At 55.5% G+C, this 461,373-nt stretch carries 410 protein-coding genes, 9 tRNA genes, 3 other RNA genes, 11 pseudogenes, 1 riboswitch and 1 other annotated feature (2 of these 435 cut by a window edge); of the genes and pseudogenes, 257 read left to right on the forward strand and 176 right to left on the reverse strand.

What is annotated here, in order from left to right; genetic code table 11:
* Positions 1-203: the 5' end (the start) of an NADPH-dependent FMN reductase gene (gene ssuE / locus MKleb_RS09295; protein ID WP_217076595.1), read on the reverse strand. The gene continues 373 nt to the left of window position 1, outside the view; only the first 203 of its 576 coding nucleotides appear in the window; it begins with the start codon at positions 201-203; its stop codon lies beyond the left edge, outside the window.
* Positions 204-451: 248 nt separating this feature from the next.
* Between ssuE and pyrD the strand changes: the two genes are divergently transcribed.
* A complete protein-coding gene (gene pyrD / locus MKleb_RS09300; RefSeq protein ID WP_217076596.1) occupies positions 452-1,462 on the forward strand; it encodes a quinone-dependent dihydroorotate dehydrogenase in 1,011 nt (336 codons plus the stop codon).
* A 168-nt stretch (positions 1,463-1,630) separates the two neighbouring features.
* Positions 1,631-2,173 (forward strand): cell division protein ZapC, encoded by a 543-nt coding sequence (zapC, locus tag MKleb_RS09305; RefSeq protein WP_004849504.1) that lies wholly within the window; start codon positions 1,631-1,633, stop codon positions 2,171-2,173.
* Here the strand turns inward: zapC and MKleb_RS09310 are convergent.
* Entirely contained in the window at positions 2,170-3,279 is a 1,110-nt protein-coding gene (locus tag MKleb_RS09310) for a YcbX family protein (protein WP_025107498.1), read from the reverse strand. The two genes, zapC and MKleb_RS09310, sit on opposite strands and share 4 nt — an antisense overlap.
* Positions 3,280-3,377: 98 nt before the next feature.
* Between MKleb_RS09310 and rlmKL the strand changes: the two genes are divergently transcribed.
* The 6 genes from rlmKL to rmf all read left to right on the forward strand — a co-directional run bounded on the left by rlmKL (position 3,378) and on the right by rmf (position 11,299).
* Positions 3,378-5,483, forward strand: a complete 2,106-nt coding sequence (gene rlmKL / locus MKleb_RS09315) for a bifunctional 23S rRNA (guanine(2069)-N(7))-methyltransferase RlmK/23S rRNA (guanine(2445)-N(2))-methyltransferase RlmL (protein ID WP_025107497.1) — start codon at positions 3,378-3,380, stop codon at positions 5,481-5,483.
* Positions 5,484-5,495: 12 nt separating this feature from the next.
* Positions 5,496-7,403 (forward strand): ABC transporter ATP-binding protein, encoded by a 1,908-nt coding sequence (locus tag MKleb_RS09320; RefSeq protein WP_004849507.1) that lies wholly within the window; start codon positions 5,496-5,498, stop codon positions 7,401-7,403.
* A 14-nt stretch (positions 7,404-7,417) separates the two neighbouring features.
* Positions 7,418-8,686, forward strand: a complete 1,269-nt coding sequence (gene pqiA / locus MKleb_RS09325; protein WP_014228659.1) for a membrane integrity-associated transporter subunit PqiA — start codon at positions 7,418-7,420, stop codon at positions 8,684-8,686.
* Entirely contained in the window at positions 8,676-10,313 is a 1,638-nt protein-coding gene (pqiB, locus tag MKleb_RS09330; RefSeq protein WP_025107496.1) for an intermembrane transport protein PqiB, read from the forward strand. Before pqiA ends, pqiB begins: the two co-directional genes overlap by 11 nt.
* A complete protein-coding gene (gene pqiC / locus MKleb_RS09335) occupies positions 10,313-10,876 on the forward strand; it encodes a membrane integrity-associated transporter subunit PqiC (protein ID WP_004849513.1) in 564 nt (187 codons plus the stop codon). Before pqiB ends, pqiC begins: the two co-directional genes overlap by 1 nt.
* 255 nt (positions 10,877-11,131) lie before the next feature.
* Complete coding sequence (gene rmf / locus MKleb_RS09340; RefSeq protein WP_004100764.1) at positions 11,132-11,299, forward strand: ribosome modulation factor; 168 nt, start codon at positions 11,132-11,134, stop codon at positions 11,297-11,299.
* 64 nt (positions 11,300-11,363) lie between these two features.
* Here the strand turns inward: rmf and fabA are convergent, their stop codons facing one another.
* Positions 11,364-11,882: a bifunctional 3-hydroxydecanoyl-ACP dehydratase/trans-2-decenoyl-ACP isomerase gene (gene fabA / locus MKleb_RS09345; protein WP_004849514.1), complete on the reverse strand. Its 519-nt coding sequence runs from the start codon at positions 11,880-11,882 to the stop codon at positions 11,364-11,366.
* A gap of 69 nt (positions 11,883-11,951) precedes the next feature.
* Positions 11,952-13,709 carry an AAA family ATPase gene (locus MKleb_RS09350; protein WP_025107495.1) on the reverse strand — a complete coding sequence of 586 codons (1,758 nt, stop codon included), beginning with the start codon at positions 13,707-13,709 and terminating at the stop codon, positions 11,952-11,954.
* Positions 13,710-13,894: 185 nt separating this feature from the next.
* On the opposite strand from MKleb_RS09350, the gene matP reads away from it, so the two are divergent.
* Positions 13,895-14,347: a macrodomain Ter protein MatP gene (gene matP / locus MKleb_RS09355; RefSeq protein ID WP_014228663.1), complete on the forward strand. Its 453-nt coding sequence runs from the start codon at positions 13,895-13,897 to the stop codon at positions 14,345-14,347.
* Positions 14,348-14,446: 99 nt separating this feature from the next.
* Here the strand turns inward: matP and ompA are convergent, their stop codons facing one another.
* Together ompA and sulA are read right to left on the reverse strand one after the other, a co-directional pair.
* Positions 14,447-15,517, reverse strand: coding sequence for a porin OmpA (gene ompA / locus MKleb_RS09360; protein ID WP_029946941.1), 1,071 nt, complete (start codon positions 15,515-15,517; stop codon positions 14,447-14,449).
* 353 nt (positions 15,518-15,870) lie between these two features.
* Positions 15,871-16,380: an SOS-induced cell division inhibitor SulA gene (gene sulA / locus MKleb_RS09365; RefSeq protein WP_025107493.1), complete on the reverse strand. Its 510-nt coding sequence runs from the start codon at positions 16,378-16,380 to the stop codon at positions 15,871-15,873.
* 463 nt (positions 16,381-16,843) lie between these two features.
* On the opposite strand from sulA, the gene MKleb_RS09370 reads away from it, so the two are divergent.
* On the forward strand, positions 16,844-17,467 hold the full coding sequence (locus tag MKleb_RS09370; protein WP_025107492.1) for a TfoX/Sxy family DNA transformation protein: 624 nt from the start codon (positions 16,844-16,846) through the stop codon (positions 17,465-17,467).
* Here the strand turns inward: MKleb_RS09370 and yccS are convergent.
* Together yccS and MKleb_RS09380 are read right to left on the reverse strand one after the other, a co-directional pair.
* On the reverse strand, positions 17,455-19,590 hold the full coding sequence (yccS, locus tag MKleb_RS09375) for a YccS family putative transporter (RefSeq protein WP_025107491.1): 2,136 nt from the start codon (positions 19,588-19,590) through the stop codon (positions 17,455-17,457). The genes MKleb_RS09370 and yccS overlap by 13 nt on opposite strands.
* A gap of 17 nt (positions 19,591-19,607) precedes the next feature.
* Entirely contained in the window at positions 19,608-20,054 is a 447-nt protein-coding gene (locus MKleb_RS09380) for a YccF domain-containing protein (protein ID WP_004849527.1), read from the reverse strand.
* A 122-nt stretch (positions 20,055-20,176) separates the two neighbouring features.
* Between MKleb_RS09380 and helD the strand changes: the two genes are divergently transcribed.
* The gene (gene helD, locus MKleb_RS09385; protein ID WP_217076597.1) at positions 20,177-22,231 is read left to right on the forward strand and encodes a DNA helicase IV; all 2,055 of its coding nucleotides are present in this window, start codon (positions 20,177-20,179) and stop codon (positions 22,229-22,231) included.
* Positions 22,232-22,259: 28 nt separating this feature from the next.
* Here helD and mgsA read toward each other — a convergent pair whose 3' ends face one another.
* Entirely contained in the window at positions 22,260-22,718 is a 459-nt protein-coding gene (gene mgsA / locus MKleb_RS09390) for a methylglyoxal synthase (RefSeq protein ID WP_014228668.1), read from the reverse strand.
* 154 nt (positions 22,719-22,872) lie between these two features.
* Between mgsA and MKleb_RS09395 the strand changes: the two genes are divergently transcribed.
* From MKleb_RS09395 to MKleb_RS09410, 4 genes are all read left to right on the forward strand, one after another.
* A complete protein-coding gene (locus MKleb_RS09395) occupies positions 22,873-23,286 on the forward strand; it encodes a CoA-binding protein (protein ID WP_014228669.1) in 414 nt (137 codons plus the stop codon).
* Between the two features lie 602 nt (positions 23,287-23,888).
* A complete protein-coding gene (locus MKleb_RS09400) occupies positions 23,889-27,908 on the forward strand; it encodes an Ig-like domain-containing protein (RefSeq protein WP_228740781.1) in 4,020 nt (1,339 codons plus the stop codon).
* A 67-nt stretch (positions 27,909-27,975) separates the two neighbouring features.
* A protein-coding gene (locus MKleb_RS09405; RefSeq protein ID WP_217076029.1) for an IS3 family transposase occupies positions 27,976-29,141 on the forward strand; the annotation gives its coding sequence in 2 pieces (ribosomal slippage) (positions 27,976-28,231 and positions 28,231-29,141; 1,167 coding nt in all).
* Positions 29,122-30,639: a hypothetical protein gene (locus tag MKleb_RS09410; protein ID WP_228740783.1), complete on the forward strand. Its 1,518-nt coding sequence runs from the start codon at positions 29,122-29,124 to the stop codon at positions 30,637-30,639. Before MKleb_RS09405 ends, MKleb_RS09410 begins: the two co-directional genes overlap by 20 nt.
* Before the next feature lie 3 nt (positions 30,640-30,642).
* On the opposite strand, the gene MKleb_RS09415 is transcribed toward MKleb_RS09410, so the two are convergent.
* A protein-coding gene (locus MKleb_RS09415; protein ID WP_217076029.1) for an IS3 family transposase occupies positions 30,643-31,808 on the reverse strand; the annotation gives its coding sequence in 2 pieces (ribosomal slippage) (positions 30,643-31,553 and positions 31,553-31,808; 1,167 coding nt in all).
* 59 nt (positions 31,809-31,867) lie between these two features.
* Here MKleb_RS09415 and MKleb_RS09420 point away from each other — a divergent pair.
* The 3 genes and pseudogenes from MKleb_RS09420 to MKleb_RS09430 form a co-directional block, all read left to right on the forward strand.
* Positions 31,868-32,509 (forward strand): hypothetical protein, encoded by a 642-nt coding sequence (locus MKleb_RS09420; RefSeq protein ID WP_217076598.1) that lies wholly within the window; start codon positions 31,868-31,870, stop codon positions 32,507-32,509.
* Positions 32,510-32,559: 50 nt separating this feature from the next.
* Positions 32,560-33,257 (forward strand): IS1 family transposase gene (locus MKleb_RS09425; RefSeq protein ID WP_223274117.1). Its coding sequence is split into 2 segments (ribosomal slippage): positions 32,560-32,809 and positions 32,809-33,257, totalling 699 coding nucleotides; the frame shifts between segments, so codons are not numbered across the junction.
* A 6-nt stretch (positions 33,258-33,263) separates the two neighbouring features.
* Positions 33,264-34,343, forward strand: a pseudogene (locus tag MKleb_RS09430) (hypothetical protein); the annotation flags it as partial.
* 258 nt (positions 34,344-34,601) lie between these two features.
* Here MKleb_RS09430 and MKleb_RS09435 read toward each other — a convergent pair.
* The 5 genes from MKleb_RS09435 to MKleb_RS09455 form a co-directional block, all read right to left on the reverse strand.
* A complete protein-coding gene (locus tag MKleb_RS09435; RefSeq protein WP_217076599.1) occupies positions 34,602-35,150 on the reverse strand; it encodes a hypothetical protein in 549 nt (182 codons plus the stop codon).
* A 12-nt stretch (positions 35,151-35,162) separates the two neighbouring features.
* On the reverse strand, positions 35,163-35,570 hold the full coding sequence (locus tag MKleb_RS09440; RefSeq protein WP_001278198.1) for an H-NS family histone-like protein: 408 nt from the start codon (positions 35,568-35,570) through the stop codon (positions 35,163-35,165).
* A gap of 123 nt (positions 35,571-35,693) precedes the next feature.
* A complete protein-coding gene (locus MKleb_RS29890) occupies positions 35,694-35,972 on the reverse strand; it encodes a hypothetical protein (RefSeq protein WP_000214010.1) in 279 nt (92 codons plus the stop codon).
* A gap of 114 nt (positions 35,973-36,086) precedes the next feature.
* Positions 36,087-36,557 (reverse strand): hypothetical protein, encoded by a 471-nt coding sequence (locus tag MKleb_RS09450; protein WP_217076600.1) that lies wholly within the window; start codon positions 36,555-36,557, stop codon positions 36,087-36,089.
* 125 nt (positions 36,558-36,682) lie between these two features.
* Positions 36,683-37,132, reverse strand: a complete 450-nt coding sequence (locus MKleb_RS09455) for a hypothetical protein (protein WP_217076601.1) — start codon at positions 37,130-37,132, stop codon at positions 36,683-36,685.
* Positions 37,133-37,473: 341 nt separating this feature from the next.
* On the opposite strand from MKleb_RS09455, the gene MKleb_RS09460 reads away from it, so the two are divergent.
* Genes MKleb_RS09460 through MKleb_RS09470 form a run of 3 tightly spaced genes read left to right on the forward strand, consistent with a single transcriptional unit; the run spans position 37,474 to position 39,290 of the window.
* On the forward strand, positions 37,474-38,040 hold the full coding sequence (locus MKleb_RS09460) for a hypothetical protein (RefSeq protein ID WP_217076602.1): 567 nt from the start codon (positions 37,474-37,476) through the stop codon (positions 38,038-38,040).
* A 15-nt stretch (positions 38,041-38,055) separates the two neighbouring features.
* Positions 38,056-38,616 carry a DNA-directed RNA polymerase subunit beta gene (locus MKleb_RS09465; protein ID WP_217076604.1) on the forward strand — a complete coding sequence of 187 codons (561 nt, stop codon included), beginning with the start codon at positions 38,056-38,058 and terminating at the stop codon, positions 38,614-38,616.
* Between the two features lie 14 nt (positions 38,617-38,630).
* A complete protein-coding gene (locus MKleb_RS09470) occupies positions 38,631-39,290 on the forward strand; it encodes a hypothetical protein (RefSeq protein WP_217076606.1) in 660 nt (219 codons plus the stop codon).
* Positions 39,291-39,373: 83 nt separating this feature from the next.
* On the opposite strand, the gene mobQ is transcribed toward MKleb_RS09470, so the two are convergent.
* Complete coding sequence (gene mobQ, locus MKleb_RS09475; RefSeq protein WP_217076607.1) at positions 39,374-40,861, reverse strand: MobQ family relaxase; 1,488 nt, start codon at positions 40,859-40,861, stop codon at positions 39,374-39,376.
* Between the two features lie 844 nt (positions 40,862-41,705).
* Between mobQ and MKleb_RS09480 the strand changes: the two genes are divergently transcribed.
* Positions 41,706-42,575 (forward strand): hypothetical protein, encoded by an 870-nt coding sequence (locus tag MKleb_RS09480; protein WP_217076608.1) that lies wholly within the window; start codon positions 41,706-41,708, stop codon positions 42,573-42,575.
* A 209-nt stretch (positions 42,576-42,784) separates the two neighbouring features.
* Positions 42,785-43,096, forward strand: coding sequence for a conjugal transfer protein TraD (locus MKleb_RS09485; protein ID WP_048264286.1), 312 nt, complete (start codon positions 42,785-42,787; stop codon positions 43,094-43,096).
* A 659-nt stretch (positions 43,097-43,755) separates the two neighbouring features.
* Here MKleb_RS09485 and MKleb_RS09490 read toward each other — a convergent pair.
* From MKleb_RS09490 to MKleb_RS09510, 5 genes are all read right to left on the reverse strand, one after another.
* Positions 43,756-45,465 (reverse strand): ADP-ribosylglycohydrolase family protein, encoded by a 1,710-nt coding sequence (locus tag MKleb_RS09490; protein WP_228740802.1) that lies wholly within the window; start codon positions 45,463-45,465, stop codon positions 43,756-43,758.
* 5 nt (positions 45,466-45,470) lie between these two features.
* Entirely contained in the window at positions 45,471-46,121 is a 651-nt protein-coding gene (locus tag MKleb_RS09495; RefSeq protein WP_077270048.1) for a DarT ssDNA thymidine ADP-ribosyltransferase family protein, read from the reverse strand.
* Positions 46,121-47,524 (reverse strand): UvrD-helicase domain-containing protein, encoded by a 1,404-nt coding sequence (locus MKleb_RS09500; RefSeq protein ID WP_217076610.1) that lies wholly within the window; start codon positions 47,522-47,524, stop codon positions 46,121-46,123. Before MKleb_RS09500 ends, MKleb_RS09495 begins: the two co-directional genes overlap by 1 nt.
* Before the next feature lie 119 nt (positions 47,525-47,643).
* Positions 47,644-48,918, reverse strand: coding sequence for a tyrosine-type recombinase/integrase (locus MKleb_RS09505; protein ID WP_070612287.1), 1,275 nt, complete (start codon positions 48,916-48,918; stop codon positions 47,644-47,646).
* Positions 48,919-49,097: 179 nt separating this feature from the next.
* Positions 49,098-49,173 (reverse strand) — tRNA-Asn (locus MKleb_RS09510).
* 6 nt (positions 49,174-49,179) lie between these two features.
* On the opposite strand from MKleb_RS09510, the gene MKleb_RS30295 reads away from it, so the two are divergent.
* The 3 genes from MKleb_RS30295 to MKleb_RS09520 all read left to right on the forward strand — a co-directional run bounded on the left by MKleb_RS30295 (position 49,180) and on the right by MKleb_RS09520 (position 51,026).
* On the forward strand, positions 49,180-49,359 hold the full coding sequence (locus MKleb_RS30295; protein WP_219538927.1) for a DUF5951 family protein: 180 nt from the start codon (positions 49,180-49,182) through the stop codon (positions 49,357-49,359).
* An 8-nt stretch (positions 49,360-49,367) separates the two neighbouring features.
* Positions 49,368-50,825: an EmmdR/YeeO family multidrug/toxin efflux MATE transporter gene (locus tag MKleb_RS09515; protein ID WP_025106072.1), complete on the forward strand. Its 1,458-nt coding sequence runs from the start codon at positions 49,368-49,370 to the stop codon at positions 50,823-50,825.
* 125 nt (positions 50,826-50,950) lie between these two features.
* A tRNA-Asn gene (locus tag MKleb_RS09520) sits at positions 50,951-51,026 on the forward strand.
* 761 nt (positions 51,027-51,787) lie between these two features.
* Here MKleb_RS09520 and MKleb_RS09525 read toward each other — a convergent pair.
* Positions 51,788-53,242 (reverse strand): AMP nucleosidase, encoded by a 1,455-nt coding sequence (locus tag MKleb_RS09525; RefSeq protein WP_163586147.1) that lies wholly within the window; start codon positions 53,240-53,242, stop codon positions 51,788-51,790.
* 132 nt (positions 53,243-53,374) lie between these two features.
* Positions 53,375-53,632, reverse strand: a complete 258-nt coding sequence (locus tag MKleb_RS09530) for a histidine kinase (RefSeq protein ID WP_014229908.1) — start codon at positions 53,630-53,632, stop codon at positions 53,375-53,377.
* 169 nt (positions 53,633-53,801) lie between these two features.
* On the opposite strand from MKleb_RS09530, the gene MKleb_RS09535 reads away from it, so the two are divergent.
* Positions 53,802-55,343, forward strand: coding sequence for an alpha/beta hydrolase (locus MKleb_RS09535; RefSeq protein WP_376707883.1), 1,542 nt, complete (start codon positions 53,802-53,804; stop codon positions 55,341-55,343).
* Here MKleb_RS09535 and MKleb_RS09540 read toward each other — a convergent pair.
* Positions 55,335-56,267, reverse strand: a complete 933-nt coding sequence (locus MKleb_RS09540) for a nucleoside recognition domain-containing protein (RefSeq protein WP_014229906.1) — start codon at positions 56,265-56,267, stop codon at positions 55,335-55,337. The two genes, MKleb_RS09535 and MKleb_RS09540, sit on opposite strands and share 9 nt — an antisense overlap.
* 53 nt (positions 56,268-56,320) lie before the next feature.
* Positions 56,321-57,018 (reverse strand): IS1 family transposase gene (locus tag MKleb_RS09545; protein ID WP_223274117.1). Its coding sequence is split into 2 segments (ribosomal slippage): positions 56,321-56,769 and positions 56,769-57,018, totalling 699 coding nucleotides; the frame shifts between segments, so codons are not numbered across the junction.
* A 304-nt stretch (positions 57,019-57,322) separates the two neighbouring features.
* On the opposite strand from MKleb_RS09545, the gene MKleb_RS09550 reads away from it, so the two are divergent.
* Genes MKleb_RS09550 through MKleb_RS09560 form a run of 3 tightly spaced genes read left to right on the forward strand, consistent with a single transcriptional unit; the run spans position 57,323 to position 60,977 of the window.
* Positions 57,323-58,408 (forward strand): iron-containing alcohol dehydrogenase family protein, encoded by a 1,086-nt coding sequence (locus MKleb_RS09550; RefSeq protein WP_025106092.1) that lies wholly within the window; start codon positions 57,323-57,325, stop codon positions 58,406-58,408.
* A 4-nt stretch (positions 58,409-58,412) separates the two neighbouring features.
* Positions 58,413-59,744: an LLM class flavin-dependent oxidoreductase gene (locus MKleb_RS09555; RefSeq protein WP_025106093.1), complete on the forward strand. Its 1,332-nt coding sequence runs from the start codon at positions 58,413-58,415 to the stop codon at positions 59,742-59,744.
* 21 nt (positions 59,745-59,765) lie between these two features.
* Entirely contained in the window at positions 59,766-60,977 is a 1,212-nt protein-coding gene (locus tag MKleb_RS09560) for an aminotransferase class I/II-fold pyridoxal phosphate-dependent enzyme (RefSeq protein WP_025106094.1), read from the forward strand.
* Positions 60,978-61,258: 281 nt separating this feature from the next.
* Here MKleb_RS09560 and MKleb_RS09565 read toward each other — a convergent pair.
* Both MKleb_RS09565 and mtfA read right to left on the reverse strand, forming a co-directional pair.
* Positions 61,259-61,334 (reverse strand) — tRNA-Asn (locus MKleb_RS09565).
* A gap of 100 nt (positions 61,335-61,434) precedes the next feature.
* Positions 61,435-62,235 (reverse strand): DgsA anti-repressor MtfA, encoded by an 801-nt coding sequence (gene mtfA, locus MKleb_RS09570; RefSeq protein WP_161505340.1) that lies wholly within the window; start codon positions 62,233-62,235, stop codon positions 61,435-61,437.
* A 90-nt stretch (positions 62,236-62,325) separates the two neighbouring features.
* Between mtfA and MKleb_RS09575 the strand changes: the two genes are divergently transcribed.
* Positions 62,326-62,415: transfer RNA gene (locus MKleb_RS09575), tRNA-Ser, on the forward strand.
* A 441-nt stretch (positions 62,416-62,856) separates the two neighbouring features.
* Here the strand turns inward: MKleb_RS09575 and MKleb_RS09580 are convergent.
* The 4 genes from MKleb_RS09580 to MKleb_RS09595 all read right to left on the reverse strand — a co-directional run bounded on the left by MKleb_RS09580 (position 62,857) and on the right by MKleb_RS09595 (position 67,404).
* The gene (locus MKleb_RS09580; RefSeq protein WP_025106095.1) at positions 62,857-64,314 is read right to left on the reverse strand and encodes a glucosyltransferase domain-containing protein; all 1,458 of its coding nucleotides are present in this window, start codon (positions 64,312-64,314) and stop codon (positions 62,857-62,859) included.
* Positions 64,311-65,303, reverse strand: coding sequence for a glycosyltransferase family 2 protein (locus tag MKleb_RS09585; RefSeq protein ID WP_014229891.1), 993 nt, complete (start codon positions 65,301-65,303; stop codon positions 64,311-64,313). Before MKleb_RS09585 ends, MKleb_RS09580 begins: the two co-directional genes overlap by 4 nt.
* Positions 65,300-65,689: a GtrA family protein gene (locus MKleb_RS09590; protein ID WP_025106097.1), complete on the reverse strand. Its 390-nt coding sequence runs from the start codon at positions 65,687-65,689 to the stop codon at positions 65,300-65,302. The genes MKleb_RS09585 and MKleb_RS09590 overlap by 4 nt, the downstream gene beginning before the upstream one ends.
* Before the next feature lie 644 nt (positions 65,690-66,333).
* Entirely contained in the window at positions 66,334-67,404 is a 1,071-nt protein-coding gene (locus MKleb_RS09595; protein ID WP_025106098.1) for a porin, read from the reverse strand.
* A gap of 627 nt (positions 67,405-68,031) precedes the next feature.
* On the opposite strand from MKleb_RS09595, the gene drpB reads away from it, so the two are divergent.
* From drpB to MKleb_RS09615, 4 genes are read left to right on the forward strand one after another with little or no spacing between them, the layout of a single operon-like run.
* Positions 68,032-68,313: a cell division protein DrpB gene (gene drpB / locus MKleb_RS09600; RefSeq protein ID WP_004852229.1), complete on the forward strand. Its 282-nt coding sequence runs from the start codon at positions 68,032-68,034 to the stop codon at positions 68,311-68,313.
* A 42-nt stretch (positions 68,314-68,355) separates the two neighbouring features.
* The gene (locus tag MKleb_RS09605) at positions 68,356-69,051 is read left to right on the forward strand and encodes a phosphohydrolase (protein ID WP_014229888.1); all 696 of its coding nucleotides are present in this window, start codon (positions 68,356-68,358) and stop codon (positions 69,049-69,051) included.
* 56 nt (positions 69,052-69,107) lie between these two features.
* Positions 69,108-70,541, forward strand: coding sequence for a DNA cytosine methyltransferase (locus MKleb_RS09610; protein ID WP_025106099.1), 1,434 nt, complete (start codon positions 69,108-69,110; stop codon positions 70,539-70,541).
* The gene (locus MKleb_RS09615) at positions 70,522-71,016 is read left to right on the forward strand and encodes a very short patch repair endonuclease (RefSeq protein WP_025106100.1); all 495 of its coding nucleotides are present in this window, start codon (positions 70,522-70,524) and stop codon (positions 71,014-71,016) included. Before MKleb_RS09610 ends, MKleb_RS09615 begins: the two co-directional genes overlap by 20 nt.
* Here MKleb_RS09615 and yedA read toward each other — a convergent pair.
* Complete coding sequence (gene yedA, locus MKleb_RS09620) at positions 70,991-71,899, reverse strand: drug/metabolite exporter YedA (RefSeq protein WP_217076611.1); 909 nt, start codon at positions 71,897-71,899, stop codon at positions 70,991-70,993. The genes MKleb_RS09615 and yedA overlap by 26 nt on opposite strands.
* A 183-nt stretch (positions 71,900-72,082) precedes the next feature.
* Here yedA and MKleb_RS09625 point away from each other — a divergent pair, with 183 nt between their 5' ends.
* The 3 genes from MKleb_RS09625 (at position 72,083) to dgcQ (ending at position 75,024) form a co-directional block, all read left to right on the forward strand.
* A complete protein-coding gene (locus MKleb_RS09625) occupies positions 72,083-72,994 on the forward strand; it encodes a DUF808 domain-containing protein (RefSeq protein ID WP_004852222.1) in 912 nt (303 codons plus the stop codon).
* A gap of 75 nt (positions 72,995-73,069) precedes the next feature.
* Entirely contained in the window at positions 73,070-73,249 is a 180-nt protein-coding gene (locus MKleb_RS09630; RefSeq protein WP_025106102.1) for a YodC family protein, read from the forward strand.
* Between the two features lie 107 nt (positions 73,250-73,356).
* The gene (gene dgcQ, locus MKleb_RS09635; RefSeq protein ID WP_014838854.1) at positions 73,357-75,024 is read left to right on the forward strand and encodes a cellulose biosynthesis regulator diguanylate cyclase DgcQ; all 1,668 of its coding nucleotides are present in this window, start codon (positions 73,357-73,359) and stop codon (positions 75,022-75,024) included.
* 329 nt (positions 75,025-75,353) lie between these two features.
* Here dgcQ and yodD read toward each other — a convergent pair whose 3' ends face one another.
* Positions 75,354-75,569, reverse strand: coding sequence for a YodD family peroxide/acid resistance protein (gene yodD, locus MKleb_RS09640; protein WP_014229881.1), 216 nt, complete (start codon positions 75,567-75,569; stop codon positions 75,354-75,356).
* Between the two features lie 132 nt (positions 75,570-75,701).
* On the opposite strand from yodD, the gene dsrB reads away from it, so the two are divergent.
* Positions 75,702-75,890, forward strand: coding sequence for a protein DsrB (gene dsrB, locus MKleb_RS09645; RefSeq protein ID WP_217076612.1), 189 nt, complete (start codon positions 75,702-75,704; stop codon positions 75,888-75,890).
* A 41-nt stretch (positions 75,891-75,931) separates the two neighbouring features.
* Here dsrB and rcsA read toward each other — a convergent pair whose 3' ends face one another.
* Positions 75,932-76,555: a transcriptional regulator RcsA gene (gene rcsA, locus MKleb_RS09650; protein WP_025106103.1), complete on the reverse strand. Its 624-nt coding sequence runs from the start codon at positions 76,553-76,555 to the stop codon at positions 75,932-75,934.
* A 456-nt stretch (positions 76,556-77,011) separates the two neighbouring features.
* Between rcsA and yedD the strand changes: the two genes are divergently transcribed.
* Complete coding sequence (yedD, locus tag MKleb_RS09655; RefSeq protein ID WP_161505342.1) at positions 77,012-77,428, forward strand: lipoprotein YedD; 417 nt, start codon at positions 77,012-77,014, stop codon at positions 77,426-77,428.
* A gap of 49 nt (positions 77,429-77,477) precedes the next feature.
* Here yedD and amyA read toward each other — a convergent pair whose 3' ends face one another.
* Complete coding sequence (gene amyA / locus MKleb_RS09660; protein WP_025106105.1) at positions 77,478-78,965, reverse strand: alpha-amylase; 1,488 nt, start codon at positions 78,963-78,965, stop codon at positions 77,478-77,480.
* Between the two features lie 201 nt (positions 78,966-79,166).
* Between amyA and tcyJ the strand changes: the two genes are divergently transcribed.
* The 5 genes from tcyJ (at position 79,167) to sdiA (ending at position 83,505) form a co-directional block, all read left to right on the forward strand.
* The gene (tcyJ, locus tag MKleb_RS09665; RefSeq protein ID WP_014229877.1) at positions 79,167-79,967 is read left to right on the forward strand and encodes a cystine ABC transporter substrate-binding protein; all 801 of its coding nucleotides are present in this window, start codon (positions 79,167-79,169) and stop codon (positions 79,965-79,967) included.
* Positions 79,968-80,062: 95 nt separating this feature from the next.
* Positions 80,063-81,049: a D-cysteine desulfhydrase gene (gene dcyD / locus MKleb_RS09670; RefSeq protein ID WP_025106106.1), complete on the forward strand. Its 987-nt coding sequence runs from the start codon at positions 80,063-80,065 to the stop codon at positions 81,047-81,049.
* 15 nt (positions 81,050-81,064) lie between these two features.
* Positions 81,065-81,733, forward strand: coding sequence for a cystine ABC transporter permease (gene tcyL, locus MKleb_RS09675; protein WP_004103458.1), 669 nt, complete (start codon positions 81,065-81,067; stop codon positions 81,731-81,733).
* Complete coding sequence (tcyN, locus tag MKleb_RS09680) at positions 81,730-82,482, forward strand: L-cystine ABC transporter ATP-binding protein TcyN (protein WP_004852203.1); 753 nt, start codon at positions 81,730-81,732, stop codon at positions 82,480-82,482. The genes tcyL and tcyN overlap by 4 nt, the downstream gene beginning before the upstream one ends.
* A gap of 300 nt (positions 82,483-82,782) precedes the next feature.
* A complete protein-coding gene (sdiA, locus tag MKleb_RS09685; RefSeq protein WP_014229875.1) occupies positions 82,783-83,505 on the forward strand; it encodes a transcriptional regulator SdiA in 723 nt (240 codons plus the stop codon).
* A gap of 67 nt (positions 83,506-83,572) precedes the next feature.
* Here sdiA and MKleb_RS09690 read toward each other — a convergent pair whose 3' ends face one another.
* The gene (locus MKleb_RS09690) at positions 83,573-83,797 is read right to left on the reverse strand and encodes a DUF2594 family protein (RefSeq protein ID WP_004122104.1); all 225 of its coding nucleotides are present in this window, start codon (positions 83,795-83,797) and stop codon (positions 83,573-83,575) included.
* Between the two features lie 463 nt (positions 83,798-84,260).
* Between MKleb_RS09690 and uvrY the strand changes: the two genes are divergently transcribed.
* From uvrY to MKleb_RS09720, 6 genes are all read left to right on the forward strand, one after another.
* Positions 84,261-84,917 carry a UvrY/SirA/GacA family response regulator transcription factor gene (gene uvrY, locus MKleb_RS09695; protein WP_217076614.1) on the forward strand — a complete coding sequence of 219 codons (657 nt, stop codon included), beginning with the start codon at positions 84,261-84,263 and terminating at the stop codon, positions 84,915-84,917.
* Entirely contained in the window at positions 84,914-86,746 is a 1,833-nt protein-coding gene (uvrC, locus tag MKleb_RS09700; RefSeq protein ID WP_025106107.1) for an excinuclease ABC subunit UvrC, read from the forward strand. The genes uvrY and uvrC overlap by 4 nt, the downstream gene beginning before the upstream one ends.
* Positions 86,747-86,803: 57 nt before the next feature.
* Positions 86,804-87,352, forward strand: a complete 549-nt coding sequence (pgsA, locus tag MKleb_RS09705) for a CDP-diacylglycerol--glycerol-3-phosphate 3-phosphatidyltransferase (RefSeq protein ID WP_004122100.1) — start codon at positions 86,804-86,806, stop codon at positions 87,350-87,352.
* Positions 87,353-87,503: 151 nt separating this feature from the next.
* Positions 87,504-87,579: transfer RNA gene (locus MKleb_RS09710), tRNA-Gly, on the forward strand.
* 38 nt (positions 87,580-87,617) lie between these two features.
* Positions 87,618-87,691 (forward strand) — tRNA-Cys (locus tag MKleb_RS09715).
* Positions 87,692-87,704: 13 nt separating this feature from the next.
* Positions 87,705-87,791, forward strand: a tRNA-Leu gene (locus tag MKleb_RS09720).
* A gap of 131 nt (positions 87,792-87,922) precedes the next feature.
* On the opposite strand, the gene MKleb_RS09725 is transcribed toward MKleb_RS09720, so the two are convergent.
* The 8 genes from MKleb_RS09725 to MKleb_RS09760 form a co-directional block, all read right to left on the reverse strand.
* Positions 87,923-88,939 carry a tyrosine-type recombinase/integrase gene (locus MKleb_RS09725; RefSeq protein ID WP_217076616.1) on the reverse strand — a complete coding sequence of 339 codons (1,017 nt, stop codon included), beginning with the start codon at positions 88,937-88,939 and terminating at the stop codon, positions 87,923-87,925.
* Positions 88,923-89,168: a DUF4224 domain-containing protein gene (locus tag MKleb_RS09730; RefSeq protein ID WP_015365914.1), complete on the reverse strand. Its 246-nt coding sequence runs from the start codon at positions 89,166-89,168 to the stop codon at positions 88,923-88,925. Before MKleb_RS09730 ends, MKleb_RS09725 begins: the two co-directional genes overlap by 17 nt.
* Before the next feature lie 209 nt (positions 89,169-89,377).
* A complete protein-coding gene (locus MKleb_RS09735; RefSeq protein WP_015365915.1) occupies positions 89,378-89,563 on the reverse strand; it encodes a hypothetical protein in 186 nt (61 codons plus the stop codon).
* 1 nt (position 89,564) lies between these two features.
* Positions 89,565-90,125, reverse strand: coding sequence for a siphovirus Gp157 family protein (locus tag MKleb_RS09740; protein ID WP_217076618.1), 561 nt, complete (start codon positions 90,123-90,125; stop codon positions 89,565-89,567).
* Positions 90,125-92,281 carry an exonuclease family protein gene (locus MKleb_RS09745; RefSeq protein WP_217076620.1) on the reverse strand — a complete coding sequence of 719 codons (2,157 nt, stop codon included), beginning with the start codon at positions 92,279-92,281 and terminating at the stop codon, positions 90,125-90,127. Before MKleb_RS09745 ends, MKleb_RS09740 begins: the two co-directional genes overlap by 1 nt.
* Positions 92,282-92,313: 32 nt before the next feature.
* On the reverse strand, positions 92,314-92,598 hold the full coding sequence (locus MKleb_RS09750; protein WP_217076622.1) for a hypothetical protein: 285 nt from the start codon (positions 92,596-92,598) through the stop codon (positions 92,314-92,316).
* A 43-nt stretch (positions 92,599-92,641) separates the two neighbouring features.
* A complete protein-coding gene (locus MKleb_RS09755; RefSeq protein WP_032409872.1) occupies positions 92,642-92,965 on the reverse strand; it encodes a hypothetical protein in 324 nt (107 codons plus the stop codon).
* Positions 92,966-93,599: 634 nt separating this feature from the next.
* Positions 93,600-94,055 (reverse strand): helix-turn-helix domain-containing protein, encoded by a 456-nt coding sequence (locus tag MKleb_RS09760; protein WP_069135246.1) that lies wholly within the window; start codon positions 94,053-94,055, stop codon positions 93,600-93,602.
* Between the two features lie 106 nt (positions 94,056-94,161).
* Here MKleb_RS09760 and MKleb_RS09765 point away from each other — a divergent pair, with 106 nt between their 5' ends.
* The 11 genes and pseudogenes from MKleb_RS09765 to MKleb_RS09815 all read left to right on the forward strand — a co-directional run bounded on the left by MKleb_RS09765 (position 94,162) and on the right by MKleb_RS09815 (position 101,503).
* Positions 94,162-94,395 (forward strand): helix-turn-helix domain-containing protein, encoded by a 234-nt coding sequence (locus MKleb_RS09765; protein WP_128350260.1) that lies wholly within the window; start codon positions 94,162-94,164, stop codon positions 94,393-94,395.
* Positions 94,396-94,457: 62 nt separating this feature from the next.
* Positions 94,458-94,904: a toxin YdaT family protein gene (locus MKleb_RS09770; RefSeq protein WP_015365920.1), complete on the forward strand. Its 447-nt coding sequence runs from the start codon at positions 94,458-94,460 to the stop codon at positions 94,902-94,904.
* 20 nt (positions 94,905-94,924) lie between these two features.
* Positions 94,925-95,146, forward strand: a complete 222-nt coding sequence (locus MKleb_RS09775; protein WP_041165549.1) for a hypothetical protein — start codon at positions 94,925-94,927, stop codon at positions 95,144-95,146.
* Between the two features lie 2 nt (positions 95,147-95,148).
* The gene (locus tag MKleb_RS09780; protein WP_164523430.1) at positions 95,149-96,132 is read left to right on the forward strand and encodes a helix-turn-helix domain-containing protein; all 984 of its coding nucleotides are present in this window, start codon (positions 95,149-95,151) and stop codon (positions 96,130-96,132) included.
* 8 nt (positions 96,133-96,140) lie between these two features.
* Positions 96,141-97,163 (forward strand): annotated as a pseudogene (locus tag MKleb_RS09785) (replicative DNA helicase); the annotation flags it as partial.
* A gap of 729 nt (positions 97,164-97,892) precedes the next feature.
* On the forward strand, positions 97,893-98,159 hold the full coding sequence (locus MKleb_RS09790) for a hypothetical protein (protein ID WP_217076623.1): 267 nt from the start codon (positions 97,893-97,895) through the stop codon (positions 98,157-98,159).
* Positions 98,160-98,274: 115 nt separating this feature from the next.
* Entirely contained in the window at positions 98,275-98,499 is a 225-nt protein-coding gene (locus MKleb_RS09795; RefSeq protein WP_015365951.1) for a class II holin family protein, read from the forward strand.
* Positions 98,483-99,019 (forward strand): lysozyme, encoded by a 537-nt coding sequence (locus tag MKleb_RS09800; protein ID WP_076752318.1) that lies wholly within the window; start codon positions 98,483-98,485, stop codon positions 99,017-99,019. The genes MKleb_RS09795 and MKleb_RS09800 overlap by 17 nt, the downstream gene beginning before the upstream one ends.
* A complete protein-coding gene (locus MKleb_RS09805; RefSeq protein WP_217076624.1) occupies positions 99,016-99,375 on the forward strand; it encodes a hypothetical protein in 360 nt (119 codons plus the stop codon). The genes MKleb_RS09800 and MKleb_RS09805 overlap by 4 nt, the downstream gene beginning before the upstream one ends.
* Before the next feature lie 505 nt (positions 99,376-99,880).
* Complete coding sequence (locus tag MKleb_RS09810; protein WP_025106108.1) at positions 99,881-100,768, forward strand: dihydrodipicolinate synthase family protein; 888 nt, start codon at positions 99,881-99,883, stop codon at positions 100,766-100,768.
* A gap of 66 nt (positions 100,769-100,834) precedes the next feature.
* The gene (locus MKleb_RS09815; protein ID WP_014229873.1) at positions 100,835-101,503 is read left to right on the forward strand and encodes a YecA/YgfB family protein; all 669 of its coding nucleotides are present in this window, start codon (positions 100,835-100,837) and stop codon (positions 101,501-101,503) included.
* A 28-nt stretch (positions 101,504-101,531) separates the two neighbouring features.
* Here MKleb_RS09815 and tyrP read toward each other — a convergent pair whose 3' ends face one another.
* Entirely contained in the window at positions 101,532-102,743 is a 1,212-nt protein-coding gene (gene tyrP / locus MKleb_RS09820; RefSeq protein ID WP_025106109.1) for a tyrosine transporter TyrP, read from the reverse strand.
* Positions 102,744-102,937: 194 nt separating this feature from the next.
* On the opposite strand from tyrP, the gene MKleb_RS09825 reads away from it, so the two are divergent.
* Positions 102,938-103,177, forward strand: coding sequence for a YecH family metal-binding protein (locus MKleb_RS09825; RefSeq protein ID WP_004852186.1), 240 nt, complete (start codon positions 102,938-102,940; stop codon positions 103,175-103,177).
* 42 nt (positions 103,178-103,219) lie between these two features.
* On the opposite strand, the gene ftnA is transcribed toward MKleb_RS09825, so the two are convergent.
* Positions 103,220-103,717: a non-heme ferritin gene (gene ftnA / locus MKleb_RS09830; protein WP_004852185.1), complete on the reverse strand. Its 498-nt coding sequence runs from the start codon at positions 103,715-103,717 to the stop codon at positions 103,220-103,222.
* 422 nt (positions 103,718-104,139) lie between these two features.
* On the opposite strand from ftnA, the gene MKleb_RS09835 reads away from it, so the two are divergent.
* The gene (locus MKleb_RS09835; protein ID WP_217076625.1) at positions 104,140-104,778 is read left to right on the forward strand and encodes an RpiB/LacA/LacB family sugar-phosphate isomerase; all 639 of its coding nucleotides are present in this window, start codon (positions 104,140-104,142) and stop codon (positions 104,776-104,778) included.
* Positions 104,779-104,830: 52 nt separating this feature from the next.
* Here the strand turns inward: MKleb_RS09835 and MKleb_RS09840 are convergent, their stop codons facing one another.
* A complete protein-coding gene (locus MKleb_RS09840; protein ID WP_108703491.1) occupies positions 104,831-106,252 on the reverse strand; it encodes an MFS transporter in 1,422 nt (473 codons plus the stop codon).
* A 207-nt stretch (positions 106,253-106,459) separates the two neighbouring features.
* Between MKleb_RS09840 and azuC the strand changes: the two genes are divergently transcribed.
* Together azuC and MKleb_RS09850 are read left to right on the forward strand one after the other, a co-directional pair.
* Positions 106,460-106,543 (forward strand): stress response protein AzuC, encoded by an 84-nt coding sequence (gene azuC / locus MKleb_RS09845; RefSeq protein ID WP_014229869.1) that lies wholly within the window; start codon positions 106,460-106,462, stop codon positions 106,541-106,543.
* Positions 106,544-106,622: 79 nt separating this feature from the next.
* Positions 106,623-106,874 (forward strand): DUF2766 family protein, encoded by a 252-nt coding sequence (locus MKleb_RS09850; protein ID WP_014229868.1) that lies wholly within the window; start codon positions 106,623-106,625, stop codon positions 106,872-106,874.
* Between the two features lie 46 nt (positions 106,875-106,920).
* Here the strand turns inward: MKleb_RS09850 and MKleb_RS09855 are convergent, their stop codons facing one another.
* Positions 106,921-108,432, reverse strand: a complete 1,512-nt coding sequence (locus MKleb_RS09855) for an MFS transporter (protein WP_025106110.1) — start codon at positions 108,430-108,432, stop codon at positions 106,921-106,923.
* A 324-nt stretch (positions 108,433-108,756) separates the two neighbouring features.
* Positions 108,757-109,260 (reverse strand): non-heme ferritin-like protein, encoded by a 504-nt coding sequence (locus tag MKleb_RS09860; protein ID WP_217076626.1) that lies wholly within the window; start codon positions 109,258-109,260, stop codon positions 108,757-108,759.
* Between the two features lie 499 nt (positions 109,261-109,759).
* Here MKleb_RS09860 and MKleb_RS09865 point away from each other — a divergent pair, with 499 nt between their 5' ends.
* The 6 genes from MKleb_RS09865 (at position 109,760) to otsA (ending at position 116,519) form a co-directional block, all read left to right on the forward strand.
* Positions 109,760-110,317, forward strand: coding sequence for a DJ-1/PfpI family protein (locus tag MKleb_RS09865; protein ID WP_032693589.1), 558 nt, complete (start codon positions 109,760-109,762; stop codon positions 110,315-110,317).
* A 288-nt stretch (positions 110,318-110,605) separates the two neighbouring features.
* A complete protein-coding gene (locus MKleb_RS09870; RefSeq protein ID WP_004852174.1) occupies positions 110,606-111,586 on the forward strand; it encodes an arabinose ABC transporter substrate-binding protein in 981 nt (326 codons plus the stop codon).
* Positions 111,587-111,648: 62 nt separating this feature from the next.
* Positions 111,649-113,163, forward strand: a complete 1,515-nt coding sequence (gene araG, locus MKleb_RS09875) for an L-arabinose ABC transporter ATP-binding protein AraG (RefSeq protein ID WP_025106113.1) — start codon at positions 111,649-111,651, stop codon at positions 113,161-113,163.
* A gap of 14 nt (positions 113,164-113,177) precedes the next feature.
* Entirely contained in the window at positions 113,178-114,158 is a 981-nt protein-coding gene (araH, locus tag MKleb_RS09880) for an L-arabinose ABC transporter permease AraH (RefSeq protein ID WP_025106114.1), read from the forward strand.
* A 158-nt stretch (positions 114,159-114,316) separates the two neighbouring features.
* On the forward strand, positions 114,317-115,120 hold the full coding sequence (gene otsB / locus MKleb_RS09885; protein WP_014229862.1) for a trehalose-phosphatase: 804 nt from the start codon (positions 114,317-114,319) through the stop codon (positions 115,118-115,120).
* Positions 115,095-116,519 carry an alpha,alpha-trehalose-phosphate synthase gene (otsA, locus tag MKleb_RS09890; RefSeq protein ID WP_014229861.1) on the forward strand — a complete coding sequence of 475 codons (1,425 nt, stop codon included), beginning with the start codon at positions 115,095-115,097 and terminating at the stop codon, positions 116,517-116,519. The genes otsB and otsA overlap by 26 nt, the downstream gene beginning before the upstream one ends.
* A 26-nt stretch (positions 116,520-116,545) precedes the next feature.
* On the opposite strand, the gene uspC is transcribed toward otsA, so the two are convergent.
* The gene (uspC, locus tag MKleb_RS09895) at positions 116,546-116,974 is read right to left on the reverse strand and encodes a universal stress protein UspC (RefSeq protein WP_004852164.1); all 429 of its coding nucleotides are present in this window, start codon (positions 116,972-116,974) and stop codon (positions 116,546-116,548) included.
* Between the two features lie 129 nt (positions 116,975-117,103).
* Entirely contained in the window at positions 117,104-117,262 is a 159-nt protein-coding gene (locus MKleb_RS09900) for a hypothetical protein (RefSeq protein WP_217076627.1), read from the reverse strand.
* A 76-nt stretch (positions 117,263-117,338) separates the two neighbouring features.
* Between MKleb_RS09900 and MKleb_RS09905 the strand changes: the two genes are divergently transcribed.
* Together MKleb_RS09905 and MKleb_RS09910 are read left to right on the forward strand one after the other, a co-directional pair.
* A complete protein-coding gene (locus MKleb_RS09905; RefSeq protein ID WP_009652039.1) occupies positions 117,339-118,922 on the forward strand; it encodes an MFS transporter in 1,584 nt (527 codons plus the stop codon).
* A gap of 4 nt (positions 118,923-118,926) precedes the next feature.
* Complete coding sequence (locus MKleb_RS09910) at positions 118,927-120,066, forward strand: beta-galactosidase BglB (RefSeq protein ID WP_014229860.1); 1,140 nt, start codon at positions 118,927-118,929, stop codon at positions 120,064-120,066.
* 120 nt (positions 120,067-120,186) lie between these two features.
* On the opposite strand, the gene argS is transcribed toward MKleb_RS09910, so the two are convergent.
* On the reverse strand, positions 120,187-121,920 hold the full coding sequence (gene argS / locus MKleb_RS09915; protein ID WP_025106115.1) for an arginine--tRNA ligase: 1,734 nt from the start codon (positions 121,918-121,920) through the stop codon (positions 120,187-120,189).
* 229 nt (positions 121,921-122,149) lie between these two features.
* Here argS and MKleb_RS09920 point away from each other — a divergent pair, with 229 nt between their 5' ends.
* Both MKleb_RS09920 and cutC read left to right on the forward strand, forming a co-directional pair.
* The gene (locus MKleb_RS09920; RefSeq protein WP_014838837.1) at positions 122,150-122,719 is read left to right on the forward strand and encodes a VOC family protein; all 570 of its coding nucleotides are present in this window, start codon (positions 122,150-122,152) and stop codon (positions 122,717-122,719) included.
* 76 nt (positions 122,720-122,795) lie between these two features.
* On the forward strand, positions 122,796-123,539 hold the full coding sequence (cutC, locus tag MKleb_RS09925; protein WP_025106116.1) for a copper homeostasis protein CutC: 744 nt from the start codon (positions 122,796-122,798) through the stop codon (positions 123,537-123,539).
* A gap of 223 nt (positions 123,540-123,762) precedes the next feature.
* Here the strand turns inward: cutC and cmoB are convergent, their stop codons facing one another.
* The 5 genes from cmoB to MKleb_RS09950 are packed head-to-tail and all read right to left on the reverse strand — an operon-like array spanning position 123,763 to position 127,395.
* Positions 123,763-124,785 (reverse strand): tRNA 5-methoxyuridine(34)/uridine 5-oxyacetic acid(34) synthase CmoB, encoded by a 1,023-nt coding sequence (cmoB, locus tag MKleb_RS09930; RefSeq protein WP_004852151.1) that lies wholly within the window; start codon positions 124,783-124,785, stop codon positions 123,763-123,765.
* The gene (gene cmoA / locus MKleb_RS09935) at positions 124,782-125,525 is read right to left on the reverse strand and encodes a carboxy-S-adenosyl-L-methionine synthase CmoA (RefSeq protein ID WP_009652021.1); all 744 of its coding nucleotides are present in this window, start codon (positions 125,523-125,525) and stop codon (positions 124,782-124,784) included. Before cmoA ends, cmoB begins: the two co-directional genes overlap by 4 nt.
* Positions 125,526-125,564: 39 nt before the next feature.
* Positions 125,565-125,960, reverse strand: a complete 396-nt coding sequence (locus MKleb_RS09940; protein ID WP_025106117.1) for an MAPEG family protein — start codon at positions 125,958-125,960, stop codon at positions 125,565-125,567.
* Positions 125,961-126,013: 53 nt separating this feature from the next.
* Positions 126,014-126,832, reverse strand: coding sequence for a DUF72 domain-containing protein (locus MKleb_RS09945; RefSeq protein WP_014229856.1), 819 nt, complete (start codon positions 126,830-126,832; stop codon positions 126,014-126,016).
* Entirely contained in the window at positions 126,829-127,395 is a 567-nt protein-coding gene (locus MKleb_RS09950) for a hydrolase (RefSeq protein WP_049082802.1), read from the reverse strand. The genes MKleb_RS09945 and MKleb_RS09950 overlap by 4 nt, the downstream gene beginning before the upstream one ends.
* A 268-nt stretch (positions 127,396-127,663) precedes the next feature.
* On the opposite strand from MKleb_RS09950, the gene aspS reads away from it, so the two are divergent.
* The 6 genes from aspS (at position 127,664) to ruvB (ending at position 132,938) form a co-directional block, all read left to right on the forward strand.
* Entirely contained in the window at positions 127,664-129,451 is a 1,788-nt protein-coding gene (gene aspS / locus MKleb_RS09955) for an aspartate--tRNA ligase (protein WP_004852140.1), read from the forward strand.
* A 1-nt stretch (position 129,452) separates the two neighbouring features.
* Positions 129,453-129,896: a dihydroneopterin triphosphate diphosphatase gene (gene nudB / locus MKleb_RS09960; protein ID WP_025106119.1), complete on the forward strand. Its 444-nt coding sequence runs from the start codon at positions 129,453-129,455 to the stop codon at positions 129,894-129,896.
* Between the two features lie 30 nt (positions 129,897-129,926).
* The gene (locus MKleb_RS09965; RefSeq protein ID WP_025106120.1) at positions 129,927-130,667 is read left to right on the forward strand and encodes a YebC/PmpR family DNA-binding transcriptional regulator; all 741 of its coding nucleotides are present in this window, start codon (positions 129,927-129,929) and stop codon (positions 130,665-130,667) included.
* 37 nt (positions 130,668-130,704) lie between these two features.
* Positions 130,705-131,226, forward strand: a complete 522-nt coding sequence (ruvC, locus tag MKleb_RS09970; protein ID WP_014229855.1) for a crossover junction endodeoxyribonuclease RuvC — start codon at positions 130,705-130,707, stop codon at positions 131,224-131,226.
* An 81-nt stretch (positions 131,227-131,307) separates the two neighbouring features.
* Entirely contained in the window at positions 131,308-131,919 is a 612-nt protein-coding gene (gene ruvA, locus MKleb_RS09975; RefSeq protein WP_004103390.1) for a Holliday junction branch migration protein RuvA, read from the forward strand.
* A gap of 8 nt (positions 131,920-131,927) precedes the next feature.
* Entirely contained in the window at positions 131,928-132,938 is a 1,011-nt protein-coding gene (gene ruvB, locus MKleb_RS09980; protein WP_004852130.1) for a Holliday junction branch migration DNA helicase RuvB, read from the forward strand.
* 208 nt (positions 132,939-133,146) lie between these two features.
* On the opposite strand, the gene znuB is transcribed toward ruvB, so the two are convergent.
* Positions 133,147-133,932: a zinc ABC transporter permease subunit ZnuB gene (gene znuB / locus MKleb_RS09985; protein ID WP_014229854.1), complete on the reverse strand. Its 786-nt coding sequence runs from the start codon at positions 133,930-133,932 to the stop codon at positions 133,147-133,149.
* Positions 133,932-134,684, reverse strand: coding sequence for a zinc ABC transporter ATP-binding protein ZnuC (gene znuC, locus MKleb_RS09990; protein WP_014229853.1), 753 nt, complete (start codon positions 134,682-134,684; stop codon positions 133,932-133,934). Before znuC ends, znuB begins: the two co-directional genes overlap by 1 nt.
* A 78-nt stretch (positions 134,685-134,762) precedes the next feature.
* On the opposite strand from znuC, the gene znuA reads away from it, so the two are divergent.
* From znuA to lpxM, 3 genes are all read left to right on the forward strand, one after another.
* Complete coding sequence (gene znuA, locus MKleb_RS09995) at positions 134,763-135,707, forward strand: zinc ABC transporter substrate-binding protein ZnuA (protein ID WP_004852123.1); 945 nt, start codon at positions 134,763-134,765, stop codon at positions 135,705-135,707.
* 15 nt (positions 135,708-135,722) lie between these two features.
* The gene (mepM, locus tag MKleb_RS10000) at positions 135,723-137,045 is read left to right on the forward strand and encodes a murein DD-endopeptidase MepM (RefSeq protein ID WP_004852121.1); all 1,323 of its coding nucleotides are present in this window, start codon (positions 135,723-135,725) and stop codon (positions 137,043-137,045) included.
* 117 nt (positions 137,046-137,162) lie between these two features.
* Complete coding sequence (gene lpxM / locus MKleb_RS10005) at positions 137,163-138,149, forward strand: lauroyl-Kdo(2)-lipid IV(A) myristoyltransferase (RefSeq protein WP_217076628.1); 987 nt, start codon at positions 137,163-137,165, stop codon at positions 138,147-138,149.
* A 27-nt stretch (positions 138,150-138,176) separates the two neighbouring features.
* On the opposite strand, the gene dcuR is transcribed toward lpxM, so the two are convergent.
* The 3 genes from dcuR to MKleb_RS10020 form a co-directional block, all read right to left on the reverse strand.
* The gene (gene dcuR, locus MKleb_RS10010; RefSeq protein ID WP_217076630.1) at positions 138,177-138,893 is read right to left on the reverse strand and encodes a two-component system response regulator DcuR; all 717 of its coding nucleotides are present in this window, start codon (positions 138,891-138,893) and stop codon (positions 138,177-138,179) included.
* Between the two features lie 64 nt (positions 138,894-138,957).
* Positions 138,958-140,643, reverse strand: a complete 1,686-nt coding sequence (locus MKleb_RS10015; protein WP_025106123.1) for an NAD-dependent malic enzyme — start codon at positions 140,641-140,643, stop codon at positions 138,958-138,960.
* A gap of 62 nt (positions 140,644-140,705) precedes the next feature.
* Positions 140,706-141,653 carry an AEC family transporter gene (locus tag MKleb_RS10020; protein WP_025106124.1) on the reverse strand — a complete coding sequence of 316 codons (948 nt, stop codon included), beginning with the start codon at positions 141,651-141,653 and terminating at the stop codon, positions 140,706-140,708.
* A 417-nt stretch (positions 141,654-142,070) separates the two neighbouring features.
* Here MKleb_RS10020 and MKleb_RS10025 point away from each other — a divergent pair, with 417 nt between their 5' ends.
* Positions 142,071-143,405 (forward strand): 2-hydroxycarboxylate transporter family protein, encoded by a 1,335-nt coding sequence (locus MKleb_RS10025; protein ID WP_025106125.1) that lies wholly within the window; start codon positions 142,071-142,073, stop codon positions 143,403-143,405.
* A 64-nt stretch (positions 143,406-143,469) separates the two neighbouring features.
* On the opposite strand, the gene pyk is transcribed toward MKleb_RS10025, so the two are convergent.
* On the reverse strand, positions 143,470-144,912 hold the full coding sequence (gene pyk, locus MKleb_RS10030) for a pyruvate kinase (protein ID WP_004852109.1): 1,443 nt from the start codon (positions 144,910-144,912) through the stop codon (positions 143,470-143,472).
* Between the two features lie 125 nt (positions 144,913-145,037).
* On the reverse strand, positions 145,038-145,943 hold the full coding sequence (locus MKleb_RS10035) for a MurR/RpiR family transcriptional regulator (RefSeq protein WP_161505349.1): 906 nt from the start codon (positions 145,941-145,943) through the stop codon (positions 145,038-145,040).
* A 325-nt stretch (positions 145,944-146,268) separates the two neighbouring features.
* Between MKleb_RS10035 and zwf the strand changes: the two genes are divergently transcribed.
* The 3 genes from zwf to MKleb_RS10050 all read left to right on the forward strand — a co-directional run bounded on the left by zwf (position 146,269) and on the right by MKleb_RS10050 (position 150,455).
* Positions 146,269-147,744 (forward strand): glucose-6-phosphate dehydrogenase, encoded by a 1,476-nt coding sequence (gene zwf / locus MKleb_RS10040; RefSeq protein WP_004122041.1) that lies wholly within the window; start codon positions 146,269-146,271, stop codon positions 147,742-147,744.
* 220 nt (positions 147,745-147,964) lie between these two features.
* Positions 147,965-149,776 carry a phosphogluconate dehydratase gene (edd, locus tag MKleb_RS10045; protein WP_025106126.1) on the forward strand — a complete coding sequence of 604 codons (1,812 nt, stop codon included), beginning with the start codon at positions 147,965-147,967 and terminating at the stop codon, positions 149,774-149,776.
* Positions 149,777-149,813: 37 nt separating this feature from the next.
* Entirely contained in the window at positions 149,814-150,455 is a 642-nt protein-coding gene (locus tag MKleb_RS10050; RefSeq protein ID WP_004103368.1) for a bifunctional 4-hydroxy-2-oxoglutarate aldolase/2-dehydro-3-deoxy-phosphogluconate aldolase, read from the forward strand.
* Between the two features lie 45 nt (positions 150,456-150,500).
* On the opposite strand, the gene purT is transcribed toward MKleb_RS10050, so the two are convergent.
* The gene (purT, locus tag MKleb_RS10055; protein WP_004852102.1) at positions 150,501-151,679 is read right to left on the reverse strand and encodes a formate-dependent phosphoribosylglycinamide formyltransferase; all 1,179 of its coding nucleotides are present in this window, start codon (positions 151,677-151,679) and stop codon (positions 150,501-150,503) included.
* 135 nt (positions 151,680-151,814) lie between these two features.
* Here purT and MKleb_RS10060 point away from each other — a divergent pair, with 135 nt between their 5' ends.
* The 3 genes from MKleb_RS10060 (at position 151,815) to ptrB (ending at position 155,193) form a co-directional block, all read left to right on the forward strand.
* Positions 151,815-152,174 (forward strand): YebG family protein, encoded by a 360-nt coding sequence (locus MKleb_RS10060; RefSeq protein WP_025106127.1) that lies wholly within the window; start codon positions 151,815-151,817, stop codon positions 152,172-152,174.
* Between the two features lie 144 nt (positions 152,175-152,318).
* Positions 152,319-152,999, forward strand: a complete 681-nt coding sequence (locus MKleb_RS10065) for a tellurite resistance TerB family protein (protein WP_025106128.1) — start codon at positions 152,319-152,321, stop codon at positions 152,997-152,999.
* A gap of 133 nt (positions 153,000-153,132) precedes the next feature.
* Positions 153,133-155,193 (forward strand): oligopeptidase B, encoded by a 2,061-nt coding sequence (gene ptrB, locus MKleb_RS10070; RefSeq protein ID WP_033836507.1) that lies wholly within the window; start codon positions 153,133-153,135, stop codon positions 155,191-155,193.
* 6 nt (positions 155,194-155,199) lie between these two features.
* Here ptrB and exoX read toward each other — a convergent pair whose 3' ends face one another.
* Together exoX and MKleb_RS10080 are read right to left on the reverse strand one after the other, a co-directional pair.
* A complete protein-coding gene (gene exoX, locus MKleb_RS10075; RefSeq protein WP_014229839.1) occupies positions 155,200-155,859 on the reverse strand; it encodes an exodeoxyribonuclease X in 660 nt (219 codons plus the stop codon).
* 78 nt (positions 155,860-155,937) lie between these two features.
* Positions 155,938-156,168: a DNA polymerase III subunit theta gene (locus MKleb_RS10080; RefSeq protein WP_004103351.1), complete on the reverse strand. Its 231-nt coding sequence runs from the start codon at positions 156,166-156,168 to the stop codon at positions 155,938-155,940.
* Between the two features lie 135 nt (positions 156,169-156,303).
* Between MKleb_RS10080 and yobA the strand changes: the two genes are divergently transcribed.
* From yobA to MKleb_RS10095, 3 genes are read left to right on the forward strand one after another with little or no spacing between them, the layout of a single operon-like run.
* A complete protein-coding gene (gene yobA / locus MKleb_RS10085) occupies positions 156,304-156,678 on the forward strand; it encodes a CopC domain-containing protein YobA (RefSeq protein WP_014229838.1) in 375 nt (124 codons plus the stop codon).
* A gap of 4 nt (positions 156,679-156,682) precedes the next feature.
* A complete protein-coding gene (copD, locus tag MKleb_RS10090) occupies positions 156,683-157,552 on the forward strand; it encodes a copper homeostasis membrane protein CopD (RefSeq protein WP_025106130.1) in 870 nt (289 codons plus the stop codon).
* 16 nt (positions 157,553-157,568) lie between these two features.
* Positions 157,569-157,907, forward strand: a complete 339-nt coding sequence (locus tag MKleb_RS10095; RefSeq protein ID WP_217076632.1) for a YebY family protein — start codon at positions 157,569-157,571, stop codon at positions 157,905-157,907.
* A gap of 384 nt (positions 157,908-158,291) precedes the next feature.
* On the opposite strand, the gene MKleb_RS10100 is transcribed toward MKleb_RS10095, so the two are convergent.
* From MKleb_RS10100 to MKleb_RS10130, 7 genes are all read right to left on the reverse strand, one after another.
* Positions 158,292-159,251, reverse strand: coding sequence for a Csu type fimbrial protein (locus MKleb_RS10100; RefSeq protein WP_025106131.1), 960 nt, complete (start codon positions 159,249-159,251; stop codon positions 158,292-158,294).
* A 14-nt stretch (positions 159,252-159,265) separates the two neighbouring features.
* Positions 159,266-161,596: a fimbria/pilus outer membrane usher protein gene (locus tag MKleb_RS10105; protein WP_025106132.1), complete on the reverse strand. Its 2,331-nt coding sequence runs from the start codon at positions 161,594-161,596 to the stop codon at positions 159,266-159,268.
* 2 nt (positions 161,597-161,598) lie between these two features.
* Positions 161,599-162,363 carry a fimbrial biogenesis chaperone gene (locus tag MKleb_RS10110; protein ID WP_025106133.1) on the reverse strand — a complete coding sequence of 255 codons (765 nt, stop codon included), beginning with the start codon at positions 162,361-162,363 and terminating at the stop codon, positions 161,599-161,601.
* 18 nt (positions 162,364-162,381) lie between these two features.
* Entirely contained in the window at positions 162,382-162,900 is a 519-nt protein-coding gene (locus MKleb_RS10115) for a Csu type fimbrial protein (RefSeq protein ID WP_004852079.1), read from the reverse strand.
* Between the two features lie 22 nt (positions 162,901-162,922).
* Positions 162,923-163,474 (reverse strand): Csu type fimbrial protein, encoded by a 552-nt coding sequence (locus tag MKleb_RS10120; protein ID WP_025106135.1) that lies wholly within the window; start codon positions 163,472-163,474, stop codon positions 162,923-162,925.
* A gap of 579 nt (positions 163,475-164,053) precedes the next feature.
* Positions 164,054-164,197 carry an Ecr family regulatory small membrane protein gene (locus MKleb_RS10125; protein ID WP_009651986.1) on the reverse strand — a complete coding sequence of 48 codons (144 nt, stop codon included), beginning with the start codon at positions 164,195-164,197 and terminating at the stop codon, positions 164,054-164,056.
* A gap of 111 nt (positions 164,198-164,308) precedes the next feature.
* On the reverse strand, positions 164,309-165,253 hold the full coding sequence (locus MKleb_RS10130; RefSeq protein WP_004852075.1) for a VirK/YbjX family protein: 945 nt from the start codon (positions 165,251-165,253) through the stop codon (positions 164,309-164,311).
* Between the two features lie 164 nt (positions 165,254-165,417).
* On the opposite strand from MKleb_RS10130, the gene pphA reads away from it, so the two are divergent.
* Positions 165,418-166,071 (forward strand): protein-serine/threonine phosphatase, encoded by a 654-nt coding sequence (pphA, locus tag MKleb_RS10135; RefSeq protein WP_025106137.1) that lies wholly within the window; start codon positions 165,418-165,420, stop codon positions 166,069-166,071.
* Here the strand turns inward: pphA and MKleb_RS10140 are convergent.
* From MKleb_RS10140 to yebS, 5 genes are all read right to left on the reverse strand, one after another.
* Positions 166,068-166,259 carry a YdfD/YebW family protein gene (locus MKleb_RS10140; protein WP_004122014.1) on the reverse strand — a complete coding sequence of 64 codons (192 nt, stop codon included), beginning with the start codon at positions 166,257-166,259 and terminating at the stop codon, positions 166,068-166,070. The genes pphA and MKleb_RS10140 overlap by 4 nt on opposite strands.
* A 97-nt stretch (positions 166,260-166,356) precedes the next feature.
* Positions 166,357-166,596 (reverse strand): YebV family protein, encoded by a 240-nt coding sequence (locus tag MKleb_RS10145; RefSeq protein WP_004852069.1) that lies wholly within the window; start codon positions 166,594-166,596, stop codon positions 166,357-166,359.
* Between the two features lie 115 nt (positions 166,597-166,711).
* On the reverse strand, positions 166,712-168,145 hold the full coding sequence (gene rsmF / locus MKleb_RS10150; RefSeq protein ID WP_025106138.1) for a 16S rRNA (cytosine(1407)-C(5))-methyltransferase RsmF: 1,434 nt from the start codon (positions 168,143-168,145) through the stop codon (positions 166,712-166,714).
* Positions 168,146-168,223: 78 nt separating this feature from the next.
* Entirely contained in the window at positions 168,224-170,857 is a 2,634-nt protein-coding gene (locus MKleb_RS10155; protein WP_217076634.1) for a PqiB family protein, read from the reverse strand.
* Positions 170,826-172,109 (reverse strand): membrane integrity lipid transport subunit YebS, encoded by a 1,284-nt coding sequence (gene yebS, locus MKleb_RS10160; RefSeq protein WP_025106140.1) that lies wholly within the window; start codon positions 172,107-172,109, stop codon positions 170,826-170,828. The genes MKleb_RS10155 and yebS overlap by 32 nt, the downstream gene beginning before the upstream one ends.
* A 132-nt stretch (positions 172,110-172,241) precedes the next feature.
* Between yebS and MKleb_RS10165 the strand changes: the two genes are divergently transcribed.
* From MKleb_RS10165 to htpX, 4 genes are all read left to right on the forward strand, one after another.
* Entirely contained in the window at positions 172,242-172,739 is a 498-nt protein-coding gene (locus tag MKleb_RS10165) for a GAF domain-containing protein (RefSeq protein ID WP_217076636.1), read from the forward strand.
* A 97-nt stretch (positions 172,740-172,836) separates the two neighbouring features.
* Complete coding sequence (gene proQ, locus MKleb_RS10170; protein WP_004852059.1) at positions 172,837-173,520, forward strand: RNA chaperone ProQ; 684 nt, start codon at positions 172,837-172,839, stop codon at positions 173,518-173,520.
* 19 nt (positions 173,521-173,539) lie between these two features.
* Positions 173,540-175,588: a carboxy terminal-processing peptidase gene (gene prc, locus MKleb_RS10175; protein ID WP_014229824.1), complete on the forward strand. Its 2,049-nt coding sequence runs from the start codon at positions 173,540-173,542 to the stop codon at positions 175,586-175,588.
* Positions 175,589-175,824: 236 nt separating this feature from the next.
* Entirely contained in the window at positions 175,825-176,706 is an 882-nt protein-coding gene (gene htpX / locus MKleb_RS10180; RefSeq protein ID WP_014229823.1) for a protease HtpX, read from the forward strand.
* A gap of 71 nt (positions 176,707-176,777) precedes the next feature.
* On the opposite strand, the gene MKleb_RS10185 is transcribed toward htpX, so the two are convergent.
* Positions 176,778-178,151, reverse strand: coding sequence for an MFS transporter (locus MKleb_RS10185; protein WP_014229822.1), 1,374 nt, complete (start codon positions 178,149-178,151; stop codon positions 176,778-176,780).
* A gap of 177 nt (positions 178,152-178,328) precedes the next feature.
* Between MKleb_RS10185 and kdgR the strand changes: the two genes are divergently transcribed.
* A complete protein-coding gene (kdgR, locus tag MKleb_RS10190) occupies positions 178,329-179,120 on the forward strand; it encodes a DNA-binding transcriptional regulator KdgR (RefSeq protein WP_004103314.1) in 792 nt (263 codons plus the stop codon).
* Between the two features lie 44 nt (positions 179,121-179,164).
* Here kdgR and MKleb_RS10195 read toward each other — a convergent pair whose 3' ends face one another.
* Positions 179,165-179,404 carry a YobH family protein gene (locus MKleb_RS10195; RefSeq protein WP_004122000.1) on the reverse strand — a complete coding sequence of 80 codons (240 nt, stop codon included), beginning with the start codon at positions 179,402-179,404 and terminating at the stop codon, positions 179,165-179,167.
* Positions 179,405-179,563: 159 nt separating this feature from the next.
* Between MKleb_RS10195 and mgrB the strand changes: the two genes are divergently transcribed.
* The 6 genes and pseudogenes from mgrB (at position 179,564) to rlmA (ending at position 183,840) form a co-directional block, all read left to right on the forward strand.
* Positions 179,564-179,707 (forward strand): PhoP/PhoQ regulatory lipoprotein MgrB, encoded by a 144-nt coding sequence (gene mgrB, locus MKleb_RS10200; protein ID WP_002911375.1) that lies wholly within the window; start codon positions 179,564-179,566, stop codon positions 179,705-179,707.
* Positions 179,708-179,781: 74 nt separating this feature from the next.
* On the forward strand, positions 179,782-180,072 hold the full coding sequence (locus MKleb_RS10205; protein ID WP_004103312.1) for a YebO family protein: 291 nt from the start codon (positions 179,782-179,784) through the stop codon (positions 180,070-180,072).
* A 610-nt stretch (positions 180,073-180,682) separates the two neighbouring features.
* Positions 180,683-180,828, forward strand: a pseudogene (locus tag MKleb_RS10210) (DUF2627 domain-containing protein).
* Positions 180,829-180,840: 12 nt separating this feature from the next.
* Complete coding sequence (cspE, locus tag MKleb_RS10215; RefSeq protein WP_001062678.1) at positions 180,841-181,050, forward strand: transcription antiterminator/RNA stability regulator CspE; 210 nt, start codon at positions 180,841-180,843, stop codon at positions 181,048-181,050.
* 189 nt (positions 181,051-181,239) lie between these two features.
* Positions 181,240-182,985 carry a peptidoglycan glycosyltransferase FtsI gene (gene ftsI / locus MKleb_RS10220; RefSeq protein ID WP_014229820.1) on the forward strand — a complete coding sequence of 582 codons (1,746 nt, stop codon included), beginning with the start codon at positions 181,240-181,242 and terminating at the stop codon, positions 182,983-182,985.
* Between the two features lie 60 nt (positions 182,986-183,045).
* Positions 183,046-183,840 carry a 23S rRNA (guanine(745)-N(1))-methyltransferase gene (gene rlmA, locus MKleb_RS10225; RefSeq protein WP_014229819.1) on the forward strand — a complete coding sequence of 265 codons (795 nt, stop codon included), beginning with the start codon at positions 183,046-183,048 and terminating at the stop codon, positions 183,838-183,840.
* Positions 183,841-183,843: 3 nt separating this feature from the next.
* Here rlmA and mntP read toward each other — a convergent pair whose 3' ends face one another.
* From mntP to manX, 5 genes are all read right to left on the reverse strand, one after another.
* Entirely contained in the window at positions 183,844-184,410 is a 567-nt protein-coding gene (mntP, locus tag MKleb_RS10230) for a manganese efflux pump MntP (RefSeq protein ID WP_014229818.1), read from the reverse strand.
* Positions 184,411-184,481: 71 nt separating this feature from the next.
* Positions 184,482-184,636, reverse strand: a riboswitch (yybP-ykoY riboswitch).
* Between the two features lie 198 nt (positions 184,637-184,834).
* The gene (locus MKleb_RS10235) at positions 184,835-185,293 is read right to left on the reverse strand and encodes a DUF986 family protein (RefSeq protein WP_004852044.1); all 459 of its coding nucleotides are present in this window, start codon (positions 185,291-185,293) and stop codon (positions 184,835-184,837) included.
* A gap of 53 nt (positions 185,294-185,346) precedes the next feature.
* Positions 185,347-186,198 carry a PTS mannose transporter subunit IID gene (locus tag MKleb_RS10240; RefSeq protein WP_004103307.1) on the reverse strand — a complete coding sequence of 284 codons (852 nt, stop codon included), beginning with the start codon at positions 186,196-186,198 and terminating at the stop codon, positions 185,347-185,349.
* A gap of 12 nt (positions 186,199-186,210) precedes the next feature.
* Entirely contained in the window at positions 186,211-187,011 is an 801-nt protein-coding gene (gene manY, locus MKleb_RS10245; protein WP_004103305.1) for a PTS mannose transporter subunit IIC, read from the reverse strand.
* Between the two features lie 60 nt (positions 187,012-187,071).
* Positions 187,072-188,040, reverse strand: coding sequence for a PTS mannose transporter subunit IIAB (manX, locus tag MKleb_RS10250; protein ID WP_004103303.1), 969 nt, complete (start codon positions 188,038-188,040; stop codon positions 187,072-187,074).
* 446 nt (positions 188,041-188,486) lie between these two features.
* Here manX and yoaE point away from each other — a divergent pair, with 446 nt between their 5' ends.
* Positions 188,487-190,046, forward strand: coding sequence for a CNNM family cation transport protein YoaE (yoaE, locus tag MKleb_RS10255; protein ID WP_217076638.1), 1,560 nt, complete (start codon positions 188,487-188,489; stop codon positions 190,044-190,046).
* A gap of 38 nt (positions 190,047-190,084) precedes the next feature.
* Here the strand turns inward: yoaE and MKleb_RS10260 are convergent, their stop codons facing one another.
* From MKleb_RS10260 to pabB, 4 genes are all read right to left on the reverse strand, one after another.
* The gene (locus tag MKleb_RS10260; RefSeq protein ID WP_025106142.1) at positions 190,085-191,650 is read right to left on the reverse strand and encodes an EAL domain-containing protein; all 1,566 of its coding nucleotides are present in this window, start codon (positions 191,648-191,650) and stop codon (positions 190,085-190,087) included.
* A gap of 131 nt (positions 191,651-191,781) precedes the next feature.
* Complete coding sequence (gene sdaA / locus MKleb_RS10265) at positions 191,782-193,146, reverse strand: L-serine ammonia-lyase (RefSeq protein ID WP_014229814.1); 1,365 nt, start codon at positions 193,144-193,146, stop codon at positions 191,782-191,784.
* 162 nt (positions 193,147-193,308) lie between these two features.
* On the reverse strand, positions 193,309-193,887 hold the full coding sequence (locus tag MKleb_RS10270; RefSeq protein ID WP_004852034.1) for a CoA pyrophosphatase: 579 nt from the start codon (positions 193,885-193,887) through the stop codon (positions 193,309-193,311).
* A 3-nt stretch (positions 193,888-193,890) separates the two neighbouring features.
* Entirely contained in the window at positions 193,891-195,246 is a 1,356-nt protein-coding gene (gene pabB / locus MKleb_RS10275; protein WP_025106143.1) for an aminodeoxychorismate synthase component 1, read from the reverse strand.
* A gap of 90 nt (positions 195,247-195,336) precedes the next feature.
* On the opposite strand from pabB, the gene MKleb_RS10280 reads away from it, so the two are divergent.
* Positions 195,337-195,516 (forward strand): YoaH family protein, encoded by a 180-nt coding sequence (locus MKleb_RS10280; RefSeq protein ID WP_004103292.1) that lies wholly within the window; start codon positions 195,337-195,339, stop codon positions 195,514-195,516.
* Positions 195,517-195,530: 14 nt separating this feature from the next.
* Here MKleb_RS10280 and MKleb_RS10285 read toward each other — a convergent pair whose 3' ends face one another.
* Together MKleb_RS10285 and MKleb_RS10290 are read right to left on the reverse strand one after the other, a co-directional pair.
* Positions 195,531-197,543, reverse strand: a complete 2,013-nt coding sequence (locus MKleb_RS10285; protein WP_025106144.1) for a heparinase II/III domain-containing protein — start codon at positions 197,541-197,543, stop codon at positions 195,531-195,533.
* On the reverse strand, positions 197,543-198,781 hold the full coding sequence (locus MKleb_RS10290; RefSeq protein ID WP_025106145.1) for an alginate lyase family protein: 1,239 nt from the start codon (positions 198,779-198,781) through the stop codon (positions 197,543-197,545). The genes MKleb_RS10285 and MKleb_RS10290 overlap by 1 nt, the downstream gene beginning before the upstream one ends.
* 525 nt (positions 198,782-199,306) lie before the next feature.
* Here MKleb_RS10290 and MKleb_RS10295 point away from each other — a divergent pair.
* Genes MKleb_RS10295 through MKleb_RS10315 form a run of 5 tightly spaced genes read left to right on the forward strand, consistent with a single transcriptional unit; the run spans position 199,307 to position 204,650 of the window.
* A complete protein-coding gene (locus MKleb_RS10295; RefSeq protein ID WP_025106146.1) occupies positions 199,307-200,596 on the forward strand; it encodes an ABC transporter substrate-binding protein in 1,290 nt (429 codons plus the stop codon).
* An 11-nt stretch (positions 200,597-200,607) separates the two neighbouring features.
* Positions 200,608-201,549 carry a carbohydrate ABC transporter permease gene (locus tag MKleb_RS10300; RefSeq protein ID WP_228740785.1) on the forward strand — a complete coding sequence of 314 codons (942 nt, stop codon included), beginning with the start codon at positions 200,608-200,610 and terminating at the stop codon, positions 201,547-201,549.
* Between the two features lie 9 nt (positions 201,550-201,558).
* Positions 201,559-202,398, forward strand: coding sequence for a carbohydrate ABC transporter permease (locus tag MKleb_RS10305; RefSeq protein ID WP_009651976.1), 840 nt, complete (start codon positions 201,559-201,561; stop codon positions 202,396-202,398).
* 10 nt (positions 202,399-202,408) lie between these two features.
* A complete protein-coding gene (locus MKleb_RS10310; protein WP_014229809.1) occupies positions 202,409-203,503 on the forward strand; it encodes an ABC transporter ATP-binding protein in 1,095 nt (364 codons plus the stop codon).
* 7 nt (positions 203,504-203,510) lie between these two features.
* Positions 203,511-204,650, forward strand: coding sequence for an alginate lyase family protein (locus MKleb_RS10315; RefSeq protein WP_014229808.1), 1,140 nt, complete (start codon positions 203,511-203,513; stop codon positions 204,648-204,650).
* 170 nt (positions 204,651-204,820) lie between these two features.
* Here the strand turns inward: MKleb_RS10315 and MKleb_RS10320 are convergent, their stop codons facing one another.
* A complete protein-coding gene (locus MKleb_RS10320; protein WP_004113724.1) occupies positions 204,821-205,165 on the reverse strand; it encodes a RidA family protein in 345 nt (114 codons plus the stop codon).
* 132 nt (positions 205,166-205,297) lie between these two features.
* On the opposite strand from MKleb_RS10320, the gene MKleb_RS10325 reads away from it, so the two are divergent.
* The 5 genes from MKleb_RS10325 to rnd all read left to right on the forward strand — a co-directional run bounded on the left by MKleb_RS10325 (position 205,298) and on the right by rnd (position 211,690).
* Positions 205,298-207,208 carry an ATP-dependent DNA helicase gene (locus tag MKleb_RS10325; protein WP_014229807.1) on the forward strand — a complete coding sequence of 637 codons (1,911 nt, stop codon included), beginning with the start codon at positions 205,298-205,300 and terminating at the stop codon, positions 207,206-207,208.
* 67 nt (positions 207,209-207,275) lie between these two features.
* Entirely contained in the window at positions 207,276-207,971 is a 696-nt protein-coding gene (tsaB, locus tag MKleb_RS10330) for a tRNA (adenosine(37)-N6)-threonylcarbamoyltransferase complex dimerization subunit type 1 TsaB (protein ID WP_004852009.1), read from the forward strand.
* A gap of 43 nt (positions 207,972-208,014) precedes the next feature.
* Positions 208,015-208,599: a Slp family lipoprotein gene (locus MKleb_RS10335; protein ID WP_025106148.1), complete on the forward strand. Its 585-nt coding sequence runs from the start codon at positions 208,015-208,017 to the stop codon at positions 208,597-208,599.
* A 208-nt stretch (positions 208,600-208,807) separates the two neighbouring features.
* Positions 208,808-210,493, forward strand: coding sequence for a long-chain-fatty-acid--CoA ligase FadD (fadD, locus tag MKleb_RS10340; RefSeq protein ID WP_014229806.1), 1,686 nt, complete (start codon positions 208,808-208,810; stop codon positions 210,491-210,493).
* Between the two features lie 81 nt (positions 210,494-210,574).
* Positions 210,575-211,690, forward strand: a complete 1,116-nt coding sequence (gene rnd, locus MKleb_RS10345; protein ID WP_004852003.1) for a ribonuclease D — start codon at positions 210,575-210,577, stop codon at positions 211,688-211,690.
* A 64-nt stretch (positions 211,691-211,754) separates the two neighbouring features.
* Here the strand turns inward: rnd and minE are convergent, their stop codons facing one another.
* The 3 genes from minE to minC are packed head-to-tail and all read right to left on the reverse strand — an operon-like array spanning position 211,755 to position 213,562.
* Positions 211,755-212,024 (reverse strand): cell division topological specificity factor MinE, encoded by a 270-nt coding sequence (gene minE / locus MKleb_RS10350; protein WP_002910902.1) that lies wholly within the window; start codon positions 212,022-212,024, stop codon positions 211,755-211,757.
* A 3-nt stretch (positions 212,025-212,027) separates the two neighbouring features.
* Positions 212,028-212,840, reverse strand: a complete 813-nt coding sequence (gene minD, locus MKleb_RS10355; protein ID WP_004103267.1) for a septum site-determining protein MinD — start codon at positions 212,838-212,840, stop codon at positions 212,028-212,030.
* Positions 212,841-212,863: 23 nt separating this feature from the next.
* On the reverse strand, positions 212,864-213,562 hold the full coding sequence (gene minC / locus MKleb_RS10360) for a septum site-determining protein MinC (RefSeq protein WP_025106149.1): 699 nt from the start codon (positions 213,560-213,562) through the stop codon (positions 212,864-212,866).
* Positions 213,563-213,688: 126 nt separating this feature from the next.
* Here minC and MKleb_RS10365 point away from each other — a divergent pair, with 126 nt between their 5' ends.
* The 3 genes from MKleb_RS10365 to MKleb_RS10375 all read left to right on the forward strand — a co-directional run bounded on the left by MKleb_RS10365 (position 213,689) and on the right by MKleb_RS10375 (position 215,188).
* Entirely contained in the window at positions 213,689-213,970 is a 282-nt protein-coding gene (locus MKleb_RS10365; protein ID WP_004138522.1) for a YcgL domain-containing protein, read from the forward strand.
* A gap of 17 nt (positions 213,971-213,987) precedes the next feature.
* The gene (locus MKleb_RS10370) at positions 213,988-214,647 is read left to right on the forward strand and encodes a fumarylacetoacetate hydrolase family protein (RefSeq protein WP_004851997.1); all 660 of its coding nucleotides are present in this window, start codon (positions 213,988-213,990) and stop codon (positions 214,645-214,647) included.
* Between the two features lie 94 nt (positions 214,648-214,741).
* The gene (locus MKleb_RS10375; RefSeq protein ID WP_004851995.1) at positions 214,742-215,188 is read left to right on the forward strand and encodes a YcgN family cysteine cluster protein; all 447 of its coding nucleotides are present in this window, start codon (positions 214,742-214,744) and stop codon (positions 215,186-215,188) included.
* An 8-nt stretch (positions 215,189-215,196) separates the two neighbouring features.
* Here the strand turns inward: MKleb_RS10375 and MKleb_RS10380 are convergent, their stop codons facing one another.
* The 3 genes from MKleb_RS10380 to nhaB form a co-directional block, all read right to left on the reverse strand.
* Positions 215,197-215,541, reverse strand: coding sequence for a TehB family protein (locus tag MKleb_RS10380; protein ID WP_004103255.1), 345 nt, complete (start codon positions 215,539-215,541; stop codon positions 215,197-215,199).
* 116 nt (positions 215,542-215,657) lie between these two features.
* Positions 215,658-216,188, reverse strand: a complete 531-nt coding sequence (dsbB, locus tag MKleb_RS10385) for a disulfide bond formation protein DsbB (protein ID WP_025106150.1) — start codon at positions 216,186-216,188, stop codon at positions 215,658-215,660.
* Positions 216,189-216,317: 129 nt separating this feature from the next.
* Positions 216,318-217,871, reverse strand: a complete 1,554-nt coding sequence (gene nhaB / locus MKleb_RS10390; protein WP_025106151.1) for a sodium/proton antiporter NhaB — start codon at positions 217,869-217,871, stop codon at positions 216,318-216,320.
* A 245-nt stretch (positions 217,872-218,116) separates the two neighbouring features.
* On the opposite strand from nhaB, the gene fadR reads away from it, so the two are divergent.
* Positions 218,117-218,836 carry a fatty acid metabolism transcriptional regulator FadR gene (gene fadR, locus MKleb_RS10395; protein WP_004851987.1) on the forward strand — a complete coding sequence of 240 codons (720 nt, stop codon included), beginning with the start codon at positions 218,117-218,119 and terminating at the stop codon, positions 218,834-218,836.
* Positions 218,837-218,895: 59 nt separating this feature from the next.
* Here the strand turns inward: fadR and MKleb_RS10400 are convergent, their stop codons facing one another.
* Positions 218,896-220,428, reverse strand: coding sequence for a SpoVR family protein (locus tag MKleb_RS10400; RefSeq protein ID WP_004138526.1), 1,533 nt, complete (start codon positions 220,426-220,428; stop codon positions 218,896-218,898).
* A gap of 320 nt (positions 220,429-220,748) precedes the next feature.
* On the opposite strand from MKleb_RS10400, the gene MKleb_RS10405 reads away from it, so the two are divergent.
* Both MKleb_RS10405 and dadX read left to right on the forward strand, forming a co-directional pair.
* The gene (locus tag MKleb_RS10405) at positions 220,749-222,047 is read left to right on the forward strand and encodes a D-amino acid dehydrogenase (RefSeq protein ID WP_025106152.1); all 1,299 of its coding nucleotides are present in this window, start codon (positions 220,749-220,751) and stop codon (positions 222,045-222,047) included.
* A gap of 12 nt (positions 222,048-222,059) precedes the next feature.
* On the forward strand, positions 222,060-223,130 hold the full coding sequence (gene dadX, locus MKleb_RS10410) for a catabolic alanine racemase DadX (protein ID WP_014229800.1): 1,071 nt from the start codon (positions 222,060-222,062) through the stop codon (positions 223,128-223,130).
* Between the two features lie 16 nt (positions 223,131-223,146).
* Here the strand turns inward: dadX and MKleb_RS10415 are convergent, their stop codons facing one another.
* Together MKleb_RS10415 and ldcA are read right to left on the reverse strand one after the other, a co-directional pair.
* Positions 223,147-224,880 (reverse strand): potassium/proton antiporter, encoded by a 1,734-nt coding sequence (locus tag MKleb_RS10415; protein ID WP_004851981.1) that lies wholly within the window; start codon positions 224,878-224,880, stop codon positions 223,147-223,149.
* A 92-nt stretch (positions 224,881-224,972) separates the two neighbouring features.
* Positions 224,973-225,887, reverse strand: a complete 915-nt coding sequence (gene ldcA / locus MKleb_RS10420; protein ID WP_025106153.1) for a muramoyltetrapeptide carboxypeptidase — start codon at positions 225,885-225,887, stop codon at positions 224,973-224,975.
* Between the two features lie 95 nt (positions 225,888-225,982).
* Between ldcA and emtA the strand changes: the two genes are divergently transcribed.
* Entirely contained in the window at positions 225,983-226,594 is a 612-nt protein-coding gene (emtA, locus tag MKleb_RS10425) for a membrane-bound lytic murein transglycosylase EmtA (protein ID WP_009651970.1), read from the forward strand.
* A gap of 104 nt (positions 226,595-226,698) precedes the next feature.
* On the opposite strand, the gene MKleb_RS10430 is transcribed toward emtA, so the two are convergent.
* Entirely contained in the window at positions 226,699-228,447 is a 1,749-nt protein-coding gene (locus MKleb_RS10430) for an alpha,alpha-trehalase (RefSeq protein ID WP_025106154.1), read from the reverse strand.
* A gap of 514 nt (positions 228,448-228,961) precedes the next feature.
* On the opposite strand from MKleb_RS10430, the gene MKleb_RS10435 reads away from it, so the two are divergent.
* The 8 genes from MKleb_RS10435 (at position 228,962) to MKleb_RS10470 (ending at position 239,740) form a co-directional block, all read left to right on the forward strand.
* The gene (locus MKleb_RS10435) at positions 228,962-230,320 is read left to right on the forward strand and encodes a glycoside-pentoside-hexuronide (GPH):cation symporter (RefSeq protein ID WP_025106155.1); all 1,359 of its coding nucleotides are present in this window, start codon (positions 228,962-228,964) and stop codon (positions 230,318-230,320) included.
* A 99-nt stretch (positions 230,321-230,419) separates the two neighbouring features.
* The gene (locus MKleb_RS10440; protein WP_025106156.1) at positions 230,420-231,811 is read left to right on the forward strand and encodes a carbohydrate porin; all 1,392 of its coding nucleotides are present in this window, start codon (positions 230,420-230,422) and stop codon (positions 231,809-231,811) included.
* An 83-nt stretch (positions 231,812-231,894) separates the two neighbouring features.
* Positions 231,895-234,675 carry a beta-glucosidase gene (locus MKleb_RS10445; RefSeq protein ID WP_025106157.1) on the forward strand — a complete coding sequence of 927 codons (2,781 nt, stop codon included), beginning with the start codon at positions 231,895-231,897 and terminating at the stop codon, positions 234,673-234,675.
* Positions 234,676-234,696: 21 nt separating this feature from the next.
* On the forward strand, positions 234,697-235,587 hold the full coding sequence (locus tag MKleb_RS10450; RefSeq protein ID WP_217076639.1) for an alpha/beta hydrolase: 891 nt from the start codon (positions 234,697-234,699) through the stop codon (positions 235,585-235,587).
* A gap of 207 nt (positions 235,588-235,794) precedes the next feature.
* Positions 235,795-237,234: a circularly permuted type 2 ATP-grasp protein gene (locus tag MKleb_RS10455; protein ID WP_014229793.1), complete on the forward strand. Its 1,440-nt coding sequence runs from the start codon at positions 235,795-235,797 to the stop codon at positions 237,232-237,234.
* Positions 237,228-238,157, forward strand: a complete 930-nt coding sequence (locus MKleb_RS10460) for an alpha-E domain-containing protein (RefSeq protein ID WP_004103215.1) — start codon at positions 237,228-237,230, stop codon at positions 238,155-238,157. Before MKleb_RS10455 ends, MKleb_RS10460 begins: the two co-directional genes overlap by 7 nt.
* On the forward strand, positions 238,154-238,969 hold the full coding sequence (locus tag MKleb_RS10465; RefSeq protein WP_014229792.1) for a transglutaminase family protein: 816 nt from the start codon (positions 238,154-238,156) through the stop codon (positions 238,967-238,969). The genes MKleb_RS10460 and MKleb_RS10465 overlap by 4 nt, the downstream gene beginning before the upstream one ends.
* A gap of 18 nt (positions 238,970-238,987) precedes the next feature.
* Positions 238,988-239,740, forward strand: a complete 753-nt coding sequence (locus MKleb_RS10470; RefSeq protein ID WP_025106159.1) for a proteasome-type protease — start codon at positions 238,988-238,990, stop codon at positions 239,738-239,740.
* On the opposite strand, the gene MKleb_RS10475 is transcribed toward MKleb_RS10470, so the two are convergent.
* Positions 239,725-240,492: an AraC family transcriptional regulator gene (locus tag MKleb_RS10475; RefSeq protein ID WP_025106160.1), complete on the reverse strand. Its 768-nt coding sequence runs from the start codon at positions 240,490-240,492 to the stop codon at positions 239,725-239,727. The genes MKleb_RS10470 and MKleb_RS10475 overlap by 16 nt on opposite strands.
* Positions 240,493-240,586: 94 nt before the next feature.
* Here MKleb_RS10475 and MKleb_RS10480 point away from each other — a divergent pair, with 94 nt between their 5' ends.
* From MKleb_RS10480 to MKleb_RS10495, 4 genes are all read left to right on the forward strand, one after another.
* Complete coding sequence (locus tag MKleb_RS10480) at positions 240,587-241,726, forward strand: MFS transporter (protein ID WP_025106161.1); 1,140 nt, start codon at positions 240,587-240,589, stop codon at positions 241,724-241,726.
* A gap of 104 nt (positions 241,727-241,830) precedes the next feature.
* Entirely contained in the window at positions 241,831-242,814 is a 984-nt protein-coding gene (locus MKleb_RS10485) for a fatty acid desaturase (protein WP_014229788.1), read from the forward strand.
* Positions 242,807-243,607, forward strand: coding sequence for a phosphate/phosphite/phosphonate ABC transporter substrate-binding protein (locus MKleb_RS10490; protein ID WP_025106162.1), 801 nt, complete (start codon positions 242,807-242,809; stop codon positions 243,605-243,607). The genes MKleb_RS10485 and MKleb_RS10490 overlap by 8 nt, the downstream gene beginning before the upstream one ends.
* Before the next feature lie 362 nt (positions 243,608-243,969).
* A complete protein-coding gene (locus tag MKleb_RS10495) occupies positions 243,970-244,950 on the forward strand; it encodes an IS110 family RNA-guided transposase (protein WP_108703487.1) in 981 nt (326 codons plus the stop codon).
* 1,428 nt (positions 244,951-246,378) lie between these two features.
* On the opposite strand, the pseudogene MKleb_RS10500 reads toward MKleb_RS10495, so the two are convergent.
* From MKleb_RS10500 to MKleb_RS10530, 7 genes and pseudogenes are all read right to left on the reverse strand, one after another.
* A pseudogene (locus MKleb_RS10500) lies at positions 246,379-247,731 on the reverse strand (LLM class flavin-dependent oxidoreductase).
* A gap of 46 nt (positions 247,732-247,777) precedes the next feature.
* Entirely contained in the window at positions 247,778-248,677 is a 900-nt protein-coding gene (locus MKleb_RS10505) for an ABC transporter substrate-binding protein (protein WP_025108423.1), read from the reverse strand.
* Positions 248,678-248,718: 41 nt separating this feature from the next.
* Positions 248,719-249,387, reverse strand: a complete 669-nt coding sequence (locus MKleb_RS10510) for an ABC transporter permease (RefSeq protein ID WP_014229784.1) — start codon at positions 249,385-249,387, stop codon at positions 248,719-248,721.
* Positions 249,387-250,016: an ABC transporter permease gene (locus MKleb_RS10515; RefSeq protein WP_217076640.1), complete on the reverse strand. Its 630-nt coding sequence runs from the start codon at positions 250,014-250,016 to the stop codon at positions 249,387-249,389. Before MKleb_RS10515 ends, MKleb_RS10510 begins: the two co-directional genes overlap by 1 nt.
* Positions 250,009-251,097 carry an ABC transporter ATP-binding protein gene (locus tag MKleb_RS10520; RefSeq protein WP_025108425.1) on the reverse strand — a complete coding sequence of 363 codons (1,089 nt, stop codon included), beginning with the start codon at positions 251,095-251,097 and terminating at the stop codon, positions 250,009-250,011. The genes MKleb_RS10515 and MKleb_RS10520 overlap by 8 nt, the downstream gene beginning before the upstream one ends.
* Before the next feature lie 178 nt (positions 251,098-251,275).
* Positions 251,276-251,950, reverse strand: coding sequence for an RluA family pseudouridine synthase (locus tag MKleb_RS10525; protein ID WP_217076641.1), 675 nt, complete (start codon positions 251,948-251,950; stop codon positions 251,276-251,278).
* A 59-nt stretch (positions 251,951-252,009) separates the two neighbouring features.
* Positions 252,010-252,903 carry a LysR substrate-binding domain-containing protein gene (locus MKleb_RS10530; protein ID WP_004851947.1) on the reverse strand — a complete coding sequence of 298 codons (894 nt, stop codon included), beginning with the start codon at positions 252,901-252,903 and terminating at the stop codon, positions 252,010-252,012.
* A 315-nt stretch (positions 252,904-253,218) separates the two neighbouring features.
* On the opposite strand from MKleb_RS10530, the gene pckA reads away from it, so the two are divergent.
* A complete protein-coding gene (gene pckA, locus MKleb_RS10535) occupies positions 253,219-254,859 on the forward strand; it encodes a phosphoenolpyruvate carboxykinase (ATP) (RefSeq protein ID WP_025108426.1) in 1,641 nt (546 codons plus the stop codon).
* A 233-nt stretch (positions 254,860-255,092) separates the two neighbouring features.
* Positions 255,093-255,587, forward strand: coding sequence for a hypothetical protein (locus tag MKleb_RS10540; protein ID WP_025108427.1), 495 nt, complete (start codon positions 255,093-255,095; stop codon positions 255,585-255,587).
* Between the two features lie 78 nt (positions 255,588-255,665).
* Here MKleb_RS10540 and MKleb_RS10545 read toward each other — a convergent pair whose 3' ends face one another.
* Complete coding sequence (locus MKleb_RS10545; RefSeq protein ID WP_025108428.1) at positions 255,666-256,193, reverse strand: lipocalin family protein; 528 nt, start codon at positions 256,191-256,193, stop codon at positions 255,666-255,668.
* A gap of 274 nt (positions 256,194-256,467) precedes the next feature.
* On the opposite strand from MKleb_RS10545, the gene uraH reads away from it, so the two are divergent.
* Positions 256,468-256,842: a hydroxyisourate hydrolase gene (gene uraH, locus MKleb_RS10550; protein WP_029946983.1), complete on the forward strand. Its 375-nt coding sequence runs from the start codon at positions 256,468-256,470 to the stop codon at positions 256,840-256,842.
* A gap of 253 nt (positions 256,843-257,095) precedes the next feature.
* On the opposite strand, the gene MKleb_RS10555 is transcribed toward uraH, so the two are convergent.
* From MKleb_RS10555 to MKleb_RS10565, 3 genes are read right to left on the reverse strand one after another with little or no spacing between them, the layout of a single operon-like run.
* Positions 257,096-258,172: a porin gene (locus MKleb_RS10555; RefSeq protein WP_217076642.1), complete on the reverse strand. Its 1,077-nt coding sequence runs from the start codon at positions 258,170-258,172 to the stop codon at positions 257,096-257,098.
* A 55-nt stretch (positions 258,173-258,227) separates the two neighbouring features.
* Complete coding sequence (locus MKleb_RS10560) at positions 258,228-259,622, reverse strand: M20 family metallopeptidase (protein ID WP_217076643.1); 1,395 nt, start codon at positions 259,620-259,622, stop codon at positions 258,228-258,230.
* A gap of 12 nt (positions 259,623-259,634) precedes the next feature.
* Positions 259,635-260,894: an MFS transporter gene (locus tag MKleb_RS10565; protein ID WP_025108431.1), complete on the reverse strand. Its 1,260-nt coding sequence runs from the start codon at positions 260,892-260,894 to the stop codon at positions 259,635-259,637.
* Positions 260,895-260,999: 105 nt separating this feature from the next.
* On the opposite strand from MKleb_RS10565, the gene MKleb_RS29900 reads away from it, so the two are divergent.
* Positions 261,000-262,970, forward strand: a complete 1,971-nt coding sequence (locus MKleb_RS29900) for a GAF domain-containing protein (protein WP_228740788.1) — start codon at positions 261,000-261,002, stop codon at positions 262,968-262,970.
* On the forward strand, positions 262,949-263,050 hold the full coding sequence (locus MKleb_RS30300; RefSeq protein WP_416381398.1) for a hypothetical protein: 102 nt from the start codon (positions 262,949-262,951) through the stop codon (positions 263,048-263,050). Before MKleb_RS29900 ends, MKleb_RS30300 begins: the two co-directional genes overlap by 22 nt.
* 81 nt (positions 263,051-263,131) lie before the next feature.
* Here the strand turns inward: MKleb_RS30300 and MKleb_RS10575 are convergent, their stop codons facing one another.
* Entirely contained in the window at positions 263,132-264,577 is a 1,446-nt protein-coding gene (locus MKleb_RS10575; protein WP_025108433.1) for an MFS transporter, read from the reverse strand.
* Between the two features lie 182 nt (positions 264,578-264,759).
* On the opposite strand from MKleb_RS10575, the gene MKleb_RS10580 reads away from it, so the two are divergent.
* Complete coding sequence (locus tag MKleb_RS10580) at positions 264,760-264,912, forward strand: hypothetical protein (protein ID WP_157835624.1); 153 nt, start codon at positions 264,760-264,762, stop codon at positions 264,910-264,912.
* A gap of 61 nt (positions 264,913-264,973) precedes the next feature.
* Here MKleb_RS10580 and MKleb_RS10585 read toward each other — a convergent pair whose 3' ends face one another.
* A complete protein-coding gene (locus MKleb_RS10585; protein ID WP_025108434.1) occupies positions 264,974-265,405 on the reverse strand; it encodes a PTS sugar transporter subunit IIA in 432 nt (143 codons plus the stop codon).
* A pseudogene (locus MKleb_RS10590) lies at positions 265,380-266,889 on the reverse strand (sugar porter family MFS transporter). Before MKleb_RS10590 ends, MKleb_RS10585 begins: the two are co-directional and overlap by 26 nt.
* 945 nt (positions 266,890-267,834) lie before the next feature.
* On the opposite strand from MKleb_RS10590, the gene MKleb_RS10595 reads away from it, so the two are divergent.
* The 3 genes from MKleb_RS10595 to MKleb_RS10605 all read left to right on the forward strand — a co-directional run bounded on the left by MKleb_RS10595 (position 267,835) and on the right by MKleb_RS10605 (position 272,190).
* Entirely contained in the window at positions 267,835-271,047 is a 3,213-nt protein-coding gene (locus MKleb_RS10595) for a molybdopterin cofactor-binding domain-containing protein (RefSeq protein ID WP_049078901.1), read from the forward strand.
* Between the two features lie 12 nt (positions 271,048-271,059).
* Positions 271,060-271,518 (forward strand): (2Fe-2S)-binding protein, encoded by a 459-nt coding sequence (locus tag MKleb_RS10600; protein ID WP_009651983.1) that lies wholly within the window; start codon positions 271,060-271,062, stop codon positions 271,516-271,518.
* Between the two features lie 66 nt (positions 271,519-271,584).
* A complete protein-coding gene (locus tag MKleb_RS10605) occupies positions 271,585-272,190 on the forward strand; it encodes a CTP--molybdopterin cytidylyltransferase (RefSeq protein WP_014838779.1) in 606 nt (201 codons plus the stop codon).
* Positions 272,191-272,255: 65 nt separating this feature from the next.
* Here the strand turns inward: MKleb_RS10605 and fdhF (MKleb_RS10610) are convergent, their stop codons facing one another.
* Positions 272,256-274,403, reverse strand: coding sequence for a formate dehydrogenase subunit alpha (fdhF, locus tag MKleb_RS10610; protein WP_077625447.1), 2,148 nt, complete (start codon positions 274,401-274,403; stop codon positions 272,256-272,258).
* Positions 274,404-274,539: 136 nt separating this feature from the next.
* Positions 274,540-276,012: a nucleobase:cation symporter-2 family protein gene (locus MKleb_RS10615; RefSeq protein WP_025108440.1), complete on the reverse strand. Its 1,473-nt coding sequence runs from the start codon at positions 276,010-276,012 to the stop codon at positions 274,540-274,542.
* 512 nt (positions 276,013-276,524) lie between these two features.
* On the opposite strand from MKleb_RS10615, the gene ygfT reads away from it, so the two are divergent.
* Together ygfT and MKleb_RS10625 are read left to right on the forward strand one after the other, a co-directional pair.
* Entirely contained in the window at positions 276,525-278,465 is a 1,941-nt protein-coding gene (ygfT, locus tag MKleb_RS10620; RefSeq protein WP_064405783.1) for a formate-dependent uric acid utilization protein YgfT, read from the forward strand.
* Positions 278,462-278,938 carry a 4Fe-4S dicluster domain-containing protein gene (locus MKleb_RS10625; RefSeq protein WP_014229768.1) on the forward strand — a complete coding sequence of 159 codons (477 nt, stop codon included), beginning with the start codon at positions 278,462-278,464 and terminating at the stop codon, positions 278,936-278,938. The genes ygfT and MKleb_RS10625 overlap by 4 nt, the downstream gene beginning before the upstream one ends.
* A gap of 104 nt (positions 278,939-279,042) precedes the next feature.
* Here the strand turns inward: MKleb_RS10625 and ssnA are convergent, their stop codons facing one another.
* Both ssnA and ygfK read right to left on the reverse strand, forming a co-directional pair.
* The gene (gene ssnA / locus MKleb_RS10630) at positions 279,043-280,374 is read right to left on the reverse strand and encodes a putative aminohydrolase SsnA (protein WP_162934476.1); all 1,332 of its coding nucleotides are present in this window, start codon (positions 280,372-280,374) and stop codon (positions 279,043-279,045) included.
* A gap of 2 nt (positions 280,375-280,376) precedes the next feature.
* Positions 280,377-283,481: a putative selenate reductase subunit YgfK gene (gene ygfK / locus MKleb_RS10635; protein WP_163586300.1), complete on the reverse strand. Its 3,105-nt coding sequence runs from the start codon at positions 283,479-283,481 to the stop codon at positions 280,377-280,379.
* Between the two features lie 801 nt (positions 283,482-284,282).
* On the opposite strand from ygfK, the pseudogene MKleb_RS10640 reads away from it, so the two are divergent.
* Positions 284,283-285,059 (forward strand): annotated as a pseudogene (locus MKleb_RS10640) (XdhC family protein); the annotation flags it as partial.
* Between the two features lie 112 nt (positions 285,060-285,171).
* Here MKleb_RS10640 and arcC read toward each other — a convergent pair.
* The 5 genes from arcC to ygeW all read right to left on the reverse strand — a co-directional run bounded on the left by arcC (position 285,172) and on the right by ygeW (position 291,300).
* Positions 285,172-286,104: a carbamate kinase gene (arcC, locus tag MKleb_RS10645; RefSeq protein ID WP_014229764.1), complete on the reverse strand. Its 933-nt coding sequence runs from the start codon at positions 286,102-286,104 to the stop codon at positions 285,172-285,174.
* A gap of 12 nt (positions 286,105-286,116) precedes the next feature.
* Positions 286,117-287,523, reverse strand: coding sequence for a dihydropyrimidinase (gene hydA, locus MKleb_RS10650; RefSeq protein ID WP_163586301.1), 1,407 nt, complete (start codon positions 287,521-287,523; stop codon positions 286,117-286,119).
* Between the two features lie 50 nt (positions 287,524-287,573).
* Positions 287,574-288,785, reverse strand: coding sequence for a YgeY family selenium metabolism-linked hydrolase (locus tag MKleb_RS10655; RefSeq protein ID WP_004851906.1), 1,212 nt, complete (start codon positions 288,783-288,785; stop codon positions 287,574-287,576).
* Between the two features lie 63 nt (positions 288,786-288,848).
* Complete coding sequence (dpaL, locus tag MKleb_RS10660) at positions 288,849-290,048, reverse strand: diaminopropionate ammonia-lyase (protein WP_163586302.1); 1,200 nt, start codon at positions 290,046-290,048, stop codon at positions 288,849-288,851.
* A gap of 64 nt (positions 290,049-290,112) precedes the next feature.
* Positions 290,113-291,300 carry a knotted carbamoyltransferase YgeW gene (gene ygeW / locus MKleb_RS10665; RefSeq protein WP_004851903.1) on the reverse strand — a complete coding sequence of 396 codons (1,188 nt, stop codon included), beginning with the start codon at positions 291,298-291,300 and terminating at the stop codon, positions 290,113-290,115.
* Positions 291,301-291,789: 489 nt separating this feature from the next.
* On the opposite strand from ygeW, the gene MKleb_RS10670 reads away from it, so the two are divergent.
* Positions 291,790-293,574 (forward strand): sigma-54 interaction domain-containing protein, encoded by a 1,785-nt coding sequence (locus tag MKleb_RS10670; protein ID WP_048262522.1) that lies wholly within the window; start codon positions 291,790-291,792, stop codon positions 293,572-293,574.
* 72 nt (positions 293,575-293,646) lie between these two features.
* Here MKleb_RS10670 and ychF read toward each other — a convergent pair whose 3' ends face one another.
* A complete protein-coding gene (gene ychF / locus MKleb_RS10675) occupies positions 293,647-294,741 on the reverse strand; it encodes a redox-regulated ATPase YchF (protein WP_004851898.1) in 1,095 nt (364 codons plus the stop codon).
* Between the two features lie 117 nt (positions 294,742-294,858).
* Positions 294,859-295,443 (reverse strand): aminoacyl-tRNA hydrolase, encoded by a 585-nt coding sequence (pth, locus tag MKleb_RS10680; protein ID WP_032749932.1) that lies wholly within the window; start codon positions 295,441-295,443, stop codon positions 294,859-294,861.
* Positions 295,444-295,715: 272 nt separating this feature from the next.
* On the opposite strand from pth, the gene ychH reads away from it, so the two are divergent.
* Both ychH and MKleb_RS10690 read left to right on the forward strand, forming a co-directional pair.
* On the forward strand, positions 295,716-295,991 hold the full coding sequence (ychH, locus tag MKleb_RS10685) for a stress-induced protein YchH (RefSeq protein ID WP_004103160.1): 276 nt from the start codon (positions 295,716-295,718) through the stop codon (positions 295,989-295,991).
* A gap of 209 nt (positions 295,992-296,200) precedes the next feature.
* Positions 296,201-297,247, forward strand: a complete 1,047-nt coding sequence (locus tag MKleb_RS10690; RefSeq protein WP_064392644.1) for a MerR family transcriptional regulator — start codon at positions 296,201-296,203, stop codon at positions 297,245-297,247.
* On the opposite strand, the gene dauA is transcribed toward MKleb_RS10690, so the two are convergent.
* From dauA to lolB, 4 genes are all read right to left on the reverse strand, one after another.
* Complete coding sequence (gene dauA, locus MKleb_RS10695) at positions 297,248-298,927, reverse strand: C4-dicarboxylic acid transporter DauA (RefSeq protein ID WP_014229756.1); 1,680 nt, start codon at positions 298,925-298,927, stop codon at positions 297,248-297,250. It abuts the gene before it with no gap.
* A gap of 249 nt (positions 298,928-299,176) precedes the next feature.
* Entirely contained in the window at positions 299,177-300,124 is a 948-nt protein-coding gene (prs, locus tag MKleb_RS10700) for a ribose-phosphate diphosphokinase (protein ID WP_004103157.1), read from the reverse strand.
* Positions 300,125-300,306: 182 nt separating this feature from the next.
* Positions 300,307-301,155, reverse strand: coding sequence for a 4-(cytidine 5'-diphospho)-2-C-methyl-D-erythritol kinase (ispE, locus tag MKleb_RS10705; protein ID WP_009651969.1), 849 nt, complete (start codon positions 301,153-301,155; stop codon positions 300,307-300,309).
* Complete coding sequence (gene lolB / locus MKleb_RS10710) at positions 301,155-301,766, reverse strand: lipoprotein insertase outer membrane protein LolB (RefSeq protein ID WP_004851888.1); 612 nt, start codon at positions 301,764-301,766, stop codon at positions 301,155-301,157. The genes ispE and lolB overlap by 1 nt, the downstream gene beginning before the upstream one ends.
* Before the next feature lie 273 nt (positions 301,767-302,039).
* Here lolB and hemA point away from each other — a divergent pair, with 273 nt between their 5' ends.
* The 6 genes from hemA to kdsA are packed head-to-tail and all read left to right on the forward strand — an operon-like array spanning position 302,040 to position 307,359.
* Positions 302,040-303,296, forward strand: coding sequence for a glutamyl-tRNA reductase (gene hemA, locus MKleb_RS10715; RefSeq protein WP_004851885.1), 1,257 nt, complete (start codon positions 302,040-302,042; stop codon positions 303,294-303,296).
* Positions 303,297-303,338: 42 nt separating this feature from the next.
* A complete protein-coding gene (gene prfA / locus MKleb_RS10720) occupies positions 303,339-304,421 on the forward strand; it encodes a peptide chain release factor 1 (protein WP_004851884.1) in 1,083 nt (360 codons plus the stop codon).
* Positions 304,421-305,260 carry a peptide chain release factor N(5)-glutamine methyltransferase gene (gene prmC / locus MKleb_RS10725; protein WP_048262509.1) on the forward strand — a complete coding sequence of 280 codons (840 nt, stop codon included), beginning with the start codon at positions 304,421-304,423 and terminating at the stop codon, positions 305,258-305,260. Before prfA ends, prmC begins: the two co-directional genes overlap by 1 nt.
* On the forward strand, positions 305,257-305,649 hold the full coding sequence (gene sirB2, locus MKleb_RS10730; protein ID WP_004851880.1) for an invasion regulator SirB2: 393 nt from the start codon (positions 305,257-305,259) through the stop codon (positions 305,647-305,649). Before prmC ends, sirB2 begins: the two co-directional genes overlap by 4 nt.
* A 3-nt stretch (positions 305,650-305,652) precedes the next feature.
* Complete coding sequence (gene sirB1 / locus MKleb_RS10735) at positions 305,653-306,465, forward strand: invasion regulator SirB1 (RefSeq protein ID WP_217076644.1); 813 nt, start codon at positions 305,653-305,655, stop codon at positions 306,463-306,465.
* A gap of 39 nt (positions 306,466-306,504) precedes the next feature.
* A complete protein-coding gene (kdsA, locus tag MKleb_RS10740) occupies positions 306,505-307,359 on the forward strand; it encodes a 3-deoxy-8-phosphooctulonate synthase (protein ID WP_004851877.1) in 855 nt (284 codons plus the stop codon).
* A gap of 87 nt (positions 307,360-307,446) precedes the next feature.
* Here kdsA and chaA read toward each other — a convergent pair whose 3' ends face one another.
* Positions 307,447-308,547 carry a sodium-potassium/proton antiporter ChaA gene (chaA, locus tag MKleb_RS10745; protein WP_025108454.1) on the reverse strand — a complete coding sequence of 367 codons (1,101 nt, stop codon included), beginning with the start codon at positions 308,545-308,547 and terminating at the stop codon, positions 307,447-307,449.
* Positions 308,548-308,812: 265 nt separating this feature from the next.
* Between chaA and chaB the strand changes: the two genes are divergently transcribed.
* Positions 308,813-309,043, forward strand: coding sequence for a putative cation transport regulator ChaB (gene chaB, locus MKleb_RS10750; protein ID WP_009651994.1), 231 nt, complete (start codon positions 308,813-308,815; stop codon positions 309,041-309,043).
* A 150-nt stretch (positions 309,044-309,193) separates the two neighbouring features.
* Positions 309,194-309,874: a gamma-glutamylcyclotransferase gene (locus tag MKleb_RS10755; RefSeq protein ID WP_217076645.1), complete on the forward strand. Its 681-nt coding sequence runs from the start codon at positions 309,194-309,196 to the stop codon at positions 309,872-309,874.
* Positions 309,875-309,909: 35 nt separating this feature from the next.
* Here the strand turns inward: MKleb_RS10755 and MKleb_RS10760 are convergent, their stop codons facing one another.
* Both MKleb_RS10760 and MKleb_RS10765 read right to left on the reverse strand, forming a co-directional pair.
* The gene (locus MKleb_RS10760; protein ID WP_002910387.1) at positions 309,910-310,152 is read right to left on the reverse strand and encodes a DUF1883 domain-containing protein; all 243 of its coding nucleotides are present in this window, start codon (positions 310,150-310,152) and stop codon (positions 309,910-309,912) included.
* A 238-nt stretch (positions 310,153-310,390) separates the two neighbouring features.
* The gene (locus MKleb_RS10765; RefSeq protein ID WP_014229754.1) at positions 310,391-310,744 is read right to left on the reverse strand and encodes a DsrE/DsrF/TusD sulfur relay family protein; all 354 of its coding nucleotides are present in this window, start codon (positions 310,742-310,744) and stop codon (positions 310,391-310,393) included.
* 68 nt (positions 310,745-310,812) lie between these two features.
* Here MKleb_RS10765 and nasR point away from each other — a divergent pair, with 68 nt between their 5' ends.
* The 7 genes from nasR to MKleb_RS10800 all read left to right on the forward strand — a co-directional run bounded on the left by nasR (position 310,813) and on the right by MKleb_RS10800 (position 323,354).
* Complete coding sequence (nasR, locus tag MKleb_RS10770; protein ID WP_217076647.1) at positions 310,813-312,003, forward strand: nitrate regulatory protein NasR; 1,191 nt, start codon at positions 310,813-310,815, stop codon at positions 312,001-312,003.
* 247 nt (positions 312,004-312,250) lie between these two features.
* Positions 312,251-313,507 carry a CmpA/NrtA family ABC transporter substrate-binding protein gene (locus MKleb_RS10775; RefSeq protein ID WP_217076648.1) on the forward strand — a complete coding sequence of 419 codons (1,257 nt, stop codon included), beginning with the start codon at positions 312,251-312,253 and terminating at the stop codon, positions 313,505-313,507.
* A 1-nt stretch (position 313,508) separates the two neighbouring features.
* The gene (gene ntrB / locus MKleb_RS10780; RefSeq protein WP_014229752.1) at positions 313,509-314,393 is read left to right on the forward strand and encodes a nitrate ABC transporter permease; all 885 of its coding nucleotides are present in this window, start codon (positions 313,509-313,511) and stop codon (positions 314,391-314,393) included.
* A gap of 10 nt (positions 314,394-314,403) precedes the next feature.
* Entirely contained in the window at positions 314,404-315,192 is a 789-nt protein-coding gene (locus tag MKleb_RS10785) for an ABC transporter ATP-binding protein (RefSeq protein WP_014838761.1), read from the forward strand.
* A 9-nt stretch (positions 315,193-315,201) separates the two neighbouring features.
* On the forward strand, positions 315,202-319,272 hold the full coding sequence (gene nirB, locus MKleb_RS10790; protein ID WP_217076649.1) for a nitrite reductase large subunit NirB: 4,071 nt from the start codon (positions 315,202-315,204) through the stop codon (positions 319,270-319,272).
* Positions 319,272-321,872, forward strand: a complete 2,601-nt coding sequence (locus tag MKleb_RS10795) for a nitrate reductase (RefSeq protein ID WP_217076650.1) — start codon at positions 319,272-319,274, stop codon at positions 321,870-321,872. Before nirB ends, MKleb_RS10795 begins: the two co-directional genes overlap by 1 nt.
* A gap of 102 nt (positions 321,873-321,974) precedes the next feature.
* Positions 321,975-323,354 carry a YchO/YchP family invasin gene (locus MKleb_RS10800; RefSeq protein ID WP_033837193.1) on the forward strand — a complete coding sequence of 460 codons (1,380 nt, stop codon included), beginning with the start codon at positions 321,975-321,977 and terminating at the stop codon, positions 323,352-323,354.
* On the opposite strand, the gene narL is transcribed toward MKleb_RS10800, so the two are convergent.
* Both narL and narX read right to left on the reverse strand, forming a co-directional pair.
* Positions 323,351-324,001, reverse strand: a complete 651-nt coding sequence (gene narL / locus MKleb_RS10805) for a two-component system response regulator NarL (protein ID WP_217076651.1) — start codon at positions 323,999-324,001, stop codon at positions 323,351-323,353. The genes MKleb_RS10800 and narL overlap by 4 nt on opposite strands.
* Positions 324,002-324,011: 10 nt before the next feature.
* Complete coding sequence (narX, locus tag MKleb_RS10810) at positions 324,012-325,790, reverse strand: nitrate/nitrite two-component system sensor histidine kinase NarX (protein ID WP_014229747.1); 1,779 nt, start codon at positions 325,788-325,790, stop codon at positions 324,012-324,014.
* Between the two features lie 311 nt (positions 325,791-326,101).
* On the opposite strand from narX, the gene MKleb_RS10815 reads away from it, so the two are divergent.
* The 5 genes from MKleb_RS10815 (at position 326,102) to narI (ending at position 334,546) form a co-directional block, all read left to right on the forward strand.
* Positions 326,102-327,490: a NarK family nitrate/nitrite MFS transporter gene (locus tag MKleb_RS10815; protein WP_217076652.1), complete on the forward strand. Its 1,389-nt coding sequence runs from the start codon at positions 326,102-326,104 to the stop codon at positions 327,488-327,490.
* Between the two features lie 396 nt (positions 327,491-327,886).
* A complete protein-coding gene (locus tag MKleb_RS10820; protein ID WP_217076653.1) occupies positions 327,887-331,630 on the forward strand; it encodes a nitrate reductase subunit alpha in 3,744 nt (1,247 codons plus the stop codon).
* Positions 331,627-333,162: a nitrate reductase subunit beta gene (gene narH / locus MKleb_RS10825; RefSeq protein WP_014838755.1), complete on the forward strand. Its 1,536-nt coding sequence runs from the start codon at positions 331,627-331,629 to the stop codon at positions 333,160-333,162. The genes MKleb_RS10820 and narH overlap by 4 nt, the downstream gene beginning before the upstream one ends.
* Complete coding sequence (gene narJ, locus MKleb_RS10830) at positions 333,159-333,869, forward strand: nitrate reductase molybdenum cofactor assembly chaperone (RefSeq protein ID WP_014229743.1); 711 nt, start codon at positions 333,159-333,161, stop codon at positions 333,867-333,869. Before narH ends, narJ begins: the two co-directional genes overlap by 4 nt.
* Positions 333,869-334,546: a respiratory nitrate reductase subunit gamma gene (gene narI, locus MKleb_RS10835; RefSeq protein ID WP_014229742.1), complete on the forward strand. Its 678-nt coding sequence runs from the start codon at positions 333,869-333,871 to the stop codon at positions 334,544-334,546. Before narJ ends, narI begins: the two co-directional genes overlap by 1 nt.
* 233 nt (positions 334,547-334,779) lie before the next feature.
* Here narI and MKleb_RS10840 read toward each other — a convergent pair.
* The 6 genes from MKleb_RS10840 to MKleb_RS10865 form a co-directional block, all read right to left on the reverse strand.
* Positions 334,780-334,910: non-coding RNA, RtT sRNA (locus MKleb_RS10840), on the reverse strand.
* A 44-nt stretch (positions 334,911-334,954) separates the two neighbouring features.
* A tRNA-Tyr gene (locus tag MKleb_RS10845) sits at positions 334,955-335,039 on the reverse strand.
* Positions 335,040-335,074: 35 nt separating this feature from the next.
* A non-coding RNA gene (locus MKleb_RS10850) (RtT sRNA) lies at positions 335,075-335,206 on the reverse strand.
* Between the two features lie 43 nt (positions 335,207-335,249).
* Positions 335,250-335,334: transfer RNA gene (locus MKleb_RS10855), tRNA-Tyr, on the reverse strand.
* A gap of 156 nt (positions 335,335-335,490) precedes the next feature.
* A complete protein-coding gene (gene purU / locus MKleb_RS10860) occupies positions 335,491-336,333 on the reverse strand; it encodes a formyltetrahydrofolate deformylase (protein WP_004121732.1) in 843 nt (280 codons plus the stop codon).
* A gap of 42 nt (positions 336,334-336,375) precedes the next feature.
* On the reverse strand, positions 336,376-336,834 hold the full coding sequence (locus tag MKleb_RS10865) for a YchJ family protein (RefSeq protein WP_014229741.1): 459 nt from the start codon (positions 336,832-336,834) through the stop codon (positions 336,376-336,378).
* A 112-nt stretch (positions 336,835-336,946) separates the two neighbouring features.
* Between MKleb_RS10865 and rssA the strand changes: the two genes are divergently transcribed.
* From rssA to galU, 3 genes are all read left to right on the forward strand, one after another.
* Entirely contained in the window at positions 336,947-337,855 is a 909-nt protein-coding gene (gene rssA, locus MKleb_RS10870; RefSeq protein ID WP_025108236.1) for a patatin-like phospholipase RssA, read from the forward strand.
* A gap of 80 nt (positions 337,856-337,935) precedes the next feature.
* Positions 337,936-338,949: a two-component system response regulator RssB gene (rssB, locus tag MKleb_RS10875; RefSeq protein WP_025108235.1), complete on the forward strand. Its 1,014-nt coding sequence runs from the start codon at positions 337,936-337,938 to the stop codon at positions 338,947-338,949.
* Between the two features lie 197 nt (positions 338,950-339,146).
* On the forward strand, positions 339,147-340,049 hold the full coding sequence (galU, locus tag MKleb_RS10880) for a UTP--glucose-1-phosphate uridylyltransferase GalU (RefSeq protein WP_025108234.1): 903 nt from the start codon (positions 339,147-339,149) through the stop codon (positions 340,047-340,049).
* 134 nt (positions 340,050-340,183) lie between these two features.
* Here the strand turns inward: galU and hns are convergent, their stop codons facing one another.
* Positions 340,184-340,591 (reverse strand): histone-like nucleoid-structuring protein H-NS, encoded by a 408-nt coding sequence (gene hns, locus MKleb_RS10885; RefSeq protein ID WP_004121719.1) that lies wholly within the window; start codon positions 340,589-340,591, stop codon positions 340,184-340,186.
* A 556-nt stretch (positions 340,592-341,147) separates the two neighbouring features.
* Between hns and tdk the strand changes: the two genes are divergently transcribed.
* Positions 341,148-341,765 (forward strand): thymidine kinase, encoded by a 618-nt coding sequence (gene tdk / locus MKleb_RS10890; protein WP_025108233.1) that lies wholly within the window; start codon positions 341,148-341,150, stop codon positions 341,763-341,765.
* Between the two features lie 178 nt (positions 341,766-341,943).
* Here the strand turns inward: tdk and adhE are convergent, their stop codons facing one another.
* A complete protein-coding gene (gene adhE / locus MKleb_RS10895) occupies positions 341,944-344,619 on the reverse strand; it encodes a bifunctional acetaldehyde-CoA/alcohol dehydrogenase (protein ID WP_004132197.1) in 2,676 nt (891 codons plus the stop codon).
* A gap of 480 nt (positions 344,620-345,099) precedes the next feature.
* On the opposite strand from adhE, the gene MKleb_RS10900 reads away from it, so the two are divergent.
* The 7 genes from MKleb_RS10900 (at position 345,100) to MKleb_RS10930 (ending at position 352,964) form a co-directional block, all read left to right on the forward strand.
* A complete protein-coding gene (locus MKleb_RS10900; RefSeq protein ID WP_004851832.1) occupies positions 345,100-345,747 on the forward strand; it encodes a YchE family NAAT transporter in 648 nt (215 codons plus the stop codon).
* A 745-nt stretch (positions 345,748-346,492) separates the two neighbouring features.
* A complete protein-coding gene (gene oppA, locus MKleb_RS10905; protein WP_025108232.1) occupies positions 346,493-348,124 on the forward strand; it encodes an oligopeptide ABC transporter substrate-binding protein OppA in 1,632 nt (543 codons plus the stop codon).
* Between the two features lie 88 nt (positions 348,125-348,212).
* A complete protein-coding gene (oppB, locus tag MKleb_RS10910; RefSeq protein ID WP_004851825.1) occupies positions 348,213-349,133 on the forward strand; it encodes an oligopeptide ABC transporter permease OppB in 921 nt (306 codons plus the stop codon).
* Between the two features lie 14 nt (positions 349,134-349,147).
* Entirely contained in the window at positions 349,148-350,056 is a 909-nt protein-coding gene (gene oppC, locus MKleb_RS10915) for an oligopeptide ABC transporter permease OppC (RefSeq protein ID WP_004121697.1), read from the forward strand.
* 11 nt (positions 350,057-350,067) lie between these two features.
* Positions 350,068-351,081 carry an ABC transporter ATP-binding protein gene (locus MKleb_RS10920; protein ID WP_004851823.1) on the forward strand — a complete coding sequence of 338 codons (1,014 nt, stop codon included), beginning with the start codon at positions 350,068-350,070 and terminating at the stop codon, positions 351,079-351,081.
* On the forward strand, positions 351,078-352,082 hold the full coding sequence (oppF, locus tag MKleb_RS10925) for a murein tripeptide/oligopeptide ABC transporter ATP-binding protein OppF (protein WP_217076655.1): 1,005 nt from the start codon (positions 351,078-351,080) through the stop codon (positions 352,080-352,082). The genes MKleb_RS10920 and oppF overlap by 4 nt, the downstream gene beginning before the upstream one ends.
* Positions 352,083-352,127: 45 nt before the next feature.
* Entirely contained in the window at positions 352,128-352,964 is an 837-nt protein-coding gene (locus tag MKleb_RS10930; RefSeq protein ID WP_029946974.1) for an ion transporter, read from the forward strand.
* A gap of 73 nt (positions 352,965-353,037) precedes the next feature.
* Here the strand turns inward: MKleb_RS10930 and MKleb_RS10935 are convergent, their stop codons facing one another.
* The gene (locus MKleb_RS10935) at positions 353,038-353,367 is read right to left on the reverse strand and encodes an HI1450 family dsDNA-mimic protein (protein WP_004103097.1); all 330 of its coding nucleotides are present in this window, start codon (positions 353,365-353,367) and stop codon (positions 353,038-353,040) included.
* Positions 353,368-353,401: 34 nt separating this feature from the next.
* On the reverse strand, positions 353,402-354,862 hold the full coding sequence (gene cls, locus MKleb_RS10940; RefSeq protein WP_009653730.1) for a cardiolipin synthase: 1,461 nt from the start codon (positions 354,860-354,862) through the stop codon (positions 353,402-353,404).
* A gap of 143 nt (positions 354,863-355,005) precedes the next feature.
* Here cls and MKleb_RS10945 point away from each other — a divergent pair, with 143 nt between their 5' ends.
* Together MKleb_RS10945 and MKleb_RS10950 are read left to right on the forward strand one after the other, a co-directional pair.
* Positions 355,006-355,179, forward strand: a complete 174-nt coding sequence (locus MKleb_RS10945) for a YciY family protein (RefSeq protein WP_004851815.1) — start codon at positions 355,006-355,008, stop codon at positions 355,177-355,179.
* 281 nt (positions 355,180-355,460) lie between these two features.
* Entirely contained in the window at positions 355,461-356,561 is a 1,101-nt protein-coding gene (locus MKleb_RS10950) for an NADH:flavin oxidoreductase/NADH oxidase (RefSeq protein WP_025108230.1), read from the forward strand.
* A 211-nt stretch (positions 356,562-356,772) separates the two neighbouring features.
* Here MKleb_RS10950 and MKleb_RS10955 read toward each other — a convergent pair whose 3' ends face one another.
* A complete protein-coding gene (locus tag MKleb_RS10955) occupies positions 356,773-357,069 on the reverse strand; it encodes a YciI family protein (RefSeq protein ID WP_004103089.1) in 297 nt (98 codons plus the stop codon).
* Positions 357,070-357,280: 211 nt separating this feature from the next.
* Between MKleb_RS10955 and tonB the strand changes: the two genes are divergently transcribed.
* Entirely contained in the window at positions 357,281-358,018 is a 738-nt protein-coding gene (tonB, locus tag MKleb_RS10960) for a TonB system transport protein TonB (protein ID WP_025108229.1), read from the forward strand.
* 19 nt (positions 358,019-358,037) lie between these two features.
* Here the strand turns inward: tonB and MKleb_RS10965 are convergent, their stop codons facing one another.
* The 3 genes from MKleb_RS10965 to pfkB form a co-directional block, all read right to left on the reverse strand.
* Entirely contained in the window at positions 358,038-358,910 is an 873-nt protein-coding gene (locus MKleb_RS10965; protein ID WP_217076657.1) for a fructosamine kinase family protein, read from the reverse strand.
* A 106-nt stretch (positions 358,911-359,016) separates the two neighbouring features.
* Positions 359,017-359,301: a type V toxin-antitoxin system endoribonuclease antitoxin GhoS gene (gene ghoS, locus MKleb_RS10970; RefSeq protein WP_009653733.1), complete on the reverse strand. Its 285-nt coding sequence runs from the start codon at positions 359,299-359,301 to the stop codon at positions 359,017-359,019.
* A 94-nt stretch (positions 359,302-359,395) separates the two neighbouring features.
* Positions 359,396-360,325 (reverse strand): 6-phosphofructokinase II, encoded by a 930-nt coding sequence (gene pfkB / locus MKleb_RS10975; RefSeq protein ID WP_025108227.1) that lies wholly within the window; start codon positions 360,323-360,325, stop codon positions 359,396-359,398.
* 289 nt (positions 360,326-360,614) lie between these two features.
* Between pfkB and MKleb_RS10980 the strand changes: the two genes are divergently transcribed.
* Positions 360,615-361,373, forward strand: a complete 759-nt coding sequence (locus tag MKleb_RS10980; RefSeq protein ID WP_004851801.1) for a DUF481 domain-containing protein — start codon at positions 360,615-360,617, stop codon at positions 361,371-361,373.
* Between the two features lie 270 nt (positions 361,374-361,643).
* Entirely contained in the window at positions 361,644-361,877 is a 234-nt protein-coding gene (locus MKleb_RS10985) for a hypothetical protein (protein ID WP_004851800.1), read from the forward strand.
* Between the two features lie 20 nt (positions 361,878-361,897).
* On the opposite strand, the gene MKleb_RS10990 is transcribed toward MKleb_RS10985, so the two are convergent.
* The gene (locus MKleb_RS10990; protein ID WP_071881738.1) at positions 361,898-362,110 is read right to left on the reverse strand and encodes a hypothetical protein; all 213 of its coding nucleotides are present in this window, start codon (positions 362,108-362,110) and stop codon (positions 361,898-361,900) included.
* Positions 362,111-362,326: 216 nt separating this feature from the next.
* Between MKleb_RS10990 and thrS the strand changes: the two genes are divergently transcribed.
* From thrS to btuC, 9 genes are all read left to right on the forward strand, one after another.
* Positions 362,327-364,255, forward strand: a complete 1,929-nt coding sequence (gene thrS, locus MKleb_RS10995) for a threonine--tRNA ligase (protein WP_004102966.1) — start codon at positions 362,327-362,329, stop codon at positions 364,253-364,255.
* A gap of 3 nt (positions 364,256-364,258) precedes the next feature.
* Positions 364,259-364,801, forward strand: coding sequence for a translation initiation factor IF-3 (infC, locus tag MKleb_RS11000; protein WP_052746887.1), 543 nt, complete (start codon positions 364,259-364,261; stop codon positions 364,799-364,801).
* A gap of 96 nt (positions 364,802-364,897) precedes the next feature.
* Positions 364,898-365,095, forward strand: coding sequence for a 50S ribosomal protein L35 (rpmI, locus tag MKleb_RS11005; RefSeq protein WP_001124225.1), 198 nt, complete (start codon positions 364,898-364,900; stop codon positions 365,093-365,095).
* 50 nt (positions 365,096-365,145) lie between these two features.
* Entirely contained in the window at positions 365,146-365,502 is a 357-nt protein-coding gene (gene rplT, locus MKleb_RS11010; protein WP_004102963.1) for a 50S ribosomal protein L20, read from the forward strand.
* A gap of 118 nt (positions 365,503-365,620) precedes the next feature.
* Positions 365,621-365,746: a sequence feature (Phe leader region), on the forward strand.
* On the forward strand, positions 365,626-365,670 hold the full coding sequence (gene pheM / locus MKleb_RS11015) for a pheST operon leader peptide PheM (RefSeq protein ID WP_001386830.1): 45 nt from the start codon (positions 365,626-365,628) through the stop codon (positions 365,668-365,670). It overlaps the preceding feature by 45 nt.
* 153 nt (positions 365,747-365,899) lie before the next feature.
* Entirely contained in the window at positions 365,900-366,883 is a 984-nt protein-coding gene (gene pheS / locus MKleb_RS11020) for a phenylalanine--tRNA ligase subunit alpha (protein ID WP_004851795.1), read from the forward strand.
* A 15-nt stretch (positions 366,884-366,898) separates the two neighbouring features.
* On the forward strand, positions 366,899-369,286 hold the full coding sequence (gene pheT / locus MKleb_RS11025) for a phenylalanine--tRNA ligase subunit beta (protein ID WP_025108226.1): 2,388 nt from the start codon (positions 366,899-366,901) through the stop codon (positions 369,284-369,286).
* A 4-nt stretch (positions 369,287-369,290) separates the two neighbouring features.
* Complete coding sequence (gene ihfA / locus MKleb_RS11030; RefSeq protein ID WP_004851790.1) at positions 369,291-369,590, forward strand: integration host factor subunit alpha; 300 nt, start codon at positions 369,291-369,293, stop codon at positions 369,588-369,590.
* A 100-nt stretch (positions 369,591-369,690) separates the two neighbouring features.
* Positions 369,691-370,677 (forward strand): vitamin B12 ABC transporter permease BtuC, encoded by a 987-nt coding sequence (gene btuC, locus MKleb_RS11035; RefSeq protein WP_009653750.1) that lies wholly within the window; start codon positions 369,691-369,693, stop codon positions 370,675-370,677.
* A gap of 26 nt (positions 370,678-370,703) precedes the next feature.
* On the opposite strand, the gene MKleb_RS11040 is transcribed toward btuC, so the two are convergent.
* Positions 370,704-371,504 (reverse strand): MetQ/NlpA family ABC transporter substrate-binding protein, encoded by an 801-nt coding sequence (locus tag MKleb_RS11040; RefSeq protein WP_014229729.1) that lies wholly within the window; start codon positions 371,502-371,504, stop codon positions 370,704-370,706.
* Between the two features lie 224 nt (positions 371,505-371,728).
* Between MKleb_RS11040 and MKleb_RS11045 the strand changes: the two genes are divergently transcribed.
* From MKleb_RS11045 to selO, 4 genes are all read left to right on the forward strand, one after another.
* Entirely contained in the window at positions 371,729-372,280 is a 552-nt protein-coding gene (locus tag MKleb_RS11045) for a glutathione peroxidase (protein WP_025108225.1), read from the forward strand.
* On the forward strand, positions 372,280-373,029 hold the full coding sequence (btuD, locus tag MKleb_RS11050; protein ID WP_025108224.1) for a vitamin B12 ABC transporter ATP-binding protein BtuD: 750 nt from the start codon (positions 372,280-372,282) through the stop codon (positions 373,027-373,029). The genes MKleb_RS11045 and btuD overlap by 1 nt, the downstream gene beginning before the upstream one ends.
* A gap of 81 nt (positions 373,030-373,110) precedes the next feature.
* Positions 373,111-373,575, forward strand: a complete 465-nt coding sequence (locus tag MKleb_RS11055) for an NlpC/P60 family protein (RefSeq protein WP_004134084.1) — start codon at positions 373,111-373,113, stop codon at positions 373,573-373,575.
* 161 nt (positions 373,576-373,736) lie between these two features.
* Complete coding sequence (gene selO, locus MKleb_RS11060) at positions 373,737-375,179, forward strand: protein adenylyltransferase SelO (protein ID WP_025108223.1); 1,443 nt, start codon at positions 373,737-373,739, stop codon at positions 375,177-375,179.
* A 34-nt stretch (positions 375,180-375,213) separates the two neighbouring features.
* On the opposite strand, the gene hemP is transcribed toward selO, so the two are convergent.
* The 3 genes from hemP to MKleb_RS11075 form a co-directional block, all read right to left on the reverse strand.
* A complete protein-coding gene (hemP, locus tag MKleb_RS11065; RefSeq protein ID WP_160741222.1) occupies positions 375,214-375,393 on the reverse strand; it encodes a hemin uptake protein HemP in 180 nt (59 codons plus the stop codon).
* Between the two features lie 165 nt (positions 375,394-375,558).
* Positions 375,559-376,605 carry a 3-deoxy-7-phosphoheptulonate synthase AroH gene (aroH, locus tag MKleb_RS11070; RefSeq protein ID WP_025108222.1) on the reverse strand — a complete coding sequence of 349 codons (1,047 nt, stop codon included), beginning with the start codon at positions 376,603-376,605 and terminating at the stop codon, positions 375,559-375,561.
* Between the two features lie 153 nt (positions 376,606-376,758).
* Positions 376,759-377,592 (reverse strand): posphoenolpyruvate synthetase regulatory kinase/phosphorylase PpsR, encoded by an 834-nt coding sequence (locus MKleb_RS11075; protein ID WP_004851771.1) that lies wholly within the window; start codon positions 377,590-377,592, stop codon positions 376,759-376,761.
* A gap of 342 nt (positions 377,593-377,934) precedes the next feature.
* Between MKleb_RS11075 and ppsA the strand changes: the two genes are divergently transcribed.
* Complete coding sequence (gene ppsA / locus MKleb_RS11080) at positions 377,935-380,313, forward strand: phosphoenolpyruvate synthase (RefSeq protein WP_014229722.1); 2,379 nt, start codon at positions 377,935-377,937, stop codon at positions 380,311-380,313.
* 83 nt (positions 380,314-380,396) lie between these two features.
* On the opposite strand, the gene rprA is transcribed toward ppsA, so the two are convergent.
* Together rprA and ydiK are read right to left on the reverse strand one after the other, a co-directional pair.
* Positions 380,397-380,504: antisense sRNA RprA (gene rprA / locus MKleb_RS11085), an RNA gene on the reverse strand.
* Positions 380,505-380,716: 212 nt separating this feature from the next.
* On the reverse strand, positions 380,717-381,838 hold the full coding sequence (ydiK, locus tag MKleb_RS11090) for an AI-2E family transporter YdiK (RefSeq protein WP_025108221.1): 1,122 nt from the start codon (positions 381,836-381,838) through the stop codon (positions 380,717-380,719).
* Between the two features lie 203 nt (positions 381,839-382,041).
* Here ydiK and MKleb_RS11095 point away from each other — a divergent pair, with 203 nt between their 5' ends.
* The 3 genes from MKleb_RS11095 (at position 382,042) to MKleb_RS11105 (ending at position 386,042) form a co-directional block, all read left to right on the forward strand.
* Positions 382,042-385,098, forward strand: coding sequence for a D-2-hydroxyglutarate dehydrogenase YdiJ (locus MKleb_RS11095; protein ID WP_025108220.1), 3,057 nt, complete (start codon positions 382,042-382,044; stop codon positions 385,096-385,098).
* Positions 385,095-385,505: a 1,4-dihydroxy-2-naphthoyl-CoA hydrolase gene (gene menI / locus MKleb_RS11100; RefSeq protein WP_025108219.1), complete on the forward strand. Its 411-nt coding sequence runs from the start codon at positions 385,095-385,097 to the stop codon at positions 385,503-385,505. The genes MKleb_RS11095 and menI overlap by 4 nt, the downstream gene beginning before the upstream one ends.
* Positions 385,506-385,793: 288 nt before the next feature.
* Positions 385,794-386,042 (forward strand): GlsB/YeaQ/YmgE family stress response membrane protein, encoded by a 249-nt coding sequence (locus tag MKleb_RS11105; RefSeq protein ID WP_004102935.1) that lies wholly within the window; start codon positions 385,794-385,796, stop codon positions 386,040-386,042.
* A gap of 535 nt (positions 386,043-386,577) precedes the next feature.
* On the opposite strand, the gene MKleb_RS11110 is transcribed toward MKleb_RS11105, so the two are convergent.
* Entirely contained in the window at positions 386,578-387,207 is a 630-nt protein-coding gene (locus MKleb_RS11110) for a helix-turn-helix domain-containing protein (RefSeq protein WP_025108218.1), read from the reverse strand.
* Positions 387,208-387,285: 78 nt separating this feature from the next.
* Complete coding sequence (locus MKleb_RS11115; RefSeq protein WP_025108217.1) at positions 387,286-387,945, reverse strand: winged helix-turn-helix transcriptional regulator; 660 nt, start codon at positions 387,943-387,945, stop codon at positions 387,286-387,288.
* A gap of 442 nt (positions 387,946-388,387) precedes the next feature.
* Between MKleb_RS11115 and MKleb_RS11120 the strand changes: the two genes are divergently transcribed.
* The 12 genes from MKleb_RS11120 (at position 388,388) to ldtE (ending at position 400,765) form a co-directional block, all read left to right on the forward strand.
* The gene (locus MKleb_RS11120) at positions 388,388-388,918 is read left to right on the forward strand and encodes a fimbrial protein (protein WP_025108216.1); all 531 of its coding nucleotides are present in this window, start codon (positions 388,388-388,390) and stop codon (positions 388,916-388,918) included.
* Between the two features lie 57 nt (positions 388,919-388,975).
* Complete coding sequence (locus MKleb_RS11125; protein ID WP_217076659.1) at positions 388,976-389,653, forward strand: fimbrial biogenesis chaperone; 678 nt, start codon at positions 388,976-388,978, stop codon at positions 389,651-389,653.
* 43 nt (positions 389,654-389,696) lie between these two features.
* A complete protein-coding gene (locus tag MKleb_RS11130; RefSeq protein WP_025108214.1) occupies positions 389,697-392,234 on the forward strand; it encodes a fimbria/pilus outer membrane usher protein in 2,538 nt (845 codons plus the stop codon).
* Positions 392,235-392,236: 2 nt separating this feature from the next.
* Positions 392,237-393,184, forward strand: a complete 948-nt coding sequence (locus MKleb_RS11135) for a fimbrial protein (RefSeq protein ID WP_025108213.1) — start codon at positions 392,237-392,239, stop codon at positions 393,182-393,184.
* 11 nt (positions 393,185-393,195) lie between these two features.
* Positions 393,196-393,708, forward strand: coding sequence for a fimbrial protein (locus MKleb_RS11140; RefSeq protein ID WP_025108212.1), 513 nt, complete (start codon positions 393,196-393,198; stop codon positions 393,706-393,708).
* 444 nt (positions 393,709-394,152) lie between these two features.
* A complete protein-coding gene (gene sufA, locus MKleb_RS11145; protein WP_004119171.1) occupies positions 394,153-394,530 on the forward strand; it encodes a Fe-S cluster assembly scaffold SufA in 378 nt (125 codons plus the stop codon).
* A gap of 2 nt (positions 394,531-394,532) precedes the next feature.
* Positions 394,533-396,020 (forward strand): Fe-S cluster assembly protein SufB, encoded by a 1,488-nt coding sequence (sufB, locus tag MKleb_RS11150; protein WP_004851745.1) that lies wholly within the window; start codon positions 394,533-394,535, stop codon positions 396,018-396,020.
* A 16-nt stretch (positions 396,021-396,036) separates the two neighbouring features.
* Positions 396,037-396,783 carry a Fe-S cluster assembly ATPase SufC gene (sufC, locus tag MKleb_RS11155; RefSeq protein WP_004851743.1) on the forward strand — a complete coding sequence of 249 codons (747 nt, stop codon included), beginning with the start codon at positions 396,037-396,039 and terminating at the stop codon, positions 396,781-396,783.
* Positions 396,758-398,032, forward strand: coding sequence for a Fe-S cluster assembly protein SufD (sufD, locus tag MKleb_RS11160; RefSeq protein WP_025108211.1), 1,275 nt, complete (start codon positions 396,758-396,760; stop codon positions 398,030-398,032). The genes sufC and sufD overlap by 26 nt, the downstream gene beginning before the upstream one ends.
* On the forward strand, positions 398,029-399,249 hold the full coding sequence (gene sufS / locus MKleb_RS11165; RefSeq protein ID WP_025108210.1) for a cysteine desulfurase SufS: 1,221 nt from the start codon (positions 398,029-398,031) through the stop codon (positions 399,247-399,249). The genes sufD and sufS overlap by 4 nt, the downstream gene beginning before the upstream one ends.
* A gap of 11 nt (positions 399,250-399,260) precedes the next feature.
* Positions 399,261-399,677 carry a cysteine desulfuration protein SufE gene (sufE, locus tag MKleb_RS11170; protein ID WP_004851737.1) on the forward strand — a complete coding sequence of 139 codons (417 nt, stop codon included), beginning with the start codon at positions 399,261-399,263 and terminating at the stop codon, positions 399,675-399,677.
* Between the two features lie 101 nt (positions 399,678-399,778).
* Positions 399,779-400,765: a L,D-transpeptidase LdtE gene (ldtE, locus tag MKleb_RS11175; protein ID WP_004851735.1), complete on the forward strand. Its 987-nt coding sequence runs from the start codon at positions 399,779-399,781 to the stop codon at positions 400,763-400,765.
* Between the two features lie 64 nt (positions 400,766-400,829).
* Here the strand turns inward: ldtE and lpp are convergent, their stop codons facing one another.
* Positions 400,830-401,066: a murein lipoprotein Lpp gene (lpp, locus tag MKleb_RS11180; RefSeq protein ID WP_003029373.1), complete on the reverse strand. Its 237-nt coding sequence runs from the start codon at positions 401,064-401,066 to the stop codon at positions 400,830-400,832.
* A 312-nt stretch (positions 401,067-401,378) separates the two neighbouring features.
* Positions 401,379-402,791 carry a pyruvate kinase PykF gene (gene pykF, locus MKleb_RS11185; RefSeq protein ID WP_004119183.1) on the reverse strand — a complete coding sequence of 471 codons (1,413 nt, stop codon included), beginning with the start codon at positions 402,789-402,791 and terminating at the stop codon, positions 401,379-401,381.
* 510 nt (positions 402,792-403,301) lie between these two features.
* On the opposite strand from pykF, the gene fumD reads away from it, so the two are divergent.
* Positions 403,302-403,514 carry a fumarate hydratase FumD gene (gene fumD / locus MKleb_RS11190; protein WP_004851729.1) on the forward strand — a complete coding sequence of 71 codons (213 nt, stop codon included), beginning with the start codon at positions 403,302-403,304 and terminating at the stop codon, positions 403,512-403,514.
* A 26-nt stretch (positions 403,515-403,540) separates the two neighbouring features.
* Here fumD and MKleb_RS11195 read toward each other — a convergent pair whose 3' ends face one another.
* Positions 403,541-404,179, reverse strand: coding sequence for a TetR/AcrR family transcriptional regulator (locus tag MKleb_RS11195; RefSeq protein WP_025108209.1), 639 nt, complete (start codon positions 404,177-404,179; stop codon positions 403,541-403,543).
* A gap of 126 nt (positions 404,180-404,305) precedes the next feature.
* On the opposite strand from MKleb_RS11195, the pseudogene MKleb_RS11200 reads away from it, so the two are divergent.
* The 4 genes and pseudogenes from MKleb_RS11200 (at position 404,306) to MKleb_RS11215 (ending at position 409,218) form a co-directional block, all read left to right on the forward strand.
* Positions 404,306-406,151: pseudogene (locus MKleb_RS11200) on the forward strand (bifunctional sugar phosphate isomerase/epimerase/4-hydroxyphenylpyruvate dioxygenase family protein).
* Between the two features lie 79 nt (positions 406,152-406,230).
* Positions 406,231-407,550, forward strand: coding sequence for an MFS transporter (locus tag MKleb_RS11205; protein ID WP_004851724.1), 1,320 nt, complete (start codon positions 406,231-406,233; stop codon positions 407,548-407,550).
* Between the two features lie 31 nt (positions 407,551-407,581).
* On the forward strand, positions 407,582-408,418 hold the full coding sequence (locus MKleb_RS11210; RefSeq protein ID WP_025108207.1) for a shikimate dehydrogenase family protein: 837 nt from the start codon (positions 407,582-407,584) through the stop codon (positions 408,416-408,418).
* Positions 408,419-408,477: 59 nt separating this feature from the next.
* Complete coding sequence (locus MKleb_RS11215) at positions 408,478-409,218, forward strand: substrate-binding domain-containing protein (RefSeq protein ID WP_025108206.1); 741 nt, start codon at positions 408,478-408,480, stop codon at positions 409,216-409,218.
* On the opposite strand, the gene MKleb_RS11220 is transcribed toward MKleb_RS11215, so the two are convergent.
* The 4 genes from MKleb_RS11220 to MKleb_RS11235 form a co-directional block, all read right to left on the reverse strand.
* The gene (locus MKleb_RS11220; RefSeq protein WP_025108205.1) at positions 409,202-409,951 is read right to left on the reverse strand and encodes an ABC transporter ATP-binding protein; all 750 of its coding nucleotides are present in this window, start codon (positions 409,949-409,951) and stop codon (positions 409,202-409,204) included. The genes MKleb_RS11215 and MKleb_RS11220 overlap by 17 nt on opposite strands.
* Positions 409,951-410,955 (reverse strand): FecCD family ABC transporter permease, encoded by a 1,005-nt coding sequence (locus MKleb_RS11225; RefSeq protein ID WP_217076661.1) that lies wholly within the window; start codon positions 410,953-410,955, stop codon positions 409,951-409,953. Before MKleb_RS11225 ends, MKleb_RS11220 begins: the two co-directional genes overlap by 1 nt.
* Positions 410,948-412,006: an ABC transporter substrate-binding protein gene (locus tag MKleb_RS11230; RefSeq protein WP_025108203.1), complete on the reverse strand. Its 1,059-nt coding sequence runs from the start codon at positions 412,004-412,006 to the stop codon at positions 410,948-410,950. Before MKleb_RS11230 ends, MKleb_RS11225 begins: the two co-directional genes overlap by 8 nt.
* Before the next feature lie 97 nt (positions 412,007-412,103).
* A complete protein-coding gene (locus MKleb_RS11235; RefSeq protein WP_025108202.1) occupies positions 412,104-412,910 on the reverse strand; it encodes a DNA-binding transcriptional regulator in 807 nt (268 codons plus the stop codon).
* A gap of 190 nt (positions 412,911-413,100) precedes the next feature.
* Between MKleb_RS11235 and MKleb_RS11240 the strand changes: the two genes are divergently transcribed.
* The 9 genes from MKleb_RS11240 to MKleb_RS11280 all read left to right on the forward strand — a co-directional run bounded on the left by MKleb_RS11240 (position 413,101) and on the right by MKleb_RS11280 (position 423,001).
* Positions 413,101-414,765, forward strand: coding sequence for a bifunctional 3-(3-hydroxy-phenyl)propionate/3-hydroxycinnamic acid hydroxylase (locus tag MKleb_RS11240; RefSeq protein ID WP_025108201.1), 1,665 nt, complete (start codon positions 413,101-413,103; stop codon positions 414,763-414,765).
* Position 414,766: 1 nt separating this feature from the next.
* Positions 414,767-415,711, forward strand: a complete 945-nt coding sequence (mhpB, locus tag MKleb_RS11245) for a 2,3-dihydroxyphenylpropionate/2,3-dihydroxicinnamic acid 1,2-dioxygenase (protein ID WP_004851708.1) — start codon at positions 414,767-414,769, stop codon at positions 415,709-415,711.
* Positions 415,712-415,728: 17 nt separating this feature from the next.
* Positions 415,729-416,595, forward strand: a complete 867-nt coding sequence (gene mhpC, locus MKleb_RS11250) for a 2-hydroxy-6-oxonona-2,4-dienedioate hydrolase (protein ID WP_217076752.1) — start codon at positions 415,729-415,731, stop codon at positions 416,593-416,595.
* A 9-nt stretch (positions 416,596-416,604) separates the two neighbouring features.
* Positions 416,605-417,411 (forward strand): 2-keto-4-pentenoate hydratase, encoded by an 807-nt coding sequence (mhpD, locus tag MKleb_RS11255; RefSeq protein WP_025108199.1) that lies wholly within the window; start codon positions 416,605-416,607, stop codon positions 417,409-417,411.
* On the forward strand, positions 417,404-418,354 hold the full coding sequence (gene mhpF / locus MKleb_RS11260; protein WP_025108198.1) for an acetaldehyde dehydrogenase: 951 nt from the start codon (positions 417,404-417,406) through the stop codon (positions 418,352-418,354). Before mhpD ends, mhpF begins: the two co-directional genes overlap by 8 nt.
* On the forward strand, positions 418,351-419,367 hold the full coding sequence (gene mhpE, locus MKleb_RS11265) for a 4-hydroxy-2-oxovalerate aldolase (RefSeq protein ID WP_004851699.1): 1,017 nt from the start codon (positions 418,351-418,353) through the stop codon (positions 419,365-419,367). The genes mhpF and mhpE overlap by 4 nt, the downstream gene beginning before the upstream one ends.
* 74 nt (positions 419,368-419,441) lie before the next feature.
* Complete coding sequence (mhpT, locus tag MKleb_RS11270) at positions 419,442-420,638, forward strand: 3-(3-hydroxy-phenyl)propionate transporter MhpT (protein ID WP_025108197.1); 1,197 nt, start codon at positions 419,442-419,444, stop codon at positions 420,636-420,638.
* 141 nt (positions 420,639-420,779) lie between these two features.
* The gene (locus MKleb_RS11275) at positions 420,780-421,517 is read left to right on the forward strand and encodes a purine nucleoside phosphorylase YfiH/LACC1 family protein (RefSeq protein WP_025108196.1); all 738 of its coding nucleotides are present in this window, start codon (positions 420,780-420,782) and stop codon (positions 421,515-421,517) included.
* 80 nt (positions 421,518-421,597) lie between these two features.
* On the forward strand, positions 421,598-423,001 hold the full coding sequence (locus MKleb_RS11280) for a CBM96 family carbohydrate-binding protein (RefSeq protein ID WP_025108195.1): 1,404 nt from the start codon (positions 421,598-421,600) through the stop codon (positions 422,999-423,001).
* 397 nt (positions 423,002-423,398) lie between these two features.
* Here the strand turns inward: MKleb_RS11280 and MKleb_RS11285 are convergent, their stop codons facing one another.
* Positions 423,399-424,379 (reverse strand): IS110 family RNA-guided transposase, encoded by a 981-nt coding sequence (locus MKleb_RS11285; protein ID WP_108703487.1) that lies wholly within the window; start codon positions 424,377-424,379, stop codon positions 423,399-423,401.
* Positions 424,380-424,616: 237 nt separating this feature from the next.
* Between MKleb_RS11285 and MKleb_RS11290 the strand changes: the two genes are divergently transcribed.
* Positions 424,617-424,853 carry a hypothetical protein gene (locus MKleb_RS11290; protein WP_217076663.1) on the forward strand — a complete coding sequence of 79 codons (237 nt, stop codon included), beginning with the start codon at positions 424,617-424,619 and terminating at the stop codon, positions 424,851-424,853.
* Here the strand turns inward: MKleb_RS11290 and MKleb_RS11295 are convergent.
* Together MKleb_RS11295 and MKleb_RS11300 are read right to left on the reverse strand one after the other, a co-directional pair.
* Positions 424,840-426,420 carry a rhodanese homology domain-containing protein gene (locus MKleb_RS11295; protein ID WP_217076664.1) on the reverse strand — a complete coding sequence of 527 codons (1,581 nt, stop codon included), beginning with the start codon at positions 426,418-426,420 and terminating at the stop codon, positions 424,840-424,842. The two genes, MKleb_RS11290 and MKleb_RS11295, sit on opposite strands and share 14 nt — an antisense overlap.
* 1 nt (position 426,421) lies before the next feature.
* On the reverse strand, positions 426,422-427,018 hold the full coding sequence (locus tag MKleb_RS11300) for a cysteine dioxygenase family protein (RefSeq protein WP_025108193.1): 597 nt from the start codon (positions 427,016-427,018) through the stop codon (positions 426,422-426,424).
* Positions 427,019-427,331: 313 nt separating this feature from the next.
* On the opposite strand from MKleb_RS11300, the gene MKleb_RS11305 reads away from it, so the two are divergent.
* The 7 genes and pseudogenes from MKleb_RS11305 (at position 427,332) to MKleb_RS11335 (ending at position 434,367) form a co-directional block, all read left to right on the forward strand.
* Positions 427,332-428,225, forward strand: coding sequence for a LysR family transcriptional regulator (locus tag MKleb_RS11305; protein ID WP_025108192.1), 894 nt, complete (start codon positions 427,332-427,334; stop codon positions 428,223-428,225).
* Between the two features lie 145 nt (positions 428,226-428,370).
* Positions 428,371-429,475, forward strand: a pseudogene (locus MKleb_RS11310) (LLM class flavin-dependent oxidoreductase).
* A 34-nt stretch (positions 429,476-429,509) separates the two neighbouring features.
* Positions 429,510-430,598, forward strand: a complete 1,089-nt coding sequence (locus MKleb_RS11315; RefSeq protein ID WP_051586044.1) for an acyl-CoA dehydrogenase family protein — start codon at positions 429,510-429,512, stop codon at positions 430,596-430,598.
* An 11-nt stretch (positions 430,599-430,609) separates the two neighbouring features.
* Complete coding sequence (locus MKleb_RS11320; RefSeq protein WP_025108190.1) at positions 430,610-431,584, forward strand: ABC transporter substrate-binding protein; 975 nt, start codon at positions 430,610-430,612, stop codon at positions 431,582-431,584.
* Positions 431,581-432,609, forward strand: coding sequence for an ABC transporter substrate-binding protein (locus tag MKleb_RS11325; RefSeq protein WP_086544272.1), 1,029 nt, complete (start codon positions 431,581-431,583; stop codon positions 432,607-432,609). The genes MKleb_RS11320 and MKleb_RS11325 overlap by 4 nt, the downstream gene beginning before the upstream one ends.
* Positions 432,590-433,585: an ABC transporter permease gene (locus MKleb_RS11330; RefSeq protein ID WP_014229684.1), complete on the forward strand. Its 996-nt coding sequence runs from the start codon at positions 432,590-432,592 to the stop codon at positions 433,583-433,585. The genes MKleb_RS11325 and MKleb_RS11330 overlap by 20 nt, the downstream gene beginning before the upstream one ends.
* The gene (locus MKleb_RS11335; RefSeq protein WP_014838728.1) at positions 433,579-434,367 is read left to right on the forward strand and encodes an ABC transporter ATP-binding protein; all 789 of its coding nucleotides are present in this window, start codon (positions 433,579-433,581) and stop codon (positions 434,365-434,367) included. Before MKleb_RS11330 ends, MKleb_RS11335 begins: the two co-directional genes overlap by 7 nt.
* Before the next feature lie 132 nt (positions 434,368-434,499).
* Here MKleb_RS11335 and MKleb_RS11340 read toward each other — a convergent pair whose 3' ends face one another.
* Positions 434,500-436,572, reverse strand: a complete 2,073-nt coding sequence (locus MKleb_RS11340) for a TonB-dependent siderophore receptor (protein ID WP_217076754.1) — start codon at positions 436,570-436,572, stop codon at positions 434,500-434,502.
* Positions 436,573-437,078: 506 nt separating this feature from the next.
* Between MKleb_RS11340 and MKleb_RS11345 the strand changes: the two genes are divergently transcribed.
* The 8 genes and pseudogenes from MKleb_RS11345 to MKleb_RS11380 all read left to right on the forward strand — a co-directional run bounded on the left by MKleb_RS11345 (position 437,079) and on the right by MKleb_RS11380 (position 444,233).
* Entirely contained in the window at positions 437,079-437,900 is an 822-nt protein-coding gene (locus MKleb_RS11345) for an ABC transporter ATP-binding protein (RefSeq protein WP_217076665.1), read from the forward strand.
* A complete protein-coding gene (locus MKleb_RS11350; RefSeq protein ID WP_025108187.1) occupies positions 437,897-438,922 on the forward strand; it encodes a FecCD family ABC transporter permease in 1,026 nt (341 codons plus the stop codon). The genes MKleb_RS11345 and MKleb_RS11350 overlap by 4 nt, the downstream gene beginning before the upstream one ends.
* Positions 438,919-439,971 (forward strand): FecCD family ABC transporter permease, encoded by a 1,053-nt coding sequence (locus tag MKleb_RS11355; RefSeq protein WP_025108186.1) that lies wholly within the window; start codon positions 438,919-438,921, stop codon positions 439,969-439,971. The genes MKleb_RS11350 and MKleb_RS11355 overlap by 4 nt, the downstream gene beginning before the upstream one ends.
* Positions 439,962-440,935, forward strand: a pseudogene (locus MKleb_RS11360) (iron-siderophore ABC transporter substrate-binding protein); the annotation flags it as partial. The gene MKleb_RS11355 and the pseudogene MKleb_RS11360, both read left to right, overlap by 10 nt.
* The gene (locus MKleb_RS11365) at positions 440,932-441,831 is read left to right on the forward strand and encodes a MurR/RpiR family transcriptional regulator (protein ID WP_025108185.1); all 900 of its coding nucleotides are present in this window, start codon (positions 440,932-440,934) and stop codon (positions 441,829-441,831) included. The pseudogene MKleb_RS11360 and the gene MKleb_RS11365, both read left to right, overlap by 4 nt.
* 95 nt (positions 441,832-441,926) lie before the next feature.
* Positions 441,927-442,694, forward strand: coding sequence for a basic amino acid ABC transporter substrate-binding protein (locus MKleb_RS11370; RefSeq protein ID WP_004851663.1), 768 nt, complete (start codon positions 441,927-441,929; stop codon positions 442,692-442,694).
* Between the two features lie 65 nt (positions 442,695-442,759).
* Entirely contained in the window at positions 442,760-443,527 is a 768-nt protein-coding gene (locus MKleb_RS11375) for an amino acid ABC transporter permease (RefSeq protein WP_004102832.1), read from the forward strand.
* Positions 443,511-444,233: an amino acid ABC transporter ATP-binding protein gene (locus tag MKleb_RS11380; RefSeq protein ID WP_025108184.1), complete on the forward strand. Its 723-nt coding sequence runs from the start codon at positions 443,511-443,513 to the stop codon at positions 444,231-444,233. The genes MKleb_RS11375 and MKleb_RS11380 overlap by 17 nt, the downstream gene beginning before the upstream one ends.
* Before the next feature lie 94 nt (positions 444,234-444,327).
* Here the strand turns inward: MKleb_RS11380 and MKleb_RS11385 are convergent, their stop codons facing one another.
* The gene (locus tag MKleb_RS11385) at positions 444,328-445,533 is read right to left on the reverse strand and encodes an MFS transporter (RefSeq protein ID WP_025108183.1); all 1,206 of its coding nucleotides are present in this window, start codon (positions 445,531-445,533) and stop codon (positions 444,328-444,330) included.
* Between the two features lie 282 nt (positions 445,534-445,815).
* Between MKleb_RS11385 and MKleb_RS11390 the strand changes: the two genes are divergently transcribed.
* Complete coding sequence (locus MKleb_RS11390) at positions 445,816-446,967, forward strand: M20 aminoacylase family protein (protein ID WP_025108182.1); 1,152 nt, start codon at positions 445,816-445,818, stop codon at positions 446,965-446,967.
* Positions 446,968-447,238: 271 nt separating this feature from the next.
* Here the strand turns inward: MKleb_RS11390 and fdhF (MKleb_RS11395) are convergent, their stop codons facing one another.
* Positions 447,239-449,389, reverse strand: coding sequence for a formate dehydrogenase subunit alpha (gene fdhF / locus MKleb_RS11395; RefSeq protein WP_025108181.1), 2,151 nt, complete (start codon positions 449,387-449,389; stop codon positions 447,239-447,241).
* A gap of 235 nt (positions 449,390-449,624) precedes the next feature.
* Complete coding sequence (locus MKleb_RS11400) at positions 449,625-450,707, reverse strand: malate/lactate/ureidoglycolate dehydrogenase (protein ID WP_025108180.1); 1,083 nt, start codon at positions 450,705-450,707, stop codon at positions 449,625-449,627.
* A gap of 859 nt (positions 450,708-451,566) precedes the next feature.
* Between MKleb_RS11400 and tssB the strand changes: the two genes are divergently transcribed.
* The 7 genes and pseudogenes from tssB to MKleb_RS11435 form a co-directional block, all read left to right on the forward strand.
* Positions 451,567-452,058, forward strand: a complete 492-nt coding sequence (tssB, locus tag MKleb_RS11405; RefSeq protein ID WP_014229069.1) for a type VI secretion system contractile sheath small subunit — start codon at positions 451,567-451,569, stop codon at positions 452,056-452,058.
* Positions 452,059-452,098: 40 nt separating this feature from the next.
* Positions 452,099-453,634 carry a type VI secretion system contractile sheath large subunit gene (gene tssC, locus MKleb_RS11410; protein ID WP_025108179.1) on the forward strand — a complete coding sequence of 512 codons (1,536 nt, stop codon included), beginning with the start codon at positions 452,099-452,101 and terminating at the stop codon, positions 453,632-453,634.
* Between the two features lie 13 nt (positions 453,635-453,647).
* Positions 453,648-454,988 carry a type VI secretion system baseplate subunit TssK gene (gene tssK, locus MKleb_RS11415; protein ID WP_217076666.1) on the forward strand — a complete coding sequence of 447 codons (1,341 nt, stop codon included), beginning with the start codon at positions 453,648-453,650 and terminating at the stop codon, positions 454,986-454,988.
* The gene (tssL, locus tag MKleb_RS11420; protein ID WP_025108177.1) at positions 454,985-455,659 is read left to right on the forward strand and encodes a type VI secretion system protein TssL, short form; all 675 of its coding nucleotides are present in this window, start codon (positions 454,985-454,987) and stop codon (positions 455,657-455,659) included. The genes tssK and tssL overlap by 4 nt, the downstream gene beginning before the upstream one ends.
* Complete coding sequence (locus MKleb_RS11425) at positions 455,659-457,320, forward strand: OmpA family protein (protein WP_217076667.1); 1,662 nt, start codon at positions 455,659-455,661, stop codon at positions 457,318-457,320. Before tssL ends, MKleb_RS11425 begins: the two co-directional genes overlap by 1 nt.
* A gap of 144 nt (positions 457,321-457,464) precedes the next feature.
* Positions 457,465-457,956, forward strand: coding sequence for a type VI secretion system effector Hcp (gene hcp, locus MKleb_RS11430; RefSeq protein WP_129897003.1), 492 nt, complete (start codon positions 457,465-457,467; stop codon positions 457,954-457,956).
* A 158-nt stretch (positions 457,957-458,114) separates the two neighbouring features.
* Positions 458,115-458,702, forward strand: a pseudogene (locus MKleb_RS11435) (contractile injection system protein, VgrG/Pvc8 family); the annotation flags it as partial.
* Positions 458,703-458,710: 8 nt separating this feature from the next.
* Here the strand turns inward: MKleb_RS11435 and MKleb_RS11440 are convergent.
* A protein-coding gene (locus MKleb_RS11440) for an IS3 family transposase (protein WP_217076669.1) occupies positions 458,711-459,876 on the reverse strand; the annotation gives its coding sequence in 2 pieces (ribosomal slippage) (positions 458,711-459,621 and positions 459,621-459,876; 1,167 coding nt in all).
* Positions 459,877-459,948: 72 nt separating this feature from the next.
* Here MKleb_RS11440 and MKleb_RS11445 point away from each other — a divergent pair.
* Positions 459,949-461,373: pseudogene (locus MKleb_RS11445) on the forward strand (DUF2345 domain-containing protein) (its annotated part continues 357 nt past the right edge of the window); the annotation flags it as partial.

A 461,373-nucleotide genomic window follows, 5' to 3' on the forward strand; every position in this document is an offset into this window, starting at 1 on the left:
TCGGCGCCGGCAAGCTGTTCATTTAACGCATGGAGGGCTGGGTTATCAAAGCGAGCGTAGAGCAGGTCTTCCGGAGCGAAATTCTGCAGATGCCAGTGGCAGACCTCGATATCCGCCGCCGAAAGCGTCTCTCTGGCGTATTCCAGAAGCGCGCTGGAGCGGGAATGGTAGCGCGGGCTGCCCGCAAGTGTGATGACTCGCATACTCTCTCCTTATAACTAAATATTTGCATTTATCTATAATTGATAACATTTAGCCGCAGTGTGACAGAGCGCTTTTATTTCCCTAAATGATTTATCCGGCGTTGGATTGTCAGAAAGTGCATAACGAGCGGGAGAAAAGTAAACGTTTGCGTCGGAGGTAAGATTTTTTGTCGTAGGTCAATTCCCTTTCCGGGGTGGATCGCACATAATACGCCCCCGGTTTGCACACCGGGAATCCAGGAGAGTTCATGTACTACCCCTTCGTTCGTAAAGCCCTTTTTCAGCTCGATCCTGAGCGCGCTCATGAAGTCACTTTTCAACAATTACGCCGTGTTTCGGGTACCCCGCTGGAAATGTTGGTTCGCCAGAAGGTACCGACAAAGCCGGTAACCTGTATGGGGCTCACATTTAAGAACCCGCTGGGCCTGGCCGCCGGGCTGGATAAGAACGGCGAGTGCATTGATGCCCTCGGGGCGATGGGTTTTGGTTCCATTGAAATTGGTACCGTGACGCCGCGTCCACAGCCGGGCAACGATAAGCCAAGGATCTTCCGCCTGGTCGATGCCGAAGGTTTGATCAACCGCATGGGCTTTAATAACCACGGTGTTGATAACCTCGTGGAGAACGTAAAAAAGGCGCATTTTGACGGTATTCTGGGTATTAATATTGGCAAGAATAAAGATACACCGGTAGAACAAGGCAAAGATGATTATCTGATTTGTATGGAAAAAATCTATGCTTATGCCGGCTATATCGCCATTAATATCTCCTCGCCGAATACCCCAGGCTTGCGTACTTTACAATACGGAGATGCGCTGGACGATTTGCTTTCTGGTATTAAAAATAAGCAACGCGAGCTACAAGAGAAACATCAAAAATATGTTCCTGTGGCCGTAAAGATCGCTCCGGATCTTTCCGTCGAAGAATTGATCCAGGTAGCGGACAGTTTAGTCCGGCATAATATAGATGGCGTCATTGCCACCAATACCACTCTGGATCGATCGCTGGTGCAGGGGATGAAACATTGTGATGAAACCGGTGGCCTTAGCGGACGTCCATTGCAGCTGAAGAGTACGGAAATTATCCGCATGCTGTCTGCGGAATTAAATGGCCGCCTGCCAATTATCGGAGTCGGCGGTATTGACTCGGTGATTGCCGCCCGGGAAAAGATAGCCGCCGGAGCGACGCTGGTGCAGATTTATTCCGGATTTATTTTTAAAGGCCCGCCGCTGATTGAAGAAATTGTTACCCATATCTAATCTTTTCCCCCTCTGATACTCCTCCAGGGCTTTATTTATAGCCCTGGTTGTTTTATATTCCTTCATTGTTGCTTATTTAGACATTTTAGTCTTTTCTTAATTTTTGAAATATTCTGTAGCAGTTTACCTGTTTATTACAGACGGAAGTGGAAGAGGACGGGGGTAGAAATGCGGATCAAACCTGACGATAACTGGCGCTGGTATTACGATGAAGAGCATGACCGCATGATGCTCGATCTGGCTAATGGTATGTTATTCAGATCGCGTTTTGCTCGCCGCATGTTGACGCCCGACGCCTTCGCGCCTTCCGGATTTTGCGTTGATGACGCAGCGCTCTATTTTTCATTTGAAGAAAAGTGCCGCGATCTTGAATTATCAAAAGAACAGCGCGCTGAATTAGTACTCAATGCGCTGGTCGCTATTCGTTTTCTCAAGCCGCAAATGCCGAAAAGCTGGCATTTCAACACGCATGAAGAGAGCTGGCAGCCCGGCGTTGGCGATGCCGCCAGCGCATGGCTCAGCGATACCGGCCAGCAGGTGAATCTGCTGGTGGTTGAGCCCGGAGAAAACGCCGCGCTGTGCCTGTTAGCCCAGCCCGGTCTGACGCTTGCCGGGCGGGTGATGCAGCTCGGCGACGTGATTAAAATTATGAACGACAGGCTGCAGCCAGCGCCAGGCGTCGCCAGCTACAGCCTGGGTCAGGCGGTTTAAGGCGCCAGCCTCACCGCGGTTTTCGGCACGCAGCTACAGCATAAAATGGTGCCATCTGCGGCGACCGCGTTTTTCTTCAGCGCGCTGACTTCTCCTTCTTCCAGCCGGATGCGGCAGCTGCCGCAAATCCCAGCCCGACAGGAGTAAGGAATACGAATTCCCTGTTGTTCCAGCTGCTCGAGCAAGATTTGCTGATTATTACCGGTAAAACTCACTCCCTGCCACGCTATTTCCACCGTCGCGTTCTCCTGCGCTTCAGGTGCCGGCGTAGCATCACTCTCGCCTGCGCCGTAGGCCTTCGCCGGGCCGCGGGCCAGCACTTCTAACGCATCGCCCACGCGGATTACGCCGCTATTTCGCGCGATCAGGTTCTGGCCAAAATCGACATCGCCGTTATCCAGCGCCGTGCGGAAACGCTGCAGCGTGCTTAAGGGCTCCCCGGAAGGATGCTTTTGCCCGCGCTCCGGGCTGACGGTAGTCAATACGCAGCGGCTGCACGGTTTGACGACATCAAAAATGACCTCGCCAATACGCACCACTTTCCACGTATCTTCTTCCCAGGCGGCCGCGCCGGTCACCAGCAGATTTGGGCGAAATTGTTCTATGCTTACGCTGGCCGGACAGCGATTTTGCAGATCGCGCAGCGAAGCTTCATTGGCCAGCAGATAGGGAAAACCGTCGGCAAAAGAGAGGGGGACGGCATCGTGACGTTTTACCCTGCGGCTAAGCGCTGGCCCCAGCCAGCGGAGCTGAACGCTGCGGTTGAAGAACCCGCTTAGCCACTGGTTCACCCGGTCCGGGGCAATCAGGGCGGTAAAATGGTTGCCCCAGACTTCGGTCGGCTCCTGCTGTATGGAGAAATCGCTGAAGCGCACCATCGCGCTGCTGCCGTCCGGCGCGGTCAGATGCAGACCATCATGGAGCGGCGCGGGAATAAATTTGACCATTTGCGGAAACTGGCGGGCGGTAATGAAGGTGCCATCGGTTTCCGTCACCATAAATATACGATCGAAGGCCAGCCCGCTGATGTCTGCATAAGCGTGGCTCAGGCCAATTCCCCGCATCGATTTGACGGGATGAATAAAAAGTCGCGAAAGGGTTACCATACGCTGCCCCTGGCTTTAAAAATAAGCCTTTAACTTTATGACATGGGGCGCATATTGGCTATAATGCGCACCAATTTTCTTTTAGTAAAAGTGACGATATGAATTCTCTGTTTGCCAGTACGGCTCGTGGGCTGGAAGAGCTGTTAAAAACTGAACTGGAAGGGCTGGGCGCGGTGGACTGCCAGTTGGTCCAGGGCGGGGTCCATTTTCAGGGAGATACGCGGCTGCTGTATCAAAGCCTGATGTGGAGCCGGCTGGCTTCGCGGATTATGCTGCCGCTGGGGCAGTGCAGCGTATACAGCGACCTGGATCTGTACCTTGGCGTACAGGCCATTCCATGGACCGAGATTTTCACTCAGAATGCCACTTTTGCCGTGCACTTTAGCGGGCTGAACGAAGAGATCCGCAACAGCCAGTACGGGGCGTTGAAGGTGAAAGACGCCATCGTCGACAGCTTTACGCGTAAGAATCTGCCGCGTCCCAACGTCGATCGCGAAAATCCCGATCTGCGTATTAACGTCTGGCTGAATAAAGAGACCGCGCATATCTCCCTGGATCTTAGCGGCGAGGGGCTACACCTGCGCGGCTACCGCGACGGTACCGGTATGGCGCCAATCAAAGAAAACCTGGCTGCGGCGATAGTGATGCGTTCCGGCTGGGCTGCCGGTACGCCGCTGCTCGATCCCATGTGCGGTTCCGGTACGCTGCTGATTGAAGCGGCGATGCTTGCTACCGATCGTGCGCCGGGTTTACACCGCGGCCATTGGGGTTTCGGCGGCTGGGCGCAGCATGACGATGCTATCTGGAAAGAGGTGAAGTCCGAAGCGCAAACCCGCGCCCGTCAGGGGCTGGCGGCGTATGAGTCGCGCTTTTACGGTTCCGACGTTGACGCCCGCGTTATCGAACGTGCGCAGCGCAACGCCCGTCGCGCCGGTATTGGCGAACTGATTACCTTCGAAGTGAAAGACGTTGCCCAGCTTAGCAACCCACTGCCGAAGGGCCCTTACGGTACGGTGATAAGCAACCCGCCGTACGGCGAGCGTCTGGAGAGTGAACCGGCGCTGATTGCCCTGCATAGCCTGCTGGGGCGGATCATGAAAAATCAGTTTGGCGGCTGGAACCTGTCGCTGTTTAGCGCCTCGCCGGATCTGCTGAGCTGCCTGCAGCTGCGCGCTGATAAGCAGTTCAAAGCGAAAAATGGACCGCTCGACTGCGTCCAGAAGAACTATCATCTTGCGGAAAACGAAGGCGGCAAAACCGCGATGCTGGCGGAAGATTTCGCCAACCGTCTGCGTAAGAACCTGAAAAAATATGAGAAGTGGGCGCGTCAGGAAGGCATTGAATGCTATCGCCTGTATGATGCCGACCTCCCGGAGTACAACGTCGCTATCGACCGCTACGCCGACTGGGTGGTGGTGCAGGAGTATGCGCCGCCGAAAACCGTTGACGCGCACAAGGCCCGCCAGCGCCTGTTTGATATTATCGCCGCCACCATTGCCGTACTGGGGATTGCGCCGAACAAGCTGGTGCTGAAAACCCGCGAACGGCAGAAAGGGAAAAACCAGTATCAGAAAATGGGTGAAAAAGGTGAGTTCATTGAGGTGCAGGAGTATAACGCACGTCTGTGGGTAAACCTGACCGACTACCTGGATACCGGGCTGTTCCTCGACCACCGTATTGCTCGCCGCATGCTGGGCCAGATGAGCAAAGGCAAAGATTTCCTCAACCTTTTCTCCTACACCGGTAGCGCCAGCGTCCACGCCGGCCTTGGCGGCGCGCGTTCCACGACGACGGTCGATATGTCACGTACCTATCTTGAATGGGCTGAACGTAACCTGCGCCTCAATGGCTTAACCGGCCGCGCGCATCGCCTGATGCAGGCTGATGTGCTGGGCTGGCTGCGGGAGACCACCGAACAGTTTGATCTGATCTTTATCGATCCGCCAACCTTCTCCAACTCAAAGCGTATGGATGATGCGTTTGACGTACAGCGCGATCATTTGTGCCTGATGACCGATTTAAAACGTCTGCTGCGTAAAGGCGGCACGATTATGTTCTCGAACAACAAACGCGGTTTCCGTATGGATCATGACGGGCTGGCGCAGCTGGGCCTGAAGGCGCAGGAGATCACGCAAAAAACGCTGTCTCAGGATTTTGCCCGCAACCGTCAGATTCACAACTGCTGGCTGATTACCGCAGCCTGAAAGGAATAAAGAATGTCTTTAATTAGTATGCACGGCGCCTGGCTCTCTTTCAGCGATGCGCCGCTGCTGGATAATGCTGAACTGCATATCGAAGATAACGAACGCGTCTGCCTGGTAGGGCGCAACGGTGCGGGTAAATCGACCCTGATGAAGATCCTCAATCGTGAACAGGGTCTTGATGACGGGCGCATTATCTATGAACTGGATCTGGTTGTGGCGCGTCTACAGCAGGATCCGCCGCGTAACGTGACCGGAACCGTCTATGACTTTGTGGCGGAAGGTATTGCTGAACAAGCGGCATACCTCAAGGGTTATCACGATGTTTCGCAGCTGGTGATGACCGACCCGAGCGACAAGAATCTGAACGAACTGGCGCGCCTTCAGGAACAACTGGATAATTTAGGGCTGTGGCAGCTCGATAGCCGCATTAATGAAGTGCTGGAACAGCTGAATCTGGATCCTAACGCCGAGCTTTCCTCGCTGTCCGGCGGCTGGCTGCGTAAAGCGGCCCTCGGCCGCGCGCTGGTCAGCGGGCCGCGCGTGCTGCTGCTCGATGAACCGACCAACCACCTCGATATTGAAACTATCGACTGGCTGGAAGGTTTCCTGAAGATGTTCAAAGGCACCATTATTTTTATTTCGCACGACCGTTCCTTTATTCGCAACATGGCGACGCGAATTGTCGATCTCGATCGCGGTAAGCTGGTGACCTATCCGGGGAACTACGATCAATATCTGCTGGATAAAGAAGAAGCGCTGCGCGTGGAAGAGTTACAGAACGCGGAGTTCGATCGCAAGCTGGCGCAGGAAGAAGTGTGGATCCGTCAGGGGATCAAAGCGCGTCGCACCCGTAACGAAGGGCGCGTGCGGGCGTTGAAAGCCATGCGCCGCGAGCGCGGTGAGCGCCGTGAAGTGATGGGCAGCGCGAAGATGCAGGTGGAAGAGGCCGCGCGTTCGGGCAAGATTGTGTTCGAAATGGAGAACGTCAACTACCAGGTTGATGGCAAGGTGCTGGTTAAAGACTTCACCGCCCAAATCCAGCGCGGCGACAAAATTGCGCTGATTGGCCCGAACGGCTGCGGCAAAACTACGCTGCTGAAGCTGATGCTCGGTCAGCTGCAGGCGGATAGCGGACGTATTCATGTGGGTACCAAGCTGGAAGTGGCTTACTTCGACCAGCACCGCGCGGAACTTGATCCGGATAAAACGGTGATGGACAACCTCGCGGAAGGTAAACAGGAAGTGATGGTGAACGGCAAGCCGCGCCACGTCCTGGGCTATCTGCAGGACTTTATGTTCCATCCGAAACGCGCAATGACGCCGGTGCGGGCACTGTCGGGCGGGGAGCGTAACCGCCTGCTGCTGGCGCGCCTGTTCCTCAAGCCCAGCAACCTGTTGATACTCGATGAACCGACAAACGATCTGGATGTCGAAACCCTGGAGCTGCTGGAAGAGCTTGTCGACGGTTATCAGGGAACCGTGATGCTGGTTAGCCACGACCGTCAGTTTGTGGATAACACGGTAACGGAGTGTTGGATCTTCGAAGGCGCGGGCCAAATTGGCCAATACGTGGGCGGCTATCATGACGCCCGCGGTCAGCAGGCGCAGTATCTGGCGAAAAAACAGCCGGTTTCTAAAAAGACAGTTGAAGTTGCTCAACCGAAAGCAGAAAGTGTCAAACGCGCTGCCAGCAAACTAAGCTATAACCTGCAGCGCGAGCTGGAACAGCTGCCGCAAAAACTGGAAGAACTGGAAGCCCAGCTGCAGAATTTGCAGGAGCAGGTTGCCGACCCTTCTTTCTTTGGTCAGTCGCATGACCATACGCAGCAGGTGCTCGCACAGCTGAGTGAAGCGGAGCAGGCGCTGGAAACCGCCTTCGAACGCTGGGAATATCTCGAAGGTTTAAAAAACGGCGCATAAGCTGAGGAGTTTTCATGTGCGATCATCATCATGCTGCGCGGCATATCCTGTGTCGACAATGTGATCTGCTGGTGGCTTTGCCGCAGCTGGAGCATCGCCAGAAAGCTACGTGTCCGCGTTGCGGAACGACATTGACAACGTCATGGGACGCGCCCCGGCAGCGTCCCACAGCCTACGCGCTGGTCGCGTTGTTCATGCTGCTGCTGGCCAATCTGTTCCCCTTCATCTATATGAAGGTTGGAGGGATCAGCAGCGAAATCGAGCTGCTGGAAATTCCGAACGTGCTGTTTAGCGAGGATTACGCCAGCCTCGGTACCTTCTTTTTACTTTTCGTCCAGCTGGTGCCGGCTTTCTGCCTGGTCACCATACTGCTGCTGGTCAATCGGGTGAGCATGCCTTCCGGGCTAAAGGCGTTTCTGGCGCGGATCCTGTTTCACCTTAAAACCTGGGGGATGGCGGAAATCTTTCTCGCCGGGGTGCTGGTCAGTTTCGTTAAGCTGATGGCCTACGGCGATATCGGCATCGGCCTGAGCTTCGTTCCCTGGTGTATGTTCTGCCTGTTACAGCTGAGGACGTTCCAGTGCGTGGATCGCCGCTGGTTATGGGATGATATTGCACCAATGCCGGCGATTACACAGCCGCTGAAAGTCGGCGTCTCCGGCCTGCGTCAGGGGCTACGCTCGTGCTCATGCTGCACGGCGGTTTTGCCCGTCGATGAGGCCGTTTGTCCGCGCTGTCGGACAAGGGGAACCGCCCGGCGTAAAAACAGCCTGCAGTGGACGCTGGCGCTGTTGGTGACTTCGCTGATCCTCTATATGCCCGCCAATATTCTGCCAATCATGATTACCGACCTGCTGGGCGATAAAATGCCTTCCACGATTATGGCGGGGGTGATCCTGCTATGGAGCGAAGGATCGTATCCGGTGGCGATGGTGATCTTTATTGCCAGTATTATGGTGCCGACGTTAAAAATGATCGCCATTGGCTGGCTATGCTGGAACGCCAGCGGCAAGGGAGCGCGCGACTCGGAGCGCATGCATCTGATTTATGAAGTCGTCGAGTTTGTTGGCCGCTGGTCAATGATTGATGTGTTTGTTATCGCAGTCCTCTCCGCTCTGGTTCGCATCGGTGGATTAATGAATATCTATCCGGCGATAGGAGCAGTGATGTTTGCGCTGGTCGTAGTAATGACAATGTTTTCGGCCATGACCTTTGACCCGCGTTTATTGTGGGATCGTGAGCCAGATTCAAGCCATGAGGAAAGACTGCAGCATGGAAAATAAGAGCGGAGAAGCGAAAGTGCAAAAGGTGAAGAACTGGTCACCGGTGTGGATCTTCCCGATAGTCACGGCGCTGATTGGCGCATGGATTCTCTTTTATCACTATAGCCACCAGGGGCCGGAAGTGACCCTGATAACCACTAACGCAGAAGGTATTGAAGGGGGCAAAACCCGGATAAAAAGCCGCAGCGTTGACGTCGGCGTGATTGAAAGCGCGACGCTGACGGACGACCTGACCCACGTGGAGATTAAAGCGCGGCTGAATTCAGGTATGGAAAAACTGCTGCACCAGGATTCGGTTTTTTGGGTGGTTAAACCGCAGGTCGGCCGTGAAGGGATTAGCGGTCTGGGAACGCTGTTATCCGGCGCCTATATCGAACTGCAGCCGGGAAGCAAAGGCTCTGTTCCTGCGCAGTATCCGCTGCTGGATTCACCGCCGCTGGCCTCCCCTGATGCTAAAGGTATTCGCATTCTGCTGGAAAGCAGCAAAGCGGGGCAGCTTTCACCCGGCGATCCGGTGCTTTTCCGCGGCTACCGCGTAGGTTCAGTTGAAACCAGCACCTTCGATGCGCAAAAACGCAATATTACCTATCAGCTGTTTATTAGCGCGCCTAACGATCGGTTGGTGACCAATAACGTGCGCTTCTGGAAAGATAGCGGTATTGCGGTGGATCTGACCGCTGCGGGTATGCGCGTTGAGATGGGATCGCTGTCGACCCTGTTTGGCGGCGGCGTCAGCTTTGATATTCCCGAAGGGCTACCGTTAGGTGAGCCGGTGGCGAATAAAACCGAATATCATCTGTTTGACGATCAACGCAGCATCCAGGATTCGGTGTTTACCCAGCATATTGACTACGTGATGTTCTTTAAAGATTCGATTCGTGGTTTGCAGCCCGGCGCGCCGGTTGAGTTCCGCGGTATCCGTCTGGGGACCGTCGGCAAGGTGCCGTTCTTTGTTCCTGGGCTGAAGCAGAACATCAACGACGATTACCGTATCCCGGTAGAAGTGCGAATTGAACCGGAACGTCTGATCAATCAGTTAGGCGCTAATCCTGACATTCGTAAGCATATCGATGATCTAATGAATCGCGGGCTGCGCGGTTCGCTTAAAACCGGAAACCTGGTGACCGGCGCGCTGTATATCGATCTCGACTTCTACCCGAAAGCCCCTCCGCGCGGCAAGATTCAGGAGTTTGGCGGTTATCCGATTATTCCAACCGTGAGCGGTGGCCTGGCGCAGATCCAGCAGCGCCTGATGGACGCGCTGGATAAAATTAACAATCTGCCAATCAACCCGCTGCTGGAGCAGGCAACCAGTACGCTGGCGCAAAGTGAAAAAACGATGCAGCACGTACAGGCGACGCTGGACAGTCTGAACAAGATAACGTCAAGTCAGTCGATGCAGCAGCTACCGGGCGATATGCAGAATACGTTGCGCGAGCTTAATCGTAGTATGCAGGGCTTCCAGCCGGGATCTGCGGCATACAATAAGATGGTTGCGGATATGCAGCGTCTCGATCAGGTTCTTCGTGAACTGCAGCCGGTACTGAAAACGCTCAATGATAAGAGCAATGCGCTGGTATTTGAGGCGAAGGATAAAAAAGATCCGCAGCCGAAGGGAGCGAAATAATGAAGAAATGGCTAATAGCGGCGGCGGTATGCGCGCTGACGGCATGCAGTAGCGGCGGTGAGAGTAAAACTTACTATCAGCTTCCCGTGGCGCAGGGTGGCGCGCAAAGCGCCGCCCACCAAAGCAAAAACTTGCTTTGGGTCGAGCAGGTGAGCATTCCGGATTATCTTGCCGGTAACGGGGTGGTCTATCAGACCACAGATGTTCAGTATGTGATTGCGAATAACAATCTGTGGGCGAGCCCGCTCGATCAGCAGCTGAAAACGACGCTGGTGGCGAACCTTAGCAACCAGCTTCCGGGTTGGGTGGTTGCCTCTCAACCGCTGGGGAGCGAGCAGGATACGCTGAACGTGTCCGTCAGCGGTTTTCACGGCCGTTACGATGGCCGGGTCATCGTTAGCGGCGAGTGGCTGCTGAAGCATCAGGGGCAGCTGATTAAGCGGCCGTTCCATATTGAGCTTAAGCAACAAGAGGATGGTTACGACGCGATGGTGAAAACGCTCGCGCAGGCCTGGACCCAGGAAGCGACGGCGATTGCCAGCGAGATTAACCGCTTGCCATAAGTAAAATTAATAAGAATAAAAGCCGCTGCGACAGTGAAAATCGCAGCGGCTTTTTTATTTGTCTCATCAGTTTGTTACTTGTGCTGGTTCACAGTTTTTGTACAAACGAAGTTTCATGTAGCTCACAAATATGACAATGGCGTGAATTTTGCGCATTGACGCTATCCCCGATTCGCGGTATTCGTTAACCGTGGTTGCGTATTTAGTGACCATTGTTTTCTTTTCCACCAGATCAAAGTATGAGGGAAACGAGGCATGAAGAGACAAAAACGAGATCGCCTGGAACGGGCACATCAGCGTGGGTACCAGGCCGGTATTACCGGAAGGTCGAAGGAAATGTGTCCTTACCAGACCTTAAACCAAAGGTCTTATTGGCTAGGAGGCTGGCGAGAGGCCATGGAGGACAGGGTACAAATTGCCTGACTGTCTCTTTAAAAAGAAGCCTCCGCTGCGCGGGGGCTTCGCCTTTTCTAACGCGTGATGTTTATCAGAACGCGGAAGTGTCCTGGAACAGGCCCACTTTCAGATCGGTTGCGGTGTAAATCAAACGACCGTCAACCAGCACTTCTCCATCCGCCAGCCCCATAATCAAACGACGGTTTATCACGCGCTTGAAATGAATACGGTAGGTCACTTTCTTCGCCGTTGGCAGTATCTGACCGGTGAGCTTCACTTCGCCCACGCCTAATGCACGTCCTTTACCTTCGCCGCCTAACCAGCCCAGGTAGAAGCCAACCAGCTGCCACATGGCATCCAGGCCCAGACAGCCCGGCATCACCGGGTCACCAATGAAATGGCAACCGAAGAACCACAGGTCCGGGTTAATATCGAGTTCTGCCTCAACATAACCTTTGTCATAGTTACCACCGGTTTCGGTCATTTTGATGACGCGGTCCATCATCAGCATACTTGGCGCCGGCAGCTGTGGGCCTTTGGCGCCAAAGAGTTCACCACGACCAGAGGCAAGAAGGTCTTCTTTTGTATAGGATTCGCGTTTATCTACCATGTTTTCAGTAAGCCTTATTTTGAGTTCGGGACGCAGGATAGCTAACACGTGTACGCTGAACAAGTCCGATCAGTTCGAACCTGAACCGCCTAACCAGCGTAGCGGCCACGGAAAGCGATGACGACTCTCTTGCTGTGTCGCCTGCGCAATTCGTTCCTGAATGGTTTGCCGTAACGTTTGTCCTTCGCCGTCCCAGAGTAGCTGGGTCAGAATGGGCAGCGCTTCCGCCACGTCATCGACTGCCCAGATAAAGAACTGCTCATCCGCAACGGCCTGTTGCAGTTCCTGCGCCAGGCTCAGGTGACGAACGTTGGCGGAGGGAATGATGACTCCCTGTTTACCGGTCAGCCCACGCTGCTGGCAAATAGCAAAGAAGCCCTCAATTTTCTCGTTAAGCCCGCCAACCGGCTGTACGCGACCAAACTGATCGACAGAACCGGTAATGGCGATGCTCTGATTAATCGGCACATTGGCCAGCGAGCTGATCAGCGCGCACAGCTCGGCCATGGAGGCGCTATCGCCATCCACTTCGCTGTAGGACTGCTCGAAGGTCAGGGAGGCGGTGAAGGGGAGCTGTTGTTCGAGCTCCAGCTCGGACATCAGGAACGCCTGCATGATCATCATGCCTTTTGCATGAATGTTGCCACCGAGCTCGGCCTTACGCTCAACGTCAATAAATTCGCCGTCGCCAATATGTACGACGCAGCTAATACGTGAAGGCTCGCCAAACGCACGCGGATGGCCCGGAAACTCAATGACGGAGAGTGCGTTGATTTGTCCGACGCATTCGCCTTCGGTCTCGATCAGGATTTGCTCCTGCAGTATTTCATCCTGGATGCGTTCAGCAAGGTAGCCTTCGCGCCACAAACGACGCTCCAGCATGGTTTGCATCTCTTCAGCGCTAATCTCTTCACCTTCACAGAACGCGGCGGCTTCGCGTAGCTGGCGAGCAATCCAGAGCACGCACAGCGGCAAGGTTTCCTGATCGCCTGTATAACGCGCACCTTCCTGGATCAGCAGCGGCCAGGCGTTAGCTGACAGCCCCGGGAGTTCGAGCAGCTGAGCATTTTGCCAGACCCACTGGCACCACTGCTTCAGCGTATCGGCGTCAGCGATTTGCAGATTATCTTCATATTCGCTGTAGATAGCCTGTGCAGAAAGCTCGGGTTCCATCTCCTGAAAATCAGCAAGAGATTCCCGCTCGCCGACCAGGATAACTTTCAAACTCAGGGGCATAGAGGGAATGCTGACCGGAAGAGGGCGAGACTCATCGAATGATAACCAGTCAAAACGCTGGCGGGTTACCATATTTTTTAGCCGCATCCACAGCAGGGGCTGTGCCAGTAATGCACGGAGGGAGAGAATTAAGACCCCGCCGTTAGCGCGATGGACCAGACCGGGTTGTAACGTGATTTCACCATTAAACTGGCGCACGCAGCCAAAAAGCTGCTCTGCTTCGATCCAGTCCGCGGCTTCAACCGGCGCAACGCTGGCAAAATTATCTTCAGCCGTTTGCGCCGGGGAGAGCGAGATTTTTCCGCCATCAACCTGATAGCGAACGCCACAGAGCGTTTGTGCCGGTTGGTGTAAAGTACGGGTTTCGTTAGCCAGCCACTGCAGGTACTCCGACTCTTCCGGAATTTTAACCAGCATAAACGGCGAAATGGCTGGAGTGACCAGGAGCTGCTCCAGGCCATAGAAGAGTCGGGGTTGCAGTTCGCCTGAGAGCGATGCCTCTGCGTGAGCTAAGTCGGCTTGTGCAAACAGCGCCTGATAACTTTCCGTATCAGGAGCGAGGTCGTTTCGGGTAAGTTTCGTAATGGTCAAAGTCGCTGTTTTTTAGTCAGATGTAAAACGCGCGATTATACATTATGCGGCGTCCGAGCACACGAGGGATTGCGATTGTCGCGGTGATAACGAATCTACCAACATCACGAAAGATCATTTATTCTCAGCACATCAGGAAAAAACTGATATCCTGAAATGAGTTACACGGTCACATTGAGATCGCAATGAAATATCAACAACTGGAAAATCTTGAAAGCGGCTGGAAATGGACTTATCTGGTAAAAAAGCACCGGGAAGGTGAGCTTATTACCCGCTACATTGAAGCCAGCGCTGCGCAAGCCGCCGTCGATTTATTACTGACGCTCGAAAATGAACCCGTGCTGGTGAATACCTGGATTGAGCAGCATATCAATCCGGCGCTGGTAAACCGCATGAAGCAGACTATCCGCGCCCGACGTAAGCGTCATTTTAACGCGGAGCATCAGCATACGCGTAAAAAGTCTATCGACCTGGAGTTCATGGTCTGGCAGCGTCTGGCGGGTCTGGCGCAAAGACGGGGTAAAACGCTGTCGGAAACCATTGTGCAGTTGATTGAGGATGCTGAGCATAAAGAGAAGTATGCCAGCAAGATGTCCAGCCTGAAGCATGATTTGCAGGTACTGTTAGGTAAAGAGTAGCTACGCAAGCGTCGGGCTATCGGTGCGTTGCTGCTTTTGATAGCGGAATTTAAGGTAAAAAAAACCCCGCAATGCGGGGTTTTTTATTAACGAGATAACTTAAGCCTGCGGCTGAGTTACAACGTCTTTGTAGCCTTTAACTTCGATTTCTACACGACGGTCCGGCGCCAGGCAGTCGATCAGAGCTGCGCGAGCTTTCACGTTGTCACAGGTGTTGCCAGTGACCGGGTTGGATTCGCCCATACCGCGAGCAGAGATTTTGCTGGACGGGATACCTTTGGATACCAGGTAATCAACAACGGACTGAGCACGTTTCTCAGACAGCTGCTGGTTGTAGGCATCAGAACCGATACGGTCGGTGTAGCCCAGAACAACTGCGGAACCGTCTTTCGGATCCATGTTGCTCAGCTGGGTGTACAGCTGATCCAGAGCCTGCTGGCCTTCTGGTTTCAGAGTAGATTTGTTGAAGTTGAACAGAACGTCAGACTTCAGGGTGAAGTGCTTGGTAGTCACTTCTGGAGCCGGAGCCGGCGCCGGAGCTACAACCGGAGCAACGTCGTCCTGACCGAAGCGGTAGGATACGCCCAGGCTCAGCATGCCGTTATCAGGACGGGTACCAACGGTGCCAGCGTCGCCGATGTTGTTAACCCACTGGTATTCCAGACGGGTTGCGATGTCACGAGTAACAGCCCACTCTAAGCCGCCCGCGAATACCGGGGAGACGCCAGTGTCGTGTTCGCTACGGGAAACGCCAGTAGAAGCGTAGTTACCTTTGGAGTCAGCGCGCCAAACCATACCACCCAGACGGGTATAGATATCCAGATCGTCAGTGATCGGGTAACCCAGTTTAGCAGTCAGCTGAACGCCCTGAGCTTTGAAAGCGCCGTTGTCAACGCTGCCTTTGTATGCCATACGGCCCAGCCAGTCGTAACCCATTTCAAAACCGAGGTACGGGTTAACCTGGTAACCACCAAACGCACCAGCACCCAGCTGATCGTTACGGGTCGGGCCGTTGTTGCCCTGGAAACCGTTACCGTAGAAACCAGTGTCGTGATACTGGGACCAGCCCAGTTTAGCACCTGCGTACCAGGTGTTATCTTTCGGAGCGGCCTGCGCTACGGTAGCGAAGCCAGCCAGTGCCACTGCAATCGCGATAGCTGTCTTTTTCATTTTTTGCGCCTCATTATCATCCAAAATTCGCCATGAAGGTTCAGAAGACCTCACGGTTAAATCCTTCACCCGGGGCGTGACTTGTTGTTAACTATGCTGATACATGCAGCGTAAGCCGATCACCCCTGGCGATGTAAAGTCTACAACTTAGTTCGAAACTTACAAGTGTGAACTCCGTCAGGCATATGAAAAAAAAGGGTTGTGTACGCTATGTTTAACAAATACGGTTGAACTTAATCGAGGCAAAAAAAGTCGCGAAGCCGCATCAGACAAGCATTTTAACAAAAATGCCGCTCAAGAAAGCCCATCTCGCGCCAGGGCAAAAAAAATTCCAGGATTAATCCTAAACTCGGTTAATGATACAGGTTTGAGTGAATTTTTAGCCCAGAAAGTTGTCTGCCAGGCTGATCGGTATTTCTTACCGGACGCATGATAAAGCCCATCGCGTGACCCTCTTCTGCAGCGGCAACCAGGCGTTCATGTTCCTCAATGCTCAGTTCTTCTGATAGCCAGCCAATAACGACGCTATAATTTCCGGTGCGCAGTGAGCGAACCATGGATTCCAGAGTGTTAGCGGGGGAGAGCTGGCTGATCTGCATCACCTTCGACAGCGGCAAACCGGACGACTGCACCCATTCGCGACTCAGCTTCTGTTGTGGCGTCAGCCAGAGCTGCCAGCGCGATTGCTGGCCAAGCTGTTGTAATAAAGGAAGCAATAGCAGCTGCGTCATCATGGGCTGGTCTTCTCGATAGACTATTTCACTGATCAGCCCATTAGCTGGCTGTTCGGCAGCGTCATGAGAGCGACGACGTACTGAAGTAGAAGTCAGTGGTGAACGATTTGCGTGAGCTGATGTAAACATAGTCTATCCCGCCTGTGGGTTACTGTATGCATATACAGTATATGCGGCAGGGTGAAAGATCAACCCTATTTTCTCTGTTGCTGGATGAAATTTGTACGTCGCCGGGAGTGAACCCGCACCGGTCGCATCGGATGTCCGCGCGTACACAATGTGAATTCATGATTGTCGCGCTTTCTTCCTGGCTAAATTCTTCTCATAAATGATGGCATTAACGCTCTATGAGCGAACAGGGATGCCCTGCTCTCTGTTCGCTACTGTGATGAATATTAATTAAGCATTTTATCTTTCCCGCGTTTAACTTCATCAAATGACTATTTTCTGAAAGCGGCTCGCAAAAAAAACACGCTTATTAAAATGAACAGATAATTCATGTTGCCGCATGAAGAGAAGTCACTTATTTTCTCTTTTAACGGATCCGTTAGCACATTTATGTCTTATTTACATGATTAACAAAGGAATAATCATGAAGAAACTTATATGTCTTAGGATCCATCAGTTTCGGGCATGTTTGTCTCCATTAGGAAAAATAAGCTGTCGGCCCTTATTTGGTGGCTATAGCCTGGCGATAGATAACACCGTGTTTGCCATGATGGCTGAGGGGGAAATCTATCTTCGGGTTTGCGAGCAGAGCTCGGAGTACCGCGTGGCGCATAAAAACCCGCTGTTGAAGATGCAGAAGAATGGTCGTCTGGTCGCGCTGAAGTATTATCATATTGATGAGGAACTTTGGCGGGATAGCAAAATGCTTTTTCATTTATCGGCGCTGTCATTACAGAGCGCGCGTCATGAAAAACACCGGCAGCGACATTCCGGAAGATTAAAAAATTTGCCAAATATCAGTTTTCATATGGAGCTACAGTTGATTAATTCAGGCATTACGGATGAATTAATGCTGCGTAAGCTTGGGGCCAAAGAAGCCTGGTTGAGGTTACGAAAAATAAATAAAGCGCTAACGGTGAATATTCTTTATTCCTTACAGGGTGCCATTGAAGGCGTTCATGCTGCCACGCTCCCGACGCAGCAGCGTCAGGAGCTTGAGAAGTGGGCAACGGAACAGATGCGGGAGAGTGAGAGCTATTCAGGTTGAATCTCAACCTGTCGCTGTAGCCGGCAAATCTCTGGCAGCAGCGCCAGTAGCAGCCCGATTTGTTGAAGCACTAACGGCTCTTTGCTATCGGCACGAGGTTCAAGATGCTGTATCCGGGTTTGCAGGCTTGTTAAAGCTTGCTGTACCCGCTGTTCATCGGCCGGTGAGTGGTGCAGCGCGTCATCAACATAACAAACGGCATCGTCCAGCAGCGCCAGAATATCTGGCGTTGTCAGCTTTTCCCTGTGTGCGCCCAGGGCGGAGATATAGCTGGTAAAAGTGTGGTTCAGGCATAACAACCGAAAAGCGGTTTCCCGCATTTGCGAGCCCGCTCTGGGTTCCGTTGATAAGTTTGATACAACGGATGCCAGCTCACTGTCCCTGCTGTGCGCCGCTCTTCGCGCAATACGATAGGCAAGACGGTTGTCACGCCCCTGATGATATTGCTCGAGTATGGCATCTAAATATCGGCAGTTGGCATTGATTGCTTGTTCAAGTACTCGGGGCAGGTTGCGGAATTTCCAGTCTGGCCAAATAAAGCTGACTGCGGCCCAGGCGATAGCGCAGCCGATCAGCGTATCAAATATACGCGGTAGGGCGACTTCAAAACCTTCCCCCAGGAGGTTAAAGCACAGCAAAACCAGGAGGGTAATGAACATGGTCGCATGGGCGTACTGTACATTACGGAACGCGAAGAACAGCACGCCGGTCAGGACAATTAAAAGCAGCTGGCCTTCGACGGAAGGGACGAGAAGCAGCACCGGCAGGCCAATCGCTACGCCGATGAGCGTACCTATTATCCTTAACGCCAGCCGGTGACGAGTGGCGTTGTAGTTTGGCTGGCATACGAACAGGCTGGTCAGCAATATCCAGTAACCGTGGTTCAGTCCGGTTAACTGGATAAATGCATAACCTGCGCACAGGACTAATGACATTCGAACCGCATGGCGAAACAGAGCTGACTCTGGGGTCATATTACTGCGCAGGCGCAGCCAGATATCGCTGAAACTGCCAGGTTGGTCGTCGGCTAACAGGTGTTCCGTATTGTTACTGGACTGGACAGTCGTCTGGACGGATTCAATTGTCGCCAGCTGGGCGTCAATGGCGCGTAAGTTATTAAGCAAAAATCCCAACGCCTTTATCTGTTCTGCCGGTGCGCCGCTGGCTTTTACGCGATCGAGCGCGGCGTCAAGATGCATAAAAGCGCGCTCAAAGTGAGTGTCATGAAGGTAGGGTTCGCGTAGCAGGATGGCACGAGACAGTTTCTGGCAGGCCTGCGCCTGCATTGACAGCATACGCTGGAAGCGGAACATCACGTCACTGTAGCGAAAATGATCGCGCAGCGTTTGGTATTGAATATGCGATGAGCTTGCGCGTTCGTGGATGTCCTGCGCCACGAAGTAATACTGCAAAGTGCGACGCGTTCCGCGCTGCCCGCGATCGCCGCGCAGGCGAGTCAGCAGGGAAACTTTCGTCTGATTCAGCGTGGCCACAAGCTGGCCATTGGCTATCGCCAGGTCATACAGCGGAGCCTGGCTTTCATCTTCAATATCCGGATCGAACAGGCGTGATTTAAGCTCCAGATAGTGAGCTAACTGCTCGTAGCTGCGTGCCAGATTGTCCTGAAGAGGACGGATAGGGAAAATCAGATGTCCGGAGAGGGTAAGTAAGTTGTACCACACCGCGCCAGCCAGCAAAAACAGCGGCTGAAGATACCAGTGGCTGTAAAGCGTAACGCCCAGCATGGTATAGATGGCGATTAACAAAGCACCAAAGGCGATGGTAGCATAGCGTTGGCCCAGGCCGCCGAGCAAAATAAAACCGATTGTTGAAACGGTTAATCCCGCCGCAAATAACCACGGCCAGGGAAAAAGGAGTTCCACTGAGGCTGAAGCAATAAAAAAGCACACGAGGGTAATGGCCAGATTACGCAGACGTCCTGTCAGGCGGTCATCAAGGTCGGTCAGCGCCGCTGCCACCACCCCGAGTGTTAGAGGAATCGTGAGTTTTACTTCGCCAAGCCACCAGGGAAATGCGGTCGTGCCGCAGAGTGCGATAAATATCCTGATGTTATATAACCAGGCACTGTTCCATGTATAGCGGCGTAGCAGGGGGGTGAGCATTTCTCTATTCCATTCAATTACTGAAAGCGGCGACGCGCATTGGCTTCACGCGCGGCGCGAGCGGTCTCGACGGAGACGACTCGTCGGCCTACTGGCCATAAAGCAATAGCGGCGATTTTAAAATTGGCGATACCAACCGGGATGCCAATGATAGTCAGGCATTGGGCGATACCACAAAAGATATGCATCAGGCACAGCCACCAGCCAAAGAAAATAAACCATAAAATATTCAATAGTGTCCCACCCGCGTTTAGCAGGCTATTCTTTCCCTGAGGATCGAGTTCGTCGACATGAACGGCCTCATTCCCATAGGGAAAAAGAGAGAGTTTTGTTATCTCCCAGCAGGAGCGGGTGAGAGGCAGGGTAAAGATCAGCACAATGCTGACCAGCGTCGCCAGAAGCCAGCCGAGCGTGGTGGCGAATCCGCCAAGGATAAAGTTTAAAATATTCAGAACGGTACGCATAAACCCTCTGCTTAATACGGTGGATAATAAGGCACGGCCATTGTAGCGTTTTTTACGCTGGAGCACCCGGTCGCTGGCGGTTAAACTTAAAAACATCCAACCTGATTGAAATTCGACATTATATGGAACTTAGAGCGACAACATTGGGCAAGCGTATGGCTCAGCATCCTTATGACAGGGTGCAACTTCTTAATGCCGGAGTAAAGGTTTCCGGTGATAGCCATGAATATCTTATACCTTTCAATCAGTTATTATCAATTCATTGCAAGCGTGGGCTGGTTTGGGGGGAGCTGGAGTTTACCCTACCGGGCGAGAAAGTTGTGCGTTTGCACGGTACCGAATGGAGTGAAACCCAGCGCTTTTACCATCATCTGAACACGCTCTGGCAGCAGTGGAGCGCGGAAATGAGCGATATTGCCGCTGATGTACTTCGCCAGCAGCTGGCGGAAGTGGCGCGTTCCAGCGCGGAAGGTAAATGGTTGACGCGTCAGCAGGTAAGCGATATTCAGCGCAAAATACGCCATGCGCTGAGCGGATTACCAGTGCCGACAGTCCGTCTTGATGCTTTTGATAACTGCCGCGAGCTATGGCGGCAATGCCAGAGTTGGTTGAGTAATACGGAAAAAGCCAGGCTCGAGCATAACCAAACTTTTACGGAATCCATGCTGGAGCAATACCGCGGATTTTTTGCCGCAGTGGAATCATCGCCGTTGAATCCGGCTCAGGCACGCGCAGTCGTAAACGGCGAGCGTTCGTTATTAGTTCTGGCGGGTGCCGGAAGCGGTAAAACTTCCGTGTTAGTGGCGCGCGCAGGCTGGTTATTGACCCGTGGCGAGGCGGCGGCTGAGCAAATTCTGCTACTGGCGTTTGGTCGGCAAGCCGCGCAGGAGATGGATGAGCGCATCCGCGAGCGCCTGGGCACTGAAGAGATCTCTGCGCGTACTTTTCACTCCCTTGCCCTGCACATTATCCAGCAGGGCAGTAAAACAGCCCCGACGATCAGCAAGCTGGAGAGCGACAGCGCTGCACGGCAAAAACTTTTAGTACAGAGCTGGCAGCAGCAGTGCCAGGAGAAAAAAGCGCAGGCGAAAGGCTGGCGATTGTGGCTGGAGGAGGAAATGGGGTGGCAGATCCCTGAAGGGGATTTCTGGCAGGACAAAAAGCTGCAGCGTCGTGTTGCCAGCCGCCTTGACCGCTGGGTTAGCTTGATGCGTATGCATGGCGGCTCGCAGGCTGAGATGATTGCCGGGGCCCCTGAAGAGGTACGCGACCTTTTTGGCAAGCGCGTTAAGCTGATGGCCCCTCTGCTAAAAGCGTGGAAAACGGCGTTAAAAGATGAAAACGCCGTCGATTTCTCCGGCCTGATTCATCAGGCGATCAATATTCTGGATAAAGGGCGGTTCGTCAGCCCGTGGAAGCATATTCTGGTGGATGAGTTTCAGGATATCTCCCCGCAGCGGGCATCCCTACTCGCCGCGTTACGTCGGCAAAACACGCAGACGACGCTGTTTGCCGTTGGCGATGACTGGCAGGCCATCTACCGTTTCAGCGGTGCTCAGCTCTCTTTAACAACGGCCTTTAATCACTATTTTGGCGAAGGGGATTGCTGTGCGCTGGATACGACGTACCGATTTAATAGCCGGATAGGCGAGATAGCCAACGGGTTTATCCAGCAAAATCCGCACCAGTTAACGAAACCACTAAACAGCCTGGTCGCAGGGGACAAAAAAGCGGTGACGTTATTGGCGGAGGACAAACTCGACGATCTGCTTGATAAAATGAGCGGCTATGTCAAACGAGAGCAGCGGATTTTATTGCTAGCGCGCTATCATCATTTGAAGCCGGCGGCGCTGGAGAAAGCCGCCACGCGCTGGCCGCATCTGCAGCTCGATTTTATGACTATTCATGCCAGCAAAGGACAACAAGCTGATTACGTCATAATTCTTGGCCTTCAGGAGGGGGATGATGCGTTTCCTGCACCGGCGCGTGAGTCGATTATGGAGCAGGCGCTCTTACCGCAGCCGGAGGATTTTCCCGATGCCGAAGAGAGGCGTTTGCTGTATGTCGCCATCACCCGCGCCCGCCTGCGCGTATGGCTGTTGTTTAATAAAGAGCAACCTTCGCCGTTTGTTGAAATGCTAGAGGCGCTGGATGTGCCGGTAGCAAGAAAGCCATGATGGCTGGCGGCGTGGCCGCCAGCGGGGCTTATTTCAGACGCTCTGCAAGGTAGCGCTGATAATCAGGGATCAGGATATCAACGGGGTCGCTGAAGTGCGGGGACTGGATAATAAAGTCGGCGGTTGAGACATTGGTGGCGACGGGAATATTCCATACCGTCGCCAAACGTAATAACGCTTTAACATCCGGGTCGTGTGGCACGGCATTTAGCGGATCCCAGAAAAAAATCAATACATCGATTTTACCTTCTGAAATCAGCGCACCCACCTGCTGGTCGCCGCCCATGGGACCACTCAGCATCGCATGCACCTCCAGCCCGGTTGCGCGTGACACCAGATTTCCGGTCGTTCCTGTCGCCGAGAGCGTGTGTTGCGCCAGCAATGGCTGGTGGCGCTCGACCCACTTCATCAGCATATCTTTACAGTGATCGTGAGCAACCAGCGCAATATGCTTGCGTGCTGGCAAGGTACGTGTTGTTAGTTCCATCATTTCATTCCACATTTTGGCCTGTAGACAGATTACTGGAAGTGACTGTTGCTGCAAGCGTCGGGATGAAAAAATTTGACGCATCTGCAGGTCAGGACTCATGCGGGTTCATCCGGATTAGCATACACTTGGGCTAAATAGCAGGAGGATGATGATGAAAGAAAACGATATCGCAGGTATTTTGACCTCGACACGGACTATCGCCCTGGTGGGGGCAAGTGACAAACCTGACCGCCCAAGCTATCGGGTGATGAAGTATCTTCTGGAGCAGGGATATCACGTCATTCCCGTTTCCCCTAAGGTTGCGGGTACCACGCTGCTGGGGCAAAAAGGGTATGCCACGCTTGCTGACGTGCCGGAAAAAGTGGATATGGTCGATGTTTTCCGTAACTCAGAAGCGGCCTGGGGCGTCGCCCAGGAGGCAGTGGCTATCGGTGCGAAAACGCTATGGCTACAGCTGGGGGTAATCAATGAACAGGCGGCTGTTCTCGCCCGAGACGCCGGTCTAAACGTGGTGATGGATCGCTGTCCGGCGATAGAGATCCCGCGATTAGGATTAGCCCGTTAAACCTAAAACCCCGCCTGGCGGGGTTTTTTATTATCAATATTGATTAAGTTATTAATGGTCAATATTTTAATTAAAATTACATCGAAACGTTTCTTTATTTTAAAATAAAACCCATTGTCTTTGTGGATTTAACAGGCATCGTCCAGGTTTTATCTCCCTTATTACTTAAAATTTCCTTGCGAGGATAATTTATTTCTTATAAATAAACCATAGAAAATATATGGGGAATCCTTATAAAATATTTTAAAGTTTAAAAAAATAATTGTTTTTTCTCATGTCATTTATATGACTAATATCACAGATATTTTTGGCGTAGCGTTAAAATGGAGGTTTGGTGATATAAGAAATGTATTATCCATGATTTTATCTTCATTGTAATAACCGTGAGCAATCATTTTTCTTATGGTCTATATTAACATCTCAAAATGTAAGTTTATTATTTTAAGTTGTTGTAATTTAAGTAATTTAATTTATTACAGAATGTAATTAGATTATTTTGCTTTCACCTTGCGGGACTCCGTTAAGTGGTATATCTAATAAGATGCATAATTAAGAATTATCTCATACCTCTGACTGCGTCTTCATCTCAAGGGTGCAACCTGATGAAAAATATAAATGTGACAGTGAAAGAAACTGGTGCTGAATACACCGTCGATGGCAATCAAGTTAATCTCAATACGCAGTCAGTGGTCCTCCTCCACGTTAAGCGTGAGGATATTCGTTCATATACCCGACAAGGTAATGATCTTGTTCTAAAACTCCAAAACGGTGACACCGTTACAATTAAAAACTTTTTCGTTGTGGATGAGCATGGACAGCACAGTGATTTGGTTCTTATGGATGATGAGACCGGCGCGCTATGGTGGCTAGAAGGTGCGGGTACCGATGGGGCACACTATTCGCTGATTAGCGATCTTTCAGAAGTCATCGCGACCGGTGGCGCGGGACAAAGTATTGCCGGTTGGGTTATGGCTGGCGCGGCTTTGCTGGGTATTGCGGCAATGTTCGCCGGCACCTCAAACAAAGACCACCACTCTTCGGTTTCTGAAAGCGATTCTGATGCTGACAGTGATTCAGACTCCGACAGTGATACGGATGCTGACAGCGATAGCGACTCTGATTCAGACAGTGATTCTGATTCAGATAGTGATTCCGATTCTGACAGTGATTCCGACTCGGATTCAGATAGTGATTCGGATGCTGACAGCGACGCGGATAGTGATTCTGATGCTGACAGTGACTCCGATACTGATACCGAGCTACCTACCGCGGCACAGAACATAGCGGTCATTGACAATGTGGGCCCCATCACCGGTGTGCTGCATTCTGGTGATGTCACTGACGATACGACCCCGGAGATTAAAGGGACAGCAGAGGCTGGGGCAACGATAACGATTTATGACGGCGATACCAAACTGGGTTCTGTCGTCGCGGATGAAAATGGCAACTGGAGCTTCACGTTACCGGAGCTGAGCGAGGGTTCCCACAGCCTGAGCGCGACGGTGACGGACAAAGCCGGCAACGTCAGCGAACGTTCGCCGGCGTTTGAACTGACCATCGATACCACTGCGCCGGCAGCCAGCATTCCGCAGGTAACCGACAATGTTGCAGAGCACACCGGCCAGCTGCAGAGCGGGGATCTGACCAACGATGCGACGCCCACCCTGAACGGCACGGCGGAAGCGGGATCCACGGTGACGATCTATGACGGCGACACCGTGCTGGGCACAGTGGTTGCCGGCGAGGATGGACGCTGGAGCTTCACGCCAGCTAGTCTGGAGGAAGGCGCCCACAGCCTGAGCACTACGGTAACGGACAAAGCCGGGAACGTCAGCGAACGTTCGCCGGCGTTTGAACTGACGGTAGACACTATAGTGAACCCGGTTGGCGATCTGCAGGTAACTGATAATGCAGGAGAAGACACGGGTACACTGAACAGCGGTAGCGTGACGGATGATGATACACCAACCTTGAGCGGTACGGCGGAAGCGGGCGCCACGATCACAATTTATGACGGTGATACCGTACTGGGCACCGCGATTGCGGACGAGGACGGACGCTGGAGCTTTACTCCTGACGCCCTGGCTGAAGGAGCCCATAGCCTGAGCACCACGGTGACCGATCTGGCCGGCAACGTCAGCGAACGATCCCCGATATTTATATTAACTGTCGATCTTAGCGATGACACCGACTCCGACAGCGACTCGGATTCAGACAGTGACTCCGACTCTGACAGTGACTCCGACTCGGATTCCGACAGCGACTCAGATTCTGACAGCGATTCGGACTCCGACTCCGACAGTGACTCGGATTCAGACAGCGATTCGGACTCTGACAGCGACTCGGATTCCGACAGCGATTCGGACTCTGACAGCGACTCGGACTCTGACAGCGACTCGGATTCCGACAGCGACTCCGACTCTGACAGCGACTCGGATTCAGATAGCGATTCCGACTCCGACAGCGACTCGGATTCAGACAGCGATTCTGACTCGGACAGCGATTCTGACTCGGACAGCGATTCTGACTCGGACTCCGACAGTGATTCGGACTCCGATAGTGACTCGGACTCCGACAGTGACTCGGATTCTGACAGCGACTCCGACTCTGACAGCGATTCTGACTCTGACAGCGATTCGGATTCTGACAGTGACTCGGATTCTGACAGTGACTCGGATTCTGACAGTGACTCCGATTCAGACAGCGATTCGGACTCTGACAGCGACTCCGATTCCGACAGCGATGCCGATTCAGACAGCGATTCGGACTCCGACAGCGATGCCGATTCAGACAGCGATTCGGACTCCGACAGTGATTCCGACTCGGACAGCGATGCTGACTCTGACAGCGACTCCGATTCCGACAGCGACTCTGACTCTGACAGCGATTCGGACTCCGACTCTGACAGTGATTCGGATTCGGACAGCGATTCGGACTCTGACAGCGACTCGGACTCCGACAGCGACTCGGACTCTGACAGTGATTCTGACTCCGACAGCGACTCGGATTCTGACAGTGATTCGGATTCCGACAGCGATTCTGACTCCGACAGTGACTCGGATTCAGACAGCGATTCTGACTCCGACAGTGACTCAGACTCTGACAGCGATTCGGATTCCGACAGTGACTCGGATTCTGACAGCGATTCTGACTCGGACAGCGATTCCGACTCTGACAGTGATTCGGACTCGGACAGCGATTCCGACTCCGACAGCGATTCCGACTCCGACAGTGATTCGGATAGTGACAGTGATTCGGATTCAGACAGCGACTCCGATTCCGACAGCGATGCTGACTCCGACAGTGATTCGGACTCCGACAGCGACTCTGACTCTGACTCTGACTCTGACTCTGACTCTGACTCTGACTCTGACAGCGACTCTGATTCCGACAGCGATTCCGATTCTGACAGTGACTCCGACTCTGACAGCGATTCCGACTCTGACAGCGACTCGGATTCTGACAGCGACTCGGATTCTGACAGCGATTCCGATTCTGACAGTGACTCCGATTCCGACAGCGATTCCGACTCTGACAGCGACTCGGACTCTGACAGTGATTCGGACTCCGACAGCGACTCGGACTCTGACAGCGACTCCGACAGCGATTCCGACTCTGACAGTGATTCGGATTCGGACAGTGATTCGGATTCGGACAGCGATTCGGACTCTGACAGCGACTCGGATTCTGACAGCGATTCGGACTCTGACAGCGATGCCGATTCCGACAGCGATTCGGATTCTGACAGTGACTCCGATTCCGACAGCGATTCTGATTCGGACAGCGACTCCGACTCTGACAGCGACTCCGACTCTGACAGTGATTCGGACTCCGACAGCGACTCGGATTCCGACAGCGATTCTGACTCTGACAGCGATTCGGATTCCGACAGCGACTCGGACTCCGACAGCGACTCGGATTCCGACAGCGACTCGGATTCTGACAGCGATTCCGATTCTGACAGTGACTCCGATTCCGACAGCGATTCCGACTCTGACAGCGACTCGGACTCTGACAGTGATTCGGACTCCGACAGCGACTCGGACTCTGACAGCGACTCCGACAGCGATTCCGACTCTGACAGTGATTCGGATTCGGACAGCGATTCGGACTCTGACAGCGACTCGGACTCCGACAGCGACTCGGACTCTGACAGTGATTCTGACTCCGACAGCGACTCGGATTCTGACAGTGATTCGGATTCCGACAGCGATTCTGACTCCGACAGTGACTCGGATTCAGACAGCGATTCTGACTCCGACAGTGACTCAGACTCTGACAGCGATTCGGATTCCGACAGTGACTCGGATTCTGACAGCGATTCTGACTCGGACAGCGATTCCGACTCTGACAGTGATTCGGACTCGGACAGCGATTCCGACTCCGACAGCGATTCCGACTCCGACAGTGATTCGGATAGTGACAGTGATTCGGATTCAGACAGCGACTCCGATTCCGACAGCGATGCTGACTCCGACAGCGATTCTGACTCTGACAGCGATTCGGATTCCGACAGCGACTCGGACTCCGACAGCGATTCGGACTCCGACTCTGACAGTGATTCGGACTCCGACAGCGATTCCGATTCTGACAGCGACTCGGACTCGGATAGTGACTTGTAGTGGCACACTGAATTTGGCCACCTGAGTAGAGGTGATATGCTCACCTCAACATCTTACAGGTGAACCAATGAGCAAAATATTTACTGCTGAATTTAAAGCCGAAGCGGCAAAACTGGTTCTTGATCAGAACTACACTCACGGTGAAGCGGCTAAAGCGATGAACGTCAGCCTCTCCGCCATCAACCGCTGGGTTAAATCGTTACGTATGGAGCGCCAGGGGAAAACGCCCCCGGGGCTGCCTCTGACGCCTGAGCAGACGGAACTCAGGGAAATGAGAAAACAAATACAACGCCTTGAAATGGAAAATGAAATCCTAAAAAAGGCTACCGCGCTCTTGATGTCGGACTCCCTGAAAAGTTCACGATAATCGACAGTCTGAGGGCGCACTACCCGGTAGCGCCATTGTGCCGGCTGTTCGGTGTTCACCGAAGCAGTTATCGTTACATTCGTAAAAATGGCAGGGATTCTGACGCTGAGCGGGCCGTCAAACGGAGTCTCGTCAGTGAAGTCTGGAATGCCAGTGGTGGCTCTGCTGGCGCGAGAAGTATCGCCACGATGGTCAGCGGCCGGGGCGTCAGACTCGGGCGATGGCTTGCAGGTAAGCTGATGAAAGAGCTGGATATCGCCAGTTGTCAGGCCCCGGCGCATAAATACAAACGCGGCGGGAACGAACACGTTGAAATACCTAACCATCTCGACCGGCAGTTCGCGGTAACAGCGCCGGATCAGATCTGGTGCGGCGATGTGACCTATATCTGGACGGGAAAATGCTGGGCTTATCTGGCCGCCGTGCTGGATCTGTTCGCCCGTAAACCTGTGGGCTGGGCGATGTCGACGTCGCCGGACTCGGCCCTCACGGTCAAAGCGTTGCAGATGGCCTGGGAGCATCGGGGGAAGCCAACAGGAGTGATGTTCCACAGTGACCAGGGCAGTCACTATACCAGCCGCCAGTACCGGCAGGCTCTGTGGCGCTGTCGAATAAAGCAGAGCATGAGTCGACGCGGTAACTGCTGGGATAATGCCCCTATGGAACGGTTCTTCCGGAGCCTGAAGACCGAATGGGTGCCGACGAAGGGCTATAACAGCTTCAAAGAAGCTCAGAGCGCGATAATCCGCTACATCACGGGCTATTACAGTGCCATCCGGCCCCACTGGTATAACGGTGGGTTAACGCCAAATGAATCAGAGCGGCTGTTCCACGAACAGTCAGGTCGTGTGGCCAAAATTAGTTGACCACTACAACTCGGATTCGGACAGCGACTCGGACTCCGACAGTGATTCGGATAGTGACAGTGATTCGGATTCAGACAGCGACTCCGACTCGGGCAGCGACTCGGATTCCGACAGCGATTCCGACTCTGACAGTGATTCGGATTCGGACAGCGATTCGGACTCTGACAGCGATGCCGATTCCGACAGTGATTCGGATTCTGACAGCGACTCGGACTCCGACAGCGATTCCGACTCTGACAGCGATTCGGATTCCGACAGCGATTCGGACTCCGACAGTGATTCGGACTCCGACAGTGATTCGGACTCCGACAGTGATTCCGATTCCGACAGCGATTCGGATTCTGACAGTGATTCCGATTCGGACAGCGACTCGGACTCTGACAGCGACTCGGATTCCGACAGCGATTCCGACTCCGACTCAGACTCGGACAGCGACTCGGATTCCGACAGCGACTCGGACTCCGACAGCGATTCCGACTCCGACAGTGACTCAGACTCTGACAGCGATTCGGATTCCGACAGTGACTCCGATTCCGACAGCGATTCGGACTCTGACAGTGATTCGGACTCCGACAGCGATTCGGACTCCGACAGTGACTCTGACAGCGATTCTGACTCCGACAGTGACTCGGATTCGGACAGCGATTCGGACTCTGACAGCGACTCGGATAGTGACAGCGACTCTGACTCCGACAGTGATTCGGATTCAGACAGCGATTCGGACTCTGACAGCGACTCGGATTCGGACAGCGACTCGGACTCCGACAGCGATTCCGACTCCGACAGCGACTCGGATTCAGACAGCGATTCGGACTCTGACAGCGACTCCGATTCAGACAGCGATTCGGACTCTGACAGCGACTCTGACTCCGACAGCGATTCGGATTCGGACAGCGACTCGGACTCCGACAGCGATTCGGACTCAGACAGCGACTCCGACTCTGACAGTGACTCGGATTCAGACAGCGACTCCGACAGCGATTCTGATTCGGACAGCGATGCTGACTCTGACAGTGATTCGGATTCTGACAGCGATTCGGATTCTGACAGTGACTCGGATTCCGACAGCGACTCGGACTCCGACAGCGATTCCGACTCCGACAGTGACTCAGACTCTGACAGCGATTCGGATTCCGACAGTGACTCCGATTCCGACAGCGATTCGGACTCTGACAGCGATTCTGACTCCGACAGTGACTCGGATTCGGACAGCGATTCGGACTCTGACAGCGACTCCGATTCTGACAGCGACTCGGACTCGGATAGTGACTCGGATTCGGACAGCGATTCGGACTCCGATAGTGACTCCGACTCTGACAGCGATTCGGACTCCGACAGCGACTCCGATTCCGACTCCGACAGCGACTCGGACTCGGATAGTGACTCGGATTCGGACAGCGATTCGGACTCCGACAGTGATTCGGATAGTGACAGTGATTCGGATTCAGACAGCGACTCCGACTCCGACAGCGACTCCGACTCCGACAGCGACTTGTAGTGGTCAACTAATTTTGGCCACACGACCTGACTGTTCGTGGAACAGCCGCTCTGATTCATTTGGCGTTAACCCACCGTTATACCAGTGGGGCCGGATGGCACTGTAATAGCCCGTGATGTAGCGGATTATCGCGCTCTGAGCTTCTTTGAAGCTGTTATAGCCCTTCGTCGGCACCCATTCGGTCTTCAGGCTCCGGAAGAACCGTTCCATAGGGGCATTATCCCAGCAGTTACCGCGTCGACTCATGCTCTGCTTTATTCGACAGCGCCACAGAGCCTGCCGGTACTGGCGGCTGGTATAGTGACTGCCCTGGTCACTGTGGAACATCACTCCTGTTGGCTTCCCCCGATGCTCCCAGGCCATCTGCAACGCTTTGACCGTGAGGGCCGAGTCCGGCGACGTCGACATCGCCCAGCCCACAGGTTTACGGGCGAACAGATCCAGCACGGCGGCCAGATAAGCCCAGCATTTTCCCGTCCAGATATAGGTCACATCGCCGCACCAGATCTGATCCGGCGCTGTTACCGCGAACTGCCGGTCGAGATGGTTAGGTATTTCAACGTGTTCGTTCCCGCCGCGTTTGTATTTATGCGCCGGGGCCTGACAACTGGCGATATCCAGCTCTTTCATCAGCTTACCTGCAAGCCATCGCCCGAGTCTGACGCCCCGGCCGCTGACCATCGTGGCGATACTTCTCGCGCCAGCAGAGCCACCACTGGCATTCCAGACTTCACTGACGAGACTCCGTTTGACGGCCCGCTCAGCGTCAGAATCCCTGCCATTTTTACGAATGTAACGATAACTGCTTCGGTGAACACCGAACAGCCGGCACAATGGCGCTACCGGGTAGTGCGCCCTCAGACTGTCGATTATCGTGAACTTTTCAGGGAGTCCGACATCAAGAGCGCGGTAGCCTTTTTTAGGATTTCATTTTCCATTTCAAGGCGTTGTATTTGTTTTCTCATTTCCCTGAGTTCCGTCTGCTCAGGCGTCAGAGGCAGCCCCGGGGGCGTTTTCCCCTGGCGCTCCATACGTAACGATTTAACCCAGCGGTTGATGGCGGAGAGGCTGACGTTCATCGCTTTAGCCGCTTCACCGTGAGTGTAGTTCTGATCAAGAACCAGTTTTGCCGCTTCGGCTTTAAATTCAGCAGTAAATATTTTGCTCATTGGTTCACCTGTAAGATGTTGAGGTGAGCATATCACCTCTACTCAGGTGGCCAAATTCAGTGTGCCACTACAACTCGGATTCCGACAGCGATGCCGATTCCGACAGCGATTCCGACAGCGATTCGGACTCGGACAGCGACTCTGACTCTGACTCTGACTCTGACAGTGACTCGGACTCCGACAGTGACTCGGATTCTGACAGCGACTCGGACTCCGACAGTGACTCCGATTCTGACAGCGACTCTGACAGCGACTCCGATTCCGACAGCGATTCGGATTCTGACAGCGATTCGGATTCAGACAGCGACTCGGATTCTGACAGCGACTCCGACTCTGACAGTGACTCCGATTCAGACAGCGATTCGGATAGTGACAGCGACTCGGACTCCGACAGTGACTCGGACTCTGACAGTGACTCGGACTCCGACAGTGACTCGGACTCCGACAGCGACTCGGATTCTGACAGCGACTCGGATTCAGATAGCGATTCGGACTCTGACAGTGATTCCGACTCCGACAGTGATTCTGACGCTGACAGTGACTCGGATTCGGACAGCGATGCCGACTCTGACAGCGACTCGGATATCCCGCAGGCCAATGCGGATACCAATACCGCGCTGATCTCTGAGAACCATGACAATCTCGACGGGGTAAACGGTACGATTACCCAGCTGACAGGCGTGAACCTGCTTGGCGGGTAATGGTGCCAACTTACTGATTTAGTGTATGATGGTGTTTTTGAGGTGCTCCAGTGGCTTCTGTTTCTATCAGCTGTCCCTCCTGTTCAGCTACTGAAGGCGTGGTGCGTAACGGTAAAAGCACTGCCGGACATCAGCGCTATCTCTGCTCTCACTGCCGTAAAACATGGCAGCTACAGTTCACTTACACCGCCTCTCAGCCCGGTACACACCAGAAAATTATTGATATGGCCATGAATGGCGTCGGATGTCGCGCCAGTGCACGCATTATGGGCGTTGGCCTCAACACGATTTTACGACACTTAAAAAACTCAGGCCGCAGTCGGTAAACTCACGCATACAACCGGGCAGTGACGTCATTGTTTGCGCGGAAATGGACGAACAGTGGGGTTACGTCGGCGCTAAATCACGCCAGCGCTGGTTGTTTTACGCGTATGACAGGATACGGAGGACGGTTGTGGCGCACGTATTCGGTGAACGCACGTTGGCCACGCTGGAGCGTCTTCTTGGCCTGCTGTCGGCCTTTGAGGTCGTGGTATGGATGACGGATGGCTGGCCGCTTTATGAATCACGCCTGAAGGGAGAACTGCACGTTATCAGCAAGCGATATACGCAGCGCATTGAGCGGCATAACCTGAATCTGAGGCAGCATCTGGCAAGGCTGGGCAGGAAGTCACTGTCGTTCTCAAAATCGGTGGAGCTGCATGACAAAGTCATCGGGCATTATCTGAACATAAAACACTATCAGTAAGTTGGAGTCATTACCATGAACGACAAGCTGGCACAAGCAACCATAACAGCCAGTGAGAATCAGAAGAATGCGGTTGTCAGTAATGCCAGTCAGGCAATCCAAGAACAGCGCATGAAAAATATCTTAAACAGAATACCTGATGCCAACGCCTGTGAAGAAGTCACGAGCGCAGGTGGTCGTGGTGCAGCAGGATCGAATACAAGCTCAGCTAAAGAGGCTTTATCTGAAAACAGCGTTAAGATGTTTACACAAGCAAATACCAGAATAAATGAGGCCAAGAAAAACATCATGGGCAGAGTATCAATAAATGTTTGCTCCGAAGATGATGTGAAATATAACAGAGGTGGGTGCAATACTATAGGTCAGTATCCTGATAAAGATAAGTCGGCATCAAGCCTGATTACACCACCATTATCTAAATCCGATGCATTGTCTAATAAGGTTTCGAATCAGTCCTATTCTGTTGAGCAGATTGAAGTTGCTGAAGCGGCAAAAAGAAATCTTATAGGGAACTTGCCCGTTGAACCATTGAAGAACAAAGGATTAGAAGACACAAATGAAGGTCGAGAATATTTATCGGCCTTTTCGAGCTTTGTCTCCAGAAGCACTGCTGGAACAAACGCCATTGATTCCGTACTGGCAATGAAAAAAGCAAGTAATATATCAGTGAACTCCAGAGGGGCCAAAATAGGATCCACATTGGGCTCTACGCAGGGAGCAAACCTTGCTTGGTCAGATGCTTCCGTAAAAAACAAGTATGCGACCTTATTTCCCGGCACAACATTCCCGGATAATCCTTCAGAGTGGGAAATGTTAAGATATGAGATCTATTCACGCTATGCAGATACAACAGGTGCTGACGCTTGGCAGGTAAAAATCAGTAGTGCTGATGAAAAAGAAACTGCGCATGAGCAGGCAAGAATGCAGGCACTTCATTTAAGATTACAAATGCTTCATATCGAAAGAACAGAAGACACAAATATTTTGCTTGCGGCTCTGTTAGGACAACAACTGCAACCGGTTGATAAGCAAATGCTGAATAATTTAAAAACAAATGCGACAAGAGCGACTCAGGCAAGTGAATAAATTCCTGTAGACTGCCTTGACTTATTAATGATAGATGTTAAATAATTTCCATATTTTCAATATGGAGGTTATTATGTTATTCATCAGGTATCTAAAAGAACATAGAAAAAAGAACTATTTATTTCTTATTGTGAGTGTTTTTGTGAACTTAATAGCAATGAATCAAAAGGTTTATGCATTTAATTTATTGTTTATCTTTATACATGTATTTTGGTATATCATCCTCAGGGCAGATATGGACTCTAAGGATGAGTGATTTCATTTTTCTTTTGATTTTTTAAAAGAAATAAAGCTATTATATAAATCTATTGCACTGATATAAAAACGAACGGATGCAGCTACAGCAAAAACATATGTAATCAAAAAACCTAATCCATTTATCATATGCTTTTCAAAAAAATCGACATCATCACTTGCTGTGTTAATGACGAGATATGCTGATGTAATAGTAGCCACCAGAAAAAGAGCACAATCAGAACCAGATCTAAGCAAATCTCCATAGCGTTTGTAAGTCCCGTGTGCTAATAACCCTCCCCAAATAATAGGCAACAGGAACAGGATTTGCATACTATATGTGAGGATATAATAACCTATGATATTTAAGGCATTTAATAAAGAAAAAATAAAAATAGCCTTTCTTAATTTATTTTCGCAAGGAGAAGTTGTAAATGTTTGTTTTAGTTCAGTGCGCATGAAGTTAATAAAGGCTTTTGATTTCATAATTAAGAACTCTTTTATTGGCATGTTAATCCCTGTAGGTTGGTTCAACAAACCCGCCCAAGAAAAATGAGCGGATTTGGTAGACATATGGTATGAAGATTACTTGATCTCGAAATCTTCCAGTGTCTTACCGGCTTCGAGCGCAGCAGCGATAGCACGAGGAGTTCGGCCCTGACCTGTCCACGTCTTTTCCGAACCATCGGTATCAACATATTTATACTTAGCTGGACGTGGGGCGCGTTTCGCTCCTGTCTTGGAAGAAGATGGGCTAACAGTTGAAAGCAACTCTGCCGGGTCTATGCCATCTTCCAACAACTTCTGACGGAATGCTTCCAGCTTGGCCTGTTTCTCTTCCTGCTGTTTTAGAAATGAGGCCTCTTCTTCACGACGTTCTTCTACAACGATAGTGAGTTTTTCTAACATCTCTTCCAAGGTTTCGAGTGTCAGTTCACGAGCCTGAGCACGGAGAGTACGAATATTGTTGATGATCTTTAAAGCATCAGACATGCGATTTCCCTAATGTTTGTGGTAAAGAATACAAGCAATAACATCATAGTTTTAATCGTTCCTGTGCACAAAATCAATACATTATACGGTATAGACATTAGTTCCATCCTGAGTTCAAATTTATTATTTGGGTTTGTGATTATCTTTAGCCGAGCGGATTTCTTCAGGTGATATATTATCAATGCGGTTTTTAAATTTCCTTGAAAATCTGTTTTTCTCAATGCATTTTTTCTCGGCCTCTTCCTGATTATTAATGTAGTATTCGATTGTATTGCCGTTATCCAAGTCATAAATGACAGAAATCAAGATATTAATATTCTCATCTCTACTATCATGTGTAATGTCAAACTTAGATATTAGCTTTGATACAACAACGTAATTTGGATGCAAAGTAGTTGTCATGATGAGTATTCCATAAAATGGATGGTTGATGTATAGGCGTGTTTTTAGGAGACACAGCAGGTTAGTGTCTTATTAAAATAAATATAATGTTATGAACGAATAGTTAATTACTTATTATGGTTTGTTTTTTATCTCTCTATTAGGAAATGGAAACTCAAGATAATCGTCAGCAAGATTATTATCTTTTATGGCATTCCACCATCTTTCTCTATAGTCCTGCTGATTACACAAAATTCTTTGTCTTTGCATTTCATCAAGGATGAATTCATTTTTATCCGGCCATTCCTCCTGAAGTCTGCGAACCGTTCTGAAGAGAATGTTTTTATGTAAAGCTACACGAAAGAAATTTTGTTTATATTCTTCAAGACGTTGCTCATAATCAGCCACAACCTTCTTATGGCTATTGATTGTGTTATTCAACTGCATCTGTATTCTGCTAACCCTGTCATTAGCCATAGACGCTTCAAACTGCGCCTGTTGAGAATCCAGCCTTGCCTCATTTGCATGTTGGTAAGAGTCTACAATTTCTCTATTACGTTGCGCCGCATTATAATCATAATTCCAAAAAGGATTTTTCCCAGACATAAATATACCTCGATATCAATTATTCTATGTGTATATAATTAAACATTAATTTGCTAAAAAGCAAATAATTCTATTAATTAATATCATTAGTCAGATATTTATTTTCCTTTTGCTTAATACTTTGTTTATGGGTCAAAGAAAATATGGTTATTAAATACTTCCACCCATTGCTCGCAAATATAATGTGCGTAAGATGGAACCCTGAACGTCCAGACTGGATTTAATACATCATCAATCATAATACAGTTCTCGGCATCATCGGATCTGCAATCAGGCAGCGAGTAGTTGATTTCCCTGACGTTGTTATATGAATATATAAATGTGCTGTTCATATTTTTACGCAATGTCGAAGACATTACGTTATTCTTTATATTATTTTTACGCAACTGCTTGGCAGTTACGTTTTTCTTTATATTATGGTTAAAGAGAAGAACCGAGCGTTGCATTAAATTAATGGTGAAGCCCGCCTGTTCGTATTCGTAAGACAAAGCAGCATCGCTGAACGAGTCAACAAAAGCGATTTTTTGATCTTTTTCGAAGATTTCCATAGAGCTTCGCTCGTTGTTGTTTTCCATGCTCATCCCTCTCTGTTTTACTGCTTTATCTCAGCCCAGCATAGCCGCCAGTGCCAACATACTCAAGCAAAATGATCTGTAAAATCGATCGATAAATTCATATTGATAGACATTAACGATTGAAAGTGATTTATCGATCGGTTTTTTAATTGATTTAGTCGATCGATATGGTGGTTATGATAGTCTATGACTATCATTTGTTTTGTATCGATCGATTTAAACGATGTGACGAACACTAAAAATAATTCAATTCTATCAATTGATTAGACGATAACTTCTGATCTGTAGGACAGTGTGCCGGGATTGGGGTATACAAATCTGACTAAATCCTTGAGGAATAAATGAAAGGACATACCTTATTACCACTGGCGGTCTCTCTGATGTTTCTTTCTGGCTGCCAGCAGCTCAACGATGGCGTGAATGCAGTTAATGGAGCAATCAATTCTTCGTTGTCATCAGTAAACAAAGCACTGGGGGGAACCGCCCCCCCCCAAAGTCTTGGCCCGGTATCATCTGTATCTGGTCTTGGTGCTGTTTGCAAAGACTATGAAGAAAATGCGATGGCAGCAGAAAAAAAATGGACCGGCAAAAGGATCTCTATAACCAATGCCACTGTTCTCGAGGTTACGAAGGGCAGAAGTGCCAGCGATATGATGACGGGAATGCCCATGTCAACCCCTAACTATTACCTGCTATTCAAAACAGCCGATACAAGCTATTGTGGTGGTATGGTCTGGATTGATTACTATTCTGGCCTTGATGATGCGGTTCTGACTTACAAAAAAGGTCAGAAAGTCAGTGTCACTGGAACAGTCAACAACTTCGAAGTTCGTGGCTTCGCTACCGTCAACAATGCCGATATGCCAGTTCGTCTGGTTGTTCTGAGAAATGGCACTATCAATCATTAATTCAGGGTTAATAAAATGCATAAAATATCGTTAGTGGCCGTGGGGGCTATTTTGCTTGTCGGTTGTGGAGATAAGGGAGATTTTGAGAAAACGATAAATAAAGAAATCAGTAAGGAGCCTGTTTGTTATTCACTTAATACAAAAGAAAATAACAGTGATGCTTATGAAAGCTTCAGCGAACCCGGAGTTTTCGTCAGAGTTAATGTTCGAGGAAATGATGTGAGTCCTATCTTGGAAGGACTTAAAAAATCGGGCTTAATCGATATTGAATTCGAACAACAAGGGTTTACCCGTGTTGCAACCTTATCAGCAACAGATAAAGGTGCTAAAGCGAAATTTTGGGATAAGGAGCATGGGGCTTGCGTAGGTACTAGAACAGTGGATGAAATAAAAGAGTGGACTGAACCCAGCGATGCTGGTGGTCAAAAAGTAACACGGGTATCATATACATGGAAACTCTCAGATATTCCAAGCTGGGTTGATAAAGATGCTTTCTCCAGCGTGAAAGGAGTGTCAGAATCAGAAGAAGCAAAAATTATTCTGGTGAAAACCAATAACGGCTGGGCCACAAGGTAATTACAGGAAAAGCTATGAACTCTATCTATTGGGTGATATTCATGGGACTGCTGTTGAACATACCATCACTGGTTCCTGTGTTGTTTCTCCGTCAGACTCAAAAGAACTTGAAGATATCTATTGCGATCAGACTTTTTCTACTTAACGCTTTCTTGGTGCTGTCCCTTGTGACGCTATCGCAGAATATCACGCAAAAATACGGGCTGTTTCCAGTATGGCTGGTGTTAGCTGCAATAGTGCTGTTTGCGGTCACGTTAGTACCAACGGTAAAATTTGTGCGTAAGCATTTAACTGTCGGGAAAAGCAGGGCTGTTATCCTCTCATCATTCCTTATTGTCTATGCTGTCAGATTTAATGGCGTGTTTTCAGATGTGAATGGAGGTGGATATACGCTTAATGGATACAATGTGGTGTGGACGTTGTTCTTCCTGTTTGCCAGTCTGTTGGCTTATATCGGTTGCTCTGGAAGTAAAACATATTCTGGTTATTCTGCACCGTCATCTGCATCGCAACCTGATTATTCTAAACCGACCAAAGAGTATGAAACACAATCTCAAATTGACTACGATATTGCTGTAAAGGGGCGGAGTGTTCTGTCTGATCCCAATCTGAGTATTGTTGAGCAGCAGCGTTATCGGGATGCTCTTGAGAAAAAAGAAAGAGAAGATTGGTAAAATATATTTATATTACTTAATAAAGCCGATGGAAATCGGCTTTGATGTTTCTTATTGAAATTCATTGGCATAAATCTGGCCTTTTATTTTCTATATCCCGGTGGCCTCATACGTGGGGCTTTATCTTTGCTGGCATGTGGTATGAGATCCATGCGATGATCGCTTTCCGGCTGTTCGTTCTTAGGGCGGTTTGGGAAACGGCTGATCTCATCCGGTGTTGGTTTATAGTCATCTTGGTTAAACTTGGCTTTTTTCTCATATTCAGTGCGAGGAATAGAACGGCCTAATACCTCATCAAAGACATAGTTTTCAGCAATACGTTTATCATGTTCTTCACTGATAAGATCATTTTGGGATTTGTTTGCTTTAGCCCATACAAACTTCTGCTTGAAAAAATCTATGACAAGAGTTGTGAAGCGTTTAAAAATATTATCCTGACGTGGAGTAGTCTGTTTCCTCTTAACACGTTCAGGGGCGCTTCTGGATGCCCTGTTTTGGTTTTTAGAGGAGGATGTTTTCAGGATAGTATTTGTTCCAGAATCAGAAATACTGACTGATGGTTTCTTACCAGCAACGATCTTACTGACTTTTGTTTTATCACGGTAAGATTTAACGCCACGCATACGAGTATGAGGAGTTGGTGCTACCAATACAGGTCTTTGATTCTCATCAGTAGAAGAGCCGGAGTGTGTTTCAGGTAATACAATCTCTTCTGGTTCAGCAAGATGTGTAATCGTAAAGCTTCTGACATCAACGACGATTTCAAGATCAAGTTCCCTGAATGTTTTGTAGACTTCAACTGCCTCTTGCTTGGCAGCATCACGAACAGCCTGTTCTGCGGCTCTTTGCTCCTGAGCTGCTTTATTACGCCATTTAGCACTGTGGATACGTTTCATTGGAGGACGGTTTGTTTCAGCGGCCTTAGCAAGCCATAGCGCTTGTTCTTCATTGTCCAGAGTAGCCGCCGCTTTTTCTAATGCCTCTTCGTGCTGGGCCTGAAGGGAACGATGATCAATACGTTCTGACGAACCAGCAGCAGCAAGGTAGCTGTTCGCCATAGATGCCCATGATTCGCGCCACAACACAGACATTTTTCTGTCATTCCAGCTTCTTTCTTTTTTACCAAACCCTTCCGGGCCAATGGTTTTTAACGTCAACATAACGTGAGCATGTGGGTTGTCGCTATCGAGATCATGGAAAGCGATATCAGCAATCATGCCTTTATCAACGAAATTTTTCTGACAATACTCAAGGACAAGTTTTTTCTTGTCGTCATTGTTTAACTCGGCAGGAATAGCAACATCGAAATAACGAGCTGTTTGACCATTTTGCTGACGCTCGACCCGTTCAACTTCATTCCACAATGCTGTAGAATCTTTAACAATATGTTCTGGAGCATTAACAGGTGCTAATATGAAATGCCCATACAAATCAGTACGGCGACTATAATCATAGGTATCACCTGTTCTTTCATCTGTGATTCTGCAACGAGCATGATAGGCAGCTTTCGCAACGGAAGATTTGCCCTCACTTCGTTTCACAATTTTAAAATCAAGATGAAAAATAGCCATACAATAAAAAGAACCTCAAAATAAATTTAAATATCAAACCAAAATATAAATCTCCGATGCGACTATGCTGGTTTTAGTTTTTCGCAAGAAAAACTCTGGTGTTGACGTTGACCTTGTTTCCGAAGGAAACGGTGTTAGCCTGCGGCAGGCAACCGTCGGTAGACCCCACACGCTGCGTAGCAGTGTATAGGTGGGCATTGCTTTATTTTTATATCTCCTAAAGGAGCTAAAAAATAACGACAATGTTTTAAGTTTTTCTATATTATTAATAATAACGCTAGTTTCAATGCCTGTGAAATTAACAGGGCTAGAATCGGATAAACGGTTGAGGTAGAATAATAATATTGAATATTGGGGTTTTAGATAGCGCCCGTAAGGGCAAAAGTAGTTAAATTAGTCTCCCGCCGTAAGGCGGGAAAGTAGGATTTAGATAAAACAGTGAAAATAACAGATACTCTTATGTGTTGCACAATTCACAGGTTAAGACCAGAAATCAGTGTCTAAAAACAACAGGTAAAATTGTTTTCATTGTTTTGATAAAATAAGTAACGCGGAGAGTATCAGGTATTTTAAGTTAGTAATTGCACACGTTTGTGTTGCAAAATTTCATTTTGAGCTTACTGATATCTCATTTTTCAAACCAAAACACCATTTTTTCGGGATGAATCCTATCATTAACAGGGATGAACCCTGTTCTAGCAATGTGATTGTTTTGAACAATCACGAAGTACTGCGCCTCTTTCAACGCCACGGACCATTTCAAGCAGTTCAGCTTTACAAATGATGTTGATTTTCTATGTAAACTGGTATTTATTAATGTTATTAGAGTAGAAAGGATGCCAACATGATTCTATCTGAGAAAACGCTTGAAAAACTGAGGGTTTTGATCAATGAGGATACGGAGTATCGTTCCGGTCCAAAGCTTGTTCAGTTCTTTAATGATCTTGGTTTTCAAGATATATATGGACAGGGATTTCCGTCAAGGTGGATGTATACCGATGAAAAGTTGAACGTGATAAATGGTAGTCCGCAGTTAGATCGTTGTATCAAGAAATTGTTTGCTCCAATTAATTTTGTTGGCGATATACCTCGATTAGACTCCTTGATCACTGAATTTAATAAATATATGGCATTTGATAAATGGACGGTTAAACGGGTAAATGCTGAGATTGTTTTTGAGAAAAAGGATAAGATCGTTGTAGATACTGAGAATCAACGGAAGGATTCTGAAGATGATTTTTTGAGACGAGAGTTCAATAATGTTGAATTTACTTCTGATTTGATTGATCCATTTGTGGCGGATGTATTGAAGGGAAGAATCAAAGAAATTGAGAATTGTTATCCGGCAGGCGCGTATCTGTCAGTGATATTTCTTGCTGGAAGCACATTGGAAGGTTTTTTGCTGGGTGTTGCTTCGAAATATCCAAAATCGTTCAATACAACAAAATCATCGCCTAAAGATAATAGTGGAAAAATAAAACAATTTCATGAATGGTCATTGTCTTCCTTTATTGAAACAGTCAGAGAGTTAGGATTGATTGAGTATGATACATATCGATTCAGTCATACTCTCAGAGATTTTAGGAACTATATACATCCATACCAACAGCTATCGCATAAATTAAATCCGAGAGAACATACAGCCAAAATTTGTTTACAGGTACTAAAAGCAAGCATTACGGAGGTAAATGACCATATTTGGAAATTAAAATAGGTGCCATTATGGGCGAAAGTATTTTTATTGGGGTTTTATCATAATGACAAATCAATAACAGGTGGATCTGATGAACCTGATTTATTGAATAGACTAAATAGCTGCGTAGTTGAATTCGAAATGGAGAGCATTTAACCTTCTGCCTATGGTTTGACCTTTTCCTTTTTTAATTGTATTTGATGTTTTTAACAACTAAAAGGAAAAGTATTATGAATACGGATGATAACAGCAGAAAACCACGAACAGAAAAAACAATTAACCAAAAAATAGCTTCAGCACAGATGCGTTTGAATAGACTTAAAAGTAAAGAAAAATCCTTATCAAAGAGTGCTGAGACACGTCTGAAGATTATTTTAGGGGCAGAAGTAGCTAAAGCTGTTGGCTGTAAAGTAGAAGAGGTGGATAAAGAGTTAATATTAGGACTGATATTGCAATTATCGAATATTAGCATTGAAGATAAAGCAAAATTAAAATTACGAGGGAAAAGGTTTCTTGAGGATATGGTTGGGAGGCAGAAGTGAAGTGTCTATAGCCGTGAGAAACTTCTATATAATTTGATGCTTTATCTTGACATATATAACCTTGTGATTTATTTAAATGGTAGGTGTTTTATCCTATGCTGATGTTCCGAGCGCCCCAATAAGCTGTGAGCCGAGCGATCCAGAGTGAATAGGATAGAAATAAAAATGCTATTATCTATCTCTGGCTCTTTTATAGGAAACAGCGACGGGGAAAGGAGGTCAGCTAATAGCAGCCTTTTAAAATACTCTCTGGTTGTCATATACCTTGTCCTGATATTCAGAAATATAACATACGGTATAACAAAGATAAGGCGTCAGGAACTTGGTTTGATCCTCCAGACTGTTTGTTGTGGAGAATTAAATTTATACAGGGTGAGCGTTTGTGATAATATTTAATTTAAATAGATAAATATATTTGACAATCAATATTTAATATTATATTTAATAAGTGTTCCTTGAGAACATTCACTTCAATGAAGTGTCTGATTGCCCCATATATGGGGAGTGGTTTACAGCCCAATGAGCTGATTTAGTTGCCCCAAGTATGGGGATATGTATTCTCTCCAATGGAGAGTTCCCTTAGCGGGAAATAAGAAAGGGCCGAAAGGCCCTTTGTTATATATCCGTCAGATGTTGCAAGATTGAAAACTTACATAAAATCAATTCTTTCTACGTTGGCGAACAATTTTAGCTTTGGCAATAATTGCTGTGAAGCTTACAGCCATTTGTATAGATTGAGTTGAATCTATGCAAGAATTTAACAATCGACCTAAAGTCAAATCATCAAAATTAGAATTAATAACATCATCAGTTGCTTGGTCGAGAGGGTCCTTCTCGTTACTTGTATCAATTCTATTATCTCTGATATGTGTGTCACAATTGTTTAAAGGTAATGTATATTGTGATTTAGAGTTTTTTACTTCAGACGAAATAGTTGGCTTTTGTGACCTTTTTTCAAAATCACTAAACTGATTTGTTATTTCTTTAGGAAGTTGCTCAGGATTTAACTCTAATTTAATTATATTTCTCCGTTTGACCAGAATAGTCTGACCAAAAGGTAATGAAAACCATTGCCATACAGCATTATTGGCATGAAATTCTTCATTGTTAACTGGTCTTAACTCACCAAGACCCATCATTGCTATATTATTTTTATGCAAACCTACGACATCAATTTGGTTAACAGGGGGAGTCCAGTTGCTAATGTCAGGATAATTAAATGCCTGATATTGAGCATTACCATTTCCCATATTCATTAAGCGCAATGCTTCGGTGATTATATAGTCTATATCTTGTATAGCCCAATCAGGGTGGGTATCGCATATTGCCCCCAGCATTGCACCACACATTGTTGCTATGGTATCTGTATCACTATCTAGCTCATTTGCTGAACAAATTAATGCTTCTTTGATACCTATATCTTTATACATATAGGCCAATGCTGAAGCAGCAAGTGCAGTTTTAATACCAGAGCCACGGAATTTACTTGTCAGGCAACCTAACCTATCTAGAATTTCATGGTAGCACTCATTACTTGAAGTTACGACCAACTTTGATATCTTATCAATGTCATTCAGTAGTTCAATTTTTATCTTTTCAATAGAGTTAGATAATGAGGTTTTATTATTTTCCTCCCATGCTGATAACCAGAATGTATTAAGCTGAGAGTCATTGGTAATAATATATGGAATGTCAGATAATTTTTCTACATAGGAAAGCCAATCTTTTGGTGACGGTATTTTTTTATTCGCAATTGTATCATAAAGAGCTAATGCATGAAAAAATGCACCGCAAAACCCATGGGGGTGACCATGAGTAACTAAAGAATCTCTTAGTGTATTTAATAAATAGTTATCTTGATAATCTTTATTGAACGAACTCCAAACATGAGGCTGAATGCGCATTGCTGCACCATTTCCTCCGCTTGTAAAATAATTTTGTTTCCCGTTTTCAAAAAAGTTAGAAAACCAAGAGACTGTTCTTTTCGATAAGTTTTGGGCCGCAGTTTTAGTTCCTAGACCACCACCTAAAGCATAACTGGGCCATATAGTAAGTTCTATTTTCGCGAAACTTTCCACATCGAAAAAACCACCTTCACGTATTGAACGTGAAACTGCAAGTCTCAACTGAGTATCATCAGAATATGCACCAGCAGGTAATTTAGCTTTGACGCCGCCTTTGCCGCCTATAACTCGTTCCCAAGGTTGAGTCTGGATTGCTCTGGCCGAACCAATCCGACGTTTAACGCCATTCTCCCCATGGGATAGTTCTGTTATCCAACCTAGAGCGTCGCCAGCAGCAGCCCATAATGATGAATTAATAATGCTTTTTTCGAGAGTTGAAATCTCTTTAACTATTTGATTTTTCATTGTTTTCAATTTGGCATCCCCGCAAATTTTTCTGGAGAAATCACGATCTCAATTCCATCAAACTCAAATTCATCTAGCCATCCTCCAACTATATCATGTGTTTCGTCATCAATCACATAGATGCGTTTTAGCCAATTGGTAGAAAGTTCTTGAGGGTAAAGGACTTCAGCTTGTTCGCAAGTTGGCAAGCATAGTGGCCGATTCCGACGAAAAGCTTTCCATCCCGTTTTTCTCTCTATGATTGGTTCAAAAAGAGAATCGAACCCAGTACTCCCTGACTGCCGTATGCATGGGGCATAGGAGTTATTTGTAGTGGCGAAATAAACATTTTCATGAGTAATAATGATTGGGTCAAAAGATAATATTGACCACCATATGTTTTGATCTTTATGCCATCTCTTGGATACATCAAAATACCTTCTATTGATCTCAGAAATTGATAAGTTTACATAGTCTATCCAGTTTTCTTTTTTATCAAAATATTCTGAAATTTCAGGGCGAATGGCTGCATTTGGATATAGTATATGCTGTAATAACTTATCATCTGTAAGCCGATATCTTGATAGGAGCTTTTTGCTAACTAAGGTTCCTAATAATCCTCTATTAGTTGTGAAATGTAATATTTCTGATATTCCTCTTCCCTTGTAATTAATCATTATAGGTTTACCTCTTTGTATGTCCCTTCCTCAAGGAATTGCAAGAGGTCAGACTCTTCTCCTTTTTTATAGCCTAAAAAAACACCTTTCCGGGACCTAGCTATTGCCATAGCTAATAATTTTCTTAAAACCAAAAATTGGTCATCAATGTTTTCTTCAGAGTAAGTAGTCGTCTGATCACTAAGCCCTAAAATGAATACGTAATCAAATTCTAATCCTTTAACTGAGTGAAATGTTGATAAGGCTATACTAGCATCCATATCGCACCAATCTGAGTCTCGTGTTATATCTCTAAAACTTAAGTTGTTAGAATGAAGTTTAGTCCTTAAAAATGAAAAAAAGCCGCCTCCTAGCGGATGTAAGAATGCAATAGTTTCGACATTTAAATCAATATTTCTTTTTATAAAATCTATCGCGTAGCTAATTTGATTTCTATATATACCACAAATGACTTCTGGTAAAATACCATCAGTAATGGCTTCATGTAAGTTTGGAATTGAGCCATCGTCTTCAACATTTATTCCTCGTAAAAAGGATGCTGCGAATTTTGCTATTTGTTTGGTATTTCTATAATTAATTTTTAGTCTGTGTGTTCTTTCTGGGCGGACGTCAAAACCAGCCTCAGACCATGTAAATCCTCTTGCATATATACGTTGGATTGTATCTGTAACAAAAGTAATCGTGTGGTAATCTGCGAGATGGTGCTTGATTGCACGAAGCTGATTTGCAGAAAAATCCTGTGTTTCATCAACAATGATAATTTCATAACCTAATGATGGGATATTTCTACCCATCATCACTGCAAGGTCATTCCAATCAATACTCCTATAATTCGATAGTGTTTTTTTATAGGGATTAACTATCTCATTTAAAATTCGCTGCCTTAATTCTCTATCGACTCTTGGCGTATTTCCTCGGCCTGTTCTTTCTGTATGTATATAATCATTAATGCTTTCAGGTGGATATCTACCTAGTAAGTATTCCACCTCTTTTATTACGTATTCTGGGGATAATATATTTGTGTTTCTAGCTAATGTATAAATGGTTTCATCAATTTTATCGAATATATTGGGGCGGCTATGTAACTTGTTGATCGCCCACCGACTAAATGTACTTATTTCAATATTTATTTTTATGCTGGGGTCAAGTTGACTATAAACTAAGTTTTTAATATATCCAGATAAAGTTCGGTTAAACGTTAATACTAAGATATTGATTGGTTCTATATTACTTTCTCGACGATGCTTTGTCTGGATCATGTAGCATAAAGATTTTAATCTCAATAGGGCGGTAGTAGTTTTACCGCTCCCTGCTGAACCATAAATGACTTCTACTCCCGGTCGATTCTGTCCCGCTAATGCACGCTGTTCGGGGGTTGGGGTGACTATTGACAAAAATCTCATAATATTTCCTTATAACTAAAAATGATATCAATGCAATAATAATATTTTGTGTATCGGGTATATGTCCTCACAAAGCTGATGTGCGATCTAATCAAATGCCACCCTTAGCATAAACGAAGTTAAATTCGCTGTGCAAACTCAAACGGTCTGACCATATCATTTCGATTGGCATCGAGATAATCAGCCCACCACTGAAGCATTAAGCGGCGCTGGTCAAGATGCTTGGCCTTGTGGGTATAAGCCGCACGGACGCTATTGCTTTCCTTATGACTCATCTGAAGCTCTACAGCGTCTTCTGACCACAAACCTGACTCAATTAGAGCACTACAGGCCAGCGTGCGGAAGCCATGACCACAAATGTCGTGTTTGGTATCGTAACCCATCTTACGTAGCGCCTTGTTTATGGTGTTTTCACTCATTGGCTTGAAGCTGTCGTAGCTGCCAGTAAAGATAAATCCTTCATCATTGCCATCTTCATAGGTGAGCTGTTTAATTTCTTTCAGCAACACGATTGCCTGACGGCAGAGAGGGATGAAATGCTTACGCTTCATCTTGGTGCCACGACCTGAATATTTCACGCCATCGATGACTTCCCGCTGTTCGGGGATAACCCACAGTTTGCTTTTGAAATCGATCTCTGACCATCTGGCGAAACGCAGCTCGCTGGAACGAACAAACACCAGCAGGTTAAGTTGAATCGTCAGTGTGGTCAGTCTGCGGCCTTTGTAGCCATCAATACGTTCAAGTAGCAATGGGATCTCTTCAAGCTCCAGCGCAGGGCGGTGTTCAGTTTCTGATTTCTGAATAGAACCTTCCAGATCGTAAGCCGGGTTATAGCGGATAAGCTGCTGTTGGACGGCATAGCGTAAAATGGACGTCACGTATTGCTTAACTCGTGTAGCAACTTCGAGATAGCCAAGGGCTTCTACTTTTTTTATGGGGGCTAACAGATCGCCAGTGGCAAGCTCGGTAACGTCTCGGTTGCCAATATCCGGGAAGATATAGGTTTCAAGGCGATTCAATACGGTATGACGATAATCTTCTGACCATTTCTTTTTGGTAGAAAACCAAGCTTTGGCCACAGCCTTGAAAGAGCGTGTGTTGTCGCGTTTGGCTTTCAGCTCTTTAACCTCTGCCTGTTTCTTTGCATTAGGGTCAATACCCTGAGCAAGAAGCCTTTTAGCTTCATCACGGCGCTGTCTTGCATCAGCAAGTGAAACAGCAGGGTAAACACCGATAGAGAAAAGTTTTTGCTTCCCTTCGAAACGATAGGCCATTTGCCAATATTTAGAACCCTTGGGGGTAACGCGAAGGAACATACCAAAGCCATCGGTTAGCTTGTATTCCTTATCAAGGGGCTTGGCGTTTTTTACTTTGGTATCAGTAAGTGGCATAACGGCATCCCTCGCTTGTTGGTAAAAACGCAATCGAACTACCATTACCAACATTTTTACCAGCAAATGGGTATGGCTTCGAGTGGTTTTTAGTGAACGAGGATGAACGTGAAAGAAGGGATAACCAACTGACAAAAATGCAGAAAGCAGACGTCAGTGAACGTCTGCTTCCCTTAAATTGGCTCCTCTGACTGGACTCGAACCAGTGACATACGGATTAACAGTCCGCCGTTCTACCGACTGAACTACAGAGGAATCGTTGTGGAGTCGTATCTTAGCGGCGAAAAAACTTTTGTCAAACATCTATTCGCCGTCCGAGGCTCAACTGGCGCATCCATCAACAAATTGTCGCCATTATCGACAATTTATCGGGAAAAATGCTTTGCAGGATTAGCTTTTCTCTATCATCATTTGAAATGTAGTTTCAACTTTTCTCACTAAGGTCTCCCTTGAACGTCACCGCCGCATTACGCCAGTCCGTCGAACGCACGTCCTGGTTTAAAAAACGCAAGAGCTATCGCGTCCTCTACTGGCGTGAAATCAGCCCGCTTGCGGTCCCCATTTTGCTGGAAAACGCCTGCGTATTGCTGATGGGCGTGTTGAGTACTTTTTTGGTCAGTTGGCTCGGTAAAGAGGCCATGGCGGGCGTAGGCCTGGCCGACAGCTTCAATATGGTGATCATGTCCTTTTTTGCCGCCATCGACCTCGGTACGACCGTGGTGGTGGCTTTTAGCCTGGGTAAGCGGGACCGGCGGCGGGCAAGGGCGGCAGCGCGCCAGTCGCTGGCGATAATGACCCTGTTCTCGATTATTCTCGCGGCGGTCATCCATGCCTTCGGCGCGGAAATCATTAATTTTGTCGCCGGGGATGCGACAGAAGAGGTAAAGGGTCTGGCGCTGACCTATCTGGAGCTGACGGTGCTGAGCTATCCGGCGGCGGCAATTGCCCTGATCGGCAGCGGCGCGCTGCGCGGCGCCGGGACCACCAAAATTCCGCTGCTGATCAACGGCGGGATGAATATCCTCAATATTATTATCAGCAGCATCCTGATTTACGGCATTTTCTCGTGGCCCGGCATGGGGTTTGTCGGGGCGGGGCTGGGATTAACGATTGCCCGCTACATTGGCGCGGTGGCCACCATTTGGGTGCTAATGATCGGTTTTAACCCGGCGCTGCGCATTTCGCTGAAGAGCTATTTTAAGCCGTTTAACTTCGCCATTATCTGGGAAGTGATGGGCATCGGGATCCCCGCCAGCATTGAATCGGTTTTGTTCAACGGCGGTAAGCTGCTGACGCAGATGTTTGTTGCCGGGATGGGGACCAACGTGATTGCCGGTAACTTTATCGCTTTCTCCGTGGCCGCGCTGATCAACCTGCCGGGGAACGCGCTCGGTTCAGCATCGACTATTATCACCGGCCGACGCCTCGGAAAAGGGCAGATCGCTCAGGCGGAGCGTCAGGCGTGGCACGTCTTCTGGCTGTCGACCATCATTTTGACGGCGATCGCCTGGGGAACCGCGCCGCTTGCCGGCCTGATCGCCTCGTTCTATACCAGCGAAGAGGACGTCAAAGTGGTGGTGAAAGAGCTGCTGTGGCTGAACGCCTTCTTTATGCCGATCTGGGCGATGGCCTGGACGCTGCCGTGCGCCTTTAAAGGGGCGCGTGACGTGCGTTACACCATGTGGGTCTCAATGCTCGGCATGTGGGGCTGTCGCGTGGTGGCGGGCTACACGCTGGGGATTGTGCTGGGCATGGGGGTGATCGGCGTCTGGCTGGGTATGGTGCTTGACTGGGCGGTGCGCGGCGTTTTGTTTTACTGCCGGATGGTCAGCGGGCGCTGGCTGTGGAAGTATCCGCGAACGAAAGCGCAGGCCGACGAGACCCGCGCGCAGGTTGAAGAAACGTAACATGCGGTGGGCGAAACGGGACTTTTCGCCCAAAGTGGAGAATTATTCGGCAAACGGTTTGAAATGTGAAAACAGCCTTTGACAAGGTGGGGCGCCATCGATAATATGCGCCTCGTTCAAACGATTCCTCTGTAGTTCAGTCGGTAGAACGGCGGACTGTTAATCCGTATGTCACTGGTTCGAGTCCAGTCAGAGGAGCCATATTTAAGAAGCCCGCTTAAGGAAACTTAAGCGGGCTTTTTGCTTTCTATTCCATAGCCACGATGGTGGCAACGCCGGGGCACAAGAACATTCCCTGCGCACCGTCAGGGTCTTAAAACCAGGATACAATAAGGGAAATTAGCCCGATCGCGGCAGTCCAGAAAAAAAGAGTTGCTAATAAAATAAACAGGCGGATATTCCCTACGGTTAATTTCATAAAGCTGTCGTCCATACTTTTACGAAAATAGTACATTGCCGGTCGCGATAGATAAGCATATCCATGGTTGCTTACTGTCGACATGCGCAATTTTATCTCTGGTAATTTAGTAACAAGGTATTTGTTGCAAACAACCTGTCGCTATTAAAGGATGATTCCAGAGTAGAGTAGCGCCCATAGGTAACTCTTTGATTATTTTGATCTCTCCCTGGCGCTGGCTATTTTGTACCGCTTTTTTGTTCCGTGTGAATTTATCTAATTAATTTAATAGGTTACGAGACTCAATTCACGTGTTAATCAGACCCCAGCTGGGCGTTTTATGACCACGGGGCAAATGATGCTGATATGTTAATAAAATGTTTGTTTGTTTAATTGGCATAGCAATAATAATATTGCGCGGATATACCGTATGGATGTGTTCTGAGGAATTTTTACCCCTAACAAAAATAAACGCTTTATTTTATAACGCTCAGTCCGGCTGGTGGCCGCGTAAATATTTCACGCGATCCGGACTGAGTGTATTCTGCTCGTATGATATCAGCGCTTAGCGGAACGGCGGTTCGTTGAAGGTTCTCAGCTTGCGCGAATGCATGTGGTCGCCTTCGGCGCGCAGCAGGTCAATCGCCCGAATACCAATCTGCAAATGTTCGGAAATGGCCCCTTCATAGAATCGGTTAGCCTGTCCCGGCAGCTTAATCTCGCCGTGCAGCGGTTTATCGGAGACGCACAGCAGGGTGCCGTAAGGAACGCGGAAGCGATAGCCCTGGGCGGCAATGGTTGCGCTTTCCATATCGATAGCCACCGCGCGGCTGAGGTTAAAGCGCAGCGCTGAGGCCGAGTAGCGCAGCTCCCAGTTGCGATCGTCGGTGGTGACCACCGTTCCGGTACGCAGCCGCTGTTTTACCTCTTCGCCCGGCATGCCGCTGACCTGCTTCGTGGCGTCGTAGAGCGCGCGCTGAACTTCGGCGATGCTCGGAATAGGGATATCCGGCGGCAGCACCGCATCCAGCACGTGGTCGTCGCGCAGATAGGCATGGGCCAGCACGTAGTCGCCGATATTCTGGCTTTCACGCAGGCCGCCGCAGTGGCCAATCATCAGCCAGACGTCCGGACGCAGCACCGCCAGATGGTCGCAGATATTTTTGGCATTTGCCGGGCCGACGCCAATATTAATCAGCGTGATCCCCTGTCCGTCTTTGGTTATCAGGTGCCAGGCGGGCATCTGGTGCTTTTTCCACGCCAGATCGGAAATCGCTTCCTCCGGTGCCTCCGTGTCCGCCGTTATCCAGATCCCGCCCGCGCAGGAGAGGGCGATATAGGGACTCTCGGGATCGAGAATTTGGCTACAGCCCCAGCGCACGAACTCATCGACGTAGCGGGTGTAGTTGGTAAACAGCATATACGGCTGGAAATGGTCAACCGGCGTGCCGGTATAGTGGCGCAGGCGCGCCAGCGAGAAATCGACGCGGCGGGCGTCAAAGTGGGAAAGTGGATAGTATTCCGTCGAATGAAACAGGCCATCGGCGGTTTCATCGCCAATTTGCGACAGCTCGGTGGTGGGGAAAAAACGCGTCAGGCCGGCGCTCATTGAGCGATCGAGCGTGAGTTCAGAGCCATCAATAACGTACGGATAGGGGATCTCATGCTGCGACAGCCCGACGGTAATCGCGGCATCGTAATCCTGATACAGCATGGTGAGCTGCTCCAGCAGATAGGCGCGAAACAGTTTAGGGTTGGTGATGGTGGTGGTATAGCAACCGCTATGGGTGAAGCGACCCCAGGCCCGGGTTTTTAACGCTTTATGTTCCGCTCCGTCCCACGACACCGACAGCTGCGGGTAAACGAACAGTCCTTCCGCACGGGCGCTATTCTCGGGGAGGATATTATGGTGAATATAATCGCCGAGGGCTTTACGCAGCGCATTGACCGATTTTTCATAGAGCGCTTCGAGCTGCGTAAGCGCCTGTTCTGGGGTCAGCCTGGCGGCTTGCTGATTCATGACGTACTCCTTGTTTCTGCTCTGCTGACGTTTTGCTTAGTATGTCACAGACTGAATAAGGCGCAGGACAATTTAACCCGCTTAGTTGAGAAAGTACTGAGATTAGAACCAGTTGATGCTGGGGGATGTCGATTAATGCGCGGTGATATTCGCGATGGCGCCCCAGCGTTCAGCGCTGAAATGCGTGGCGTTGAGCACTTTTAGGGTGATCGACTTATTGTCGTTAATGCAGTACAGCGCGTTAGCCAACGGCGTCAGCTTATCGCCCTCCTGTAAACGCCGGCCGCAGGAAGTGAGTTCCGCAATGATGGTTAGCTGGCCGCTTTGCAGAACCGCGTGGGTATGTGTAGACGTCGAGGCCTCGCGTAGTTTCTTAATCCACCATTCCATTTGTTTATTCCTGACCTGTTACACTCCGGCGATAATTCATGTTTGCTCCTCATCTGACAATAAGAACAGGCGGTTGGTTTAGTCTATGTTTAATAAGTGAATCGCAGGATCGGATTCCTTCTGCATAATAGCCCACCCTGGCAGCTAAAGAGATAATTCGGACAGAAATATGGCAATGATGCGTTTTACCCGGCTGCTGAATAAGTCGGGATTAAGATTAGTCTCGGTGGCGAAAAAAACCATCATTGGGCTGCTGGTGGTCGTGATCGTCTTTTTTATTGGCCGTATTTACGAATCGCAGCGCGGTCCGGCGCTGCACCGCTGGCATACCTGGACGGCGAATGAAATGAGCGCCAGCGAGATTGACCGCGCCACTTTTGCCGAATACCAGACGCGGGAAGCGGCGATTTTCCGCGATATGAAAAGTAGTATTACCGACACGCTGAGCGACGATGAAAAAACGGCTATTAACCGCTTTTACGCGCAAAGCCTGGTCTATCCTGATAAGTTTCATCCCGACTGGAACCGTTCCTTTATTTTGCTGCCGCAGGGCAAACCGCGCGGCGCGGCGGTGCTGCTGCACGGCCTGACGGATTCGCCCTACAGCGTGCACTATCTGGCGCAACGCTATCAGCAGCAGGGATTTGTCGCCGTCGCGCCGCGGCTGCCCGGACACGGCACCGCCCCCGGCGCGCTCACCGCCGTGGACCGCGAAGAGTGGATCGCGACAACCCGGCTTGCGGTGCGCGAAGCGACGAGGCTGGCGGGGGATGACGCGCCGCTGCACGTGGTGGGCTACTCCAACGGCGGGGCGCTGGCGCTGAAGTACGCCCTCGATAGCCTTGAGGATAAATCGCTGCGCCGGCCGCAGCAGGTCATTCTGCTGTCGCCGATGATTGGCGTTACCGCGTTTGCGCGTTTTGCCGGGCTGGCCGGTTTACCTTCTGTATTTCCGGCTTTCGCTCGCGCGGCGTGGCTGAACGTCGTCCCGGAGTTTAATCCCTATAAATACAATTCGTTCCCGGTGAAGGCGGCAAGGCAGTCATGGCTGTTGTCGCAGGCGCTGCAGCAGCAAATCGTGCAGGAAGCGCAGCGTCAGCGGCTTTCTGAACTGGCGCCGGTGTTAACTTTTCAGTCGGTGATGGATTCAACGGTGAGCACCCGGGCGGTGGTGGATTCGCTCTATCGTTATCTGCCGGATAACGGTAGCGAACTGGTGATTTTCGACATTAACCAGGCGGCGAATTTGCGCGCCCTATTTCGTCCCTCGCTCTATTCGGCGGTGAATACGTTATTGCCGCCGGCGCCTCGGCCCTACGGCACCACGGTGATTACCAACGCCGCGCCCGACACCTACGAGACGGTGGCCCGCACCACGCTTGCCGGGATGCGAAGCGAAACCGTGACGCCGCTGAATATCGCCTGGCCGCAGGATATGTATTCGCTATCGCACGTGGCGGTGCCGTTTCCGCTGACCGACTCGCTCTATGGCCGCGAACCGGCGGAGAAAAATCGCTACGGGATCAGCATCGGCACGATCTCGTTACGCGGGGAAACCTCAACCCTGAGCGTCGGGCTGGATACGCTGATGCGCGTCACGTCCAACCCGTTTTTCCCGTGGATGATGGCGCGCATTAACCATCATATCGCCTGTAGCGAGCAGGCGGATATCGCTGCCTGTCTCCGTTCGCAGGAGGCGGCCTCAGAATAGCGTGAGGTGCATCACGGTGCGGATGGCGATCCCGGCGATAGCGCCAATCGCGGCGAAGCGGAACAGGCGTACGAAGCGCGAGCTGACGCCCAGAAAGATGCCGATGCCGGGAAGATCGAACGTTTGCACTAGCAGGCCCGCCGAGGCGTTGATCTGGCTTACGGTCGCTTTACCCTGCTGGACGAGCTCGGAGACCACGCCGAAATAGGCCGTACCGCCGGCAACGCATTTGACCAGCGCCGGCAGCACGAAGTTAACCGGAATATTCAGCCACAGCAGCAGCGGCAGCAGCAGGCGCTGAAGCATCTCAATCAGGCCTGCCGCCTGCATAAATCCGACGATGGCCAGCGACAGGATCAGCATGGGCACCGCGCCGAGGGCCAGGCGGATGGCGTCGGCACCGGCGCTGTTGATAACGGCGATAATCCCCTGGCTATTTTGCTCCGCCTCAGGCAGCGCGTCGGCCCGCACGTTTTCAACCATCGATAGCCTGCGGCCGGCGATATGCCAGGTGACCGCGGCGGCGCACAGCCCGCCGACAATCGAAATGATGATTGAGGCCAGCCAGTGCAGGCCGAAGGGCGTTAACGGGTAGAAAACGTTGCCTTGACCCATGGCGAAAAGCATCGCCAGCGTGGCGGCCATATGCCGGTCCGAAGCGCCGCGTTTATCCATAATCGCGAGGGTCGCCAGCGGGGCGGCGAAGCTGACAAAATTCATCTGAATCAGGGCAAAAGCGCTCATCCCGGTTAAGCCGAACGGCTTAAGCAGCGGGGCGAGCCAGCGAACGATGGCGTCCAGTACCCCGCGGACCTCCAGATATTTCATCACGATGAGCATGACGACCATGATTGGCAACAGCGTATAAAGCGCCACATCGACGGAGGTTTTCCCCGCCGACATAATAATGCTGATGAAGTCCATCTATTTCTCAATCACTGCGGGCAGAAAGGATAATTAGCGGTAATGACTCCAACTTACTGATAGTGTTTTATGTTCAGATAATGCCCGATGACTTTGTCATGCAGCTCCACCGATTTTGAGAACGACAGTGACTTCCTGCCCAGCCTTGCCAGATGCTGCCTCAGATTCAGGTTATGCCGCTCAATGCGCTGCGTATATCGCTTGCTGATAACGTGCAGTTCTCCCTTCAGGCGTGATTCATAAAGCGGCCAGCCATCCGTCATCCATACCACGACCTCAAAGGCCGACAGCAGGCCAAGAAGACGCTCCAGCGTGGCCAACGTGCGTTCACCGAATACGTGCGCCACAACCGTCCTCCGTATCCTGTCATACGCGTAAAACAACCAGCGCTGGCGTGATTTAGCGCCGACGTAACCCCACTGTTCGTCCATTTCCGCGCAAACAATGACGTCACTGCCCGGTTGTATGCGTGAGTTTACCGACTGCGGCCTGAGTTTTTTAAGTGTCGTAAAATCGTGTTGAGGCCAACGCCCATAATGCGTGCACTGGCGCGACATCCGACGCCATTCATGGCCATATCAATAATTTTCTGGTGTGTACCGGGCTGAGAGGCGGTGTAAGTGAACTGTAGCTGCCATGTTTTACGGCAGTGAGAGCAGAGATAGCGCTGATGTCCGGCAGTGCTTTTACCGTTACGCACCACGCCTTCAGTAGCTGAACAGGAGGGACAGCTGATAGAAACAGAAGCCACTGGAGCACCTCAAAAACACCATCATACACTAAATCAGTAAGTTGGCACCATTACCCGTTAAATTAGCCCTGCCTGACACTATCATTTCTTTGATCCAGCACAGCATGCAAGGGGTTTATCGACTATAGCAAAAATCAATCTATGCTATTGAGAATAAGTTAATAAGGATCCCCACTTAGCACTTTGTTAATTTTTTCAATTCTCGTAGGATGTTTTTAATAACACTTGAATATATCCCATATCAAATTCCTGTTTAATTACGGGCAGTTTCTCTTTAACCAGACGACAAATACAGGGCATCGATGTGTTCGCCATAAAATCACCGCAGACCTATCATCATCAGCCCGGCCTGCTTTCACGTACCGGTGAGCTGCTTGCCGTTCATTCCTCCGATATCGCGATCATCACCAGCCCGAAAGCGTGGCGGGCGGTGAATCCGCAACTGGAAACCAGCCTGAAGGCAGCCGGTATTCGCTGGCAGGTCAATTTTCTCACCACGGAATGCACCGATGCGGTTATCGAAAAACATCTGGTCAGCGTGCGGGAACAAAACGCCACGCTGGTGCTGGGCATTGGCGGTGGGCGGGTGCTTGATTGTGCCAAAGCGGTGGCGAACCTGCTGACCGACGTCGGGCTGGTGACAATACCGACAGTTGCCGCGACCTGCGCCGCCTGGTCGCCGGTCAGCATCATTTATAATGAGCACGGCGGGCATGTGCGCAGCCAGCCATTGTCGCGTATGCCACTTATGCTGCTGGTCGACACGAATGTGATTGCGCAAAACGATGTGCGTTATCTCAAAGCAGGCATTGTGGATGCGCTGGCTAAATGGTACGAATTCCGCCCGTATAAACAGAAAAGCGACGACAGTCTGGCGCTGAACCTGAAAGTGCAGGCCGCACAACTGGCGGTGGACGTCTTTGAACAATATGGCGCTCAGGCGGTGAAAGACAACGCCCGTCATGAAGTCACGCCGGCGCTGATGAAAGTTATCGACGCTAATATCGCGGTGGCAGGTATGGCTAACAGCATGCGCGATGAAACCCCCGCGCCGGGCGTGGCGCACGCGATCCACAACCGTTTCACCCATCAGCCGGAATTGCATGACTGGCTGCACGGCGAGAAAGTGGGTTTCGGGTTGCTGGTGCAGTCGCTGATGGAAAGCTATAACGGCCAGCCGGAGCTGCAGTTGCTGGGGTTGTTGCGTGAATATGGCGCGCCGCTGGCACTGCCGCCACTGAATGGCGACCGGGACACGATCATCGCGGCCATTGCCCGCGAAGTGAAATTCTCCACCGAAAATGCCGACCGTTTGCCGTTCTCAGTGGCAGCGGAAAATATCGAAAAAGCCCTGCGGGCAACTGAAGTTCATCATTATTCTCAGGGATAACGCCATGACCTCTTCTTCATCTTCTTCAGAAAACACGCGTAAATTGCGTCTTGGTCTGTTTGTGCAGCCGCTCGGGCATCACGTCAGTGGCTGGCGCTTAACTGAAAACCTCGGTTCGCCGACCGATATCGACTGGCTGACGTGGATCGCCAGAAAAGCCGAAGAGGGTAAATTCGATATGTTCTTCATCGGCGATGCCCTGGCGACCAGCGTCTACCGTTTACCGTCCACCATGGCGCGGCTTGAACCGCTGACCTTGCTGTCGGCGCTGGCGGTACAAACCCGCCATATCGGGCTGGCCGCCACGGCTTCAACGACATTCAGCGATCCGTTTAATCTGGCACGCAGCTTTTCTTCTCTCGATCACATCAGCCACGGCCGGGCGGCGTGGAACGTGGTGACGTCGTTTTCAACGGACGTGGCGCGTAATTTCAGCCGTGACGATATGCCCGCGCATGCCGAACGTTACGCCGTGGCGCATGAGTTTCTCGAGGTGACGTTCAAACTGTGGGAAGGCTGGCAGGAAGGGGCGGTACAGCCGGACAATGCCAGCGGTCAGTATTTCGTCAATGAGAAAATCAATCCGGTGAACCATCAGGGCAAGTATTTTCAGGTACAGGGGCCGCTGAATATTACCCGTTCGCCGCAGGGGCGTCCGGTAATTATCGAAGCGGGTTCTTCCGCTGACGGCCAGAAACTGGCAGCGGCCACCGCCGAAGTCGTGTTTACCGCTGCCGCAACGCTGGAAGAAGCGCAAACATTTTACCGTGCGCAGAAACAGCAGGTGAAAGAGGCCGGACGTAATCCGGAGCATATGCTGATTTTGCCGGGTGTAATGCCCATTGTCGGCCGCACGCGGGAAGAGGCGCGCGAAACCTGGCACGAACTGAATTCGCTGGTGGATATTGATAACGGCATCCGCCAGCTGTCCACTCGCTTTAATATGGATCTGAGCGTGTTTCCGCTCGACGGGCCGGTGCCGGATGTGCCTGCCGGTGAAGGTAATCAGAGCCGTGTGAAACTGCTGACCGATCTGGCATATCGCGAAAATCTGACCTTACGTGAACTGGCCGCAATTGCTGCCGGTTCGCGTGGGCATCGCGTGCTGGTCGGTACGGCGGAAGATATCGCCGATGATTTCCAGCACTGGCTGGAAGAAGGCGGAGCAGACGGTTTCAACATCATGCCTGCAGTGATGCCGGAACAGCTTTCGCTGTTTGTTGAGCTGGTGATCCCCGAATTACGTCGCCGTGGGTTGTTCCGTGAAGAATACGAATTCAGCACGCTGCGTGAAAACCTCGGTCTGCCTGAGCCTGACTTTAACCCTCAGACTTAACTTTAGCGTTGGAAAATTACGATGACGATTTCTTTGTCAGACCGCGTTCAGCGCGTGTCACTTTCCGCCAATGCGGCGGCGAAACAGCGCACCAATGAACTGAAAAGAGCCGGGGTGGATATTTTGGATCTCACCACTGGCGAACCGGATTTTGATACACCCGATCACATCAAACAGGCAGCATACGAGGCGATTGCGCGTGGCGAAACAAAATACACGCCGACGCCGGGGATTCCGGCGTTGCGTGAGGCGGTGCAGCAGAAATTACAGCGGGAAAACCGGCTGGAATTCGCTGTTGCAGACATCATTATTGCCAACGGTGCCAAGCAGGTCATTTTCAATGCCTTTGCCGCCACGCTTAATGATGGCGATGAAGTGATTGTACCGGTGCCGTACTGGCCGACATTTCCGGACAGCGTGCGGTTTAACGGCGGCACGCCGGTGTTTATCGAATGCCATCTGGAGCAGGGTTACAAACTGACGCCGGAACAACTGGCTGCCAGCACTACATCGCGTACCCGCTGGCTGGTACTCAATCATCCGGGAAACCCGAGCGGTGCGGTATATTCTACCGCTGAATTACAGGCGCTGGCCGCCGTCCTGCGCGGGCATCCGCAGGTGCTGGTCATGCTCGATGACTTATATGAGCAGATTCTGTTTGATGGCTGTGAACATCAGAATCTGCTCAACGTGGCCGATGATTTTCAGGCGCGTAGCCTGCTGGTGGGCGGCGTATCCAAAACTTATGCGATGACCGGCTGGCGGATTGGTTTCGGTGCCGGGCCGAAGGCGCTTATTACCGCCATGACCGTGGTGCAGTCGCAAATCAGTTCCGGTGCCAGTTCGGTGAGTCAGGCGGCTGCGCTTGCAGCCTTTAACGGCGGGCTGGATTTTATTGCACCACAGGTTGCGGCATATCAACAACGGCGCGATGTGATAACCGACATTCTGGCGAATATTGACGGGCTGGAGTTGCGGGTGCCGCAGGGCGGTTTCTTTGTCTTTTGCCGCTGCGCCGGATTAATCGGACGTTACCGGCCTGACGGGGCAAAAATCGAAAACGAAGCTGACGTGCTGGATTATCTGCTGGAAAGCGGCGTGTCCGGCGTTGGCGGCAGCGCATACGGCTTGTCGCCCTATTTCCGCTTATCGATTGCCACCGATAACGCTACAGTAGCTGAAGCCGGGCGGCGTATTGCATCGGCTTGCGCGAAGCTCAGCACCGCTCAGTAAATTCAACGTAATTATTGAACCGCCTGGATTGACTAAAAGGTACAGGCCACGAGAGTCGGAAACTTAGAAAGGTTTAGCGGATGATTTTAAGCTGCGGATTTTAGTGTCGTTCAGTGGCATAGGGTGGTCACTCCATAATCAAACTGAAATGACCCCAAATCAGACTACCAATCTTGCCCGATGCGGAGGGGAAAATGAAAATGCATCAGGAAGACTTTTCACGCTAACCTGTTGAATCTAAATCGTATAAAGATTCGTGAAGATGCATGAAAACAAGAAGTTGGCTCCTCTGACTGGACTCGAACCAGTGACATACGGATTAACAGTCCGCCGTTCTACCGACTGAACTACAGAGGAATTGTGTGAACGGGGCGAATACTACTGGTCTCGGATTTTTGTGTCAACCCTAAATTTAACTTGCTGATTCAAATGGCTAAATTTAGTGCAGGTCGTTGTTTTAGTGTACTGCCGGGCTATTGCCGTCATCCGGTGGGGTATTCTCACGTAATCTCTCCAGCGGATCCTGGCGATAGAACAGGCAAAAACGCTGCCAAAGCGCGGGAAAACGCGGGGCGAACAGCTCTGGCGCGCTAAAGAAGTACTCAGAGAGTACGGCGAAACATTCGCCAGGATCGGTGGCCGCGTAGGCGTCAATACTGGCGGCGCTTTCACCGACCAGATCAATCTCATCCTGAATATTGTTCATGGCAGCATGGAGATCGTGTTCCCAGCCAGCCACCTCGCGCAGGGGGATAAACGGCACGCCGCTCGCGCGATCGCCATTGCGGGTATCCAGCTTATGCGCCACTTCATGAATAATCAGATTGAAACCGGAAGCGTCGAAGGAGTCCTGAATGTCCAGCCAGTTTAGAACAATGGGCCCCTGCTGCCAGCTTTGCCCTGATTGCACGATTCGCTGGCTATGCACCAGGCCGATATCATCTTCCCATTCGTCGTCGACAACGAAGGGGGCAGGGTAGATAAGCACTTCGTGAAAACCATCTAACCACTCGATGCCCAGTTCGAGAACCGGCAGGCAAAACAGGAGCGCGATACGAGCGCTCTGTAGGGGAGTGAGCTCCAGCCCCTGTAATGCAACCAGACGCTTCTGTTGCAAAAAGCGGGATGCCATTTGCGCCAGCTGCTGCTGCTCATGGTCGGAGAGGTTGGCTAATACAGGGATGGCAAGCGCCTTTTCCCAGGGGATTTCCGCGTTGCCGGACTCTTCATCTACTTTCCAGGGCCATTTAAACATCATATTGCTCGCAAAGTCGTCACTTGAACTGAATTAAAGAGACAGGAACTATTAAAATGCCAAAGAACCTGGCATTATAGCAACCTCAACAGCGGAGAGATGCCGGAGCGGCTGAACGGACCGGTCTCGAAAACCGGAGTAGGGGCAACTCTACCGGGGGTTCAAATCCCCCTCTCTCCGCCACTATTCAACAAAATCAACCAGTCGCAAAGCGCTTTTGATTTTGCCCTGCATGAATCCCTGCATTAAAATTTCTTTCTATCGCTCTGTTTTCTCGCCTCTAACGCTGTCTTTTTTACCATGTTGCCTCTTGTTGGGCATCCACTTTTATCCTCTTTAGTTCACAAGCTCACACTCTTTACAATAGCTTAGCCCGTCTTGCATCACAGATAACAAAGCAGTTAACTGCCCTTGCTACACTCGGATTCTGTAAGGATATCCTCAAGAGAAGGGATGATGGATGAAAAGGAGCGAACTCAGAAAAGCACTGGAAGCATGGGTTACTGTCGAGCGCTGTGAGGTGATAGAGAGACTTATGACCCAGGCCCGAGCTGCCGGGATAAAAACTATCCCGCGCGGATCTGGCGCGGGATCATATACCGGTATGTGGGGTGGCGAAAAGTTTCAATAGTTGGAGGTTGAACTCCTCATCGCATCGCCCGTTTTTATAATGATGCAATCAGTGGCGCATTGCTCCTTTGCCGTCAGAATAACATTCTCGGGAAGCCTGAAATGCATTGACTTGCTAATTAAGATTTGCTCCGCCATCCCCTTGATAGCCCAGGGAGCCGCAAGGGAAATATTGCCAAACTCGTCATAACGTTGTGTTTTAGTAAAGGCGTTATAGGCAGGATCTTGAATGTCAAAAAGAACATCCCCTGTAAATGTTTTCCCCACCTTGTAGGAAAGCGCGCTGGCTAATGCGTTTAACTCCGATTTTTGTGGGATAATGAAACCATTAAAGATATTGTATGATGCAGCGATCATCGCGAATACCGTCAATATGGGTAGCGCTTTTTTTGCTATGTTGAGTTTGCTTGTCAAGGCATCTAACCCAATAATAATAAGAGCGCATGTGAAGAATTCCAGTGCTATCAGTGACCTATATGCAGCCCAGTTTTCCTTGACTAATAAGTTTGGAGAGTAGGCGCCAATCCCCATGATAATAAACATAAGAACCTTAATCGGGCCTGATTTGCCTTTTATTATTGAAAGTAAACCTATTGCGCAAATTATTAATGAGAGCGTTGTGAAAAAGGTGCCTGGAGTTATATTAAAGTTGTTGATAGCGTTAATCAACGGTTCTTTTATAAACCATCGTAATTTCTCAAGTGGATTATTAGTTAACTCGGCACGTGCAATTGAACTGCCATATAACCATACAGGTACAAATTTTGAAAATAGCAGGCTGCCAAGCATGCCGATAAATAAAACTGCGCCACTGATTAAAACAATGTTGATGGAAAAGGGTTTGTCTTTTTTCAGACAGTTATCAAGCATGACGAAAAATAAAAATGCCATCGCCGTTGGTTGATATATGGCAAATGCAAACCATAAAATAATGACGGATGCTGCAAATCTTATAATTGTCGTTTTCTTATTGATCGGTTTTAATGTCGCATAACTTATTCCGGCAAGGAGTATGGAGAGTACAAAAGGGAAACATGTCGCCCAGGAATTATAAACCTGTACTGCGGGCGTCAGGCATATTAATAAAGGGAATACGATCGTTGTTATTTTACGCTCGAATATGTTTCTTTTTTCTATAAATGAAAAAAGAAAAAAGCAAAACATAAATACCGATATTACGGTAAAAAATCTAAGATAGGCAAGGTCATCGATATTGTGAACTAGCGTAAAGGCAAGCCGTCTGGCAACGGCATACAAGGGTCTGCCGGATTGCATATCCCATTGAAACGGAGAACCTTTCCCTGAAAAAACATCGGAAAGTGTCGACCAGTCATCTGAAAATGCGTAACTAAATATAATCGTTGGGCTATAAACTAAGAAAATTGCCGCGAGGTAAAGCATTGCAATAATTTTTTTAGAGTAAGACGTCATCCGTTCGTCCTCAGTGTTCATTGCTCGCCTCTCATTTCGTGTTTTGCTACCTCTTCGATAAAATATTTGGGCCGATTTTTGGATTCCATATATATTTTCCCAACGTATTCGCCAATTATCCCCAAAGAAAGCATCTGGACACCGCCAAGGAAGAAAATCGCAATCATTACAGATGTCCAACCCGCAACGGTATTTCCCAGGAGCTTCTCAATGAAGGCATAGATTGCCGCTAGTGAAGATAGAAGGCATGTGGCAACCCCAGCGGCGGCGATCATACGTAATGGAGTAATTGTCAGAGACGTTATTCCTTCTAACGCCAGTGCTACCATCTTTTTTAAGGGGTATTTTGATTCGCCTGCAACCCTTTCATCTCTGCTATAATAAACGCTGCTGGACTTATAACCCAACAGCGGAATTAGCCCCCTTAAATATAAATTTTGTTCTTTAAAATCTTTTAATGCTGTCAACGCTGTACGGCTAAGAAGCCGGAAGTCCGCATGGTTAGGAACCTGATTGACACCCAGCCCTGACATCAGAGAATAAAATTTATTGGCTGTTGCCCTTTTAAATACTGAGTCACTACTCCTGTTGTCGCGTACGCCATAAACAATCTCAAACCCTTCATGATATTTGTCGATCATTTTCTCAATGCAACCTATATCATCCTGTAAGTCTGCATCAATACTTACGGTAACGTCCGTATCCGCGTTTGCCAACCCCGCCAGCAGGGCGATCTGATGGCCCCGGTTCCTTGATAATTTCAGACCGCGGACGAATGACTTTTCCTGTGATGTGGATTTAATTTGTTCCCAGGTGTTGTCTTTACTGCCATCATCGACAAAGAGGATATAACTATTTCGAGCGATTTTTTCTTTTGCAAGGAGGTTTTGTAATACCGTGGTAAGCCCCTCCAGGCAGTATGGAAAGGCCTCTTTTTCATTATAACAAGGAACAACGATTGCTAACGAAGGTATTTTGCTCCTCGTGTGGTTTATATTAATTTCTTTCATTTCATTGACCAGTATTTGTTTAGAATAAAACCAGCTGTTGTGTAAATCACCATGCCTACAACTTGCGCTGTATAAATAGCATTAGGTATGACAATGAAAAAAACTTTCATTGCTATTAAATTTAAAATGTAACAAAAAGCGCATGTGGATACGAATTTGATAAATCTCAGGGGACTCAATGTCGTTGAGAAAGTGAACTTCGCATTCATAACAAAACTGAAAATAATGCCAGCGACATAACCTGTTGCATTTGAAAGGTAGACTCCCACGCCGACATGCATCAGGCCAAATATAACAACTGCCGTAATGGCTGTATTTGCCAGGCCAACGATAATGTACCTGACCGCTTCTCTGGATATATTTTTTTTCAAGGTGTAATTAATCATTTATTGATTTACATCAATTTTGAAAAGGGCGGTTAAGAGACTGAATGCACGGTCGATATAAGCAATGAGCCCCTGGAATATAAGTATTTGACGCCAACTCGTGGTCGGTGTCAACCCGGGTTTTTATTACCGTGGACATATTCCTCGGCGGGTATTGTTTTACGTTTCTCTGGCCGAGCTTGTATGGATATGATAATGCCGAATGGCGGCGATATAAAAGCCGGAAAGCAATCGGAGGCGTGAGCTCTGGTGCGGTCATATCAGGCAGAGCTGCGGTATTAACTTGTCTACTGTTACGGTATTTATGCGCGGACGTTGCTGCGCTCAAGAAGAAAAAACAGTTTAAATCTCCCGGATAGGGCTGAGGGCGGGGAGTGAAAATATTGTGAGTTTTTTGTTTTTTTATTGTTAATTATATCATTTGCATGATGACGTAATTTTCTTCCAACGTCTCCCGTCACAAAGGATATCACGCCTCGAAGGGGCTATAATTATCATCTTCATGATTTACTGCGGAGCAATCGTTGATAGATCGCAACGCCTCATCTTTCTGCCGTGTAGCGATATTCGCGATGCAGGACGAGGAGTCGTTGGTAAAAACGAAAAAACCCGCACGAGGCGGGCTTTAGATTAACCAGGCAGTCTTAGAACTGGTAGGTGATACCCACGGCGAACTGATCGTCGGTGGCTGCGCCACTTACCGCCGCGTCTTCATCATCGATCAGATTGAATTTGTATGCGGTGTAAACGTTGAAGTTTTTGTTGAAATAGTACCAGGCACCCAATTCAACGTAGTTCATGATATCCGCATTAGTGTCTTCTTTGGCGCCCAGGTCTTTACCTTTCGCGTAGACATAGCCCAGGGATGGACGCAGGCCAAAATCAAACTGATACTGAACAACGGCTTCGATGTTCTGGGTGTGATTGGCAAAGCTGCCAAAAGTCGTTTTCTCCAGCGGAGTCATGTTACGGGATTCACCGTACATGACTGATGCATACAGACTATTTGCATCGTATTTAGCCGCCAGGTTCCAGACTTCAGCTTTTTCGCCTCTGCGGTCCGCAGCTTGTTCATCAGTACGGTCAGAGTTGCTGTAGGCGCCAACGAAACCGAAGCCGTCAAAGTTGTAGTTAACGGAGAAACCAAAACCGTCGCCGTTTGATTTTTTCGCGGTGGTATCGTTGTTTTTACCCTGATACTGCAGAGCAAAGTTCAGGCCATCCACCATGCCGAAGAAGTCGGTGTTACGGTAGGTTGCTACGCCGTTGGTACGGCCGGTCATGAAGTTATCGGTGTAAACCAGACCGTCACCACCCCACTCAACGAGCATATCAGTGTAACCCGCCGCGTCATAAACCACGCCGTAGTTACGACCATAATCGAATGAACCGTAGTCGCTGAATTTCAGACCGGCGAATGCTAAACGAGTAGCGCTGCCCTGTTGACCTTCCGGTTTGTCCGCTTTGATGTTGTATTCAAACTGGCCATAGCCGGTCAGTTCATTGCTAATCTGGGTCTCGCCTTTGACGCCGAAACGCGCATAGGAGGTATCGTCAGAGTTGTTGTTGCCGCCATCATGGGTCATGATGTGTTCGCCAACCATTTTGCCGTAGAAATCCAGTTTGTTGCCGTTCTTATTATAGATCTCTGCTGCATTAGCCGCGCCAGCAACTAATAAAGCTGGAACCAGAATTGCCAGTACTTTTCTTTTCATTATATATTCCCTTTTGATTATAATTAATATGAATTGTGTCATTCCTTCCGGGGTGACTATTAAATACTAACGACGAAGTTCATTTTTCTTTAAATTAAAAATGTAACTAAATTATATCTAATATTACAAAATGTTTCTGTTCTATTCATTATATTTAAATTGTATTGGTGTTTGAAAATTTATTTATTGTGTTTATGTCTTTTAATAACATTGGTTTATGATTGGTTTTGTATGATTTTTGTTGTCCATAAGCTTCATGTGCTCTATGAATTGCGGGGTTGTATTTATATGTTATATGTTTATTTCTCAATCTCTTATTGCCGCCACTTTTCTGTAAAGATAAAGCGAAGGGCGAGCAAGCAAATATGATATTTGAGGCAGGGAAGGTGGGGGTGAATATGGTCTCAGAAATTCAGTTATATTCATTAATTTGTATTATTTAAAAACGAAATGAATTCATTGACTATATGTAGCAGGCGATAGGGTCGTGCTCCCGACCAGTGCGCAAAATCGAACCCGTGAGAGAGGGATCTGCTGTTTTGCAGGCGTTTTCGCTATATAATGTGACCGATATCACATTTTTACCGGTGGGTGATAGGGGTTGTGAAGTAGATGGAGAACAAATGAATGGAAGATAAAGCGAAAAGAAGTCCTGGCGGGAAACTGGCGCTGTGGGCATTTTACGCCTTTTGCGGCTATTTCCTGTGGGCGATGGCGCGTTACTGGTGGGTTGTGGGGAAGATTGAAAGCGTGCCCGGCGCCACGATTGACGGCGAGCTCGGCTCAACGGCAGGAAAATGGATTGGCGCGCTGCTGGGTTTTCTTGTGTTGGGTATTGTCGGGACCCTTCTCGGGGCGATCGCCTGGTACACGCGTCCTAATCCGCAGATGTATGAACATCACGATTAAAATTGCTATGCTCGTTGCTGGCCTTATATCAAAGGAACGCGCATGGACCTTTATCACTGGCAGCAACGATTTGAAGCCTGGCTAAGCCAACATCACGGGCAAGAGGATGCTGCTCACGATATTTCACACTTCCGCCGGGTATGGGCTACCGCGCAGCAGTTGGCCGAAGAGACCGCTGCCGACCGCCTGGTGATCCTCACTGCCTGCTACTTTCATGACATTGTCAGCCTGGCGAAAAACCATCCTGAGCGAAGCCGTTCTTCTGCGATGGCTGCGGAAAAAACGCTGGCTATCCTTCAGTCCGCTTTTCCTGATTTCCCCCCGGAACGCTACGCGGCGGTTTTACACGCGATTGAAGCCCACAGTTTTAGCGCGGCAATTGCTCCGCAAAGCGAAGAAGCGAAAATCGTCCAGGATGCCGATCGCCTTGAGGCGCTGGGGGCGATAGGGCTGGCGCGCGTATTTGCGGTGTCCGGCGCGCTGAACAATAGCTTGTTTGATGCCCGCGATCCCTTTGCTGACCGGCGGGAATTGGATGACAAAACGTATGCGCTGGATCACTTCCAGTGCAAGCTGCTGCGTTTACCGAAAACGATGCAGACAGAAAAGGGCAGGGCAATGGCGGTGCACAATGCGCGTTTTCTGGTGCAGTTTATGGCCAAGCTGAGCGCAGAGCTTCGCGGAGAGCCGATGGCGCTTGATGCTGAGGTTTTGCAGCGCTTTGATCCACTAGCATAAAACTGGCCGCGCTATTTATGGTAACCTCTGCAAAAATAGTCGGGCTGGTTGAGGTTATGGCGCAAAATTTATCCAAGGAAAATCCCCCGTCTTTGAAGGTTGAACATACCGGAGAAGACGCGCAGGCGCTATTGCGTCAGCTAATGGCGATATACGATGTCAAAACGCTGGTCGCGCAGTTAATTGCCGTCGGCGAGCAGCACTGGAGCCCGGCTATCCTCAAGCGCGTTGCGACGGTAGCGCGCGCGGCAGGTCGTATCACCCGCCAGGAGCAGGCCCACCTGCGCACGCTCCTGCCGGAGCCGCCGGCGCATCATCCGCATTATGGGTTCCGCTTCGTCGATCTGTTTGCCGGTATCGGCGGTATTCGCCACGGTTTTGAAGCGATTGGCGGGCAATGCGTGTTTACCAGCGAATGGAATAAACATGCGGTGCGCACCTATAAAGCCAACTGGTACTGCGATCCTGAGCAGCATCGTTTCAATGAAGATATCCGCGATGTGACTTTGAGCCATCTCCCTGAGGTGAGCGAGGAAGAAGCCGCGCAGCATATACGCCAGACTATCCCGCAGCATGACGTTTTACTGGCCGGCTTCCCCTGCCAGCCGTTTTCTCTCGCCGGCGTGTCGAAGAAGAATGCCCTTGGTCGCGCTCACGGCTTTGCCTGCGAAACGCAGGGGACGCTGTTTTTTGACGTGGTCAGGATTATCGCCGCCCGTCAGCCGCCGATTTTTGTTCTGGAGAACGTCAAAAACCTGAAGAGTCACGATCGGGGGCGGACGTTTCGTATCATTATGCAGACGCTGGATGAGCTGGGGTACGAGGTTGCCGACGCGGCGCATACCGGGGCGGATGACCCTAAAGTCATCGACGGGCGCTATTTTTTACCCCAGCACAGGGAGCGTATTGTGCTGGTGGGTTTCCGGCGCGATCTCCAGCTGCATGAGGGATTTACCCTGCGCGATATCGCCGCTCTCTATCCCACTCGCCGGCCGACCTTTGGCGAGCTGCTGGAGCCCGCGGTTGACGACAAATTTATTCTCACCAGGGTGCTGTGGAAGTATCTCTATCGCTACGCGCGTAAGCACCAGGAGCGGGGGAACGGTTTTGGCTACGGGCTCGTCGACCCAACGAATCCGCACAGCGTGGCGCGAACGCTCTCTGCGCGCTATTACAAAGATGGCGCGGAAATCCTCATTGACCGGGGCTGGGATCGGCCTCTGGGCGAAAAGCATTTTGATGACCCTGAAAACCAGCTTCGTCGTCCGCGCAGGCTGACGCCCCGCGAGTGCGCGAGGCTTATGGGTTTTGAGACGCCGCAGGGATATCGCTTCCGTATTCCGGTCTCGGATACCCAGGCCTATCGCCAGTTTGGCAATTCCGTCGTCGTGCCGGTATTTGCGGCGGTGGCGAAGCTGCTGGCGCCGCGTATTGAACAAGCGGTTGCCAGGCGTGAGCAAGAGATTAACCATGGCCGACGTTCACGATAAAGCCACCCGCAGTAAAAACATGCGCGCGATAGGCACCCGCGATACGGCAATAGAGAAACGGCTGGCTGGGCTACTGGCGGGCGCCGGATTCTCTTTTACCGTACAGGATGCCGCGCTGCCCGGCCGCCCGGATTTTGTCGTGGCGGACTATCAGTGCGTTATCTTTACCCACGGCTGCTTCTGGCATCATCATGATTGCTATCTGTTCAAGGTTCCCGCCACAAGAACTGCATTCTGGCTGGATAAAATAGCCAAAAACGTGGCGCGCGATCGCCGGGATATCGGGCGACTGGCGGAGCAGGGATGGCGGGTGCTGGTGGTCTGGGAGTGCGCGCTGCGCGGGCGAAAGAAGCTCAATGACGACGCGCTGGGAGAACGGCTGGAAGAGTGGATCTGCGGCGGCGGTCAGTGCGCGCAGATCGATACTCAGGGCATAGGTGTGCTGGACGCTACTTCTCCGCCTTACAGGATGTAATTTCACGACGCGCCGGGAGCAGGTATTTGCCGAGCGTCACCAGAATGACCGCGAAGATGATAATCCCGAGCGCCAGCCACTCTACGGCAGATAAGCTTTCTCCGGCAAAGCCGGTTCCCAGCAGTACGGCGACCACCGGGTTTACGTAGGCATAGCTGGTCGCTACCGCCGGTGTTACGTTACGAATCAAATACATATATGCGTTAATTGCGATAAGCGAACCGAAGATAGCCAGATAGGCGACGGCAAAAATACCGGACCACGACGGCATCTGGGTTAGTTTTTCTCCGGTTAGCGCGGAGGCAATCAGCACGACGCCTGCCGCCAGCATCTCAATGGCGCCCGCCATCATCCCCGTTGGTAGCTCGATTCGCGAGCCGTAGACGGAACCAAACGCCCAGCTCATTGAACCGATAAGTATCAGTAGCGCGCCCCAGGGATTACCGTTCAGGTTGCCGCCGCTGTTGAGCAGTACGATCCCCGCGAGGCCAATAGCGATACCCAACCACTCAAGCTTACGGGTCGCAATACCAAAAAAGCGGCTAAAACACAGGGTGAACAGCGGCACCGTCGCGACCATGACCGCCGCAATGCCTGAAGGCACGTGCTGATGTTCGGCGAGCGTCACAAAGCCATTACCTACCGCCAGCAGCAGCACACCAATCAGCGCCGCGTTAAGCAGCGGCTTTCGCGCAGGCAGCTTATGACCGGTTGCCAGCAGCCAGGCAGTTAGCACCGCGCCCGCGGAAAGAAAACGCACGCCAGCCATCATCAGCGGAGGCCAACTGGCGACGCCGACGGCGATAGCGAAATAGGTGGAACCCCAGATGATATACAGCGCAAACAGCGCCCCGATGAGCGGTAACAGCTGACGGGTAGACATACTTCCTCACGACGGTGCAGAGATAGAAAGGGGACGTATAGTAAACGTGAAAACTATCGTGCTGGCGAGTGCTTTAATTCGCCTGCTATGGTTAAATTTTTGTTGACTATGGACACCGGTGGGCGAAAAAGCGCTTTTGCTTCATACTTCAGGAGGAACAATCATAAATGAAGGAATGCAATTTTGGCGGGAAGTAGTCTATTAACCTTATTGGATGATATTGCCACGTTACTCGATGATATTTCGGTCATGGGGAAACTGGCAGCAAAAAAAACGGCAGGCGTATTGGGAGACGATCTCTCGCTTAATGCTCAACAGGTCACCGGCGTGCGGGCCAACCGCGAACTGCCGGTAGTTTGGGGCGTAGCCAAAGGCTCATTGATCAATAAAGTCATCCTGGTGCCGCTGGCGTTGTTGATCAGCGCTTTTATTCCGTGGGCGATTACGCCGCTGCTGATGCTGGGGGGCGCGTTTCTGTGTTTTGAAGGCGTCGAGAAGGTGCTGCACAGCCTGCAGGCGCGCAAACACAAGGAGGATCCGCAGGTTCGCCAGCGGCGGCTTGAGGCCCTGGCGAACCAGGACCCTATGGCTTTTGAACGGGATAAAGTGAAAGGGGCGATACGCACCGATTTTATTTTGTCGGCTGAAATTGTCGCCATCACGCTTGGGATTGTGGCGGAAGCGCCGTTATTGAATCAGATCCTGATTTTATCCGGCATCGCGCTTCTGGTGACGGTGGGGGTCTACGGTCTGGTGGGGATCATCGTCAAGCTGGATGATATGGGCTACTGGCTGGTGGAGAAAACCAGCTCGCTGGCGCAGTGGACAGGCAAGGCGTTGTTGGCGATCGCGCCCCGTCTGATGAAAGTGTTGTCCATTGTTGGCACTCTGGCGATGTTCCTGGTGGGCGGCGGTATTGTGGTCCACGGTATTGCGCCGCTGCACCACGCTATTGAAAATCTGGCCCATGGGCAGAACGGGGTCATTGCCTCGCTGCTGCCAACGGGCGCCAACCTGGTGCTGGGATTCATCATTGGCGCCATCGTGCTGGCTGGAGTGAAAGCGATTGCCGCTCTGCGTCGTCCGGCAAAGTAAATGTGCTCCTGGTCATGCAAAGTGGTTCAGCTTCGTCTATGTTAAATCTGTTTCTTCCTGATACCGGAGGCAAAAATGGTCTTGTTGGTCAGTGATGAAGTCAGGCGTAAAAGCGGTGGCCCCCGAATGGTCGTTACCGGGTTCGCCAACGGCATGGTTGAATGTCGCTGGTATGACGGTTACGGCGTTAAGCGCGAGGCGTTTCGTGAAGATGAACTTATTCGCGGAGGGGGAGGGAAGCTGAACCGCTCCTGACCCGTTATCAGCGCCCGGCATTCGTCGGGCGCTTTCATATTAATGGTTGTTTTACGAACAGGGAGCGTGGATGACGTTTGCTTCTTTAACCGTGCTGCGAGAAAACGATGGATAAGCTGATGTGGGTGAAAAAATTGCGCCAGATTTTAAGCCCCGGATATGTGGTTAACCTCTGTTTTTTTATCGTCTTCTGCTTTTCCACGTTGTTGATATGGCGTGAGATCAAGGTCCTTGAAGAAGCCTACGTCGCAAACCAGCGCAATAATCTTGAAAACGTTTCCCATGAGTTCGACAGCCTGCTGCAGTTTAACATCGACAGAATGATTTTTTTTCGTAACGGGATGCAATCGGCGCTGGGAACGCCGCTGGATTTTGTCGTATTGCGCAAGGCGGAAGAGGATTATTTAAAAAAGCGGCATGATCCCCTCTGGTCCGTTGAGATTCATAACCGGCGGACGCTGCCGGTCTATGGCGTTGCCGATGCATTTGTCGACGGCGACGCGCTTCTCTCTCGCGATAATTCCTTTTCCGGCAATGAGCTCATGGCCACTCTTGAGCTGGGCTATATGCTGCGTCTGGCTAATAACAACCGTGGTTTTGCGAAACGTATGCTGTACGTGTCGCGCAATGGCTTTTTTACCACCACCGAGCCGCTGAAGAATGCGACACAGGCGCTGGCGCTGTATTCGCGGGCGACAAGCGCCCCCTGGTTTACCCGGCAAACGCAGAGGAATAATCCTGCTCGCGGCATCGTGTGGCAAACCTTTCCCGATGAGGCGTCGCAGCGCGAAATGCAGGTGGTGACGGCGTCTATTCCGCTTGATTTCCAGCGCTATTGGCTCGGCGTACTGGCAATGGATTTCTCGGTACAAGAGATGAAAACGTTTCTGGTCAATGCGATTAAAACGGGCGAAGAGGGCGAGTACCAGCTTTACGATAATCAGCTCAATTTGATTGCCTCTTCCGCGCCGGGCAACGTACTAACGCTGCTGTCGCCGCGGGAACAGGAGATGCTGAGCCGCGCGTCTTCTCATGAGAATCAGGGAGGGATTCGCCTGGTCACGCGTTATATTAGCTGGGAAAACTTACGCAATTTTGATGGGGTACTGATCCGTATCCATACGATCCGGGAAGGCGTCCGCGGTGACTTTGGCAGCATCACCATTGCTTTAATGCTGATGTGGCTCATGTTCACGCTGATGTTGATGATCTCCTGGCTGGTGATCCGCCGAATGGTGCGCAATATGAGCGTGCTGCAGACCTCCCTGGAGTGGCAGGCCTGGCACGATGCGTTAACCCGCCTATTAAACCGCGGCGCGCTGTTTGAACGCGCCACTGCAGAAACTCGCCTGAGCGAGCGTTTAAAGCGGCCCGTTGCGGTGATTCAGCTCGATCTGGATTATTTCAAAAGCGTTAACGACCTGTACGGCCATCACGCGGGCGATCGCGTGCTGTCGCTGGTGGCGAGTACTATCGCCAGCCATATTCGGCAAGGCGATCTTGCGGGGAGAGTTGGCGGGGAGGAGTTTTGTATTGTGCTGCCGAATACCGCGTTAAAAGAAGCGAAGGCGATTGCTGAACGGATCCGTATCCGGATCAATAGCCGCGAAATTTTGCTGGGTAACAGCACGTCTTTGCGTATTACCGCTTCGTTTGGGGTGAGCTGTAGCGAGGATTCGGGTGAGTATAACTTTGAAAATTTGCAGTCTGTTGCCGATCATCGCCTGTATCTGGCCAAGCAAAACGGACGCGATCGGGTCTGCGCCGAAGGGTAAAATTAATTCCCCATGTAAATAAATTGAATTGAAATCATCCACTACGGTTATTTTAGTGAGATTATTCTTAAAAAACGTTTGGCGGCGATCGGACGTTCGTGGAAGAACAAATGTCTGCAGTCCTTGCCTGGCGAGCGTTGCCAGCGTGAGGGGGAAGGTAAGCCACGTTTTTCAATAATTTGCTTCATGAATGTTTGTTGTCATGCAAAATAATTGAGGGTAATGTTTGTAGCGCATCGGATATCCTGGTGTAACGAATTTTCAAGTGCTTCTTGCATTAGCAAGCTTCATCCCGACTCCTGCGAGTCGGGATTTTTTTCGCACAGAATTCAGCGGTTGGCTTCCGTGATGCTGAAATCATGGATATCGAGCTCAAAGGCCTCAGCCAGCTCGCGCCAGGTGTGGTAACCCCGGCCATCAATACTGACGTGGTGGGGATCGTCTTGCGTACGCTGAACTTCACTTTCGCTGATTTCATTAATCGCCGCCAGCAGGGCGTCAACGTCTACGCTTCCTGCGCCTTGATTTTCTTTGGCGGTTTTCATTGCGGGTACCTCGCTTAACTCAGACAGGGCTATTTAAGTATAGTCGGTCTACAAAAACAGCAGTTACCGGGCAGGACACTGCGCGATCGGCAGTTTTGTTCTACACTGGCTCAAAAATAGAGGAGATGAGTTATGCAGGTAAACGATCGTGTCACGGTGAAGACCGATGGTGGCCCACGTCGATCGGGTGTTGTACTGGCGATAGAGTCGTTTAGCGAAGGCGTAATGTACCTGGTTTCGCTGGAAGATTACCCGCTCGGGATCTGGGTTTTTAATGAGAACGGTCATCCCGACGGTATTTTCGTTGAGCGGGACGAGTGATTTGCCTCAAGTGAACTGGCGGCAGCGGCCGCCAGCGTCTTTCAACGCAGGTTGACGTGAATTCCGGAGGTGATGTTTTCAGCCAGTCGTACGATATGATAAATCACCTGTTTGTTGTGGGTATGAATTTTCTTTTTAATATTGCCCTTATGCGATGAGACGGTTTTGGCCTTAATGTTCATCTGCGCTGATATGTGCGAGGTTCCGTGCCCGGCCATCCACATCTGCAGCATATTTGATTCGGTCTGGCTTAAGGACAGCGTGGGGATATTAATCCGGGTGGGACGATAGTTCTCATATTTCAGGCGGATGGCAAGGATGTCGTCCAGGTCTTTTTCGGTCAGTGATTTAGAGCAGATAAGTAAGTTTTTGCGCACCAGCAGGTAGTGATCGAAATGTATATTCGCCAGCGACATAAAGATAACAAATAGCGTCGCAGGATACTGGCTAATGATTTGCCGGATAAGCTGGTTGCTCTCTTCATGATGAATAAAGCAGTCTTCGTTGATAAATACCACCGTAGGGCGGCTAGTCTCGCAGAGAGCCTTCAGGCTCGGCGCACTGTGTACTTCAGTGATATCGCGCTTCCTTACCCCTCTGCCCGTCAGGTACCCGGTTAATCCCAGCCGGGTGAAGCTGCACAAATCCATGATAATCGTTGACATGACCCATCCTCAATCAACACGTAACGATAATTTATTCCTCGCTGACAAGCGCGATGAAGTCCATTTTGTTAGCAATAAAAAACGACTGCTGCCGTGGAACCATTAGGCAGCCTGAACTATTCCGTAATAAGCCCCATAATTTGCCAGGAATATTCTCAAAGTAAAGGCTACAAATCGCTATGTGGAGGAAATAAAAACAATAAATACCCGTCATATATAAGTTTGCCATTTTAGCGGCTTTTTAAAATAGGATTATCCTTATATTGAATGGTTAAAATAACACCTGCTGATTTATGGGTTTTATTCGATGGGTTAGAATAACTTAACATTTGAAGGCTATTTTTTACCATATTGGGTGTGCCCGACGTTCGCCCTGCTGCGCTGTTGCCGAATCGCGAAGGGTGGCGAGCTTAACGCTTTAATGCCACAATGTTTTTTTATCGGTGTGTGGGATGGATGATGAAAAAGATAGTGTTTGCTGGCGCTCTGCTGGCCCTGGCCGGCTGTGTTCAGGTTGATAGCTACAGCGAGGTTGTTAAAGCGCCAGCGCCGGCTGGGCTGGAAGGATACTGGCAATCGGCCGGCCCGCAGAGTGAAATGATGAGCCCGGATGCGATTGCGAGCCTGATCGTCACCAAAGAGGGCAATACCCTTGACTGTCGCCAGTGGCAGCGGGTTATCGTCCTGCCGGGTAAATTAATGAAGCGTGATGATGCGGTTTATAACGTCACCTCCGCGTTGGATGTTTATCCGATTGAGCGCGAAGGCGATACCCTGAGCTACGACCGGATGACGCTCAAGCGGGTGGATCGTCTCACCCCGGAGTGTGAACAGGCATGGAAAAAGGCCTCGGCTGATAAAAGCGGGCAATAAGCTTTTTGCGGGCTGAAACCCTTCTCAGCCCGCGGCGTTTCTCTGTATTTTATAGCACCTCTTCGATAACCCAGACGCTGACGCTGCCGCCGTTACAGGTAAAAACCCCGTTTCCTTCATCGTCGGTTTCAATCACTTCCTCGCGGTTGCCGAGAAAATCACGCCAGCGTTTATTACGGTAGTTTTCCCCCAGAGGAAGCGTTTTTTCTCCGTCGTCACCGTTGGAAAGCACCACCACGCAGCCCGGATCCTCTTCGGTACCGCTGCGGCTGAAAGCGATACAGTTCGGATGATCGAACCACAAAGTTTGTACGCCGTGAGCAAAACGCTGACGGGCATCGATCAGTTCGTGTAATTGCTCAATAACCGGCATCTCAACGGCGTAGGTCTCGCCGTCGCCGCCGGTATCTTCGTAGCTGGCGCCGAACAGGTCGGCATAAAAGACGGACGGAACGCCGTTTTCACGTAACAAAATGAGCGCATAAGCCAGCGGTTTGAACCAGGCCTCAACCGGCGCCTCCAGCGCCTGCAGCGGCTGGGTATCATGGTTGGTCACCAGGGTTACGGCGTGGAACGGGTCGGCTTCCACCAGGGTGCCGCTAAAAATCTGGCTCATGTCATAGTCGCGTCCCTGCCGCGAGGCTTCATGGAATTTCATCTGCAGCGGCGCGTCAAAGAGCATCGTCTTACCGTCAACCATGTCGATATACTGCTGGAGCTTATCGACTTCATGCGACCAGTATTCCGCCACGATAAACAGCGGCTTTGTCGCCACCTCCTGGACGTGGTCAATCCACTCTTTATAAAACCAGGCGGGGATATGTTTAACCGCATCGAGGCGGAAGCCATCGCAGCCGGTCTGTTCCATCACCCAGCGGGCCCAGTACTTAATCTCCTCGGTTACCGCCCGATTGCGAAAATCGATATTTTCACCCATCAGGTAGTCGAAGTTACCCATTTCATCATCAACCTGATCGTTCCATCCCTCTCCGGTATAGTCGTTGACGATTTTAAACACGCCATCTTCATCAGGATTCTCAATATGGTCGATGCCGCTGAAGCACTTATAATCCCAGATGAATTCAGAGTATTTGCCGGCGCGTACCGGGAAGGTGTAGCGCGTCCAGGCTTCACATTCCACAATCTCCTCGGCGATTTGCGTGCGGTCGTTTTGATCAACCCGCTGAATACGTACCGGCTCTTTTTCATCCGCGCCCATTTTATGGTTGACCACGACGTCAAGGAGTACGGCGATATCGTGCTGGCGCAGGGCGGATATGGCGGCCAGAAGCTGGGCTTTATCGCCATATTTTGTGGCGACAGACCCCTTCTGGTCGAATTCGCCGAGGTCAAACAGATCGTAGCAATCATAACCGACAGAGTAGCCGCCGGAGGCGCCTTTGTAGGCAGGAGGCAACCAAATCATGTTAATGCCGATTTCGTTGAGGTTTGGCGCCAGGGCTTCGACTTCACGCCATAACTCGCCGCCGGTGGGGTAGTACCAGTGAAAGCACTGCAGTAACGTGGGGTTTTTCATCTTCCATGCTCCATACGTCATCAAGCTGACCATTGCAGTATGAGAGATATCCAGCAAAATGGAGATATTTTCGATACGTTTTCACTATGCCCTAAAAGGCATCATATATAATAATTTGGAATAAGATGTAGCGTATCGATGTTGGTGACTAAGGTTAAACGCCTTACACTACAGCAAAATATCACTCTTTTAGGGGTATCTATGAAATTAGCACTTCTGGGTCGTCAGGCGCTGATGGGCGCAATGGCCGTCGTATTAATGACCGGCGTCAGCGTAAAAACCTTTGCTGCTGAAAATCTGCTTAATCAGGTTAAAGAACGCGGCACGCTACGCGTGGGTCTGGAAGGGACATATCCGCCATTCAGCTATCAGGGAGATGACGGTAAGCTGACCGGCTTCGAGGTGGATTTTGCTAATGAACTGGCGAAACATCTGGGCGTGAAGGCTGACCTTAAACCCACGAAATGGGACGGCATGCTGGCTTCGCTGGACTCTAAACGTATCGATGTGGTGATAAACCAGGTCACTATTTCCGATCAGCGTAAGCAAAAATATGACTTCTCGACGCCGTACACCGTTTCCGGGATCCAGGCGCTGGTGAAAAAAGGTAACGAAGGCGTGATTAAAACTGCAGCCGACCTGAAAGGTAAGAAAGTTGGCGTCGGCCTGGGGACCAACTACGAAGAGTGGCTGCGCCAGAACGTACAGGGCGTCGACATTCGGACTTATGATGATGACCCGACGAAATACCAGGATCTGCGCGTAGGGCGAATTGACGCCATCCTGGTTGACCGCCTGGCAGCGCTGGATCTGGTGAAGAAAACCGGTAACACCCTTGCCGTCACCGGTGAAGCCTTCTCTCGCCAGGAGTCCGGCGTCGCTCTGCGCAAAGGTAATGAAGACCTGCTGAAAGCGGTTGATGGCGCCATTGCGGATATGCAAAAAGACGGCAGCCTGAAGGCGCTGTCGGAAAAATGGTTTGGCGCTGACGTCACGAAGTAACGGCCAGCGGTGAAAAAAGGCGCTCCTGATAGCGCCTTTTTTTATTTCGCGCGTCACAGCGTGCATAATCAAGGATAATTCAGTCAGGAGGTCTTATGTCACTGCAAAATTTAACCCTATTCCCGCGTCTGGAACTGATTGGCGCGCCGACGCCGCTGGAATATCTGCCGCGCTTGTCCGATTACCTTGGCCGCGAAATTTTTATCAAGCGCGATGATGTGACCCCGCTTGCGATGGGGGGCAACAAGCTACGTAAGCTTGAATTTCTGGCTGCCGATGCGCTGCGAGAAGGGGCGGATACCCTGATTACCGCAGGAGCTATCCAGTCCAACCATGTGCGCCAGACGGCGGCGGTGGCGGCTAAGCTGGGCCTGCACTGCGTGGCGCTGCTGGAGAATCCAATGGGTACCCGGGCTGAGAACTACCTGACCAACGGTAACCGCCTGCTGCTTGACCTGTTTAATACTCAGGTCGAAATGTGCGACGCGCTGACCGATCCTAATGCTCAGTTGGAAGCGCTGGCGACCCGCATTGAAGCTCAGGGCTATCGTCCGTACGTGATTCCGGTTGGCGGTTCGAACGCGCTGGGCGCGCTGGGCTATGTGGAGAGCGCGCTGGAAATTGCCCAGCAGTGCGAAGGGGCGGTCGAGCTCTCCTCCGTGGTCGTCGCCTCCGGCAGCGCCGGTACGCATGCCGGCCTCGCCGTGGGACTGGAGCAGCTGATGCCCAATGCCGAGCTTATCGGCGTGACCGTATCGCGCAGCGTGGCTGACCAGCTGCCAAAAGTGGCTGCGCTGCAGCAGGCGGTGGCAAATAGCCTGGAACTGGAGGCAAAGGCCGGTATTCAGCTGTGGGATGAGTACTTTGCGCCGGGTTACGGAATACCGAACGACGAAGGGATGGCGGCGGTGAAGCTGCTGGCGCAGCTGGAAGGTATCCTGCTGGATCCGGTGTATACCGGGAAGGCGATGGCCGGATTGATTGATGGTATCAGCCAGAAGCGCTTTAAGGATGAAGGCCCAATACTGTTTGTTCACACCGGCGGCGCGCCTGCGCTGTTCGCCTATCATCCTCATATCTAATGCAGAACACATAGAATGCAAGAGAGTATCCAACTGGTTATTGATTCCGCGCCTTTTCTGCTGAAGGGCGCGGTATTTACGCTACAGCTCAGCATCGGCGGCATGTTTTTTGGCCTCGTGCTGGGGTTTATTTTGGCGCTGATGCGCATGTCGCCCGTCTGGCCGATTAAATGGCTGGCGCGGATGTACATCTCCATCTTTCGCGGAACGCCGCTGATTGCGCAGCTGTTTATGATCTATTACGGCTTGCCGCAGTTCGGCATCGAGCTGGATCCTATTCCCGCGGCGATGATCGGCCTGTCTTTAAACACGGCGGCCTACGCGGCGGAAACGCTGCGCGCAGCGATTGCCTCCATTGATAAAGGGCAGTGGGAGGCCGCGGCGAGTATCGGTATGACGCGCTGGCAGGCAATGCGCCGCGCGATTCTTCCTCAGGCCGCGCGCGTGGCGTTACCGCCGCTTTCCAACAGTTTTATCAGCCTGGTGAAAGATACCTCGCTGGCGGCAACTATCCAGGTGCCAGAACTGTTCCGTCAGGCTCAGCTGATCACCTCCCGGACGCTGGAGGTATTCACCATGTACCTGGCCGCTTCGCTTATCTACTGGGTAATGGCAACGGTGCTTTCCACGCTGCAAAACTATTTTGAAAATCAGCTGAACCGCCAGGAGCGAGATCCAAAATGAGTGCGATTGAAGTCAAAAACCTGGTGAAAAAATTCCATGGCCAGACGGTGCTTCATGGTATCGACCTTGAGGTTCAACAAGGGGAAGTGGTGGCGATTATCGGTCCCAGCGGTTCGGGGAAAACGACGCTGCTGCGCAGTATTAATCTCCTGGAGCAGCCGGAAAGCGGCACGATTCGCGTAGGCGACGTGACGATCGATGCCGGGCGCAGCATCAACCAGCAAAAAACGGCCATTCGCCGCCTGCGTCAGCACGTGGGCTTTGTGTTTCAGAATTTTAATCTTTTCCCCCACCGTACGGTGATGGAAAACATTATCGAAGGGCCGGTCATCGTTAAAGGGGAGGATAAAAATGAATCCATCGCCCGGGCGCGTGAACTGCTGACGAAAGTTGGGCTTACCGGTAAAGAAAATAGCTACCCGCGTCGTTTGTCCGGCGGGCAGCAGCAGCGCGTGGCGATTGCTCGCGCGCTGGCGATGCGTCCGGATGTCATTTTGTTTGATGAGCCAACGTCGGCATTAGATCCTGAACTGGTAGGGGAGGTACTCAATACCATTCGCCAGCTGGCGCAGGAGAGGCGCACGATGGTGATCGTGACCCATGAGATGAGCTTTGCCCGCGACGTGGCGGACCGCGCTATTTTTATGGATCAGGGGCGTATCGTTGAACAGGGTGAAGCAAAAGCGCTGTTTGCCAATCCTCAGCACGCGCGTACCCGCCAGTTCCTCGAAAAATTCCTGATGCAGTAATCGCCCCGCGCCGGCCGCATTCGCTCAGGCTTGTGCTGACGGATGCGGCCGGGCAGCGCTGAATAACCGGTTTATCAGCAAAAAAAGTATGTCCGGATAGTGGTCATAAGCAACGACGATACATCTGTCAAGGTTTTGTGCCACATCAATTGGCATAATTTTTTAACGTATCCGGTACTTTCGCCGGACGTAGTCTAATAAATGCGGTGGCTGCCATTTTTTATACATATAAGCAGGATTTATGTGTTAGTTTTATGTATTTATAATAATGATTATCACTCAGGAGTTATTTGGTTAGTTATGAGGGACAATGATTTTTTCAGCTGGCGGCGGGAAATGCTGCAACAATTTCAGTCCGTTTCTGCAGGCGAGGGGGTTTATCATCTTCTGCAGCAGGAAGCAAAAGGGCTGGAATATGACTACTTCGCACTCTGCGTACGGCATCCCGTGCCTTTTACTCGGCCCAGGGTGACGCTGCAATCGACCTATCCTCAGGCCTGGATGGCGCATTATCAAGCCGAGAATTATCTCGCGATCGACCCGGTGCTGCGCAAGGAGAATTTCCTTCGTGGGCATCTGCCATGGAACGACAAGCTATTCCATGATACACCGGAATTATGGGACGGCGCGCGCGACCATGGATTACGCAAGGGCGTCACGCAGTGCCTGACGCTGCCGAACCATGCTCAGGGATTCTTATCCGTTTCAGGAACCAGCCATAGCCAGGGACCCTTTGCGGAAGATGAACTGGAGATGCGCTTAAGAACGCTAACCGAATTGAGCCTGCTGACGCTTTTGCGCCTGGAGGACGAGATGGTTATGCCGCCGGAAATGAAATTTAGTCGACGTGAACTGGAGATTTTGAAATGGACGGCGGAAGGGAAAACCTCGGCTGAGGTGGCAATGATTCTGTCTATCTCAGAAAATACCGTCAATTTCCATCAGAAAAATATGCAGCGAAAATTCAACGCGCCAAACAAAACCCAAATTGCCTGCTATGCCGTAGCGACGGGCCTAATTTGATCTCATGTGTTGTTCTGCGTGCCAGACGTAAGACCGGCTGTTAGTAATACCTTCAGCCGGTAATTGATTACTGACGATATGCCTGCTTAATTTGCTTAACGGTGCTGGAGAATACGGCAGCCTGAGCCTCATCTTCCATCTGCGCGATTTGTTTTTCCATTTTAATAATCACGCGGCCTGCATCAGCCTGACCCATGGCCTGCAGCATCAGCGTTATCATTGCTTTCAGACACGAAACTTCCTGTGCCAGTTCTTGGTTATTTTCCGCAGTGGAAAAATCTGGAGTGCTCATCTATATCCTCGATTGCTTTCTGCGCAATTGCGCATGACTAAAAGTGAAGGCGGCGCAGTATACCACAAGCAAAGGAAAAAAAAGGAGTGCTTGATTTCTGTTCTTTCATCCGAGTGGTGAATGATTTAATTGACTGAATAATACGTATTCATGAGATCTAAGCGTGTTAATTTTTTCGTACGCCCCGTGTTCGTGTTAATAATTGTTACATATTCAGGTACATATTTATCGCCTACGCAATGTGTTGTGTTTTTACGTAATCTGTATGATGAATGTTAAAAAGTAACTGTTGTACAACTCTATGTTATGTATGGCTTTCCAGCGGGTGTGCAGACAAATTTCCATAATTGCGCAAGAAATCTTTCCCAGCACATTTTTTGGCTTTCAAAATTAGGTTAAAACCCGGTAATATGTGGGAGATAAGCTATCAGTAGCGTTATCCCTAATTCTGGAGAATATTCCTTTGATCAACGTCCTTCTTGTTGATGACCACGAACTGGTGCGCGCAGGGATACGACGCATTCTGGAAGATATAAAAGGGATTAAAGTTGCCGGCGAGGCCTGCTGCGGTGAGGATGCCGTGAAATGGTGCCGCGCGAATCCCGTTGATGTAGTCCTGATGGATATGAACATGCCGGGTATCGGCGGCCTTGAGGCTACGCGAAAAATTGCCCGTTCCGTTGCTGATGCCAAAGTGATAATGCTGACCGTGCATACGGAAAATCCGCTGCCGGCGAAAGTCATGCAGGCCGGGGCTGCTGGCTACCTCAGTAAAGGCGCCGCGCCGCAGGAGGTTGTGAATGCGATTCGCTGCGTGGCATCGGGTCAGCGTTATATCGCCTCTGATATCGCCCAGCAGATGGCGCTAAGCCAGATTGAACCGGAGAAGGCGGAGTCGCCGTTTGTCAGTTTGTCTGAGCGAGAATTGCAGATTATGCTAATGATTACTAAAGGTCAGAAGGTCAACGAGATCTCAGAGCAGTTGAATCTGAGTCCCAAGACCGTGAACAGCTACCGCTATCGTATGTTCAGTAAACTGAACATACACGGCGATGTGGAGCTGACGCACCTGGCAATTCGCCATGGCCTGTGCAATGCGGAGTCGTTAGCAAGTCAGTGAGTGATGTTTTTGATGCAAAAGCTTTCCTGAAAACAGTAACCAGCCAGCCGGGCGTCTATCGTATGTATGACGCTGGCGGTACTGTTATCTATGTAGGCAAAGCGAAAGACCTGAAAAAGCGGCTGAGCAGCTATTTTCGCAGCAACCTGGCTTCGCGTAAAACCGAAGCGCTGGTGGCGCTTATCGCCCAGATTGACGTTACCGTGACCCACACCGAAACGGAAGCGCTGCTGCTTGAGCATAATTACATCAAGCTATACCAGCCGCGTTACAACGTGCTGCTGCGCGATGATAAATCCTATCCCTTTATTTTCCTTAGCGGCGATACGCATCCTCGCCTGGCGACGCATCGTGGGGCGAAGCATGCGAAAGGCGAATATTTTGGCCCGTTCCCCAACGGCTACGCGGTTCGCGAGACGTTAGCGCTGCTGCAAAAAATCTTCCCTATCCGCCAGTGTGAGAACAGCGTCTATCGCAACCGTTCGCGGCCTTGCCTGCAGTATCAAATTGGCCGCTGTCTGGGGCCGTGCGTTGCCGGACTGGTGAGCGAGGAAGAGTATGCCCAGCAGGTCGACTACGTGCGCCTGTTCCTGGCGGGCAAAGACGATCAGGTACTGACTCAGCTGATTGCCCGCATGGAAAAGGCCAGCCAGGCGCTGGAATTTGAAGAGGCAGCGCGGATCCGCGACCAGATTCAGGCCGTACGTCGGGTAACGGAGAAACAGTTCGTCTCCAATACCGGTGACGATCTGGATGTTATCGGCGTCTCGTTTGATGCCGGCATGGCGTGCGTCCACGTGCTGTTTATCCGCCAGGGTAAAGTCCTTGGTAGCCGCAGCTATTTCCCCAAAGTGCCGAATGGCACCGAACTCGGTGAAGTGGTGGAAACCTTTGTCGGACAGTTCTATTTGCAGGGCAGCCAGATGCGGACGCTGCCGGGCGAGATCCTGCTGGATTTTAACCTGGGCGACAAAACCCTGCTGGCGGATTCGCTCTCAGAGCTGGCCGGGCGCCGGGTTAACGTACAGACCAAACCCCGCGGCGATCGCGCCCGTTACCTGAAGCTGGCGCGCACGAACGCCGCGACGGCGCTGACCACCAAGCTTTCCCAGCATTCAACGATTACGCAACGTTTGCGGGCGCTGGCGACATTACTCAAGCTTCCGGTCGTCAATCGGATGGAATGCTTTGACATCAGCCATACGATGGGCGAACAGACGGTGGCGTCGTGCGTGGTTTTTGATAGCAACGGACCGCTGCGCGCAGAGTATCGCCGTTACAATATTACCGGCATCACGCCGGGAGATGATTACGCGGCGATGAATCAGGTCCTGCGTCGTCGCTACGGTAAGGCAATAGAAGAGAGTAAAATTCCCGATGTTATCCTGATCGACGGCGGTAAAGGCCAGCTTGGGCAGGCGAAGACGGTTTTTGCCGAGCTGGACGTGCCGTGGGATAAAAGTCACCCTCTGTTATTGGGCGTGGCAAAAGGCAGCGATCGTAAAGCGGGCCTGGAGACGCTATTCTTTGAACCGGAAGGCGAGGGCTTTAGTCTGCCGCCGGACTCCCCCGCGCTGCATGTGATTCAGCATATTCGCGACGAGTCGCACGATCACGCCATTACCGGCCACCGTAAGAAACGGGCAAAAGTAAAAAGCACCAGCACGCTGGAAACCATTGAGGGGGTCGGACCCAAACGCCGACAGATGCTGCTGAAATATATGGGCGGTCTGCAGGGGTTGCAGAAAGCCAGCGTCGAAGAAATTGCGCAAGTACCGGGTATATCTCACGGTCTGGCAGAAAAGATCTTCTACTCGTTGAAACATTAGGGGCTCTGTAGCAACATAGGGCTAATTTTTACTTACAACAGATAGTTACCCGTTACTATGCAATTTAATATCCCTACGTTGCTTACTCTGTTTCGCGTCATTCTTATCCCGTTCTTTGTACTGGCGTTTTATCTGCCGTTTACCTGGGCCCCTTTTGCCTGTGCGCTAATTTTCTTCGTCGCAGCGGTGACCGACTGGTTTGATGGTTATCTGGCGCGTCGCTGGAATCAGAGCACGCGTTTCGGCGCTTTCCTCGATCCGGTCGCGGATAAAGTCATGGTGGCTATTGCGATGGTACTGGTTGCCGAGCATTACCATACCTGGTGGGTGACGTTACCGGCCGCCACCATGATCGCGCGTGAAATTATTATCTCCGCGCTGCGCGAGTGGATGGCCGAACTGGGCAAGCGCAGCAGCGTGGCGGTGTCATGGATAGGCAAAGTCAAAACCACGGCGCAAATGGCCGCGCTGGTGTGGATGCTGTGGCGCCCAAATATCTGGGTTGAATGGGCGGGGATTGGTCTGTTCCTCGTGGCGGCGGTGCTGACGCTGTGGTCCATGCTGCAGTATTTGAACGCGGCGCGCGGCGATTTGCTTGATCAGTGATCGTTTCGGCGCAATTTTCAGCAAACAACACAAGGTTTTAAAAAATATCGTTGACTCATTGCGCCAGGTAAGTAGAATGCAACGCATCGAACGGCAGCACTGTCTGACAGACGATAACAAAATCAAGTAATTAGCAAATTAGCTTGATGATGCGGGAATAGCTCAGTTGGTAGAGCACGACCTTGCCAAGGTCGGGGTCGCGAGTTCGAGTCTCGTTTCCCGCTCCAGTTTACAACATCGGCATCAGCGGGTGTTCAAGCATTAAGGCGCGTTAGCAAAGCGGTTATGTAGCGGATTGCAAATCCGTCTAGTCCGGTTCGACTCCGGAACGCGCCTCCAATTTCTATCCCGAGCCCGGATGGTGGAATCGGTAGACACAAGGGATTTAAAATCCCTCGGCGTTCGCGCTGTGCGGGTTCAAGTCCCGCTCCGGGTACCATTGGGATAAAGCTAATAAAATCAATGATAAGCAGTGTCGTGTTAACCGCCCGCAAGGCGGTTTTTTTATGCCTGAAATTCTCCTTTCCGAAGATGCGTCCGAAGATGATTTTTCAACGAACGCATAGCGATTCATTTTTTCTGACCACCAACAACCGGCACGATTTTAGTTTTCCTGTCGTAAATCGCCGTTTGTCTCGAATTCTTATGGCCTGAAATCGCCTGTTTCTCCTCGAGGCTTCCTTCCAGATCAGAGACACCTTTCGCTTTCAGATCGTGGAAAGTGAAATCTATCTGCAGGTGTGGGTTCTTTTCCTGCGCTGCGATTTTCGCGTCGCGCCAGCGTGAATTAAAACCGTCGCGGGTGTATTTGCTGCCGCTGGTCTGGTGAATGACAAACAGGCTACGGATACCCGGCTTTAACGGCAGGGAACGGGCGAGGGCGACAGCGGCGCGCAGGCGTGGCGACCATGCTTTGATTTGCTTTACGCCTGTTTTTCCCTGGCGGATAAAGATCCCGGTTTCGCGTATCTGGTCTTCAGTCAAAGCCAGCACATCGCTTTGTCTGGCCAGACACAAATAAGCGATTTCCATGGTGGCGCGAACTACGTCCGGAGCAACATCGTAAACCGCTTTGTATTCTTCGTCGGTGATGTAACGTTCTCGGGCTGTCTCTTTGAACTTCTTAACGCCCTGACAGGGATTGTGCTGGACGTAACCCCGCTCATAACCCCAGCGGAATACTCGCGAAAGAACACTCTTTTCCCGGTTAGCCTGCGTTTTACTGGCCATACCACGCTGATCCATATAGCGCCGGATGTGTTCTGGTTTAATTTTATCCGGGTTAACCTTCCCGAATACCGGCAACACTTTGCCTGCGTATTTCGTGTAGTCTTTTCGGGTTTCTGCCGCTAAATCCTGCCAGTCAGGGGAAGACATGAATTGATCGGCCAGAGCCTGAAACGTCTTGCGCTCGACTTCTTCTCCCATGGCTTTTTCATATGCCAGCCATACAGCTGATTGAGGCTCGGAGAGCGCACATAGCCTGATAGCCTTGTTATCTTTATTCCTGAATTCATACGCCGCCTTGCCGCGATACACGCGGGGCGGCATCCAGTTATCAGCGGGGTTCTTACGCTTTCCGGCCATTAAAGATAGCTCCGAAGTCTGGTTCTTCCTCCCGCACCGTCTCTTCCTGCTGGTTGCGGTATTTAATTGGGTTCAGGAAATGGCCCCACGTCGTTTTAGGATGGCCGTCTGCCCTTTCCATGAAAAAGACTCCGGCCCGGCGTAGCGCTTCACACTGCCGCGATTTAAGCGGTGTCCCCGTCAGTTCGATCATTTCCTCTCTGGTGATGATGTCGTGATCGTGTCTCATGGTCTTTCCTCAGCATGCCGGCTATCGCGTTGTCTGCCGTATCGCAAGCGCGTTGGATATCGGACTGGGTCAGAGTCCTCTTTCTAACGCTGGCTGATAGCCTGCCAATTTTGATATCGAAATCTGAAAGTAAAAGTGTGCCTGGTTGCCAACGTAGCATTGTGAACTCCGGTTCATAGGTAGATCACAATGCTAACGACATCTGCGGGTTATTTCTGATTAGGCTTAATCAGGTTTGGTTTATTCCGGAACGCGCCATTTTCGCGGGTGATTTTGGCACTGCGCGGAAAATGCATAGCCAGTTCGCAACGCGCGCAGGCTTCGATTATTCCGTTAGTACCGTCCGGAAAAACGACGTGAAGCGCGTCGCCTCGTTTCAGTGTGAGTTTCAGCATATCAGCGCACCTGCAGCGAACGTTCGCCAATCTCAAGGTGAGCGCCCGGCACTGGGTTTAACAGTTCTTCCGGTATCTCTCCGCCGTCAGCGGTAATCTGGGCCGCCGCTGCCTGTGCTGATTCAATCGCTTCCTTGATGGCCTTTTTATCGGGCGCGATAACAACCTGAGTATTCACCAGCTCATCGGGAAGAAGATCGGTATTATCAATCACAACGTTTACGCTACCTTTGCGAGCGGTGAACGTATTTTTTGCCGTTTTCAGCTTATCCAGCCCGGCCGCCATCAGGCAGGAGAGAATATACTTACGCAGAGCCTTATCCTTATTCTCAAAAGACTTCTTACGTTCGGCCAGGCGTTTTATTTCATCATCGCAGGCGCTGGCATTGCCGAGGTTATTACGTGCGATAACCATGATGGAATCCAGTTTATCGGCCAGTTCTCCTTCCATGCCTTCAAGGGTATCTGCGATCATTTCCGGAGTCAGGTCATCAGAGCTTTCCAGCAGTTGCAGCAGGTTCTGATAATCCGCGGCGATGGCAATAGCAGTAGTGGAAGTCATTATGCTTTCTCCTCAGATTTATTAAGTTCGGCGATACGTCCATTTTTGATATCAGTGAGACGGCGCAACCGGCTACTGAGGTGGCGGGAGCGCTGTGTGTCTCCTTTTGATTCTGCATCCTTGCGGTGAACTTCGAGTTCACGGGCGATAGGGGCAAACACCTTGTTAATTTCGTTCACCGATACAGCGTTTGCGAGGGTATTGGCGTTGCGGGTTAGTTTGTCGTCGAACTCCTGACGCAACCGCGCTGCATCTTCGGCGGTTTCGCTGGCATTCTTGAGGTCAAACTCTGCTTTGTTTTTCTGGCGATATTCTGGATTGTCATAGAGGCCCATAAAGATATCGCCGCTAAAGCCGAGGCCGGATAGTGCTTTTTTAGTAGCATCAGTGAGTGATTTTTTTGTCGCCTCACCATCGCAAATCGGGCCATATTTACTGCCGTAAATGTATGGTGTGCAGCCGAATGCAAATTCTTCGCCGCGTACATCGTTCTTCAGATACCAAAGCCTGATTTTAATAACGTGGTGCTTCTCCATGAGGATGCCACCCGTACCATCAGGGATCAGTTCCCACGTGTTATTGCCATCTGCACCCTTGATAGTGCGAGTAATTGGCGCGCCTGTATCAAAACGTTCTTCCAGAATATCAACGCCCCAGCCCTGACCTTTTGGCCCAAATTCTCGTGTGGCCATCATAGTCATGTAGGTGCCATTAATGGATGTACCGCCACCGTTTACTGAGAAGGCCGTAGTAAAGCGCTCATCTGTCTTGAATACGCTTTTCCACAATTCGAGGTTGTCCCGTTCGGTTGCCTGCATTTCGTTAATGCTCTGGACAACTTCGGCAGCTTTCGGCAGGTTCTCTTCTCGGTTAATTCGTTCAACAAGCTGATCAACGTCCTGAACGATAGTTTTTACTTTCTCACTCAACTTCTCTTCTGGCTCTGCACTTTCACCAGAGGCATATACGCCATAGCCCATATCGTTGAGCGTCTCACGCGCCTGTTTGGCTTGGGTATCGGTTACAACCGACGACGGCACTTCCTCTTTTTCGCCCACGTTTGAGGCGGTATTTTGCGTCGCCTCTGGTTGTTTAACGGATCCTGTTTCGGTTTCTTCAAAGCGGCCGTTTGCCTCCAACCATGAATCGATGTGGCGGCGCAGGCTGTCAGGGAAATGGAAGGTATCTTTCGCCGGTACGTTCTGCACCACGCCGAAGATGCTGGCGCGGTCGTATTTGAGTATCTGCGGAGTGGTGTGCAGCGATGCAGACCAGCGTTTAAAATCTTCCCGGTCATCGGAAATCATCTTCTTAGCGTCCAGAAGGTTTCCGGATAGTACCGGCGCATCAGGCGCCAGCGGGAGAAGGGCGGTAGCGATCTCCTGATCCAGCGTTGCATAAGTGTGTTTATACCCGCGCTTAGAAATAACCACTGGCGTTTTATTATCATCGGTGCTGGTACTGAGAGCGGTATTTTTATATACGCCGGGGGCCAGTTCGTCGCGCTTGCCCGGATTCTCAAGCCAGCGTTTAACGAACTGAGAGATAGCCGCTTTGCCAGGCGTCTGGTTTTCAAAATGGGAGAAAATACCCTGAACAAGATTATTCAGTCCTTCCACATGCATGCTTTGAACTGGGAAGTTATTTTGCAGGGCGCACAGCACATTAAAGTTGAAGCGATCTTCCTCTTCAAATTCCCCATCGTGGTTTTTCAGGTTATCCAGATAATCCACAACCTGAGAATAAAGATGGCCATCAATCGCAGCGGTGCTAAAAAGCAGGACGGCTGCAAAGCGTTCCTCAGCGGAAACGGTCATCAGGTCGATCACTTCATCGTCAGCAGGTAAACCTGCACCGCTTCCAGAAGCACTATCCTGCGCAGTAGAAACCCATTTTTCACCGTCAAAAGTATGCTGCTGGGCGAATGACTCATCGAACTGGCCAACGGTCGGCAGCGGCTGGCCTTCAATGTGTTCCCACAGTTTTGGTTTGAAATAGTTGTCACCATTGGCCGGGTATGATTCCCAGAGTTTGCCGGTCATAATGCTTTCGGCGACTTTTTTGTTTGGCGCATCAATGGCGATTGCCAGCTGCACGGCGCCGCAGTCTTTAATCGCCGATTTCTTTGGCTCAAATAAGCCGTTGTAGATGGTCATTGGTCTTTCCTCTTTCTTGATTAATCCGCTGGTTAGGCGTTTTGTTTAATTTCGGGTAGTAGCCCAGCAACCACTCTATCTGCGGTATTTTTAGCTTCTACAAGCCGCTCTAGTTCGCTTTCGAGATGAACCTTTTGGCTTTCCGCCAGCTCTTTAATTTCTGATGAATCGACCTTGAGATAGCACTCGCCATTTCTTCCATCTGCCAAAATCCCTGAGGAGCGACATTCATTACCGCAAATGTTGATGATTCTGTTTGCTCGTTCTAGGCTATCTTTAACTTCACGAATTCTTTCCAGCAAATTTCTAATATCCATGGTCTTTCCTCTTGGTTTCTGGCGCAGGTCACGCGCCGGTTAATTAAAACGGTACGTCGCTTTCTTCAATCGGAGAGTGATCGATGCACAGCAGCTGCTGAATCTGGTCTTCAATAACACCCAGCTCCTTCTTTGCTTCGGCAGAGATTTTCTCTTTCTTCGCGCGAAGGGCATTAACCTGCATACCAATAATGTCGATTGGCTCTAAAGCCGGAATGGGAACCTCTACCGTTTTGGTAGTAACGAGGACATACAGATCAGGGTATTGCTGTGACATGTCACAGGTGAATGAGTGATAAGACGTTGGTAGATATGGGTTCGTTGTGGCCATAACGTAAACAGTTACGGGGATGGTAAGCGCTTCCATAGCGACTCCTTGTTGATGTATACTCAGAGCCGATCAGTGTTGACTCTGTCGGCATTGGTCTTTCCTCATCACAAGCTTGGTCGCTTGTGATAAGTCCGAATGGTTTGGTCACCGTTCGGGGTAACTGGCCCGCCTTGTGCGGGCCTTTTGCCATCTAAAGTTTGCCGGTCTTTCCCGGCTGTCAGGGCTGGTCATGCCCGTTGGTCTTTCCTCCCGGTCTTTCCCGGCGCCAGAGCTGGTCAGGCTCACTGGTCTTTCCTCACGGGGTCCCTCTTTTCGAGGGCTTCAGTTTTCACTGAAGGGTCGCATAAACTGTTACTGTGTTAAAAAAATGCCCGGGGCGCCCGGGCCAAGACTATACACAGCAATTCGTATTCGTTGCGGTCTTTCCCGCATGTCATCGTACTGTCGGCGACCCGAAGAATTCGCGCCCGTCTTTCCGGACTGTCAGAACTGTTTCTGAACAACTGCCGCGTGGTTAGTGCGTCGTTGATGGGAAGAATATTAATAATGATAATATTATCGGTCAACATTAAAATATTAATTACGACAATATTTTTTGTATGGTGTTGATAATTTAGATAAAAAAAATCCCAGCGAGAGGCTGGGATCTTGGTTGGGATTGGGAAGTGATTTATTGCTTACGTGTTGCCAATAGCTCTCTAAATAAGCGGTCGAAACCTTCTACTTTCTCTTTTAAATCAGATAAATGGCGTTCTTTTTCGCTCTGCGGAAGCCTCTCATACAAATCTATAAGTTCTGCATGTTCTGGGTTAAGAAGTTTCCAGCCTGGTCCTGATCTATCTTCGAGATACTCCCCTGATTTCCTAACGTAATTCATCATCTCGGCTAGGTCGGGTCTGATCTCTTCTGGTTTTACTCCAAGTAGAGAGGCGAATTTTAATGTGGCATCTGTGTTTAGTGGAGTTGTGCCATTTAAGTAATGGCTTACTGACGCCTGTGTGCTAAAGCCAAGCACCTCCGCTGCCTTCTCCTGAGTCAGACGTAAAGTTACTTTTTTCTCGTTCCAGATATCACGAAGGCGTTTGGCAGCTTCGCGCTCTACGGCGTCAATGGTTTTCTTTCTCATGGAGGCATGTTATTCGCAAAATTAATTAAACTCTAAGGTCATTGCTATTGACGAAAAATATTAACGTTATTAATATTCATTCTGTCCAATCACAGAGGCCCTAACGATGAAACTGAAAGACTATTTAAAAACATCTGGTGTTCGGCAGCATGAATTCGCCGCACTGGTTGGGAAAACTCAAGGCTACGTAAGCCGAATTGCTGCGGGAGAATGTTTCCTGTCCGCCGCGACAGCGTTGGAATGGTCTGCTGCTACTAAGTATCAGGTTACGCCGCACGATCTTCTCCCAAATATTTATCGAAAACCAACTGACGGACTGCCGGAACAGAATGCAGCTTAACAATCTGCGTTATCGAAATCTGATTACGCTTAATCAATTTTCAGCGACAGGAGACGCTCGAAGTGGAATACCTCGAAGAACTTAAACGAGAGATCTTTAACTGGGCAGCGGAAAGCGGGCAGGAGCTGGTTGCTATCGAGATAAGCCGCATGTGGTTTCGTCTTGGTGGTAATACCGGTTCGCTGAAGCTGCACCAGATCGAAGATGCAGATGGAAACGCCGACTGGCGGGCAATCAACAACAACCGCCAACAAATTTTTCGTTGGTTGCGAGGCGAGACCAAAGCCGCGAGAGCCAAAACTCTGGCGCTGGTCAAAGCGATGGAAGCGGCGCTGCCGGCAGAACGTTACGCGAGGTTGGGTATGTCCACCCAGTATTTAATTTGTGTGGCCATTCGTGAGTTTGCAGCGGCGATTATCGCGTTGTTACTCGACGCCAGAGACGGGCCGCAACAAGTCGCAAGAGCATTGCAAGCTATGCGTGAAACACAGCGCCTGACCAGCGTTTAACCTGTATCGAGGAAAGACCAATGAGAACACAAGACCGCATCACCTGGCGGAATGGGTTTCGCCGGAACGGGGTACAAGTCCCGATGGAAGATATCGAATCGATTTTCGAAGAGCGTCGCGCTACTGCGCTGACAATCTGGGAACGCTATGAACTGCGCAAGGCAGATCTGCAGGAAGCGGGACTCACCCAGAAAGAATACGAAATCGCCTGCCGTCAGCTGGCTGACTCGCTGGGGATCTGACTATGAGTATGACGCTTATGGCCAAAGCAATGGCAATCAAGACCGGAAACCCGATTCGAAAACTGGTGCTGATCAAACTGGCTGATAACGCCAATGATTCCGGCGAATGCTGGCCGTCTTACAAACATATTGCGGATCACTGCGAGTGCAGCAAAAGCGCGGTGCGTGACCATATCGATGCGTTAATTTCTATGGGCCTTCTGGTGAAAGAAAACCGCCCGGGCGTAAAAAACGGGAAGGGTAACGCGTCGAATTTGTACTGCATGAAACTTGATAACCCTATGCCGCCAAAAAGCATAGCCCCTATGCCGTCAAAAAGCACAGGTATGCCGCCAAAAAGCATAGCCCCTATGCCGTGTGGCGGCACCAGAACCAGTCACTCTTTTGAACCAGTCATAGAACCTATAGATCCCCCTAACCCCCAGACGGGGGAAGGCGATGAAAAAATTAATTCTGATGCTAAAAAAGCGCTGGAATTTTACAACGAGCAAACCGGTACCCGCTGCCGTGACCTGAAACCGTTTGTGATGATGCTGACGCCGACCACCACCCGGGAAGGATACACCCTGGACGAATTGCAGTTAGTTATCCGCTGGGTTCTGGCCACATGGCGCCGCCGTGGCGATAGCCTGCCGAAGCCTGCGAACATCTGCCGGGTAAACCGCTTTGATGGTTATCTCGCTGACGCTGAAGCATGGGCGGTGACCGAAACCGATATTGATCCGGAAGCCGTTATGAACGGCTACAACGAAATTTTTGCTGACGTTCTGCCAGCTGCTGAACTGGACACCGACCGCCGCCGGATGATCACCCGTCTTGCTGCCCACATGAAAAACAAAACTACGGGCGCATTTCTGGGTTATTTCGAAAAATTCCGCGCTGACGCATCCGATTTTTACTTTGGTGAAAATGGCGGCTGGCGCGCCAGCTTTGACTATCTGATGAAACCAGAGACATTGCGTAAGACCAGGGAGGGCGCTCTATGATGCAAATGATGTATTCAACTCAGGAACTGGAATGTCTGGTTCTTGGCTGCCTGATGAACGGTGGCGCTACGCCTGATGCCTTTGATGTGATTGCCAGCACTCCGAGCGAGGCTTTCAGCGTCGCATACTACAGGCAGATTTACGGAGTGATCAAAGCGCAGGCGTTGAGCGGCGGCTTAATTGACATGATGTACATTAGCGAAGCCATTGGCGGACAGGGGACGCTGGCCAATCTCGCCGATATTTGCAAATTCCCGACATCGATCGTCAATCTCAAAGGCTATGCCAAAAAAATGGTTAAGGCCTGGCGAAGCAGAACCATCGCGCAATTACTGCAGGATGGTGCGGATGGTATTCGTGATGCGATAAACCAGGAGCAGCGCGATCAGGTTGTTGAAACTGCCGTGGCGCAGCTGCTGGACATGACAGGCGACACTGGCGACGTTCAGCCGGTACACATGAGCGAATTATTGCCGGTGTACATGGAAACCATGCAGAAGCGCATGGATGGTGAAGAGGGTACCCGCAACCTGAAAACCGGGATCGAAGAACTGGACGATGCAACCGGCGGAATCAACCTGCAGGATTTGATTGTCGTCGCCGGGCGTCCGGGCATGGGAAAAACAGAATTTGCGCTGAAGATTGTCGATGGTGTTACCGCTGCCGGCGGTGGCGCGTTGATATTCAGCATGGAGATGGCCGCTGCGCAAATCGTAGAACGCTCTCTGGCGGGTTCTGGCAACATGTCAGTGTCACGCCTGCGTAATCCCCTTGATATGCAGGACGAGGACTGGGGGCGCTTTACAGCGGCCATGGAGACCATGAACGGGCGAGATATCTGGATCGTTGATGCTACCGATCTGACGATTGAGCAAATCCGCGCCGTTGCCGAAACGCATAAGCGCCGGTATCCGCATCTGGCAATGATCGTTGTCGATTACCTTGGCCTGATTAAAAAACCGAAGGCAGAGCGTAACGACCTCGCGATCGCCCACATATCCCGAAACCTAAAAACTATGGCTATGCGTCTGCCCGGCGTCACACCGCAAAAACCGATTAAGCGTGAAATTATCGCCCCTACGGTTTCCGGCCGCAGACGCAAAACCCATATCGGCACCGTGATTTATTCCAGAGGTGAAAAAAACGTTCGCCTGAGTGAAGGCGCTACCGTCTGGTCTGCTGGATCTAATGAGCATTTCGATAAGAAAACGGGCCAGCGAGTCGGCAGTATTGGCCGTCACCGTCTGGTGCTGGAGAGTATCCGCCCATTGCAGGCCAGCGACGAACAGCAGGAAGCCGGGAGCGTCACCGCGCAGCAGCTGGTAGCCGTGATGAAAGGCAAAACGCTTTCTTACCAGGGCATCCTGGCATTAATCCAGAAGCACTATCCAGATTGTCAGGTGACGATTAAAGAACTTCACGATCGCGTGTTCGGCATGTTCATGTCGAATTACGTGGGTATCACCCGTCACGACGATATGTATTCACAGATAGCGCGTCGTGCGGTTGGGGTAAGGATCACGCTGCTTAATACAAACCCCACTAATCAGTGGACGGGCACAGGTACTCTTCAGGTTACGTTGAATGACCAGGTTGTTGTCGGTTCGGGTAACTTCACGCAGGGCAGTGAGGACCCTATCCAGTTGTTCACACAGATGGAGGTTAAGGAGGGCAGCAACACGATTCAGGTGAATACCAGCAACAACGATTTGCTGTATGCGGCCTGCCAGATTGAATTACTGATACCGTAAGGGGAAATTATGCCAGTAACAAAAACCATTTCAGCAAAAACACGCTCGTTTTATCCAGAAGTAGGCATAGCTGTTGATTCTGAAGAACAGATTATTGAGGTGACCTACACCGTAATTTCAGTGACGATTAACGCTGACCTCTCTGCCACGGCCAGAGTGAGAACGCAGATTACAGGCTATGACGATACCAGTGAAATTTCGGTACAGTTTACCTATTCAGGTAGCGGCAACCCGATTACTGAAGCAGAAGCAGCATTAAAAGAATCACTTTCCTGAAGAAGGAACCCGCCAGCAATGGCGGATGTGGATACAGATAGTCAGGATTCCGACCGGTACACCACCTTACCCTGGCATTACTACACAGTGAACCCCGTGGGGGTAAGGCATGCGAATGAAGAATTTGCCGGATGTAGCGGCGGGAACGTCGTATATAACATCCACCGTTAGCGGTAGCTACTGGCTGCTGCAACTTCTCGATAAGGTAAGCCCAAGCCAGTGGGCCGCAATCGGCGTTCTGGCCAGTATTGTTTTCGGGCTGCTTACATACCTCACTAATCTGTATTTCAAAATCAAAGACGACCGGCGGAAGGCGCAGGACTATGAGCAACAAAGCTAAGTTCAGCGCCGCAATGTTGGCGCTTCTGGCGGCCGGTGCATCGGCGCCGGTGCTGTTCGATCAGTTTATCAGCGAAAAAGAAGGTAACGCGCTGGTTGCCGTTGTTGACCCCGGCGGCGTGTGGTCGTTGTGCCACGGAGTAACCGTTATAGATGGCAAGCGAGTTATCAAGGGGCAAAGAGCAACTGAAGAACAGTGCAGAAAGGTAAACGCCATCGAGCGCGATAAAGCGTTGGCGTGGGTTGAAAAGAATGTGCACGTTCCGCTGACGCCACCGCAGAAGGTCGGCATAGCCTCATTCTGCCCGTACAACATCGGGCCGGGTAAGTGCTTCCCCTCGACGTTCTACCGCAAGCTGAATGCCGGCGACCGTAAAGGGGCATGCGCGGAGATCCGCCGGTGGGTATTCGACGGCGGCCGGGATTGCCGGTTAACCAAAGGACAGAAAAACGGCTGTTATGGGCAGGTTGACCGCCGCGATCAGGAAAGTGCGCTGACGTGCTGGGGGCTGTACGAATGAAAGGAAAAACCAAACTGGTGATTGTTGGGGGAGTGCTGGCGGTATGTGCCGGCATTTTCTGGGCGGGGTATCTGAAGGGTTGGTACGCGCATTCTGAGCAAGTGAACAGCCAGGCTAAAGCCAGACTGCAAAAGCAGGAAAAAGCGGTTGCCGCTGGCGAGCAGAAGGCGGCGACGGCGAACGCCGAAGCCAAAGTGATTTACCGTACCGTTTATCGTGATGTGGTGAAATATGTCAATGACCCGAATCATACTAAGTGCCAGTTTGATCCTGCTGCTGTGCAGCTGCGCCAACGATCAATCGACGCGGCCAACACCATCCCCGGATTTGATGAACCGGCCGTGCAAGATAAGTAACGCTGGCGCAGATAGCGACGCTGATCTGCTGGCGGATACACAGTCAGCGGAGTGCGTACGGGAGCTGCGCACTAATATTTACCGCTGGCAATCTTGGTATCGTGCGACTGAATAAATATTAAATTTGGGGTATGATAAGCGTCAGAAGATAGTCTAAATCGTCGCTGTAACTTATTGTTTTCATGTTGCTAGTTTATTGGTGTATGTTCGGATTTTTTTCATATCTAACTGATATTTAAAATAATCACCACCAATTTAAAATCCCTCGGCGTTCGCGCTGTGCGGGTTCAAGTCCCGCTCCGGGTACCATTGGGATAAAGCAGAATAATCAAAGCAATAAGCAGTGTCGTGAAACCACCTACGGGTGGTTTTTTTGTTTTTGTATTGCCATAACCTCGCTTTTGAACCTCAGCCCCACCTCATTCATTTTTGTCATAGGACAAAACCCGCTTCTGTTGTTACTCTGTGTCGGCAATCTATCATTATCTCAATAAGTGGGGATGAAATGTTTACTGGCCTCTGCGCTTTTCCTCTGACTCCGTTACATCAGCATGGCGTTGATGAAACCGCTTTTGCCCGGATTGTCACTCGCCTCGCCGACTCTGCCGTCGATGCTCTCGGCGTGCTCGGTTCCACGGGAAGCTATGCCTGGCTCAGCCGCGAGCAGAGAATGCAGGTTATCCGACAGGCCAAATCGCATGCCGGAGCGGTGCCGCTTATGGCAGGGATCGGGGCGCTGGGGACCGATCGGGTCCTTCGTCTGGCAGAGGATGCGCAGCGGGCTGGGGCCAGCGCGCTGCTCCTGCCGGCAATCGCCTATCAGCCCCTGACGGAAGAGGAGATTTTGGCTTTTTACCAGACCGTCACCCGCGAAGTCTCCGTGCCCGTCTGCGTTTACGATAACCCCGTGACCACGCATGTGACGACCTCGGATACGCTTAAAGGCGCGATCGCTGCGCTGCCGGGTATCGCCTCAATTAAAATACCGGGCCCCGCTAAAAATGACGTCGCACGGCGCGTTCAGAGCCTGCGGCGGCAGCTACCGGCTGAGGTGACGATCGGGATTAGCGGAGACGCCTGCGCGGCCGATGGCCTGAACGCCGGCTGCGAAGTCTGGTATTCGGTGTGCGGCGGCCTGTTCCCGCACGTCGCCAAAGAGCTGACGGCGGCCGCGACGCGGGGGGAGGCTCAGCGGGCGGAGGCAATAAGCGCCAGGCTGGAGCCGCTGTGGACGCTCTACAGGAAGTATGGTGGAAGCCTGCGGGTCACTGCCGCAGCGGCGACGATCCTCGGTATGTGCGGTGAGGATTGTTTGCCGCGTCCCCTGCTACCGCTTTCGCCGGATGCCTTTCGTGAGATTGCTGAGACGCTGCGCAGCCTGAACCTTGAGTAGCCGGGTGGTTTTCTCTCGCTATTTCCGCTACTGTAAGCGCCATTTTTTACGACGATGAGCCTGTTTATGAAAACTGGACCCCTGAACGAAAGCGAAGTTGAATGGCTGGACGATATCCTGTCGAAATACGCGGTAGAAGGCACCATCATGGACGTTGCCGAGCTTGATGGGCTGCTGACGGCCATTCTCTCCGGGCCGACGGAGATTGAACCCGCGCAGTGGCTGCTTGCTATCTGGGGCGGAGCGGATAACGTGCCGCGCTGGGCCAACGATCGCGAGCGGGATCGTTTTGTGAACCTGACGCTGCAGCAAATGAGCGATATTGCCGAGCGCTTGAGCGATTATCCCGAACAGTTCGAACCGATGTTCGGCAGCCGCGAAGAGGAAGGGCAGGAGCTCACGATTGTTGAAGAGTGGTGCTTCGGCTATATGCGCGGGGTGGGGCTGAGCGACTGGTCCGCGTTGCCGGCTGAGCTGCAGGCGGAGCTGGACGTGATTGCCCTGCACGGTACCGAGGAGCGATTTGAGGCGCTTGATGAATTATCCGCGGAAGAGTTTGTCGCCAGCGTTGAGCGAATTCGTCCTGCCGCCCTGGCGCTTTATAACTACTGGACTGAGCACGCGCAGCCGGCGGAAGTTCAGCAGCCCATCCGGAATGAGGCGAAGGTGGGGCGCAACGATCCTTGCCCGTGCGGCAGCGGTAAGAAATATAAGCAGTGCTGTTTAGCCAAATAAAAGAGGGGGCCAATATGGCCCCTTCTTTTTACCCTACCGCGGGCAGCAAGCCTGCGACAATCGCAAACTGGATCGCGACGATGCCGATCCCGCAGAGCAGGACGAGCCACAGCGCCGCTGAGCCTCCCGCGACCCGCCATGCTGCATCAGGATGCTGTTTGCGGCTCTTCATGACCAGCAGCGCAGGCAGCATGAGCGCCAGCACGGCCAGCGCGACGCCCGCATAGCCTAACGCCATCACGAAGCCACGCGGATAAAATAGCGCGAACGCCAGCGGGGGCAAAAAGGTAATCAGGCCGCTCTGTATCCGTCCACCGGCGCTGTTCTGGCGTTGAAACAGATCGGCCAGATAGTCGAATAACCCAAGCGCCACGCCGAGAAATGACGTCGCCAGCGCCAGATCGGCAAACAGATGCACCGCCAGCTCAACGTGCGGTGAGGCGACCACTTCGCGGATAGCTTCCAGCAGCCCGTTAAGCCCGGCATTTTTTGCCAGCAGCGCGGTAAAGACGGGAGAGTCAATGCTGCCGAGCGTCGCCAGCTGCCAGAAAATATAGGCGACCAGGGGAATAAAGCTCCCGATGACAAATACCCGACGCAGCTTGCGAATATCCCCGCCCAGATAGCTCACAATACTGGGTATGCTGCCGTGAAAACCAAACGAAGTAAAAATCACCGGAATCGCTGACAGAGCCAGTCCCTGCTGTAGCGGCAGCGTCAGTAAATTTACCTGGTGAATATGCGGCAGCAGCAGAGCCAGCATAATGGCGAGAAAGATAATTTTTGCGCTGAACAGAAAGCGGTTAAAAAGATCGACCAGCGAGGTTCCGATACACACTACCGTCCCGCCGATCCCGGTAAAAATCAGGACGCCTGCCGCAGGAGGCAGTCGCCAGTCCAGCCACTGGTTGAGGCTGGAGGCCAGCAGCTCGCCGGCGCCGCTAATATAGGCGGCGGTGAGAGCGTACAGCAGAAACAGCATGCAAAAACCGGTAGCCCACTGCCCGTAGCGGCCGAGATAGCGCGCGGCCAGCGACCCCAGTCCCATATCAGCCGGCACGTGCTGATACACTTCCAGCAGCAATAAGGCGGTATAACACATCAGCGCCCACAGCGTTATCAGCAAACCAAACGTTACGCCGAAACCCACGCCCGCCGAGGCCAGCGGCATCGCTAACATCCCTGCGCCGATTGTAGTGCCGGCAACGATTAAAATACTACCCAGAGTGCGGTTCTTCACGCTTTTCTCTATCCATTACGGAATACACAATTAATTATGCCGCGCAGAGTATGTGAAATCAGTGAGTTCGTCAAATGAGGGTTACAGGGGGTGTAATGATAACTTTACGATGCCAGAGGTTTGCGCGAAAGCTGCGCTGGCGCAAGAATCCGCCGCCCTGGCTGGTTTATTCTTCGGCCTTTACGGGAGGGGTTATGCCATCGATTCATGGTCACGAAGTGCTGCAAATGATGATTTCATCAGGCGAGTCTTACACTGTTGCTACGCTGGAAGCGGCGATTATCGACCGTTTTGGGAAAGAGGTTCGATTCCATACCTGCTCGGCGGAAAATCTGAGCGCGGCGGAGCTGGTGGCGTTTTTGCAGAAAAAAGGCAAATTTATTGCCGCTGAGGAAGGATTTAATACGCACGAAAGTAAAATTTGCCGCCATTAATACTCATACGGCAGCGAACGCCGGGCGTCGCTGCCGTAATGATTAATTTTGTGTGTCGAGCGTTGCCAGCTCTTTATCAATAAAGTACAGGCCTTCACCGCTTTTACCGGCAAGGGTCAATTTATCAATAACGGATTTAAACAGTTTCTCTTCTTCGTGCTGCTCAGCAACGTACCACTGCAGGAAATTAAATGTTGGATAATCCTGGCTGGTCATTGCCGCATGGGCCAGTTCGTTAATTTTCTGCGTAATCAGCTGTTCATGTTCGTAGGTGACGCGAAATAGCTCATCCAGGGACGCATATTCGGCGAAAGGTGAGGCGATAGCCGTGATGCAGGGCAGGCTGCCGGTATCGGTCAGATAGTCGAACAGGCGCTGCATATGGGTCATTTCTTCCTGCGCGTGGCGACGCAAAAACGCGGCGGCGCCTTCAAAACTGTGGTAGCTGCACCAGGCGCTCATTTGCTGATAAAGCAGAGAGGAATAAAGTTCGAGATTCATCTGCGCATTCAGCTTGTCGATCATTTCAGTTTTTAGCATCAGGCTGCTCCGGAAAATAGAATTAAGGATTATTGTGCGCTCACTATAATTTGTTATTAATTTATTTGCAAAAAGTAAATTAATAAAATCATTTATTAATAATGCAAATGGGAATAACACGCATTGGCGATTTAAAAATAATGAGAATGGTTTTAATTTAATATTCTATGCGAAAAATCGTTGAGCCTAATTTAGCGGTGAAAATAGACCCGCCCGATGGCCGCGGCGGGATTAGCCTGACGCGGGTAAGGGTGGGGGGATGCCGCACCAGCCGGGGGCGGAAGTCAAAAGTGTGAGGTGAGATGCAATTTATAAAACAACTTTTCATAAAATTTGAAAGTATGTTCGTAAGGTAGTATTGTTCATAGCAACGCTAACGAACTATCGCGGGAGTGCCCGCAGAGCATTCAGGAGAGTAAAGCATGAAAATCGCACTGATGATGGAAAACAGCCAGGCGAACAAAAACGCCATCATCCTCAATGAGTTAAACGCCGTTGCTGAAGAAAAAGGCTTCCCGGTTTACAACGTCGGTATGAGCGATGAAAACGATCATCATCTGACCTATATTCATCTGGGGATCATGGCCAGTATCCTGCTGAATTCGAAAGCGGTGGACTTTGTGGTGACCGGCTGCGGTACCGGGCAGGGCGCGCTGATGTCGCTGAATATTCACCCTGGCGTGGTATGCGGCTACTGTATCGACCCTGCTGATGCCTTCCTGTTTGCGCAGATCAACAACGGTAACGCGCTTTCTCTGCCGTTTGCGAAGGGTTTTGGCTGGGGCGCAGAGCTGAACGTACGCTTTATCTTTGAAAAAGCTTTTACCGGCCGCAACGGCGAAGGTTATCCGCCGGAGCGTAAAGAGCCTCAGGTGCGTAACGCCGGGATCCTGAACGCGGTTAAAGCGGCCGTGGTTAAGGAAAACAATCTGGATACGCTGCGCGCGATCGATCCGGAGCTGGTGAAAACCGCCGTTTCTGGCCCTCGTTTCCAGCAGTGCTTCTTTGAGAACTGCCAGGATAAAGAGATCGAAGCGTTTGTGCGCCAGATCGTCGGTTAATATCCCGTCATGATGAGATGCTAAAGGCCAGCGCTGCTGGCCTTTTCTTTGGCTACTTCTTTTTGTTCGATACGCTGCTACCCGCCTCTTTGGCCAGATGCAGGCTATCAATCATGCCGACCAGGCAAATCACCGCGATAAAAATAAACGACAGGCGGAAGCTGATGCCCGGCAGGTGAGAAAGCGTAAACCATTCGCTGAACGTTTCCCCAAGACGAATGCCTATCGCGCCGAGCGTGATGCCCAGCCCCACGGCCAGCTGTGACGCGGTGCTGAACAGGGTATTGGCGTAGCTCATTTGCGCGGAAGGCACATCGGCAAACGCGAGCGTGCTGATGCCGGTAAACTGGATAGAGCGGAAGACCCCGCCGAGATAGAGAATCACAAAGATCAGCCAAACCGGCGTTTGCGGCGTTAAAAAAGCGCAGGCCAGCAGCGACAAAACGTTTAATGCGCCGTTAATCAGCAGCAGGCGGCGAAAGCCCAGCCAGCGGATCAGCGGCGTTGTGAGGGGCTTGATGGTTAAGTTGCCGACGAACACGGCCAGCACCAGCAGCCCCGAGTGGAAGGGGTCCATACCAAATCCGACCTGGAAAAGCAGCGGCAGCAGAAACGGCACGGCGCTAATGGAGGCGCGGAACAGGGAACCGCCGTACATGGTGACCCGGAAGGTGGGGATCTTGAGCGCATCAAGGCGCACCATCGGCCACCTGGTGCGGCGGAAGTGCCGCAGCGCGAAGAGCATGCAGCCCAGGCCCAACGCCAGTAGCGCCAGCGTCTGCCAGCCCAGAGGCTGGCGATCGCCGAGCAGCTCCATGGCGGCGACCAGGCTAACCATCGCCACCGAGGTGGCAACAAAGCCGGAAAGGTCGAAGGGGCGCTGCTCATCTTCGCGAATATTCGGAATGATACGCAGCGACAGGGCGATAGCGATAAGCCCGAGCGGCACGTTAATAAAGAAGATCCAGTGCCAGCTGGCGTAGCGGGTGATAAATCCGCCCAGCGGTGGGCCAATAATGGGCGCGACCAGCGCCGGCCAGGTCAGGGTGGCAATCGCCTTAATCAACTGGTGCTTCGGTGTGGTACGTAGTACCGCCAGCCGGCCAACGGGCACCATCAGCGCGCCGCCTATCCCCTGCAGAATACGCATCGCGACGAACACATCGACGTTGGTCGACAGCCCGCAAAAAACCGACGCCAGGGTAAAAATCGCCAGCGCGAGAGTAAAGATTTTCCGCGCGCCAAAACGATCGGCGATCCAGCCGCTGGCCGGTATCAGAACCGCAAGGGTAATAAGATAAGCGCTAATCCCGATATTGAGGTCGACCGCCGTCACGCCAAAATCTTTCGCCATGTCGGGCAGGGCAGTGGCTATCACCGTGCCGTCGAGAAACTCCATAAAAAAGGCGGCAGCCACCAGCAGCGCAGGTGCTGAAAAAGAACGGTCGTCCCTGGAAGAGGTGTGTGTACTCATTATTGTGTCGCTGCCATAGCAAAGAGAGCGCAGATTGGTCCGGAGCGTTCGGCTATTCACTATCCGGTTCTGCCCATTTTGTTTATAAATTAAATTATTTTGGTAAAAAATAGGTGATTTAGCGCACGTTTATATTGATTTTTGTGATGTAAGTCATATTATAACCATCAGGGCATTAACACCTGCATAACAAAAATGGAGTCAACCATGAAACTGCGCAAAATCCTGAAGAGCATGTTCGAAAACTACTGCAAAACCTTCAAAGACGTACCGCCTGGCGCTATGTTCTGATAAAAAAACCTGCTGCGGCAGGTTTTTTTATATCCCGGGATTTAGGGTACTATTACGCTCCTGAAAAAAGGAGTGAAAAATGTCTCAACATCTTACCGAGCACGACGAGCTGGTCTCTGACGTGGTTGCCTGCCAGTTAGTTATCAAACAGATCCTTGACGTCATCGACGTCATCGCCCCCGTCGAGGTGCGCGAAAAAATGACCACCCAGCTGAAAGCCATCGATTTTGCCAGCCACCCGGCATCGGCTGACCCGGTGACCCTGCGGGCGGTACAAAAGGCCATCGCGCTGATTGAACTGAAATTCACCCCGCAGGAAGAAGCGCACTAGCGGCGTCAGCCCCGCCATCATTGTGATAGCGGGGCGTTATCACCTGTTAGTGGGAGACGGCGGTTTGAACGGCGCCTTCCTGCGTATCTTTAAACAGCCTGCTGTTGCCCCAGCACTCTTCGTACCGGTGGCCAACTAAATCTTCAACGACAAGGCGAACGTCCGGTGCGATATCGGCGATCTTACCGCCTGCTTTAATACGCGCGACTTCCTGCAGCACTACCAGATGCGCCTTGCGATCGAGTTTCATCTGCTTACTGAACACAATGGCTGCCAGCGCCAGCAGAATCACACCCGCACAAAACACCACCGCAATCGCGGTGACCGCGCTCTCTGGCTGCGTATGTGCTTTCGACTGAAAGCCGTAGAAGCTGAGGATCGCCCCCATGGAAAAGACGATAATCGAGCGCAAAATTTTACCGGAGAAAGTCATGGCTCCCGCATAGATCCCTTCGCGGCGACGGCCGGTATAGATTTCATCGACATCCGCCAAAAAGGTGTAAACGGTCCAGGGAATATAGTACACGCCGCCGGTGCCCAGGCCGAAGAGTACGGTAATGCCAAACATCAGGACGGTGGCCAGATGCGCCGGCAGATGGAAGAACCACAGCGAGGTGTAGAGCAGAACGGCAAAGATAACCACGCCCAGCGCCAGAATATACGGCTTACTGAAACCTTTCTTCACGCACAGGCCGATAAACAGGGCCGTTGATACCAGCTGCAGGATGGAGTTCAGACTGTTAAGCCCGGCCACCATCGCCGGATCGTGCTGCAGCACGAATATAACAAAGTAGGTGAAGATCGAGGCAAAAAGCCACTCGGCGCCGAAGCCGCAGAGATACATGCCCAGGTGTTTACGGAATACGCGCAGGTAAAACGTTGAGCGCATATCTTTCGCCAGCATGAGCAGAGTATTGAACAGTCCCTTTTTCTCTCCCTTGCTTATCTCCTCTTCGCGGGGACGCTCCCAGCTGCAGTACCACAGGCAGGAGATGGCCACGACAAGAATGACGCCGTAGGTCAGCCCGGTGAGAAAAAACGGGGTGGCGGATTCTTTACCATAAAGCAGGATGAACTGCCCGGGGATAAATGCCGCGAGAAAGTTGGCCAGTTTGCCGAAAATCGCTTTATAACCGGTAAGCTTTGAACGCAGTGAGAAATCGTCGGTCATTTCGGTCGCCAATGTTTCATAGGGGACCATAATCGAGGTATAAATGATTTCAAAGACGACGTAGGTGCACAGGTAGTACCAAAAGCCGAGGCCTTCTACCCACAGCAGCGGGTAGAACATCATCAGCGGAATGCCAATCAACAAAAAGAAACGGCGACGACCAAAGCGTTTACCCAGCCGCGTTTTGCCAAAGTTATCGGTGAGATAGCCCATCAGCGGGTTACTAATTGCGTCGATAATGCTGGCGACGGAAAAAATAAAGGAGGCTTCGATCAGCGTCAGCCCACAGAAGGTTGTATAAAAATAGAGCAGCCATGCGCCGCTGATCGCCAGTGCGCCGCTTCCCAGTAAATTCCCGCCGCCGTAGGCTAACTGATGGCGTAACAAAATCGGTCTTCCCTGCAGCCCCTGTGGGGCTGAAGCCGTATATCTTGCCATTAAAGTAAACTCCGTGTTTTAAATTTTTGAAACAGTGTTTTTATATTCTCAACCCGTGGTTTTAAACGTGATCCAGATCACCAATACCCTGCTAATTCCTCCGGCGGAGCAGGAATGAGATCTGGTTAAAAGTTTTTAATGCTTTTCTGGAATAAAAACGGCGCCGAAGCGCCGAAAAAGAAGGGGGACAGAGAACCTGTGATTAAAGAGAGCGCTGGCCCGAACAGGCGAGTTCTGATGATTTATCGCCGGCGAGCATCCGCCGGCATGGCGTTATACGCGCTGTTGACTGACCAGATCCAGCAGGTGGCTATCGGTTTGTTGTACGCTGGTTCCGGCATTTTTCGCATGACGGATTTCTTCAAGAATGGTCTCCAGCAGCATGCCATCCTGATCCTGCTCTTCAGCAAGCAGCGTCAGAAAACGTAGGGTTGATTCATCGCTTTGCGCCTTCGCCTCTTCCGCCAGGCTGGAAAGTATTGTGCTGCGCTGCTGATAATCTTCGACGGTTTTGCTAAAGAGATCTTCCAGGGACGAACATTCAGTGCCGTAGGTTCCTTCTGCTTTCACAACGGGCCAGGCGGCTGATTTTTTCATAAAATCAAAGACCCGCATCATCTGCGTGATACTGGCTTGCGCTCGGTTACGGAGAAAAGTGGCGGTACCGTTCAACCGTTGCTGAGTACACCATTCGCTCAAATGCAGATACAAATTTGAGGTATAGAACTCAAGATTCATCTGGTTATTCAGCTTTTGAACCATTCTTGGTACGGCCATACAAATATCCTTATTCACTTTGGAGGGGGCGGCGTCATATCTTGACGCATCTACATCAGGGTCGCCTTAGAAATTACGGTGCACAGAGAGAGTCCTGAGTAATAGTATTCAGGATTTCTGTACAGCCGTTTGAATTAAATTTCTTATCTCAACAAATATAGAATAGCGCCATATTTGAATTAAGAAAACTCTCAATGAGTGATATTTACATTTCGTTACAACATCCGTATTTATCTTGAAAAGAGGGTCTTTTGTAAGAACAAAGTCTGATGTTTAACGATCGCATATAAGCTTATTTTGCTGATTTTAAATGTTTTTATTTCCGCGCCTCATTAATTGATAGCAGTTCTAATGATTTTGTTGAAATTGTGTTTTAAAAATAATGATTAATAATTCTATTTTGTGGTAGCCTGCGAGTGAGAAAATGATGAGGTTAATTTAAAAAGATGCTGCTTTTGTAAACACATTATTGCTAACAGGCTATCTGAAGGAGTCGGAAATGAAAAAAGTTGCGGTGCTGCTGGCACCGGGTTTTGAGGAAGGTGAAGCGATTGTGGTGATTGATATTCTTCGCCGCTTACACCTCGATGTCGAACTGCTCTCCTGCGCCGATTCGCGCGCGGTGGTGAGCTATCACGATATCCCCATGGTGGCGGACAGCACGCTAACAGAGCGCGCCGGGATACTGTACGACGCGGTGGTTCTGCCCGGCGGCCCGCAGGGAAGCGTCAATCTTGCCGCCAGCCGGGACGTCGTGGCGTTTATTTCGGCCCACGATACCGCGGGAAAGCTGATCTGTCCGATCTGTTCGGCGGCGGCGAGAGTGCTCGGCGGCAACGGGCTGCTCAAGGGGCGACGCTACGTCTGTTCGGGAGAGTTATGGCAGCACGTCACGGACGGAGAGTACGTGGACCAGGCGGTAGTGGAGGACGGTAATTTGATTAGCGGTAAAGGCCTGGGACACGTTTTTGACTTTTCATTTACCGTAGCCGCCCGTTTATTGGGGGATGAGGCGCCCGTTCGCAATCATGCGGAGCACATTTATTGTCGCTGGTAATCTCTACAGGGATAACTCTGCTGATGATATAGAGAATATTGCTACGGCCTGCGCTAATTGTCTGACAATTAGCGCTTTTTTTATGTCATTTTTCGCTGTTTATATGCACGCAATTACTGTAATTCCGCGATGTGATTGGGCTCTCGTATGGAGAAATAATTTCCGGTTAATACTATTTAAACAACGGCACTCAGCGTTGAGATTTTTCTAATGCCTTGTTTTTCGTCCGATTAAAAATTTAAGACTTATTATTCCCTACATAAAAGCGAATTAAAGCTGGAGTTTACCATGCACAAATTTACTAAAGCGCTGGCGGCAATCGGTCTTGCCGCGGTTATGTCACAATCAGCTATGGCTGAGACGCTTAAGCTGGGTTTTCTGGTGAAACAGCCTGAAGAGCCATGGTTTCAAACCGAGTGGAAATTTGCCGATAAGGCCGGTAAAGATTTAGGTTTCGATGTCATTAAAATTGCTGTGCCCGACGGCGAGAAAACCCTGAACGCGATAGATAGCCTGGCGGCTAGCGGAGCCAAAGGCTTCGTCATTTGCACCCCGGATCCGAAGCTCGGGGCGGCCATTGTCGCCAAAGCGCGCGGCTATGATATGAAAGTGATTACCGTTGATGACCAGTTCGTCAACGCCAAAGGCAAACCGATGGACAGCGTACCGCTGGTGATGATGGCGGCCAGCGAAATCGGCGCGCGCCAGGGGCAGGAGCTCTATAAAGAGATGCAGAAACGCGGTTGGGACGTGAAGGATACCGCGGTTATGGCCATTACTTCCGACGAGCTGGATACCGCCCGCCGCCGCACTACCGGCTCAATGGACGCTCTGAAAGCCGCCGGTTTCCCGGAGCAACAAATCTATCGCGTGCCAACCAAATCTAACGACATCCCCGGCGCGTTTGACGCCGGTAACTCCATGCTGGTTCAACATCCTAATGTTAAGCACTGGCTGATCGTCGGCATGAACGACAACACCGTGCTGGGCGGCGTGCGCGCCACCGAAGGCCAGGGCTTTAAAGCGCCTGACGTTATCGGGATCGGTATCAACGGCGTCGATGCGGTGAACGAACTTTCTAAAGCGCAGGCCACCGGTTTCTATGGCTCTTTACTGCCAAGCCCGGATATTCACGGCTATAAAACCAGCGAAATGCTTTACAACTGGGTGACAAAAGACGTTGAACCGCCGAAATTCACCGCGGTAACCGACGTGGTGCTGATTACCCGCGACAACTTTAAAGAAGAGCTGGCGAAAAAAGGGCTGTAAGGCCAGTTGACCGGGCCTCTTGCCTTGGCGCGAGAGGCTCTGTACAGAAAAGCGGAGTCGTTATGCAACAGTCTACCCCTTATCTCTCATTCCACGGCATCACCATGACATTCCCGGGCGTTAAAGCGCTGTCCGATATTAGCTTTGGCTGCTATGCCGGACAGGTGCACGCCCTGATGGGAGAAAACGGCGCCGGGAAATCCACGCTGCTGAAAATTCTCAGCGGCAACTACATACCGACCGCCGGCAACCTGCAAATCCGCGGCCAGCAGATGACGTTTACCCACACCACCGAGGCGCTGAACGCCGGGGTGGCCATTATCTATCAGGAGCTGCATCTGATCCCGGAAATGACCGTGGCGGAAAATATCTACCTCGGGCAGCTGCCGCATAAAGGCGGGATTGTGAACCGGTCGCTGCTGAATTATGAAGCCGGCCTACAGCTGAAGCATCTGGGGCTGGATATCGATCCGGAAACGCCGCTCAAGTATCTCTCTATCGGCCAGTGGCAGATGGTGGAGATCGCCAAGGCGCTGGCGCGTAACGCAAAAATTATCGCCTTTGATGAGCCGACCAGCTCCCTGTCTGCGCGGGAAATCGAAAACCTGTTTCGGGTTATCCGCGAGCTGCGCCAGGAAGGACGGGTCATTATTTACGTTTCCCACCGCATGGAAGAGATCTTCGCGTTAAGCGACGCGATTACGGTATTCAAAGATGGTCGCTACGTGCGCACCTTCGACAATATGCAAGAGGTTAACCACGACGCGCTGGTACAGGCGATGGTGGGGCGCGAGCTGGGCGATATCTACGGCTGGCAGCCGCGCGAATATGGCAAAGAGCGTTTGCGTCTTGAACAGGTGAAGGCGCCAGGCGTGCGGCAGCCCGTCAGCCTTTCGGTGCGCAGCGGAGAAATCGTCGGCCTGTTTGGGCTGGTTGGCGCCGGGCGCAGCGAGCTCATGAAAGGCTTATTCGGCGGCAGCAGAATAACCGGCGGCCAGGTTTATATCGACGGGGAGGCCATTGATATTCGCAAGCCGGCTCAGGCGATTCAGGCCGGGATGATGCTCTGCCCGGAAGACCGCAAAGCGGAGGGGATTATTCCGGTCCACTCGGTGCGCGACAACATCAATATCAGCGCTCGCCGCAAGCATATTCTCGCCGGCTGCGTTATCAACAACGCCTGGGAAGCGCAGAACGCCGACCAGCATATCAAATCGCTGAATATCAAAACGCCCGGCGCCGAGCAGCTGATTATGAACCTCTCCGGCGGCAATCAGCAGAAGGCGATCCTCGGCCGCTGGCTGTCGGAAGAGATGAAAGTCATCCTGCTTGACGAGCCAACGCGCGGTATTGACGTGGGCGCTAAACATGAAATCTACAACGTTATCTACGCATTAGCGGCATCGGGCGTCGCGGTGGTCTTTGCCTCCAGCGATTTACCGGAAGTTCTCGGCGTCGCCGATCGCATTGTTGTGATGCGCGAGGGTGAGATCGCCGGAGAGCTGCTGCATGAACATGCGAATGAACAGCAGGCATTGAGCCTTGCCATGCCAAAAGTGAGCCAGGCGGTCGCCTGAGTAAGGAGTCTATGATGTCATCAGTTACCACTTCAGGTACTACCCGGTCGGCTTTTAGCTTCTCCCGCATTTGGGATCAGTTCGGCATGCTGGTTGTTTTCGCGGTGCTGTTTATTGGCTGCGTGATTTTTGTGCCTAATTTTGCCTCGTTTATTAATATGAAAGGCCTGGGGCTGGCTATTTCTATGTCCGGAATGGTGGCCTGCGGAATGCTGTTTTGCCTGGCATCGGGGGATTTCGATCTGTCGGTCGCCTCGGTTATCGCCTGTGCCGGTGTGACCACGGCGGTGGTGATTAACCTGACGGAGAGCATGTGGGTGGGGATCGGCGCCGGTCTGCTGCTCGGCGCGCTGAGCGGCCTGGTCAATGGTTTTGTGATTGCCCGCCTGAAGATTAACGCCCTGATCACCACCCTGGCCACCATGCAGATCGTCCGCGGTCTGGCCTATATCATCTCTGACGGTAAAGCAGTTGGGATTGAAGACGAGCGTTTCTTTACCCTCGGCTACGCCAACTGGTTTGGCCTGCCAGCGCCTATCTGGCTGACCGTTGCCTGCCTGATTGTCTTCGGCCTGTTGTTGAATAAAACCACCTTTGGCCGCAATACGCTCGCGATTGGCGGTAACGAAGAAGCGGCGCGTCTGGCGGGCGTGCCGGTAGTGCGGACCAAGATCATCATTTTCGTCCTTTCCGGCCTGGTTTCCGCGGCGGCAGGCATTATCCTGGCTTCACGAATGACCAGCGGACAGCCGATGACCTCGATTGGCTATGAGCTGATTGTCATCTCGGCCTGCGTGCTGGGGGGCGTATCGTTGAAAGGCGGGATCGGTAAGATCTCCTACGTGGTGGCCGGGATCCTGATCCTGGGAACGGTAGAGAATGCGATGAACCTGCTCAATATCTCGCCATTCTCGCAGTATGTCGTACGCGGCGTGATTTTGCTGGCGGCGGTGATCTTCGACCGCTACAAACAGAAAGCGAAACGAGCCGTTTGATTCGTCCAACTTTTCAGTTTAATCCTAATCCATTGCCAGCGCTCGTTGCGCTGGCAATGACTATCAAAAATGGCGAGGCTGGTCACACTGTCTATACTTACATGGCTACAATTATTTAACACCCAGCATGTTGCTGGCCATGATATGGAGGAAACAGGGTGGCTGACCAGATTTATGTACCGCCTGCGTTAACCGGAAACTGCGCTTTTTTCTTTGACCTCGACGGTACCCTTGCCGGTATCAAACCCCATCCCGATCAGGTGGTCATTCCTGCCGATGTTTTGCAGTCGCTGCGCCAGCTCGTGCAGCAGCACAACGGCGCGGTGGCATTGATTTCAGGGCGCTCAATGGTTGAGCTGGATGAGCTTACCCGTCCTTACCGGCTGCCGCTTGCCGGTGTCCACGGGGCTGAACGCCGTGATATCAATGGTAAAACGCATATTGTCTCTTTACCGGATTCTCTCCAGAAGGCGCTCTCTGCGGAACTGACCGCGGCGCTGGATGACTTGCCGGGATGCGAACTGGAAAGTAAGGGGATGGCCTTTGCTCTGCACTACCGACAGGCGCCGGAGCATCAGCACGCGGTGCTGGCGCTGGCGCAGGCCGTCGTGCAGCGCCATCCCATTCTGGCATTACAGCCGGGTAAGTGCGTGGTGGAGATCAAACCGCGCGGAGTGAATAAAGGTGAAGCGATAGCCGCTTTTATGCAGGAAGCTCCATTCAGCGGGCGCAGGCCGGTGTTTGTCGGTGATGACTTAACCGATGAAGCGGGTTTTAGCGTCGTCAATCAACTGAGTGGCGTATCGGTCAAAGTGGGCGGCGGTGAGACCCAGGCGCACTGGCGCCTGCCGGATGTCGCCGCTGTTCATCTTTGGATTAGTAACATCGCGAATCATGGGCAACAACCAGATGCGCTAACCGACAGGAGAGATGGCTATGAGTCGCTTAGTCGTAGTATCTAATCGTATTGCCCCGCCGGATGACAAAAAGGCCAGCGCCGGTGGCCTTGCCGTGGGGATTATGGGGGCATTAAAAGCAGCCGGAGGACTGTGGTTCGGCTGGAGTGGGGAAATCGGTGACGACCAGCAGCCGTTAAAAAAAGTGAAGCAGGGGAATATCACCTGGGCTTCCTTTAACCTTAGCGAGCAGGATCACGACGAATATTACAACCGCTTTTCCAATGCCGTTTTATGGCCCGCCTTCCACTATCGTCTCGATCTGGTCGATTTTCAGCGTGAAGCCTGGGAAGGCTATCAGCGCGTCAACGCAACGCTGGCGGATAAACTGCTGCCGCTGATCGAACCTGACGATATCGTCTGGATCCACGATTACCACCTGCTGCCGCTGGCCAGCGAACTGCGCCAGCGCGGGGTCAATAATCGCATCGGCTTCTTTTTACATATTCCGTTCCCGACGCCGGAAGTCTTTAACGCGCTCCCGCCGCACGCGGAGCTGCTTGAACAGCTGTGCGATTACGATTTACTGGGTTTCCAGACCGAGAGCGATCGCCTGGCGTTTCTCGATTGCGTATCGATGCAGACTCGCCTGACGACGCGCGACGGCAAAAAGCATGTGGCCTGGGGGAAACCTTTCCACACCGAAGTCTATCCGATCGGTATCGATCCGGAAGAGATTGCGCGGAGCGCAAAAGGGCCGCTGCCGCCGAAGCTGGCGCAGCTGAAGAGCGAACTGAAAAGCGTGCAGAATATCTTTTCCGTTGAGCGGCTGGACTATTCCAAGGGGCTGCCGGAGCGTTTTCTGGCCTACGAGGCGCTGCTGGAGAACTATCCGCAGCATCACGGCAAGATTCGCTATACCCAGATCGCGCCGACGTCGCGCGGCGATGTTCAGGCCTACCAGGATATTCGTCATCAGCTTGAAACCGCGGCCGGCCGCATTAATGGCCGATATGGCCAGCTGGGCTGGACGCCGCTTTATTACCTGAACCAGCACTTTGAACGCAAGCTGCTGATGAAAATCTTTCGCTACTCGGACGTCGGTCTGGTTACGCCGCTGCGCGATGGGATGAATCTGGTGGCGAAAGAGTATGTGGCCGCGCAGGACCCGCAAAATCCGGGCGTGCTGGTGCTGTCGCAGTTTGCCGGCGCGGCGAACGAGCTGCCGACGGCCTTAATCGTCAATCCTTACGATCGCGACGAGGTCGCGGCTGCGCTGGACCAGGCGTTAACCATGCCGCTGGCCGAGCGTATTGCCCGCCATTCGGCCATGCTGGCGGTGATTAAAGATAACGATATTCATCGCTGGCAGGAGCGGTTTATTGCCGATCTAAAGGAGATTGAGCCAGGAAGTGAGGAGAGCCACTTAGCGCGCAAGGTCGCGACCTTCCCCAAGCTCGCCTGAGACGATCGCGGTTAGCGCTTTCGGCGCTAACCTTTTTCCAGACACACCAGCAGCACGTCAACGCCGCTGCTGCCCACGATATCTTTCGCCGAACAGGTAGCGCGAGAGAACAGGCTCTGGTTGTGGTTGCCGCAAATCACCAGGTCAACGCGATGCCGCTGGCAAAAATCCTTCACATGGTGGGCAATCCCGCCGCTGGCGATAGTCATTTTCTCTATCGGGTAGTCGGCGTGGCGGGCGAGCTCGGCCAGAAAGCCGCGCGTCTCCTCCTGCATCACTTCGCGTAAATTTTCCATCATTGGCGCCGCAAACTGGTTATACAGCTCCGGGTCCGTTGCCAGGGTAATCAGGCTGACCTTCGCATTGACCGGACGGGCGATGGAGACGGCTTTCTGAATGAGGACCCGGCTTTCCGGGGTTGGTGCCACGGCGACCAGCAGATGTGAGTAGGGCATCAAGCCTCCTTGAGATACGCGAAACAACCCTTTTCTATTGTCTTTACTCCCATTCCTTAGCTTTCGCAAGGTTTATCCGCAGCGAAATAACGCGCCCAGATTTCACTCCGCCGCGCGCCATTTTGGTGGTCACTTCGCAACTTTTGGTCCGATCTTTTGTATTAAAAGAAACGCTGTTTTATAAATCAGTGAGGCGCGTTCATCGACTCTTTGTGTTTTTGCCATTGAACGCTTTTGGCTGGCAAAAATGAAAAGGTAACGCCGTTCCCATGCTCTTAATGTAGCCATGTATCAACCCCCTTTTGGCTGAATGGGCCAAAACGCGGTTCGGAGTTCTCTAAAAAAAGACACAGGATTTACGGCGATGAAAACACGTAAAATCGGTTTGGTTAACTACCTTGCCTATGGATCGGGCGATTTCCTTGGTGCGGGAACGACCGCACTCACAGCAGCATGGCTGCTCTACTTCTACACCACCTTTTGCGGTCTTTCCCCTATCGAGGCGACGCTTATTTTTGCCACCGCCAGGGTTCTGGATGCGGTAATCAGTCCGCTGATGGGCTTTCTGACGGATAACTTTGGCTCAACCTGGCTGGGGAAACGTTTTGGCAGGCGTAAGTTCTTCATCCTGCTCGGCATCCCCTGCGTGTTTAGCTACTCCATCATGTGGGTAGGGGATATGGGGTTCTGGTACTACCTGCTGACCTATCTTCTTTTTGATATTGTCTACACCATGATTCTGGTGCCGTATGAAACGCTGGTACCGGAAATGACCGATGATTTTAAACAGAAAACCAAATTCTCCGGCGCGCGTATTTCTATGGCGCAGATGTCGGCGATTCTGGCTTCCTTCCTGCCGGGCGTTCTGCTGACTATCTTTGGTAAGGACAACGCCGTTTCTTTCTTCTATGCCAGCCTGGTGTTCTCGGTGCTGTGCGCCATGATGCTGACCTTCGTCTGGTTCTTTACCTGGGAACGCCCGCGTGAAGAGTGGACGGAGGCCGCGCTGCGCGCCGAAGAGGAGAAACAGAACCTGAGCCTGTCGCAGAGTCTTAACCGCCTGTTCATTGAGTTAAGTTCGACCCTGCGCATTAAAATTTTCCGTCAGCATCTGGGTATGTATCTGGGGGGCTATATCGCCCAGGACGTCTTCAATGCGGTCTTTACCTACTATGTGGTGTTTGTCCTGATGCAGGAAGCCTCAATGGCTTCTAACCTGCTCGGAACCATGGCGATCTTCCAGTTTATTGCGGTTATCGCCATGATCCCGCTGTGTATTCGCTTCGGGCCGGCGCCATCGTACCGCATGGTGGTGGTGCTGTTCGGCCTGAGTTCGCTCTCTTACGCGGTGCTGTACTACGCTGGCCTCAGCGATGTCTATTCGCTGCTGCTGCTGATATCCGCAGTGGCGGGCCTGGGCCGCGGCGGCATCAACTACGTTCCGTGGAACACCTATACCTATATTGCCGACGTGGACGAAGTGATCACCGGCCAGCGCCGCGAAGGCATCTTTGCCGGGATCATGACCCTGACGCGTAAAGCTTCCCAGGCCGGAGCGGTGATGCTGGTGGGGATCATCATGCAGATGTCGGGCTTTGTCTCCGGACAGAAAACGCAGCCTTATGAAGTGAGCCATACCATTCTGCTGATCCTCAGCGTGGGCACCTTACTGGTGCTGGCCTGCGGTTTCCTCGTTTCCCTGCGCTTTAAGCTTAATCTGCAAACCCACAGCGTCCTGCGCGCGGAAACGCTGAAAATGCGTGAATCCGGTCGCGCTCAGCCAGAACTGGCCAGCGCCGGGGATCGTGAGGTGGTGGAGATGCTGGCCGGGATGCCGTACGACGCCCTGTGGGGAAACAACAATATTGGTTATCTGAATCGGAATAAACCCGCCGCGCCAGCGCTGAAGCCGCGTTCAGCCATGAATTCGACATATAACAGAGGTTAAGGATATGAAAGTTTGGCCTGTCAAACATAGCCCATTACTGCGCCAGCCGGAGCGTTTTATCGCCCGCAATGAACTGCAGGCGCTGATTCAGAAGGTGACGCACAATCTGGTCAACATTAAGGACGAAAGCGGGCAATTTTTACTGCGGCTGGACGACGGACGCGTTATCGACACCAAAGGGTGGAACGGCTGGGAGTGGACTCACGGCGTCGGCCTGTACGGTATTTATCAGTATTACCAGCAGACCGGCGATACGGCGATGCGCGACATTATTGATGGCTGGTTTGCCGACCGCTTTGCCGAAGGCGCGACCACCAAAAACGTCAACACCATGGCGCCGTTTCTCACCCTGGCTTACCGCTACGAAGAGACGGGCAACCCCGCGTATCTGCCCTGGCTCGATAGCTGGGCGGAGTGGGCGATGAACGAAATGCCGCGCACTGAGTCTGGCGGCATGCAGCACATCACCCTGGCGGAAGAGAATCATCAGCAGATGTGGGACGACACGCTGATGATGACGGTTCTGCCGCTGGCGAAAATCGGCAAGTTGCTTAATCGTCCGCAATACGTAGAGGAGGCGGTATATCAGTTTCTGCTGCACGTGCAGAATCTGATGGACCGTGAGACCGGCCTGTGGTTTCACGGCTGGAGCTACGAGGGGCGGCATAATTTCGCCCACGCTCGCTGGGCCCGCGGCAATAGCTGGCTGACTATCGTTATTCCGGATTTCCTGGAGCTGGTGGATTTACCCGAGAACAGCGCGGTACGGCGTTATCTGGTGCAGGTGCTGAATGCGCAGATTGCGGCGCTGGCCCGCTGTCAGGACGATAGCGGCCTGTGGCATACGCTGCTTGACGATCCTGACTCCTATCTGGAAGCGTCGGCGACCGCCGGTTTTGCTTATGGGATCCTCAAAGCGGTGCGCAAGCGCTACGTGAGCCAGGCGTATGCGGAGGTTGCGGAAAAAGCGATTCGCGGCATCGTGCAGAATATCTCAGCGCAAGGGGAGCTGCTGCAAACGTCGTTCGGTACCGGCATGGGTTCGAATCTGGATTTTTATCGCGACATTCCGCTGACGTCGATGCCGTATGGCCAGGCGATGGCGATCCTGTGCCTGACGGAGTATCTGCGGAAGTATTTCTGAGAAGGGCGGAATTTCCCCGATGGCGCTTACGCTTACCGGGGATACAATGATGCTGCAGGTCTGATGAGCGTGGCGCCATCAGGCGTTATAAACCAAACCCGGCTTTCGCCGGGTTTGGTTTTACATCCGTTCTACGGTTTCGATACCCAGGGTATCCAGACCCAGCTTCAGCGTTTTTGCCGTCAGCAGCGCCAGCTTCAGGCGGCTGTTGCGCGTCTCTTCGCTTTCGGCGCTCAGGATCGGGCAGTGCTCGTAGAAGCCGGAGAACAGACCCGCCAGATCGTACAGGTAAGAACACATCACGTGCGGCGTGCCTTCACGCGCGACGACCGTCAGGGTTTCTTCAAACTGCAGCAGACGGGCCGCCAGCTGGGCTTCGCGCTCTTCGGTGATGACCACCGGCGCCGCCGCCAGCGCGCTTTCATCGATATCCGCTTTGCGGAACACGGAGAGCACGCGGGTATAGGCATACTGCATATAAGGCGCGGTATTGCCCTCAAAGGCCAGCATGTTGTCCCAGTCAAAGATGTAGTCGGTGGTGCGGTTTTTAGACAAGTCGGCATATTTCACCGCGCCGATCCCGACCGCGTTCGCCAGTTTTTCCAGCTCATCGGCGGGCATCTCCGGGTTTTTCTCCGCCACCAGACGGCGTGCGCGCTCCAGCGCTTCGTCCAGCAGGTCGGCGAGCTTCACGGTACCGCCGGCGCGGGTTTTAAACGGTTTGCCATCTTTGCCGAGCATCATGCCGAACATGTGGTGCTCCAGCGGGACGGAATCCGGCACGTAGCCGGCTTTACGCACGATGGTCCACGCCTGCATCAGGTGCTGGTGCTGGCGAGAGTCGATGTAGTAAAGCACGCGGTCAGCATGCAAATTTTCGTAGCGGTATTTTGCGCAGGCGATATCGGTGGTGGTGTAGAGATAGCCGCCATCCTTCTTCTGGATGATAACGCCCATCGGTTCGCCTTCCTTGTTTTTGTACTCATCAAGGAACACCACGGTCGCGCCTTCGCTTTCTACCGCCAGACCTTTGGCTTTCAGATCGGCAACGATACCCGGCAGCATCGGGTTATAGAGGCTTTCACCCATCACGTCGTCGCGGGTCAGGGTAACGTTGAGGCGGTTATAGGTTAACTGGTTTTGCGACATGGTGATGTCGACCAGCTTGCGCCACATTTCGCGGAAGTACTCGTCGCCGCCCTGCAGCTTAACGACATAGCTGCGCGCGCGCTCGGCGAAGGCTTCATCTTCATCGTAGTGTTTTTTCGCTTCGCGATAGAAACCTTCGAGGTCGGCCAGCGCCATTTCACCGGCGTTTTCCTGCTGCTGTTTTTCCAGGTACGCGATGAGCATGCCGAACTGGGTGCCCCAGTCGCCCACGTGGTTAGCGCGGATCACTTTATGGCCGAGAAACTCCAGCGTACGCACCGCGGCGTCGCCAATAATGGTGGAGCGCAGATGGCCTACGTGCATCTCTTTCGCCACGTTCGGCGCGGAGTAATCGACGACTACCGTCTGCGCCTGCGGCTGAGCCACGCCCAGACGTTCCGATTTCAGCGCGCTGCTGACGTTTTCCGCGAGGAAGGCCGGATCGAGGAAAATATTAATAAAGCCAGGGCCGGCGATCTCTACCTTATTGGCAATCCCGCTCAGATCGAGATGAGACAGTACCTGCTCTGCAAGTTGTCGCGGCGCCATGCCCAGTTTTTTGGCAACGGCCATCACGCCGTTGGCCTGATAGTCGCCGAACTGGACTTTTGCTGACTGGCGGACCTGAGGTTCGCAATCGGCAGACGCGCCTGCCGCGATCAGGGCCTGACTGACTTTTTCTGAGAGAAGAGCCTGAATATTCACCGAAACACCTTACGTTAACACGCCGTCACCCTGATGGGGCGGCGCGGGAATGTGGACAAATTAGGGCAGGAGTATACTGCATTTGCACCCACGCGTCAGCACCGCGCGGAGGTTGCTGAGCCTCGCGCTCAACGAATAACCGTTCGCGGGACGCTGCCGGCGATTGCCGGTTGGTCGGTCGCGGAAAACGCGATAGATTAGCGCTTTTTAGCGAGTACCGAGGCTTACGATGGCGAACTGGCAGCAGATAGATGAACTGAACGATATTTCCGCGGACCTGCCGCGCTTTACCGAGGCGCTGAACGCGCTTGCTCACCGGCTCGGTCTCGATATTACGCCCCATGACGCCGACCATATTTCCCTGCGCTGTCACCAGAACGCTACGGCGGAGCGCTGGCGTCGCGGCTTTGAACAATGCGCTACTCTGCTGTCGGAAAATGTCATTAACGGTCGACCCATCTGCCTGTTCAGGCTGGATGAGCCGGTGGTCGTGGCGCACTGGCGTTTTAGCATCGTTGAACTGCCGTGGCCGGGCGAAAAGCGCTATCCGCATGAAGGCTGGGAGCATATTGAAATCGTTCTGCCGGGCGATCCTGAAACGCTCAATACCCGCGCGCTGGCGCTGCTTTCCGATGAAGGGCTGGGCCAGCCGGGCATTTTTGTGAAGACCAGCGCGCCGAAAGGAGAGCGTGAGCGTTTACCGAATCCGACCCTGGCGGTAACGGATGGCAAAGTGACGATCAAATTTCACCCGTGGTCGATTGAGCAAATTGTCGCCAGCGAACACGCTGAACGATAACAGTGTGAAGCGACGCGGCGTCTGCCGGAAGAAATCGTGACATTCTGTAGTGCCTGCCCTATCGACGGAGAGAAGAATGACCTTACTGGAAGTCTGTTGTTACAGCATGGAGTGCGCGCTGGAGGCCCAGCGCCGGGGCGCCGATCGCATCGAGCTATGCGCCGCGCCGCAGGAGGGAGGGCTGACGCCTTCGCTGGGGGTACTGAAATCGGTGCGTGAAGCGGTGACCATTCCCGTTCATCCAATTATTCGCCCGCGCGGCGGTGATTTTTGCTATACCGCCGGCGAATTTGCCGCGATGCTTGATGATGTGGCCGCGGTGAAGGATCTCGGTTTTCCCGGCATGGTGATCGGCGTTCTGGACGCCGACGGTCGGGTGGATAGGGCGCGAATGAAAAAAATAATGGCGGCGGTGGGAACCCTGGCCGTCACCTTTCATCGGGCCTTTGATATGTGCGCCGACCCGCGCCAGGCCAGCGCTGAGCTGGCTGAACTCGGCGTTCAGCGTATCCTGACTTCGGGCCAGCAGTCTTCAGCCGAAAAAGGAATTTCATTAATCAGGGAACTTATTTCCCAAAGCGATACTCCTATTATTATGGCCGGTGCAGGCGTCCGCGCCGCCAACCTGCCGCTATTTTTGCAGGCAGGGGTAAAAGAGGTGCATACCTCGGCAGGCCAGTGGTTACCGTCCCCGATGCGCTTTCGCAATCCCGGACTGTCGATGTCTACGGATGCCGAAGCAGATGAATACTTACGCTACGCCGTCAATGGCGAAGCGGTAGCGGAAATGAAGAAGATTATTTCCGCACAGAGAGATTAAGACCCTAAATAATTCGAGTTGCGAGAAGGCGGCGACGCAGGGGATCCACAGGAGCTTACTCAAGTAAGTGACTGGGGTGAGCGAGGAAAGCCAACGCACATGCAACTTGAAGTATGACGGGGATAAACCGTTTTTTGCTGCACATCATGTCGCCCAATATGATGATTGCCCGTACCAGGCCCCTGCCCATTAAACAGGGGCCTTTTTTTATCCTGAAAACGCGTTAGCCAGGCTGCTTGTCGGCCCGCTTTTTCGCCGCCAGCGACTGTTCTGTTTCCGGTTTGGTGGCAATAAGCACCGCGCGCAGCGGGGCAGGGTAGCCTTCGCGGGTTTTGCTGCTATCCTGCGGATCGAGGAAGTCGGCCAGAGACTCGGTGGTCATCCACTCGGTGCGGCGCTGCTCTTCGGTGGACGTCACGCAGGCGTCGACGATGCGTACATCGATAAACCCGCATTTCTCCAGCCACTGCTTTAGCGCGGCGGCAGAAGGGATAAAGTAGACGTTGCGCATCTGCGCATAGCGATCGCCCGGCACCAGCACGGTATTTTCGTCGCCCTCGACGACCAGCGTCTCCAGCACCAGCTCGCCGCCGGGAACCAGCTGATCTTTGAGCTGCCACAGGTGATCGAGCGGGGAGCGGCGGTGGTACAGCACGCCCATCGAAAAGACGGTATCAAAGGCGTTCAGCGCCGGAAGCTGCTCAATGCCCAGCGGCAGCAGATGCGCGCGCTGATCGTTGCCCAACAGCTTTCGCACCGCTTCAAACTGGCAAAGGAACAGCTGGGTGGGATCGATGCCTACCGCCAGACGAGCCCCGGCGCCAATCATCCGCCACATGTGGTATCCGCTGCCGCAGCCGACATCAAGGATGGTACGTCCGGTGAGGTCGGAAAGGTGCGGCAGTACGCGTTCCCACTTCCAGTCGGAACGCCATTCGGTGTCGATATTCACGCCGTAAAGCGACCAGGGCCCTTTACGCCACGGCATCAGATTCTTCAGCAGGTTTTCAATCCGCAGACGCTGACCGTCGCCCAGCGGCGTTTCGCTCTCCGCGGTGACGCTATGCAGCAGATCCAGTCGGTAGGGCGAAAACTCGGGCAGAAACTCGACGGCCCGCTCCCATTCCCGGTATTTCCCGTGCAGCGCGTCACGCTGCCAGGCCGCCACCTGGGCGGGCAGCGTCTCCAGCCAGTGCGACAGCGGGCTTTTGGCAATTAACTGATAAAAGTTGCTGAAATCAATCATGCCTGGTCCCCGGATTTTACGGCGATTAACGATCCGAAGTTAAAGCACTGGAACCACAGTTCGGCATGTTCGAAACCGGCCTTGCGCAGGCGCGCTTTGTGGGTTTCGACGGAATCGGTGAGCATCACGTTTTCCAGCATGCTGCGCTTTTGGCTGATTTCCAGCTCGCTATAGCCGTTGGCGCGTTTGAAATCATGATGCATGTTGAACAGCAGTTCGCCGACGTTGTCATCTTCGAAGCTGAATTTTTCCGACAGCACCAGCGCGCCGCCCGGATTGAGTCCCTGATAGACCTTATCAAGAATGGCCTGGCGTTCGCCCGGTTCGAGAAACTGGATGGTGAAGTTCAGCACCACCATCGAGGCGTTTTCTATCGTGACGTGGCGAATATCGCCTTCAATCACTTCGACCGGCGTCGGCGCCTTATAGGCGTCAATATGGCGACGGCAGCGTTCGACCATGGCCGGCGAATTATCAACGGCGATGATTTTGCAGCCGGCATGCGCAATATTGCGGCGCACGGACAGCGTGGCTGCGCCAAGCGAGCAGCCGAGATCGTAAACCTGGGTATCCGGCTGAACGAAACGTTCCGCCAGCATGCCGATCATGGAAATGATATTGGAATAGCCGGGAACAGAGCGCTGGATCATATCCGGGAAGACTTCAGCAACCCGTTCATCAAAGGTCCAGTCGCCGAGGCTGGCAATCGGCGCGGAAAAAAGCGTATCGCGGTGAGACATAACGTTAAACCCGAAAAATCGAAAACGGCGTATTGTGCGCTAACGGACGGAGAAAACCAACTCCCAGGGCATATACCAGAAGTTCGCCAGCACCATCAGCAACAACGAACACCACGTCGCGCTCATGCCGGAACGACGCCAGCGGTAAAGACGATGATGAAAGCCATAGGAGTGCATCAGGCGCCCGGCGATCAGTAAAATACCGCAGACGTGGACCATCCAGGTCTGCGCGCCGTTCATTTCCATAAACAGCAGCAGAATCAGGCCAATGGGAATATATTCCACCGCGTTCCCGTGCACGCGTATAGCAACCTGCAGTTCGCTAAAACCGCCGTCGCCGTAGCCAACGCGATATTGCGTCCTCAGTCGTACAACGTCCCAGGAAAACTTAATAAGCAATAACGCACCTAAAACCGCATACAGCGCGCTGACCATACTCAAAACTCCCTTTTATCGCTTCCGGTGGCTCAATTGAGGATAGCAGGATATCAGAAAAGAGAGGTTTGCTGCGGAATTGAAGGTGCCGCCCCTATTTCCGGTAGGGCGGCGCGCAGATCGCTCCACAGGGTGTCGACCAGTTCCGGCGCCTGGGCGATATCCGGGGTATGGAGGAACAGGTACGGCGTGGTTGTCTGCGCCCATTTTGGCAGCGTGCGTAACCACACGCTAAACAGCTCACGATTTTGCGCCATGTCATCGCTGCCGATAAAACGCACCATCGGATGGTGGGCCGTCACCAGCGCATGGACGGGAACTTTTGGCTTCTTTCTTTGCGCGTCGAGCATCGCCGGGCTGCGGGCGACGGCGCTATGAACCGGACGGCTATCCAGGATCACGCGGTTGACGTTTCGCTGATGCAGCCCGCGATTGAGCTGCTGTTCCGCTTCCTCTTTGGCGAAAAACTCCGGATGCCTTACCTCAACGCCGTAGCTGAATTCGCGCGGCAGGCTGTCAAGGAACTGCCAGAGCGCGGGAAGATCCCGAGGGCCGAACGTGGCCGGCAGCTGCAGCCAGTATTGGCCAATGCGCGATGACAGCGGCGCCAGGCGGGTGAAAAACTCGTGGCTTAAGTCGTCGCAGTTGCGCAGCGATGCCTGGTGCGAAATGGTGGCCGGAAACTTGAAGCAAAAGCGAAAATCATCGTGGGTTTGTTCATACCAGCGGCTGACAATCTCAGCTTTTGGTAAAGCGTACAGGGTCGTGTTGCCCTCCACGCAGTTAAAATGGCGGGCATACTCTTCAAGGCTGGTGATACCCAGGCGCACCCACTTCGGGTGCGCCCATTGGGGAAGCCCAATATAGATCATAACGCGGCAAGTACCTCCTCGGTACTGCGCACGCGGGCAATACGCGGGAAGATGTGCGTCATGCTGCCCTGATGCTGTTCAGCCGTTGCTGCGCTGCAGGCGTCTTCAACGAGAATCAGATTGAAGCCCAGCTCCCAGGCGTTGCGCGCCGTCGATTCGACGCCGATATTGGTTGAGATACCGCACAGGATAATCGTATCGATACCGCGACGGCGAAGCTGCAGCTCCAGGTCGGTGCCGTAAAAGGCTCCCCACTGGCGTTTGGTGACTTCGATGTCGCTCTCCTGTTTTCCCAGCGCCAGCGGATAGAACCACCAGTTTTCCGGTAGCGTATGGGCGCCTGCCTGGGCATCGACCGGCTGCTTCAGCGCTTCGGCGAAATCCGCCGACCAGCCAACGCGAACCATGACCACCGGGGAACCCTGCTGGCGGCACTTTTTGGCCAGACTCGCGGCGCGCTCAACCACGTCGTCAGCCCGATGCGGGCCGCCGGCAAACGGTAAAATGCCTTCCTGCAGGTCTATAACCACCAGCGCGGTTTTTTTTGCATTGAGTTCTAACATGATATCCCCGTATCTTCTTCTGTTGTCAGGTCGCTACAATACCGTTGCCGATCTCGCCCGAGGGTAACAAATTTTGTTAATTTTTGTGAGTACAAGCAATAAGCGCGCAGCAAAGCAACGCTGCGCGCTGCGCCGGGCTTATCGTGCGCCATAATTTCCAGTATAATAGCCGCCTTTTTTCATTCAGTTGTGACATCAGCTAAAGCTGCGACCTCGTCGCCTGCAAGACAGGCAACAATCCGCCTGCGGCTAAGTTAAGGGATATCTCATGCGTACAGAATATTGCGGGCAGCTTCGTCTGTCCCACGTAGGGCAGCAAGTGACTCTGTGTGGTTGGGTCAACCGTCGTCGTGATCTCGGTAGCCTTATCTTTATCGATATGCGTGACCGCGAAGGCATCGTACAGGTGTTTTTCGATCCGGATCGTGCCGACGCATTAAAGCTGGCCTCTGAACTGCGTAATGAGTTCTGCATCCAGGTCACCGGTACCGTGCGCGCGCGTGACGAAAAAAACATCAATAGCGATATGGCCACCGGCGCCATCGAAGTGCTGGCATCGGATCTGACGATTATCAACCGCGCTGAAGCGCTGCCGCTGGACTCCAACCACGTCAATACCGAAGAAGCGCGTCTGAAATATCGCTACCTGGACCTGCGTCGTCCGGAAATGGCGCAGCGCCTGAAGACCCGTGCGAAAATCACCAGCCTGGTGCGCCGCTTTATGGATGACCACGGTTTCCTCGACATCGAAACGCCGATGCTGACCAAAGCCACGCCGGAAGGCGCGCGCGACTACCTGGTCCCATCCCGCGTGCATAAAGGGAAATTCTACGCGCTGCCGCAGTCTCCACAGCTGTTCAAGCAGCTGCTGATGATGTCCGGTTTTGACCGCTACTATCAGATCGTTAAATGCTTCCGCGACGAAGACCTGCGTGCCGACCGTCAGCCGGAATTTACCCAGATCGATGTGGAAACCTCCTTCATGACCGCCGGGCAGGTGCGCGAAGTCATGGAAGCGCTGGTGCGCAACCTGTGGCAGGAAGTGAAGGGCGTGGATCTGGGCGATTTCCCGATCATGACCTTCGCCGAAGCCGAGCGCCGCTACGGTTCTGACAAACCAGACCTGCGTAACCCGATGGAGCTGGTGGACGTCGCCGATCTGGTGAAAGCGGTGGAATTCGCCGTCTTCGCCGGCCCGGCTAACGACGCCAAAGGGCGCGTTGCCGCGCTGCGCGTACCGGGCGGCGCTGCGCTGACCCGTAAGCAAATCGACGAATACGGTAAGTTTGTCCAGATCTACGGCGCGAAAGGGCTGGCCTATATTAAAGTAACCGAGCGGGCGAAAGGCCTTGAAGGCATCAACAGCCCGGTGGCTAAATTCCTTAACGCCGACATCGTTGAAGCGATCCTTGAGCGCACCGGCGCGCAGGATGGCGATATGATCTTCTTCGGCGCGGATAACAAAAAAGTGGTCGCCGACGCGCTGGGCGCGCTGCGTCTGAAGCTGGGCAAAGACCTGAACCTGACCGACGAAGACAAATGGGCGCCGCTGTGGGTTATCGACTTCCCGATGTTTGAAGACGACGGCGAAGGCGGCCTGACCGCGATGCACCATCCGTTCACCTCGCCGAAAGACATGTCCGCCGCCGAGCTGAAAGCCGCGCCGGAAGACGCGGTGGCTAACGCCTACGATATGGTCATCAACGGCTATGAAGTGGGCGGCGGTTCCGTGCGTATTCACAGCGGTGAGATGCAGCAGACCGTGTTCGGCATCCTGGGCATTAACGAGCAGGAGCAGCGCGAGAAGTTTGGCTTCCTGCTGGACGCGCTGAAATACGGCACCCCGCCGCACGCGGGCCTGGCTTTTGGCCTCGACCGTTTGACCATGCTGCTGACCGGTACCGATAATATCCGTGACGTTATCGCCTTCCCGAAAACGACCGCAGCCGCTTGCCTGATGACCGAAGCGCCAAGCTTCGCTAACCCGGCATCGCTGAGCGAACTCGGTATTCAGGTGGTGGCGAAAGAGGCAAAAGAGTCTCTGGAGAATAAGTAAGATGTCATTCAAGCTCCCCGTTTCCGTACTGGTGGTGATTTACGCCGAAGATACGAAGCGGGTGCTGATGTTGCAGCGGCGCGACGATCCCGCGTTCTGGCAGTCGGTTACCGGCAGCCTGGAAGAGGGAGAAACCGCGCCGCAGGCTGCCGCGCGTGAAGTTATGGAAGAGGTCGCCATCGATGTTGCCAGCGAGCAGCTGGCTTTGGTTGATTGTCAGCGTACGGTAGAATTCGAGATATTTTCTCATTTACGTCATCGCTATGCGCCGGGCGTTGAGCGCAATACGGAGTTTTGGTTCCGTCTCGCGCTCCCCCATGAACGCCAGATTGTCTTTACGGAACATCTGGACTATCGCTGGGTTGACGCGGCGGAAGCCGCCACGTTGACCAAGTCCTGGAGCAACCGGCAGGCGATTGAAGAATTTGTAATTAACGCCGCCTGAAAGGGCGCGCTTTTTTTTGGAGAGTTTTTTATGGCAGGTCATAGTAAATGGGCCAACACCAAGCACCGCAAAGCGGCACAGGATGCCAAGCGCGGTAAGATCTTTACGAAAATTATTCGCGAGCTGGTCACCGCCGCGCGTCTGGGCGGCGGCGATGCGGGCTCTAACCCGCGTCTGCGCGCGGCAATCGACAAAGCGCTGAGCAACAACATGACCCGCGACACCCTGAACCGCGCTATCGCGCGCGGCGTCGGCGGCGATGATGATGCGAACATGGAAACCATCATCTATGAAGGTTACGGTCCTGGCGGCACGGCGGTAATGGTTGAATGTCTGTCCGACAACCGCAACCGTACCGTGGCGGAAGTACGTCATGCCTTCACCAAAACCGGCGGTAACCTGGGGACCGACGGTTCCGTTTCCTACCTGTTCAGCAAAAAAGGCGTTATCTCCTTCGAGAAAGGCGACGAAGATGCGATCATGGAAGCGGCGCTGGAAGTGGGCGCGGAAGACGTTGTGACCTATGACGACGGCGCGATTGACGTTTATACCGCCTGGGAAGAGATGGGCGCGGTACGCGATGCGCTGGAAGCCGCCGGCCTGAAAGCGGACGCCGCTGAAGTCTCGATGATCCCGTCAACCAAAGCGGACATGGACGCGGAAACTGCGCCGAAACTGCTGCGTCTGATCGATATGCTGGAAGATTGCGACGACGTGCAGGAAGTTTATCATAACGGCGAGATCTCTGATGAGGTCGCCGCAACGCTCTAATGTTGCCGACCGTTAAACCACTAACCGGAGGCGCGTGATGGCCATTATTCTCGGCATTGACCCGGGGTCGCGCGTCACTGGTTATGGCGTCATCCGCCAGGTTGGACGCCAGCTGAGCTACCTGGGCAGCGGCTGTATTCGCACGAAAGTGGATGATTTACCGTCTCGCCTGAAGCTTATCTATGCGGGCGTGACGGAAATTATCACCCAGTTCCAGCCGGACTACTTCGCCATCGAACAAGTGTTTATGGCAAAGAACGCCGACTCGGCGCTGAAGCTCGGCCAGGCGCGCGGCGTGGCGATTGTCGCGGCGACGAATCAGGACCTACCGGTCTTTGAGTACGCCGCCAGGCAGGTAAAGCAGACCGTTGTCGGCATCGGCAGCGCGGAAAAGAGCCAGGTGCAGCACATGGTGCGCACGTTGCTTAAGCTGCCGGCTAACCCGCAGGCGGATGCGGCAGATGCTTTAGCCATCGCCATCACCCATTGCCACGTCAGCCAGAACGCGGCTCAGATCGGCGAAAGCCGCCTGAACCTGGCGCGCGGACGCTTACGATAACCTGAAATCAGGCTGGATATCTATCCAGCCTTTTTTTATGATACCGCATTAGACTTTCGGCCCTTAATCCAGGAGCTCCATGTGATAGGCAGACTCAGAGGCATCATTCTCGAAAAACAACCCCCGCTGGTTTTACTTGAAACGGGAGGCGTAGGCTATGAGGTTCATCTGCCGATGACCTGCTTCTATGAGCTGCCGGACGTGGGTAAAGAGGCGATCATTTTCACCCACTTTATCGTCCGTGAAGATGCACAGCTGCTGTATGGCTTTAACAACAAGCAGGAGCGCACGCTGTTTAAAGAGCTGATTAAAACCAACGGCGTCGGTCCGAAGCTGGCGCTGGCGATCCTTTCCGGCATGTCGGCGCAGCAGTTTGTGAATGCCGTTGAGCGCGAGGAGCTGGCGGCGCTGGTGAAGCTGCCGGGTATCGGTAAGAAAACCGCGGAACGCCTGATTGTCGAGATGAAAGACCGCTTCAAAGGGCTACACGGCGATCTGTTCACGCCGGCAGCGGATCTGGTCCTGACGTCGCCGGCCGGCCCGTCTGACGATGATGCTGAACAGGAAGCGGTTGCCGCGCTGGTGGCGCTGGGCTATAAACCTCAGGAGGCCAGCCGGATGGTCAGCAAAATCGTACGCCCGGATGCCAACAGTGAAACGCTAATTCGCGAAGCGCTCCGCGCCGCGTTGTGAGGTAAGGGATGATTGAAGCAGACAGGCTGGTATCGGCGGACAGCAGCGGTTTTGAAGAGGCGGCCGATCGCGCCATTCGCCCTAAATTACTGCAAGAGTACGTGGGCCAGCCGCACGTCCGTTCGCAAATGGAGATCTTTATCCAGGCGGCGAAGCTGCGCGGCGACGCGCTCGATCACCTGCTGATTTTTGGCCCGCCGGGGCTGGGGAAAACCACCCTGGCAAACATCGTCGCTAACGAGATGGGCGTTAACCTGCGCACCACCTCCGGCCCGGTGCTGGAGAAGGCGGGCGATCTGGCGGCGATGCTGACCAATCTTGAGCCCCACGACGTTCTGTTTATCGACGAGATCCACCGCCTGTCGCCGGTGGTCGAAGAAGTCCTGTATCCGGCAATGGAAGATTATCAGCTGGATATCATGATTGGCGAAGGGCCCGCGGCGCGTTCGATAAAAATCGATCTGCCGCCGTTTACCCTGATTGGCGCGACGACTCGCGCCGGCTCGCTGACATCACCGCTGCGCGACCGTTTTGGCATCGTTCAGCGCCTGGAGTTCTACCAGATCCCGGACCTGCAGCATATTGTCAGCCGCAGCGCCCGCTATATGGGACTGGAGATGAGCGAAGAGGGGGCTCTGGAGGTCGCGCGCCGCGCGCGCGGTACGCCGCGAATCGCCAACCGCCTGCTGCGCAGGGTGCGTGACTTTGCCGAGGTTCGCTACGACGGGCGTATCTCTGAGGAGATTGCCGCTCAGGCGCTGGATATGCTCAACGTGGATGCGGAAGGCTTTGATTATATGGACCGTAAGCTGCTGCTGGCGGTCATCGATAAATTCTTTGGCGGGCCGGTCGGCCTGGATAACCTGGCGGCGGCCATCGGTGAAGAGCGGGAAACCATTGAAGACGTGCTGGAGCCGTATCTGATCCAGCAGGGCTTTTTACAGCGTACGCCGCGCGGGCGAATGGCGACGGTACGGGCCTGGACCCACTTCGGCATTACGCCGCCGGAAATGCCGTAATCGTTGTCCGGCTATAAAACGGCAGACTGCAGAGGCCAGTAGCCCGGCTAAGCGGAGCGCAAGCCGGGGAAATAGCTGAAGCGGTATTGCGGTTTGATGTCCCGGCTTGCGGCGTGAACGCCTTAGCCGGGCTACAACGTCCGCAGACGGCCATGAGCCCATAGCCGTCTGCCGAGTTTTGATGACGGCTGACGCGGGCGCATAAGCGTCAGGCGGCCGGTTTCTTGCTCATGCTGAAAATAAACAGCAGCGCGGCGCACAGCACCACGGAAGGCCCCGCCGGCGTGTCGTAGAACGCGGAGAAGGTCAATCCTCCGGTAACCGCAATCATTCCCACGCCAACCGCCACTCCCGCCATTTGCTCCGGCGTACGGGCAAAGCGGCGGGCCGTTGCGGCGGGAATAATCAACAGCGACGTGATAATCAGCGCCCCGACGAACTTCATCGCCACGCCGATGGTCAGCGCGGTCACCAGCATCAATAGCAGCTTGACCCGCTGAAGCTTAACGCCATCAACAAACGCCAGGTCCGGGCTAATGGTCATCGACAGCAGGTTGCGCCATTGCCAGAGCAGGATCGCCAGCACGATAACCACGCCAATCGCAATGGAGATCAAATCTTCCGGCGTCACCGCCAGCAGATCGCCGAACAGATAGGCCATCAGATCGACGCGCACGTTTGACATCAGGCTGACCACCACCAGGCCCAGCGACAGCGCGCTGTGCGCCATGATGCCGAGTAACGTGTCTACCGCCAGGTGGGGGCGTTTCTCCAGCCACACCAGGCCGCCCGCCAGCAGCAGCGTCACCGCGATGACCGCATAGAACGGATTGACGTTGAGCAGTAAACCAAAAGCCACGCCGAGCAGAGAGGCGTGGGCCAGGGTATCACCGAAGTAGGACATCCGGCGCCAGACGACGAACGATCCCAGCGGACCCGCCGCACAGGCGAGCATCATTCCGGCCAGCCAGCCGGGGAGCAGTAATTCAATCATTAACGGTCATTTCCCCGACGCAGTACAATCCGCCCCTGCAGGTCGTGGCGGTGGTTATGATGATGGCGATAGATCCCTAGCTGTTCCGCGCCGCGCTGGCCGAACATCGAGATAAATTCCGGGTGCATAGAGACCACTTCCGGCGCGCCGGAGCAGCAAATATGCTGATTCAGGCACAGCACTTCGTCGGTTTTGGCCATTACCAGATGCAGGTCATGAGAAACCATCAGTACGGCGCAATCAAGCTCCTGGCGCAGCTGGTTAATCAGATCGTAAAGCGCCACCTGACCGTTGACGTCAACGCCCTGCGTCGGCTCGTCGAGCACCAGCAGCTGCGGCTGATTGAGCAGCGCCCGCGCCAGCAGTACCCGCTGGGTCTCTCCGCCGGAAAGCTTCTGCATAGGGGCGTCGATCAGATGCCCGGCCTGCACGCGCTTAAGCGCTGGCAGAATGTCGCGTTTGTGCGTTCCCGGACGTAAAAGCATAAAGCGGCTGACGGTCAGCGGCAGGGTAGCATCAAGGTGCAACTTTTGCGGCACATAGCCGATCCGCAGATGCCCGTCGCGTTTGATAATCCCTTCCGAGGGTGCTACCAGCCCCAGAACCACTCTCACGAGGGTCGATTTACCGGCGCCGTTCGGCCCCAGTAAGGTTAAAATTTTGCCCGGCTTTAGCGTTAGCGAAATGTCAGACAGCACGCGCCTTTGGCCATAAACGACCGCGACGTTTTCCAGAGTTACAAGATTTGTCATATCAAATTAGAGGTTGCACAAGCCAGTGAATGTTATAATATCACATCTTTCTCATTCTATACGATGATTAGACGCATTATGTTACATAAAAATACGCTTCTTTGCGCTGGACTTAGCGCCGCTTTTTTGTTCGCCCATGCGCCGTTGGCCAGCGCCGCGGTTGTCACTTCCCTTAAGCCACTGGGCTTTATCGCTTCCGCTATCGCCGATGGGGTGACACAGACGCAGGTACTGCTGCCGGACGGGGCCTCGGAGCATGACTATTCGCTGCGGCCATCGGATGCAAAACGCTTACAGAACGCAGACTTAGTGGTCTGGATTGGTCCAGAGATGGAGGCGTTTATGGATAAGTCAACGCAAAGCATTGCGCCGAACAAAAAGGTGACGATTGCCGAGCTTGACGGCGTGAAACCGCTACTCATGAAAGGCACCGACGACGACGACGACCATCATGGTCACGACCATGGCGCCGGGGAAAATAGTGACGACGATCACCATCACGGCATCTATAACATGCATCTGTGGCTTTCCCCAGAGATAGCGCGCCTTTCGGCGGTTGCAATCCACGATAAATTATTGGAACTTATGCCGCAGAGTCGAGCCAAACTTGACGCCAACCTGAAGGATTTTGAGGCAAAATTAGCCGCAACCGACAAGCAGGTTGGGACCGAGCTGGCACCGCTGAAAGGGAAGGGATATTTCGTTTTTCATGACGCCTACGGCTACTTTGAAAAACATTACGGTTTGACCCCACTGGGTCATTTTACTGTCAACCCTGAAATCCAGCCTGGTGCGCAGCGTTTACACGAAATCAGAACACAGCTGGTTGAGCAAAAAGCAACTTGCGTTTTTGCTGAGCCACAGTTCAGGCCAGCGGTCATCGAAGCTGTTGCCAGGGGAACGTCCGTGCGCATGGGAACCCTGGATCCACTTGGAATCGGAATTAAGCTGGGTAAAGAGAGTTACCCGCAATTCCTGAGCCAGATGGCGAATCAGTATTCAAGCTGCCTGAAAGGAGAATAACGAGGAAGTGAATACGTGCAACAGATAGCCCGCGCTGTCACTCAGGCATTTAACAATCTGCCACGACCTCACCGCGTTATGCTGGGGTCGCTTAGCGTTCTTACATTAGCGGTCGCCGTCTGGCGGCCTTACATATACCACCATCCTGAATCCACCCCCATCACCAGAACCATCGAGCTGGAACAAAGCGAAATTCGTTCGCTGCTGCCAGAAGCTTCGGAACCCATCGATCAGGCGCCTCAGGAAGAAGAGGCTATCCCTCAGGACGAGCTGGATGACAAGGCGGATAGCGATTCCGGTGGCCACGAATATGTGGTCTCGACCGGCGATACGCTTAGCAGCATTCTTAATCAGTACGGCATTGATATGGGCGATATCGCCCGGCTCTCCTCGGTGGATAAAGAGCTGCGTAATCTGAAAATTGGTCAACAGCTCTCCTGGACCCTGACGGCGGACGGTGACCTGCAAAGCCTGACCTGGGAGATGTCGCGCCGCGAAACCCGCACCTACGATCGGGTTGCAAACGGTTTCAAAATGAGCAGCGAGCTGCAAAAAGGCGACTGGGTCAATAGCGTACTGAAAGGTACCGTAGGCGGCAGCTTCGTCGCCAGCGCTCGCGATGCCGGCCTGACCAGTACCGAAATCAGCGCGGTGATCAAAGCCATGCAGTGGCAGATGGACTTCCGTAAGCTGAAAAAAGGCGATGAATTCTCCGTGCTGATGTCGCGTGAAATGCTCGACGGTAAGCGCGAGCAAAGCCAGCTGCTTGGCGTGCGCCTGCGCTCGGAGGGTAAAGACTATTACGCGATCCGCGCTGAGGATGGCAAATTCTACGACCGCAACGGTACCGGCCTGGCGAAGGGGTTCCTGCGCTTCCCGACCGCACGTCAGTTCCGCGTCTCTTCGAACTTTAACCCGCGTCGTCTGAACCCGGTGACCGGCCGCGTCGCGCCGCATCGTGGCGTCGATTTTGCGATGCCGCAGGGTACGCCGGTGCTGTCGGTAGGGGATGGCGAAGTGGTGGTGGCTAAACGTAGCGGTGCGGCAGGTTATTACGTCGCCGTTCGTCATGGTCGCACCTATACCACCCGCTATATGCACCTGCGTAAGCTGCTGGTCAAACCCGGGCAGAAGGTGAAACGCGGCGATCGTATTGCGCTGTCGGGCAACACCGGGCGTTCTACCGGTCCGCATCTGCATTATGAAGTGTGGATCAACCAGCAGGCGGTCAACCCGCTAACGGCGAAACTGCCGCGTACGGAAGGGCTCAGCGGTTCCGACCGTACCGATTATCTGGCGCAGGCAAAACAGGTGATTCCGCAGCTGCGGTTTGACTAACCTTCCGTCAGTTAAAGCCGGTGCCCGCTGCGCGCCGGCTTTTTCTTTTGTACGTTACTCAACGTATCGCTAAACTAACCCATTATCTTTATTGAGCGGAAATTCTGCGGATTGGGCATGGAAACGAAAAAAAATAATATTGAATTTATTCCAAAATTTGAAAAATCCTTTTTACTACCGCGCTACTGGGGCGCGTGGTTAGGGGTTTTTGCCTTCGCCGGTATCGCTCTGACGCCGGCCTCTTTCCGCGATCCGATTCTCGGCAAAATGGGGCGCTTTGTGGGGCGCCTGGCAAAGAGTTCGCGCCGTCGGGCGCAGATTAACCTGCTGTACTGTTTCCCGGAAAAGAGTGAGCAGGAACGAGAAGCCATTATTGATGCAATGTATGCCTCCGCGCCGCAGGCGATCGTCATGATGGCGGAGTTAGGCCTGCGCGACCCGCAGCGCATTCTTTCTCGCGTCGACTGGCAGGGCAAAGAGATCATCGATGAGATGCAGAGAAACAACGAGAAGGTGATCTTTCTGGTTCCCCATGCCTGGTGCGTGGATATTCCGGCGATGCTGATGGCTTCCGGCGGGCAAAAAATGGCGGCGATGTTCCATAATCAGGGCAATCCGGTATTTGATTACGTCTGGAATACCGTGCGCCGTCGTTTCGGTGGACGTATGCACGCGCGCAACGACGGGATCAAACCGTTTATTCAGTCGGTGCGTCAGGGGTACTGGGGCTACTATCTGCCGGATCAGGATCACGGCGCCGAGCACAGCGAGTTTGTTGATTTCTTTGCCACCTATAAAGCGACGCTCCCGGCGATCGGCCGTTTAATGAAAGTCTGCCGCGCCCGCGTCGTACCGCTGTTCCCGGTCTATGATGGTAAAACGCATCGTCTGACGGTGCTGGTGCGCCCGCCGATGGACGATCTGCTGGAAGCGGACGATAACACTATCGCCCGGCGGATGAACGAAGAGGTGGAAGTGTTCGTGAAGCCGCATACCGAGCAGTACACCTGGATCCTCAAGCTGCTGAAAACGCGCAAGCCGGGTGAAATCGAGCCCTACAAGCGTAAAGAGCTGTACCCCAGGAAGAAGCCGCATCAGGGGTGAAAATCGCAGCCAATGGCCTCACCGGGTTCATTGGCCGTATTGTTTGAGTAGCGCCAAATGATCGGCAACGAGCCGGTAACGATATTCCGGACGACCGGTGATGCCGTAATGGTTGGTGGTGTAGAGGATATTTATCTGCTCCAGCCAAATCAGATATTTGCGGCATGAGACCCGGGATATCTGCAGCGCCGCGGCCAGTTCATTGGTCGAAAAGTCACGTTCCTGCCAGGCGTCAATCCACTGGCACACCAGACGAAGCGTCTGCGGCGTAAGCCCTTTCGGCAAGCGGCGTGCGCTTTCCTGCTGCTGAACCCCGCTGCGCAGCAGGCTGTCCACATCGGCCTGGGCGTAGCTGGATTTCGCATTCTTCAGATCGCGCTTTTTACGCCATGACAACAGCGCCTCCTCAAAGCGCGGAAACTGAAACGGTTTAATCAGGTAATCGACCACGCCATAATGCAGCGCCGTCTGAACCGTGCACCTATCGGCAGCGGAGGTAATCATAATGACATCAATATTTCGCGCATCGGCGCGTAGCGCGGGCAGCAGATCCAGCCCGTTCTCTTGCTGCATGTAGACATCCAGCCGCACCAGATCGACCTGCGCCAAATGGCTGAGCATCTCCCTGGCTTCGCGGACCGTGGGGGCCACGCCGCAGCAGTGGAAATCCGCCACCCGGCTGAGAAACAGCCGGTTCAGCTCGGCCACCATGGAATCATCATCGACAATCAGCACATTAATCATGCGGGGTTTTCCCGGTGCGGCGGGAAGCCGGCGCGCTTCCCGTAATATGTGTCTGGGATGGCGATCAAAATGGCGATCGTTTATACGCGGTGTAGCGCGCTCGCCAGAACATTTTATCGATATTCGCGGCCAGCTGAGCCTCGTCAATCTGCGGCGCGACGCCATCCTGCTGAGCCGCGCGTGCGACCTCAGCGGCAATTGCCCGGGAAATCATCTCAATCTCGTCGACCGGCGGCAGTAATCCGCCAGCGTCGCGGGTGGCCAAAGGCGAGTGGGCGGCCAGGGTTTTACTGCAGGCGATAAGCATCACTTCGGTCACGCGCGCCGCTTTGCTGGCCAGAATCCCTAGCCCCAGACCGGGGAAAACATAGGCATTGTTGCACTGGGCGATATCGTAGGTCTTACCGTCATAGAATACGGGCGCGAACGGGCTGCCGGTGGCAATTAGCGCATTCCCCCGGGTCCATTCCAGCAGATCCTTCGGCTGGGCTTCGGCGCGGGAGGTCGGGTTGGACAGCGGCATAATAATCGGACGCGGGCAGTGCCGGTGCATCTCTTTGATAATCTCTTCGCTGAATAGTCCCGGCTGGCCGGATACGCCAATCAGTACGGTGGGATGGACGTTGCGTACAACATCCATCAGCGACAGGTGGGCCGCACTGGTATCCCAGCGGGTAAGATTTTTCCGCGGCGTGACGTGGCCCTGCTGGAAGTCCAGCAAATCCGGCATCTCATCGGTCAACAGGCCAGGGCGGTCGACCATAAAGATGCGATTGCGCGCTTCCTGCTCTGAGAGCCCGTCATCAACCATCAGCGCAATGATTTTTTCCGCTATCCCGCATCCGGCCGATCCGCTGCCGAGAAACACCACTCGCTGATCGCGGATCCGCGTACCGGCGGCAGCGGCGGCAGCGATCAGCGTGCCTGAGGTCACGGCTGCCGTGCCCTGAATATCATCGTTGAAACAGCACAGCTGGTGACGATAGCGGTTAAGAAGCCGGGTGGCGTTTTTTTGCGCAAAATCTTCGAACTGTAGTAGCACATTGGGCCAGCGCTGCGTGATGGCATGGACAAACATGTCCATAAATTCCATGTACTGCTCGTCGCTTATACGCGGATGACGCCAGCCCATATACAGCGGGTCCTCAAGATGCTGGGCGTTGTTGGTGCCCACGTCCAGCATAATGGGGAGCGTTGATGCCGGGTGTATACCCCCGCAGGCTGTATATAACGAGAGTTTACCAATCGGGATCCCCATGCCGCCAATCCCCTGGTCGCCGAGGCCAAGAATGCGCTCGCCGTCGGTCACCACAATAACGTTAATATCATTGCGGGAAAAGCCCTGCAGCATCTCATCAATGTTGTGACGGTTAGGCCATGAAATAAACAGACCGCGTCCCCGGCGATAAATTTCAGAGAAGTGTTCACATGCTTCACCTACCGTTGGGGTATAGATGATCGGCAGCGTTTCTTTCATATGGCTGCGCAGCAGATTATAGAATAGGGTCTCGTTAGTATCCTGAATATTTCGCAGGTAGATATGGCGCGAAATATCCCGTTTAAACTGGCAAAACTGCCCCCACGCGCGCGCGGTTTGCTCTTCAATCGTTTCGACATTATGCGGCAGCAGACCCTGAAGATTAAACGCGGTACGTTCACCTTCAGTAAATGCGAGACCTTTATTTAATAACGGATTTTCCAGCAGCACGGCGCCGTTATAGGGCGTATATAAGGTTTCTGTGGCTAACATTTGATGACTCCTGAATATCATAATAAATAATTGCCGGAATTCTTCGGGCTTTATTTCAGTGATTAAGAGATTAAATAAATCATGAATCCTTCAGTGACGACGCCCACTGCGGTACCGAGCAAAATAGAGGATGAGGCGGGCTCGATATAGGTATCGCTGCGCAGGGCAAACATCCCTGCCGCAATGGCGGAAGGCGTCGCGCCGATGATAATGACCTGCTGCATCAGGCTATGGCTGAGCCCGAAGGCGAGACCGGCTACGGCCATCATGGCCGGCTGGAGCAGATTCTTGATGCTGATATTGGTACAGGTTTGAATATTGACCGTAGGACGTTCGCCGTAAAATAGCAGCCCAAGGGCGAACAGGGAGAGGCCGCCCGCCACTTTTCCCACCATCTCAATGGGCATGCTCAGCATGTGCGGCAGCTGTACTCCGGCAAGGCTGAGCAGTACCCCGGAAATCGGTATCCAGACAATCGGGTTTCGGACGGCTTTAAACAGGTTTTGCAGGATAAGCCGCAGCGGATTAGGCTGTTCCGCGTCAGCGCGGCCGCGCTTGTCACCCATGCGAATCAGGATGATGGTCAGGGGGATCATCAATACGCTGGTCACCAGGTTACCGATAAGCACGCCGAGAAAACCCTCCGGACCAATCAGCACCGCAAGCACGGGAGCGCCAAAGTAGGCCATGTCGGGGAACGCGCACACCAGGGACTGAATCGCGCTGGTTTTAATATCATGACGAAAAACATAGCGTGAGATCAGGAGCGTGAGGATATATGACCCCATCAGACCGATGACTAACACCGCCATAAAGGTGAAGTTTTTCATCTTATCGGGATGAGTATTCAGTGCGCCGATAAAAAGATGGAAGGGAAGCGCGAAACGAATGACCACCGTGGCCAGTACGGACGCATCCTCGCGGCGGGTATAGCCCAGCTTACCGCTTAGCCATCCGAGCAGCATGATAAACACCAGGGGAAAAAGGGATTCTAAGAGCAGTGAAGGCATAAGATGTCCTGAAAATATATTATCGGCTACGTTGTGTTTTTTTAATCTAGCGATCCCATAATATTTAAAAGGTGATAGTCATCACAGTCGCTGGGGTTTAAATAATTTCGTCTTAAATACTTTACTTACAAATAGAGAAAAAAGGACAGAGTCATCACTTTATCTCTCTGCTATTCAGTTATACCGATGCCGGTAACTTTAGTTTCAGGGTAATAAATTAAATTACTTAAAATAAATATTATGCTTTAGTCACAAAGCACGACAGTAAAACCTGGATTTTATTTTTTAATGTTAACGTCCTGTGCTAACGTTTTTTTTGTTTCATTGGTATTTTGCCTGGCACTTTTTTATTTATTTGATTGCGCGCTTTTAATATTGCGTCGATACCCTACGTGACATCATTATTCAGGTAAAAATATGGAAAATAACTCACTCAACCACCCGATAGATAAAACGCTGCCGAGCGGGCAGGCGCCACGACTTTTATCCAATATTGAGGTCGGCGCCGTGCCGTTGGTGCTCTTTATCGGGATAGCCGCAATTGTTGCCATCTCCGCGACCGCAGGCCTGCTGCCGAAGAACATGATTGGCGGTCTGGCGGTAATCATGACCCTGGGGTTCGCGCTGGCTAAAATTGGCCGAATGGTGCCAATCCTCAAGGAGGTTGGCGGCCCGGCCATTTTGTGCCTGATGACGCCGTCGGTGCTGGTCTATTTCGGCATGTTCGAAGCGCATACCCTCGATACCGTGCACTTGCTGATGAAAGAGGCCAACCTCCTCTATTTCGTCATCGCCTGCCTGGTCGTCGGCAGCATTCTGGGCATGAACAGAACCATCCTGATTCAGGGAATGGTACGTATGTTTGTCCCGCTGGTGGTGGGGACCGGGGCGGCGATCTTAACCGGCCTGCTGGTGGGCAGCCTGTTTGGCTACAGTTTCTACCACACCTTTTTCTTTATTATCGTGCCGATCATCGGCGGCGGTATCGGTGAAGGGATCCTGCCCCTGTCGCTGGCCTATTCAGCTATTCTCGGGCAAACGCCCGACGTTTACGTGGCGCAGCTGGCGCCGGCTGCCGTGGTGGGCAACATTTTCGCCATCATCTGCGCCGGTTTTCTGGCGCGCATGGGGACGCGACGTCCTTCGCTCTCCGGCAGCGGAATGCTGATCCGCAGCCATGAAGATAACAGCGTCTTTGCGCAAAATCAGCGCGCGCAGCCCACGGATTTCCAGCTGATGGGGGCCGGATTATTAATGATTTGCGCGTTTTTTATCGTCGGCGGTCTGCTGGAAAAGGTGGTGCATATTCCGGGGCCGGTGCTGATGATTCTGGCCGCGGTATTTTGCAAATACGCGAAAGTTATCCCGGCGGCGATGGAACTGGGGGCGCACAGCTGCTACAAGTTCGTCTCCGCCGCGCTGGTTTGGCCGCTGATGATAGGCCTGGGAATGCTGTATGTTCCTCTGGAAAGCGTGGTCGCGGTCTTCTCGGTTGGCTACGTGGTGGTTTGTGGCTCAATCGTCATTGCGATGGCGCTAAGCGGCTTTCTTATCGCTTCTCGTTTGAATATGTACCCGGTCGAAGCGGCCATCGTCACCAGCTGCCACAGCGGGCTTGGGGGGACGGGAGACGTTGCCATTCTCTCGGCATCAAACCGAATGGGATTAATGCCTTTTGCCCAGATAGCCACCCGTATCGGCGGCGCGTCGACGGTGATTACCGCCACGCTATTGTTGAGCTGGCTTGCGTAGTTTAGCGGGCGAGGGGGCAAAAAAATACCTGCCAGCTGCGGCGCTGGCAGGTAGGTGGAGAGGCTTACTCGACGGTCAGAATGCGGGTGGTGTTGGTGCTACCGATGGTGCTCATCACGTCACCCTGAGTGACGATAACCAGGTCGCCGGTCACCAGATAGCCTTTATCACGCAGCAGCGTTACCGCGTCGTGCGCAGCGGCTACGCCTTCATTGACGCTATCGAAATGCACCGGGGTCACGCCGCGATACAGCGCGGTCAGGTTCAGCGTGCGCTCGTGGCGAGACAGCGCGAAAATCGGCAGGCCGGAGCTGATGCGGGAAGTCATCAGCGCGGTCCGACCGGATTCCGTCATGGTAATGATAGCGGTGACGCCCTTGAGGTGGTTCGCCGCGTACATGGCGGACATCGCAATGGCTTCTTCCACGTTATCGAACTGAATGTCCAGGCGGTGCTTGGAGACGTTGAGGCTGGGGATTTTTTCCGCGCCGAGGCAGACGCGCGCCATCGCGGCAACGGTCTCAGACGGATACTGGCCCGCGGCGGTTTCTGCCGACAGCATCACGGCGTCGGTGCCGTCCAGCACGGCGTTCGCCACGTCCATGACTTCGGCGCGGGTTGGCATCGGGTTGGTGATCATCGACTCCATCATCTGCGTCGCGGTAATGACCGAGCGGTTCAGCTGACGGGCGCGGCGGATCAGCGCCTTCTGGATGCCGACCAGCTCCGGATCGCCGATTTCCACGCCGAGGTCGCCGCGTGCCACCATGACAACGTCGGAGGCGAGGATCACGTCATCCATCGCGTCCTGATCGCATACCGCTTCCGCGCGCTCGACTTTGGCGACGATTTTGGCATCGCAGCCGGCATCGCGCGCCAGGCGACGAGCGTAGTTCAGGTCTTCGCCGCAGCGCGGGAAGGAGACGGCCAGGTAATCGACGCCAATTTTGGCGGCGGTGATGATGTCCGCTTTGTCTTTCTCCGTCAGCGCTTCTGCCGAGAGGCCGCCGCCCAGCTTGTTAATCCCCTTATTGTTGGACAACGGTCCGCCGACGGTGACTTCGGTGAATACCTTCATGCCCTGAACTTCCAGGACCTTCAGCTGTACGCGGCCGTCGTCCAGCAGCAGAATGTCGCCCGGAACCACGTCAGCCGGGAGCCCTTTATAGTCGATGCCGACTTTCTCTTTGTCGCCTTCGCCTTTACCCAGGTTTGCGTCGAGGAGGAATTTATCGCCGATATTGAGGAAAATTTTGCCTTCTTTGAAGGTGGAAACGCGGATTTTCGGCCCCTGTAGGTCACCGAGAATCGCGACATGACGGCCCAGTTTCGCCGCAATCTCACGGACTTTATCCGCACGGATCTGATGATCCTCCGCGGTGCCGTGAGAGAAGTTCATACGTACCACGTTAGCGCCTGCGGCAATAACCTTCTCAAGGTTGTTATCGCGGTCGGTAGCCGGGCCTAAGGTAGTCACGATTTTGGTTCTGCGAAGCCTTCTGGACATGTAATACTCCGTTGACTGAAACAACTTTGGTGTTGCGTGAACATGGATTCGGTAGCGCCGACGAGCAAAGTCGCTATACCGGAACGTTACCGACGGTGTAATAGGATAGTGCTTTGTTTCTACTTTTATTGGTCATTGCTGTGTACGCTGAGCTCTTTATCAAAGCGCGATTCCTTGAGCGCTTCCTTGACCCTCTTCAAGTTATCTCTGAATTTTGCTCCCCGCCGCAGGGTGAAGCCGGTCGCCAGGACATCAATCACCGTCAGCTGCGCTAAGCGGGAGACCATCGGCATATAGATATCGGTATCTTCCGGTACGTCCAGGGTAATCGCCAGCGTTGATTCCCGGGAAAGCGGCGTGCCGGGGGAGGTAATCGCGATCACCATCGCATCGTTTTCGCGGGCCAGCTGAGCCAGCTCCACCAGGCTTTTAGTCCTGCCGGTATGCGAGATAATCACCACCACATCATCGTCATTACAGTTCATACAGCTCATGCGTTGCAGGACGATGTCGTCGGAATAGATCACCGGCACGTTAAAACGGAAAAACTTGTTCATCGCGTCGTGGGCGACGGCGGCCGAAGAGCCCAGGCCAAAAAAGGCGATTTTCTTCGCCTGCGTGAGCAGGTCAACCGCGCGATTGATCGCCGACATGTCGAGAGAATGATGGACCTGATCTAAACTGGCCATGGCTGACTCAAATATCTTTCCCGTATAGGACTCAACGCTGTCGTCTTCATCGACGTTGCGGTTAACATAGAGCGTACCGTGCGCCAGGCTTTGTGCAAGATGCAGTTTGAAATCCGGGAAACCGCGCGTTTCCAGGCTGCGGCAGAAACGGTTAACTGTGGGCTCGCTGACGCCGGCTTCCAGCGCCAGGGCGGCAATACTTGAATGAATGGCCTGCGCGGGGGTAGCAAGGATGACTTCCGCCACTTTGCGTTCAGATTTGCTAAGGTGTTCCAGCCGGGACTGGATTTTTTCCAGCATATTCATGGGTAATCGGGCGCTCATCAATGGAAGCGATTTCATTAATGGGTGAAATCATCAGGCGTTTTAGCAAGAATATACCCCTCCGTAGTCGGAAACGGTGAGGAATGACCTGAAAATATGTTGTTTTTTTTCATTACATGATCAGAGTCGTATTTTACTAACTGATAATCGGTCGAAACAACGAACAATATTAGCCGCATGCCCAAAATCTCAGCCTCTATTTTCCACCCTGTGCGATTTAGCAGCGGGAACGGCCGCTGAGGGTTTCGGGAAATTCGTAAACACAGTACGATGCAGTGAAAGAAAATTACAAATACAACTATAGTCTGGCATAAGCACCGGGCTATCAACTAAGGAGAATGACATGGCGGTAACGCAAACGGCCCAGGCATGCGATCTGGTCATTTTCGGCGCGAAGGGTGACCTGGCGCGACGTAAATTGCTGCCTTCCCTGTATCAGCTTGAAAAAGCGGGTCAGATCCACCCTGACACCCGCATCATCGGCGTCGGTCGCGCCGACTGGGACAAAGACGCTTACACCAAGGTAGTCCGTGAAGCGATGGAAACCTTCATGAAGGAGAAAATCGATGAAGGTTTGTGGGAGACCCTGAGCGGGCGTCTGGATTTTTGTAACCTTGATGTCAACGATACCAAAGCGTTTACCCGCCTGGGCAAAATGCTCGATCAGAAAGAGCGGGTGACCATTAACTATTTCGCCATGCCGCCGAGCACCTTTGGCGCGATTTGCAAAGGTCTGGGTGAAGCGAAGCTGAACGCCAAGCCGGCCCGCGTGGTGATGGAGAAACCGCTGGGTACCTCCCTGGAAACCTCCCGCGAGATCAACGATCGGGTGGGTGAGTTCTTTGAAGAGTGCCAGGTCTACCGTATCGACCACTATCTGGGTAAAGAGACGGTGCTGAACCTGCTGGCGCTGCGCTTTGCCAACTCGCTGTTCGTCAATAACTGGGACAGCCGCACCATCGATCACGTCGAGATCACCGTGGCGGAAGAGGTGGGCATTGAGGGCCGCTGGGGCTACTTCGATCAGGCCGGGCAGATGCGCGACATGATCCAGAACCACCTGCTGCAAATTCTGTGCATGATTGCCATGTCCCCGCCGTCAGATTTGACTGCCGATAGCATCCGCGATGAAAAAGTGAAGGTGCTGAAATCGCTGCGCCGCATTGACCGCACCAACGTGCGTGAAAAAACGGTGCGCGGCCAGTACACCGCCGGTTTTGCCCAGGGCAAAAAAGTGCCGGGCTACCTCGAGGAAGAGGGGGCCAACAAGTCCAGCCATACAGAAACCTTCGTGGCGATCCGCGTGGATATCGACAACTGGCGCTGGGCGGGCGTACCGTTCTACCTGCGTACCGGTAAACGTCTGCCGACCAAGTGTTCCGAAGTCGTGGTTTACTTCAAGACGCCGGAACTGAACCTGTTCAAAGAGACCTGGCAAGAGCTGCCGCAGAATAAGCTGACCATTCGTCTGCAGCCGGATGAAGGGGTGGATATCCAGGTGCTGAACAAAGTTCCCGGACTTGACCACAAGCATAACCTGCAGATCACCAAGTTGGATCTGAGCTACTCGGAAACCTTTAATCAAACCCACCTGGCGGATGCCTATGAGCGCCTGCTGCTGGAAACGATGCGCGGTATCCAGGCGCTGTTCGTCCGTCGTGATGAAGTGGAAGAGGCGTGGAAGTGGGTCGATTCCATCACTGAAGCCTGGGCTGCCGATCGTGATTCGCCGAAACCGTATCAGGCGGGTACCTGGGGGCCGGTTGCCTCCGTGGCGATGATCACCCGCGACGGTCGTTCGTGGAACGAGTTTGAGTAATCGCCAGCTCCTCCGTCAGGGTTATTTTACCGGTAACATGATCTGACGCAGCAAGTCGCGTAATTTTTAATCTTTTAAGCCCCGGAGGATTCACCCCCGGGGCTTTTTTTATTACACTGCCTGCAGATATTTTGCCCCTGAGCCCCAGTACTGGTGCCCTAAGCCCCTAAAAGTACCGCTAAAGCGCTGCGGCCGGACAGATGAAATTTGAGGAGCCTTTATGAATTCTGAAATGTTACGGGTAACAAATCGCATCATCGAACGCTCGCGCGATACCCGCGAAGCCTACCTCGCCCGGATTAACCAGGCCAAAACCGACACCGTTCATCGCGCCCAGCTGGCATGCGGTAACCTGGCCCACGGCTTCGCCGCCTGCCAGGCGGATGACAAAGCCTCGCTGAAAAGCATGCTGCGCAATAACATCGCCATTATTACCTCCTACAACGATATGCTGTCCGCCCACCAGCCCTATGAGCGCTATCCGGACATTATCCGCAAAGCGCTGCACTCCGCGAACGCGGTAGGCCAGGTCGCCGGCGGCGTTCCGGCGATGTGCGATGGCGTGACGCAGGGGCAGGACGGGATGGAGCTGTCGCTGCTCAGCCGCGAAGTGATTGCCATGTCCGCCGCGATTGGCCTGTCGCACAACATGTTTGACGGCGCGCTCTACCTCGGCGTCTGCGATAAAATTGTCCCCGGCCTGGCTATGGCTGCGCTGTCGTTCGGCCACCTGCCGTCCATCTTTATCCCTTCCGGGCCGATGGCCAGCGGCCTGGCGAATAAAGAAAAAGTGCGCATTCGTCAGCTCTATGCGGAAGGCAAAGTGGATCGTATGGCGCTGCTGGAGTCCGAAGCCGCGTCTTACCATGCGCCTGGCACCTGTACCTTCTACGGTACCGCCAATACCAACCAGATGGTGGTTGAGTTTATGGGGATGCAGCTGCCCGGATCGTCATTCGTGCATCCGGATGCGCCGCTGCGCGAAGCGCTGACCGCCGCCGCCGCCCGCCAGGTGACCCGCCTGACCGGCAACGGTAACGAGTGGATGCCGCTGGGCAAAATGTTTGATGAAAAAGTGGTGGTCAACGGGATTGTCGCGCTGCTGGCAACCGGCGGCTCTACCAACCACACCATGCACCTGGTGGCTATGGCGCGGGCGGCAGGGATTATCATTAACTGGGATGATTTCTCCGATCTCTCTGACGTGGTGCCGCTGCTGGCGCGCCTCTACCCGAACGGCCCGGCGGATATTAACCACTTCCAGGCGGCTGGCGGCGTGCCGGTGCTGGTGCGCGAGCTGCTGAAAGGCGGCCTGCTGCATGAAGATGTTCACACCGTGGCCGGCTTCGGCCTCTCTCGCTACACCATGGAACCCTGGCTTAATAACGGCGAACTTGACTGGCGCGAAGGGGCGACCGCGCCGCTGGACGAACAGGTTATCGCCACGTTTGACAAACCGTTCTCTCGCCACGGCGGCACCAAAGTGCTGAGCGGTAACCTCGGACGCGCGGTCATGAAAACCTCCGCCGTGCCGGTTGAAAACCAGATTATTGAAGCTCCTGCGGTGGTTTTCGAGAGCCAGCATGACGTACTGCCCGCCTTTGAAGCGGGGCTGCTCGACAAAGATTGCGTGGTTGTCGTCCGTCATCAGGGGCCAAAAGCGAACGGCATGCCAGAATTACATAAACTTATGCCGCCACTTGGTGTATTATTGGACCGCCGTTTCAAAATTGCGCTGGTAACCGATGGTCGTCTCTCCGGCGCATCAGGCAAAGTGCCATCGGCGATCCACGTGACGCCAGAAGCGTACGATGGGGGCCTGCTGGCGAAGGTACGCGATGGCGATATCATCCGCGTCAACGGCCAGACGGGCGAGCTAACGCTGCTGGTCGATGACGCAGAGCTGGCCGCGCGTCAGGCGCATATTCCTGACCTGAGCGGTTCGCGCGTGGGAACCGGCCGGGAAATGTTCGGTGCGCTGCGTGAGAAACTCTCCGGAGCAGAACAGGGCGCAACCTGCATCAATTTTTAAGACGATTCGATTTATAGATCTGGCGAGAGAAAATCTGATGAAAAACTGGAAAACAACTGCAGAAGCAATCCTCACCTCCGGTCCGGTAGTACCGGTAATCGTGGTGAAAAAGCTGGAACACGCTGTGCCAATGGCGAAAGCGCTGGTTGCAGGCGGCGTACGCGTACTGGAAGTGACCCTGCGTACCGAGTGCGCGATGGACGCTATCCGCGCGATCGCCAAAGAAGTCCCGGAAGCGATTGTCGGTGCCGGTACCGTCACTAACGTTGAGCAGCTGAAAGAAGTGACCGAAGCGGGCGCGCAGTTTGCTATCAGCCCTGGCCTGACCGAATCCCTGCTGAAAGCGGCGACCGGCGAAGGCACCATTCCGCTGATCCCGGGGATCAGCACCGTATCCGAGCTGATGCTGGGTATGCAGTATGGCCTGAAAGAGTTCAAATTCTTCCCGGCGGAAGCAAACGGCGGCGTGAAAGCGCTGCAGGCGATTGGCGGCCCGTTCGCGCACATTCGCTTCTGCCCGACTGGCGGCATCTCTCCGGCGAACTATCGCGACTATCTGGCGCTGAACAGCGTACTGTGCATCGGCGGCTCCTGGCTGGTGCCGGCGGATGCGCTGGAAGCCGGTGATTACGACCGTATCACCAAACTGGCTCGTGAGGCGGTAGAAGGCGCGAAGTAATCTTCGCGCACTCACCAGAGGCCCGGTCTGCGACCGGGCTTTTTTTTATCCTGCGACCACGACCGCTGACGCCGCCGCTTTGGCGCGCGCAACAGCTTCCTCAACGTTATCGGCTATCGCCAGCGTCACGCCCAGACGACGCGAACCGTCAATTTCCGGCTTGCCGAACAGACGCAGCTGCAGTCCCGCGCCGACCGCGGCCTGAATATTGCTGAAAGTGACGTTCTGGCTGGTTAGCTGCGGCAGGATCACCGCCGAGGCCGCCGGGCCGTACTGGCGAATCGCGCCAATCGGCAGGCCGAGGAAGGCGCGAACGTGCAGGGCGAACTCGGATAAGTCCTGTGAAATCAGCGTGACCATACCGGTGTCGTGCGGGCGCGGCGAGACTTCGCTAAAAATCACCTCATCACCGCAGACGAACAGTTCGACGCCGAACAGGCCGTAGCCGCCCAGCGCCAGCACCACTTGACGGGCGATTTCCTGCGCGCGTTCCAGCGCCAGCGCGCTCATCTGCTGCGGCTGCCAGGATTCACGATAGTCGCCATCTTCCTGGCGATGACCGACCGGCGCGCAGAAGTGTACGCCATCCGCGGCGCTGACGGTGAGAAGGGTAATCTCGAAATCAAAATTCACCACGCCTTCAACGATAACGCGTCCGGCTCCGGCGCGGCCGCCCTGCTGCGCATACTGCCAGGCGTCAGCCAGCTGTTCGCTGGAACGAATAAAGCTCTGGCCTTTACCCGATGAGCTCATTACCGGCTTGACGATGCACGGCAGGCCTATCCCGGCGACGGCTTCGCGGAAGGCGGGTTCGCTGTCGGCAAAACGGTAGGCGGAGGTCGGCAGCTTCAGCTCTTCAGCGGCCAGGCGGCGGATCCCTTCGCGATTCATGGTGAGCTTTGCCGCGCGCGCGGTGGGGACGACTTTCTGCCCGGCCTGCTCCAGCGCGACCAGTGTATCGGTGGCGATGGCCTCGATTTCCGGCACGATAAAGTCAGGCTTTTCCTGCTCAATCAGCGCCTGCAACGTTTCGCCGTGCAGCATATTGATGACGTGCGAACGGTGTGCGACCTGCATGGCCGGAGCGTCAGGGTAACGATCGACGGCGATGGTCTCAATTCCCAGGCGCTGGCATTCAATGGCCACTTCTTTACCCAGTTCACCGGAACCTAACAGCATTACCTTTGTTGCCGCAGGGCGCAGCGCCGTACCTAATACAGTCATAACTCTCTTCCGCAGTAAAAAAACATGCGCCGCATTATAAACGAAAACGTTTGCGCATGTCTTTATGCGCGTCATTTGAGTTCGGGGAAGAAATTTGATATACTGTATAAAAATACAGTACTGAGAGGCTGCATCATGGCGGTTGAAATTAAATATGTAGTGATTCGCGAAGGTGAGGAAAAAATGTCTTTTGCCAGCAAAAAAGAGGCCGATGCTTATGACAAAATGCTCGATCTGGCGGAAGTACTGAACGACTGGCTGGTTGAATGCCCGCTAACGCTCGATGAAGAGCAGCGCGATAGCATGGCGATGTGGCTGGCCGAACGTAAAGACACCCTCAACCATATTTTGCGCTCCGGTAAGCTGCCGGAAGCCGAGGGCGCCGCCGAGGCGCCAGCCGATCGCGCAGAAGCAGAAGAGGGCGACAAGACCGACGACGTCGTCGAATCTGAAGCCCCGGCGCCGGCGAAGCCGCGCAAAGCGAAAGCGGCCTGAGCTACGCTGCCGCCGCCAGCGCTTCTGGCGGCAGGCTCCCGCGCTTCCCGGCGCGACATTTGCTCATCTTTAGCTGCCGATAACGTTTCCTGACGTCGCGTCGTTTAGGCTGGTGGTATCGCTTATCGCGCAACGAGGAAATGTATGGCTAACTGGCTTAATCAACTGCAGTCTCTGCTGGGTCAGCAGGGGCGGTCTTCTTCATCTGACGATCAATCAAGCGGCAAAAATTTACTCCTGCCGGGCGCGCTTGGCGGGCTGGCCGGGCTGCTGGTCGCCAGCAAATCATCGCGCAAGCTGTTAGCCAAATACGGCACCGGCGCGCTGCTGGTCGGCGGCGGCGCGGTTGCGGGCAGCGTTTTATGGAATAAATATCAGCAGAAGATGCGCGCCAGCGCGCAGCAGGCATCGGCTGATGTCGCGCCCGCACAGGCGCCATCTCCCGCACCGGCCGAACTCGACGCCCGCAGCGAACGGCTGATTATGGCGCTGGTCTTCGCCGCTAAAAGCGATGGACATATTGACGAACGCGAGCGGGCAAATATCGAAGAGCAGCTGCGTGCGGCAAACGTCGACGTCCAGGGCCGGGTGTTAATTGACCGGGCGCTGGCGCAGCCCCTCGACCCGCAGAGCCTGGCGCAGGGCATCTGCAGCGAGCAAGAGGCGCTTGAAGTTTACTATATCAGCTGCGCGGTCATTGATATTGACCACTTTATGGAACGCAGCTATCTGAACGCCCTCGGCGAAGCGCTGAAGCTCCCGCAGGAAGTGCGTGAGGATATCGAACGGGATATTCAGGCGCAAAAACAGGCCGTAACGCTCTAAATCCGCACGTTTCGCTTGCATCGCTGGCGACTTTTGCCACCCTTATATATTGTGTAGTCACGTCACCCTTCAGGCTGCTTTGAAGCAGCCTGAAAATTTTAGTACTCAATACAAGCCGCAGAAGAATAAGCAGATGCCACCAAAAGCGAAACGGATCCCCCATGCCATGACATTACATGGCGACACGCGAATCGATAATTACTACTGGCTGCGCGATGACGATCGCTCGCAGGCGGAAGTGCTGGATTATCTGCGCCAGGAAAATGAGTACGGCAAAAAAGTGATGTCTTCGCAAAGTAGCCTGCAGGACAGGGTACTCAAGGAGATTATCGACCGTATTCCGCAGCGCGAAGTGTCAGCCCCCTACAGCAAAAATGGCTATCGTTACCGTCAGGTCTACGAGCCGGGCTGCGAGTACGCGATTTATCAACGCCAGCCGGTAGTCAAAGAGGAGTGGGATGAATGGGACGTCCTGCTTGACGGCAACCAGCGTGCGGCCGGCAGCGAATTCTATACCCTCGGCGGATTAGGCGTTTCGCCCGACAACAGCCTGATGGCGGTGGCGGAAGACTATCTCTCCCGACGCCAGTATAGCCTGCGCTTCTTTCCCTTAAACGACGACCGGCAATTTGCGGAAGTGCTGGAGAACGTCTCGCCTGATTTTGCCTGGAGTAACGATTCGCAGACCCTGTGGTACGTGCGTAAACATCCCACCACGCTGCTGCCGTATCAGGTCTGGCGCCACCGTCTGGGGACGCCGGCCAGTGCGGATGTTCTGGTGTATGAAGAGCAGGACGATACTTTTTACGTCAGCGTACACAAGACGACTTCCCAGCAGTTTGTGGTGATCTATCTGGCCAGCGCGACCACCAGCGAAGTGCTGCTGCTCAATGCGGAAATGACCGACGCCGAGCCGGTCTGTTTTCTACCGCGGCGTAAAGATCATGAATATAGCCTCGATCACTATCAGCACGCTTTCTATCTGCGCTCTAACCGTGAGGGTAAGAACTTCGGCCTTTATCGTACTACCCTGCGCGATGAGCAGCAGTGGGAGACCCTGATCGCGCCGCGTCACGAAGTCATGCTGGAAGGATTTACCCTGTTTACCGACTGGCTGGTTGTGGAAGAGCGCCAGCGCGGGCTGACCAGCCTGCGTCAGATCAATCGTAAGACAAGAGAGTCCCAGGGCATTGCCTTTGACGATCCGGCCTATGTGACCTGGCTTGCCTATAATCCGGAGCCGGAAACCGCCCGCCTGCGCTACGGCTACTCCTCCATGACGACGCCGGATACGCTGTTTGAGCTGGATATGAATACCGGCGAGCGGCGGGTGCTGAAACAGCAGGAAGTCAAAGGGTTCGATGCCAGCCACTACCGCAGCGAGCATCTGTGGATCAACGCCCGCGACGGCGTCGAAGTCCCGGTCTCGCTGGTCTACCGTCATGAACATTTCCGCAAGGGCGCCAGCCCTCTGCTGGTGTACGGCTACGGCTCCTACGGCGCAAGCATGGATGCGGATTTCAGCGCCAGCCGCCTGAGCCTGCTCGACCGCGGCTTTGTGTTCGCTATCGCCCATATTCGCGGCGGCGGCGAGCTGGGACAGCAGTGGTACGAAGACGGTAAGTTTTTGTGCAAGAAAAATACCTTCAACGATTATCTCGACGTCTGCGATGCGCTGCTGGCGCAGGGCTACGGCGATCCGCGTTTTTGCTACGGCATGGGCGGCAGCGCCGGCGGTATGCTGATGGGCGTTGCAGTGAACCAGCGGCCGGAGCTCTTCCACGGCGTGGTGGCCCAGGTTCCCTTTGTCGATGTCCTCACCACCATGCTCGATGAGTCGATTCCGCTGACCACCGGCGAGTTTGAAGAGTGGGGGAATCCGCAGGATGAAGCCTATTACCGCTATATGAAAAGCTACAGCCCGTACGACGGCGTGCAGGCTCAGGCGTATCCGCATTTGCTGGTCACCACGGGCCTGCATGATTCGCAGGTACAATACTGGGAGCCGGCAAAATGGGTGGCAAAACTGCGCGAGCTGAAAACCGACGATAACCTGCTGCTGCTGTGTACCGATATGGATTCCGGCCACGGCGGTAAATCCGGCCGCTTCAAAAGCTATGAAGGCGTGGCGCTGGAGTATGCGTTTCTGATTGGCCTGGCGCAGGGGACGCTGCCGGGCCAGGCGGAGGTATAGCGCCGATTACTCCCCGAGATAGTGCTTCAGCGTCAGGCGCAGCTCGGGGCTCATGCGATCCAGGTTATTAAACAGCCAGCGTAAATAGCCAGGATCGTTTTCCGCCACTTCCGAGACCGGCTTGCCGCGGTATTTGCCGAAGGTAAAGGTGGAGAGCAGCGCCGGGCGGCCGGTAATGGTCGCCATCTCCTCAGGCGTCCAGCCGGAGGTGTTGATGATATCGAGCAGCAGGGCCGCGGTGATATAGCAATCGTACAGCGCCCGGTGATGATGCAGTCCCGGTGGCGTCGCGACGCTGAGCTTGCGCGATTTATACAGCCCCATATTGCTGTACTTGATGCCTGGCCACAGGCGGCGCGCCAGCTTCATCGTGCAGATCCACTCGCCCTGCATTTCCGGCAACACCCGGCGGTCAAAGCTGGCGTTATGGGCGACATACCACGGACTGCCCATATACAGCGGCACAATCTCCTCGATCCACGGCTTATCGGCGACCATCTCTTCGGTGATATGGTGAATCGCCATCGCCTGCGGGCTGATAGGCCGGTCGGGGCGAACCAGGTGGCTCATGGGATTGGTGATGTGTCCGTCGACAATATCTACCGAGGCGATTTCAACAATGCCTCCCTGCAATCCGCAGGTTTCTGTATCGATTACGCGCAGCATGGCTCGCTCCAGGCCAAAGAAACCAGCGTAATAGAATGCGCGGGTCTTGCCAACGTGGATGTCCGCAGGGGACGGGAATTATTTCTGTTTCGGTTCATAGGGCAGGCGAGAGAGCGAAACGGAGGCCAGTCGATGGGCGATCAGACGTTCGCGAAACCAGCCGCGCAGATGCTCGGGCTGTTCTCTTTCGACTAAGTCAGCCACCACCGGCATATTGTAGCGTTCTTTAAACGCGACGCCCGCCGCGGCGAGATCGACATTCACTTTGTCCATCTCCTCCTGGGATAGTTTAGCCAGGTTCTTTTCCATCGGTTTCTCCTCTGATAACGCCGCAAAAAGTACTAAGCACGCGGCAAAAAGGCAAGTCTCAGACGCTTAGCTCGACTGCGCCATTATACAGGGTTATTCTCTGTGCTACATACATAACAAAAAGGAATGACAACTATGCCAATCATCGCCGGGCGCGCGCTGCGTCTGTCTCTGTTTCTCGCCGGTTGCCTGACCGCAGCAGGCGCATCGGCCCACGCCCATCTACAACAACAGCTTCCGGCGGCCAATACCGTGGTGAACGCTTCACCGCAGGCGCTGACCCTGAACTTCTCCGAAGGCATCGAAACGCAGTTTAGCGGCGTAACCCTCACCGGGCCGCAGCAGAAGACCATCACCCTCGGTAAACCCGTCCGCAGCGACAGCAATAAGGCTCAGCTGACGGTACCGGTTGAGCAGGCGTTGACGCCGGGCGAATATACCGTTAACTGGCACGTGGTCTCCGTTGATGGCCACAAGACGAAAGGGCAATACACCTTTACCGTGAAGTAAGCCGATGCTGAGTGGAGTCTATGTCAGCTTACGCTTTATCCATTTCATTTCGCTGATCGTCGCTTTCGGCTGCGTCCTCTACGGCGCATGGTGGGCGCCGGTGGCCTTACGTCGTTTGATGATGCAGCGCTTCTATCCGCTGATGCGCTATTTATTATCAGCAAGCGCGCTGTCGGCGCTGCTGATGCTGATGGCGCAGGGCGGCTTGATGGGCAACGGCTGGCCGGACGTCTGGCAGCCGGCTATCTGGCAGGCGGTGGCCGGGACGCAGTTTGGCGGCGTGTGGGTATGGCAAATTTTACTCGCCTTTGTGGCGCTGGCGGTGGTCTGGCTGAAGCCCCGGCGACCGGGACGTTTGCTGCTGGTGCTGTTTTGCGCTCAGCTGCTGCTGCTGGCCGGCGTCGGGCATGCCGCAATGAACGATGGCTGGCTGGGGATAGTGCAGCGAACCAACCATGCGCTTCATCTGTTTTGCGTGGCCAGCTGGTTTGGCGGTCTGCTGCCGTTTATCTACTGTCTTCGCCTGGCGCACGGTCGCTGGCGGCAGGCGGCCATCTGCACCATGATGCGTTTTTCGCGCTACGGGCATCTGGCGGTTGCCGGCGCCATCGCCAGCGGCGTGGTAAATGCGCTGCTGATCCAGGGTGGACTTATCAGCACCTCGCCCTGGGGGCGTATGCTGTTGTTCAAATGTGCGCTGGTGGCGGCAATGGTGGCAATTGCGCTGGTGAACCGGTATGTTCTGGTGCCACGCATGTCGGCAGGCGGAACGCGAGCGGAGCAGCTCATCGTGCGCACCACGCAGATAGAAATTGCGCTGGGGGCGCTGGCGCTATTTGCCGTCAGCCTGTTTGCCACCTGGGAACCTTTCTGAATAAACTGGTTAAATCATGAAAAAAATCGTTCTGACAATGTTGTTACTGGCAAGTTCTGGCGCTGCGCTGGCGGCACCGCAGGTGATTTCCGTAAGCCGCTTTGAGGTGGGTAAGGAGAGCTGGGCGTTTAACCGCGAAGAGGTGATGCTGACCTGCCGTCCGGGCAACGCGCTGTTCGCCATTAATCCCAGTACCCTGGTGCAGTACCCGCTAAACGACATCGCCGAACAGCAGATGAAAGACGGTAAAACCAACGCGCAGCCGATTTCTGTGATCCAGATTGACGATCCGCAGCAGCCGGGACAAAAAATGAGCCTGGCGCCCTTTATTGAGCGCGCGCAGAAGCTCTGCTGATCGCCGCCTGCATCCCGCTGTATTTACATGAAAAAAACCGCCATCCCCCGATACCGGGCGTGGCGGTTTTTTGTTGGCATCAGCAATTTTGATACGAATTATTCGTCCACTTTTGTCGCGGACTGGAAAACCTGACACGGTAAACTATTCTTATAAGGCAAGGCGACTTAGCCTGCATTAATGCCAACTTTTAGCGCACGGCTCTCTCCCAAGAGCCATTTCCCTGGACCGAATACAGGAATCGTGTTCGGTCTCTTTTTATCTGTTTTTCACAAACCGCAGATTCCATTGCAAAACCCCAGTCGCTTTTTTCGGGGCTTTTTTCTTATACCACAACAATAATTTCCTAAACATTTCTTTTACAAAAAATCGTCTGCTAACGTTTTAGTAGCTCACGGTCACCAGTACGGTATCGCTGTAGGTTCCCGCAGGCTGGTTGCTCTGGGTCGGGTTAATCTTGAGGGTGTAGTTCGCGGACTGCGCGGCGCCGGAGCCGGTTACGCTGAGATTGTTGCTTTCCGTCCAGGCGCTGCCGTTGGGCTGGTAAAACTGATACTGCAGCCAGGCGGTTGGTTGGTTCGCAATGGGCTGGCTCATCTGCCGCCAGTCGCCGACGCTGGCGTTAGTGCTGGCGAGGTTGACGGTGTAGGCCGCGTTTTTAGTGCAGCGGATGGCAAGCTGGCCGCTGTAGTGGCTAAAACCGGACGGAAGGGCGGCAGAGGCAAATTCGACGTCCGGCGCGCTGTCGATATAGCAAACATTGGTCACCTTCACCGACACGTTGACCGTAGAGGTCAGGGTTCCGTTATTCGGAATACATATCTTAATGCCCAGCAGATCGAGCCCGACGTAGCAGAATCGGTACACCCAGGTGATGGTTAACACATCGGTATAGGTACCGGCGGGGACGTTGGCTCCCGGCGTGGTTCTGAAGTAGAGCGGCATGGTGCCATCGCTTGAGTTAAATAAACCCAGCAGTTCGAGCAGCGTTGTTCTGGACCAGCTAATCACGCCGCCGTCCTGATAGGCCGGCGAGCACGAGGCGTCAGAACAGACGCTATAAGGGATGGCGTCGCCCGCGCCATTAAGCAGCCGCGGAACGCCGTTGCTCTTGTTGGCCGACGCCAGAGTGGCGCTTAACGTATTGGTTGAGTTCAGCGCCACCAGTTCCGGGGTGCAGTAAAACCCCGCGCCGGCCATCACGCCCTGAGGCGCGCTGTTGAGCGCAAAGGAATCCACCGGGCCGATCGCTGGCGCACTGGTTTTGATACTGCAGGCGGCCAGCGCGGTGCTGGCTTGCCCGAGCGCTAAGAGCATCGCGAATACGAGGATAATACTTTTCAACGTTATCTCCGCTGTTAAGAGGGGCAACTGACCGGACCTATCCGCTGCGGAACCGGCGTTGAGGACGGAAGTTCGAACTGGACGCTGCATCGAAGCTCTCCGGCGTTTATTTTGACTTCGTTGTGGCGTCCAAGGTGCGAGAACCAGACCACGCCGTCATAGCCCACCAGGCCGCGCTGCTTGCTGTTAACCTCCTCGACCGGCGTACCGACCGGCAGCGGTTGCCCCCTGGCATCGACGAAGACGAGGGTTGCCGAGCGCACGCGGTTCACCGGGAAATCGACCAGCGCGCCGCTGCCTTCGCGCACGGCGATGCGTTTCTCCACCGTCAGAGCTTCGGTGTCCGTTGGCAGCGGTAGCGTATCGAGGGTGACTTTCCCCGGATACCACGCCGTCGCCCACGGGATCAGCAGATGACCATTTTTATCGGTCACGCCGACTTTGCGATTTTCATAATTCACCGCAATATTCGGGTAGTTGCCGGTGGAGACGACGATAAAGGCGTCGTTAATTTGCCGGGCGAAAAACAGACTGTTATCCATCAGCACCACCGAGCCCGCGGCCTCAAACCAGCTGTGACGATCGTCGCGCGACCCGTAGTAGCCTCCGCTCAGCGTTGACACGCGGTTGATCCAGGTCAGATCCGCCTGACTATAGTTATCGCCGCCGATCGAATGGGCGAGGTTCCAGCCCAGCCCGCCTTCTGCCGGAGCAGAGCGGCTGACGCTGATATTTTCTCCCCATTGTCCGGCGCTGGCGCGCTGGCCGCTTAGCTGGACGGAGGTTTGTGAATCGAAAGGGATGATGACCTGCAGCATGCTGGCGTAGCTACCTTCATGCAGATCGCGGTTGACGCTCAGGCTGAGGCTGCTGCTGAGCCACAGGCCGCGGCTCCAGGAGAGGTTCAGCAGCCGGGTGCGCGAATTATCCTCGGCTTTGATATCAAAGTAGCCAATGCTAAAAGAACCGAGGGTTCGTCCCCACGGACTCAGGCTCAGCGTGGCCTGGTCTGACTGACGGCTGAGCGTGGCGGTAGACCCATAGGTGCTGAGGTTGTCGTAGCCGGTGCTGCGGCGGATATGTTGATAGCTCACTCCCCAGCTACTGCCATAGTAAGAGTAACCCGAGGTGAACTGGTTTCCGTCTCCCTCGCCACGGCTGGCGCTGCCCGACAGGCTGAGGGTGCCCAGATTCCCCACGCCGATATCGCTGCCAATGCCGGCATTGGTTAACCCTTCGCGGTCTTCGGTATGCGTCGAAAGCGTGAGCCAGTTGTTGAATCCGTAGCGATAAATAGCGCTTACCGCGCCGGCGCCATAATCGGCACTCCTGATACCGTAGTTGTTGCGCAGGGCGCCGAGGGTGAAATCAAAATCGCTCAGTCCTTCCCGCAGCAGGGTATTGGAGACATAAAAAGGGATGCTGGTGGAGACCTGGCGACCCAGAGCGTCGGTGGTCACTACGGTGGCTTCGCCGGCGCCGCTGATCCAGGGAACGTTGGTCAGCGTATAGGGGCCGCCATTGATTTGCGCAGAGCTGCTCTTATAGCCGTTAATAAACAGATCGACGCTTGAAGGAACCGCCGCGCTGCCGGATAAGTTAAGCAGCGGATATGTCACCAGATCCGGGCGAACGCTGAAGTTGCGGCTCAGGCGTAGCCCCCCCATGCGCACGGAACTGCTCCACGTCAGGGCGTTACTGACCACGTCCCCGGCCTGGTAGCTAATCATTTGGTCGCTATCGCTGTACTTCCACAGGGTGTCGTAGCGCATATAGCCCTGCTGCTCGTAGCCCGTCGAAGACCAGTTTTGCCGAATCACGGCGTTATTGGAAAGGACGCCCGGCGGGCCGAAAAGGCGCGTTTCGGTGAAGGTGCTGGTGGTTTGCGAACCGCCGGATGAAAAGAGGCTGTAAGCGTCGTAGTTAAATAAAATTCCCGGGCTGCTTATCGCGGTCTGGCCAGGTTGTTCCGTAGTCCCCCCTATGTGCTGCTCGGGGAGCCATTTGTCCGGAACCTGGAGCTTGAGGATCTGACCCGGCTGGTCATATTCCACTTTCACCGAGGGTAGCGTCGTCACATCAACCAGCGCGTCGCCGGTTTGCAGGGGAATATGCGCTTGCTGCAACACGCTGGCCGCGATCCAGTAGTGGCCAGCGTTGACCTTTACCGGAACGGCGCCGGCAAGAATATTGCCGTTGACCGATACGCTGAGGTACAGCTCGTACTCCTGCTTTTCGCCGTAGGATGCCGCAGGCGCAGGCAGGGAATCATAGGTCGCGGCGCAGGCCGTTACCGACGCCATCGCCAGCAGCCCCCCGGACGCCGTCCTTTTCAGATCTCTCATTTTTAACGATTCGCCGGAATTTCCACCGCCTGACCGTTATCCGTTAATTTCGCGAACAGATGCATTCCTGACGGCACGGAAGCGTTTCCGGCGCTCGGGAAACAGCTCTTTTTCTGCGCCAGAACGTAGCCGAGAAGACCATTAGCCTGGGGAATGCGCCCCTTGCCGCTCGCGTTCGCCCAGTAAACCGCGCTGAGGCGCGCGTGCTGATTGCCTCTGTTTTCGATGCACAGCGTCTGGCGGTTATTTTGCTGCGAGAGCGACCAGCGCAGCGTGGCCCTTACCGGTTCGACTGAACCCGCGTTCTTTAGCGGCGTGACGCCCTGCCCATAGGTAAACAGCGGCAGGACATAGCGCATGCGCATTTTCAGCCCGGCGGCGTTCTGTTCCGTCTGCGCCGCGGGTTGCGCGGCAGGGATCTCATCGATAACAATGCGATAGGACTGCTCTTTGCCGTTTGCGATGGGGGCGACGCGCATGAGCCGCACCAGCTGGCGCTGCCCCGGCGCTACCGTGGTAAAAGGCGGGCTGGCGACAACATCCCGCTGATCGGCGTAGACGTCCGCTGACGCTTTTTGATCCCAGGCAAACACGCGCAGCTGCAAATTAACCGGCGCGCTGCCGCGATTCTCCAGCCACAGTTCAGACCCTGTTTCGTGGCTTTCGATCGTTTGAAATATCGGCCATACCAGAACGGAGCTGGCGGCCAGCGCGGATGAGGGAAGCAATAAAGCGAATATAAACGGCGCAAATCTACAGCGAATCATAGTTAACCTGTGAATTATCTAATAGGTCAGCGTGACGGTGACCGTGTCGGTATAGGAGCCCACCGCCGGGAAGCCATTCGTGGCAAAAAGGCGGCCATAAACCGTGTAGGTTTGCGTGGTGCTCGGAAAGGATGCAACGCTCAGGGCCAGCGTACTGCTGCCCCAAACGTTAGCGCGGTTGGCGTCCTGATAAAGCTGGTACGCCAGCGTGCTGCTGTTGCCGTTCGACATGTAGCGCTGAGTGGCTGAGCCGCCGTTGACGCCATAGTCGAGGGCGATTGAAATAGCGGTGCCGGGCGTGCAGGTCACGATGATGGAACCTGCACCGGCGGTACTCGCGACATCCACGTTGCTGTAAAGCGATGACAGGGTGCCAAAATTCAGCGTGCCGAAGTCCGTCGTTTGGGAGCCGTCCCCGGCGCCCAGCGCGCAGCCAGCGGTTATCTGCGCGGAGACTTTGAACGTCTTTTGGGCAACGGCGGCATGGGCGCCCGAGGTAAAAAGCAGAAGTAATGTAAGCCACTCTGGTCGAAGCATGACGCCCATTTTCCTTATGCGGTTACCAGGCTAAGGTCGCGGTGACAATGTCGTCATACACATCGGCTGTCGGCGCGTTGACGCTCTGGTCTTCGGGGCGAATGCGGGCAAAAACAGGAATCGCCTGTGGATTCCCTGTGCCAACGATAGGTATCGTGCCGCCAGGCAGGATTTCGTTATTGCGGGCGGCATCCGAATAGAGCCGATAGGCAATCTGCTGGGTGCCACCGGCGTTTTTCATATAGCGCAGCGCAGCATCGCCAGACTGGCCGCCGTCAAGCGTCAGGGTCGAGGCAAGATCCTCGGTACAGGTCACGGTTAGGGCGCTTCCGCCGCCGCTGCCGGTGATCTCCGCATCAATGGAGTTGGCTAAATCGCCATAGGAGCCGAAATTAATGTTGCCCCAGCGGTTGTTTTCGCCATTGCGGACATTCGATACGCTGCATCCGCTGCCGAGCGCCACCTGGACGCCAATCTGGCCGCTTAAGGTTCCCGCTGCAGAAGCCGGTTGAAGAATGACTATGGCGCTCAGTAAGCCGCCCAGGAGACTGCGCGAGATCGTTGTGACGTTCATAGAGAACCTCTTAGTGGAAAGCCGCTGAAGAAAAACAACAATGTAGCGATAGACGTTGGTCACCGATTAAGTGCCGCGGTTTTGTTGGTTAACGTATAACTACTCCTGCAAGATATGTGTAATTTTATATTTATGGCTGGTTATGTGTTTTTTATTGGATTGTTGTTCTGCATTTATGCCTTTTATGTGGATGCAAACTCTTTTTGTTAATTAATTGTTGGTGTTATGTTTTTTAATTGTGTTTTGAAGGGGCGTGAAAATAGGGCGATTTTTTCTTAAATCACAATCTGGCGCAAAGTTTGCAACAAAAAATCTGGACAAAAAGGCGGGTATAGACACTGGAGGCGCCGTTGAGCAAGGGCGAGGAGAAAACACCTGCACAAAATCAGGCCCATAGTGCAGGTGAACTTTACGGGCCAACATCGGAAGTGACCCAGTATACACATTTGTATGACAAATGAAATAATAGATAAGAGACGGTTTTTCACTTTTTTGGCGGTTATTCTTCTGACCGCGCTATGGGTTATTGTCAGGGAGGCGAAGGGGGCGAACGAGGGCGTGAAAATAATGGGCAACGATTTATTCTGGCGCCACAAAAGAGGGGTACAGCCATGTTTCCAGAAAGCTCACCAGAAACCATATTTGTCCGCTAAAAATAAACCACAGAGCAGCGGTCAAAATAATCAACAGGATAGCCAGCAGGAGTAATTCTGTTTTGCTCATAACTTCACTAGCCGTCCGCAAGGAGTACAACGAAGTTATGATAGTAACTAAAGCGCCGTTGAAGATGCAAACGCCGTTGTGCTAAACGGCGTTGGCGAAGCGGCGGGAGAGCTAATCCATGAGTATCGCCATCTGAGCGGCCATATCATCCAGCAGCTGGAAGCGGCGACGATATTCGGCGCGTTTCTTACTGGCGATGCTCTCAAGCGTCTTTCTTTCCAGCTGCAGCGGCAGGCGCCAGCGCCAGGCGCCGTCGGCGACCCCATCGATAGAGTGCCAGAACTCGTTATAGCTGGCGTGAAAATGGCGCCCTTTACTCAGCCGATAGCGCAGCGCGCGGAAGACGTGGCCGCTGTCGCTGACCCCGTAAATGTGATGAATGTTGCAACGCGCCGCCATTAACCAGATAAATTCCATCAGCAGGCGTTTCGGGAACAGGCCGTAACAGGCGCGGGTCGCCCGTTTAATCACTTCGTGCGGAACGGTGCTGCGCGGCCCCTGCAGGCCGCCGATAGTCAACTGCCATTGCTCCTGCTGGCGGGTGACGCTAAAGGTCGCGCTGGCAAGCACAATCTCATCGCTATCGCGCAGCCACAGCGTCGTTTCGCCCTCGCGTTCGGCTTTGCCCGCCGAGGAAGCGGAGAGCGTAAACCGGCTGTCGTCTTTGCCTGTCAGCTCAAGCAGCGGCACATCTTTCGCGGCGGTCATGGCCCCGGCGAGGCGCGAGGCGCCCAGGGAATCAACGAACTGATAGTGGCTGATAATGGCCTGAGCGCGCTGGCTGGCGTTTAACCCGCGGGTTAAATACTGGCGATGGACTTTACCCGGCAGCGTCACCTGAGCGGCGAGCAGCTGATTGAAATCCGCACGCGCCGACAGGCTCTCCAGCATGCTGCGCGTTGGCGCATAAAATAATGCCGTGCGCAGTAAAAACTTAAGCCGGTAATGACGTTGTTGCCAGATGGGGGCGGGTGTGATCCGGCCCATCACCAGATCGGCAATGAGATTTGGGCGTCGCTCAACTACGCTGGCTGAATGCAGGCTGTTATCCGTCACGATGAATACCTCGGTGTTATTTAGCCTCTATTCTATGGATATATCGTGGGGAGCTTAATGCCCGGCCGGACTATATTTGGCTTTCGTTTAAAATCGATTGAGGTGCCAATTTACGGGCGGTGAAGCCGCAGGGTTTTCCTATAATTATGCGAGGAGGACGAAATATGTATCAGCGTATTTACGGTTGCGACTGGCGTAATATCTGGCTGGTGGGCGACCTGCACGGCTGTTTCGCACGCCTGATGGCGGCCCTTCGTGAGCGCAAGTTTGACCCTTACCAGGATCTGCTTCTTTCGGTGGGCGATCTGATCGATCGTGGGCCACAAAGCGCGGAGTGTCTGGATTTACTGCGCTATCGCTGGGTTTACGCGGTGCGTGGAAACCATGAACAGATGGCGCTGGAGGCGCTTGCCGACGGCGATATGAGGCTCTGGGAGATGAACGGAGGCGACTGGTATACGCAGCGTGCGGCGAGCCAAAAGCAACGCCTTACGGCGCTTATTGCCCGCTGCCGCCGACTGCCGCTGATTATTGAACTCCACAGCGGTGAGCAGGTGCACGTGATTGCCCACGCTGATTACCCCGCCGCGGTTTATCGCTGGCAGCGCGTTGTTGATGAGCACCAGGTGCTGTGGCGTCGGCAGCGTCTCACTGACCATCTCGCCGGGCGTCACGGGGCGATTGCCGGCGCTGACCATTTCTGGTTCGGCCATACGCCGCTGAAACGACGCTACGACAGCGATAACCAGCACTATATCGATACGGGGGCCGTGTTTGGTGGAGAGCTAACCCTGGTGGCGCTACAGCTGGCAGGCTAAAAATCGCTGTATTCTCGGGCGGGAAGCCAGAAACTATCGATAAAATCTTCTACCGGAAAGCAGCCGCCGTGGCGTATCCGCTGATCGTCCATGGCCGTTGTGCACTGCCGCTCGTTATCGTAAACATCGACAACGATATCTTCACAGCCGCCGTCCAGGTAACAAATAAACAGCACTAAGGCAAACATCCGAGCCTCATATCCTGAAAAACATAGCGTTAAGTGTAGGAGATGACGGAGAAGCGGGGAAATAAATAACCCGTCTCAGGCGACGGGTTCAATTGAGTCAGGCGAGGCGCATGACCCAGGCATCGGACTGGCGATCGTAGTGCTTACGGTAGAGGACGGAATGTTCACCATCAAGTATGGCGGGTACGCTGGTGTCCGCGTCCCATGCATCAAGCTGCATGCATAAATCCGGATCGGATTTGCAGGGGATGCTTAACGTTCGCTCTCCCTGCTGTTCGCCGTGCAGTTCGGCGTCGTCTATCTCAAACGCGCCGATACGTACGTTAGTTTTGGCCATAAATTCACCCCGTTTGTCTGCTGAGTTGTGGTACGACCAGTTAAGGCCGCCATTTTTCAGCGTAGACAAACGGGCGTAAAGCGCCAGTGAAAAAATGCTGTTTTTCGACGCGCCATCACGCTTTTTTGCTAAAAAGCTTACCGTCACGCACCAGTTCGCGGGGATAGCTATTTTTTAAACGCGACCCGACTTTTTTCGCCAGCCCGATCGGCGCGCCCTGATAGGTGACAATCGCATCATCCTTCTGCGGGAGCGTTTCAGGATAGATATCGCGACCGCGATACCACTCTTCCGCTTCGGCCTCCGTCAGCGCCAGGGGAGCGGCCGGCGCGGCAAGCGCAATCACCGCTTCGTGCTGCCAGCGGTAGCCTTTGTTATGGGTTTCGGCGAGCCGGATGCCGATGCGGGAAAAGCGCACTTTGCCGAATAACGCTTCGAGCGCCTGTGGGAATAACCAGATTTCTTTATCGCGCTGCCAGAGCGTATGGTCGGCGGTCCACTGCAAACCGACGGCGGCGGCGGCGGCAATTACGGCGGCGGATTCGCGGGTTTTAAGCGGCGTGAAGGGGAATTTCCCCACTTTATAACCCGGCGCCGGGAGCGGATCGATGGCCGCGGTTTTACGTAAACGGGCGACGAAGAACCCTTCGCAGTCAAAAATTTGCGGGAAGACGTGCAGGAAGCCCTCCTCGGTGAGGGCTTCGCTGGCCTGCGGGAACAGTGAGCCGAGCGGCAAGACTTCTACCGCCTGCGGATAGCGCGCCAGCAGCCCGTTGACCACCTCTTCGTTTTCTTGCCGGTTCAGGGTACAGGTGGAGTAAACCAGCGTCCCGCCGGGGCGAAGGGCGTGAAACGCGCTGTCAATCAGCTCGCGCTGGGTCACCGCAATTTCCGCGTTGCTTTCCGGCGACCAGTTTTTCAGCGCATTGGGATCTTTACGTACTACCCCTTCGCCGGAGCAGGGGGCGTCGAGCAGGATCGCGTCAAAGCATTCCGGCAGCGCGGCGCCGAATACCCGACCATCGAAATGGGTCAGCGCCACGTTGCTGATTCCACAGCGGCTGATGTTGGCGTGCAGGACTTTAACCCGGCTGGCGGAATATTCATTGGCCAGAATGCCGCCTTCATTACCCATGCGGGCGGCGATTTGCGTGGTTTTAGAACCCGGCGCGGCGGCGACGTCCATCACCCGCTTCGGCATCTGGCCGTCGGCAAACAGCGCGGCGACCGGCAGCATGGAGCTGGCTTCCTGAATGTAAAACAGCCCGCTAAGGTGCTCGGCCGTGCTGCCCAGCGGCAGGTCGTCTTCATCTTCACGCTCGATCCAGAAACCCTCTTCGCACCACGGAACCGGCGTGAGCTGCCAGCGGTAGGGGGCGACCAGCTGCAAAAAATCAGCCACCGTGATTTTAAGCGTATTGACGCGAATGCTTCGCCGCAGCGGGCGCTGGCAGGCGGCGATAAAGTCGTCAAAAGAGAGATGCGTCGGCATTGCCGCACGCATTTGAGCGAGGAATTCTTCAGGAAGATAGACAGCGTTTTGAGCCACGGGGAGCGCACCACAACGAAAAAAGGGGGCGTAGTTTACCATAAAGGCTCCGGCGGCGGACACCGGAGCCTGTTATGCTTAGCGCGGCAGGGCGGTGCCCCATTCGCGCCACTCTTTCGGTTCGCTCTCCAGCAGCAGGAAGTGTTTGCCATCCTGCGCTTTCGGCGCCAGCGGCGTACCCGGAGGCGTCGCAAACGCGATGCCGCCGCGAATGAACTGATTAAAGGTACCGGTTTTCACCACCCCGCCAATCAGGCCAAAGTCGAGGCTATAGCCGGAAGCCAGCCAGAATACCGAGTTGTTGCGCACCAGATACTGATAACGCTTGCTGATACGCAGCTGTACCATCACGCGATCCGACATCGAACCGAGCATCAGACCGGTCACCGTGCCGACTTCGAGCCCGCGGAACAGCACCGGCGTGCCGATACCCAGCGAACCCGCTTCCGGTACTTCGACGATAATGCTCAGGCCGTCGATATAACGTGAATCGCTGATCGTGGTTTCCTGTATTTCGAAATCACGGCGCGGCGCACCGCGTCCCGGCTCGACGTTGATATAGGCCTGGAAAAGGGTATCCAGATGTTCGACGCCCGCCGCGGATATCTGCGGCGTAATCACCGAGAAACGCGTCCCGGCGCGGGCAAAAGTATTGACGTATTCCGGGTAGAGAACCGCTTTCGCCTGCACTTCGTTTTTCGCGGTAATTAAATTCAGCGACTGGATCTGGCCAATATCAATCCCCAGGTAGCGAATTGGCATCCCTTCGGCGATTTTACCGGCGTCGAAGGCGTGCAGGGTTATCTGCCCACCCACCGCGCGGGCGGCGGTTTCTGACGCATACAGCACGCGTTTGTTATCGATCCGCGCGCTGGCGCTGGCGCCGCTGAGGTTATCAAAGCTAATCGCGCCCTTCAGCGCGCGGGAGAGCGGGGATGCCTGCACCGTCAGGCCGCTGCCGTTAAGCTGCACTTTCGCGCCGCCTTCGGCCCAGAACACGCTGTTGCTGGTCAGCAGATGGCGATATTCCGGCTTGATATGGATATTGATCTCAAAGGCGTTCTTGCGCGGCTGCACGGTGATGATTTCCCCGACCGCAAATTTACGGTACAGCACCACGGAGCCTGCCTGCACGTCCGGTAGCGTCTCGGCTGAGAGCGTAAGCGTGGTGGTCGGCAGATCGCTCATGCTGTTTTCCAGCGCCTTTTCCTGGTTCGCGTACAGCGGATAGCGGCTTTGCATCGCCCCTTTGTCGCCCGGGATAACGCGGATCCCGCCGCTGACCCATTCGCTGGCGCTGGCCCCGAGGAACTCCACGCCATCGATGCCGACTTTAACATCGATGCGGCTGTTGACCACGAATTTGCTATCGCCGCGTACCAGAGAACGGTACTCCGGCATCACCGCCACCTGGAACGTGACGCCATCGGCGTTCAGCTTGCGTTCCAGAACCTGGCCAATCTGCACGCCGTGCAGAATCAGCGGCTGCCCGGCGTCAATGCCGTAGCTTTCCGGCGCGGTGAGCGTGACGGTCGCGACATCCGGCTCTTCCAGAATGGATTTATCGGCAGGCAGCACCGCAAACTGGTTGCGGGGTTCACCCTCGCCGGGGACCAGCTCGAAGGTGGTGCCGGTCAGCAGGGCGCTGACGCTGGGGTTATCCAGCGAGATTTTTGGCTTCTTCATCTGAATAAGCGTCTTCTCGCGCAGCAGGCTGACGACGCTCGGGTCGACGGTCATTTCGCCGGTCACTTTCCCGTCGCCATTGAGATTCAGCTTACTGAGCTGGCCGACCTCCAGGCCCTGGTACATCAGCGGCGTAGAGCCCGCTTTTAAGCCTGCGCCATCCGGGAGATCCAGTTTAACCACCACGCCGCGCTGGCTGTGCGCCAGGTCTTCGTATAAGTGATAGTCCGTGTTTTGCTGAGCCTGTGGAGAATCATCCGGGGAATCAAAGGCGATAGCGCCGTTCACCAGCGCCGAGAGGCTGTCCAGCTGGACTTTCGCTCCGCTCAGGCTGACGTCCGCCTTCACGCCGGATACGTTCCAGAAACGGCTCTCTTTGTTCACCAGGTTAGTGAAACGCCGCTCGATCAGCACATCAATGGTGACGCCCTGATTGTTCGGATTAATGGCGTAGTCATATACCCGGCCGACCGGAATCTTACGGAAGTAGACCAGCGAGCCGCTGGTTAACGAACCCAAATCCGCTGACTTGAGATGAATCATCAGCTCGCCGTTATTGATGTGGTACTTCGGCTGGGTATCGAGGGCGACAAAGTGATCCTCGAGCTCGCCCTGGCCGGGCATCATGCCGATATAGTTACCGCCCACCAGCGCATCCAGGCCGGACACGCCGGCAAGCGAGGCTTTCGGCGTCACCAGCCAGAACTGCGTCTCCTTGCGCAGCGCATCTTTCATATCGCCCTTGACGCTGGCGGAAACCTCAATTTTGCTCAGATCTTTACTCAGCGAGATGTTCTCCACCGTACCGACTTCTACCCCCTGATAGCGGATAGGCGTGCGGCCAGGAACGATACCGTTAGCGGACTGGAAGTCGATAACGATCGTCGTACCGCGATCCTGGTAGCTGGTCCATATCAGCCAGCCGGCAATCAGCAGCGCGATGACCGGCAGCAGCCAAAATGGCGAGATACGGCGTTTAGTTTTAATTTTGGCTTCAGTCGGCGAAGCGGGCGTTTCCTGACTCATGTGCGTCCCAAAGTAAGCGGCTGTCCAGCCATTCAACAGCAAGGATAGTTAATATTACCGCGGCGCCAAAATAGACCGCGGCGGGCCCCATCGTAAACGCGAGGAGCTGATCGCGGTTGATCAGCGACATGGTTAATGCGATGACAAAAAGATCCAACATAGACCAGCGGCCGATCCAGGTAATCAGCCGCAGTAGCAGGATGCGGGTACGTAATCCCTGTTCACACTTGAATTGTATGCTGACCAGCAGCGTAAACAATACAATTACTTTGGTGAATGGGACCAGAATACTGGCGATGAACACGACGCCGGCGATAGCGACGTTGCTGCTGGCCAGCGACATAATGCCGGAAAGGATGGTGTCATCCTGACGCGCGCCGTTGACGTAGATAATCGAGATCGGCAGCAGGTTGGCAGGCAGCAGGAAAACCATTGACGCAATCAGCGCAGCCCAGCTCTTTTGCAGGCTCTGGCGGCGTCTGTGGCGCAGGGGAGTGTGGCAGCGACGGCAGCGGCCGCGCGAATCGCGATGGCCGGTATAATGGCAGCCGAGGCAAACCTGCAGGTTTTCATCCGGCCGCAGCGCCGGGCGCTGGGGGTAAAAACGCTCCCAGAGCTCCTCAACGTTCATATGGATAAGCGTCAGGATACTGAGCAGGGTGAGGGAGATATAGGCGATAAGCCCGATGCCCGGCTGCAGGAAGGCGTAATCCTGCACCTTAATGGAGGCGACGCCGATGCCGACCAGGTAAATATCCAGCATCACCCACTCTTTGAGCCGCTCCAGCATCAGCAGTATCGGGCGCAGATTCATGCCCAGCACGTTGCCCAGCCACAGATAGGCGATTGAGACCACCAGCAGCACCGGCGCCACGACCGCGCAAAATAGCACCATCGCCGCCGTGAGCGGATCGCCCTGGCCGGTCATTTGCCAGATGCCCTGAAGGACGTTAGCGTCGATACGCACGCCCAGCAGATGCAAACGCAGCAGCGGTTCGCTCCAGGCAAAAGGCATCAGCAGCAGCATCGCGATTGCCATGCTGCCCAGCCGGGTAAGCGACCAGTCGCGGCCATCGCGCACTTTGGCGTTGCAGCGGGGACACCAGGCGCTTTGATTCTTTTTTAGGACCGGTAAACGAAACAGCAGGTCGCACTGCGGACAGCGCTGATAGTGAGCGTGCTCAACGGGGGCGCTGACCGAGTAGACGACCATTTTTTTTGCTGGCGTAATCCTGGGTGTTTTTAGTGGCATTTATAGCTTACAGAAATGAGTGTATCTCTCTATCTTAACTCAGGAATGAATTCATCTTGAGCATGAATGCATTTAAAGCTTATTTTATTAGGCTGTAAGTGTAAGGTAGTAAGACAACTAAGCGACCAAATAATGAACAAATCAGAATTCTACGCGGATTTGAACCGCGATTTTCAGGCGTTAATGGCAGGCGAAACCAGTTTTCTGGCGATGATTTCAAATACCAGCGCGCTGCTGTTCGAGCGGCTGACCGACGTGAACTGGGCCGGTTTCTATCTTCTGGAAGGTGACACGCTGGTGCTTGGCCCGTTCCAGGGCAAGCTGGCCTGCGTGCGGATTCCGGTCGGACGCGGCGTATGCGGGACTGCCGTCGCGCAGAATTGCGTGCAGCGGGTAGAGGAAGTTCACGCGTTTGATGGGCACATCGCCTGTGACGCCGCCAGTAATTCGGAAATTGTCTTCCCGTTACGGGTGAACAATCAAACTATCGGCGTCCTGGATATCGATAGCACGGCGCATTCCCGCTTCACCGCTGAAGATGAGCAGGGACTGGCAGAACTGGTCGCGCATCTGGAAAAACTCATTTCTGCGACTGATTATCAAAAAATATTCACCCGCGTCGCAGGATAATCAACGGATAACGTAGCATTTACCGATGACGTCATTATAATGACGCCTGTTCATGCCTGCGGCTTGTTGGCTACGTCCGTTGTAATCAGGAAATTTCATGGAAAATCAACCTAAGTTGAATAGCAGTAAAGAAGTCATTGCGTTTCTGGCCGAACGTTTCCCTCAGTGTTTTAGCGCTGAAGGCGAAGCTCGCCCCCTGAAAGTCGGTATTTTTCAGGATCTCGTTGAGCGCGTTGGCGGAGAGATGAATCTCAGCAAAACCCAACTTCGCGCTGCTTTGCGTCTTTATACTTCGAGCTGGCGCTACCTGTACGGCGTTAAGCCTGGCGCAGTCCGCGTTGACCTTGACGGCAACCCGTGCGGCGAACTGGAAGAGCAGCACGTCGCTCATGCCCGTCAGCAGCTTGAAGAAGCAAAAGCCCGCGTCCAGGCGCAGCGCGAAGCGCAGCAGGCCAAAAAACGCGAAGCCGCTGCCGCAGCAGGCCAGCCGGAAGAGGGGGCACGTCGCGAGCGTAAACCGCGTCCTCAGCCTCAGGCGCGTCGTAAAGACGGCGCTGAGCAGCGTAAACCTCGCCCGGCAGCAGCAGCCAAAGCGCCGCGCGAAGAGCGTCATACCCCTGTATCAGATGTGTCTGTATTGACCGTTGGCCAGGCACTGAAGGTGAAAGCAGGCAATAATGCAATGGACGCCACCGTCCTGGAAATCACCAAAGATGGCGTTCGTGTACAGCTGACTTCTGGTATGTCAATGATTGTACGCGCAGAACACCTGGTGTTCTGAAACGGAGGCCGGGCCAGGCATGAACAAATTCTTTAAGCTCACCGCGTTGGCGGGCCTGCTGGTAATCGCAGGCCAGTCGTTCGCCGTGGACGATATCACCCGGATCGATCAAATCCCCGTGCTGAAAGAAGAGCCGCAGCACGCGACGGTGAGCGAGCGCGTCACATCGCGCTTTACCCGCTCTCACTACCGGCAGTTCGATCTTGATAATGCCTTTTCGGCAAAAATTTTCGATCGCTACCTGAACCTGCTCGACTACAGCCATAACGTGCTGTTAGCCAGCGACGTGGCCCAGTTTGCCGCGAAAAAGAATCAAATCGGCGATGAGCTGCGCAGCGGGAAGCTGGACGTTTTTTACGACCTGTATAACCTGGCGCAGAAGCGTCGATTTGAGCGTTATCAATATGCATTGAAAGTGCTGGAACGTCCGATGGACTTTACCGGCAATGACAACTTCAACCTTGACCGCAGCAAGTCTCCCTGGCCGAAAGATGAGGCCGAGCTGAATGCGCTATGGGATGCCAAGGTGAAGTTTGATCAGCTCAGCCTCAAGCTGGCTGGCAAAGATGATAAAGAGATTCGCGAGACCCTAACCCGTCGCTACAAGTTTGCCATTCGCCGTCTGGCGCAAACCAATAGTGAAGACGTTTTCTCGCTGGCGATGACCGCCTTTGCGCGTGAAATCGACCCGCATACGAACTATCTCTCTCCGCGCAATACCGAACAGTTCAACACCGAAATGAGCCTGTCTCTCGAAGGTATCGGCGCGGTACTGCAGATGGATGACGACTACACGGTGATCAACTCACTGGTGGCCGGTGGTCCTGCGGCGAAGAGTAAATCCATCAGCGTGGGCGACCGTATCGTTGGCGTTGGCCAGCCGGGTAAAGGCATGGTTGATGTCATCGGCTGGCGTCTTGATGATGTCGTGGCGCTGATCAAAGGTCCCAAGGGCAGCAAGGTTCGTCTGGAAATTCTCCCGGCGGGTAAAGGCGCGAAAACGCGGATTGTGACCCTTACGCGCGAACGCATTCGTCTTGAAGACCGCGCGGTTAAGATGTCAGTCAAAACCGTCGGCAAAGAGAAGGTTGGCGTGCTGGATATTCCGGGTTTCTATGTTGGCCTGACGGACGACGTCAAGGTTCAGCTGCAGAAACTGGAGAAACAGAACGTTAGCAGCATCGTTATCGATCTGCGCAGCAACGGCGGCGGGGCGCTGACCGAAGCGGTTTCGCTTTCTGGCCTGTTTATTCCATCCGGCCCGGTTGTCCAGGTTCGCGATAATAACGGTAAGGTGCGTGAAGACAGCGATACCGACGGCGTGGTGTACTACAAAGGCCCGCTGGTGGTGCTGGTCGACCGTTTCAGCGCCTCGGCTTCTGAAATTTTCGCCGCCGCGATGCAGGATTATGGCCGCGCGCTGATCGTCGGTGAGCCGACCTTTGGCAAGGGGACCGTCCAGCAGTATCGTTCGCTGAACCGCATTTACGATCAGATGCTGCGCCCTGACTGGCCGGCGCTGGGGTCCGTACAGTACACCATCCAGAAATTCTACCGTATTAACGGCGGGAGTACTCAGCGCAAGGGTGTGACGCCGGACATCATGATGCCGACCGGAACCGAAGAGCGTGAAACCGGCGAGCAGTATGAAGATAACGCGCTGCCGTGGGATAGCGTCAATGCAGCAACCTTCGTGAAGTATGGTGACCTGACGCCGTTCGGACCCGAGCTGCTGAAGCGCCACGATGCGCGTATCGCCAAGGATCCTGAGTTCCAGTACATCATGAAGGACATTGCTCGCTATAACGCGATGAAAGACAAACGCAACATCGTCTCCCTGAATTACGCGCAGCGTGAAAAGGAGAATGAAGAAGATGATGCGATTCGTCTGGCCCGCGTTAACGATCGCCTGAAACGCGAAGGCAAGCCGCTACTGAAAAAACTGGAAGATCTGCCGAAGGATTACCAGGAGCCTGACCCGTATCTTGATGAAACGGTTCATATTGCGCTCGACCTGGCCCATGAGGAAAAGGATCGGCCAGCGGTCGAGCCGCCGGCCAGTAAATAATCCCCCAACGGGCACACTAAGTTGTGCCCGTTTTCTTTCTCGCCTTTCCCAACGTTCATTGCCTGATTTCAACAAAATGTCAACGCTTTTGCCCAGCGTCAGCAATATGCTACAAAATGTAAAGTTGTGTCTTTCTCGTGACTTAGCGGGGCCTGATGGTTGAAAATTGGCGTTCTACCCATACCATGTGGGTAATCGCATAGTGCGTTTTGTTAAATCGAGGTTAAAAGAAAATTATGATGCGAATCGCGCTTTTCCTGCTGACCAACCTGGCAGTGATGGTGGTGTTCGGGCTGGTGCTGAGCCTGACGGGAATTCAGTCAAGCAGCATGACCGGGCTGCTGATCATGGCCCTGTTGTTTGGTTTCGGCGGCTCAATCGTTTCGCTGCTGATGTCGAAATGGATGGCGCTGAAATCGGTGGGTGGGGAAGTCATTGAGCAGCCGCGTAACGAAACCGAGCGCTGGCTGATGAATACCGTCGCGCAGCAGGCGCGCCAGGCGGGCATCGCTATGCCGCAGGTCGCTATCTACCATGCGCCGGATATTAACGCCTTCGCGACCGGCGCGCGCCGCGATGCGTCGCTGGTGGCGGTCAGTACCGGGCTGCTGCAGAACATGAGCCGTGATGAAGCGGAAGCGGTTATCGCCCATGAGATTAGCCACATCGCCAACGGTGATATGGTCACCATGACGCTGATCCAGGGGGTAGTGAACACCTTCGTTATCTTTATCTCGCGCGTTATCGCGCAGATTGCGGCGGGCTTCCTCGGCGGCAACCGCGATGAAGGTGAAAGCAGCAACGGCAACCCGCTGATCTACTTTGCGGTCGCCACGGTGCTGGAGCTGGTATTTGGTATTCTGGCCAGCATCATCACTATGTGGTTCTCCCGCTACCGCGAGTTCCATGCGGACGCCGGTTCAGCGAAGCTGGTAGGGCGTGAGAAAATGATCGCCGCGCTGCAGCGGCTGAAAACCAGCTATGAGCCGCAGGAGGCCAGCAGCATGATGGCGTTCTGCATTAACGGCAAAGCGAAATCCATGAGCGAGCTGTTTATGACTCACCCGCCGCTGGATAAACGTATTGAAGCCCTGCGCAGCGGCGAATACCTGAAATAACCGTCGCGCCTGGCCCTGAAAACAAAAATCCGCAACCTTCGGGCTGCGGATTTTTTTATGCCGGTTTTGCGTTACAGCCTGACGCGCGGCTGCGTGACGCGTAGCCCGCTGACGGCGGCCGCGACGACGGCAAACGTTCCGGCCAGCAGAAGGGCGGTGTGGGTTCCGCTATCGCCCAGCAGGTTAAACAGCAGCGCCACCAGCGCGGCGCCAGTGCTCTGTCCAAGCAGGCGCGCGGTCCCCAGCATGCCGCTTGCGCCGCCGCTGCGATGAGCCGGCGCTGACGAGACGATGGTGTGATTGTTGGGGGACTGGAACAGACCAAAGCCCGCGCCGCAGAGCGCCATTCGCCAGATAATATCCAGGTCCGACGGCGCGGAGGGCAGTAAAGCCAGGCCGAACAGGCCGCAGGCCATGATGATTAGACCCATCGCGCCCAGCAGCCCGGCGTGAACTTTCTCAATCAAATATCCCGCCAGCGGCGCCATGACCATAGTGGCCAGCGGCCACGGCGTCAGGAGCAGACCGGTTTCCACCTCGCTACGCCCCATCATTGACTGCAGGAAGAACGGCAGCGAAACCATCGCCAGCATCTGGGCGCAAAAAGAGCATATCGACGTACAAATTGACAGAGAGAATAGCGGAATGCGCAGCAGGTCAACCGGCAGCAGGGGGACCGGCATTTTGAGCTGGCGGCGGACAAAAAAGAACCCGACGACCAGCATGGCCATAACCTCCGCCGCAACCAGCGCGCCTGACTGGCCCTGAGCGAACCCGCCGAGGGCGGTAATCAGTAAGCCAAAAGTGAGGGCATTCATGATGGCGCTCGGCAGGTCGAAGCGGGTAACCTTGCTGCGGCCGGTGTTAGCTGGCAGATAGCGCATCGCGAGAAGCAGTGAAATAATCCCCAGCGGAACGTTAATCAGAAACAGCCATTGCCATGAAGCCATTGAGAGAATCGCGGCGGCGATGGTCGGCCCCGCCGCGGAGGAGACGGCCACCACGAAAGAGTTGATCCCCATCCCGCGGCCGAGAAAGCGCTGAGGATAAATCAGGCGAATCAGCGCGGTGTTAACGCTCATCAGCGCCGCGCCGCCGAGCCCCTGCGCCACGCGCGCCAGGGTCAGCATTTCCAGGCTTCTGGAGAGCGCGCAGGCCAGTGACGTGAAGGTAAAAAGCACCAGGCCGATTTTATAAATACGCCGGTAGCCGACCATATCGCCGAGGAAAGAGAGCGGCAGCAGCGCGATAACGATAGCAATTTGGTAGGCATTAACTATCCAGATTGAAGAGGCCGGGGATGCGTTTAAATCGCTGGCGATGGTCGGCAGGGCGACGTTGGCGATAGCGCCGTCCAGCACCGCCATCGCCAGGCCTAATACAATGGTCAGAATGGCGCCGTAACGCTGCGGTAAAGGCAGCCCATCGGAGATGTTTTTATCCATGTGAAGTCTGTATCTTATCGGGAACTATTAACTGGTTAATAATTTTAGCATTGATTATTCAGCGGCATGTCGCAGATTTGTAACGAATCGGCAGAAGAACGATTGCGGGTAACGGGATGCGAATTTATAATAAAAACCGGTTCTAATTTTTATAAAACAGTTGCGATGAGGTGATAAATGGCAGTTGCAGATTTGGATAAACAGCCAGATTCTGTCTCTTCGGTATTGAAGGTTTTTGGCATTCTGCAGGCGCTTGGCGAAGAGCGTGAAATTGGCATTACCGAACTGTCCCAGCGCGTCATGATGTCAAAAAGCACCGTTTATCGCTTTTTGCAGACCATGAAATCGCTGGGATACGTAGCTCAGGAAGGTGAGTCCGAGAAATATTCTCTGACCCTGAAACTCTTCGAACTTGGCGCGCGGGCTTTGCAGAACGTTGATTTGGTGCGCAGCGCTGATATTCAGATGCGCGAGCTTTCACGCCTGACGAAAGAGACCGTCCACCTGGGCGCCCTGGATGAAGACAGCATTGTTTACATCCACAAAATCGACTCAATGTACAATTTGCGCATGTATTCGCGCATCGGGCGTCGTAACCCGCTGTACAGCACCGCGATCGGTAAAGTGCTGCTGGCCTGGCGCGATCGTGCCGAGGTTGAGCAGATTCTGGAAGGGGTGGAGTACAAACGCAGCACCGACCGAACTATCACCAGCACCGAAGAGCTGCTGGCGGTTCTCGATAAGGTCCGCGAGCAGGGGTATGGCGAAGATAACGAAGAGCAGGAAGAGGGACTGCGCTGCATCGGGGTTCCGGTTTTCGACCGCTTCGGCGTGGTTATCGCGGGCCTGAGTATCTCTTTCCCGACGCTGCGTTTCTCGGAAGAGCGCCTGAACGAGTACGTGGCGATGCTGCACACGGCGGCGCGTAAAATTTCAGAACAGATGGGCTACAACGATTATCCGTTCTGACCTTGTGCGTAAATCGGGCTACAGCGTCTGTAGCCCGATCGTGACTAGCCGTTATCAACAACCGTGGCGCTTTTTCGCAGGATAGGGCAATCGGTAATGCCGATAATACCGCTGCTGGAATGAACATATTGTGCGGTACTGATGCCGCGAGCCGTGAGATATTTACACTGCAATCCCAGCCCCCCGGCATTCTCACTGCTGCCCATTAATACGCCGTAGCCGCTTAATAATACGCCAATCCACAAGATAGCCAGCACCACAATGGTACGAATGATCAATCGCATTGTTGCCTCATTATTTGTATTATCCTTGCGTCCATTCTGGCATGAACATCGTTTGAAACAAGTCTATGATTCCTAAACTTGCCTTTCGTATTACAGTTAGCCGCGGTTTAAGAAGGTCATGTTATCCTGGCGACATCTGGTACTGATGCGGAGTGTGGAGTGAAAAAATTACGCTGGGTTTTGCTGATAGTCATCATCGCAGGTTGTTTACTGCTATGGACTCAGATGCTTAACGTAATGTGCGATCAGGATGTACAGTTCTTCAGCGGCATCTGCACTATCAATAAATTTATTCCCTGGTAAGACATTTTTAATATGACTGATTTTCTTCTGCCGCGCGGGTGGTAGAATAAACGCCTTCTCTTTGAGGTGGTGAAATGAGTGAGTTACTAAATCCTGGGATTGTAAGCCTGGCATCCGTGGCGCTTTCAGTTGTGCTGTTGCTTGTCGGCCTGTTGTTATGGTTTTTTGTTAATCGCGCCAGCTCGCGCGCTAATGAGCAGATAGCGCTGCTGCAGGCGCTGCTGGATCAGCAAAAGCGGCAAAACGCGCTGCTGCGCCGTCTCTGCGAGGCCAATGAGCCAGAGAAGGAGAGTGCCGCAGAACCTTCCATCGCCGAGAAGGGGAAAGGCGACGACGACTTCATTCGTCTGGTCGCAGAGCGCTAATCTGATTGTCAGGTGTACATCGTGACGGTGTGCGCCTGTATCTCCCCCGGTGTATAACGTATCCTTATCGATAAATTCTCTTCCGAACGTAAACCTGCCCACCGGCAAGCGGAGGCGGCGCGTTTATGCTCTCTTTAATTAGTTTGTTTAATTCATCAAATAAAAGAACAGGAAAGACCTGACTGTCATCAGGCGTTCATTATTGCGATGAAGTATAGACAATATTTTAAGTACTTCAATTAACGCGCTTCGATATTATGCCATGGGCCTGTAAAGCAATTTTTCAACTATCGATATGAGCTTTTAAATGCATCTTTATGCAATGCTTTCTGACTCCCCCTAAAATTGGCAGCTTGGCTCTACGCGGGGCCCGGCAAGCTGAAGTCATTGAGCAATGGCGGATAAACTCCCAGGCAGGGGGCCGTCTCAGCGGCGCCAGCGCGGAGGGAGAAGGATAAGCCAGAGGAAGCAAAGTCGCATAAATGTGCAGGTGATCAAATGATTCCCTTATAATTTGTGCGAGCGATCGAGAGCCGTCTAAAAATGGCTTGCCATTATTTACGTAGTATGTGATAACACGTTTCGGGTTAAACGAGGTACAGTTCTGTTTATGTGTGGCATTTTCAGTAAAGAAGTCCTGAGTAAACACGTTGTCGTTGAATACCGCTTCTCTGCCGAACCTTATATTAGTGCCTCATGCAGTCATGTGTCAGTTTTATCTATGTAAGTGCCCCACGGGCGAAGAAAACAGTCTAAGGAATTTTGCAAATGGCAAAGATTAAAGGTCAAGTTAAGTGGTTCAACGAGTCTAAAGGTTTTGGCTTCATTACTCCGGCTGATGGCAGCAAAGATGTGTTCGTACACTTCTCCGCTATCCAGGGTAACGGCTTCAAAACTCTGGCTGAAGGCCAGAACGTTGAGTTCGAAATTCAGGACGGCCAGAAAGGTCCAGCTGCAGTTAACGTAACTGCTATCTGATTTAGACCACTGAATCTTGTAAGAAAGCCTCGCAGCCGCGGGGCTTTTTAGTCTTTATTGCAAATCATGTCATTTTTCCTCCCTCTGTTGCGCTTTGTTGCAAAACAACATCCTTATTAGCACTGTTTAGCAACCTGTTTTGTATATATCTGTTAAATCAGGTGGTTGCAAAATAATGATGGAGCTAAGGTGCAAAAGAACAAACTTAAGTCAGCCGCCAACTTTACCCCTCTGCGGTTTGGGTTGTTATGCGTGGCCATTCTTTGCTGTATGGGTCTGCTGCTGGCCCGGGTAGGCTGGCTGCAAATTGTCTCTCCCGACAATTTGGTTAAACAAGAAGATATGCGCTCCTTGCGCGAAGAGCCTATCGACGTGCAGCGCGGCATGATTAGCGATCGCGAGGGCCGCCCGCTGGCGGTTAGCGTGCCGGTGAGCGCCATCTGGATCGATCCGCAAACAACTCTCGCAAAAGGCGGCGTCGGATATGGCCCGCGCTGGCAGGCGATGGCGCAAGCTTTACACCTCAACCTTAGCGAGCTTGCCCATCGCGTGCAGGCGCATCCTCATGCGCGTTTTCTCTATCTGGCGCGCCAGATAAACCCGGAGCAGGCGGAGTGGATCGACAAGCTGCACCTGCCGGGGATTAATCTGCGCGATGAGTCGCGTCGTTTTTATCCCGCGGGGCACGTTGCGGCTAATCTGCTGGGCTTTACCAATATCGATAATCAAGGAATCGAGGGGGTAGAGAAAAGCTTTAATGCCCAGCTAACCGGTCAGCCCGGGCGTCGCCTGGTGCGCAAAGACCGGCACGGCAACGTCATCGAAAATATCACCGAAGTCCCGGCGGTCCCGGCCCACAATTTGCAGCTCAGTATCGATGAGCGTCTGCAAACGGTGACCGAGGACGCGCTGGATAACGCCGTGCGCTGGAACAAAGCGGAATCAGGGGCGGCGGTATTAATTAAAATTGATACCGGGGAAATCCTGTCGATGGCCAGCTACCCCGATTTCAACCCTAACAATCGCGATGACGCGAAGCTGGATGATTTCCGCAATCGCGCGATTAGCGATACTTTCGAGCCGGGGTCGACGGTTAAGCCGCTGGTGCTGATGACCGCGCTCCAGCAGGGCATTGTTCAGCCGGATAGCGTGGTGGATACCCATCCGTTTACCCTCGACGGTCATCGTATTCGCGACGTCGGTTACTACCCTGAGCTGTCCCTCACCGGCATTCTGCAAAAATCCAGCGATACCGGCGTTTCACATTTGTCGCTGGCCATGCCGATTCAACATCTTATCGATACCTATAAAGCGTTCGGTTTCGGCGACTCTACCGGTCTGGGATTAACCGGTGAAAGCGCCGGGCTGATGCCGCAGCGTCGCTACTGGGGACAGCTGGACCGGGCGACATTCGCCTTCGGTTACGGCCTGATGGTTACGCCGCTCCAGCTGGCGCACGTTTACGCAACTATTGGCAGCTACGGTATTGAGCGTCCGCTATCGATCACGCGTATCGATCCGCCGGTCATGGGCACCCGAGTGATGCCGGAGCAGATTGTGCATGAAGTCGAACATATGATGGAGAGCGTTGCCTTGCCGGGCGGCGGGGGCACAAAAGCGGCGGTGCGCGACTATCGGGTGGCGGTAAAAACCGGTACCGCCAAGAAAATTGGCCCTGACGGGAAATATATCGACAAATACGTGGCCTACACCGCAGGGGTGGCGCCCGCCAGTAACCCAAAATTTGCGCTGGTAGTGGTGATGAACGACCCCAGCAACGGTTCGTATTACGGTGGGGCAGTGTCGGCGCCGGTATTCAGCCAGATCATGGGCGATGTCCTGCGCCTGGAAAACGTGATGCCAGATGGGATGCCGCAGGGTTCTGAAAACCTGATCGTCATGCATCATGACGGCGTGCTGCCGCCTGCGCTGTAACGGTGGCCTGGAGGGGCGAATAGCGCTACACTTTCGCCCTTTCAGCACACCGGAGTTGCCATGTCTTACAGTTGCCCACTTTGCCACGCGCCGCTTGAGCGCCGCGATAATAGCTTTATCTGCCCGCAGCGGCATCAGTTCGATCTGGCGAAGGAAGGGTACGTCAATTTACTGCCGGTGCAGTTTAAGCGCTCCCGCGATCCGGGCGACAGCGCTGAAATGATGCAGGCCCGGCGGGCGTTTCTCGATGCGGGTCATTATCAGCCGCTTCGCGACGCGATCTGCGCTTATCTGCACACTTTCGCTCCGACCGATTTACTGGACATCGGCTGCGGGGAAGGCTACTACACCCACGCTTTTGCCGCCATCGCCAGCCGCAGCTGGGGTCTGGACGTGTCGAAATCCGCTATCCGCGCGGCGGCAAAACGGTACCCGCAGGTCAACTTTTGCGTCGCCTCCAGCCAGCGTTTACCGTTTGAGGATGCAAGCCTGGATGCGATAGTACGTATTTACGCCCCCTGCAATGCCGTTGAGCTGGCGCGCGTTGTCCGCCCCGGCGGCTGGGTCATCACCGCGACGCCGGGGCCTCGTCACCTGATGGAGCTGAAAGGGTTGATATACGACGAAGTGCGTTTGCACGAGCAAAACGCGGAAGAGATGGCAGGGTTTACGCTACGTCACCAGCAGCAGCTGGCCTATCCGATGCAGCTTAACGGCAGCGAGGCGGAAGCTTTACTGCAAATGACGCCGTTTGCGTGGCGGGCTAAGCCGCCGGTTCGGGAAGCGCTGCGTCAACAGGTGGGATTTGGCTGCCAGACCGATTTCGCCATTCACTGCTGGCAGCGCGACGCCTGAGGATCAGCCGGCGAAATGGCTCCAGAGGATCTGGGCGCCGATGCCAATCAGCACGATACCGCCTAGGATTTCTGCCCGTTTGCCGAGCAGCGGGCCGATAAAACGTCCCACCATCATACCGAGCGTCGACATTATCAGCGTGGCGCAGCCGATAGCCAGCGCGGTGGCGATAATGTTGACCTGCAGAAACGCCAGGCCAACGCCGACGGCCATGGCGTCAAGGCTGGTAGCGAATGCGGTGGTCACCAGCAGCCAGAAACCGTGGCGTCGCGGAGTTTCGCAGTCGTCGTCGTTGCCGCCGCGAAACCCTTCGATAACCATTCGACCGCCGAGAAACACCAGCAGCACAAAGGCAATCCAGTGGTTCCACTCGAGAACGAACTGGCTGGCAAGCATCCCCATTCCCCAACCGACCAGCGGCGTGAGCGTTTCGATAGCGCCAAAGATAAGACCCGTGCGCAGGGCTTCAGAAAATTTAGGTTTATGGAGAGTGGCGCCTTTGCCAATAGAGGCCGCGAAGGCGTCCATGGACATGCCGAAGGCAAGAAGAATTGTAGCGGATACATTCATGAGAGCGTCCTGACCGGGGATAATCCATATGACACATCGCCGCCCCCAGTAAAAATACGCAGCCCATCCTGAAGATGAGGCGCCGCGTACAGCAGCGATGCGTCTATGGTCTCGCCTGATTGAAGACGTTCTTCTTCAACCCGTACGTGCCACGTTTTGCAACGAGTATGTTGACACGTACATTTTCTGGCAGGCAGAAAATTGGCTACTCCCCAACGACGGGCGCAACCTTAACATAATTTTAGAATATAAAACAATAACAGAGTCAGGTTATTTTGCTAACCAAATGATAACGATTTTCATTTAAATTTAGAAGTGAATAATTCGTTAATAAATATCGGCGAATTAAACGAATGGAATATAGCCGCGGCTATATTCCATTCGCCGGGGAATGACAAAATATAGCGCAGGCTATATTTGTAACTCATTGAGTTGAAATGAGAAGTTTGTATATTTTTTCCAGGTCGTCGATATTTTGTACGCGAATTAGCAGGCGACGCTGCTCTAATTGCATAACCAGCACGCCATCTTCCGATAAATTCATCTCTTTAATACGCTTATATTCGATCCAGATATTGGCGAAAAAAAAGCCTTCTTTTTTGAAGATGATTTTGGGTGAACGGATCCAGAAAAGATATAACCCCATCAAGGCCAGGGCAGATAATAGCCAGGTGGTGATAAGTTCGCCCTGGCTGGCAATATTGTTATAAATCAGGATAGCAATGAGGCCGACGAAGATAATGCCATCGACGCGATTGCGGCGGAGCAGGGGGATAGCCAGCAAAACGGGGCCATTGCGGCGCGGCATGATGAACTGATCGTAAATCGCAAACGCGAGCAGAACGAGAATAAACAGGATTAACACCAGGTCCGTGATTGTCATCCATCCTCCAAATAAAAAAGCCGGGGGCAAGCCCCCGGCGCACAGCGTGTAGATTACTGGCCCAGCAGGCCGACAGCGTAGCCCGCGATACCGATGACGAAGAAGCCAACGATGATCCACAGGGCGTTAACTTTCTTGCGCAGCAGCCACATACAGGCGAAGGTCAGCAGCAGCGGCACCAGGCCCGGCATCAGCTGGTCAAGGATAGTCTGCACGGTGGTTACGCGCGTCTGGCCATCCTGACCGGTGATGGTGGAAACCACCAGCGGGATGTTCACGTGCGTCCACTTGTTAACCAATGCCCCCATGACAAACAGGCCGAGAATTGACGCCCCCTCGGTCAGTTTCTGCAGGAAGCCGCCGCCCATATCTTTAACGATATCGATACCTTTACGGTAACCGTACGCTACGCCGTAATAACGGGTCAGCAGACGCACCGCGTTAAACAGGATAAAGAACAGCAGAGGCCCGAGCAGACTGCCGCTCATGGCGATACCTGCGCCCAGCGCGGCGAACACCGGACGAACGGTACCCCAGAAGATAGGGTCGCCCACGCCGGCCAGCGGGCCCATCAGACCAACTTTGATACCGTTGATAGCACCATCGTCGATCTCTGCGCCGTTAGCACGCTGCTCTTCCATCGCCAGCGTTACGCCGAGAACCGGCGCCGCAACGTAGGGATGGGTGTTAAAGAACTCAAGGTGACGCTTAATCGCCTGTTTACGCGCATCGTTGTTCTCCGGATACAGGCGACGAATAGCCGGCACCATGGAGAAGCAGAAGCCCAGCGCCTGCATACGTTCGAAGTTCCATGAACCCTGGAACAGGTTAGAACGAATGAACACGCCACGAATATCACTCTGAGTCAGTTTTTTCTCGGTGGTATTTTTAGTCATATCAACCATTTCGCTCACCTGTTAGTCCAGTTCGTTGTCGAGATCGTTATTACCAGCAGCCTGCACAGGCGCACCCGCTACGCGGTTGTATTTCGGGCTCAGCTGGATGTAGAGCACCGCCATCACGGTACCAATTACACCCAGAGCAACCAGGTTGAAATCGGTGAACGCGGCGGTCACAAAGCCCAGGTAGAAGAACGGCATCAGGTAGCCTGCGCGCATCATGTTGATGACCATCGCGTAACCGACGACCACGATCATGCCGCCCGCGATGTTCAGACCGCCGGTAACCACTTCTGGAATGGCGTTCAGCATACCCTGTACTTCGCTGGTGCCGACGGAAATCGCCACGATAACGGCAGGGATAGCGATACGCATGGCCTGCAGGAACAGCGATGAAACGTGCAGCCAGGATATGGCCGTCAGGTTTCCATTCTCCGCGGCCTTATCCGCCGCGTGCTGGAAGGCAACGGTGATGGTACGAACGATAATGGTCAGAACCTGGCCTGCCGCGGCCAGCGGGATTGCCAGCGCGATACCGGCACCGATGCTTTGATGGCCGGCGATAACCAGAACGGTAGAGATGATAGAAGCAAGGGCGGCATCCGGCGCAACGGCCGCACCGATGTTCATCCAGCCCAGGGCGATCATTTCCAGGGTACCACCGATAATAATACCGGTTTTCATATCCCCGAGAACGGCGCCAATCAGCGTACAGGCCACCAGAGGACGGTGGAACTGAAATTCATCAAGTACCGACTCCATACCCGCAATACACGCGACGATGAACACCAGCACAATCTGAAGAAAGGTAATCTCCATTGTACTTCTCCTGTTGATTAAGTCTTAAGTTGAAAATTGCGTTGCGATCCGCGGGGTGACTTATTTCACCTTGGCGATCAGATCCATCATTTTCAGTTTCTGGTCGGTGGAAACTTTGCGGGCCTCCAGTTCGATACCGCGGGCATTCAGCTTTTTGAACGCTTCGATATCTTTCTCATCGACCGAAATGGCGTTGTTCACCTGCGTTTTACCCTGGCGGAAAGCCATGCCGCCGATGTTGACGCTGGTGATTTTCACACCGCCTTCAACCACGCGTTCAACGTCCGTTGGGTTAGTGAACAGCAGCATAATGCGCTCGCCTGCGTATTTGGGATTGTTATAGACGCGGATCATTTTCGCGACGTCTACAACGTGGGCGGTAACGCCCGGAGGAGCAACCTGAGTCAGCAGCGTTTTACGTACGGTATCCGCCGCAACTTCGTCGCTGACGACGATAATGCGGGAAACGTTGGTTTCTTTAGTCCAGCGAGTGGCGACCTGGCCGTGGATTAAACGGTCATCGATACGCGCAAGCCCGATAACCATGTAGTCGTTTGGACCCATTGGTTTCAATGGCGCAGCCGCTTTCGGGGCAGCCGCCTGAACCGGAGCAGGGGCGGCCTTTTCCACCGGCTTCGCTTTCAGCGCCTTAACGCCCTCGCGACCGGTTTCTACCGCCAGGGCAACCAGCTCATCGAACGACGGGTTGTCGTCACGCGCCATCAGCGTTTCAACCAGCATCGGAATATTAACGCCCGCGATGACTTCATAATGTTCTTTATCGACGACAATGCGGCTGGCCGCGTTAAACGGGCTGCCTCCCCATGTATCGACGAGAAATAACACGCCTTTTGCTGTATCCAGCTTTGCCAGCTGAGCGTTGTACTTTTCGATTAACGTTTCTGCGTTTTCGCCAGGGACGAAATCAATCCAGCCAACGTTTTCCTGTTCGCCCAGCAGCATTTCTGCCGTTTTTAACAGCTGTTCTGCAGCCCAACCATGTGTGCCTATTACAATAGCAATCGTCACTTGCTACCTCCTTTATAATCGTGAATGCATCATCTGTTCTGATACATCCTGAATCACTCTTGCGAACAAAATCGATTCAGTAAGGGTGTAAGATATAAAGTAATTACTACAGCGAATTATTTTAGACAGTGAAAAAATAATTAATGTGATGAAGCTCCGCTAATTATGCATCTGTTGGTAATTATTTTGCAGCGCAAAAAATAGTCTTAGCTATTGCAAAGACAGGTAAATTTTTTCCAATTATGCTCTATATTTTGCTATGTTTACGTTCCGTTTAATTACTCAGGAGTATAGGGCATAGCCCGCTATATGGACCGTCACCGACGTCTTTTCACCTTCCGGCACGCGTTTGCCGCCGCCACCTGCTACGTCTTTTCACCAGCAACAAGTGTCTCGTCTGTGCATGACACAGCGATGACTACGCCTGTCGTTAACTGGAGCTGCTCATGGAATTCTTAATGGATCCCTCTATTTGGGCCGGTTTGCTGACGCTTGTCGTCCTTGAAATCGTACTGGGTATCGACAACCTGGTGTTTATCGCCATCCTTGCCGACAAGCTGCCGCCAAAGCAGCGGGACAAGGCGCGCCTGATCGGCCTCTCGCTGGCGCTGTTTATGCGCCTGGGTCTGCTGTCGGTTATTTCGTGGATGGTGACCCTGACGAAACCGCTTTTCAGCGTTGCCGATTTCTCGTTTTCCGGACGCGACCTGATCATGCTGCTCGGGGGGATATTCCTGCTGTTTAAGGCGACCACCGAACTGCATGAACGGCTGGAGAACCGCCAGCATGACTCCGGTCATGGTAAAGGCTATGCCAGCTTCTGGGTGGTGGTACTACAAATCGTGGTACTGGACGCCGTGTTCTCGCTGGACGCCGTGATTACCGCGGTCGGGATGGTTAACCACCTGCCGGTGATGATGGCGGCGGTGGTGATCGCGATGGCGGTGATGCTGCTGGCTTCGAAGCCGTTGACTAATTTTGTCAACCAGCATCCGACGGTGGTAGTGCTCTGTCTGAGCTTCCTGCTGATGATCGGCCTGAGCCTGGTGGCTGAAGGTTTTGGTTTCCATATACCGAAAGGTTACCTGTACGCCGCGATTGGCTTCTCGATTACCATCGAGTTTTTTAACCAGATTGCGCGCCGTAACTTTATTCGTCATCAATCGACCCTGCCTCTGCGCGCGCGCACTGCCGATGCGATCCTCCGTCTGATGGGCGGGCGTAAGCAAAGCGCCGCGGCGCATGATAGCGATAGCGCGTCCGTCGTGCCGATCCCCGAAGGCGCGTTTGCGGAAGAAGAACGCTATATGATTAACGGCGTGCTGACCCTGGCCCAGCGTTCGTTGCGCAGCATTATGACCCCGCGCGGGGAAATTAGCTGGGTAAACGCCGTGCAAAGCGAAGAGGAAATTCGCCGTCAGCTGCTCTCTTCACCGCACAGCCTGTTCCCGGTCTGCCGCGGCGAGCTGGATGAAATCATCGGTATCGTGCGGGCGAAAGAGATGCTGGTGGCGCTGGAAGCGGGTGACAATGTTGCCGCTCTGGCTTCCGCCTCGCCGGCGATTGTGGTCCCGGAAACGCTGGACCCGATCAATCTGCTGGGCGTGCTGCGCCGCGCCCGCGGTAGCTTTGTCATCGTGACTAACGAGTTTGGCGTCGTACAGGGGCTGGTTACGCCGCTGGACGTACTGGAGGCGATTGCCGGCGAGTTCCCGGACGCTGACGAAACGCCGGAAATTGTCATCGACGGCGACGGTTGGCTGGTGAAAGGTTCAACCGACGTGCATGCGTTGCAGCAGGCGTTGGGGGTAGACGATCTGGTTGATGAGGACGAAGATATTGCCACGGTTGCCGGCCTGGTGATTGCCGTCAACGGCCATATTCCGCGTCCGGGCGACGTGCTTGAGCTATCACCTCTGCAGTTCACGATTGTTGAAGCCAACGACTATCGCGTCGATCTGGTACGCGTCGTCAAGCTGCGACAGTATAACGACGAAGAAGAGTAACGGCTGATGCCCGTCGGCCCTCGGGCCGACGGGCATTTTTAAGCGTTCAGCTCCCGACCCTTTTCCGCCGCCAGCCACTGCGGAAAGTCCTCTACCGGCATCGGCCGGGCGTAGTAAAATCCCTGCAATAAATCGACGCCGTTGCCGCGCAGATACTCTTCCTGATCCCGGGTCTCTACCCCTTCCGCGACCGTCACAATCTTCAGCCGATGGGCGAGAGCAATGATCATGTCGGTCACCGTTGCGTTGACGCTATCAATCCCAATTGCGCTGGTGAAGGATTTATCGATCTTCAATACATCAGGACGCAGCTTTTCCAGCCAGGAGAGGGAGCTGTTGCCGGTGCCGAAATCATCGATAGCCAGCTGCACCCCTTTGAAATGAAGATGCTCGGCCATATGGTGGTCGCCATCCTGAAGTACGTCGCGTTCGGTGAGCTCCACCACCAGCTGCTGTACCGGATGGGCGCTGAACCAGTAGTGATGCAGATCGCGCAGCAGTTCGCCGTTGGCGAAATGGCGGGCGGCGACGTTGATGCTGATGTGAAAATGTTTGTCCTGCGGAAAAAGGGCTAATTTGTGGGCCGTCTGGGAGATGACATAGCGGGTGAGGGGAACGATCAGATTATAACCTTCGGCTATGGGGATAAATACCTCCGGCGAAATAGCGCCTCTGCGTGGATTATTCCACCGCAGCAGTATCTCCACGCCGCAGCACTGACGGGTGCGCAAGTCCTGTAGAGGCTGGCACCAAAGCGTGAACTCGTGGGCGGCAATACCGAGATTAATTTCCCGGGAAAAGCTCATTCTTCCCGCGGTCGCCAGCCAGGCGATGCCGGTCATTAACAGGCTGATTATCAGCGCCAGGGGCAGTTCGGCCGGTAGCTCATTGAGGGCGACCGCTGAGGCGCCCGGCCCGCTGACGTTAATGGTGAAGGGAAACTGCGTCGACGACTGGCGGTAGATGATTTGCTCGCCCGGCAAGGACTCCTGTTTAATCAGCCCGGAACCGCTAATAAAGCTTTTATCGCCAATGCTGAGGCCAATTCCGGTAATTAATGGCGATTTTGCGTTAAAAATTAACTCGCCCAGCAGCTCGATATTGATCACCAGCAGCACGCCGTCGGCGCCGCTAAGCGAAGCGGGATACCACTGGATAAGCACCGGCGTCCCTTTAAGCAGCGATGCGTCGTAGCTGAAGGTGAGCAGGGCGTGATTGGCGGGGAGCGCCGGCTGTAACTGGTGAACCGGAATATTTCGTTGGCCAAAAATACTCGAGCAATAGAGCAGGTCAGACTGGACCAGCGCGATGGAACGTACCGTTTGCAGCGATGCCGCCAGCTTACGTAACGTGAGGTGGACGTCCTGACAGGGATGGTTCACAAGTTGCAGCAGCGTGGCGTGCTGGGCCGCCAGGGGCCGCAGAATATTATCCATCGCGGCCACCATTTTATTGGTGCTGAGCTGGACGCGCTGCTGATTTAAGCTACGCTGCGAAATAAATCGTATCACTAATGTTGTCGTCAGGGTCAGTAGCGCGACCAGCAAGCAAACCAGGATACGTTTCCTGCGGTAGGTTGTGATAACTTTTTGTGCAGTCTGCATGCGCGACGCCCTGTCGGCTAAAAGTGTTAATGAGAGTAACAGCCGTTATAGAGCAAGTGTAGTGGGCGCAGATAATAATATAGCGTGGAAAAAGAAGAATGCGCCCGGGGGCGCATTCTGTAGGACACGGATTAGTCGCACTGAACTTTAATTGCCAGGCCGCCGCGCGACGTTTCCCGGTATTTGGCGTTCATGTCTTTACCGGTCTCGTACATGGTCTCAATGACTTTATCGAGCGAGACGCGCGGCTCGCTGGTGCGGCGCATGGCCATCCGGCTGGCGTTGATCGCTTTGACGGAGGCAATGGCGTTACGTTCGATGCACGGCACCTGTACCTGGCCGGCCACCGGGTCGCAGGTGAGGCCAAGGTTGTGCTCCATGCCGATTTCCGCCGCCACGCAGACCTGCTCGGGGCTGGCGCCAAGGATTTCCGCCAGGCCCGCAGCGGCCATCGAGCAGGCCACGCCCACTTCGCCCTGACAGCCCACCTCCGCGCCGGAAATGGACGCGTTCATTTTATACAGCGTGCCGATAGCCCCTGACGCCAGGAAGTAACGAATATAGATATCCGGGCTGACGGACTCGATAAAGTGGTCGTAGTAAGCCAGCACCGCCGGTACGATGCCGCAGGCGCCGTTCGTCGGTGCCGTCACCACGCGGCCACCGGCGGCGTTTTCTTCGTTGACCGCCAGCGCGAACATGTTGACCCAGTCCACCACGTTCATCGGATCGTGGGAGAGTTTATCGCTGGCAACCAGCATCCGCCGCAGCGCCGAGGCGCGACGAGGCACGCGCAGCGGGCCGGGCAGAACGCCTTCGGTATTCATTCCGCGATCGATACAGGCGCGCATGGTCTGCCAGATATTGGCAAAATAGTCTTCAATCTCTTTTTTGCTGTGCAGCGCCAGCTCATTCTGCATCACCATGCCGGAGAGCGACATGCCGGTCTCTTTGCAGTAGCCCAGCATTTCCTGAGCAGATTTAAACGGATAGGGTACGGCGAGTTCGCTGGCGCTCTCTTTGCCGAAATGCTCTTCATCGACGATAAAACCGCCGCCGATGGAGTAATAGGTTTTGCTGTAGATTTCTTTCTCGCCAGCCCAGGCATGAATGGTCATGCCGTTTTCATGCAGCGGCAGGTTGTCGCTGCGAAAACGCATGCCGTCATTCTGCGGGAAATCGACTTCATGCTGCCCCTGGGCCAGCAGCAGGCGACCGCGCGTTTCAACGTCGCGGATAAATGCCGGTATCGCGTCAATATCGACCGTATCGGGCTGATTGCCCGCCAGTCCCATAATAATGGCGATATCCGTATGGTGGCCTTTGCCGGTTAATGACAGTGAGCCGTAGACGTCAACCGCCACGCGCGTCACTTCATTAAGCAATCCCTTTTCGACCAGGTCATCGACGAACTGTTTACCGGCCTTCATCGGCCCTACAGTATGGGAAGATGAGGGGCCGATCCCCACCTTGAACATGTCGAATATACTAATCACGCTAACACTCCTGACAGGGTTGTCGCGGGTGCGACAACGATGTAATCACTGCGCATAGTGTAAGAGGGAACCGGGTCATCAGCTTATCTATTCACATGAATTAAACTAATGGATAACCCCGGATTTACTAATGCTGAGAACGCCGTCTCAGTTTGAGTATAGCTAAGGACGGGCGCCTATCTGTAGCGCCAGCTCGCGAATAATGCCGGCGGTCATTCCCCAGACAAAATAATGCTGGTACCAGGAGAGCCAGACGCGATGCGAATTGCCGCGGCGATGGATATCCAGCGGATGGTAGCGCCCCAGGCGCAGCGCTTCGGCCAGCGGCATTTCGAACACCGCGGCCACTTCATCCTGGCTGGCGTGATAGTGCAAATTGGGTGGGATAATCCCTACCACCGGAGTAACCTGAAAGCCGGTCACGCTATCGACCGGCGGCAGAACGCCAATCACCTCAACCGACTCCGGCGGGATCGCCACCTCTTCCTGCGCTTCACGCAGCGCGGCGGCGATTAGCGTTGCATCGCTGTTATCTACCGCGCCGCCGGGGAAGGCCACCTGACCCGCATGCTTGCGCATCAGCGGCGAACGCTGGGTCAGCAGCAGCCCCGGCTGCGGGCGGCGAACTATCGGTACCAGCACCGCGGCCTGGCGCTGGTTGAGCGCGTGGCGCGTGGGCTGCGGACGCAGAAGCTGAAAACGTGAGAGGAAATCGTCAAGTTCGAGGGCGCTGTCCGCCATGTTCTAGCTCTCCAGTTGATTCAGGATACGATTAACTTTATCAAAAGTTTCCTGATATTCCGCTGCCTCTTCGCTATCGGCCACAATTCCGCCGCCGGCGGAGCAGTAGAGGTGTCCCTGCCAGGCCGTCAGCGTACGGATAGTGATACTGGTATCCATGTTGCCGCAGAAGCTGAGATAGCCGATGCTGCCGCACCACGCGTTGCGCCGCTGCGGTTCCAGTTCATCGATGATCTCCATCGCTCTGACCTTCGGCGCGCCGGTGATTGAGCCGCCGGGAAAGGCCGCGCGCAGCAGGTCGGCGGCGTGCAGATGAGCGGGCAGCCTGGCGGTGACGGTGCTCACCAGATGATGCACGGCGGGGAAGGGCTCCACCACAAACAGCTCAGGAACGCGAACGCTACCGGGTACCGCAACCCGGCCAATATCGTTACGCATTAAATCGACGATCATCAGATTTTCGGCGCGGTCTTTTGGCGAGTTCGCCAGCTTTTGCGCCTGCAGCGCGTCCTGCTCAGGGTCGGTCAGCCTGGGTAATGTCCCCTTAATGGGCCGGGTCTGAATGTCGCCTTGCCGGAGCTGAATAAAACGCTCGGGCGACAGGCTTAATACAGTCCCTTCATCCAGGCGAATAAAGGCGCTGAACGGCGCGCGATTGGCGCGGTTAAGCTGACGGAAGGCCTGCCACTCATCCCCGCGATAGCTCGCCGTAAACCGCTGCGCCAGGTTGACCTGATAGCAGTCGCCGCTGTGCAGATAAGCCTGAATCTGGCGGAACTTCTCGCCATACTCCTCGCGGCTCATATTAGCGCGCCACGCTGAGGTCAGGGTAAAGGTTGCAGCGACAGGCGCTGTCTGTGCTTCCAGCCATGCCAGGCGCGCCTGCGGATCGTCATAGCTGAATAACGACACCTCCCGGCGCTGATGATCGACGATTAACGCCCAGTCATAAATACCTACCGCCATATCCGGCAGTTCGATATCCGCATCGGCCCGCGCCGGCAGATGTTCAAAACGACGACCCAAATCGTAGCCGAACAGTCCCAGCGCGCCGCCGAGAAACGGCAGATGCGGATGAGGCTGCGGCTGCAGGTTACAGTGCGCCAGCTGCTGATGCACCAGCGTAAGCGGATCGGCGGCGGAGGTTGAGACGGTTTCCCCTTCGCGTAGGGTGGTTAGTTGACCGTGAGTCACCAGCGTGGCGCGCGGCTGGGCGACAATGATGTCAAAACGGTTATGCGCATGTTCGGCAAAACCGGAATGCAGCAGCATCGCCCAGGGCTGGGAACTTAACGGGCTAAAATAGTATTCAGCGGCATCCGGACGCCAGGGCAGGGAAATCATTGCGGGGGACAACATCGTCTTCTTCAATCCTGATCGTTACCGTCCGCTGGTATACGCGCGGACGGCGTGAAATAATTACGCCCCACAATGTAGCAGGAGTCAGTCATGTTTGCAGGTTTACCTTCGCTGAGCCACGAGCAGCAGCAAAAAGCAGTGGAACGAATTCAGGAGCTGATGTCGCAGGGCATGAGCAGCGGCCAGGCGATTGCTTTAGTGGCGGATGAACTGCGCGCCTCGCATACCGGGGATCGGATTGTGGCGCGCTTTGAGGATGAAGACGAGTAAATCCCCCGTTGCGATCAGATGCCGCTTTCCGGGAGCGGAAGGATCGCATCAGGTCGTTTCCCGGGATCGTCGTACAGCGTCACGTGCGTTACGCGATCGCCGCGCCAGAAGGTAATGTGCGTACCGGCTGGCGTATGATGCACATTCACCTCCGTCAGCGGCGCGCGGTTAGCGAAATCCCACAGGCAGACGAAACGCGCCTGCGGCAGGTGATTGCGCATCACCAGATAGCTGAGATCGCGAATCGCCGGGTTATCGGGCGCCAGCCCTTGCCAGAGTTCACCATCGCCGGAAAGCCAGAGCGCAACGGTGTCTTTGTCGCGCGCAAAGTGGCGCGGCTGGCAGCCGTTCAACGGGGTCATGGTGGCATTGGCCATATGCCGCAGCGGTCCGCTAAGCGAAAAAGGCTGCGGCGTACCGCTCTGGTCCAGCGCCCGCGCCGCCAGGTGCAGTGTCCAGTCAAGCTGCTGGCGATGCGGATTTTCCACGGTAGAGAGATCGATCAGTACCTCTTCAAGCCACAGCAGGCGACGGCGAAAGCGCACGCCTCGCCAGGCCGCCGCGTCCCACTCGACGCGGCTATGGCTGTTGAGCTCCGGCGGCGGCTTCCCCCAGTCAACCTCGCTATCCAGCCACAGAGAGTCGCTATCCATATGCCAGCCTAGCACCTGCGGATTGGCCGGAGGCTGGTTGGTCTGATTGACCGAAAGCGTATTGTGGGTGGCGCTGTTTTTGTAATAGTCATAGTGCATTTTTGCACCGTAGCCGGTGGTGCCCATATCCGTGAGCAGCCAGCCGTCGCGATGCCAGAGCATCAGCCCCAGCCTGTCGTAATGGTCGTGCTCGCCGCCCCAGGGGCTGTGCTTAATCAGCAGCGCCTGCTGCGGTCGCCGCCATAACGTCAGGCCGGCGCCGGGCGCAAACAGCGACTGCTGCGGGATCAGCGGCAGGGGCGTTTCCGGCAGGGGGCGTTCGCGCCACAGTAAGGTTTCACGCTCGTCGGGCGTCGTTTCGGTAAACTGCAGCACCGCGGCGTACTGCGGGTCACGCCAGATAAACCAGGCGAACTCGTAAAGATCCCGATGGTTGAGCTTCTCCTGCCCGGCGAGGCAGTCATTAAGCCGCGGGAAGGTGCCGTCCGGCAGCAGCAGCGACAGCGGGAACGTCAGCATCGCCTGATACCACGGGCCGTCCAGCAGGCTCCAGCGGGTGCCGCGCGCCAGCTTCTCAAAGGCCAGAAAGCCCTGCAGCGCGTAGTAGTGATAGTGAACGGAGCCTTCAAACCATAGCCCCTCCGCCAGCAGGCCATTTTCCAGCTGCCAGCGCAGGCCGTACGGCTGGTTCACGGCAAACTCCAGCAGCGTCTCATCTTCGAGGATGAAACCCAGTACGCCAAGCGCCGCGCTGATTTTAACCTCATGGTTGTGGATCTGCGGGCTACGATGGTCGCGCAAAAACGCTGCCGCGCAGCGCAGCAGGTTTTCACTGATGTGCCGCTGCTCGCCGGGCGCCAGGCTGTCGCGAATGAAGTCATAACCCAGCGCCATTTCCAGAATGCAGTTGGCTTCGCACAGCGTCTGGGCGTTCATCTTGCCCGGTCCGTTGTTGGGAATATCGCCGTGGATCTCATAGCCGGGATAGACATCCGCGTAGCCCATCAGCAGCGTGCGAACTTTATCGCGATACGCCGTTTCGCCGGTCAGCCGCCATAACAGGCCAAGCTGCTGACAGGCGCTGGCGTTACGGCCATTCATCTCGCGCCACCATGCGCCATCCCACGGTTCACCGCTAAATATTTCCCCATCGACCGGGCAGGCATGCTGGTGGGGCGTATCCGCCCGCCACGCCAGGCGCACGCCGTGGTGCGGACAAAAGTAGTAGAGATTCCAGCTGGCGATCCCTGACTGCGGAATGCGAATCGCTGCATCTAATACCGGCTGAGCATCCTTCACCAGCCGTTCAAGCAGTCCGCTATTCGCGGCTGCACGTCCGACAATGTCGGGCCAGAGCCCGGAGAATTGTTTCATTAGCGGTTATCCCTGACCTCTGACGATGCGGAAAGCGGGGCGATGAGCGTAGTGATATCGTCGGGGTATTTCGCCCGCAGCCACTGCGCTTTGTCACGGAACAGCGGATCTTCCGGCCAGGCGTGCGCGGCGGTGGCGATATTGCGCAGCGCTTTCTTGTCATCCATTTTATCCAGGTCCTTCCAGGGCCACGGCGTATCGCTGTTAATAAACCCGGCGATGTACTGATAGCCTTTGCGCAGGCTATGGTCGTCGAGGGTGAAGTTCCAGATATCGACGCCCGCCTTCTCGCCGAGCCTTCCGAGGCGGTTGTAGGCTTCAAGATTAAAATTGCTGTAGTGCCACGGGCGCGTGCGCTCCAGTTCGGCCATCTGGCGGCCTTCAATATCAAATTGTCCCGCAATACGCCGCAGCTGGGTGATGTACAGGCGCTTCTTCGCCTCGTCGATTTTCCCGCTGAACAGGGCGAAGGCGGCGGCCTGCATATCGAAATAGCTGCCGTGATTGTTATGCCAGTTCTCTTCTTCAAAGCCGTTCTGGCTGGTGGTCATCCAGTGATAATAGTCACCAAACCACTGCTTCAATGCGCTAACGTCGTTTTCGCTCAGCGCATCGGAGGATTGCAGCAGGGCGATGGCGTCAACGACGTCAACCAGCGCGCGGCTATCAATAATGCCGATACCGCGTCCGGTATTGATGCCGGGAATGGCCTGGGCATGCTGCAGGTTGGGGGTCATGCGCGTTTTGGGATCGAGGAACCAGGTCTTTAACTGCGCCGCCGCCTTTTGCGCGTAGCGATCGTCGTGAGAGAAGTACCACGCCAGCGCCAGCGTTGACACGTCGTTACTCATCTTCACCAGCCGGTTCTTATCGGTGGCGTCGCTATTGGCGTCAGGGTTGGTTTGCCCATCTTTGCGAATATAAGGAAGCCCGTCTTTGGTATCGGGATTCGGCCACCAGTAAGGCGGAAAGCTGTAGTAGTCGTGCTTATTGCCGCTGGCGGCGACCAGCGTTTTATCCATCACCGAGAACAGCGGATGATTGAGCGCCAGATCGGCTTTTTTTAGCAGCGCCGCTTGCGCCTGAACAAATAGCGGATCTTTCGCGGCGATCTGCTGCCGGCTAAAGGCTAAATCCTTTCCGTCTAGCGTGTACGGCTCGGCGGCATACGAGGCGGCGCTCAGGCCGGAACAAAACAGCGCAATGCCTAACAAACCTCGGCGAGGTATTGAGTTCATCGTGATAACCCTTCTGCAAATATGAGAAAAGATAACAACAGAATTATACCTGACGCGTATTTAAAGAACGCGTGAAACAGGCGGTGTAATTAAAAACAATATATTTAAATATTCGATGGCGAGCAGTGTAAAAGACAAAGTGATTTTTTTTGTGATGTCCTTCAAGTTTAACGTTTTGGATAAATAATGACGCTTTTAATGCAGTGTACATCACGTTTTTTGCCGTTTTTCTCTATTTTTTGAATCTTTTAACAAAATCAGTAAAATTATAATAAATTGATTTATATGATTATTTATTTTTTGTCACTTTTTTTGTCACTTCTCTGTGTGATCTGTCTCAATTTTCTTGTTTTTGAAACGCAATTTCTTTTTTATACGGTTGTATTGGGAAATACATTTCTATCTAATGAATGGAAATAATTCTTGCGCCAGCTGTATTAACGCCTGAGCGATATTCAAATTCTTTTACGTGTATTAATTGAGAATTTAATTACCTTTGTGCCCTACAATAAAGGATATGCCATCATGTCTGCCTGTAAATTACGTTCACTGTTACTTCTCACCGCACTCGGGCTCGGCGTTAGTCAAAGTTACGCCGCCACCACTCTCAACGTCTGGATCCGCGCCAGCAATGACTCGAAGAATATCTACAAACAGGAGGCGGAAAAATTTGAAGAAAAAACCGGTATCAAAATCGCGTATTTCAACGCCACCACCGACTTTGAACAGCGGCTGGCGCGCGCCACGGCGGGCAACGCCTTACCCGATTTGATTTTTAACGATGCGGCGTCGCTAGGGCAGTTCATCCAGCTGGGTATTGCCGAAGAAATTGACCCGCAGGCGATCGCGGGCGGCGACCAGCTATTCCAGACGGCATGGAAGAGTACCCGCTATATCGACGGTAAGTACTACGGCGTGCCGACCTCGGCGCAAACTTTCGCGCTCTTCGTGCGTAAAGACTGGCGTGAAAAACTGGGGCTGCCGCAGCCTAAGAGCTGGGATGATATCCAGACGCTGGCGAAAGCCTTCACCACTCAGGATCCCGATGGTAACGGCAAAAATGATACCTACGGCTTTATCGTTCCCGCTTCCACGACGCGCGGCTACGCCAGCTGGTTTATGAGCAGCTTTATCTGGCAGGCGGGTGGTGATTTCGTTAAAGAAGAGAACGGAAAATTCAGCGCTTCGCTCAATACGCCGGAAGTGGCTCAGGCGATGACCTTTATGCGCACCATGATGTGCGACAAAGTCACCCAGCCGGGCGCGATTAACGCCACCACCGCCGACGTTATTCCCTCCTTCCGCTCCGGGCAAAGCGGCATGTTCTTCAGCGGGCCGTACCATATCGCCCTGTTCGATAAAGACCCCGGTAAAGACAACTTCGAAGTGATCCCGGTGGCGGGGCCGAAAGGCGAAGCCACCCTCGCCGAGGGCACCACGGTCTTTATGATGAAGAGCAGCATACAGAAAGAGGCGGCGCGAAAATTTATCGAATTTATGATCTCTGCGGAAGGTCAGGAGATCGGCATGGGTAAAGGCAGCCAGCATATTCCGGTAGTGCGTCTGCCGGTGAATAAGAACGTCGACGTCAAAGCCGTGTATCAGGATGCGCGCTGGGAAACTTTCGCCAGACTTTACAACGAACAGGGACGCTACGTGCCGCAAATTCCCAACTGGACGCCGGTGCGCCAGGTGGTTGCCGACGGTTTTAACCGGATTTTTGCCGACTGCGGCAGCGATATTCCCGGCGAGCTGAAGACGCTCGACGGCAAGGTGAACGCTGAGCTGAAAAAACAAAATGTGCTGGCTAACTGAGGACATAGGTTATGACGCTGCATGAGACGAAGTCCTCGCCGATAAAGCAGGCCGCTTCGCCTGACTCGACCGGATGGCTGAGCGCAAAGCGTAAGCGGGCGCTGATCCCGTGGCTGTTTTTAGCGCCTGCGCTGATTATTTTTAGCTGGTTTAAGTTTATCCCGATGATTCAGGGTCTGGTGATGAGCTTTTACAAGGTTAACTTTAATCAGCCCAACGAGTGGGTGGGGCTCGATAACTTCACCCGCGCTTTTGCCGACGCAGAGCTGCACGCGGCGGTGGTGAATACCCTGCTTTACGTGGTGGTAACGATGTTCGCCGCGGCTATCCTGGCGTTTTTCCTCGCCATGCTGCTGGAAGGCCCGGCGCGCCATCTGCGCTTTATTCGAACCGCCATCTTTTTACCGGCGGTTACCAGCGCGGCGATCGTCGCCGAAATGTGGCGCATTTTGTTTAACCCGACGCCCAACGGCGTGGTTAACCACATCCTCAGCTGGTTTGGCGTCGCCGACCAGGGCTTTCTTGCCAGCTCCGATCAGGCGCTGGGCGTCATCATGCTGCTGCATATCTGGAAAGCGGTGCCCTACAACATGGTGATCTTTATTGCCGGCCTGGCGGGAATCAGCCGCGATTTATACGATGCGGCGAACGTCGACGGCGCCAGCTGGTGGAACCGCCTGCGCTACGTCACGCTGCCCGGCATGATCCCGGCGCTCTCGGTGGTACTGATGCTCTCCTTCATTCGCGGTTTCCGCGTGTTTGCCGAGGTGTACGCCACCACCGGCGGGGGACCTTCTAACGCCACGGAAATGGTCATGACCCACATCTACAAGCTGGGCTTTGAGCAGTTTGACTATGGCTACGCTTCGGCGGTGTCGTTCCTGCTGTTCACCTTCACGGTTATCTTAACCCTCTGTCATCTGACGCTGAAAAAAAGTATCGCCCGTTACTAAGGAGCCGCGATGTTAAGCAAACGTTGGGATACAGCAGGGCGCTGGTGCATCTACGCGCTGCTGCTGATTGTCTTTGTCGGGCCGTTCTGGGGCATCGTCGCCACGGCATTCAGCGGCGCGCCGGTGAAGCCGGGCGAGCTGCTGGCCTGGCCGCATCAGTTCTCGTTGGAAAACTTCATCTTCGCGTGGATGGATATCGGCGTCTGGCAGTATCTGCTGAACTCCATTCTGGTGGTGTTCTTCGGCACCGTTCTGCAGGTGTCGGTCAGCGCGCTGGCGGCGTACGCCCTGGCGCGGAAGAAGTTTCGCGGCGTAGCGCTGGTGAGCCTGGTGATTTTGTCCACCATGATGCTGCCGGAAGAGGTCATCGCCATTCCGCTGTACATGATTATCAACTGGCGGCTGCCGCTGATCGACGCCTCGCTCTACAACAGCTATCTCGGAATGATTTTACCGGTCGTCGGCTGGGCGTTCTCCATCTTTGTCCTGACCGAATTTATGTCAGCGATACCGAAAGAGCTGGAGGAGGCGGCGCGGATTGACGGCGCGAACGAATGGCAGATTTTCTTCCACGTCATTCTGCCGCTGGTAAAACCGGCGCTTGGCACGGTGGTGACCTTCGGCTTTATTATGATTTGGGACCAGTACCTGCTGCCGCTGATTGTGGTCAACCAGGACAGCCTGAATACCATTCCGGTGATCCTCGGCACGCTGCGTACCGATGAGAGCATCACGCCGAACATTTTTATCGCCATTACGCTGCTGGCGATGCTGCCCAGCATCATCGTCTATCTGGGTCTGCAAAAACATTTCAATCGCGGGATTATGTCCGGCGCGGTCAAAGGATAAGGGGTTAACGATGGGATCGGTTGTATTAAATAGCGTGCGCAAATCATACGGGGATGCCCACGTCATTAAAGATGTGTCGCTGACGATTCCGGACGGCGAGTTCTGCGTCCTCGTTGGCCCCAGCGGCTGCGGCAAATCCACGCTGCTGCGCATGATTGCCGGGCTGGAGGAGATCTCCGGCGGCGAAGTACATATCAACGAGCGTAACGTCACCGAGGTGGAGCCGAAGCTGCGCGACATTGCGATGGTGTTCCAGAGCTATGCGCTCTACCCGCAGATGACGGTGCGTGAAAATATGGGCTTTGCCCTGAAGATGGCTAAGCTGCCGAAAGCGGAAATCAGCCAGAAGGTGAATGAAGCGGCGGCGCTACTGGGGCTGGAGCCGCTGCTGGAGCGCCTGCCCAAAGATCTCTCCGGCGGCCAGCGCCAGCGCGTGGCGATGGGGCGGGCGATCGTGCGTAAGCCGCAGGTGTTCTTGTTCGATGAACCGCTCTCCAACCTTGACGCCAAGCTGCGAACCCAGGTACGCGGCGAGATCCGCGAACTGCATCGTCGGCTGAAAACCACCTCGGTGTACGTCACCCACGATCAGATTGAAGCCATGACCATGGGGCAGATGATTGTGGTGCTGCGCGACGGGCGAATAGAGCAGGCGGGGACCCCGCTGGAACTGTACGACCGGCCGGCGAATCTGTTTGTCGCCGGGTTTATCGGCTCGCCAGAGATTAACCAGCTGCCGGGCGTCGTGGTCTTGAACGGTAGCGCCACCAGCCTGCGTCTGAAAGATGGCTCCCTGTTGGCTTTGCCCGCCGGTTTACGGGTCACCGATGGCCAGCAGGTGGTGTACGCCATTCGCCCCGAACAGGTCAACGTGGTTCATGAAGCGCGGGACGATGCGCTGGCGGCGAAGGTGACGGCGGTGGAGAACACCGGCTCGGATATGCAGCTCTTCTGCGATACCGGCGGCGGGGCGTTTACATCGGTGTTCAAACAGCGTCTGGCCGTAAAAGAGGGCGATAAGATCTGGCTGCAGCCGAAGCTCGCCGGCGTGCACCTGTTCGATGCGCAAAGCGGCCAGCGCATAGCCTGCCGGGAGGGAAATTAAGGTGGCGATGAAGCTGTACACCCTTGACGAAACCTGCCTGGAAAACGCCCGGGCGGGCCTGAAGCAGCCCTTCTCGCCGCTGCAGCTGGCGCTAAGCAAGCTGGTATCGGAGGCGGATATCCTGCGTCGGGAAGCGCCGGAAAGCGTGGTACATAAAAAGCTGCGCCCGGCGAGCGGCGACGCGCACGATTACTACAGCCTGGGGACCTACTGGTGGCCAAACCCGCGGCGGCCCAACGGGCTGCCCTATATTCGCCGCGACGGGCATATTAATCCGCAGTGTGAGAACAACGACACGGATACCTCGCGCATTATCCGCATGTGCGAACGGTGCCTGACCCTCGGGCTGGCGTGGTACTTCACCGGTCAGCGCCAGTACGCGCAGGCGGCGGCTGCGCAGATCCGCTGCTGGTTCCTTGATGCGGAAACGCGGATGAACCCGCATCTGAACTATGGCCAGGCGATCCCGGGGATTGTTTCCGGTCGCGGTACCGGGCTTATCGATACCCGCTTAATGTGGATGGTGGTGGACACCATCGGTTTGATTAACGCGGCGAGCGTGCTTGATACCGACGATATCATCGGCCTGCACCAGTGGTTCCGCGACTTTAACCACTGGATGTACTACAGCGACATCGGCCACTCTGAGTACGTCTGGCACAACAACCACGGCACCTGGTACGACGCTCAGCGGACGGTTAACGCGCTATTTTATGGCGATAAAGGGCTGGCGGCGCGGATCATCGAGCAGGGGATCACCCAGCGGATGGCGGCGCAGATTGACCAGGACGGCAGGCAGACGATGGAGCTGGAACGTACCATTCCGTTCCACTACTCGCTGTTTAATCTGGAGGCGCATCTGCTGCTCAACCGCTACGCCGAACACGTTGAGTTCGATCGCTGGAACGCCATCCGCGATGGGCGAGGCGTGAAGCAAGGGATTGATTACCTGGTGCCGTTTATCCGGGAACCGGATCTCTGGCCCTACAGCGACCTGCAGGGAATCGTGTGGGATAGCGCGCTGCGCGTGCTGTTGCAGTCAGTGCGGGGCTATGCAAAACAATCTGCCAGCTATCGTGAAGCGCTGAAATGTGTGCCGCAGGAGACGCTGCAGCTGAAGGAACAGCTGATGTGGTGTCCGGGCTGATAGAACAATGCTTCTTGCCTCCCGACGGCGCTGTGCCCGATCGGCCTGGCTGCTATGTAGCCCGGATAAGGCGTTTACGCCGCTATCCGGGGAATGCGCCGGATAACGGCTTTGGCGCGGCTTCTTCCCGGGCGGCGCTACGCTTGCCCGGGCTACGGGGCCACGCTGTCTTACACGGCGGCGATGATTTTAATCTCGACTTTGTACTTCGGATTCATCAGCTTCGCCTGCACCGTACAGCGCACCGGGGCATGACCGGCGACGACCCACGCATCCCAGGCCTGGTTCATCGCCGCAAAGTCTGCGCCGTCGGCAAGAAAAATCGTCGCATCAAGAATACGCGACTTGCTGCTGCCCTGTTTCTCCAGCACGGCGTCAATCTGCGCCAGGGTATCGGCGGTTTGCGCGCAGGCATCGGCATCAAGGTTGGACGGCACGCCGGTGTAGTACAGCGTCTGGTTGTGAATCACCACATCAGACCAGCGGGCTTCGGCATCAATACGCGTAATGGTCATGTTTATTTCCTCTTTGTTCCGGTTCATTAAGCTGCGGCAAGACTGCCATAATGTTTCACCTGCGTCACTACCCGCACTGGCGAAAACGACTCCACCCTGACATAATCACTGTCCAAATAACCAGGGGGTAATGTGATCGACGATTTTGCAGCAGACGGCCAGCTGGCCAGCGCGATTGCGGGATTTAAACCACGCGAGCCGCAGCGTCAGATGGCTTTCGCCGTCGCCAGCGCGATTGAAGAAACCCGTCCGCTGGTGGTTGAGGCGGGGACCGGGACCGGGAAAACCTACGCCTACCTGGCGCCTGCGCTCCGCGCCAATAAGAAAGTCATTATCTCCACCGGCTCGAAAGCGCTACAGGATCAGCTCTACAGTCGGGATTTACCCACTGTCGCTAAAGCGCTGAAGTATACCGGTAAGCTGGCCCTGCTGAAAGGGCGTTCGAACTACCTGTGCCTGGAGCGGCTGGAACAGCAGGCGCTCGCCGGCGGCGACCTGCCGGTGCAAACCCTCAGCGATGTCATTCTGCTGCGTTCGTGGTCTAACCAGACCGTTGATGGCGATATCAGCACCTGCGTTAGCGTGGCCGAAGATTCCCAGGCCTGGCCGCTGGTCACCAGTACCAACGATAACTGCCTCGGCAGCGACTGCCCGTTATATAAAGACTGTTTTGTGGTGAAGGCGCGGAAAAAGGCGATGGATGCTGACGTGGTCGTCGTCAACCACCATCTGTTCCTCGCCGATATGGTGGTCAAAGAGAGCGGATTTGCCGAGCTGATTCCCGAAGCGGAAGTGATGATCTTCGACGAAGCGCATCAGCTACCGGACATCGCCAGCCAGTACTTCGGCCAGTCGCTCTCCAGCCGCCAGCTGCTGGACCTGGCGAAAGATATCACCATTGCTTATCGCACCGAACTCAAAGACACCCAGCAGCTGCAGAAATGCGCCGACCGCCTGGCCCAGAGCGCGCAGGATTTTCGCCTGCAGCTGGGGGAACCCGGCTATCGCGGCAACCTGCGCGAGCTGCTGGCGGATAACAACATTCAGCGCGCGCTGCTGCTGCTTGATGATGCGCTCGAACTCTGTTACGACGTGGCAAAGCTGTCGCTGGGCCGCTCGGCGCTGCTCGACGCCGCCTTTGAGCGGGCCACCGTCTACCGCGGCCGCCTGAAGCGGCTCAAAGAGACCAACCAGCCCGGCTTTAGCTACTGGTATGAGTGCACTTCGCGTAATTTTACTCTGGCGCTGACTCCGCTGACGGTAGCGGATAAGTTTAAAGAGGTGATGGCGCAAAAATCGGGGAGCTGGATTTTTACCTCGGCGACGCTCTCGGTCAATGACGATTTGCACCACTTTACCGATCGCCTGGGGATTGGCGAAGCGCAAACGCTGCTGCTGCCCAGCCCCTTTGATTATGCCCATCAGGCGCTGCTGTGCGTACCGCGCAATTTACCTTTGCCGAACCAGCCCGGCGCGGCGCGCCATCTGGCGGCGATGCTCAAACCGCTGATTGAGGCCAACGACGGGCGCTGCTTTATGCTCTGCACCTCGCACGCCATGATGCGCGATCTGGCGGAACAGTTCCGCGCCACCATGACGCTGCCGGTGCTCCTGCAGGGAGAAACCAGCAAAGGTCAGCTTTTACAGCAGTTCGTCAGCGCCGGAAATGCGCTGCTGGTGGCGACCAGCAGCTTCTGGGAAGGGGTGGACGTGCGCGGCGATGCGCTTTCGCTGGTGATTATCGACAAGCTGCCGTTCACCTCGCCGGACGATCCGCTACTCAAAGCGCGGATGGAAGATTGTCGCCTGCGCGGCGGCGATCCTTTTGACGAGGTCCAGCTACCGGACGCGGTGATTACCCTTAAACAGGGGGTGGGGCGCCTGATTCGCGACATCGACGATCGCGGGGTACTGGTTATCTGCGACAACCGTCTGGTGATGCGTCCCTACGGCGCGGTCTTCCTCGCGAGCCTTCCGCCTGCGCCGCGCACGCGCGATATCCGCCGGGCGGTGCGTTTTCTTGCGGTGCCGCCGGCGAGGTAATCCGGCGCAAAATGTGGTAAGCTGCGCGCCATTTTGTCAATCTGCTAGAGCGAGAGCGCGACAACCCATGCGAATTTTAGCTATCGATACCGCCACGGAGGCCTGCTCCGCGGCGCTGTGGAATGATGGCACCCTCAGTGCTCATTTTGAAATCTGCCCCCGTGAACATACCCAACGTATCCTGCCCCTGGTGCAGGATGTCCTCAATGAAAGCGGAACGCTATTGACCGAGCTTGATGCGCTGGCCTTTGGCCGCGGGCCGGGGAGCTTCACCGGCGTGCGTATCGGCATCGGTATCGCGCAGGGGCTGGCGCTGGGGGCCGGGCTGCCGATGATCGGCGTATCTACGCTGGCGACCATGGCGCAGGGCGCGTGGCGGAAAAACGGCGCCACCCGCGTGCTGGCGGCCATCGACGCCAGAATGGGCGAAGTCTACTGGGCGGAATATCAGCGCGATGAGCAGGGCGTCTGGCACGGCGAAGAGAGCGAGGCGGTGCTGAAGCCGGAAGCGGTTCGCGAGCGGCTTCAGCGGCTGGAAGGCGAGTGGGCCACCGTGGGCACCGGCTGGCAGGCGTGGCCGGATATGGCTCGCGACTGCGGTTTAACGCTCGTCGATGGCGACATTCAGCTGCCTGAGGCGCAGGATATGCTGCCGCTGGCCTGCCACCTGTTTACGGCGGGAAAAACCGTGGCCGTCGAACACGCTGAGCCAGTTTATTTACGTAATGAAGTGGCGTGGAAGAAACTTCCTGGCCGCGAGTGAATCTCAGTAACTATATGTCTGAGAAGAAGGAAGGAGTCGCGTCATGGCGGGTCAAAAAAGGGTAGTGCGTTGGTTAGTCGCGGCAGCAGTCGTTGCTGCGCTGAGCGGGTGCGCTTCGGTGCCGGATGCCATTAAGGGCACCACCCCGACGCCGCAGCAGGATTTAGTCCGCGTGATGAACGCGCCGCAGCTGTATGTCGGCCAGGAGGCGCGTTTTGGCGGTAAGGTTGTCAGCGTGCAAAATCAGCAGGGTAAAACTCGCCTGGAAATTGCCACCGTTCAGCTTGACGACGCCGCGCGTCCGGAGCTGGGCGAAGCGTCGCGCGGGCGTATTTTTGCCGACGTGAACGGCTTTATCGACCCGGTGGATTTTCGCGGACAGCTGGTTACCGTGGTTGGCCCGATCGTCGGCGTCGTCGACGGTAAAGTGGGCAATACGCCGTATAAATTCATGCTGATGAACGCCACTGGCTACAAACGCTGGAACGTAGTCCAGCAGGTGATCATGCCGCCGCAGCCGATGATGGACCCGTGGATGTTCGGCCCGCGTCCGTGGGGCTACGGGTACGGCGGCTGGGGCTGGTATAACCCCGGTCCTGCCGAAGTCAGAAACGTTGTAACCGAATGATTTTGTAGTCTTTGTAAGCAAAAAGAAACAGCGGCTGGTCCGCTGTTTCTTCGTTTTCAGTCAAATAAGAAAAATAAATAGTGACGCGCTTCGCAACCTGTACAACGGCTAATTAATAAACTGGTACGCTGAGTTAATATAATGTTAACAAAATGTTTGTTGATCAGGGGCTGTGATGACGACGAATAACTATTTCAGAGGTGATGCAGTGAAAAAGGTTTGGCTAAACCGTTATCCCGCGGACGTTCCTGCGGAGATAAACCCTGACCGCTATCAATCCCTGGTTGAACTGTTTGAACACGCCGTCCGCCGCTATGCCGATCAGCCGGCCTTTATCAATATGGGCGAGGTGATGACCTACCGTAAGCTGGAGGAGCGCAGTCGGGCGTTCGCCGCTTATCTACAGGAAGGATTAGGCCTGCAAAAAGGCGACCGCGTCGCCCTGATGATGCCTAACCTGCTGCAGTATCCGGTGGCGCTGTTTGGTATTCTGCGCGCCGGCATGATCGTGGTAAACGTTAATCCGCTTTACACCCCGCGCGAACTGGAGCACCAGCTCAACGACAGCGGCGCCGCCGCCATTGTGATCGTTTCCAACTTCGCGCATACCCTGGAAAAGGTGGTTGATAAAACCCAGGTCAAGCACGTGATCTTAACCCGCATGGGCGATCAGCTTTCCACGGCGAAAGGGACGCTGGTTAACTTTGTGGTGAAGTACATCAAACGGCTGGTGCCAAAATATCATCTGCCGGACGCCATCTCGTTTCGCAGCGCGCTGCAGCACGGCTACCGTATGCAGTACATTAAGCCGGAAATCGTCTCTCAGGATCTCGCTTTTCTCCAGTACACCGGCGGGACCACCGGCGTGGCGAAGGGGGCGATGCTGACTCATCGTAATATGCTGGCGAACCTTGAGCAGGTCAACGGCACCTACGGGCCGCTGCTGCACCGCGGTAAAGAGCTGGTTGTTACCGCGCTACCGCTGTACCACATTTTTGCCCTGACCATGAACTGTCTGCTGTTTATAGAGCTGGGCGGGCAGAACCTGCTGATCACCAATCCGCGCGATATTCCAGGCCTGGTCAAAGAGCTGGCGAAATATCCCTTCACCGCGATGACCGGGGTCAACACCCTGTTTAACGCGCTGCTCAATAACAAAGAGTTTCAGCAGCTAGACTTCTCTTCACTGCATCTCTCCGCCGGCGGCGGAATGCCGGTACAGCAGGTGGTGGCGGAGCGCTGGGTTAAGCTGACCGGGCAGTATCTGCTGGAAGGCTATGGCCTGACGGAGTGCGCGCCGCTGGTGAGCGTCAATCCGCACGATATCGATTATCACAGCGGCAGTATCGGCCTGCCGGTGCCCTCCACCGAAGCGAAGCTGGTGGATGATGACGATAATGAAGTCGCGCCGGGAGAACCGGGAGAGCTGTGCGTGAAAGGGCCGCAGGTGATGCTGGGCTACTGGCAGCGTCCGGACGCGACCGCTGAAATTATCAAGGACGGCTGGCTGCATACCGGCGATATCGCGGTGATGGATGAAGAGGGCTTCCTGCGTATCGTCGATCGCAAAAAAGATATGATTCTTGTCTCGGGCTTCAACGTCTATCCGAATGAAATCGAAGATGTGGTGATGCAGCACGCCGGGGTTCAGGAAGTGGCCGCGGTCGGCGTGCCGTCCGGCAGCAGCGGTGAAGCGGTGAAGATTTTCGTGGTCAAGAAAGATCCGGCGCTGACGGAAGAGATGCTGATCGCTTTCTGCCGTCGCCAGCTAACCGGCTACAAGGTGCCGAAGCTGGTGGAGTTTCGCGATGAGCTGCCGAAATCCAACGTCGGGAAAATTTTACGTCGAGAACTGCGTGACGAAGCTCGTGCTAAAGTAGACAATAAAGCCTGAGCTAAGAGTGAATCGCCAGACGCCGGCTAAGCCGGCGTTTTTTATGGGCGCAAGTTAAGAGAGTATGATTTGAACTATCAGATGATCACCACCAACGATGGCCTTCGCGCCGTCTGCGACGCGGCAAGCGCGGTTTCCGCCATCGCGCTGGATACGGAATTTGTCCGTACTCGTACCTACTACCCGCAGCTCGGTCTGCTCCAGCTGTTCGACGGCAGCCAGGTTTCGCTGATTGACCCGCTGGTCATCACCGACTGGGAACCGATGCGTGAACTGCTGCTGAATAAAGATGTGACCAAATTTCTGCACGCCGGCAGTGAAGATCTGGAAGTATTCCTTAATGCTTTTCATTTGATGCCGCAGCCGCTGATCGACACGCAAATTCTCGCCGCTTTTTGCGGCCGCCCGATGTCGTGGGGCTTTGCGTCGATGGTGGAAGAGTTTACCGGCGTGGCGCTGGACAAGAGCGAGTCCCGCACCGACTGGCTGGCGCGCCCGCTGACCGAACGCCAGTGCATTTATGCTGCCGCCGACGTCTGGTACCTGCTGCCGATTGCCGGAAAGCTGATGGCTGAAACCGACAGCGCAGGCTGGCTCTCCGCCGCCCTGGATGAATGTCAGCTGATGCAGCAGCGGCGTCAGGAGATTCAGGATCCCGCAGAGGCGTGGCGCGATATCGGTAATGCCTGGCAGCTGCGTACTCGTCAGCTGGGCTGCCTGCAGCTGCTGGCGGAGTGGCGTCTGCGCAAAGCGCGCGAGCGCGATCTGGCCGTCAACTTTGTGATCCGGGAAGAGCATTTGTGGAACGTGGCGCGCTATATGCCCACCAGCCTCGGGGAGCTTGACAGCCTCGGACTCTCGGGCAGCGAAATTCGTTTCCACGGCAAGACGCTGATCGGCCTCGTCGAGAAAGCGCAGGCGCTGCCGGAAGAGGCGCTGCCAGAGCCGCTGCAGAACCTGATCGACATGCCGGGCTACCGCAAGCTGTTTAAGGATATCAAAGCGCTTGTGCAGACCGTGAGCGCCGAGAAGGGCGTCAGCGCGGAGCTGCTGGCCTCAAGAAGACAGATTAACCAGCTGCTGAACTGGCACTGGGGGCTTAAAAACGGCAACGGGCAGCCTGAACTGGTTTCCGGCTGGCGCGGAGAATTGATGGCCGATCGCCTGAATGCGCTATTGAGCGACTACCCGCGCTAGCGCCGAACGGCATAGTGAAAAACCGGCTTCGCGCAGCGTTGCCGGTTTTTTTATACCTTCAGGCTCAGGACTTCGACTCTTCAGTTTCCGGCAGGGTCACGTTCAGCTCCAGAATCGAAATATCACCGTCCCTCTGCTCCAGCTGTACGCTGACCATTTCCGGGTCGATTTGCACATACTTGCAAATCACTTCGAGAATGTCTTTGCGCAGCTGCGGAAGATAGTGCGGTTCAGCGTCGCCGCGGCGGCGCTCCGCGACGATAATTTGCAGGCGCTCTTTCGCAATGTTGGCCGTGTTCTTTTTCCGCGAGAGAAAAAAGTCGAGTAATGCCATAATTTATCCTCCGAACAGGCGTTTGAGGAAACCTTTCTTCTCTTCTTCTACGAAGCGGAAAGGGCGTTCTTCTCCGAGCAGACGTTCAACGGTATCGGCATAGGCTTTACCCGCATCCGAGGCGTCATCCAGAATAACCGGTTCGCCCTGGTTAGACGCGCGCAGCACGGACTGATCTTCCGGAATCACGCCCACCAGATTGATGCGCAGAATTTCCAGCACGTCTTCCATGCTCAGCATGTCACCTTTGTTCACGCGGCCTGGGTTATAGCGCGTCAGCAGCAGATGCTCTTTAATCGGATCTTCGCCCCTTTCCGCGCGGCGGGATTTGGAGGCCAGGATGCCAAGGATACGGTCGGAGTCGCGAACGGAGGAGACTTCCGGGTTGGTGGTGATGATGGCTTCATCAGCGAAGTACAGCGCCATCAGCGCACCGGTTTCGATGCCTGCAGGGGAGTCACAGACGATAAAATCAAAATCCATTTTTTTCAGTTCTTCGAGAACTTTGTCTACGCCTTCGCGGGTCAGGGCGTCTTTGTCACGCGTCTGGGAGGCCGGAAGGATGTAGAGGTTCTCCGTGCGCTTGTCTTTAATCAGCGCCTGGTTCAACGTGGCATCGCCCTGGATGACGTTGACGAAGTCATAAACGACCCGGCGTTCACAGCCCATGATCAGATCGAGGTTACGCAGGCCGATGTCGAAGTCGATAACGACCGTTTTCTTTCCCTTCTGGGCCAAACCAGTAGCGATGGCCGCGCTGGAGGTGGTCTTGCCAACGCCTCCTTTACCCGAAGTCACAACAATAATGCGTGCCATAGAAATTCCTTGTTAAAAAGGGATTAATTCAACGATTGAATCGTCAAAGCGTTGTCGTCTAAACGTAGACGGGCCGCTTTGCCATAAAATTCGGCCGGAATGTTATCACTCAGCCAGTATTCCCCGGCGATGGAAACCAGTTCCGCCGAGAGGTTGCTGCAAAATATTTGGGCGTCTCTGTCGCCGCCGGCGCCGGCAAGCGCACGTCCCCGCATCATGCCATATACATGGATATTACCATCGGCAATAAGTTCAGCCCCGGCACTCACATGGTTTGTAACAATTAGATCACAGTGTGGCGCATAAATACGCTGACCGGAACGTACCGGCTGATCGATCAAGCGCGTTTTTGTGATCTGATTAACAGCTGGCGGCGGGGCAACGGGTTCTGGCGCGGCCTGACGGGTAATTTTTTCTTTCCCTTCGGTTAATAAAGGGATCCCGGCGCGGTCAATTTCGGTTTTCAGCCGAGGAAGTTTACATCCGCTTACGCCCATAATACGCAGGCCGGTGGCCGCGATAGCCTCATGAAGAGGGCGCCAGTCGACGTCATCTTCAATGCTGCTGATATTCACCACCACGGGGGCATGACGTAAAAAGGCGGGAGCCTGGGCGATTTTGTCTTCTAACGCCTGACGAATAACCTCGGGATTTGCATCGTGCAAATGAATCACAGATAAGGTGAAGCTACTGCCCTTAAGTTCGATTGGCGTATTTGACATCCTGGCCTTACTCAATTTGCTGTTTATCACTCGCTGAAGTGCGGTGATATTCCGAAGACTAAAAGGCATGTTATAGTCACTCATATATAGAGGCAAGTGACCACAGGTCTAATTCCGAGTAAAACTATGTTTTGTGTGATCTATCGAAGTACTAAACGTGAGCAAACCTATTTATATGTCGAAAAAAAGGACGATTTCTCCCGCGTTCCTGACGAATTAATGTATAGCTTCGGTACGCCCAAACTGGCAATGATTTTACCGCTTGATGGGCGAAAAAAACTCATCCACGCCGATTTGGATAAAGTGAAACAGGCGCTGGCCGATCAGGGCTATTACCTTCAGCTCCCTCCTCCGTCTGAAAATTTACTCAAGAAACACCTGGCGGAACAGGGGAATAAATCTGATTAACCCACAGAGGGAAAACAATGTACCAACATCATAACTGGCAGGGTGCGCTACTGGATTATCCGGTAAGCAAAGTGGTGTGCGTGGGCAGCAACTACGCAAAACACATCAAGGAGATGGGCAGTGCGACGCCGGAAGAGCCGGTGCTGTTTATTAAACCTGAGACGGCGCTATGCGACATCCGCCAGCCGTTGGTGCTTCCTGAGGGGCTGGGGTCGGTGCACCACGAGGTTGAGCTGGCGGTGCTGATTGGCGGCACGCTGCGTCAGGCGACGGACGATCATGTGCTCAAAGCCATCGCCGGCTATGGCGTGGCGCTGGACCTCACCCTGCGCGATCTGCAGGGCAAAATGAAAAAAGCCGGGCAGCCGTGGGAAAAGGCGAAAGGCTTTGATAACTCCTGCCCGATTTCGGGGTTTATTCCCGCCGGCGAATTTCACGGCGACGCGCAGAATACGCCGCTGAGCCTGAAGGTAAACGGCGAGGTGCGCCAGCAGGGCACGACGGCCGACATGATTCATAAAATTGTGCCGCTGATCGCCTATATGTCGCGCTTCTTCACCCTGAAAGCCGGTGATGTGGTGCTGACCGGCACCCCGGAAGGCGTGGGGCCGCTCGCCAGCGGCGACGAGCTGGAAGTCGGTTTTAACGGGTTTTCGCTGACCACCCGCGTGCTGTAACGACCGCTTGCCGCCTTCTCCGGGCGGCAAAACTTGCATCGGCGTGCCAGACTGGTTATAAGGTGCACCCTGAACTGCAATGACGGACATCCCAATGAGCGAACAACCTTTCTGGCAACACAAAACACTGGATGAAATGAGCGATGCGGAGTGGGAATCACTTTGCGACGGCTGCGGACAGTGCTGCCTGCATAAGCTGATGGATGAGGATACCGACGAAATCTACTTCACCAACGTCGCCTGCCGTCAGCTTAATATCAAAACCTGCCAGTGCCGTAACTATGAGCGCCGTTTCGAATATGAACCGGACTGCATTAAGCTCACCCGCGACAACCTGCCTACGTTTGAATGGCTGCCGCCGACCTGCGCCTATCGTCTGCTGGCGGAAGGTCAACCGCTGCCGCACTGGCACCCGCTGTTAACCGGTTCGAAGGCGGCGATGCATGGCGAACGCATCTCCGTTCGCCATATTGCTGTGAAAGAATCCACGGTGGTTGACTGGCAGGATCATATCCTGAACAAACCAGACTGGGCGCAGTAGGCGCTCAGTTAGCCTTTCTTCGCGTGGAATAGCCCGCTTTCACCGTCGGCGTCATCTGCAACCCAAAAGTTAATATTGAACTGCGCGTCGTCGCTAAGTTCAATGCGGTGCCAGTACTGCGGCGGGCTGGTCGCGAACTGTCCGGCGTTGATAACGACCTTTGCTTCAGGCTCTGTCGCCTGTTCGTCGGCGAAACCATAATAGGTTACCGTACCTTCCATCACGCAAAGCTGGCCGAAAACACCCGCAGCGGTGTTGTGGTGCGTCAGCAGAGCGGCAGGGACGTTCTGTTTGGTAAAGAATGGGGTGGAGCGTTTTACCTTCCAGCTAGCGGGAATACGCAAATGAGACATCATGTGCTCCTTAGTTAACATCTATAAGTTGCATTTAATATGCAACTTTATGTGACCGACGTCAACGTGCAGGCAAAAAAAACGCTCCCGGAGGAGCGCTTTATCAGCAATCGTTCTTAGCGACCAAACAGATCGCGCTTTTTAGGTTTAAACGGCTGTGCGATAAGCACCAGCGCGCCGACAACCAGATAGGCGGCGAAGATCCCGACCAGCCACTGCGGCATTTCCAGCGTCAGGAATTCCCACTGGCGTACGGAGCAGTCACCGGTGGCGACAAATACCTGAGGCAGCCATTTATCCAGTGGCAGCCACGTGGGGAAACGAGCGGCGAAATCGCAGGTCTGGAAGGGGGAAGGGTGAAGCTGAATCATGGTGTGTTCCCATGCCAGCTGCAGTCCGCGCAGGGCGCTGTAGAGCCAGATAAGGATCGCCACATAGCGCAGAGGCGATTTTGGCGCGATGGCGCCGACAATACCGGCACCCATAATGCCAAAAAGCGCGCAGCGTTCGTAAATACAGAGTACGCAGGGTTGCAGCAGCATGACGTGCTGGAACCACAAAGCAACCAATTCAAGAACAAACGCGGTAAGCGCCATCAGGAGCCAGGCACCGCGTCCCCTTGAGCACTGGTTTAAATATCGCAACATAATCATTTCCCTGGAACATGCTAAATCATGGCAGTGTAAACGAAAACCGAAGCGACGCCAGCAGCTAGTCTGAAAATATTACGTAAGCGAATATGGAATACCCGGATTTTTGATCCGGGTATTGCTTTTTTATTTCAGCAGCTGAGGCGTCACCAGCCAACCCTGCTCCAGCATCCACTGGGTCGCCGGCATCAAGGTAAACTCGACGCACGCCAGGCCCACCAGGGTCAGGACGAGAGTATACGGCAGCGCCATCCACACCATACGGCCATAGGAGAGGCGAATCAGCGGGGCCAGCGCGGAGGTGAGCAGGAACAGAAACGCGGCCTGACCGTTCGGCGTGGCGACGGATGGCAGGTTAGTACCGGTATTAATGGCCACCGCCAGCAGCTCAAACTGCGGCAGGCCGATCGTCCCATGCTCCAGAGCCGTCTTCACTTCGTTGATGTACACGGTGCCGACGAAGACGTTATCCGAAATCGACGATAGCAGGCCGTTAAACAGATAGAACAGCGATAGCTGGGCGTGCGGCGAGGCCTGGAGAACAAATTCGATCACCGGGGCAAACAGGTGCTGATCGATGATCACCGCCACGACGGCAAAAAAGACCGTCAGCAGCGCGGTAAACGGCAGCGCTTCGGTAAACGCTTTGCCGATGGCGTGTTCGTCGGTGACGCCGGAAAAAGTCGTTGCCAGAATGATGACCGACAGGCCAATCAGGCCGACTTCCGCCAGATGCAGCGCCAGCGCAACGATCAGCCAGACGCCAATAACCCCCTGGGCGATAAGACGCAGGCGATCCTGACGGCTGCGGCTCTGACGGCTACGATCGTCGAAATCCTGTAGCACTTTGCGCACCGTAGGCGGCAGCGGTTCGCCGTAGCCAAACAGGCGGAATTTCTCCAGCAGCAGGCAGGTGAGCAGGCCGCATACCAGCACCGGTAAGCTTACCGGCAGCATGCGTATGAAGAATTCACCGAAGTGCCAGCCCGCGGCTTTGGCGATAATCAGGTTCTGCGGTTCGCCGACCATCGTCATTACGCCGCCGAGCGCGGTGCCGACCCCGGCGTGCATCATCAGGCTGCGCAAGAAGCCGCGAAACTGCTCCAGAACATCGCGATAGTGCTGCTCGATATGGCTGTCGTCGAGCATGTTGTCATCGTCCGGCCGCGCCGAAGCGGCTTTGTGATAAATACCGTAGAAGCCAACGGCTACGCTGATCACGACGGCGACAACGGTCAACGCGTCGAGGAAGGCGGAGAGGAAAGCGGACGCGACGCAAAACGCCAGCGACAGCAGCATCTTGCTGCGAATGCCGAGCAGCAAACGGGTGAAGATAAACAGCAGCAGCTGCTTCATGAAGTAGATACCCGCCACCATAAACATCAGCAGCAGCAGGACTTCAAGATTACTGGCCACTTCTTCGCGAATATGCCCGGGCGTGGTCATACCGATAAATACCGCTTCAATAGCCAGCAGGCCGCCCGGCAGCAGCGGATAACATTTAAGCGCCATCGCCAGGGTGAAGATAAATTCGATAACCAGCAGCCATCCGGCAATAAACGGATGAAGATAAAAGACCAGCGGATTAACGATCAGGAAAATGATGAGAGTGAGTTTGTACCAGTCCGGGGACTGACCAAGAAAGTTGCGCCACAGGGCGCGGCCATACGACATTTCCACGACAGACATCCTTTCTCCGTCAAATTCTGAAACATGATTTTATGCGTAACTATACGCAAGATTACCAGTTGCGCAAAACGAGACGCAACTTTCTTCGCATCACGTTCTTTAGCCACAGAAAGTGTGAAATGAAAAGTTGAAAATGAAACGGCGATCCCTTTTTAATTACTTTCTGGCGCTATCTGCCTTATGGCCGCTCTGGTATGATGAGTCGAATAGCAACGCTGTGTAATGGAAATCTTATTATGGTCATTAAGGCGCAAAGCCCTGCGGGTTTCGCTGAAGAGTACATCATTGAAAGTATCTGGAATAACCGCTTCCCTCCTGGTTCAATTCTTCCCGCTGAACGTGAACTTTCTGAACTGATTGGTGTTACCCGTACAACCTTACGTGAAGTGTTGCAGCGTCTGGCCCGCGATGGCTGGTTAACCATTCAGCACGGTAAGCCTACCAAAGTGAACAACTTCTGGGAAACGTCAGGTCTGAATATTCTCGAAACCCTCGCGCGTCTCGATCACGACAGCGTTCCGCAGCTGATTGATAATCTGCTGTCCGTGCGTACCAATATTTCGACTATTTTTATCCGCACCGCTTTCCGTCAGCACCCGGATAAGGCGCTGGAGGTTCTGGCGAGCGCGCGTGAAATTGAAGACCACGCCGATGCGTTTGCCGAGCTGGATTATAATATCTTCCGCGGTCTGGCCTTTGCTTCAGGTAACCCCATCTACGGCCTGATCCTCAACGGGATGAAAGGTCTGTACACCCGCATAGGTCGTCACTATTTTGCCAACCCGGAAGCGCGTAGCCTGGCGCTCGGCTTCTATCATCAGCTGGCGAAAGTATGTGAAGAAGGGCTTCATGAACAGGTTTATGAAATCGTTCGCCGCTACGGGCATGACAGCGGGGAGATTTGGCATCGTATGCAGAAGAATTTGCCGGGTGACCTGGCGATTAATATGCGCTAGACCCCGCCCACGAATAAACAACGCCCGGTGCTGTCACCGGGCGTTTTGCTTTATACGCGCTACAGCGGATTGGGCCGCGGCGGCGTACGTTCCAGCAGCTCAACGCTACCATCGGCGTTTTGCTGCTCCAGAAGAACGTCAAATCCCCACAGGCGGTGGACGTGCTTCAGCACCTCGCGGCGTCCTTTATCCAGCGGCACGCGGTTGTGCGGCACGTAGCGCAGGGTGAGCGAACGGTCGCCGCGCAGATCCACATTCCATACCTGAATGTTCGGCTCGAGGTTGCTCAGGTTGTACTGCGCTGAAAGCTTCGAACGAATCTCACGATATCCCTCTTCATTATGAATGGCGGATATTTCCAGATAGTTGTTGTGATCGTCATCGAGCACGGTAAAGAAGCGGAAATCGCGCATGATTTTCGGCGACAGGAACTGGCTGATAAAGCTTTCATCCTTGAAGTCGCGCATGGCGAAGTGCAGGGTTTCGAGCCAGTCGGAGCCGGCAATATCCGGGAACCAGTACCTGTCCTCTTCCGTCGGCGACTGACAAATACGTTTGATATCCTGGAACATGGCGAAACCCAGCGCATAGGGGTTAATGCCGCTATACCACTGGCTGTTATAGGGCGGCTGGAACACCACGTTGGTGTGGCTGTGCAGAAACTCCAGCATAAAGCGCTCGGTGACTTTTCCTTCATCATAAAGATGATTCAGGATGGTGTAGTGCCAGAAGGTCGCCCAGCCTTCGTTCATCACCTGAGTCTGCTTCTGTGGATAAAAATACTGGCTGACCTTACGCACGATACGCAGGATCTCACGCTGCCATGGCTCCAGCAGGGGCGCGTTTTTCTCCATAAAGTAGAGCAGGTTTTCCTGCGGCTCAGAGGGATAGCGGCGCGCCGCTTCAATGGTCTTTTCCTCTTCGCGCTTCGGCAGGGTGCGCCACAGCATATTCACCTGGCTTTGCAGATACTCTTCCCGGCTTTTTTGCCGCGCCTTTTCCTCCTGCAGCGAGATTTTCTGCGGGCGTTTATAGCGGTCAACGCCGTAGTTCATCAAGGCGTGGCAGGAGTCGAGCAGCTTCTCGACTTCATCAACGCCGTAGCGCTCTTCACATTCGGTGATGTATTTACGCGCGAAGATGAGATAGTCGATGATGGAGCTGGCGTCGGTCCAGCTGCGAAAGAGGTAGTTATTTTTGAAAAACGAGTTGTGCCCGTAGCAGGCGTGCGCCATCACCAGCGCCTGCATGGTGATGGTGTTCTCTTCCATCAAATAGGCGATACAGGGGTTGGAGTTAATGACGATTTCATAGGCCAGCCCCTGTTGCCCGTGCTTATAGGCCTGTTCGGTCTCAATGAATTTTTTACCAAACGACCAGTGCGGATAGTTAATCGGCATCCCGACGCTGGAGTAGGCATCCATCATCTGTTCGGAAGTAATGACTTCGATTTGGTGCGGATAGGTGTCAAGACGATACAGCTTCGCCACCCGATCGACTTCTGCCAGATAGGTCTCCAGCAGCTCAAAAGTCCAGTCGGGTCCATCGCTTAAACGGGTTGTGTCCTTGTTCATGGAATCAATCGTAGCCATTAGCGCGCCCTCGTTGTTGATGGTTCTCTCTGTACGGAAAACCTCTTAACAAGCATAGAACACGGCGTCGCAAACTGCGTGCATCCACATTTTCTTTTCTTCGCGATTTCACAATCTTAAAGGCGTTGTTTTACGGTTTAAACAGGATTTTATTCTGTAGAAACTGAGGCGCAGCAGGAGATGGTAAACCGACGGGGGCAGTGCTGGCGCAGAACCCTGTGAGATAAGTCACCATAAATAAAGCGTATGTTGAATAATATTTTCATCTGAGTTATCAATTTGTAATCAGATGATTGTTCTTTAACGATTACGGAGCCGCTATGCGCGTCGTCATACTGGGAAGTGGGGTAGTTGGAGTGGCTAGCGCCTGGTACTTAAGCCAGGCAGGACATGAAGTGACGGTTATCGATCGTCAGCCGGGGCCAGCCGAAGAGACCAGCGCCGCTAACGCCGGGCAGATCTCTCCCGGCTACGCTGCGCCGTGGGCGGCGCCGGGCGTACCGTTGAAGGCGATTAAGTGGATGTTCCAGCGCCACGCGCCGCTGGCTATCGGGCTGGATGGCACGCCGTTCCAGCTGAAATGGATGTGGCAGATGCTGCGCAACTGCGACACTCGCCACTATATGGAAAACAAAGGGCGTATGGTGCGCCTGGCGGAGTACAGCCGCGACTGCCTGAAGGCGCTGCGCGAGAGCACCGGTATCCAGTATGAAGGCCGGCAGGGCGGCACGCTGCAGCTTTTCCGCACCGACAAGCAGTTCGAAAACGCGACCCGCGATATCGCGGTACTGCAGGAGGCGGGCGTGCCTTACCAGCTGCTGGAGGCAAACCGTCTGCTGGACGTTGAACCGGCGCTGGCGGAAGTGAGCCATAAACTGACGGGCGGTTTACGTTTACCCAATGATGAAACCGGCGACTGCCAGCTTTTCACCACGCGTCTGGCCCTGATGGCGGAACAGGCGGGCGTGACTTTCCGTTTTAATACACCGGTGGATGAACTGCTCTATGAAGGGGATCTCATCTCCGGCGTGAAGTGCGGCGCTGAAATCATCAAAGCCGACGCTTACGTGATGGCATTCGGATCATATTCGACGGCCATGCTGAAAGGGCTGGTGGATATTCCGGTCTACCCGCTGAAAGGCTATTCGCTAACGATTCCGATCGCGGAAGAAGACGGCGCGCCGGTTTCGACTATCCTTGATGAAACCTACAAAATCGCTATCACCCGTTTCGACAGGCGTATTCGCGTTGGCGGAATGGCGGAAATTGTTGGATTTAATAAAGAACTGCTGCAGCCGCGGCGTGAAACCCTGGAGATGGTGGTGCGCGATCTGTTCCCGCGCGGCGGCCACGTTGAACAGGCAACCTTCTGGACCGGACTGCGTCCGATGACCCCGGACGGTACGCCGGTGGTGGGCCGCACGGCGTATAAAAATCTGTGGCTCAACACCGGCCACGGCACGCTGGGATGGACCATGGCCTGCGGTTCAGGCCAGCTGATCAGCGATCTGATCTCCGGGCGTACGCCGGCGATCCCGTATGACGATCTTGCCGTCGCCCGCTATAGCCGAGGCTTTACGCCTGCCCGCGCTCAGCATCTGCATGGCGTTCACAATTAACAAGGAGCTTTCATGTCTCGTCCTGTAAAGGCCAGCATTGATATGTCAGCCTTACGCCAGAATCAACACATTGTTCGCCGCGCGGCGCCCGGCTCGCGCCTGTGGGCGGTGGTCAAAGCCAATGCTTATGGCCACGGCCTGGCAAGGGTCTGGAACGCGCTTAGCGCCGCGGACGGTTTCGCGATGCTCAATCTTGAAGAGGCGATCCTGCTGCGCGAGCTCGGCTGGAAAGGGCCGATACTGATGCTGGAAGGTTTCTTCCATGCCGATGAGCTGGCGCTGTTTGATAAATACCGATTGACTACCAGCGTGCACAGTAACTGGCAAATCAAGGCGCTGCAGCAGGCGAAGCTGCACGCGCCCCTCGATATTTACGTCAAGGTGAATAGCGGGATGAATCGGCTGGGTTTTATGCCGGACCGTTTGCACATCGTCTGGCAGCAGCTGCGAGCGCTCGGTAACGTCAGCGAAATGACGTTAATGTCGCATTTCGCCGAAGCGGAAAACCCGGACGGCATTGTCGAGCCGATGCGGCGCATTGAGCAGGCGGCGGAAGGGCTGGATTGCCCGCGCTCGCTGGCGAACTCGGCGGCAACCTTGTGGCATCCGGAGTCGCATTTTAACTGGGTGAGGCCGGGGATCGTGCTGTACGGCGCCTCGCCTTCCGGCCTGTGGCAGGACGTGGCCAACACCGGGCTGAAACCGGTGATGACGCTAAGCAGCGAAATTATTGCCGTACAGAACCTGAAAGCCGGTGAAGCGGTCGGCTACGGCGCAACCTGGCGCACGGCGGAGGAGCGGCGTATCGGCATCGTTGCCTGCGGTTATGCCGATGGTTACCCGCGGCTGGCGCCGAGCGGTACGCCGGTGCTGGTTGACGGCGTACGCACCGTGACGGTCGGGCGCATCTCAATGGATATGCTGGCCGTGGATTTAACCCCATGCCCGCAGGCAGGGATCGGCGCGCCGGTTGAGCTGTGGGGCAAAGAGATCAAAATTGACGATGTCGCGGCCGCTTGCGGCACCGTCGGATATGAATTAATGTGCGCGCTCGCGCCGCGCGTACCGGTTGTGACGGTGTAACTTAGCCTGAGGCGGATCACTCCGCCTCATCTTCCGCCATCCGTACGCCAACCCGCAGTACGTGATCCTCTTCTTTTTCCGCCACCGTCCACACCATCCCGGCAAATTCCACCTGGTCGCCGACCACCGGGGCGGCGCCTAACAGGTGCTGTATGACGTCACCCAGCGACTGCTGGCGATCGCGAAACTCTTCTCCCCCGTCAATGCCGTAAATCTGCGCGACGTCGGCAAATCTGGCACTGGCATCGAGAATAAAATCACCGAAGAAGCGCTGATCCAGCGCCACCGGCGGCGACTGGCTGAACAGTTTACCCAGCGCGGGCAGGTCACGTTCGCGGCCAATCACGCAGAGAATATCGCCTTCCAGCAGCCGGGTACTGCCGGTAGGGTGCAGGAGTACGTTGTCGCGAAACAGCGCGGCAATCCGCGTCTCCGGCGGCATATGCAGGTCGCGCAGCGCCGCGCCGACGCACCATTTTTCGGCGCTAAGCTGGTACACGAACTGCTCCCACGGGTTTTCCGGATGGATATCCAGCCCGACGCGGGAGATGGGCGAGCCGACCGGCGGCACCACCACTTTGGCTTTCTTCGCCGCCCAGGAGAGCGAGGTCCCCTGTAAAAGCAGCGAGACCAGCACCACGAAGAAGGCCACGTTAAAGAACAACCGCGCATTCTCCAGGCCCGCCATCATCGGGAAGACGGCGAGAATAATCGGCACCGCGCCGCGCAGGCCCACCCAGCTGATAAATATCCGCTCGCGCAGGTTGAAGCCGCGAAACGGCAGCAGACCGGCAAACACCGACAGTGGACGGGCGATAAAGATCATCCACATCGACAGAATGAGCGCCGGGATGGCGATAGGCCACAGGTCGGACGGGGTGACCAGCAGGCCGAGCACCAGGAACATGGCGATCTGCGCCAGCCACGCCAGGCCGTCGAAGTTTTGCAGGATACCGTGGCGGTTGCGAATCGGCCGGTTGCCGAGCAGGAATCCGCACAGGTAGACCGCGAGGATGCCGCTGCCGTCCAGCGAGGTGGTGGCGGCGAAAATCATGATCCCGCCGCTCAGCGCCAGCAGAGGATAAAGCCCGGCCGGCAGCACAATGCGATTAATCATCTGCAGCAGCAGATAGCCGCCGCCGAGGCCGATAGCGATACCCAACCCGAACTGCTGCACGATATGCACCGCGAACATCCAGCTCAGGCCGGTCTCGTGCTGCTGAATCATCTCGATAAGGGTAATGGTCAGGAACACCGCCATCGGATCGTTGCTGCCGGATTCAATTTCCAGCGTCGAGCCGACGCGTTCGTTCAGCCCTTTACCGCCGAGGAGTGAGAACACCGCCGCGGCATCGGTTGAGCCGACGATAGCGCCGATCAGCAGCCCTTCAATCAGGTTGAGATGAAACAGCCAGGCCGCCATCAGTCCGGTCAGGGCCGAGGTGATCAACACCCCGACCGTGGCGAGCGAGAGGGCGGGCCACAGCGCCACGCGAAAAGAGCTGGCCTGGGTGCGCATCCCGCCGTCAAGCAGGATAACCGCCAGCGCCAGGTTGCTCACCATGTAGGCGAAAGGGTAGTTGTCAAACGGAATGCCGCCGATACCGTCAATGCCCGCCAGCATCCCAATCGCCAGGAAGATAACCAGAATCGGGATGCCGAGGCGTGAGGAAAAGGAACTTAATAAAATACTACAGGTTACTAAAACAGAACCCAGGATAAACAGACTGATGACCGCAGCGGCGTCCAATGTTGACGTACTCCTTACCGGCGTGAAGATAAATTAAAAACTACACCATTTTAACAATCTGACGCCGATCGGGATATGCGTTAGAGGAATTTTTATTCCGCCAGAACCGGGTGGCCGCTGATGCTTAACGTGGTGATGGATGCGTTGTTGACCAGCAACGCTCTGGCGCCAAGCGGCAGGGTGACCGTACGCTGCTCGTGACCGAAATCCAGGCCGCTGATGACCGGAATGTTAAGCTGCTGGCGAAGGTAGTCGTATACCATCGGCAGATCGTATCCGGCATCGTAGTCGTTGGCGTTTGCGCCGGTAAAACTGCCGAGGATAATCGCCCGCTGGCGCGCGAGAATACCGCTGTTGAGCAGCTGTAATAGCATGCGTTCGACGCGGAACGGGTGTTCGTTAATATCTTCCACCACCAGAATTCCGTCGCTAATCTGCGGCATCCACGGAGTGCCGATAAGCGAAGTCAGCATCGCCAGGTTGCCGCCCCACAGCGTGCCGTCGGCGCGACAGTCCGGGCCTTCACCGTGCCATTCGAGCGTAAACGCCGGGTTGCGCAGCGCCTGCCAGAAATGGTGCTCGGTAAATTCGTTCAGCGTTTCAGCGCCGAAGTTTCCCGCCAGCATCGGCCCGCTAAAAGTGATTATGCTACCCTTTGCCAGCAGCCCCAGCTGGATGGCGGTGAAATCGCTGTGGCCGCAAATAAGCAGCGGATCCTGCTGCTGGCGGGCGATCAGCGCCTGCCAGTCAATCTGCGGCAGCAGGCGAGTCGCGCCGTAGCCGCCGCGTACCGCCAGCACGATGCGGTTTATACCGGCGAGGGCAGCGAGCTGGTTGATATCGGCAAGGCGTTCATTCTCAGTTCCGGCAAAGCGCAGCGCCCGGCGGGGAATGACTTCCTGGTGCGCGACCTGGTGCCCGGCCTCCTGCAGACGCTGCACGCCGCGATACGCCGCCTCCTGGTTGATGCAGTAACCGGAAGGGGCGACGAGATAAAACTGAGACATGACAATTCCTTGCTAAGAATGAAAGGGTTATCATGCCGCCTGGAGCGTTTATTGTCATCTCCGTGCGGCAAACTTCAGCCAATAAGGATAGATGTGTGAAATTGAGATGGTGTGTTTTTTTATGTGTATTGTTGGCCGGTTGTAGTTCAAAACACGATTATCGTAACCCGCCGTGGAACCCGGAAGTCCCGGTTAAGCGGGCGATGCAGTGGATGCCAATCAGCGAAAAAGCCGGTGCGGCGTGGGGCGTCGATCCCCAGCTGATTACCGCCATCATCGCCATTGAGTCCGGCGGTAACCCGACGGTGGTCAGCAAATCCGGCGCGGTTGGCCTGATGCAGCTGAAGCCCTCGACCTCCGGTCGCGATGTTTACCGGCGGATGGGCTGGAGCGGGGATCCTTCGGTGAGCGAGCTGAAGAATCCCGAGCGCAATATTTCGATGGGGGCGGCCTACCTCAGCATCCTCGAAAACGGTCCGCTGGCGGGGATTAAAGACCCGCAGGTGATGCGCTATGCGGTGGTGGTGTCCTATGCCAACGGCGCGGGCGCGCTGCTGCGGACGTTCTCGTCCAATCGCCAGGATGCGATTGAAGAGATTAACGATATGGACGCCGATGATTTCTTTGAGCACGTGGTGAAAAAGCACCCGGCACCGCAGGCGCCGCGCTATATCTGGAAGCTGCAGAAGGCGCTGGACGCCATGTAAAGGGCGCTCCCCGCAGGCTCAGCTTGCCGGGGAGCCATCGGCCCGGCCGATTCTGGAACTGCACATTGATAAAGACGCGCGGCGGGCCCCCGCCGCGCGGAGGTTTACGGCGCGACTTTTTTCTCCTCTACCGCAGCCGGCTGCTGAGCGGCAGGCTGCGCCGAGACGTCCGCCGCTTTGCCGTTGTCGTCATTCGCCGCCGGGCGCGCGGTGGGGACGGAGTCACACGGCTTCTCTTTCGGACACACCAGGTCCAGCATCTTCAGGGTGACGCCGTTGGTCCAGCCAAAGCCGTCCTGTAGCGGATACTCTCCGCCACCGCCGCCGGTTCCGGTCGAGCTGACATCATATTTTTCCACCAGCTTCTGTTCGCTATTGTAGGTGTGCTGAACGTTGCTGAGGAACCGCCAGCTCACCTCCATTGCGATTTTCTGCTGGCCATACTTTTGCAGGCCTTCAGCGGCGACCCACTGCAGCGGCGCCCAGCCGTTCGGCGCATCCCACTGCTGGCCGCTATTGACGGTCGTGGTGGTCAGGCCGCCGGGCTTGAGCAGTCGCGCTTCGGTGGCGGCGGCGACCTTCGCGGCGCGTTCGCTGGAGGCGGCGTTGACGTACAGCGGGAACAGCGCCGCGGCGGTCAGCTGATTGCGCACCTTATGACTTTTCAGATCGTAATCGGCGTACCAGCCCTCTTTATCGTTCCACAGATATTTCTCCAGCGCTTTCTGACGGGCGTTGGCTAATGCGTCATACTGCGCGGATTTAGCGCTATCCCCTGCCGCTTTACTGGCGCGGGCGATGGTTTTTTCCATGTGGAACATCAGCGAGTTCAGATCGACCGGAACAATCGAGGTGGTGCGGATGGTGCCGAGCTGCTGCGGGTTATCCATCCAGCGGGAGCTGAAGTCCCAGCCGGATGCCGCGGCGGAGCGCAGATCGCGGTAGATTTCAGTGGCCGGGCGGTTGGGATTGTTTTTGGCGGTTGTGACGTCGTCCAGCCAGGATTCCGGACGCGGCGTGTCGTTATCGTCCCAGTAGCGGTTGAGCAGGGCGCCGTCGGCCATCCGCACCACGCGCTTACTGGCGCTGCCGGGCTCAAGCGCCTCAGCGCCATCCATCCAGTACTGGTACTCTTTCTCCATCTGCGGCAGCCATTTTTTGAGCGCCTCATCGCCCTCGTGCGTGGCCAGCAGTTCAACCATAAACGGGAAGAACGGCGGCTGCGAGCGGCTCAGATAGTAGGTGCGGTTGCCGTTGGGAATATGGCCCCAGGCGTCGATCTCCGCGGCGAAGTTGGTCACCATATCTTCAATTTTATCCCAGTGGCCGCTCTCAGCGAGACCGAGCATGGTGAAGTAGCTGTCCCAGTAATAGACTTCGCGAAAGCGTCCGCCGGGCACCACGTAGGGCTTTGGCAGCGGCAGCAGCGAATCCCATTTTTCGACGTCGACGGTACTGCGGGTCAGTACGGGCCATAATCCGTTGATATGCTGGCGCAGCGTTTGTCCTTTTGGCGGAACGTACTGGTCGTTTTCGCGAGGCAGGGTAAAGTTGAGTTCGACGAAGTGCCGCAAATCAAAGCTGGTCTGGCTTTTCTGCATACGATAATCGGCAAGGATCATCAGCGGGTCGCCGTTCGGAATGGCGTCAGCAAACGTTTTCTGGTCAGAAAAAAGTTTCGCGCTTTGCACATCGTTAAATAGCGGACCGAGCAGGATATCGGGTGATTGCGGGGTGGGACGGGTTTCTTCAGCCTGAGCCGTCAACGTCGCCAGGGCGACAAACGCGCCTCCTAGCGCCAGACGAAGAGCAAAAGGCAGGGTAGCGGGGCGACGGGAAACGGGGCTCGTCATAGATTGTTCTCCTTATCATTGCAGACTATGTGCCACTGCATTCGGCCATCAGAAAACCTTAGACGAATATCCGCCGCTGCGCGTGTCCGAGGTAACATTTTACGCGAAAACAGAGTATTTACCGGGCACTGCTCTGTTCCGCACCGACAAAATATTGGCGGTTAAAACAGCGCTGTCTTGTAGGGTACTTCGGGGGATATTTTCGCTGAATATCTGGCAATTGATAAAAAACATAATCCGCGAATAAGAAAAATAAATAGACAAGCGGCATGGTATTCCTATATGGCATTTTTATCTGCTCATCCCTGTCGCCTGAAAAAAGTTAGCGAAGTATTAAAACATGTGATCTGCCAAACAAAAAAACGGGTTCTAATACCATTGAAGGCTGACAGGATCACATAAATAAAAAAACATAAATAATTAATAAAAAAACATAATGGCATCTGTAGGAGAGAAAAGTAAAAAATGCAGACATTACAGAAACCGGTTTCATTTTTTCGTAAAGGAGTGATGTATGTCTGCTGGCGACAAAATTTCTGTCAGAGAAAAAGTAGGTTACAGCCTGGGGGACGCAGCGAGCCATATTGTATTTGACTCCTCCGTTGCCATCTTAGCCTACTTCTATACCGATATTTATGGTCTACCGCCCGCCGTGATGGGGACGATGTTTTTGCTGGTTCGTCTGCTGGATGCGATTACCGATCCGATTATGGGGGCGATTGCGGATGCCACCTCAACCCGCTGGGGGCGCTTCCGTCCGTGGCTGCTGGCTATCTGCGTACCTTTTGCCGTGAGCTGCGTGCTGGTTTACTCCATACCGTCTTTCTCCGACTCGGGGAAAGTGGTTTATGCGGTTGCGGCATATATATTTATGACGTTGATGTACACCGCCATTAATATTCCTTACTGCTCGCTGGGTGCGGCGCTGACTTCCGATCCGCGTGAAAGCCTCTCTCTGCAATCCTGGCGTTTTGCCATCACGCCGATTGGCGGCGCGCTGGGTACCGCGTTTATTTTACCGCTGGCTGATCTTCTTTATCCTGGCGATCGGGCGACGGGTATTCAGGTCTCCATGGCGATATTTGGCGTTATCGGCTGCCTGATGTTTGTCGTCTGTTTCGCGACCACTAAAGAGCGCGTCCAGCCGATAAAAGAAGAAAATCTGAATATTGCCCGCGATGTGAAAATTCTTTTCCGCAACGATCAGTGGCGTATTCTCTCCGTTTACAACTTTATGATGCTGGTTGCCGTGGTGATTCGCGGCGGGGCGGTAGTATATTACGTCAATAGCGTGCTGAATAAAGGTGCGGACGTTATTACAATATTCATGCTCGGCGGGATGTTTGCCTCCATGCTGGGTTCGGTGCTGGCAAAACCGTTTGGTACGCGTTTCTGTAAGGTCAGACTCTCTTTCTGGATTAATCTCGTCACCGCTGCGCTGGGCGTCGTATGCTTTATGGTGCCGGTACAATATTGGGTGCTGGTGCTCGGCGTGCATATTCTGATCTCCATTATTCAGGGCGGCAACGGCGCGCTACAGTGGTCAATGATAACCGACGTTAATAACTATGGTGAATGGAAAACCCAGCGTCGTATCACTGGAATGAACGTCGCGGCGAATATTTTTGTGATTAAGCTCGGCGTAGCCGTTGGTGGTGCGATTCTTGGATGGGTGCTGGCTTACTACCATTACGCGGCTAACACCACGGTGCAACCAGCCTCTGCGGTACATGGCGTAGTGCTATTGTTCACCCTGGTACCGTCAATTTTCTATGTTCTTACCGCAGTCTCTATTAAATTCTATGGCTTAACAGAAAATAGAATGAATGGCATTGTTGATGATTTGAAAAAAGGAACTTTTGCCGAGTCCTGAAAATAACAGAATAACACTTGTGGCGTTGTGAATTCATCTTCACATAGCCACAGGTGTATCCTGAATGAAATAAACAATAATTAATTTAGGGATATTCAAATGAAAATAAAATATATGGCTTTGGCTATTGGCGCCATTATGTCCTCTAATGTGATAGCAGCAAAAAATAATACCTCTGCCGATATTGACCAGCGCCTTGCGCAACTGGAGCAAAGATTAATTAACGCTGAACAGCGCGCCGCGGACGCTGAAGCGCAGATACAAACGCTTAAACAACAGCAAACAACGCCAGCAAAAACCGCGCCGGCGGTGAAAGTCGATGCCGCTGAGCCGGTCGCTCCCGGCGCGACTCCTACGAAACTTACGCTCTCAGGCTATGGCGACCTGAAGTTTTATGGTGATGTGGAATTCAATATGGATGGTGCCAGCGGTAGCGGTAGCCTGACGTCGGTAAAAACCTCTTCGAATAAAAACTGGGCGCCGGGTACTAAAGAACGTTGGGATATTAACGGCCGTATTCTGCTGGGCTTCGATGGTATGCGCAAAATGGATAACGGCAATTTTGCCGGTTTCTCCGCCCAGCCGCTGGCTGATATGACCGGTAAAATGAACCTTGACGATGCGGTATTCTTCTTTGGCAGGGAAGATGACTGGAAGGTGAAAGTTGGTCGTTTCGAGGCCTACGATATGTTCCCGCTGAATCAGGATACGTTTATCGAATATTCCGGCAATACGGCTAACGACCTCTATAGCGATGGCTACGGCTATATTTACATGATGAAAGAGGGCCGCGGCCGTAGCAGCAGCGGCGGCAACTTCCTGCTCAGTAAAACGATAGATAACTGGTATTTCGAACTTAATAACCTGGTGGAAAACGGCAGTACGCTGTTCCAGGACTCCAGCTATCACGGCAATACCCTGGAAAATGAGAAAAACGTCGCCTATTTACGTCCGGTGATTGCGTGGAATAGCGGTCGCTTCTCTACCGCAGTAGCGATGGAAAAGAACGTCGTGAAGAATGCTTACGGTTATTACGACAATCGCGGCAGTTGGGTCGACCAGTCGGACCGTACCGGCTATGGCTTGACGATGTCATGGAATGGACAAAAAACCGATCCGGAAGATGGGGTCACCACTAACCTGAACGTGGCCTATATGGATGCCTCCGATGAGAAGGATTTCACCGCAGCTATTAACTCCCTCTGGCATCGTTTTGAACTGGGTTACATCTACGCCCACAACAAAATCGACAAGTTTAACTCGGCTAATTATGTCTCTACCTGCGACGATGGCTGCTGGATCTCCAACGTGGGTGACTACGATATCCACACCATTCACGCATCGTACCTGTTCCCCAATGTCATGGATATGAAGAACTTCAACATCTACCTTGGCGCTTACGCCTCGTGGATTGAAGCGAAACCAACGGATGGCGACAAACATGAAGACTCCCGCTACGGCGGCCGTCTACGTTTCAAATATTTCTTCTGATCAAAGCAGAGCCCGCATTGTGCGGGCTCTGTTCATTATGCCATTACGCCTCCTGCGGAGGCTCGAGTTAACAGGACTACACCATGTTTGACAGTAAAGCGGGCACTCCGCTGGAAGGGTTTGCCGAATTTGCCACTGCCGCTGCCGCCGAAGGCGCGGTATTGCTGAGAAACGATCGCGGAATGCTCCCACTTAATCCTCTGCAACCGGTTTCACTATTTGGCCGTACGCAGATTGACTACTATCGCAGCGGTACCGGTTCCGGTGGGGCTGTTAACGTGGTGAGTCGTACAACTTTGTTGCAGGCAATGCGGGAGCGAAGCGGGGGCAGGCTCAATGAGCAACTGGCCGCGCTTTACGAAAGCTGGATTGAACAACACCCCTTCGACAACGGCGGAGGGGGCTGGGCAGCGGAACCCTGGTATCAGCAGGAGATGCCGCTGGGCGATGAGCAGATTCGTCAGGCCCGCGCCGTCTCGACCCAGGCGGTTATTGTCCTTGGTCGTACGGCGGGCGAAGATCAGGATAATGCCGATGTTGAAGGCGGGTACCGGCTCACGGCCGATGAGAAGCACATGCTACACCAGGTATGCCGAGAGTTTGATGAAGTGGCAGTCGTGTTGAATACCGCCGGGCTTATCGATCTCTCATGGGCTGACGATCCGCTGCTGCGTCAACGCATTCGCGCGCTTCTGTATGTCTGGCACGGTGGCGCGCACGGCGCACAGGCCGCAGCCTCGTTGCTATACGGTGATGTGACCCCTTCAGGTAAGCTGGTTGGCAGCATTGTGATATCGCTGGACGATCATCCGGCATCCCCCTGCTGGGGTGCGGAAGAAAAAAATCTCTACCAGGAAGATATCTACGTTGGCTATCGCTATTTCGAAACCTTCTCTGCGCAGAGCCTGCAGTTCCCCTTTGGCTTTGGTCTCTCATACACCTCTTTCACCCTGCAATCGGCGCGGGCGGAGACCTTTGGCGACCTGATCAAGGCGACCGTCACCGTGACCAATCGCGGGGAGCGCTTCGCGGGAAAAGAAGTGGTGCAAATCTACCTCCAGGCGCCGCAGGGGGCGCTCGGCAAACCGGCCAAAGCGCTGGTGGCTTTTGCCAAAACTCGCCTGCTGCAACCGGGGGAAAGCGAGACCTTAACGTTATCAATTCCGCTGGAACGCTTTGCTTCTCTGGACGATAGCGGGGCGACCGGGCATCCACACTGTTATGTAATGGAGCCAGGGCTTTATCGCTTGCTGCTTGGTAACAGCGTGCGCGATCTACAGCCGCTGCCGGTTGACGGCGAGGCGGGGTACGCGCAGAAAACGCTGCGAATCCTCTCCTGCCATCAGCAGGTGCTGGCGCCGACGGTGCCTTTCGTACGTATAAAACCGGTCGCGGACGGCGATGATGGGCGCTATCAGATCGAGTGGGAGGACGTGCCGCGGCGGGAGATTAATCTGCGCGCGCGCATTGAGGAGCGTTTGCCAGAGGCTATCACCCTTACCGGCAACCAGGGACTGACCCTCAACGACGTGGCTGAAGGGCGTACCACGATGAATGCCTTTGTTGCTCAGCTGTCTGTTGAGGAGCTGGCCTGCCTGGTGCGCGGAGAAGGCATGTGTAGCCACAAAGTGACGCCCGGCGTCGCGTCGGCTTTTGGCGGCGTAGCCGACAGCCTGCTGGAAAAAGGTATTCCTCTGGCATCGACCGCCGACGGCCCATCCGGGATTCGCATGGATAACGGCGCGAAGGCCACTTTGCTTCCCAGCGGTACATTATTGGCCTCCAGCTGGGACCCGATCCTCGTGGAACGCTTATACGTGATGGAAGGCAAAGAGCTGCTGCGCAACGGTATCGACCTGCTTTTAGGGCCGGGGATGAACATCCAGCGCCATCCGCTGAACGGGCGTAATTTTGAGTACTTTTCCGAAGATCCGCTGCTCACCGGGATGATGGCGGCGGCGGTGGTTCGCGGCATTCGCAGCGGCGGCGGGATTGCCACCCTCAAGCACTTTGCCTGCAACAATCAGGAGTTCGCCAGAGCCAAAGCGGATTCGGTGGTGTCAGAGCGCGCGCTGCGTGAAATCTATCTCAAAGGTTTTGAGTATGCGGTGAAATCCGGCGGCGCAAATGCGGTAATGACCGCTTATAACCCGGTCAACGGCCACCATGCCGCATCCAACTACGATCTCACCACCACCGTACTGCGCGAGGAGTGGGGCTTTCGCGGGATCGTGATGACCGACTGGTGGGCAACGATGAACGATCCCATCGATGGCGGCGCGGCGAGCACTCACAACACCGCGGCGATGATCCGCGCGCAGAACGACCTTTATATGGTGGTCAATAATAACGGCGCGGAAGTTAATGCGGGGGGAGATAATACCCTGGCGGCGCTGGCGACAGGCGAGCTAACGCTCGGTGAGCTTCAGCGCTGCGCGATAAACATCCTCGACTTTATGCTGCAGACGCAGGTCTTTAAGCGCGGGGAGATGCCGCGGGCGGGGATTATTCGCCTGGCGGCGGATCCTGCGTGCGATGGGGCCTGTCCTGGCGCAATTAAAATCGCCGAGCAGTCGCGGCTGCGCTACGACGAGGAGCTGGTGCTGAGCGTTGAGCGAACAGCGGTTTATGACGTGCTGGTGAGCGTTCACGCTAACGGTGCGCCGCTCGCACAAACCGCCTGCAACCTGCTGCTTAATGAACAATTTGTGGCGACGATCCAGACCAACGGTACGCTCGGTCGTGAGATTGTGCAGAAGCTGTGTCGGATTGAGCTACAGTCGGGGAAATATCGTGTAGGCTTTGATTTTATCAAGCCGGGTCTGGTGGTGGACTGGCTGGAACTCAAGCTCGTTAATGACTAATTTCCGTCTCAGGAGCCGCCGATGAACCGACGCCAATTTTTGTTTTTAAGCGCCGCCGCGCTGCTGGCGGACGGTCGTCTTCGCGCCGCTGAAAGCCAGCAAACGATCCGCCTGTGGCCCGGCGTGCCTCCCGGCGGCGGCGGACCGGACGGCCCCGTTCGCTTATCGGCACGCGGCGCGCTAAGCCATATCGCCCAGCCTGAACTGACGGTATGGCGTCCCGCAGCGCCACGCGGTCACGGCGTATTAATTGCTGCCGGCGGCGGCTATCGACGCATTGAAATGGCGAAGGAGGCCTGGCCCGCTGCGCGCTGGCTAACGATGCGCGGCTATACCGCGTACGTGCTGACCTATCGTCTTCCCGGGGAGGGGTGGCAAGCGGGCGGCCTTGCTCCGCTGCAGGACGCTCAGCGGGCGCTGCGCCTGATTCGTCAGCGGGAAGCCAAAGTCAGCCTTCTGGGGTTTTCCGCCGGCGGACATTTGTCGGGAATGGCTGCCTGTCGCGCCGATTTTGCCTCTTACTCGCCGATCGACGGCGTGGACGACACCCCGCCCCGGGCCGACGGAGCCGCGCTGATTTATCCGGTGATTTCCCTCGAACCTCCGTACACCCATACCGCCACCCATCGGCTCCTCGCCGGGCCTCACGCCGCGGAGGAGGTCGATCGCGCCTGGTCGGTACAAACCTGGGTCAGCGGGCGGACGCCGCCCTGTTTTCTGGTTCAGGCGGAGGACGATAATGTCTCCGATCCGCACAATACGTTGATAATGGCCGCCGCCTGCCGTCAGCATCAGGTCCCGGTCACCCTGTATCGTTACGCCAGCGGCGGTCACGGTTTTGCGCTGGGCCGGGCCGGTACGCCCAGCGTCGAGTGGCCCGAGCGCTACGCAGCGTGGCTGGCGGCGCGTTAGTATCGCGTGAATCGACTTGCCCCAAATTGGTGCGCTTTAAGCGAAAAACAGGCCATAAATAAGCAAAGCGTCTGATTGTTTTTTATTCAATTCAGCGTCATGGCATAACAGCGTAACGCCGCGCCGCCGCGCTGCGTTACCTGGCATAATTAATGCTTATCTCTTACCGGGATTACCTCAAAGTGAGTACAACCGGAGGAGACGGCCATGATAAAAATAACGCTTCCTGACGGGCATTATTATGATGAGATGCTTACCGCACAGGGAGAGCAGCGTCAGCACTATAACGCCTGGTGGCAATGGTTTCGCAGTACCGATCAATTCTCTATCCGGCAGAAGAAAGAGCAGGCGGAGCTGCTCTTTCACCGCATCGGCATCACCTTTAACGTCTACGGCGAGGATGAGGGCACCGAACGACTGATCCCTTTCGACAGCGTGCCGCGTATTATTCCTGCCGGCGAGTGGCAGCGGATTGACCGCGGCATCCGCCAGCGGGTGAAAGCGCTCAACGCTTTTCTTTACGATATCTACCACGATCAAAATATCCTTCGCGCGGGGCTGATCCCGGCCGAACAGGTGCTGGCGAACGAACAGTATCAACCCTGTATGCAGGGGATAAATTTACCCAATAACACCTACGCCCATATCACCGGAGTCGATATGGTGCGCAACAGCGACGGCCAGTATTACGTGCTGGAGGATAATCTGCGCACCCCCTCCGGCGTCTCCTACATGCTGGAAAACCGCAAAATGATGATGCGGCTGTATCCCGAAATGTTCGAACAGCACCATATTGCGCCGGTAGAACGCTACCCCAGCTATCTGCTGCAAACGCTGCGCGAAAGCTCGCCGGTGGACGATCCGTGCGTGGTGGTGATGACCCCGGGGCGGTTTAACAGCGCCTATTTTGAACACAGCTTTTTGGCCCAGCAGATGGGCGTTGAGCTGGTGGAAAGCGCGGATCTGTTTATTAAAACCGGGGCGGTGTACATGCGCACCACCGAAGGACCGCGGCGCGTGGACGTCATTTACCGGCGTATCGACGACGCATACCTTGACCCGCTGGCCTTCCGCGCCGACTCCATGCTAGGCGTTCCGGGGCTGCTGTCGGTGTATCGCGCCGGGGGCGTGGTGCTGGCCAACGCTATCGGTACCGGCGTCGCCGACGATAAATCGATCTACCCCTTCGTACCGGAGATGATCCGCTTCTATCTGGGCGAGCAGCCGATCCTGAGCAATATTCCCACCTGGCAGTGCCGTAAGGCGGAAGATCTCAGCTACGTGCTGAGCAATCTTGAACTGATGGTCGTGAAAGAGGTTCACGGCGCGGGCGGCTACGGCATGCTGGTTGGCCCGCGCTCGACCAAAGAGGAGCGCGACGCGTTTCGCCAGCGCCTGCTGGCGAATCCGGCCAACTATATCGCCCAGGACACCCTGGCGCTGTCGACCTGCCCAACCTTTGTCGACGAGGGGCTGGCGCCCCGCCATATCGATTTACGTCCCTTCGTCCTTTCCGGCCAGGAGATCCGCCTGGTTCCCGGCGGGCTGACGCGGGTGGCGCTAACCGAAGGCTCGCTGGTGGTGAACTCGTCGCAGGGCGGCGGCACCAAGGATACCTGGGTGATGGAGGATGATGAATCATGTTAAGCCGCACAGCGAGTGAACTCTTCTGGATGGCGCGCTACCTTGAGCGCGCGGAAAGCTATGCCCGGGTGCTGGACGTGACCTGGAAGCTGTCGATGATCCCCCGTCACAGCCAGCAGTCGCGGGATTTAGCCTTGCCGCTGAATCTGTCGCTGACCCATGAGCTGTTTCAGGCGCGGCACGCGCGTTTCACTATGAGCAACCTGCTTAATTTTTTCGCGCTCGACGGCAACAACCCGTACAGCATTTTCAGCTGCGTCGAGATGGCGTGGAACAACGCCCATGCGGTGCGCGGCAGCCTGTCGGCGGAGGTGTGGGAAAGCATCAACGCCACGCGCATTGAGCTGCGAAAGCTGCGCCAGCAGGGGATCGGCGAGCTGGGCAACGACGCTTTCTTTGAGTGGGTAAAAGAGCGGGTACATCTGTTTCGCGGGGCGATCCTCGGCACGCTGCTGCGTAACGACGCCCTGAGCTTTATCGGGATCGGGACGCTGATCGAGCGGGCATCCGCCACCGCGCAGCTGCTGTTGATTAAGGATCAGCAGTTGAACAGCGATCCCGATCCGGTACGCGAGTACTACCGGCTGGATACGCTACTTAATGCGGTCAGCGCCCGCGAGGCCTACAACAGCATTTACCGCCAGCCGGTCAGCCGCGAAACGGTGATGGAGCTGCTGATCCTGCGCAACGATGTGCCGAGATCGCTGAGAGCGAGTATTTCCGACCTCGTCGGGCAGCTGGAACAGATTGCCAACGACCGCTCGCACTTGCCGCTGCGGCTGGCGCACCAGCTCAACGTCGACCTGCGTTTCAGCACCCGCGACGATCTGGCGCAGGCCGATTTACAGGTCACCCTTAATGCACTGCTGGCGCGGATTAACGCGCTTTCCGACAGCATCAGACAAACCTATCTGGAGGCGTTATGAAACTGGTTATCGATCACCTGACCCGCTACGGCTACGATGAAGAAGTGAAGTTTTCGACCCAGTATCTGCGCCTGACGCCGCGCAGCAGCGGTCGGCAGAAGATCACCGCCTGGACGTTAACCCTGCCGGACGGTTCCGCCGTCGCCACCACCGACGCCTGGGGCAACGTGCTGCACGTGCTGACGCTGGATAATCCGCATAAAGAGATTACCATCCGCGCCAGCGGGATCGTCGATATCGCCGAAGAGGGGGACGACATCGGCGCGGAGCCGCAAGAGCTGCTGTCGCCGCTGGTTTTCTTGCGCTGTACGCCGCTCACCCGCGCCGACGGCCCGATCCGCGAATTCGCTCAGCGCTGGTATCAGCCGGAGGCGCAGGAGGAGAGCCTGAACCGGTTAATGGCCGAGCTGCTGCTGAGAATGCCCTATTCGCCGGGCGCCACCCAGGTGCAGGACTCCGCCGCCGATGCCTTTGCGCGCGCGAAAGGGGTTTGCCAGGATCACACCCACGTGTTTCTCGCCTGCTGCCGGGCGCTGGAGATCCCGGCGCGCTACGTCAGCGGCTACGTTTACAGCGATAACGCCGAGCACGTTGCCATGCACGCCTGGGCCGAAGTGTGGCTCAACGAGCGCTGGCAGTCGTTTGATATCACCAATAACACGCGCAGCCTGAATCAACATTTGCGGCTGGCGACCGGGCTGGACTATCTTGATGCGTGCCCGGTACGCGGCACCCGCCTCGGCGGCGGGGGGGAAATCATGTTAACTAACGCTGAAGTGCGCGAGCATTCGCAGCAGGCGCAGCAGCAATAACGGCAGGAACAAAAAACGATGACCTACTGTGTGGCCATGTGTTTGTCAGATGGACTGGTATTTGCCTCAGACTCCCGCACCAACGCGGGAGTGGACCATATTGCAACGTTTAAAAAACTGCACGTTTTCCATCAGGATGGCGAACGGGTCATGGTCCTGCAGTCGGCGGGCAACCTGGCCACCACTCAGAGCGTGATTAGCCTGCTCAGCGCCCGCATTCGCACCCAGCAGGAGCCTAACCTGATGCAGGTGACCTCGCTATACGACGCGGCGATGCTGATCGGCAAAACCTTACAGGAGGTGATTCAGCGCGACAGCAGCAATCAGCAGAACTGCGGCAATACCAACTTCAACTGCAACCTGCTGCTCGGCGGGCAGATCGCCGGCGAAACGCACCGGCTGTTTCATATCTATCCGGAAGGCAACTTTATTGAAGCCACGCGCGACACGCCCTATTTCCAGATTGGCGAGAGCAAATACGGCAAGCCGATTATCGACCGGGTTCTGACCATCGATACTCCCCTGGAGCAGGCGATGTGCTGCGCGCTGATTTCGATCGACTCCACCCTGCGCAGCAATCTTTCGGTGGGGCTGCCGCTGGACACCCTGCTGTACCGCAGCGGTAGCCTGAGCAGCGCCGAACAGCATCGGATCACCGAAAACGATCCCTATTTCAATACCATTCGCAAAGCGTGGTCCGAAGGGCTGCAGAGCACCTTTCTGAAGCTGCCGCCGTTCACGCCGGGCGGCCACCATCAGGCGGAAAAATAACGCCCCGGCGTCATGCCGGTCATGGTGCGGAAGAAGTAGATAAAGGCGCTGTCGCTGGCGAAGTCGAGCGCCTGCGCCGTATCGGTAATCCGCTCCCCGGTTGCCAGCATCTCGACCGCTTTCATTAATCGCCACTGTTGACGCCACTGCTGGTAGGACATCCCGGTATCGCGGCGAAACAGTCGGCTGATGGTTTTTTCGCTGGCGCCGCAGCGGGCAGCGAGCGTCCCAAGCGGCGGCGGCAGCGCGTCGCCGCAAACCATCGCCAGCCGTTTATCCTGCGGCAGCGCGAGCATCATCGGCTCCCGCGCGGCGGCGCGAATTTCCGCCTGGCACAGGGCGGCGAGATGTCGCGCCGGCTCGGCCTCCCAGTCGGTATCCCAGGGGCTGGCGCTGATGCGCTCTAATAGTTCGCGCAGCAGCGGCACCACGTTGAGTATCGCCGACTGCGTTGGCAACTGAGGGTAACGCTGCGGCTGAAACCAGACGGAACGATAGTCGACAATGTTTTTCATCTCCGCGCGATGGCTGACTTCAGCGGGGATCCACGCCGCGCGCCCCGGCGGCAGCAGGCACAGCAGGGCGCCATCGTCGAGCGTTAAACGCACGCATCCCTGACGGGTAAACAGGATCTGCGCCATCTTATGCCGGTGGCTGCCGGAGTCGTGGTTACCGAGCGCCGACTGCACGCCAATCAGGCTACTTTTCAACGCATCCGGATCGAATGCCGCGTCAGCGTCAAGCCAGGCCATAATGTCTGATTTCCGATATTTAAAGTCATTATGTTTATAATGTTCGATAAACGGCTTCCCTACAATAGCGCCTCTTGTTAATCAGGAGGTGGATATGTTGGGACGTGCCGCGCTGGTGCTGGTGACCGCGCTACTGATGTTTCCGCAAATAGCGGAAACGATTTATAGCCCGGCGCTGACCGATATCAGCGCCCGTTTTTCCGTGAGCGCGCCGCAGGCGGCGCTAACCCTTTCCGTGTACTTTATCGGTTTTGCCGTCGGCGTTTTGCTGTGGGGCGGATTCAGCGATCGCTACGGCCGGCGTCCGGCCCTGCTGGCGGGGTTAGGGGTTTACGCATTGGGGTGCCTGATGGCGCTGTGGGCGACGGATTTTTCGCTGCTGCTGGCGGCACGGATCGTCACGGCCGCTGGCGCGGCAACCGGTTCAGTGGTGACGCAGACGGTCCTGCGGGACTGCTATCGCGGGCGGCAGCTGGCGGGAATTTTTTCGTTTATCGGCCTGGCGCTGGCGGTGAGCCCGGCCGTCGGGGTCTATATCGGCGGCGGGTTGACCGCCCTCTGGGGGATGCGCGGCGTATTCAGCGCGCTGGCGCTTTTGGCCGCCGCGCTTCTGCTGGGCTGCCTGGCATTGATGCCGGAAACGCGTCCGCAAAACCTCAGGAGAGGGCCGTTTCTTCACGTGCTGCGGCGGATGGTGGGCGATACGCGTATCGCCCTGGCGGCAATCCTGGTGGCGGCATTTAACGTCAGCCTGTTCAGCTACTACAGCCTGGCCCCGTTTCTGTTCGCCCGATTCGATCTTGATGCCCTGACGTTTGGCTACAGCGGCATGGCGCTTGCCGCGGGTTCGCTGCTCGGCGCGCTGCTTAACCACCGGCTGCTGCGTCGGAATGTCTCGCTGGGGCGGATTCTCGCCATCGCCTGCATTCTGCACTTAGCCGGCGGCGTCGCGGTGTACGTGCTGCGGGAATCAATCTGGTTTGTGGCGCCGGTTGCGCTGGTCACCCTTGCCTGGGCCATGGCGATCCCGCTGGTGCTGGGGTCGGCGCTGAGCGCCTACGGCGACTGTCGGGGCACCGCCGGCGCCTTTTTCGGCCTGTTTTATTATGTCCTGATTGGCGCCGGTCTGCTGGCGGCCGGGTGGGGGCAATCGCTGGGGGCGTCGCTGCTGGCGTGCGCGGGCGTGAGCATGCTCGCCGGGTGGCGATATATCATCGTGCTCAACGAGGGCTAAGGTGATTTTCTGGCAAAGCTAAGCGATTTAAATTCTTTGTTATTTAACGCGTTATCTCACATCTTCGGAGGATCAAACGATAACGCGAAAAGGCAGTGGCAGGAATGGCAAAAAGCAGGTCGGTCTATCTGCATCCGCAGCAGCGCGAGCGGATTCATCAGTTTTCCCGTAGCTGGCTGTGGCGCAGCGAGCTGCCCACCTGGCTACTGATCGTTGCCGTCTACGGCGGCTGGTTTGCCTCGCTGGCCTGGTGGCGCGAGCTGGGCATTTTCCCCGCCACGCTGCTGCTCATCTGGTTCACCGCCTGGTATATGTCATTGCAGCATGAGCTTATTCACGGTCACCCCACGTCGCGACCATGGTTTAACCAGCTGCTGGGGACCCTGCCGCTGGCGGTCTGGTATCCCTACGGGCTGTACCGCGACTCGCACCTGGCGCACCATCATCATCATTTGCTGACGCAGCCGGTTGACGATCCGGAATCCTACTATTTTACGCCGCAGAGCTGGCAGCGTTTTGCCCCCTGGCAGCGTAGCCTTATTCATCTGCGCAATACGTTTATCGGCAGGCTGCTGGTGGCGCCGCTGCTGGATATTGCCCAGACGCTCGGCAGCGCGCTGGCGGCATTTCGACACCGGCGGGTGAACACAATAGCGATGTGGCTGGTTCACGGCCTGCTGCTGGCGGCGCTGTTCGCGTGGATGAATCACCTCGGCTTTTCGCCGCTTTACTTCGTGCTGGCTATCAGCTACCCGGCGCTGGCGTTGACCAAAGTGCGCTCTTTCCTTGAACACCGCGCCGCGGACGATCCGCTGGCCCGTTCGGTGATTAACGAGGCGGGGCTGGTCTGGCGGGTGCTGTTCCTCAATCTCAACTACCATTCAGTGCATCACGATTTGCCGGGGGTACCGTGGTACGGGCTGCGAAAAATCTATCTGCATAATCAGGCGGAGTATCAGCGGCGCAACGCCGGGTTTGTGGTGCGCGGCTACGGTGAATGGCTGCGGCATTTTTTTGCCAGGCCGGTGGCGGTGAATGCCCATCCCGGGTTCAACCAGCAGGGTAAGGCGGATGAAGAGCATGAGTGAAAGGCTGGCGTTTCCGATGTACGCGGTGAATGACGAGGATACTCAGGCGCTCTGGCGGGCGGTGTGGCAGCTGCTGGCGGCCCGCGGCGTGGTGGAGGAGGATACGCTGTCGTATCAGGTACCTGAGGATCTGCTGACGCACTGGCGCCATCCGGCGCTGCTGTTGAGCCAGACCTGCGGTTATCCGCTGATGACGCGGCTGCCGGCAGTGCAAACGGTCGGCTGTTTCCACTATTCGGCGCCCGGATGCGAAGGGCGGAATTACCGCAGCCTGCTGGCGGTACGTGAGGCGGACGGTGGTCAGACGCTGGCGGATTTTCGCGGGCGCCGGGTAGCGTGCAATTCGCCGGATTCCCAGTCCGGCTATAACGTGCTGTTAAAAATGGTCGCGCCGCTGTTGCGCGATGGGCGTTTCTTCTCGGCGGTCGCGTTTAGCGGCAGCCATCGCCAGTCGCTGCGTGAACTTCAGCAGGGGACGGCGGATATTGCCGCTATTGATTGCGTGACCTGGGCGCTGCTGCAGCGTCATCAGCCGGAGGCGCTGGCGGGGCTGGCGGTGATTGCGCGCAGCCCGCTCGCCCCGGGTCTGCCGCTGATTACGTCGGCGACGACGTCCGCGGCGACGCTGGGGCTGCTGAGAGAGGCATTGCAGCAGCTGGTGAGCGATGAACGCTACCGGCCGCTTTGCGAAGCGCTATTTATCTGCGGCTACAGCGATATGCGGCGCGCGGACTATCAGCCGCTGCTGGCGTGGCGTGATGAGGCGGCGGCCAGGGGCGTTGTGCGGCTGTAGGCGGCAATTTCCCCGGGCCGCGGCGCAAGCGCCTTGCCCGGGCTACCGGCCCGCAGGCGGTTGTGAACCCGTAGCCCGGCTAAGCGCAGCGCCACCGGGAAGAAAACCGCAGCAAAGCATCCGGCAGCGCACCTTTCCCGGAGGCGGCGCGTTGCGCCTGTCCGGGCTTGTATGATTACTCCGTCAGAAAGAACCGGCCAGTTCTCTCTGATGGCGGTCCGGATGCCGTGTCCGGGCTTAGGCTTTCGCGCCTGTTCCGTAGATCCTTTGCACCGGACCGCCGTTCTTTCTCATGTGATAAACCGGACAGTATCATGGACCGGCTTTCACCGGTAACCCGTATTTGCAAGGTTGGTTTCACTATGGAAAATGAACTCCACTTCATCGGTATTGATGTCGCCAAAGCTAAACTGGATGTCGATATTCTTCGCCCTGATGGCCGGCATCGCTGTAAAAAATTTGACAATACCCTCTCCGGACACGAAGCGCTGGTCCGCTGGCTTCGCGGCCATGACGTGAACCGTGCCCATGTCTGCATGGAGTCCACCAGCACCTACATGGAAGACGCGGCCGCGCATCTGAGTGATGCCGGGTATACCGTGTCCATCATCAACCCCGCCCTCAGTAAAGCTTTCGCACAGAGTGAGGGGTTGCGCAGTAAAACTGACAAAGTGGACGCCCGTATGCTGGCTCACTTCTGCCGGGAAAAACGCCCGTCAGCCTGGGAGGCCCCTCATCCGACAGAGCGGGCACTGAAAGCCCTGGTGTTAAGGCATCAGGCGCTGACAGAGATGCAGACGCAGGAGAAAAACCGGCGGGAAACCGCGCCGGAGGTTCAGCTGGCCAGCATTGACATCCTGCTGGGATGTCTGAGCGCGGAGCTGGCGCGTATCGAAAAACAGATAAAAGACCTGACGGATAACGACCCGGATATGAAACGACGGCGGAAGCTGCTGAACAGTATCCCGGGCATCGGGGAGAAAACAGCGGCTGTTCTGCTGGCGTATACGGGCCTGAGGCTGAAGTTCGGTACAGCGCGGCAGTTCGCGGCGTATGCAGGACTGACGCCGGTGCAGCATGAGTCGGGCAGCAGCGTGATGCGGGCGAGCCGGATGAGCAAAGCGGGGCCGGTTCAACTGCGCAAGGCGTTATACATGCCAGCGTTATCGGCGCTGTACCATACGGCGTGGGGAAAAGCGTTCAGGAAAAGGCTGGAAGAGAGCGGAAAGGGGGCAAAAGTCATCATAGGGGCGATGATGCGAAAGCTGGCGCAGGTGGCTTATGGAGTACTGAAGTCAGGAAAGGCGTTCGATGCCTCACAGCATGAGCTGTTGATAGCGTAACAACGTTCCCTGAGAAAAAACGACAGCACCAGAGAGTGCTGTCGTTGGTGTGCCTGTCATCCGGGAGCCGGAGAAAGTATCGGCAACTAAAAATGGTTGCAGGCGTTCACAGTATCTACCGATCCGCAGGCGGTTGTGAACCCGTAGCGCGGCTAAGCGCAGCGCAAGCCGGGAAGAAAACCGCAGCAAGGCATCAGGCAGCGCACCTTCCCCGGAGGCGGCGCGTTGCGCCTGTCCGGGCTACCGATCCGCAGACGGCGGTGAACCCGTAGCCCGGCTAAGCGCAGCGCAAGCCGGGAAGAAAACCGCAGCAAGGCATCAGGCAGCGCACCTTTCCCGGAGGCGGCGCGTTGCGCCTGTCCGGGCTACCGATCCGCAGGCGGTTGTGAACCCGTAGCCCGGCTAAGCGCAGCGCAAGCCGGGAAGAAAACCGCAGCAAGGCACCAGGCAGCGCACCTTCCCCGGAGGCGGCGCGTTGCGCCTGTCCGGGCTACCGATCCGCAGACGGTTGTGAACCTGTAGCCCGGCTAAGCGCAGCGCAAGCCGGGAAGAAAACCGCAGCAAGGCACCCGGCATCGCACCTTCCCCGGAGGCGACGCGTTGCGCCTGTCCGGGCTACCGATCCGCAGGCGGTTGTGAACCCGTAGCCCGGCTAAGCGCAGCGCAAGCCGGGAAGAAAACCGCAGCAAGGCATCAGGCAGCGCACCTTCCCCGGAGGCGGCGCGTTGCGCCTGTCCGGGCTACCGATCCGCAGACGGTTGTGAACCTGTAGCCCGGCTAAGCGCAGCGCCACCGGGAAGAAAACCGCAGCAAGGCACCAGGCAGCGCACCTTCCCCGGAGGCGGCGCGTTGCGCCTGTCCGGGCTACCGATCCGCAGACGGTTGTGAACCTGTAGCCCGACTAAGCGCAGCGCAAGCCGGGAAGAAAACCGCAGCAAGGCACCCGGCATCGCACCTTCCCCGGAGGCGACGCGTTGCGCCTGTCCGGGCTACCGATCCGCAGGCGGTTGTGAACCCGTAGCCCGGTCAGCGCAGCGCCACCGGGAAGAAAACCGCAGCAAGGCATCCGGCAGCGCACCTTTCCCGGAGGCGGCGCGTTGCGCCTGTCCGGGTTACCGATCCGCAGACGGTGTGAACCCGTAGCCCGGCTAAGCGCAGCGCAAGCCGGGAAGAAAACCGCAGCAAGGCATCCAGCAGCGCACCTTCTCCGGAGGCGGCGCATTGCGCCTGTCCGGGCTACCGATCCGCAGACGGTTGTGAACCTGTAGCCCGGCTAAGCGCAGCGCAAGCCGGGAAGAAAACCGCAGCAAGGCACCCGGCATCGCACCTTCCCCGGAGGCGACGCGTTGCGCCTGTCCGGGCTACCGATCCGCAGACGGTTGTGAACCCGTAGCCCGGTCAGCGCAGCGCCACCGGGGAACAGCCGCGCTATGAAGCCAGCGGTTTGCCATCCCCGCGGGCGAAGCGGTTTTCGACGACCGGCAGACCCAGCTTCTCGCGCAGCGTGCCGGTCGGATAGCGATCCCGCATCGCGCCGCTGCGCTGCAGAATCGGCACTACCTGCTCAACGAAGCGGTCGAAGTCCCCCGGCAGCAGCGGGAACATCAGGTTAAAACCATCGGCGGCGCCGGCGCGCCAGGTTTCCGTCAGCGCGCTGGCGATCTCCTCGGCGCTGCCGATGAGCAGCCAGCTATCGGAGCTTTGCAACAGCAGCTTGCCCAACGCCAGGATCGTCAACTGCGGATCGTAATCACGAATCAGCCTGAGGGCGGTGCGGATCCCATCAAAGGTCTCTTCCTCCGGCAGCGGCGGCAGCGGTTGGTCGACGGGATAAGCGGATAAATCCATGCGCAGATAGGAAGATAGCAGGTCGATGGCCATCTGGTCGCTCATTAGCTGCTCGTTAAGCCGCTGGCGCTCTTCCTTTTCCGCGTTTGAATTCACCACCACCGGTAAAACGCCGGCGATGATTTTGAAATGCGCCGGATCCCGGCCGTGGCTGCGCAAACGCTGGTTCATCTCTTCGCGGTAGGCCAGCCCCTCAGCGATAGATTTGATAAACACAAAATGCATATCTGACCAGGCGGCGGCGAGGTTTTTACCCGCCTCCGACGAGCCGGCCTGCACCAGGACCGGGTGCCCCTGCGGCGGGCGAGGGACGTTCAGCGGCCCGCGCACGCGGAAGAACTCGCCCGCGAAATCAAGATGATGCACCTTGCTGGAATCGGCAAACAGCCCGCTGGCTTTGTCATAGCGCACCGCGCCGTCTTCTCACGAGTCCCACAGCTGAGTGACCACATCAATAAACTCACCGGCGCGCTGGTAGCGGCTGCCGTGCTGCGGCAGGTGGTCAAGGCCGAAGTTGGCCGCCTCCTCCTCCAGCCATGAAGTGACGATATTCCAGCTGGCCCGCCCGTTGCTGAGAAAATCGAGGGAGGCAAAATAGCGGGCGAGATTATAGGGCTCGTTATAAGAGGTGGACGCCGTGCCCATCAGGCCGATATGTTCCGTCACCGCCGCCAGCGCCGAGAGGAGAGTGATGGGCTCCAGCCGGGCGTTAGCGTAGTGGGTTAAGCCGCTGGGCACCGTGTCCCAGATAGCGATATGGTCGGCGATAAAAATGGCGTCGAGCGTCGCGGCCTCAGCTTTACGGGCCAGATCGGCATAGTACTTGAGGCTGAAAATTTCCTTCTCCGGCGCCTGCGGGTGACGCCAGGAAAAGCGGTAGTCACCCTGGGGATTGAAGAAGAAAAGGTTCAGGATCATAGGATTATTTGGCATTTTCTCGGCTCAGTTGGAGGTGATGCCTTCCCTGGCATGGCGGCAATCAGTTGCCGTTGAGGTGCGTTTTGACCCACTGTTCGGCCACCGCCGCCGGATCTTTATGCTGCAGATCGACCTGCTGGTTAAGTTCGATCAGCGCGGCGTTGTTCAGCTTGCCGGAGACCTCATTGAGCACTTCGCTGATTTTCGGCGTCAGGCTGGCTTTGCGCACCAGCGGCACCACGTTCTGGCTCGGCTGCTCATGCTTATCATCCTCCAGGACCACCCAATCCTCTTTCGCGAGGTTGCCCTGAGTAGAGACGACCGTGGCGACGTCGATTTTGCCGGAGTTCAGCGCCAGACGGGTCAGCGGCCCGCCCATATCCAGAGATTTCACCGCCTTAAATTCAAGCCCGTAGACGCGCTTAAGGCCCGGCAGGCCCAGGGCGCGCACCGGGAATTCCGGCGGGCCGCCGATAGTCAGCTGATGGGCCACGGGCTGCAGGTCGGAAAGCTTGCTGAGGTGATATTTTTTTGCCGTTTCCGCGCGCACGGCCCAGGCGGTAATGGACGAGGCCGGGGAGGGGGTGAGCAGCGTAAAGTCCGCCGGCAGCGCTTTAGCTAACTCAGCGCTAACGTCGCTCTGGCTGGTAGCCAGCGTTTTGCCGTCATAATAGTTCAGCAGGGCACCGAGATATTCCGGAACAATATCAATTTCGCCGCTCTGCAGCGCCGGAATAATAATCTCGCGATTACCGAGATTAAGACGGGTTTTCACCGCAATATCGTTTTTCTTTAGCGCGCTGGCGTAAATATTGGCAAGGATTGAACTTTCGGTGAAATTCGCTCCGCCAATGGTGACGTCCTGCGCCAGGGCGTTAAAACTTAAGCTTAATAATCCCGCGGTGAATACCGAAAGACGCAAGCGGCGACGATGCGCGGAAATGCTAAATAGCTGCTTCATAATACCTCTTTACCTGCAGGTGGTTTTTTGTTGTTGGGAAATTAATTTATTTGCGTGACCGGCGCCGGAACGATGCGCCGGGAGAGTAATGAAAAAAGCAGCTCGCAGCCGATGGCCAGCAGCGATACCACTAGCGAACCGGCAATGACCTGGGGAATATCGCGCTGGCCAAGTCCGTCGATCAGAAAGCGCCCGAGGCCGCCAAGGCCGGCGTAGGCGGCGACGACGGCGGTCGCGATCAGCTGTACCAGCGCGGTCCGCAGGCCGGCGAGTATCAGCGGCGCGGCGAGCGGTATCCGCAGCTGCCACAGGCTCTGGAGTGGCGTCATGCCCAGCGCTTTTGCCGCATCGCACAGCTGACGGTCGGCATGATAAATGCCAACCCAGGCGTTGGTGAGGATCGGCGGAATCGACATCGCCACCAGCGCGGTAAAGACCGGAATATCATTAAAGCCAAACACAATAATGCATAAAAGAATTAAACCTAAAGAGGGAATGGCGCGACCAATATTAAACAGATTAATAATCACAAACGCGCCCTTGCGCCAGTAGCCGAGAATAATCCCCAGCGGCAGCGCAATCGCCGAGGCAACGACGATGCTAATCAGCACATAATAAAGATGCTCGCGCAGGCGAAGTAATATTCCCGCGTCGCCTGTCCAGTGCTGCGGTTGTAATAACCAGTGAAATGTTGCTTGCAGGATATCCATTAGCGGGCCCACGGCGTTAGCCAATAGCCGACGCGGGCAATCAGCGAATCCAACAGCAGAGATAGCACAACGCTGAGCACCAGGCTGACCGCGATAGGCGTGACAAAGTTCTGGTTAAACCCGGCTAACAGAAGCTGCCCGAGACCGCCCTGGCCAATTAAGGCGGTGACCGTCACCAGCCCGACCAGCGTCACCGAAGCGATGCGTAACCCGGCGAACAGCGAGGGCAGCAGCAGATGCAGCTCTATATCGACAAAACGAAACCAGCGGGTATAGCCCAGCGCGCGCGCCGACTCCAGCACCGTCGCCGGGAGTTTCTCTATTCCGGCGATAACGTTGCGCAGCAGGATCAGCAGCGAGTAGAGCGTCAGGCCGATGATTGAGGTCATCAGCGACAGTCCGGTAAACGGCAGTAATAGAATATACAGCGCCAGAGACGGGATGGTGAACAGTATCCCGCACAGGTAGATCAGCGGCTGGGCGGCCGCGGGCCAGCGCAGCGTCAGGCTAATCAATACGCCGGTGAAGAGGGTGCCGAAAAACAGCGAAACGATCACCAGCTGTACATGCTGCCAGAGCAGTTCACCGATCATGATTTTGTTGTCGAGGATCCACGGCCAGTCAATCATAGCGGCGAAGATCCACGTGGCCTTCCAGCACGTTCTGCAGCAGAGCGTGGGAGATGCTGCCCTGATATTCACCGTCGGTATCGACATGAACCACTACGCCGCCGGGCGCATCCAGCAGCGCGCTGTAGGCAAAGCGCAGCGTGTTGATGGCCGCCAGCGGCGCGTCGACCGGCAGCGTCCGGCGCTTAACCGGATCGAACCAGTTCAGCGGACGCCGTTTTTTGTCCAGCACCAGGCGCAGCGGACTGGCGACCGGCGGATGCGGGCTGGCGATGGGGGAGAGGCTCTCATCAATAAGCGGCACGTCATGACGCGGGAGCTGTCCGACCTGAATTCTCCCCAGCCGCTGCAGATTCGGTTCGGGGCCGATAAAACGGCGCACAAAGTCGCTGGCCGGATGCGACAAAATATGGTCAGGCGTGGCGAACTGCGCCAGCTCGCCGCCCTCCTGGAAGATAGCGATTCTATCGCCAAGGCGAATAGCTTCATTGATATCATGGGTCACCAGGACGATCGTTTTGCGCAGGCGCTGTTGCAGCAACAGCAGCTCGTCCTGCAGGCGCTCGCGAACCACCGGGTCGATGGCGGCGAAAGGTTCGTCCATCAGGAGAATAGGCGGATCGGCGGCCAGCGCTCTGGCGATCGCCACGCGGCCCTGCTGGCCGCCGGAAAGCTGGTGCGGATAGCGGGGCAGGACGTTGCGGTCGAGAGACATCAAATCCACTAATTCGTCGATGCGCGCCTGGATATGCTTTTTGCTCCAGCCGAGAAGGCGCGGAACCGTGGCTATATTTTGCGCGACAGTACGATGCGGAAAGAGGGCGGCGCTTTGCATGACAAAGCCAATTTGGCGGCGCACCTGAATAATATCGGCAGCGGCAAGCTTAACGCCCTGAACGTATACGTCACCGGCATCAGGAATATCCAGCTGATTAATCATCCGCAGAATGGTTGTTTTTCCGCACCCGCTGGGGCCAACGAAAGTGCACAGTTCGCCGCTATTAATCACCAGATTAAGGCCGCGAATAGCCGCATGCGCGCTGCCGGGGTAGGTCTTGCGAATATTATCGAGTTTAATCATAAAGCCGTTGCGTCCTGAATGTTCTTTCATGAAAAGCATGAATAGAGCACAAGCTACAGAGGCGCTGATTAACGAGCAAATATGATATTTGCATTTGCAATGCCGCGATTCGAATTAAAGCGTCGACGTCAATCAGCGTGCGGGAGAGATTCGGTAAAAGGGCTGGTGAGCGGGAGAGTTAAAACCCGCTGGGGCTTATCGCATCGATCCGCTCTCCGCTAACCGGATGCACGAAATGCAGTTCGCCGGCGTGCAGCATCAGACGCGGCGCCTGTTCTGTTCCCGGAAGCAACAGACCGCAGCCCAGAATAGGGTGGCCAAGCCACTGGCAGTGGATACGCAGCTGATGGGTGCGGCCGGTTTCCGGCGTCAGCTGGACCCGCGTCACCGGCACGCTACCTTGATAGCGCAGGCGCTCAACCACCCGATAGCCGGAGCGGGCAGGCTTGCCGCGGCGCGGGCAAATCGTCATCAGCGGAAACAGCGCCGGATCTTTGGCTATCGGAGCGTCAACGGTTCCTTCATCATCCGCCAGATGCCCGCACAGCAGCGCGCTGTAGACTTTGCTCACCGCACGCTGGCTGAACTGCTGGCAGAGCGCGGCGTTGATGGCCTTGTTGCGCGCAATCACCATCAGTCCGGAGGTGCCGAAATCAAGACGATGCGCCAGAGTGCAGCCGGGAAACCGCTGTACCAGCCGATAATGCACCGAGTCGAGATTACGCGGATTTTTCCCCGACAGACTCAGCAGGCCCGAGGGTTTATCGATCAGCAGCAGATGGTCATCCTCGTAGAGGATGTCGATTTCAGCGTGGCACGGCGGGGCGATAAAGGTATCGATAATCGTAGACATCAGGCTGCACGGAGAGGGAGTGGATGCGGATGATAGCGAATTTCCCGCCGCCATGCGAGTTATGCGGTCACGGTATTCATAGACTTAATATGCTGCCAGAAGCGCTCGGCTGACTGGTTGAGCCGCGCGCCGGAGCGGTAAATATAGGCGCCGATCGGCAGCGACAGGCTCTCATCCATAATCGTCAGGCGGCCCTCCTCAAGCTCGCGCTTGATAGAGTACTGAGGCAGCCAGCCCACGCCGTCGCCGTTGAGGATCATGCGTTTTAATAGCTCGCTCATCGAGGAGACAAAGGTCAGCGAGAAGGTGATCTCCGGCTTGCGGTCGATCACCTGATTCACCTGGCGCCCCATATAGCTGTCGTTGGCGTATTTCATCAGCGGCAGCACCCCGCGGTGTAAATGAAAAAGCGGCCTGCCGTGTTTATCGCAGGGAGAAACGAGGTGCAGCGCCGAGTCAAAAATTTTGTGATTGATAAACGGATAGTTCATCAGCTCTTCATTATAAAACGACAGGATAAAATCACTTTTGCCTTCTTTCAGGTTGAACACTGCATCGTTGACGTTAATCGATTCAACATGAAAAGTTTTATTCTTTCGGTCGGTATAACCGGCGATGATTTCCGGAAGTAATAAAACGGAAAGCGACGGCGCCGCGTCGATTCTTATTTTCTGGGTGGTGTTGTTCAGCCCTTTAATTCGGCTAATCTGGAAGTCCATGTCGTCGAGCATATTTCGCGCATAGCCGACAAAAATCTTCCCGCGGTTGGTCAGCTGCAGCGGGTTTGCCGAACGGTCGAAGATGCTGAAGCCCAGCGACGCCTCGAGCGCCTGGATGCGGCGGCTGAAGGAGGACTGGGAAATATTGCGGCTTTTTGCCGCCAGGGTAAAGCTTCTGGATTCCTCAAGGGCAATCACATCGTAAAGCCATTTTACTTCAAGATTCGCCAGCACCGATCCGTTCCTCTGCCCTGCAATAATAGCTATGCAATTTTAGCATGATGCATAGAAACTATGCAATTAACATAATTATCTACAGGTGTTAACATTTTTTGCAGAGTTAGCTTATGACTTATTCGTGCAAACGATATTTCTAAAGTTCAGGCGACACCCTACACGAGCACGATTTTACATCGCCGGCTCTGGTCTGTTCATCCTGTTTATTTAATTTCACGATGGTTTTTTTATTAAAATAAATCCATCTGCTTAGCTGACAGGTTGAAATACCCTAATAGCATCTTATCCAGCCAATAGTTTGTCAGGAGTGCCATGTCACGTATTGAATCAGTAAAAGACGCTCTTCTTTCGCTCGGTATTCAGGAGAGCAGCGAGCTGTTTTATAACCCCGATTACGACTTGCTGATTGCGCATGAAACCAGCCCGGAATTAACCGGCGCGGCGCGCGGCGTCATGACCGAGTCCGGGGCCGTTGCCGTGGATACCGGGATCTTTACCGGGCGCTCGCCGCGCGACAAATATATTGTCAGGGACGATCTGACGCGTGACACCGTCTGGTGGGCCGATTCCGGCCTTGGCCGCAACGACAATAAGCCGCTATCCACCGAGATATGGGCAGATCTGAAGGCGCTGGTCGCCGGACAGCTGAGCGGCAAGAAATTATATGTCGTTGATGCGTGGTGCGGCGCCAGCCCGGCAACGCGCCTGGGCGTCCGCTTCGTCACCGAAGTGGCCTGGCAGGCGCACTTTGTCAAAAACATGTTTATTGCGCCGAGCGCAGAGGAGCTGGCTGAATTTACGCCGGACTTCGTCGTCCTCAACGGCGCGGGCTGCACCAACGATAAATGGCAGGAGCAGGGGCTCAACTCCGAGAACTTTGTCGCGTTTAACCTGAGCGAAAAAATTCAGCTTATCGGCGGCACCTGGTACGGCGGCGAGATGAAAAAAGGCCTCTTCTCGGTGATGAACTACCTGCTCCCGCAGCAGGGCATCGCCTCGATGCACTGCTCGGCGAACCGCGGTGAAGCGGGGGACGTGGCCCTGTTCTTCGGTCTTTCCGGCACCGGTAAGACCACGCTTTCCACCGATCCGCTGCGTCAGCTGATCGGCGATGACGAGCACGGCTGGGATGGTGACGGCGTGTTCAACTTCGAAGGCGGCTGCTATGCCAAGACGATTAATCTTGACCCGCAGGCCGAGCCGGAAATCTATCGCGCGATTCGTCGTAACGCGCTGCTGGAAAACGTGGTGGTCAGAGCCGATGGCAGCGTGGATTACGCCGATGGCAGCAAGACCGAAAATACCCGCGTCTCTTATCCGCTATCGCATATTGAAAACATCGTGAAACCGGTGTCGCGTGCGGGCCATCCGTCGAAGGTGATTTTCCTTGCCGCCGATGCCTTTGGCGTCCTGCCGCCGGTATCCCGTCTGACGACCGAGCAGATGCAGTATCACTTCCTGTCTGGCTTTACCTCGAAGCTGGCCGGTACCGAACGCGGCATTACTCAGCCCACGCCAACGTTCTCTGCCTGCTACGGCGCTGCGTTCCTGCTGCTGCACCCGACGCAGTACGCCAGCGTTCTGGCGGCCAAAATGGCGGAGGCCGGCGCCGAGGCCTGGCTGGTTAACACCGGCTGGAACGGCGAAGGCAAGCGCCTTTCGCTGCGCGACACGCGCAATATCATCAGCGCGATTTTAAACGGGACCACCGGCGAGCTTCGCGAAGAAACGGTACCGGTATTCGGTCTCGCTATCCCGCAAAGCGTGCCTGGCGTGGACAGCGCGCTGCTTGACCCGCGTAGCGGCTGGCCTTCTGCCGACAAATGGCAGGAGAAGGCCGAGAGTCTGGCGCAACTGTTTATGGATAACTTTAAGCAATATACCGATACCGATGCCGGCGCGCGGCTGGCGTTAGCCGGCCCAACGCTGACAAAATCAGCCGTCACCGCCTAAACTCTTTTTTCAGTGACCAACCCGGGCAGCCGCCCGGGTTTTTTACGTCAGCCCTCGCCGGGGGAGTGGCGCAGGAACTTGACTCTGCCTGGTTAGCGATTATAAATAAAGGGATGCAGGGCTAAGTATTGGGGCTAAATAATTTCATGACATCATTGTTATGAGAATTATCCTGGCAACCCTGCGGCGATGACTTCCCCGATACGCTGATATTAATAAATAAAGGAATGACTATGAAACTCTGGAGTAAAACGCTGATCGCTTCTGCCGTTTGCTTAATTCTCGCCGGCTGTGATGATTCATCAAAAGTTGATGCAAATCTGGATAAAGCAAAAGATAACGCGCAGCAAATTAAAGAGGCGGCGTCCGATAAAGCCGAAGCAATTAAGGATGAAGCGGATAAACACATTGATGCGATAAAAAAACAGGCGGCGGATGAGGCGAACAATCTCAGCAGCCAGGCCTCCAGCATCAAGGCGGAAGCGGATAAAAAAGCGGAAGCTATTGCTCAGCAAGCCCAGGCCCAGGCTGATGCCGTGAAGCAGGATGCCCGGCAGAAAAGCGACCAAATCGTGCAGGAAGCGGGAAAAATTAAAGACAGCGCGATTGTTGATGCCAATAACCTGGCCAACGATGCGGCGAATAAAACCAAAGAGATTAAAGAGAGTATCGCTCCCGCTAAAACCGCAGAAGAGACGGCCGACTCCAGCCAGCCGTCATCGCACTAATTATTTATCGTCTTCCGGCCTTATCGCCACACTATCTTCAGCTCGTTGGTTCGCTGAAGATAGTGTGGATTCAGCCTGTTACCCGTGGTTCACCCAGACTAATTTTTCTACCGGGAAGCCGAGATCCCGCGCGATGCGCAGATACTCCTGCTTGATGGATTCCGGGATGGCCGGCGTGCGCGACAGGATCCACAGATAGCCGCGATCGGGACCGCTGACCAGCGCATACTGATACTGGCTATCCAGGGCGATCACGTTGTAGCCGCCGTAAAACGGGCCAAAGAAGGAGACTTTCAGCGCGGCGGTGGTCGGCGCCGCGGTAAAATACGCTTTACCTTCGCTCTCGCTCCATTTCTGTTTCTGCGGATCGTAACCGCGGTTAACCACGCTGATGCCGCCATCGCTGCGCTGACCATACGTTGCGGTAACCCGCTCAAGGCCGCGTTCAAAACGATTTTCGAGCCGGGCAACCTCATACCATTTCCCCAGATAACGGCTTGCGTCAAAGTTATTTATCGGCTGGACCCCCTTGGGCGGAGTGGGGGATTTACAGGCGACAAGCGTCAGGGCGATAGCCACACCCGTCAGAACTGGCCATATCTTCATGTGAATTCCTTTTGTGAACGCGGAAGAAAATAAGTATAGCGCAAGCGCGCGGGCCTTTATTCACGCCCCATGGATGCACCTTATATTCAGATAATTCTATCACTTCGAATGGGCTGTTGCCCTGCTCGCTATTTTCCTCGTCCTGCTTCCGTTAAGGTGATTATCACAAAAAGTTGAATATATTTTAGCAGCCCAGGTGCTAACGTTTGAACGTTATTATTCACAACGGGAAAACATCGTGAAAAAATTATCCAGTCTGATTTTGTTATCTGCTATGTCTGTGGCTCCAGCCGCATTTAGCGCCCCCGTCGGGACGCTCAGCGTGCATATTCTCAATCAGCAGACGGGTCTGCCTTCATCGGGCGTGACGGTTACTCTTGAAAAACAGCAGGCGAATAAATGGACAGCGCTGGCCACCGGCGTCACCGACAACGATGGTCGTATTAAATCGCTCTATCCAGCTGAAGGGGATATGCAGCCGGGGATTTATAAAGTGACCTTCAAAACCGGCGATGACTTCAGCAAACAGAAACTGGCCTCGTTTTTCCCGGAGATCCCGGTTCTCTTCACCGTCACGCGCACCAATGAAAAGCTGCATATTCCACTGCTGCTCAGCCAGTATGGTTACTCCACCTACAAAGGCAGCTAATCGCTACGTCCATCCTGAATAAGCAAAAAGCCTGCGCGCAAGCAGGCTTTTTTCGGGCGACTATCGGGAGATAGCCGTGCTTAGTGATTCTGCTGGAGGATCCTTAAAAAATCCTCTTCTCTGGATTATTATCTGGAAGCGTGCTATCAACCGCATCCCCTGTCGGGGATTATGGCGCAGAAGACCTTGCACATTAAAAACCAGAAACAGGTCTGGGCTCGTTGACCGGACCTGCTTGCGTGGCGGCTGGATATTAAAACTGCCAGGTCATGCCAACGCCAAAAGTGTCGTCGGTCGAAACACTGAAAGGCGTATTTTTATCCAGCTGATTTATTTTGTAATCGACATAGGTAAAGAAATTCTTGTTCAGGAACCAGGACAGGTTAATATCGAGATATTTCATTAAATAGATATCACCGCTATTCTCGATATCTTTTCCTCGCGACTGGAACCAACCAATGCCGGGAATAATGCCGTTATCAAAAACATAGCGGGTATAAACTTCGAAGTTTTCACTTTTATTCGCATAGCCATAATTTTTGATAGGCGTAATATTATATCCTTGAGAATATTTTACCGCCGCATAAAGACTGCCAGAATCGTATTTAAAACCGGTAGCCCACATTTCCGCGTGCTTACCACCACCGTAGGCCAAAGCCTCCTGCTCCGCCGTGCGTCGTGAGTTGCCGTAAGCGGCCAGCAGAGAGCCGCCCCAGTCGAAATCGTAGCTAACCGATGCGCCTGCGCCATCACCGTTAGAACCATAGACTGAACGGCTGCTATTGTTACTCCCGGATCCGTTCTTTCCCTGATATTGCAGAGCGAATTTAAGGTTATCGTTCAGGCCGAAGAAGTTGGTGTTGCGCCAGGTTAACAGCCCGTTGGCTCTGCCCGTAAGAAAGCCATCGGTATAGCTATCGGTCATGATGTCAAAGATTGGCGCATAGTCGGTTATGCTGGCGACGTCATAGAGCACGCCGGAATTTCTTCCATAGTCGATGGAACCCAGGTCAGCGTATTTTAACCCGGCATAAGCATAGCGGGTTTTGGTACCGTCTGAACCGTCAGATTCCGCGCGATTTCCCTGAATATTATATTCCCATTGACCAAAGCCGGTGAGCTCGTCATTAATTTTAGTCATGCCCTTAATACCTAATCTGAAATAGGTATTATCGCCATCAATGGTTGTATCATCGCTAAAATAGTGGCGAGCACGAATGCTACCATATAGGTCTAATTTATTGCCATCCTTATTATATATTTCTTCCGCAGGGGCTGCTGCGGACGTAAGAATAACCACCGCAAGCAGTGTGTTTTTATACATTTTCATTTTTAGCGCCTCATCATTTTAGAATAAAGGCGGTATGGCACCGCCTTTGCATTAGTTATCTGTTTAGTGAGCGTGGCCTTGCGTCTTGAGGAATTAGCGAGCGGTACTCTTCGTGGTCTCTTTGCTCAAGGTGTTCTTCCTTCGCTTGTGAAATGATCGCTGGGGTGGTGAGAACGCGAATTGCCGAGGCGGCCATCACACGACCAGCCAGCAGCAGCCCCTTGTGGGCGTAGGAGGTTTTTCCCTGGGTAACCATCTGCCATGAGTGTGGTGGTGTGCCCCAGGCGCAGGTGGTGATATAAACCTGGCCGACAGGCAGCAGCCAGCTCACGTCACCAACGTCCGTTGAGCCATTGAGGAAATCAGGTTCCTGGCGAAACGGCGTGATGTCTTCGGATAGCGTGCGGCCCCTTTTGGCGACTTTGCGCTTTTCTTCCTCAGAAAAGGTCTCTTGTATCGCCTGGGCGAAGGCTTTTTCTTCAGGGCTAAAGGTGACCGGGCCAGTTTTGAGCAACTCTTCGTTCATTACGCTGGCGAGGGTGACGTTAGGGATAAGATCGGCCGAGGCCGCATCAAATTCAATGGTGACTTCCGTTCCGGTCATCAGCGCCGCGCCGCGAGCGACATCGTCAACGCGCTGAGTGATTTCTCGAACTTCCTGCATTTTGGGTGAGCGTACTTTGTACAGCACATGGGCCTCAGACTGCACCACGTTTGGCGCGTTGCCACCCGCGTTGGTGATGGCGTAGTGGAGCCGCGCTTCAGGAATAATATGTTCACGCAGGAAATTGGCCCCAACGTTCATCAGCTCAACGCCGTCAAGCGCGCTGCGGCCCATGTGCGGACTGAATGCTGCGTGGGTGCTTTTGCCTTTAAACAGATATTTCACCTGGTTAGTCGCAAGCATTCTGGCGTTGTAGGCCAGATTCTCGTCCCACGGGTGCCAGGTGAACGCGACGTCAACACCGTCAAACAGCCCGGCACGCGCCATATAGGCCTTGCCGCCGCCGCCTTCTTCAGCCGGGCAGCCAAAGTATTTCACCGTTCCCGCCAGGCCGAGTTCTTGCATACAGGCTTTGGTCGCTAGCGCAGCTGCCAGCGCACCTGCGCCAAGAAGGTTATGCCCGCAGCCGTGGCCGTTTCCCGCAGCGACGACGGGAGAAACAATATCGCAATTGGCCTGCTGGCTTAATGAGGGCAGGGCGTCATATTCGCCGAGAAAAGCAATGACCGGTTCGCCGCTGCCGTAGCTGGCGACAAACGCCGTATCGATGCCGCCAGCCTTTCGGGTGACCTGAAAGCCATTGTCTTCAAGCGCTTGCGCCATCAGTTCAGCAGACTGCGCTTCTTCATAGCGCACTTCGGCAAATTCCCAGATCTTGTCGCTAACGGCGGTAATACGTTCACGTTGTTGTTCAATCGTACGTTCAATAATCGATAAGTAGTTCATCGTTTCTCTCTTTTATTGGGATACATTCGATGTCGCTTCGGCCTGAGCCGCGCCAGTAGAATGAGTAATGGACAGTGCGATCAGGCAGGTGATGACCGCGCAGGCAATGATCGACAGGAAAGCGGTGGCGTAGTTTTGTTGGGTCAGCTTCAGTAAGTATCCGATCATAAGCGGCGATAAGAAGGAGCCTATCTGCGCAATTGAGTTAATAAACCCCGTTGCGGTACCTACTGAGGCCTTTGGAAATTGTTTGATGATGGTAACGAACACGCTGATGCTGATGGCGTTAAGGAATATGTTAGATAGCGAAAGCCAGGCAAAGGCAATCGGCACGGAAGAGGCGTTAAACATCAGCCAGATGAACAGCGCTGAGACAGAAGAGCCCATCGCAATCAGGTATTTTTCGCGACCCTGAAAATACCTGTCGAGCAGCCATCCACAAAACAAAAATGAGGCAAAGCCCAGGGCCGGCGGCAGCATTGACCATGCGCCCATGGATACCATGCTCATCCCTTTGACTTTCACCCAATAGGATGGCAGCCAGGACTGCAAACCCCAGAATACAATATTGGTAAAGAAGTAGCAGGCGGCGATTTGCCATGTTAATGGGCGGCGAATAATATTCAACAAACGCTGCTTTTCTGGGATGCTACCGTGCGCTGCGGATGGTTGTGGCATCGTACCGCCAGCGGTGTCCGGGGCGCTGGAGCGCAGGACGTACCACAGGCAGAAAGCCAGAATCAGGCCAGCGATACCCAAAACAAAGAACATGATTCGCCAGTTGTACCAGGTAATCAGCGTAGATACGACCACCGAGCCAACGGCGAACCCGACCGATGCGCCAGATTGCAGAAATGATTTAGCGCGCGCCATTTTGCTTCTTTCAAACCTTTGGGCGATGACAACGGAGCTTCCTGCAGGGAAAACCGCTTCCCCCATTCCGACAAAAAAACGCGTAACTGCCAGCGTGAAAACGCTGCTTGCCATTCCGCCCATAGCGGTGGCAACGGACCACAGGGCAACCGCACCGGTTAAGATGGTTTTACTGCCCATCCGGTCAACAAGGTAGCCGCCAATAAGCTGGGTGAGCGAATAGGCAAGGAAAAAACCGCTGATGACCATACCGGTTTGTTCACTTCCCAGTCCAAAATCAGCAGAAATTGGAATGATCGCAATATTAATAGCGGCTTTATCGATAAACCCTACGACCCAACACAGAAACAATATCAGGATTATCAAATTGTTTTTATTCTTGAATGTAGCACTGAGCATAAAGTTCCCTCATAAGACATGAGATGATGTGATTTTGTCCTTGCTACCCTTACAGAAGTGATGATAAATATCTATGTGTAACTATACACTCAAGAGATGATTTTTATGTACAATCCTACATTTGATAATAATTCTGACTCATTACGTAAATCCTTGAGTGTTGTGTCTGTACGGTATTTTCCACAGTCGAATGTGCATATTGAACATTCCGATTTACGTTACGACTCGCTAATGGCGGGAGATACGTCCGGTTTTGAAGATAAAAATGAATCGTACATATTAATTCGTGAAAGGGATGGTGATTGCATGGTGATTAATATTATTTGCCTGCATATTGAATCATTGCGTATTGCCATCCGGACGGAACACGCGCTACTAAGTGAAGAAAATGTCAGAGTATTTCTCAGTGAAGTGAAAATACTACTTTTAACTGAAGTAATTAATTATCAAAATACGATGTTCACGAAGATTAGCGACAATACCTGGCATCTCGCCTCCGGTCTTTCGCATGAGGTTGTTACGCAGCATGTTATTGACGGCGCGCTGAAGACTATTGCATATAGCGATGCGGCAATCTTTCGTATTTATGATGATAAAAGCGACCGGCTGGTTCCGGTTGCAATGACAGGATTTAAAAATAATTATTATGATTATATTGTAGGTCTGCATGAATCGATATCCGGTAAAGTGTTTAAATCAATGCAGACGGCGGTCTTAAACTCACGGGAAGAAATTAACCACAGCTTTACGGCAAGCTCTTCCTTGCGTGATGAAATACTTAAAGATAACCCGCTGGCAACTTCGCTTATTTGCGTCCCGGTATACGATCAGTCGGCATGCTATGGCACATTGACTATGCTTTCATTTAGCCGACAGTTTGTATTTAACTCTTTAGCAAAATCGCTACTCGAAACCTATTCATCGCAGGTGGCGCTGGCCTGGCGCAATGCCCGTCTCTATGATGAACGCACGGAAAGTCTGCGAGTCGTTGAAGACCTACGCAATCAGCTGCAGGCGCAAAACACGTTGCTGAACGCGAGCGTGGATTTTTATAATTTGATGGTCTCATTGTCTATTAAATACAATAGACTAGGCGATTTTATCGCGGCGATCGCTTCACATCTCTCTTTGGATCTTAACTATCTGGATGTACTGGGAAACCAGAGTTTAAGTGAATCGCTTAGTGCATTGACGTGGAGTCACTTGCGCGCCTCTGCTGGCGAAAAAAATGTGTCGACAATCATTGTGGGCGGTAGAGACTATTGTCTGCTTCCTCTTGAAAATGAGGGGCGCTTGCTCGCCTTTTTTATCATGCGAAACCCGGACTTAAATGAACATGTATCATCGATTATCTCCAGACTAAAAGAGTTTGTGATAATGGAGATCGTCAAGCAGGCGGGTTCTGTTGCGCTGGAGAATAAAAAGAATCTGGATCTTATCGCTGAGATTATGGTGATTGGATTGACGGCAGAAAGTGAAATATCATTTGCCCGCAGGGGCATCGTTCTCCATAAATCAGTACTGTGCATTAAGCTAACAGCACCACAAGTGACCAGCGATGAAATACACTATTTGTCGACAATCAACGTTCTCACCAGAGACTTCGCATTGAAAAACGTTTTTCATTATTTTGACGCTGACGTGATAACGTTAATCATATTTGATATGAATGAGCAAAAGCTTTTCGCTCTTGAGGAAAAAGTAATCGCGCGCTATCAGCAGGACAAGCTTTATAAAGTGGGGGTGAGTTCAGTTCTGCGACGCCAGGAGGTTATCACCAGCATTAAACAAGCTAATACTGCGCTTGATGTTCTTAAAACCAGAAATAAAAGTGGCGTAATGAGTTTTCGTCATTCAGGTATTGATCGCTTGTTTATAAAACATACCCCTGAGGAACTAAAAGACTTTATCCTGGATCTGTTTTCACCTGTGCTGGAAGAGAATAACAAACCTGGTATATTGTTGGTGACGATTATCTGTTTTTTAAAAAACAGGCAGTCCGCAGTGAATACTGCAGAGGAGATGGGCATCACGTCAATACGCTGTATCAACGGATTAAGAAGTTCGAAACGCTAACCGGTTTAAGCCTCAATAATGCAGACGAATTTATTATGATTGCCCTGACGTGCCATATGAGTCGGTTTTATCTTAGTTAAATGGTAGCCGGTAACTGATTGTAATGCATCCTGTCGTTGAGCGAGCACGCAATGAAAAGCAATCGGCTGACCGGCGTTAAGCTATTTTTTCTGTGAGACGTTGATACCCGCATTCGGCGCAAGCCGCGTCATATCATACACTCCGAGCGCAGTGATAATCGCGATGACGACAAATCCCAGGCGAAACCCCATTCCAGGAACAGTGGCGTAACCAAGATCCTCACTGAGGATGCTGCCCATGCGAATACTTAGCGCTCCCATTGTCACTCCCAGTCCGCTGGCGAGCTGAAGTGAAGTACTGAACAGCGTATTGGCTGAGCTCATCTCCTGTGACGGAACTTCAGCGAAGGCCAGTGAACTGATACCGGTGAACTGCATGGAACGGCTTAATCCGCCGAGGAACAACAGCACCAGCGTTATCAGATGCGGCGAGTCAGGCGTTAGCAGTGCGCAGAGTAACAGCGTCAATACGCAGGCGACACCGTTACCGATAAGCAGCTTACGGAAGCCAAAATAGCGAATTAGCGGCGTTGTAGCGGGTTTCATCGCCAGGTTGCCTGCAAAAACGGCCAGTACCATCGAGCCGGCTTCAAACGCGTTCATTCCGAAACCAACCTGAAACATCAGAGGCAGCATAAAGGGGGCTGAGCTAATCGTCGCACGAAGGATAAATCCTCCGCGCATGCTGATGCGAAATGAGGGGACTGAGAGCGATGACAGGCCAATCAGCGGCGTTTTACTGGTCAAAAGATGATGAATACTCCAGACCAGGGTAGCGAAGCCAACAGTAATGGTTACTGCCGCCCCGATCAGGCTAACGTTTTGTTGGCTGAGCATTTCCAGCCCTGCAACCAGGCACAGCATCGTTACGCCAGTGGCGACAAATCCTGTAAAATCAAACGGTCTGCGTTCGTTAGCCGATTGGTTTGGCATCATCTGCAATGATAGTACAATGGCGATCAGCCCCAGGGGGACGTTGAGAAAGAAGATCCAGTGCCAGCTGGCGTAGGTGGTAATAAATCCACCAAGCGGCGGCCCAATGATGGGGGCCACCAGCGCGGGCCAGGTTAGCGTGGCAATGGCCTTAATAAGCCGATCTTTCGGGGTGGTGCGCAGAACGACCAGACGTCCTACAGGAACCATCATCGCGCCGCCAATCCCCTGAAGGATACGCATCAGAACGAACTCAGTCACATTATGGGTCAGACCGCATAGCAGGGATGAAAGCGTAAAAATGCACAGTGCCAGAGTAAAGACGTTTCGTGCGCCAAAACGCTCCGCAACCCAGCCGTTGGCCGGGATCAGCACAGCCAGAGTTAATAGATAGGCGCTGATACCAATATTAAGGTCTATCGCTGTGACGCCAAACGCCTTTGCCATATCCGGCAGAGCAGTAGCAATCACCGTTCCATCAAGAAACTCCATAAAAAATGCGCTGGCAACCAGCAGCGCTAGCCCCGAAATCCTCCCTGAGCCAGAGCGTTCCTGCCGGGGCGTTTCGTCCCGCGATGAATCTGTTAAAGCCATATACCGTCCTCAGCGATTCGCTACGACGTGGTAAAGGTGTGACAAGATGGGAAGTTGTTATACCAAATAAGTAAATTTGCTGAGAACTCATTTTTAATCCCTGTTATATAAATCTTGATATTGGGCAATGAATGTACGCGTTTTATAGATACCAATCCGTTACCATCACCAAGGTAAATTATATGAATATTGATATCGGTTCAGCGCGGAAGATGATTTTGGGTGGGATGGCCCTGATAAGCGTATTTGGTTTGGTCAACGTCAGTAAAAAAGCCTGCTCGCGAGCAGGCTTTTTACAGGGATTACATGGATATACTAAGCGTTTTGACCGGTGATGAATCATTGGGGTTGGCTACGACACTCAATTTCTGTTCGTATCAAATATATCCTCCACCCTCAGTTTTGTTGCAGGATCCGCAGGAAATCCTGCTTGCTGGAGATTAATGATAGCGCCTTGGCGATAATTTCATCACTAAAAATAGAAGCAACTTCTCTCAGTACATCAATATGCTCACTTTCTTTGGCAATCACGCCAATGGCAATGAACATGACATTACTTCTGTCCCAGATAACGCCATCGGGGAACTGATAAATTTCAACCCCGGTTTTAGCAATGATATTGGTTGCTGATTTAGGCAGGTGCGGCAGCGTAATGCCATTGCCTAAAAAGGTGGAGACCTGACGCTCTCTTTCAGCAAGAAAAGTAACGCAATCTTCACTGACATAGCCTTTAGATTTAAATTCAGCGCCAATCATGGCCAGGACTTCTGCTTTATTTTTCGCCCGGCACGACAGATGGAGATTATCCTGCGTAATAGTATCGATCATAATCCGTTTTCCTTGGTGGCCGTATTGAATCCCGCTGCAGATTTATTTGCTGAAAGCTCCTCTTCCAGCTGCTCCAGCGATTTATTGGACGTTTCAGGCAGCGCCGCGATGACAAAAACAATCGCCAGGTAGTTAATCGCGGCAAAAATCAGGAATACCGGACCTAACCCGAGCTTGGCCTGCAATAATGGGAACAAATAGCTGACGATGGCGTTCATCACCCACATGAAAAATACCGATATGCCCATCGACAGTCCGCGGAACTTGAGCGGGAACAGCTCAGCCAGCACCACCCAGGTGATAAAGCCCATCGTTCCCTGCATAACGCCAACGAACATCGCGCCGAGCAGCCAGATGGCCGTGGCTTTGATGTCGCCGACCAGCGTGTAGTCTACGCCGGCAATGATAAGGTGCAGGGTAGCCATGATCGCGAAACCATAAATAATGATGGTTTTACGTTTAAAACGATCGACGAGGTACAGCACGCCAAATAGCATGCCGCCGACGGAGAACACGCCATTGAGTACGTTGCAGATGAGGGAGGTTCTTTCTGAGAATCCGGCGCTGCTGAGGATCTCAGTACCGTAGTACATAATGACGTTGACCCCGGTGGTCTGCTGCAGCGCCGCCCAAATGACGCCCACCAGCAGGAGTTTGAAAATCCATGGCGTCTGGAGAATGGTGACAAAGGCGTTCTGCGAATGAAGCTTTTTGTCCGCTTCGGCCTTAATTAAGGTGGTGATATCGTTGAATTCTTTGGTTGCGCGTTCCAGAGGGCGGATTTGTTTTAATATTTCCAGCGCTTCTTCATGACGGTTTTTACTAATCAGCCAGCGCGGGCTTTCCGGCGATCGCAGCATACCGATAAACAGGCAGATGGCGGGAATGGTCTGCACCATCAGCATATAGCGCCAGACGTCGGGGAGATGGCCCCAGAGGATGCCAATAATGGCGTTGATGGCAAATGCGGCGAGCTGCCCGATAACAATGGCGACTTCGTTTAAGCCGGTCAGTTTACCGCGCATTTCGGTTGGCGCCACTTCGGAAATAAAGGTGGGGGCGGTCACCGAGGCGCCACCCACGGCATAGCCGAGGATGAAACGTGAAATAAGCAGTACGGTGATATCCGGCGCCAGAGCGGACATTAATGCGCCGATGAAAAAGATAAAGGATAAAAAGAGCAGGTACTTTCTTCTGCCAAAGAAATCCGCGAATTTTCCCCCGAATACGCTGCCTAACGCGGCGCCGATCAGCAATACGCTCATGACCAGACCTTCTGTAGTCGGGGTCAGGGCCATATATTGTTTCAGAGAGGAAAATGCGCCATTAATAACGCCGGTGTCATAACCGAATAGCAGGCCGCCAAATGTCGCAACCAGGGTTATCTGGTGTAATCGTTTTCTCTGCTGTAGGTTCAGATTCATAATAAGAGACATTTTTATACCTTTTGTTTTGATTAACGGCACGAGATAAAAACGTGTCATCCCATCCTCGTCACGGCCTGCCTGTGCGCCTGGCGAAGCGCGGCCGGGATGAAATGATTTTTTGTTCTTAGTGCAACTATTTAGCGCGATTGCTATGCGCTAAATAAAACCGATCAAAGAGGTTTCTTTTTGATTAATGATGAATCATCGGTAGATGCGGGGCTGGGGCCTCCGGGGTGGTTGACGTTCAGAAAGTCCCCGGCAGCGTGAGGGTGGAAAAGGGGCGGGCCAATATAAACGGTTCGGATAAGTCCTGATCTCACTTCCTTCATTGCATCCTCCGGGGGGTTAGGATTTCTGCTGCGCCATCAAGGCGGGCAGAGTGCGTTTAGTGAGAGATGATTATTACCGCTATAAGTGAAATAAAAATACAAACAGATCACATTTTGAAAGTTTTATTTCGGTTTGGTTTTGTGGGCTATGTGTAACAGCCTTGTGTATAGAATGGCTATTTTTATAATTAATTGATATATATGGCAATTTTTAGGATTGTTTACGGGGGGCTGGCCCGGTGGCAGGAAAATGAATTGTTAAAATTATGATATATATCACATTTGTAAACAAGTTCGTTTATGAAATTTAAATTTCATTATTGCGTCTGTTTTATTTTTTATTCGAAATCGGGGGGGCGTCAAAAAGCTTCATCACCTCGATACGCGTTTTGCCGCAGGGTGACGGTTGCGCTCAATGCCCGGCGGCGGCAGGAGCTGCGGATGCACCGCTGGCGTCACCCTGGAAACACAATTGAGAACCGCCAATTATCATAGTGATACGCATGCTCTCGTTTTGATAATCAGCGGCGACCTCATTCGCTTTTTATTCTTTAACCGGCCGCTATTTTTAGATGCGCCTCACATAACTCAGCCTGAAATAACCCTTTATTTATAGGTGGCATAGCCATTGCTTTAATCCGTTATCTTTCTTTGTGAGTGGAGACTGAAAAATATGGATACATTGCTAGTTGGCAGTGAGGTGCCCCGCGTAGACGGGCTCGCCAAGGTGACGGGTAAAGCGGTCTACGGCGATGACATTATTATGAACAATATGCTGTATGGCGTCTGTCGCTACGTGGATATTCCTGCCGGGCGCATCGATGCGCTCGACCTGTCGGAGGCGGAAAAAGTGCCCGGCGTCGTGCGTATTGCCACCTGGAACGATATCCCCGGTCAGCGCAAGCTGGGAGCGATTGTTCCCGATCATCCGCCGATTATCGACAAGGAGATCGCCTACCGCGGCGACGTGGTTGCCGTGGTGGCGGCGGAAACCTACGAGGCAGCCTGCATCGCCGTCGATAAAATCAAAATCACCTACACCCCGTGGGAGCCGATTACCTCCCCGGAAGAGGCGATGAAGCCCGGTGCGCGCCTTATTCACAGCGAACTCGATAGCAATATCATCAACCGCCACCACACGGCGAAGGGCGATATTGATGCCGGTTTTGCCGCCTCCAGCCATATTTTTGAACGTGAGTATGAGGTGGGGTTCCAGGAGCACGGCTATATTGAGCCGGAATCGATTACCGCCTACCTGGACAATAATGAACAGATCATGACCATCGAAGGGTCGATTCAGAACGCTCACCGCACCCGGGCGGTGATTGCCAAATATCTCGACCTGCCCCAGGCGAAGGTCAACATTAAGCGCTCCGTCCTCGGCGGCTCCTTCGGCGGTAAAGATGACATTATCGATAACGTCTCCTGCCGCGCGGCGCTGCTGGTGCACCTGACCGGGCGGCCGGTTAAGATCTCCTATAACCGCGAACAGTCGATGCGCGAGAGCTACAAGCGCCATCCTTATAAGATGAAATACCGCATTGGCGTGGACGACGACGCGCGCATTCAGGCGATTAAAATCGACATTATCGCCGATGGCGGCAGCTACTGCGGCCAGACGGTGTTTGTCACCTGGCGCAGTTCCGTGCAGGCGGCGGGCCCCTACAACATTCCTAACGTACGCGTCGATCTGGTGGGCGTTTACACCAACAACAACTATACCTCGGCCTACCGCGGCTACGGCGCGCCGCAGGTCATTTTCGCCAACGAATCGCTGATGGATGACGTGGCGGGCGAACTGGGCCTGTCGCCCGTTGAGTTCCGCCTGCGCAATATTCTCAAGCAGGGCGATACCAGCATGGCCGGGCAGGTCTTCAGCGAGCATACCGTCTCCGCGCGGGAGGTGCTGGAGAAGACGCTGCTCAAGGCCGAATACGAGGCCAAACGCGAGCACTACAAAAAGCTTAACGCGGAAGGCGGCCCGATCCGCTACGGGATTGGCTTCGCGCTGAGCCATCGCGGCTGCTCTCTGGGGGCCGAGGGGCTGGATGCGTCCTCGGCGCTGATTCAGGTGAATGCCGACGCCAGCGTGAACATCTCCACCTCGGTATCCGAGAACGGGCAGGGGCTGCAGACCACCATGTCGCTGCTGGCGGCGGAAGCCTTTGGTATTGGGCTCGACCGGGTGATGTTTAGCGAACCGGCCACCGCGATGATCGCCGACGGCGGCTCAACGGTCGCTTCGCGCGGTACCCTGATGGGCGGGCAGGCGATTCTGAGCGCGGCGAACAAAATTAAACAACGCATGGCGGACGCCGTCAGGGAAACGCTGAAAGCGCAGAGCATCGACGATATCGCCTGGCAAAATGGCAAAGTGTTTAACCGCCACAGCCCGGAGCTGAGCCTCAGCTTCCAGCAGGTGTGCGATATGACCCGGGCTACCGGGGCAAACCTCTCCGCCTACGGCTGGCACGTGGCGCCGAATATTCACTGGGATGAAGAGAAGGGCTGCGGCAGCCCCTATTTCACCTGGGTGTACGGCTGCCAGCTGGCCGACGTGGCGGTGGATATGCGCACCGGCAAAATCACCGTCAATAACGTCGTCGCCACCCACGATGTCGGTAAAGTCATTAACCCGGTTGGTTTTAGCGGCCAGGTCTACGGCGGCGTGCTGCAGGGGATGATCGGCTACGGCATGCTCGAGGATTTCAACACCGAGCACGGCGTGGTGAAATCGGAAAACTTCGATACCTATCTGCTGCCGACCATCAAGGATATGCCGCACATCGATATCATTGCGGTGGAAAACTACGATAAAGCGGGCCCGATGGGGGCGAAAGTTATCGGCGAACCGGTACTTGAACTGGGCGCTGCGGCTCTCAATAACGCGGTGAGCTTCGCCATCGACCGCCCCAACCGGACCCTGCCGCTGACCCTCGAGCAGGTTCGCCTGGGTTATAACCTCAAGAAGCCGGAGCGCCAGAGCGAGCAGATGCTGGAGTCTGGCGATAAGAAACAGGTTCACCGCCTCAACACCCTGTCGCTGAGCGTCCCGCAAACCCTGAAAGAGGCCCTGACGCTGATGGCCGAGAAGGGGGCAATGCCTATTGCCGGCGGCACCGATGTGCTGGTGCAGGCCCGGATGCTGTCCGGCGAGGTGCCGCTTGTCAACATCGCCGGACTGGCGGAGCTGAAAGAGATTTTTGACGTTGAGGGCGGGATCTCCATTGGCTCCGGCGTCTGCTTTACCGACCTGGTTAAGCATCCGTTGATTCAGCAGCGCTATCCGCTACTGGTTACGGCCTGTAAAACCGTCGGCTCCCTGCAGCTGCGCAACCGGGCAACGATCGGCGGCAATATCGTCAACGCCGCCCCGTGCGCGGACTCCATGCCGCCGCTCATTATCTACGATGCGGAAGTAGAGCTGCGCAGCGCGCGCGGAACGCGCCGGATGCCGGTCAGCGAATTTGTCGTGGGCGGCTATCGCACCCTTCTTGAGCCTGATGAGCTGGTTGTCCGCTTTATCCTGCCGGCGCCGACGCAGCAGCCGCTGATCAATCGCTATCTGCAGCTTGGCCGGCGCAATGCGTTGAACATTACGCGCCAGAGCTTAACCGGGCAGTTTATGGTCGATAAGGGCGTGGTTCGCCTGTGCCGTCTGGTGGATGGTGCGCTGATGGCCAAACCGCAGCGGTTGACTGAGGTTGAGCAGGCGCTCACCGGGAAGGCGTTAGACGCCGCCGCCATTGACTATGCGGCCGGGGTACTGCACGACAAGGTAGAAAAAGCCATCGGCGGACGCTGGTCTGCGCCTTATAAAGTCCCCGTATTTATCGATATGTTCCGGCAGATGCTGCAGGAAGTTATGACAGAGCAGAAAAAATAAGGAGCCATGAACATGAACCATATTGAGCTAAAAGTGAATGGCATCCGCATTGCCCGCGATGTGAAAGACAATGTCCGCCTGATCGATTTTCTGCGCGAGGAGCTGAAGCTCACCGGCACCAAAGAGGGCTGCTCGGTGGGCGAGTGCGGAGCCTGCACCGTGATTATGGACGGCAAATCCGTCTGCTCCTGCCTGCTGCTGGCCGCCCAGTGCAACGGGGCAGAGGTCACTACTGTCGAAGCGCTGCATCACGATCCGGTCGGTAAAAAATTGCAGAACGCCTTTATTCGTCACGGCGGCGTTCAGTGCGGCTTCTGCACGCCCGGCGTGTTGATGAGCGCCAAGGCGCTGCTGGATGCCAACCCGGCCCCCAGCGACGATGAGCTGAAAGAGGCGCTGGAGGGGAATATCTGCCGCTGTACGGGTTATCAGCCGATCATTACCTCGATTAAAGCGGTGCTGAAATCCTGATCGCCGCAAGCGCCGCCGTCGCCAGCCGACGGCGGCGTTGTATTCGGCTTCAGGGGGAGGATGACGATGAGCAAAAAAATGGATAAACAGTGCGTTATGCTGGCCGCCGGGCTCTCCAGCCGGATGGGCAAATGGAAAATGATGATGCCGTGGGGCGAGGGAACGATTCTCGATAGCGCCCTTGCCAGCGCCCTGGCGTTCTGCGATCGGGTGGTGCTGGTGACGGGGTTTCGCGGCGACGAACTGGCCGCGTGCTATCGGGATCATCCGGGCGTTGAGGTGGTCTTTAACCCGCAATATCAGGACGGTATGTTCTCTTCTATTCAGTGCGGGGTAGGCCATATTCGCGCTTCGCGCTTCTTTCTGGCGCTGGGCGATATGCCGGAGGTCACGCCGGGCGTCTACCGCCGGCTGTGGGCCAACGCCGACGCCGGGAGCTGCATTATTCCGGCCTACGATCGCGGTAAAGGCCATCCGGTTCTTCTGCCCCAGCGGGCGATTTCTCTGATTCGTCGCGCGCCGCAAGGGGCCACCCTGCGGGACGTTATCGGTCAGATGGCGGCGCGCGTTATCCCCGTGGCGAATCAGGGGATTCACTGGGATGTTGACACTCCGCAGCAGTATCTTGAGGTCGCGCGCCGCTGCCGCAAAGATCTGGCCGCCGTCGGTTAGCGCTGGCGGAGGGAAGAAGAAAAGACAATATCGCCCCGGAGCGCACAGCGCCGGGGCGATATTTTTTACCCCGCGGCGCTTTCGCGCAGACGGGCTTTCAACTGGCTGTATTCCTCACTGACGTACCGTTCGGCGGCGCGCTGATCGGCAATACGCTCAACGTTAACGGCGCAGTACTTGTACTCCGGGGTTTTGGTTATCGGGCTGAGATTCTCGGTGACCAGCTCGTTGCAGGCGCCGATCCACCACTGATAGGTCATGTAGACCGCCCCTTTATTCGGCCTGTCGCTGATTTTCGCCCGGGAAATCACCTTGCCTTTGCGCGAGTTAACCCACACCAGCTCTTCGTCCTCAATGCCGAGCCGCTTGGCGTCGGCGGTGTTGATCTGGATGTAGCCCGGTTCGTCCGCCAGTTTGGCCAGCGCAGCGCAGTTGCCGGTCATCGAACGGCAGGAGTAGTGGCCTACTTCGCGCACCGTGGAGAGCACCAGCGGATAGGCATCGCTCAGCTTATCGACCGGCGCCTGCCATTCGCAGGTGAAGAACTGCGCCAGCCCGTTCGGCGTGGAGAACCGTTCCGCAAACAGATACGAAGTGCCCTGGTCCGCCTCCGACTCGTCGCGGCACGGCCACTGCACGTAGCCCAGTTCTCCCATCTTCTCGTAGGTCGCGCCGAAGAAGTTGGGGCACAGATGGCGGAGTTCATCCCAGATCTGCTGCGTGTTGTCGTACTTCATTGGATACCCCATCCGGGTGGCGATTTCGCAGATGATTTGCCAGTCGGTCTTCAGATCCCACTTCGGCTCCACCGCCTTGAAAAAGCGCTGGAAGCCGCGGTCCGCTGCGGTATAGACGCCCTCATGCTCGCCCCACGAGGTCGAGGGCAGAATCACATCGGCCGCCGCGGCGGTTTTGGTCATAAAGATATCCTGGACAATAACCAGCTCCATCTCTTCGAAGGCCTGACGTACGGCGGAAAGCTCGGCGTCGGTCTGGAGCGGATCTTCCCCCATAATGTACGCCGCCCGCACTTCGCCGTGCGCCACGCGGTGCGGCAGCTCGCTGATGCGATAGCCAGGGCTCTCCGGCAGGCTCTCAACGCCCCAGGCGTTGGCGAACTTCTCCCGGTTTTCCGGGAATTTCACGTACTGATAGCCGGGATAGGTGTCCGGCAGCGCGCCCATATCGCAGGCGCCCTGGACGTTGTTCTGGCCGCGCACCGGATTGACGCCGACGTGCGGTTTCCCCAGATTACCGGTGAGGATCGCAAGGCTGGTCAGGGAACGCACCGTTTCGACGCCCTGCCAGAACTGGGTTACGCCCATCCCCCAAAGAATCATGGCGTTTCCGGCGCTGGCGTACAGCCGCGCGCATTCGCGAATCTGCCTGGCGCTGATGCCGGTGATGGCTTCCACCGACTCCGGCGTATAGCCTTCGACGATGTTGCGATACGCTTCGAAGCCTTCGGAACGCCCGGCGACGAAGGATTTATCGTAGAGATCTTCTTCGATAATCACCTGCCCGATGGCGTTGAGCAGCGCAATGTTGGAGCCGTTTTTCAGAGCCAGATGCAGGTCGGCGATGCGCGCGGTTTCGATTTTACGCGGATCGCAGACGATGATTTTGGCCCCGTTGCGTTTGGCATTGAGGATGTGATTCGCCACGATCGGGTGCGAATCCGCCGGGTTATAGCCGAAAATAAACACCAGATCGGTATTATCGATCTCGGTGATGGCATTACTCATCGCGCCGTTGCCGACCGACTGGTGCAGACCTGCAACCGAAGGGCCGTGTCAGACGCGTGCGCAGCAGTCGACGTTATTGGTACCAATAACGGCGCGCGCAAATTTTTGCATGATGTAGTTGGTTTCATTGCCGGTGGCGCGCGAAGATCCGGTGGTCTGAATCGCATCCGGCCCGTACTTCGCTTTTATGTCGCTGAGGCGGTTTGCCACGTAATCGAGCGCTTCCTCCCAGGAGACGGACTCCAGCTTACCGCCGCGCCGGCGGCGGATCATCGGGGTTTTCAGGCGCGGGGTGAGGATCTGCGGGTCGTCAATAAAATCCCAGCCGTAGTAGCCCTTCAGGCACAGGGTGCCCTGATTATTTTTCCCCATCGCAGCGTCGGCGCGGGTAATTTTTCCCTCTTCTACCGTGAGCTGCATTTTGCAGCCGGAGGCGCAGTAGGGGCAGACGGTCGTGACTCTTTTCATAGCAGTGGTCCTTAAACTTAGAACAGCAGGGCATAGCTAAAGCGGCCGTTCAGGCCCTGCGCGATACCCTGCTGCACGACGGGAATCGCCAGCAGCAGCAGGGTGATCAAGGCAAACAGGAGTCTGGTGAGCATCATTACCCCTCCTGCGCTTCTTCAGGCTGTCTCTCCTTCTGAACTTTGCGCAGCAGGAGCCACATTCTGACGGTTCTGACGGCCATGTTGCGCGCCGCCGAGCTTGGCGGGGCCGGATCGGGGACCGGCGTTTCGTGGTTAACGCGGAATGGCACGCTGCCGTTGAGGGTGAGGTTGGCGACGATAGCCGTCAGGGTGCCAATCGTAATCCCGCTGTGCAGAAACAGCTGAACCATCGGCGGAAACTGGGTAAACAGATTGGGCACCAGCACCGGCATCATGCCGAGGCCGAGCGTTAATGCCACCACCATACCGTTATTATTGTTGCGGTAGTTGACCTGTCCCAGGGTACGAATACCGGACACCGCCACCATACCGAACATGACAATGCCCGCGCCGCCGAGGATCGGTTTCGGTATCAGCACCACCAGCGCCGCCATCCTCGAGAACACGCCCATCAGAATCAGAATGATGCCGGAGACCGACACCACAAAACGGCTGCGCACCCCGGTTAAACCGATCAGGCCGACGTTCTGCGCGAAGGCGGCATAGGGAAACAGATTGAAGAAGCCGCAGATAGTGGTCGCGATACCGCAGGTGTTGAGGCCGTTGCGCAGCATCTTCGCGTCCACCTTTTTCCCGACGATATCCCCGGTGGCCATCATCGAGGACATGGTTTCCACCATCACCACCACCATCACCATCGACAGCAGGGCGACGGGGATAATATGAAATTCAGGTTTGGCGAAGGGCATCAGGATCGGCAGATGGAGCCAGGGGGTGGCGTGGACGAGGCTAAAGTCGAGAGGCTTAAAGCAGCTCCAGAGTACGGTGCCGATGATAAGACCGATCAGCACCGACGTGTTTTTCACGACGCCGGAGGCAAAGGTGTAAATATTGAGAATAATCACCAGCGTGATTGCCGCCATCAGCAGCGAGAAGGGGGCGCCAAAGCCGCTCATTTCGCTGCTCCCGCCGCCAATCCACCCGCCTGCCACCGGCATAATAGACATGCCGATAAGCGTGACGATGCTGCCCATCACCACCTTGGGAAAGAAGCGGATGAGCTTGCTAATCCACGGCGCGCAGCAGAGGATAAAAATACCGGACACGATCACCGCCCCGGAAATACCGCCGATCCCGTACTCCTTACCGATCAACACCATCGGGATCAGCGCGGCGAAGGTACAGCCCTGGATAAGCGGCAGCCGACAGCCGAGCCACTTACCGACCCCCAGCGACTGCACGATGGTGGCCGCGCCGCAGATAAACAGGTCGGCGCTGATCAGTAAAATAATGTGCTCCGGCGGGAGCCCTACCGCATTACCCACAACGAGCGGAACCGCCACGGCGCCCGCGTACATCACCAGCACGTGCTGTAGCCCATAAAGAATCATTTGCGTAACGGGTAAAATTTCATCGACCGGTGCGGTCGAGCTCCCGTTTTGTGAGGCGGAATTGGCGATATCTTTCATGAAGTTGTTATCTCCTGTACGACTTCACTCTGTATAAACATGAACAGAGCCGAAGTTACGATTCGAAGGCCGCTGCCTCCCTGAGCCGATGCGTTCATCAGCGTGTTGCGCGCACGAGAAGTAATATGCGTAAGCTGTGCCAAAAATAAGCGCCTGGAGAATTGAAGGAGAATTGTGTGAAATAACTCACGAGAAAAAGGCGGGAATATCGACGCGCTGCGAAACTTCTCAAATAAATCTCGTGGTGAATAAACGCGCGCTATCACATTGAGACAGGGAGCGTCTCATTTTGGTATCACGCGCGATACGTTGAATTATCAACATGATTAAACCCTGAGCGCGGAGAATAATTTTTGTTCAGCGAGAGCGGATATATATCGCGCCGCTAAGTGGGAGTGGGCCTGTTTTTTTGAGACGGCTCGCAAAAATAAGCACCATATGAATACCCTGAACAAAAGCGCCTGATTATTGCATTGCTTCCCGGTGAGTCCTGGAATAATAAAGGGAAGCAAATGAATAAATTTATTGTTGCCGATTCTGCAAACTGTATTGGCTGCCACGCCTGTGAAGTGGCCTGCGTCACCTCTCATCGCCAGGACAGCTGGCCCCGGCAGCGCAGCGACTTTCTGCCGCGCATTCGGGTGTTCTTCCACCGCCACGCCAGCAGCGCGACGACCTGCCGCCACTGCAACGACGCGCCCTGCGTCGGCTCCTGTCCGACCCAGGCGCTGCGCGTGGCGAACGACAGCGTTCAGTTTACAGAGGCGCTGTGCATCGGCTGTAAAAACTGCGTCATCGCCTGTCCCTTTGGGGCCATTGAGATGGTGGCCAACGATGACGACGCGCCGCAGCTGGCGCAGAAATGCGATCTTTGCAGCCAGCATCCTTCCGGTCAGCAGGCGTGCGTGGCCAGCTGTCCAACCCAGGCGCTGCAACTGATGGATGAGGCCGCCGTTAACCGGCTGCGTAGCGCGCGGCAGATTCGCTCCGCGCTGGAAACCCCGCTGGGCACCGTTCGCGGCGCCAGACGCAGCGCGATACTCAATAAACCTCCGCGGGTGGGGGCGAAAAAAGTGCCCGCCGATGACCGCATCCAGCACTTCGGCGAAATCTATCAGCCGCTGAGCGAGTGCGATGCGGAGTATGAGAGCGAACGCTGTCTCTACTGCGCGCAGAAAGCGTGGTGCAACTGGACCTGTCCTTTACATAATCATATTCCCGATTTCATCCGCCTGGTGAACGAGGGCAAGATTATCGAGGCGGCGGAGCTGTGCCATCAGAGCAGCTCCCTGCCGGAGATTTGCGGCCGCGTCTGTCCGCAGGACAGGCTGTGCGAAGGGGCCTGCACCTTAAAGAACGAAGGCGGCTCGGTCGCCATTGGCAACCTTGAGCGCTATATCACCGATACCGCCCTGGCGATGGGCTGGCGACCGACAATCGGCACAGTGGCCCCGCGCCCGGAGCGGGTGGCGGTGATTGGCGCCGGGCCCGCCGGACTGGGCTGCGCCGATATTCTCGTGCGCGCGGGCGTGCACGTTGACGTGTTCGATCGCCATCCGGAAATCGGCGGCCTGCTGACCTTCGGTATTCCGCCGTTCAAGCTGGATAAAAACGTGCTTGAGAAGCGACGCGACGTTTTTAGCGCCATGGGCGTCAATTTTCATCTCAACCAGGAGGTGGGGCGCGACGTGGCTTTTGCCGATCTGGTGAAAAACTATGACGCCGTCTTCCTCGGCGTGGGCACCTACGGTCTGATGGCCGCCGGCCTGGAGGGAGAGAACGCCCCCGGCGTGATTCAGGCCCTGCCGTTCCTGATTGCCAGCACCCGCGAGGTGATGGGGCTCGAAGAGAGCCCCGAGTATCCGCTGACCGACATTAAGGGGAAACGGGTGGTAGTGCTTGGTGGGGGAGATACGGCGATGGACTGCCTGCGCACCGCCGTTCGCCGCGGCGCAGCGAGCGTGACCTGCGCCTACCGTCGCGATGAGCTGAGCATGCCCGGATCGAAAAAAGAGGTGGTGAACGCGCGGGAAGAGGGGGTGAAATTTGAGTTTAACGTGCAGCCGCAGCGCATTCAGCTCAACCGCAAGGGGCAGGTCTGCGCGGTGGAGATGATCCGCACGAAGATGGGCGAGCCGGGCCCGGACGGCCGCCGCCGGCCGCAGCCGATCCCGGATTCCGGGTTTGAACTTAAAGTCGATGTGCTCATTATGGCGTTTGGCTTTCAGGCTCACGAGATGCCGTGGCTGCGCGGCCACGGGATAAAGCTGGACCGCTGGGGGCAGATAGTGACCGGCGGCAAAGGGCGCGGAACGACGCAAACCAGCCATGACAAAATCTTTGCCGGCGGCGATGCCGTGACCGGCGCGGACCTGGTGGTCACCGCCATGGTTGCCGGGCGGCAGGCGGCCAGCGAGATGTTGATGCAATTCACGGCCCGGGAGGAGATATGACTCGTTTTATCGTTGCCAGTTCGCAGGCCTGCATCGGCTGCAGGACCTGTGAGGTAGCCTGTGCGCTGGAACACGTGGCGCCGGGGGCGGAGTTTCATCCTCGCCTGAAGGTGATGCGCCTCGACGAGCTTAGCGTGCCGGTGATGTGTCATCAGTGCGAGAATGCGCCCTGCGTGGGCGCCTGCCCGACCGGGGCGCTGAGCATGGGGGCGGAGAAAGTGGAGGCCGACGGCGGGCGCTGCATTGGCTGCCAGAGCTGCGTGGTCGCCTGCCCGTTTGGGGCGATTACCATTGAGGTGGAGGCCGGTGTGACGCCGGTTATCGTTAAGTGCGATCTTTGCGGCACCCGGGAGCGCGGCCCCGCCTGCGTTGATGTCTGCCCGACGGCGGCGCTGAGTATCATGACCGAAGAGCAGCTCAGCGCGCTGCAAAAGCAGCGCAATATCGCCACCGCCGCGCTACTGTCGCTGTAAACCTCGCGCCCGGCGGCGCGGAAGCTGCCGGGCAATTTCATACGCCCGCGTTCTGTCAGCAAAAAAAACCGGCCTGCCAGGCCGGTTTAGCGTTTTTACGCGGGCTACGCGGGGAGCGCATCCATTCGCGCCCACATTTTTTTCGCCACTTTCTGCGCTTCGCGGAATATCGGCCCGCAGTCGAAGCTGAACTGGCGATCCTCGTAGATCATCACGCCGTTCACCATGACGCTGCGCACGCTGTTTGCCCCCAGACCGAAGGCGATATGTCCGGCGATGTTTTCCGCGATAAGCGGCGTCGGCGCCATATAGTCGCAAATGGTGAGGTCCGCTTTATAGCCCGCCTCAAGGCGGCCAAAGCGGGCGTTGAAGTTGCGATTCAACAGTTCATTGCCGTTGCTCAGCGCCTTCGCGAAGCTGTCCGGCCACAGCGGCCCGCCGGCGTCGCGGTGTTTAAAGAAGGCAAACTTCATCTCCTCGAACATGTCGGAACCGATGCCGTCGGTGCCGAGCGCCAGATTGCGCATCTGCGGCAGGCGGGGGTTGTAGCCGACGTGGTTGTTCATGTTGGAGCGGGCGTTGTGCACCAGGAAGCCGTCCTGCGCGTTGAGCAGCTCGACGTCGGCATCGGAGATGTACAGGCCGTGGGCAATCAGCGTCTTACTGTTGATAAGGTCGAACTCCGCCAGCCGCACCAGCAGGTCCTTACCGTAAAGGTGATGGCTGTGAGAGACATCGTAGCGGTCTTCCGCCGCGTGGATATGCAGGCCGCGGCCGGTGGCTTTTAGCGCTTCGCGCAGCATCGCCAGACCCTCATCCGGCACGGTGAACGGCGCATGGGCGCCGATATGGGCCTCGACCAGATAAGGCTGGTCGCCCTTTTCGCGCGCGGCGTCGATCTCTCTGGCGAAGCGAATGTTCTCCTCAACGCTGTCGCGCAGCTCGCGGCTGCCAAAGTTGCGGTCGGTGGTTTCGAAGCAGGTCATCCCGCGCAGCCCGATTTTGAGGAAGGCGTTGCGCAGCTGGCTCAGGGAGCCCGCGATATAGTGGGGCGACGCATGATGATCGACAACCGCCGTGCAGCCGCTGCGCACGGCCTCCATGGCGCAGATCAGCCCGCTGTAGTAGAGCGACTCTTCGTCCAGCGCCCGGTCAAGGCGCCACCACAGGTTTTTCAGCGTGGAGATAAAGTCCGGGCTGGGGGCGATATTGGCCTGAATCCCCCGGGACAGGCCGGAATAAAAGTGATTGTGGGAGCAGACCATGCCGGGCATCACCAGCTGCCCGCGCATCTCTTTCACCTGCGCCTGCGGATAGCGCTGGCACAGGCCGGGGCCGACAGCGAGAATTTTATCGCTCTCAATGGCGATATCGACGTTCTCCCACACTTTCGCCGGATAGATCTGCGCGGCGGTGGCATTTTTCAGGATCAGGATACTCATACTTCAACGCCTCCCAGAAGATAGCTTTGGTGCTGATGAATATGGCTTATGATGCGGCACATGGCGTCCAGCTGGGCCGGTACCTCGTTAAACTGGCCGCGGTCGTTAATTTCCAGCTGCCACGTCTGGTCGTCCTGACGCACTTTGACGCTGGCGCCTGCGACGAAGAAGCCCGGATTGGTGCTGTTGACAAAATCCTGCTCCAGGCTGAACACGGTGATTTTGTCTTTATACGGTTTTCCCTGCCACGGGCAGAACTGAGCGCAGTTGCCGCATTCGTTGCAATAAGCATCCAGATGCAGGGTCTGGAAGCGATTCTGGAAGCCCGGCACGGCCACGGAAATATTGGCGCGGTTCGGACAGACGTCGACGCACTTGCTGCACACGTAGTTGCACTCCAGGCAGCGGCTGGCTTCCTGCTCGACAAAAGCCTCGCGCTGGTTTTTATCCACCAGCGTGACGGCGATGGCGCCTTTACGCTGGTACACCTTCGCCGGATCGACGTTGTTCCAGACTTTGTTTCCGTAGCTGCTGGCGATATTTTCCCGGGCCAGGATCGCGTCCGTGGCCCGTCGCGCGTTGCCGATAGCGGAGACGATAGAAGAGGGGCCGCGCTGAACGTCGCCGATCAGGAAGACGTTCGGTTTGCTGGTCTCGCCATCGGCGTTGACCACCGGCCAGCCCTGCGGGTCGAGTGGGATCCCCATTGCCGACAGCGCTTCGCCGTCCTGCTGCTCGCCGATGGCGGTAATCAGAGAGTCGACTTGCAGGGTGCGAATCTCATCGGTTTCCACCGGGCGGCGGCGGCCTTTCTCATCCGGCTCGCCGAGCTTCATGACGCGTACGACGAGCGTCCCGTCGGCGTTAAACTGTTCCGGGTTGCATAGCCACTCGAAGTCGACGCCGTCGAGCAGCGCCTCATCGTACTCTTCGCGCCAGGCGGGCATCTCTTGCTGCGAGCGGCGATAGACGATGGTCGCGCTCTGCACGCCGGGCACGCGCAGCGCCGCGCGGGCGCAGTCCATGGCGGTGTTGCCGGCGCCGACCACGGCCACGCGTTTGCCCAGGTTCAGCTCGGCGCCGCGGTTAAACTCGCGCAGGAACTGCAGCGACTTATGCACGTTCTGGTTATCGCCGCCCAGCTTCACGCCGCTGTTTTTATCGGTACCGGTGCCGACCAGCACGTAACGAAAACCCTTCGCCTGCAGTTTTTCCACGCTCAGATGCGGATCGCAGCCGTACTCAATTTTGACGCCGTGGGCGACGACAAAATCGATATCGTGCTGGATAAGCTCGCCGGGAATGCGGAACTGCGGAATGATATTCTTCACCACGCCCCCGGCGCTGGCTTCGCGTTCAAAAACCGTGACCGGATGGCCGGCGCGGGCGAGGAAGTATCCGGCAGCGAGACCGGCAGGGCCCGCGCCGATCACCGCTACCGGGTGCCGGGAGCCGGATCCCGCGGGCTTATGCCAGCGGCTGCGGTACTCGTCCCAGCCTTTCTCCAGCGCCACTTTTTTCAGCTCACGGATGTTGAGCGCGCTGTCGTAATCCAGTCGCGTACAGTTGTACTGGCACTGGTGGTCGCAGATATGACCGGTGATGGCCGGCAACGCGTTGCGCTGATAGATCAGCTCCAGCGCGTCGGCGTAGCGATGCTCGCCCAGCAGGCGGATATACTCCGGAATATCCTGCTTGATGGCGCAGGCCGTCACGCAGGGGGCGACGTAGCAGTCCAGCAGCGGCAGCGGCTCGCCGGTATCAATGCGCTCTTCCGGCTTCCACTGTTTCTGGGTGTAGTCCATGCTCACCGCTTTTTCCGCCAGCGCGTTGAGGCGCTCGACGTCGATCTGCGTCATGTTCCAGCCGTCGGCTTTCTCCAGCTCGCGCATGCACTCGCTCAGGCGCAGATATCCTCCCGGCTTCAGCAGGTCGGTGGCCATGGTGATAGGGCGAATGCCGGTGTCGAAAATCTCGCGAATGTTGAGCTGGCTGGCGCCGCCGGAGTAGGAGATCGGCAGCTTGCCGTCAAACGCCCGCGAGAGCAGGGCGGCTACGTTGATCGATAGCGGGAATAGCGCGCGGCCGGACATATACATTTCATCTCCCGGCAGCGCTCCCTTGTTGTTGACGGTGCCGAGGGTGTTGGTCAGCTTGACGCCAAAGCCGAGGCTGCGCGCTTTCGCCAGCGCCATCAGGCGCGTCAGCATCTCCAGCGCCCGGTCGATCTTAAGGTCGTGGTCAAACGACGCTTCGCTAAGGCCGATATAGCCGAAGCCGCAGGCGTCGAGGATCTGGCGAACGCGCGGATAGCCGAGCAGGGTCGGGTTGAGCTTCACAAAGGTATTGAGATTTTTCTCCGTCAGCATATAGCGGCAGATGGCTTCAATCTCGTCCGGCGGGCAGCCGTGCATGGTTGAGAGGGTGACGCCCTGAACCAGCCTGGCCGGCACGCGTTGAGCCAGATTGTCCAGCCCGTCTTTGCGCGCGCAGGTTGGCAGGCTGTCGATAAAGGTTCTATTTTGCAGCCAGCGGTTCAGGGTGTCGCGGTACTGGGCGAATTTAGGATGGGCGGAAGCGTCCATCATGTTGTCGATAAATTCCTGCATTGGCGGCTGCTTAATACCGTCAAGGTTGTAGCCGACGCTCATATTGAAAATAAACGACTTGCTCTCTTTATGGGTGCCCAGCGGAAAGACCTGCTCCAGCAGATGCAGCGTGAACCAGGCTTTCAGGTACTCATCCCAGGCTTTTTTGAGGGTAAATTCGGTGGACCACTCGGTGTTGAAGCACTCATCTTCGGCATCGATGCAGGGCTTTTCCAGCTCCAGGCGGTCAAGGATCTGTACGGTTTTCAGCTCGATAAACCGCCCGCCGGTTAGCCAGGCGGTAATAATGTTCTGCGCCAGCTGGGTATGCGGCCCGGCTGCCGGGCCGAGCGGCGTCGCGCAGCTTTCGCCGAATACGCCGATCGACCGCTGCGCCTGCGGCGTATAAAACTGTTGCTCGGGAATGCCAAAAATAGTCTGCTGACTCTGATACTCGTCGAAAATGCGCGTTAAAAGCTCCTCAAACGGCACGGGACGCATTATATCTCCCATAACCCTCTCCTTAGATATCATTGTAAGATCGACATTGCCGGTGGTAATCATCCCGACGGATAACGAAAGAGGAGCAACAATCACACCAGTTATTCAAACCGCGGCGGTAGAATAATTAATTTGTGAACCAGGTCGAAACTCGACGCGAATGCGTGAATAATTCCACAGCGGGGAAATGAGAACTCAAATCAATACGCTTTATCATTCGGCGAGATTTCTCAAAATCAGATCCTGAATATCAGAATGATAATTTATGCCGGCCGTTCGGCGGTGATTTCAGCGGGCGGCTTTCTTTTACCGCGGCGACAGAGGAAATATTCGGCGTAGGATCCCTGCCGCAGCATCATTACGGCTAACGAAATGACCTGTCTCACAATTTGCGATGAAAAACGGCGGCTAAGTATAAATATTGCATAGTCGATACGGGTCGCTGCGACGCTATTTCAACGCCGGGTAAACTCTCAAACTGAGAACCCGGGGAAATATCGCAGATAAACAAATATACCCAAAATAATTCGAGTTGCAGGACAAAACGGTTAACCGTTTTGAACAGCGCTTGCGCTGGCCCTGAAAGGGTGAGTCCCGTAGGGGCGAATCACGCGGCAACGCAGTGAATCCCCAGGAGCTTACTCTAGTAAGTGACTGGGGTGAGCGACAAATCTGCCGGGAGCAGATTTGAACGTCGCTTGCGACGGCCCGTGAGGGCGAGGCCCATGGATGGGCCGAGTAATCCGTAGCCAACGCACATGCAACTTGAAGTATGAAGGATATAGAGCCGTAAACATCGCCTTTGAGGTTAGTATGAATATTTTTGCAGAAGCTGCACGACTTGAGGAGCAGAACCGTCCCTTTGCCCTGGCGCAGATTGTCGAAAGCCGGGGCTCTACCCCCCGACACTCCGCTCAGATGCTTATCCGGGAGGACGGTTCGATTGTGGGCACCATTGGCGGCGGGATGGTGGAGCGTAAAGTCATCGATGCGGCGCTGGAAGCGCTGCGCGAACGGGCGTCGCGAATGTTTCACGGTCGCATGGCGCGCACCGGCAGCGACGCCGTGGGCTCCGACTGCGGCGGCGCGATGTCGGTTTACATCAGCGTGCACGGCCTGCGCCCGCGCCTGCTACTGGTCGGCGCCGGGCACGTCAACCGCGCGGTTGCCCACGCCGCGGCGCGGGTGGATTTTGACATCTGCGTCGGCGATATCTATTCCGCCAGCCTTTGCCCCGACGCTTTTCCGCTTTCGGCGCGGCTGGTGCACGCTGCCAGCTTTACGGACGTAGTGGAGGCGATGGCGGTCCGGCCGCAGGATTTCGTGCTGATTGCCACCAACAACCAGGATCGGGAGGCGCTGGACAGGCTGATAACCCAGCCGGTGGCGTGGCTGGGGCTGCTGGCCAGCCGGCGGAAAGTGCAGGCCTTTGTCCGCCAGATGCGGGAAAACGGCGTAACGGAGGCGGATATCAGCCGTCTGCGGGCGCCGATTGGCTATGACATCGGCGCCGAGACGCCAAACGAGATTGCCATCAGCGTGCTGGCGGAGATCCTGCAGGTGAAAAACGGCGCGCCGGGGGGGCTGATGAACCAGGTGAGGCAAGCGTGCCAGCCGGATTGTCTGGCTGAGGCGGTTGAGGTCTGAGCTTCTGCGAGGGGAAATGTTGCCGGGAGGTTCCCGGCAACCCGTGGCGTACAGCTTATTGGCTAATAATGGTGCCCGTTTTTCCTTCAATCCCCTCTTTGGCTTTGCTCAGCATCGTGATCAGCGCTTTACGCCCCGGCCCTGAGCGGGCGAAGGCGGCGGCGGCTTCCACTTTTGGCAGCATTGAGCCTTTGGCAAAGTGCCCCTCTTCGATAAAGCGTTCGGCATCGCGCAGGGAGAGGTTATCCAGCCACTGCTCGTCAGGTTTACCGAAGTTGATCGCCACCTTTTCTACGGCGGTGAGAATGATCAGCAGGTCGGCGTCGATCATCTCCGCCAGCTTCGCGCTGGCCCAGTCCTTATCGATAACCGCGCTGGCGCCGCGCAGATGGTTACCCTCGCGAATCACCGGAATGCCGCCGCCGCCGACGGTGATCACCACGTGGCAATCATCCATCAGCGCTTTTACCGTTTGTTTCTCGATAATATCTACCGGCATGGGCGAGGCGACGACGCGACGGTAGCCGCGCCCGGCGTCCTCTTTCATGATGTAGCCGTTTTGGCTCAACTTTTCGGCCTCTTCTTTGCTGAAGAACGAGCCGATGGGCTTGGTCGGATTAAGAAATGCCTTATCGTTAGCATCCACTTCCACCTGGGTTATCAGGGTCGCCACCGGGATATCCAGCTGGCGCGTTAGCAGTTCTTCACGAATCGCGTTCTGCAGGTCGTAGCCGATGTAGCCCTGGCTCAGGGCCACGCAGACCGACATCGGCAGCATGGGCGTATGGGCCTCGGTTTTTGCCGCGGCCTCGAAGGCCTGGTTGATCATGCCCACCTGCGGACCGTTGCCGTGAGTGACCACCACCTGGTGGCCAAGGGCGATAAGATCGACGATCGTCCGGGCGGTGTGTCGTACGGCCTGCATCTGTCCGGCGAGATCGTCGCCCAGCGCATTCCCGCCGAGAGCGAGAACAATTTTTTTACTCATAGCTTCCTCTCATTACGTTTCTGTTCCGCTGACGGCCTGGTGAGCGGTGGAAAAGGGTTGTCGGCGTAAAAAGCGGCCCTGTCCGGCTATGCCGGTAAAGGTGCCGTTATCAAAGATCACTCTGCCGTGGGAGAGCGTCTGGCGAATCGCGCCCTGACAGATAAAGCCTTCATAGGGTGAATAGTCGGCGTTGTCGTGCAGCATGGCATGACGGATGGTGGTGGTACGCTGCGGATCGATGATAACCACGTCGCCATCGGCGCCGGGCGCCAGCAGCCCCTTCTGCGGCCACAGGCCAAACAGCTTCGCCGGGTTGGCGCTGGTGAGCGCCACAAAGCGCTCAGGGGTGATGCGCCCGGTCATCACGCCGTGCGAGAACAGCAGCAGCAGCCGGTTTTCCACCCCCGGCAGGCCGTTCGGGCAGCGGCTAAAGTCGCCGCCGGAGATCTGCCTGCGCTGCTGCGCAGAGAACGCGCAGTGGTCGGTGGCGACCGTGTCAATATCTCCATCATGGATACCGCGCCATAGCGCATCGTTGTTGCTGGCGTTGCGCAGGGGAGGGCTGAGCAGATAGTTAAGCGCGTCTTCGCGCTCGTAGCAGCGCTCGTCCAGCAGCAGATACTGCGGACAGGTCTCCACCCACACCGGCTGGTGGCGTCTTCTGGCCAGGCGCAGGTACTCCAGGCCCAGAGCGTTGGAAAGATGAACAATATAGAGCGGCGCGTTTCCCGCCAGCTGCGCGAGGTTGATCGTTCGGGCGATGGCTTCCGCCTCGCACTCCAGCGGGCGGCTCTGGGCGTGATAGCGCGGCGCGGTTTTACCGGCGTTGATAAATTCCGCCCGGCGCTGGGCGATGGCGGCATCGTTTTCCGGATGCACCGTCGTCAGCGCGCCGGCGCGCTGCAGGTGGCGCATCGCCTGCAATATCTCATCATCGCTGAGTTTGTACTGGTAGGTCAGATAGAGCTTAAAGCTGCTGATGCCGCTATCCACCATCATCGGGATCTCGTCGAGAATGCCATGGTTAACGTGTTGGATAACGCCGTGAAAACTGTAGTCGATAACGGCTTTATAGGCGGCGTAGCCGCGATAGACCTCGAACTGGTGGCGCAGGTGGCAGCCGACGGGCCCGAAGCCCATATGATCAACAATGGTGGTGGTACCGCCGCAGGCCGCGGCCCGGGTGCCGGTAAAGAAATCATCGCAGCTGCGGGCGAGACCCACATCAATATTGAAATGCGTATGAACGTCGACGCCGCCGGGCATCACGTAGCAGCCCTCGGCGTCAATCACTTCGCAGGGTTGTTCTGCCTCAATAGAACTGGCAAGGCGCTTGACGAGGCCATCTTCAATGAGCAGGTCCTGCTTTACCTGTCCGTCGGCGTTGACGACGAGGCCATTTTTAATCAGTACGCGCATAGAAACCTCAACATACCGCCGCAGAGCGCGGCGGCAGACAGGACGAACAATTACTCCGTGGCCAGCCAGCTCAGCGGGATAGCGGCATACATCGCGGCGCAGGTTACCAGATGCGATTTCCAGGTTTTCTCATTCGGCGCATGCGCCTCCGGCTCTTTCCCAGGCCCAAAGCCGATAACCGGAATGCCGTGGCGGCCCATAATGGAGACGCCGTTGGTGGAGAAGGTCCACTTATCCACCACCGGCGCTTTGCCGAACAGACCTTCATAGGCGTTGCTCAGGGCGCGAACGGTGAAGTGGTTCTCTTCCACTTTCCAGGTCGGGAAGTAGCATTCGGTCGGGTAGACCAGGCCGGTCCAGGAGGGGCGCTCGTAGTTGTACATCGAGACCACCGCGGCGGCTTTTTTCACCGCCGGCAGCGCGCGGATCTCTTCCAGCGCGCCTTCCCAGGTTTCGCCCCAGGTCAGACGGCGGTCAATGGAGACGGCGCAGCTATCCGCTACCGCGCAGCGGCTCGGCGAGGTGAAGAAAATCTCGGAAACGGTCAGGGTGCCTTTGCCGAGGAATTCGTCATCGCCCAGCTTGTGTGAAAGCTGTTCCAGCTCGGTGAGAACGGGCGCCATTTTGAAGATGGCGTTATCGCCGCGCTCCGGGGCGGAGCCGTGGCAGCTGACGCCCTGAACCTCCACGCGGATCTCCATACGCCCGCGCTGGCCGCGGTAAATCTGGCAGTCGGTAGGTTCGGTGCTGACCACGAATTCCGGACGTATACCGGATTGTTCAATAATGTACTGCCAGCACAGGCCGTCGCAATCCTCTTCCTGAACGGTACCGGTCACCAGCAGGGTATACTCATCTTCCAGGCCCAGATCTTTAATGATTTTACCGGCGTAAACCATTGAGGCCATTCCGCCCTCCTGGTCAGACGCGCCGCGTCCGCCGATCAGCTCATCGGTCTCCATACCTTCGTACGGATCGAAGTTCCAGTTCTTGATGTTGCCAATGCCGACGGTATCAATGTGCGCGTCCATGGCGACCAGACGCGGGCCGTGGCCGATGTAGCCCAGCACGTTACCCATCGGATCGATTTCCACTTTGTCGAATCCGACTTTCTCCATCTCCTCTTTGATACGGTGCACCACGCGCTTCTCATCGCTGCTTTCGCTGGGGATGGCGATCATATCGCGCAGGAAGCGGGTCATCTCTTTTTCGTATTGTTTTGATTTTTCCAGGATCGCGTTGAACGGAATTTGCTTAGCCATAAGGATGTTCTCCAGTTCTGAATACGGGGGTCCCGCCGGGCGGGAGGAATGTTGATCAATCGGCTACTGCGCGGCCGGATGTTTGCCTTCCCAGACGACTTCGCGATAGTGCTTAACGTCGGTGTCGCCTTCGGTGCTAATCACCAGCACCACGGAATCGCTATCCAGCTTGAGCTTGTGCATCAGCGCTTCGCGCTGCGGATGGAAATAAATCGCCGCCAGAAGGCCGAGACCGACGGCGCCGGATTCGCCGGAAATAACGCGCGGATCCTGGCCCGCCGGGTTTCCCAGCACCCGCATGCCGAGGGCGGCGACGGCGTCCTGACAGGAGACAAACTGCGTGGCGCAGTTGCGCAGCACTTCCCAGCCCAGCGGGTTGGGCTCACCGCAGGCGAGACCGGCCATAATGGTGGCCATATCGCCGCTGACGTTGACGATCTGGCCCTTTAGCGCAGAGCGGTAGAGACAGTCGGCCAGCTCCGGCTCGACGATAATGGAATGGAGATGCTTCGCGCCGTAGACATCGGCCAGGTAGCCCAGCACGCCGCCCGCCATCGCCCCCACGCCGCCCTGCAGAAGCACGTGCGTCGGACGGGCGATACCCATTGAGGAGAGCTGTTCTACCGTTTCATCGGCGAGGGTGGCGTAGCCCTGCATAATCCAGGTCGGAATTTTTGTGTAGCCTTCCCAGGCGGTGTCCTGCACCACCTCCCAGCCGTTTTTCTGCGCGGTCTGCATGGTAAAGCGGACGGTGTCGTCGTAGTTCATGTCGGTGACGATACACTCGGCGCCGAGGCGCAGTATGGCGTCAACCCGCTCCTGCGCGGAGCCTTTCGGCATATAGATGACGGCGTTCTGGCCTAACTGGCGGGCTGCCCACGCCACGCCGCGGCCGTGGTTGCCGTCGGTCGTGGTGGCGAACGTCATCTTCTCTTTGATGCTGGATTTGAGCGTTTCGAAGGAAAGATCGTTGATATCTAAATGATATTTTTCACACAGCAGTCGGGCGATAGCATAAGAGCCGCCGAGCATTTTGAAGGCGTTGAGGCCAAAGCGCCGGGATTCATCTTTAACGAGGATTTTTTGTACCCCAAACAGCGCGGAAAGTTCGTTCAGCGCCACCAGCGGCGTAGGCTGATAGCCGGCGATCTTTTGATGAAAGCGGCGAGCCTGCTGCGCCTGCTGGCGTGAAAACAGCGGTGAAGTCTCTCCGTTAAAAAAACGGTTTTCGGCAATATCCATTTTCAGTGAGAAAGCAGACATACTCGATCCTTATCCTTTTTGAAATGCGAAAGTCGTGGGGCTGGCCCGCAGGCCAGCCTGGGGATTATTTGATGCGTTTCTGCGCTTCCTTGAGCAGCTGCTCCAGCACCTTGCCCGGGTTCGCGTATTTGCGGCAGACGATCATCGCGGCGATGATGTACGGCTTCCAGCTGGCCTCTTTGTAGGTCGGGATCCGGTACTTCTCGAAGACTCCCTCGGTGACTTCGCCCGCGTCGCAGGAGACGCCGGTGATATCCGCCGGCAGGCAGTGCATATACAGCGCGTCACCGTCGCGGGTGTGCTTCATCATCTCTTCCGTACAGTGCCAGTCTTTATGGCCGGCGTTCTGCTCAAGGCAGGCTTTCTCCAGCGCCTTCAGACCTTCATGGTCATTTGCGCGCAGCAGCTCGGTGCGTTTTTCCATTACCTTGTACGGCGCCCAGGATTTCGGATAGACGATATCGGCGTCTTTAAAGGCTTCCTCCATGCTGTTCACCTGGCGGAAGCTGCCGCCGGAGGCCTGGGCATTGTTTTTTGCCACTTCGATAACGTCAGGGATCAGGTCGTACCCTTCCGGGTGGGCGAGGGTGACGTCCATACCGAAGCGGGTCATCAGGCCGATAATGCCCTGCGGCACCGAGAGGGGCTTGCCATAGCTCGGCGAGTAGGCCCAGGTCATGGCGATCTTCTTACCTTTCAGATTCTCCAGCGAACCGAAGTGCTCGCGCAGCCAGGCGAGATCGGCCATGGATTGCGTCGGGTGGTCGATATCGCACTGCAGATTGATCAACGCCGGTCGCTGCGGCAGGACGCCCTGCTTGTGGCCGTCGTCCAGCGCTTCGCCGACTTCGCGCATGTAGGCGTTGCCCGCGCCAAGGAACATGTCATCGCGAATGCCGATGGCGTCGGCGCAGAAGGAGATCATGTTGGCGGTTTCACGAACCGTTTCGCCGTGGGCAATCTGCGATTTCCCCTCATCCAGATCCTGTTGCGCCAGACCTAACAGGTTGAGCGCGGAGGCATAGGAGAAGCGGGTGCGGGTTGAGTTATCGCGGAACACGGAAATACCCAATCCGCTGTTAAACACTTTGGTGGCGATATTTTCAGCGCGTAGCGTTTTTAGCGCGGCGGCGACGTCCAGCACCTGTTTCAGCTCATCCGGCGATTGTTCCCAGGTCAGCAGAAAGTCTTTCTCACTGAGATGAGAGTTAAGTTTATTGATATCCTTAATCAGTTCGTTAACAGTTTTCATGTTTCAATCCTGGTCGTGAATGACGGCTTATTGATTGCTGTGCGGTCGGATATGCAGAGTTGCCGAATTAGCGACTGCCAGCGCTGTATTACCACTAACAATAAGCGTGCCAAATCCTCCGGGAGAGGCGGCGGAGAGGATTGAATAGTTAAGATTATGCCAGGTCTGTCACGAATTCAGGCGAGTTATCCCGGGAAGAGAAAGGTGAAATTTTTCCCCCGCCGTCCATTTCAGCGGGACAGGCGCGGGTTGCCGCCGTAAATAATGCGATTATCATCTTCACATTGCGCCAATATGATAAAAACCGCTGCAAATTTATCATAATGATAAGAAACTGTGATAGCTCTTGCATATTTAAGATAAGGTGGGGGAATTGGCCCTATCTATATCAACGCGGGTGGCTAAAAGGAGTGGTATCATTCCCCGCAGATAAATAAAGCCGCTTCGCTTGACGCCGAACAGGTGAGCAATAATAGAAGGCCGATAGACATGATACCGTCCAAAGCACCCTCCATTTTAATGCAGATTCAGCCTACAATTCAAAAGTTTGCAAGGATGTTATCCAGCGTGCTGCAGCTGGAGGTCGAGATTGTTGATAACGAATTATACCGGGTCGCCGGAACTGGCGCTTATAGTAAACAGATTGGCTATAAATTAAATTCAAATTCACGGCTTCTGCGTTACATTATTGAAACACAGACCGAGAAGGTCGTTACCCACTCCCGCTTCGACCCCCTGTGTAAAGACTGTAACAATAAGGAGAAATGCGAAGAGAAAGCCTTTCTTGGCACGCCGGTGATGTATCACGACCGCTGCGTCGGCGTTATTAGCCTGGTTGCGCTGACGCGCGAGCAGCAGGAACGTATAAATGCGAATATCCAGGAGTTTTCTGATTATGTTCGTCATGTCTCAACCATATTCGTTTCCCGATTTTTGCAGGAGCGGGCGGTCGGCGACAATATCCATAAAATATTTTTAACCATGATCGAAAATATGGATCAGGGCGTACTGGTCGTGGGCAACGATCAAAGAGTCAAATTTGCCAACCAGGCCGCTTTGAAAATAATGAGCGTCACTCAGGGACAGGTGATTGGTAAGTCAATCCAGTTTCAGCCGTTGACCTTCGAAGATAATTTCAAGCACGGCCATATGCAGCACATTATCTCCTTTGACGATCGCAAGGAGCTCATTATCGGCCAGCTGCACGCGGTGCAGGATCAGTGGTTATTTTTAATGGCGTTCCATCAGTCGCACTCTTCGGCCGATTTCAGCTGCGGGCAGGAAGGGCCGCAGATTGAGGCGATGGTGGGAGAGTGTCGACCTATGCGGCAGCTTAAAAAGCTGATCAGCCGCGTGGCCCCGAGCCCCTCCAGCGTAATGATTGCCGGTGAAAGCGGGACCGGGAAAGAGGTGGTTGCCCGCGCTATCCACAAGCTCAGCGATCGCCACGCGAAGCCCTTTATCGCGATTAACTGCGCCGCGATACCCGAGCAGCTGTTAGAAAGCGAACTGTTTGGCTACGTGAAGGGGGCGTTTACCGGCGCATCGGCAAACGGTAAGACCGGCCTGATTCAGGCGGCCAATAGCGGGACGCTGTTTCTTGACGAAATTGGCGATATGCCGCTCACTCTGCAGGCCAAGCTGCTGCGGGCCATTGAGTCACGTGAGATTCAGCCGGTGGGCGCCAGCCATCCGGTTCAGGTCGATATTCGTATCATATCCGCGACCAATCAAAACCTGGAACAGTACATCGCGGAAGGGAAGTTCCGCGAAGATCTCTACTATCGTCTGAACGTGATTCCGCTGCGCCTGCCGCCGCTGCGCGAACGTCAGGAGGACATTGAGCTGCTGATTCACTATTTCCTGCATCTGCATACCGGTCGTCTCAATCTGGTTTATCCCGGCGTCGCGCAGGACGTGATCGATTTCCTTAAGCGCTATCGCTGGCCGGGCAATATTCGTGAACTCAGCAACCTGATGGAGTACCTGGTTAACGTGGTGCCGTCGGGAGAAATCATCGATATGTCGCTGCTGCCGCCGAATCTGTTAAGCAGCGGTGAAGCGGCGAGCCAGGCGACGTCGTCGGCTTCAGCGTCAGCGACACTCACTCAGGAGGAGAACGTGACGGCGCTGGAGGAGATGGAGCGGCAGATGATCCGCGATGCGCTCTCTCGCTACAGTAATAAAAAGCAGGCGGCGGATGAGCTGGGCATCGGCATCGCCACGCTGTATCGCAAAATAAAGAAATATTCGCTGGCGGCGGGTCAGAACTGACGGGAACTGCGGGCAATAAAAAATCCACGCGAGCGCGTGGATTTTGTGGAGGGCATCACGGCGAAGAAATGCTTAGACGTTGAACAGGAAGTTCATCACATCGCCATCTTTCACGATGTAGTCTTTACCTTCAGCGCGCATTTTCCCGGCTTCTTTGGCACCCTGTTCGCCTTTATAGGTAATAAAGTCTTCATAGGCGATGGTCTGCGCGCGGATAAAGCCTTTTTCAAAGTCGGTGTGGATTTTACCCGCGGCCTGCGGGGCAGTGGCGCCGACGGGGATAGTCCAGGCGCGCACTTCCTTCACCCCTGCGGTAAAGTAGGTCTGCAGGTTCAGCAGCTCGTAGCCGGCGCGGATAACGCGGTTCAGGCCCGGCTCTTCGAGACCCAGCTCGGCCATAAACTCATCGCGGTCGGCATCGTCCAGCTCGGCGATATCGGACTCAACGGCGGCGCAAACGGCGACCACCACAGAACCTTCGGCGGCGGCAATTTCGCGAACTTTATCGAGATAAGGGTTGTTCTCAAAGCCGTCTTCGTTGACGTTGGCGATATACATGGTCGGCTTCAGGGTCAGGAAGCTCAGGTATTTAATCGCCGCTTTGTCTTCTTCAGTCAGGTTCTTCAGCGAACGCAGCATGCCGGCGTTCTCAAGGTGCGGCAGGCATTTTTCCAGCGCCGCCAGCTCGGCTTTCGCGTCTTTATCGCCGCCTTTGGCTTTCTTCTGCACGCGGTGGATAGCGCGCTCGCAGGTGTCCAGGTCGGAGAGCGCCAGCTCGGTGTTGATAACGTCAATATCGTCAGCCGGATCCACTTTATTGTTAACGTGGATGATGTTGTCGTTTTCGAAGCAGCGCACTACGTGACCGATAGCTTCGGTTTCGCGGATGTTGGTCAGGAACTGGTTGCCCAGGCCTTCACCTTTCGACGCGCCTTTAACGAGGCCTGCGATATCAACGAATTCCATCGTGGTCGGCAGAATACGCTGTGGTTTGACGATTTCAGCCAGTTTGTCCAGACGCGGATCGGGCATCGGCACGACACCGGTGTTCGGCTCAATGGTACAGAAGGGGAAGTTGGCCGCTTCAATACCCGCTTTAGTGAGCGCATTGAACAGGGTGGATTTGCCGACGTTGGGCAAACCGACGATACCGCATTTGAATCCCATGATTTAAATCACCTTAATCTTTGGATAATCAACCTGTTACAGTGAACAGATTGCAGAAAAGTAAATAGCTTCGCCTATTATACACGGTGCGTGACAAAAATTCCGCACGCCGACCGGTTATTGCGCTTTAAAAGCGTGTAAACGGTTGGTCGCCTTGGTCAGGCCATCCTTCAGCCACACCTCGGTGCAGCGTACCGCTTCGTCAACGGCCTCATCAATCAGCTTCTGTTCACTGGCGGGGGGCTTGCCCAGCACAAAACCGACAACTTTATTTTTATCGCCCGGATGGCCGATTCCCACGCGTAAGCGGTGAAAGTTCGGGTTATTGCCCAGCTTGCTGATGATGTCTTTCAGGCCATTATGGCCGCCGTGGCCGCCGCCCAGCTTGAACTTAGCCACGCCTGGCGGTAAGTCGAGCTCATCGTGGGCGACCAGGATTTCGTCCGGGTTGATGCGAAAGAAGGTCGCCATCGCGCCGACGGCTTTGCCGCTCAGGTTCATAAAGGTGGTCGGCACCAGCAGGCGGACATCCTCGCCGGCAAGGTTAATCCGCGAGGTGTAGCCGAAGAATTTGCTCTCTTCGCGCAGCGGCGCGCGGTGGCGTTCAGCCAGTAAATCCACGTACCAGGCGCCGGCGTTATGTCGCGTCGCCGCGTATTCAGCGCCGGGGTTCGCCAGGCCGACAATTAATTTTATGCTCACTTTTTTATCCTGCTTGGATCGTTCTCTGGCGCGTAGTGTACTGTCTGCGCGCGCGGTTGACAAAATTCTGCCAGCGAAACGCACCTGCCACAGATAATCACGGGTTTGAATAATTAGAATTTGATGTTGTTCAGTGGGTTATTTGTAAACTTTTGTTGGCAAGATGTTCGCTTCTGTGATCGTCCACGCAATCGCTATATTGGCCATTGTCTATACTACACCTATAAGATTTGGGGATATTCCCATGCAACCCAAGGTTCCGGAGGTGACATATGAAACGCAGAAACGCTTCGTTACTCGGTAATGTGCTGATGGGGTTGGGGTTGGTCGTCATGGTTGTCGGCGTTGGTTATTCTATTTTAAACCAGCTTCCGCAGCTTGACCTGCCGCAGTTTTTCGCACACGGCGCGATCTTGAGTATCTTTGTCGGCGCGGTACTGTGGCTGGCTGGCGCCCGTATCGGCGGTCATGAACAGGTTAGCGACAGATACTGGTGGGTTCGCCACTACGATAAACGCTGCCGCCGCGATCAGCATCGCCACAGCTGAGTGAATTCCAGACCGCCAGCCGTTGTGAACGGCTGGTGCGTTTTCATGCCGCCCGTTCAGGCTGCCCGCCTGTTGGTGTCTCAAATCCTCCTTTCTCTCTTCGTCTTTCTTCGGCACCGCCTGCCTAATACAATTCCTGTACAGAACGCTTGACCCTGACGTCACGTCAGGCAGCAGAGTGGCGCCACTGGTAAACGAAAGGAGCAGTCATGTTAATTCAGGTGGGTGAACTGGCGAAGCGCGCCGGCATAACCGTCCGCACGCTACATCACTATGAACAAACGGGACTGCTGGCGCCTTCGGCCAGAAGCGCGGCGGGTTACCGGCTCTATAATCTGGCGGCCGTTCAGCGACTGCATATGATCAAAGCGCTGGCGCAGGCCGGGCTGGAACTCGCCACTATCAAGGACTATCTCGACCGGGACGCCTTCTCGCTGTCCGACCTGTTGGTCAAGCAGATCGCCACCCTCGACCGGCAGCTGCAAACCCTCTCCACGCTGCGCCAGCGCCTGGCGCTGCTGCGTGAAGAGCTGGACAGCGGAGACGAGCCCGACCTGGAGTCCTGGCTACAAACGCTGGAGCTGATGAAAATGTACGATCGCTGGTTTAGTCAACAGGAATTACAGGTGCTGCCGTTCGCAGAACAGGATGCGCAGCGTAACCAGATATGGCTGGAGCTGGTGGGTGAAGCGCAGCAGCTTATGGGCGAACGCTGTCCGGCCGATGAGCCTCGGGCGATTGCGCTGGCCACCCGCTGGATGGCGCAGCTGGAGCAGGATACCGCCGGCAGGCCGGAGTTTCTGACTCGCCTGAATGAGATGCACGCCGCCGAACCGCAGATGCGCGAGCAAACCGGGGTGACGCCGGAGATGATTGATTTCATTACCCGTGCTTTTGCCGAAAGCAAGCTGGCCATCTGGGCGCGCTATCTGAACGCCGAGGAGCTGGCCTTTACCCGGCAGCACTATTTCGATCGCCTGATGGAGTGGCCGGCGCTGGTGGCCGAGCTGCATCGGGCCTGTCGTGAGAAGCGGGAGCCTGCCTCCGCGGAAGGTCAGCAGCTGGCGCAGCGCTGGCTGGCGCTATTCCAGTCTTACGCGGGAAAGGATCCGCACACGCAGCAGAAGTTTCGTTATGCCATGGAGCGGGAGCCGCATTTGATGAAGGGAACGTGGATGACGCCGGAGGTGCTTGGCTGGCTTCAGCAGGCGATTGGCGTAATGATGCGGCAGGCGCCGGGGCCTGCCGCCGGGTAATTAAATATCCGCCAGCGCGGCGCTGCGGTCCGGGTAGAAGCTCAGGCGGCCCGGAATCGGCTTAACGCCTGCCCGCGCCAAGGTACGCAGCGGCTGAAATTCCAGGTTCGACACGCGTAGCTCACAGCCTTCCGGCAGCTTATTCACGAAGCGCTGGAAGGCATCCAGCCCGCCGGCATCCAGCACCGGCACCGCATCCCACTTCAGCACGACGATACGCTTGCCAGCAATCCGCGTTTCCAGATCGGTAAACAACCCTTCCGCGGCGGCGAAAAACAGCGGACCAATGACGCGCAGCACCAGTACGTCATCGGGAACCTCGACGTTGACCGGTGCGAGGCGGGTCATCCGCGCGATCCGGCGCATAAACAGCAGGGAAGCCAGCACAATACCGACGCTAATAGCGATGACCATATCAAACAGGACGGTCAGCGACATACACATCAGCATGACGATAATGTCGTCTTTTGGCGCATAGCGCAGCAGGTTAACGACCTTGTGCGCTTCGCTCATATTCCATGCCACCATCAGCAGCAGCGCCGCCATCGCGGAAAGCGGCAGCCAGGAGAGCAGAGGGGCAAGCACCAGCAGCGCCATGATCACCAGCAGCGCGTGGATCACGGCGGAAACCGGCGAGGTCGCCCCGGCGCGAACGTTGGCCGCCGAGCGGGCGATAGCGGCGGTGGCGGTAATGCCGCCGAAGAACGGCGCGACGATATTGCCGAGCCCCTGGCCAATCAGCTCGCTATTGGCCTTGTGTTTGGTGCCGGTCATGCCGTCCAGCACCACGGCGCACAGCAGGGACTCAATCGCCCCGAGCATGGCCATGGAAAACGCCGCCGGCAGCAGCGCCTGCAGTGAGGACCAGCTGAGGGTGAAGTCTGAACCGGGCATATCCCACGGCAGCACCAGCTGCGGCAGCAGCTGCGGAATACCGTTGCCCTGGCTGCCGTCGGCGAGAATATAGTGGAACTGAGAGCCGATGGTGGCGACGTGCCCGCCAAGCAGGTTGACCACGCCCATCACCGCGCAGCCCGCCAGCAGGGCCGGCAGGTGGCCCGGCAGACGAATCCCCAGACGCGGCCAGATAATCAGCGTGCCTAGCGTGACAACGCCGATGGCGGCATCGCCGGGGTTAATGGTCGGCAGCGCCATCGCCAGCGCGCCGACTTTCTGCAGATAATGTTCAGGCACGTGGGCCATCTGCAGACCGAGAAAATCTTTAATTTGCATGGTACCGATGGTGATACCGATCCCGGAGGTGAAGCCGAGGGTGACCGATAGCGGAATATACTCAATCAGGCGGCCAAAGCGCGCCAGGCCGAAAAGAATCAGGAAGATCCCCGACATCAAGGTGGCGACCAGCAGCCCGGCGAGCCCGAACTGCTGCGAGACCGGGTAGAGAATCACCACAAAAGCGGCGGTTGGACCGGACACGCTGAAGCGCGAGCCGCCGGTTAACGCAATCACGATCCCCGCCACCGCGGAGGTATAGAGACCGTACTGCGGCGCCACCCCGCTGCCAATTGCCAGCGCCATCGCCAGCGGGATAGCGATAATCCCGACGGTAATTCCGGCAATCACATCACGAGTAAACCGCGAAGCGGTATATTTTTCTTTCCAACAAGCGTCGATGAGGGCGCGGAAAGGCATCACATGTGAGGAAAATAATCTGTTCACAATAATGTTTCATCCATGAGCGCATCATCTGTCAACTAAATGGCAGGTGAAGGAGGCATCGGTCATTTCCACGTCATCCTTCGGGATGCCTCTGTGTTGGCTGCGTTCATTTATCCCGGTCTCGTACTGCCTGTACGCTGCCGGAGATTCATTCACTTGCCGCCTTGACGCATGCCGAATGATTTTGTGGAGAATAAAAGGTTCAGAGACAAAAAAACCCGCCGCAGCGGGTTTTTGAGCCGGGCTCGATTAATGTTCGAACATAGCAGAGATAGATTCTTCGTTGCTGATACGACGAATCGCTTCGGCCAGCATACCAGACAGCGTCAGAGTACGTACCTTTTCCAGCGCTTTGATTTCCGGCGTCAGCGGAATGGTATCGCAGACGACGAATTCGTCAATCACAGAGTTTTTGATGTTCTGGATGGCGTTGCCGGAGAAGATCGGGTGCGTGGCGTAGGCGAATACGCGTTTCGCGCCGCGCTCTTTCAGCGCTTCCGCAGCTTTACACAGGGTACCGCCGGTATCGATCATATCGTCAACCATTACGCAGTCACGGCCGGCGACGTCACCGATGATGTGCATCACCTGAGAAACGTTAGCGCGCGGACGGCGTTTGTCGATGATAGCCATATCGGTATCGTTCAGCAGCTTGGCGATAGCGCGAGCGCGAACCACGCCGCCGATGTCCGGAGAAACCACGATAGGGTTATCCAGGTTCAGCTGCAGCATATCTTCCAGCAGGATCGGGCTGCCGAATACGTTATCCACCGGAACGTCAAAGAAGCCCTGAATTTGTTCTGCGTGCAGGTCAACGGTCAGAACGCGGTCAACGCCGACGCTGGACAGGAAGTCAGCAACCACTTTCGCGGTGATAGGCACACGAGCAGAACGAACACGACGGTCCTGGCGAGCATAACCGAAGTAGGGGATAACAGCGGTGATACGACCTGCCGAAGCACGACGCAGAGCATCAACCATAACAACCAATTCCATCAGGTTGTCGTTGGTGGGAGCACAAGTGGACTGGATGATGAAAATATCACCACCGCGTACGTTTTCATTGATTTGTACGCTGACTTCGCCGTCGCTAAAACGACCTACAGCGGCGTCGCCAAGAGAAGTGTACAGGCGGTTGGCAATACGTTGTGCTAGTTCCGGGGTGGCGTTACCAGCAAAAAGCTTCATATCAGGCACGAGAAGAACCTCAGGCATGCGTCCAGTGGTGGATGAAATGGGCCAAAAACGGTGCGGGTGGGCACGATTTCATCCAGGCGGTGTATTTAAAGAGCCCGATGCAACGTCTGGAACAGGGTGACGTTGTCACCGTAACTCAGTTTCCCCGGCGTTTTCACCAAATTTGCTATAATGAGCAGAACTTAGCGCAGCGCCTGCTTGAGCGGAGAGATATTAACACCTCGCGCTACGAAGCCATGCAGCCATGCCGGGGCTTTTTCAAGCACCTGACGAGCGGCGGATTCAGTGTCAAATTCAGCAAACACACATGCACCGGTGCCAGTCAGGCGCGACGGCGCATATTCTAACAGCCAGGAAAGCGCTGCATCAACCTCACGAAAACGTTTTCTTGCGATAACCTCGCAATCATTGCCGAATTTACATTTTAATAACGTATTAATTGACCTTGACGGGGTATTGCGCGGGAGTTCCGGATCGCGAAAAATGATCGGCGTGGGAATGCTCACTCCCGGATGGGCCACCAGATACCATTTTTCCTCTGGTTCGGCCGGGGTGAGAATTTCCCCGACGCCTTCGGCAAAGGCCGCATGGCCGCGCACGAACACCGGCACGTCGGCGCCCAGCTGCAGACCCAACGCCGCCAGCTCATCTTCCGAGAGATGGCAGCCCCATAAGTGATTCAGCGCCACCAGTACGGTCGCGGCGTTGGACGAACCGCCGCCGAGGCCGCCGCCCATCGGAAGAACCTTGTCGATGCTGATATCGGCGCCGCTGCCCGCAGGAAGCTTCCCGGCCTGGGCTGCGGCCTGCATTAAAAGCCTGGCCGCGCGAATAATCAGGTTCTCTTCATCCGGCACGCCGTCAACCGGCGTCAGCAGACGCAGCTGGCCATCGTCGCGCGGTTCAATCGTCAGCGTGTCGCCATAATCCAGAAACTGAAACAGCGTCTGCAGGGTGTGGTAACCGTCGGCGCGCTGCCCGGTAATATACAAAAACAGATTCAGCTTTGCGGGAGAAGGCCAGCGGGTCATCATTTCACAATCCAGTTATCCATTTTCAGCTTGATGCGCTGACTGCCGTCGTTAAGCTCCATATTGGCCGGTAGCGAAGGTTTGGTGTCCGAGGTGTAGCCGCCGTAGGTGACGTGCCAGGTTTTGCCGTTTTGCGTGTAGTTCAGCTCGCGCAGGCGGTACTGGTCGTCAAGCGAGTAGTCGGTGGCCTCGCCCGGCAGGCCAATAATCCACTGGCGCAGGCTGTTAAGCGGAATCGGCATGCCGGTCAGGCGGCCAATCATCTCTTCGGCGTCGGTCGCCGTGTAGGTCTGGCCTTTATTGTCAATCAGCTGCACGCTGCCCGGCTGGGCGGTTAACGACAGCTCGGTGCTGCCGAGGGGGTTAGTCAGCAGCAGGCGGTAGCGGTCCTGGCCGGTTTGCTGCCAGAAGAAGCGGGCATAGACTTTTTGCTCATCAGAAAGATAAGCAAAAGCGCCGCGCGTCTGGAACTGATTAAGATTGCGGACATCTTGCTGGTGCTGACGCCACTGTGGAGAATCCGGGCTTTTACCCGGCCCTTTCGGAGCATTAATCGCACAGGCGGTCAGAACGAGGCTTGCCAGCGGCAACAGGCGGAACAGTCGATTCATAATGATGACAAATCCTTGATGTCTACAGTGAAATGCGGCGAATGGGAGAAACAGGCGGCCGATTTGTGTAGCGGGTTACAATTATAACCATTAATGCTAGCGTTGCCGGACGGTAGCGTCTACGTTCAAGTTGTCTGAAATCAAAAAATTACCGTTAATGGCTATTACAGATTAGCTATTACTCCAAAAGGGGAGCCTCTCTTTTATTGATTACGCGCATCCTGTATGATGCCTGCAGACTAACCTTAGCAACGCTGGTACTACTCCCTCACAATGACGCTTTTAGCTCTTGGCATTAACCACAAAACAGCTCCTGTAGCGCTGCGAGAACGCGTAACGTTTTCGCCGGATACGCTCGATCAGGCGCTGGAGAGCTTGCTGGCCCAGCCAATGGTGCAGGGCGGGGTGGTGCTGTCGACCTGTAACCGCACGGAACTCTATCTCAGCGTCGAAGAGCAGGATAACCTTCAGGAAGTGCTTATCCGCTGGCTGTGCGACTACCACGGTTTAAATGAAGACGACCTGCGCAAAAGCCTCTACTGGCATCAGGACAACGAGGCGGTTAGCCATCTGATGCGCGTCGCCAGCGGCCTGGATTCACTGGTGCTGGGCGAGCCGCAGATCCTCGGGCAGGTGAAAAAAGCCTTTGCCGACTCCAGCCGTGGTCACCTGAACGTTAGCGAGCTGGAGCGCATGTTCCAGAAGTCGTTCTCGGTGGCCAAACGCGTGCGTACCGAAACCGATATCGGCGCCAGCGCGGTCTCCGTGGCGTTTGCCGCCTGTACCCTGGCGCGACAAATCTTCGAATCACTCTCCAGCGTGACCGTGCTGCTGGTTGGCGCCGGTGAGACTATCGAGCTGGTGGCCCGCCATCTGCGCGAGCATAAGGTGCGCAAGATGGTGATTGCTAACCGCACCCGCGAGCGCGCTCAGGCGCTGGCCGATGAAGTCGGCGCGGAGGTGATCGCCCTGAGCGACATCGACGAACGGCTAAAAGAAGCGGATATCATTATTAGTTCTACCGCCAGCCCGCTGCCGATTATTGGCAAAGGGATGGTGGAGCGCGCGCTGAAGGCGCGCCGCAATCAGCCGATGCTGCTGGTGGATATCGCCGTTCCGCGCGATGTCGAACCGGAGGTTGGCAAGCTGGCGAACGCCTATCTCTACAGCGTGGACGATCTGCAAAACATCATTCAGCACAATCTGGCGCAGCGTAAAGCCGCGGCGGTGCAGGCGGAAACCATTGTCGAGCAGGAAGCCAGCGAATTTATGGCCTGGCTGCGCGCTCAGAGCGCCAGCGAGACTATCCGCGAATATCGCTCCCAGGCCGAACAGGTCCGCGAGGAGCTGACGGCAAAAGCGCTGGCTGCGCTCAATCAGGGCGGCGATGCGCAGGAAATCATGCAGGATCTGGCGCGTAAGCTGACTAACCGCCTGATCCACTCGCCAACCAAATCTCTTCAGCAGGCCGCCCGTGACGGGGATGATGAACGCCTGCATATTCTGCGCAACAGCCTCGGGCTGGAATAGCGCACCTTTCTCTCTTTTTTAGGACAGGGTGAATTCACGCCTATGAAGCCTTCTATTGTTGCCAAACTGGAAGCCCTTTACGAACGCCATGAGGAAGTTCAGGCGCTACTCGGCGATGCCGCAACCATCGCCGATCAGGATAAATTTCGCGCATTGTCGCGCGAATACGCACAGCTGAGCGACGTCGCCCGCTGCTACACCGACTGGCGTCAGCTGCAGGATGATATCGAAGCCGCGCAGATGATGCTCGACGACCCGGAAATGCGCGAAATGGCGCAGGAAGAGCTGCGCGAAGCGAAAGAAAAGGGTGAGCAGATGGAGCAGCAGCTGCAGGTTCTGCTGCTGCCAAAAGACCCGGACGATGAGCGTAACGCGTTTGTTGAAGTTCGCGCCGGTACCGGTGGCGATGAAGCGGCGCTGTTCGCGGGCGATCTGTTCCGTATGTACAGCCGTTACGCGGAATCACGCCGCTGGCGCGTGGAAATCATGAGCGCCAACGAAGGCGAGCACGGCGGCTTTAAAGAAGTGATTGCCAAAATCAGCGGCGACGGCGTCTATGGGCGACTGAAGTTCGAATCCGGCGGCCATCGCGTACAGCGCGTGCCGGCTACCGAATCCCAGGGGCGTATCCATACCTCCGCCTGCACCGTGGCGGTCATGCCGGAGCTGCCGGAAGCCGAAATGCCGGATATCAACCCGAGCGATCTGCGCATCGATACCTTCCGCTCCTCCGGCGCGGGCGGTCAGCACGTTAACACCACCGACTCGGCGATCCGTATTACCCACCTGCCGACCGGCATCGTCGTCGAGTGTCAGGACGAACGTTCTCAGCACAAAAACAAAGCCAAAGCGCTGTCGGTGCTTGGCGCGCGTATTCGCGCCGCGGAAGTTTCAAGGCGCCAGCAGGCGGAAGCCTCAGAGCGCCGTAACCTGCTGGGCAGCGGCGATCGCAGCGATCGTAACCGCACCTATAACTTTCCGCAGGGCCGCGTGACCGATCACCGCATCAACCTGACGCTTTACCGTCTGGACGAAGCGATGGAAGGCAAGCTGGATATGCTGATTGAGCCGATCGTTCAGGAATATCAGGCCGATCAGCTGGCCGCCCTTTCCGAGCAGGAATGATGACTTTTCAGCAGTGGCTGACGCAGGCCATCGTCCGCCTGAGCCAAAGTGAAAGCCCGCGCCGGGATGGCGAAATCCTGCTGGGTCACGTGACCGGCAGGGCGCGGACCTATATTCTCGCCTTTGGCGAAACGGCGCTGACGGCGGCGCAGGCCGCCGAGCTGGAAACGCTGCTCAGCCGTCGCGCCCTGGGCGAGCCGGTGGCTCATCTGGTGGGCCAGCGCGAATTCTGGTCGCTGCCGCTGTTCGTTTCTCCCGCCACGCTGATCCCGCGTCCGGATACCGAATGCCTGGTTGAACAGACGCTGGCGCGGTTATCCGACAAGCCGTGCCGCATTCTCGATCTCGGCACCGGCACCGGGGCCATCGCTCTGGCGCTGGCCAGCGAACGCCCCGATTGCCACGTCACCGCCGTTGACGTAATGCCCGACGCGGTGGCGCTGGCGGCGCGTAACGCTGAACATCTCGCTATCCCTAACGTCAGGATACTGCAAAGCCACTGGTTTAGCGCGCTCGCCGGGCAGCAGTTCGACATCATCGTCAGCAATCCGCCCTATATCGATGAAACCGACCCGCATCTTGCGCAGGGCGATGTGCGCTTTGAGCCGAAAACGGCGCTGGTCGCCGCCGATGGCGGTCTGGCCGATCTGGCGCATATCATCCGCGAAGGCCGCCGCTATCTGGCTGCCGGCGGCGTGATGCTGCTGGAACACGGCTGGACGCAGGGGGAAGCGGTGCGCGCAATCTTTCGCGCGGCGGGTTATGGCAATATTGCCACCTGTCGCGACTACGGAGACAACGAGCGTCTGACGCTCGGGCAATATCAGGGAGGCGTATGAATCTGTTTAACGCGGTACTGTATCTGCATATCGCCTGCGTGGTGGTTTCGGTGAGCCTGTTCGTGCTGCGCTACTGGTGGAGCTGGAGCGGAAACCGTCTGCTCGACCAGCGCTGGGTTCGTATCGCGCCGCACTGTAGCGATACGCTGCTGTTTCTCAGCGGCGCCGGACTAATGGCAATAACGCACTATCTGCCGTTTACCGAAGAGGGTACATGGCTGACTGAGAAGCTGTTTGGCGTTATCATTTATATCGCATTGGGATTTATCGCGCTGGGCCGTCGTCGCCAGCGCAGTCAGCAGAGCCGGTTTGTCGCCTTTCTGCTGGCCCTGGTGGTGTTGTTTATCATTATTCAACTCGCCATCACAAGAACACCGTTACTGGGGTAAGGCATGAGGTCGTTAGCTGATTTCGAATTTAATAAAGCGCCGTTATGCGACGGCATGGTCCTCATTTCTGAATTAATCCGCGACGATTTTCCGACGCACTATGTGCAGGATGAGCTGGAGCGGCTGCTGGGCCTGGCGCGTGAGGAGATTGCCGCTTCGTGGGACCAGGAGCGCCAGATAGAACGTCTGCTGGAGCTTTTCTATCATGACTGGGGCTTTAGCGATTCGCGCGGCGTTTACCGCCTGTCCGACGTGCTCTGGCTTGATAAAGTCCTGAACAATCGTCAGGTTAGCGCGGTATCGCTAGGCGCAATCCTGCTGTGGATTGCTCAGCGTCTGGCGCTGCCGGTGGTGCCGGTGATTTTTCCGACCCAGATGCTGCTGCGCGCCGACCCTGAAGAGAGCGAAGAGATGTGGCTCATTAATCCATTTAACGGCGAAACGCTTAACGAGCATACGCTGGAAGTGTGGCTGAAGGGCAATATTAGTCCGGTCGCCGAGCTGTTTAACGAAGACCTCGATGAAGCCGACAACGCGGAAGTGATCCGCAAGCTGCTCGACACGCTCAAATCGGCGCTGATGGAAGAGCGGCAGATGGAGCTGGCGTTACGGACCAGCGAAGCGCTGCTGCAGTTCAATCCGGAAGACCCGTACGAAATTCGCGACCGGGGACTGATATACGCCCAGCTGGATTGCGATCACGTGGCGCTGCAGGACCTCAGTTACTTCGTTGAACAGTGCCCGGAGGATCCCATCAGCGAGATGATCCGCGCGCAGATCAACACCATTTCGCACAAACAAATTACATTGCATTAGTCTGAAACCATTCCGGTTACACCCTGATAAGGCGAACTTATGAAACAAAAAGTGGTTAGCATTGGTGATATCAACGTAGCAAACGACCTGCCATTCGTGCTGTTTGGTGGCATGAACGTGCTGGAATCCCGCGATCTGGCGATGCGTATCTGCGAACACTACGTGACCGTCACGCAGAAGCTGGGCATTCCTTATGTGTTTAAAGCCTCTTTTGATAAAGCTAACCGTTCTTCCATCCACTCCTATCGCGGGCCGGGGCTGGAAGAAGGGATGAAGATTTTCCAGGAGCTGAAACAAACGTTCGGCGTGAAAATCATCACCGACGTTCACGAAGCCAGCCAGGCTCAGCCGGTCGCTGACGTGGTGGACGTTATTCAGCTGCCTGCGTTCCTCGCCCGTCAGACCGATCTGGTTGAAGCGATGGCGAAAACCGGCGCGGTGATCAACGTGAAAAAACCGCAGTTCGTGAGCCCGGGCCAGATGGGCAATATCGTCGATAAGTTTATCGAAGGCGGCAACGACAAAGTGATCCTTTGCGATCGCGGCGCGAACTTCGGCTACGATAACCTGGTCGTCGACATGCTGGGCTTTGGCGTGATGAAGAAAGCCTCCAATAACTCACCGGTTATCTTCGACGTTACTCACGCTCTGCAGTGCCGCGACCCGTTTGGCGCGGCCTCCGGCGGACGCCGCGCGCAGGTTGCCGAACTGGCGCGCGCCGGGATGGCGGTGGGTATCGCCGGCCTGTTTATTGAAGCGCATCCGGATCCGGAGCACGCGAAATGCGACGGTCCGTCCGCGCTGCCGCTGGATAAACTGGAGCCGTTCCTCAAGCAGATGAAAGCCATCGACGATCTGGTTAAAGGCTTCGATGAGCTCGATACCAGCAAGTAACCGTCGCTGAAATGACAAAAGCCTGCCCGTTGCAAAACCGGCAGGCTTTTTTTATCTCCCCGACAGGCGGACGCCGCCGGGGAAGGTTCAGGCAAAAATGGTCATCAGGTAGGCGGCGAACAGCGCCAGGTGCGCCGCGCCGTTCAGCACGTTGGTACGCCCGGTAGAGAACGATATCTGGCACAGCAGCAGCGAGGCGACCATCACCACCATTTCCGGCGCGCCAAGGCCAAAGCGCAGTTCGTTGCCGGTGAGGAAGGCGATAAGCGTCACCACCGGCACCGTCAGGGAAATGGTGGCCAGCACGGAGCCGAAGAACAGGTTCATCGCCCGCTGGACCTGATTGTTCAGGACCGCTTTCAGCGCGCCAAGGCCTTCCGGAGAGAGGATCAGCAGCGCGACCAGGAAGCCGGTAAAGGCGACGGGGGCATTCATGCTGGTCAGCAGCGTCTCCAGCGGATTGGCGTTCATTTTAGTCACGGCGATAACCGCAACCAGGTGTATCAGCAGCCAGGCGGTGTGCCACTTACTGCTATGGGCCGACGGTTTGCCGTGATGCGGATCATCGTCGTCGCCGTCATCCTCGTGTTCGTAAACAAACAGGCTCTGGTGCGTTTTCGTTTGAATCAGCAGGAACACGCCGTACATGGCGGCGGAGATCAGCGCAACCAGCAGCGCCTGGCCGGTGGTGAAATTAGCCCCGGGCAGCGCCATGGGAAAGACCAGGACGATGATCGCCAGCGGAAAGAGGGCGATGAGGTACTGTTTAAGGCCGAACAGATTCATATACTGGGTGGCGAATTTGCGCCCGCCCAACAATAAAGAAAAACCTACCAGCCCGCCGGTAACAATCATGATGATTGAATAAAGCGTATCTCGCATCAGGGTCGGCGCGGCGTCGCCGGTGGCCATTAATGCGGAAATCAGGCTGACTTCGAGAATAACTACTGAAAGGCTTAAAATTAACGAACCATAGGGTTCGCCAAGGCGGTGCGCCAGAACGTCGGCGTGGCGAACAACGCTGAACGCGCTGCTCAGAATCCCGACCAGCGCCAGGATATTAATGGCAACGACCACTGGCAGTGACTGGCTGCTTCCCCAGAAAAACAGCACCGCCAGCGCCAGAACCGGAAAGGCGAGGGTGGTCTCCTTGTGGCGGGTTTTCACCGCCTCATGTGCATCGGTCATGAATTATCTCCAGATGTGCAGGTGTTATAATTATAGATACTGTAAGTTAATAAAATAACAGACATTGATCGAACTACTTTGTTTTTTTACTTAAATTTACCACTCTGACCATGGAAAAGTGGTAGATTGCCATAAACTGCGGTTACTATCGTTTTGTATTTATTATTCAGATAATTACTAAAACATCTTTCTCATTTATCCATCGCCTTGCCAGCCGGTAAATCGCCTGACAGACTGACTATTCACCCTAAATCTGGAGGTCGCCATGCCCTATAGCAACAAAAGTGAATTACCCGACAGCGTTCAGCACGTTCTGCCTGCGCATGCCCAGGAGATTTACAAAGAGGCCTTTAACAGCGCCTGGGACCAGTATAAGCATAAAGAAGACCGACGCGATGACGCCAGCCGTGAAGAGACGGCGCACAAAGTCGCCTGGGCGGCGGTGAAAAATGAGTACCAAAAAGGCGATGATGATAAGTGGCATAAGAAGAAGTAATCGCTTTTGCTACCTCATGTGCTGCCTGAGCCCTTGCCCGCGGCTCGTTCATTGCTTATTGTCAAATAAAGCTGGATAATAATTCGGCAATACTTCACGGATGGCACCAGATAATCGCCGGGAAGCGGGCAGTGGCGGAGGTAGTAGAAAGTGTTAACGCGTGATTTCTTACTGAATGCGGATTGTAAAACGGCGTTTGGCGCTATTGAGGAATCGCTTCTTTGGTCGGCAGAGCAGCGGGCAGCCTCTTTGGCGGCGACCCTGGCCTGTCGTCCGGACGATGGCTCGGTGTGGATCTTTGGCTACGGTTCGCTGATGTGGAATCCGGCGCTGGAGTATCGCGAGTCCTGTACCGGTACGCTACCGGGCTGGCACCGCGCGTTTTGCCTGCGGCTCACCGCCGGACGCGGTAGCGCCACTCAGCCGGGTCGAATGCTGGCGTTGAAAGAGGGCGGGCGCACCACCGGCGTTGCCTACCGCCTGCCTGATGACACTCTCGAAGAAGAGCTGACCCTGCTGTGGAAGCGGGAGATGATCACCGGCTGCTACCTGCCGACCTGGTGTAAGCTGGTTCTGGACGATGGCCGCACCGTCAATGCATTAGTTTTTATTATGGACCCGCGTCATCCGCTGTTTGAGGCGGACACCAGCGCGCAGGTGATTGCGCCGCTGATAGCGCGCGCCAGCGGCCCGCTTGGCACCAACGCTCAGTATCTGTTCTCGCTCGATCAGGAGCTGCGGAAACTCGGGATGTACGATGCCTGCCTCGACGATTTAGTCGGCAAGGTGCGTCATCTGCTGGGGGAAAGCAGCCAGCCCGGGCTGGCTTAAGAGTATATCGCCCGGGTTTCCCCGGGCGTTTGCTATCAGGCGGGAACGTAGCTGATGGAGTGCTCCAGCGACTGGCTGTGGCTGTCGATGAGAACGTTCCAGGTGCCGCTGTAAGGCACGGTCAGATACGCGCTATCTCTGTCCTGCACACTCAGAATATCCGCATGACTATCGCCAGGCACTTTGGCGCTCATCAGGTGAATGTGGCAGCGTTCGGAACAACGCACCACCAACGTATCACCGCCAAACAACGTTAAACTTGCTTTTACCATTGCCATTTAATCTCGACCCCGTTTCTGTCTACAGCATCCTGCCAGCCCATTAACCCGCGTGATATTGTTCACACTTTGCTCTGTGCATAACACCAAAGGGGAGGGGGGCAGATGCTGATTTTGATCAAAAAAAGGAATAAAGATTAAACAAAAATGACGTTGTGCCTGAAAGCATTCAGCTGACATTGTTTTCGGTTAACAAACGCCGCCAGCTTAATATTTAATCCCGTTCAATGGCGGATTTTTAGAAGGTCAGGACTTTATCCGCCGCCAGCGTCCACTGCGCCAGCTCGACGAGGGTGCCAATCTCCACGCCATCAATCAGCGGCAGCGCGCCGATCCCCCGGCCGTCAGCGCAGGTTTTACACAGCTTCACCGGCACGTTTTGCGCGGTGAGGATCTCCAGCATCTGCTGAATGTTGTAGCCTTCCGCTGGCTTCTGTCCGCGCAGGCCGGCGGTCACCGCATCAGACATTAAAAATAATTTCAGTTCGAGGTCAGACTGCTGCTCGCGCAGGGCGATAGCCAGACGCAGGCTATTGAACAGGGATTCGCTGCCGTAGGCGGCACCGTTAGCGATAATCACAATACGTTGCATAAGGACTCCTTCTATAAGGCACGGTTATTGCTTGGCTGAAGTATAAAGCGTTAACCCGGGGGAAGGGTATGAATAATGTGGCGGGTAATACGCCTGAGGTGGTCGACTGGTTTGCGCGCGCGCGTCGCTTACAGAAGCGGCAGTTGCACCAGCTGGCGCAGCAGGGGGCGCTGGCAGGCCAGATAAGCGCGCTGGTGCATATGCTGCAGTGCGAGCGCGGCGCGTCAAATATCTGGCTATGCTCGGGCGGCAGACTATACGCGGCGGAGTGCCGGGCGGGCGCGGCGCTGGTTGATGAGCAGCTCACGCGGTTTTATGCGGCGCTGGAACCTGCCCGCGATGCCGCCAGCAGCGCGCTCTGCTGGCGCATTGCCTGCGCGGTGTGGTATCTGACGCAGCTTGTCGCGTTGCGTAAACGCGTGCGCGGCCTGGAGATTGCCGCCGAAGAGGCCACCGGGCAGTTTAGCCGCATTATCCGCCACCTGTTGAATATCGTTCCGCAGCTCAACGACAGTATCGACGATCCGCAAATCGCCGGGCGGATGGTCGCGCTTTACAGCTTTATGCAGGGGAAAGAGCTGGTCGGACAGGAGCGCGCGCTGGGCGCGCTGGGCTTTGCCCGCGGACTGTTCAGCGATGAGCTGCGCCAGCAGCTGGTGGACCGCATTGACGGCCAGCAGCCCTGTTTTGACACTTTTCAGGCTTTAGCCAGTTCGCCGCAAACCGTTCTGTTTGTTGAACAGTGCCAGGCCGGCCTGGAAATTGAACAGCTGCGGCGGGTCGCCTGCACCCGCCAGCCGCCGCCGGACGAGGGAGAAACGGCGCTGCGCTGGTTTTGCGTTCAGACCCAGCGTCTTGAGCAGCTGCGCGGCGTGGAAGAGCGGCTGATCGCAGACCTGCTTAACGCGGCCGATGCGCTGCTGGAGGGAGACGATCGGGAGGTCCAGGTGCCGCCCGCCGACTGGCAGGAGGACGGTATAGCCCTGCGGCTGGATAAGCAGCTGTTGCCGCTGGTGCGCCAGCAGGCCCATGAGCTACAGCAGCTCTCCGCCCAGCTCGCGTCGTTAAAAGATGCGCTTGAAGAGCGCAAGCTGATTGAAAAAGCCAAAAGCGTGCTGATGACCCACCAGGGAATGCAGGAGGAGCAGGCCTGGCAGGCGCTGCGTAAAATGGTGATGGACAAAAATCAGCGCATGGTTGAGATAGCCCGCGCGCTGCTGACGGTGAAGTCGCTATGGCAAGTACCACCTAAGGAGTAGATGCACAATCAGTGGGCATATGTTGCCAGCCGACGGTGCAGTTTTTGCCTCAAACGCCCCCGGCAAATGAGCCAACGCGCGTGAACCGGGCCTCCGCAAATCTGGCATTGGCTTTGCATTAAATAAAACGAGTGAATAAAGGTTTTGGGCAGCGGGCCAACGGCGGCACGTATGTCTAAGGATAAAGGCGTCCAGCGGTGCGTAAGCACCGCCGGACGCTTTTTTTTTGCGCGTTTCTGGAGCGGGTATGGGCGATACGTTTTCAATTTCACGGCGGCGTTTATTACAGGCGGGGGCGGCGCTGGGCGGCGCGATGCTGCTCCCCGGCATGATGCAGGCGGCATGGGCGGCAGGGTCGGATAAGCCGGAACAGACTACCGTGCGGGTCGGTTTTATTCCGCTGACCGACTGCGCCCCCTTAGCCATCGCTTCCCTGAAGGGGTTCGATAAAAAGTACGGCATCACCCTCGTCCCGAGCAAGGAGGCCAGCTGGGCGGCGGTGCGCGACAAGCTGGTTGCCGGGGAGCTGGACGCCGCGCACATTCTGTACGGCATGCTCTACGGCCTTGAGCTGGGGATCGCCAGTAAACCGCAGGCGATGGCCAATCTGATGACCCTTAACCGCAACGGTCAGGCGATAACGCTCTCCAGCGAGCTGCAGGAGAAGGGCGTCACCGACCTGGGCGGGCTGAAAAAACTGATCGACCAGCAGGCGCCGGGCAGCTACACCTTCGCCCACACCTTCCCAACCGGCACCCACGCGATGTGGCTCTACTACTGGCTGGCGAGCGGTGGAATTAATCCCTTTGACGATATTCGCACCGTCGTGGTGCCGCCGCCGCAGATGGTAATGAACATGCGCATCGGCAATATGAGCGGCTTTTGCGTTGGCGAACCGTGGAACGCGCGCGCGATAAACGATCGTATCGGCTTCACCGCCGCCACTTCGCAGGATATCTGGCCGGAGCATCCGGAAAAAATTCTCGGCACCCGCAGCGAATGGGTTGAGCGTCATCCCAACACCGCGCGCGCGCTGGTGGCGGCGCTGATAGAGGCCCAGCGCTGGATTGACGCATCCGCCGAGAACACCCGCGAAACGGCGCGCCTTCTCGCCAGACGCGCGTGGCTGAACACCAAAGAGCAGTACCTCAGCGGGCGCATGCTCGGCGAATACGACAACGGTATCGGCCGCCACTGGCAGGACGCGCACCCGATGCGCTTCTACGAACGGGGAGAAGTGAGTTTTCCGTGGCTCTCGGACGGCATGTGGTTTTTGACCCAGTTCCGCCGTTGGGGATTGCTGAAGTCGGCGCCGGATTATCTGGCGGTGGCCCAGCGCATTAACCGGATTGACGTCTGGAAAGAGGCCGCGCAGGCGGTCGGCGGCATCAGCGCGCCGACGCAGGCGATGCGCAGCAGCACGCTGATCGATGGCAAGGTCTGGAATGGGACCGATCCGGAAGGCTACGCCCGCAGTTTCGCGATTCAACGTAAGGGGGCATGAGATGAAACACGCATATAAACCGCAACCGCAGGCCGGCGCCGACAGCGCGCCCGGCGAAGTCATTACCCTGCCGCCGCTGCAGGTGCGCAAAACCACGCCTCCGCTCAGCCGCTGGCTGCGGGATGTCACCCAACGTCTTCTGCCGCCGCTGCTCGGGCTGGGATTGCTGCTGCTGGGCTGGCAGCTGGCGGCGATGAACAGCAAAGGCTTTCCGACGCCGCTCAGCACGCTGGATTCCGCGCTAACCCTTTTCGCCGACCCGTTTTATCAGGACGGGCCGAACGATATGGGCATCGGCTGGAACGTGCTGGCGTCACTGCAGCGGGTGGCGGTGGGATTTGGCCTTGCCGCGCTGGCGGGAATTCCGCTCGGCTTCCTGATTGGCCGCTCGCTCTTTTTCGCCCGCATGTTTAACCCGCTGATCGCGCTGCTGCGCCCGGTCAGCCCGCTGGCCTGGCTGCCCATCGGCCTGCTGCTGTTCCAGAAAGCGGAACCCGCCTCCAGCTGGACCATTTTTATCTGCTCGATCTGGCCGATGGTCATTAACACCGCCGAGGGCGTGCGGCGTATTCCGGAAGATTACCTCAACGTCGCCCGGGTGCTGCAGCTGTCGGAGTGGACGGTGATGCGCAAGATCCTCTTTCCGGCGGTATTGCCCGCGGTGCTGACCGGGGTTCGTCTCTCCATCGGTATCGCCTGGCTGGTGATTGTCGCCGCCGAAATGCTCACCGGCGGCTTAGGGATCGGCTTCTGGATCTGGAACGAGTGGAACAACCTCAACGTCGAAAACATCATCATCGCCATCGTCATTATCGGCGTGGTCGGGCTGCTGCTGGAACAGGGGCTGATGCTGCTCGCCCGTCGTTTTAGCTGGCAGGAAAAATAGGGAGTCGCAGATGAAACCATTAATTCAGGTCCAGGGCGTCAGCCAGCGTTTTAACACCGCCAGCGGCGAATTCCTGGCATTGCAGAACGTCTCCTTCGACATCTACGAAGGGGAGACCATCAGCCTGATCGGCCACTCCGGCTGCGGTAAATCAACCCTGCTGAATCTGATAGCCGGGATAGCCCTGCCGACGGAAGGCGGCCTGCTGTGCGACAACCGTGAAATCGCCGGGCCGGGGCCGGAACGCGCGGTGGTGTTTCAGAACCACTCCCTGCTGCCGTGGCTGACCTGTTTTGACAACGTGGCGCTGGCGGTGGATCAGGTCTTTCGCCGCAGCATGAGCAAAGGCGAGCGCAAAGAGTGGATTGAGCACAACCTCGAGCGGGTACAGATGGGGCACGCCCTGCACAAGCGCCCGGGAGAAATCTCCGGCGGCATGAAGCAGCGCGTTGGCATTGCCCGGGCGCTGGCGATGAAACCGAAAGTGCTGCTGCTGGATGAACCCTTTGGCGCCCTTGATGCCCTGACGCGGGCGCATTTACAGGATGCGGTGATGCAGATCCAGCAGTCGCTGAATACCACCATCGTCATGATTACCCATGACGTTGATGAAGCGGTGCTGCTTTCCGACCGGGTGCTGATGATGACCAACGGTCCGGCGGCGACGGTCGGGGAGATCCTCGACGTCAATCTGCCGCGACCGCGCCATCGCGTGCAGCTGGCGGACGATAGCCGCTATCACCATCTGCGCCAGCAGATCCTGCACTTCCTCTATGAAAAACAGCCGAAAGCGGCATAGGGGGCGGCGATGAGGCGGCAACTGGTGATTATTGGCAACGGTATGGCGGCCACGCGCCTGGCGCAGGCGCTGGTGGAGCGCGATGCGCAGCGGTTTAGCATCACCCTCATCGGCGATGAGCCGTGCCAGGCCTATAACCGCATTCAGCTGTCGCCGGTGCTTGGCGCCGAAAAAGCGGCAAGCGAGACGCGGCTGCTGCCCGCGTCATGGTATCCGCGGCATAACGTGACGGTACGCGCCGGTGAAACGGTTACGGCGGTGGATATTGCGGCCCGTACGCTGCAAACCACCGCAGGCGAACTGGGCTGGGATGAGCTGGTGTTCGCCACCGGCTCACTGCCGTTTCTGCCGCCGCTGCCGGGCATCACCCAGCCGCACGTTTTTGCTTTCCGCACCCTGGCGGACGTTGAGGGCATCCTGGCCATCGACGGCCCGGCGGTGGTCATTGGCGGCGGCGTACTCGGCGTAGAGGCCGCCGCGGCGCTGCGGTGTCATGGTGACAGTGTCACTTTACTCCATCGCGGAAGCGGGCTGATGGAGCAGCAAATCGATGCTTTTGCCAGCGAGCAGCTGCAAATGCTGCTTGCCGAGCGCGGGATTCGCTGCGTGATGGAGAGCCGTATCGCCGCCATTGATGAACATCAGGTGCAGCTGGAGGACGGGCGCGCGTTTGCCGCCTCGCGGGTGGTGGTGGCGACCGGCGTGCAGCCGAACAAACGGCTGGCCGAGCGCAGCGGGCTGGCCTGCGCCCGCGGCATCCTCGTTGACCGCCAGCTGGCAACCGCGCAGCCGGGCGTCAGCGCCATCGGCGAGTGCTGTGAAATCGACGGTCAGACCTGGGGGCTGGTGGCGCCGTGTCTGCGCCAGGCGGAGGTGCTGGCGGACCGCCTGTGCGCGACCCCTGGCGAGGATTTCAGCTGGCAGGACAGCGGCACTCGCCTGAAGGTCACCGGCATTGAGCTCTTCAGCGCCGGCGAGCTGCGGGCCGCCGAACAGGATGACGTATATACCAGCTGGGATCCGCTGGACCGCCACTACCGTCGCCTGCTGCTGCGCGACGGCAAGCTGCGCGGCGTACTGCTGCTGGGCGATTGCAGCAGCGCCGCGCCCCTCACCGCTCTGCTGGGGGCGCATGCGCCGGCGCCGGCAGAGTGGCTCTTCGATCCCTCTTCAACGATGCAGCCGCGCGCTGCGGGACAAACTACGATGACAAAACCTGTATTAGTGCTGGTCGGACACGGTATGGTCGGCCACCATTTTCTTGAGCAATGCGTCGACCGTCACCTTCATCAACAGTATCGGATTGTGGTGTTCTGCGAGGAGCGCTATGCCGCTTACGACCGGGTTCATCTGACTGAATATTTCGCCGGACGCAGCGCGGAATCGCTGTCGCTGGTTGAGGGCGATTTTTTCGCTCAGCACGGTATTGAGCTGCGCCTGAGCGAATCGGTCGCCAGCATCGACCGCGAAGCGCGGGTGGTGCGCGATGCCTTCGGCCACGAAACCCACTGGGATAAGCTGGTGCTGGCGACGGGGTCTTACCCGTTTGTTCCGCCGGTGCCGGGTCATAATCTCGAGGGCTGTTTTGTTTATCGTACGCTAGACGACCTCGACCAGATTGCCGCCCGCGCCGCAACCGCCCGACGGGGTGTGGTGATCGGCGGCGGCCTGCTCGGGCTGGAAGCGGCCAACGCGCTGAAGCAGCTGGGGCTGGAAACTCACGTTGTCGAGTTTGCGCCGAACCTGATGGCGGTGCAGCTGGACAACGGCGGCGCTGCGATGCTGCGGGAAAAAATCAGCCAACTGGGCGTCGGGGTGCATACCAGCAAGGCGACGACGGAAATTGTTCGCAATGAGCAGGGGCTGCAGCTGAACTTCGCTGACGGCACCTCGCTGGCGACCGATATGCTGGTGTTCTCCGCCGGTATTCGTCCGCAGGACGCGCTGGCGCGCCGCGGCGGACTGAACGTAGGCGAACGCGGCGGCATATGCATCGACAACCAGTGCCGTACCTCCGACCCGGACGTACTGGCGATCGGCGAATGCGCCCTGTGGGAAAACAAAATTTATGGTCTGGTGGCGCCCGGCTATCAGATGGCGCGCGCCGCGGCGGCCACCCTGGCGGGCGAGGCGGGCTGCTTTAGCGGCGCGGATATGAGCACTAAGCTGAAGCTGCTGGGCGTCGATGTCGCCTCGTTCGGCGACGCCCAGGGGCGCACGCCGGGCTGTCAGAGCTATCAGTGGACTGATGGGCCGCAGCAGATCTACAAAAAAATCGTGGTCAGCGCGGAGGGCAAAAAACTGCTCGGCGGGGTGCTGGTCGGGGATGCCAGCGACTATGCCACGCTGCTACAGATGATGCTTAACGGGATGGCTTTACCCAAACACCCGGAAAGCCTGATCCTTCCGGCGCGGGAGGGCAGCGCGCCAAAAGCGCTCAGGGTAGCGGCGCTGCCGGACAGCGCGCAGATTTGCTCCTGTCACAACGTCAGCAAAGGCGATATCTGCCAGGCGGTGAGCGGCGGCGCGGGCGATATGGCGGCGATAAAAAGCTGCACTAAAGCGGCAACCGGCTGCGGCGGCTGTAGCGCGCTGGTGAAACAGGTGATGGAGTACCAGCTTGCCGAGCAGGGCGTCGAAGTTAAAAAGGATATCTGCGAGCACTTTCCGTGGTCGCGGCAGGAGATCTATCACCTGGTACGCGTCAACCATATCCGCACCTTCGAACAGCTGATTGCCCGCTATGGACACGGCCACGGCTGTGAAGTCTGTAAACCTCTGGTGGCCTCGGTGCTGGCCTCCTGCTGGAATGAATATCTGCTGAAGCCGGCGCATCTGCCGCTTCAGGACACCAACGATCGCTACTTCGCCAATATTCAGAAAGACGGTACCTATTCGGTGGTGCCGCGCATGGCGGCGGGAGAGGTGACGCCGGACGGGCTGATTGCGATCGGCCAGATCGCCAAACGCTATCAGCTATACAGTAAGGTGACCGGCGGCCAGCGTATCGACCTGTTCGGCGCGCGCCTGGAGCAGCTCCCGGCAATCTGGCGCGAGCTGGCAGAGGCGGGATTTGAAACCGGCCACGCCTACGGCAAATCCCTGAGGACGGTGAAATCCTGCGTCGGTTCGACCTGGTGCCGCTACGGCGTCCAGGATTCCACCGGCCTGGCGGTCACCCTCGAACATCGCTACAAGGGGCTGCGCGCGCCGCACAAAATTAAAATGGCCGTCTCCGGCTGTACCCGCGAATGCGCGGAGGCCCAGGGGAAAGATATTGGGGTTATCGCCACGGAGAAGGGCTGGAACCTGTACGTTTGCGGCAACGGCGGCATGAAGCCGCGCCATGCCGACCTGTTCGCCAGCGATCTTGATGAGGCCACCCTTATTCGCAGTATTGATCGGCTGCTGATGTTCTACATTCGTACCGCGGATCGCCTGCAGCGCACCAGTACCTGGATGGATAACCTTGAGGGCGGGGTCGACTATCTGCGCGACGTGATCCTCGAAGACAGCCTCGGCATCGGCGAAGAGCTGGAGCAGGAGATGGCGCGGGTGGTCGAGAGCTACCAGTGCGAATGGCAAACCACCCTTAACGATCCGCAGCGGCTGGCGCTGTTCCGCTCCTACGTGAACAGCGATGAGCCGGACGAAAGCGTACAGCGGCAAACCCTGCGCGGCCAGCCGCAGCTGGCCCCGTTCGCGGCGCAGGCCGAACCGGCGCTGCCGTCCCGCCCGTGGCAGGCCATTTGCGATCTCGACGCCATTCCACAGCAGGCGGGGATTGGCGCGCGGCTCGGCGAGCGGCAGATTGCGCTGTTCCGCTTCGGCGACCAGGTGTATGCCCTCGATAACCTTGAACCGGGCAGCGAGGCCAACGTTTTGTCGCGCGGCCTGCTTGGCGATGCGGGCGGCGAACCGATCGTGATTTCGCCTCTGTATAAGCAGCGCATCCGCCTGCGCGATGGCCGCCAGTGCGACGGCGGCGAACTGGCGGTACGCGCCTGGCCGGTCAAAGTGGAGAACGGTAAAGTGTGGGTTGGCAACCAGCAGCTGCTGGCGCGCGCGGAGGCCTCCTGATGACGGAAACCAGGACCACGTGTCCCTATTGCGGAGTCGGCTGCGGCGTTATCGCCAGCCTGAATGCCGATGGCCAGGTTACCGTACGCGGGGATGAGCAGCACCCGGCAAACGTTGGACGCCTGTGCGTGAAGGGGGCGGCGCTGGGCGAAACCGTCGGCCTGGCGGGAAGATTGCTCTTCCCGGAAGTCGACGGCGAGCGCGCAACCTGGACCCAGGCGCTGGCGGCGGCGGGTTCGCGCCTGCGGGAGGTCATCGACCGTCACGGGCCGCAGGCGGTGGCGTTTTATGCCTCCGGCCAGCTGCTGACCGAAGACTACTACGCGGCGAATAAGCTGATGAAGGGGTTTATCGGCGCGGCAAATATCGATACCAATTCGCGGCTGTGCATGTCTTCAGCGGTTACCGGCTACAAACGGGCGCTGGGCGCTGATGTGGTGCCGTGCAGCTATGAGGACGTGGAAAACAGCGATCTGGTGGTGCTGGTCGGGTCGAACGCCGCCTGGGCGCATCCGGTACTCTATCAGCGGCTGGCGCAGGCGAAGCGCGACAATCCGCAGATGCGGGTGGTGGTCATTGATCCGCGTCGGACCGCCACCTGCGATATCGCGGACCGGCATCTGGCGCTGGCTCCCGGCAGCGACGGCGGGCTGTTTGTCGGCCTGCTGAACGCCATTGCCGCCAGCGGCGCCATCAGCGGTGATTTCAGCGATGCGCCGCAGGCGCTGGCTATCGCCCGGAACTGGAACATCAACAAAGTAGCGCAGTTCTGCGGCCTGCCGCGACAGCAGGTCGCCGAGTTCTACAGCGAGTTTATCGCCGCTCCGCGCGCCATCACGCTCTATACCATGGGGATTAACCAATCCGCCAGCGGCAGCGATAAATGCAACGCTATCATCAACGTTCACCTGGCGAGCGGGAAATTTGGCCGCCCGGGCTGCGGGCCTTTTTCGCTGACCGGACAACCTAACGCCATGGGCGGGCGCGAGGTGGGCGGGCTGGCGACCATGCTGGCGGCGCAAATGAATTTTGAAACCGATGATTTACGGCGTCTGGCGCGCTTCTGGGGGACCGAACGTCTGGCGCAAACGCCGGGGCTGACGGCGGTGGATCTGTTCGCCGCCATTGGCCGCGGCGAGGTGAAAGCGGTGTGGATTATGGGCACCAATCCGGTGGTGTCGCTGCCGGACAGCCATGCGGTAAGCGAAGCGCTGGCGGCCTGTCCGCTGGTCATCGTTTCCGACGTCGCCGCCGCTACCGATACCGGACGCTTTGCCCATATCCGCTTTCCCGCGCTGGCGTGGGGAGAGAAGAGCGGCACGGTAACCAACTCCGAACGGCGGATCTCACGCCAGCGCGCTTTCATGCCGCCGCCGGGGGAGGCCAGAGCCGACTGGTGGATCGTCGCCCGCGTGGCCCAGGCGCTGGGCTTCGGCTCCGCCTTTGCCTGGCAGCATCCGCACGAGGTGTTCAGCGAACACGCCGCGCTTTCAGGATATGAAAACGATGGCCAGCGGGCGTTTGACATCGGCGGACTGGCGGATCTCAGCCGCGAAGCGTGGGATGCGCTGGAACCGGTGCGCTGGCCGGTGAGCCGCAGCCATGCAAGCTGGGGTTTGCTCAAGGGGTGGCACCGCAGCGGCAAACTGCGCATGGTCCCGGTGACCCCACAGCCCACTCGGGCGGTCACCGATGCGTTCTATCCGCTGATCCTCAACAGCGGGCGGATCCGCGATCAGTGGCACACCATGACCCGCACCGGCGCGGTGCCGCGTCTGATGCAGCATATTAGCGAACCGGTGGTGGAAGTCGCGCCAGCGGACGCGACGCGCTATCAGCTGCTGGAAGGTGAACTGGCGCGGGTCCGCTCACCGAATGGGGTGATGGTAGCAAAAGTGACAATCAGCGCTGGCCAGCGTCCCGGGTCGCTGTTTGTGCCGATGCACTGGAATGATCAGTATGCTCGCCAGGGACGGGTGAATAACCTGCTGAGGGCGGTCACCGACCCGCACTCCGGGCAGCCGGAGAGTAAACAGGCGGCGGTAGCGATAGCCGCCTGGCTGCCGGCGTGGAAAGGCGAGCTTTTTGCTCGCCAGCCGGTTCCGCTCCCCGCCTCGCTGCACTGGCGGCGGCGGGCGGCGCAGGGCGTTATCCATCTTTCGCTGGCGGGGGATATCCGCTCCCGCGACTGGCTTGTGGGCTGGTGTCAGCGACAGGGATGGCAGATGCAGGTAGCCGAAGGCGGCAACGTCTGGAACCTTCTGGCGTGGCAGGGGGGAGAGCTGATGCTCGGCTGGTGGAGCGACGCCAGCGAGCCGGCTATTGATGCCGAGTGGATTCACGCCGCGTTTCGCACCCCGCCGCAGAACGCCGCCCGGCGCCACGCACTATTGAGCGGCAGAAAAGGCGGCGATGAGATGCCGCGCGGGCGCATTATCTGCAGCTGCTTTAGCGTGGGCGAACGGGCGATAGGCGAAGCGATTGCCAGCGGCTGCCGTACGCCTGCCGCGCTGGGGGCGAAGCTCAAATGCGGCACCAGCTGCGGTTCCTGTCTCCCGGAGCTTAAGGCGCTGCTGGCGGCGAAGCGGGTTCAGGCCTGAGATTCAGCATATTCCTGGAATCGCGCGAGAGGCTGCGAGGGCGGGCAAAAAACGATAAACTTAGGTTTTGCCGCCACCACTTCGTGAGTAGACGTAACCGATTTGAGCTCCTTGTCGTTCCGCATAACCCCGTATTTACCGCTTCTTCTGCTGCTGGCAGGCGCGCCCGCCCGCGCGCTGCAGGATAATCAGGCGTTCTCCGGCGCGCCTGAGAGCTTACCCGACCTCGGCCTGGCGCCGCAGGTCGACGACGACGCAAAGCACTTTGCCGAGATGGCGAAGAAATTTGGTGAAGCCAGTATGAGCGATAACGGGCTGACAACCAGCGAACAGGCGCGAGTATTTGCCATCGGTAAACTGGGGAACGAGGTCAGCCACCAGCTGGAGAACTGGCTTTCGCCGTGGGGCAACGCCAACGTCGATCTGCTGGTCGATAAAGAGGGCAATTTTACCGGCAGCAAAGGGAGCTGGTTTGTCCCTCTGCAGGATAACGGCGACTACCTTACCTGGAATCAGTACTCGGTCACCCAGCGGGATACGGGTCTGGTCGGCAATATTGGTCTCGGCCAGCGCTGGCGGATGGGCTCCTGGCTGCTGGGCTACAACTCTTTCTACGATAAAGCCCTGGACGATCGGATGGCGCGCGGCAGCGTCGGGGCCGAAGCCTGGGGTGAGTCGCTGCGCCTGTCGGCGAACTACTACCAGCCGCTCGGCGGCTGGCAGCAGGGGAGTAGCCTGACCCAGCAGCAGCGTATGGCGAGCGGCTACGATGTCACCGCCCAGGCGCGGCTGCCGTTTTATCAGCACATTAATACCAGCGTCAGCGTGGAGCAGTATTTTGGCGATAGCGTCGATCTGTTCCATTCGGGTACCGGCTACCATAACCCGGTCGCGGTGTCGGTGGGGCTGAATTACACTCCCGTTCCGCTGGTGACGGTCACGGCTAAGCATAAGCAGGGCGAGAGCGGCGTCAGCCAAAATGATGTCGGGCTGAAGCTGAACTATCGTTTCGGCGTCCCGCTGAAGCAGCAGCTGGCGGCCGATGAAGTCGCCGTTAGCCGATCGCTTCGCGGCAGCCGCTACGACAGCCCGGAACGGGATAACCTGCCGGTCGTTGAATATCGCCAGCGTAAAACGCTGTCGGTTTATCTGGCGACGCCGCCCTGGGATCTTCAGCCCGGGGAAACGGTGCAGCTGAAACTGCAGATTCGCAGCCTGCACGGCATTAAGTCGCTGAGCTGGCAGGGGGATACCCAGGCGCTAAGCCTGACTTCGCCAATTGAGGCGAACAGTACGGACGGCTGGACCGTGATTATGCCGCGCTGGAGCAGCGAAGCCGGGGCGAGCAACCGCTGGCATCTTTCGCTGGTGGTGGAGGATAAAACGGGTCAGCGCGTCTCATCCAATGAGATCGCACTGGCGCTGACTGAGCCGTTGGTACGGGTACCGGCCGAGGGCGTGTCGTGGCAGCATCTGCCCTAAAATACGCGCTCCTGATGGACCCAAACCGCCGCTTCCACGCGCGATTTCAGCTTCATTTTCTTGAGCATATGCTTGACGTGGACTTTGACGGTACTTTCGGTGATGTCCAGACGGCGGGCGATCATTTTGTTCGGCAGGCCCTGGGCAATCAGCTTGAGAATATCGCGCTCGCGCGGGGTCAGCTGGCTGATGTCGCGGTCCGAGGTGGCGCGATTAGCGCGCAGGCTGGCAGCCAGCACCGGGGTTAACGCTTCGCTGAGCACCATTTCGCCTGCCGCGGCCTGCTGCAGCGCCTTCAGCAGATCTTCCGGCTCCATATCCTTCAGCAGATAGCCGTCGGCGCCGCGTTTCAGGGCGGTCACCACGTCTTCTTCATGATTGGAGACGCTAAATACCACCACGCGGCCGGAAAGCGACTTTTCGCGCAGCTTGTCGAGGGTTTCCAGACCGTTCATGCCCAGCATATTGAGATCCAGCAGAATCAAATCGGGATCTAATGATTCCGCCATCGCAATCCCTTGCTCGCCGTTGCTGGCTTCGCCGATAACCTGGATGTCCGGGGCCATGCTGATCAGCTGTTTGACGCCGGTGCGCAGCATCGGGTGATCGTCGATGAGAAGGATGGTTGCCCGTTCCTGTTGACTCATGAAGTTCTCCTTATTGGATTGAAAACGATTTTTCAGGGATAAAAGTGACCACCACTTCGGTACCGCCGGTTTCCCGACGCCGAACCTGACAGTCCCCGCGCAGGCTCTGCGCGCGATCGCGCATGATAATCAGGCCGTAGTGGTTGCTGCGCTCCGCGTGATCCGGCACGCCGCGACCGTTATCGGCCACCGTCAGCCGGACCTGATTGTCCCGCAACGCCACGGTAACGCTGACATCGGTGGCATTGGCGTGCTTCAGCGCGTTGCTGAGCGCTTCCCGGGCGATTTGCAGCAGATGAATGGCCTGATGCGATGGAACAAAACGCGGCGGCAGCTGATAATCCAGGCGTACCGTGAAACCGAAGTGGGCGCTGTATTCCCGGCAGCTGGCCTCCAGCGCCGGGCGCAGCCCCGGTTCGGTGAGCTGTAGCCGGAAGGTCGTCAGCAGTTCGCGCAGCTGGGCCCAGGAGGTATTGAGTTCATTACGGATTTGCCCCAGCAGCTGGCGGCTCGCTTCCGGCAGATCGTCGCCCTGCATCTGCAGGCAGCTAACCTGCATTTTCATACAGGAGAGCGACTGGGCGATGGAGTCGTGGAGCTCGCGGGCGATAGTGGCGCGCTCCTCCATCACGATAAGCTGCTGCTGGCGCTCCTGATGGCGATCGAGGGCGAGGGTGCCGGTGAGTTGTTCAACCAGCGTATCCACCAGCTGCTGCTGATCGTGGCTCAGATGCCGCCCGGCGGGCAGGGTGGCCAGCAAAATACCGTACTGATTATGGGCATCCGACAGCCGCCATTTTAAGGTGGTGCCGGTATCCGGCAGCGGCGGCAGATCGCGCGGACACAGATAGCAGCCTCTGTCGTCGCACTGAATATCGGAGTGGCAGGAAAACTCCTGATGGTTGTCTTCATCTTCCATATCGTAAACGCGAACTTCAATATCGCGCAGCAGGGTTAGCCCCTGTAACCCGTTAAGAACGGGCGAAATGCGCTCGCAGAGCGGCGCGTTCGAGTGCAGTCGGCGGTTGGCCTGCCACAGGAAGGCGAGGATCTCGTTTTTCTGCTCCAGACCGGCGGTTTTTTCCTGCACCCGGCGTTCAAGCACCGAATAGCTCTCCGCCAGCTCTTCAGACATATTGTTCAGCGCCATACCGAGCGTCGCCATCTCGTTGCGCCCGCTAATCTGCGCGCGCTGGGTAAAATCGCGTCGGCTCACCGCTCGGGCCATGCCGAGCAGCTGTTTCCACGGGCGTAGCAGACGGGCGCGCAGCCAGACGATGGTAAACACCAGCAGCAGCGCCATCCCCACGGCCATGATGCGCTGGATCCAGACCACGTGTTTAATCCGCTCCTCGGTGGTGTGATCGAAAGCGGTCACCAGTTGGTCGATGCGATCGACAAAGCCGGCGACATCCGTCGCGACCGAGGCCTGATTTTGCGCCCTGCGCATCCCCGGCGCCAGCTCCAGCTGCCAGTAGTGCTGTAACGCCTGAAGCTGGCGCTGCTGATCGTCATGGCGAGCGGCGTACTGCAGTTCCGGGCTAAAAACGGTGGCCGTCATTTCATCAAGCAGCTTTTGATCGCTTTCGCCCAGCGGTACTGCCGCCAGCAGGCGGTAGCTCTGCATGCGCAGCGAGCCGGCTTTGTTAATCGCATGCGCGCTGCCCTGAACGCCGTGCACCAGGCGAGAAGAGATCGCCATTCCGGCGACGCCGATGACCGTGGCTAACAGAACGATTAACGCGAGTTGATTAACAAGCGTTAGCGGCGTAAAAAGACGTTTCAACATGGGGTATGAGGCTCCTGACCGGCAAATCATCCGGGAGTGGCGCTTATTCTCGGACATCCCCTGGAGTATACCCATACCCCTAAAGGATTACCCCTTAATTGTCAGGGTGTGATGGGCTGGTGGCAGACGTTCGGACAATGCCAGCACTGGCGTGAAAAACCACACTTTTTTACGCAGAAATAGCTACTCACTTCGGGTGATGCGTTTTTTTTAGCCAAATTAGCGCCAACTTTTCCTTTGATTTATATCAACTTACCGCCGTCTGTAACCCATAAGGTAGCCAGGGTTAATATGAATTATTAGAGGTGTCTATGAGTCACTCTTCAATCCCGGAGAAGATTAACAGTTCAGTCATTAGCGACTGGCGTCCCGAAGATCCTGAATTCTGGCAGCAGCGCGGTCATCGCGTCGCCAGCCGCAATCTGTGGATCTCCGTCCCGTGTCTTTTGCTGGCATTCTGCGTCTGGATGTTGTTCAGCGCCGTTGCCGTCAACCTGAATAAAGTCGGCTTTCAGTTTACCACCGACCAGTTGTTTATGCTGACCGCGCTCCCGGCGCTCTCCGGCGCGCTGCTGCGCGTGCCTTACGCGTTTATGGTGCCGCTGTTCGGCGGACGTCGCTGGACCGCGTTCAGTACCGGGATCATGATCGTGCCCTGCGTCTGGTTAGGCTTCGCGGTACAGGATACCTCTACGCCCTTCAGCGTTTTCGTGATTATTTCTCTGCTCTGCGGTTTTGCGGGGGCGAACTTTGCTTCCAGTATGGCTAACATCAGCTTCTTCTTTCCGAAACAGAAGCAGGGCGGCGCGCTGGGCATCAACGGCGGCCTCGGGAACATGGGCGTCAGCGTAATGCAGCTGGTTGCCCCTCTGGTGATTTCGCTGTCGATCTTCGCCGTCTTTGGTGGTACCGGCAGCGAGCAGCCGGACGGCTCCATGCTGTATCTGGAAAACGCGGCGTGGATCTGGGTGCCGTTCCTGATTATCTTCACCCTGGCGGCGTGGTTCTTTATGAACGATCTGTCGGCGTCGAAGGCGTCGCTGAGCGAGCAGCTACCGGTACTGAAGCGCGCCCATCTGTGGATTATGGCGCTGCTCTATCTTGCCACCTTCGGCTCGTTTATCGGCTTCTCGGCGGGCTTCGCCATGCTGTCGAAGACCCAGTTTCCGGATGTGCAGATTCTGCATTACGCGTTCTTCGGGCCGTTTATCGGCGCCCTGGCGCGCTCGACCGGCGGGGCGATCTCCGACCGCCTCGGCGGGACTCGCGTGACGCTGGTGAACTTCGTGGTTATGGCTATCTTCTGCGGCCTGCTGTTCCTGACGCTGCCGACCCACGGCGAGGGCGGCAACTTTATTGCCTTCTTCGCGGTATTTATGGTGCTGTTCCTGACCGCCGGTCTGGGCAGCGCGTCTACCTTCCAGATGATCTCGGTTATCTTCCGCAAAATGACCATGGATCGCGTTAAGGCGCAGGGCGGCAGCGAAGCGCAGGCCATGCGTGAAGCGGCGACCGATACGGCGGCGGCGCTGGGCTTTATTTCGGCGATTGGCGCGATTGGCGGCTTCTTTATTCCAAAAGCGTTTGGTATTTCGCTGGATTTAACCGGCTCACCGGCCGGCGCTATGAAGGTCTTCCTGGTGTTCTATATCGCCTGCGTGGTGATTACCTGGGCAGTCTACGGACGCAAGCAGAAATAATATTTCTTTCTGAGTTTCTGCAAAGGGCGCAACGGTATTTGCGCCCTTTTTAGCGTTTATTTTTTAGTTACAACATACTAATGGTATAGGGTAATTTTAAAAGCCCCCTGAAGTCACAGAAAAAATGACTTCAGGGGTATCTACCCCTTAATACCATGGCGGATCGCTAATCCTTATTTTCTGCAGGCTTTTATGAAAAATATCTTTGTTAATCAATAAAATAAAAAATAGAAATAAATACTACTTTGGTGGTAATTACTGTGTTAACCCGTTTTTATAAGCCATATCGTCTTGATCGTTATCAATTCTCTCCCTCTTTCATAGCGTTACCTTCGCTGCAAATCCAGCAATGTCGATTTATCAGAGAGCCGTCAGGCTCCACACAGGAGAGACCCGATGAGTAAATTCCTGGACCGGTTTCGCTACTTCAAACAGAAGGGTGAAACCTTTGCCGATGGGCACGGCCAGCTTCTAAAAACCAACCGGGACTGGGAGGATGGATACCGTCAACGTTGGCAGCACGATAAAGTTGTGCGCTCCACCCACGGTGTCAACTGCACCGGTTCGTGCAGCTGGAAGATTTATGTCAAAAATGGCCTGGTTACCTGGGAAACCCAGCAGACAGACTATCCGCGCACCCGTCCGGATATGCCAAACCACGAGCCGCGCGGCTGCCCGCGCGGTGCCAGCTACTCCTGGTATCTTTACAGCGCCAACCGCCTGAAGTATCCGCTGATGCGCAAACGCCTGATGAAAATGTGGCGTGAAGCGAAAGTTCAGCACAGCGATCCGGTGGATGCCTGGGCCTCTATTATTGAAGACGCCGACAAAGCGAAAAGCTTTAAGCAGGCGCGCGGCCGCGGCGGTTTCGTGCGTTCGTCCTGGCAGGAAGTGAACGAGCTGATTGCCGCCTCTAACGTCTACACCGTCAAAACCTACGGCCCGGACCGCGTGGCCGGCTTCTCGCCTATTCCGGCGATGTCAATGGTCTCCTATGCCTCCGGCGCGCGCTATCTGTCGCTGATCGGCGGCACCTGCCTGAGCTTCTACGACTGGTACTGCGACCTGCCGCCTGCGTCACCGCAGACCTGGGGCGAGCAGACCGACGTGCCGGAATCCGCCGACTGGTATAACTCCAGCTATATTATCGCCTGGGGTTCCAACGTTCCGCAGACCCGTACCCCGGATGCCCACTTCTTTACCGAAGTGCGCTACAAAGGTACCAAAACCGTTGCCATCACCCCTGACTACGCCGAAATCGCCAAGCTCTGCGATCTGTGGCTGGCGCCGAAGCAGGGTACCGATGCGGCGATGGCGCTGGCGATGGGCCACGTCATGCTGCGCGAGTTCCATCTCGACAAACCGAGCCAGTATTTCACCGATTACGTGCGCCGCTACACCGACATGCCGATGCTGGTGATGCTTGAAGAGCGCGACGGCTATTACGCGGCGGGCCGCATGCTGCGCGCGGCTGACCTGGTGGATGCATTAGGTCAGGAAACGAACCCGGAATGGAAAACCGTCGCTTTTGATGAGAAGGGCGAAATCACCGTACCGAACGGCTCTATCGGCTTCCGCTGGGGCGACAAAGGCAAGTGGAACCTGGAACAGCGCGACGGCAAAACCGGCGAAGACGTTGAGCTGCGCCTGAGCCTGCTGGGCGGCCACGACAATATCGCCAACGTCGGCTTCCCGTATTTTGGCGGCGAAGGCACCGAGCACTTTAATAAAGTCGAGCTGGAAAACGTGCTGCTGCACAAACTGCCGGTCAAACGCCTGCAGAAGGCCGATGGCTCTAGCGTGCTGGTCACCACCGTCTACGACCTGACCATGGCGAACTACGGTCTGGATCGCGGTCTTGGCGATGAAAACTGCGCCAGCAGCTACGATGACGTCAAAGCGTATACCCCAGCGTGGGCGGAGAAAATCACCGGCGTTTCCCGGGCGCACATTATCCGTACCGCGCGGGAGTTTGCCGATAACGCCGATAAGACCCACGGCCGTTCGATGATTATCGTCGGCGCCGGTCTGAACCACTGGTTCCACCTCGATATGAACTATCGCGGTCTTATCAATATGCTGATCTTCTGCGGCTGCGTCGGTCAGAGCGGCGGCGGCTGGGCGCACTATGTCGGCCAGGAAAAATTGCGTCCGCAGACCGGATGGCAGCCGCTGGCGTTTGCTCTCGACTGGCAGCGTCCGGCGCGTCATATGAACAGCACGTCGTACTTCTATAACCACTCCAGCCAGTGGCGCTACGAAACCGTGACCGCACAGGAACTGCTGTCGCCGTTAGCGGATAAATCCCGCTACAGCGGCCACCTGATTGACTTCAACGTGCGCGCTGAACGTATGGGCTGGCTGCCGTCGGCGCCGCAGCTGGGCACCAACCCGCTGCGCATCGCGGAAGAGGCGAAGAAAGCGGGCATGACGCCGGTCGATTACACCGTCAAATCCCTGAAAGAGGGTTCCATTCGCTTTGCCGCAGAGCAGCCGGAAAACGGTAAAAACCATCCGCGCAACCTGTTTATCTGGCGTTCTAACCTGCTGGGCTCTTCCGGTAAGGGCCACGAGTACATGCTGAAGTACCTGCTGGGTACGGAAAACGGTATTCAGGGCAAAGATCTCGGTAAGCAGGGCGGCGTGAAGCCGGAAGAAGTGGAGTGGAAAGACAACGGTCTCGACGGCAAGCTGGATCTGGTGGTGACACTCGATTTCCGTCTGTCGAGCACCTGCCTCTATTCCGACATCGTGCTGCCGACCGCCACCTGGTATGAAAAAGACGACATGAATACCTCGGATATGCATCCGTTTATTCATCCGCTATCAGCCGCCGTCGACCCGGCCTGGGAATCGAAAAGCGACTGGGATATCTACAAAGATATCGCGAAGAAATTCTCTGAAGTCTGCGTGGGGCACCTCGGCAAAGAGACCGACGTGGTGACGCTGCCTATCCAGCACGACTCCGCCGCCGAACTGGCGCAGCCGCTGGACGTTAAGGACTGGAAAAAAGGCGAATGTGACCTGATTCCTGGGAAAACCGCGCCGCATATTCTGACCGTCGAGCGCGATTATCCGGCGACATACGAACGCTTCACTTCTATCGGCCCGCTGATGGAGAAAATCGGCAACGGCGGGAAAGGCATCGCCTGGAATACCCAGAGCGAAATGGATTTGCTGCGCAAGCTCAACTACACCAAAGCGGACGGCCCGGCGAAAGGCCAGCCGATGCTTAACACCGCAATTGATGCGGCAGAGATGATCCTGACCCTGGCGCCGGAGACCAACGGCCACGTGGCGGTGAAAGCCTGGGCGGCGCTCAGCGAATTTACCGGTCGCGACCATACGCATCTGGCGACGAATAAAGAAGAGGAAAAAATCCGCTTCCGCGATATTCAGGCCCAGCCGCGCAAAATTATCTCCAGCCCGACCTGGTCCGGACTCGAAGATGAGCACGTTTCCTATAACGCCGGCTACACCAACGTTCACGAACTGATCCCGTGGCGTACGCTTTCCGGCCGCCAGCAGCTGTATCAGGATCATCAGTGGATGCGTGATTTCGGCGAAAGCCTGCTGGTCTATCGTCCGCCAATTGATACCCGTTCGGTGAAAACGGTGATGGGGGCGAAATCCAACGGCAACCCGGAGAAGGCGTTGAACTTCCTGACGCCGCACCAGAAGTGGGGTATTCACTCCACCTACAGCGACAACCTGCTGATGCTGACGCTGTCGCGCGGCGGGCCGATTGTGTGGATGAGCGAAGCGGACGCCAAAGATCTGGGGATTGAGGATAACGACTGGATCGAGGTGTTCAACAGCAACGGCGCGCTGACCGCCCGCGCGGTGGTCAGCCAGCGCGTGCCGGCCGGGATGACCATGATGTACCACGCCCAGGAGCGTATCGTAAACCTGCCGGGTTCCGAGATCACCGAGCAGCGCGGCGGGATCCACAACTCCGTGACCCGTATTACGCCGAAGCCGACCCATATGATCGGCGGCTATGCCCAGCTGGCCTACGGCTTTAACTACTACGGCACGGTAGGGTCTAACCGCGATGAGTTCGTGGTGGTACGTAAGATGAAGAATATTAACTGGTTAGATGGCGAAGGTAATGACCAGGTACAGGAGAGCGTAAAATGAAAATTCGTTCACAAGTCGGCATGGTGCTGAATCTCGATAAGTGCATCGGCTGTCATACCTGCTCGGTCACCTGTAAAAACGTCTGGACCAGCCGCGAGGGTATGGAGTACGCGTGGTTCAACAACGTTGAAAGTAAACCGGGCGTCGGTTTCCCGAACGACTGGGAGAATCAGGAGAAGTGGAAGGGCGGCTGGATCCGTAAGATCAACGGCAAGCTACAGCCGCGCATGGGCAACCGCGCGATGCTGCTCGGTAAAATCTTTGCTAACCCGCATCTGCCGGGCATCGACGACTACTACGAGCCGTTTGACTACGACTACCAGAACCTGCACAACGCGCCGGAAAGCAAACACCAGCCGATCGCCCGCCCGCGCTCGCTGATCACCGGCCAGCGGATGGATAAAATCACCAGCGGTCCAAACTGGGAAGAAATTCTGGGCGGCGAGTTCGAGAAACGCGCCAAAGACCAGAACTTTGAGAACATGCAGAAGGCGATGTACGGCCAGTTCGAAAACACCTTCATGATGTATCTACCGCGTCTGTGCGAGCACTGCCTGAACCCGGCGTGCGTGGCGACCTGCCCGAGCGGCGCCATCTACAAACGTGAAGAAGACGGCATCGTACTGATCGACCAGGACAAGTGCCGCGGCTGGCGTATGTGCATCACCGGCTGTCCGTACAAGAAAATCTACTTCAACTGGAAGAGCGGGAAATCGGAGAAGTGCATCTTCTGCTACCCGCGTATCGAATCCGGGATGCCGACCGTTTGCTCGGAAACCTGCGTGGGGCGTATTCGCTACCTCGGCGTGCTGCTGTATGACGCGGACGCCATTGAAAATGCCGCCAGCACGGAGAATGAGAAAGACCTGTATCAGCGTCAGCTGGACGTGTTCCTCAACCCGAACGACCCGAAAGTGATTGAGCAAGCGCTGAAAGACGGCGTGCCGCAGGGCGTTATCGACGCAGCCCAGCAGTCGCCGGTGTACAAAATGGCGATGGACTGGAAGCTGGCGCTGCCGCTGCATCCGGAATATCGCACCCTGCCGATGGTCTGGTATGTGCCGCCTCTGTCGCCGATTCAGTCGGCCGCCGACGCGGGGGAACTGGGCAGCAACGGTATTCTGCCGGACGTGGAAAGCCTGCGTATCCCGGTTCAGTATCTGGCCAACCTGCTGACCGCGGGCGATACCCAGCCGGTGCTGCTGGCGCTGAAACGCATGCTGGCGATGCGCCACTTCAAACGCGCGGAAACCGTCGACGGCGTACTGGATACCCGGGCGCTGGAAGAGGTAGGCCTCACTGAAGCCCAGGCGCAGGAGATGTATCGCTATCTGGCTATCGCTAACTACGAAGACCGTTTCGTGGTGCCGAGCAGCCACCGCGAGCAGGCCCGCGACGCCTTCCCGGAGAAAAACGGTTGCGGCTTTACCTTCGGCGACGGCTGCCACGGTTCTGACAGCCAGTTCAATCTGTTTAACAGCCGCCGTATCGATGCTATCGACGTCACCAGCAAAACGGAGCCGCACCCATGATTGAACTCGTCATTGTGTCGCGCCTTCTCGAGTACCCTGACGCTGCCTTATGGCAGCATCAGCAGGAGCTGTTTGACGCTATCGCCGCTTCGGAAAAGCTCGCGCCGGAGGATGCCCATAAGCTGAGCGTTTTCCTGCGTGACCTGACCGCTCAGGATGTGCTGGACGCGCAGTCTCGCTATAGCGAACTGTTCGATCGCGGCCGCGCGACCTCGCTGCTGCTGTTTGAGCACGTGCACGGCGAATCCCGCGATCGCGGCCAGGCAATGGTTGACCTGATGGCGCAGTATGAGCGCCACGGTCTGCAGCTGGATAGCCGCGAATTGCCGGATCATCTCCCGCTGTACCTGGAGTATCTGGCGCAGCTGCCGGAAGCGGAAGCGCTCGGCGGATTGCAGGACGTCGCGCCGATTCTCGGCCTGCTCAGCGCTCGCCTGCAGCAGCGCGAGAGCGGCTACGCGGCGCTGTTTGAGCTGCTGCTCAAGCTGGCTAACGCGCAGGTCGATAGCCAGAAAGTGGCGGAAAAAATCGCCGATGAAGCCCGCGACGATACGCCGCAGGCGCTGGACGCCGTCTGGGAAGAAGAACAGGTGAAATTCTTTGCCGATCAGGGCTGCGGCGAGTCGGAGATCTCCGCTCACCAGCGTCGTTTTGCCGGAGCCGTTGCCCCGCAATATTTGAATATCTCTAACGGAGGACAGCAATAATGCACTTCCTGAATATGTTCTTCTTTGACATCTATCCGTATATCGCCGGTACGGTGTTCCTGGTGGGAAGCTGGCTGCGTTATGACTACGGGCAGTATACCTGGCGTGCGGCCTCCAGCCAGATGCTGGACCGTAAAGGGATGAATCTGGCTTCGAACCTGTTTCATATCGGGATTCTGGGGATCTTTGCCGGTCACTTTCTCGGTATGCTGACGCCGCACTGGATGTACGAATCCTTCCTGCCGGTCGACGTGAAGCAGAAGATGGCGATGATTGCGGGCGGCGCCTGCGGCGTGATGACGCTGGTGGGCGGTCTGCTGCTGCTGAAACGTCGTCTGCTGAGCCCGCGCGTGCGCGCCACCACCACCGGAGCGGATATTCTGATCCTCTCCCTGCTGATGGTGCAGTGCGCCCTGGGCCTGCTGACTATTCCGTTCTCCGCTCAGCATATGGACGGTAGCGAAATGATGAAGCTGGTCGGCTGGGCGCAGTCGGTGGTGACCTTCCACGGCGGAGCATCTTCGCACCTGGACGGCGTGGCGTTTATTTTCCGCGTGCACCTGGTGCTGGGCATGACGCTGTTTGTGCTGTTCCCGTTCTCCCGTCTGGTGCATATCTGGAGCGCGCCGGTGGAGTACCTGACGCGCAAATACCAGATTGTTCGCGCCCGTCGCTAATTCTATTTCGAGTAAAGCTAAACCCTGCTGCGGCAGGGTTTTTCATTTGTGCGGTCTGCTCCCGGCGGCGCTACGCTTGGCCGGGCTACAGACTGCATGCCCTTGTAGCCCGGCCAAGCGTAGCGCCGCCGGGGCACATATGGCAGAAATACAGAATCAGTTCTGGAGAAATAAAAGAGCTAACTAAGACGGTTTTGATAATTTGATTTTGCTGAGGTACTGCAGGGAAGTGATGGTGGTGGGGGAAGGATTACTCGGCGCGTTGCGCCTCGCCCTTCGGGTCGTTGCCTGCGGCAACGCTTTCTCGCTCCGCTCGAATCGAACCTTAGTCGAAGCTTCTCATCCTTCCCGCATGGGATGGATATGGGGCACTTAGCGAAGTGTGAATTCAATACGACATGGAAGTGATGGTGGTGGGGGAAGGATTCGAACCTTCGAAGTCGATGACGGCAGATTTACAGTCTGCTCCCTTTGGCCGCTCGGGAACCCCACCAGGGGTAATTCAAATTTTGAGGTCAAGCTGAGAGATGGTGGTGGGGGAAGGATTATTCGTCGCTTCGCTCCTCACCCTTCGGGCCGTTGCCTGCGGCAACTTTGTCTCGCTTTCGCTCGACTCGAACCTTGGTCGAAGATTCTCACCCTTCCCGATAAGTGCAAACATCGTTTACGTTCATCGGTATTACCACAACAACGTGGTAAAGAATGGTGGTGGGGGAAGGATTCGAACCTTCGAAGTCGATGACGGCAGATTTACAGTCTGCTCCCTTTGGCCGCTCGGGAACCCCACCACGGGGTAATGCTATTTACTGGCCTGCTTCCTGCTGGAAGCGGGGCGCATCATATCAAATGAGACGCCCCTGTAAAGCATTCCTTTAGGGAAATGAAGCTGTTTGCCTGCTTTTTATCCGCAAAGGTGCAAAGCTAATCAATTCATTTCCCTGAGATTAAAGAATAATCGTCCGGTTACCGTAAACAAATACCCGCTGAGCAAGAACCTGATACAGCGCGCGGCTCAGAACGTTTTTTTCGACGTCGCGGCCAGCGCGCATCATATCTTCCGCGGTGTAGGTATGATCGACGTGAATGACGTCCTGCATAATGATTGGGCCTTCATCCAGATTATCGTTCACGTAGTGTGCGGTGGCGCCAATAATCTTCACCCCGCGGTCATAGGCCTGGTGATACGGACGCGCGCCGATAAAAGCCGGCAGGAATGAGTGATGAATATTAATAATTTTATTCGGGAAACGAGAGACAAACTCTGGGGTCAACACCCGCATGTATTTCGCCAGCACAACGTAATCCGGCTCAAGGGCGGCGATCGCGTCGCCCATCTGTTTATCATGCTCTTCGCGAGTTAAACCCTCATGGCTCACCAGCTGGAAGGGAATATCAAACCGTTCAACCAGCGAGCGCAGCGTTTCGTGATTGCCGATGACGGCGGCGATTTCTACGTCCAGGCCGCCGTAGTTAGCTTTCATCAGCAGATCGCCGAGGCAGTGCGCCTCTTTGGTGACCAGAATGACGACCCTGCGGCGCCCTGCTGGATTGAGTTCACGAATTGAACCTTCCGGCAGCGCGCTGTCGAGGTCCGCCAGCAGGATTGAATCATTGAAAATACCCTCGAGCTCGGTGCGCATAAAGAAGCGGCCGGTTCGGTGGTCAACAAACTCATTGTTCTGCACGATATTCAGTTCGTGCTTGTAGCAGATATTAGTGATACGCGCGATGAGGCCTTTCTGATCAGGGCAAATAGTGCGCAGTACTTTACGTTGTTGTGAATGCATCGCGGGGAAAATCCTGTAGTGTTTGCTATTTCTGCTGCTGGCTTACTGACCGCAGCATTTTTTAAATTTTTTACCTGAACCGCAAGGGCAGGGATCGTTACGACCGATTAGCGGTCGCGTGCCGTCAATATAATACCACTGTCCGTTTTCTTTTAAGAATCGGGATCGTTCAATAATGGCTCCGGAGCGGTTATCGTCAGCGTAACGAGCGATAAAGCTGACAAAGCCTTCATCCGGGTTCTTGCCCGTCTCGGCGGCAAAGACGGTGAGACCCTGCCACTGTGTGCGGGTAAAACCGTTTTCCAGGTCTGCGCGAAACTGCTGCGCTTGACAGGAGGGGTGCCAGGTTTTAATCAGATAGTCGGCGTCTTTCATAACAAACGCGCTATAGCGGGAGCGCATCAGCTGTGACGGATCTGGCGCCAGCTGCGCGCCAGCCAGATAAGGCTGACAACATGAGCTATACTCCAGAGCGCTGCCACAGGGGCATAATGGCGACAAAACGGCCTCCACAGGAAAAAGAAAGACGGCGCTACGCCGCCAAAGCGCATTATGTTAACTGAGGTATGGCGATGATGCCATGCCCGGAGTGGAAGGATATGTTTCGGTACTCATGAGAAAGCTTAAAATTGGCCTGGCGTTAGGGGCTGGCGCCGCTCGCGGGTGGTCGCATATCGGCGTGATTAATGCCTTACGGCGGACGGGTATCGACGTCGATGTTATCGCAGGGTGCTCCATTGGCTCGCTGGTCGGAGCGGCGTACGCCTGCAATCGGCTTCCGGCCCTGGAGAAATGGGTATGCTCCTTTAGTAACTGGGACGTACTGAAGTTAATGGATCTCTCCTGGCAACGGGGTGGCCTGCTGCGGGGCGAGCGCGTGTTTAGTCAATACCGCAAACTCATGCCCGTCAGCGAGATCGAGCGCTGCGAACGTCCTTTCGCGGCGGTCACAACGAATTTAAGCACCGGTCGTGAACTGTGGTTTACGGAAGGGGATCTGCATCTGGCGATCCGTGCGTCCTGCAGTATGCCGGGTTTGATGGCGCCGGTGATGCATAATGGCTACTGGCTGGTGGATGGCGCGGTGGTTAACCCCGTGCCGGTGTCTCTGGCTCGCGCCATGGGCGCAGATATCGTCATTGCCGTTGATTTGCAGCACGATGCGCATCTGATGCAGCAGGATTTGCTGTCAATGGAGGTGCCTCGTCCGGAGAGCGAGGAAGATTTTTCGTGGCATTCACGGCTGCGCACGCGCCTGGCGCGTATGACGTCACGTCGGGCGACGAGGGCGCCAACGGCGATGGAAATCATGTCGACGTCAATTCAGGTTCTGGAGAATCGCCTCAAGCGAAATCGTATGGCGGGCGACCCGCCTGATATCCTGATTCAGCCCTTTTGCCCGCAAATCTCCACGCTTGATTTCCACCGGGCCGGCGAAGCTATCGCCGCCGGACATCTGGCAGTGGAAAAGAAAATGGATGAACTATTACCTTTAGTGCGTACCCCCGTGGAGCGCATTTGATGCATACTTAAGTAAATTCTGACAGGCGGTAGCGTGAATATCATGCCACTATTAAATTATCGTCAGTCAGGGGAGAGATCATGACGCAGCCATTGGCGGGAAAACAGATTCTGATAGTTGAAGACGAACCCGTTTTCCGCTCTCTTATGCACACCTGGTTAGCTTCACTTGGTGCGACCATCGTACAGGCGGAAGATGGTATAGATGCACTGCAAAAAATGGCGGAGTCAAAACCTGATTTGATGATTTGCGATATCTCCATGCCGCGAATGAACGGACTGCAGCTGGTAGAACATGTACGTAACCAGGGCGAGCAGTTGCCGATTCTGATGATTTCAGCGACGGAAAACATGGCGGACATCGCCAAAGCGTTGCGCCTGGGCGTTCAGGATATCCTGCTCAAACCGGTTAAAGATTTCGATCGCCTGCGAGAAACCGTGTATGCCTGCCTCTATCCCAATATGTTTAATTCGCGTGTCGAAGAAGAAGAGCGCCTGTTTGAGGACTGGGATGCGCTGGTAAGCGATCCTAGCGCGGCGTCGAGGCTGCTTCAGGAGCTCCAGCCGCCGGTGCAGCAGGAGATGTCGCGTTGCCGTATTCACTATCGCCAGCTTGTCTCTGTCGATAAGCCAGGGCTCGTGCTCGATATTGCGCCGCTATCAGAAAACGATCTGGCGTTTTATTGTCTGGATGTCACACGAGCAGGTGATAATGGCGTTCTGGCGGCCCTATTGCTGCGCGCGCTGTTTAATGGGTTACTGCAGGAGCAGCTCGCTCATCAGGGGCAGCGTTTGCCGGAGATGGGTAGCCTGCTAAAACAGGTTAACCAATTGCTGCGGCAGGCAAACTTACCCGGGCAATTCCCATTATTGGTAGGGTATTACCACAGCGGCTTGAAAAATTTAATTTTAGTCTCCGCGGGTTTGAATGGCACCTTGAATACGGGAGAACATCAAATTCAGATTAGTAATGGCGTTCCGTTAGGCACTTTAGGTAATGCATACCTCAACCAAATTAGTCAACGCTGCGCATCATGGCAGTGCCAAATTTGGGGGGCTGGCGGACGTTTACGCCTGATGTTGACCACGGAGTGAACAATTGTGCTTATTTTTAGGCTCGTGGGATTACCACGCGATCTTTTGTGGTGGTACTATCGCCGGGTTTAATGCGTAAAATTCCTAATTCGAAGATATCTAATCCTTTTCGGAACAGCTTTGACTGAGCAGGCTGATATACTCGATACCATATTATTAACGAGAAGTTTAAAAAACGAACAGTCCAGGAGATTTCAATGGCTGCGCTTAATTCAAAAGTAAGAAAAGCTGTCATCCCGGTTGCGGGATTAGGCACCAGGATGCTGCCCGCTACTAAGGCTATTCCGAAAGAAATGCTGCCGCTGGTAGATAAGCCATTAATTCAATATGTTGTTAACGAATGTATTGCCGCCGGGATTACCGAAATTGTTCTGGTTACGCACTCTTCGAAAAACTCGATTGAAAACCATTTCGATACCAGTTTTGAACTGGAAGCGATGCTGGAAAAACGCGTAAAACGCCAGCTGCTGGAAGAAGTCCAATCTATTTGTCCGCCGCACGTGACTATTATGCAAGTCCGTCAGGGGCTGGCTAAAGGTCTGGGCCACGCTGTGCTTTGCGCGCACCCGGTAGTGGGTGATGAGCCGGTCGCGGTTATTTTACCGGACGTTATCCTTGATGAATATGAATCCGATCTGTCTCGCGACAACCTGGCCGAAATGATCGCTCGTTTCGATGAGACCGGCGCAAGCCAGATCATGGTTGAACCGGTTGCTGACGTTACCGCATACGGCGTTGTCGATTGCAAGGGCCTGCCCCTGCAGCCGGGTGAGAGCGTACCGATGGTTGGTGTCGTCGAGAAACCGAAAGCGGACGTAGCGCCTTCTAATCTGGCAGTTGTTGGTCGTTACGTGCTGAGCGCGGATATTTGGCCGCTGCTGGCGAAAACCCCTCCGGGAGCCGGTGATGAGATTCAGCTGACCGACGCCATCGATATGCTGATCGAAAAAGAAACGGTAGAAGCCTATCATATGAAAGGCAAGAGCCACGACTGCGGTAATAAGCTGGGTTATATGCAGGCTTTTGTTGAATATGGCGTACGCCACAAGTCCCTGGGCGCTGAATTTAAAGCCTGGCTGGATAAAGCCGTAGCGAAGTAATCGTTCGCGGCAGAATGCGAAACCGGGAGCGAGATTCGTTTCCCGGTTTTTTTATGCCCGCCCGGAACCGGTCCCGAATAACGGATAAAAAAAATCCCGCCGCAGCGGGATTTTTAAACGAACAGGATGGCTTATTACAGCAGGAAATCGTCCAGGGATTTACCTTGCTCATCCATCGCTTTCTTGATCACTGCCGGAGTACGACCCTGACCAGTCCAGGTTTTAGTTTCGCCATTTTCGTCAACGTAGCTGTATTTAGCCGGACGTGCAGCGCGCTTGGTTTTAGTTCCCGCTTTAACTGCCGCCATGGTGCTCAGCAGTTCATTAGGATCAATACCGTCAGCGATCAGCATTTCACGGTATTGCTGCAGTTTACGAGTGCGTTCTTCAATTTCCGCAGCCGCAGCGCTTTCTTCTTCACGACGTTCGTTAACGACAACTTCTAATTTTTCCAGCATTTCTTCGAGCGTTTCAAGGGTGCATTCTCTTGCCTGCGCACGAAGAGTACGGATGTTGTTCAAAATTTTAAGTGCTTCGCTCATTGTAGTAATCTCAAACTTATATTGTGGGGTGGTTTGTTGGACTAATAATAGAGCGATAAATTCAGATGTGCAATAGGGGAGAATGTAAGGAAGTCAAAATAACTTGTTATTTGTCTCGGGAATTAATTCATTTAACTTAAATTTTATGTGCGGGTTCACATCTTTTTCGCTTATAGGATGATGGAGAGGATAAGCTAAAACCCTGAGATAGTATGCTTTTTCCGATGCGCAGTGGGAAAAATTATACTTTGCATGGATAAATATCATTGTGGGTATTAGCGCAGCAGCGACGATGATGTTTAATATAAAACACTTGTCCAGCGCGGTTATAGCTATCCGAAAATGGCTGATAAGCACAAAAGGGCAATAGTGACGTCTGCGTGGCCGCCTGGGTCGTACGAATAGCAGGCATTACCATTCAATTAACAGGCTTAATCTTTCAGGTCTCCGCCGAGTGAACGTTCCCGGCAATACCCACACGGCGAGGGCTGATAGCGTGTGAATATATGATACAATTTTACTGCTAAAAAACACATTGATTGGGGTTACGCGGCCGATGGCACAACTTTATTTCTACTATTCAGCAATGAACGCAGGCAAGTCCACCGCTCTGTTGCAGTCATCATACAATTACCAGGAGCGAGGGATGCGCACGGTGGTTTATACGGCAGAGATTGATGACCGCTTTGGTTCAGGGAAAGTGAGTTCGAGGATCGGTCTCTCATCGCCGGCGCGGTTGTATAATACCCAAACTGCGTTATTTACCGACATTGCAGACGAACATAAGCGTCAACCCATCCACTGCGTATTAGTTGATGAGAGCCAGTTCTTAACCCGGGAGCAGGTGCGCGAGCTGTCCGAGGTGGTGGACCAGCTCGATATTCCCGTATTGTGCTATGGATTGCGGACAGATTTTCGCGGCGAACTTTTTACGGGCAGTCAATATTTGCTCGCGTGGTCCGATAAGCTGGTTGAATTAAAAACTATCTGTTTCTGCGGCCGTAAGGCGAGTATGGTTTTGCGCCTCGATCAGGAAGGTAGGCCGTACAATGAGGGGGAACAGGTGGTGATTGGCGGCAATGAGCGCTATGTATCCGTATGCCGTAAACATTATAAAGAGGCGCTGAGCGAAGGCTCTCTGACCGCGGTGCAGAACAAACAGCGCAGCTGCTAATACCCACCCTTTAAATCGTCTCAGGCGCTTTTACAGCGCCTTTTTTCATTTACTAAGCCTTTGGCACATGATTATACGTTTCGGCTGTCTGAGGCGTTTTGTCGGCTGCTGAACGACAGAGACAAAAAAGCCCCATCAAAAGATGGGGCTCAGCGTTACTGACTTTACGGCTGTGGAATTAAGCGGATTTTTTCGCTTTCTTCTCAGCTTTAGCCGGCGCGGCTTCTTTTTTCTCTTCCACGCCGCCTTCAACGTAATTACGTCCGTAGAAGGTATCCAGCAGAATCTGCTTCAGCTCGGCGATCAGCGGGTAGCGCGGGTTAGCGCCGGTGCACTGGTCGTCAAATGCGTCTTCAGACAGCTTGTCAACGTGGGCCAGGAAGTCAGCTTCCTGCACGCCAGCTTCGCGGATAGACTTAGGAATACCCAGCTCAGCTTTGATTTCGTCCAACCAGCCAAGCAGTTTTTCGATTTTCGCTGCGGTACGGTCACCCGGTGCAGTCAGACCCAGATGGTCCGCGATTTCAGCGTAGCGACGACGTGCCTGCGGGCGGTCGTACTGGCTGAATGCTGTCTGTTTAGTCGGGTTATCGTTCGCGTTATAGCGAATAACGTTGCTGATCAGCAGGGCGTTCGCCAGACCGTGAGGAATGTGGAACTGAGAACCCAGCTTGTGCGCCATTGAGTGACATACTCCGAGGAAGGCGTTCGCAAACGCGATACCGGCGATGGTCGCAGCACTGTGCACACGCTCACGCGCTACCGGGTTCTTAGAACCTTCGTGGTAGGACGCTGGCAGGTTTTCTTTCAGCAGTTTCAGAGCCTGCAGCGCCTGGCCGTCAGAGAACTCGGAAGCCAGTACGGAAACGTAAGCTTCCAGGGCATGAGTCACCGCATCCAGACCACCGAAAGCACACAGTGACTTCGGCATTTCCATGACCAGGTTGGCATCAACAATCGCCATATCCGGAGTCAGGGCATAGTCTGCCAGCGGGTATTTCTGACCGGTTGCGTCATCGGTAACAACGGCGAACGGCGTAACTTCAGAACCGGTACCGGAAGTCGTGGTGATGGCGACCATCTTGGCTTTCACGCCCATTTTCGGGAACTTGTAGATACGTTTACGGATATCCATAAAGCGCAGCGCCAGTTCTTCGAAGTGGGTTTCCGGGTGCTCGTACATAACCCACATGATTTTCGCCGCATCCATCGGGGAACCGCCGCCCAGCGCGATAATCACGTCTGGTTTGAACGAGTTCGCCAGCTCAGCGCCTTTACGGACGATGGTCAGCGTCGGGTCAGCTTCTACTTCAAAGAAAACTTCAGTTTCAACGCCAGCCGCTTTCAGCACAGAGGTGATCTGGTCAGCATAGCCGTTGTTGAACAGGAAGCGGTCGGTCACGATCAGCGCGCGTTTGTGACCATCAGTAATCACTTCATCCAGCGCGATTGGCAGTGAGCCACGACGGAAGTAGATAGATTTCGGAAGTTTGTGCCACAACATGTTTTCAGCTCGCTTAGCAACGGTTTTCTTGTTGATCAGGTGCTTAGGACCAACGTTTTCAGAGATGGAGTTACCACCCCATGAACCACAACCCAGAGTCAGGGAAGGTGCGAGTTTGAAGTTATACAGGTCACCGATACCACCCTGAGAAGCAGGGGTGTTGATCAGGATACGTGCGGTTTTCATCAGCTGACCGAAGTAAGCAACGCGTTCTGGCTGGTTGTCCTGGTCGGTATACAGGCAAGAGGTATGACCGATACCGCCCATTGCCACCAGTTTTTCAGCTTTATCAACCGCGTCTTCGAAGTTCTTCGCACGGTACATTGCCAGCGTCGGAGACAGTTTTTCGTGGGCAAACGGTTCGCTTTCATCAACGTCGGTGACTTCACCAATCAGAATTTTGGTGGAAACAGGGACGGTGAAGCCGGCCAGTTCAGCGATTTTATACGCCGGTTGACCTACGATCGCGGCGTTCAGGGCGCCGTTTTTCAGGATGATATTCTGAACAGCCTTCAGCTCCTGGCCCTGCAGCAGATAGCCGCCGTGGCTGGAGAAACGTTCGCGAACGGCATCGTATACGGAATCTACAACCACAACGGATTGCTCAGAAGCACAGATAACGCCGTTATCGAAGGTTTTAGACATCAGGACGGAAGCAACGGCACGCTTGATATCAGCCGTTTCATCGATAACAACAGGCGTGTTACCTGCGCCTACGCCGATGGCAGGTTTACCGGAGCTATACGCCGCCTTAACCATGCCCGGACCGCCGGTCGCAAGGATCAGGTTGATATCCGGATGGTGCATCAGCGCATTTGACAGTTCAACGGAAGGCTGGTCAATCCAACCAATCAGATCTTTCGGCGCACCGGCTGCGATAGCTGCCTGCAGTACGATATCAGCCGCTTTGTTGGTCGCATCTTTAGCACGCGGATGCGGAGAGAAGATGATGGCGTTACGGGTCTTCAGGCTAATCAGAGATTTAAAGATAGCGGTTGAAGTTGGGTTAGTGGTCGGGACGATACCGCAGATAATACCAATCGGCTCAGCGATGGTGATGGTACCGAAGGTGTCATCTTCAGAAAGGACGCCGCAGGTCTTTTCATCTTTATAGGCGTTATAAATGTATTCGGAAGCAAAGTGGTTTTTGATCACTTTATCTTCGACGATGCCCATGCCGGATTCGGCAACGGCCATCTTGGCGAGAGGGATTCGAGCATCTGCAGCGGCCAGAGCGGCGGCGCGGAAGATTTTGTCTACTTGTTCTTGAGTGAAACTGGCATATTCACGCTGGGCTTTTTTTACGCGCTCGACGAGTGCGTTAAGTTCAGCGACATTAGTAACAGCCATAATGCTCTCCTGATAATGTTAAACTTTTTTAGTGAATCAGTAGCTCGATTCGACAGTATAGACAGTGTGTTAACGGCTTGCATTTAAATGTTAACGTAAAGAATTTTGTGCTTCTGACTTCACCGATTGACTAAAAAAGCTTTTGTTTTTTCTTTCAGGTACCGCTGCTTTGCCTCCTCTTCTGTGTGTAAACAAGGTTACTCACTTCTGAGTACAATTTATGTGATCTAAATCAATAATCAGCCAAGCTGATACCTTTCAGCAGTTCATTTTTTGACCTGTTTGATCAAGTGTAATGATACGGTATGCTAATTAAAGACTTAAATAGCATTGCAGAAACAAATAACTAACATCCGAGCTTAAATTATGCACTTATGCGTCAACAGGGATGAATTATGCTTTCAAACAGCGTATCTTCTCGCGGATATTTTATGCCGGTAACTGTCAACAGCCATTTTTAATGATGCTGCGGAGCACCCTGTGATTCAATCATTGTTTGATTTTTCAGCCTACTTTAAATTTTTCATTGGGCTATTTGCGCTGGTAAACCCGGTTGGCATTATCCCGGTTTTTATCAGTATGACCAGCTACCAGACGGCGGCGGTGCGTAATAAAACCAACCTGACAGCCAACCTGTCGGTCGCCATTATCTTGCTCACGTCGCTGTTTTTAGGCGATGCGATCCTCCAGATCTTCGGTATTTCCATTGACTCCTTCCGTATTGCGGGTGGGATTCTGGTGGTCACCATCGCCATGTCGATGATCAGCGGCAAGCTCGGCGAGGATAAACAGAACAAGCAAGAAAAATCAGAAACGGCCATTCGTGAAAGTATCGGCGTCGTGCCGCTGGCGCTGCCCCTGATGGCGGGACCCGGGGCCATCAGTTCAACCATTGTCTGGGGCACGCGTTACCATAGCATCGCCCACTTTGTGGGATTTTCAGTTGCGATTGCGCTTTTCGCGCTGTGCTGCTGGGGCATTTTCCGTATGGCCCCCTGGCTGGTTCGCCTGCTTGGGCAAACCGGCATTAACGTGATTACCCGTATTATGGGGCTGTTGCTGATGGCTCTCGGCATCGAGTTCATCGTTACCGGAATAAAGGCGCTCTTTCCTGGCCTTGTGAATTAACCAGTGTTGCCGCGCGGAACAACGTGTTCCGCGTTTGCTCATTATCAGCAAAACATATCAAAAAAAGTGATTTATCGACCTGCGATACTATTTTCTAATGTTTTGATATTGTTATTTATTATCAATAAGTTATCCATTTCATTTGCCACGAGCGCGACCTTTTACCCACATTAATCACTGTTATTTTCCTCACACCATTCTCTGGTGCTTGCCGTCCGATAATTGAAATGATATTAGTAATTTCACTCATGAAGCAGATGAATGTGCTAAATAATAAGCGATTGTTAATTTTTCGTACAAAAAAGCATCTATTCGGCGATGCAGGGCACATAGTGCGAGATATTTATACTAATTGATTGATAAATAGAATATTAATCATTTCTGGCATGCGCGAGGGGTGATAAATCTTCGCCGCCAGAAGGCCACAAAAGAGAATCCGGTAACATATTTGCAAATTGCATTGGCGGACAATAAAGCGTTTTGGTACTTTCCGGCGTGATCTTTAGCGGAATATGTACGCAAATGAGAATTTTTATTATATAGCCCATCGGGACTACATCGCCCCCGGACAGGGGGGCAAGAATCGACGTCAAGGCTGCCGTTTGAGCGGTCGTAATAAATAAGTCGGTGATAGCAAGCAGTACTCTCTGACAGCAGCATAAACTCCTGCACTGTTCAGAATCCAGAAAAGAGAAAACAGGCTGGTTAAATAGCCAGTAATTATAATGATTGGAGTAACAAACACATGACCATCATCACGAAAAAAAGCCTGGTTGCCGCAGGAGTCCTCTCTGCGTTAATGACCATCAACGCCGCCGTTGCGGCAGATGTACCGGCAGGGGTACAGCTGGCGGACAAACAAACGCTGGTACGTAACAATGGCTCCGAAGTGCAGTCTCTCGATCCGCACAAAATTGAAGGCGTGCCGGAGTCCAATATTAACCGCGATTTGTTTGAAGGGCTGCTGGTGAGCGACCTCGACGGCCATCCGGTCGCGGGCGTTGCGGAAAAATGGGACAACAAGGATTTTAAAGTCTGGACCTTCCATCTGCGTAAAGATGCAAAGTGGTCCGACGGCACGCCGGTCACGGCACAAGATTTCGTTTATAGCTGGCAGCGTCTGGCGGATCCGAAAACCGCGTCTCCTTATGCAAGCTATCTGCAGTATGGCCATTTAGCCAACGTTGATGACATTATCGCCGGGAAAAAACCCGCGACCGATCTGGGCGTAAAAGCGCTGGACGATCATACCTTTGAAGTGACCCTCAGCGAGCCGGTGCCGTATTTCTACAAACTGCTCGTTCACCCATCCGTTTCACCCGTACCTAAATCCGCTATTGAGAAATTTGGTGACAAATGGACCCAGCCGGCCAATATCGTCAGCAATGGTGCGTATAAATTAAAAGATTGGGTTGTTAACGAACGCATTGTTCTGGAGCGTAATACCAACTACTGGGATAACGCCAAAACCGTGATTAATCAGGTCACCTTCCTGCCGATTTCTTCTGAAGTCACCGACGTCAACCGCTACCGCAGCGGCGAAATCGATATGACCTATAACAACATGCCGATCGAACTGTTCCAGAAACTGAAAAAAGAGATCCCGAAAGAAGTTCACGTCGATCCGTATCTGTGCACTTATTATTACGAAATCAATAACCAGAAAGCGCCGTTTACCGACGTTCGCGTGCGTACTGCGCTGAAGATGGCGCTGGATCGCGACATTATTGTCAATAAAGTGAAGAATCAGGGCGACCTGCCAGCCTACAGCTATACGCCGCCGTACACCGATGGCATGAAGCTGATTGAGCCTGAATGGTTCAAGTGGTCGCAGGAAAAACGTAATGAAGAAGCGAAAAAATTGCTGACCGAAGCTGGCTATAGCGCTGATAAGCCGCTTACTTTCAATCTGCTCTATAACACGTCCGATCTGCACAAAAAACTGGCTATCGCGGTGGCGTCTATCTGGAAGAAAAACCTCGGCGTAAACGTGAAGCTGGAAAATCAGGAATGGAAAACCTTCCTCGATAATCGCCATCAGGGCACCTTTGATGTTGCGCGCGCCGGCTGGTGTGCGGACTACAACGAACCGACCTCCTTCCTTAATACGATGCTGAGCGACAGCTCAAACAATACCTCGCATTATAAGAGCCCGGCTTTCGATAAGATTATCGCTGAAACGCTGAAGACCAGCGATGACGCGAAACGCGCGGACCTTTACGCGCAATCTGAGCAGCAGCTGGATAAAGACTCCGTCATCGTACCGGTCTTCTATTATGTCAACGCCCGTTTGGTTAAACCGTGGGTCGGTGGCTATACCGGCAAAGATCCGCTGGATAATACGTATACAAGAAATATGTACATTGTGAAGCACTAATGGCAATACGTGGGGCAGGCGTTACCGCTTGCCTCACGGTGTCTTATTTCATCGCACTATTGAAGGCACACGCCAGAAGGTACGGGCAATGTTAAAATTTATCTTACGTCGCTGTCTGGAAGCGATTCCGACGCTATTTATTCTTATTACTATCTCTTTCTTCATGATGCGTCTTGCGCCGGGAAGCCCCTTTACCGGTGAACGCACGCTGCCGCCAGAAGTCATGGCGAATATTGAAGCAAAATACCATTTAAATGACCCCATCATGACCCAGTACTTCAATTATCTGAAGCAGCTGGCGCACGGTGATTTCGGTCCTTCCTTTAAATATAAAGATTACTCGGTCAACGATCTGGTGGCGTCCAGCTTCCCGGTGTCCGCTAAATTAGGCTTCGCCGCATTTTTTCTCGCGGTGGTGCTTGGCGTGAGTGCCGGGGTGATTGCGGCATTGAAGCAAAATACGAAATGGGACTTTGCCGTAATGGGGGTGGCAATGACCGGGGTTGTGATACCGAGTTTCGTGGTCGCGCCCTTACTGGTCATGATATTTGCCATTACGCTGCACTGGCTGCCGGGCGGCGGATGGAACGGCGGGGCGCTGCAATATATGATTTTGCCTATGGTGGCCCTCTCCCTGGCCTATATCGCCAGTATCGCGCGTATTACCCGCGGCTCGATGATCGAAGTGCTGCACTCTAACTTCATTCGCACCGCCCGGGCAAAAGGCTTACCGATGCGCCGCATTATTCTGCGTCACGCGTTAAAGCCCGCGCTGCTGCCGGTGCTCTCCTATATGGGGCCCGCGTTTGTCGGCATTATTACCGGCTCGATGGTCATTGAAACCATTTATGGCCTGCCGGGAATTGGTCAACTGTTCGTCAACGGCGCGCTGAACCGCGACTACTCGCTGGTACTTAGTCTGACCATTCTGGTTGGCGCATTGACCATTCTGTTTAATGCGATTGTTGACGTGCTGTATGCCGTTATCGATCCGAAGATCCGTTACTAACGCTGGGGTTCGCCATGATGTTAAGTAAGAAAAACAACGAGGCGCTGGAAAACTTCAGTGAAAAGCTGGAAGTCGAGGGGCGCAGCCTCTGGCAGGACGCCCGCCGCCGCTTTATGCATAACCGTGCTGCGGTTGCCAGCCTGATTGTGCTGGTGATCATCGCGCTCTTTGTCACCATCGCGCCGATGGTATCGCAGTTTTCCTATTACGATACCGACTGGGGCATGATGTCCAGCGCCCCGGATATGGAGTCCGGACACTACTTTGGGACCGACTCCTCGGGCCGCGACCTGCTGGTGCGGGTGGCGATCGGCGGACGTATCTCGCTGATGGTCGGCGTGGCTGCAGCGCTGGTGGCGGTGATTCTGGGGACGCTTTACGGGTCGCTTTCCGGCTATCTGGGCGGCAAGGTGGATTCAGTGATGATGCGCCTGCTGGAAATCCTCAACTCCTTTCCGTTTATGTTCTTCGTCATCCTGCTGGTGACCTTCTTTGGCCAGAATATCCTGCTGATTTTCGTTGCCATTGGGATGGTCTCCTGGCTGGATATGGCGCGTATCGTTCGCGGTCAGACCCTAAGCCTGAAGCGAAAAGAGTTTATTGAAGCCGCGCAGGTCGGCGGCGTTTCAACCGGCAATATCGTTATCCGCCATATCGTGCCTAACGTGCTTGGCGTGGTCGTGGTGTACGCCTCCCTGCTGGTCCCGAGCATGATTCTGTTTGAATCCTTCTTAAGCTTCCTCGGCCTGGGTACCCAGGAGCCGTTAAGTAGCTGGGGCGCGCTGCTCAGCGATGGCGCGAACTCAATGGAAGTGTCGCCGTGGCTGCTGCTGTTTCCTGCCGGTTTTCTGGTGGTAACGCTGTTTTGTTTTAACTTTATCGGCGATGGCCTGCGTGATGCCCTCGACCCGAAAGACCGCTAAGGAGCGCCGACATGAGTACGATGGAAACGGCGAAAGCGCCGCAGGCAGCACAACAATCCGGATTGCTTCTGGATGTGAAAGATCTCCGCGTCACCTTTGCGACTCCCGATGGTGATGTGACTGCGGTCAACGATCTCAATTTTAATCTACGGGCGGGGGAAACCTTAGGCATCGTAGGCGAGTCCGGTTCCGGTAAGTCGCAAACCGCTTTTGCGCTGATGGGCCTGCTGGCCGCCAACGGCCGTATTGGGGGGTCAGCGACCTTTAACGGGAAGCAGATCCTTAACCTCCCGGAGCGCGAGCTGAATAAGCTGCGCGCCGAGCAGATCTCAATGATTTTTCAGGACCCGATGACGTCGCTTAATCCGTATATGCGGGTAGGCGAACAGCTGATGGAAGTCCTGATGCTGCATAAAGCGCTGAGCAAAGCCGAAGCCTTTGAAGAGTCGGTGAAAATGCTGGATGCGGTCAAAATGCCCGAGGCGCGCAAACGGATGAAAATGTATCCGCACGAGTTTTCCGGCGGGATGCGCCAGCGCGTCATGATTGCGATGGCGCTGCTGTGCCGGCCTAAGCTGCTGATTGCCGATGAGCCGACAACGGCGCTGGACGTAACCGTGCAGGCGCAAATAATGACATTGCTTAATGAGCTCAAGCGCGAGTTCAATACGGCGATCATTATGATTACCCACGATCTCGGCGTCGTCGCCGGGATCTGCGATAAGGTGCTGGTGATGTACGCCGGACGCACGATGGAATATGGTCAGGCGCGCGACGTCTTCTACCATCCCTCTCATCCTTATTCTATTGGCCTGCTCAATGCGGTCCCGCGCCTGGACGCAGAAGGCGACGCCCTGTTAACGATTCCGGGCAACCCGCCGAATCTGCTGCGTCTGCCGAAAGGCTGTCCATTCCAGCCGCGTTGCCCGCACGCGATGGAGATTTGCAACAGCGCTCCGCCTCTGGAGGAGTTTGCGCCGGGCCGCCTGCGCGCCTGCTTTCAACCGGTGGGGGATTTGCTATGAACGCCGTAACGGAACAAAGAAAAGTCCTGCTCGAAATCGCCGATCTGAAAGTACACTTTGATATTAAAGACGGCAAACAGTGGTTCTGGCAGCCGTCGAAAACGCTGAAAGCGGTAGATGGCGTAACGCTGCGTCTGTATGAAGGGGAAACGCTGGGCGTGGTCGGGGAGTCCGGATGCGGAAAATCGACCTTCGCGCGCGCCATCATCGGTCTGGTGAAGGCCACCGACGGTAAAGTCGCCTGGTTAGGTAGAGATTTGCTGGGGATGAAGGCCGACGAGTGGCGCGACGTACGCAGCGATATTCAGATGATCTTTCAGGATCCGCTGGCGTCGCTAAACCCGCGCATGACTATCGGGGAAATCATCGCCGAGCCGCTGCGCACCTATCATCCCAAAATGCCGCGCCAGGAAGTTCGCGATCGCGTTAAGGCGATGATGATGAAAGTGGGGCTGCTGCCGAACCTGATTAACCGCTATCCGCATGAATTCTCCGGCGGCCAGTGCCAGCGTATCGGTATCGCCCGCGCGCTAATTCTTGAACCGAAGCTCATTATCTGCGATGAGCCGGTGTCAGCGCTGGACGTGTCGATTCAGGCGCAGGTAGTGAATCTGCTGCAGCAGCTGCAGCGGGAAATGGGACTGTCGCTGATTTTTATCGCCCACGATCTGGCGGTCGTGAAGCATATCTCCGATCGCGTGCTGGTGATGTATCTTGGCCATGCCGTGGAGCTCGGCACCTATGATGAGGTGTATCTTAATCCGCTGCATCCCTATACCAAAGCGCTGATGTCGGCGGTGCCGGTTCCGGACCCTGATAAGGAAAAGAATAAAACGATCCAGCTTCTGGAGGGGGAATTGCCATCGCCGATTAACCCGCCGTCGGGATGCGTATTCCGCACCAGATGCCCGATTGCCGGGCCGGAGTGCGCTAAGACGCGACCGGTGCTGGAGGGCAGTTTCCGCCATGCGGTTTCCTGCCTGAAGGTGGACCCGTTATAATCTCAGGGGCTGACGTTAGTCAGCCCTTTTTTTAGCGAGGTTAACGTGGCTTTTCATATTCATGCCGCTCGTCTGCGGCTGTATCATTTACTCTTCGATCAAAACCGACGATCCGGTCGGCATTTCGAGGGACTTTGCGGCGTATTTGCCCTGCTTAGCGTGCTGGTGATATTTATCGAGTCCGGGCTCGGAACGCAATATCATCTGACCTTAGACGAATGGCATATTTTCGTCTGGCTCGAACTTGTCGTGACGGCGGTTTTTACCTTTGAGTATTTTCTGCGCATTATCAGCTGGCCGAATCCGCTAAAGTATATTTTCAGCTTCTGGGGCATTATTGACCTGGCTACCATTTTACCGCTTTACGTTATGTGGCTGTGGCCCGAGATCAGTATTGAGTACGTGTTTGCCTGGCGGGCCATGCGCGCTATCCGCGCGTTGCGTATCCTTAAGCTGCTGCGCTTTATGCCGTCGTTGAATATTTTCTGGGCCGCTATCGTCAGCGCTCGCCACCAGCTGATCCTGTTCTATTCTTTTATTGCCATCGTCATGGTGATCTTTGGCTCCCTGATGTATCTGGTTGAGGGGCCGCGATACGGTTTTACTACGCTAAACGCGTCGGTTTACTGGGCGATAGTGACGATAACCACGGTAGGGTATGGCGATATTACGCCGCATACGCCGCTGGGGCGAATTTTGGCCTCCATTCTTATCTTGATTGGCTACTCGATTATTGCGATCCCCACCGGCTTAATTACCAGCCATATGACCACCGCATTTCAGAATCGCCGGACTCAGCGCCAGTGTCCGCATTGTCAGCATAACGTTCATGAAAAAGACGCTCGCTACTGCAACGCTTGCGGCAGCGAACTGCCTGAATAACTAAAAAAGCCTGCCCTGGTTAACTCAGGCAGGCTTCTTCTTTTATATATAAGCTATTTGCTTAAGAAAGAGCTTATTCGCGCCACAGGATATGACAGAGCTTGTGGTCTTTTTCACGGCACAGCAGCACGCGCGCAAAAATATCGTTAATTTCGCCGCCATCTTCATCGGCCAGACCAATGACCACTTCAGCAAAGAAGTCAGGGTTGAGGTCAAAATCGACGTGCTCTTCCCAGTCAGGCGCCGGATCGAAGAGCTCGGCGCCGCCGCGTTCTTCAAACTGCAGGTTGAACAGAATGACATCCGCCGGATCGAGGTTGTCGACGGCCAGTTCGAGGAAAATGTCGTAAGCCTGTTCAAGCGTTTCGTCTTCGGTCAGGCGATTGTTTAAATCCATATCCATGATTGCTACCCATTAAACATCTGATTGGCACGTTTTACAGCAACGGACTGAAGAAGTAAAACAGTCGCTCGGCGATCCGCTGCCACAGCGGACGTTTTAACCACAGCCTGGCGTCCAGCAGGCGCGAGCGGGAGATGTAATCGTCCTGCACCGCGGCCAGATCGCTGCCAAATCCGGCATCGTCAATCACCAGCGTAATCTCGAAGTTGAGCCACAGGCTGCGCATATCGAGGTTAACGGTGCCCACAAGGCTAAGTTCGCCGTCAACCAGCACGCTCTTAGTATGCAGCAGACCGCCTTCAAACTGGTAAATCTTTACCCCGGCAGCCAGCAGCTCGGTAAAGAAGGCGCGACTGGCCCAGCCCACCAGCAGCGAATCGTTTTTGCGCGGCAGGATGATGCTGACATCGACGCCGCGCTGGGCGGCGGTACAGATGGCATGCAAAAGGTCGTCGCTGGGCACAAAGTAGGGGGTCGTCATGATCAAATGCTCTTTGGCCGCGTAGGCGGCAGTTAGCAGAGCCTGATGGATCAAATCTTCCGGAAAACCCGGACCCGAGGCGATAGTGTGAATTGTGTGCCCGCTGGCCTCTTCGAACGGCATAATATTCGCGTCCGGCGGCGGCGGTAAAATACGTTTGCCGGTTTCAATCTCCCAGTCGCAGGAGTAGACAATGCCCATCGCTGTCGCTACCGGACCTTCCATTCGCGCCATCAGATCGATCCACTGGCCAACGCCGGAGTCCTGCTTAAAGAAACGCGGGTCGACCAGGTTCATACTGCCGGTATAGGCAATATAGTTATCGATCATGACCATTTTACGATGCTGACGCAGGTCCATACGGCGCAAAAAGACGCGCATCAGGTTGACCTTCAGGGCTTCGACGACTTCAATGCCGGCATTACGCATCATGGCGGCCCAGGGGCTACGGAAAAACGCCACGCTCCCGGCGGAGTCGAGCATCAGCCGGCAGTGTACGCCGCGCCTTGCCGCCGCCATCAATGACTCGGCGACCTGATCGGCCATGCCGCCGGGCTGCCAGATATAGAACACCATCTCAATATTGTGACGAGCGAGCTGGATATCGCGGATGAGCGCCTGCATGACGTCATCGGATTCGGTGAGCAGCTGGAGCTGATTGCCTTTGACGCCGCCAATGCCCTGCCGACGTTCGCAGAGCTTGAACAAGGATTCCGCGACCGGACTATTCTCCTCGGCAAAGATATGCTTACAGGCTTTAAGGTCCTTTAACCACTTGGCCGTTGAGGGCCACATGGCCCGCGCGCGTTCGGCGCGGCGTTTACCCAGATGCAGTTCGCCAAACGAGAGATAGGCGATAATGCCCACCAGGGGAAGAATATAAATGACAAGCAGCCATGCCATCGCTGACGGGACCGCGCGCCTTTTCATTAATATCCGTAATGTTACACCGGCGATAAGTAGCCAGTAACCGAGTATAACCAGCCAGTTCACCACCGTGTAAAAGGTTGTCATAGATGAAAAATCCTTTTGAATGACTTGATGACATGAGTTTACGCATCATCATCCATCTGGCAAATAAAAACGCAGCGAAAGCGTTGGTTAGCCAGATTCATCGGTCTATAATGCAGGCTGTTTTTACTTGTAGAGTAGTTGCAATGAAGCGTAGTAGAACGGAAGTAGGGCGCTGGCGCATGCTTCGGCAGGTGAGTCGCCGTAAAGCACGCTGGCTGGAAGGCCAGTCGCGTCGTAATATGCGCATCCTCTCCATCAGAAAGGAGCTGGTTAAACGGCAACGTCACTCTCTGCTGTTCACCTTCTCTGAATGTTGAGAGTCGAAACAAAAGGCACCGCTCGCGGTGCCTCTTTTTCTCAGCGTTTCGTTCTTAGCATACATTCTTATACTGTCATCTCTCTTTCTTCTGCCGGCGAAACACGGTTTCTCACATGCTCTTGCGTTATTGTTTGCATCAGCAGCGGCGGGCAGGAAGTTGCATCGCGCCATACCTCATAAGACTGGCCCAACGCGTATAAACGCAAAAAACGGGAAGTGCCATGCATCAGCACATGCTACTTATAATGTCCTTAAGGCTTCTATTATTGAGAGGTATCTATGAGTCAACTTTTTAGTCCGGTGCGAATCGGTAAGCTGGAACTTGAGAACCGTATTGTCATTGCGCCAATGTGCCAGTACTCCGCCGACAATGGCAAGGCGACGGCATGGCATCGTATTCATCTCGGACAGCTGGCCTTTTCCGGCGCGGGCTTACTGATTATCGAAGCCAGCGCTGTAGAGCCCGCCGGACGCATTACCCCGGCTGATCTGGGCTTATGGAATGACGAAACGGAAGCCGCATTACGCACCGTGCTGAACGATATCCGCCAGTACGCTTCAATCCCCATCGGTATCCAGCTGGGCCATGCCGGACGAAAAGCCTCTTCCGCAGCCCCCTGGCTGGGGGGACACCAGCTGGCGCATGATTCTGGCGGATGGGACACGGTTGCGCCATCAGCGCTGGCCTATGGTGAAGGTGAACGACCTCCGGTTGAACTTACTCAGGACCACATGAAACGCATCAAGCAGTCATTCGTAGACAGCGCCAGACGCGCTGAGCGGATGGGTATTGAATTGATTGAACTGCATGCCGCGCATGGTTACCTGTTGCACCAGTTCCTTTCACCGCTCAGTAACCAGCGTACCGACGAATACGGCGGCTCGCTGGAGAACCGTTTGCGTTTTCCGCTCGAGATATTCCGGGCCATCCGTGAGGCCGTCAGTCAGGACATCGCGGTGGGCGTCCGACTTTCAGCAACAGACTGGGTGGATGGCGGCTGGGATAACGCACAATCGATTATCTTCAGCCAGCAGCTTGAGGCGCTTGGCTGCGACTATATTCATGTTTCCAGCGGCGGGCTGTCGCCTCATCAGGCAATTCAGGTGGGGCCCGGCTATCAGCTGCCGTTCGCGCGTGAAATCCGCGAGAAGGTGAATATCCCGGTAATCGGTGTGGGTCTGGTGACGGAAGCGCAGCAGGCGGAAGAGGCGCTACAAAATGGCGACGCCGACCTCATCGCCATTGCCCGCGCCGTGCTCTACAATCCGCACTGGCCATGGCATGCCGCGGCAGCCCTGGGCGCTCAGGTGAGCGTTCCGCCGCAGTATCTTCGCTCAGAACCGCATGGTCTTAAGGGAACGCTGAAGTCCAACAGGTAATTAACCATAGAAAGTCGGCGGTGCTGATGCACTGCCGGCAAATGGCTATCATCAGGGCGCGACCTAAAGAGATCGGAATGCAGAACCGGGGAAGTGGAGAGACATAAGGATGGCGACCATTCCGTACTCGCGTACTTAGAAACGTCCTCTAATGAACGATCGCCATAGATTAAATTTTAATCGCGTTCTTATTGCTTAAGCATTTTATAGGCTAAAACACCTTTTTATACGGTTTCACCGAGACTTTCTGATAAACCCCTGCGGCGATATAGGGATCGTCATTGGCCCATGATTGCGCCGCTTCCAGCGATTCAAATTCCGCAATGACCGTTGAGCCGGTGAAGCCCGCCGCGCCGGGTTCATTACTGTCTACGGCAGGCATTGGGCCGGCGGTCAGTAAACGACCTTCATCATGTAATAATTGCAAACGCGCCAGATGGGCGGGACGTACCGATGTCCGTTTTTCCAGAGAGTCGGCGATATCTTCAGCGTAGATAACGTAAAGCACGGCATGGCTCCTTATCAATAAATTGGCGAATCACGTTAAGTGAAACCGTCGTTGACTGCAATGCAAAGATGATCACGATCCCCAGAATGCCACGTCCCGGGAGCTTTTTGTCAGAAAACAGGGCAAATTTTGATACAAGCCAACAACCCTAGTTGAATATGATTGCTATTTGCATTTAAAATCGGGGCATCATTTTTCAACAGAAACGACTATGAGCGCAATGACCTTTGATTTACCTCGCCGCTTTCCGTGGCCTACGCTACTGTCTGTGGTTATCCACGGCAGTGTTATCGCGGGGTTGCTCTATACTTCGGTACATCAGGTTATTGAACGGCCGGCACCCTCACAGCCCATTGAAATCACTATGGTGGCCCCGGCAGATCTGGAACCGCCTCAGGCGGCTCAGCCGGTCGTTGAGCCCGTTGTTGAACCGGAGCCAGAACCGGAACCGGAAGTGATGCCTGAACCGCCAAAAGAGGCGCCGGTTGTTATCCATAAACCAAAGCCAAAACCGAAGCCAAAGCCTAAACCGAAGCCGGAAAAAAAGGTCGAACAACCGAAGCGTGATGTAAAACCGGCGGAAACGCGCCCGGCCTCGCCGTTTGAAAATACAAATACGGCGCCGGCGCGCACCGCGCCGAGCACCTCAACCGCGACCGCTAAACCCACCGTGACGGCGCCTTCCGGGCCGCGGGCGCTAAGCCGCGGAGAGCCGGGCTATCCGGCTCGTGCCCAGGCGCTGCGTATTGAAGGAAACGTGCGGGTTAAGTTTGACGTCACGCCGGACGGGCGCGTGGACAACGTACAGATCCTCTCCGCCCAGCCTGCCAATATGTTTGAGCGTGAAGTGAAAAACGCTTTACGTAAATGGCGCTATGAACCGGGTAAACCGGGAACCGGCATTACCATGACCATTCAGTTCCGTCTGAAAGGCGTACAAATTAGCTAATCCTCAAAAACAAGGCCCCTTAAGGGGCCTTATCCATGAACACCTCATCAAGCGCTTTCTGCGCCGTCACCAGATGCTGTCCGCCAAACAGAATCGCCCGATTCAGCAGCGTATAGAGCTGGTAGATGGGCTGCCGCTCGAGAAAGCCGAACGGCAGCGGCGATACGGACTGATAGCCGTCATAGATTTGCGGCGGCTGTTCCGGATGCAGCGGGAGCATCGCCAAATCGCATTCGCGATCGCCCCAGTAGCAGGCAGGGTCGAAAATATAGGGCCCGTTTGGCCCGAGCGCGCAGTTACCGGACCATAAGTCACCGTGAAGCAGCGACGGCTGCGGCTGATGACTGCTTAGCCGTTGCTGAACAATATCAACAAGATGATCGATATCACCAAAATGCAGGCCTTTCTCGGCGGCGAGTTCCAGCTGCCAGCCGATGCGCTGTTCGGAAAAGAAAGTGGACCAGCGACGCTGCCAGGCGTTCGGCTGGGGAGTGGTGGAGAGGTCGTTGTCAAAATCCAGACCAAACTGCGGTTGGTCGCTCCACTGATGTAAATGGGCAATTTGCTGGCCTAACAGGAAAGCGTTGTGCGCATCCAGCGGGCGAGGAGGGAGGTATTCCATCACCAGAAAGCTGTAATCTCGATCGCTGCCCACGGCAAAAACCTGCGGTACGTTCACCGTTTTACTTCGCGACAGCAGCTCAAGCTGGTCAGCCTCGGCCGTGAAGATGGGTAACAGCTCGCGTTCGTCGAATTTTACGAAGTAATCTCGCCCGCCATAGCGTAAATGCCAGGCAGCGTGTATCTCTCCACCGGGTAGTTCGTTTCGCAGTTCGATTTCAGCTGCTTCGGTATGCAAATCGCGTAACAAATTGCTGATAGCTTGCCACATGCCGTCTCTCCCCATGTTTTCCAACATTTCATAAGGTTAGCGCATAACCCCGGCGTAAAATTCGAACTGACGCACAACTGGACGTTTTCCGTCGCGTCAATCGCACTTATTGAGCTTTTAACCACTCGCTGAATGTGACCACGGTGACGTCGACGGGTCTTCCCAGCGCGGTTTCGGCTAACCCTGCGCTTAAGGCGTTGACTTCCTCGGCATTCTGCATAGAAAGCAGGCCGAAGGTGTTGGTGCCGAGCTCGTGGACGTTCCCTTCATCATCGTTTAAGACGAGGGTAAATCCGGCGCGGGTGAGGTGATTACTGAGTTCGTTAATTTCCGTTAACGTCTCTTCGTGAAAACGAACCGTGACGACCCAGGCAATAATTTCGCTACTCATTTTTCACCCCGTTGTTATCCATGGCATTTTTAGCATAGACCATCATGCTGATTTGGCGACTCCCTCTGTCTTCCCAGAGGGAGCGAAAGCGTTATCAACCGCGCAGATAGGTGTAGATTTTTTGCGTATTATCCAGCGAGCAAAGGCGGGTGCCCTGATTGATGGTTGCCGCACTACCCGCCGCAACGCCAAAGCGAACCATATCTTCAAGCGAGGCGTTTTCCGCCAGCCTTAAGGTCATTGCGCCGACCATACTGTCACCGGCGCCGACGGTGCTCTGGCTTTTCATCGGCGGCGGTACTACCTGAACGCTACCCTGGGCATCAACGCCGAGCGCACCCTGGGCGCCGAGGGAGACGACGACACGCTGGACTTTGCCCGACCGAATGAGCTCCTGCGCCGCAAGACGCACATCATCCGGCTGGCTCAGATCCCGCTGTACCAGAGCGCTAAGCTCTTTCTGGTTCGGCTTAACCAGCTCGATATTGCCGACATCAAGCGCTGCGGCGAGCGCGTCACCGGAACTATCAACAATACAGCGCAATCCATGCTGCTGAGCGTTTTTGACCAGCTGCGTCAGATTATCGACGCTGATGCCGGGCGGGAGACTTCCGCTAATCACCAGCAGGGAACCCGGGGCGATGGCGAGGACTTTTTCCTCAAGGAGCTGGAGCTCCTCCTTAGTTAACGCTGCGCCCGGCATCACGAAACGATATTGCTCGCCGCTGGCGTTCACATGCACGTGAAGATTCTGCCGCGTCCAGTCATGGGTCTCTACCGTATCGACGGGAACATGTTCATCCGTCAGCAGCGCCGTCAGGTGTTCGCCTGTCGCCCCGCCGACGGGAAAGATGGCTGTGGCGCTGCCGCCAAGAAAAGTGATGGCTCGCGCAACGTTAATTCCGCCGCCGCCGGGTTCAAACACGGGAGCGCTACAGCGCAGTTTGCCTTCCGGGTAAATTTGCGGGGTCTGGGTTGCGCTATCGAGCGAGGGGGCTAACGTGAGCGTATAGATTTTGGTCATCCAGTTTCCTCCATAATACGAATTTAGCTGCTCTAGTTTTAAGCATGGCACTTAAAGGAGGGAAGGGGAAGCGACGCGCCACTTATACAACGCAACCTCTTTTTATCTTTATGAAATAAAAATTGTTTTGAGAAGCGTCTTATACAAAAAATGAAAGAGTAATTGATTGCTAAGTTAATCGTGCTTTTTTATAATTTACTCCCTTTCTTAGGACCGGCTATCCGCGATCCTCGCGAAAGCTCCCGGGACCCTCCAGGTCTCCTTATAGGTTGTACGGACTTAAAATTAAATGAAGCTTTTGAAGACAGTACCCGCAGCGGCGTTGCTCGCGGGAGGGCTTTTTGCGTCTGCGTGCGCAATGGCCGATGATTCCGTTTTTACTGTCATGGATGACCCATCTTCTGCTAAAAAACCTTTCGAAGGTACTGTTAACGCCGGTTATCTGGCGCAGTCCGGCAATACGAAAAGTTCCTCAATGACCGCCGACTCCACGTTGACCTGGTATGGCAATACCACCGCATGGTCGCTGTGGGGGAATGCCAGCAATACGTCGTCAAACGATCAGCGCTCTTCGGAAAGGTACGCGGTGGGGGGACGTAGTCGTTACAACCTGACTGACCAGAACTATATATTTGGCCAGGCCAGCTGGCTGACGGATCGTTACAATGGTTATCAGCAGCGGGATGTGTTTACCGCAGGTTATGGTCGACAGATTATGAACGGACCGGTACACAGCCTACGTTTTGAATTTGGTCCTGGCGTACGCTACGACGAGTATACCGACGGCGATACTGATACTCAGCCGTTGGGCTATGCTTCCGGCACTTACGCCTGGCAGATGACCGATAACGCCAAATTTACGCAAGGTGTTTCGGTATTCGGCGCTGAAGATACGACGCTGAACTCCGAAAGCGCGCTGAACGTTGCCATCAATGCTCACTTTGCCCTCAAGGTCGCCTATAACCTGACGTGGAACTCTGAGCCGCCGTCATCGGCGCCGGAACACACCGATCGCCGTACCACGCTATCGCTGGGTTATAAAATGTAATATTTCAGGCCAGATATTCTGGCCTGATTGTTTTAAATTTGGCAATAAGTGACATTATTATTTTTGGTCTCTCGTTTTGTTTTTTATAAAAAGAAATCGTCTTCATAATTTCCCCACAATTGCTATTTTGCTGACAAATATGCAGTTAATTTGACACGAAAAGATAAATATTGGGTCGGACAAAAATGTGATCTGGATCTATACTGTTGCACACAGGCGGCGATAACGACGCCGTTCTATTTATCTGAAACAAATAAGAGAATGACTATCATGAGAAATAGCAAAATCGCACTCGCGGCCGTGATGCTGTGCACGCTGTCTTTTGGCGCATTTGCCGCCGCTCCCGCACCGCAGCCGGGTAATAACGAGCATACCCAAGTTGGCATTGCCAAAGCTACCGATGTCGAAGCAGGCTCCAACATAGCGCCGGGCTCACAGTCTACCGGGCAGTCAATGAATGATGCTTTTGATGTTCATAAACTTGTCGCCGGCGAATGGTCCTGATATTTCATTGTACTTGAACATCATCCTTTAATTATTTCGTGAAGCAGCAAGCCGGGTAATGCCGTACCGGTTTTGCTTTCCGCACTTTGTGTTAAACATGCATAATTGATGTGAAAGCATAAATATTCTTTATGCGTCATATCGTCCTGCCGCGCTCTTTTGCCGCACGGTTCCGCAGCAATTACGCTGGGTTTGTTGCGCCGCGACCTTTTTTTTCCATCAGCAATAACCATTTAGTCTCATGTGACTTTTATCACGCACTAATGATGTGTAAACTAACCGTCGGTGTTATCAACAGGCGGCTGCAGGTGGGTACGCGTCGGTGAACGAGCGTGCACATATTTTCGCAGAGTGAAGCGGGAACTGGGCCTGAACGTGTTGATAATTATGATTATATTGTTTTGTATGTGCTCTTTCGTGTGGGGCACCACTGCAAATAAGGACATGAAATGCCTGTAATTACGCTTCCTGATGGCAGCCAACGCCATTTTGATCACGCTGTGAGCCCGATGGACGTCGCTCTGGATATTGGCCCCGGTCTGGCGAAAGCCACCATCGCCGGCCGCGTCAACGGCGAACTGGTTGACGCCTGCGACTTAATTGAAAACGACGCGACGCTCTCTATCATCACCGCGAAAGATGAAGATGGACTTGAGATTATTCGTCACTCCTGTGCGCACCTTTTGGGGCACGCGATTAAACAGCTGTGGCCAAATACCAAGATGGCGATCGGCCCGGTTGTTGACAACGGTTTCTACTATGATGTCGATCTGGACCATACCCTGACCCAGGAAGATATCGACGCGCTCGAAAAACGTATGCACGAGCTCGCCGAGAAAAACTACGACGTCATTAAGAAGAAAGTCAGCTGGCACGAAGCGCGTGAAACCTTCGTGAAGCGCGGCGAGAGCTATAAAGTCTCCATTCTTGATGAAAACATTGCACATGATGACAAACCCGGTTTGTATCATCATGAAGAGTATGTCGACATGTGCCGTGGGCCGCACGTGCCGAATATGCGTTTCTGTCATCATTTCAAACTGATGAAGACCGCTGGCGCCTACTGGCGCGGCGATAGCAACAATAAAATGCTGCAGCGCATCTACGGAACCGCATGGGCAGATAAAAAAGCCTTAAATGCCTATCTGCAGCGTCTGGAAGAAGCCGCTAAGCGCGATCACCGTAAAATCGGTAAGCAGCTCGACCTGTATCATATGCAGGAAGAGGCGCCGGGCATGGTGTTCTGGCATAACGACGGCTGGACTATCTTCCGCGAACTGGAAACTTTTGTGCGTTCTAAGCTGAAAGAGTACCAGTATCAGGAAGTTAAAGGCCCGTTTATGATGGACCGCGTGCTGTGGGAAAAAACCGGCCACTGGGACAACTATAAAGATGCGATGTTCACCACCTCTTCCGAGAACCGTGAATACTGCATCAAGCCGATGAACTGCCCGGGCCACGTGCAGATCTTCAACCAGGGGCTGAAATCCTACCGCGATCTGCCGCTGCGTATGGCTGAATTCGGTAGCTGCCATCGTAATGAGCCGTCAGGCGCGCTGCATGGCCTGATGCGCGTACGTGGCTTTACTCAGGACGACGCCCATATCTTCTGTACTGAAGATCAGGTTCGCGATGAAGTGAACGCCTGTATTCGCATGGTCTACGATATGTACAGCACCTTTGGCTTCGAGAAAATCGTCGTCAAGCTGTCGACTCGCCCGGAAAAACGCATCGGTAGCGATGAGACATGGGATCGTGCTGAAGCGGATCTGGCCGTGGCGCTGGAAGAGAACAACATCCCGTTTGAGTATCAACTGGGTGAAGGCGCGTTCTACGGTCCGAAAATTGAATTTACCCTGTATGACTGCCTCGATCGTGCATGGCAGTGCGGTACTGTACAGCTGGACTTCTCCCTGCCGCAGCGTTTAAGCGCCTCTTATGTGGGTGAAAATAACGAACGACAGGTACCGGTAATGATTCACCGCGCGATTCTTGGTTCGCTGGAGCGCTTTATTGGCATCCTGACCGAAGAGTTTGCGGGCTTCTTCCCGAGCTGGCTGGCGCCGGTGCAGGTTGTGGTCATGAATATTACTGATTCTCAGGCTGAATACGTTAACGAATTGACGCGTAAACTACAAAATGCGGGCATTCGCGTAAAAGCAGACTTGAGAAATGAGAAGATAGGCTTTAAAATCCGCGAGCACACTTTACGTCGTGTCCCTTACATGTTGGTCTGTGGCGACAAAGAGGTAGAAGCCGGCAAAGTTGCCGTGCGTACCCGTCGTGGCAAAGACTTGGGCAGCCTGGACGTAAATGAAGTTATCGAGAAGCTGCAACAAGAGATTCGCAGCCGCAGTCTAAAACAACTGGAGGAATAAGGTATTAAAGGCGGAAAACGAGTTCAAACGGCACGTCCGAATCGTATTAATGGCGAGATTCGCGCCCTGGAAGTTCGCTTAACTGGTCTGGAAGGCGAAGCTTTGGGTATTGTGAGTCTGAGAGAAGCGATCGAAAAAGCTGAAGAAGCTGGAGTAGATTTAGTTGAAATCAGCCCTAACGCCGAACCGCCAGTTTGTCGTATCATGGACTACGGCAAGTTCCTTTATGAAAAGAGCAAGTCTTCTAAGGAACAGAAGAAAAAGCAAAAAGTTATCCAGGTTAAGGAAATTAAGTTCCGTCCTGGCACCGACGATGGCGATTATCAGGTAAAACTCCGCAGCCTGATTCGCTTTCTGGAAGATGGCGATAAGGCCAAGATCACGCTGCGTTTTCGCGGCCGTGAGATGGCCCACCAACAGATCGGTATGGAAGTGCTTACCCGCGTCCGTGACGATCTGAGTGAACTGGCAGTAGTCGAATCCTTCCCAACGAAGATCGAAGGCCGCCAGATGATCATGGTGCTCGCTCCTAAGAAGAAACAGTAAGGCCTTCAAGTAGCAATGTCTGTGGAGCCTGCGGGTTCCGCAGCCGTTGTTCGCCTATGTTTCGTTTATTAACAATGCGAAGTGGAAGTTATTAAAATGCCAAAAATTAAGACCGTACGCGGTGCTGCTAAGCGCTTCAAAAAAACCGGTAAAGGTGGTTTTAAGCACAAGCACGCTAACCTGCGTCACATTCTGACCAAAAAAGCTACCAAGCGTAAACGTCACCTGCGTCCGAAAGCCATGGTTTCTAAAGGCGATCTGGGCCTGGTCATCGCGTGCCTGCCGTACGCATAAGTCGTTAACCCTTTTAACTTTTTAATTAGAATAGATACAGGAGAGCACATATGGCTCGCGTAAAACGTGGTGTAGTTGCCCGTGCACGTCACAAGAAAATTTTGAAACAAGCTAAAGGCTACTACGGTGCGCGTTCTCGCGTATACCGCGTTGCCTTCCAGGCTGTTATCAAAGCTGGTCAGTACGCTTATCGTGACCGTCGTCAGAAAAAGCGTCAGTTCCGTCAACTGTGGATTGCGCGTATCAACGCAGCAGCACGTCAGAACGGTATTTCTTACAGCAAATTCATCAACGGCCTGAAAAAAGCCTCTGTTGAAATCGACCGTAAGATCCTGGCTGACATCGCCGTATTCGACAAATTAGCGTTCACCGCGCTGGTCGAAAAAGCGAAAGCAGCTCTGGCATAAGCCAGTTGAAAGAGGGAGCTTGTCTCCCTCTTTTCGTTTCAAGACTATCAATACATTGACTTTTATCCGCGTAAGCTTTTCAATATCGATCTTACGTTTTTTACCAGACAAGGTAATGCAAGCATGAATGCTGCTATTTTCCGCTTCTTTTTTTACTTTAGCACCTGAACTCAGGAGGCTAGCGCGTGAAAGAAGAAACGGAAAACAGCGCCAAAAAGCCTCCCACTGTGGAGGCTTTTTTTGTATCTGAACTGGCTTGTTCTATTTCAAGCTCCAGACGTGTGGATTGACCGGGTCATTCGGGCAAATGGCGAATGACCCGCCGTCTGCGGCTCGAAATAGTGAAAGCAAAATAATAACCATAACCGGTGTCTGCACCGACATAATGAGGAAAACCATGTCACATCTCGCAGAGCTGGTTGCCAGTGCGAAGGCAGCCATTAACGAGGCATCAGATGTTGCTGCGCTGGACAACGTCCGCGTGGAATACCTGGGTAAAAAAGGGCTCCTGACCCTTCAGATGACGACCCTGCGTGAGCTGCCTGCTGAAGAGCGCCCGGCAGCCGGCGCGGTTATCAACGAAGCGAAAGAGCAGGTCCAGCAGGCGCTTAACGCGCGTAAGTCAGATCTTGAAAGCGCCGCTCTTAACGCGCGCCTGGCCTCGGAGACCATCGATGTCTCTCTGCCGGGGCGTCGTATTGAGAACGGTGGCCTGCATCCGGTGACCCGTACCATCGATCGTATTGAAAGTTTCTTCGGTGAGCTCGGCTTTACCGTCGCGACTGGCCCGGAAATCGAAGATGACTACCACAACTTCGATGCGCTGAATATTCCTGGCCACCATCCGGCACGCGCTGACCACGACACTTTCTGGTTTGATGCCACGCGCCTGCTGCGTACGCAAACCTCAGGCGTGCAGATCCGCACCATGGCTAACCAGCAGCCGCCGATCCGCATTATTGCGCCAGGGCGCGTCTATCGTAACGACTACGATCAGACCCACACCCCAATGTTCCATCAGATGGAAGGCCTGATCGTTGATACCAACATCAGCTTTACCAACCTGAAGGGAACGCTGCACGATTTCCTGCGTAACTTCTTTGAAGAAGATCTGCAGATTCGTTTTCGTCCGTCCTATTTCCCGTTCACCGAGCCGTCGGCCGAAGTCGACGTTATGGGGAAAAACGGGAAATGGCTGGAAGTGCTCGGCTGCGGGATGGTGCATCCAAACGTACTGCGCAACGTGGGTATCGATCCGGAAATCTATTCCGGCTTTGCCTTCGGCATGGGTATGGAGCGTCTGACCATGCTGCGCTACGGCGTGACCGATTTACGCGCGTTCTTCGAAAACGATCTGCGTTTCCTCAAACAGTTTAAATAAGGGCAGGACAGAACAATGAAATTCAGTGAACTGTGGTTACGCGAGTGGGTTAACCCAGCTATCGATAGCGAAGCGCTGTCGGACCAGATAACGATGGCCGGCCTTGAGGTTGACGGCGTTGAGCCGGTTGCGGGCAGCTTCAACGGCGTTGTCGTTGGGGAAGTGGTTGAGTGCGCTCAGCACCCTAATGCTGACAAACTGCGCGTCACAAAAATTAACGTCGGCGGCGAACGCCTGCTGGACATCGTCTGCGGCGCACCAAACTGCCGTCAGGGCCTGAAGGTTGCCGTTGCAACCATCGGTGCCGTACTGCCGGGCGATTTTAAAATTAAAGCGGCAAAGCTGCGCGGCGAGCCGTCGGAAGGCATGCTGTGCTCCTTCTCCGAGCTGGGGATCTCCGACGATCACAGCGGTATTATTGAACTGCCCGCCGACGCGCCGCTGGGTACCGATATCCGCGAATACCTGAAGCTCGACGATAACACTATCGAAATCAGCGTCACGCCGAACCGTGCCGACTGCCTGGGTATTATCGGCATTGCCCGCGATGTCGCCGTGCTCAACAAGGCGCCATTGAATGTCCCGGAAATGACCCCGGTGGCCGCGACCATCGACGACGTTCTGCCAATTCAGGTTGACGCGCCGGAAGCATGCCCGCGCTACCTGGGCCGTGTGGTAAAAGGCATTAATGTCAAAGCGCCGACGCCGTTATGGATGAAAGAGAAGCTGCGCCGCTGCGGCATTCGCTCCATCGATGCCGTGGTTGACGTGACCAACTACGTTCTGCTCGAGCTCGGCCAGCCGATGCACGCCTTCGATAAAGACCGCATTGAAGGCGGAATTATCGTGCGTATGGCGCATGAAGGCGAAACCCTGGTCCTGCTCGACGGCTCCGAGGCTAAGCTGGATATCGATACTCTGGTTATCGCTGACCACCAGAAAGCCCTCGCCATGGGCGGTATTTTCGGCGGCGAGCACTCCGGCGTAAACGATGAAACGCAAAACGTTCTGCTGGAATGCGCGTTCTTCAGCCCGCTATCTATTACCGGCCGCGCCCGCCGTCATGGTCTGCATACCGATGCTTCCCACCGCTACGAGCGCGGCGTGGACTCCGCGCTGCAGTATCAGGCAATGGAGCGTGCTACCCGCCTGCTGATGGATATTTGCGGCGGTGAAGCGGGCCCGATTATTGACGTGATCAATGAAGCGACTCTGCCGAAGCCTGCGACCATCCGTCTGCGCCGCAGCAAGCTGGATCGTCTTATTGGCCATCACATTGAAGATGCGCAGGTTAGCGACATTCTGCGTCGTCTGGGCTGTGAAGTTACCGAAGGCCAGGATGAGTGGCATGCCGTGGCGCCGAGCTGGCGTTTCGACATGGAGATCGAAGAAGACCTGGTCGAAGAGGTTGCCCGCGTTTATGGCTATAACAATATTCCTGACGAACCGGTGCAAGCGGGCCTAATCATGGGCAGCCACCGCGAAGCGGATCTGTCGCTTAAGCGCGTGAAAACGCTGCTCAACGACAAAGGCTATCAGGAAGTGATTACCTACAGCTTTGTTGACCCGAAAGTACAGCAGTGGATCCACGCCGGTGAAGAAGCGCTGATTCTGCCGAGCCCGATCTCCAGCGAAATGTCGGCGATGCGTCTGTCATTATGGACCGGTCTGCTCGGGACGGTGGTCTACAACCAGAATCGCCAGCAGAGTCGCGTCCGCATCTTTGAGAGCGGCTTACGCTTTGTTCCCGATACGCAGGCCCCGCTGGGTATTCGCCAGGACGTGATGCTGGCTGGCGTCATCTGCGGTAACCGCTATGAAGAACACTGGAACCTGGCAAAAGAAACCGTCGATTTCTATGATTTAAAAGGCGATCTGGAGTCCGTTCTCGACCTCACGGGTAAACTGTCCGACATCGAATTCCGCATCGAAGCCAATAATGCGCTTCATCCGGGCCAGTCGGCGGCGATTTATCTGAAAGGTGAACGTATTGGTTTTATTGGGGTTGTTCATCCCGAGCTGGAACGTAAACTGGATCTGAACGGCCGCACGTTGGTGTTCGAGCTGGAGTGGAACAAGCTTGCAGACCGCGTGGTGCCTCAGGCGCGTGAAGTTTCTCGCTTCCCGGCGAACCGTCGCGACATCGCTGTCGTTGTGGCAGAAAACGTTCCCGCAGCCGATGTTTTAGCCGAGTGTAAGAAAGTTGGCGTAAATCAGGTAGTTGGCGTAAACTTATTTGACGTGTACCGCGGCAAGGGCGTAGCGGAAGGTTTCAAAAGCCTCGCTATCAGCCTTATCCTCCAGGATACCAGCCGTACACTCGAAGAAGAGGAGATTGCCGCTACCGTCGCCAAATGTGTAGAGGCATTGAAAGAGCGATTCCAGGCATCATTGAGGGATTGAACCTATGGCGCTTACAAAAGCTGAAATGTCAGAATATCTGTTTGATAAGCTTGGGCTTAGCAAGCGGGATGCCAAAGAGCTGGTAGAGTTGTTTTTCGAAGAAGTCCGTCGCGCTCTGGAAAACGGAGAGCAGGTAAAACTCTCCGGGTTCGGCAACTTCGATTTGCGAGATAAGAACCAACGCCCGGGCCGTAACCCGAAAACGGGAGAGGATATTCCTATTACAGCCCGGCGTGTGGTGACCTTCAGACCCGGACAGAAGTTAAAAAGCCGTGTCGAAAACGCTTCACCCAGAGAGAAATGATCTGGACTGACTAACCAAAAAGGCCGCTATGCGGCCTTTTTTCTTTTCCTGGCCGAATACCGTAAAATCAATCACATCCTTTTTTTCGACTCAGAAATCTATGCTGACCTTTGCTCAAACTCAACGGCGCCGCAACCGGCGCTGGCTTGCGGTATTAACGTTGCTGCTGCTGGTCACGTCGACCATCAGCCTGTGCGCGGGCGACCAGTGGATTGGCCCCGGTGAATGGTTTAGCGCCAAAGGCGAGCTGTTTATCTGGCAGATTCGTTTGCCGCGCACCCTGGCCGTCCTGCTGGTGGGCGCGGCGCTGGCCCTGTCCGGCGCGATTATGCAGGCGCTGTTTGAAAACCCGCTGGCGGAGCCCGGGCTGCTGGGGGTATCAAACGGCGCTGGGGTTGGTCTGATAGCCGCCGTCTTGCTGGGAAAAGGGCTGCTTCCGGGCTGGGCGCTGGGGCTGTGCGCCATCGCTGGCGCACTGGTCATTACCTTTATTTTACTGCGTTTTGCCAGGCGGCATCTCTCGACCAGCCGCCTGCTGCTGGCGGGCGTGGCGCTCGGTATCATATGCAGCGCGCTGATGACCTGGGCGGTCTACTTCTCAACCTCTTTCGATCTCCGCCAACTGATGTACTGGATGATGGGCGGCTTTGGCGGCGTGGACTGGCAGCAGCTGTGGCTGATGCTGGCCCTGCTGCCGGTGCTGGCCTGGGTGTGCCTGCAATCGCAGCCTCTTAATCTGTTAGCGCTGGGGGAGGTTTCCGCACGCCAGCTGGGGCTGCCGCTTTGGCTATGGCGTAAAGTGCTGGTGGTGGCCACCGGCTGGCTGGTGGGCGTCAGCGTGGCGCTGGCCGGCGCGATCGGCTTTATTGGTCTGGTTATCCCGCATATTCTGCGCTTGTGTGGTTTAAGCGATCACCGCGCGCTGCTTCCGGCCTGTTTGTTAGCGGGGGCCAGCGCGCTGCTGGGCGCGGATATTATCGCGCGTCTGGCGCTTTCGGCGGCGGAATTGCCGATTGGCGTGGTCACCGCCACCCTGGGCGCGCCGGTGTTTATCTGGTTATTGCTGAAATCAGGCCGCCCGCAGTGAGGGGCGGCCGTAAGCGGTTGATAGTATTACCAGCCCTTAATCGCATCGCCTTTGTAGACTTCCGCTGCCTTGTCGGCAACCTGCTGAGTCTGGAAGGCCTCTTTCAGCTCCTGGACTTTTTTGCTGTCTTTATTATCTTCGCGCGCAACAATGGCGTTGACGTACGGCGAGTCCGGGCCTTCCATAAATAGCCCATCGCGGGCAGCCGAGAGACCGGCCTGAGCGGAGAAGTTGGTGTTGATGATCGACAGGGCGACGTTCGGGTCATCAAGCGTGCGGGTCAGCTGCGGCGTGTCGACTTCCACGATTTTCAGCTGCTTAGGATTATCGATAATGTCCAGCGTCGTCGGCAGGTAGCCTGTACCCTCTTTCAGCTTGATTAAACCTTGCGCCTGCAGCAGCAGCAGGCTGCGGCCCAGGGTTGTGGTTTCGTTAGAGATGGAAATCGTCGCGCCGTCAGGCAGTTCGCTGATATTTTTGATTTTCTTCGAGTAGGCGGCGATGGGGAAGACGAAGGTTTTACCAACAATGGCAAACTTATAGCCGCGCTCTTTTGATTGTGCCTCAAGGTAAGGCAGCGTCTGGAAGGCGTTAGCATCGACGTCTTTATTGTTCAGGGCTTCGTTCGGCAGAACGTAATCATTAAATGAGATTACCTCGACGTCGAGGTTGTATTTCTCTTTGGCCACCTGTTCTACGACTTTCCAGATAGCCTCATCCGGCCCGGTATTAATGGCGACTTTAATCTTATTATCTTCATCCGGCGAGCAGGCCGAAAGCAGCGTAACGGAGGCCGCGATTAACACCGCGCTAAACATCTTCTTCATCAATAAAACTCTCTTAAATTAACAATTAACGAAATGCTATTACATCCATCCACCACTGTACACTGAATTGCGCGCTCCCGGTGTTGAGATGAATTCATGTTGTGCTGCCTGTTACATCAAGAGACACTCCCGGGGGATTCAAAGTAGAATGACCCAGTCTGAATCCGCTACAGTAGATAGGGATCACCTGAAGCAGTTACCGGTATATTCACTGAGGGAAGGCTATGCAACACGATATTCTCAATACTGAAGTCACCACCATCGATGGTGAGAAAACAACGCTCACCCCGTGGGCAGGCAAAGTCCTGTTGATTGTCAACGTCGCGTCAAAATGCGGCCTGACGCCGCAGTATGAGCAGCTGGAAGCGCTGCAAAAAGATTTAGAAAGCGAAGGTTTTAGCGTACTGGGCTTTCCGTGCAACCAGTTTCTGGGTCAGGAGCCGGGTAGCGAAGAAGAGATTAAAACGTTCTGTAGCACGACTTACGGCGTGACTTTCCCGATGTTCAGCAAAATTGACGTCAACGGCGAACATCGCGCGCCTCTGTACCAGAAGCTGGTTGAGGCCGCCCCGCAGGCTATCGCCCCGGAAGGCAGCGGTTTTTATGAGCGCATGGCCAGCAAAGGCAGAGCGCCGCTGTACGTGGATGATATTCTGTGGAATTTTGAAAAATTCCTCATCGGCCGCGATGGTCAGGTCATCGGCCGTTTCTCACCGGATATGACGCCGGATGATCCGCAGCTGGTGGCCGCTATTAAAGGAGCTTTAGCCAAATAATGCCGTTTTTGATGCAGCTACAGGATGTAGAAGAGGCGGGGCGGCTGGCGCCGTTTTCAGCCGATATCCGGCCGGGAGAGATCGTTCATCTGGTGGGGCCAAACGGGGCGGGGAAAAGCACGCTGCTGGCGCGTATGGCGGGGCTCTCTACCGGCCCGGGTCAGGTAAAACTGAATGGACGCCCGCTGAATGACTGGCTGGCGCCGGAGCTGGCGCGTCATCGGGCCTATTTAAGCCAACACCAGATGCCGCCTTTCGCCATGCCGGTTTGGCATTATCTGTCGCTGCATCTCCAGGACGACGCGCACAACGGGCTACTGACGACCATCGCGGAGAAGCTGGGCTTAGGCGACAAGCTTGGGCGCCAGGTGAATCACATCTCCGGCGGGGAGTGGCAGCGCGTGCGCCTGGCGGCGGTAATACTGCAGATTCATCGTCAGGCTAACGCGTCCGGACAGTTGCTATTGCTGGATGAACCGATGAACAGCCTGGACGTGGCGCAGCAGGCCGCGCTCGACCGACTGTTAAGCGAACTCTGCGCCTCGGGGATTGCCGTCGTGATGAGCAGCCACGACCTGAATCATACCCTCCGACACGCCCATCGCTCCTGGCTTATCTGCCGGGGGGAGACGATCGCCTGCGGCAGCACCGCCGAGGTATTAAGCGAAGAGAATTTAACCGCCGCCTATGCCATGGACTTCCAGCGGGTCGAGGTGGCGGGTCATCTTATGCTCGTTGCGTCACAGTAGCACGCAGTCAGCTTGCCAGCGAATTGATAAACAAGGTAAATTATCCTGCTATCAGGATAGGGAACAGAGGATTCGTCTGAGATGCGTTTTTGGCTCGTTTTGTGTGTTGCGTTATTTCTGGCGGGGTGTAGCAGCCACCGGGCGCCGCCGCCCAATCCACGGCTTGCTGATTCGATTACCGTTGTTGCTAACCTGAATGAGCAGCTAAGGAACTGGCGGGGAGCGCCGTATCGCTACGGCGGCATGTCGCCGCGCGGCGTTGATTGCTCCGGGTTTGTGCTGATGACCTTCCGCGATAAGTTCGCGTTGCAGCTGCCGCGTGAAACGCGTGAGCAGGCGGAGATCGGCACGAAAATCGATAAGAGCGAACTGCTGCCCGGCGATCTGGTCTTCTTCAAGACCGGTTCCGGAGAGAGCGGTCTGCACGTCGGTATTTACGACACGGATAACCAGTTTATCCACGCCTCTACCAGCCAGGGCGTGACGCGCTCGTCGCTGGATAATGTCTACTGGCATAAAAAATTCTGGCAGGCGCGAAGGATCTAGCCTCGATACGTCAAAGCGTAGCGTGGCGTTTTCTTGCCCGGCGGCGGTAACGCCTTACCGGGCAGCGCCACAACGCCCGTCTAGTCTTTTATCGCAATAACCCATCCAATCCTCCGTGTTAATAATTTGTTGAAAGCACTACACTGAAGACAGGAGGAACCATGACCCTGTCTTTTACTACCCACTGGCGTGATGAACTGCCGGATTTTTACACCGCTTTAACCCCTACGCCGCTGGAGAATGCGCGGCTTGTCTGGCACAACGCTCCGCTGGCGCGAACGCTGGGCGTTGACGCGTCGTTATTCAGCCCGCAGAAGGGCGCTGGCGTATGGGGCGGCGAAACGCTACTGCCGGGAATGTCGCCGCTGGCGCAGGTTTACAGCGGCCACCAGTTCGGCGCCTGGGCCGGGCAGCTCGGCGACGGGCGCGGTATTCTGCTCGGCGAACAGCAGCTCGCTGATGGTCGTCGCTTTGACTGGCACCTTAAAGGCGCCGGGCTCACTCCCTATTCGCGAATGGGCGATGGGCGGGCGGTGCTGCGCTCGACGATCCGCGAGGCGCTGGCCTCGGAAGCGATGCATGCGTTGGGCATTCCAACCACCCGCGCGCTGGCGATAGTGGCCAGCGATACGCCGGTATACCGCGAAACCGTCGAGCGCGGGGCAATGCTGATGCGGCTGGCGGAAAGCCACGTTCGTTTCGGCCATTTTGAGCATTTTTACTACCGTCGCGAGCCTCTGAAAGTGCAGCAGCTGGCGGATTACGTGATTCGTCACCACTGGCTGCATCTGCAAAATGAAGCGGATAAGTACCTTCTGTGGTTCAGTGACGTTGTCACTCGAACCGCGGAGATGATTGCCTGCTGGCAAACGGTGGGCTTTGCCCACGGGGTGATGAATACCGACAATATGTCAATTCTCGGCCTGACGATGGACTACGGTCCGTACGGTTTCCTTGATGATTTCCAGCCTGGCTTTATCTGTAACCACTCCGATTATCAAGGGCGCTACAGCTTTGATAATCAGCCGGCGGTAGGGCTATGGAACCTGCAACGTCTGGCGCAGACGCTCTCGCCGTTTATCAGCGCTGAGGCGCTGAACGGCGCGCTGGATAGTTACCAGCAAGCCCTGCTGACGGCGTATGGCCGCCGCATGCGCGACAAGCTCGGATTGTTTACCCAGCAAAAAGGGGATAACGAACTGCTGGACGGCCTGTTTACGCTGATGGAACGCGAGGGCAGCGACTATACGCGGACCTTCCGGATGCTCAGCGTCAGCGAGCAGGAGAGCGCCGCCTCGCCGCTACGCGATGAGTTTATCGACCGCGAGACGTTCGATAGCTGGTTTACCGCTTATCGCGCGCGCCTGCGCGATGAACAGGTTGACGATGCGCAAAGGCAGATGCGGATGCGCAGCGTGAACCCGGCGATCGTGCTGCGTAACTGGCTGGCCCAGCGGGCCATTGAACAGGCGGAGCAGGGGGATATGAGCGAGCTGGAGCGCCTGCATAGCGCACTCTCTCACCCCTTTGCCGATCGGACGGATGAGTATATTCAGCGTCCACCGGACTGGGGAAGGCGTCTTGAAGTAAGCTGTTCCAGCTAGCGATCGTTATCCATGCCTTTATCGGCGGGGATAATTATTTGGTCAGGATCAGCTTACCCGAATGGGTCTGACGCAGCAGGTAGCGCTGACCGCGATGTTCAATCACCACCCGTCCCTCGCTGCCTAATAATGTCCGGCTGCTTATCTCTTTGTCCGTCGGCACCGGATACGGGGCATTGTCTGTTGTTTTTTCTGCTGTGGCAGTGTTATCCATACGCGTCATAGCACTAAAAATAAAAATCAAGGTAACAATGATAATCATTATCAATAATGTTGTTTTTCACGCAAGCTTTATTTAGCGGAATACCAGATTTAGCAGGTGTCGGGCCGGTCGATGGCGGAAAATCGCTCCCCACCGCGCGTACGGTGGGGAGGGGAACTACAGGCGGGTGGCGGTGGCGGCGGCTAATTCATCCAGCAGCCGTTCGCTATCGTCCCAGCTCAGGCAGGGATCGGTAATCGATTGTCCCCAGGTCAGCGGCTGGCCCGCGACGACCTTCTGCGTGCCTTCCTGAAGGAAACTCTCGGCCATGATCCCGGCGATGGCGGTCGAGCCGGCGCGGATCTGCTGGCAGATATCGGCGCAAACGTCCAGCTGACGGCGGTGCTGTTTCTGGCAATTGCCGTGGCTAAAATCCACCACCAGCTGTTCCGGCAGGTCGAACTCCGCCAGCGCTTCCCCGGCGGCGGCGATATCGGCGGCGTGGTAATTCGGCTTTTTACCGCCGCGCATAATGATATGGCCGTACGGATTGCCGCTGGTCTGGTAGATGGTCATCTGTCCCTGCTTATCCGGCGACAGGAACATATGGCTGGCGCGGGAAGCGCGGATCGCATCAACGGCGATACGGGTATTGCCATCGGTACCGTTCTTAAAGCCTACCGGGCACGAGAGCGCCGAGGCCATTTCGCGGTGGATCTGGCTCTCGGTCGTACGCGCGCCGATAGCGCCCCAGCTTATCAGGTCGGCAATAAACTGCCCGGTCACCATATCGAGAAACTCGGTGGCGGTCGGCACGCCCAGTTCATTGACCTGCAGCAGCAGGCTACGCGCCAGCTCAAGGCCGTGATTCACCCGATAGCTGCCGTTCAGGTCGGGGTCGGAGATCAGCCCCTTCCAGCCAACCACCGTACGCGGCTTCTCAAAATAGGTACGCATCACGATTTCCAGCTGCGGCTGGTAACGTTCGCGCATACCCTGCAGGCGGCGCGCATACTCCATCGCCGCATCAATATCGTGAATGGAACAGGGACCGATCACCACCAGCAGGCGGCGATCTTCACCGTTGAGGATTTTCTCGATTCGGCGGCGTGAGGCGGAAACGTGTGCGGCAACGTCGGCAGACACTGGATGCCGCTGAGCCAGTTCCGCAGGCGTTACCAGGCTTTCAATGCGCGCGGTACGCAATTCGTCTGTTTTATTCATTGGGGTCTCAAAATCTGTTTCTTCCGCGGCGAAAATGCCGGGAAGTGATGCGCATCACGATAAACCAATCCCCGCTTATTGCAAGAGCAGGGCATGATCCTGTATAGGGCTCAGGTGATAGCATAAACAAATTTTTAATAATGTACTAGTGTGTTAGTACATTCTGCGGCTTAACCCCATAATATCCATGATTTTGGTAGCGATCTCTTCCACGGAATAGTTGGTACTGTTCAGGCAAGGTATCTTGTTTTTGCGGTAAAGCGCCTCGACTTCGGTCACTTCCATCCGGCACTGGCGCATGGAAGCATAGCGGCTGTTTTCCCGCCGCTCTTCGCGGATGGCCGCCAGGCGCTCCGGATTGATCGTTAAGCCGAAGAGTTTGTGCTGTAGCGGCTTAAGCGAAGCCGGAAGAATCAGGTTGTCCATATCATCGGCGATAAACGGGTAGTTGGCGGCGCGGATACCGTACTGCATCGCCAGATACAGGCTGGTGGGGGTTTTCCCGCAGCGCGAAACGCCGAGGAGGATCACCTGGGCCTGATCGAGATTACGCAGAGAAATTCCGTCATCGTGGGCAAGGGTGTAGTCGATAGCGGCGATACGCGCGTCGTATTTGTTCAGGTTACCGGGCGTCAGGCCGTGGGTGCGGTGAGCGATTGGCGTCGGATCGAGGCGCAGCTCCTGCTGCAGGGGGGCCACCAGCGCCTGGACGATATCCTGACAAAAGCCTTCGCTTTGTAGGATGATGTCGCGGATTTCCGGCAGCACGATGGAATAGAACACCAGCGGTCGAATGCCGGTCTGCTGGAAAATCGCGTCGATTTGTTCCTTCACGGCGCGCGCGCGGCTAATATTTTCGACAAACGGCAGGGTTACGCTGCTGGTGGCGACCGGGAATTGCGACATGACCGCATGACCCAGAACTTCCGCTGTAATAGCGGTACCGTCGGAAATATAAAATACGTGGCGATCTACAGCACTTTCCATTTTGACCATCCGGTATAATGAGTTTAATTGTCTGAAAGCTGATATTAAATTTAAGCATAACGCTCCAGGCTTTGTCTCATATTTAAAAAATGAAACGCTATTTTTATTTTTAATGAAAAGGTGAGTTCATTTTTCGCAACTGCGTATCTTTTGTATCAAATTTCATCAGATTTCTGAAGAATCATTAGCTTAGCTATATCTGGCAAAGAATCCTAAAAACGAAAAAATAATTTGCTTGAACGATTCACCGTTTCTTTCAGCTGGATAAATATGTCAGGATAAATCTCGTAGTCGATCGTGAATTATTTATCACTGGTATTAAATCACAAAAGGATTGTCTCGATGTCCAACAATGGCTCGTCACCGCTGGTGCTTTGGTATAACCAACTCGGCATGAATGATGTAGACAGGGTTGGGGGCAAAAATGCCTCCCTTGGTGAAATGATTACAAATCTGTCGGGTATGGGCGTGTCCGTACCGAACGGGTTTGCCACCACCGCTGATGCCTTTAATCAGTTTTTGGACCAAAGCGGTGTTAACCAGCGCATTTATGAACTGCTGGATGAAACCGACATTGACGACGTTTCCGCATTAGCGAAAGCGGGCGCACAGATCCGTCAGTGGATCATTGATACGCCGTTCCAGAGCGAACTGGAAAATGCGATTCGCGATGCCTATACCCAGCTGTCCGCCGATGACGCTGAGGCCTCCTTTGCCGTGCGCTCCTCCGCGACGGCGGAAGATATGCCGGACGCCTCCTTCGCCGGTCAGCAGGAGACATTCCTTAACGTGCAGGGCTTTGACGCCGTGCTCGTCGCGGTGAAGCACGTGTTTGCTTCGCTGTTTAACGATCGCGCCATTTCCTACCGCGTGCATCAGGGATACGATCACCGCGGGGTGGCGCTCTCCGCCGGGGTGCAGAGGATGGTGCGCTCCGATCTGGCCTCGTCCGGCGTGATGTTCTCCATCGATACCGAATCCGGTTTTGATCAGGTGGTGTTTATCACCTCCGCCTGGGGGCTCGGCGAGATGGTGGTGCAGGGGGCGGTGAACCCCGATGAGTTCTACGTCCATAAACCCACGCTGGAAGCGGGCCGGCCGGCAATCGTACGCCGCACCATGGGGTCGAAAAAAATCCGCATGGTTTACGCCCCTACCCAGGAGCACGGCAAGCAGGTGCGTATCGAAGACGTGCCGCAGGCGCAGCGCGACGTCTTCTCGTTAACCGATGCGGAAGTGCAGGAGCTGGCGCAGCAAGCGGTTCAAATCGAGAAGCACTACAACCGTCCGATGGATATCGAATGGGCGAAAGACGGCCATACCGGTAAGCTGTTTATCGTGCAGGCGCGTCCGGAGACCGTCCGTTCCCGCGGCCAGGTGATGGAGCGCTATACCCTCCATGCGCAAGGACAGATTATTTCGGAAGGGCGCGCGATCGGCCATCGTATCGGCGCGGGTCCGGTGAAGGTCATTCACGATATCAGCGAAATGAACCGCATCGAGCCCGGCGACGTGCTGGTGACCGACATGACCGACCCGGACTGGGAGCCGATCATGAAAAAGGCGGCGGCGATCGTCACCAACCGCGGCGGGCGTACCTGTCATGCGGCGATTATCGCGCGTGAGCTGGGGATCCCGGCGGTAGTGGGCTGCGGTAACGCCACCGATCGCATCCAGGAAAACCAGAATGTGACCGTCTCCTGCGCCGAGGGCGATACCGGCTACGTGTATGCCGAAATCCTCGACTTCAGCGTCAAGAGCTCCACCGTTGGCGATATGCCGGATCTGCCGCTGAAGATCATGATGAACGTCGGTAACCCGGACCGCGCCTTCGACTTTGCCTGCCTGCCGAACGAAGGCGTGGGCCTGGCGCGTCTGGAGTTCATTATCAACCGTATGATTGGCGTCCACCCGCGCGCGCTGCTGGAGTTCGACGATCAGGAGCCGGGGCTGCAGAATGAAATCCGCGAGCTGATGAAAGGCTACGACTCGCCGAAAGAGTTCTACGTCGGTCGCCTGACCGAAGGGATCTCCACCCTTGGCGCGGCATTTTTCCCGAAACGGGTGATTGTGCGTCTTTCCGACTTTAAGTCTAACGAATACGCCAACCTGGTCGGCGGCGAACGTTACGAGCCAGAAGAAGAGAACCCGATGCTGGGCTTCCGCGGGGCCGGCCGCTATGTGTCAGAAAGCTTCCGCGACTGCTTCGCGCTGGAGTGTGAAGCGGTTAAGCGGGTGCGTAACGACATGGGCCTGACCAACGTCGAAATCATGGTGCCGTTTGTCCGGACCGTCGCGCAGGCAAAAGCGGTGGTTGAAGAGCTGGAACGCCAGGGCCTCAAGCGCGGCGAAAACGGCCTGAAGCTGATTATGATGTGTGAAATCCCATCGAATGCGCTGCTGGCTGAACAGTTCCTCGAATACTTCGACGGCTTCTCTATTGGTTCTAACGACATGACGCAGCTGGCGCTGGGGCTGGATCGCGACTCCGGCGTGGTCTCCGAGCTGTTCGATGAGCGTAACGACGCGGTGAAAGCGCTGCTGTCGATGGCCATCCGCGCGGCGAAGAAGCAGGGCAAGTACGTCGGTATCTGCGGACAGGGTCCGTCTGACCATGAAGATTTTGCCGCCTGGCTGATGGAAGAGGGGATCGATAGCCTTTCCCTGAACCCGGACACGGTCGTGCAAACCTGGCTCGGCCTGGCGGAGCTGAATAAGTAAGTTCTCGCTAAAACAGGCAACTGGATACTCCCCGTCAGCTCAGCAGTGGCGGGGATTTTTTGTTTTTGGGGAACTGAAAACGGACAAAAAAAAGCCCATCGTGGGAGATGGGCAAAGACTACACACAGCAATTCGTTGTTTCACTCAGGGGATTTCCATGCTTATAAATCAATGCGTTGATTTATAACCGTGAGCTAATACTAGGCACTGAGGCTTTTTGCGTCGATCGGATTCCTCTCAATAGTTAAATTAAGGTAAAGAATCTGCGAAGCAAATGCGGTTAGCAGGCAGCGGGTGGTGGAATGACGTGAAAGATAGATTAGGATTTCTTAAGCTTTAAGGCTGTCGTGCCCGACATTGATAGGGACAGAGGGGCAAAAGGCGGGTTTCCCCGCCTTTTCACTTACTTATCCTGAGCGGCTCGGGTATTGAGCTCGCTCAGCTCCTCAAGCACCAGGTCGGGGTCCTTCGGCGGCGGCGGCGCTTCGTTAACCCACGCATCGTACAGTCGCCAGGAGACCGCCAGCAGCACCGGACCGATAAACAGCCCAATCATGCCGAACGCCACCAGGCCGCCGATAACGCCGGAAAGGATCAGAATCATCGGCAGGTCGGCGCCCATACGAATCAACAGCGGACGGATAAAGTTATCCATGGTGCCGACAACGCAGCTCCAGACCAGCAGTATGGTGCCCCATGTGGTATCACCGCTCCAGTACAGCCAGATAATTGACGGTACCAGAACCAGCAAAGGACCCAGCTGCACAAGGCAGGTAAAGATCATCACCACGGTGAGCAGCGCGGCGTAAGGCACGCCGCTGACCGCAAGGCCAATACCGCCAAGCACCGCCTGGGCCAGGGCGGTGACGACCACCCCCAGCGCCACGGCGCGAATCGCCTGGCCGGCGAGGATCACCGCCGCATCGCCGCGTTTGGCCGCCAGACGGGTGGCAAAGTGGCGGAACCCATACGCAACCTGTTCGCCTCGCCAGTACAGCAGGGCGCTAAACAGCAGCATGAGTCCGCAGTAGACCAGCAGCTTGCCGATGTGCGCCGCCTGGCCAACAAACCATGTGGTGGTGGTGCCGAGATAGGGGCGAATTTTGACCATAATCGCCGTTCCCCCCATCTCCAGTAAATTGTGCCAGCCGGTATACAGCTTATCGCCAATCAGCGGAACGCTATTTAGCCACGCCAGATCCGGCGGCGTAAAGTTACCGCTGGTAATCACTTTTATTAATGGCGTGCTGTTATCCACCAGGCTGTTGACCAGCAGCGCAATAGGGATAACGAACAGTAAAAAGAGCAGCAGCGTCATCACCAGCACCGCCAGCGCGCGCTTGCCGAACAGCAGGCGCTGCAGGCGCAAAAGCACCGGCCAGGTGGCGATAACCACGGTACCGGCCCAGGCAAATGACAGGATAAATGGCTGAACGACCCACAGGCAGGAAATAATAATCAGGGACAAAAACAGCACCGACAGCAGAACTTGCGGTATGTCCCGGGGCTGATTGGGGTTAATCATGATAAAGTTTTACCTTTGCAGTCGCGTCACAAGGCTGACGCAGCGTAATTCCATGTACTGATAATAATATCAATATCTTCGCGCGCCTGATTTTGCCCTTAATTCTGGCGGGCGCATATGAAAAAAATGTGATAAAAAGTTGTGTGCACTACGCAAACGTTTAATCACTTACAACACAACATAGTCAGGCAGGGTCGAGCGTCATGATCCCACAGATTTCTCAAGCGCCAGGTGTCGTTCAGCTGGTGCTGAATTTTTTGCAGGTACTGGAGCAACAAGGTTTTACCGGCGATACCGCCACCAGCTACGCCGACAGGCTAACGATGGCGACTGATAACAGTGTATATCAACTGTTGCCGGATGCGATTTTATTCCCCCGCTCCACGGCAGACGTCGCTCTGCTGGCAAGACTGGCGGCGGAAGAACGTTTTAAATCACTGATCTTTACCCCGCGCGGGGGCGGTACCGGCACCAACGGTCAGGCGCTCAACGCCGGGATCATCGTCGATATGTCCCGCTATATGAACCGCATTATTGAAATCAACCCCGAAGAAGGGTGGGTGCGGGTGGAAGCCGGGGTCATTAAAGATCAGCTCAATCAGTTCCTTAAACCGTACGGCTACTTTTTTGCGCCGGAACTGTCGACCAGCAACCGCGCCACGCTTGGCGGGATGATCAACACCGATGCTTCCGGGCAGGGCTCGCTGGTCTACGGGAAAACCTCCGATCACGTGCTCGGCGTGCGCTCGGTGCTGATCGGCGGCGACATTCTGGATACGCAGCCGATTCCGGCGGCGCTGGCGGAAACGCTGGGCGCAGAACAGTCGGCGATCGGGCGTATTTACCGCACGGTCTATCAGCGCTGCAAAGCGCAGCGGCAGCTGGTTATCGATAAATTCCCCAAACTTAACCGCTTCCTGACGGGCTACGATTTACGCCACGTCTTTAATGACGAGATGAGCGAATTCGATCTGACCCGCATACTGACCGGTTCAGAAGGGACGCTGGCGTTTATTACCGAAGCGCGGCTGGATATTACCCGCTTACCGAAAGTACGCCGCCTGGTTAACGTTAAGTACGATTCCTTTAACTCCGCGCTGCGCAACGCGCCGTTTATGGTCGAAGCGAAGGCGCTGTCGGTCGAGACCGTCGACTCAAAAGTGCTTAATCTGGCGCGGGAAGATATTGTCTGGCATTCGGTCAGCGAGCTCATTACCGACGTTGCGGATAAAGAGATGCTGGGGCTGAATATCGTTGAGTTCGCCGGTGATGACGCCGAACTGATCGACGGCCAGGTGACAACCCTGTGCCAGCGCCTGGATGAGCTGATGGCGCGCGGCGAAGCGGGCGTTATCGGCTGGCAGGTTTGCCACGATCTGGACGGCGTTGAGCGCATCTACGCGATGCGGAAAAAAGCCGTCGGCCTGCTGGGGAATGCCAAAGGGGCCGCTAAACCGATACCCTTTGCCGAAGATACCTGCGTGCCGCCGGAGCATCTGGCCGACTATATTGTGGAATTTCGCGCGCTGCTTGACGGTCATGGCCTGAGCTACGGCATGTTTGGCCATGTGGATGCCGGCGTGCTGCACGTGCGGCCGGCGCTGGATATGTGCGATCCGCAGCAAGAGATGCTGATGAAGCGCATCTCCGATGACGTCGTAGCCTTAACCGCCAAGTATGGCGGCCTTCTGTGGGGGGAACACGGGAAAGGCTTCCGCGCCGAATATAGCCCGGCGTTCTTTGGGGCAGAACTGTTTGGCGAGCTGCGCAAGATTAAAGCCGCGTTTGACCCGGATAACCGTCTGAACCCCGGTAAAATATGCCCGCCGGAAGGCGTGGATGCGCCGATGATGAAGGTGGATGCGGTTAAGCGCGGGACCTTCGATCGGCAGATCCCCATTGCCGTGCGCAGCTCGTGGCGCGGCGCGATGGAGTGTAATGGCAACGGTCTGTGCTTCAACTTTGATGCCAAAAGCCCGATGTGTCCGTCGATGAAGGTCAGCAACCACCGTATTCACTCGCCGAAGGGGCGGGCCACGCTGGTGCGAGAATGGCTGCGCCTGCTGGCGGATCGCGGCGTCGACCCCAATCAGCTGGAAAAAGATCTGCCGGAAAAACGCGCCAGCCTGCGTACCCTGGTGGAGCGCACCCGCAATAGCTGGCACGCGCGTAAGGGAGAGTACGATTTCTCGCATGAGGTCAAGGAGGCGATGTCCGGCTGTCTGGCCTGTAAAGCCTGCTCGACCCAGTGCCCGATTAAGATCGACGTTCCGGAGTTCCGGTCGCGTTTCCTCCAGCTTTACCACAGCCGCTACCTGCGGCCGGTCCGCGATCATCTAGTGGCGGCGGTCGAATCCTACGCGCCGCTGATGGCGCATGCGCCGAAGACGTTCAACTTCTTTATTAATCAGCCGTGGATGCGCAAGCTATCGGAAAAGCATATCGGTATGGTCGATCTCCCGCTGCTCTCCGTCCCGTCGCTGAAGCAGCAGATGGTCGGCCATCGTTCGGCAAATACCACGCTGGAGCAGCTGGAAGCGCTGAGCGCAGAGCAGAAAGCGAAAAGGGTACTGGTGGTTCAGGATCCGTTTACCAGCTATTACGATGCGCAGGTGGTTGCCGATTTTGTTCAACTGGTCGAAAAGCTAGGCTACCAGCCGGTGCTGCTGCCGTTTTCGCCAAACGGTAAAGCCCAGCATATTAAGGGCTTCTTGACGCGATTCGCGCGCACCGCGCAGAAAACCGCCGATTTCCTGAACCGGGTGGCCCAGCTCGGCATGCCGATGGTGGGGGTCGATCCGGCGCTGGTGCTCTGCTATCGCGATGAATACAACCAGGTGCTCGGCGACAAGCGCGGCGATTTCCGCGTGATGCTGGTGCATGAGTGGCTGCCGCAGGCGCTGTCGGCAACCGCTGCGCAGGAGCAGGGCGGCGAGTCGTGGTATCTGTTTGGCCACTGTACCGAGGTCACGGCGCTTCCCGCTTCCACTAAACAGTGGGCGGATATCTTTGCGCGTTTTGGCGCGAAGCTGGAAAACGTTAACGTGGGCTGCTGCGGCATGGCCGGTACCTACGGTCATGAAGTGAAGAACCACGCCAATTCGCTGGCTATCTACGCGCTCTCCTGGCAGCAGGCGATGCAGCGCCTGCCGCGTAATCGTTGTCTGGTCACCGGCTACTCCTGTCGTAGCCAGGTGAAGCGTATTGAAGGCAGCGGCGTACGCCATCCGCTGCAGGCGCTACTGGAGATAATGGGATGATTTGGAAACGTCAGAGCACCCTGGAACAGCTGAACACCATGGGCGACGGTAATATGGTCGGCCTGCTGGATATTCGTTTCGAGGCCCTTACCGACGACGCCATCGAGGCCACCATGCCGGTAGATAGCCGCACCCATCAGCCGTTTGGGCTGCTGCACGGCGGCGCGTCGGTGGTATTAGCGGAAACCTTAGGCTCGGTGGCCGGTTATCTGTGCAGCGAAGGCGAGCAGAAGGTGGTGGGGCTGGAGGTCAATGCCAACCATATCCGTTCGGTGCGCAGCGGGAGGGTTCGCGGCGTGTGCCGCGCGCTGCACGTCGGCTCCCGTCATCAGGTGTGGCAAATCGACATCTCTGATGAACAAGGGCGCCTTTGCTGTTCGTCGCGGCTGACAACCGCAGTCATCTAAGTTAGCAAGGGGGAAATTTCCCCCTTGCTGCTTTTGTATTCCGCTTCCAGTTTCACTTTTAATAAGAAAAATCCTGGCTTATTGCTGCCTCTCCCGAGGTTTTAATTATTCACGATGCGATACTTCCGCTTGCTGATTATTTGCCCGGTACGCGTTCAGGGCGTAGACCATTATCCCCGTGCTGACAAGTCTATGTATGCTAAATATAATTTTATGAAACATCATTAATATTTATGCTAATCTTTCTATACCAGATATTTACAAGGTAACAAGAGGACGGAGTTAGCTATGGGTATCATTTCATGGATCATTTTTGGGCTTATTGCCGGTATTTTAGCCAAGTGGATTATGCCGGGGAAAGACGGCGGCGGATTTATCGTTACCGTAATTCTGGGTGTCATCGGTGCAGTTGTCGGGGGTTGGATTAGTACTTTCTTCGGCTTTGGCCGTGTAGATGGTTTTAATTTCGGCAGCTTTGTCGTGGCGGTGATTGGTGCGCTGGTTGTCCTGTTTATCTACAGGAAGATCAGGAGCTAATTCGCTCTTCGTATCAGTAACGCCATAAAGTGAAGAGGCTGCCACCATCGTTGGCAGCCTTTTTAATATTTGCACCATGCCCGACAGGGCAATATCCCCTCTCTGAACGCTTATCCCGGAATACGCTGGCAGGTCAGGCCGCGCGGGGGAACGGTACGATTTCGATTTGGATCGGGTTCGTAGCGAATAGACTGGCCTGTCCGGCGACGGCGAGTCGTACTGATTTTACGGGGGGGAAGAGGTTAATCGAGCAACACGCTAATAATTAACAACACGACCATACACATCGACATGACATCTGTTTCTATATCCATAATTCAGTACTACACAGGTTCCCGAACGGTCGCCAGGGCGACATTGCGTAAAAGATGAAGGAAATTTAGCAGCGCATTCTACATGAGCCAGTCAGCAGTGAATAAATCTTTATTTCTGTGAAATGACAATACTTATAATGAAAACGAATAGAATTTGTTGCATGAATGCATTTCGGCGCGCAGGCCGGATCGCGAGAGGGCCGAAAGCCCAATCCGCATAATCAGTACTTAGCAGGAAGTTTGTTGATTTTTATGAGTTTCCCCTCTTCCATTTCGATAAAACCACCGGTTTTCAGCGCCGCCAGAATGCGCATTACGCCGCTGCGGGAAAGCCGGGTTTTCTCTCTGATATATCTTTCAGCCGTCACGCTGTAGCGATAACCCTCCTCTTCCTCCATGAGCTTGATCAGCTGCTGGCGAATCATCTCGTACGCCGTTGGCGTGCCCTGGGGCATAACGTTATGATAGAGGCGGTTATAGACAAACATCAGCTGTTTAGAGAGCAGTCCCCATAGCGCCTTCTCTCTAATGATTTCCTCGACGCGACGGGTTGTGAGTACGCCAATCTGGCACGGCGTGACGGTTTTAAAATAGTCATCAAAGTAAATGTCCGTCAGGTTAGCGAGGCCGAAAAGGGCGGGACTGAGCGCCGTGGAAAGCATCATATTGTCACTTCTTCGGTATATCGCTATCGTCCCCTCCAGAAGGAGATAACACATCCCCTGACCGTTAACCTGAAGATCAAACTGCTCGCCGCGGCCCGTTCGGTACGTCGTGCAGTAGGGCTGCAAATGAGAAATAAATTCCTGTGCGTAAGGGGAGCCGCGGAAGGGTTGATTTGCAGATGGCATAGTCAGAAAATCCTGAAGGAGATCGGACTTATTATAACCTCGCGCGTATCTCTTGCCACTCCGAAGATACATGAACAATCAATACTTTCGCGGCAGGTGGTGGATGTCAATCAGCACTCCGCGCTCCATGGTAATGTATTTACCCGTTCGTAGCTCTGCGAGGATGCGCATAACGCCGCTGCGGGAAAGATAGGTTCGACTTTTGATATAGGCCGCCGCGGTGATACTTTGCCGGATAGCTTCGGGCTCTTGCATTAATTCAACAAGTTGAAAACGAATGATGTCATAGGCTGACATTTGCGATATTTGCGCGCAGTGCTCATAAACCCGCGATGCGGTATAGATCAGCAGCTTTGAAAAATGCTCCCATAAGTTCTGTTGCGCCACTACGCGATTAAACGTTTCCAGCGAAACGGCCGCAATTTCCGATGTTTCCAGTACCCTGACGTAAAGTCGTTCAGAGGAAAACTGGCTACACACGCCGAGAAGAAATGGCGATGACTCAGAATTTAAAACAATCCCGTCTCCGCGACGATGCAGCGCGACGCTGCCCTGGATAAGTAAAAAACACTGACGAACGTTATTATCGTAATAATGGACGATCTCCCCTTTCGAGACTATTCGTCTCTCGGCGTACGGCAGGACATTATCAATTAATTTCTCAATGTGCTTAAAGGGTTTTATCTCAAGTACTTCCGCTGGTTCGTTGCCGAATTCAGGAATAATTCTCGTGTTCATAAGATACCTCACTAACTTATGCGATCGTTTTTTGATCGATGTTGGGAATTATCTTAAAAAACAGCATCTCAGGGAATATTGGCGCCGGGTCTAATAATAGACTCGGGTGGATTATGGTTATAATCAATTGATTTTATTGATTTTATTGATTTTGTCTCGCCAGTCCAAAAGTAGACCGGGGTCAGTATGATTAAGTAATTTCTTAATTTGAATGTTTTATTTTTGTTAATTTCGAGTCTACATTTAGACCGCGAAATAGATTGTGCGCTGAAAAAATGTTGTATAAATTTTGTCTCGTCGGCAGGGGTAATCCGGTTTTAATAAAATGAAATAGTGGTGTGATATATACCACTGTTTCCCGGCAATATATTAAAGCAATGGCAAAATGCGTTTATTAAATATTTTGCCTGAATGTAAATAAAGTAAAACAGGATGTGTCGTTATGAAAAAGAAAATTGTTATTGCGATACTTGCAGCAGGTTCTGCATTATCAATGACTCAGGCTTTCGCAGCAGCGGGTACCGTTAATTTTAATGGCAATATTTTGGATGCCGCCTGCGACATCGATGTGGCGTCAAAGGACCAGGTGGTTGTTTTGGGCGATTATTATAAAACTGAATTTCCGGTAGCCGGTTCGAGAACCGCCGCGACGAAATTCGATATTATTTTGAAGAACTGTCCGGTGACGGTTAACAATGCCAAAGTCCGCTTTGATGGCACGCCTGATTTAAGTAACTCCAGCCTGCTGGCTATTGACTCGTCGGTCGCTGGCGCAGCCTCCGGTGTCGCGATTAATCTGATGACGGCGGATAAAGCCGATCTGCCTCTGCACGGCAGCAACGGTTACTCCTACCCGCTCACCAGCACCGCTGATAATACGCTGAATTTCTATGCTCAGTATGTGTCGACCACTGCGACGGTGGTTGCCGGCCCAGCTAACTCGGTCGCGAACTTCTCAGTGGTTTACAACTAAGTTTCTGCAGTAATCAGTAGGGGGCCGGCCCGGCCCCTTTGTTTTAAGAGGTATTAAATGCGTTTTATCAGAACAATTGGCCTGGCGATAACAATGTTAACGCTGGTGCAGGCAACCGCCACTGCCGGGGTAATTATTGGCGGCACGCGGATCATTTTCGATGGTGCAAAAAAAGAAGCGTCAATCAGCGTTAATAATCCTGATGCGACGCCTTATTTAATTCAGTCATGGATAGATGAGCAGGAAGGTGGTTCTGGTAAAGCGCCTTTTATTATTACACCGCCGATGTATCGCCTCGACAGCGGACAAAAAAATATTGAGCGAATTGTCGCGACAGGTTCACTGCCTCAGGCCAAAGAAAGTTTATTCTGGATAAATATTAAAGCGATTCCCTCGGCATCAAAGCAGATGAACTCCCTGCAAATTGCCGTAAAAACGCGTATCAAGCTGATTTATCGTCCCGTTACGCTTCGCGCCTCAACGCCGGAGGAACAGGCAAATAAACTCACCTGGCAAAGAAGGGGCAATGAACTTCAGGTTAATAACCCAACGCCTTACGTCATTAATTTCAATGAAATTACCGTGGGCGGAAAAATGCTTGCCCAGGTGACCTACGTCATGCCGGGTTCGACCACCCGGTTCCGCTTGCCGGACGGGGCCTCCGGCAATGCCCTGACATTTAAAGTTATTAATGACTACGGCAGCCCCGGTCCGTCACATCAAGCCAGTTTGTAATCCCTGAACAAATGGCAAGCCCAGCGTTAAATAGGTAATAGCGATGACAATAAAAAATAATAAGTTGCGACCTGCTCGTCTGGCTACGCTTATCGCCATAGTGTTGAGCGGTTTCTCTCCGGAACTGTATGCCAGTGATTCGTTTAATACGGCCCTGGTAGAGCTGGATAATCCCGGCGTGGGCAAAGCGGATTTATCGGCTTTTGAATCGGGCTCTCAGGCGCCGGGAACATACCATGTGGATATTATTCTTGATGACCAGTTAATGGACACCCGGGATATTCCTTTTTCGATGGCAAAGACCGGGGGCGGTAATGAGGTATTGCAGCCCTGTCTGAGCGTGGAACAATTAAAACAGTGGGGAGTGAAAACCGAACTTTTTCCCCAGCTGTCGGTAGAAAATAGTGATTGCGCCAATCTCCAGGCTATTCCGCAAGCCAGCGCTGATTTTCAGTTTGGCGCCCAGCGGCTGGTTATCAGCATTCCCCAGGCGGCGATCGACCTGCCGGCCAGGGGCTATGTACCGCCGGAAATGTGGGATGAGGGGATTACTGCGGCATTGCTCAATTACAGCCTGAGCGGAGCGAACACTCGGGCGAAAACGGGCCAGGGCGGCAGAAGCGACAGCCAGTATGCGAACCTGCGTCCGGGGATCAATATAGGGCCGTGGCGTTTTCGCAACTATACCACCTGGTCACGGGAGTCCTCCGGCCAGGATAAATGGGATACCGTTTATACCTACGCGCAGCGGGCCATTATTCCTCTGAAAGCCCAGCTTACCGTTGGTGACAGCTCTGCGCCTGCCGACGTGTTCGACAGTATGCCGTTTCGCGGCGGCCAGCTGGCATCCGATGACGACATGCTGCCGGATTCTCTTAAGGGCTATGCGCCCGTAGTACGCGGCATTGCCCGAACCAATGCGCAGGTCGTGGTGCGCCAGAACGGCTACCAGATCTACCAAAGCTACGTTGCGCCGGGCGCCTTTGAAATCACGGATATGTATCCTACCGGCGGGGCAGGCGATCTCGACGTGACGATTAAGGAAGCCGATGGCAGCGAACAGCACTTCACGCTGCCCTACGCCTCGCTGCCGGTACTGCAGCGGGAAGGCCGGTTCAAATACGCCATCACCGGCGGGCAGTATCGTTCATATAACAGCAGCGTGGATAAAACCCCTTTCGGGCAGGCAACGGCAATTTATGGCCTGCAGCATGGCTTTACCCTCTATGGCGGCCTGCAGGAGTCAAGCAAATATCAGTCGCTGGCATTCGGCGTGGGTAAAAATATGGGGGCGTTAGGCGCAATCTCCACGGATGTCACGCAGGCCTGGTCAACGCCGGATAAAACGGAAAAATCGCGCGGCCAATCCTGGCGAGCGCGATACAGCAAAAACTTCATCGATACCGGGACCAACTTTTCCATTGCGGGATACCGCTATTCCACCAGCGGCTATTACGGGATGCAGGAAGTTCTGGACTCATATGGAGACAGCAGCGCGCTGCAGGACCGCAGGCGTAACCGCGCGGAGCTGACGATGAGCCAGACGCTGAGCCGCGAACTGGGATCGCTAACCCTCAGCGCGGCGAGGGAAGATTACTGGAACTCCGCCAGGTCGATGGCTTCGTGGAGCGTCGGATACAACAACTACTGGCGCAATATCAGCTACGGCCTGACCTGGACATACAGCAAAAATGGCAGCGCGACGTCAAACGACAGCGCGAATAACAGCGCCCACGACCAGCTGCTGGCGTTTAACGTCAGCGTACCGTTGGATAAATTCCTCCCGCAAACGTGGGCCAGCTATGGCATGAACGCCAGCAAGAATGGTGGAACGACGCATAATATCGGCATGAACGGGGTCGCGCTGGAGAACAACTCGCTGAACTGGAACGTCCAGCAGGGTTACGGTACGGATGGCGTGGGTTACACCGGCAATATGAACGGTGACTATAAAGGGACGTACGGCGAAGTGACGGCGGGGTATAGCTACGACAAAAACAGCGAGCGGCTTAATTATGGTCTGCAGGGGGGCGTTATCGCCCACGCCGATGGTATCACGCTTTCCCAACCGCTCGGTGAAACCAATGCCCTGATAAAAGCCCCCGGCGCACACGGCGTGAATATTCGCAACCAACCCGGCGCGCGCACGGACTACCGGGGATATACGGTCGTCAGCAATATTTCCGTCTATCGAAAAAACGACCTGACGCTCGATCCGCAAAATATGCCTGAGGATGTAGAGCTGGAGATAAACACCGACACGGTTACCCCGACGCGAGGCGCGGTGGTGCGCGCCGATTATCTTTCCAAAGTGGGGCGCAGGGTCCTGATGACCTTAACCGACAATAACCGCTTCGTGCCGTTCGGGGCGGTGGTGACGCTTGCGGATGATAATAAGAGCAGCTTTATCGTTGGCGATCGCGGCCAGGTTTTTTTAAGCGGAATGCGCGAGCAGGGGGCGATCTTCGTCACGTGGGGCCGCCAGTCCAGCCAACAGTGCCGTGCTGATTTCAGCCTGCCGAAACAATCAACCTACGCTGGAATAACAGAAGTTAGCGCCAGTTGCCACCAGGAACGTTAAACATGAGATTGATTTACTCTGTTATTTTGCTCGGCTTGATAGCCGGATGGAATAGCGCGCGTGCCGGAACCTGCACCACCATTACCCCGCAGATCTCCACTCTGTCCGTGGGAACGATTACCGTACCGCGTGATGCGCCGGTCGGGACCGTTATTTTTTCGGGGGGCGGGACATATACGGGCTCTTACCTTTCCGGCTGTACTAACCCACTCATGCTGGGTTTCAGCATGCGATATAATAATGCGACGCTGAGCAGCTACGGTAATCACGTTTACAACACTAATATTAGCGGTATTGGTATTCGTTTTTCATCAAACGCTTATTTTGAAAATCCGAGTAATACATTCTCCTATAACGCACAGACCTCTTATGTCGACTGGTACGGCGGTAACATACAGCTGGTGGTGACCGGGCAGGTATCATCAGGCGCATTAACGCCGGGAACGATCGGGGTGGTGACGCTCCAGGGCAGCGACGGCGTCTACCGTGATGGCCTGACCGCAACGCTGACCGATGGGACAATCAACGCCCTGGCCTGCAGTATCACTACGCCTCAGTTGAACTTCATCATTGGCGATATTCCCGCTTCAACGTTCGGCTCGACGGTAGGCACCACGCCCGCTGGCGCGCAGAATACGCAAAATCTGGGGTTAAGCTGCAGCGCCGGCACCAATATCACCGTTTCGCTGAGCGGCGTACAAAATCCCGATAGCGCCAACCCCAGCGTAATGGCATTAACGGGGCAGGGCAGCGCCGGGACGGCAAAAGGCGTCGGCGTGCAGCTTTTATATAATGGCGCGCCGCTGTCCATCAATAGCCCGCTGTTATTAAAACGGTCATCGGGCGGGCAAGAAACGCTGCCGCTGACGGCCCGTTATTATCAGACCTTAACTTCCGTTGAGTCCGGCTCGGCAAATGCGACCGCCACGCTTAATTTGACGTACCAGTAACGGGTGAAAAAATGAAAATACGCCATAAAAAATTGCTTATTCTGACGTTGCTGTGCTGGAACGTTTTTTCTGCCGACAGCGTGACGATGGGGGTGACGGGAAATATTGTCGCCTCGCCCTGTATATTCAATGGGGGAAACAGCAACCTCGATGTCAATCTGGGCGATATTCAGGCAACCAACATGGCCACGCCCGGGTCATCCTCCGACCCTGTGGCCTTTAATTTGCTGTTTACCAACTGTCCGGCGGGAACGCGCAGCGTAACGGCCTCCTTCACCGGCACTCCCGATCCGCTTGCCGGTCCTGACTATTATCTGAATAGCGGTACGGCAACCAACGTGGCGGTAGCGATGAGTGAAGCGGGCAGCGGCGCGCTAAAGGGAACGGGTTCCAGCATCACCCACAATATCGCGGCTGACAGAACCGCAACCCTGGCTATGCAGGCCTCGGTAAAATCGGTGTCAGGCGGTGCGACGCCCGGAAGCGTCAGTGCCGTTGTGGTCATGACGCTGCAGTACAATTAAACGGGCATCCGTTTAGCGATACGCGGTAGCGCCTTGATCGCCGCCATGGCGCTGCCCTTTTAATTTCCGTGGTTATCGCGGTCTTTTTGCCTCATGACCGGGAAAGATAACGTCCGCCATTTCTCCTTTTTACCCGCAGTACGTGATTGTGACTCTTTTGCCCTTCACGGCGGGTTCTGTGCAACGCAAATTCGCTATCTCAAAAATAGGTATTTCCGATGCATATTTTAACTTTCCTGCAATTTCTACCTTTCTGTCACTGAAATGCATTATTAATCAATGCATTGAACAATTTATTCCATCTCCGATATCTCTTCTGTCAGGGTCTATGCTTATAAAAAGCACTGAATGGGGAAATACCCCTTCTCTGCATGGGTTGAAGTGATAATCATTATCACTAACATAGCGATATGGCCCGATGGCGTCAACCTATGAGGTAGAGCGATGAATTCACATGCAGGAACTTTCAATCCCGAAGATTTTAGCTGGCGTGGGCTGGTCATGACCCCAGCCGCCGCCGCCCATATTCGCGATCTGGTCCGCAAACAGCCGGATATGCAGGGGCTGCGGCTTGGCGTTAAAACCAGCGGCTGCGCCGGTTTTGGCTACGTTCTCGAGCTAATTGCTGAACCGGCGAAAGACGATCTGTTATTTGAGCGCGATGGCGCGAAGCTGTGGGCGCCGCTGCAGGCGATGCCGTTTATCGACGGCACCGAGCTCGATTACGTTCGCGAAGGCTTAAATCAAATCTTCAAATTTCATAACCCTAAAGCCCAGCACGAATGCGGCTGCGGCGAAAGTTTTGGCGTTCAGGCGGAGTAACTATGTCTCGTAATACTGAAGCAACTGACGATGTCAAAACCTGGAGCGGCGGGCCACTCAACTATAAAGAGGGCTTTTTCACTCAGCTACGGACCGATGAGCTGGCGAAAGGCATAAATGAAGAGGTGGTCAGGGCGATTTCTGCGCGCCGCAATGAGCCTGAATGGATGCTGGAGTTTCGTCTGAACGCGTTTAAGGCCTGGCAGGCGATGGAAGAGCCGCACTGGCTGAAGGCGCACTACGACAAGCTGAACTATCAGGATTACAGCTATTATTCAGCCCCCTCCTGCGGCAACTGCGATGATACCTGCGCCTCTGAGCCCGGCGCGCTGCAGCAAACGGGGTCCAGCGCGTTTCTGACCAGCGAAGTCGAAGAGGCGTTTAACCTTCTCGGCGTGCCGGTGCGGGAAGGACGGGAAGTGGCCGTCGACGCCATTTTTGACTCGGTTTCGGTGGCGACCACCTATCGCGAAAAGCTGGCGGAACAGGGGATTATTTTCTGTTCCTTCGGCGAAGCGATCCACGATCACCCGGAACTGGTGAAGAAATACCTCGGCACCGTGGTGCCGGGCAACGACAACTTCTTTGCCGCCCTCAACGCGGCGGTGGCGTCCGACGGCACCTTTATCTATGTGCCCAAAGGCGTACGCTGCCCGATGGAGCTGTCGACCTATTTCCGCATCAACGCGGAAAAAACCGGCCAGTTCGAACGCACCATTCTGGTGGCCGACGAAGGCAGCTACGTGAGCTATATCGAAGGCTGTTCGGCGCCGGTACGCGATAGCTACCAGCTGCACGCGGCGGTGGTCGAGGTGATTATTCATAAAGACGCCGAGGTGAAGTACTCCACGGTGCAAAACTGGTTCCCCGGCGACAACAATACCGGCGGGATCCTCAACTTCGTCACCAAGCGCGCCCTGTGCGAAGGCGAGAATAGCAAAATGTCGTGGACCCAGTCGGAAACCGGCTCGGCGATCACCTGGAAGTATCCGAGCTGCATTCTGCGCGGGGATAACTCCATCGGCGAATTCTTCTCGGTGGCGCTGACCAGCGGCCATCAGCAGGCGGACACCGGCACCAAGATGATCCATATCGGCAAAAACACCCGTTCGACGATTATCTCGAAGGGCATTTCCGCCGGCCACAGCCAGAACAGCTATCGCGGTCTGGTCAAAATCATGCCGACGGCGACCAACGCGCGCAACTTCACCCAGTGTGACTCCATGCTGATTGGCCCGGACAGCGGGGCGCATACCTTCCCGTACGTGGAATGCCGCAACAACAGCGCGCAGCTGGAGCACGAAGCGACCACCTCCCGTATCGGCGAAGATCAGCTGTTCTACTGCCTGCAGCGCGGAATCAGCGAAGACGATGCGATTTCGATGATCGTCAACGGTTTCTGTAAAGACGTCTTCTCAGAGCTGCCGCTGGAGTTTGCCGTAGAAGCGCAAAAATTACTGGCGATTAGCCTTGAACACAGCGTCGGCTGATAACAAAGGAAATAAGATGTTAAGTATAAAAAATTTGCAGGTCGCCGTTGAAGACAAAGCGATCCTGCGCGGGCTGGATCTGGAGGTTCGCCCCGGCGAAGTGCACGCCATTATGGGCCCAAACGGCTCCGGGAAAAGTACGCTCTCCGCTACGCTGGCCGGGCGTGAAGACTATGAAGTGACCGGCGGCAGCGTGGCGTTTAAAGGCAAGGATTTACTGGAACTCTCCCCTGAAGATCGTGCCGGTGAAGGCATCTTTATGGCCTTCCAGTATCCGGTGGAAATTCCCGGCGTCAGCAATCAGTTTTTCCTGCAAACCGCGCTCAACGCCGTGCGCAGCTATCGTGGCCAGGAGCAGCTTGACCGTTTTGACTTCCAGGACCTGATGGAAGACAAAATAAAGCTGCTGAAGATGCCGGAGGATCTGCTGACCCGCTCGGTTAACGTCGGCTTCTCCGGCGGCGAGAAAAAGCGCAACGATATCCTGCAGATGGCGGTGCTGGAACCGGAGCTGTGCATCCTGGACGAGTCCGATTCCGGGCTGGATATCGACGCGCTGAAGATTGTCTCTGACGGCGTCAACTCCCTGCGCGACGGCAAGCGCTCTTTTATTATCGTCACCCACTATCAGCGCATTCTCGATTATATCAAGCCGGATTACGTCCACGTGCTGTACCAGGGGCGAATCGTCAAATCCGGCGATTTTACTCTGGTCAAACAACTGGAGGAGCAGGGCTATGGCTGGCTTACCGAACAGCAGTAACGCGCTGCAGCAGTGGCACCATCTGTTTGAGTCCCAAAGCGGGCAGCGCAGCCCGCAGGCGCATCAGCACCTGCAACAGCTGCTGCGCCTGGGGTTGCCAACGCGTAAACACGAAAACTGGAAATATACCCCGCTGGACGCGCTACTAAATCAGACCTTTGTCGCCGCTCAGCCGCAGACGCTGACGGCGGCCCGGCGCGACGAACTGGCGCTAACGGTAGAGGCATGGCGGCTGGTGTTTGTTGATGGTCAGTTTAGCGCGAGCCTGAGCGACGATCTGGCCGCCAGCGGCTATGAAGTGCAGGTGGATAACGAGCGTCAGCAGCTGCCTGACGCCGTTCAGCCCGAAGTGTTTCTGCATTTGACCGAAAGCCTGGCGACCACCGTTACCCATATTCGGGTCAGGCGCAACCAGCGCCCGGATAAACCGCTGCTGATTATGCACCTGACGCGCGGGCTGGCGAGCGATGAAATGAACACCGCCCACTATCGCCACCATCTGGCGCTGGAGAGCGGCGCGCAGGCGACCATCATCGAACACTATCTGAGCCTTAACGATGAGCGCCACTTTACCGGCGCAAGGCTGACGATGACCGTGGCGGATAACGCCCACCTGCAGCATATCAAGCTGGCGTTTGAGAACGCGCAAAGCTACCACTTTGCCCATAACGACCTGGCGCTCGGGCGCGACGCCTCCGCTTTTAGCAGCAGTTTTCTGCTCGGTAGCTCGGTGCTGCGCCACCACACCAGCACGCAGTTGAAGGGGGAAAACAGCACCCTGCGGATTAACTCGCTGGCGATGCCGGTCAACGGCGAAGTCTGCGACAGTCGCACCTGGCTCGATCATCAGGTTGGGTACTGTAACAGCCGCCAGCTGCATAAAACCATCGTCAACGATAAAGGGCGGGCGGTGTTTAATGGCCTGATTAACGTCGCGCAGCATGCGATCAAAACCGACGGCCAGATGACCAACAACAACCTGCTGCTGGGCCGCTTATCCGAAGTGGATACCAAACCGCAGCTGGAGATTTACGCTGACGACGTGAAGTGCAGCCACGGGGCGACCATCGGGCGTATTGATGACGAACAGCTGTTTTATCTGCGCTCGCGCGGCATTACGCAGCAGGCGGCGCAGCAGATGATTCTTTACGCCTTTGCCGCGGAGCTCACGGAAGCGATCGACGATGAGGCGCTCAGGCAGCAGATACTGGCGCGTATAGGCCAGCGTTTGCCGGGAGGTAAGGCATGACATTTTCTGTGGAACGCGTGCGCGCGGATTTCCCGCTTCTCAATCGCGAGGTTAATGGCCAGCCGCTGGCCTACCTCGACAGCGCCGCCAGCGCGCAGAAGCCGGAGGCGGTGATTAACGCCGAGGCGGAATTTTACCGCCACGGCTATGCGGCGGTGCATCGCGGCATTCATACCCTCAGCGCGGAAGCTACGGCGAGCATGGAGCAGGTGCGCCAGCGGGCGGCGACGTTCCTCAACGCCCGCTCGGCGGAGGAACTGGTGTTTGTTCGCGGCACCACGGAAGGCATTAACCTCGTAGCGAACAGCTGGGGAAACGCCAACGTCGGCGCGGGCGACAACATCATCGTCAGCGCGATGGAGCATCACGCCAATATCGTGCCGTGGCAGATGCTGTGCGCCAGAGTGGGGGCGCAGCTGCGGGTGATCCCGCTGAATCAGGACGGTACGCTGCAGCTGGATGCGATCCCCGGCCTGTTTGACGAGCGTACCCGCCTGCTGGCCATTACCCAGGTATCGAACGTGCTGGGAACCGAAAATCCCATCGCCGCTCTGACGGCGTTGGCCCATCAGCACGGCGCCAAAGTGCTGGTGGACGGCGCGCAGGCGGTGATGCACCATCCGGTGGACGTGCAGGCGCTGGAGTGCGACTTTTACGCCTTCTCCGCCCACAAGCTGTACGGTCCCACCGGCATCGGCGTGCTCTACGTCACGCAGGACATTTTGCAGGAGATGGCGCCGTGGGAAGGGGGCGGGTCGATGATCGCCACGGTCAGCCTGACGGAAGGCACGACCTGGGCAAAAGCGCCGTGGCGCTTCGAGGCGGGAACGCCGAATACCGGCGGCATCATCGGGCTGGGCGCGGCGCTGGATTACGTCAGCGCGCTGGGGCTGACGCACATCGCGGAATATGAACAGACCCTGATGCGCTACGCGCTGCAGGCGCTGGAGAACGTGGCGGATTTAACCCTTTACGGCCCGCAAGATCGCCTGGGAGCGATCGCCTTTAATCTCGGCAAACATCATGCTTATGATGTCGGCAGCTTCCTCGATAACTACGGTATTGCGGTGCGGACCGGGCACCACTGCGCCATGCCGCTGATGGCGTTCTACGGCGTGCCGGCCATGTGTCGGGCATCGCTGGCGATGTACAATACGACGGAGGAGGTGGACCGACTGGTAGCGGGGCTACAGCGGATCCACAAATTATTAAGCTAAAGGAAGCAACTATGGCGGCGTTACCGGACAGAGACAAACTGCTGCGCAACTTTAGCCGTTGTGCAAACTGGGAAGAGAAGTATCTCTATATTATTGAACTGGGTCAGCGCCTGGCGCCGCTGAGCCCGGAGGAACACACCGCGCAGAACATCATTCAGGGCTGCCAGAGCCAGGTGTGGATCGTGATGACGCAGGAGCAGAGCGGCGCGATTGCGCTTCGCGGCGACAGCGATGCGGCCATCGTCAAAGGCCTTATCGCTGTGGTGTTTATCCTCTATGACCAGATGACGGCCAAAGATATCACCGCGTTTGATGTGCGTCCGTGGTTTGAAAAAATGGCCCTGACGCAGCACCTTACCCCCTCGCGGTCGCAAGGACTGGAAGCCATGATCCGCGCAATTCGCGCGAAAGCAGCAAATCTTAGCTAGAATAAAACAGTAGATTTCATTCTGTTATGCACGACGGGAGGCTCGCCTCCCGTCGTGCATAACAGGCCTGGCGTTTTATCAGCGAAAGAAGGAATCTCAGTATGAAACGCGCTTCTCTTATCACCATTGCCCTTCTGAGCGCCCTCAGCGCGTCCCACGCCGCCTGGGCCGTTGATTATCCCCTTCCTCCTGCCAACAGTCGTCTGATTGGTGAGAACCAGTTCTGGACGGTACAGGAGGGTGACCGCAACCTGCAGGCGATTGCCCGTCGTTTTGATACGGCGGCGATGCTGATCCTTGAAGCGAACGATACCATTGCGCCGGTGCAGCCTAAACCGGGTACTCAGGTGCTGATACCTTCGCAGATGCTGCTGCCGGACGTGCCGCGCGAGGGCATCGTCGTCAACCTGGCCGAGCTGCGTCTGTACTACTTCCCGCCGGGCGTCAATCAGGTGCAGGTCTATCCCCTGGGGATTGGTCAGCAGGGGCTGGAGACGCCGGAGATGACGACCCGCATAGGGCAGAAAATCCCGAACCCCACCTGGACGCCGACGGCGGGCATCCGCGCCCGTTCGCTGGAGAAGGGGATTAAACTGCCGCCGGTCGTGCCCGCAGGGCCGAATAACCCGCTAGGCCGCTATGCGCTCCGCCTGGCATACGGTAACGGTGAATATCTGATTCATGGCACCAGCGCGCCGGACAGCGTGGGTCTGCGCGTCAGCTCCGGCTGTATGCGCATGAACGCGGCGGATATCCAGTCTTTATTCAATCAGGTGAAAAGCGGGACGCCGGTACGGATTATCAACCAGCCGGTCAAGTTCGCCGTGGAGCCGGACGGTAAGCGCTATGTTGAAGTTCATCGCCCGTTGACGCCGGATGAGGCCAGCAATGCGCAGACCATGGCCTATACGCTTCCGGCGGAGTTTCATCAATTCTCGGGGGATAAAGCGGTTGATGAGGCGCAGCTTAAACGCGCGCTGACCCGGCGGGCAGGATATCCGGTGGTGGTATCGGCTAGCGGAAGCACCGCGTCGAGCCTGTCGGTACAGAATAATACGCCGGTAGATGAAGCGAAAAGGGTGCAGTAGGCGGGAAAAGGTAAGGCAAAAAAAATGGCGCACAATGTGCGCCATTTTTATTACACAGATACTATTACTTGCGGTATTTAGTAGCTGCGTTGTCCAGACGCTGGTTAGCGCGAGCTGCGTCATCTTTAGCAGCCTGAACGTCGGAACGCATTGCGTTCACGTCGTTGCTCAGCTGGTCAACTTTAGCGTTCAGAGTCTGAACGTCAGAAGACAGCTGATCGATTTTAGCATTGCTGGAGCAACCAGCCAGCAGAGTAGAACCCAGGATTACCGCGCCCAGTACCAGTTTAGTACGATTCATTATTAATACCCTCTAGATTGAGTTAATCTCCATGTAGCGTTACAAGTATTACACAAACTTTTTTGTGATGAGAATATTTTTTTACCTGAATGCACTTATTTTTGATCGTTCGCTCAAAGAAGCATCGAAATCATCACGTAACTTTAAAAAGGCGAGTGAAAACAGCGCGCTTCCATCGGATTCATCTTAGATAATCTCGCATTAAATAGTAAATTCCGATTTGCATTTTTATTAATAGCGGCTAGTGCCAGAATAAAAAAAAGCGCCCCGAAGAGGCGCTTTTAAAGGAAATACTAATTAACCTGTAAATTATTACAGCACGTGCACGGAAGCGGTATTGGTGGTTCCGCTCGGGACCAACGCGCCGGAGACCATAACAACCACGTCGCCTTTACGCGCCAGGCCGCTCTGCAGCGCCAGCTCTTTACCCTGGATATAGAAGGCATCGGTAGAAGAGATATCTTCAACCAGCTGCGCCACAACGCCTTTGCTCAGCACCAGCTGACGCGCGGTCGTTTCATTGGTGGTCAGCGCCAGGATGGTGGCATCCGGGAAGTATTTACGTACGGCGCGCGCGGATTTACCGCCCTGGGTTGCCACAACGATCAGCGGCGCTTCCAGTTTTTCAGCCGTTTCAACCGCACCGCGGCAAACCGCTTCGGTGATGCGCAGCTTACGGTTGTCGTTGTTGTATTCAAGACGGCTGGTCATCACGCGGTCGGTACGCTCGCAGATGGTCGCCATGATGGTGACCGCTTCCAGCGGGTATTTACCTTTTGCGGATTCGCCGGACAGCATAACTGCGTCGGTGCCGTCGAGGATGGCGTTAGCCACGTCGCCTGCTTCCGCACGGGTCGGACGCGGGTTTTTGATCATAGAATCCAGCATCTGAGTCGCGGTGATAACGACTTTACGCGCGCGGATACATTTTTCGATCATCATCTTCTGCGCGAAGATCACTTCTTCAACCGGGATTTCAACGCCCAGGTCGCCACGCGCAACCATGATGCCGTCAGAGGCTTCGAGGATCTCGTCGAAGTTGTTCAGGCCTTCCTGGTTTTCAATTTTGGAGATGATCTGGATCTTCTCGCCGCCGTGGGCTTTCAGGTGTTCACGGATTTCAACAACGTCAGAACGCTTACGGATAAAGGAGGCCGCAACAAAGTCAACGCCCTGTTCGCAACCGAAGATCAGGTCCTGCTTGTCTTTTTCGGCCAGCGCTGGCAGAGCGATAGACACGCCCGGCAGGTTAACGCCTTTGTTCTCGCCAAGGTCGCCGTTGTTCAGTACTTTACAAACAACTTTGTTGCCTTCGATAGCGGTGACTTCCATACCGATCAGACCATCGTCAACCAGTACGGTGTTGCCGACGCTCAGGTCGCTGGTGAAACCTTCATAGGTCACCGCAACGATTTCGTTATTACCGACAACGGATTTGTCGGTGGTGAAGGTAAAGGTCTGGCCCGCTTTCAGAGAAACGTCGTTGCCGCCTTCCAGCTTAATGGTACGGATTTCCGGACCTTTGGTATCCAGAAGGATTGCCGCTTTCTTACCGGTTTTACTCATCACATTGCGCAGGTTCTGGATGCGCTGACCGTGTTCCGCGTAATCACCGTGAGAGAAGTTCAGACGCATAACGTTCATGCCAGCGTCCAGCATTTTGGTCAACATCTCTTCGGATTCGGTTTTCGGACCGATGGTGCAAACAATTTTGGTCTTTTTCATGACAGTTTAATCTTTAAGTTGTGAAGGATAGGGATGGGGAATCTGACTCCGTGGGCGCACTGCCGCAGAGTTAAACCTGTATTACGAAAGTTGCTATGCCACGCTCTAAGGATAGGTGACAACAAAAGAGCGTGCAGAAGAATGTGTGCTGGCGGTTCAGCCCATGAAAAGAGGCAACGTGTTATGCGTTTAGTCATGCAATCCAATGCGCTGAAACCATTCAATAAGAATTTGTTGGGCATTATACGTTGCCAAATCCAAAAAAGAAAATGAAAACCATGTTTCATTTCTATAGTTATATACTTAACAAAATGCAAACTAATCCTACGCTTATGCGCAACACAGTTTTTCATCACCTGACAAGATAAAGAGGGCGGAAACGCGGGTTTATTCACAAGTTTGCCAGGGAAAAGCGGTCTCTGAGGCACAAACGCGGAGCTGGTTTGATTTACTCAGGAAATATATCAATAATGATTTGATTGATAATGAAAAAATTGAGAGTGAAATAGAATGGGAAACACAGCCAAAGATGAGGCGCTGTATCAGGAAATGTGCCGCGTAGTGGGCAAAGTCGTGCTGGAGATGCGCGACCTGGGTCAGGAGCCAAAGCATATCGTTATCGCCGGCGTGGTGCGTACCGCCCTGGCGAACCCGAAAATCAAACGTTCCGCGCTGACGCAGGAAGCGATGGAGAAGGTGGTCCATGCGCTTTCCGGAAACTAGCCGCCGCCGGGCGTTTCCCGCGCGCTTCAGGAAATCACAAAGCGAATAACCGCCTTGACGGCAATATCGCAGTGGTGGGCGACCATCGCTTCATCATCAATAGCCGGCATCGGATCGTCCAGGTAGAGGCTGCTGAACGTATAAAAGTTTGATACCTGGTAGAAGCTAAAGCTACTGATTAATCGATGCACATCGCGCGCTTCCAGCCCTGCCTGAAACACCCCTTGCTGCTGCCCGCGCTGAAGAATATCTTCCAGGATCGACAGGGCGGTGCGGTTCAGCGGTTTCAGTTGACCTGAACTTTTCAGCCATTTCCCGCGCTGCATGTTTTCCATACAGATCACCCGCATATAGTCAGCGTGCGTGGCGTGATAGCGCACGCTCCACTTCACCAGCTGCACCAGCGCCTCTACCGGCGGTACGTTTTCCAGCCCGAGCTGCTGCTCGGTTTCGCGGATCCTCGCGTAGACGTGCTGCAGCACGGCCTGATAAAGCAGCTCTTTGGTCTTGAAGTAGTAGACCACCATGCGTTTGGTGGTCTGCGCTTCGGTGGCGATTTGCTCCATCCGCGCGCCCGACAGTCCATGCTCGGCGAAAACGGTAATGGCGGCGGCGAAGATCCGCTCTTTCAGAGACAGCGCTTCATCATGAGCAACGACGGACATAACGGCTCCTTTTCTTGAGATGCAAAAAATACACATATTGATCACAATTTTGCAACCAATCATGGCGCATTTGAACCAAATGATACATATTCAGGTCACTAAGTCAGCTAATGACCCGAGGACTCTATGTTGCGTTCCATCGCCACCGTCTCGATCTCCGGTACCTTACCCGAAAAGCTCCATGCCATCGCAGCGGCGGGCTATCAGGGCGTCGAGATCTTCGAAAACGATCTGCTCTATTATACCGGTACGCCGGCCGATATCCGCCACCTGGCGGCAGATTTAGGGCTAAAAATCACGCTTTTTCAACCATTTCGTGATTTTGAAGGCGCCAGCCGCGCCCAGTTCGCCGCCAACATGGAACGCGCCAGGCGCAAATTTGCGCTTATGCACGAGCTGGGCTGCGACACCCTGCTGCTGTGCAGCAACGTTCAGCCGGACTGTTCCGCCGATGTCGAGCTGCAGGTCGCCGACTCTTGCTGCGCTGGCGGAGCGGGAACACATCACGATTGGCTACGAGGCGCTGGCCTGGGGCACCCACGTCAACCGCTGGCATCAGGCGTGGGCGCGGGTCAAAAGCGTCGATAGCCCGGCGCTGGGCATCGTGCTCGACAGTTTCCACGTGCTGGCGCGCGGCGATACGCTGGCGCAGCTGGCGGACGTGCCGCTGGAAAAAATCACCTTTGTACAGATGGCCGACGCGCCGCTGATGAAAATGGATATTCTCGAATGGAGCCGCCACTTCCGCTGTTTTCCCGGCCAGGGGCAGCTGCCGCTGGTGGAGTTTGCCTGCGATCTTACCCGCCGCGGCTACTGTGGCCCCTGGTCGCTGGAGATCTTTAACGACAGCTTCCGCGCATCGCCCAACGGCGCGACGGCGAAAGATGGCTATCGCTCGCTGCTGTGGCTGGAAGAGCAGGTCCGTCAGCGGCTGCCGGAAAGCCGGGCGCCGCTGTTTTCCCCCGCTGAACTGCCCCTCTACGCCGGGCTGGAGTTTATCGAGTTTGCCGCCACGCCGGCGCAGGCGGGCGAACTCGGACACAGGCTGACGCAGCTCGGCTTTGCCGAAGAGGGGACGCATCGCTCAAAACGCGTCGCCCTCTGGCGCAACGGTGGGGCGAGGGTGGTGGTTAACGCCCAGCCGCATAGCTGGGCCGATCATTTTCACCAGCGTCACGGGGTTTCCCTCTGCGCCATGGCGCTGCGCGTCAGCCAGAGCGCGGCGATCGTGGAACGCGCCCGCGCCTTAGGCTACGCCACCTGGCAGGGCGATGCCGGGCCGAACGAAAGCCCCATCCCGGCGGTTTGCGCCCCGGACGGCAGCCTTATTTATCTGATTGAGATGGGGGACGATATCTACACCCGTGATTTTCATCTGCGCGCGGACGTCACGCCGCGCAACGATTATCGGGGTATCGATCACCTGGCACTCGGCATGGAAGCGGACAGCCGCGATAACTGGATTATCTTTTTCCGCACCGTATTCGGCTTTACGCTCGAACATGAGCAGACCCTGCCCGATCCTTACGGGCTGGTGCGCAGCCTGGCGGTGCGCAGTCCGCAGGGCGATATTCGTCTCGCGCTCAATATTTCGCAGAGCCGCGCCACGCAAATTGCCCGTTCGGTAGCCTGTTATCAGGGAGCAGGTTTACAGCACGCGGCGTTTGCCTGCCACGATTTACCCTCCACGCTCGCCAGCCTGGCTCCGGTTGCGGTCAACGCGCTGCCGATCCCGGGGAACTACTATGAGGATCTGTTGGCCCGTTTTGGCGAGGATATTCAGGTCAACCTGCTGAAGAATCATCAAATTCTTTACGATCGTGACGGAAGCGGCGGTGAATTCCTGCACCTATATACCCGCCCGTTTTCTGCCGGACGCTTTTTCTTTGAATTGACCGAGCGGCGCAACGGTTACGCACTTTATGGTGCTGTAAATGCAGCTGTACGCTTGTCAGCAATGCAGTACACCTAGTAATGTAGCAAATGGTTCACAACCCAACGTCGCAAACACAATAACAACATCCGGCTGTACCCTATGACAGGAAACGACTATGAACTCTTATAGCCATAATCACACGACGGCCGCCGCCGCGTCCGGCGCGCGGCCTTCCCGGCGGCGTATCGGTATTCTTGCGCTGCTGGCGGTCGGCACCATGATCAACTATCTCGACCGCACGGTGCTGGGGATTGCCGCGCCGCAGCTGACCGCAGAGCTGGGTATTGATGCCGCGATGATGGGCATCGTATTCTCCGCCTTTGCCTGGACCTACGCGCTGGCGCAGATCCCCGGCGGCATCTTCCTTGACCGCTTCGGTAATAAAGTCACCTATTTTCTGGCGCTGACCCTGTGGTCGCTATTCACCATGTTCCACGGCCTGGCGGTCGGCCTGAAAACCCTGCTGCTGTGCCGTTTTGGCCTCGGCGTCAGCGAAGCCCCCTGTTTCCCGGTGAACAGCCGGGTGGTGAGCGCCTGGTTCCCGCAGCAGGAGCGCGCCAAGGCGACGGCGGTCTATACCGTCGGCGAATATCTCGGGCTGGCCTGTTTTGCGCCGCTGCTGTTCTGGATAATGGGCAGCTTTGGCTGGCGCGCGCTATTTATTAGCGTCGGCGCCGCCGGCGTGATGTTCGCGCTGGTGTGGTGGCGCTGCTATCGCGAGCCGCATGAGGATAAACACCTCAATCAGCTGGAGCGCGAGCACATCGTCAACGGCGGCGGAATGTCCACCGGCGCAGAGCAGCATACCGCCTTTAGCTGGCCGCTGATCCGCCAGCTGCTGGCGAAACGGCAGATTCTCGGCGCCAGCATCGGGCAGTTTGCCGGTAATACGGTGCTGGTCTTCTTCCTGACCTGGTTTCCAACCTATCTGGCCACCGAGCGCCATATGCCGTGGATTAAGGTCGGCTTCTTCGCCATCATGCCGTTTCTGGCGGCGGCGGGCGGCGTGATGTTCGGCGGCTGGGTCTCCGATAAGCTGCTGAAGGCCACCGGCTCGGCGAACCTCGGGCGTAAGCTGCCGATCATTGCCGGTCTGCTAATGGCGAGCACCATTATCTCCGCCAACTGGCTGACCAGCGATCTGGCGGTGATTCTGGTGATGTCTTTCGCCTTTTTTGGTCAGGGGATGGTCGGGCTGGGCTGGACGTTGATCTCCGACATCGCGCCGAAAGGCCTTGGCGGTCTGACCGGCGGCCTGTTTAACTTCTGCGCTAACCTCGCAGGGATCCTGACGCCGCTGATTATCGGTTTCATTGTTGCCGCCTCCGGCAACTTCTTTTACGCGCTGATTTATATCGGCGGTGCAGCGCTGCTGGGCGTGGCGGCTTATGTCTTTATCCTGGGCGATGTCAAGCGTATCGAACTTTCGCAGTAACGTGATGCAGTCGTTGTTAAAGGAGCAGGGAATGGTGATTAGTGGAAATACGCGGCTGATAGCGCATCTTGGCTATCCGACCGCGAAGTTTAAAGCGCCGATGATTTACAACCCGTGGTTGGCTCATCAGCAGGTTGACGCCAAAGTGGTGCCGATGGGCGTCAAGCCTGAGGATTACGCCGCCTTTGTGCCGATGCTGTTTAAGATGACCAATATTATTGGCGCGCTGGTCACCATGCCGCACAAAATCGCCACCTGCGGGCTGGTGCAGCATCTTAGCCCAACGGCGGCGATAGCGGGCGCCTGTAACGCGATCCGTCCCGAAGCCGACGGCACGCTGAGCGGCGATATGTTTGACGGCGAAGGCTTTGTCCTCGGTATCACGCGTAAAGGTTTCCAGACGCGAGGGGCGCGGGCGCTGGTGGTGGGCAGCGGCGGCGTCGGCTCGGCCATTGCCGCATCGCTGGCGGCGGCGGGCGTCAGCGCCCTGACGCTGTACGATATCTGTTCGCAGACGGCGGAAGCGCTGGCCGGGCGTCTGCTTGAGCACTATCCTCGGCTGGACATTACGCTGATGCAGCGCGATCCGCAGGGGCACGATCTGGTGGTTAACGCCACGCCGCTGGGGATGAAAGAGGGCGATCCGCTGCCGCTGGACCCGCAGCGCCTGACGCCGGGCACCTTTGTCGGTGAAGTGGTTATGGCCCAGGAGTTCACTCCGCTACTGCAGGCGGCGCAGGCGGCGGGCTGCCCCATTCAGCGCGGCACCGACATGCTGTTTGAAATGATCCCGGCCTATCTGCGCTTCTTTAACCTGCCGGTGGCAACGCCGGAACAGCTGCGCGAACTGGCGGAAATTCGCTACTGAAATGGCCTGAACCTGCGTTATTATAGCGCTGTATTTATGACTATATAGCGATGGTTCTTATGACTCCCTCCCTAACGCTGCTGGCGGCGGGAAGCCTGAAAAGCGCTTTCATTCCGCTGCTGGCGCGCTTTCAGCAACAGACCGGCATCCCGGTCGAGGTCCATTTTGGTCCGGCAGGGCTGCTGCGCGAGCGCATTGAGGGCGGAGAGCCGTGCTCGGTGTTCGCCTCGGCCAATAGCCAACATCCGCAGGCGCTGCGTCAGGCCGGGCTGGCCGGGGCGTGCTATCTGTTCGCCCGGAATCAGCTGATGCTGACCGCCCGCCGCGGCGCAACAACCGAGACGCGGGAGTGGCTGGCGCTGCTCAGCGACCCGGACTTACGCCTGGCAACCTCAACGCCGGGCTGCGACCCTTCAGGCGACTACACCTGGCAGCTTTTCTCCCACATTGAAGAGCGCTGTCCCGGCGTCGGTGCCGCCATCATGGCGCGCGCGCGTCCGCTGGTAGGCGGCCGCGACTCGCTGCCGGTGCCGGCGGGAGAAATCGCCGGGGCGTGGCTGATCCGTGAAAACTTAACCGATCTGTTTATCGGCTATGCGCACTACGCCGCGCAGATGGCGGCGTGCAGCGATCTGCGCACGCTGCTTATTCCGCCGGCGTGGAATGTTCGCTGCGACTATCTGCTGGCGCAGATTGAACAGAGCGCCGGGGCGCAGCGGCTGTGCCGCTTTATCCTCGGCGCGGAGGGGCAGCGCTTACTGAAAGACGCCGGTTTTTTGCCTATCAGCGACGAATCGTAAACTGCGGAGCCAGCAGCGGCAGCGCCGACCCGGGGGGATGGACTTTGCGTACCGCTAAACCATACGCGCGCTGAAGATTCGCTTCCGTCAGTACGGCGGCTGATTCTCCCGCCAGCCATTCACCGTCGGGCAGCAGCAGCAAGGTCTGGTTCGCCACCTGCAGGGCGTGGGTCGGATCGTGCGTGGTAAACAGCACCGTCCGCTTCTGGCGATGGGCCAGGTCGCTGATGAGCTGCAGCACCAGCTGCTGATTGGCCAGATCCAGCGCCGAGCAGGGTTCATCCAGCAGGATATTCTGGCTGGCGCCCACCAGCGCCCTGGCGATAAGCACCAGCTGCTGCTGGCCGCCGGACAGCGCGCAAAACGCCTTGTCGGCCAGCGCCGCGATCCCCAGCTGCGCCAGCGCCTTCTGCACCTCACGTTCGTCTTCCGCTGTTGGCTGAGCGAACAGATTAACGTGGCGCGCCCGTCCCATCAGCACCACGTCGCGCACCTGCCAGCCAAAAGCCGGGCGAAAATGCTGCGGCACGATGGCGAGACCGCCCGCGCAGGTAAACCCACCGCCGAGCTGCGTCAGTACGCCGGTCAGGGTATCGAGCAGAGTGCTTTTGCCGCGGCCGTTAGCGCCGAGCACCGCCCAGATATCGCCGGAACGGCACTGCAGGTTCAGCGGTGCGAACAGCGGTCGGCTGTGGCCGTAGAGCAGGTCGCTTAACTGTAGGGAAAGGGTCATCAGCGCGCGCCTGTGCGTCGCGACTGCACCAGCAGCCAGGTAAACAGCGGCGCGCCAAGAAGCGCGGTGATGATTCCAATGGGGATTTCGGCCTGGATCAGCGTGCGGGCGAGGTCATCGACGACGATCATAAAACCGCCGCCGAGCCAGAAGGCGGTAGGGAGAAGACGCCGGTGGTCGGCGCCGGCCAGCAGCCGCGCCAGATGCGGGATCACCAGCCCGACCCACGCGATGCTGCCGCTGACCGCCACCTGAGCGGCGACCAGCACCGCGCAGCACACCAGCACCCCGCGACGCAGCCCGGTCACCGCAACCCCGAGACCGCGGGCATCTTTCTCCTCCAGCGCCAGCAGGTTAATCCGCCAGCGGAGCTTAAACAGCACCATCGCGGCGCAGGCTACCGGTAGCGCCATCAGCAGGACTTTGTGCCAGCTGGCGGTGGCGAAGCTGCCGAGCAGCCAGAAAACAATATTCGGCAGCGTCTCTTCGCTATCGGCCAGGTACTGCATCAGGCTCACCAGGGCGGCAAAAAAGCCGCTGAGGATAATGCCTGAGAGGATCAGCACCAGGGTGCTTTCGCGCCCCTGCAGCGCGGCTATCAGATAGATCAGCATCAGCGCGGCAAGGCCGAAGAGAAAGGTCGAGGCCATCATCAGCGCGGCGTTCAGCCCCAGCAGAATCGCCAGCGTCCCGCCGAAGGCGGAACCGGAGGTGACGCCGATGATATGCGGGTCTACCAGCGGATTCTGGAACACGCCCTGTAAGGTGGCCCCGCATAGCCCCAGCGCGCCGCCGGCCAGCAGCGCCATCACGATCCTCGGCAGCCGCACCGACCACACCACCTGGCCGGCGACGCCGTCGAGGGGAGGAAGATGCGCCAGCTGGCGAAAAACTTCCGCCAGGCTTAACGGATACTGCCCGAGGCAGAGTGAAGCGATTGCAATCACGATCGTCACCAGCCCGAGGGTACATTGCAGCAGGGCCGGATGACGATGACTACGCATCCGGCGTCCACTTCACGCGGTAGAAACGCTGATAGTACTCCCGCGCCTTCGCCTCGACATCGACGCTGTTGTAGCGTGAGGGGTAGAGTTTTTTCGCCATCCACAGCTCGCCGATCGCCAGCGCCTCCGGCATCGGGTAGCCCCAGGCCTTGGCGTATTCCGGCATCAGCCACACGCGGTGATTTTTGACCGCGTCAATGCTCTGCCACTGCGGGTCGTTTTGTATCTGTTTGACCACCTCCGGGTAGCGGTCCTGCACGAAAATCACCTGCGGATCCCACTGCAGCACCTGCTCCAGCGAGACCTGGCGCGCGCCCTTTACGCTGGCGGCGGCAACGTTCAGCGCCCCGGCGTGCTTCATCATCAGGCCGGTATATTTGCCCGAGCCGTAGGTGTTGAGGTCCGGATTGGCCATATATACCCGCACCCGCTCGTTTTGCGGAATATCGGCAACCGGCGCGTTAGCCAGCCTGCGCGCGCTGAAGGTGTATTGAATCAGCGCTTCGGCCTGAGCCTGACGCCCGACCACTTCGCCAATCAGGCGGATCCCCTGTTTCAGCCCCTCGTTATAGGCCTGCTCTTCATCGGCCATCGTCGGGTTCATTTTGTTTTTCTCACCCGCGGCATCCTGGCGCAGAGAGACCGCCACCACCGGGATCCCGGCGCCCTGGATCTGCTGGATCATCGCCGGCGGCGCGTAGTTGGCAACGAACACCACCTGGGGATGCAGCGCCAGCAGGCTCTCGATATTGACCTGCGTCAGATCGCCCGGCATCGGTAGTGTCTCAATAGCCGGCATAAAGCGCGCAAACTGCGGGCCAAGCTGCTTTTTCCAGCTGCTCATGACGCCGACGACGTCGTCAGCGGCGTTAAGCTGCACCAGCAGGTTTAAGGTCTGATGCTGGAGCACCACGGCGCGGGTGACGTGGTCGGGGAGGGTGACTTCACGACCCAACTGGTCGGTGAGGGTGCGGTCGGCAAAGGCCTGACCGGTGAACAGGCTGGCGCTTAACAGCGCCATAGCAAAGAAAACGCGCGGATGTCTGGACATGGTGGGCTCAGCGGCAAAGGAAGAATCGTTGTATATTAAAATATATAACAAAGCCGGGCGCAATGGCTGGCGGGCTATTTACCGCCTATGGACAAGGTTATTGGTAAAACACCTCTTCATCGGACATCCGTTCTTCTATGCGGGTAGCGACCTTCTGCAGCGGGGCGAGGTACTTTTGCGCCGCCTGGTCAATGGTCATGGCTTTAGCCATATAGACCAGGTTCAGGCAGCCGATAACCCGCTGCTGGCGGCGAATGGGGACGGCAATGGAAGCGATTTTCTCCTCCTGCTGCCAGCCGCGAAAGTTTTCGCCGTAGCCGTTTTGCCGGGTGCGTTCGAGGATGGCGGCCAGTTTTTCCGGCTCGCGCGCCAGCTGATACTCCGCTTCCGGTCGGGCGGCCAGCATCTCAACAATCGGGCTTCGTTCGTGTTCCGGCGCGAAGGCCAGCCAGGTTAATCCCGAAGCGGTCAGCAGCAGCGGCAGGCGGCGGCCGACCATCGCCCGGTGGAAGGAGAGGCGGCTGAAGCGGTGGGTGGTTTCGCGCACCACCATCGCATCGACGTCCAGGGTGGTGATGTCGGTCGGCCATAAAACCTCGCGCAGCAGTTCGCCAAGCAGCGGCGTGGCGAGGGCAGAAATCCAATGTTCGTCACGAAATCCCTCACTTAACTGACGCACTTTAATCGTCAGGCGAAAGCTGTCATCGGAGCGGCTGCGGCGCACGTAACCCTCGTCCTGTAGCGTTTCCAGCAGCCGCCTGACGGTCGTGCGATGCAGGCCGCTAAACTCGGCCAGGGTGCCGACCGTCGCGCCTCCGTCGAATTTATTTAACAAATTTAATAACAATAATCCGCGGCTCAATCCGCGCACCGTTTTGTAATCTGCCGAAGCGTTTTCGTTCATGCGTCCTCAATAAAAATCATTATAAACAATCATGTGCACCTGGTGCACATCCGGTAATGTTTTGATTGTAGCGCAAATCACCGACCCTATACTGACCTCACAATAAAAATAAATTCACATTTAGTTAACAAATTGCCCTGCTGAAGGTTGTGCGGTGACGGCAATTTGTCCGAAGCGTGAGGTTTTGAAAATGACAACATCCAATCCTGATATCCAACCCGCGGTACAGCACAGCGCGCAGGTCGCTATTGCCGGCGCCGGTCCGGTTGGCCTGACCATCGCCAACTACCTCGGGCAGATGGGCGTCAGCGTCGTGCTGATTGAGAAGCTCGAGTCGCTGATCGATTATCCCCGCGCCATCGGTATCGACGATGAGGCGCTGCGGGCGATGCAGGCGGTGGGGCTGGTCGACAACGTGCTGCCGCATACTACGCCGTGGCACGCGATGCGCTTTCTCACCCCGAAAGGGCGCTGCTTTGCCGATATTCAGCCGATGACCGACGAGTTTGGCTGGTCGCGCCGCAATGCGTTTATTCAGCCGCAGGTGGACGCGGTGCTGTACGACGGCCTCAGCCGTTTCCCCCACGTGCGCTGCCTGTTTTCCCGCGAAGTAGAGGCCTTTAGCCAGAATAGTGACGGTGTCACCCTGAACGTCAAAGGCAGCGACGGCGAGCGGGAAACCGTGCGCGCCGACTGGCTGGTGGCCTGCGACGGCGGAGCCAGCTTCATTCGTCGCGCGCTGAATATACCCTTCGAAGGCAAAACCGCGCCGAATCAATGGATTGTTATTGATATCGCCAACGATCCGCTGGCGACGCCGCACGTCTACCTGTGCTGCGACCCGGTGCGCCCGTACGTCTCCGCCGCGCTGCCGCACGGGGTACGGCGTTTCGAATTTATGGTCATGCCCGGTGAAACCGAAGCCCAGCTCAGCGAGCCGCGCAAGATGCGCCAGCTATTGAGCAAGGTGCTGCCGGACCCGGATAACGTCGAGCTGATTCGCCAGCGCGTCTACACCCACAACGCGCGCATCGCCGAACGCTTTCGCGTCGATCGCGTACTGCTGGCGGGCGACGCGGCGCACATCATGCCGGTGTGGCAGGGGCAGGGCTACAACAGCGGTATGCGCGACGCCTTTAACCTGGCCTGGAAGTTGGCGCTGGTGGTGAACGGCAAAGCCGGAGAGGCGCTGCTGGACAGCTACCAGCAGGAGCGGCGCGATCACGCCAAAGCGATGATCGACCTGTCGGTCACCGCCGGCAACGTCCTGGCGCCGCCGAAACGCTGGCACGGCGCGGTGCGCGACGGCGTTTCGTGGCTGCTCAACTATCTGCCGCCGGTTAAACGCTACTTCCTTGAAATGCGTTTCAAGCCGATGCCGCAGTATCGCGACGGCGCGCTGCTGGCGGAAGGCGAAAGCAAAACGTCCCCGGTCGGCAAAATGTTTATCCAGCCGAAGGTGACGCTGGAAAACGGGCAGGTGACGCTGCTCGATGAGGTGATTGGCGCCAGATTCGCCATTATCGCCTGGGGCTGTAATCCGCAGTGGGGGCTCAACGATGAGCAAATAGCCCGCTGGCGCGCGGTCGGGGTGCGCTTTATCCAGGTGGTGCCGGAGGTGCAGATTCATTGCGATCAGGACAACGTGCCCGGCGTTATCCGCATCGGCGATACGCAAAACCGCCTGAAAAGCTGGTTCGCGCAGCACGATACCGCCATTGCCGTGGTGCGTCCGGACCGCTTCGTCGCCACCGTGGCCATCCCGCAAACCCTGAGCAAAAAGCTCGACGCGCTGGCGAGCAAGATGCAGCTGGCTTCCGCGCAGGCGGCAACAACGATTGAACAGGTGGCCTGATATGAACGCATATCTTCATTGCCTCTCCCATACCCCGCTGGTGGGCTACGTTGACCCGGAACAGGCGGTGCTGGACGAAGTGAACGGCACCATCGCCGACGCGCGGGCGCGCATTGCCGCCTTCGACCCGGAGCTGGTGGTGCTGTTTGCTCCCGATCACTACAACGGCTTTTTCTACGATGTGATGCCGCCGTTCTGTTTAGGCATCGGGGCGACCGCTATCGGCGACTTCAGCAGCGCCAGCGGCGTCCTGCCGGTGCCGACGGCGCTGGCGGAGGCCTGCGCCCACGCGGTGATGAAAGAGGGCATCGATCTGGCGGTCTCCTACTGCATGCAGGTGGATCACGGCTTTGCGCAACCGCTGGAGTTCCTGCTCGGCGGGCTGGATACCCTGCCGGTTCTGCCGGTGTTTATCAACGGCGTGGCGTCGCCGCTGCCGGGCTTTCAGCGCACCCGCATGCTGGGCGAAGCCATTGGCCGCTTCCTGACCACCCTCAATAAACGGGTATTAATCCTTGGCTCCGGCGGCCTGTCGCATCAGCCGCCGGTACCGGAGCTGGCGAAGGCCGATGCCCATATGCGCGACCGGCTGCTGGGCAGCGGCAGGCAGCTGCCGCCGGACGAGCGTGAACTGCGCCAGCAGCGGGTCATTAGCGCGGCGAAGCAGTTTATCGAGGACCAGAACTCGCTCTATCCGCTCAACCCCGTCTGGGATACCCGCTTTATGAGCCTTCTGGAGCAGGGGCGGCTGGCGGAGCTGGATGCCGTCAGTAACGAAGAGCTGTCGGCAATGGCCGGGAAATCGACGCACGAAATTAAAACCTGGGTGGCCGCCTTTGCCGCGCTATCCGCATTTGGCCGCTGGCGCTGCGAAGGCCGCTATTACCGACCAATCCCCGAGTGGATTGCCGGATTTGGCTCGCTGAGCGCCGCCGCGCAGAACTGAATTAACGGGAGAATATGATGAGCTACCAACCGCAAACCGAAGCCGCCACCAGCCGTTTCCTCAACGTGGAAGAGGGCGGAGAAACATTACGCATCCATTTTAATGACTGCGGCGAGGGCGACGAAACCGTGGTCCTGCTGCACGGCTCCGGCCCCGGGGCTACCGGCTGGGCCAACTTTAGCCGCAATATCGACCCGCTGGTCGAGGCGGGCTACCGGGTCATTCTGCTGGACTGTCCCGGCTGGGGAAAAAGCGATTCTATCGTCAACCGCGGCTCCCGTTCCGACCTGAACGCCAGGGTGCTGAAAAGCGTGATTGACCAGCTGGATATCAGCAAAGTGCATCTGCTGGGCAATTCGATGGGCGGACACAGCGCGGTGGCCTTTACCCTCAGCTGGTCGGAGCGCGTCGGCAAACTGGTGCTGATGGGCGGCGGAACCGGCGGCATGAGCCTGTTTACGCCGATGCCGACGGAAGGCATCAAGCTGCTGAACGGCCTGTACCGTGAGCCGACCATCGAAAACCTGAAAAAGATGATGAACATTTTTGTCTTCGATACCCGCGATTTGACCGACGCGCTGTTTGAAGCGCGCCTCAATAATATGCTGTCGCGCCGGGAGCATCTGGATAATTTCGTCCAAAGCCTGGAAGCCAACCCGAAGCAGTTCCCGGATTTTAGCCCGCGTCTCGGCGAAATCCGCGCGCAGACCCTGATCGTCTGGGGGCGTAACGATCGCTTTGTACCGATGGACGCCGGGCTGCGCCTGCTGGCGGGCATTAACGGTTCCGAACTGCATATCTATCGCGACTGCGGTCACTGGGCGCAGTGGGAGCACGCGGAGAGCTTTAACCAGCTGGTGCTCGATTTTCTGGCGCGTACCTGAGGAGTGCTGATGACAACCTTATCTCTTGAACAACTGGCGCAGCGTCTGCGTGAGGCGGAACGCCGCGGCCAGGCGATTGAACCGCTGCGCGATGCGCTCGGCGTTGACAACGCGGAAGCGGCCTACGCCATCCAGCGGATGAACGTGCAGCACCACGTGGCGAACGGCCGCCGGGTGGCGGGACGCAAGGTGGGGCTGACCCATCCTAAAGTGCAGCAGCAGCTGGGCGTTGACCAGCCGGACTTCGGCACCCTGTTTGCCGACATGTGCTACGGCGATAACGCCGATGTGCCGTTCTCCCGGGTGCTGCAGCCGAAAGTGGAGGCCGAAATCGCCCTGGTGCTGAAACGCGATCTGCCGCATGCCGATACCACCTTTGATGAACTGTACGCCGCCATCGACTGGGTGCTTCCCGCGCTGGAGGTGGTCGGCAGCCGTATTCGCGACTGGTCGATTGGCTTTGTCGATACGGTCGCCGATAACGCCTCCTGCGGCGTTTACGTGCTGGGTAGCCCGGCGCGGCGCCCGGATGGGCTGGATCTGAAAAACTGCGCGATGCGCATGACCCGTAACGAGGAAGAGGTCTCCAGCGGGCGCGGCAGCGAATGTCTTGGCCATCCGCTGAACGCGGCGGTGTGGCTGGCGCGCAAAATGGCCAGCCTCGGCGAGCCGCTGCGGGCGGGGGATATCGTGCTGACCGGGGCGTTAGGCCCGATGGTGGCGATTACCGCCGGCGATCGTTTTGCCGCCCATATCGACGGTTTAGGTTCAGTGGCGGCGACCTTTGTCGCCAAAGAGGAAGAGAGTGATGAGTAAACGTAAAGTCGCCATTATCGGCTCCGGCAATATCGGCACCGATTTAATGATCAAAATTCTGCGCCACGGGCAGCACCTGGAGATGGCGGTAATGGTCGGCATCGACCCCGAGTCCGACGGCCTGGCCCGCGCCCGGCGCATGGGCGTCGCCACCACGCACGAGGGCGTTGGCGGCCTGATGCAGATGGCGGAATTCGCCGATATCGATGTGGTTTTTGACGCCACCAGCGCCGGAGCGCACGTGAAAAACGACGCCGCGCTGCGGGAAGCCAGGCCGGGGATCCGGGTGATCGACCTGACCCCGGCGGCCATCGGCCCGTACTGCGTGCCGGTGGTCAATCTCGAGGCCAATCTGGCCGAAGGCAACGTCAATATGGTGACCTGCGGCGGCCAGGCCACCATCCCGATGGTGGCGGCGGTCTCTCGGGTGGCAAAAGTGCACTATGCGGAGATCGTCGCCTCAATTGCCAGCAAATCCGCCGGGCCGGGGACGCGCGCCAACATTGATGAATTTACCGAAACCACCTCGCAGGCCATTGAGAAAGTGGGCGGCGCGGCGAAAGGCAAAGCGATTATCGTGCTGAATCCGGCGGAGCCGCCGCTGATGATGCGCGACACCGTTTATGTCCTGAGCGAAGCGGCATCGCAGCAGGCGATTGCCGCGTCGATCGCCGAGATGGCGGCGGCGGTGCAGGCCTACGTGCCGGGATATCGCCTGAAGCAGCAGGTGCAGTTTGAGGTCATCCCGGAAGATAAACCGGTAAACCTGCCGGGCGTCGGCCGCTTCTCCGGCCTGAAAACGGCGGTTTATCTCGAGGTCGAAGGGGCGGCGCACTATCTGCCAGCCTACGCGGGTAACCTCGATATTATGACGTCGGCGGCGCTGGCGACGGCGGAAAAAATGGCCCAGGCGATGAACGACGCGGCGGGAGAAGCAGCATGAACGGCAAAAAACTCTATATTTCAGACGTGACCCTGCGCGACGGGATGCACGCGATTCGTCATCAATACTCGCTCGACAATGTGCGCCAGATTGCCCGGGCGCTGGATTGCGCGGGCGTCGATTCGATAGAGGTGGCCCACGGCGACGGTCTGCAGGGTTCCAGCTTTAACTACGGCTTCGGCGCGTACAGCGACCTGCAGTGGATTGAGGCGGCGGCGGAGTCGGTCAGCCAGGCGAAGATCGCCACTTTATTGCTACCCGGCATTGGCACTCTGCACGACCTGAAAAACGCGTATCAGGCCGGGGCGCGGGTGGTGCGCGTGGCGACCCACTGCACCGAGGCGGATGTTTCCGCGCAGCATATCGCCTTCGCCCGCGAGCTGGGCATGGACACCGTCGGCTTCCTGATGATGAGCCATATGACCTCCCCGGAACAGCTGGCGCAGCAGGCGCTGAAGATGGAATCCTACGGCGCCACCTGTATTTACGTGGTGGATTCCGGCGGGGCGATGAACATGAACGATATTCGCGATCGCTTCCGCGCCCTCAAGGCGGTGCTGAAGCCGGAAACCGCCACCGGGATGCACGCGCACCATAACCTCAGTCTCGGCGTGGCCAACTCCATCGCCGCGGTGGAAGAGGGCTGCGACCGTATCGATGCCAGCCTGGCGGGGATGGGGGCCGGGGCGGGTAACGCGCCGCTGGAGGTGTTTATCGCCGCCGCCGATAAGCTCGGCTGGAATCACGGTACCGATCTGTATGCTCTGATGAACGCCGCCGATGAGCTGGTGCGCCCGCTGCAGGATCGCCCGGTGCGGGTTGACCGCGAAACGCTGGCGCTGGGCTATGCCGGGGTTTACTCCAGCTTTCTGCGCCACAGCGAAGCGGCCGCCGGGCGCTACGGCCTGAGCGCGGTGGATATCCTCGTCGAGCTCGGCAAGCGGCGGATGGTGGGCGGTCAGGAGGATATGATCGTCGACGTCGCGCTGGATCTGCTTAACCGCAGCAAATAAAAGCAACGCGCGGCTGGCAACGTATCAGCCGCCATTCACCTGCTCCGCTTGTCCGGATATCGCAAAGGTACCCTATGACCCAAACAACGACTGCAAGCAATTCGCGCCTGATGTTAACCGTCGGGCTCTGTTTTATGGTGGCCCTGATGGAAGGGCTGGATCTGCAGGCGGCAGGCATCGCCGCCGTAGGCATGGCGCAGGCGTTCGCGCTGGATAAAATGCAGATGGGCTGGATTTTCAGCGCCGGGATCCTCGGCCTGCTGCCCGGCGCGCTGGTGGGCGGCATGCTGGCGGATCGCTATGGCCGCAAGCGAATTCTGCTGGGCTCGGTGCTGCTCTTTGGCCTGTTCTCAATCGCTACTGCGCTGGCGTGGAATTATCCCACGCTGCTGCTGGCCCGGCTGCTGACCGGCGTCGGCCTGGGCGCGGCGCTGCCGAATCTGATTGCCTTAACCTCCGAGGCCGCCGGCCCCCGCTTTCGCGGCAGGGCGGTCAGCCTGATGTACTGCGGCGTCCCCATCGGCGCGGCGCTGGCGGCGGCGCTGGGCTTTTTCGGCCTTGCCGCGGCCTGGCAAACGGTGTTCTGGATCGGCGGTATCGTTCCGCTGCTGCTGGTGCCGCTGCTGCTGCGCTGGCTGCCGGAATCGCCGGTGTTTCAGCGCAGCGCGCGGGGCGTGCCGCTGCGCACGCTCCTCGCGCCGGGCAACGCTACCGCCACGCTGCTGCTGTGGCTGTGCTATTTTTTCACGCTGCTGGTGGTCTATATGCTGATCAACTGGCTGCCGATGCTGCTAGTCGGCCAGGGGTTCAGCCCCAGCGAGGCGGCGGGGGTGATGTTTGTCCTGCAGTTCGGCGCCGCCTGCGGCACGCTGCTGCTGGGGGCGCTGATGGATAAGCTCAGCCCGCTGTGGATGTCGCTGCTGATCTATACCGGCATGCTGGCGTCGCTGCTGGCGCTGGGGACCGCGTCCTCGCTGACCGCAATGCTCTTCTCCGGCTTTGTCGCCGGACTGTTTGCCACCGGCGGCCAGAGCGTGCTTTACGCGCTGGCTCCGCTGTTCTATCGCACCGAAATCCGCGCCACCGGCGTGGGGACGGCGGTGGCGATTGGCCGTCTCGGCGCGATGAGCGGTCCGCTGCTGGCGGGCAAAATGCTGGCGCTGGGCACCGGCACCGTCGGGGTGATGGCCGCGTCCGCTCCCGGCATTCTGCTGGCGGGCGCGGCGGTGTTCTGGCTGATGAGCCGACAAAAGCGCACGGCGCTGGCCTGAGCATTTTCGCTGATTCCCGGGGGCGGCGCGGTAAAGCCGCGCCTTGCCCGGGCTACCGGACTGGTAGCCCGGGAATCCGCCTTGCGCATCTCTCTACTTTGGCATAGGTTAAATCATCATCCATTGATTCTTCCGAGCATCATGTCTTTTACATCCCGCTTACTGAGCGATATCCCCGGTATCCGCTACGCCTTTCTCGACGTTCATGAAACCGCCGCCTTTCCCTATAGCGAAATGGCGCCGGTTAAACTGGTTCACAGCAATATCGTACATGAGTATCGGGCGCCGCAGGCGGAGCGCCCCCACGCCGATGCGATGTTTACCGCCGTCAGCGGGCAAAAGATGGGCGTGGTGACCGCCGACTGTCTGCCGCTGCTGATGGCGTCGCGTGATGGGCGCTATGTCTGCAGCGTGCACGCAGGCTGGCGCGGCGCGGCCAGCGGGATTATCGAAAATAGCCTTGCGCTGTTTCAGCGTTATCACGTCGACCCGCAAGATCTGGTGGTGGTGAGCGGGCCGCATATTCACCCCTGCTGCTATGAAGTCACCGGCGACTTCTACCAGGCGCTGCTGGCGATGCCCGCCGGCGAGCTGGCAAAACGCCATCGGGAGCAGCTCTTCCAGTCCCATCAGGCGGCGTCGGAGGGGGAGCAGGCGAAAGCGACCGCGGGCGACAATGCGTGGTTCGATCTGCGGGCTTTTGCCCACCTCCTGCTGCGCAGCGCGGGCGTGCCGGAGGAAAACATGGAGTGGCTGGGGAGCTGCACCTACTGCACGCCGCAGCGGCTGGGGTCGTTTCGTCGGCGCACGCATTTCCCGGCGCCGAAGTCATTTCAGTACTCATGGATCATGCGCGAGCCTGATGGGGCGGGCCAATGAGACGAAATGATGTTTGATGATGTGTAACATCGGCGGGCGTTTGCTATCTCTGCACTCCTTCAAACAAGGAGGATTGCAAAATGAAATTGAACGCGTTCACTTTAACTCTCGCGCCGCTGCTGGTTGCCGGCGCGTTTTCCGCTCATGCCGGCCCGCAGGCCCACGTGGTCTGCGCTTATCACCATACGTTGGGCGATGACGCCATCATGATGTTCGGCAAACCGAATCAGGCCATGTGGCATGATTTTTTTGGTAATACCCATACCGATGCGGTTTCCACCTATCAGACGCTGCGCGACCAGCCGGAAACCACCTGCGATAACAAGGCCGACGGTTCCGCCTACTGGGTGCCGTCGATGAAGCTGCCGGATGGTCAGGTGGTGACGCCGGCGTATCAAAAAACCTACTATCAGACCACCAAAGTGGAACAGTATCCGCTGCACCCGTTCCCGGCGGGTCTCGAACTGCTGGCGGGCGATCACCACGGTTCGGCGCCCAGCTCGCGCATCACCTTTTTGTGCGCTAACGGCAAAGGCTACAGCAACAAGGCCGGGGAAGTCTGTGGGCTGCGTAAAGGTGGTGATGCGGTACAGTTTAATATCGGTATTCAGTTCCCCAACTGCTGGGATGGGGTCAACCTCAAACCGGCTCACGGACACAGTAACGCGGCATACGACGTCAACGGCGCCTGTCCGAGCGACTATCCGGTGAAAATCCCGACGGTGAATATGAATGTGGCCTACGTTCTGCCGCAGATTACATCCCTGGATACCGCGAAGATTCAGCTCTCCCTGGATCCGATCATGGACGGTGAGAAGCGCGAAGAGCGCTGGGGCAGTATCTATACGGCGCACGCGGATTTTATGAACGGCTGGACGGTGGAAGGGGCGCACTATATGACCGAGCGCTGCATGAACAAAGGGATCGACTGCGGCAGCGCGGTGCCGTATCGCTTCACGACGGTGAAGGAGAATGCGCTGGTGGACAGCACCGCGCCGACGGTCACCCATCCCGCGCCGGAAAACCTGGTGGTCAGCGATAACTGGCAAAACGGCGGGCGCACGCACAATCCGGAAACCATGACGCTGGTGAAATTCCCTATCCCGCCGCTGCCGCAGGATCAGGACGCCTCGCTGTTTAAATATCAGCTGCGGATCTACGGCGGAAAAGTGGAAACCAACGGCGCGGATCAGATCTTTTTCTATCCGGCGAGCAACGACTGGAGCGCGAACAGCGTGACCTGGAATCATCGCCCGCCCTGCAACTACAGCTCGGAGGCGTCGCTGTACCTCAATTCCAAACGCGAATACCGGATGGTGGATGTCGATAAAGCGGTGCGCAAGGCGCTGGCGGAAGGCAAAACCGAGATCTCGTGGTATATCGGCGGCGACCGCCAGGGCAATCGCTACCATTTCGACCCGGCGGACTCACAGCAGGAGCCGATGCTGATGCTGATGGGCTTTAAAAATACCCCGGAGATCTGATTGCGGCCCTTCCCCGGGCGACGGGTTCGCAGACGGCGGTGGACCTGTAGCCCGGGCAGGCGCTTGCGCCGCCCCCGGGAGCAGAGCGCAGTGCGGCATAATTTCCCGGAGGCGATGCTGCGCATCTGTCCGGGCTACGGTATGGCAGACGGCGGTGGACCTGTAGCCCGGGCAGGCGCTTGCGCCGCCCCCGGGAGCAGAGCGCAGTGCGGCATAATTCCCCGGAGGCGATGCCGCGCATCAGTCCGGGCTACGGTATGGCAGACGGCGGTGGACCTGTAGATACTGTGAACGCCTGCAACCATTTTTAGTTGCCGATACTTTCTCCGGCTCCCGGATGACAGGCACACCAACGACAGCACTCTCTGGTGCTGTCGTTTTTTCTCAGGGAACGTTGTTACGCTATCAACAGCTCATGCTGTGAGGCATCGAACGCCTTTCCTGACTTCAGTACTCCATAAGCCACCTGCGCCAGCTTTCGCATCATCGCCCCTATGATGACTTTTGCCCCCTTTCCGCTCTCTTCCAGCCTTTTCCTGAACGCTTTTCCCCACGCCGTATGGTACAGCGCCGATAACGCTGGCATGTATAACGCCTTGCGCAGTTGAACCGGCCCCGCTTTGCTCATCCGGCTCGCCCGCATCACGCTGCTGCCCGACTCATGCTGCACCGGCGTCAGTCCTGCATACGCCGCGAACTGCCGCGCTGTACCGAACTTCAGCCTCAGGCCCGTATACGCCAGCAGAACAGCCGCTGTTTTCTCCCCGATGCCCGGGATACTGTTCAGCAGCTTCCGCCGTCGTTTCATATCCGGGTCGTTATCCGTCAGGTCTTTTATCTGTTTTTCGATACGCGCCAGCTCCGCGCTCAGACATCCCAGCAGGATGTCAATGCTGGCCAGCTGAACCTCCGGCGCGGTTTCCCGCCGGTTTTTCTCCTGCGTCTGCATCTCTGTCAGCGCCTGATGCCTTAACACCAGGGCTTTCAGTGCCCGCTCTGTCGGATGAGGGGCCTCCCAGGCTGACGGGCGTTTTTCCCGGCAGAAGTGAGCCAGCATACGGGCGTCCACTTTGTCAGTTTTACTGCGCAACCCCTCACTCTGTGCGAAAGCTTTACTGAGGGCGGGGTTGATGATGGACACGGTATACCCGGCATCACTCAGATGCGCGGCCGCGTCTTCCATGTAGGTGCTGGTGGACTCCATGCAGACATGGGCACGGTTCACGTCATGGCCGCGAAGCCAGCGGACCAGCGCTTCGTGTCCGGAGAGGGTATTGTCAAATTTTTTACAGCGATGCCGGCCATCAGGGCGAAGAATATCGACATCCAGTTTAGCTTTGGCGACATCAATACCGATGAAGTGGAGTTCATTTTCCATAGTGAAACCAACCTTGCAAATACGGGTTACCGGTGAAAGCCGGTCCATGATACTGTCCGGTTTATCACATGAGAAAGAACGGCGGTCCGGTGCAAAGGATCTACGGAACAGGCGCGAAAGCCTAAGCCCGGACACGGCATCCGGACCGCCATCAGAGAGAACTGGCCGGTTCTTTCTGACGGAGTAATCATACAAGCCCGGGCAGGCGCTTTGCGCCGCCCCCGGGAGCAGAGCGCAGTGCGTCATAATTCCCCGGAGGCGATGCTGCGCATCTGTCCGGGCGACGGTATGGCAGACGGCAGTGGACCTGTAGCCCGGGCAGGCGCTTTGCGCCGCCCCCGGGAGCAGAGCGCGGTGCGGCATAATTTCCCGGAGGTGATGCTGCGCATCAGTCCGGGCGACGGTATGGCAGACGGCGGTGAGCCCGTAGCCCCGCTAAGCGCAGCGCGAGCGGGGGACATCACAATACTTTAAACCCGTGCGTGCCATCCCGCTTCAGCTGTTCAACCAGGCCGAACTCCCAGTCGAGGTAGGCCTGCATTGCCGCGGGTGAGTTATCGGTACCTTCATACGGGCGCTGATAGCGATCGCTGCGCGGCGTCGCCAGATGCGTCTCGCCATGCTCCAGCGCCAGCCCGGCGTCAATCCACGCCAGCGTGCCGCCGCTCAGCAGCTGCACCGGTTTACCGGTTAACGCCGCAACCTCAGGCACCGCGTAGCGGGCCAGCAGGCTGCTGCCGCAGGTGACAACGTAACGCTCGGCGGAAGGCAGCACCTCCAGCGCCTGGCGCAGCTGTGAACGCACCAGCCAGTAAGCGCCGGGAATATGCCGGGCGACGTAGTTGGCGCTGGTGGTAAAGTCCAGCACCACGGTTCCCGGCTCCCTCAGCTGTGCCGCCAGCTGCTGCGGGGCAATCTCCTCCGCCTGCGGACCCGGCGGTACGCGGCCTGCGGGGGTACCGCGCTCGCTAAAATCTTCCGCGCGCGCATCGCGTAATACCGCCACTTCCCACCCCATCTGCGCCAGCCAGGACGCCGTTATCGGCGCGCGTATCTCGTCATCGGCAATCAGCACAATGCGCGCCCCGCGCACGCTGGCGAAATGGTCGGTTTCCTGCACCAGCTGCCCGCCGGGCGCGCTAACGCTCAGCGGCAGATGACCTGCGGCGTACTCCTCCGGGCTGCGGACGTCGAACAGGTAAGTGGTGCGGGCGGGCTGCCGCAGCCAGCGCTGAAGGGTTGGGCTGTCTATAAAGGCGACGCCGGCGCGCTCCGCCAGCTGCCTCACCGCCGCCGCGCGTTCGGCTGGGGCGCGAAAATCGGCGTCATAACGCCGCTGCTGGCCGCGCTCAAGGTCAAACCCGGCTAAGGTCCAGCCGATGGTACCGTTGCGCAGCGCGTAGACCGGATTGGGCAAACCGGCATTGCGCAGCGACTGCGTGCCGATAATACTGCGCGTGCGCCCCGCGCAGTTGACGATCACCGTCGCCTGCGATGACGGAATCAGGCCCTCAATGCGCAGCGCCAGCTCCCCGCCGGGCACGCTGATGCTGCCGGGAATATTCATGGTGTGATACTCATCGAAACGGCGCGCGTCGACGACAACCACCTCCTGTTGACCATCGAGCAGCGCCTGCACTTCCCCGGCGCTCAGCGAGGGGGTATGCCGCTCGCTCTCCACCAGCTCGCCGAACGCTTTGCTCGGCGAATTCACATCCTGGAACAGCTCTCCGCCGCTGCGCTGCCACCCCGGCAGGCCGCCTTCCAGCAGGGCGACATCTTCGTAGCCCCAGCTCTGCAGGCGCTCGACGGCCCGCTCCGCCAGACCTTCGCCGCCGTCATAGATGGTAATCGGCGTCGTCAGGCGCGGCACGCGCCGAAAAATATCCAGCTCCAGCTTGCTGAGCGGCAGATTAGCGGCAAACAGCGGATGGCTGCGGGCAAAGTCGGCCTCTTCGCGAACGTCGATCAGCGCCAGCTCGGCGCCGTCAAGCAGCGCCTGGCGCAGCTGGGCGGCCGGGCGATAAGAACAGGTGGGCATATTAATTATCCTTTGAGAGATCCCAGATATTGGGTAAGTGGCGGTTGGAGTAGCCGGAGACAAAAGGTTTGACGAGGCCTTCCGGGGTATAAACCGCTCGCCTGACGCCGCCGATATTGCCGCCGTAAACGTGAATACTGATCGAGACGCTATCCGCGAGAGCGTTGCTCACCCGGTGAATATCGCCGTCGCGGGAAGAGATTTTTTCCACTTCGCCTGGGGAAAGGCGTTCAGCAAGGCCGCTGACCACCGGCTGGCCGCGCTCGTCCAGGCGGTAGCGCTGATTCTCCTCCGCGCCCCGCAGCATGCCGATGGCGCCCCACACCCGATGATCGTGAATCGGCGTCGATTGCCCCGGCCCCCAGACGAAGCTGACAATGGAAAAACGCTGTCCGGAATCGGCATGCAGCAGATACTGCTGATAGTGGTGGGGATGCGGCAGGGTGTACTCCTCCGGCAGCCAGTCATCCTTTTTCACCAGCGCGGCCAGGCGCAGGGCCACGGCGTCGAGCAGGGGCTGTTCATCGGTAAATTCGCGATGCAGGGCATCAAGGTCTTGAATAAACTGGCGTAATTTTTCCACTCGCGGTGCGGTCATGGTCGCTTCCTGTTGTCGGGACTGGTCTTTACGCTAGCAAAGGCGTTAATATAATTAAAATGCAATTTCCGCATATATTAATATGCAAAAATAACATTGATAGCCTACCCATCAAGCGTTATTGGCGTAGACAGTTTGAACACGGCCAGCGCGGAAGAACCGGAGCGTACACGTAGTACGTGAGGATTATTCGCTACGCTCCCCCTTCGGGCCGCCCTGAAGGCGTTCAAAACTCTATGAGTTTTGTCTGAGCACTGCCCAGGTTCAAAATGGCAAGCAAAATAGCTCTGATGGGCCAGGCTTTAAGGACGCTATGCGCATCGACGACATTGACGCACTGCTGGCCACCGTGCAGTTCTCCTCGCTTAACCAGGCCGCGGAATATCTCGGTATTACCCAATCGGCGATTACCCGTCGTCTGCAGCGTCTTGAGCAAACCCTCAACGTAACGCTGCTGGAGCGTCAGACCCGGCCGCTCACCCTGACCGCCGCCGGGCACCGGGTTTACGAGCAGTGCCTGAGCATCAAGCGGGAGACCAAAAAGCTGTACGGCCTGCTCGACCCCGAGGCCGAGCCGCACGGTATCCTGCGTCTCGGGGTCCCGCAGAGCGTGGCGGAAATTGCCCTGCAGCCGGCGCTGAGCGCGCTGCGCCAGCAGTTTCCCGCCCTGCGACCGCAGGTGACCTGCGGCTGGAGCGGGCTGCTGCAAAAGCGCCTTGAAAGCGTCGAGCTGGACGGCGTACTGGCGATGGGGCCGGAACAGCAACGCTTTGCTGAGGGCTACGGCGGGCGCCTGCTGTGCCCGCTGGATATTGTGGTGATTGCGGCTAAAAGCTGGCGTCTTCACGCCGGGGCGCTGCGCGACTGCGCGGAAAAAGGCTGGGTGCTCAATCCCGACGGCTGCGGCCTGCGGGCCGGGCTGATCCGCGAGCTGCATTCCCAGGGGCTGCGTCTGGCGCTGAATGTCGAGACCGCGGGCGCCCAGCTGCAAATCAGCCTCGTGGCGCAGGGGCTGGGGCTTGGCCTGGTGCCGCGCGCCGCGCTGGCCGCCAGCCCGTGGCGCGACGAGGTGACGGTATTGACGCTGGCGGATTTCCAGCCCGAGGTGCATCTGTGGCTGGTTCACGCGCAGAATCTGGCTAATCTGAGCCAGCCGCTGACTTTTTTCGCCGGCAAAGTCGTTCAGCAGCTAAACGTATCTGGCTGAAACGTATATATAATTTTTATAAATGCTTATCTCGCATATTAAGATATGATAAAAATGCATTTTGTTCATTAAGAGCCCGTGTATAGGGTAAAGAAAACGCGCCGCCGCGGCGGCCCACTCATTATCCTGCTACAAGGAGTTCTGCATGAGCATTCAATTTCTCGGCATGATCGGCCACCGCCTGTCTTCGGAAACCATCGCCCCGGTCGGCCCGATTTTTGACCGCGATTACATCGTGCGTTTCGCGCAAACCCACGAGGCCGCCGGGTTTGACCGCCTGCTGGTGGGCCACTGGTCCGATCAACCCGACGGATTCCTGGTGACCGCGCTGGCGGGCCTGTCGACGCAAAAGATCGGCTTCCTGTTGGCTCATCGTCCCGGTTTTGTCTCGCCGACCCTCGCCGCGCGTAAGTTCGCTACCCTTGAACACCTGCTGGGCGGCCGTCTGGCGGTGCATATCATCAGCGGCGGCAATGACGCCGAGCAGCGCCGCGACGGTGATTACCTCGATCACGACCAGCGCTATGCGCGTACCGATGCCTTCCTTGAGACCGTCCGCAAGGTGTGGACCGCCGAACAGCCGGTGGATATCGCCAATGACTTTTATCAGGCGGAACAGGCGTGGTCGGCCATTCGCCCGCTGCAAAAACCGCATATCCCTCTCTATTTCGGCGGTTCGTCGGAAGCGGCCATCGCCGTGGCCGGCAAGCACGCCAACGTCTTCGCCCTGTGGGGGGAGTCGCTGGCGCAAACCGCGGAAACCATCCAGCGCGTGCGGGCCGAGGCGGCGAAACATCAGCGCGAAATCGACTTCAGCGTCTCGTTCCGGCCGATTATCGCCGCGACCGAAGCCGAGGCCTGGGAGAAAGCCGAGCATATCCTGCACGTCGCCACCGAGCGGGCGGCGCAGAGCGGAGGCGGTTTCAAAGCCAAGCCCGACAGCGTCGGGGCGCAGCGTCTGCGGGCGACGGCGGCGCAGGGCAAGGTGGTGGATAAACGCCTGTGGACCGGGATCGCGCAGCTGGTAGGCGGCGGCCACAACTCCACCGCGCTGGTGGGCACCCCGGAACAGGTCGCCGACGCGCTGCTCGATTACTACGACCTCGGCGTGCGCAACTTCCTGATCCGCGGGTTCGATCCGCTCAACGATGCTCAGGAGTACGGTAAAGCGCTGCTGCCGATCGCCCGCGAAAAAGCCGCCCTGCGCGCCGTGGCGGAGCGCGCCTCGTGATCGGTCAGACAAGCGATGACTGGGCGCGGCGGTTGAGGGAGGTTCGCCAGCTGATGGCGGAGCAGGCGGCCAGTCTCGACGCCAGCGGCAACTTTCCCCGCGACAATATCGACCGTCTGCGCCAGCGCGGTTTTTTAAGCCTCGCCGTGCCGCAGCAGTACGGCGGGGCAGGTGCCGGCTTAGCTGAGCTTCAGCAGGCCATTGCGGCCATCGCCTGGGGCGAACCGGCGACGGCGCTGATCGTCTGCATGCAGTACCTGCACCATCTGCGGCTGGCGGAAAACGAGAACTGGTCCGAGCCGCTGCGCCAGCGGGTTTTTCACGATGCCGTCGAGCGGGGAGGCTTGATCAACAGCCTGCGCGTGGAGCCGGAACTGGGCTCCCCGGCGCGCGGCGGCCTGCCGCAAACCGTGGCGACCCGCCGCGCGGAAGGGTGGCAGATTAACGGCCATAAAATCTATACCACCGGTATTGAGGGGCTGAGCTGGCTGGCCATCTGGGGCCGCAGCGACGACGCTCCGCCGCTGGTCGGCACCTGGCTGGTGCCCCGCGACAGTGAGGGCATTACCGTGGTGAACAGCTGGGATCACGCCGGAATGCGGGCAACCGGCAGCCACGAAGTGGTGCTGAACAACGTCCGGGTGGCCGCAGAGCACGCGGTGGACGTGTGGCCCGCCGATGCGCCTCCCGCGCCTGATGCGGAACAGTTTCGTCTGTTTGCCAACCGCCATACGGCGCTGCTGGCGGCGATTTACGACAGCATCGCGCGGGCGGCCCGCGACTGGCTGGTAACGTGGCTGGGTTCGCGTATTCCGGGCAGCCTTGGGCAACCCCTTTCCAGTCTGCCGCGGGTGCAGGAAAAAGTCGGCCAGATTGACGGCTGGCTACTGGTCAATCGCACTCTGCTGGAAAAGGCCGCACAGCTGGGCTTTTCCGCCATTGAGGCGAATCTCGCGAAAGTCACGATTACCGACAACGCCATTCAGGCGGTGAACCTGGCGCTGGAGCTGACCGGCAACCATGGCCTGAGTCGGCAAAATCCTCTGGAGCGCCACTATCGCAACGTGCTGTGCGGGCGGGTACATACCCCGCAGAGCGACAGCGCGTGGCTGGCGGCCGGCAAACACGCTTTTCAAAAATAAGGATAATTCATATGCGCAGACTTAATGTTACCGGTTTAGCCGGGGTGGTTATGCTGCTGGCCCTGAGCGGCTATGCGGCGGCTCAGGAGCGAATCACCTTGCGAATCGCCGATCAAAAAGGCGGCATGCGTTCGCAGCTGGAGGCAGCCAACGCCCTGCAGGATCTCCCTTACGAGATTAAATGGGCCGAGTTTCCGGCCGCCGCGCCGCTGGCGGAAGCGCTTAACGCCGGGGCGGTGGATGCGGGAATTATCGGCGATGCGCCGCTGCTGTTCGCGCTGGCTAACGGCGCGCCGGTTAAAGCCATCGCCGTCGATAAAAGCAACCCGGCCGGCACCGCGGTGCTGGTCTCGCCCGGCAGCGCGTTGAAAAGCGCCGCGGATTTAAAAGGCAAACGCATCGCTACCGGTAAAGGGTCGATTGGCCACTTTGTGGCGCTGAAAGCGCTGGAGCAGGCGGGAATTTCGCCGAAAGAGGTGCAGTGGGTGTTTCTCGGTCCGGTGGACGCCAAAGTGGCGCTGCTCAACGGTTCGGTGGACGCCTGGGCGACCTGGGAGCCCTATACCACGCAGCTGGTGAAGACCGCCGAGGGACAGATTCTGGTCAGCGGCAAAGGGCTGCTGCCGGGTAACACTTTCCTGGCGGCAACCGATGATGCCCTTAAGGATCCGCAGAAGCGCGCGGCGCTGCAGGATTACCTAAATCGCCTGGCCGGCGCCGAGCGCTGGGCCTACGCCAATCTCGATAGCTACGGTAAAACGCTGGGGGAAATTATTCGTTTCCCGGCGGATATCGCCCGCGCGCAGTTTGCCAATCGCCAGTCGCAGTGGCTGCGTCTGGACGCGAAGACGGTCGCTCAGCAGCAGTCGACGGCGGACTTTTACCTCGCCAACGGGCTGATCCGCGCAAAGCTGGACGTGACGCCGACGTTTGATAACGGCTTTAGCGTGCCTGCCGCGCAGGCCCATGCGGAGGTGTCGCCATGATGACATCTCGCCGTCGTTTCTTACGCTTGACCGGCAGCCTTGCGCTGGCCGGGGCCTCTCTGCCCCTTTGGGCTCACGATATGGCGGCCATGGCGAGCGGTGAGGAACACCCGGCCCTGCGCCTGGCGCAGCCGTACAAAATCAAGCTGGCGATTAACAAAAGCGCGGTGTGCCTGGCGCCGGTTGCCGTCGCGGAGCAGCAGAAGATCTTCAGTAAATACAATCTCGACGTGGAGTTCGTTAACTTCGGCAACTCGACGGACGTGCTGCTGGAGGCGATTGCCACCGGCAAGGCCGACGCCGGCGTCGGGATGGCGCTGCGCTGGCTGAAGGCGCTGGAGCAGGGCTTCGACGTGAAGCTCACCGCCGGAACCCACGGCGGCTGCCTGAACCTGCTGACGGCGAAAAACTCGCCGTTCGGCGGCCTGGAGAGCCTGAAGGGGCAAACCATCGGCGTCACCGATATGGCCGGGCCGGATAAAAACTTCTTCGCCATCTTGCTTAAGCGCCACGGCATCGATCCGATAAGCGATGTGCAGTGGAAAGTCTATCCGGCAGATTTACTCAGCGTGGCGCTGGATAAACGCGAAATTGCCGCCATCAGCGGCAGCGAACCCTTCAGCTATCGTCTGCTGGACACCGGTAAATATCAGCTTATCGCCAGCAATATGACCGGCGATTACGCTAACCTGAGCTGCTGCGTACTGGGGGTCAGCGGTAGCCTGGCGCGCGATCATAAACCGGCCGCCGCCGCGCTCACCCAGGCGATTCTTGAGGCGCACAGCTATGCCGCCGCGCATCCGGAGAGCGTGGCGCAATCCTTCCTCGCCCATGCGCTGAATACCAATGAGGCGGAGGTCAGCGGAATTCTCCACGGCCAGGGGCACGGCCATCATGCGGTGGGCGAGGCGTTTGTCAAAGAGCTGACCCAGTACGCCGTGGATCTTCAGCGGGTGCAGGTCATTAAACCGGGAACCGATCCCCATCAGTTTGCGGAGAGCATTTATGTCAACGTTTTCGCCTGAACGGGTGCTGACGCGCCCGGCAAGCGGTAGGCCGCTGTGGAAGGAAGGCTGGCTTGCCGCCGCGCTATGGCTGCTGGGCGGCCTGTTTACCCTGGCCTGGCCCGATGCCGGGCGGCGCTGGCCGTTTAGCGAAGGGTGGGCGCTGGCGCAGTTCACCCTTGGCGGCGGACTGTTGCTGCTGGCGCTGAGCTACCGCTACTGGCGGCAGCGGGGGACTCGCCTGCAGCATGCCGGAAAGTGGCTGGCGCTGCTGCCGCTGCTTTTTGCGCTGTGGGAGGGACTGACGGCCAAGACGGCGTTTTTGCCGGTGCCGTTTTTCGCGCCGCCGCAGGCGCTGATTGAGGTGCTGCACGATGACTGGCCGCGCCTGCTTGATAGCCTTCTGCATTCGCTGGGGCTGCTCGGGCTCGGGGTGCTGCTGGGCACCAGCTGCGGTTTTATCAGCGGGCTGGCGATCGGCTGGTCCCAGCGGATCGGCTACTGGGTGCATCCGGTGTTGCGTCTGCTGGGGCCGGTGCCGTCCACCGCGCTGCTGCCGCTGTGCCTGTTTATCTTCCCCTCCAGCTTCGGCGCCAGCGTGTTTCTGATCGCGCTCAGCACCTGGTTCCCGGTGACCGTGCTGACCTGGTCCGGGGTTATCGGCATCGATAAGGCGTGGTATGACGTGGCGCGAACCCTGGGCGCCAGCCAGCGTTTCCTGATCCTGCGCGTGGCGATCCCCGCCGCGTTGCCGAACGTTTTTGTCGGCCTGTTTATGGGGCTTGGCGCATCGTTTTCGGTGCTGATCGTCGCCGAAATGGTCGGCGTGAAATCCGGTATCGGTTTTTATCTCCAGTGGGCGCAGGGCTGGGCGGCCTATCCCAATATGTACGCGGCGCTGCTGGTGATGGCGCTGCTCTGCTCCGGCCTGATTAGCGGGCTGTTTATGGTGCGAGACCGGCTGCTGAGCTGGCAGCGGGGAGGGATGCAATGGTAACCGCGAACGCCACTTCTCAGGCGGCATCGACCGGCGCGGCGGTGTCGATAAGCCATCTGCATCACGCTTTTAGCCTTGGCAAACAGACGGTGCCGGTGCTGGAGAATATCAGCCTGCAGCTGCGGCCCGGAGAGAGCGTCGCGCTGCTCGGTCCTTCGGGCTGCGGTAAATCCACTCTGCTGCGGCTGCTGGCGGGACTGGAGCCGCAGCAGGCCGGGCAAATTCAGATTGATGAGGCGGCGATGGGCGGACCGGGGCCCGAAAGGATACTGGTGTTTCAGGATCCGACCCTTTATCCGTGGCTGACGGTGCGGCAAAACGTGCTGCTGGGACCGCAGGCGCAGGGGAAAAAGGGGCTTGAGCCAAAGGCCGATGCGCTGATTTCGCGAATGGGGCTGCAGGCGTTTAGCGAAGCGTGGCCGCGCCAGCTTTCCGGCGGGATGGCGCAGCGTGCGGCGCTGGCCCGGGCGCTGCTGAATGAGCCGCGTCTGCTGCTGCTCGACGAGCCGCTGGGCAAGCTGGATTCCCTTACCCGCATCAGCATGCAGCGGGAGCTGATCGCCCTGTGGCAGCAGCAGGGCTATACCAGCCTGCTGGTTACCCACGATATCGAAGAGGCGCTGCTGCTGTGCGATCGGGTGTTAATCATGTCGCCGCGACCGGGGCGGATTATCGCCGAGTTTGCGCTTCCGCTGACGTATCCCCGCCATCGCGACAATCCGCTGCTGCTGCAGCATCGGCAGGATATTTTGCGCATTCTTGGCCAGGGTGAGGACTGGTAAGGCAAGGCGTTATCCGGGGCGTGCTGATTCTGACCGTTTGGCGGAGATTCCCGGGGGCCGCGCCGCCCCCGGGCTACAGTGTGCTAGCCCGGAGAAGGCGCCGCACGCCGCGATCCGGGACAGGGATGAGGCTTAAAAATCCATCTTCACCGTAAACTGTACTTCCCGCGGATCGCCGATCTGGTTGCCGAGGTTATTGGTGCCGATGGAGGAGGTGTAATAGGTCTTATCGAACAGGTTCTTCACGTTAACCTGCAGGGTCACCGGATATTGCAGCTTCATCTTATAGGCCGCAAACACATCCGCCACCGCATAGCCCTGCAGATAATAATCCGCGCCGTTGGTGCCGGAACGTTTGCTCACCGCGCGACCGCCGCCGCCCACCGTCAGCGTATTGCTGTCGTAGACATTGTGAATGTCGTAGCTCAGGAACAGCGAACCGGTGTGTTTCGGCACGTTCGGCAGCGGTTTGCCTTTGTAATCCGGATCGTCGGTGACCTTCGCATCGGTATAGCCGTAGCTGGCGATAACGCTCAGGTTATCGGTCAGCGACCCGGCCACGTCCACTTCGACGCCGCGGGAGCGCACTTTACCGGCGGTTTTTGCCACCGTCTCATCGCCCACGGATTCCGTGTAGAGGACGTTGCGCTTATCAATATCAAACAGCGCGATATTGGCGGTGACGCCGTTGAACAGATCGAACTTCGCGCCCAGCTCGTAAGACGTCGACTCTTCCGGCGGCAGATTGCCAATATAGCTGGCGATAGAGGACTGCGGCATAAACGACTGCGCCACGTTACCGAACAGCGAGACGGACGGCGTCAGCTTATACACCAGGCCCGCTTTCGGCGTCCATTTCTGGTCGCTGCTGTCGGTATTGACGTTAAACGGGCGGCCCTTACCGGCGTACTGGGTGTAATACTGATAGCGCACCCCGGCGACGGCAATCCACTTATCGGTAAGATAGAGCGCGTCCTGGAGGTAGCCCGCGTAGCTCTCCTGCTGAATACGCTGGTCGCTGTCGGATGCCGAAACGCTGGAGCATTTGCCAACAGTGCCGTAGACCGGATTATAGATATTGAAACCCTTGACGTTCTTACAGCGGATCATATCGGTGCGCAGCAGATCGTAATTCTCATAGGCCAGGCCGGTGAGGATCTCGTTGTAGAAACCGCCAATGACCACGTTGCCCTGTAAATCCGCCCGCGTAGTGTGCATTTTCTGGGTGGAACCGTGGGTGGCATCGACGCGGCGGGTCAGGTTGCCGGTCGCCGAGTCGTAGGCCATTACCCTGGCCTGATCGTCGTTGTAATGATCCTGGCTGTAGCTGTAGTCGAAGCGGGCGGTCCAGGCGTCGCTGAGACGGTATTCGGCATTCAGCTGCGCGAGATCGGAATAACCGTCGGTAATATTAAACGGTTCATCAAAACGCGTTTTGCGATCGACGTTCACCGCATGGCCGGTATTCAGATCGAAGATGGTGCCGCGATCGAATGGGGCACTGTAGTCACGGTGCGAATATGAGACGTTCACCGTCGCCCGCTCGCCGAACCAGGTCAGGGAGGGGTTAATAAAGCTGCTCTTCTCTTTGCCGAAATTACGCCAGTAATCTTCATGCTGATATTCGCCAATTACCCGATACGCCAGCTGAGTCCCGTCGATGGGGCCGGTGACGTCAAACTGGCCGGTACCGCCGCCAAAGCTGGTGGAGGTGGCGGAGACGGAGCCGCCGAAGCTGCGCTCCGGGCGTTTGGTCACCACGTTGATTAATCCGCCGGGGTCGAGAATACCGTACAGCGTTGAGGCCGGGCCTTTGAGCACTTCGACGCGTTCGGTGGCGGCGGTGAAGCTGCGCGGCAGCACGGTACGCAGGCCGTTGGTCATGATTGAACCATCGCGGTTAGCGCCGAAGCCGCGGCGGGTGAAGGCATCCTGGGTCCCGCCGAGGGTATTGGTTTGTACCACGTTGGCGACGTTATACAGCGCTTCATCGAGGTTCGTCGCATGCTGATCCTCGAGCACCTGCTCGCTGACGGTATTGACCACCTGCGGAATATCCAGCATCGGCATAGTAGTCAGCGTGGCGGTCGAGGTATTGACCGGCTGATATCCCTGGGTGGCGCGTTGCCGAGTGCCGTCGGCCACGACCGTTATGGTCTCGTCAGCGGGTTTCTTTGTTTTATCGGCGCTATTAACCGCTGCCAATAATCCCGGTGAGGTGAAAAAAATCAGTGAAAAAAGCGCACGCCCTTTTAATGCCGAATAAGGGACATTGAGTGGAATCATTTTTGTGTCTCGTGAACGAACCTCGCCTTTGCGGAGAGGTAAAGCCAATAAAATCATTGCCCTGAAAAATAAACCTGGCTGTTTTTTACGCCGCAACGCGCGCCAGATATGTAATTGAGAATCATTCAATCATGAAGGCATGTAGTAGTAAACGTTATGTAAGATAAAAAACTGACGAAACAAATAATCAATCAATTAGCGAGGAATGGGCTGGGTGAAAATTTCATATATTATTGTTTTAATTGATTATTAAAGTCATTTTATGTTGTGCAGATTTTGGTAGTAAACCCGCGCGGCCGGCGCCGTCATAGGGTATTGACTACTACATTCATCCACCGCATGATCAAAAGAGAATGAGATTTATTTTTGTTTGAGTGCGGAACGAGCGGGCCTGGCGCCACGCCGTTGCGGCGCGGGAGCGAGTTATGCCACAGCGGGTGTTGCCTGCAGAGCAGGGGATCGTCCTTGATTCCCTGTCGGCCGGATATGGCCAGACGCTAATTGTCGACAATATTCATCTGACCATCCCCCACGGGAAAATGACGGTACTGGCCGGCGCCAACGGCTCGGGGAAATCGACGCTGCTGTCGACTATCGCCCGGATGCTCAAGCCGCTGGGGGGCTGCGTACGTCTGGACGGCGAGGTGATTCATCAGATGCCGACCCGGGAGGTTTCCCGTCGGCTGGGCATTCTGCCGCAATCGCCGCTGACCCCGGAAGGGCTGACGGTTTTTGAACTGGTTTCGCGCGGGCGCTACCCCTGGCAGGGGCTGATGCGACAATGGTCCGAGTCCGATGAACGGGCGGTAGAAGAGGCGCTGCGGCTCACCGGTACCGCAGAGTTTGCCCACCTGGCGGTTGATAGCCTCTCCGGCGGCCAGCGTCAGCGCTGCTGGATCGCGATGGCTCTCGCCCAGCAAACGGCGACGATTCTGCTGGATGAGCCCACCACCTGGCTCGATCTGCGCTATCAGGTCGACATCCTTGAACTGCTGCAAACCTTAACCCGCGATCACGGCCGCACGGTGGTCACCGTCCTGCACGACCTGAACTTCGCGGTGAACTACGCCGACCTGCTGGTGTTTCTTAAAAAAGGCGCGATCGCCGGGGTGATTAATGAACAGGAAATCTGCACGCCGGAGCTGATCAAAACCGTCTTTGACGTGGACGTGCAGATGTCGCTCAACCCGCAGACCGGTAAGCCCTTTTTTATGCCGTTCCGCGCCCGTGAGGAGAAGGCATTATGAGCGCCTCCGCGCTGCTGCTGCCGCGCCGACAATCCCGCCCCCGGCTGGCGCTGGTACTGCTGAGCCTGCTGCTGCTGGGCGGCTCGCTGGTGCATCTCGGGCTCGGCGCGCGCTGGATTGCGCCGCAAACGGTGCTGCAGGCGCTGCTCCATTACGATCCGCGCAATTTTGACCACCGAATTATTGTCGATTTACGCCTGGTACGTCTCGCGGCGGCGCTGCTCACCGGCGCGGCGCTCGGCGTGGCGGGGCTGCTGCTGCAAACCGTGATCCGCAACCCGCTGGGCGAGCCGCATATTCTCGGCCTTAACGCCGGCGCTTCGCTGGCGGTAGTGGCGACATCGGCGCTGGGAATCAGCCTCGGCGGCGTAGCGTTAGCCAGACCGCTCACCGCCGCCTGCGGCGCGGCGCTGCTGTTTGGCGGCGTGATGCTGCTGTCGTCGTCCGGGCGCGGCGGCGTCACGCCGCTGCGCATTACCCTGTGCGGGGTGGCGCTGTCGGCCTTTGCCTCGGCGGTCACCGCGGCGATTCTGATCCTCGATGAACAAACGCTGCTGGCGATGCGCACCTGGCTGGCGGGCGATCTTGCCGGGCTGAACTGGCAAACGCTGCGCGCTGCGCTGCTCCCGGCGCTGGCGGGAGTGACGATCGCGCTGGTCATCGCGCCGCGTCTTAACGTGCTGGCGCTGGGCGATAAGGTCGCGCTGGGGCTGGGGGTAAAGATTGTTCAGACCCGCCTGCTGGGGCTGACCGCCATTGCGCTATTGTGCGGCTCGGCGGTGGCGGTGGCCGGGCCGATCGGCTTTGTCGGGCTGGTGGTCCCCCACGCGGTGCGCCGGCTGATTAGCGAAGATATTCGCCTGGCGCTGCCGCTGGCCGCTCCGGTTGGCGCTCTGGTGCTGCTGCTGGCGGATATCGCCGCTCGTACCCTGGTTGCGCCCCAGGAGCTGGCAACCGGCGCGATGACCGCGCTGGTGGGGGCGCCGGTATTTATTTTTATCGCCGCGAGGTTTTTTAAATGAAAAGCGCCGTCCGTCGCGCTGGCTTTCGGCCGCTGACCTGCGGCCGCTGGCACATTCTGCTGCGCCCTGCGGCGGTAAGAATCGCCGCTGTCGCGCTGCTCGTCATCCTGCTGCTGGCGCTGTTTGGCCTGACCCGCGGCAGCTTCCCGATGCCCTCCGGTACCCTGTTCCGTGCGCTGCTGGGGGCGGACATCGTGGGCGAACAGCAGCGATTTATCCTCTTTGATATCCGCCTGCCGCGGCTGTTTATGGCGCTGCTGTGCGGGGCGATGCTCGGTCTGGCCGGCGCGGCGATGCAGAGCATTACCCGCAACGGTCTGGCGGATCCCGGGCTTATCGGGGTGAAGGAGGGGGCCAGTATTGTCGTTCTGGCGCTGGTGCTGTTCTTCCCGGCGGTGGGCCTGGTCTGGCGGCCGCTGGCGGGAATGCTCGGCGGCGTGCTGGTGGCGCTGCTGGTTCTGGCGCTGGCCCGCGACTGTTCGCGCCCGCGCTTTATTCTCATCGGCATCGGCGTGTCGTGGACGCTGGCGGCGGCGGTGGGCATTTTTATGACCACCGCCGACGTGCGCGATGTTCAAACGGCGATGATCTGGCTGGCGGGCAGCCTGCACGCGGCGACCTGGCCGCTGTTGGCCGTCGCCTTCTGCTGGGCACTGCCCGGGGCGCTGATCCTTTTTTTGACCGCCAGGGCCGCCGATGCGGCGCTGCTCGGCGACCGCACTGCCATTGGTCTCGGCGTACGCCTGCAGCAGCTAACCCTGCTGCGCTTTTTCGCGCCGGTGCTGCTGACCTCCGCCAGCGTTTCCTGCGTCGGAAGCCTCGGCTTCGTTGGCCTGATGGCGCCGCATATGGCGCGGTTTCTGCTGCGCGGCGGCCAGGTGGCGCTGCTCTGCGGCAGCGCGTTGGTTGGCGCGCTGCTGGTGTTAGCCACCGATACAATTGGCCGACTGGCTTTCGCGCCGCTGCAGATCCCTGCAGGGATCGTGATTGCGCTGGTCGGCTGTCCGTTTTTTATCGTTCTGCTCTGGCGTCGCCGTGACGCCCTGTAAATCAAAAAGGATCGCTATGCGTTGGTTCGTTTCTCTGCTGGTGCTGTTGGCGGGCGTCGCCTCGGCCGCCGATACGCAAACCTTTACCGATGATTTGGGTCGTACGGTGACCGTTCCGCTGCACCCGCAGCGCATTGTGTCGCTGCACGATCTGGATATCACCATCCCGCTGATCGAGCTTGGCGTCCCGCCGGTGGCCAGCCACGGGAGGACGCGTCCGGACGGCAGCCACTTTTTACGCGCCAGCGCACAGCTGACCGGCGTTGATTTCGATAACAGCGCGATTCGGTTTATCGGCACGGCGGATATCGATCTCGAAGCGGTGGCCGCCGCGAAACCGGACCTGATTATTACCGAGCCCAGCCGTCACGTTTCGGTGGAGCAGCTGGAGAAGATTGCGCCAACGGTCAGCATCGACCACCTGCAGGGCAGCGCGCCGCGCATCTACCGCAAGCTGGCGCAGCTCACCGGTACCCAGCCGCGGCTCTTAATCCTCGAACGCCGCTATCAGGCGCAGATAGCCCAGCTAAAGGCGATGGTGGATACGCAAAACATCGTAGTCTCGGTGATTCAGGCCAACAACGGCAAGGTTACCGTGCATCACGCCTATCATGCGCTGGGACGCGTGCTGCGCGATGCCGGATTCCGCTTCCCGCCGCTGATTGACAACATCCCCGATGGCCAGCGTATTGACGTCAGCGCCGAGCAGCTGCCGGCGCTGGATGCCGATTTCGTATTTGCCACCTGGCGTTCCGATACCGGCGGCAGGCCGCAGGATGAGCTGCAGGCGATGGAGGGCGTGATGCCCGGCTGGTGCGACTTTATGCGCGCCTGCCGCACCGGGCGCTACATTCTGCTGCCGCGCGAGGAGGTTATCTCTAACTCCTACGCCGCGCTGTCGCTGATGGTCGCCCAGGTACAGTCGCACATTGCCGGTCGTCCTTTGCCCGAGGGGCTGAAATGAAAACGGTGGTCAAAAGAGAGAAGGGGCGGGTTGACCTGTTCGGCGAACGTTTTCGCGCCCGCGCGCATCAGCTGTCGCCGCGTCTGCTGGCGGTGGTGAGCTATATCAACGAAAACCGGGAAGCGGTGCTGGAGCGCACGGCCATGGAAATCGCCGCCGCGACCAATACCTCGGACGCCACGGTGGTGCGCGCCATCCAGGCGCTCGGCTTCGCCGGACTGCGGGAGCTGAAGCAGACCATGGAGCGCTGGTTCGGCCCGTCGGCGACCTCGTCGGAAAAAATGATCTCCACGGTGAGCGCCTTATCCAGCGACGTCAATTCGAGCATCGATTTCGTGCTGGAAGGGCATCAGCGGGCCTGCGAAGTGCTTGCGCGCCCCGACAACCGCGCCGCGGTGGCCCAGGCGGTGGCGCTGCTGACCGACGCGCGCCAGGTGGGGATTTTTGGGATCGGCGCCTCGGGCATTCTGGCGGAGTATACCGCCAGGCTGCTGAGCCGCATCGGCCTGCCTTCGTACGTAATGAACCGCACCGGGTTTAGCCTCGCCGAGCAGCTGATCGGCCTGCAGCGCGGCGACGTGCTGATTATGATGGGGCAGAAGTCGCCGCACCGGGAGGGGATGACGACCCTGCGCGAGGCCCGCCGTCTGGGGATCCCGACGATTTTACTCACCCAGGCGCTGGACTCCCGCTTTAGCCAGGAGGCGCAGGTGGTCATTGAGGTGCCGCGCGGCGGCGATAATGGGCGGGTGCCGCTGCACGGGACGGTGCTGGTTTGCCTGGAGATGATCGTGCTGTCGGTCGCCTCCACCGTGCCGCAAAAAACGGTGAAATCGATGAAGCGGATCAATGAATTGCATCGGGCCATCGGGAAATCCGGCGGTAAACGAAGCTAAACGGCAGATAATTTACCGTCGGGAAGGTTTCCGGTTGCATGCCATGCTGACAGTGTGTATTTTTATGCAAAATTAATGCATAAAACGGAGTTGTCATGGTTAAGAAGTGGATGAAAGCATGCTGCCTGGTGGCGGCGATGATCGGCACCGCCCACGCGGCTCAGCAAACTTACGTGGTGGGATCCGGCGGAACCTATCGCCCGTTTGAGTTCGAGAACAGCCAGAAACAGCTGGAAGGTTTTGATATTGATATCATCAAAGCGATCGCCAAAGCGGAAGGCTTTGATATCAAACTGGTCAATACGCCGTGGGAAGGGATCTTCGCCACCCTCAACACCGGCGACCGCGACATTATTATCTCCGGGATCACTATCACCGATAAGCGTAAGCAGATGGTGGATTTCTCCGCCCCTTATTTCCCGGCCGAGCAGTCCATCGTCGTGCCGGCGGATTCAAAGGTCTCCTCCCTTGAGGCGCTGAAAAACGAGAAAGTCGGCGTGGTGAACTCCAGCACCGGCGATATCGTGGTTTCCGACGTGCTGGGCAAGAACAGTACCGCGATCAAGCGTTTTGATAATACTCCGCTGATGCTGCAGGAGCTGTTTGAAGACGGCGTGAGCGCGGCGGTCGGCGACGTCGGCGTGGTGAAATACTACATCAAGCAGCACCCGGAGAAGCAGTTCAAGCTGGTGCCGGATGCCAAATTTGAGCGCCAGTATTTCGGCATCGCGGTGGCGAAAGGCAACAGCGAGCTGCAGGCGAAGATCAACGCCGGTTTACAGAAAATCATCGCTGACGGCACCTACGCCAAAATCTATAAAACCTGGTTCGACGAGAATGTCCCGACGCTGCCAGCGCAATAATTCGCATTTTTATTTTCATCACGGCTATCGACTCTGGCGATAGCCGTATTTTTTAGGGAAGGGCTATGACGGGATTCCGTTGGGAGATCATTGAGGAGTACGGTCCGCTGTTTATGGACGGTGCCCTGATGACCATTAAATGTACCATTATCTGCGTGATCCTCGGCACCCTGTGGGGGCTGACCCTCGGGCTGGGGCGGATGGCGAAAGCCGAGCACGGGGTATGGAAATACGTTCTGCGTTACCTGGTGCAGTTTCCGGTGCGCTTTTACGTCAGCGCGTTTCGCGGTACGCCGCTGTTCGTGCAAATTATGGTGGTGCACTTCGCGCTGGTGCCGCTGTTTATCAACCCGCGCGACGGACTGCTGGTGACCAGCGGCATGATGAGCGCTGATTTCGCTCGCGAGCTGCGCTCAAACTACGGCGCGTTTCTCTCCTGTATCGTGGCGATTACGCTGAATGCCGGGGCCTACGTGTCGGAGATCTTCCGCGCAGGGATCCAGTCGATCGATAAGGGGCAGATGGAAGCTTCCCGCGCGCTGGGAATGCCGTGGTGGAAAACCATGCGTCAGGTGATTCTGCCGCAGGCGTTTCGCCGCATTCTGCCGCCGCTGGGCAACAACGCTATCGCCATCGTTAAGGACTCCTCGCTGGCGTCGGCCATCGGTCTGGCGGATCTGGCCTACGCCGCGCGCACCGTTTCCGGCGCCTACGCCACCTACTGGGAACCCTACCTGACCATCTCCCTGGTTTACTGGGTTATTACTTTCCTGCTGGCGCAGCTGGTTAACCGTCTGGAAAAGAGGTTTGGCAAAAGTGATTCACATTCATAATTTACACAAGCGCTTCGGCGACAGCCACGTTCTGCGCGGCATCAGCTGCGACATTAAGCCGCAGGAAGTCGTGTGTATTATCGGCCCGTCCGGTTCCGGGAAAAGCACTTTTCTGCGCTGCATGAACGCGCTGGAAACCGTCAGCGAAGGCGAGGTTGAGGTAAACGGCTTCGCTGCCCACGATCGCGCCACCGATCTGAATAAGATGCGGGAAAGCGTCGGCATGGTCTTTCAGCGCTTCAATCTGTTCCCGCACAAAACGGTGCTGGAAAATCTGATTATGGCCCCGATGAGCCTGCGCGGCACGGCGCGCGCGGAGGCGGTGCGTCTGGCGGAAGAGCTGCTGGCGAAGGTCGGGCTGAGCGACAAGCGCGACGCCTGGCCCTCCAGCCTCTCCGGCGGGCAGCAGCAGCGGGTGGCCATCGCGCGCGCGCTGGCGATGAAGCCGTCGATTATGCTGTTTGATGAGCCCACTTCGGCGCTCGATCCTGAGCTGGTGGGCGACGTGCTGGAGGTGATGAAAAACCTCGCCAGCGAAGGGATGACCATGGTAATCGTAACCCACGAGATGGGCTTTGCCCGCGAAGTGGCCGACCGGGTTATCTTTATCGACCAGGGCATCATTCAGGAAGAGGGGAAACCGGCGCAGATCTTTAGCGCGCCGACTAACCCGCGCACCGCCGCATTTTTAAGTAAAGTGCTGTAACGGCTCCCGGCGCGCGACTGCGCTGCCGGGGAGAAGACCCTGCGCGGGCGATGAGGGAGCTTTCGTTCTGCCGAACCGTGCCTGCCCTTAAGCGTTACTGCGCCGCCTCGCTAATATCATCCATCTCTTCTTCGCGCTCGCGTTCGTCCGCCAGCAGGGCTTTTTCGCTTTTACCCAGGCACTGAATCAGCAAGAACAGCGCGCCGCTGACAAACAGCGTCATCAGCAGACCATCATACCCCGCAACGCTGATCAGCAATCCGCTCACCACCGGTCCGGCGACGCTCCCCGCGGACCAAAAGAACCCCAGCAGGGCGTTGATCATAATCAGCTTTTGTCCGGAGAAGGTCTTCCCGGCGCGGACCAGCGACAGGGTATAGAGCGCCCCCGCCGCAGCGCCGAGAAGCAGGCAGCCGACAATCAGCTGGATATGCGACACCAGCAGGAACGGTAAGGCCAGCAGGGCGAGGCAGAAGACCACCGCGCAGGTCAGATGTACGCGGCGGATACCGAAGCGGTCGGCAATCCAGCCCAGCGGGGCCTGGAATACGGCATCGCCGGTTAATACCACGGTGACCAGCAGTACCGCCGTCACTTCACTCAGCCCTTTATCCATACCGTAAAGCGGCAGCAGCGCCAGTATGCTGGCATCAAAAAAGGCGAAGCAGAATACGCCGGAAGCCAGTACTGGCAAAAAGGCGCCGAGGCTGCGCCAGCTGGCGCGTTCCGCCAGCCGTTCGCGGCTGCCGGAGGGCAAATGGCGGAGCATCAGCAGACAGGCGAGGGTCACCAGTCCGACGAGCAGCAGAGTCCATGATTGATACGCTTCTCCGGCGGAGATCAGCAGCGGCCCCGCCAGCTGGCAGCCGGTAAAGGCGGAGGCATAAATGCCGGTCAGGGTTGCCCGGTTTTTACCCGCCGCGCCGCCGGTGATCCAGCTTTCGCCAATGACGATAATCACCCCTGACGCCAGGCCGGTCACCAGCCGCGGCAGCAGGAGATGAACCATATCAAACGACAGGCAGGAGGCGATGGTTGCCGCCGCCAGCGCCACCAGGCTGACGGAGAGCAGAAGCCCCATCTCGAAGCGCCGGCACAGCGCGGGCGAGAGGAAGGAGGAGATCATCATCCCCGCTGGCGGTAGCGCGGCCAGCAGGCCGACGTAAACGGTATCAACCTGCTGCTGCGCCAGCTCCAGACTGATTAAGGGCACCGTGTATCCGGTGATAAATCCCACTAATGAAGCCGCCATGATCATCGCCAGCGTGGGGGCAAGACGATTCTGCTCTGGGTTGAACATTTTATTTCCGGTTAAGGAGGTCTGTAGAGTGAATTATTCGGCAAAACGCCAGTATAGCTGCATAATAATTAATCGCACGCCTTATGTCACCGTTGATATGACTACAAAAAAACGCAGTGCAGGCGGGATGCCGCGCAAAGGCGCGTTGGCGCAGGGTTTGGCGGCAGTTGTCAGCGAGCGGGCGAAAGGATATAACCAATAGGCTAGCGGGTTACCTGTAGCCCTAACGTATTGCATAAAACACTCGTTCAGCGCTGAAGCTGTGCAGGAAAGGAGTAAGACATGGCTGTATCCCCTTCACTGATCGCCGAGGCCATTCGCTGGCGACGTGATTTTCATGCTTGCCCTGAGCTGGGGTATCAGGAACAGGAAACCTCTCGCCGGGTCGCTGAACTGCTCGCTTCATTTGGCCTTCAGGTGCATAGCGGTCTGGCGGGCACCGGCGTGGTCGCGACGCTGGAGAACGGCCCGGGTCCGGTAATTGGCCTGCGGGCCGATATGGATGCGCTACCGATCACCGAGCAGAGCGACGTCGACTATAAATCGCGTAATCCGGGCGTGATGCACGCCTGCGGCCACGACGGCCATAGCGCAATGCTGCTGGCGGCAGCGGCGCATCTGGCGCAAACCCGCCGCTTTCGCGGCACCGTTCACTTTGTTTTCCAGCCCGCTGAGGAGAACCTGGGCGGCGCGCGTAAGATGGTGGAAGAGGGGCTGTTTGCGCGCTTCCCGATGGATGCCATTTACGCGCTGCACAACTGGCCGGGTATGCCGCTGGGCCAGGTGGCGATCGGCAGCGGGGCGATGATGGCCTCTCTCGATGCGTTTGAAATTACCCTGACCGGCAAGAGCTGCCATGCGGCGATGCCGGAGCGCGGGGCGGACCCGATTGTCGCCGCGGCGCAGCTGATTATGGCGCTGCAAACCATTCCGTCGCGCCGCCTGTCGCCGCAGGAATCCACGGTGGTAAGCATTACCCAGATTTCCGGCGGGGAGGCGATCAACGTGCTGCCGGATAAAGTGGTGCTGCGCGGAACCTTCCGCTGTCTGAATAACCAGGTGCGTGAGCGGGTCAGGGGGCTGATTGAAAGCTATGTCGCCGCCCAGCCGCAGGTATCAGACGTGGAAGGCAAAATCGCCTGGTATCCCGGTTATCCCGTCACCACCAACCACCCGGCTGAAGCACAAAAGGTTCGCGAGGTGGCGACCGCGCTGCTGGGGGAATCGGCGGTGAGCTGGAACGGCAATCCCTCTATGGCCTCGGAAGATTTTGCCTGCATGCTGGAGGCCTGCCCGGGCGCCTATTTCTGGATTGGCACCGATGGCGAGACGGCATCAAAGCCGCTACATAACGCCGGATATGATTTTAACGATGCGCTGATCCCGCACGGCGTGGCGCTGTGGACGGCGCTGGTGGAGAAACTGTTGGCGTAAGAGACCGATCCCGGAGGCGATGCTGCGCATCTGTCCGGGCTACCGGCCCGCAGACGGCACTGAACCTGTAGCCCGGGCAAGGCGCGTTGCGCGCCGCCCCCGGGAACAGAGCGCAGAGTAGCTGAATTTCCCGGAGGCGATGCTGCGCATCTGTCCGGGCTACCGATCCGCAGATGGCGGTGAATCTGTAGCTAGGGCAAGGCATGTTGAGCGCAGCCCCCGGGAGCAAAAGTGGATATGAAGGGAGACGCGCGCATCTCCCCGCGTTGTTTTACACGTTCACCGCCGCTTTCAGGCGGGCTTTCATCTCACTATAGCTTGTCCAGGCATACTGCTCGGCCCAGCGCTGATCCGCGATAGCCTCCACCTTCACCGCGCAGTATTTGGTTTCCGGCGTTTTCGAGATCGGGTCGAGATTATCCTGCGTCAGCTCATTACAGGCGCCGACCCACCATTGATAGGTCATATACACCGCGCCTTCGTTAATGCGATCGCTGATGTCGGCGCGGGTAATCACCTTACCGCGCCGCGAGCTGACCCACACCAGCTGCTGGTCGGCGATACCGAGGCGCTGCGCGTCGGCGCGATTGATTTGCAACCGGCCCGGCTCATCGGCAAGCGATTGCAGGGCCGCGCAGTTGCCGGTCATCGAACGACACGAGTAGTGGCCGACTTCGCGCACGGTACAGAGCACCAGCGGATACGCTTCATCCGGCGTCTCGGCAGGCGCGCGCCACGGGGCGGCGAACAGCTGGCCTTTGCCGGTTGGCGTATCGAAGAGGTTATCTTTATACAGCCACGGCGTACCGGGGTGATCCAGCGTCGGGCACGGCCACTGGACGTGGTTCATATCGCCCATTTTCTCGTAGGTGACGCCGTAGAACAGCGGACAAAGCTCGCGCATTTCGTCCCAGATCTGCTGGTTATTATCGTAATGCATCGGATAGCCCATTTCGCTGGCCAGCAGGCTGATGATTTCCCAGTCGCGCTTAACGTTACCGGTAGCGATAATCGCCTGCTCAAAGCGCTGGAAGCCGCGGTCGGCGCAGGTAAAGACGCCGCCGTGTTCCCCCCAGGAGGTGGCGGGCAGCAGTACATCGGCGATTTCGGCGGTTTTGGTCATAAAGATATCCTGCACCACCACAAAATCGAGCGCTTCAATCCCCTTACGCACCAGGCCTAAATCGGCTTCGGTTTGCAGGGGATCTTCACCCATGATGTAGTAGGCTTTGATTTCGCCAGCCAGCGCTTTGTGCGGCACTTCGGTGATCCGGGTACCGACCTGGTCGTCCATGACAGCCGGGTTAACGCCCCATGCTTTGGCAAACTTATCGCGAACGCTGGCGTCGGTGACGTCCTGGTAGCCGGGGAACATATTCGGCAGGACGCCCATATCGCAGGCGCCCTGGACGTTGTTTTGTCCGCGTACCGGCCCCACGCCGACGTTGGCGCGTCCGAGGTTACCGGTTAACAGCGCCAGGCTCGCCAGCCCTCTGACGACGTCCACCGCCTGGCCGAACTGGGTGACGCCCATGCCCCACATAATGGTGGCGGAAGGCGCGGCGGCAAACATGCGCATCGCCTGGCGAATTTCAGCGGCCGGCACGCCGACGATCCCTTCGACGGCTTCAGGGGAATAGTCTTTCACCGTTTCGCGATAGGCGTCCAGCCCCTCGGTAAAGCGGTCGACGTAGTCGTGGTTATACAGATCCTCTTCCAGCAGCACGTGGGCGAAGGCGTTGACCAGCGCCATATTGCTGCCGTTATTGAGCTGCAGATGGCGATCGGCGATGCGGGCGGTTTCGATACGGCGCGGGTCGCAGACGATGATTTTCGCCCCGTTTTCGCGAGCTTTAATCACCCGGCGGGCGACGATAGGGTGGGAGTCGGCGCAGTTATAGCCAAAGACCAGCAGGCATTTCGAGTTTTCGATATCGCTAATCGAGTTGCTCATCGCGCCGTTACCGAGCGCCAGCTGAAGCCCGGCTACCGACGGGCCGTGGCAAACGCGGGCGCAGCAGTCGACGTTGTTGGTGTGGAGCACGCCGCGGGCGAATTTCTGCATCACATAGTTGGTTTCATTCCCGGTACCGCGCGATGAACCGGTCGTCATAATGGCGCGCGGGCCGTGCTTCTCCTTTATTTCACGCAGTTTATTCGCCGTATAGCGGATAGCTTCCTCCCAGCTGACCGGGGTGAACTTACCGCCTTTCTGATAGCGAATCATCGGCTGCTGCAGACGCGGCGTCAGTAGCTGGGTGTCGTTGAGGAAATCCCAGCCGTAATAGCCTTTCAGGCACAGCTGATTTTGGTTGGTGACGCCATCGGCGGCTTCGGCACGGAGAATTTTATTGTTTTCGACGACCAGCTTAAGTTTGCAACCGGCCCCGCAATAAGGGCAAACGCTCGTGATTTTTTTCATCAGTAACAGACCTGTTAACAGAGAATAAACAACAACGACAGACCGGGCCCGGCCCGCCTTTGTCAGGGCGTCATGAGCCAGCGCACCGGCAAATGACGGGAGCGTTATGCATACGCTGTGCCAAAACTTAACTTATTGAATTTGTATAGAATAGTTGATCAGGCGGGGCGGGCGGCGGTGATGTCGACACTAATGACGATGACATGACGCCCGTTCGGGCGTCATCGAGGAAAAATCAGGCCATCTTCTGGCGCAGCTGCGCGAGGGTGTCGGCGGGTAAACCGACTTCTTCGGCGGCGGCGCAAATCGCCTGCCAGCTGCCGGCGTCCAGCGGTATCCCCTGCGCCAGACGCTGCTGGCGGTTAGCCTCTTCCCACTCGCCCGGGGCCAGAATCGGCGCGTCCGGGTCGTGCGGCGACCGTTTACACCAGTCGATAAACGCTTCGGTCTCGCGCTGCATATCCGGCGCATCGAACGCTTCCGGGCTGAGAATAATGGTGGTCATGCAGTTGAAGATAGCGTCCACGCTGCCCTGCAGCGTCTCCTGATGCGAGGTTTTACCGCCGGATACCGCGCCGCCGATAATTTCGCACAGCGTCGCCAGCGCGTAGCCTTTATGTTCGGCAAAGGTCAGCAGCGCCCCCAGCGGCGACGTCTGCATCACCGCCGGGTCGGTAGTGGGGACGCCGTGAGCGTCGATCAGCGACCCCGCCGGTACCGGGACGCCTTTATGCCAGGCGACGCGGGTTTTACCGAAGGCGATGGCGCTGGTGGCGTAATCCAGCAGCAGCGGCGGATGGCCGGCGCGCGGGAACACCACGCACAGCGGGTTAGTACCGAAGCGGCTGTCTTTCCCACGGAACGGGGCGACCATCACGTTGCCAACGACGTTAACGAAATGGATAGAGATCATTCCGGCGGCCGCGCACTGTTCCGCCCAGTAGCCGATGCGGCCAATATGGTGCGCATTGCGCAGCGCCACGGCGGCCATACCGTGCTCTCTGGCTTTCTTAATGCCGATCTGCATGGCTTCATGGGCCACGACCTGGCCGAAGCCGCCGTTGCCGTCCAGCGTGACCACCGCGCCCGCGTCTTTCATCACGCTGGCGTGGCGATTGAGCTGGAGATAGCCCTGCGCGTGGGAGCGTACGTAGCTTGGGATCATGCCGACGCCGTGGGAATCGTGCCCGGCCAGGTTAGCGGCAATCAGATGGTCGGCGATAAGCGATGCTTCGGTGAGGGAGCTTCCCATATGGGTGAAAAGGGTTTTAACAAATTGATGCAGATCCGTAGCCTGGAAGCGATGTCCTGTTTGCACTGATTCTCTCCTGTGATTGGGTTGCGAATTCTTGTTTTAGTGTGTTTGCATTTCCATGCTGCGCTGAGCCACGGAGAAGATCAAGGTTTTGAATCTGTGGCGGTAAAGAGAAGGGCTGAGGGGGAAAGTGCAGCGTTGAGGCCGGGCAGTCTGGTTATGATATGAGGGATCATTAACGCTGAATGTTCTCTCTGGCGACTTGTCTGGGATGGCTCACCGTAGAAAGACGCTGTCTCTCTCTGTCCACGGGGAGGGCGCAAGGAAGGTTATAGGGCATGATATGAGTGAGAGGCATTATTGTAAGTTGTGTTTTAATATATCCGCTGAATAAAATGCCGCTATTTCTTTTTCGCTCAGCGCGACTCTATACGTTGTCCGGTTTAACCATCGATACCGGATATCTGACAAGTATTATTTGTAAGTTTTATATTAATCCTGTCAGCCATTAATTATAACCATGTTCATGCCCAGAGCTGGGTTTTTCATGTCCTGTGAAGAATAAAAAATAATTTATTTCTTACGCCCCTGCTCGCGCGCTTTTCAGTATTCGGAATGACCAGTATTTGCGTTACATATTGATTTGCATCAATCAACTCTGTGTATTCAGATATGAATTTAATTCATATTGCTGCATGAGGTATACATTCTGCCTTTATTGTAAGCAAATGGTTGTTATTACATACCGGCTTTGTTTGTCTCATGCATTTCATTTTTACATTTGCCTTAAGATGCCTGAGGAAAGTCTTATAATGGACTTTGCAACAGGCTGGTTGATATTTTTTGGCGCTTTGCTCTACTATATCCGGGTCATCACACACCGTTATCTTTAATACATTATTCCTCACGGGAAGGGACCGCTATGGCTGATACGTTCCAGAATGAGGTGCCCAAGGCACGCATTAATTTAAAGCTGGCTCTGCACACAGGAGGCGCGCAGAAGAAAGTCGAGCTGCCGCTGAAACTCCTCACCATCGGTGATTTCAGTAATGGCAAAGAAGACCGGCCATTATCGGAAAGAGCAAAAATCAACGTCAATAAAAATAACTTCAACAGCGTACTTTCGGAATTCAGCCCGGAAATCAGCCTCACGGTACAGAACACGCTGGCCGGCGATAGCGCCGAAGAAAATATTCAGCTCCGCTTCGCCGATATGAAAGATTTCGAACCGGAGCAGGTGGCCCGCCAGATCCCCCAGCTCCGCGCCATGCTGGCGATGCGGAATTTATTACGCGACCTCAAATCCAACCTGCTTGATAACGCCACTTTCAGAAAAGAGCTCGAGAAAATCCTGAAAGATCCGGCGCTGACGCAGGAATTACGCGACGAAATGAGCGCGCTGGCCCCGAAATAAACGGCGTGCGTTATTTAATGGATTAACCGGGAATATGCTGATGTCTGTAAATACTGAAACCGCCCCCGCGCAGGGGCAGACTGCTGTACTGGAAAAAGAGAGCGTTTACGCCTCCCTGTTTGACAAAATCAACCTGACCCCGGCGTCCCGCCTGGGCGATATTAACGACTTTCTGGATGATGCCGCGCTGTCCGACGCCCCGGCGGGCGAACGACTGACGGCGGCGATGCAGGTGTTTATGGACTGCATCCGTCAGTCCGGAAAGACCGTGGAGAAGCTCGACAAGACCCTGATTGACCACCATATCGCGGAGCTGGACTATCAAATCAGCCGCCAGCTGGACGCGGTGATGCACCATCCTGAGTTCCAGAAGGTGGAATCCCTGTGGCGCGGCCTGAAGCAGCTGGTGGACAGCACCGACTACCGCCAGAACGTCAAAACCGAAATTCTGGACGTCTCCAAAGACGATCTGCGCCAGGACTTTGAAGACGCGCCGGAGCTGATTCAGAGCGGCCTCTACTGGCACACCTACACCGCCGAGTACGACACCCCGGGCGGCGAGCCGATTGGCTCGGTGATCTCCGCGTATGAGTTCGACGCCAGCCCGCAGGACGTGGCGCTGCTGCGCAACATCTCCGGCGTCTCCGCCGCGGCGCATATGCCGTTTATCGGCGCCGTGGGTCCGGCCTTCTTTCTGAAAGAGTCCATGGAAGAGGTTGCCGCCATCAAGGATATCGGCAACTACTTCGACCGCGCCGAGTACATCAAATGGAAATCCTTCCGCGACACCGACGACGCGCGCTATATCGGCCTGGTGATGCCGCGCGTGCTGGGCCGCCTGCCGTATGGACCGGACACCGTGCCGGTGCGCAGCTTCAACTACGTCGAGCAGGTGAAAGGCCCGGACCACGAGAAATACCTGTGGACCAGCGCCTCGTTCTCTTTCGCGTCCAACATGGTGAAAAGCTTTATTAATAACGGCTGGTGCGTGCAGATCCGTGGCCCGCAGGCGGGCGGAGCGGTGAAAGATCTGCCGATCCACCTCTACGATCTGGGCACCGGCAACCAGGTGAAGATCCCGTCGGAGGTGATGATCCCGGAAACCCGCGAGTTTGAGTTCGCCAGCCTCGGCTTTATCCCGCTGTCGTACTACAAAAACCGCGACTACGCCTGCTTCTTCTCGGCCAACTCGGCCCAGAAGCCGGCGCTGTACGACACCGCCGACGCCACCGCCAACAGCCGCATCAACGCCCGTCTGCCGTATATCTTTCTGCTGTCGCGCATTGCGCACTACCTGAAGCTCGTTCAGCGTGAAAACATCGGCACCACCAAGGATCGCCGCCTGCTGGAGCTGGAGCTCAACACCTGGGTGCGCGGTCTGGTGACGGAGATGACCGACCCGGGCGACGAGCTGCAGGCCTCACACCCGCTGCGCGACGCGAAGGTGGTGGTGGAAGATATCGAGGACAATCCGGGCTTCTTCCGCGTGAAGCTGTACGCGGTGCCGCACTTCCAGGTGGAAGGGATGGACGTGAACCTGTCTCTGGTCAGTCAGATGCCGAAAGCGAAAGCGTAAGGCGGGGGCAGGGATGAAAATTTATCGTCCGCTGTGGTGTGAGGGGGCGCTGCTGTCCCCTCAGCAATTCCAGCAGCAGTCAGCGTGGGAATCTTTTCGCAGCACAGGCGTTGCGGCTCTCTCTTCGCCGTTTTCATGGGGGGTTGAGCGGGTTGAATTCGATGAGAGGCTGCTGGGCTCGGGCCTGATTCAGATCTCTCAACTGCGGCTCTGGCTGCCTGATGGCACGCTGGTGGATACGGCCGTCAGCGATCTGCCGCCTGAACCTCGGGAACTGGAGTTAGCGCAGCATTCAGACGCGGTCACGGTGATGATTGCGCTGCCGCTCATGCAGCCTGGGCTGAATAATGTGCAGCGGGAATCGGCTATGACCGAGCGGCCGCTCCGCTACCGTGAGGAGTGGGTGAATGTTCAGGATGCGTTTGGCAGCGAGGAGGAGTCCGTTGCCGTTGCCCGCTTTAACCTGGCGATCCGTTTTGACCATGAAGATAACGCGTCATGGCAGTGCTGCGCGATCGCGCGGTTGATCCGCGATCGACAGGGATGGTGCCAGGATCCGACATTTATTCCACCCCTGGCATTGTTCTCTGCCAGTCCGGCGATGCGTGAAAGACTGGCGCTACTGAATCGTCAGCTTCGTTCCCGCCGTCAGCGTTTGATGTCCATGCGCCGCGAGAGCAACGAACGCCTGGCCGATTTCGCTGTGGCGGACGTCTCTCTTTTCTGGTTGCTCAATGCGCTTAACTCCCATGCGCGCGTGCTGGTGGAGTTTGAACGTTCTCCTGCCCGTCATCCGGAGCAGGTGTGGGCAGAGCTCGTCCGTCTGGCGGGCAGCATGCTGACGTTCTCTCTCGACAGCGATCTGGATGCCATTCCCGCCTATGACCATGCAGAACCTGAAAAAACGTTTCCTCCACTGTTTGAACTCATCACTGCTTTGCTGGAGGCCAGTTTGCCGTCCCGAGTGGTCGCACTGGAGATGTCCCGACCGGACGAGCAGACGTGGAAAGCCGCGCTGCACGACGCTCGCCTGCGCGAAGACGCCGATCTCTATCTTTCTGTCCGGTCTGATGTTCCGGCCTGGCAGGTAGCTGAGAAATTCCCTGCGTTATGCAAGGCGGGTTCACCGGATGAGGTGAATGCGATTTCCGCCGTCGCGCTGCAGGGGATCCCGCTCATTGCCGTTAGCCGCGTTCCGGCAGCGTTACCTGTGCGGATGGAAAACCAGTACTTCGCGCTGGATATGGAGAGCTCTGCGGCCCGGGACATGCTGGAGCAGGGGGTATGCATGTTTTACGTGCCGGCCCTCCTGGGACGGCTGGAACTTGAACTGTTTGCGGTACTGCGATCATGAGAAAAGACATTGATATTGATGAACTCATGGCGGAAACCTGGCTTACCGTCACCATGCTTAAGAAAGGGGCAACAACGCCCGACGGCAGCGCGTTATATGACACCTGCTGTAAACACGTGGAAGGCGTGCGCGAGGCGCTGGAGCGCGCCGGGTACGATGAGGCAAGCATCGGGCATATCTCTTATGCGCAATGTGCGCTGCTTGACGAAGTGGTAATGAGCAGAACGCTGAGTGCAGGTGCCGAAGCTGATGCGGGTCAGGCGGCATGGCGAAAAGCGCCGCTACAGGCGCGCTATTTCGGGTCATTACACGCAGGCGAAGCCCTCTGGGATCGTATCACTGAGGTCTTACGGCAGCCTGCGCCGAATATAGCCGTTCTGACCTGTTATCACCGGGTGATCGCGCTGGGGTTTCGCGGATTATACAGCATCAGTTCAGTTAGCCAGTCACAGCGGGAAGAGGTGATTAAAGCGCTTTCTGAGCAGGTGCCGCCTCTGAATGCGGATATCTCTCTGGTGGTTCGCCGGACCCGAAAACATCGCTATAGCATCCTGCGTTCAGTCTGGTTCTGGGCTGCTACGGCTGCGGTGATCGCTGCCGTGGCATGGTGGGGAGGCCACCTCTGGCTCCAGGGGCTGTTATCCGCTCAGTTACCGGAGTTACCTCATTGATGCGTAAATCGGTCATGGTTTCTCTGATACTTCACGTTCTGGCGGCTGTCGCCGCGTTTCTGTGGCTGCTATGGGGATTCATTCCGGCAGGCACGTTGTTTAAGGGCGTGATGACGGTGTGCATTGTCGCACTGGCCTTCTGGCAGGTCTGGAGAAAGCGTTGCCCTGTTCAGACGATGGCGGAGGGTGAAATGTCCACCTGTGAACTGCTGCTGTTTGATGCCGGGGGACCTGTTGTTCTCGTTTGTGGGGATGAGCTGGACGCGTTGTTCCAGGGGCAAACACTGCGCAAAACCGCGCAGGGCTGGTGGCTGAGGGTGAATGACGTCAACAGGCTAAGCGACATTGTTCGCGATATTCACGAACAGCAGCCGCATCAGGGCGGACAGCTCGCCGTTATGTATTCCTGCCAGCCCGACAGACATCAGGATGAAGCCGTACTGCGCGCGTCCCTGAAAGCGTTGCGTCAGCAAATGAAGCTGCTGGGTCAGATAATTGGATTCACGCCGCCGATGGTTCTGAGCGGTGAATTTTCCGGTCCTGCAACGCCGTGGCTTGTTGTTTGTGGCGATAAGCTGGCGGTATATCCGGCTGATAAAACGCCGCAGGCGGTGGATGACTGGCAACAGGACGCTCAACATCTTGCGTTGATGCCTGTCCTATGGGAGGCCTTTGCTGTTATGCGCGCCATTCTGGCGGATGAACTGACGAAGGAAGATCGGCTCCTTCCGGCGGTTCACCCGTTTGCGGTGGTGATTCGAAGCGGTGTGGCTTCTGCCGATCGTGCTTCGCTGTGGTCACATCGCCTTTTTCGCCTGACCCATCTGATTTTTCCGCAGGCAGAGGGGGCGGCGGAAGTAACGGAGCATTTTCCTGATGCGGTATTACCGATGCTCGCGCCTTACTGCGCTCCAGTACAGGGGGGGCAACGCTCTCGTCGTCTCGTTTTATGGGTTCTGGCGTGCGCTCTGGCAGCTCTGGCTTTTTCTGCTGTGAATAACGCGGCGCTGATTCGCCAGGTCTCAACGGATCTCCAGCGCTGGTATGCCATTCCCGAGAATCATGATGAGCCCAGGGCTCAGTCCCTCCTGGCGTTGAAACAGGATGCTCTTCTGCTGGAGCGCTGGCAGCGGCAGGGCGAACCACTCCGGTACGCGCTCGGCTATTACCCCGGCCTGCGTGTATGGCTGGCGCTTCAGAAGGCTATTGATACGTATGCGCCACCGCCGGCACCTGCGCTAAAGCCACAACCGAAAATCATCCGCCTCGACAGCATGTCGCTGTTCGACACCGGCAGGTGGGCGCTGAAGCCCGGCTCGACAAAGCTGCTGGTGAACTCACTGGTGGGCATCAAAGCGAAGCCCGGCTGGCTGATTGTGGTGGCGGGCCATACCGACAGCACCGGCGACGATAAATCCAACCAGATACTTTCGCTTAAGCGTGCCGAATCGGTGCGCGACTGGATGCGCGACACCGGCGACGTGCCGGAGAGCTGTTTTGCGGTGCAGGGCTACGGCGAGAGCCGACCCGTTGCCCCCAACGACACGGCCGAAGGCCGGGCGCATAACCGCCGTGTCGAAATCAGTCTGGTGCCGCAGGCGAATGCCTGCCAGCCACCGGGCATGACCCCCGCGCCATCGCAGGATGATGGCGCTTTTTAAAATGATACACACAGTCATTCGGGCTGCCTCGCGGCGGCAACTGAATGCGTCCCCGGGAGCATAGTTCACTATGTGACCGGGGCAAATGAAGGCAGCCAACAAAGAGGCAGCCTGAAGGACGACGTGTATAAATGGAGAAGTAATATGGCAATTCCAGTCTATCTGTGGCTGAAGGACGACGGCGGCGCGGACATCAAAGGTTCCGTGGACGTGAAGGACCGTGAGGGCAGCATCGAGGTGGTGGCGCAGGAGCATAACCTGTACATCCCGACCGACAACAACACCGGGAAGCTGACCGGCACGCGAATCCACACGCCGTTCCTGTTCACTAAGGAAATCGACGCCTCCAGCCCGTACCTGTACAAGGCGGTAACAACCGGCCAGACGCTGAAGTCGGCGGAGTTCCGCTGGTACAAAATCAACGACGCCGGTCAGGAAGTGGAGTACTTCAACACGAAGCTTGAGAACGTGAAGGTGGTGAAGGTCAGCCCGCTGATGCACGACGTCAAGGACCCGTCCTACGAGAAGCATAACCACCTCGAGCAGATTGAGCTGCGTTACGAAAAAATCACCTGGACCTACAAGGACGGCAACATCATCCATTCCGACAGCTGGAACGAACGTACCACCGCGTAATCCTGATGCGGACAGGTTTTCCTGTCCGCGTTTTTTTGCTGATTACCTGAGACGCGGGTACTCGGCAAAGAAAAACTCAATCTGCTGCCTGACCTGATGCGCTTTGGTGAACAGCGAGGGGCGGTAGCGTGCCCAGGAACCGACAAAGAGAGAGACTCATGGATAATCCCGCCATCCCTGTGATAAACGATGCGGCCAGTCAGGCAAAACAACGATTAGGTCAGTCACGCTACCGGCTGGACGTGCATGGCTGCACAGAATTTCTTGATGTGCTGAAATTCAGTTCGGTTGAGTCGCTCAGCAAGCCCTGGAGATTTGGTATCTCCGTGACCTGCTCGACACCGGATATCGCCAGTGATTTGGTGCTGTTAAAACTTGCGTCGTTTACGTTTCAGACCCCGCAGTTTTACGGGGCTCCGGCCGTACCCGTTCGTTCCGTTTATGGCGTGGTGGCGTCATTCGAACGCCTGTCCACGTCCAGAGAGGATACCGTTTATGCGCTGACGCTGGTTCCACGTATCGCTCTGTTAGCACATACGAAAGGCAGTGAAATTTTCCTCAACCAGACTGTGCCGGAAGTCGTGGAAAAGGTGTTGCGTAAACACGGGCTGGAAGGCGCGGACTTTGAGTTTCGGCTGTCCCGCGAGTATCCGGTGCGAGAGCTAATTACCCGGTGGCGGGAAACCGATCTTGAGTTCATTGAGCGTCTGCTGGCTGAAGTCGGTATTTACTGGCGCTTTGCGATGTGTAGTGGTCAACTAATTTTGGCCACACGACCTGACTGTTCGTGGAACAGCCGCTCTGATTCATTTGGCGTTAACCCACCGTTATACCAGTGGGGCCGGATGGCACTGTAATAGCCCGTGATGTAGCGGATTATCGCGCTCTGAGCTTCTTTGAAGCTGTTATAGCCCTTCGTCGGCACCCATTCGGTCTTCAGGCTCCGGAAGAACCGTTCCATAGGGGCATTATCCCAGCAGTTACCGCGTCGACTCATGCTCTGCTTTATTCGACAGCGCCACAGAGCCTGCCGGTACTGGCGGCTGGTATAGTGACTGCCCTGGTCACTGTGGAACATCACTCCTGTTGGCTTCCCCCGATGCTCCCAGGCCATCTGCAACGCTTTGACCGTGAGGGCCGAGTCCGGCGACGTCGACATCGCCCAGCCCACAGGTTTACGGGCGAACAGATCCAGCACGACGGCCAGATAAGCCCAGCATTTTCCCGTCCAGATATAGGTCACATCGCCGCACCAGATCTGATCCGGCGCTGTTACCGCGAACTGCCGGTCGAGATGGTTAGGTATTTCAACGTGTTCGTTCCCGCCGCGTTTGTATTTATGCGCCGGGGCCTGACAACTGGCGATATCCAGCTCTTTCATCAGCTTACCTGCAAGCCATCGCCCGAGTCTGACGCCCCGGCCGCTGACCATCGTGGCGATACTTCTCGCGCCAGCAGAGCCACCACTGGCATTCCAGACTTCACTGACGAGACTCCGTTTGACGGCCCGCTCAGCGTCAGAATCCCTGCCATTTTTACGAATGTAACGATAACTGCTTCGGTGAACACCGAACAGCCGGCACAATGGCGCTACCGGGTAGTGCGCCCTAAGACTGTCGATTATCGTGAACTTTTCAGGGAGTCCGACATCAAGAGCGCGGTAGCCTTTTTTAGGATTTCATTTTCCATTTCAAGGCGTTGTATTTGTTTTCTTATTTCCCTGAGTTCCGTCTGCTCAGGCGTCAGAGGCAGCCCCGGTGGCGTTTTCCCCTGGTGCTCCATACGTAACGATTTAACCCAGCGGTTGATGGCGGAGAGGCTGACGTTCATCGCTTTAGCCGCTTCACCGTGAGTGTAGTTCTGATCAAGGACCAGTTTTGCCGCTTCGGCTTTAAATTCAGCAGTAAATATTTTGCTCATTGGTTCACCTGTAAGATGTTGAGGTGAGCATATCACCTCTACTCAGGTGGCCAAATTCAGTGTGCCACTACAATGGATAGCCGCCTTGAGCAGGATGTGGTCATTTTTCAGGACTCTCAGGAGCAGTATCAGTTTGGTGTGACCCTGCCGTTTCGTAACCCGGCAGGCATGAGTGACAGCGGGCAGGAAAGCATCTGGGATATTCAGACCGCATACAATGTGGTGAGCGGAAGTGTGGCCACCCGTGACTACAACTATCGCGAAGCGCTGAAACCTCAGGGCAGCACTGAAAGCATTTTTAGCAAAGAAGGGATCACCGCCGGAGAAACGTACCATTATGCGGAACCCTTCCTGACAGCAGGTGACGCTGATAGCCCGGAGACCGGGGCATACTTCGCCCGTCTGCGTCACGAACGCATTCTGAATGCGCAATATCACGTCACCGGGCATTCCTCCAGCCCTCATCTGGCTCCGGGTCAGGTACTGGAAACGGACGGAACGCTTCCCGATGCCGTCAGGGAAGGCATCGTCATCACCACGGTGCGCACCAGTGGTTCGCGCAAAAGTAGCTTTACGCTGACGTTTGAGGGCATCCCCTACAGTGAAACCGTCTGTTATCGTCCGGCACTGCTCAATCGACCGGTGATATCCGGCTCGCTGCCTGCCCGGGTGGAAAGCACACAGAAAGGCGACACCTATTCCTGGCTCGACCCGGACGGGCGATACCGGGTAAAACTGGACTTTGACCGTAACAGTCCTGAACAGGGTTATGCCTATTTGTGGCTGCGGCTGGCTAAACCGTATGCCGGTGATACGTACGGATTCCACTCCCCGCTTATCGACGGAACGGAAGTGGCCGTCGTTTTTGACGGCGGAGACCCGGATCGTCCCTACATCGCTTATGCCCTGCACGACTCAGAACATCCGGACCATGTCACCAGTGACAATCATACGCGGAACGTGTGGCGCACTCCGGCGAACAATAAGTTGCGGATGGAGGATAAGCGCCAGGAAGAGCATATCAAGCTCGCAACGGAATATGGCAAAACGCAACTGAACATGGGACACCTGGTCAATGGCCAGCGTGAAAAGCGCGGCGCCGGTTTTGAACTGCGTACGGACGAGCATGGTGCGGTTCGTGCGGCAAAAGGGCTGTTCCTGACGGCGGATGCCCAGTCCAAAGCCCAGGGCCCGGTGCTGGAAATGGCGCCAGCGATTAACCAGATTAACCAGGCCAACAGCCAGATGCAGGCGCTGAACAGCGCTGCTGAAGCCGCAGGAGCCCTGGTCTGTGACATCAATACCCAGATTAGTCTCGTGACCGACAAAATCAAAGATCTCCGGTCTGCGGTCCTGCTGGGCAGCGCTCCGCAGGGGGTGGCACTGACCTCAGGTGAACACCTTCAGCTCAGCAGCACCCGCAACACCATGGTCAATGCCGGTCAGCATCTTGATATCGGTGCGATGAAGAATCTGTCTGTAACGGTAGAAAAAGCC

It is taken from the genome of Klebsiella sp. PL-2018, assembly GCF_019048985.1.
Lineage (GTDB): Bacteria > Pseudomonadota > Gammaproteobacteria > Enterobacterales > Enterobacteriaceae > Klebsiella > Klebsiella michiganensis.

Excerpts from the sequence above, each read along its gene's own strand:
- yodD (WP_014229881.1), bottom strand. The coding sequence starts at position 75,569 with ATGAAAACCGCCAAAGAAAATCAAGGCGCAGGAAGCGTAGACGTTGAC.
- dgcQ (WP_014838854.1), top strand. The coding sequence starts at position 73,357 with ATGGATAAGCTGATGTGGGTGAAAAAATTGCGCCAGATTTTAAGCCCC.
- MKleb_RS09555 (WP_025106093.1), top strand. The coding sequence starts at position 58,413 with ATGACCTCTTCTTCATCTTCTTCAGAAAACACGCGTAAATTGCGTCTT.
- MKleb_RS10920 (WP_004851823.1), top strand. The coding sequence starts at position 350,068 with ATGAGTACGATGGAAACGGCGAAAGCGCCGCAGGCAGCACAACAATCC.
- hns (WP_004121719.1), bottom strand. The coding sequence starts at position 340,591 with ATGAGCGAAGCACTTAAAATTTTGAACAACATCCGTACTCTTCGTGCG.
- yoaE (WP_217076638.1), top strand. The coding sequence starts at position 188,487 with ATGGAATTCTTAATGGATCCCTCTATTTGGGCCGGTTTGCTGACGCTT.
- matP (WP_014228663.1), top strand. The coding sequence starts at position 13,895 with ATGAAATATCAACAACTGGAAAATCTTGAAAGCGGCTGGAAATGGACT.
- pqiA (WP_014228659.1), top strand. The coding sequence starts at position 7,418 with ATGTGCGATCATCATCATGCTGCGCGGCATATCCTGTGTCGACAATGT.
- MKleb_RS11335 (WP_014838728.1), top strand. The coding sequence starts at position 433,579 with ATGGTAACCGCGAACGCCACTTCTCAGGCGGCATCGACCGGCGCGGCG.
- MKleb_RS09850 (WP_014229868.1), top strand. The coding sequence starts at position 106,623 with ATGTCTCAACATCTTACCGAGCACGACGAGCTGGTCTCTGACGTGGTT.
- MKleb_RS10300 (WP_228740785.1), top strand. The coding sequence starts at position 200,608 with ATGACGCTGCATGAGACGAAGTCCTCGCCGATAAAGCAGGCCGCTTCG.
- MKleb_RS10655 (WP_004851906.1), bottom strand. The coding sequence starts at position 288,785 with ATGGCTAAGCAAATTCCGTTCAACGCGATCCTGGAAAAATCAAAACAA.
- MKleb_RS10580 (WP_157835624.1), top strand. The coding sequence starts at position 264,760 with ATGAATATTGATATCGGTTCAGCGCGGAAGATGATTTTGGGTGGGATG.
- dpaL (WP_163586302.1), bottom strand. The coding sequence starts at position 290,048 with ATGTCTGCTTTCTCACTGAAAATGGATATTGCCGAAAACCGTTTTTTT.
- MKleb_RS11375 (WP_004102832.1), top strand. The coding sequence starts at position 442,760 with ATGACGGGATTCCGTTGGGAGATCATTGAGGAGTACGGTCCGCTGTTT.
- MKleb_RS11350 (WP_025108187.1), top strand. The coding sequence starts at position 437,897 with ATGAGCGCCTCCGCGCTGCTGCTGCCGCGCCGACAATCCCGCCCCCGG.
- MKleb_RS09530 (WP_014229908.1), bottom strand. The coding sequence starts at position 53,632 with ATGGAATGGTGGATTAAGAAACTACGCGAGGCCTCGACGTCTACACAT.
- MKleb_RS09310 (WP_025107498.1), bottom strand. The coding sequence starts at position 3,279 with ATGGTAACCCTTTCGCGACTTTTTATTCATCCCGTCAAATCGATGCGG.
- MKleb_RS09460 (WP_217076602.1), top strand. The coding sequence starts at position 37,474 with ATGAAAGGACATACCTTATTACCACTGGCGGTCTCTCTGATGTTTCTT.
- rlmA (WP_014229819.1), top strand. The coding sequence starts at position 183,046 with ATGTCTTACAGTTGCCCACTTTGCCACGCGCCGCTTGAGCGCCGCGAT.
- MKleb_RS09755 (WP_032409872.1), bottom strand. The coding sequence starts at position 92,965 with ATGGAAGCGCTTACCATCCCCGTAACTGTTTACGTTATGGCCACAACG.
- rnd (WP_004852003.1), top strand. The coding sequence starts at position 210,575 with ATGATCACCACCAACGATGGCCTTCGCGCCGTCTGCGACGCGGCAAGC.
- cmoA (WP_009652021.1), bottom strand. The coding sequence starts at position 125,525 with ATGTCTCACCGCGATACGCTTTTTTCCGCGCCGATTGCCAGCCTCGGC.
- MKleb_RS11235 (WP_025108202.1), bottom strand. The coding sequence starts at position 412,910 with ATGAACGAAAACGCTTCGGCAGATTACAAAACGGTGCGCGGATTGAGC.
- MKleb_RS10820 (WP_217076653.1), top strand. The coding sequence starts at position 327,887 with ATGAGTAAATTCCTGGACCGGTTTCGCTACTTCAAACAGAAGGGTGAA.
- tssC (WP_025108179.1), top strand. The coding sequence starts at position 452,099 with ATGTCTGTAAATACTGAAACCGCCCCCGCGCAGGGGCAGACTGCTGTA.
- hydA (WP_163586301.1), bottom strand. The coding sequence starts at position 287,523 with ATGCGCGTACTGATTAAAAATGGCCTCGTCGTCAACGCCGACGGACAG.
- zwf (WP_004122041.1), top strand. The coding sequence starts at position 146,269 with ATGGCGGTAACGCAAACGGCCCAGGCATGCGATCTGGTCATTTTCGGC.
- MKleb_RS09690 (WP_004122104.1), bottom strand. The coding sequence starts at position 83,797 with ATGAGCACTCCAGATTTTTCCACTGCGGAAAATAACCAAGAACTGGCA.
- MKleb_RS10510 (WP_014229784.1), bottom strand. The coding sequence starts at position 249,387 with ATGGATATCCTGCAAGCAACATTTCACTGGTTATTACAACCGCAGCAC.
- MKleb_RS11095 (WP_025108220.1), top strand. The coding sequence starts at position 382,042 with ATGATCCCACAGATTTCTCAAGCGCCAGGTGTCGTTCAGCTGGTGCTG.
- mhpF (WP_025108198.1), top strand. The coding sequence starts at position 417,404 with ATGAGTAAACGTAAAGTCGCCATTATCGGCTCCGGCAATATCGGCACC.
- MKleb_RS10370 (WP_004851997.1), top strand. The coding sequence starts at position 213,988 with ATGTACCAACATCATAACTGGCAGGGTGCGCTACTGGATTATCCGGTA.
- MKleb_RS10020 (WP_025106124.1), bottom strand. The coding sequence starts at position 141,653 with ATGCCTTCACTGCTCTTAGAATCCCTTTTTCCCCTGGTGTTTATCATG.
- pykF (WP_004119183.1), bottom strand. The coding sequence starts at position 402,791 with ATGAAAAAGACCAAAATTGTTTGCACCATCGGTCCGAAAACCGAATCC.
- MKleb_RS10515 (WP_217076640.1), bottom strand. The coding sequence starts at position 250,016 with ATGATTGACTGGCCGTGGATCCTCGACAACAAAATCATGATCGGTGAA.
- MKleb_RS10260 (WP_025106142.1), bottom strand. The coding sequence starts at position 191,650 with ATGCAGACTGCACAAAAAGTTATCACAACCTACCGCAGGAAACGTATC.
- mntP (WP_014229818.1), bottom strand. The coding sequence starts at position 184,410 with ATGAATGTATCCGCTACAATTCTTCTTGCCTTCGGCATGTCCATGGAC.
- MKleb_RS10555 (WP_217076642.1), bottom strand. The coding sequence starts at position 258,172 with ATGAAAATGTATAAAAACACACTGCTTGCGGTGGTTATTCTTACGTCC.
- ygfT (WP_064405783.1), top strand. The coding sequence starts at position 276,525 with ATGAATAAATTTATTGTTGCCGATTCTGCAAACTGTATTGGCTGCCAC.
- ldcA (WP_025106153.1), bottom strand. The coding sequence starts at position 225,887 with ATGTCTCAGTTTTATCTCGTCGCCCCTTCCGGTTACTGCATCAACCAG.
- aroH (WP_025108222.1), bottom strand. The coding sequence starts at position 376,605 with ATGAATAAAACAGACGAATTGCGTACCGCGCGCATTGAAAGCCTGGTA.
- ychF (WP_004851898.1), bottom strand. The coding sequence starts at position 294,741 with ATGGGATTCAAATGCGGTATCGTCGGTTTGCCCAACGTCGGCAAATCC.
- MKleb_RS09500 (WP_217076610.1), bottom strand. The coding sequence starts at position 47,524 with ATGAGATTTTTGTCAATAGTCACCCCAACCCCCGAACAGCGTGCATTA.
- chaA (WP_025108454.1), bottom strand. The coding sequence starts at position 308,547 with ATGACCGATGCACATGAGGCGGTGAAAACCCGCCACAAGGAGACCACC.
- ftnA (WP_004852185.1), bottom strand. The coding sequence starts at position 103,717 with ATGCTAAAAACTGAAATGATCGACAAGCTGAATGCGCAGATGAATCTC.
- MKleb_RS11305 (WP_025108192.1), top strand. The coding sequence starts at position 427,332 with ATGCGCATCGACGACATTGACGCACTGCTGGCCACCGTGCAGTTCTCC.
- cmoB (WP_004852151.1), bottom strand. The coding sequence starts at position 124,785 with ATGATTGATTTCAGCAACTTTTATCAGTTAATTGCCAAAAGCCCGCTG.
- mhpB (WP_004851708.1), top strand. The coding sequence starts at position 414,767 with ATGAACGCATATCTTCATTGCCTCTCCCATACCCCGCTGGTGGGCTAC.
- helD (WP_217076597.1), top strand. The coding sequence starts at position 20,177 with ATGGAACTTAGAGCGACAACATTGGGCAAGCGTATGGCTCAGCATCCT.
- tssB (WP_014229069.1), top strand. The coding sequence starts at position 451,567 with ATGGCTGATACGTTCCAGAATGAGGTGCCCAAGGCACGCATTAATTTA.
- MKleb_RS11330 (WP_014229684.1), top strand. The coding sequence starts at position 432,590 with ATGTCAACGTTTTCGCCTGAACGGGTGCTGACGCGCCCGGCAAGCGGT.
- azuC (WP_014229869.1), top strand. The coding sequence starts at position 106,460 with ATGAAACTGCGCAAAATCCTGAAGAGCATGTTCGAAAACTACTGCAAA.
- MKleb_RS11320 (WP_025108190.1), top strand. The coding sequence starts at position 430,610 with ATGCGCAGACTTAATGTTACCGGTTTAGCCGGGGTGGTTATGCTGCTG.
- MKleb_RS11220 (WP_025108205.1), bottom strand. The coding sequence starts at position 409,951 with ATGACCCTTTCCCTACAGTTAAGCGACCTGCTCTACGGCCACAGCCGA.
- manY (WP_004103305.1), bottom strand. The coding sequence starts at position 187,011 with ATGGAGATTACCTTTCTTCAGATTGTGCTGGTGTTCATCGTCGCGTGT.
- MKleb_RS10240 (WP_004103307.1), bottom strand. The coding sequence starts at position 186,198 with ATGGTTGATATGACTAAAAATACCACCGAGAAAAAACTGACTCAGAGT.
- MKleb_RS10475 (WP_025106160.1), bottom strand. The coding sequence starts at position 240,492 with ATGGCCTGGCTTGACGCTGACGCGGCATTCGATCCGGATGCGTTGAAA.
- minC (WP_025106149.1), bottom strand. The coding sequence starts at position 213,562 with ATGTCAAATACGCCAATCGAACTTAAGGGCAGTAGCTTCACCTTATCT.
- MKleb_RS10990 (WP_071881738.1), bottom strand. The coding sequence starts at position 362,110 with ATGGTTATTGCTGATGGAAAAAAAAGGTCGCGGCGCAACAAACCCAGC.
- fdhF (WP_025108181.1), bottom strand. The coding sequence starts at position 449,389 with ATGAAAAAAATCACGAGCGTTTGCCCTTATTGCGGGGCCGGTTGCAAA.
- MKleb_RS11135 (WP_025108213.1), top strand. The coding sequence starts at position 392,237 with ATGAGATTGATTTACTCTGTTATTTTGCTCGGCTTGATAGCCGGATGG.
- MKleb_RS09870 (WP_004852174.1), top strand. The coding sequence starts at position 110,606 with ATGCACAAATTTACTAAAGCGCTGGCGGCAATCGGTCTTGCCGCGGTT.
- MKleb_RS11210 (WP_025108207.1), top strand. The coding sequence starts at position 407,582 with ATGGTGATTAGTGGAAATACGCGGCTGATAGCGCATCTTGGCTATCCG.
- MKleb_RS10490 (WP_025106162.1), top strand. The coding sequence starts at position 242,807 with ATGAGTGAAAGGCTGGCGTTTCCGATGTACGCGGTGAATGACGAGGAT.
- MKleb_RS10985 (WP_004851800.1), top strand. The coding sequence starts at position 361,644 with ATGAGAAATAGCAAAATCGCACTCGCGGCCGTGATGCTGTGCACGCTG.
- rmf (WP_004100764.1), top strand. The coding sequence starts at position 11,132 with ATGAAGAGACAAAAACGAGATCGCCTGGAACGGGCACATCAGCGTGGG.
- MKleb_RS10595 (WP_049078901.1), top strand. The coding sequence starts at position 267,835 with ATGGATACATTGCTAGTTGGCAGTGAGGTGCCCCGCGTAGACGGGCTC.
- MKleb_RS09725 (WP_217076616.1), bottom strand. The coding sequence starts at position 88,939 with ATGGCCGGAAAGCGTAAGAACCCCGCTGATAACTGGATGCCGCCCCGC.
- lpxM (WP_217076628.1), top strand. The coding sequence starts at position 137,163 with ATGGAAACGAAAAAAAATAATATTGAATTTATTCCAAAATTTGAAAAA.
- MKleb_RS11120 (WP_025108216.1), top strand. The coding sequence starts at position 388,388 with ATGAAAAAGAAAATTGTTATTGCGATACTTGCAGCAGGTTCTGCATTA.
- MKleb_RS10540 (WP_025108427.1), top strand. The coding sequence starts at position 255,093 with ATGAAACTCTGGAGTAAAACGCTGATCGCTTCTGCCGTTTGCTTAATT.
- sufA (WP_004119171.1), top strand. The coding sequence starts at position 394,153 with ATGAATTCACATGCAGGAACTTTCAATCCCGAAGATTTTAGCTGGCGT.
- ygeW (WP_004851903.1), bottom strand. The coding sequence starts at position 291,300 with ATGAAAACTGTTAACGAACTGATTAAGGATATCAATAAACTTAACTCT.
- ompA (WP_029946941.1), bottom strand. The coding sequence starts at position 15,517 with ATGAAAAAGACAGCTATCGCGATTGCAGTGGCACTGGCTGGCTTCGCT.
- MKleb_RS09735 (WP_015365915.1), bottom strand. The coding sequence starts at position 89,563 with ATGCTGAAACTCACACTGAAACGAGGCGACGCGCTTCACGTCGTTTTT.
- MKleb_RS11325 (WP_086544272.1), top strand. The coding sequence starts at position 431,581 with ATGATGACATCTCGCCGTCGTTTCTTACGCTTGACCGGCAGCCTTGCG.
- MKleb_RS10205 (WP_004103312.1), top strand. The coding sequence starts at position 179,782 with ATGAGTGAGTTACTAAATCCTGGGATTGTAAGCCTGGCATCCGTGGCG.
- araG (WP_025106113.1), top strand. The coding sequence starts at position 111,649 with ATGCAACAGTCTACCCCTTATCTCTCATTCCACGGCATCACCATGACA.
- MKleb_RS10305 (WP_009651976.1), top strand. The coding sequence starts at position 201,559 with ATGTTAAGCAAACGTTGGGATACAGCAGGGCGCTGGTGCATCTACGCG.
- znuA (WP_004852123.1), top strand. The coding sequence starts at position 134,763 with ATGTTACATAAAAATACGCTTCTTTGCGCTGGACTTAGCGCCGCTTTT.
- MKleb_RS09815 (WP_014229873.1), top strand. The coding sequence starts at position 100,835 with ATGAAAACTGGACCCCTGAACGAAAGCGAAGTTGAATGGCTGGACGAT.
- yedA (WP_217076611.1), bottom strand. The coding sequence starts at position 71,899 with ATGTCTACCCGTCAGCTGTTACCGCTCATCGGGGCGCTGTTTGCGCTG.
- ppsA (WP_014229722.1), top strand. The coding sequence starts at position 377,935 with ATGTCCAACAATGGCTCGTCACCGCTGGTGCTTTGGTATAACCAACTC.
- MKleb_RS11315 (WP_051586044.1), top strand. The coding sequence starts at position 429,510 with ATGGCGGAGCAGGCGGCCAGTCTCGACGCCAGCGGCAACTTTCCCCGC.
- fumD (WP_004851729.1), top strand. The coding sequence starts at position 403,302 with ATGGGAAACACAGCCAAAGATGAGGCGCTGTATCAGGAAATGTGCCGC.
- oppF (WP_217076655.1), top strand. The coding sequence starts at position 351,078 with ATGAACGCCGTAACGGAACAAAGAAAAGTCCTGCTCGAAATCGCCGAT.
- proQ (WP_004852059.1), top strand. The coding sequence starts at position 172,837 with ATGGAAAATCAACCTAAGTTGAATAGCAGTAAAGAAGTCATTGCGTTT.
- prfA (WP_004851884.1), top strand. The coding sequence starts at position 303,339 with ATGAAGCCTTCTATTGTTGCCAAACTGGAAGCCCTTTACGAACGCCAT.
- MKleb_RS10625 (WP_014229768.1), top strand. The coding sequence starts at position 278,462 with ATGACTCGTTTTATCGTTGCCAGTTCGCAGGCCTGCATCGGCTGCAGG.
- minD (WP_004103267.1), bottom strand. The coding sequence starts at position 212,840 with ATGGCACGCATTATTGTTGTGACTTCGGGTAAAGGAGGCGTTGGCAAG.
- MKleb_RS10125 (WP_009651986.1), bottom strand. The coding sequence starts at position 164,197 with ATGAGCAAAACAGAATTACTCCTGCTGGCTATCCTGTTGATTATTTTG.
- MKleb_RS10095 (WP_217076632.1), top strand. The coding sequence starts at position 157,569 with ATGAAAAAAATCGTTCTGACAATGTTGTTACTGGCAAGTTCTGGCGCT.
- MKleb_RS10165 (WP_217076636.1), top strand. The coding sequence starts at position 172,242 with ATGAACAAATCAGAATTCTACGCGGATTTGAACCGCGATTTTCAGGCG.
- MKleb_RS10405 (WP_025106152.1), top strand. The coding sequence starts at position 220,749 with ATGCGCGTCGTCATACTGGGAAGTGGGGTAGTTGGAGTGGCTAGCGCC.
- MKleb_RS10290 (WP_025106145.1), bottom strand. The coding sequence starts at position 198,781 with ATGAACTCAATACCTCGCCGAGGTTTGTTAGGCATTGCGCTGTTTTGT.
- MKleb_RS09585 (WP_014229891.1), bottom strand. The coding sequence starts at position 65,303 with ATGAAAGAAATTAATATAAACCACACGAGGAGCAAAATACCTTCGTTA.
- drpB (WP_004852229.1), top strand. The coding sequence starts at position 68,032 with ATGGAAGATAAAGCGAAAAGAAGTCCTGGCGGGAAACTGGCGCTGTGG.
- MKleb_RS09780 (WP_164523430.1), top strand. The coding sequence starts at position 95,149 with ATGAGTATGACGCTTATGGCCAAAGCAATGGCAATCAAGACCGGAAAC.
- nudB (WP_025106119.1), top strand. The coding sequence starts at position 129,453 with ATGTCATTCAAGCTCCCCGTTTCCGTACTGGTGGTGATTTACGCCGAA.
- lpp (WP_003029373.1), bottom strand. The coding sequence starts at position 401,066 with ATGAATCGTACTAAACTGGTACTGGGCGCGGTAATCCTGGGTTCTACT.
- pgsA (WP_004122100.1), top strand. The coding sequence starts at position 86,804 with ATGCAATTTAATATCCCTACGTTGCTTACTCTGTTTCGCGTCATTCTT.
- MKleb_RS10455 (WP_014229793.1), top strand. The coding sequence starts at position 235,795 with ATGATAAAAATAACGCTTCCTGACGGGCATTATTATGATGAGATGCTT.
- MKleb_RS09395 (WP_014228669.1), top strand. The coding sequence starts at position 22,873 with ATGAAAGAAAACGATATCGCAGGTATTTTGACCTCGACACGGACTATC.
- uraH (WP_029946983.1), top strand. The coding sequence starts at position 256,468 with ATGTCTGTGGCTCCAGCCGCATTTAGCGCCCCCGTCGGGACGCTCAGC.
- MKleb_RS11105 (WP_004102935.1), top strand. The coding sequence starts at position 385,794 with ATGGGTATCATTTCATGGATCATTTTTGGGCTTATTGCCGGTATTTTA.
- MKleb_RS10480 (WP_025106161.1), top strand. The coding sequence starts at position 240,587 with ATGTTGGGACGTGCCGCGCTGGTGCTGGTGACCGCGCTACTGATGTTT.
- tdk (WP_025108233.1), top strand. The coding sequence starts at position 341,148 with ATGGCACAACTTTATTTCTACTATTCAGCAATGAACGCAGGCAAGTCC.
- MKleb_RS09525 (WP_163586147.1), bottom strand. The coding sequence starts at position 53,242 with ATGAATCAGCAAGCCGCCAGGCTGACCCCAGAACAGGCGCTTACGCAG.
- purT (WP_004852102.1), bottom strand. The coding sequence starts at position 151,679 with ATGACTGTATTAGGTACGGCGCTGCGCCCTGCGGCAACAAAGGTAATG.
- purU (WP_004121732.1), bottom strand. The coding sequence starts at position 336,333 with ATGCATTCACAACAACGTAAAGTACTGCGCACTATTTGCCCTGATCAG.
- ygfK (WP_163586300.1), bottom strand. The coding sequence starts at position 283,481 with ATGGGAGATATAATGCGTCCCGTGCCGTTTGAGGAGCTTTTAACGCGC.
- lolB (WP_004851888.1), bottom strand. The coding sequence starts at position 301,766 with ATGAATCGACTGTTCCGCCTGTTGCCGCTGGCAAGCCTCGTTCTGACC.
- MKleb_RS09810 (WP_025106108.1), top strand. The coding sequence starts at position 99,881 with ATGTTTACTGGCCTCTGCGCTTTTCCTCTGACTCCGTTACATCAGCAT.
- MKleb_RS09860 (WP_217076626.1), bottom strand. The coding sequence starts at position 109,260 with ATGGCCGTACCAAGAATGGTTCAAAAGCTGAATAACCAGATGAATCTT.
- MKleb_RS11240 (WP_025108201.1), top strand. The coding sequence starts at position 413,101 with ATGACAACATCCAATCCTGATATCCAACCCGCGGTACAGCACAGCGCG.
- ghoS (WP_009653733.1), bottom strand. The coding sequence starts at position 359,301 with ATGAGTAGCGAAATTATTGCCTGGGTCGTCACGGTTCGTTTTCACGAA.
- prmC (WP_048262509.1), top strand. The coding sequence starts at position 304,421 with ATGACTTTTCAGCAGTGGCTGACGCAGGCCATCGTCCGCCTGAGCCAA.
- MKleb_RS10400 (WP_004138526.1), bottom strand. The coding sequence starts at position 220,428 with ATGGCTACGATTGATTCCATGAACAAGGACACAACCCGTTTAAGCGAT.
- MKleb_RS11195 (WP_025108209.1), bottom strand. The coding sequence starts at position 404,179 with ATGTCCGTCGTTGCTCATGATGAAGCGCTGTCTCTGAAAGAGCGGATC.
- ispE (WP_009651969.1), bottom strand. The coding sequence starts at position 301,155 with ATGACCCGCTGGCCTTCTCCCGCAAAGCTGAATCTGTTTTTGTATATT.
- exoX (WP_014229839.1), bottom strand. The coding sequence starts at position 155,859 with ATGCTGCGCGTAATCGATACAGAAACCTGCGGATTGCAGGGAGGCATT.
- MKleb_RS11295 (WP_217076664.1), bottom strand. The coding sequence starts at position 426,420 with ATGCCCACCTGTTCTTATCGCCCGGCCGCCCAGCTGCGCCAGGCGCTG.
- MKleb_RS09590 (WP_025106097.1), bottom strand. The coding sequence starts at position 65,689 with ATGATTAATTACACCTTGAAAAAAAATATATCCAGAGAAGCGGTCAGG.
- MKleb_RS11230 (WP_025108203.1), bottom strand. The coding sequence starts at position 412,006 with ATGTCCAGACATCCGCGCGTTTTCTTTGCTATGGCGCTGTTAAGCGCC.
- sufC (WP_004851743.1), top strand. The coding sequence starts at position 396,037 with ATGTTAAGTATAAAAAATTTGCAGGTCGCCGTTGAAGACAAAGCGATC.
- MKleb_RS09580 (WP_025106095.1), bottom strand. The coding sequence starts at position 64,314 with ATGAACACTGAGGACGAACGGATGACGTCTTACTCTAAAAAAATTATT.
- mtfA (WP_161505340.1), bottom strand. The coding sequence starts at position 62,235 with ATGATGTTTAAATGGCCCTGGAAAGTAGATGAAGAGTCCGGCAACGCG.
- MKleb_RS11045 (WP_025108225.1), top strand. The coding sequence starts at position 371,729 with ATGCAACACGATATTCTCAATACTGAAGTCACCACCATCGATGGTGAG.
- MKleb_RS10495 (WP_108703487.1), top strand. The coding sequence starts at position 243,970 with ATGGAAAATGAACTCCACTTCATCGGTATTGATGTCGCCAAAGCTAAA.
- tssL (WP_025108177.1), top strand. The coding sequence starts at position 454,985 with ATGAGAAAAGACATTGATATTGATGAACTCATGGCGGAAACCTGGCTT.
- MKleb_RS09745 (WP_217076620.1), bottom strand. The coding sequence starts at position 92,281 with ATGACCATCTACAACGGCTTATTTGAGCCAAAGAAATCGGCGATTAAA.
- tcyL (WP_004103458.1), top strand. The coding sequence starts at position 81,065 with ATGCAAGAGAGTATCCAACTGGTTATTGATTCCGCGCCTTTTCTGCTG.
- MKleb_RS11300 (WP_025108193.1), bottom strand. The coding sequence starts at position 427,018 with ATGACCGCACCGCGAGTGGAAAAATTACGCCAGTTTATTCAAGACCTT.
- yebS (WP_025106140.1), bottom strand. The coding sequence starts at position 172,109 with ATGCCACTAAAAACACCCAGGATTACGCCAGCAAAAAAAATGGTCGTC.
- MKleb_RS09455 (WP_217076601.1), bottom strand. The coding sequence starts at position 37,132 with ATGGAAAACAACAACGAGCGAAGCTCTATGGAAATCTTCGAAAAAGAT.
- MKleb_RS09470 (WP_217076606.1), top strand. The coding sequence starts at position 38,631 with ATGAACTCTATCTATTGGGTGATATTCATGGGACTGCTGTTGAACATA.
- MKleb_RS11125 (WP_217076659.1), top strand. The coding sequence starts at position 388,976 with ATGCGTTTTATCAGAACAATTGGCCTGGCGATAACAATGTTAACGCTG.
- MKleb_RS10035 (WP_161505349.1), bottom strand. The coding sequence starts at position 145,943 with ATGAAATCGCTTCCATTGATGAGCGCCCGATTACCCATGAATATGCTG.
- MKleb_RS09795 (WP_015365951.1), top strand. The coding sequence starts at position 98,275 with ATGAAGAATTTGCCGGATGTAGCGGCGGGAACGTCGTATATAACATCC.
- sufE (WP_004851737.1), top strand. The coding sequence starts at position 399,261 with ATGGCGGCGTTACCGGACAGAGACAAACTGCTGCGCAACTTTAGCCGT.
- yobA (WP_014229838.1), top strand. The coding sequence starts at position 156,304 with ATGCCAATCATCGCCGGGCGCGCGCTGCGTCTGTCTCTGTTTCTCGCC.
- MKleb_RS10015 (WP_025106123.1), bottom strand. The coding sequence starts at position 140,643 with ATGTTAGCCACAGAAACCTTATATACGCCCTATAACGGCGCCGTGCTG.
- rlmKL (WP_025107497.1), top strand. The coding sequence starts at position 3,378 with ATGAATTCTCTGTTTGCCAGTACGGCTCGTGGGCTGGAAGAGCTGTTA.
- MKleb_RS11225 (WP_217076661.1), bottom strand. The coding sequence starts at position 410,955 with ATGCGTAGTCATCGTCATCCGGCCCTGCTGCAATGTACCCTCGGGCTG.
- narJ (WP_014229743.1), top strand. The coding sequence starts at position 333,159 with ATGATTGAACTCGTCATTGTGTCGCGCCTTCTCGAGTACCCTGACGCT.
- sufD (WP_025108211.1), top strand. The coding sequence starts at position 396,758 with ATGGCTGGCTTACCGAACAGCAGTAACGCGCTGCAGCAGTGGCACCAT.
- MKleb_RS09495 (WP_077270048.1), bottom strand. The coding sequence starts at position 46,121 with ATGATTAATTACAAGGGAAGAGGAATATCAGAAATATTACATTTCACA.
- MKleb_RS10295 (WP_025106146.1), top strand. The coding sequence starts at position 199,307 with ATGTCTGCCTGTAAATTACGTTCACTGTTACTTCTCACCGCACTCGGG.
- MKleb_RS10795 (WP_217076650.1), top strand. The coding sequence starts at position 319,272 with ATGACGGAAACCAGGACCACGTGTCCCTATTGCGGAGTCGGCTGCGGC.
- MKleb_RS11205 (WP_004851724.1), top strand. The coding sequence starts at position 406,231 with ATGAACTCTTATAGCCATAATCACACGACGGCCGCCGCCGCGTCCGGC.
- prc (WP_014229824.1), top strand. The coding sequence starts at position 173,540 with ATGAACAAATTCTTTAAGCTCACCGCGTTGGCGGGCCTGCTGGTAATC.
- cspE (WP_001062678.1), top strand. The coding sequence starts at position 180,841 with ATGGCAAAGATTAAAGGTCAAGTTAAGTGGTTCAACGAGTCTAAAGGT.
- MKleb_RS10060 (WP_025106127.1), top strand. The coding sequence starts at position 151,815 with ATGGCGGTTGAAATTAAATATGTAGTGATTCGCGAAGGTGAGGAAAAA.
- MKleb_RS09765 (WP_128350260.1), top strand. The coding sequence starts at position 94,162 with ATGAAACTGAAAGACTATTTAAAAACATCTGGTGTTCGGCAGCATGAA.
- MKleb_RS11345 (WP_217076665.1), top strand. The coding sequence starts at position 437,079 with ATGCCACAGCGGGTGTTGCCTGCAGAGCAGGGGATCGTCCTTGATTCC.
- MKleb_RS10430 (WP_025106154.1), bottom strand. The coding sequence starts at position 228,447 with ATGACGAGCCCCGTTTCCCGTCGCCCCGCTACCCTGCCTTTTGCTCTT.
- MKleb_RS10465 (WP_014229792.1), top strand. The coding sequence starts at position 238,154 with ATGAAACTGGTTATCGATCACCTGACCCGCTACGGCTACGATGAAGAA.
- MKleb_RS10585 (WP_025108434.1), bottom strand. The coding sequence starts at position 265,405 with ATGATCGATACTATTACGCAGGATAATCTCCATCTGTCGTGCCGGGCG.
- MKleb_RS09750 (WP_217076622.1), bottom strand. The coding sequence starts at position 92,598 with ATGGATATTAGAAATTTGCTGGAAAGAATTCGTGAAGTTAAAGATAGC.
- MKleb_RS29890 (WP_000214010.1), bottom strand. The coding sequence starts at position 35,972 with ATGACAACTACTTTGCATCCAAATTACGTTGTTGTATCAAAGCTAATA.
- MKleb_RS10120 (WP_025106135.1), bottom strand. The coding sequence starts at position 163,474 with ATGAACGTCACAACGATCTCGCGCAGTCTCCTGGGCGGCTTACTGAGC.
- MKleb_RS09760 (WP_069135246.1), bottom strand. The coding sequence starts at position 94,055 with ATGAGAAAGAAAACCATTGACGCCGTAGAGCGCGAAGCTGCCAAACGC.
- cls (WP_009653730.1), bottom strand. The coding sequence starts at position 354,862 with ATGACAACCTTTTACACGGTGGTGAACTGGCTGGTTATACTCGGTTAC.
- MKleb_RS09560 (WP_025106094.1), top strand. The coding sequence starts at position 59,766 with ATGACGATTTCTTTGTCAGACCGCGTTCAGCGCGTGTCACTTTCCGCC.
- mgsA (WP_014228668.1), bottom strand. The coding sequence starts at position 22,718 with ATGGAACTAACAACACGTACCTTGCCAGCACGCAAGCATATTGCGCTG.
- MKleb_RS09920 (WP_014838837.1), top strand. The coding sequence starts at position 122,150 with ATGGCGAACTGGCAGCAGATAGATGAACTGAACGATATTTCCGCGGAC.
- sulA (WP_025107493.1), bottom strand. The coding sequence starts at position 16,380 with ATGTTTACATCAGCTCACGCAAATCGTTCACCACTGACTTCTACTTCA.
- MKleb_RS10115 (WP_004852079.1), bottom strand. The coding sequence starts at position 162,900 with ATGCTTCGACCAGAGTGGCTTACATTACTTCTGCTTTTTACCTCGGGC.
- MKleb_RS09465 (WP_217076604.1), top strand. The coding sequence starts at position 38,056 with ATGCATAAAATATCGTTAGTGGCCGTGGGGGCTATTTTGCTTGTCGGT.
- MKleb_RS10470 (WP_025106159.1), top strand. The coding sequence starts at position 238,988 with ATGACCTACTGTGTGGCCATGTGTTTGTCAGATGGACTGGTATTTGCC.
- MKleb_RS11370 (WP_004851663.1), top strand. The coding sequence starts at position 441,927 with ATGGTTAAGAAGTGGATGAAAGCATGCTGCCTGGTGGCGGCGATGATC.
- MKleb_RS10270 (WP_004852034.1), bottom strand. The coding sequence starts at position 193,887 with ATGGCGGACAGCGCCCTCGAACTTGACGATTTCCTCTCACGTTTTCAG.
- narL (WP_217076651.1), bottom strand. The coding sequence starts at position 324,001 with ATGAGTCAACAGGAACGGGCAACCATCCTTCTCATCGACGATCACCCG.
- ihfA (WP_004851790.1), top strand. The coding sequence starts at position 369,291 with ATGGCGCTTACAAAAGCTGAAATGTCAGAATATCTGTTTGATAAGCTT.
- MKleb_RS09940 (WP_025106117.1), bottom strand. The coding sequence starts at position 125,960 with ATGGTCAGCGCGCTGTATGCGGTTTTAGGTGCGTTATTGCTTATTAAG.
- hemA (WP_004851885.1), top strand. The coding sequence starts at position 302,040 with ATGACGCTTTTAGCTCTTGGCATTAACCACAAAACAGCTCCTGTAGCG.
- aspS (WP_004852140.1), top strand. The coding sequence starts at position 127,664 with ATGCGTACAGAATATTGCGGGCAGCTTCGTCTGTCCCACGTAGGGCAG.
- arcC (WP_014229764.1), bottom strand. The coding sequence starts at position 286,104 with ATGAGTAAAAAAATTGTTCTCGCTCTCGGCGGGAATGCGCTGGGCGAC.
- MKleb_RS09825 (WP_004852186.1), top strand. The coding sequence starts at position 102,938 with ATGCCATCGATTCATGGTCACGAAGTGCTGCAAATGATGATTTCATCA.
- MKleb_RS09775 (WP_041165549.1), top strand. The coding sequence starts at position 94,925 with ATGAGAACACAAGACCGCATCACCTGGCGGAATGGGTTTCGCCGGAAC.
- pfkB (WP_025108227.1), bottom strand. The coding sequence starts at position 360,325 with ATGACCAAAATCTATACGCTCACGTTAGCCCCCTCGCTCGATAGCGCA.
- MKleb_RS10380 (WP_004103255.1), bottom strand. The coding sequence starts at position 215,541 with ATGTCTCATTTGCGTATTCCCGCTAGCTGGAAGGTAAAACGCTCCACC.
- dsbB (WP_025106150.1), bottom strand. The coding sequence starts at position 216,188 with ATGTTGCGATATTTAAACCAGTGCTCAAGGGGACGCGGTGCCTGGCTC.
- znuC (WP_014229853.1), bottom strand. The coding sequence starts at position 134,684 with ATGACAAATCTTGTAACTCTGGAAAACGTCGCGGTCGTTTATGGCCAA.
- MKleb_RS09865 (WP_032693589.1), top strand. The coding sequence starts at position 109,760 with ATGAAAAAAGTTGCGGTGCTGCTGGCACCGGGTTTTGAGGAAGGTGAA.
- edd (WP_025106126.1), top strand. The coding sequence starts at position 147,965 with ATGAATTCTGAAATGTTACGGGTAACAAATCGCATCATCGAACGCTCG.
- otsA (WP_014229861.1), top strand. The coding sequence starts at position 115,095 with ATGAGTCGCTTAGTCGTAGTATCTAATCGTATTGCCCCGCCGGATGAC.
- kdsA (WP_004851877.1), top strand. The coding sequence starts at position 306,505 with ATGAAACAAAAAGTGGTTAGCATTGGTGATATCAACGTAGCAAACGAC.
- MKleb_RS09605 (WP_014229888.1), top strand. The coding sequence starts at position 68,356 with ATGGACCTTTATCACTGGCAGCAACGATTTGAAGCCTGGCTAAGCCAA.
- MKleb_RS10485 (WP_014229788.1), top strand. The coding sequence starts at position 241,831 with ATGGCAAAAAGCAGGTCGGTCTATCTGCATCCGCAGCAGCGCGAGCGG.
- narH (WP_014838755.1), top strand. The coding sequence starts at position 331,627 with ATGAAAATTCGTTCACAAGTCGGCATGGTGCTGAATCTCGATAAGTGC.
- MKleb_RS11040 (WP_014229729.1), bottom strand. The coding sequence starts at position 371,504 with ATGAAGAAGATGTTTAGCGCGGTGTTAATCGCGGCCTCCGTTACGCTG.
- mhpE (WP_004851699.1), top strand. The coding sequence starts at position 418,351 with ATGAACGGCAAAAAACTCTATATTTCAGACGTGACCCTGCGCGACGGG.
- mobQ (WP_217076607.1), bottom strand. The coding sequence starts at position 40,861 with ATGGCTATTTTTCATCTTGATTTTAAAATTGTGAAACGAAGTGAGGGC.
- MKleb_RS10775 (WP_217076648.1), top strand. The coding sequence starts at position 312,251 with ATGGGCGATACGTTTTCAATTTCACGGCGGCGTTTATTACAGGCGGGG.
- sdiA (WP_014229875.1), top strand. The coding sequence starts at position 82,783 with ATGAGGGACAATGATTTTTTCAGCTGGCGGCGGGAAATGCTGCAACAA.
- MKleb_RS09535 (WP_376707883.1), top strand. The coding sequence starts at position 53,802 with ATGGCAATGATGCGTTTTACCCGGCTGCTGAATAAGTCGGGATTAAGA.
- MKleb_RS09435 (WP_217076599.1), bottom strand. The coding sequence starts at position 35,150 with ATGTCTACCAAATCCGCTCATTTTTCTTGGGCGGGTTTGTTGAACCAA.
- ruvB (WP_004852130.1), top strand. The coding sequence starts at position 131,928 with ATGATTGAAGCAGACAGGCTGGTATCGGCGGACAGCAGCGGTTTTGAA.
- MKleb_RS10320 (WP_004113724.1), bottom strand. The coding sequence starts at position 205,165 with ATGACCATTACGCGTATTGATGCCGAAGCCCGCTGGTCTGATGTGGTG.
- mhpD (WP_025108199.1), top strand. The coding sequence starts at position 416,605 with ATGACAACCTTATCTCTTGAACAACTGGCGCAGCGTCTGCGTGAGGCG.
- MKleb_RS09800 (WP_076752318.1), top strand. The coding sequence starts at position 98,483 with ATGAGCAACAAAGCTAAGTTCAGCGCCGCAATGTTGGCGCTTCTGGCG.
- pyk (WP_004852109.1), bottom strand. The coding sequence starts at position 144,912 with ATGTCCAGAAGGCTTCGCAGAACCAAAATCGTGACTACCTTAGGCCCG.
- MKleb_RS10760 (WP_002910387.1), bottom strand. The coding sequence starts at position 310,152 with ATGGCAATGGTAAAAGCAAGTTTAACGTTGTTTGGCGGTGATACGTTG.
- MKleb_RS10365 (WP_004138522.1), top strand. The coding sequence starts at position 213,689 with ATGTTTTGTGTGATCTATCGAAGTACTAAACGTGAGCAAACCTATTTA.
- btuD (WP_025108224.1), top strand. The coding sequence starts at position 372,280 with ATGCCGTTTTTGATGCAGCTACAGGATGTAGAAGAGGCGGGGCGGCTG.
- htpX (WP_014229823.1), top strand. The coding sequence starts at position 175,825 with ATGATGCGAATCGCGCTTTTCCTGCTGACCAACCTGGCAGTGATGGTG.
- kdgR (WP_004103314.1), top strand. The coding sequence starts at position 178,329 with ATGGCAGTTGCAGATTTGGATAAACAGCCAGATTCTGTCTCTTCGGTA.
- tcyN (WP_004852203.1), top strand. The coding sequence starts at position 81,730 with ATGAGTGCGATTGAAGTCAAAAACCTGGTGAAAAAATTCCATGGCCAG.
- MKleb_RS10765 (WP_014229754.1), bottom strand. The coding sequence starts at position 310,744 with ATGCAACGTATTGTGATTATCGCTAACGGTGCCGCCTACGGCAGCGAA.
- MKleb_RS11075 (WP_004851771.1), bottom strand. The coding sequence starts at position 377,592 with ATGGAAAGTGCTGTAGATCGCCACGTATTTTATATTTCCGACGGTACC.
- MKleb_RS10445 (WP_025106157.1), top strand. The coding sequence starts at position 231,895 with ATGTTTGACAGTAAAGCGGGCACTCCGCTGGAAGGGTTTGCCGAATTT.
- MKleb_RS09740 (WP_217076618.1), bottom strand. The coding sequence starts at position 90,125 with ATGACTTCCACTACTGCTATTGCCATCGCCGCGGATTATCAGAACCTG.
- MKleb_RS10690 (WP_064392644.1), top strand. The coding sequence starts at position 296,201 with ATGTTAATTCAGGTGGGTGAACTGGCGAAGCGCGCCGGCATAACCGTC.
- znuB (WP_014229854.1), bottom strand. The coding sequence starts at position 133,932 with ATGATTGAATTACTGCTCCCCGGCTGGCTGGCCGGAATGATGCTCGCC.
- MKleb_RS10615 (WP_025108440.1), bottom strand. The coding sequence starts at position 276,012 with ATGAAAGATATCGCCAATTCCGCCTCACAAAACGGGAGCTCGACCGCA.
- MKleb_RS10460 (WP_004103215.1), top strand. The coding sequence starts at position 237,228 with ATGTTAAGCCGCACAGCGAGTGAACTCTTCTGGATGGCGCGCTACCTT.
- sirB1 (WP_217076644.1), top strand. The coding sequence starts at position 305,653 with ATGAGGTCGTTAGCTGATTTCGAATTTAATAAAGCGCCGTTATGCGAC.
- MKleb_RS10375 (WP_004851995.1), top strand. The coding sequence starts at position 214,742 with ATGAGCGAACAACCTTTCTGGCAACACAAAACACTGGATGAAATGAGC.
- MKleb_RS10525 (WP_217076641.1), bottom strand. The coding sequence starts at position 251,950 with ATGTCTACGATTATCGATACCTTTATCGCCCCGCCGTGCCACGCTGAA.
- cutC (WP_025106116.1), top strand. The coding sequence starts at position 122,796 with ATGACCTTACTGGAAGTCTGTTGTTACAGCATGGAGTGCGCGCTGGAG.
- MKleb_RS10335 (WP_025106148.1), top strand. The coding sequence starts at position 208,015 with ATGGCGGGTCAAAAAAGGGTAGTGCGTTGGTTAGTCGCGGCAGCAGTC.
- MKleb_RS11365 (WP_025108185.1), top strand. The coding sequence starts at position 440,932 with ATGAAAACGGTGGTCAAAAGAGAGAAGGGGCGGGTTGACCTGTTCGGC.
- pheS (WP_004851795.1), top strand. The coding sequence starts at position 365,900 with ATGTCACATCTCGCAGAGCTGGTTGCCAGTGCGAAGGCAGCCATTAAC.
- MKleb_RS09910 (WP_014229860.1), top strand. The coding sequence starts at position 118,927 with ATGAAAGTTTGGCCTGTCAAACATAGCCCATTACTGCGCCAGCCGGAG.
- MKleb_RS10935 (WP_004103097.1), bottom strand. The coding sequence starts at position 353,367 with ATGGATATGGATTTAAACAATCGCCTGACCGAAGACGAAACGCTTGAA.
- MKleb_RS10025 (WP_025106125.1), top strand. The coding sequence starts at position 142,071 with ATGGAAAATAACTCACTCAACCACCCGATAGATAAAACGCTGCCGAGC.
- MKleb_RS09540 (WP_014229906.1), bottom strand. The coding sequence starts at position 56,267 with ATGGACTTCATCAGCATTATTATGTCGGCGGGGAAAACCTCCGTCGAT.
- MKleb_RS09480 (WP_217076608.1), top strand. The coding sequence starts at position 41,706 with ATGATTCTATCTGAGAAAACGCTTGAAAAACTGAGGGTTTTGATCAAT.
- ntrB (WP_014229752.1), top strand. The coding sequence starts at position 313,509 with ATGAAACACGCATATAAACCGCAACCGCAGGCCGGCGCCGACAGCGCG.
- pphA (WP_025106137.1), top strand. The coding sequence starts at position 165,418 with ATGTATCAGCGTATTTACGGTTGCGACTGGCGTAATATCTGGCTGGTG.
- MKleb_RS10155 (WP_217076634.1), bottom strand. The coding sequence starts at position 170,857 with ATGAGTCAGGAAACGCCCGCTTCGCCGACTGAAGCCAAAATTAAAACT.
- oppB (WP_004851825.1), top strand. The coding sequence starts at position 348,213 with ATGTTAAAATTTATCTTACGTCGCTGTCTGGAAGCGATTCCGACGCTA.
- zapC (WP_004849504.1), top strand. The coding sequence starts at position 1,631 with ATGCGGATCAAACCTGACGATAACTGGCGCTGGTATTACGATGAAGAG.
- MKleb_RS10600 (WP_009651983.1), top strand. The coding sequence starts at position 271,060 with ATGAACCATATTGAGCTAAAAGTGAATGGCATCCGCATTGCCCGCGAT.
- MKleb_RS10110 (WP_025106133.1), bottom strand. The coding sequence starts at position 162,363 with ATGATTCGCTGTAGATTTGCGCCGTTTATATTCGCTTTATTGCTTCCC.
- oppA (WP_025108232.1), top strand. The coding sequence starts at position 346,493 with ATGACCATCATCACGAAAAAAAGCCTGGTTGCCGCAGGAGTCCTCTCT.
- MKleb_RS11355 (WP_025108186.1), top strand. The coding sequence starts at position 438,919 with ATGAAAAGCGCCGTCCGTCGCGCTGGCTTTCGGCCGCTGACCTGCGGC.
- MKleb_RS09370 (WP_025107492.1), top strand. The coding sequence starts at position 16,844 with ATGAAGAAACTTATATGTCTTAGGATCCATCAGTTTCGGGCATGTTTG.
- selO (WP_025108223.1), top strand. The coding sequence starts at position 373,737 with ATGACCCTGTCTTTTACTACCCACTGGCGTGATGAACTGCCGGATTTT.
- MKleb_RS10080 (WP_004103351.1), bottom strand. The coding sequence starts at position 156,168 with ATGGAAAAGAACCTGGCTAAACTATCCCAGGAGGAGATGGACAAAGTG.
- MKleb_RS10605 (WP_014838779.1), top strand. The coding sequence starts at position 271,585 with ATGAGCAAAAAAATGGATAAACAGTGCGTTATGCTGGCCGCCGGGCTC.
- MKleb_RS10505 (WP_025108423.1), bottom strand. The coding sequence starts at position 248,677 with ATGAAGCAGCTATTTAGCATTTCCGCGCATCGTCGCCGCTTGCGTCTT.
- MKleb_RS11130 (WP_025108214.1), top strand. The coding sequence starts at position 389,697 with ATGACAATAAAAAATAATAAGTTGCGACCTGCTCGTCTGGCTACGCTT.
- tsaB (WP_004852009.1), top strand. The coding sequence starts at position 207,276 with ATGCGAATTTTAGCTATCGATACCGCCACGGAGGCCTGCTCCGCGGCG.
- MKleb_RS10560 (WP_217076643.1), bottom strand. The coding sequence starts at position 259,622 with ATGAACTACTTATCGATTATTGAACGTACGATTGAACAACAACGTGAA.
- MKleb_RS09485 (WP_048264286.1), top strand. The coding sequence starts at position 42,785 with ATGAATACGGATGATAACAGCAGAAAACCACGAACAGAAAAAACAATT.
- ptrB (WP_033836507.1), top strand. The coding sequence starts at position 153,133 with ATGCCACCAAAAGCGAAACGGATCCCCCATGCCATGACATTACATGGC.
- ruvC (WP_014229855.1), top strand. The coding sequence starts at position 130,705 with ATGGCCATTATTCTCGGCATTGACCCGGGGTCGCGCGTCACTGGTTAT.
- thrS (WP_004102966.1), top strand. The coding sequence starts at position 362,327 with ATGCCTGTAATTACGCTTCCTGATGGCAGCCAACGCCATTTTGATCAC.
- MKleb_RS09400 (WP_228740781.1), top strand. The coding sequence starts at position 23,889 with ATGAAAAATATAAATGTGACAGTGAAAGAAACTGGTGCTGAATACACC.
- yedD (WP_161505342.1), top strand. The coding sequence starts at position 77,012 with ATGATGAAAAAGATAGTGTTTGCTGGCGCTCTGCTGGCCCTGGCCGGC.
- minE (WP_002910902.1), bottom strand. The coding sequence starts at position 212,024 with ATGGCATTACTCGACTTTTTTCTCTCGCGGAAAAAGAACACGGCCAAC.
- MKleb_RS10450 (WP_217076639.1), top strand. The coding sequence starts at position 234,697 with ATGAACCGACGCCAATTTTTGTTTTTAAGCGCCGCCGCGCTGCTGGCG.
- MKleb_RS10545 (WP_025108428.1), bottom strand. The coding sequence starts at position 256,193 with ATGAAGATATGGCCAGTTCTGACGGGTGTGGCTATCGCCCTGACGCTT.
- MKleb_RS11285 (WP_108703487.1), bottom strand. The coding sequence starts at position 424,379 with ATGGAAAATGAACTCCACTTCATCGGTATTGATGTCGCCAAAGCTAAA.
- MKleb_RS10105 (WP_025106132.1), bottom strand. The coding sequence starts at position 161,596 with ATGAGAGATCTGAAAAGGACGGCGTCCGGGGGGCTGCTGGCGATGGCG.
- fabA (WP_004849514.1), bottom strand. The coding sequence starts at position 11,882 with ATGGTAGATAAACGCGAATCCTATACAAAAGAAGACCTTCTTGCCTCT.
- tssK (WP_217076666.1), top strand. The coding sequence starts at position 453,648 with ATGAAAATTTATCGTCCGCTGTGGTGTGAGGGGGCGCTGCTGTCCCCT.
- MKleb_RS10310 (WP_014229809.1), top strand. The coding sequence starts at position 202,409 with ATGGGATCGGTTGTATTAAATAGCGTGCGCAAATCATACGGGGATGCC.
- MKleb_RS11425 (WP_217076667.1), top strand. The coding sequence starts at position 455,659 with ATGCGTAAATCGGTCATGGTTTCTCTGATACTTCACGTTCTGGCGGCT.
- rplT (WP_004102963.1), top strand. The coding sequence starts at position 365,146 with ATGGCTCGCGTAAAACGTGGTGTAGTTGCCCGTGCACGTCACAAGAAA.
- MKleb_RS09380 (WP_004849527.1), bottom strand. The coding sequence starts at position 20,054 with ATGCGTACCGTTCTGAATATTTTAAACTTTATCCTTGGCGGATTCGCC.
- MKleb_RS10280 (WP_004103292.1), top strand. The coding sequence starts at position 195,337 with ATGTTTGCAGGTTTACCTTCGCTGAGCCACGAGCAGCAGCAAAAAGCA.
- MKleb_RS10285 (WP_025106144.1), bottom strand. The coding sequence starts at position 197,543 with ATGAAACAATTCTCCGGGCTCTGGCCCGACATTGTCGGACGTGCAGCC.
- MKleb_RS10520 (WP_025108425.1), bottom strand. The coding sequence starts at position 251,097 with ATGATTAAACTCGATAATATTCGCAAGACCTACCCCGGCAGCGCGCAT.
- menI (WP_025108219.1), top strand. The coding sequence starts at position 385,095 with ATGATTTGGAAACGTCAGAGCACCCTGGAACAGCTGAACACCATGGGC.
- MKleb_RS09730 (WP_015365914.1), bottom strand. The coding sequence starts at position 89,168 with ATGAGACACGATCACGACATCATCACCAGAGAGGAAATGATCGAACTG.
- narI (WP_014229742.1), top strand. The coding sequence starts at position 333,869 with ATGCACTTCCTGAATATGTTCTTCTTTGACATCTATCCGTATATCGCC.
- narX (WP_014229747.1), bottom strand. The coding sequence starts at position 325,790 with ATGTTGAAACGTCTTTTTACGCCGCTAACGCTTGTTAATCAACTCGCG.
- pabB (WP_025106143.1), bottom strand. The coding sequence starts at position 195,246 with ATGTTGTCCCCCGCAATGATTTCCCTGCCCTGGCGTCCGGATGCCGCT.
- MKleb_RS09595 (WP_025106098.1), bottom strand. The coding sequence starts at position 67,404 with ATGAAAAGAAAAGTACTGGCAATTCTGGTTCCAGCTTTATTAGTTGCT.
- yccS (WP_025107491.1), bottom strand. The coding sequence starts at position 19,590 with ATGCTCACCCCCCTGCTACGCCGCTATACATGGAACAGTGCCTGGTTA.
- MKleb_RS09835 (WP_217076625.1), top strand. The coding sequence starts at position 104,140 with ATGAAAATCGCACTGATGATGGAAAACAGCCAGGCGAACAAAAACGCC.
- MKleb_RS10575 (WP_025108433.1), bottom strand. The coding sequence starts at position 264,577 with ATGGCTTTAACAGATTCATCGCGGGACGAAACGCCCCGGCAGGAACGC.
- nasR (WP_217076647.1), top strand. The coding sequence starts at position 310,813 with ATGAATAATGTGGCGGGTAATACGCCTGAGGTGGTCGACTGGTTTGCG.
- ldtE (WP_004851735.1), top strand. The coding sequence starts at position 399,779 with ATGAAACGCGCTTCTCTTATCACCATTGCCCTTCTGAGCGCCCTCAGC.
- tcyJ (WP_014229877.1), top strand. The coding sequence starts at position 79,167 with ATGAAATTAGCACTTCTGGGTCGTCAGGCGCTGATGGGCGCAATGGCC.
- MKleb_RS11215 (WP_025108206.1), top strand. The coding sequence starts at position 408,478 with ATGACTCCCTCCCTAACGCTGCTGGCGGCGGGAAGCCTGAAAAGCGCT.
- pheT (WP_025108226.1), top strand. The coding sequence starts at position 366,899 with ATGAAATTCAGTGAACTGTGGTTACGCGAGTGGGTTAACCCAGCTATC.
- MKleb_RS09440 (WP_001278198.1), bottom strand. The coding sequence starts at position 35,570 with ATGTCTGATGCTTTAAAGATCATCAACAATATTCGTACTCTCCGTGCT.
- galU (WP_025108234.1), top strand. The coding sequence starts at position 339,147 with ATGGCTGCGCTTAATTCAAAAGTAAGAAAAGCTGTCATCCCGGTTGCG.
- MKleb_RS10145 (WP_004852069.1), bottom strand. The coding sequence starts at position 166,596 with ATGGCCAAAACTAACGTACGTATCGGCGCGTTTGAGATAGACGACGCC.
- MKleb_RS10050 (WP_004103368.1), top strand. The coding sequence starts at position 149,814 with ATGAAAAACTGGAAAACAACTGCAGAAGCAATCCTCACCTCCGGTCCG.
- chaB (WP_009651994.1), top strand. The coding sequence starts at position 308,813 with ATGCCCTATAGCAACAAAAGTGAATTACCCGACAGCGTTCAGCACGTT.
- MKleb_RS11275 (WP_025108196.1), top strand. The coding sequence starts at position 420,780 with ATGTCTTTTACATCCCGCTTACTGAGCGATATCCCCGGTATCCGCTAC.
- mhpC (WP_217076752.1), top strand. The coding sequence starts at position 415,729 with ATGAGCTACCAACCGCAAACCGAAGCCGCCACCAGCCGTTTCCTCAAC.
- MKleb_RS10945 (WP_004851815.1), top strand. The coding sequence starts at position 355,006 with ATGAAGCGTAGTAGAACGGAAGTAGGGCGCTGGCGCATGCTTCGGCAG.
- dsrB (WP_217076612.1), top strand. The coding sequence starts at position 75,702 with ATGCAGGTAAACGATCGTGTCACGGTGAAGACCGATGGTGGCCCACGT.
- MKleb_RS11390 (WP_025108182.1), top strand. The coding sequence starts at position 445,816 with ATGGCTGTATCCCCTTCACTGATCGCCGAGGCCATTCGCTGGCGACGT.
- MKleb_RS10435 (WP_025106155.1), top strand. The coding sequence starts at position 228,962 with ATGTCTGCTGGCGACAAAATTTCTGTCAGAGAAAAAGTAGGTTACAGC.
- mhpT (WP_025108197.1), top strand. The coding sequence starts at position 419,442 with ATGACCCAAACAACGACTGCAAGCAATTCGCGCCTGATGTTAACCGTC.
- MKleb_RS09950 (WP_049082802.1), bottom strand. The coding sequence starts at position 127,395 with ATGTTAGAACTCAATGCAAAAAAAACCGCGCTGGTGGTTATAGACCTG.
- MKleb_RS09630 (WP_025106102.1), top strand. The coding sequence starts at position 73,070 with ATGGTCTTGTTGGTCAGTGATGAAGTCAGGCGTAAAAGCGGTGGCCCC.
- MKleb_RS09505 (WP_070612287.1), bottom strand. The coding sequence starts at position 48,918 with ATGCCACTTACTGATACCAAAGTAAAAAACGCCAAGCCCCTTGATAAG.
- MKleb_RS10440 (WP_025106156.1), top strand. The coding sequence starts at position 230,420 with ATGAAAATAAAATATATGGCTTTGGCTATTGGCGCCATTATGTCCTCT.
- dcyD (WP_025106106.1), top strand. The coding sequence starts at position 80,063 with ATGTCACTGCAAAATTTAACCCTATTCCCGCGTCTGGAACTGATTGGC.
- pqiC (WP_004849513.1), top strand. The coding sequence starts at position 10,313 with ATGAAGAAATGGCTAATAGCGGCGGCGGTATGCGCGCTGACGGCATGC.
- MKleb_RS09450 (WP_217076600.1), bottom strand. The coding sequence starts at position 36,557 with ATGTCTGGGAAAAATCCTTTTTGGAATTATGATTATAATGCGGCGCAA.
- MKleb_RS11385 (WP_025108183.1), bottom strand. The coding sequence starts at position 445,533 with ATGTTCAACCCAGAGCAGAATCGTCTTGCCCCCACGCTGGCGATGATC.
- nirB (WP_217076649.1), top strand. The coding sequence starts at position 315,202 with ATGAGGCGGCAACTGGTGATTATTGGCAACGGTATGGCGGCCACGCGC.
- MKleb_RS11110 (WP_025108218.1), bottom strand. The coding sequence starts at position 387,207 with ATGCCATCTGCAAATCAACCCTTCCGCGGCTCCCCTTACGCACAGGAA.
- sirB2 (WP_004851880.1), top strand. The coding sequence starts at position 305,257 with ATGAATCTGTTTAACGCGGTACTGTATCTGCATATCGCCTGCGTGGTG.
- hemP (WP_160741222.1), bottom strand. The coding sequence starts at position 375,393 with ATGGATAACACTGCCACAGCAGAAAAAACAACAGACAATGCCCCGTAT.
- sufB (WP_004851745.1), top strand. The coding sequence starts at position 394,533 with ATGTCTCGTAATACTGAAGCAACTGACGATGTCAAAACCTGGAGCGGC.
- rssA (WP_025108236.1), top strand. The coding sequence starts at position 336,947 with ATGAGAAAGCTTAAAATTGGCCTGGCGTTAGGGGCTGGCGCCGCTCGC.
- MKleb_RS11055 (WP_004134084.1), top strand. The coding sequence starts at position 373,111 with ATGCGTTTTTGGCTCGTTTTGTGTGTTGCGTTATTTCTGGCGGGGTGT.
- adhE (WP_004132197.1), bottom strand. The coding sequence starts at position 344,619 with ATGGCTGTTACTAATGTCGCTGAACTTAACGCACTCGTCGAGCGCGTA.
- MKleb_RS09490 (WP_228740802.1), bottom strand. The coding sequence starts at position 45,465 with ATGAAAAATCAAATAGTTAAAGAGATTTCAACTCTCGAAAAAAGCATT.
- rssB (WP_025108235.1), top strand. The coding sequence starts at position 337,936 with ATGACGCAGCCATTGGCGGGAAAACAGATTCTGATAGTTGAAGACGAA.
- MKleb_RS09900 (WP_217076627.1), bottom strand. The coding sequence starts at position 117,262 with ATGGCTACATTAAGAGCATGGGAACGGCGTTACCTTTTCATTTTTGCC.
- MKleb_RS09905 (WP_009652039.1), top strand. The coding sequence starts at position 117,339 with ATGAAAACACGTAAAATCGGTTTGGTTAACTACCTTGCCTATGGATCG.
- pckA (WP_025108426.1), top strand. The coding sequence starts at position 253,219 with ATGTCACGTATTGAATCAGTAAAAGACGCTCTTCTTTCGCTCGGTATT.
- btuC (WP_009653750.1), top strand. The coding sequence starts at position 369,691 with ATGCTGACCTTTGCTCAAACTCAACGGCGCCGCAACCGGCGCTGGCTT.
- MKleb_RS10980 (WP_004851801.1), top strand. The coding sequence starts at position 360,615 with ATGAAGCTTTTGAAGACAGTACCCGCAGCGGCGTTGCTCGCGGGAGGG.
- dadX (WP_014229800.1), top strand. The coding sequence starts at position 222,060 with ATGTCTCGTCCTGTAAAGGCCAGCATTGATATGTCAGCCTTACGCCAG.
- pyrD (WP_217076596.1), top strand. The coding sequence starts at position 452 with ATGTACTACCCCTTCGTTCGTAAAGCCCTTTTTCAGCTCGATCCTGAG.
- MKleb_RS10195 (WP_004122000.1), bottom strand. The coding sequence starts at position 179,404 with ATGCGATTGATCATTCGTACCATTGTGGTGCTGGCTATCTTGTGGATT.
- uspC (WP_004852164.1), bottom strand. The coding sequence starts at position 116,974 with ATGCCCTACTCACATCTGCTGGTCGCCGTGGCACCAACCCCGGAAAGC.
- copD (WP_025106130.1), top strand. The coding sequence starts at position 156,683 with ATGCTGAGTGGAGTCTATGTCAGCTTACGCTTTATCCATTTCATTTCG.
- MKleb_RS10815 (WP_217076652.1), top strand. The coding sequence starts at position 326,102 with ATGAGTCACTCTTCAATCCCGGAGAAGATTAACAGTTCAGTCATTAGC.
- MKleb_RS09610 (WP_025106099.1), top strand. The coding sequence starts at position 69,108 with ATGGCGCAAAATTTATCCAAGGAAAATCCCCCGTCTTTGAAGGTTGAA.
- MKleb_RS10950 (WP_025108230.1), top strand. The coding sequence starts at position 355,461 with ATGAGTCAACTTTTTAGTCCGGTGCGAATCGGTAAGCTGGAACTTGAG.
- MKleb_RS10235 (WP_004852044.1), bottom strand. The coding sequence starts at position 185,293 with ATGACAATCACGGACCTGGTGTTAATCCTGTTTATTCTCGTTCTGCTC.
- MKleb_RS29900 (WP_228740788.1), top strand. The coding sequence starts at position 261,000 with ATGTACAATCCTACATTTGATAATAATTCTGACTCATTACGTAAATCC.
- MKleb_RS10185 (WP_014229822.1), bottom strand. The coding sequence starts at position 178,151 with ATGGATAAAAACATCTCCGATGGGCTGCCTTTACCGCAGCGTTACGGC.
- ydiK (WP_025108221.1), bottom strand. The coding sequence starts at position 381,838 with ATGATTAACCCCAATCAGCCCCGGGACATACCGCAAGTTCTGCTGTCG.
- tonB (WP_025108229.1), top strand. The coding sequence starts at position 357,281 with ATGAGCGCAATGACCTTTGATTTACCTCGCCGCTTTCCGTGGCCTACG.
- MKleb_RS11140 (WP_025108212.1), top strand. The coding sequence starts at position 393,196 with ATGAAAATACGCCATAAAAAATTGCTTATTCTGACGTTGCTGTGCTGG.
- pqiB (WP_025107496.1), top strand. The coding sequence starts at position 8,676 with ATGGAAAATAAGAGCGGAGAAGCGAAAGTGCAAAAGGTGAAGAACTGG.
- sufS (WP_025108210.1), top strand. The coding sequence starts at position 398,029 with ATGACATTTTCTGTGGAACGCGTGCGCGCGGATTTCCCGCTTCTCAAT.
- fadR (WP_004851987.1), top strand. The coding sequence starts at position 218,117 with ATGGTCATTAAGGCGCAAAGCCCTGCGGGTTTCGCTGAAGAGTACATC.
- MKleb_RS09805 (WP_217076624.1), top strand. The coding sequence starts at position 99,016 with ATGAAAGGAAAAACCAAACTGGTGATTGTTGGGGGAGTGCTGGCGGTA.
- MKleb_RS11280 (WP_025108195.1), top strand. The coding sequence starts at position 421,598 with ATGAAATTGAACGCGTTCACTTTAACTCTCGCGCCGCTGCTGGTTGCC.
- MKleb_RS10965 (WP_217076657.1), bottom strand. The coding sequence starts at position 358,910 with ATGTGGCAAGCTATCAGCAATTTGTTACGCGATTTGCATACCGAAGCA.
- rpmI (WP_001124225.1), top strand. The coding sequence starts at position 364,898 with ATGCCAAAAATTAAGACCGTACGCGGTGCTGCTAAGCGCTTCAAAAAA.
- MKleb_RS10785 (WP_014838761.1), top strand. The coding sequence starts at position 314,404 with ATGAAACCATTAATTCAGGTCCAGGGCGTCAGCCAGCGTTTTAACACC.
- MKleb_RS10670 (WP_048262522.1), top strand. The coding sequence starts at position 291,790 with ATGATACCGTCCAAAGCACCCTCCATTTTAATGCAGATTCAGCCTACA.
- MKleb_RS10565 (WP_025108431.1), bottom strand. The coding sequence starts at position 260,894 with ATGCTCAGTGCTACATTCAAGAATAAAAACAATTTGATAATCCTGATA.
- MKleb_RS09945 (WP_014229856.1), bottom strand. The coding sequence starts at position 126,832 with ATGATCTATATTGGGCTTCCCCAATGGGCGCACCCGAAGTGGGTGCGC.
- ychH (WP_004103160.1), top strand. The coding sequence starts at position 295,716 with ATGAAACGCAGAAACGCTTCGTTACTCGGTAATGTGCTGATGGGGTTG.
- hcp (WP_129897003.1), top strand. The coding sequence starts at position 457,465 with ATGGCAATTCCAGTCTATCTGTGGCTGAAGGACGACGGCGGCGCGGAC.
- MKleb_RS10315 (WP_014229808.1), top strand. The coding sequence starts at position 203,511 with ATGAAGCTGTACACCCTTGACGAAACCTGCCTGGAAAACGCCCGGGCG.
- araH (WP_025106114.1), top strand. The coding sequence starts at position 113,178 with ATGTCATCAGTTACCACTTCAGGTACTACCCGGTCGGCTTTTAGCTTC.
- MKleb_RS11115 (WP_025108217.1), bottom strand. The coding sequence starts at position 387,945 with ATGAACACGAGAATTATTCCTGAATTCGGCAACGAACCAGCGGAAGTA.
- MKleb_RS09965 (WP_025106120.1), top strand. The coding sequence starts at position 129,927 with ATGGCAGGTCATAGTAAATGGGCCAACACCAAGCACCGCAAAGCGGCA.
- MKleb_RS10065 (WP_025106128.1), top strand. The coding sequence starts at position 152,319 with ATGGCTAACTGGCTTAATCAACTGCAGTCTCTGCTGGGTCAGCAGGGG.
- MKleb_RS09320 (WP_004849507.1), top strand. The coding sequence starts at position 5,496 with ATGTCTTTAATTAGTATGCACGGCGCCTGGCTCTCTTTCAGCGATGCG.
- oppC (WP_004121697.1), top strand. The coding sequence starts at position 349,148 with ATGATGTTAAGTAAGAAAAACAACGAGGCGCTGGAAAACTTCAGTGAA.
- MKleb_RS09615 (WP_025106100.1), top strand. The coding sequence starts at position 70,522 with ATGGCCGACGTTCACGATAAAGCCACCCGCAGTAAAAACATGCGCGCG.
- MKleb_RS09790 (WP_217076623.1), top strand. The coding sequence starts at position 97,893 with ATGCCAGTAACAAAAACCATTTCAGCAAAAACACGCTCGTTTTATCCA.
- amyA (WP_025106105.1), bottom strand. The coding sequence starts at position 78,965 with ATGAAAAACCCCACGTTACTGCAGTGCTTTCACTGGTACTACCCCACC.
- MKleb_RS09840 (WP_108703491.1), bottom strand. The coding sequence starts at position 106,252 with ATGAGTACACACACCTCTTCCAGGGACGACCGTTCTTTTTCAGCACCT.
- MKleb_RS10140 (WP_004122014.1), bottom strand. The coding sequence starts at position 166,259 with ATGTTTGCCTTAGTGCTGTTTATTTGTTACCTGGACGGCGGCTGTGAA.
- dcuR (WP_217076630.1), bottom strand. The coding sequence starts at position 138,893 with ATGATTAATGTGCTGATTGTCGATGATGATTCCATGGTGGCCGAGCTG.
- rcsA (WP_025106103.1), bottom strand. The coding sequence starts at position 76,555 with ATGTCAACGATTATCATGGATTTGTGCAGCTTCACCCGGCTGGGATTA.